The following is a 461373-nucleotide window of genomic DNA, read 5'->3' on the forward strand; positions in this document are numbered from 1 at the left end:
GGCGAAAATAATCTGCTGTTCTTTGGGTATTTGCTGGACAATTTTCACAGCGTTAGAACTGGTACAGATAATATCGCTCATGGCCTTGATTTTGGCAGAGCAATTAATGTAAGAAATTACTAAATGATTTGGGTGTGCAGTTTTGAAAGCGGCAAACTCTTCTGGGGGACAACTATCAGCTAAGGAACAACCAGCATTTAAATCTGGTAACAATACCAATTTATCAGGATTGAGAATTTTCGCTGTTTCGGCCATGAAGTGAACACCAGCAAACACAATTACATCTGCTTTGGTATTGGCTGCGGCTCTTGCTAATTGTAGGGAATCACCAATAAAGTCGGCAATATCTTGAATATCGGGATCTTGATAATAGTGGGCTAATATCACCGCGTTGAGTTCTGTTTTTAGATCCTCAATGGCCGCAAATAAATCTAATGGTAGAATGCCTGATTTTGGTTGAGTAAGTGTAGTCGTAAACACAATTAAAAACTGCTTTTAATTACAAATTATTACCTTGTGAATTTAATTATAGTAGTTTTTACCAAAAATAGTGGGAGATTGATATTAGCAATTTATGTCCAAATTCCGGTAGAGTTTCATATCCTGGAGATATACGGCTTTTTAAAGTGGCATGACAAGTCAGAAAACTCAATCAATAACCCTCAAAATTGCTGTAATTGGGGATGTTCACGACCAATGGGAATTAGAAGACGGTATAGCACTCAAGCATCTGGGTGTTGATTTGGTGCTGTTTGTCGGAGATTTCGGTAATGAATCGGTAGAAGTGGTAAAAGCGATCGCATCCTTGGATATTCCCAAAGCAGCGGTAATGGGCAATCACGATGCCTGGTACTCGGCTACTGAATGGGGACGCAAAAAATGTCCCTATGACCGCACCAAGGAAGACTGGGTACAGGAACAGTTAGATTTATTGGGAGTGTCCCAAGTCGGTTATGGTAAATTGGATTTTCCTGATTGGAATTTAACTGTGGTGGGTGGTCGTCCTTTTACCTGGGGTGGACCAGAATGGAGATTTGCGGAAATCTGTCAAGAACGTTACGGTGTCTCTAGTCTAGAAGAATCCGCAGATAAAATCGTCAAAGTGGTGAAAAGTGCTACTTGTGAGCATATTATTTTTCTAGGACACAATGGACCGAGCGGTTTAGGTGATCGCCCGGAAGACCCCTGTGGTAAAGATTGGCATCCTATCGGTGGTGATTTTGGTGATCCTGATTTAGCGGAAGCGATTTCTCAAAGTCTCAATCTGAAGAAAACCGTTTCTCTCGTCGCTTTTGGTCATATGCACCGCACTCTGCGCCATACTAAGAAGCTGCAAAGAAAGGCTGTGTTTAGAAGTCCAGAGGGAACAATTTACTTAAATGCCGCTACTGTACCCCGGATTATTGAGGAAGATGGTATAAAGTTACGGAATTTTTCTCTGGTTTCTTTAGAGAATGGTGTGGTAACAAAAGCTTCTCTAGTTTGGGTGGGTAAAGACTTCCAGGTGGCTGCTGAGGAAATTTTTTATAATTCTTCCCCTTCCGTAGTGCCAATTGTGTAATTATAGGTTATAATGTTATTTGTCAGTTTTTGTATTATACAATTCTGACAAATAATTTGGAGAGGTGGCAGAGTGGTCGAATGCGCCTGACTTGAAATCAGGTGAAGTGAAAGCTTCCGGGAGTTCGAATCTCCCCCTCTCCGTTGAATGATTAAAGTTGAGTGAATTGTCCAATCACGGTTTAATTTCAAACGTGCCTTTTTGACATTCCTGCTTTTTGTCAATGTAAGTTTTAAAATTAAAACCTTGACTATTAAGTGAGATATCTACTTTATACTGTCCGTCCACCATATACACAGTTGTGTAAGCACCAATACTGAACATTAATACAGAACAAAAAGGTAAAGTAATTTGCCACAAACCGGAGATATTTTTCATTTGTTTTACAGTTCACTTGTCACATCTTTATTAAAAGATGCTCATAGTTGAGAACTGAGTTGAGGCAAATTGAAATATTAGACGACTTATAGTTGATTATGGGGTGAGTTTAGGCTGACTTTTTGGTATATGCTTCTAACCCATAGCCCTCACGGCTGAAATCGCTGACTATATACATAAGCTTGCTATAATCTTAGCAGGTTTGTGAAGGGGAGTAATGTCAAGATCGCTACGGGTTGCACCAGAGTACATTAATAAAGTCAAGTCAGCACTTCCGCGTAATGGATATCGCAGCCAGCAGTCATTAGCTACAGATTCAGGTTTGTCTTTAGCCACTGTTAAAAACTTTCTCAGCGGTAAACCTATTGACCGCTTGAATTTTGAAGAACTTAGCGTCAAATTGGGGTTAAACTGGCAAGAAATTGCAGATAAAGAAACTCCAACAACCAAGACAGAAGCATTACCCTTTATTACAGGTACACCTATCACCGATCCTCGGCAATTTTTTGGACGAGAGAAAGAACTAAAACGCCTGTTTAATTTACTCAAACGCCACCCTCTACAAAACGCCGCTATTATCGGTAAAAAGCGCAGTGGTAAAACTTCCTTGCTGCATTATCTCAAAAACATCACTACCACCCCACCACAACAACTGCGTCCTCATCAAAAATCTGACTGGCTACCCCAACCTGAACAGTATCAATGGGTATTTGTAGATTTACAAGATGCAAGAATGCAAAGCCGAGAAGGTTTTTTAAGATATATTTTGGAATATTTAAAAATACAAGTTCCCACACCTTGCGATTTAGATCATTTTATGGATGTGGTTAGTGATAACTTATCTTCTCCCACCGTCATTTTATTAGATGAAATTGGTGTTGGTTTACAACGTTGTCCAGAGTTAGATGATACCTTTTGGGAGAGTTTGCGGTCTTTGGCAACTAACCAAACTAGAGGAAATTTAGCCTTTATTTTAGCTACTCCTGAATCACCCATTGAACTGGCGCAAAATACCGGACACAGTTCACCCTTTTTCAATATCTTCGGCTATACCGCATATTTAGAGGCTTTGACAGAAGCAGAAGCACGAGAATTAATTGCTAGTTCACCCATACCTTTTTCTGAAGCAGATGTAGAGTGGATTTTAAGAACAAGTAAATGCTGGCCACTGTTGTTGCAAATTATCTGTAGCGAAAGATTATTTAGTTTAGAAGAGGGTGAAACTGATGATAGTTGGCAAGAAGAAGCTTTAAGGCAAATCCAACCATTTTATAATTTAGTCATTGCGAACGAAGCGTTAGCGCAGTGAAGCAATCTCCTCCTATCCAAAAAATGTGGGATTGCTTCGTTTGACTCGCAATGACGGTTCAATCCAGTCATTGCGAATGTAGCGTTAGCGGAATGAAGCAATCCTCTCCTATACTCAAAATGTGAGATTGCTTCGTTTTACTCACAATGACGGTTCAATCCAGTCATTGCGAATGTAGCGTTAGCGGAATGAAGCAATCCCCTTCTATACTCAAACTGTGAGATTGCTTCGCTACATTTCATTTCACTCGCAATGACATAATAAATAATATTGCGATCACAATAGCATTTTGAATATTAATTGAGGTGCAGAATGAACAATCAATACTATTTATATATAATGACCAATAAATACAACACTGTACTTTATACAGGAGTTACTAATAATTTGCAAAGAAGAGTTTATGAACATAAGTCAAAATTAGTGGAAGGCTTTACCAAAAGATATAATGTGATAAAATTAGTTTATTATGAGATTTTTGACGATTCCTACACAGCAATTAGTAGAGAAAAACAAATTAAAGCAGGTTCTCGACAAAAGAAGATTGATTTAGTTAATAGTCTTAATCAAGAATGGAAAGATTTATATGATGATTTGTAGTGTTAGACTTTGGGATTGCTTCGCTACATTTGATTTCGCTCGCAATGACAGTAGGTTTCAAATTCAGTCATTGCGAATGTAGCGTCAGCGGAGTGAAGCAATCCCCTCCTCTACCTAAATTGTGGGATTGCTTCGCTGCACTTTGTTACGCTCGCAATGACAATAAAGGATTGATCATATCAGAAGGAGAATTATGCCTACTCCCAACGCTTCTATTGACTTCACTGAAATATATACCAATTCACCTAAACCACACCCCAACTTAATATTAGGTGGTTTACAACTATTGTTTTGGTTATTTGTTCGCCCTGTAGCTTGGTATGAGTACAGTCAACGCATCAAAGATGAGATTGACTCTTGGGATGATTTAAGAAAACCAAATGTCTTGTATTTCCTACTACAAGGGTATTTAATTGTTCCTATTTTAGCTAACCTCATTTTTGGCTTCATACTCTTGGCTTTTGGTCAGCCCTTGCAAAATATTTTGTCTATTTTGTTATCAAGTATAGCCACTTGTCTGGCCTTGAGCGTGGCGTTTGGCGTGGCGTTTGGCGTGGCGTTTGGCGTGGCGGGAGGCGTGGCGTTTGGCGTGGCGGGAGGCGTGGCGGGAGGCGTGGCGGGAGGCGTGGCGGGAGGCGTGGCGTTTGGCGTGGCGGGAGGCGTGGCGGGAGGCGTGAGGAGAGAAATAGAAAATGAATACTTTAATGATTTGATGTTAGTAGGTTTAGTCTTTGCTGCGGTAGGAGGTTTTGGTTTTGGTGTAGCAGGGGGTATAAAGCATGGAATATGGTTAGGTATAGCTTATGGTTTTGCCTTTAGTGTGTTGTTTTTTCTGGGTATCACTATCAATGTATGGCGACCTATAGTTTTATACCCATTGTTAGGATTATGGAATTTATATTTTTATCAACTAGAAAAACAACGTGTAGAGCTTCACGATTTATTAGAATTACAGAATATATTAGATGAACAACTCAATAAAGAACGCACAAATAAACGTAGAAAAATAAATTTATGGAAAAATACATTATTTTTGCTCTATCAAGTTATTCAAAAAAGTGCAAGTGAGTATTCTAGTTTATTATTTTATAATTCAGCTTTTTGGGATCAATGGCAGCGTCTACCTTTATATGGTTTAGACAAATATTTACTTTTAGTCATAGAACGTAACCCTGTTGAGGGAGCAGCAGCTATTAATTATCTAGAAACAAGTTTCCAAAAATGGGTTGTACAAATTGGTAAAGATGCACTAAGGTTAAGAAATTGTACAGATGTAGAATCTATCCGCAAGGTTCATCAAAACATAGAAACTAATGATGAACTAGAAAATTCAACCAACCCAATTTTGCGCGTTTTTCTTAATACTAGTCAAAATGTAGATGCGGCGTTAAATCAAAAAAGTAGTTTCAACCAGCGTATAGCTCTCAGTAGTATAGCAACAGATTTAAATAGACAGTTAGAAAACTTTAATCGTAGCACTAACAAATATGCTTCCTCTTTTAAACCCTTTGCTCAAAGATGGCTGGAAATAATTGAAAATTATATAAATCATTTAACTACAATTGTTGAACAAAATCAAGAAATTGATAATCCCTATATTATTGGTGTACCTCTAACACTAGAACAAGAAATTTTTACTGGACGCGATAATATTGGCCTACGTATTGAGAGATTACTTTTAGACCGTCGCCGTCCTCCTTTGTTGCTTTACGGTCAGCGGCGTATGGGTAAAACTTCTTTACTTAATAATATCAGCAAGTTATTACCTAATACCATTATTCCCATGTTTGTAGACTTGCAAGGTACAGCTTCATCAGCTAGTAATCATACAGGTTTTCTCTACAATTTAGCTAGAGAAATGATAAAGTCTGCTAAATATCAAAGTGCTTTTATACTACCATCTTTAACACGAGAAAAGTTAGAAGATGACCCCTTTACAAGATTTAATGAATGGCTAGATGAGGTAGAAAAAATCCTAGAACAAAATACAGCTTTGTTAATGCTAGATGAATTTGAAACATTAGATAATGCTATTAGTAAAGGGCGTTTTGATGAAGAAGACGTTTTAGGAATCTTACGCCATTTAATTCAACATCGTCCTAAATTCAAGGTGCTTTTGGCTGGTTCTCATACTATTGAAGAATATCAACGTTGGGCTAGTTATTTAATTAATGTCCAAGTTGTGCATATTTCTTATTTAAAAGAAGCAGAAGCAAGACAACTAATTGAATCCCCTATTAAAGATTTTCCTTTAATTTATGAACCAGAAGCATTAACAAGAGTTTTACAAATTACTCGATGTCATCCGTTTTTAGTTCAACTACTTTGTGGGGAAATTATCACATTAAAAAATGAACAAGATCCTTTAATGCGGCGTTTGGCAAGATTAGCAGATGTAGAAACCGCAATACCAGAGGCTTTGCAAAGTGGTAGCTTTTTCTTTGCTGATATTCAAACTAATCAAGTAGACGATAATGGTAGAAATATTCTCAAATTTATGGCTACCCAAGGGGAAGGGTCTGTAATTCGTAAACAAATAATATTCCAACAGTTTAGTGATACTGAAAACTCTTTATCTTTGCTATTGCAACGGGATTTAATTGCAGAAAATAATGAAGGTTATTGTTTCCAAGTAGAGTTAATTCGCCGTTGGTTTGCTTCTAATAAAAAATCATAAATCTATTTTATCTCTAAAATATATAAGAGTATACTCGTGTTACTATTATTAATAAATGTCTTTGGGAGTTTAACGAATGACTACCCTTAATTCCATCACTTTACCCGATGACTTATACCAGCAACTAAAAAAGTTAGCTGAAGCTGAAAATGATTCCATAGAATCTCAAGTTGTGAAACTATTACAGAAAGCCTTGCAGATAAAAAGACAGCAAACAGAAGAACAACGCCGCCAAAATGTACTCAAAGTCCTAGAAGAAAGCCGTCTGCGTCGTCGTTTAAATCCAGCAGATTTTGGATTACCAGATAGTACAGAAATGATTCGAGAAGACCGCGAGAGATGACTAATACTCTAAAATGTGTACTAGATACCAGTGTGTGCATCAAATATTTTATTGTTGACCCCCTCACACCTAAAGTTATCCAACTTTTTGCTCACCTTGCTTATCCACAAACAGAAATATTTGTACCAGACCTATTTTATATCGAATGTACAAATGTTTTCTTGAAGTATGTACGCGCAAATATGTATACTGCTGCTGAGGTACAAGCCGATTTAACTACTCTCAAGAATTTAGAATTACAGGTTGTCTCTACCGCTGATTTGATGGGTGATGCAGTTAATATCGCCTTGAATTACAATATTTCCGCTTATGATGCCTCTTATGTCGCACTTTCGCAACAGACGGGAACTACTTTGCTGACTCTGGATAAAAAGCTAGTCAAGGCTTTAGCAGCTTCACCCTATGGTATTTGCTCGTTTAACGAGTTCCAAATTCCACCTTTACCAACACTATAAAAAATTCTGAAATACTTACGCAAACATACTTCAGTATCTTAACCATATTCCATAATCCCATATCAGTATAATCTCACTGGTTCACTACCTATAGATAATGATACCTTGGCAGCATAAACCATTTTAGGCAAATAAAAAAATGGCTGTAGGCATCGAAGAACAGGGTAGCAAGTTTATCACCACTGAAGCAATCAAGAATCAAGATGGAGAACAAAAAGTTTGGGATGCTATTCGCAGTGCTTTTGCTGATAGAAACTGTATTGGCTATTGGCGTTATCCCATTTTTTCCAAAGCTGGAGAAATTAGAAAAGAGCCAGATATCTTAATAGTTGATAGAGAATTGGGTGTAGTTGTAATTGAAGTCAAATCTATCAATATTGAGCAAATTGCTAACATTAATGGTCAACAATGGCAATTAGAAAACAGTGAGATTACAGAAACAAATCCCTATCAACAAGCAGAACACCAACTGCGAGCTTTAATATCATATAGTGATCGAGAACCTGCACTTTGGCGTAAAGTTAATGGTAGAACTATAGTTGCATTACCGCAAATTACCGCAGAACAATGGCAACAAAAAGGCTTTGATAAATTACCTGATTGTCCACCAATTATATTTCAAGACCAATTAGGAAAAGTTGGTTTATTAGAACGCATTCAACAAACTAATATTGTCATTCCCGGAGCAGATTTAGAAGATAAAGACTGGGAATTATTACTATCAGTTATTGGCGGTACACCTGTACTTCGTAAACAACCTCGTAATCAAGTTACTACTACAGGTAAAACCCGTTCTAGTGTTATTGATAGTTTACGGGAAAAGCTATATGAAATAGACTTACAACAAGAACATATTGGTAAAGAAATTCCTCCTGGACCCCAACGTATTCGCGGTATTGCAGGTTCTGGAAAAACAGTGTTGCTATGTCAAAAAGCCGCACATATGCACCTTAAGCATCCAGACTGGGATATTGCTTTAGTATTTTTCACTCGTTCTTTATATGATTTAATGACTGGTTTACTCGACCAATGGATAAAGCGTTTTAGTTGTGGTGAAATGCACTATGATCCAAAAACCAACTTTAAATTACAAGTATTTCATGCTTGGGGTGCAAGAGAACAACCAGGTTTATATAGAACAATTTGCGAATATCATGGTAAAAGACCTGGAACTGTACAAAATACTAATGAAAGACAGCCAAATCGAGGTTTAATAGATTTAAGTAAACGGTTATTGGAAGAAATTACAATTGAACCGATGTTTGATGCTATTCTCATCGATGAAGGTCAAGATTTAGTAGCTGAAGATGATTTAAAATATGAAGATAAACAAGCTATTTATTGGTTAGCTTATCAAGCATTACGTCCTGTAAATGAAGAAAAGCCCGAAGAAAGACGCTTGATTTGGGCTTATGATGAAGCGCAAAGTTTGGATAATTTAGTCGTACCGAAAGCTAAAGAAGTATTTGGTGAAAAATTAAGTAATTTACTGAATAAACAACCCCAATATCCAGGGGGAATTAAACGCTCGGAAGTGATGCGCCGTTGTTACCGGACTCCGGGTCAAATTCTCACATCTGCTCATGCTATTGGTATGGGTTTGTTACGTCCAGAAGGAATGCTGACTGGTATTACTAATAAAGATGATTGGAATAGAATTGGTTATGAAGTGAAAGGAGATTTTCGCCGAGTTGGTAAACCGATAACTGTTAATCGACAACCACAATTTTCACCAAATCCTATTCCTGAACTTTGGGGAAAACCTGTTTTAGAATTTGAAACTTATAGTTCTCGTGAAGCGGAAATGACAGCTTTAGCTGAGAACATTATGCACAATATTGTTCATGACGGACTCAACCCTAGTCGTGATATTTTGGTTTTAGTTTTAGGTTCAACTTATGAAGCAATGGAATTAGAAACCTATGTCGCTAGTTACTTAATGGAATCCGACATTGATGTTTATATTCCTACGGCTTTAAAATTAAATGATTTGGTTCCCCAATATCCTCAGAATGATCCTGATAAATTTTGGTGTGAAGGTGGGGTAACTATCTCGCGTATCACTCGCGCTAAGGGACACGAAGCAGATATGGTTTATGTGGTGGGTTTTGATAATGTGGCGCGGAATGAAAGTGATGTTAATTTCCGTAACCAGTTATTTGTGGCTTTAACGAGGGCGCGAGGTTGGGCGAATCTCAGTGGTGTTGGTAGTTATCCGATGTATGATGAGATGCGAAAGGTGATTGCTAGTGGGGAGAGTTTTACTTTTACTTACAAGCGTCCGCCTAAGCGGGATATTGGGGATGGTGATTAGGTTCAAATTTGGTAAAGTAAAAATAATGAGGTGGTAAAAAGCCACGAAATAAAAAGATTTTCTTCCCCTAATGCGCGAGGGGGTGGGTGTAAAAAATCCGATTTCTCAAAAAATGGCTGAAATCATATCTACATAAGGCTTTGATGGATTTTTTCTGTCTACACCCTCGCGCACCTTACACAGCAAGGTTTTCAGCGTTTTTCACTCTTGACACGATTCCTGAAATGGACTATGATGATATCGCTCGCGCAATCGAACCTTGAAAACTACATATATATAGAGTTTCAGACTCCCGCTATTGCAATTTCACATAATCCCTATTAGGGATTGAAACAGAATCGTACACGTATTCAGCCATTATTTCTTACCTTCGTAATTGCAATTTCACATAATCCCTATTAGGGATTGAAACGTGGCAACATAGCCAGTGTGTGCAGCTACATCGACATTGCAATTTCACATAATCCCTATTAGGGATTGAAACAACAATTATCGATCCAAGAGATAGAACCAAACTAATTGCAATTTCACATAATCCCTATTAGGGATTGAAACAGCTATAGTTGGTGCTACGTACTTGATGAAAGCTCCAAGATTGCAATTTCACATAATCCCTATTAGGGATTGAAACATCCCTATTACCCAAATCCCAGCGCCCAACGCCCGAATTGCAATTTCACATAATCCCTATTAGGGATTGAAACGCGATCGCGGATTTAACGGACTGCATTCAAATATTGCAATTTCACATAATCCCTATTAGGGATTGAAACCCAACGCAAATAGCCGTAAAACTTATAAAATTATTATTGCAATTTCACATAATCCCTATTAGGGATTGAAACGACACCTTTCAATTGTTGTGTAAATATAGAGATAATTGCAATTTCACATAATCCCTATTAGGGATTGAAACTCCAGGCGCACCGGTGCAAATGAGAAGGACGGCTAAATCGATTGCAATTTCACATAATCCCTATTAGGGATTGAAACTCCGCCTTTGATGGAAAATACTAGACCCGATATCGGAAATTGCAATTTCACATAATCCCTATTAGGGATTGAAACACCAGATCCATAACAGAGGCTTTGTAAGCATATTGCAATTTCACATAATCCCTATTAGGGATTGAAACTAGCACTGCTAAACCCCTACTGGTGTGAATCTATGCAGCAAATTGCAATTTCACATAATCCCTATTAGGGATTGAAACTTGACTGAGGCGATCGCATTCCTAAAAGTAAATTTTGGAGATTGCAATTTCACATAATCCCTATTAGGGATTGAAACTGGGAACGAGATTTTATTGATAAACAAAAACCGGAACTCTTTTATATGCAGGTGTCCCACTTTTTGGGTCAATTTCCGCTTTAAATAAAACATTAGTTTCAGGATAAAACATAAAAGCTACACCTTCACGAATTCCTCCACAAATAATTTCAATATTGTTTAATTCTCCCGCATTTCCTTTAACTGTAACTCGTTGATGTTCCTGAAATCCTGCTTTTTTAACATCCAAACTATTCATTAAAATACAATAACGATGGGGCATATTTCTATATTTATCTTCACTGCGATAAACTACAGTATTATGTTGTCCATAACTGCGTCCTGTTCCTAATATGACTATAATTCCTGACTGATGTTCTGAAACACCAAAATCAGATTTATTCGGTAAAGATAATTGCGGTAATGGTGTGACAAACATCTGCGCTTTACCATCAGATGTGGGAAATTTCGGTTCTTCTAAAATCCGTCCTGCAATGATAAATTCTTCTTTAGTTTTATCAATATCAGCTATTTTTTCATAACCAGGAATAGTTTTAGCAATTAACTCTCTCACATAAACTGTATCTTGTAATTTACGCCAATTTATCGGATTTTCTCCATGTACACGATGGGCAATTTCTGTAATTAATTCTATTTCTGAAATCAAATCAGAATTATGTGGTTGTAAATGACTTTTACCTTCATCATTTAAACGCACAAAGTTATTACCTGATTCAGTTGTTGTTTTATGAGGATTTTCAAATCTATTAAAAACAGGTAATATTAAAGTTTGCGTTTTGGCTAATCCGTGAAAATGTCCTAAGTTCGGTTTTGTAGCTACATAAAAAATGGTTTCTATTTGCGATAATGCCTGTTTTGCTTGCTGTAAGTCTGGGTTGGCTGCATACAAATTTCCCCCTAAACAAAAGAGTGTATGTATCTTTCCAATTTCTGCTGCTTCTATTAAGTCACGGGTATGATAACCAGGCGTTTCGCTGAGGGGTTTTCCTAACAGTTGAGATAGCGCTTGTTTGATTTCTTCGCGCAAGTGAATTGTGACACCCATTGAACCAAATCCTTGCACATTTGAATGTCCACGAATCGGCATTGTTCCCGCACCAATTTTACCAGCGTTACCTGTAATTAAGGCTGTATTTGCTATACTTAAAATATTATCAACTCCGTTTGCTTGTTGAGTTACACCCATAGCCCAAGCAAAAACTACACTCTCTGATTTACCTATTATATAAGCTGTGGCTGTGATTTCTTCTTGAGATAAACCACAAGTATTAGTGATATTATCCCAGGAGATATTTTCAGCATAATCTAAAATTTGTTGCCAATTTTCTGTATAAGAATTGAGATATTCTGTTTTGATTAAATTCTGTTCAATGAGAGATTTTTGCAACCCGACAAATAATGCGACATCGCTACCAGGAATTGGTTGTAAATACAAAGAAGATATATCTGAACCTCCTGTGAGTAAAGATTTAATGGGAAACGCAGGAGACGCAAATTTAACTAAACCGATTTCAATTTGGGGGTTGATAACAATTACTTTACCGCCTCTTTCCCGCAATTTGATTAATTCGTTCATCAATCGCGGATGATTTGCAGGTGCGTTAGAACCAATTAAAACTATACAATCACTATGTTTGAGGCTCTCTAAACTTACCATTGATGTGCCTGAACCGAAAACTTTTTTTAAGCCAACGGTTGAGGGTGCGTGACACAAATCTGAACAGTCTGCTAGATTATTACTACCAAGCGATCGCACTAATAACTGCAATAAATAGGCAGCTTCGTTAGATGAACGTCCAGAACTATAACTAGCAATGCGTTCTGGTGCTGAACTAAAGGCTTGTGTCGCGATTTGGTAAACTTCTTCCCAGCTAATACGTTGATAATGGGATGATCCTGATCTGAGAATGAGAGGATAACTAAGTCTACCCAAGCGATCGCACTCTTGAGAAGTCAGTTGTTGTAATTCACTGATGCTATATTGTTGGAAAAAATCTCGTTTAATTCCTGGTTGCAATTCTGCTGCGATCGCTTCTACACTTTTAGCACAGCGTTGTAAATATTCTCCTGCTTCATTTACAAACCCCCCTTTTTGTCCACCTGTACCCCAAGCACAGGATAAACACGCACTTTTATGATTGAGGGTTTGCCATAATTGTAACCCTTGTGGTGAGAGGGTTTTTTCTACCCAATATTGGATTACAGGTAAACCACCCCCAGCAGCGGAGTTAGACTTGATTTCGGGTAAATTATCCATAGTTAGCCACATTTCAACTTGCTTAACTAACTATCTATTATTATTGCCAAAAATTATTTTTACTGTCTAAACCTATAGAGATATTCTATAGAACGTCTCGACTTGACGTGAAATTACTCTTCCACTACTTCTACCAAGTCTTCAATCATGACATCAAAAATGCGGGCTAATTTCTGGAGGGCTGTAAAGTCTACTGTTGCTAGTCCAGGCGATCGCGCATAGGTTCTGAGAGTGCTGTAAACTACACCAGAACGGTCAGATACTTCTTTTAATGTCCAACCTTTCTCACCAGCAAACTCTCGAATCTTGAGCCGAATCATTCCCATTTTTATTATTGATACAAGATTTAAGTCTTTTACTCTTCTACTACTTCAACTAAGTCTTCAATCATTACATCCAAAGCGCGAGCCATTTTAAGTATGGATGTAAAGTCTACCATAGCTAACCCAGGCGCTCTTGCATAGGCTCTCACAGAACTATATGCCACACCGGAACGGTCAGAAACTTCTTTGAGCGTCCAACCTTTTTCATCAGCGAATTCTTTAATTTTTAGCTTAATTAGCCCCATTGACTATTGACAAACGATTGAATTATATCGTCTAATAGATTAGATCAAATAAAAAGATCGCCCTCCGGCTTTGTCAACTGAAAAGCGATCTCAAAGGTGTCATCGCTTTCAAAAGTAAAATTTTCACTTTCAAAAGAACACTTATATCATGGTATCATCTCTCAAGCCAAAAACAACTCCTATTCGCACATCAAAAATTGTTCACAAATCGTCAACTCTCCATCAACTAGCACGATTTGTCACTGAAGATGCTGTTTGTGTGATGTTCAAAATAAGTTTTGAGAATATTTATACAGTTGAATGTTGGCGCTATGTGGTTTATGTCCACGGTAAAGGTTTAAGTAAATTTGTCAGTTACGCCGATTTTCCGCCTATTATCAGCGTAGATTCTCCCACTACTTCAGACTGTATCAAGTGGCGTAAACGCTGGCGTAAGTGCCATAATTATGGTCAAAGAAAGCACGCACCTTCATGGTGGGGAGTATTTTTTACTTGTAAATTTTGCGAAGCTTCTTCAGAGTCTGTGCTTTACAGTTGGGGACAATTAATTGGATTAATTAAATTTGCCTTTTCTGAAGAAACATTACAAGAACTGCGAAGAAGCTATAGCCAGGAAAAAGCGCTGTTATTGGTGTAAAAAATTATAGGTTACAGGTAATTTGCCCATTTCACCAATCACCAATTACCTATTCAGCAGTTTTATTAGCAGCACGATTAGCACGGGCTTCAGCTGAACTCATCACTTCTGCAAAATTCTCTAGCAATTCACCAGGATGGTTTTCCAAGACTCTGGTAGAAATAGCTACTCGACCTTTACCTTCATCTAAGTCAATAATTACAGCTTTGATGGGTTGACCGATTTGAAAGACTTTTTCCAAAGATTCAATAAATTTTTGGCTGACCTGTTTGATATGTAGTAAGGCGCTGACACCATTTAACTCTACAAATACACCAAAAGGTTTGATGCCGGTAATTTTTCCTTCTACTAATTGACCAACTTCTAACAAACTGAAGTTACTAGAACGAGTGGCTAAACGTTGGGAAAGAATGAGTTTTTTGGTATTAAGGTTGACTTCCAAAAATCCCGCAGTTAGAGTTTGACCTTTGAGTGCTTCTAGGTTATCACGTTCGGCGAGGTGCGATCGCGGAATAAATCCCCGTAAACCAAGAAGATCAACAGTGACACCACCTTTATTCACACCCGTTACCCGCACTTGGACTGTCTGGGAATTTTCCTGCATTTGTACGAGTTTTTCCCAGATGTGCTGAATTTCTAACTGCTTACGAGAAAGAGTAACTTGACCTTCAGCATCCTGATCCCGGATAATCAAAAATTCCATATCCTCCTGCAACGGTAGGACTTCTGCCAAATCAGTTACTGCTCTCAAAGAAGCCTCTTCGCGGGGGAGAAAAGCCGACGACTTACCACCAATATCAACATAAGCTCCATCATGCTCAAGTTGAAACACCTTACCATGTACAACCTGTCCCTTTTGAAATTGGTAATCGTGTTTTTCTAGTGCTTTGGCAAAATCGTCCATTGAAAAAGACGAATTGGCTGTTTGAGAAAGTTGTGATTCGGAATTCATGACGTTTGAAGATAAATTGTTATGAGAAGAAGGAGTGCTGCTTCGTGAAGCTACGCTTTCCAGGAGTTCAGGAGAAATCAACTAGGGAGTCTCTTAAAAAACTTCTATTTCCTAAAAACCTCTTTTTACACTGCTAAAACGCTGGCAAAAAGTTGTTGTACTTGTTCCCAAGCATCGAACGCAGCTTTAGGATTATAGCTGGCACGACGGTCACAGAAAAATCCGTGATCAGATCCATCGTAGCGAAACACACGATGGGAAATGTTATATTTTTCTAACTCGGCTTCGATTTGGTTTACCTGTTCTTGAGGAATACTGGCATCTTCTCTGCCAAAAAAGGTGTAGATAGTTCCTGTAATTTCCTGAGTGCGGGTAATAGTAGGTTCTCCACCACCGGGAGTGCGGGTGGTAATACCAGCACCATAAAAGGAAGCGGTGGCTTGAATATCTGGAAGGGTGGCGGCTAAATATGCTACATGACCACCAAAACAGAAACCTATACAGCCAAAGGCACTTGATTTAACTTTGGGAAGACTTTTGAGATAATTGATAGCTAGTTGAATATCGCTTAATAATTCTGAGGCTTTGGTTTGCATGGCGTAGCCTCTACCTGTTTCAACATCTTCGGGGGTGTAACCTGCTTTATATCCAGGTGCTTGACGTTGAAAGAGTGCCGGAGCGATCGCTACATATCCTAGTTTAGCAATCCGTTCTGTTACATCCCGAATATGATCATTAACACCAAAAATCTCTTGCAGAATCACAATTCCTGGATAAGTACCAGGATTTTGAGGTTGTGCCAGATAAGCCGCTATTTGCAAATTATCTGGCGTTGATGTAGCGTTTTGTAGAGAAAGATTAACCGTTGTGGTGTCTAAGACTCGTTCTGTCATAATAATTTTTACTATAGCCTTGTCATTGTCTGATATAACTATGCCAGTATCTCCAGGCTATTTTCAACTAAATTATCTTTCCTTAAATGTATTACTCCCTTCCCACTAAAAGAATACCGATTAAATGAACCGCAAAGACGCAAAGGACGCGAAGTAAAGAAGGAAGAAGATAGCTAATCTTACACTGGGAAGGGAGTAGCAATTTCCCTCAGAAAAATCTAACGTATCAATAATATATTTAACAGGTAGCATACACAGCTGATCAAGAGCAGCTACCAGTAATCAGGAGAATTGGTGATGATTCAATTCCGTATTCAGCCAGATAGTGAAATTCCGGCATCTAACCAACTGTTTAATCAAATCCGATTTGCGATCGCATCTGGGCAATATCCACCTGCATACAAATTGCCCAGCACTAGGGCATTAGCAATGCAAACCGGACTACATCGCAATACGATTAGCAAGGTTTATCGGCAGTTGGAGGAAGAAGGATTTGTCGAAAGTCTGGCCGGTTCAGGAATCTATGTCCGAACCCAAGGTCATGAGGGCGGAAGTAGGTCAAAGTCACCTATTCTTAAGCAATATCCCGAAGCATACAAAGTAGTCCAACAAGCCTTGGATGAATTGCTCAATCAAGGTTGTTCTCTGAATGAAGCACGAGAACTATGTTTAGCAGAAGTAGACTGGCGCTTGCGTTGTAGTGCTAGAGTGCTGGTAGTAGTACCATCTCAAGACATTGGTGCTGGGGAATTAATGGTGGATGAATTACAAGAAGCCTTAAAAATCCCAGTCCAGTTGGTAGCAATGGAAGAATTATCGGCGGTATTAGACCAAACTACCTCGGCTACATTAGTCACCAGTCGATATTTTATCGGAGAAGTAGAAGCGATCGCAGCACCAAAAGCTGTGCGTGTCATTCCCCTAGATATTCACGACTATGCCAAGGAACTTAATGTAGTTAAAAGTCTTCCCAAAGCTAGTTGTATTGGCATCGTCAGCCTTAGTCCTGGTATTCTCAGAGCTACAGAAGTTATCCTGCACGGTTTACGGGGAGATGAATTATTGGTGATGACTTCCCAACCCAAAGATGCTTATAAACTGCAAGCAATCATCAAACGGGCAGAAATAACTTTTTGTACCGATCAAACTAGCTATTTAGCCGTACAAGCAGGAGTGCAAATAGTTCTAGACGATCTTATTCGTCCACCCAAACTGATTCGCTGCGAAAACTACATTGGTTCTCTGTCGATTAATTTACTCAAACGAGAACTTGGTTTGGTTTAAGTTCGGGGATTTGGGGAGGACGCTCTATGGGGAGATGGGGAGACACGGAGACGCGGAGACAGTGGGACGCGGAGAGTTTGTTTGATCAGCAATTAAGTAGAGTAAAACCCTCTTTCTCCCTGCCCCCTGCCCCCTGCCCCCTGCCTATTTATTCCCTGTTCCCTGTTCCCTGTTCCCTGCCCCCTGCCTATTTATTCCCTGTTCCCTGTTCCCTGTTCCCTGTTCCCTGTTCCCTGTTCCCTGTTCCCTGCCCCCTGCCTATTTATTCCCTGTTCCCTGTTCCCTGTTCCCTGTTCCCTGTTCCCTGTTCCCTGCCCCCTGCCTATTTATTCCCTGTTCCCTGTTCCCTGTTTACGAATTACGAATTACGAATTATTGTAAAAACTCTTCCACTCGCTGCAAGTAGGTTTCTGGGTCTTCCAGCATGGGAAAATGGGCTGTATTCGGAATCAAAGCCAACTCAACTTTCTCACTTAGTGCTGCCGCTTTTTTACCCAATTCAGCTGGAATAATGATGTCATATTCCCCAGCTACCAGCAGCGTTGGTACTGTTAATTTAGCAAATTCTTCGGGCATTATTTCCGCTTGTTGCTTACTAACAGAAGTAAAAATTGTCCCTAAAGCAGCATCATAATCAGCATCAATAAAATCTTGTAAAAAAGCCTGACGTTCAGATTTGGGGATGGGACTATGCAAAAATCTCGCCATAAATATCCTGTCAGCCAGAGGTATTTTCCCTAACCATTTAGGACGAAATTTAACCACTAATCCACCAAATTTATAAAAGGCAGAAAAGGCTTTTTCGTCATATTCAAAAATGCCGCTACAAGTTAAAATCGCTTTTTCCACTCTTTGGGGGTAGCGGTTGAGAAACAAAGTAGCAATAGAAGCGCCCATTGAATGAGCATTAATATAGACGCTGTTAAGTTGCAACCCATCTAACAAAGCAGCTAAATCTTCGGCGTATTCTTCTAATTCATAAGTTAACTCTGGAATTGCTGCGGATTCTTCTTGTTTAGGTTTAGCATGAGAACGTCCAAACCCCCGCATATCATAGAGTAAACAATCAAATTCTGCTAATAAAGCCTCAGCCGTACTTCGCCAATACCTAGACGAACCAGCCCAACCATGAACGAAAACCATCACTGGCTTTACCAAATCCGATGATTTTTTCATCCACTCGTAGTAATGCTCAACCCCGCGAACCTTGATATAAGGCATTTATCACAATTAAAAATTAAAAATCAAAAATGAATGATGACTAATAATTGGTGAATAATCACCAATCACCAATCACCAATCACCAATTACCAATTACCAATTATGCCGATTCTGGTTTAGGTAGTGAAGAAGGATGTACTAGCAGTTCAGCAGTAGAACGCTTCTCAACCATTTCCTTGGTGACAGTGCAGCGAGTTACATCCTTACGAGATGGTAACTCATACATGACATCCAGCATCAATTCTTCCACAATACCCCGTAAAGCCCGCGCCCCAGTTTTCCGACGGTAGGCTTCTTGCGCGATCGCTCGCAAAGCTTCTGGTTTAAAATCTAACTGGACATTATCCATTTTCAGCAGTTTTTGGTACTGCTTCACCAAAGCGCTGCGTGGTTGGGTGAGAATTGCCATTAGCGCCTCTTCATCCAGGGGATCTACCACCGCTACCATTGGCATCCGCCCTATGAATTCGGGAATCATGCCAAATTTCACCAAGTCATCTGGTTGGAGATGGCGTAGAGTATCTGCTGCCCGTTTTTCCTTACTTTGACCTTCTCCCGGTTGGACAAAGCCCATTGACTTTTTACCCACTCTCTGATCTACGACTTTTTCCAAGCCCACAAATGCGCCGCCGCAGATAAAGAGAATATTACTAGTATCAATTTGGATGCAGTCTTGATAAGGGTGCTTACGTCCGCCTTGAGGTGGAACGTTGGCAATTGTTCCCTCCAGCATTTTCAGTAAAGCTTGCTGTACCCCTTCTCCAGAAACATCCCTTGTAATCGAGGTATTTTCACTCTTGCGAGCGATTTTATCAATTTCGTCGATGTAGATAATTCCCCTCTGTGCTTCCTCTACATCTAAATCTGCCACTTGCAAGAGTCGCAACAAGATATTTTCCACATCTTCCCCCACATACCCTGCTTCTGTCAGAGTTGTGGCATCAGCAACAGCAAAGGGAACATCGAGGATTTTTGCCAGAGTTTGTGCGAGGAGAGTTTTACCGCAACCGGTAGGTCCCATTAATAAAATGTTGGACTTTTGTAGTTCTATGGCATCATCTGCCCCGCCTTTTCCATTGGCTTTAGACTGAACAATGGCCAAGCGCTTATAGTGATTATAAACTGCCACTGAAAGCACTTTTTTGGCCTCGTCTTGACCAATTACGTGTTCGTCTAGATATTTTTTGATCTCTCTAGGTTTCGGTATTTGGTTAAATGAGAGATTGGCAGAACGGGTACGGCGTTTTTGAGGCGGTTCTGATCGTGGTGCTGGTTGGGAAGCGGCAGCATTCGTATCAAGTAACTCCTCATCTAGGATTTCATTACACAAGTCTACGCATTCATCGCAGATGTAGACTCCCGGCCCCGCGATTAATTTACGCACCTGCTCTTGAGACTTGCCGCAAAATGAACATTTTAAATGGGAGTCGTACTTAGACATACCAGCCTCTTATTTCAGAATGGTGACGTTTTCCCCTGCTGTGGGAAGATTTTGTCGGGAAATGACCTGATCGATCAAACCGTAATTCTTCGCCTCTTCTGCCGACATGAAAAAGTCGCGTTCTGTATCTGCTTCAATTCTTTCTAGGGGTTGACCAGTATGTTTGGCCATTAACTGGTTCAAATTACCCTTAATGTAAAGAATTTCTCGCGCTTGAATTTCAATGTCAATGGCTTGTCCTTGAGCGCCACCAAGGGGTTGGTGAATCATAATCCGGGAGTCAGGTAAAGACATACGTTTCCCTGCTGTCCCAGATGTTAATAAAAATGCCCCCATGCTCGCGGCTAGTCCAAAACAGATGGTTACAACATCGGGACGTATTTGCTGTATTGTATCATAGATTGCCATCCCTGCGTACACTGAACCACCGGGAGAATTGATGTAAAGTTGAATATCTTTTTCTGAATCTTCGGCATCTAAGAATAGCAGTTGGGCAACAATTGAGTTAGCTACAGCATCATCTATTGGTGTTCCCAAAAAAATAATCCGCTCTCGCAGTAGGCGGGAGTAAATATCAAAAGCCCTTTCTCCCACGCCTGATTGTTCTACCACCATCGGGACGATGTTGCTAGGACTGCTCAAGTTGCAGCTAATGCCAATGGGACTCAAGCTGCTAATTGGGTAATTTCCCGATTGCGATACAAGCATACAAGAATATTTAACAATAAGTGGGACAGATTTTGCGGCCGTTTTGGCTGCTTTTTTAGCGGATGGAATTTTGATTTGAGCTATGTGTTAACCATTATGCCTTATATAAATATAAATTCTTCTCGTTTAAGTTGGTCTTGAATGCTGAGGATGAGGGCAGAAGGCAAGAGGCAGGAAGCAGGAGGTAATTATTTCTCCCCCCTATCTCCGCGTCTCCCCATCTTCCTTACTCAGGACTTGTAGTTGCTTCTTCAGTGGCAGCGTCAGGACTTTGACCTTCTAATTCTCCTGCTGGTTCCTCTATAGGAGTTAAAGAACCTTCTGGTACTAGTTCCACACTGGAGTTAGCTAAAAGCCAATCAATGATTTTTTCGTTTAACAGTTCGTTCTCTACCACTGATTGTAGTCTGACCGGATCTACATCTTCCTCGGGATACTGTTCTATCAGTTCTTTGACTCTAGCTTGAACTTCTGGAGGTGTAACTTGGATAGATTCGCGTTTGCCGATTTCTTGGATGGCTAGGGAACGTTTGAGGCGTTCAATTGCCTCTGGCTGCGATCGCTCCCGCAATTGGGGAATAATATCTTGGGTAAACAGCTTTTTCACATCTAGCCCTTGCTGTGACAGTTTCATTGCTGTCTGTGTCAACATGGCATCGATTTCTTGGTCAATTAAAGTCGCGGGTAAATCAACTTCTACGTTTTTGAGCAGTTCTTCTAACAAGGCTTCTTGCTGATTTGCCTTAGTTTTATCTTCAGCCTCTTTTTGATATCGTGTTTCTAAAGATGCCCGCAATTGTTCTAATGTTTCAAATTCACTCACTTCTTGAGCAAAATCATCATTCAATTCCGGTAGTTCTTTTTCCTTGATTTCTTTGAGTGTCACCGTGAAAAGTGCGGGTTTACCAGCTAACTCTTCGTTAGCATAAGGATCTGGAAACTGCGCCGGAATTTCTCTGGTTTCTCCAGGGTTCATGCCTACCATACCGGAGACAAAACCAGGGATAAACTTATCTTCTTGTAACTCGACTTGAAAATCAGTGGCTTCTCCACCGGGAATTGGTGTGGGTTCTGTTGATTCGTCTTCACCTTCAGCTTTGGTGATTACACCTTTAAAATCAACTACGGCAATATCCCCAATTTGGGCGGCTCGTCCTTCCACAGGAATCAAGGTGGCCATTTCTTGGCGTTCCTTGTTTAGTACATCATCCACTTTTGCGGGATCATACTTGATTTCTTCGGCTTTGGCTTGCAAACCCGTGTACTGCGTCAAATTGATTTCTGGTTCTATATCAACCGCAGCTGAAATTACTAAGGGTTGCCCAGGTTCATAATTATTAATCAAATCATCAAAAGATGAGCGTAAACGCGGTTGACCAATGGCCTGAATTGCTTCTTGTTTGACTGCTTCTTCAATACCATCTGGAATTAGTTCTTCCAGGGCAGCTGCTTTAATACGAGTTACGCCTAAACGCTGTAATAATATCTGCCGGGGTACTTTGCCTTTGCGAAACCCAGGAATATTGACAGTTTTACTTAAGTTTTTAACGACTTGTTCGTATTTTTGTTTGGTATTTTCCGGTGTAATCTCTATTTCCAACCCGATTTGGCTGGCGGGAAGTTTTTCCTGGGTGACTTTCATGCGTTGTCTCTAATTTTCTGGTGTTTTCATCTCTGAGTACACACAAGACGCGTATGGTTCGCGTTACTAACTTGCTGTCTCAGGGGATAGGATATGTTGTAGACATAATCTTATCCAAGGTCGGGACTGTTGCCCTCTAGCAGATATCCAGTTTACTGCCAATGGCAAAAGACTTAACACTTTACTGCAATATCTTTACCGATAGCATTTTTACCTCAAATTTATCAGTCTTGAGCAGTTATTCAGCGCTTGGGACTAAAAAACCTGCTAAATTTTCTGGTGTTTGGGTTTTTTACTCACAACTGGACATTGGTAATGATGATCAAATTGCTTATACCATGATATCCTTTCAACATAGTAACTCTCTGTTTAGGGTTCTACCATTGATTGGCAAAGCTTTCTGGAAAAAGAGTGCTAACATTACCTGCCAACACCAAATATTTTTTTATGACCTGGTGCTGAATTGATTCTAAACATAGTATATTTCTGATATCACTCACCTAACTTTACAGCCTATAGACTTTTTTAGCCTACAAATATCTAGAAAATACTTCAATGCCAATCTCTCCATTTTTCTCTAAAATTAAAGTTTGTTGTATGATAGTATTTGATTAAAATTCCCAGTAAAATTTAATCAGTAATTATTGTAAAAGGTAAGATGTCTTGAGAGAATGTTTCTAAAGTCTAAATTAATACCTAAATCGGCGATTAGAAATCGCGTCTACACAGACAAAACCCACCTTCTTGGGTTAAAAACCTTAATTTTGTGTTAGTCCACCTTCGTGGACTTAGTTTGTATAGTAGCAAATTATATTCGCCCAATAGTTTTAAAACATCCTCTAAGTATAAAAAATATAAAGTGTGGAAATTTTGACCAAATTTAGAAAAAAATGTTGATGAATTGAAGTATGAACTAAAGTATAATGCGATCGCTATTTTATAGTATCTCTTGAGTGCTAGGCAATTGAGCAGAATTTGAAAGTGTTTAATTTTTGAGTTTCATATTTTGATTCAGTAAGGCGGGAAAATCTCTCAAAACTATTTAAAGATGTTTAATTTCTGATTTGACCATTATAAATATTGTGATTTGTGCCAAAAAATTGTTAATAACCTCTTAAAGGAGGAGTTGAGTTTGTCTAAATCCTATCGTGTCGCTATTTTGGGAGCAACTGGTGCTGTAGGCACAGAGTTGCTGGAATTACTAGAAAGCCGGAATTTTCCTATTGCTAATTTAAAATTGTTAGCATCTGAGCGCAGTTCGGGAAAAACACTCAAATTTAAAGGGGAAAACATACTAGTTGAACCTGTAACTGAACAGGCTTTTGAAAACGTCGATATAGTGCTGGCTAGTGCAGGTGGTGGCACATCTAAAACCTGGGCTGGAGTAGCAGTAGCAAAAGGCGCAGTGGTGATAGATAACTCCAGTGCTTTCCGCATGAACCCAGCAGTTCCGTTGATAGTACCAGAGGTAAATCCCCAAGCCGCAATTAGTCACAAAGGGATTATTGCCAATCCCAACTGCACCACAATTTTAATGGCCTTAGCAGTATGGCCATTGCATAAGGTTAAACCAGTAAAAAGAATTGTAGCAGCTACATACCAATCTGCTAGTGGTGCTGGTGCTAAAGCAATGGAAGAAGTGAAAACCCAAACCAGGGACATATTACAAGGAAAAACGCCAGTTGCTGAAGTGCTGCCTTACCCATTAGCTTTTAATTTATTTCCTCATAATTCCCCATTAACCGATTTAGGGTATTGTGAAGAAGAATTGAAAATGGTCAACGAAACCCGCAAAATATTTGGTAGTCAAGAAATTAGAATAACGGCAACTTGTGTGCGGGTTCCCGTACTCCGCGCCCATTCAGAAGCAATTAATCTAGAATTTGAGACACCTTTTAATCCAGATGAGGCTAGAAGAATTTTAAGTCAAGCCCCTGGAGTAAAATTGGTAGAAGATTGGCAAGCAAATCATTTTCCCATGCCAATAGAAGCCAGTGGGCGGGATGAAGTTTTAGTAGGGAGAATTCGTCAAGATATTTCTCATGATTGTGGCTTGGAACTATGGCTGTGTGGTGACCAAATTCGCAAAGGCGCAGCATTAAATGCAGTACAGATTGCCGAATTATTAGTAGAGAAAGACCTGCTCAAACCAGCAACATTATAAGTTTAAATGTAGTCATTAGTGGTTGGTAACAGCCAAGAATAAGCCAAGAACAATCACTAATGAGTAATGAATAATCAGGAGTAATCAGGAGTAAAACGAGGGTGGGAGATTTTGGTACAGTTATAACTGCTATGATTACGCCGTTTAAAGCAGACGGCAGCGTTAACTATGATGTAGCAGCCCAATTAGCAAATCATTTAGTTAACAACGGTACAGATACATTAGTTGTATGTGGAACAACAGGAGAATCTCCTACCTTAAGTTGGGACGAGGAATACCAGTTGTTTGTTGAGGTATTGCAGGCCGTAGCTGGGAAAGCTAAAGTAATTGCCGGCTGTGGTTCTAACTCGACAACCGAAGCGATCGCCGCAACCGAAAAAGCAGCTAGAATAGGAGTACATGGTTCTTTACAAGTTGTCCCCTATTACAACAAACCGCCGCAAGCTGGATTGTATCAGCACTTTCAGGCAATAGCAAAAGCCTGTCCCGACTTACCAATGTTGTTATATAACATCCCTGGTCGTACAGGTCAAAACCTGAGTCCAGAAACAGTTGTACGTCTAGCCCAAATTAACAACATAGTCGGCATTAAAGAAGCCAGCGGCAACTTAGACCAGTCCAGCGAAATTCGCCGCTTGACACCCAAAGAATTTCAGATTTACGCTGGAGATGATTCTTTGACCTTGCCGATGTTAGCTATAGGTGCTAAGGGTGTAGTAAGTGTGGCTTCTCATTTGGTAGGTAATCAACTGCAACAGATGATTCACGCTTTTAGTATCGGTAAAATAAAAATTGCTACTGAGATTCATCTACAACTGTTTCCGTTGTTTAAAGCTTTATTTTTAACAACAAATCCCATCTTAGTTAAGCAAGCACTAAAAATTCAAGGTTGGGAGGTTGGTTCAGTGCGTCTGCCGCTATGTGAAAGTGACGCAGAAATTTGTCAAAAGTTAGAAGTTGTGCTGAAAGAACTTAGTTTAGTCTAAGCGCCAATATGTTGGATACTGGCAAATTCAGATTGCCCAAAATATATATAGATACTTGGCAATAATTGCTACTAAGATGCGATTTAAACATCTGTGCTACAACTGAAAGATATAAAAATACTGTTCTACGAGACGCTGCGTAAACAGTGAGAACTTCATTTTATTCAGTAAAAAAGTTGGATATCTGAAATTAAAACTTGGTTGTTTTTACACTGACTACACTATATAAAATCAGTGTTGTATTTCATACAAGAAAGCTAACTATCAACTGATTCACAACAAACAACAATCTCAAGGAGAAAATGGTTAAAAACGAAATTGAATCAGCCCTCAAAATTATTCCTTTGGGTGGCCTGCACGAAATCGGTAAAAATACCTGTGTATTCGAGTACGAAGATGAAATAATCCTGTTAGATGCAGGATTGGCTTTTCCCACCAACGGAATGCATGGCGTTAACATTGTACTACCTGATACAACGTATCTACGGGAAAATCGCCATAAAATTAAAGGCATGGTCGTAACTCATGGTCATGAAGACCATATCGGTGGGATTGCTTTTCACCTCAAGCAATTTGATATCCCGGTGATTTATGGACCAAGACTAGCAATGGCAATGCTAGAGGGTAAATTGGAAGAAGCAGGGGTACGCGATCGCACAGAATTAAGAACAGTCCTTCCCCGCGATGTAGTCCGAATTGGTAAAGCCTTTTTTGTCGAATATATCCGCAATACCCACTCCATTGCTGATAGCTTCACAGTCGCCCTGCATACTCCCCTGGGTGTAGTCATCCACACAGGCGATTTTAAAATTGACCACACCCCAGTCGATGGGGAGAAATTTGACTTGCAACGTCTAGCAGAACATGGCGAGAAAGGCGTACTTTGCTTGTTAAGTGATTCTACTAACTCTGAAGTACCAGGATTTACACCTTCCGAACGTTCTGTTTATCCTAATCTGGATCGAGTCTTCTCTCAAGCCACTGGCAGACTATTTGTCACCACCTTTGCTTCCAGCGTTCATCGCATCAACATGATTTTGGATTTGGCAAAAAAACACAACCGTGTAGTCACAGTTGTGGGGCGTTCGATGCTGAATTTAATTGCCCATGCCCGAAATTTAGGTTATATCAAGTGCGAAGATAATCTGCTGCAACCATTGCACGTGGTTCGCAGTATGCCCGATGAGAATGTGCTGGTTCTGACCACTGGTTCTCAGGGTGAAACGATGTCAGCCATGACCCGAATTGCTAATAAACAACACCCTCACATCAAAATTCGCACAGGAGATACAGTCGTATTCTCCGCTAACCCAATTCCTGGGAATACAATTGCGGTGGTGAACACCATCGATAAATTGATGATTCAGGGAGCAAAAGTGGTCTATGGACGAGATAAAGGTATTCACGTTTCTGGTCACGGTTGCCAAGAAGAGCAAAAACTGATGATTGCTTTAACTCGTCCCAAGTTCTTTGTGCCTTTCCACGGCGAACATCGGATGTTGGTGAAGCACGCGGAAACCGCTCAAAGTATGGGCATCCCCTCTGAAAATATGATTATTATTGAGAATGGGGATGTGATAGAACTGACCGAAGAATCTATCCGTGTTGCGGGTAAAGTGCAATCAGGGATTGAACTTGTGGATACTACTAGTTCTGGTATGGTCAGCGCCAAAGTCTTGCAAGAACGGCAAAGTATGGCTTCAGAAGGTATCGTTACAGTTGCGGCTGCCATTGATTGGACTGGTAAACTGTTGGCAAAACCTGAAATTCACCTCCGGGGTGTGGTGACAAGTATAGAGCGATCGCTCCTACTCAAGTGGGTACAACAGCGAATTGAAGAAATTCTCAGTGTCCGTTGGTCGGAATTTTCAGCCGGAGGCGAACCAGCCGATATCGATTGGGGTGGTTTACAAGGAACTTTAGAAAAAGAATTGGCACGTTCCATGCGCCGAGAATTGCAATGTCAACCTTCTGTGACTTTGTTGATGCAAATCCCTGAGGAACCACCTGTGAAGGTTGCTGATGGTAGAAGACGACGGACTCGGCCAACGGCGCAAGTAGCTTCCTAAGATTTATTTCGCGCGATCGCTCTTGACCTATTCCGAAAGGTAGACGCAAAGATGTTTTTAGCATCTTTGCGTTTTTCTGTTGAGGGAAATTTAGCCTATTGCTAACCCTAGTAGGACTAAAGCTGCGTATCACACCAAAAATCTATTGTAGGGTGCGTCAGACTGCATAAATCTAGTAAATAAACAGATTTTTGATATCTGACGCACCTTACCAATGTGCCAGTTGCGTAAGTCCTGCCTAGTAGTCCGTCAAAATGTATTTGACGGATAAATAAGAAATTAATGAACCGCGTTCACGTAGTGTCCCGTAGGGATAGGACGCAAAGAGCGCGAAGGAAGAAGGAAGAAGGAAGAAGGAAGAAGGAAAATTTATTTACCTGTCAATTAGTTCTTGACAGACTACTAAGTAAGTTAGCCCTAAAACACCATAAATGTTAAATTACAGCACAATCAATGGTTAAACTTAACTATTTGCAGCATTTATTTTTATTAAAACTACTGATAATAAGTAGATATGTTAAAATTTGTAAATGTTACACTAGAACCTGTCCAAAGATAGAGGTCTTCATTAAAATTTAAACTGTGTCAAGTTATGGATAAGTTCCGAGGAATACAGTACCACTTCCGGGAAAATTACGCTTAACTTGACGTAGTAATACATCGGTTCTGACTTTAAGTGCCTACTCACACTTTTTAGAGAATTCCCGTCAGAATACTTTTTATTCAGGAAAGACAGTTGTCTGATTGTATATATATTCATCGGTAAGGTGAATACCCTCATTAAAAGAGAGGCGTGATCATGAAGGTATTTAATAATACCAATAAAAAGATTTTTCTTGTCAGTTGGGTATCGCTCCATCAAGCAGAAACAAGTAAAGCTGATGTTACCCAATTACAAGGTTCTCATTCCCAGTTGAATTGGGATTTTCTAAGACCGTTACGTCAATGGTTGGATAATCTAAAAGTTAGCGATCGCTTGTTAGCTCATAGGTTGTGTAAATTCATTCCGTCTCAATGTCCTTTTGAGCGTGATGTCAAAGTATTTGGTAAAACCATGTTTCACATTCCGCCAATGTGCAAACTAAACCCTTTATATGAAGAAGTAGTAGGTTTAAGGTTTAGAGCGATGTGCTATTTAGCTGATGAGTGCGGCGAAGATATTTCACAGTACTGCTAATAGAGTACTGAGTACTGAGTATTGAGTACTGAGTGCCGAGTATTGAGTATTGAGTACCGAGTCCAGAGTTGATTACAGTTGCTGTCAACTCTGGACTTTTTAATTAATGACCAATGACCGATGGGGAGATGGGGAGATGGGGAGATGGGGAGACACGGAGACACGGAGACGCGGAGAAAATGACCAATCACCAATCACCAATCACCAATAGCTAATTCTTTTTAGCTTGCCATTTTTGAAGAGCATCTTGAGCATCTTCGTAAGCAGCTGTTACTTCTGGGACTAAAGCAGCGGTTTCAATAGCAGTGCTAAAGTCACCTTGAGCGGCGCGATTTTTAGCCAAATCTAAAATCTGTTCACTCCATTGATTAATAGATTGTTCGGCAATATTAAAGCCTGGTTCTCCGGGAAGTACTCTTTTGGCAACTTCAATCGCTCGATTGTAGCTAGAAGCTTGTCCGGGTCGAATTAAAGCATTAGCCGCATCTAAAACAGTTTTGTTACTTACATACTGCTTGGCTTCTAGCCGCCATTTTTCCATTGCTGCTTGTGCTTGAGGATAAAGTGGCTCAGAAGTAGTAATTAACTTAGAAATAGCGATCGCTTCAGCATATTGTCTTTTTTGAGCGCGTTCTGCCGCTAAATCTAAAATCATCTGACTCCAAACCTGAATATTGTCTTGAGATTGTTGATAAAGGAGTTCACCGGGTTGAATTTTTCTAGCCGTAGCGATCGCTTGACTCAAATCAGCAGGTTGAGTTTCGCTAAGGGACATTTTTCCTAATTCAAAAAGTGCTTGTTCACGCTTTCTGGGGTCAAGGGTGGAAGCAATGGGGGCATTGACTGATTTCGTTGGTGCAATGGTTTGAGAAACTGTGGGATTACTAACGGCTGTTGATAACTGTTTAAACCGAAAACTAGCCTGATTGCGGAGAAGAAAAGTAGCGATTAAACCCACTATAATCATGCTACCTCCGCCCCATAAGATAAATTGTTTCCAAATGGGAGTATTTACCTGAATAGAAGGACTGGTGAAGTCTTTAGCAGAAGAAGGGATAAATCTGCCCGCTGTATTTAATTCTGGAGAAGTTGCCAGTATTTGATTAGTTTCTACCAGCGGCTTAGAGAAGGTTCCATCTGGAGAATTAGCTGGCTTTTCAACCTCTGAGGAAGTTTTGTTAAGTGTAGTTTCTACAGTTTTGTTTTCTGCCCACCAAGCTTTGTCTGTGGTGGAAGTTCGAGAATCTTCATCTTCCAAAGGGGGTGCTGCACGAGTCACAGCAAAGTTTTCTTCAGGAAAAATAATTTGCTCTGCTTCAGAGTCGCTGTCTAATGTCAAAGTTGGCAAGATGACCTGCTGTTTAGAAGGAATAAAATGAGCAGGATTTTGGATAGGTCGCCAGTGATGTTGACAGAGTTCTGGGGTGAAAGAACTCAAATAGTCATTTAAATCTGTCAAGCTGCTGCCCTTCCCAGAACGCAAAGCTTGCAATAAGGCAGCCGTAAAGAATCCGTGACCTAGTTCGCTACTTTCGTGAGAAAATTCCTCTGGTTGGCAAGAAAGTATAGTTGCTAATTGTAACTCTTGGGCTAGTTCAATGATTTCCTGACCAACAGGAGCATCAGCTTGAGTACCAAAGGCGCGATTGATGTCTAATATCAGTAATACATTAAGTCCAGTAACTTGTAGACTTTGCATTAGCGATCGCATTTCTATGCCTGTATCCCGAACTTGCTCGGCATTGCCTTCTACAGGCATTAAGTAATCTTTATCGTTGTGGTTAACCCCATAACCGCTGAAAAAGAACCATAGCTGATCCTCTGGTTGCCAAGATGTTGCGGCTAATTCCTCCAGCAAAAACAGAATATTGGCCTTAGTTGGGTAGGAGGCTCGCTCCCCTATCGGTGGCGAAGTAGTTGTCATCAGCAGGGAATTTTCAGGCAAAAAACCTGTTTCTGTCACCAAAAAATCCTGTACCGCCTCAGCATCTGCTTGAGCGCAACTTAAAGGTTGGAATAAGTGATATTGATTAATGCCAATAGCGATCGCCCAGTAATTTACCATCCCGCTCTTTGTCGGTTATTGTTTACCTAAAATTGCGGTTGACCTTGCTGAAATAACAAAGCTAACCTATGAAGAAATGTGTGGGGTGTAGGGAAGCCCACAATTCCAAATTGAAGAGAGTACCGCTCCCGTCAGAGATGCAGTCGAGGTTTTCAACCCTTGAGCAGAGAGCAAAATATATTTTCTGTCTTCAGTCCTTCTTGCTAATCACCAGATAAAATGTAATCTTTATGACGTTACTAAAGCGGAAAATACTTTTACTCAATTAAAATGAAAGGTCATTATTCAGGAGACAGCAATTAATGATTAGGATTCATGCTCAAGAACCATCATCAATCATCCCCTTTTCATTTATTGGCCTATCTGGCAGGAAAATCCGGATCATTCAAGCCAGAATGTGGCTATTACTAGCGGTTCCTATGTGGTTTGCCATGTCCGCCATCGCACCCCAAAATGTGCAAGCTTACACAGCCAGAGTTGACTTAGGCATTGAAAGTCTACCGGATGAAAACTACGAAACCATTCTGGGAAGAGCAGAAATGGTTGCTAGGGCTGCGGCTCAACGCAGCTTTGACCAAGATATATTAGTTACAGATGTTTCTATAATTGTCACAGTACAAAGTCATGGATTGATCGCCCCAGTTCTGGTTTTAGATGTGAGTCGCGTGCAATGGAAACAGCGACCTGATCCCCAACGTTGGGTGACTTACTTCAAAACTGCGCGATCGCTACTCTTATTTCAACCACAGACAGAACTTCCTGATCCTGCACCTGCGGTATCTCCTACAGTTAACCAACCTACGCCAAAAACACCATAACCAGATAATGGCGTTGCTGAATAAGGGAATGATTGAGGCTGACGCGGGGAGGTGGGGACACTCCAGACGCGGTGATTATATATTGTTGATGCAGATTCTCAAATCATTCCGCAATTATGCAACGCCCAGATAATCAACTGTATTCTACTCAGCCAAAAATTCCAGTATCGACCATTGCCGATGTCAATTGATGGCTTAGAATAAAAAGGTTGTCAAGAATCACGATATCCGCTATTATGGCTGTTCCAAAGAAGAAAACATCCAAATCCAAACGAGACAAACGCCGCGCTACCTGGACACACAAGGCTGTTGTTGAAGCTCAAAAAGCTCTCTCTCTCGGCAAATCTATTTTGTCTGGACGTTCTCGATTCGTCTATCCAACTGCTGAAGAAGAAGAAGAAGAGTCATAATTATTCGATCAGGAAAAGCATGAATAGCACAGCTAGAGAAGCGCTTTTTCTGTGCTTTCCTGATGAAATTAACCACAAACCGCTAAACGCCCCGCGTTATGGCGGATGTTTCCAGGAGGTAATTTAATGAAATTTTTTCAGAAACCAGTTTCAGAAGAAAGTGAACGAGTTCCTCCTGGCCAACATCTACAGAAAAGAAATTATACTAAACACGTTGGGGACATGGACTTTTGCCAGATTACGAAAAACCTCGATGTGTAGGGGTTTAGCTCATGCTTTACAAAAGAAGGGAACAGGGAACAGGGAATAGGGAACAGGGAACAGGGAACAAATAAAAAACTAAAGTTTAAGAGTTTAAAGCTCAGTCAAAAAAAAGGATGTTTTTACAAGGAGAGTGACACGAAAAAAACAGTGTCATTATTTCAATTTCATGTTTTTAAACATGAGTTTTTTCTGTTAAAAGTTGCTTCCTGTTCCCTCTGAACCCTAGCTATAGAATCAAATGATTAAGCCTTTTTGAGTATAGCCAATCTATTTTAAATCCCAAGAATTAGCTTCAGTAGTAGTAATTTGCCCTTGTAGGGAGCATATCGCCAATTTAAATCCAGCCAAAATGAGTTTCTCAAAACACTTTTATAATGGGAAAAGGTGTCAAAACTAGCTTTACCGTGATAACTGCCAATACCACTATCACCTACGCCACCAAATGGTAAAGATGAAATCCCAAATTGCATAACTGTATCGTTGATACATACACCACCAGATGAAGTTTCCTGTAAAACTCGTTTTTGCAAGTTTTGGTTTTGAGAAAACAAGTATAAAGCTAAGGGTTTTGGTCGAGAGTTAATTAAATCTATCGCTTCATCAATATCTGTATATGCAATTATCGGCAGAATCGGACCAAAAATTTCCTCCTGCATAACTGAATCTTCTAAAGAAACATGATCAATGATTGTGGGCGCAATATAAAGTTGTTCAGGATCAGTTTCTCCACCAACAATAATTTCACCACATTTGAGAAAATTTACCAATCTTGCAAATTGTTTTTGGTGAATAATTCTGGCATAATTAGGGCTATTTGCTGGATTATCACCATAAAATTCTTTGAGGCATTTTTGCAGACCACTCAACAAATCTTGTTTTATTCTTTGGTCTACTAATAGATAATCAGGGGCAATACAAGTTTGTCCAGCGTTAATAAATTTGCCCCAAATAATCCGTTTGATAGTATGTTCAATATTCATCTCTGTATCTACGATACAAGGACTTTTACCGCCTAATTCTAAGGTGACTGGGGTCAGATTCTTAGCCGCTGCTGTCATAACAATTTTTCCCACGGCTGTACCACCAGTAAAGAAGATGTGGTCAAATTTTTCTGCTAGTAACTGTTGGCTGATTTCTACACCTCCTTCTATAACAGCAATATAATTTTTTTCAAAATATTTACCAATCATTTCCGCTAAAAATTGTGAAGTATGAGGAGCGATTTCTGAAGGTTTGATAATTGCACAATTACCAGATGCGATCGCACCGACCAAAGGTGAGATAATTAACTGAAAGGGATAGTTCCAAGGTCCAATAATTAGAACCACTCCTAGAGGTTCTGGCTGAATTTTAGCTGAATAAGGCAATAATTCTAAGGGAATTTCTGCTTTTTTAGGTTTAGTCCAATTAGTAATATTTTTGATCCCATAGTCAACTTCTTTGATGACACCAATTTCTGAGGCATAAGTCTCAAATTCTGGTTTACGCAAATCTGCCGTTAATGCTTGAATTATTGCTTGTTTATTTTCAATAATTGCTTGCTTGAGAATTTTGAGTTGTGCAATCCGAAAAGCAACATTTTTAGTTTGACCAGTTTTAAAAAAAATTCGTTGTTTATTGAGAATCTCAGTAACTTTGAATATTTCAGTAGCAACCATTTTTTTATCTCCTAAATAATTGAAATTGGGAATTTTTCATTGGTTAATTTCTTCCCACTAGCAGAATAGACCTATTGTAAAAGTCCTATATCTGGTAACCGTTCAGGGGATGTAAAGAAAACCAAGAACAACCCCAAAAATCTAGCAATAAAATTAAGCAGCTTTCTGAATCAAGGAAGTCTGCTTTTTTTATGAAAATTTACATAATAATTGGCAAAACTTAATAAGTAGTCTACAAATCAACTAAACTAATAGAATACCATTGCCAAAATTTTGTAAGTCCTTATTTTGGCGTAGGTATTGCTAATATGGGAGTTATTCTCTTATTGCTTCACGATTATGTCCATGAGTAGGACAGGGAGGGGCAGAAATAGACTTATCTAGCCAACCAATAGCCTGTTCTAATCTTGCTTGAGCCTCTTGTGACTGGTTTTTGACCAGAAACACCATCGCTGCGGCTACCTGTTCACTAGCGCGGGAATTGCGGTTAGACTTGAGACGATGCCAATCATCAGGAGAGATACTTAGTCTTTCCATGAGGGCTTGTGCCAGTTCTAAGGTGCTAATTTCATTCAGTTGACTGGTTTGAGACATAAGACTAAGTGCTGAGTGCTAAGTGCTAAGTCAAAAGTTTTTAGTTCAGAATTTTGACTAATGACCAATGACTATTGATTAATTATCCTAGTTTACTAGTTTGTCGATGAAGCCGCCTAAACAATCAACTCAACCGTCACCAGAGGAAAATCCCGAACCGGATTTTGCACAAGAACTGGAAGAAGTGGAAAATTCGCTCTTATTATTGAAAGAACGGTATGCTCAAGTGCAAAGAGATCAAGAACAAAAGGCACAATGGCAACAAGAACTAAAAAATCTCAAGCAAAATAGGCATCAGCATCCAGGAATCAAAAAGGAGTTAAAACGCATTCAACAACAATTGGAAGCCTTAGAAATAAATTTAGAAAGTCAATTGTTTTCTTGGACTAGTCTGAAAAGACCTTTTTGGCAAGCAGTTCGCTTTGGGGGAATGGGAGTTATGATCGGTTGGTTATTAAAATCCTGGGTTGGATAGCCCTGATTTGAGATGTTAAATTTTGAATTTGCTTAATTGTTAATTTTCCTTAAAATAAAGACTATACACATTTACAAAATACAAATTGTATAAAATGGTAAATCGTCGAATTGCAGAAATATTAAAAAATGGTCAACCTGAAGAGTCTTTATTAGTTCAAGGTTGGGTTAGAACAAAACGCGAGTTAAAAGGTTTTGCTTTTTTAGAAGTTAACGATGGTTCATCCTTAGGTAACTTGCAAATTGTCATTAATCAAGATTTACCAGACTACGAAGGAATCTTAAAACAAATCAATACTGGTGCTTCTGTAGAAATAACAGGTGTACTTGTCGCTTCCCAAGGAAAAGGACAGCGCATAGAATTAAAAGCTGATAGCGTTAAAGTCTACGGAGATGCTGATCCCGATACCTATCCTCTGCAAAAGAAACGTCATTCCTTTGAGTTTCTACGCACCATTGCACATTTGCGTTCTCGAACCAACTCCTTTGGTGCTGTATTTCGGGTGAGAAATGCTTGTTCAGCAGCTATTCACCAATTCTTCCAAGAAAAAGGATTTTTATGGGTACATACTCCCATTATTACTGCTAGTGATTGCGAAGGTGCGGGGGAATTATTTAGCGTTACCAACTTGAATTTAAAGAATGTCCCCAGAACCGAAAATCAAGAAATTGATTATAGCCAAGACTTCTTTAGTAAACCAGCTTATTTAACAGTAAGTGGACAATTAGAAGCCGAAATTATGGCAATGGCTTTTACCAACGTCTACACCTTTGGTCCCACATTCCGGGCGGAAAATTCTAATACTTCTCGTCACTTAGCCGAATTTTGGATGGTTGAACCAGAAATGGCTTTTTGTGATTTAGAAGGTGATATGGATTTAGCGGAAGAGTTTCTTAAATTTATCTTTAAATATGTTATGGAAACTTGTCCAGAAGACATGGAATTTTTCAATGAACGCATTGATAAAACTGTCTTAGAAACCGCAAATAACATTATTAATAATCAATTTGAACGATTGACTTATACAGAAGCAGTCAAACTTTTAGAAAAGGCTGATGTTAAATTTGATTATCCTGTGAGTTGGGGTGCAGATTTGCAATCAGAACATGAACGCTATTTAGCAGAACAACTGTTTAAAAAGCCTGTGATTGTTACAGATTATCCCGCCCAAATCAAAGCCTTCTATATGCGGTTAAGTGACGATGAAAAAACCGTCCGCGCTATGGATATTCTCGCACCGAAAATAGGCGAAATAATTGGCGGTTCTCAACGGGAAGAAAGGTTAGATGTGTTAGAAAAACGGGTATTAGCCCAAGGTATGAACCCAGAAGATTTGTGGTGGTATTTAGATTTGCGTCGTTATGGTACTGTTCCCCATGCTGGTTTCGGTTTGGGGTTTGAAAGATTGGTGCAATTTATGACAGGTATGGGGAATATTCGGGATGTAATTCCGTTCCCACGTACACCACAAAGCGCCGAGTTTTAGAGTATGAAATGTTGGGTTTCGTTCTTCAACCCAACCTACTCCGGTTGAAAATAGTTGTGAGGCTTTTAATATGGTTGTTTCTCCTCAAATCTATATCAACCCAGAAGAATATTGAGAATTAGAGGAAAACAGCCCTGTAAATTTTCTGTCTCCAGGGTAATTTGCTAAAATTAACCATTTACTTGGTATTACATCAAGTCCGGTTATTTACAGGTTATTTTTAACCTAACTGTATTCATAGTGCTGTGAATGTAATTATTTATTCGTTTATTTTCATACAAGCGACTTTTAATAAATTCTCTGTTTTGTCTTAACTTATCAAGTCTCCACCAGTTATTTTCCCTTTGTTGTTACGGAAATAGGAAGTTTGCGTGGGGTGATGTAGTGATATTTTTAGGTGATATCCGGGTTGGAGGATAGGAGTTAAGGACTGTATCATAAAATATGAATTATGAAGTTTGAATTTAGAAAATCCAAGTTTAGCTTCACAATTCATAATTTATTAGCTTTCAGGCTGAATGCAAAAGAAAAATCTAGTTTTGAGTTTTGAGTTAGGACACTGTAACTCAAAACTCAGAACTTTAGAATTTCACCAAATCAGCAGTGGGTTTAAGCCATTTGATTTTCAATCGCCCAACGCGCTAGTTCGGTGCGGTTGTGGAGATTAGTTTTACCCAACATATTGGATACATGGCTTTCAACGGTACGCTGACTGACATTTAATTCTTCAGCAATTTCCCGGTTAGCTAAACCTCTGGCTACAAACTGGACTACTTTCAGTTCGGTTGGGGTTAACTGCACATCAAAGGGAACTTGGATACGGGAACCATTTTCCCCTCCCTTTGTCTGGTGTTCTTTCCAACGGATAGTTTGCTTCAGTGAGGATTCTACTTGTGCTACGAGTTCTTCTGGTTCAAAAGGTTTGACCATGTATACATCAGCACCTTTGTTCAGACCTTTAACTCGGTCTGCACTTTGTCCTTTAGCAGAGAGGAAAAGAACAGGTATCCAACTAGTACGTTCGCTTTGCCGGACTTGTTCAACGAAAGTATATCCGTCCATTTCCGGCATCATCACATCACAGATAATCATGTCTGGAACTTCATGTTCTAAAATATCCAGAGCTTCTCGTCCATTTTCGGCTGTGATGACTTCGTATCCCCGGAATTCCAAGTAATCCTTCACCAGCAAGATGAGGTTAGGGTCATCGTCAATCAATAGAAGTCGTTTGTGATCTTTCATGCTGGGCTCTTTCATAGCAGTGGCACTTGTCGCGCTTCGATCCATCAAGGTCTTGAATAGTTATCCTTTATGGTGGATTATTGAGATGCTGTTTTTTTTCCCACTTAACCTGCCCTTGCTGCCTCGAAGTTTAAAAAGTGACGGTCACTTTTAAGAAACTGATGGTTCAATGGCAAAATTCCAGTAAGCATACGGAGAGCAACGGTATTTATAATGCGCTATTATATATCGCTTTGAAAGGAGGGGGCTAAAAAAGATTGATAAAATCAAAATCCTTTTGGTTGACATCTTCAGTACCGACTGAAGATGATCCTAGCTCAAAACTAACCCGCACTTTCATTCGCTTACTGCTGCCCTAGTATCTCCTTTGGATGTTAAGCCTCTATATTTAGAGGTTTACGAGAAACGGGATAAGTTTCTGGCAAAGGATGGGTCAAAAATGCATATCCTTCAACCACCACCATTATGCCGATTAAGTGTTCTTGGATGATCCGCTCAATGACTTCCGGTTTCGTTTGGCTATACCAGACCCCATCTGGGTAAACTACCATTATCTGCCTAGAACAACAAACACGCAAGCAGTTGGCTTTAGTTCTGAAGATGCAAATGGGATGACGACGAAAGCAGTTGGTTGAGATGTAGCTCCTTGAGTGGTGGTTTCAAGCATTCTCCGAATACCAGACTAGCTTGTTTTGACCAGGAGTGAGCAACCTCTGCTCAGGGAAAAAAGCAACCTTGTCGGTGAATATTTGCCAGTTCTAGATTGTCCCAACAATGATTTGAGCTTTGAAGTTCCACGGCTTTAGTAGTTTTGAGGATTGGACGACAATGTTACTCATTGAGCGGCTCCCTGATTACAGTTCTATAACAATTTGCCAGCTTTGCAAATAAAGTTGTCCATATAAAAATATTCATTACCTACGCAACAAAACCTGACAACTATATTAATTAAGTATAAATACTTAAGTACAGCCGCGATTTCATAGTTCGGGAACCCGTACACCTGGAATTATTGCCATTAGATGCTGCACTTCGGTAAATTAGCACTCAGGAGTCGAGAGTGCTAATAAGGCAAGAAAAATTTTTATGGCAGCTGTATCTCTAAGCGTTTCTACAGTTCAACCTTTGGGCGATCGCGTTTTCGTGAAAGTGACCGCCGCTGAAGAAAAGACCGCAGGTGGTCTGTATTTGCCAGACACCGCTAAGGAAAAGCCCCAGGTAGGGGAAGTAGTAGCCCTTGGTCCTGGCAAGCGTAATGACGACGGCAACCGTCAGGAAATGGAAATTAAAATCGGCGATAAGGTGCTTTACTCCAAGTATGCAGGCACTGACATCAAGCTCGGCACTGAAGAATATGTACTGCTTTCTGAGAAGGATATTCTAGCAGTCGTGATCTAAAAAGGTGATGAGGGGTATGAGGTATTGGAGACTGGGAAAGAGTTTTCCCCTATGAACAATTACCAATTACCAATCACCACATTCAAGACAAATTTTAAGTTATTACCTTTACCTGGATTTAGACTTATATGGCAAAGCGCATTATTTACAACGAAAACGCCCGTCGCGCTCTAGAACGCGGTATTGATATCTTAGCTGAGGCTGTTGCTGTAACCCTTGGTCCTAAAGGTCGCAACGTAGTTCTAGAGAAGAAATTTGGCGCACCACAAATCGTTAATGATGGTGTCACCATCGCTAAAGAAATTGAATTAGAAGACCACATCGAAAACACAGGTGTAGCTCTAATTCGTCAAGCTGCTTCTAAAACTAATGACGCTGCGGGTGATGGTACAACCACAGCTACCGTTTTGGCTCACGCTATTGTTAAAGAAGGCTTGCGGAACGTTGCAGCTGGTGCTAATGCAATTTTATTGAAGCGCGGTATTGATAAAGCATCCGCGTTTTTAGTGGAAAAAATTGCTGAACACGCTCGTCCTGTAGAAGATTCTAAAGCGATCGCCCAAGTTGCGGCAATTTCTGCTGGTAACGACGAAGAAGTCGGCAGCATGATTGCTCAAGCTATGGATAAGGTTGGTAAGGAAGGCGTAATTTCCCTAGAAGAAGGGAAGTCTATGACCACCGAATTGGAAATCACCGAAGGGATGCGCTTTGACAAAGGCTATATCTCTCCTTACTTCGCTACTGATGCAGAGCGGATGGAAACAGTCTTCGATGAGCCTTACATCTTGTTAACCGACAAGAAGATTGCTTTAGTCCAAGACTTAGTACCTGTACTTGAGCAAGTAGCTCGTTCTGGTCGTCCTTTGGTAATTATCGCCGAAGATATCGAAAAAGAAGCTTTAGCAACTTTGGTAGTTAACCGTTTGCGCGGTGTACTCAACGTTGCAGCTGTTAAGGCTCCTGGTTTTGGCGATCGCCGTAAGGCTATGCTAGAAGATATTGCCGTCTTGACTGGTGGTCTACTCATCACCGAAGATGCTGGTTTGAAGCTGGATACCACCAAGCTAGATAGCCTGGGTAAAGCTCGCCGCATCACCATCACCAAAGACAGCACCACAATTGTGGCTGAAGGTAACGAAGCTCCAGTTAAGGCTCGTTGCGAACAAATCCGTCGTCAGATGGAAGAAACCGAATCTTCCTACGACAAAGAAAAACTACAAGAGCGTTTGGCTAAATTGTCTGGTGGTGTAGCTGTTGTGAAAGTTGGTGCAGCTACCGAAACCGAAATGAAGGACAAGAAGCTGCGCTTGGAAGATGCTATCAACGCTACCAAAGCTGCTGTAGAAGAAGGTATCGTCCCTGGTGGTGGTACAACCCTAGCTCACCTCGCTCCCCAATTGGAAGAGTGGGCTAAGGCTAATCTCAAGGATGAAGAGTTGACTGGTGCTTTGATTGTCTCTCGCGCTTTACCTGCACCTCTAAAGAGAATTGCAGAAAACGCCGGTCAGAATGGCGCTGTCATTGCTGAACGTGTGAAAGAGAAGGAATTCAATGTAGGTTTCAACGCTGCTACCAACGAATTCGTTGATATGTTGGCTGCTGGAATTGTTGATCCTGCTAAAGTAACTCGTTCTGCGCTGCAAAATGCGGCTTCTATCGCCGGAATGGTGTTGACAACCGAATGTATCGTAGTTGACAAGCCTGAGCCTAAGGATGGCGCTCCTGCTGCTGGCGCTGGTATGGGTGGCGGAGATTACGATTACTAATTCTCTATAATCCACTAATTTGAAAACGGCTGCTTCCCTTGTGGAGGCGGCTGTTTTTTTTATGGAAATCGAACCGCAGAGGCGCAGAGGACGCAGAGGGAAGATTTTGTTTAAATTCAACTCAAAGCCAAAAGTTCATCTAGTTTCCGTTTTAAGTCGGGAGATGTCATTAATGGATTATAGATTTCTCCCTTGTAGGGTTGCCAAACATAGCTAGAACTAAATGGCTGGAAACCTGGTAATATTTCTACTTCTTCTGCAAGTGCTGTAGATAAAACTAATCCTGGAATAGATAAATTAGGCAAATCTTCAATCAGTTCACTATAGGTTCTAAATTCATCAACTTCTACACCAACTAAAGCATAACGAAATGGAGGAGAAGACAGTAGATTTCTATATAGTGTTAGACCTAAATTTGTCATTGAGAAAGCACTTTCAGGGTTGTTTATTCCCACTTTACTAAGATGATTTAGGTAAACCCGACACCACCAATTTTTTTCACTATCTTGAAAAGTGTCTGCACAATATGGCCATGGGTTAGAGAACATACATGGTTCCGCCGTAAAATATTGAGCAAATTCCTTAGCATTGTTTTCATCAGAGCCACATTCTGCTGATAAACTAAATATCCACGCCATACCTACCTCCTATTTAGTTCTAATCAATTCTTTCCCAATAATCTTGGGTGTTTGCCAAGGCTAATTCGTACCTTTCTAATAACATTGTAACTCTTGGCGAAATGCTAACGTGGGTTGGGCTATCCTGAACAGCTTGTAAATCTCCAGTGATGTTACTGTCATCAATTTGCCACAAGGGATCTTTTCCATATCCACCAAATTTAGCAGGTTTACGAGGTGCTGGTAAACCTTCAATAGACAAGGAAACGGACATTCCCTTTTTCTCCTCCCTGAGTGCAACAGCAACCAGTTCTCCTCGAACTTCACGATCTAACTTTGGTAACAAATAGCCATTTTCATCTAGATTATCTACGGGCATTTGCTCAACATTTATATCAGTACCCAGTCTAACTCCTAATTGTCTGGCACTTCGACCAATTTTGGGCTTACCATTTTCGTCTGTCATGCCCCGATAGTAGAGTTTTACCATTAACTAATATTACTATATTTGGACAAAATGAATATTATCATGTCGTTTCAGGGATTTTTCACCAATTTACCGATCCTAAAACTAAGTTTTTGTTGATTCCTACTTTTTCAGGGAAATCATAACTGCTACAATAGGATTTAGCTTATCCAAAAACGATATTATTTTGAGGAGGTTTAACCATGACTCAAATTATTAATCATCAATCTAATTATCAAAAATTACCCGAAATTGTCAAAAGCTTAATTGACAATAATCCTCTTTATCAGGAAAATTTAGATAAACAGGCAATGATCGAAAATATTCATTGTACTTTTGATCCTGTCACTGTTCCTGATGTTAATAGTATCTCTGAAGAAGAATTAACTAAACGGATTAAAAGAATTTTATCTTTACATTTAGTTTCAGGAATGCTCAATGATTTAACTCCAGAGCAAATGAAAATTTTTGATGAATCTGTAAAACGAGGTTAAATGGGTTATTTATTAGATACTAATATTGTTTCAGCCTCGCTAAAACAGAATTAGGAAATGTATAAATATATCCAAAAATTAATAATGGCTTATAGTTTGAATTATTTTGCTTAACCTACGTAAATATACGTTTGTTTATTTGTAATAACTATATTTAACTGGAACTTATAGATATTTTCACCCTTCAGCGCCTGGAAGGTGAAATTATCATTGGATTATTCAAATTAATAAATATGGTGAAACCACGGTATGAAGGTTATGGCGAAGAAACTCCTACAAAATTTGTGTGTGAAAAATTTGGAGATACCAATGTTTACGCCCAAAATGCTAAATCACTGCTAACAAAAGCGTCTGGGTTTATTGCTGCTTATGATTTTACCCTCAATCCTTATCGGGGTTGTCAATATGGATGTAGTTATTGCTATGCTGCTGCATTTAGCCCTAATACTAAGATGCGTCAAGATTGGGGTAAATGGGTAATTTTTAAAGAAAATGCGGCGGAAGTTTTAGAAAAAGAATTAGAAAAATGGTATAAGAAAAATCCCAATCAACCTCCTAGTATTTACATGAGTAGTGTAACAGATCCTTATCAACCTTTGGAGTCTAAACATCAATTAACTCGCAGGTTATTAGAGATAATGCTTGATGTCAGAGATAACGGTTATCGAACTCCAACTTTGGTAATTCAAACTCGTAGTCCTATTATTACTAGAGATATTGATTATTTACAAAGGTTTCAACGTCTACGAATTAATATGAGCATTCCGACTGGTAGCGAAGCTGTGAGAAGAGATTTTGAGCCACGTTCTCCTAGTATTAAAGCCAGACTAAATGCTATTACTAAAATCAGACAAAGTATTGATGCTTTTAAAGGCTTTATTCCTAAACTTTCTATTACAATTACACCGCTATTACCAACTTTAGCAATTGATGAGGATGCGTTTATTAAGAAATTAGCTATTGCAGATAGAGTGGTAATTCAAGATTTTCACCCCAACAATAATCGTTCTCTTGTCGCAGGAACTCGTCAAGAAGCTGAAGAAATTAAACAAAAATATTCTTGGTGGTATAATTATGAACAATTAAGTTATCAAAGATTTCAAAAAAAGTTAGTCTCTCAGCTTCCAGGCGTAGAAATTAAAGAAGGAAAAGACGGGTTTGGTTATGAGTAATTTTATTATTAATTGGTGGAGAAGTCAGCAATTTAAATCAGCCTTACAGCGTGGTGATATCCGCACTGCTGTACAAATTTTGCAGGAGATTAAGAAATCAGGTGCAAATTTTTCTTGGTTAGAAAAATTATTTAGGGATAAGCTACAACTTGAACGTACTTTTCAAGAAAATAAACGAGATGTTGAAAATTTAAGAAAACAACTGACAGAAGCAAAAGAATCAAAATCTAATCTTTTATTAAATCCAAATGCAGAATTTATTAAATATATATATCAAGCTTTTAAATTAGTCGAGCATGATGAATATAAACTACAAGCAACAGGAATTAATTCGTGTATATTTGATGATTTTGAAGCTAGACTAGTTGAATATCTTCAAGAAGAATTTAGTAAGATTTCTGACAAACAATTAGCGATTAAGTTAGAAGATGCTGTTGAGGATATTAATAGCTTGAAAATTGGACAAGATCCAGATTATCGCTTTAGTCTGACTCCTCATGTCTATTTTATGAAATATTTTTTAGAAAATGTATATTGTCTATATTTAGCCTGGTTTCTTATTTACCAAGATGGGTTACTTCCAACTAAATTTAATATTCTTGATATCGCAGCAGGTCCGGGAACAAGTGCTTATGGATTAGCTTTATTTCTCCAAAGTTTTAGCGGCTTCTTTGAGATTCCCCAAATGCACGTATCTTACTATTCTTTAGAAAAACAAGACTCTTTCCAGTATCGAGGACTTCAGTTTTGGAGAAGATATATTGAATCGCGTATTACTCCCATAAATACTTATTTTCGCTTTGTTACTTCTGACATTTTTTCATGGGATGTCAAATCTAGCAATATTCCCAAAAACTTTTTTGATTTTATAGTTATTTCCCATTGTTTTTTTAACGATACAGTTAAACAGCAGGAAGCGATTAATATATATAAACAAATATTTGCTCAAGGTTTAAATCATCAAGGATATGTAATAATAATTGTGCAAGATAAAAAGTTATTTAAAATATATAATAGGCAGAAACTTGAAGATAAAAACCAAGAAAAAAATTTAGTATACGAATTTGTATCAGAACTTGGATTAGAATTAGTTTCGTATAGATATCTCACGTCAACTACTTCAAGAATATCTTTATCTGCTGCTGAATTTGCTAAATTTGCTAGAGATAAACTACCTAAACAAATTCACATGAGTCCTATGATAAAAAAGTATTTTAGACAGAAATATGAGTCAAACTATACTTTGGATGATTATGTAATCTTAGCCAAGAAATAGAGAATTTAATGTTAAATAAATTCTTCTAAGATATCACCAAAATGATTAGTAAAGGAGAAAGATTTGAGTTACGACAACGCTTGTAAATATTTAGCTTAACAATATCCTGCTGATTTCGTGCGTTGGTTGCTGGGGGTAGAATCGCCACAAATTAAAGTATTGAAAACAGAATTAACACTTGAACCTATTCGTGCTGATTCTGTAACGTTTCTGCAAACAGCTAACCAAATTCTGCATATTGAATTTCAGACTTTACCCAAATCTAAAACTCCCCTGAATTTCCGAATGCTTGATTATTCTGTCAGGTTAAAGCGTCAATATAAATGTCCTGTAACTCAGGTGTTAATATTCTTGCAAGAAACTGATAACGAAGTAGCTTTTACTGAAGAATATCGAGATCATACCACTATTCACAAATTTGAGATTGTGCGTCTTTGGGAGCAAGATTCAACAATATTTTTAGGTAATTCAGCATTGTTACCTTTAGCAATTTTAACCCGAACTGACTCACCGCAAAGTTTATTATCCCAAGTAGCTGAAAAACTCGCTACACTTCCAAATAGGGAACAGCAACAAAATATCGCTGGTTGTGTAGAAGTTCTTGCAGGTTTGCGGTTTGAAAAAGATTTGGTTCGTCAATTTCTACGGGAGGACATTATGAAAGAGTCAGTAATTTATCAAGATATCGTTCAAAAAGAAGCATTGAAAATGATTAATCGTCAAATAAAAAAACGTTTTGGTGATGTTAATGATTCATTAATGACAAAAATTAGAGATTTATCTGCTGACGATTTAGAAGATTTGGGAGAAGCATTATTTGATTTTTCGGAAGTTGGTGATTTAGTAACTTGGTTAAACACAAAAGTGAGTAATTAATCAAGTTTTTGCAGGAGCATTTTTTAGAGATGTTGTATATAACGTCTCTAATTATTTAATAATCTATATATTTTCAATGATAAAGTTAGAATCAGACAAACTTTATCCATTTATCAATGATTGCTAACAGTCCAATAGACAAAAATTGGCATGGAAAACTTAACTTAGTTTATGCTAAACGCCAAGATTCCACCCAGTTAATTTACAATCACCATCAAGCGCCATTTAAGGTACAACGCCCCTTTTACCCAGAAGGACAAGAAGTTTGCCATAGCGTTATTTTACACACTGCTGGGGGCATTGTGGGGAGCGATCGCTTGTCTTCGGAAATTCACCTCGAAAAAAATTCCCAAGCATTAATCACCACAGCCGCAGCAGGTAAGGTATATCGCAGTAACGGCTTACCAGCAAGACAAACTGTAGAAGTTGAAATAGATGCTAATGCTTGTTTAGAATATTTACCTCAAGAGACGATTTTATTCAACGGTGCTGTTTATCGGCAGGATTTAAAAGTAAAATTAGATACCAATTCTAGCTTTATCGGCTGGGAAATTACACGGTTAGGAAGGAGTGCGAGGGGAGAAAAGTTTTTAGAAGGAGAAATGCGATCGCACACCGAAATCTGGCAAAATGGTATTCCGCAATGGATTGATAGGCAAATTTTGCCCGGTAGCGAAGCAGTTTTTCACAGTCCCCACGGTTTAGGGGGATATCCTGTGGTTGGTAGTCTGGTTTGGGTAGGAAGTCCCGTTTCCACAGAAATTATTGAAAAAGCACGTTCTTTAGTTACTCAAAATAATTTAACTGGTGTGAGTCGTCTGCAAAATGGATTTTTGTGTCGATATCGTGGTAATTCTACATCTGAAGTGAGAAGTTGGTTTACAAATGTTTGGCAAATGTTACGAGTATCTTTGCTAAATCGTGGTAATTGTATTCCCAGAGTGTGGCAGATTTGAACGAACCGCAGAGGCGCAGAGGAGAGAAGAATGCAACTTACACCGCAAGAGAAGGATAAATTATTAATTTTCACGGCTGCTTTAGTCGCGGAAAGAAGAAGAAATAGAGGTTTGAAATTGAATTATCCTGAAGCAGTTGCTTTTATTTCTGCTGCTATTTTGGAAGGTGCGAGAGATGGACAAACGGTGGCAGAATTAATGAGTTATGGGACAACTTTATTAACACGAGATGATGTCATGGAAGGTATTCCAGAAATGATTCATGATGTGCAGGTAGAAGCCACTTTTCCTGATGGGACAAAGTTAGTTACTGTACATAATCCGATTCGTTAATGAAAAACCATTAAGATAGGATAAAGAGAAGATCAAGACTTGTTTTGCTATGGGTTTTTATCAGTTGTCGTACCAGCATCTGAATTCGCCTTAGGCGTATTAGGAGATGTCTCCGTCTTTGAACTCGACTTATCTGGGGTAGAGGTCGATGTTGGAGTCTTGGTGGAAGATTCAGCAGGAGCTACGTTAATCGTCGTGTTCTGTTGAGCAGGAGCAGGCTGTTGATTATTAGGAGCAATCACCTTCACATCTGTCTTCTCTTGTTTAGGTGCTTGTGGCTGGGGAACGTCAACTTTAACGTTGACATTAGGCGCACTTTGTTGAGCAGGAGTAGGAACAGTTGCTGGTACGGGAACACGCTCAACAGTATTCGTCTTTTCGATGATAGTTGTCTGTTTAGCTGGCTGTTGAGAGGGAGCAGGTACAACAATTACCGAGTTGGTAGCTGGCCGCCCCCAAAAGTAGTAAGCAAGTCCACCTATTGTCAGCAAACCAGTAATACCGATACCAATTATCAGTCCACTAGCGGTATTATTTTGATCGCGTGCTTCTAGGGCTTCGTTCTTAAGGTTTGTTCCTGAGACACGACCATCAGAGTAACCGTGATCATAAGACCCAGATTTATCATTCCTGACATTATCGTCACGATTATTAGGATTAGGATTGTTGAGATTAGTCATAGTTGCTACAAGAAATAATTGGTGAAATTAGGACACTAACAAATTTAAAAAATAAGCCTCCGTTCAGTCAAATTTAGCAATGACTGAACGGCTTTTGAATTTCGCTATTTTGATGTAAACCCGATGTTTGATATTTCTTAATTGAAGATATCTTGAACCTTAGCTTTCACATCTTCCACTGTGTTACGAACTTGGCTTTCTGCTTGTTTAGCTTTGCCTACAACTTGGTCTTTCAGATCACCTGTAATATTGCCGGCTGCTGCTTGAGTTTTGCCTTCAATATTCTTAGAGACTGCCTTTGCTCTTCCTGATAAATTAACATTGCTTTTCACATCTTCCATGGTGTTACGAACTTGGCTTTCTGCTTGTTTAGCTTTGCCTACAACTTGGTCTTTCAGATCGCCTGTAACATTGCCGAATGACTCTTGAGCTTTGCCTTCAATATTTTTAGAGACTGCCTTTGCTCTATCCATCATTGCTATTTGAATATGGGTTTGACTGTTTAAATCAGTGAGTGAAGTTACAGCCAAACTATCTCCAGAAACTAAACCCAATCCTATAGAAGTTGAGACTAATAAAACTAGACTAATAGTTAGCAATAATTTACGAGCTTGTTGAAGTAAAATCATTCTAAATTCCAAAACTTTTATTTTTAAGGCATTGATTTGACTATTAACTAAAAGCGCCAAACTAGAAAGTATAGATAGTTTGATGGCTATTTATACTTTCCAGAAAAATAACACTCTTAGTCAATAATTTTTTTGACTTGATCTTTCACATTTTCAACAACGTGAATACCACTTGCTTCGACTTGTTTGGCCTGACCTTCAGCTTGATCTTCGGGATCTCCCGTAACATTGCCTACAACTTCTTGAACTTTGCCTTCAATATTTTTGGCAGTTGCTTTAATCCGATTTTCTAAGCTCATAATCATCTCCGTATGAATTTTCCAGATCAAATGAATTTAAAATCACATTACTGCTATGAACGACGATAATAACGCCACTCTTCACCTCTAATCCAAAAAAGGACTTAAGCGTTTTCCACATCGCAGGAATTATACGGTGCAGCCCATTGCTAGAGGTGACTTAACAAATTACTTTGTTTCAGTACTGGGTGATTATTTTTATAGCTTAACACTAATAATCGGTTTATTTTTATACCTAAAGACATAGTTAAGCTGCTATGCAGCAAGATTGTATAATAGATAAGGAAGTATAAATGCTGCAAACACATCGGCGAGTTCTAAATATCAAGATATAACAGAATTATGTCCTCAAGCTTTCAGACCGTTTGTAGAATTTTTAGAAAACCTTTAAATTAGGAAAAATCAGATGATGATTCCCGGAGAAATAATCACCCAACCAGGCAAAATTGAATTAAATGCAGGTCGTCCAACTACCAAATTAATAGTAGCAAATACAGGAGACAGACCAATTCAAATTGGTTCACATTTCCATTTTTATGAAGTCAACACAGCCTTACACTTCGACAGAGAAAAAGCACGAGGAATGAGATTAAATATACCCGCCGGAACAGCCGTCAGATTTGAACCAGGAGACGAAAAAGAAATCACCCTCATCCCCCTCGTCGGTACACGCCAAATCTACGGATTCAACAACAAAATCAACGGAAACCTCTAAAAAAACCCTCAGCGTACCTCCGCGCTAACCTCAGCGTCCCTCTGCGTTAAAAAAAGGATTTGATATGAATTATAAAATGAACCGCCAAGCCTACTCTGAAACCTACGGACCAACAGTAGGAGACAAAATCAGATTAGCAGACACAGAACTATTTATAGAAGTAGAACAAGACTTCACCACTTATGGAGACGAAGTAAAATTTGGTGGCGGAAAAGTCATCAGAGACGGAATGGGACAATCCCCCATATCCAACGCCGACGGTGCAGTAGACTTAGTAATTACCAACGCCTTAATTTTCGATTGGTGGGGAATCGTGAAAGCAGATATTGGCATCAAAGACGGCAAAATTCACAAAATTGGTAAAGCCGGAAATCCCTATATTCAAGACAATATAGATATTATTATTGGACCCGGAACCGAAGCCTTAGCAGGGGAAGGAATGATTCTCACTGCGGGAGGAATAGATTCACATATTCATTTTATTTGTCCCCAACAGATTGAAGTAGCGATCGCATCTGGAATCACTACAATGATAGGAGGAGGAACAGGCCCCGCCACAGGCACAAACGCCACCACCTGCACTCCTGGACCCTGGAATATCTACCGAATGCTGCAAGCAGCCGACGCTTTTCCCGTCAATATCGGCTTTTTAGGCAAAGGTAACACCAGTCAACCCCAAGGACTAGTAGAACAAGTTCAAGCCGGTGCAATGGGGTTAAAACTCCATGAAGACTGGGGAACTACTCCCGCAACCATTGACACCTGTCTCACCGTTGCTGATGAATATGACGTACAAGTAGCAATTCACACTGACACCCTCAATGAAGCCGGATTTGTCGAAGATACTATTGCGGCTTTTAAACATCGTGCCATTCACACCTACCACACCGAAGGCGCAGGAGGAGGACACGCACCCGATATCATCAAAGTCTGTGGACAAAGCAACGTTTTACCATCTTCCACCAACCCCACCCGTCCTTACACCCTCAACACCCTAGATGAACATCTGGATATGTTAATGGTATGTCATCACCTTGATCCCGCAATTCCCGAAGATGTCGCTTTTGCGGAGTCGCGTATTCGTCGAGAAACCATCGCTGCTGAGGATATTCTCCACGATTTAGGGGCGTTTAGTATGATTGCTTCCGATTCCCAAGCCATGGGACGTGTCGGTGAGGTAATAATTCGTACTTGGCAGACATCACACAAAATGAAAGTACAGCGCGGAACACTCTCCCCTCGCCTTGTAGGAGAGGGGTTAGGGGAGAGGTCAGACAATTTCCGGGCGAAAAGATATATTGCTAAGTACACAATTAATCCGGCGATTACACATGGAATTTCTGAATATGTGGGGTCAGTAGAAGCGGGAAAATTAGCAGATTTATGTTTGTGGAAACCGGCATTTTTTGGAGTGAAACCAGAAATTGTGATTAAAGGGGGAATGATTGCTTGGGCGCAAATGGGTGATGCTAATGCTAGTATTCCTACACCGCAACCAGTACATTCCCGTCCTATGTTTGGCAGTTTTGCAGGTGCGAGGAATGCCACATCATTAACATTTGTTTCTCAAGCAGGTTTAGAAAGAGAAATTCCCCAAATGTTAGGTTTGCAAAAATCAGCAGTTTCAGTTTCAGGAACACGTCAATTAACTAAGCAGGATCTGAAATTAAATGATGCCTTACCTCATATTGAAGTAGATCCTGAAACATACGAAGTTCGTGCAGATGGTGAATTATTAACTTGTGAACCTGCGACAGTTTTACCAATGGCACAAAGATACTTTTTGTTTTAGATTATGACTGAACAATCTACTGATTACGATAGTCCTTGAAAAGAAATTATAGAACTTTATTTTGACAAGTTTTTAGAGTTTTTATTTTCTTCGTCCAGATATTAGACAATTATTCCGGTTTATTGATTGGATAATGGTCTTACCCGAAGACTTGGCAATTAGTTTTCAAACAGAAATCAAAAGTAGAAAATTTGACTTTTTCCTTCTACCTTTCAAACTCTATGAGTTCAGAATTTCCTCGCACAGGCAAAATACTGGTTGTAGACGACTCAGCTGATAACATATTTCTTGTTAAAACCATCTTAGAAACAGAAGGCTATATAATTAGTAGTGCTGAAAATGGTGCTGAAGCAATGGCAAAACTTCAAGCATCTCCCTGTGATTTGGTGTTACTGGATTTAATGATGCCAGAAATGGATGGCTATGAAGTCACCAAATGCATTCGCACCCAAATGAATTTGCAGCAATATATCCCCATATTACTAATTACTGCCCACGATACCCCTAACGTCGCCCAAGGATTAGATTTAGGTGCTGATGACTTTATCCGCAAACCCGTAACAGTGGATGAATTATTGGCGAGAGTGCGATCGCTTTTACGACTCAAATACAGTATAGATGAACGTGATGAAATTGCTCGTCAGCGCCAAGATTTTGTTTCTCGTCTCACCCATGACTTACGCACTCCATTAGTAGCTGCAGATCGGATGTTAAACCTATTAAAGCAAGGTGCTTTAGGAGAGTTATCACCGCCAATGGAAGAAGTCATGACTATCATGGCGCGTAGTAATATCAACCTCCTAACTATGGTGAATACTTTATTAGAAGTTTATCGCTTTGAAGCAGGGCGCAAAACTCTCACATTTCAACCAGTTAATCTCAGCCAGTTACTTACAGAGATATCTGGAGAATTAGCCCCTCTAGCGGTAGAAAAAGCACTATCCATAAATCTGCAACTCTCTGATAACTTAACCACAAAAACTATCATCGGTGATCGCTTAGAATTACATCGCTTATTTACAAACCTGATAGGTAATGCTATCAAATTTACAGATTCTGGTTCAGTTACTATTAGCCTCAAGTGTCAATATCACCCAGAAAAAAGATACCAATTTATAAATATTATTGAAGTAGCTGATACAGGTTCTGGTATTCCTTCTGAAGAACAAGCTGACTTATTTGAACGATTTCGTCAAGGTAATCACAACCGTTCTGGTAGTGGATTAGGACTGTACCTTGCCCGTCGTATTGTAGAAGCACATCAAGGTTTTATTGATGTAAAATCTGAATTAGGTCAAGGTAGTGTTTTCATTGTTCATTTACCCATAACATCTTGATTACTCGCTTTCCTTTTCAGACGAATATGATATGGGAAATAAATCCTGATTTAGCTAATAAATTGTACACGAGGGAATCTTCATAACAACATCGTCATCTTTGGGGCGCTTGGGTATGTGTGGGCAGGGAATTTACGGTTGATCTAGGTCAAGCATATAATCATAATTAATCTTCCCTCTCACCTCCGTAAAGATAGTAAACGACGGGTTTCTAATTGCTTACAAAGCCTTAATTCTGTTCCTTTGCGGTTCCATTCTACCTGATCAAAAATCTGATGAAGAAGAGACATTCCGCGACCACTTTCGGCTTCATCTGGTGGTAAATAGTCCGTGGGATCGCTATCGAAATCAGGTAAAGGTGTGAATCCACTACCTTGGTCGGAAATGATCCACCAATATTGATTATCTATCAAGGAAAAACGCACTACTACTAATTTACCGGGATCAAGATTATTTCCATGTTTAGCTGCGTTTACTAGGGCTTCTTGAAGTCCTAGGCGCAACTCTGCTTGTAATTTGGCGGGAACTTCTGCCAATAGTAAATCTAATATGGGACAAAGATAAAGAGTCGAGGCAAAACTAATAGTACCCCAAGAACGTCCAACTGGACGAAGAGAAATGGTAATCACAAGAGAAACCCCGTAGCTTTTAGTTAGCTAGACATCAGTTTGCTGTCACAGGCACCCTGATAAAAATTGAGGTGGTCATGCTGCCTTCAAACTAGCGTCTGTAAAACTAAATTTTGAAAATGCTGGGGAGCATTGACTCTAAACATAAGTTAGAATTGCTTGGTTCAAAATTGGCTGTAATGATTTCGACTAATGCATTTAACAACTTTTAAGTTGCTATTAATTTGAAGGAGTATGGAAATACTCTATTTAATTGCCTCTTTATAATTTACGCAATCTAATTCACCTTTTTAAGAGCCTATGCGACTTCAATGTTAAAAAAGAATTTCTATTTTTAGTCTAATTAGATTTTAGCATTAGTACTATGCACTAGACTACAAATTTTTCATTTGGGTTTTTGTAAAGAATTCGCTAACTTCGAGCCAAAGGTGATAATACCAGAAAAGCGACAGCTTCGACGTGAGCGGTTTGGGGAAATAAATCAGCGGGCTGTACTCTAGTAAGAGTGTATGTTCCATCTTGACAAAGTAATTTGAGGTCACGGGCGAGGGTAGCTACTTTACAACTGACGTAAACAATCCGAGATGGTTTCAAGTCAAGTAAAGTTTTGATGACATTAGCTTCACATCCTTTACGTGGCGGATCAAGTAATACAACATCTGGTATAATGCCCAAATCTGGCAGGATTTTCTCCACTGCTCCTATTTGAAATGTAACATTATTAATTCCGTTATGTTGGGCATTGGAAATAGCCTGTTCTACGGCTGCTGATTGCACTTCCAACCCTGTAACTTGCCGGGCTTGTTTGGCTAAAGGCAAGGTTAAAGTGCCAATGCCGCAGTAGGCATCAACTAGAACTTCATGACCTTGAAGATTGAGTTCTGACTGAATTACCTTTAATAGGGCTTCTGCGGTTTCGGTGGATACTTGAAAAAATGTATCTGGGAGTACTTGAAATTCTAGCCCAGCAAATATTTCGCGCAGGGCAGGAACTCCGGCAATACAACGAGTTTCGTTGCCAAAGATAGCATTTGTGCGATCGCTATTCCGATTCAGTGACACCCCCACCAATTGGGGATATCGCTGCAACCATTCTTGTGCTTGGCTTTCTATTCTGGGTAATTTCCAATCCTTCACCACCAAAGTCAGCAGCATTTCACCTGTCCGACGACCAATACGTAAACCCAGATGGCGAATTTGTCCTTGGTGACGACGTTCGTTGTAAATTGACCAACCTTGCTTTTGCATATCCTGCTTGACTTCAGCCAGCATCGGATTTAAGCGTTGGTCTTGGACTGGACATTGATTTAAGTTAATTAATTGGTGGCTACCTTTTTGGTAATAACCAGCTTGTACTTGGCCTGTCGCTGAGACACCCAGAGGATAGGTAACTTTATTCCGATAACCTAAGGATGAATCAGCCCCTAATACAGCTTCTACAGGTGGTTGAACAAACCCACCAATACGTTCTAAAGCTTGAACTACCTGATTCCGCTTGGCTATCAATTGGTAATCATAATTAATATGCTGCCACTGACAGCCACCACATTTATCAGCCACAATGCAACTGGGTCGGATACGTCCTGGAGAGCGTTTGACTATCTGCTCCAGTTTACCATAAGCATATTTTGGTTTAACTTGTAATAATCTCACCAGCACGCGATCGCCCCTGACAGTGTCTGGAACAAAGACCACACGCTGATCAAAGCGTCCCACGCCATCACCAGTATCACTCAAATCAGAAATATCAATTTCAATTACTTCACCCTGTCGCCAAGCTGTATTAGTCATTCAATTTTGGATTTTGGATTTTAGATTTTGGATTTGGTGATTGAAGAATTGTTACAATTACTTCCTTAATTTTCCCCAATCCCCAATCCCCAGTTCTTATCCCCATCTTCTCACACCCTTCACTTCTGTACCTCTAACTAGTTAAACTAGCAAATAATATTTCGCGTAATTGCATAATAATCATGACTGTAATTAGCCAAGTTATTCTCCAAGCCGATGACGAACTGCGCTACCCCAGTAGTGGCGAACTCAAGAGTATTCAAGAATTTTTGGAAACTGGTGTACAACGCACAAGAATTGTCACTACCCTCGCCGAAAATGAAAAAAAGATAGTTCAGGAAGCTACCAAAAAACTTTGGCAGAAGCGTCCTGACTTTATCGCCCCTGGTGGTAATGCTTACGGTGAAAAGCAACGTGCTTTGTGTATCCGTGATTTCGGTTGGTATTTGCGCCTGATTACCTACGGCGTACTTGCTGGCGATAAAGAACCAATTGAAAAAATTGGTTTAGTGGGCGTGCGGGAAATGTACAACTCTCTGGGCGTTCCTGTTCCTGGAATGGTTGAAGCTATCACTTCCCTCAAGCAAGCATCCTTGGATTTATTGAGTGCTGAAGATGCCCTCGAAACTGCACCTTACTTTGATTACATCATTCAAGCGATGTCCTGATATCAAGCCGGTGCTGGTTCTCCCAGTGGATTTTGAGTCTACTAGAGATATCAAAAATTCGCACTTGATGGCAATAAATTTCTTCATCTGATCATCATTTGATCATATTGTCCCCACACTTGGTAGTGGCTATGGCAAATTATTTGTCAAGTTATTAACCGATTGTGGGGATATTTGATTCAGAATTCCTATTCCACGACTATTAGCCCGATTTCTGTACTATTTGTATAGTACAACATGAAGTGTGAAAGGTGGGCTTTAATTTTTAGTTTTTAATTTTTAATTTTTAATTTTTAATTGTTTATAATTACCAATAATAAAAAGCCAACAATCCTGTAAAAGGCTGTCGGCACTTGATGTGTTCCCTATTAATGACTCGGCTAGAGTTCAGTTGTATTGAATTATGCCAATTTGCGAATTATAAGGAGACGATCCTAATCATGGATACTTGTGATTCTAATCATAAATACTTGTGATTAAGATCACGTATAAATTACAGAGAAAATGTATTATATTTATCATTTTATTAATATAGAGAAATATATCAACAGAATTGCAGTAGCAAAAGTAGCTAAGAACCAACATTCCACTGTTATCAATAAGGCACGGAATATAACCTTTCTACCCTTTTCTTCACAGGATTTGAGCGAAATTCATGATTCAATACCTCACCTTGCTGATGAGGTATAAATTATTATTTGAATAGTTATTCGCGTCAGGGTATCGCCATGTGTTCTATTTTAATTAATACTAATACTTCAGATGTAAAATGAAGCTAAATTTTATAAGATTAAGCACAATGATTATGATAAAGTATGTATATACAAGGCATAATATGCCATATCAACATGACAATACGCTCATAATTATCCACACAGCCCTTTTAACCAGGGTTGAGTTGCCAAATTTTTAAAAGTTGATTATTGATTTACTTATTCTTGTGATTTATCTCTAATATTAAAGTAGTGAAAAAGATTAGCAACGGTTAAATCTGATGCTTGTTGTAAATTAGATGTGACTAATGTTCTATATCCAGAAATTGCGGCTTGTTGACTCACATAATTTTCATATTCCCGGCGTAATTCAGGCGCAAACATAAATAATAATTGATCACGTAAAGAATAAAAATGAGATTTTTCGGCTATATTTTCGTAGCTGATTTGTTCTGGTGGTATTTCTAGATTAATTATAGTTTGGGTAGCTTCTGAATTATTGAAATCAGCACTATTTAGAAGTTTTAATTCTGCTGGAGGTAGAGATTTTACCCAATCTACATGATTTTTCTTGTTCAATTGACTACTCATTTTTTTATATGTTATGATCCAATTCAGACAGGTATTACAAGAATTTACTTACAAATAGACTAATATGGACTTTGTTATTTTAGATACGGAAGGGAAACCAAATTTAACTGAATTAGCTATTGTTAATAGTCAAGGTGTGGTAATTTATGAAGGTTTTTGTGATGGTAACTCTCATGGCTTTCAAAATGTTTTAAATATCAAAAGTCTCAAAACTTTATTAACAGAATTTTTGACTATTGTTGAAGATAAAAAAATCATCTGTCACTATGCAGAACATGATATTGATATCCTCAAGCGTAGTTTTGGACAAGTTGGTTTACCTTGGCAAGATTTAAAACAAAAATTACAATTTGATTGTACTTGGCTTTTAGCTAAAGACTGTTTTTCCAATTTAGAAAGTTATTCTTTAGAGTATTTGAGTAAATATTTGAATCTTCGAGCTAATAATCAATATTTTCTTCCTAATATGGCACATACGGCTAGTTATGATGCCACATTTACATATCATCTTTATAAAAAAATTATGCTGGAAAGTCTCAAAAAACAACCTAATCCATTTACTAGCAGTCGAGTTGATACTCCTTTTCAACATCACCCAGATTATGCTGATACCTATCATCGAGAATTCCAGATTTTACAAACTGCTTTAAATAACATCAAATTAGATTCTAATCATCAGAGTAAAGGTGTTGTTGTCATTGGAGAACCGGGTACTGGAAAAACTCATTTAATGATGCGACTTGCCAATGAGAGATTATCAAGTAATAGGTTACTTTTTATTCGTCAACCTAATGATGCTAAATCTGTACTTTATCATATCTACAGTAGGATTTTAGAATCTCTAGTTGAAAAAGCAGTTAATTTACCGCAATTAGACTCTTTAATGATTAACACTTTTAGAAAAATAGTTAGTTTACCTGATAGAAAATTTCAACAAAAAGATATAGATATTTTAAATGCTTTATATGACTTAGAAGATAATAGTATTAATGCTTTAGGTAAAGAAAATACTCAACGTAGACGTGAATATTGGCAATATATAGAAAAGACTATTAATGAATGGTGGATGAGTAATTATGCTGCGGGTAGTTTTGCTTTATCTATCATTAAAGGTATGGTTAAATATTGCAGTTATACAGATTATAAATATAGAAATATTACCACTCGCTGGTTAGCCGGAAATGTTTTAACTGACGAAGAAGCTGAAACTGTTGGTTTACCAAATTGGGGAGAGGAAATTAGTAAAGAAGCTTTTTCTTTAGAAGCTATTTCCGTCTTGGGTAAATTATCCACTTTGGATGAACCTTTAATTATTATTTTTGATCAATTAGAAGGTTTAGGACTTTCCCATAATCAAGAAATTTTGTTGAATTTTGGGGAAGCAGTTAAAGAAATTTTCACTCATGTTCCGAATAGTTTAATTATCTTGAATTTATTTCCTGACAGATGGGAAAAATTTCAAACAACATTTGATCAATCTATTATTGGAAGAGTATCTCAATATCAAGTTTCTTTACGTCAACCGACAGAAACAGAAGTTAAATCTATTCTCAAGGTGAAAATGCAAACTTTAGATATTACCTTAGAACAGCTATTCTCCTCTGAAGACTTAGATGATATTTTAGCAAAAAAACCTATCCGTGCCGCTTTAAATCATGCTGCTAAATACTATGATTTTAGAGTTAACGGAATTCCTTTACCAGACGAAAGAAAACCAATTCGTGAATTAGATAATAATGAAAAAATAGAACAGCAATTAAAATTTTTACAGCAACAGCAACAGACATCAATAGAAGTTTTAATTCAACTAATGCAATCTATACAAACACCTATTTCTGTTGATTTAAGCCACTTACAGGAGAAATTAGCAACTTATTTATCTGGTGAAACTACAATTCCTACAAATCCTGTAATTGAATATTTAAATGAACATAGAATTGAATTGGAACAAAAATATCATAATCCATCTATTATTAGTGATGGTGATGATATTGGTAAATTGAGGAATATTGCTGAAGCTTTAACTCATATCCAGTCATTTAAATTAACCCAATATCGTTTAGGTAAAAAGGTATTACCAGAACATATTGTGATAGAAAAGGGAAATAAATATCATGTAATTGCTTTTCTAGAAATTAGTGGTACTCCCTTTACAAGTCGTATTAGCAATTTCAACGAATTGGTAATTAATAATCCTCAAAGTAAATTTGATTTAATTAGAGATGAACGTCAACCAGATGTTACTGGTAAAGTAGGGAAAGAAAGAATACAGCAACTAGAAAATAGTGCTAACGGTAATTTTGTTCTATTCAATAAAGAAGATAGAATCCTTTTCGATTTGATTTATGATCTAATTATCAGTATTTATAACAAAGATTTAGATATAGATTTGGAATCGGCTTTAGCTTTTGTGACTACTCATCAAGAATGGTATCACTGGATTTTTACAAAGTTTGGTTTTACTCCACCTAAAAAATAAAATCTCAATCAAGTGAATGATGAAAACAAGGACGAAGATTTTAATGCAGTTATTATCTTAAATTTCATACATCATGAAAATAAGGCGTTATACTGTACTAAATAGAGGTAAAAAATGGAAACAATGAAATTGCTGGCACATATCAGTACAGATGGTATATTGCAAATTCAAACACCTACGGATTTTAAAGATAAATCTGTAGAAGTATTGGTAGTTGTCCAACCATTAGATAATACAGAAACTACCACAATTAAACATAACGCTTGGGGAAAAATTACTACTAAAAAATCAATTCAAGACGCAATTAATAGAATGCAACAACTAAGAAAATAAGTAGGTTTAGATCAAAACTTAATCCGTGAAATGATTGAAGAAGGACGAAGATAACTTGTTATAAAACGGTAAAACATGGAAATAAATTATTACCCCACCGCAAAACCTGTAAATTGCCGCTTATAAGGAGCATGAAATCCTAAAACAATATCTTCTTTAGGTACACCAGCAGCAATTAATTCATTAGCAATACCAATTTCCGTACCATCTCTTTGTATCCAGATTTTATCATCTTTAATATCAACATGAATAATCACTCCATAGGTTCTAATTTGTTGTTTCCAACCAATATTTAATACTTGATAATGATGACGTTGAGTATCAAAAAGCAATTGAATTTCTGTACCATTGGCTATATCATTGGTAGAATGACTGATTAAAATATCTTGAATAATTTGCGAGTAATTTATTCTTCCCATAAAACAATCTCCTGGGTTAAAGAATCAAAAATTAAAACCTTTTGATCTCTTTCCCCTAGATAGTTTCTTGATGTTTCTTAATATCGGCTAGTATTTCATCCATTGTTACCTGATCTAACCATTGATGACGTTCTTCTGTATAGTCTCCACTACCACTATCAAATTGACGAATAAATCTGATAGCGTCAACATATCCTAAAGCATCTACGAGAGCTTGAAATCCTTTTCTGTATAGTTCAATTGGGGTCATTTTCTCCTCCTTGTACAATATTATTAGTAGCTTCTGCCAACCAGATCATTGGATTAGCAACTATTATATTTATATTATCCTTATAGCTTAATGATTTTGACAATAGACGGCTATCAGTGGTTAGGAAAATATCAGCGTTATTTTCAGCACAAGCCAGATGAAAAGCATCAAATTTTTTAATATTAAATGTTGTTAATTCTATTGCTCGTCGAGTAATTTCTTCTGTGACTAAAATCGTATCATGAGCCATTGTTAAGACTTTTTGTACTTGTTCTCTCCTATTTATATCTGGAGTTCTCGCAATTTCTAATTCTAAAGCTGTGCTACTGACTAATTGCCATTTTCCAGATAGACAATGATTGATAATTTCTAAAATTGCTTCAGTTTCTAGCCTAATTCGCCATTGGGTTTGGTCGTCAAAAGGACGATTAAGGCAACAAACATCTAAATATATTCTATATTGTTTATTCATATTTTCAAAACATGGTGTTACAAATTTTATTATTAATTATTAGTATCTATAACTAGCTTCATGAAATTATCTCAAAAATTTCCTCATCTGTGTAAACAGTTTCATTCTTTTGCATCAAGTAAGAACGGAATGCGCGGAATTTGTGTGTAAAGATGTAGTCCTCAATAGCTTTACCAACTAAACTATCAGCAGATATACCTTCAGTTTGGGTAATTTCTAAAAGTGCTGCTTTCAGTTCTGGAGTAATAGTAATGGTTAGGGTATCTTGCATATTTTATCAGGGGGCAACATAATTAATTATACAATAAATCAAAGGATTGATTACAGATAGATGTTAATATGAAAGTAAGAGTAGTGATTCAGCGACTAGAAGCTGATGGTTGGTATTTAGCAAGAACTAGATGAAGTCACCGACAGTTTAAACATCCTCATAAACTTGGTACCAGTTTCCGGTAAACCTAATATTGACGTACCCATTGGTACAATAAAAAGTATTTGGAGACAAGCACAATTGGAGGAAGAATAATGCGTTATACAGTAGTAATTGAAAAAGGAAATACCAGTTATGGTGCTTATGTTCCCGACTTACCCGGTTGTATAGCTGTAGCTGAAACATTAGTAGAAGTTCAACAACTAATTGTAGAGTCCATAGAATTTCATATAGAAGGTTTAATAGAGTCAGGTATACCAATTCCTCAACCTACAAGTATCGCTCAGTAAGTTGAAGTTTTAATTTAATACAGTTTGTTTTAGGAGGTTATGAAATATGATTGCTTCTCCCAATATTTACATCACACCAGAAGAATATTTAGCAATGGAAGAAAAAAGCACAGTTAAACATGAATATATTAATGGATATATTTATACAATGGCTGGCGCACTTGATTCTCATGTTACTATAGCTGGTAATATATTCTCTTTACTCCGTAATCACGTTCGGGGTTCTGGTTGTCGGGTGTACATTGCTGACATGAAAGCGAGAATAGAATCTTTAAATAGATTTTACTATCCTGATGTGATGGTAACTTGTGATGCACGAGATCAAGAAACTCCAGGTTATAAAAGATTTCCTTGTTTAATAATTGAAGTTTTATCTAATTCTACCGAAGGATTTGATAGAGGTGATAAATTTGCTGATTATCAAATGTTGGAAACTTTGCAAGAATACGTTTTAATTAATACGAAAAAACCAAGAGTTGAATGTTTTAGACGCAATGATGATGGACTTTGGATTTTACAGTCTTATGTAGGTGAACAAGCATCATTTCAATTGAAAAGTATTAATTTTGCAGGGACAATGACAGAACTTTATGAAGATGTGAATTTTCATGCTCTTGAATCAGAAAAACCTGAAAACAACATGGCATAAATAACAATCTAGCCAAAAAATGTGACAAGATTTAAAAAAAGTCGGGAGTCTTAATCTCTTTATATCTCTAGATCCCCGACTTCTGATATCAATTCATAATTTATTGACAAGATAAAAAAAGAAGTGGGGAATCTCAGATAGAATATTCCTCTGTCCTCTTGGTGCATAACTTCCATGACCACATTTGGTGAAAATCCCTTTTCTCCCCAAGAAATAGCCTCAGAAGGCATAAAACCAGAAGAATATACCGAAATCGTCCGCCGCTTAGGCCGTCATCCCAACAAAGCCGAATTAGGTATGTTTGGGGTAATGTGGTCAGAACATTGCTGTTATAAAAATTCCCGCCCATTACTCAAACAGTTTCCCACCACCGGACCCCGTATTCTCGTTGGACCCGGTGAAAATGCCGGAGTTGTGGATATCGGTGACGGACTACAATTAGCGTTTAAAATAGAATCCCATAACCACCCTTCCGCTGTTGAACCCTTCCAAGGTGCAGCCACCGGAGTTGGTGGGATATTAAGAGATATCTTTACAATGGGGGCGCGTCCCATAGCTTTATTAAACTCTTTGCGTTTTGGTGATTTGAATGATCCAAAAACCCAAAGATTGTTTACCGGTGTAGTTGCGGGAATCTCCCATTATGGCAACTGCGTCGGCGTTCCCACAGTTGGTGGTGAAGTATATTTTGACCCCGCCTACTCTGGAAATCCCCTTGTTAACGTCATGGCCTTGGGATTGATGGAAACATCGGAAATTGTCAAATCGGGGGCTTCAGGCTTAGGAAATCCGGTGCTGTATGTGGGTTCAACCACCGGACGTGATGGCATGGGCGGCGCAAGTTTTGCCAGTGCCGAATTAACAGATGAGTCAATGGATAATCGTCCTGCTGTGCAAGTAGGAGATCCATTTTTAGAAAAGTCTTTGATTGAAGCTTGTTTAGAGGCATTTAAAACCGGGGCTGTAGTTGCGGCACAGGATATGGGGGCTGCGGGTATCACCTGTTCAACTTCGGAAATGGCTGCTAAAGGTGGTGTGGGGATTGATTTCGATTTAGATAAAATTCCGGCGCGGGAATTGGGCATGATTCCCTATGAATACCTGCTTTCGGAATCTCAAGAACGAATGTTATTTGTGTCTGAAAAAGGACGAGAACAGGAGTTAATTGATATTTTCCACCGTTGGGGACTGCAAGCAGTGGTTGCGGGGACAGTTATTGAAGAACCCATTGTCAGGATTTGGTTTGAGGGGAAAATTGCCGCAGAAATTCCTGCTGATGCTTTGGCGGAAAATACGCCTTTGTATGAAAGAGAATTATTAGCAGAACCTCCAGAATATGCTCAAAAAGCTTGGCAATGGACAAGTGATAGTTTACCTGTTTGCAATGTTGAGGGTATTGAAATTGAGGGAAGTTTGCAAACTTGGAATCAGATTTTATTGACTTTGCTAGATACTCCCACCATTGCTTCTAAAAGCTGGGTTTATCGCCAATATGACCATCAAGTTCAGAATAATACAGTATTGTTACCCGGTGGTGCTGATGCTGCTGTGGTGCGGTTACGTCCTTTAGAAGAAACTCCTAATCTTACATCCCCCATTGCCAATTTAAAATCTGGTGTTGCGGCTACGGTAGATTGTAATTCTCGTTATGTCTATCTTGATCCTTATGAAGGGGCTAAAGCAGTAGTGGCTGAAGCTGCCCGGAATCTTAGCTGTGTGGGCGCTGAACCCCTGGCTGTGACAGATAACCTCAATTTTGGTAGCCCAGAAAAACCGATTGGTTATTGGCAATTAGCGTCCGCTTGTCGGGGTTTAAGTGAAGGTTGTAAAGAGTTGGGAACGCCGGTAACTGGGGGGAATGTCTCTCTCTACAATGAAACTTTTGATGCGGAAGGTAATCCCCAACCAATTTATCCGACTCCGGTTGTGGGTATGGTGGGGTTGATTCCTGATTTAACGAAAATTTGTGGACAAGGTTGGCAAAATGCAGGTGATATAATTTATCTTCTAGGTTTATCAATTCAATCAAAAATCGAATTGGGTGCTTCTGAATATTTAGCGACGATTCATCATACGATCGCAGGAAAACCGCCTAAAATTGATTTTGATTTAGAACGCGCTGTACAAAAAGCTTGTCGTGATGGTATTCGCGCCCGTTGGATAAATTCTGCCCATGATTCGGCTGAAGGTGGTTTGGCTGTGGCTTTAGCAGAATCTTGTCTTTCTGGGAATTTGGGGGCGGAAATTAATTTCCCAATTAGTGCAAATCACGATTCCCGTTTTGATGAAGTTCTTTTTGGTGAAGGTGGGGCGAGAATTTTAGTTTCTGTAAGTAAAGAAAACCAAGAAAAATGGGAATCCTATTTACAGGAGCATCTGCCAGAGAATTGGCAAAAACTAGGAACAGTTTCTAATTCTGGGAATTTGGAGATTTTAACCGCAGATAACCACAAATTACTCCAGGTTAGTCTCGAAGATATGAGCGATCGCTATTCTTTAGCCATCTCTAAACGTCTCGCTATCTACACCAATACCTAATCGAGATCAAAAATCAAGGATGAATCATAAAAATTTACAATTCTTACTTCATCCTTGACCAATTTACTGTACTGTTTTAATGGATGGTTAAAGATTTGTTAAGAGGCAGGAAGAAGGAGTTCAGGAGAAAGAAGAAATAAAATTACCCAATTCCCAATCACCAATCACCAATCACCAATCACCAGTTCCCACTGACTCGACACCCCACCAGGAGCAATACCAGCATGATTCCCATTAATTCCGTTACCTCGGATGAACACCGTCCTGACAAGCCAGAAGAAGCTTGCGGTGTTTTTGGCATCTACGCCCCAGAACAAGACGTTGCTAAATTGACCTACTTTGGATTGTATGCTCTCCAACATCGGGGTCAAGAATCTGCTGGTATTGCTACCTTTGAGGGTCAAGTAGTACACCAACACAAAGATATGGGTTTGGTATCTCAAGTTTTCAGTGAAACCATTTTAGATGAGTTACCCGGTAATTTAGCTGTTGGTCACACACGTTATTCAACCACCGGTTCCAGCCGCAAAGTTAACGCCCAACCCGCTGTGGTGGAAACTCGCTTAGGTTTATTAGCATTAGCACATAATGGTAATTTAGTCAATACTGTAGCACTGCGAGAAGAATTACTTAAGAGTGATTTTAACTTAGTCACAACCACAGACTCAGAAATGATTGCTTATGCGATCGCACAAGAAGTCAACACCGGTGCAGATTGGTTAGAAGGTTCTATCCGCGCCTTTAATCGTTGTGAAGGTGCATTTAGCCTAGTTATTGGTACACCTACAGGTGTGATGGGTGTGCGTGATCCTCATGGCATTCGTCCCTTAGTCATAGGCACTTTAGATAGTGATCCTGTGCGTTACGTTCTGGCTTCCGAAACTTGCGGTTTGGATATTATTGGTGCAGAATACCTGCGAGATGTCGAACCAGGGGAGTTAGTTTGGATCACCGAAGCCGGTTTAGCTTCCTTCCATTGGAGTCAACAGCCAGAACGCAAACTGTGTATTTTTGAAATGATCTATTTTGCCCGTCCTGATAGCATCATGCACAACGAAACTTTATATAGTTATCGGATGCGCTTAGGACGAAGAATAGCCAAAGAATCTCCCGTAAATGCCGATATAGTTTTTGGAGTTCCTGATTCTGGTATACCTGCGGCAATTGGCTTTTCCCAAGCTTCTGGTATTCCCTACGGTGAAGGACTGATTAAAAATCGCTACGTTGGACGCACCTTTATTCAGCCGACACAAGCCATGCGTGAGTTAGGTTTGCGGATGAAACTCAACCCGCTCAAAGATGTGTTAGCTGGTAAAAGAGTGATCATTGTCGATGATTCGATTGTGCGGGGTACTACCAGCCGTAAACTCGTCAAAACCCTGCGTGAAGCCGGTGCGGTGGAAGTACACATGAGAATTTCTTCACCTCCTGTCACTCATCCTTGCTTTTATGGGATTGATACCGATACTCAGGATCAATTAATTGCTGCGACTAAATCAGTTGCAGAAATTGCTAAACAATTAGAAGTTGATAGTCTTGCTTATCTGAGTTGGGACGGAATGTTGGAAGAAACCAAAGAAGATACTAATAATTTCTGTTCTGCTTGTTTTACTGGTGATTATCCGGTTGCTATTCCTGAACAGGTGAAACGTTCTAAATTGATGTTGGAAAAAATCGGCGTTTAGTCGATATTAGGACTTACGCAAAAGTAAGGAAAAAATGAACCGCGAAGGCGCAAAGAGCGCGAAGGAAAGAGGGTTTAGAGAAATTTTGCGTAAGTCCTGGATATTCAAAACTCACTACATCACAAAGGTAGGGGGCAGGGGGCAAGGAGCAGGGGCGCAGGGGAGAAAAACACTTAATCTTAGCTCTTAACCCACATTCCGCACCCTGGGGTGTCACATAGTATTATCACTTAATTCTCTCTTGATTTTTGGATATAAATTATGCCTTATCGACATCATGTATCCGTTAATTCATTGAGATGTGGTATACAATACATCCTCATATCATCACAAAAAAGAGTAAAAACCGATTGTGACAGTTGAGGGTGCGGAAGATAGGCTTAACTCTTACCTCTTCACTGTCACGTGTCACCTCTTACCTCTTCACTGTCACCTGTCACCTGTCACCTGTCACCTTCTTCCTGCCTATGCGATTAATTTTATACAGCAAACCCGGTTGTCATTTGTGTGAAGGCTTGCAAGAAAAGCTTGAACAAATCCAAAATCCTAGTTTTGAGTTAGAAATTCGGGATATTACAACTCGTGAAGATTGGTTTGGTAAATATCAGTATGAGGTGCCGGTGCTTTATTTATCGAACCACAGAGGCACAGAGGACACAGAGGTTGAAGAACCTCTACCCCGTCCTTCTCCTCGTGCTAGTGTCACGCAATTGGAACAAATGCTTTGTAAATATATATCCAATTTAGAAAAAAATAATGCAGAATAGGCGCAAGTAAAGCTTGTGGCGAGGTGCAGCAAATGAACTTAAGGGAATTACTAGCGACAGTAGAAGGTCTGGAAAATCCTAGTTTAGCCGATGTGGAAGTTAAGGGCATTAAAACTAACTCTCATGCTTGCGGTGTGGGAGATTTGTTTATTGGGATGCCAGGAACTAGAGTAGATGGTGGGGAGTTTTGGTCGAGTGCTTTGGCTTCTGGTGCGGTTGCGGCTATTGTTTCTCCCGAAGCTATCCAGAAAAATCCGCCGACACCGGAATCTATGGTGATTCCTGCCGGTAATATGACGAAAGCTTGCGCTCAAATTGCAGCCGCTTTTTACGGTTATCCTGGACAAAAGTTGAAGTTGGTGGGTGTAACTGGTACAAATGGCAAAACTACCACTACTCACTTGATTGAATATTTTATTACGAAAGCTAGTTTACCTACTGCTTTGCTGGGAACTCTCTACACTCGTTGGCCGGGTTTTGAACAAACTGCTGTTCACACTACTCCTTTTGCGGTGGAATTACAACAACAGTTAGCAGCAGCGGTAAATGTTGGTTGTGAGTTTGGGGTAATGGAAGTCAGTTCCCACGCTTTAGCACAAGGTAGGGTTTTGGGTTGTTCGTTTGAGGTGGGGGTATTTAGCAATCTTACCCAAGACCATCTTGACTATCACACAGATATGGAGGATTATTTTGCAGCGAAGGCGTTGTTATTTAGTCCTGATTATCTCCAAGGACGGGCAATTATTAACGCTGATGATGAATATGGTAAGCGTTTAATTGCAGGATTGAAACGAGAACGAGTTTGGAGTTACAGTGTTAACGACAATAACGCTGATTTTTGGATGAGTGATTTAAGTTATCAGCCAAATGGTGTCAATGGGATTCTGCATACACCAAAGGGTGATGTGGCTTTTTCTTCGCCTTTGGTTGGTCAGTATAATTTAGAAAATCTTTTGGCTGCTGTTGGTGCGGTTTTACATTTGGGGTTAGATTTGCAATTGGTAGCCAATGCGATTCCTGATTTTCCTGGTGTTCCTGGACGTATGGAACGGGTACAAATTAGTAATGACCAAGATGTGAGCGTAATTGTGGATTATGCTCACACTCCTGATAGTTTGGAGAATTTGTTGAAAGCGGCTCGTCCGTTTATTCCTGGTAAAATGATATGTGTGTTTGGTTGTGGGGGGGATCGCGATCGCACTAAACGTCCTAAAATGGGAAAAATAGCTGCCCAATTAGCTGATGTGGCTGTGGTGACTTCAGATAATCCCCGCACTGAAGACCCAGAAAAAATTCTCCAAGATGTGCTGGCTGGTATTCCTGATTCTGTTCAACCGATGGTAATATGCGATCGCTCTACAGCAATTCATACCGCCATTTTACAAGCAAAACCCGGTGATGGGGTGTTGTTGGCTGGTAAAGGTCACGAAGATTATCAAATTCTCGGTACTGAAAAAATCCATTTTGACGACAGAGAACAAGCAAGAGACGCTTTACAGGCAAGAATTACAGCAGTTTTCGGTTAATTAGACCACACAAAGAGAGGAAAAAATGCCAAGAACACAGAAAAACGATAACTTTGTTGACAAATCCTTTACCGTCATGGCAGATTTGATCCTCAAACTGCTACCAGCTAACAGAAAAGCTAAAGAAGCATTTGTCTATTACCGAGATGGGATGTCAGCCCAGGCAGAAGGTGAATATGCTGAAGCACTGGATTACTATGAAGAAGCTCTCACACTAGAGGAAGACTCCAATGATCAGAGTTATATTCTCTACAATATGGGGCTGATTTACGCTAGTAATGGCGACCACAAAAAAGCTTTGGAATATTATCACCAGTCTATTGAGTTAAATCCTCGTCTACCCCAGGCTTTGAATAACATCGCCGTGATTTATCATTTTCAAGGCGAAAAGGCTAAAGAAGAGGGAGATAACGACGCTGGAGAAGCACTTTTTGACCAAGCCGCAGATTATTGGATTAGAGCAATTCGTATGGCTCCCAATAATTACATTGAAGCTCAAAACTGGTTAAAAACCACTGGGCGATCGCAAATTGACGTATTCTTTTAACGAATTGGGGATGGGTAATTGGTCATTGGTGATAGGTAATTAAGTTATTCTTAATTTTCTCCTCGTCTCCTTTCTTCCCCACTCCCTGTTCTCTATTCCCTGTTAGCAAGTTCTCACTCACAAACTATGATTGATCGTGAACAAGTTCGCAAAGTCGCTAATCTCGCTCGGTTAGAATTGACACCAGACGAAGAAGAAAAATTCACCACCCAATTGGGTAGTATTCTGGAGTATATCGAACAACTGAGTGAACTTGATGTCACAGATGTACTACCAACAACCAGAGCCATTGATGTCAGCAATGTGACACGTGAAGATAATTTGCAGCCTTATGCCGACAGAGACGCTATTCTCAGCAGCGCACCTCAACAAGAAGGCGACTTTTTTAGAGTACCAAAAATTCTTAATGCTGACTAAACAAGTCGGTTAATCATTTGTTAGCTTTTAGCTTACTTAGGACTTATGTAAGTGTCACACAAAAAATCCATTGTAGGGTGCGTCAGATATCAAGTATCTGTTTATTTATATGACTTACCCAAGTGTCACACAAAAAATCCATTGTAGGGTGCGTCAGATATCAAGTATCTGTTTATTTGCAGGATTTATGCAGTCTGACGCACCTTATCTAAAGAAGTCGGTTAATCATTGTTAGCTTTTAGCTTACTTAGGACTTACGCAAGTGTCACACCAAAAATCTGTTGTATGGTGCGTCAGATATCAAGAATCTGTTTATTTATAGGACTTACCCAAGTGTCACACCAAAAATCTGTTGTAGGGTGCGTCAGATATCAAGTATCTGTTTATTTGCAGGATTTATGCAGTCTGACGCACCTTATCTAAAGAAGTCGGTTAATCATTGTTAGCTTTTAGCTTACTTAGGACTTACGCAAGTGTCACACCAAAAATCTGTTGTATGGTGCGTCAGATATCAAGTATCTGTTTATTTACCAGATTTATGCAGTCTGACGCACCCTACCAATGTGCCAGTTGCTAAGTCCTGTTACTGTTGATTAACCCTATTTTCTTATTCATCTTCAATAGCTCGGTCATAGATTGTTTGTAAAAAAGGTGACAGTTCTTTATTTAACCTACCTGCACGGACAAACTCAGCATAGGTATCAGCTTCAATTGCCAGTAGTTCTCCTCGCAGTTCTGCGGTTGTAAATTCCAGCAAATTTGGGTATTCATCCAGTAACTTGTCAATTTTTTCTTGTAAAAGCGTAATTTCTCCTGAAAGCAGCGTCTTCTGGTAGCGATAAAACTCTGGCTGAATTCCCGGACGCTTTTGTGATGTTTCTAAATATTCCAGCGCCCTTTGGAGAGCAACTTGACGGGCAATTGCTTCCGTATATTTTTGACGTAGCGGTTGAGAACCTAACAGTTGTAGTTTTTCTAACAATGGTTGGATGGTTAAACCCTGTACTAATAGTGTAAATAAAACTACTCCAAATACTGTAGCAATAATTTCTTCTCTGTGAGGAAGTATGACTGGGACACTCAAAGCTAGGGCAATGGAGACAGACCCGCGTAGCCCACCCCACGTTAATACAGTTTGTTCAGATAAAAGAATTTCGGATTTAGCCAACCAGTTACTGAGACTGCTTAAGGAATAAATAGATACTGCCCGTGCCACAATCATGGCTGCGATTGTGACTGCAATAGTTGTTAGATTATCTCCTAAAACGGCAAAGCGAATTTGATCGCCAATTAAGAGAAAAACAATCGAATTCACAAAAAAAGCTAGAAATTCCCAAAATTCAGTCACAATAATCCGTGTGCGCGGATTCATGCCAATGCGCGAGCCAAAGTTGCCTAAAATTAAGGCTGTGGTCACTACTCCAATGACTCCAGAACCACCTAAATGTTCTGTAATTAAGTAAGTGCTATAGGCAGAAACTAAGGTGAGAGACTGTTCTACTAATGGTAAGTCGAAACGTTGTGTGAGGTAGGAAATACCAAACCCACTTAGTCCTCCAACAGCCATACCAATGCCTACTACCTGACAAAATTCCAATAACGCAGACTGTAAGTCCAGTTTGGCATTACCTAACGGCAGAGCAACTAGTAACCCAAAAGCGACAACGGCCATGCCATCATTAAATAAACTTTCTCCTTCCATTAATGTTGTTAGACGTTTGCTTGCTCCTAGTTCCCGAAACAGAGCTGTTACCGAAACTGGATCAGTTGCTGATAGACTAGCTCCAACTAATAGCGCAATACTCAGTTCAAGTCCAGCGAATTGATGAAGAGCGAGTGCTACTCCGGCAATAGAAATTACCACCCCAATTACTGCATACAGACAAATAGGTAACAAATCCCGCTGTAAGTTTGACCACTTTAAATTCCAAGCAGCTTCAAACAGTAATGGTGGTAGGAAAATCACAAGAATCAATTCCGGGGAGAGATTTACCAACCGCACATTTACGAATGCTAACCCTAATCCCACAATGACCAGCAGAAGTGTGTAAGGGATGCGACGCAACCAACTAAAAATTTGTGGTAGTGTTGCTACACCTAAAGAGACAGAGAGTACTAGTAGAAATTGCTTGAGTTGTTCAGCAATTATGACATCACCCATGGCAGGATCTAATGTCATCATAGTCTTCCAGTGGAATAAAATATTTAGCATCAATGAAAATAGAGTTATTTACTAAGTAGCCATCATGAACTGCGTACACCAGAACACATGAAAAAAAACTTCTTATTCCCCTCCACGAAACAGCGGGGAGGGGTTAGGGCTGGGGTCTTATTTTCAAGTCAGGTAAGCGAAAATAAATCAAACCATGTTAAGTGAGGTAGCAAATTTGGACATTGGCTCTTAAGTTAGGACTCAATCCCTAACTACAAACCTTTCATTTACCTTACTCTACTTAGAATCAACCTTGCTATTACAGCACTTCCCGGTGTTATGAAGTACAAGAACCCCACCCCCAACCCCCGCAAGCGATGAGGGGGCTAAGATGTACTTCATAAGAGTGGAAACCGCTGTATCACCTCTTTGTGTCTGTACTTGGTACGCAACTGAAGCGACTCGGGGTGATCAAAAAAAGATCAATAAAAAACCCGCTTACGCAGGTTAACACACAACAAAACTATGAACATTGAATATTTAATATTAACTATAAGTCGCCATCTCTGCTTCCAACTGACGAATCAGCTTTTCGTCGGATTTGGCTTTAGCGACTTCCAAGCGATGTTCTAGACTTTTCTGAATATTCTGTCTGTGCGCTTCTTCGGCTTTTTGAACTGTTTGTAGTCTATCTCTACTCATAGCAATAACTCCTTTATGTTGATTTTTACGTCATGCAACTGTAACATAACACAAGTTTTGTAACTGTTGTTACAGAAAATTATATTGAAATATATATTAATAGTCAAGCTTTGTTTGATCAGCAAATGAGTCAACCAAAAATTCTGACTTTATTGAGCGATTTTGGCGACAACGATGTTTATGTTGCGGTAATGAAGGGAGTAATTTCCCAAATTAATCCAGGTTTGAAGTTAGTGGACTTGACGCACCAGATTCCTCCTCAAAACTTAGCCGCAGCCAGATTTTGCTTGATGAATGCCTATCCTTATTTCCCCGTTGGTACAGTCCATTTAGCAGTTGTCGATCCGGGTGTGGGTAGTCAAAGGAGAGCGATCGCATTACAATTAGCTCAAGGTTTTCTTATCGGCCCCGATAACGGCATTTTTAGTGGTATAACCAGCAAAAATCAGGTTATTAAAGCAGTAGAGCTTACAAATCTTAACTATTGGCGCACATCCCAACCTAGCAGCACTTTTCACGGTAGAGATATCTTTGCACCAGTAGCAGCGCATCTAGCAAATGGTGTATCTTTGCAAGAATTAGGAAGGGAAATCAATCCTACAACTTTAGTAAAATTAGATATTGGTGAATGCTTCGAGACAGCTACAGGTGTAACAGGCTGCATTCAATATATAGACCATTTTGGCAATTTAGTTAGCAACATTCCCGGCAGTTATGTACAAGGGAAAACCTGGAGTGTAAAAGTAGCAAATTTAACAATGCCAGGATGTGAAACCTACAGTGATGTACAAAACCAGGAAGCTTTAGCTTTAGTTGGTAGTCACGGTTGGGTAGAAATTGCGATTAATAGCGGTAATGCATATATGCAATTGCAGATTAATTGGCAAGATACCCTACACGTCTTGTTTTTGCAATCTTGCTAATTTATACTATGAGTGTTAGAGGATATTGATTCAATAAGAACGTCAGAATCAGGATATCCAGGATTAAAGGATTTACAGGATGTTTAATTGTGGTTGGTTTTCTTTTTTGTAAAAATCCTGATTTAGACACAAAATACCATCTAATACCGTCTGAGGAAATTGTCAAACTGACCTTATATGCCGACACAGATTGCTATGATAATTTAATCATAACCCAAACTAGAAAATTGTCAAGGGGTTGTTAATAATATTCAGACAAAAAAATCCTGTAAATCCTCAAATCCTGGACATCCTAATTCAGACAATTAAAACGTTAAAATAAACAAATAATCACTTGGTATCATATCGTGATAATTACTCAAAAATTAGCATCTGAAGAAAACATCTCAAATGAGCTAGAATAGCTATATAAGCCTGTTGAAAATATGATCCATTATTGAATATGACTACACAACCATTATCTGCGCCAGAAGTATATCAAGGACAGTTTGGGGATTTTACAATTACCAAGAGCGATCGCACAGGTGTGATTATCTATCGTACAGGTTTAATGGTCGCTGCTGTTAGTTTTGCCATTGGTAGCGGGTTAGCCTTATTTTATCCTCAATCTGCTGCTATCCAAGCCATTACCCCACTTTACACCTGTTTTAGTCTTGCACTTGGTGTCAGTTTATTAACTATTCACATATATATGAAATTGCTGCACCAAATCTTACAGCTTTTCTGGATCATTGGTAGCATTTCCGCTTTTATTTTCGGACATTTTGATAGTCAGCCTTTTGCAATAACGATTTACAATCAACCCTTAACTATATTTGGGATTGGTTTTACCTTTGCCGCGTTAACAGGTATTTTCTTCAAAGAAGGTTTTTGCTTTCATCGTTTAGAAACTAAAATCTTAACTCCCCTTGTTCCCTTACTTTTATTAGGACATTTAACAGGAATTTTATCAACTCAAGCCGAACAGGTTTTATTAGGAATTTGGGCGATTTTATTTCTAGTCTTTGCATTGCGGAAAACAATCCAAAATATTCCTGATGATATTGGGGATAAATCTGTATTTGATTATTTAGAAAATCAACGTGAAGCGAAAGTTTAAATTAGACAAAATCCTGATTTAACCAATTCCATAACAATGACAGATAATCTCTATAAATTACCCCAAAATCTTTTACCACCAGTTGATGATGGGACTTGTAACCATCTTTTGGGAATGCAAATTTCTTCTGTTCCCTTGATGTCAACGACAGGAAAAATAGTGGATTTAGCCAGCCTAAGTGCAAGAACTGTTGTATACTGTTATCCACGCACTGGCAGACCAGATCAAGATTTACCTCAGGGTTGGAATGACATTCCGGGAGCTAGGGGATGTACACCACAATCCTGCGCGTTTAGAGACCATTATCAAGATTTACAAACACTTGGAACCAAGGTTTTTGGTCTTAGCACCCAAAATACAGAATATCAACAAGAGGTCGTTAGAAGGCTTCACCTCCCCTTTGAATTATTGAGTGATTGGAAATTAGCTTTTACAAAAGCCTTAAAATTACCAACTTTTGAAATAGAGTCGATGACTTTGATCAAAAGATTAACACTAATTCTCTGCAATGGGAAAATTGAAAAAGTGTTTTATCCTGTATTTCCACCTGATAAAAATGCGGAACAAGTAATTGAGTGGCTTTCAAAAAACCAGTAATCAATATGAGATAGACAAGTGACAGAAGAACGTAAATATTGGTTAGCTTGGTCGCAACTTTCTGGAATTGGTCCAATATTACTGCAACGATTACAACAGCATTTTGGTAATTTAGAAACTGCTTGGAAAGCTAGTCCTGGGGAATTGCGAAAAGTTGAAGGTTTTGGATTTCAAACATTAGAAAAAGTCGTCCAACAGAGAAACCGTTTAAATCCAGAAGAACTACTTACCAAACACCAACAAACAAATCCCAATTTTTGGACACCAGCAGACGCAGAATATCCCCAATTGCTGCGAGAAATCCCCAGTCCACCACCACTTTTATATTATCGGGGTGAAGTTGATTTACAGGAAAATTCAGGACAAAAACCCTTAGTGGGAATTGTGGGAACTCGTCAACCTACAGAATACGGAATTAAATGGACTCGTCAAATTAGTACCGCTTTAGCAAAAAATGGTTTTACCGTTGTTTCGGGAATGGCCGAAGGAATAGACACCGAAAGTCATTCAGCAGCAATGAAAGCGGGAGGAAGAACAATAGCAGTTGTGGGAACAGGTGTAGATGTTATTTATCCCCATAAAAATCGAGATTTATATAAACAGATTTTGACATCTGGAATAGTAATTAGTGAATATCCTGCCAAAACTGCACCTAACCGCACCCATTTTCCCCGTCGCAATCGCATTATTGCCGGTTTAAGTCGGGCGGTATTAGTAATGGAAGCACCGATAAAATCAGGTGCATTAATTACAGCAACTTATGCGAATGAATTTTGTCGAGATGTTTACGCTTTACCGGGAAGAGTTGATGATCAACCATCACAAGGTTGTTTAAAATTAATTAGTCAAGGTGCGGGTTTAATAAATCAAGAACTGAGTGAATTATTAATCATGCTGGGAGCAATTCCCCAAATAGATGTAGAAATACCCATAGTTAAATCGACTCCTGTACCTGATTTATCACCAGAATTGCAACAGGTAATAGATACCTTAGCTATTGATGCTTTATCCTTTGATTTTATTATTCAAAAAACAGGTATGAATGCTGCTTTAGTTTCTAGTTCTTTATTACAATTAGAACTCATGGGTTTAGTATCGCAATTACCAGGAATGCGATATCAAAAACTCAAAGAAAACTGGTAATTACGAATTACGAATTACGAATTACGAACTACGAATTACGAATTACGAATTACGAATTACGAATTCATTGTGGTGGATAATATTGTGGAGTCATCACAGGGGCTTGATAAGTACCCATAGGCACATTATTAACCATCCCATTAGGGACAACAGGATTCATTACTTGGGGTTGAATAAAAGGTTGTACAGGTACTTGAAAATTAGTGGTAGGTAGATTATTTGTGGGAGTGCGAGGAGTGACAGCACTTTGACTAAATTGTTGGTAAGCAGCAGCAGAGATGGAACTGATCAGTTTTTCAGCGCGAGGATCGTTAGTCGGGCGTTGTACCATAACTGTAGCTATGTAGCGCTTACCAGAGGGGATATCAATCAAACCGGCATCTGCCAACATGGTGGCAATATCACCTGTTTTATGGTATGCTCTCGAGCCTTGTCCTAAACCAGAGGGTAAGAGATTATCTCTCTCTGTGCGACTCATAATATTTAACATCAGATCACGCGATCGCATACTCACAATATTTCCCTGATTGATCATAAAGATCAAATTTCCCAATTCTCTGGGACTGGTGGTATTTGTTCCTTGCAAATCCGGGAGTGAATTACGAATCATTGTAGTGGTCAATCCCCAAGTGCGAAAACGCTCATTCAGTACATCCTTACCTCCCAGTCTAGCAATGAGCATATTTGTCGCTGTGTTATCGCTGATAGTAATCATTTTTGTAGCGATTTCCAGCGTTGTGTATTGAGTACCGACACGGTTAGACTTTAAAGTTCCAGAACCACCTGCAATCATCTCTTGTTGCAGAGTCAGCATTTCATCCAGACGGATTTTTCCCGCATCTACATCCTGAAAAAGAGCAATTAAAATTGGCACTTTAATCGTGCTGGCCGCAGAAAAACTAGCATTGCTATTAATATCTACATAAGCCCCTGTATCCAAATCCACTATAAACACCCCAGGAGTCAGATTTGGCGATGCTGTTGCCAGATTCTGGACAGATGTTTTCAAAGGGATTATTTCTTGGGATAGGTATAGGCTGGGAGTTGTGACAGAAGAATTAGATTGTGTTTGAGATTGCCCATTAGTCTGAGATGGGGAAGCAGGGGCTATAGTGATGCGATTAGCAGGATCTAAAACTGACAACAGCGTACCGACAATTGCACCGAGTCCAACTCCAACAATCAACAACCGCAACGAATACAATATCGTTCTGGCCATTGGCTTTAGCTGCGTCTTCCGGGAGCTGCGTCGGTCTATTTTTGGCTTTCCTTGTTTTTTAACACGCACTGTTTTAAACTTGACAGTACCTGGTTGAGCCATCTTACCCTTGGGGATGGGTTTCACCGCTGACGGCATTACTACCTTGGAAGGAGGTCTTCGCCCCCCAGTCGGAAGTGTAGGCGGACTGATACTATTATTTAGGCGTGTTATTGCCACAGATTCGCCTCGATTGGTAGCCTGTTGCTGGTTCTTGACTGGTTTTGGTACTGCCTTTTGGACTGGGCGAGGACGGCGACGACGCTCTCTAGGTTGCCGTCGTGAGACAGCTATTAGTTTGTCACTTGATTCTGACACAGCTACTCCTTGTGACCCACTCGACTTTGTTTGTTGTAAACGTTCGACCCAAAATTGACTATTCATGCACCTTGATACTCAGATCGCTGTTGTGGAACTAAGTAGCTTTTTTTTGTTTAGTGTAAGTCATATTAATCCTTTTGGGTGATGATTGCGTAGATATTCAGCCATTAATTACAATTTTTCTGGTTGAATACGATTGTTGATTGCCCATTCTACTTGTCGCAAAATCCCCCGCAGCATAGCGACTTCAGCAGTTTTGATGTGAGCGCGATTGTATAAATAACGAAATTTTTCCATTCGACTAGCGGCAGTATGGGGATAGAGATAACCTATGGATAAGAGTAGAGATTCTAATTCTTGGTAGTAAGGTTCCAGGACATCCAAGGGTGCTATTTCTGTAGGAGGTAGCTTCTGAGTGACGACTACTTCTGCTAATTGAGACAATTCGTAACAACAAATAGCCACAGCGGTAGCCAAATTCAGGGATGGATAATTGGGACTCGTGGGGATGAAAATTAACTTTTGGGCATAATTTAATTCCTCATTGCTTAATCCTCGGTCTTCTCTGCCAAAAATTAAAGCTACGGGCTGTTCTGGTTCTGCTAATAACCAAGGTAAGGCAGTGCGAGGGCTTTCTTGGGGGATTTCTCCACTGTAATCACGGCCAATGGTAGCGATCGCGCGGACACATCCCTGCAATGCTTGTGGTAATGTCTCTACTATAACCGCAGATTCTAAAATCTCCTGAGCATGAACTGCCATCTTTAAGGCATCATCATCATAGCGATCGCACTGTGGATTTACCAATACTAAATTACATAAGCCAAAATTTTTCATCACTCTGGCAATTGAACCTAAATTTAAGGGTCCTGCTGGCTCTACTAATACAATTCTGATTCCAGCCCCACCCATACTTTGCCTCCTACCGTTGGATACCACCACCGAGCATCCTTGGTACTATTTTAACTGTCTTGGTAAATACTCAACACATAACTGCACAATCTTCTCAAAGTCAAAATCCTGAACTAAATCTGTTAAAGCCTTAGCCAAGTTAGCATGAACAGCCGGAACTTGAGCTATCAAGTTAACAGTTTGACGTTTGCTGCATTTACTTGCCGCCCTCTGTAGCTGCATAATCCATTCATCAGGCATAATCTGTAAGCATGAAGGAGAAAGGGTACATAATGAAGAATCTGGCATTTTTCCGCCCATATCTTCCGCTTTTTCTGCATAAATATAGCGAACTCCCAAATGTTCAGCCAGCTTATTTAATAGGAATTCTTCTTGAAAAGGCTTGTGAATAAAATCATCACAACCTATAGATAGAATCCCAGTTCGCTGTTCTTCAAAAACACTGGCAGTCAAAGCAATAATCTTGCAATAACTCTCCACAGACTCTGAATTTTGCCTCTGGGCAGCCCGAATCTGCCGAGTTGCTTCATAACCATCCATCACAGGCATCTGCATATCCATAAATATCAGATGGGGTTGGTAGCGCTTCCACAATTCGACTCCCTCCTGACCATTAGCTGCTTCATACACCTCAAACCCCAGAGGACTAAGCAACTCTACTAAAAGTTTTTTACTCTCCCATTGGTTTTCCACCACCAGTAACCGATAAACGGGTTGATTAGGCGCTAAGTGAATCACACGACGGTTTGGTAATTGGGCAGGAACAGTTACTTTTTCAGCACAATTAACCTCAACAGTGAAGCGAAATATACTCCCTTGATTCACCACACTCTCAACTGCAATCTCACCTGCCATCAGCTTGACAAATTTTTGGCTAATGGCTAATCCTAATCCTGTGCCTTCATGGGATTGAGCAATTCTCGTTTGCACAAAAGGGGTAAATAACCGCTTGATATCTTCTGATGCAATGCCAACTCCCGTATCTTCTACTTCAAACAGCAAAATAGCAGAAACCTTGTCTACCCTTTCCCCGGCTCTAATTCGCAGTGTTACTAGCCCTTGTTGCGTAAATTTAATCGCATTTCCCAACAAGTTTAATAAAATCTGGCGGAGTTTAACTTCATCAGTTGTGATGTATTGGGGAACATCGGCAGCGCGATCAAAAATGAGTTTTAACCTCTTGGCTGTGGATTTCAGACGTAATAAATCTTCTAGACTATTTAGCAAGGAATATAAATCAAAACTGGTGGGATTGAGTGTAATTCTACCTGCTTCAATCTTGGACATTTCCAGCACGTCATTAATCAGTTCTAGTAGGTGTTGCCCACTGCGGTTGATAATGTCCAGATACCCCTGATTTTTTGAATTAAGAGAGACATCACGGCTCATAACTTGAGAGAAGCCTAAAATGGCATTCAGTGGAGTTCGCAGTTCATGACTCATGTTGGAAAGAAATTCACTTTTAGCCCGATTCGCGGATTCAGCCGCATCTTTGGCTTTTTCTAGTTCTACAGATTGCTGTTGAATCTGAGTAAATAATTCGGCTTGATAAAGGGCTATTCCTAACTGGTTACTAATATTAACAACAAGATCAATTTCGTTTTGTTTCCATTGCCGGGGACTAGAATTTTGATACACTGCCAACAATCCCCACAATTTGCCTGACTGAAAAATCGGTACAGTAGTATAGGATCTAGCTTGAAATTTTTGTAAAAGTTGCAGATAACAATCTTCAAATCCAGCTTGATATATGTCTTCTACAACTCGATAATTTGTGCCTTGATTATAACGACCACCTTTTGTTTCTTGGAGATAAGTATCTTGTAATAAGTTATTGGTATTATTATTTGGTGCTGTTCTAGGTAACTTTCTTCTATCAAAATTCCTGACAGTACATCGATCATTTAAAGTCACATTTTCCGCTATTTTAGAATAATTACTTTGTTCTTGCCACAGAGCAATCCATCCACTACCTACAGATTCAGCCACAAATTCTCCACTCCAGTCTGGATTGAAGCGGTAAATAGCAACACGATCACACTTTAATAATTGTCTTAATTCTTGTGTCGTGGCGCGGAAAATTTGTTCAATATCTAAAGTCCGCCGCATCTGTTCAACTACTTGCAATGTTGCTCGTTGCTGTTCTATATTTTTCTTTAAAGCATCCTCAAATAATTGCCTTTCTAGCTCTGCTCCTGCCCTAGCTGCAAAAATTTCTAAAATGAGTTCATTGGTCTGGTTTTTCACCATTGGCTTAGTATCCAAAACCTTTAAATGTCCCAGAATATTTCCCGTAGAATCATTCAGTGGGATAGCCAAGTAACTTTCTACTTCCAACTTTCCAAGATGTTCATGATCAGGAAAAAAAGACTGGATACTATGAGGATAATAGACTATTGTTTCCGATAATATTTGTTGACAGGGAGTTCCTACCAAGTCATACTCAAAATCCTCACCAAAGTCTTCTCCTTGCCAGAATGCTAATGTACAAACTCTAGTTTTTGCAGAATCTACAAATCTGGTCACAAAAGCATAGCGAACTTGTAAAATTTCTGCTAAATAACGAACCAATGAACGAAAGAATTTACTCCCAGTTTTTGAAGCTGTACCTTCAAAAATTAGCTGTAAAGCCGTTTGCTGACGTTTGCGTTCTGTTTCTGCTTGCTGGCGTTTTATCTCTGTTTGATTAGCACTAATAAACTTACCAATACTTTGAGCCATTAATTCAATAATTTCGCGTTCATGGCTGGCAAATTTCTCACTTCTAACATCTGTGGAAAAAAAGCAAAGTGTACCATAGATATTGCCATCAACCCAAATGGGAGTGCCAATATAGGACTCTATTTTGAAGTTTTGGTAGGCTGGATGGCAATTCATCTCTTCTATTTGCCCTACATTGTCGAAAGTAACAGTTTCATTTTGCTCAACTACCTGACCGCAATAAGCATCTGAAAGTTTAATTTTTAACCCAGGAACTAAGGAATCAAAATTAGATTTTACAGCCAGAAATGAATAAGTTTTATGATCTATTCGACCAACAGCCCCTGCTGAAAACCGAAGGACTTGACAACCTGCGGCTAAATAGTCTGCAAAAAGTTCTTCAGCATTGTTAAAATCGGTCATATTGATCCGATCTAATTGCTTTAAACTAGAACTAAAATCAGCTAATGCTTGAGTTTTTTTGAGCAACTCTTCATTTTTAGCAACTAATTTATTTTGTAAATATCTAATTCGCAGTTGATTTTCAACTCTGACTATTACTTCCTCAGTTTGAAAGGGTTTGCTAATGTAATCAGCACCACCCACTGTAAATGATTTTACTTTATCTAAAGGTTCATCTAAAGCACTAATAAAAATAATAGGTACATCACGGCTATATTCGTTTTCTTTCAGCCTTTGGCAAAGTTCATAGCCATTCATATCAGACATCATAATATCCAACAAAATCAGATCGGGTAACTTAGCCTGAACTGACATTAGTGCCATTTCTGCATCGGGTGCAGACCGCACCTTATAACCATAATTAGACAAGACTTTAGATAGTAAAATTAAATTTACAGGATTATCATCAACTACTAATATATTTGCTAAAAATTGCGAATTTTGCTGACTCATAATTATTTTTATTCTGGATCAAGAAGATTTTAATGTTGTTCATCTTGCTTGAAATAGTTAGATTGCTATTAGGTATTAACTGCCAATTTCCAGAGTAAATCTGTAGCTTCATGATTTTCTAGAGGCTTGGCAAAGAAATACCCTTGTCCTTTAGTACAACCAAGTAACTGAAGTTTTAAAATTTGTTCAACGGTTTCTACTCCCTCGGCAATCACTTCAATTCCTAAGTCATGGGCTAGGTTGATAATTGCCCGAACTACGTGCTTTCCGGTTGATAAATCTAGTTTTTGGACGAAAGAACGGTCAATCTTTAATACATCAAGTGGCAGTTCATAAAGTCGGCTCAGAGAAGAATAGCCAGTACCAAAATCATCAATATATATCCGCACTCCTAGTTTCCGCAGATTTTCTAGTGTTTGTTTGGCAGTAACTGCATTTTCTACCATAGCTGTCTCAGTAATTTCTAGGACTAAGTTTTGAGACTGCAAACCAGCGTCTTGTAAGATATGCTTGACCTGTGCAACTAAATTAGGAAGTGCTAATTGTTGGCTAGAAAGATTGACGCTGACTGTAAGAGAATCAAAGTAATTAGGAAATTGCCGTTGCCAGTTGCGGAGTTGACGACAAGCTGCTTGTAAAACCCATGCGTCAATTTCGATAATTAAGCCACTTTTCTCTGCTAAAGGTATAAATTTATCAGGAGATATTAATCCCAGAGTAGGATGTTGCCAACGGATTAAAGCTTCAAAACCTAAAATTTGCCCATTTTTTATGCAAACAATTGGCTGATAACAAAGCTTAAACTCGTCCTGAGCTATAGCCAATTTCATATCTCGTTCTAATCGGAGTTGAGCTAGTTCTTCCCCAGAGAGGAATGTGGTTTGAGCTTCTGGTTCTCGCTCAATAGCATTCGTTAATTTCATCAGCCGTTCGGCATTGTTAGCAGCAATCTCTACCAACCGTTGTTCCTGTTGAGACAAAGTACCTAACTTACCACAGCTTAAAAGTTCTAGGGCTACTTGGATGACAGTCAACGGGGTACGCAACTCATGACTGATATCCAAGAACATTTCATCGTTCAAGTTTGGGGTATTAATGTTCCCAGATTGCAGCTTTAACAACTGATTAGTAGTCATATTTGATACTTTGTCTTGACAAAGTAGTAGGCTAATAGTTAATAAGAATAGAGAGCAATTATGGAAAATATGTGGAGTAGCAACACCAATTTCATTTTTTCCAGCCTAAAGCTACTAACAACTGTTCAGCTAATTGAGCTGGTTTAAAGGGTTTAGCAATCATGGCTTTGACAGCCAAATCAGCAAAGCGGCGTTGATCTGAGGCTTGAACTTTGGCAGTGAGTAGAATCACGGGAATATGCTTTGTTGCTGGGTTAGACTGGAGTTTTTGAAATGTCATTAACCCGTCCATATCTGGCAGCATTACATCCAGCAAAATTGCATCAGGTTGCTCATTTTCAGCTTTTTCTAGTCCTTCGCTGCTAGTTCTAGCCAAAATCACTTCTAATCCTGCCATGATTTCTAGGCTAATTTTTGCCACTTCCCGAATATCATCTTCATCATCTATCACCAAAACTTTTTTTGTGTTCATGGGCTTTTATCAGTTTCGTTGTCAACTAGAGTATAAAGCTAAACTATATGGCAGTAAGTTAGGGAACTCCCAAAAATAAATGGCGTTGCTGAATAAGGGGATGATTGAGGCTGACGCGGGGATGCGGAGACACTCCAGATGCGGGGACGCGGGGACGCGGGGATGCGGGGACACTCCAGACGCGGTGATTATATATTGATGCAGATTCTCAAATCATCCCGCAATGGGAGCAACGCCAAATAAATCAGCCAATTTCACAGAATCAAAACAACCTATTCCCAATCTCTGGAAAGCTCACGCTTTTTTAATTTTTAATTATGAGGATTCTACTAGTAGATGATGATGAAAGCATAGTAGGAGTTTTGACAAGGCTGCTACGGGAGCAGAACTATGTTGTAGACATAGCAAAGGATGGTGAGTCTGGTTGGGAGTTGGTCGAAGGTTTTCAGTATGATCTGGTTTTGTTAGATGTGATGCTGCCTAAGTTGGATGGTATCAGCTTTTGCCGTCGTTTGAGAGAGCAGAAAAATCCTGTTTTGGTGATGCTGTTGACAGCTCGTGATACCACGACTGATAAACTGGTAGGACTAGATAGTGGAGCAGATGATTATGTTGTTAAACCGTTTAATGTTCAAGAACTTGCGGCTAGAATCCGTGCCTTAATCCGTCGTGGTAGCACTTCTAGTTCTCCTATACTTATGTGTGGTGAGCTACATTTGGACTCGAATATGCATGAGGTAAGTTACCGGGGACAGGTGCTGCAATTCAGTCGTAAAGAGTACCTGTTGGTGGAGTTGTTTCTCCGCAATCAAAAACGGGTTTACAGTGGTAGAGATATTGTTGATCATTTATGGGCATTTGATGCTGAACCACCTAATGAATCTACGGTTAGATCCCACATTAAAAATATTCGTCGTCAGTTAAAAGCCGTTGGTGCGGTTGATTTGCTGGAAACAGTTTATGGACAAGGATATAGGATTAATCCTGCTTTTAGTTCATCTAGTCATCATCAACCGGTTGTTAGTGAAGTTAAACAAGAAACCTTAGATAACTCTATTGCCGAAATATGGCAGAGTACCAAAAACTTAACTTTTGAACGCTTAAGTATGATCGAGGAAGTGATTCCATCTCTGAAATTGGGTATTTTCGATGAAAATTTATATACAAAAGTTATTCAAAATGCTCATAAGTTGGCAGGTTCTTTGGGTATGTTTGGTTTTGAGCAGGGGAGTTATGTATCTCGGCAAATCGAAGTTTTATTTGAATCGGAATTACAACAAAAATCGCAGTTTAATGACAGTTACCTACAGAATTTAGCTCAGAAATTAGAGCCTTTGGTTATTAATTTACGCCAGCAACTAGAAGGAAAAATTCAAGCAGTAATTGATGTCCAGAATCAATCCGATACTGCTCATTTATTTGAGCCAATTAATGCCAAAATTCTCGTAGTTGATGATGATCTACAAATTTTGATCAGGCTCAGAACTTTGCTAGAACCTTTGGGGGTGCAATTAACTTGTTTAGATAATCCCCATGATTTTTGGAAAACATTGAATTTGACGCGCCCAGATTTTTTGATTCTTGATGTCAATATACCTAGTGGAAATGAAGGCTTGCATTTATGTGAGTCTGTACGTCAAAATCATGATTGGAACTGGCTACCCATCCTGTTTTTGACTGGCTGTACTGATGTAGGGACTTTACAGCAAGCTTTTATGAAAGGTGCTGATGACTATCTCACAAAACCAATTGTCGTTCAGGAACTCTTAATCAGAATTGTAAATCGTCTCCAGCGCATCCGCACTATCAGAAATCAGATTTAGATAGATTAACTTGTAGTCGTTAATTATGAACAACTTTCAGATTGATTCAGGTAAAGGTAACATTCTTATTGTTGACGATACACCAAACAATTTACATTTACTTTCCAGTATGCTGGAAGAACAGGGGTATGAGGTACGTTGTGCTAACAGCGGTGCGATCGCACTCAAGGCAGTTGAAATCGAGCCTCCAGATATTATCCTCTTAGATATTAATATGCCCAATATCAATGGCTATGAGGTTTGTCAACATTTAAAATTAGATCAGCAAACTCAGGAAATTCCCGTAATTTTTCTCAGCGCCCTCAGCGAAACAATAGATAAAGTTAAAGCTTTTCAAGTTGGGGCAGTAGACTATATTACCAAGCCTTTTCAGGTAGAAGAAGTGCTGGCTCGAATTGAGAATCAATTAAGTTTGCGACGAATGCAAATTGAACTCCAACAAGCGAAAGCCAAAGCAATAACAGCTTTAAAACAAGAGCAAGAACTTAACCGTCTCAAGTCAGAATTTGTGTCGATGATTTCCCATGATTTCCGCAATCCACTTACTAGTATTCAAGGTTTTGCCGGATTACTCGAATGTGGTGGACAAATCCCTAATCCTCAGACAATCAATCGTTACGTTAACAAGATTAATACTGCTGTTGATAACCTGCTTTCTTTATTGGATGAGATACTTCTCATCGGCAGTATTGAAGTGGGGAAAATGCAGTATAAACCTATATCAGTTAACTTGAAGGAATTTTGTCAGGAACTCATTGACACTCTAAAATATAGTCTAGGTAATCAAAATCAGATATGTTTTACTTGCTTGGCAGACTCTACTCTGGCAGAAATGGATTTAACCATACTCCAGCGAATACTTAATAATTTACTCTCTAATGCTATTAAGTATTCTTATCCTGGAGAGCCAGTTTATCTTGATTTAGAATGTCAAAATCACAAGACTATTTTCCAAATTCGAGATCAAGGAATGGGAATTCCATTGGAAAATCAACCATACTTGTTTGAACCATTCTACCGCTCTAGCAATGTAGGTAATATTAAAGGCACTGGTTTAGGACTGGCAGTGGTAAAAAAATGTGTAGAAGTTCATCAAGGCAAGATTTCATTGGAGAGTAAAGAAAAAATAGGGACAAAGATTATTGTATCTCTACCCCGTTATCCAGGAATGGCAATTGATAACGCCTAATTTAAGAACAAAATGCCAAATTAGACAGATTATCTATGGTTGGTGCAGTACCTAAATATTTAGCTACTACCTTCAGTAATTGATCTGTAGCTACGGATTTATTCATAAAATCTGTAGCACCAAAAACTTTAGACCGAACTCTATCAAAAACACCATCACTTCCTGTTAAGATGACTATAGGTGTTTTAGCAAACAAAGAAGTTCGTCGTAAAGTTGCACAGAGTTCATAACCATTCATTCCTGGCATAATCAAATCTAGAAAAATGAAGTCTGGCTTATTCTGAATTAAAATTGGTAGAGCTTGTAAAGGATCTTCAATTTTCATAAACCTCATGTCGTTTGAGGTGATAATTCTCCCTAATATTTGACAAACTTGAGGGCTATCATCAATACAAGCTATTAATGGAGCATGAGATTTATTTAATTTTTGGTTACTGACATAGTTGTTTTTAAATTTCATAACTAGTAACGGCAAGTCGGGGACTTCTACTAGTGCTGTTATTCCTTGATTAATGTAGGGAAGCAAGGAATTGGTAATTTTCAAAACGCTCTGTTTCATTTTCACAGATAAATCCCATAGCGTATGTTTGCCGTTAAGAAAAGTCTCAAAATTTTTGTATACTGATGGACTTACTTGCTTTCTCAGTTCTTCTGGTTTTACCAGCACTGGTGCTAAGTCAGGAGAGAAATTTGCTAACCCAGCTTGTGACCAACTATTCCAGAAATCTTGCATTTGTTTAAGAAACATATTTGCAGTTGTGGAATTAATTGGTGCTTCTAAGATAACACTTTGATTTTTTTCGCAAGTTAGAGAGGTATAATTTGCTTGTTGGGCTAAATCAAATAAAAGCTCAGATATTGTATTTTCTACAATAGCGTTAATTTGTTCAGATTTAATTTTATTTCCTTGACGCAGATTTTCTAAAAAGTGATAATCCCAATGATCTATTGATGTGTTTTCAGGAGCTAAGTTTAATCTACTAATATCAAGATAGGGGCAATATTTAGCTAAATTTCTCCGTAACCGTCGAGATGGATGATTTCCTCCTGTTGCCCAAACTAGCTGTCCTAGACGATAATAGAAAATCCATTTTTTTCCTTCTGAATTCCTAATATTTAACTGTCCGTTATATTGCAGTTGTGTACAAATTTGTAATTCTTGAAAACACCTACCAGATTCTATAATTTTTAGATTATTCATCTCTTGTCTCAATTAAAAAGTTAATTAGGATAATGATGACTACGGTTAGCGATGGTCGATTCAAAGCAAATCAACTAACTCCAGGAATGACCGCAGTACCTTTACAGTTCTAATTTAGACCAACATTGTGGAGAAGTTGTGGAAACAATACTTAATAAATATTCCAGTTAAAAGGTAGGGACATAAACACCTATTATGTTCCCAATAGTGGCAAAACCTTACGCTTTAATAGCTCAATTAAATCTGCTTGCATATATTCATATTCATCAGGGATATCTAAACAAATTACCCTTTTACCTTTGAGAAAGGGTTGGAAGTTCTTAGATAGTTTGCTTTTATGGGACTTTTCCATCACAAAGATGATATCAGCCCATTCTATAGCTTCTGTAGAGACTGGGATTTGGGCGGTTCTGTCTAAACCTGCGGATTCTACTTCTAATCCTGGATATTCACAGAATACAGCTTCAGCGGTAGGGCTGCGGAGTTTATTTTGGCTACAGAGGAATAATAGCTTTTTCATTTATATAGCCCTGATTCACATGAGGTACAAGCTGTAATAATTAAACGCAGATGGACGGAGATAAACGCAGATGATTTTGTACTTCACCAACTAGGAAATTCTATATCAATTAGTTAGGATTCAATAATAGTCTTGACATCTTCCAATAAATCAACTTCACTATAATGTCGTTCAATTTTTCTTGTTCCTAAAAGTTGCTGAAATTCCCAAACAGATAAATTAGCTAAACGTCGCGCTTGTCCAAAGGTAAAGATATTTTGCTCATACAATTGTAAAGCTAATTCTTTACGAATTGCTTGCTCACCTTCGTTAATCAAATCAGATGATAATTGTAAATTAATGGAAGTCATAAGCTGTTACTATATGTTTAGTATTGATCTAATTCTAAAAAAAGTTCTTCAGCATTCCCAACTAAATATTCATCTGATAAAGGTGGAAAGTCTAAATTTGTAACCAGTTTCAAAATCTCTAGAGCTATTTCTAGTCTTTCTAATTCTGGTAAACTATCAAATGTGCTTAATAATTCTTTCGCTAAAGTAGTCATATATTTCTTCCTTGGATTTTGAATTTTCAGAAGCACAAATTAAACTACAGTTATCCGTGCATTATCTCTCGATTTAGGTTTGACTGTAATTTCCACATCAATTCCCAAAGTATTCAGAAATTTAAACATTCTTTCTAGAGAAAAGCCTGTAAGTCTTCCTCTCATTAAAGCAGAAACTTTTGGCTGATCAATTCCTAATAATTCAGCCGCTTCTGCTTGGGTGATATGACGTGCAGTGATAGCATTACTGATTTTTCGTGCTAGTTCTGCTTTTACTAGCATTTCGTCTGGGTTGGGTAAACCTAAATCAGCAAATACGTTACCGCTGCTGGTTTTTATTTCTATATTTTCTGTCATGATTATTTCTTTTTATCTTCTAATTTGCGTGCTATATCCAAGAAACTGTTTGTAAATTTTCGACTTCCTGAAAATGAGCATCGCGTGTAACTAAAATTAGATTATATTGAAGACTTATAGCAGCAATCCAAATATCATTTTCAGGTAATGGACGACCTTTTAACCGTAGCTGGTTTTTTATCTCACCGTATTTTCGTGATGTTTCTGCATTACATTCAAGTACAGTATTATTAGCAATAAATTCTTCAATCCGTTCTAAATTTTCTTTTGAGCGTCCAGATTTTCTCGCACCATAACACAATTCCCCGACTGCAATACTGGGAATGAAAACTTCATTTGCTTGTGCAAGGTTATTTTTGATTACTATTTCATCAGCAAAGAAAGCAATAATGATATTAGTATCGAGCAAGTATCTACCATTCATCAAAGTCAACCTGTTCACAATCTTGTTTTATGGCTTCACTCATTAGCTGTAAATCTTCTTTGGGTATTGAACCTGCAAATTTTAGTAATTCTTTACCGGGAACACCTTTGATTTTTGATTTTGTCAAACTGCGGGCAAATGCCAGGACTTCATATTGCAAGTCTTGAGGCATTATTTTTAATTGTTCAATAACTTGGTCAGCAATAGATGTAGTCATAACATTTTCTTCCTAGCATTGTTAAATACTGTGTTTTTGGGAAATCAAAGTCAGTCAAGGGTAGACCTTGCTACCACGATCTGAAAAGGTCAGACCTCTTGACTGATAGTTGTATTATACAAGCTATGCAAAGAATGTCTATGGAGTTTGAAGCAATTCTTTAATCAACACTTCCGCACCTTTATTCATTTGTTCTTCATTTTGTTTTTTTAATCGAGAGTATAGCCAGTCAAAAATTAATGGACTAAGACGACGGTTATCATAAATTTGATTTTGTAGAATGTATGATTCCCTTTCTAGTTCTTGAGATGGAATTCTACGATTGATGACTTGCTGCCATGAACCCATTGATGGCATGGTTTGCCTTTTATTCCAAAATTTCATTAATCTTATTACATTTAAAACATTGCCATTATGAGCTTGATTTACTTCAGTCACTCTATATCTATCAATTCTGGGGTCTGTTTTTTTCCAATTGCCTTTACCATCTGGAATCAAATAATAAGTTCTACCAGATAATTCTGGATTGGTAAAAAAGCAGGGTACAATGTCAAAATTCCAGGTGTAAGACTTTAATTTAAGTGTAACAGCTTCTAAATTCGTTTTAATGTCAGCTTCTTGATATTGTGGAACTTTGCTAAGTAAATACTTAAATTTATTCAGAATTTTTCGTGAATTGAGTGTATTTGTATCATCATTACAAAGCATTTTTAATTTGTAGGCAGAATCAGGTACATACATTTCAATTACACCATTAGTATACTCATAGTAAGTTGACCCTTCAGCACTCAAAGCAATCATAATATCAATATCATCAAGTGGTCTCTTTTTTGTACGTCTGGCAAAAGAACCAAAATAAATATCTTTCTCTGAATAGAAACGTGGAAAGTATAGATCTTTATAAGGAAACGAATGTATTTGCTCTTCTATAAGCCAATCTCTGCTATTTCTAGCCTTTGCAGTGTCTTTTATATCTAGGTTTACATAATCTTTTAAAAATTCATCGAAAGCTACATTGACAGTTTGAGCCATAAAGGTTTTGTTAGTAAGTGAATATAACCAATAAATACAACTATACTACATTTGTAGCTGAAATGCCAATAAACGGTCAAAATTACTCCAAACTTTTGCGTATCTGCGCCTTCGCGGTTCATTCCTCCCCTTCTCACCAAAAAACAAAAGACGCAGAAAGAAACTCTCTGCGCCTCTGCGTCTCTGCGTGAAAAAAATCTTTCTTAAACCATCTCAGAAGTCTGCACAGTAGGCTGCGCCTGTGGCTGGAACATAAACAGCGAATAAACCACATCACGGCGGATATTCACCATCATATCCAAGAACAACTCATAACCCTCACTCTTATACTCAATCAGAGGGTCTTTTTGTCCATAACCACGCAAACCAACCGACTCACGCAAAGCATCCATTTGTTGCAGATGTTCACGCCACAAAGTATCTATGCGTTGGAGAATAAAGAACCGTTCCGCTTGACGCATTAATCCTGGTTGAATTTGGTCAATTTGCGCTTCCTTCATATCATAAGCAATCCGCGCTTGTTCATGGAGAAAAGCCTTAATTTCCGGTACTCCCATATCCTCCAACTGACTAGCTTGCATATCAGCCAACAGGTAAACAAACTCCTTCACCTTATCCACCAACTTTTCTAACTCCCATTCTTCCGAAGGTAAATCAGGGTTGATGTAATAATCAACGATGTCGTCCATCGTTTTTTCAGCGTATTTAATTACCTGTTCCTTGAGGTCTTGACCTTCCAAAACGCGGCGACGTTCTGCATAGATAGCCCGACGTTGGTTATTCATCACCTCGTCATACTCAAACACCTGTTTGCGGATGTCGTAGTAATAGGTTTCTACCTTTTTCTGTGCGCCTTCTAAGCTGCGGGTTAACATACCCGACTCAATCGGCATATCTTCCTCTACTTGGAACGCATTCATCAAGCCGGCAACGCGATCGCCCCCAAAGATCCGTAATAAGTTATCCTCTAAACTGAGGAAGAATCTTGTCGTTCCTGGATCACCTTGTCTTCCCGCCCGTCCACGCAATTGGTTATCAATCCGCCGTGACTCGTGACGTTCTGTGCCAATCACGTGCAGACCGCCTCTATTCACCACATCATCATGTTCAGTGCTGGTGAATACTTCATACTCCTTCTTAATGCTTTGGTAAGCTGACCGCAATTTCTGAATTACCAGGTCATCTGTAGGTGCTTTTTCTGCCGCTACAGCTACCTTTTCTTCGGCTTCCAACTCCGGCAAACTGCGCTCACCGTAAGCTTTTACAGCCACTTCTACCGCTTCTTTCAAAAGCTGTTCTGTCTCTTTTGTCAACTGGGTAGGGAAAATTTCCGGGGAAGCCCGCCAAGTTTTCACCTTTTTACCAGGAACAAAACCTTGACCACCACCACTACCACCCATAGGTAGTCCAGAAGCCCTTTGCATACTAAAAATATCTTCATCTTCTGGGCTGACGATGCGGGGCATAAAGTATTCTCGCAACTTCAACCGCGCCATATACTCAGAGTTACCACCGAGAATAATATCCGTACCTCTTCCCGCCATATTCGTAGCAATAGTTACAGCGCCCCTGCGTCCGGCTTGGGCGACAATTTCTGCTTCCCGTTCCACGTTTTCTGGTCTAGCGTTGAGTAACTCATGGGGAATGTTGATTTCCTTCAAGAGTCGGCTGAGAAGTTCAGATTTTTCAACGCTGGTGGTTCCCACTAACACAGGTCTACCATTTTCGTGCATTTGGGCGCATTCTTGAGCGATCGCATTCCATTTGCCCGCTTCGGTCTTAAATACCATATCAGACAGGTCTTCCCGTCTTCTCACCCGATTGGTGGGAATAATAGTTACTTCCCGTTTGTAAATCTTTTCAAACTCGACTTCTTCAGTTTTTGCAGTTCCCGTCATTCCCCCCAACTTGGGATACAGCAAAAACAAGTTTTGATAGGTAATTGTGGCTAAAGTTTGGGTTTCTGGCTGAATTTCTACGTGTTCCTTCGCTTCAACCGCTTGGTGTAAACCATCACTCCAGCGTCGTCCCGTCAGTACCCGACCTGTAAATTCATCGACAATGACAACTTCATCATTACGGACAATATAATTCACATCCTTAAGAAACAATTCCTTAGCTTTAATCGCATTAAACACAAAATGCGCCCAAGGATCTTCTGGGTCAAATAAATCTGTCACATTCAAAAGATTTTCTGCTTCTGCAAAGCCTTCATCACTCAACAGAACGTTACGATCTTTTTCATTGACTTCGTAATGCTCATCTTTTTTGAGAGTAAAAGCAATTTCTGCCGCTTTTAAGTACTTTTCTGTCGGTCTTTCCACCTGCCCAGAAATAATCAGCGGTGTCCGCGCCTCATCAACTAAAATCGAGTCTACCTCGTCAATAACGCAATAATTAAACGGGCGTTGTACCACATCCGCCATCGATGTCGCCATGTTATCCCGCAGATAGTCAAAGCCTATCTCACTGTTGGTGACATAAGTAATATCACAAGCATAGTTTTTTTGGCGTTCAGTGGGGGTCATGGTGGACTGAATTAGCCCCACACTTAACCCCAAGAACCGATGTACCTGACCCATCCATTCCGCGTCCCGACGTGCCAGGTAATCATTAACGGTAATAACGTGTACACCTTGACCAGTTAGGGCATTTAAATAACTCGGTAAGGTAGCAACCAAAGTTTTACCTTCACCGGTTTTCATTTCGGCAATTTGCCCAGTGTGGAGAATTATCCCACCTAAGAGTTGCACATCAAAGTGCCGTAACCCCAGCACTCGCCGTCCTGACTCCCGGACAAGGGCAAAAGCTTCAGGTAAGATATCATCTAGTGTTTCGCCTTTAGCCAGACGCTGTTTAAACTCGATGGTTTTACCTTTTAAGTCTTCATCAGAGAGCGCCTTAATTTCTTCCTCTAAAAGGTTAATTTCTGTAATGTCAGGTTGGTATTTTTTAAGCTTACGAGCGTTGGGATCGCCCAACAAAAGTTTTAGCATGGCAGTTTATAGAACTAAATCAAGGGGAATGGAGATTAAAGCTTTGGTTATTTGATTATAGACATTTAACCTAACCCAGCCATTTTGCTTGTGGATGGGTGAAAAACCAGAATTAACTCAAAAACAGAATAAAAACAAACCAATCACCTAAATAAATGATTGGTTTTAACTTATATCTTATTTTAAATTGCCTTCATAGTATCATTTTGCCGCTAGATGGGGCATTGGAGGCAGGGTGCAGGGTGCAGGGGGCAGGGGGCAGGGGGCAGGGGACAGAAGGTAATTATTTCTCCGCGTCTCCGTGTCACCGCGTCACCCCATCTCCCCATCTCCCCATCTTCCCAATCCCTACTCCTACTCCCACTCTGGTGTCAGACTGCGGAAGTCATACTTATCAGCACCAATATGACAACTGACACAACTACTCATGCTTACAGGATTGGGTAATTTGATACCAGGATGTAAAGCTTTAAAATAACGGGAATCATTGACGCGATAGGGTGTTGTTTCGTCTTGTAGCTGCACACGAGAGAAAGTTGAAAGGTACTTCCACACTAAAATGCGCGGCGGATCGATTAAAGGCTTAAGTTGTACGCCATAGTGCTGGGAGTCTTCCAGAAGATTTTTCCATGTTTGGGTAGGTAAAACTGCTGGTGGGATACCAATGTGACAGCTGGCGCAGTTTTCTAAATATAATTCTTGCCCTAGTTGGTATTGTGCAGGTACTACGTCAACAGTTCCAATTGAGGGGGTGGGTTTTGCTGCTTGGGTGCTGGTGGCTAAACCTAGTATGAATCCTATGGCTATACTCCAAGCAAAAATAACTAGCATCACAATCAGCAGTTGGCGTTTCAGTTTTGGATGGGATGATTTATGTTTAAATAAAGTAGACATTAGTTTAATTGCTTGAAGTTAGATATCTAGTATTTTGCATACCTAATATACAATGTATAACATTTAATTGCATCATTTATGATTTATTAACAGGGTTTATTTTTTAAACTTAATTAAATTAATTCTTTTTCAATGAGTTCAATTAATTCTAGAATATTACGAGATTCACTAGCTTCTACATTAGATTCTTCTATTATATGAACATGATGGGGAAAATTAGGTAAATCTGGAAAATGTTGCACATTATCCCAGCGTTTTCTTAAATTTTGCTTTTCTTCATTCATCCACTGATAACGATAACCCAGGGTGACAAAATGTCCGTTAATAACGGTAAAGGATTCTGCTATTTCTAAAAAATCATTATTTACTAAAGTTAATCTAGCTCGGAAATATCCCCGATCAAATAAAATTTTTTCTTCCACAATTGATATTTTGATAATGATGCGACTTGTTGCTAACTTGATTTTTACCGTATTAATATAATCTTGTAATTCCATCGGTTAACTATGCTATTGTATTAAATTTATTATTTATTGTGGATATATTGTTGAGCATTTATCCACATTTCATAAAATACACTCCATTCAAAAAAATCTATTTCATCTCCTAATTGTCCTGCTTGAAATTTTTGATAGAATTCGCTAGAAGACATTTTATATTTTGTCTCAAAATTCTTTAAACTTTGTTCTAAATCTGAGATATCTTGTTGTGTTGAATTGACAGATAGTGAAGATGATTTTACCTGATTAACTTTACTTTCTAAAAGCTGTCTTTCTGCTGGAGATAGAGAGAGGATAATTTGAGCGATAGATTCTACTAATTGGGTATTCATAATGTAATTTTTACCGTTGAGTAATTTACACCAAATTCAGCTTGAAAACTCTTATTTTACAAAGCTTGTTGGTTATTGTACCTAATAGATATGCAATGTGCTGTATATCCTGATTATATTTCATTTATCCTCAGACTCACAGGATGTTGCGCTTATTGCTAATGATAATATGCAAGCTCAGGGATTACTGGACTGAGCAAAATGGTCGAGAAGTTCTCTGTGCAGGAAGCGGTAACGGCCACCAACACGCAAAAGTAAGCGCCTCTCAACGCAGTAGTTAAGGAAGCGGGCAAGATTCCAAGGTATACCACTTTGCCAAAGAACGAAGCGTAGGGCAAGGTACTTCAAACAGACTCTTCCACCTCCCATTGAAAAGCCATTTACTATTGCCCCAAATAGTCCGAATAATAAACAATATTCTTGTGTTATTACCACTTTTGTATAATTGGAATATATAAGATTAACCAGATTAAAGACTAGAATTAGCATACAAGGATAGCTTAATGCGGTTATCCAAAGCATACTTCCTAATGAATTCCAAATTCCCTGATTAGGAAGTGATCTCACCTTTAATTCTTGCTTTAGTCCGTAAAACACCCCTTCAATCAGCCCGAAAGTCAGCCCGAAAGTCAGCCCGAAAATCAGCCATCCAGTCAGCCCGAAAATCAGCCCGAAAGTCAGCCCCAAAATCAGCCATCCAGTCAGCCCGAAAATCAGTCCGAAAGTCAGATGGAAAATCAGCTTTTTACAAAAAACATTGAACATTTTTTGTCTCTCTGAGCGAGACATGGGAATTTGAAACGATTCTACAGGTTCAATCTTGTTGAAATCTCCAATCAGCCCTCCAATCAGCCCCAAAATCAGCCCTCCAATCAGCCCCAAAATCAGCCAGGAAGTCAGCCCGACCATCAGCCCGAAAATCAGCCCGAAAATCAGCCCGAAACTCAGCCCAAAAATCAGCCCAAAAATCAGCCCGAGAATCAGCCCAAAAATCAGCCCAAAAATCAGCCCAAAAATCAGCCGATAGCGCCTCCGTAAAGATTTAGACTCAAGCCAACTCGGTTGCATTTGCTCAATTAGTAACTCCACTGTGTTGTTAGCTTGCAATTGCCTTGCTATCCAACTGAGAGTTTTGCGAGTTTGTCTCCAGTGGGGTTCGTTTTCCACTTTTTTATATGCCCATTTACCCTGTGCTTTTTCTTTGCGGCGGTCTTGCTCACGGGTATCTATGGATAACTGACGATCAATATACTTCTCTAATAAGTCTACTTTGCTGCTAATGGGTTGTTCTGGGTCATATACATCAACAACCAGCTTAACAAATAACGGCACGCGTAACAAACCCGGATCACCCTCTGAAGTCAGTTCTAACAGCTTTTCCAAGTCAGAATTTTTCTGAATCACTGACCATAATTCTGAGCGATTTAGGCTATGGAGATAATCTTGAATTTGGATATCCGATAAAGGTTGAAGACACACCGCACCTCTGAGAGTTTTTAGCTTCAGGTCTACCGCTTCAAATTCTTTGAGACGACAGCAGACTAAAACATGAGGATAATTCTGGGCAAATTCCTGGAGTTTGATGGTGCATTTTTTCTGTCTTTCTAGTCCCAGTTCATCTAACCCATCTAGCAGAGGTAATAAAACTTGTTGTTCTAACCAGCGTTCATAAATTTTATATTTGCGGTTTCCCCCGTGTAGTTCATAAAGTTGCTCAATTAGCCATTGCTCAATGCTTTGGTTATCATCGCGCCAAGTGGAAAGCTCAAAGATAACGGGAATTACAGTTTTGGGATTTTCTAGCGCACCGCAAACTAACTGCTCTGCTAAACTCAATAATGCTGTAGTTTTCCCGGCTCCCGGCGCTCCTAAAATCAGCAATTTTCCGGCAATATCATCCCGTCCATAAGTCTCAATCAGTAGTTTATTAGCATCAAGATTTCCGTAATCTTGACCATTAATCTGCAAAGTGCGATTTACCCAAGATAGTTGTTCTGCAAAAGATATATTTATAGAAATGCGTTTCTTTCCCAAGGTATCAGTCAAGCGTTGACGAATATCAGGTAACTGCTTTTTTTCTAGTAATAACTTTCCCCATTCCCAATCAACCTTTTGTGGTTCTGAGTTGCCAAACAGCCGCAAGATAATGTTATTAATAGTGACTTGGTTATCTTGGCTATTTTGAAAACTAACTGCATCTCGCCCTGCTTGAGTCTGCTGAACCTCACTATTTTCAAGTGAGCTATTATCAATATTTTGATCTTGTGAACCCATTACCCACACCCAAATTGCACCAGATGTCTTTTAGCAGTGGAGAAATACAGACCTAACCCCCCAACCCTCTTCCCTACAAGGGAATGGGGAGAATTGAAAGCCTCTCTCCTACAAGGAGAGAGGTCTAAGGGTACTGCAACCGATAGATAACTCTCATAAATGTCTCTACATTCCAATCAGTTTTGCAGCCGCTCCTAGCCAGGGTGCGATCGCTCCAAAAACTTCCTGTCCAGTTGTCCACAGGCTCTTTCCGGCTTCTGTAGTGTCTTTCATGGTTTTCAACGTCTCACTGACAGGTTTCAGGTACTGCCCCACCATGTCTTTATTCACACCATCTTTGGCTGCTTCGCGCTTGGCAGGTCGCAAATAGTCCAGCAGTTCATCTTTCTCATCTTGAGTCAGTGTTGCAGCTTTTACGGCTATTTCCAGATTTTCTAATTGTTTAACTACATCTGTATGAGTGATTTCCTGCTGTGTTTCCAGTTTCCCTGATTGATTTTGCTGGGCATCACGTCCTGCTTGTTGTTGTCCAATTACAGCACCAGTAGCTGTTACACCGCTCATGCTTTGGGATTGGCTTGGTTGTTCTGGCTGCTTTTTACCAAACATGGATTTTTCCTACTAAGAGATTTTTTTATACTTTGTACCAATGATATTTTAAGGAATCGGCACAGATCGCAATAATCGCTCAACTACAGTTTTAGCATTGCGTCCACCTCTAGGAATGAGACGATGACACAGAACGTAAGGCGCGAGAAACTTGACATCATCAGGAAGAGCGTAATCTCTGCCGGAGATAAAAGCTAGTGCTTGGGTAGCTTTTTGTAATGCCACACTACCACGAGGACTAACGCCGAGAGTGATTTCTTCATCCTGTCTCGTTGTCCGCACTAATTCCAGGATGTATTGTTGCAAGGAGGGTTCCACTTGTACCTGAGAACAAAGTCGGCGTAACTGAGCAACTTCTGCCAAGGTAATACAAGGTTGTAAATCATCAACTTGTAGACGCTGCTGAATACTTTGCAACATTTGTAGTTCTTCTGACTCTGAGGGATAGCCCAAACTCAAAGACAGCATAAACCGATCCATTTGTGCTTCTGGCAGGGGAAATGTGCCTTGGTACTCGATGGGGTTCTGGGTAGCAATGACAAAGAAAGGCTGAGGAACGGGACGAGAGACACCATCAACTGTGACTTGATACTCTTCCATTACTTCCAGTAAAGCTGACTGGGTGCGTGGGGTGGCACGGTTGATTTCATCAGATAGCAGAACATTGGCAAATACTGGCCCAGGGAGAAAAGTAAATTCGCCGCTTTTTGGGTTCCAAATGTTAGTGCCGGTGATGTCTGTTGGCAGTAAATCGGGAGTACATTGTATCCTTTGAAATTTACCATCAAGCGATCGCGCTAGAGATTTGGCCAGCAGGGTTTTACCAACTCCAGGAACATCTTCTAGTAGGGCATGACCACCACCCAGCAAAGCAACTAGCACTAAGCGTACTGCTTCATTTTTGCCAACAATGGTACGAGCCAGATTTTGCGTTAAAGCGTCAATTTTTTCTCTCATGCTTACTAGGTATTAGGGACTGGGGACTAGGGACTGGAGACTGGAGAGGTTGGGAGGTTGGGAGGTTGGGAGAATAACATATTACTTCTTACCTATTTCCTCTTCACTGTCACCTGTCACCTGTCACCTGTCACCTTCTTCTATATACATTGTTCCCTATTAACATTACCAATTCAGCATTCTGTACTCAAAATTTCTCTGGCTACGGTGCAGTCAAGTTGAATTTGGGTTTTTAGGGCTTCGAGAGAAGGGAATTTTTGTTCAGGACGCAAAAATTTTACTAGTTGCACAACTAGGTTTTTACCGTATAAATCAGCAGACCAATCTAACAAATGTACTTCTACGGAGCAATAAGTACCGTTGACAGTGGGGCGATTGCCGATATTCATTACACCTAAGTTCTGAGTAGGAGGCGTATCTGAAGTTTCGCTGAGGATGATAACCCGAACTGCATAAACTCCTTGACGGGGTAAAAATTTGTCTTTTGGTAGTTGGAGGTTAGCGGTAGGAAAGCCGATGGTTTTACCTAAATGTTGACCGGGGATAACTAATCCTGTCAGGGTGTAAGGTCTACCTAATAAGCGAGTGGCCCGTTGAATATCACCTTCTTGTAAAGTTTGGCGAATTAATGAAGTGCTAATGCGATGGTCTTCACTTGAAGTAATATTCAGGCTTCTACCATTTGCGGGTAAATCGTTTGTATCAGTTTGGATGGGAACGATGGTTACGGGTATCTTGTATTTGGCGGCGAGTATTTGTAAATCTTGGGCAGTTCCCGTGCGCTTTTTACCAAAACAGAAATCCTGACCAACGCTGATTCGTTGACATTGCAGTTGTTGGACAAGAATTTTTTCGACGAATTCTTCAGGTGATAGGGCTGATAGTTCTTTATCGAAGGGCAATAATACCAGTTGTTCTACCCCAAGCGATCGCAACTGTTGAACTTTTTCATCCAGCGGTGTTAACAAGGCACGGGGTTGGCCTGTAAAAAACTCATGTGGATGGGGATCAAAAGTGACAACTGTTGAGTACGCACGTTTTTGGGGTGATGCCAGAGTTGATGAGTCAGCGGGATTAATGGGTAAGCTTTCTGGTAATTTCTCCCCATTTCCCCAACCTTCTTCACTCCCAATTGACTGCAAAACTGGTTGGATTACCCTCTGATGACCAAGATGAACACCATCAAATTTTCCAAGCGCAACAGCAGTTGGTGTCAGAGCCAATTCGGTCGAGGAAGCAACCCACACAGAACACCCATTTTGAGACAAATTTAGCACGTGGATTCTGGGATTTTTAGGTTTATCTTAGCTATCAGCGCTCGGCAACCCTGTGAGGGGAAATATAAGCCCCTGAGTTTTTTACCTACATTCAGCCCTTAGACAGGCATCTAGAGGCTGTTTTGGACTGCTGGTGCCAATACAAAGCTAGTCTACCAGTTGTCGCCATCTAAGTAACAAGTAGGCTCTGGCGCTGAAAGCTCCTGATCACCAATTTAATCTAAAATCTATGAATCCCTGCAATTTAGAATCTTTACTACGCATTATCAATTACGAATTACACTGACTTACTGACGGGAAAAGATTCTGTTAAAGGATCTAAGACTGGAACCTGAAGTACTAATCCTTCTCGTGCCATGATTGCACCAGGAAACTTCTCAACTGCTTCTTTGCCGACATTATCTAAAAAATCATCGTTGTGGGCGGGGTCATGGTGATAAATCACCAAGGTTTTGACGTTGGCAGCTTGTGCTATTTTTACAGCTTCTTGCCACGTGGAATGTCCCCAACCAATTTTCGGTGATTTTGGAGAATAGTATTCATCATCTGTATAGGTGGAGTCGTAAATCAAGATATCGGCATCCCGTGATAGCCACAGGACATTTTCATCCAATTTATTGGGAAAATGTTCAGTATCTGTGATGTAAACAGCAGAACCACCTCGCCAGTTAACTCTATATCCTACGGCTTCACCTGGGTGATTTAAAGGTGCGGTTTCTATGAAAATGTCATCGATTTCGATTGGTTGCCCCGCTTTAATGTTGTAAAAATTTAAGTTGGCTTGCATGATCTGCAAGGGTACGGGAAAGTTGGGATGCAGCATCTGATCATTGAGCCGTTGCTCAATTGTCGAGCCATCTGGTGCGATCGCTCCATAAATATTAAATTTATTACCTTTGATAAATGCTGGGGTAAAGAAAGGGAACCCCTGCATATGATCCCAGTGGCAATGAGTAAAGAATATGTGGCCTTCTACGGGCATTTGGGCTAATAAAGATTGCCCCAAAACATGAACTCCTGTACCACAATCAAAAATTAAGCGTTTACCGCCAGCTTGCATTGCTATGCAAGGGGTGTTACCCCCGTAACGGACGGTTTTTAGACCTGGACAGGGGATGCTGCCCCTGACGCCCCAAAATTGTACGGTAAATTGGTTCTCTATCCTAGACATGGGTGTTGGTTGCTGGACTGAGCGGGCGATAAATTCAAAGCAATGGATCTTATTTTTTTTAGTTTATGCTGCCTTACTACCGTTGTTACTAAGTAATTTTTGGTAAAATAGCATACTCTTTTTAAGAACTTTTTGGTAAATCAGAAGTGATGTACTGAAGTATACCACTTTCTTAGACACTAGAGTTTATACTTATTCAATAATCTCAATATATCTCCTAACTTTATAGCTTAAATTGTGCGGACATGAATTTAATTTAGGTTGGTATCTGGCCAGAAAACCAAAAATTTACGGAAGTTTAAATTCCCGTTTCGATAATTGTTGCAGTGCATTGGCATAAGTAAGATTGTATTGCAATGGGGTAATACTGATGTAGTTTTCACGGATAACCTGGACATCCGTAGGAATGTTTAACGGTAAATTCAACTCTGTGGGCGGTTCTATGTCCTCCACCACCTCTCCTGTTAACCAGTAGTAAGTTTTTCCTCGTGGATCTACTCTTTTGTTAAAAACATCAACGTAGCGGCGCACTCCCTGGCGAGTAAAAGTGACACCTGCAATTTCTTCCGATGGGATGGGAGGAATATTGACGTTCAGCAACATCAAGCCTGGAAGAGGTTCTGCTACTAGTTGATCAACTAAGATTTTGGCAAAGTTCGCAGCTGGGTGAAAGTCTTTGTGTGTATGACTGGTTAAACTTAAGGCAATGCTGGGAATGCCTTCGATCACACCTTCCATTGCGGCTGAAACAGTTCCAGAGTAAAGAATTTCTGTTCCTAAATTGGCACCTTGATTAATGCCTGATAGCACTAGGTCAGGAGGAGAATCTAATAATGCCCATAATGCCAATTTTACACAATCGGAAGGTGTACCATCACAAGCCCATGCTTTGATGGCTGGATGAAAAAGTGATTCAACCATTTCGGCGCGAATTGGTTGATGTAAGGTTAGTCCGTGTCCTGTTGCTGATCTTTCTCGATCTGGGCAAACGACTGTAATCTCATGACCCGCTGCTGCCAAGCAGTTAGCTAAGGTACGGATACCCGGTGCGTAAATGCCGTCATCGTTGCTAATTAGTAATTTCATACTTCGATATTCATCAGTTAAGGGTCGCTTGTCAGTGTCTGCGGTCACAAGTAAAGAATAAAAAATACCTCTAAACTGCTAAAAAGAGAAATAGTCTAGTTTATTAATGGCACATTACAAAGCTTATTTCTTCTCCAGTCCATAACTTTGGACTATAGACTATTAAAGAGGTAACAGGGAACAGGGGGTTTCAAATAGGGTTTCATAGTCCACCTGAAACCTGCCACGAAAGTGAAGGTACAGGAAATAGGAAATTTTGTTCTCTGTTCTCTATTCGCTGTTCCCTTTTTTGATGAGTAATAACTAAAGATAATGACCAATGACTAGCAATTTAGAGGATCAACTTTTAGCATTGCGCCAAGAAGGAGAAGCAGCGATCGCATCTGCTGATACCCTGGAACGCCTGGAAGAACTGCGAGTTAACTATTTGGGCAAAAAAGGTCAATTGGGTGCGCTGTTACGCAGCATGGGACAAATGAGTGCGGAGGAGCGTCCCAAAATTGGCGCGATCGCTAATACAGTTAAAGAAGCTATCCAAAACTCTCTTGACCAACAACGCACCATTTTAGAATCTGCTCAAATTGAAGCACAGCTAGAGTCTGAAACTTTAGATGTGACTATGCCCGGTATTTACCGTCCCCAAGGTCGCATTCATCCCCTCAATGGTATCATTGACCAAGCTTTGGATATCTTTGTCGGTATGGGTTACACCGTAGCCCAAGGATCGGAGATGGAAACAGATTACTACAATTTTGAGGCTCTTAATACTCCTCAAGACCATCCAGCCCGTGATATGCAGGATACTTTCTATTTACCAGATGGTAATTTGCTACGGACTCATACTTCATCGGTGCAAATTCGCTACATGGAAAAGGAAGAACCACCGATTAAAATTGTCGCCCCAGGACGAGTTTATCGAAGAGATGATGTAGATGCAACTCACTCGGCAGTTTTCCATCAAATTGAATTGTTAGCTGTTGATGAAGGGCTAACTTTTACAGATTTGAAAGGTACTGTGAAGATATTTTTACAAGCGATGTTTGGTGATTTACCAATTCGTTTCCGTGCTAGTTATTTCCCCTTTACCGAACCTTCTGCGGAAGTTGATTTGCAGTGGAATGGCCGCTGGTTGGAAGTCATGGGTTGCGGTATGGTTGACCCCAATGTACTTAAATCAGTAGGTTATGATCCTGAAGTTTATAGTGGTTTTGCTGCTGGTTTTGGTGTAGAACGTTTTGCAATGGTTTTACATCAAATTGATGATATTCGCCGTTTGTATAATAGCGATTTGCGCTTTTTACAGCAATTTTAACGTAGGGGCGGGGTTTCCCCGCCCTTGATAATTCTTTGAAATGAACCAACGATTTCAGTTCAGAATCAATCATGACAGAACTTACTTGGCAAAAAGTTTTACAGGCGCAGCAACAAGACTTTATTCAAAGATTAAAACGTATTTTAGAATCTTTGATATTCTGATATAAAGTTACTGCATATAAATGTTGAAATTGTTAAAATTCTAACTCTTTAGAAATTGTTTCTAAAGGAATCCTTTCTATATTTCTTCTCAATAGTTAGAAAATTCAATCTCCCCTCACTATTTGTCATATTTATCCCGAAACTTTTTCAGGGTAGTTTTGAGTTTTCCCTTGAGTTGTGGAGGATTTTCCATTACAGACATAAATAAATCTCTATCACGACTTGATAAAACTAGTCTTTCATGAGAATCTATTTCCTGTCTAGCAATGGGAAGCAGATGAGAAAGAGTATACGCACTCAAGGAAACTCCTTTAAGGGCTGCTGCTTGTTCTAAGAGTTCTTTTTGCTCTTGTGTAACCCTCAAGTCAAGTCTACTGTCTTTGGGTGAAGAGGTTTCTAACATCTTGGCGATTTAGCGAACATCCTGAATTTAGATTATAGCATTTTAGGCGTACAATAATGTACACACAAATAAAATTTTATTGCGCCAGTCTACCATTGTTTTAAGATACAAAGTGAGCGATACCAACTGACTAATTTTTGCAATTATCACAATGTCCACAACGCCAAGGGTGGGGAGACCCCACCCCTACGTCTTGACTAAAACCAAAAGCATTTAACAAAAATTGCCAACGACACTTTTTAGTATTCAAATATTCACTCATTTGTTTAGCAGCTTGTAATTGCATTTGTGGCTGACTTCCAGAGTTTCTAGAAATCGCATAATGAAAAGGATCAAGCCACTGCAATTGTCCAGTACTATGAAGTAAAGAAAGCGCCGTTGCAGCATCAGGAAATTGTCGCGTTACAGATGTTACTTCTCCTTGTTTTGGTAACTTTTTCACTAACTGTTGGGCTTTTTGTTGTTGCTTAAACATTTGTTCTTGAAAAAACTGCTGTCTTTGTTTATCTTCAGCATCTAAAAATCCGGTCGGTTCACTGATTAAAGTTAACGCTTCTGCTGGTTTTCCATCTCTTCCAGCACGTCCCATTTCTTGCACATATTCAGATAGCAAATGTGGTGCATGAAAATGAATCACCCACCGCACATCACTTTTATTAATCCCCATTCCAAAGGCACAGGTACACACTACAAAGGGTATTTTTCCACCTAACCAACTTGCTTCTACTGCGCGTCTTTCTGTCGCACCTAATCCTGCATGATAACTAGCAGTATTAAATCCTATCTCTGTTAACCACTCGGCTAAATCCTCGCTATCTTTCCGAGTGCGGACATAAATTAAACCTGTTTGATTTAGTCGATTTTGAATAAATTTTAATAATTGTTGTTTTCTTCCTTTTGGTGTCCAAGCAATACGAATACTAAGATGTAAATTATTACGGTAAGGATTAAGTTTAAAACTATCAGGTTGCTGTAATTGTAAAACTGTAGAGATAATCTTTTGGGCTGAAGGATCAGCCGTTGCTGTAAAAGCTGCTAAACTAATTTTAGTTCCTGGTGGTTTTGATTTTAATAACGCTGGACGAACTGCACCTAATCTGCGATAAGCTGGACGAAATGTATCACCCCATTGTACTAAACAATGAGCTTCATCAAGGATAATTCCATTAATTTGTAATTGGGGATGAGATAATCTTTCCCAAACTGGAGGACTTAGTAAAGTTTCTGGTGATAAATATAATAATCTTAATTGTTGTTTTTCTAAAGCTTGCAAAGTTGCACGACGTTGGGATGTAGATAATTCACTATGTAAAAGTGCTGCTTTTTGATTTTGCTGTTTGAGTTCTTCAACTTGGTTTTCCATTAGTGCTACTAAGGGAGAAACTACTAAAGTTAATCCGGTTTTTAGCAGTGCGGGAAGTTGAAAACAAATTGATTTTCCCCCACCTGTAGGCATAATAATTAATGCGTCTTTTTGGGATAATAAACTCTTGACAATTTCTCCCTGTGGTGGACGAAAATCATCATAACCCCAGATTTGTTTTAATGCTGTTTTTATTTCTTTTAATGAAGTGTTACTGGAAATATTCATATTAAAATTATCAACTAAATTAGGAGAAATAAAATCTCATCTATATATTTGTAATTTTATAAGTAAGGGTTTAGCAATGCTAAACCCCTACCATATATATTAAGAATGAAATGGACAACCACCTGCGGTTAATTTTTGCAAAAAGGCATTATTATCAAAATAATGCTCTAAAGATTCTATTTTTACATCTTCCGTCACACGAGCAATACTCATACCCGTGATTTCTATTGTTTCCCCTGTGGGTGCATAATCTTTATATGTGCCAGTAAATGTTCCCCAATGTCGCCATTTAAAGGTAACGTTAGGAGGTCCAGATAGCACTTCTGTTAACTCCCACAAAAAGCCATTAGGAAAGGCTTTGTGAAATAATTCAAATGAAGATTCAAAGGTTTCAGCCGCAGGACAATAATGCTGGTTGTCAACTATAAATAAGTTATAAGTTCCTTCCTTAACAACTTCTTGTGCAGTGTATTGTTGTCCGCCGTTGCTACTCATTCTAAACTTATCTGCAACAATAGAAAGCCACTGTTCAGGATTCAGTTTATGAGAAGCTTCCATTTCAAAGGTGCGAACTAAGTTTTGAGCGATCGCTTCTAATGAACCTTCTGGATGGTTGTATTTACTTTCTTTATGCAAATATTCATTAGTGAAAGAATAGTCTGGCTTTTGTCCTTCTCGCCATTGTACACCCTCATCATGGGATAGCACTACTTCTCTATCTTGCACCCAAAGCGGTAATTCCGTGGTTTTATCGGTACTCATTAACTTTATACTGACCAAAAACAGCTTTTAGCAGTATAAACTGTTTTGGTAGCAAATTTAATCATACTTAAATATTTTATGTAATAAAATTGCTAATCAATCTTAAAAGCATAGTATATGGATATTTTTTAGAGTCATCGAAACTTGCCTTTATGCGGAAATCTGATTAACGCCTACTTGATAAATTACCTGTTCTCGAACTGAATTCGCAGCGGCTACAGCTATTTCTTCCCAATCACTATTTAATAGTAAAATATTCAAAAGCGACTTTAATACGTCCCGATTAGATATAAATTCTTCAACATTATATAATTCATCTTGCTTAAGAATTTCTTGCAGTGCTGATAAAGCTACAGGTTCAGGTAATTGTAGTCTTTGAATCAAGCATTTCTGTGCTACTTCTAAAGCTGTTTTTTCTCCTATACCTAAATTCCATTCTTTTAGGAGTAACCACAATTCTCGGTTGAGTGATACGCGCAACTGTGTCAATCTTCCAAACATTCCAGGATTTTGCAATAAAGCGGGAATTGCTAAACCCCAATCTAATCCTGCTGTTACGTCACAGTCGGTTTCATCTTCAATTTGAATTGCTTCTTGGAGAGATGCTGGGTTAAAAAGTAAATTAATAGCTGTTGCTACATTTTGATTATTATTCATAATAATTTCGCTCATTATTCTTGTAGTCGTAACATACCATATTCAAAGTATGTAAGATTCTCGTATTCTTCATCAATACCAAGATTGAGCATATTTTGGTTTTCATAAAATCGTTCCGCAGTTGGAAGTGAATGTAGTCGTAGTCCAATTCTTCCACCATAACCTAACTCTACACTTCTGAGTCGTGCATATCTCAATAATGCAGTCCCTACACCTTTATATCGTGGTGGACGTTGTATTTCTTTACGATTCCAAGGAGCAGAGGTAATGTACTGAATATATACTAATCTTTGCCCAATTGCAGAGCGTGAACCGTGTAATTGAGTTTCCATCATCATTAACCCTTGAGTACAACCTTCAGATTCCAGTGCATACCCTTCTTGGTTGTCTTGTTTGGTAATATATCCCAGTTTAAATAACCAATCCCAAAACTTATCTTCTGCTTGAAAAACTCGCAACTGTTCGCGCCATAAGTTTTCATAATCATGGATGTGCTTTTGAGATAATTCAATAAGATTGGCGTTAACTGGTGAGTTATCTGTACCTCGATTTAATTGAATTTGTAGCTGCACTAATACACCTTTTTATATTTTTATTAGAAGTTAAGTTTATTGCTGAATATGGTTTTGTGGCGTATCTAAAAACATAATTTAATCTTATTGAATAAGCAACTAAATATACTCCTTTTATAGACGACCGTGTATTATTTAAAGAAATTCCTTTAATGCAATTAATTTCCGAACAGATTATCTTATGCACTAGTAATAAATTCAAAATATAATAAATATTAATTATTAATCACAAGTTCAGCAAATAACATGGAAGAATTATTAGAACTCAGACAACTTCTAGAACAAGGTAAAATTCCTGAAGCTTTACTATTGGTGGATGAATTAGAAGAAATGAGCCTCAGTGATAAAATCAATAAAATTGATAGTTACGGCGTAATTCTACTTATTCATTTAATTAAACAAAAAGCTGAAAAACGTTCTACCCGTTCTTCGGAAATATCTATTGAAAATGCAGTGAGAGAAATCAATAAAATTAACAAACGCCGCAAATCTGGTGGTGTTTACTTGAATCAAACAGAATTATTGGAAATTCTCCAACAAGGATATCAAGTATCACTAAAAAGAGCGGCGCTAGAAGCTTATGAGGGACGTTATGAAACTGAAGAATTAGCAGCTATGGTAGAAGAACAAGAAGTATTAAGTCATGCTTTGGAATTAATTCAAAAATAGATATCTGGTGGTAAATAATGTAGAGACGTTTCATGAAACGTCTCTACACCTTCTATGCTGTCACCTCTTCCTTGGCTTGTTGTTGCAATGCTGCATACAACCTATTCAGTGCATTTACGTAAGCCTGAGCTGATGCCACAATGATATCGGTGTTGGCTGCATGACCTGAAAAAACACGCGATTCATATTTCAAGCGGATGGTTACTTCCCCAAGAGCATCAATTCCTCCTGTAACCGATTGTACAGAGAATTCAATCAAGTCGTTAGGTACATTCACCACCCGATTGATGGCTTTATAAACTGCATCTACTGGGCCTGTACCGATAGCTGCATCGGTTAATTCTCCCCCGTCGGGGGTGCGAAGAGTAACTGTAGCCGTGGGTTTGGCGTTGCTACCGCAAGAAACCTGAACTAACTCTACCTGAAACAAAGCAGGTGATTGTTGGATTTCATCGTTAACAATGGCTTCCAAATCCCAATCTGAGATTTCTTTCTTTTTATCCGCTAATTCTTTGAATCTGACGAAGGCTTTATTTAATTCGGTTTCTGACAGTTCAAAGCCCAATTCTTTCAAGCGAGTACCAAAAGCATTTCTCCCAGAATGTTTGCCCAAGACAATTTGATTGTCTGTCAAACCAATCAATTGAGCATCCATAATCTCATAGGTGAGCTTGTTTTTCAAGACTCCATCTTGGTGAATACCAGACTCGTGTGCAAAGGCATTAGCCCCGACAATGGCTTTATTTGGTTGCACCAACATTCCCGTTAAGCTAGAAACAAGACGTGAAGTTTTATAAATTTGTTTGGTGTCAATATTTGTCAGGGGTGCTTCGGAATTTTCAGACCGTCCTAAGAAGGGGTTAAAGTATTGTCTGCGGACGTGCAGTGCCATGACCAATTCTTCTAAAGCCGCATTTCCTGCCCGTTCACCAATACCGTTGATGGTACATTCTAATTGCCTTGCACCATTTTTAACGGCTTCTAAGAAGTTAGCAACAGCTAAACCTAAATCGTTATGGCCGTGAACGGAAATAATGGCTTGGTCGATGTTGGGGACATTTTCGATAATGCCTTTAATCATGTCCCCAAATTCGCTGGGTGTGGTGTAACCTACGGTGTCAGGAATGTTAACTGTTGTTGCACCAGCTGCGATCGCTCTCTCTAATACTTGATAAAGGTATTCTGGATCAGTACGAGCCGCATCCATTGGTGAAAATTCGACATCATCCATGAAGGATTTAGCATAGGCTACCATTTCCTCTGCGATCGCTAACACTTCTGCTCTTGACTTCCGCAGTTGATACTCTAAGTGAATATCAGAAGTAGAAATAAAGGTGTGAATTCTGCCATGAACTGCTGGTTTTAATGCTTCTGCTGCCGCTTCGATATCTGCTTTAATTGCCCTAGCCAAACTACAAATTACAGGGCCATCTTCTGTACCTATAGTTTGGGCAATTTTCTTAACTGCCTCAAAATCTCCAGGACTTGCAAAGGCAAAACCAGCTTCAATAATATCCACACCCAGACGCGCTAATTGCTTGGCAATAATCAGCTTTTCGTCAATGTTTAATGTCGCTCCTGGACACTGTTCTCCATCTCGCAGTGTCGTATCAAAAATGATAATTCTGTCTGCTTGATTCCTCATTTGTTTTTTGTTTCGGGTTGTTTAGTTTTGATTGTGAGCTTAAAATACCTTGAAACTTATTTTTTAACTCTTGGCTTTGTAAATAATTGTTAATTTTACTAACCTTCCGTTTTTTCTATTTGGTCTCTAATATCATTCAAGTCTATATATCTATCAGTAGCATTACGTAACTCTCTAGCTATCATTCCTTCTGTCGATACAACTGTTATATGCGTATTTTTTGAGCGTAATAGTTCTATAGCTCTTTCAAAATCGCCATCTCCGCTGAATAAGACAACTCTGTCATACTGGTCTACTGTATTAAACATATCTACAACAATTTCAATATCTAAATTCGCTTTTTGCGAGTAACGACCAGAGACATCATCATAGTATTCTTTGAGAATTTTAGTGCGTACTGTATATCCCAGGCTAATTAGCGCATCTCGAAAACCACGTTGATCTTGTGGATCTTTTAATCCCGTGTACCAGAAAGCATTAATCAATGTCGTTTCTGATTGCTCGTTTTTGAAGTATTCTAACACTCGTCGCGGGTCAAAAAACCAGCCATTTTTTTGTTGAGCATAGAACATATTGTTTCCATCTACAAAAATAGACAGACGATTCATTGGAGAACCCATAGAAATTTACACCTAAATAATAGATAAGAATGTAAGATGGAAGAATAGATTATAGCAATTCTTAATTGTCAAAGTCGCTAATATCTATAAAAGGTAGTTTTCATGTATAGCTTTTATCTTACCTCTGTCAAAGCAGAAAGTTCGCTAAAACATTAAATTTGAGAGACTTATAACTAAACCTGTTTAACCTCCAACTATTTCAAAGATGCCCTGTGATCAAAATCTACCAATAAAATTGACTCCTTAACAGCATTCCGATCTGCATATCAATCAAGTTTACTCCTAAAGAGGTATAGCATAGGTATTTAGGTAGAATTTAGGCTGATACCGATCAATATATTTTCTCATTAACCGCAGGAATTATTTACTGGTACGTATTAATATTTAAGCGGAGAGAGAAGACTCTCTGGCAGAGTGTCCTAGTATAACCTTGTTCACAAGCCATCTTTTACCTACACGCTGCCAAAACAAATTATACGGGTTAGTGATAGGAGAATCAAAGTTTCTTTTCCTCCTCCTGTTCAATTGGTTAAGTTTAATACTAAAGGAGGATAGAATCTAGCTGTCTTCAATTGCAAAGGTGAAATCAGGTTAGTTCATATCTTTACAACAATTAGAGATAGGACTCTAGTCAGACAGATAGTTTAGCCGTATTTGTATAAAGAGCGTTTGAGGTTAAATGTACTTATGCAAGTTTAGTAATAATTAAAGCATATTTCACAAATATATAATATTTTTACTGAAGTTTTATGTCAAATCTTGGCCTGATAAATGTGCAGCCCATAACCACATTATCACCAAGTTGATAATGTCGGGTGTGAGTTCAGTAGTTTTAGATATAATTTTTAATACACCAAACAAGTATGGTGATGCAGATAATCACCAATTTCCCAAGGTTTTTGTCGAGTGACAGATGAGAAGTGACAAAGACAAATCAATGAAAAAATAGTAATATTTCTTTACATCTATAGGAATAGTAATACGATATTCACGATTTTCTGAACTTGTCAATCGAATACGGCTACCTGTTTGATGAACAACAACATCTCCTAATTTACTTAAAGCTTTAGTAAGTTCATCCTCTTATCTCCAAAAAGATGTAGACAAATCGATTAGAGGACAATTTTACTCCAAAAAGATAATGATAATGAACACCATCTTTAATTAATTCTTGTAATTATTTAAGACTATCAGCTTGAGTAAAAATTGATGCTTTTATTCTATTTTCACTCATAATTTATTTTTTTAACCAATTACTGCGAACGAGGGACAGCTATAAGGAAAGACAAAGGATAAAATTATCTTTATCCTTTATCAGACAATCTACAGCACAACTTTATTAGCTAACATTTGGATGATGCGCGGAATACTCGGATCAAATCCTGATAAATCCCAAGACAAAGGATCTTTTGGATCTACTAAAGTAATCTGGTAAGGCGTTAAAGTCACATAAACCGCCTTCACATGAGGATTGATCTTTTTCCGGTATTCCTGCAAAGCTTGACTAGGATGCTTATTACCTGCCCAGCTTTCCGAGTCAGTCCAAAAGCAGACAACATCAGCCTTCAACTTATTCTTAATCATCCAGTCATAAGCCACAGCAGCATCAGTTCCGCCAAAGTTTTGATTACTAGCTTTACGAACCGCAGAACTAAAACTATCCTTTGCAGTAATTTCTAAATCTTTAAACTGAGTAGAAAAACCGCGAATCTCATAATTTTTCTCAGCCTTAGCTGTCACTAACGCCATTGTCGTGGCGATTTCACAGCAACTCAAACCCATATCTGCAACCAAGCTACCCATAGAACCAGAAATATCTACGGCGTGCATGAACACTTTACCAGTCGGTTCTACAACTTCAAAAGACAATTCCACCGCTTTTTCTAAAATGTCCACAATGCGAGATACTGGTTGCCATGTTTTCTGACTGCGTCCTAAACTACCTCCAGATTGATAAGTTTTGAGGGCTTTCAAAACGTCAATAGGATGAATTCGACCTTTTCGCAGATGTTCTTGGTTATTCAGAACTGCTTCCACACGCTGCAAATTCGCGGTTTCATCAGCCCGCAAAACCTCCAATTGAGTCAAAGAACCTAAATTCCGCAACATTGCCCCAATCGGCATTTCTTGAAATAGCAAATTCCAAGCTTGCTTATCCATTTTGCCCACAGGTGCAGCCATTTCATGGGTTAAGCGTCCTTGAGAAATCGCTGTGTGAGTTTCGCTGGGGTTACGCTTCAGCCATTCATACCACCAAATCTGCGCTAACGCATCTGAGGGGATATCTGCTGGTAATTCTTCCCAACCTTTCACCACCCACTCAAATAATTGACGGTGATTTTCTGTAGGTGGGTTGACGTGAAACAACCGCAAAGCATCACGGTGAGTAAAACCTTGACGTTGTTGATATTTCAAAAGTTGATAAGCCAATCCTTTGACATCTTCCCGTGAAAGCCAATTTTTCCCGGCTTCGCGGATAACTTTACCGAAACCCCGCAGAGATTTGGTGTAGTTCAACCATTCATAGAAATGGCTACCAGTGCGGACAACTTGGGGGAAGATTTCACCAAATGCCTTTTTAGCTTCTGGTGTTTCACCCATTGATAGCAATACCAAAGCTAGAATAGGCGCACTGTTATTGATGGCGCGACCATCACTAGCATAGAGAATTTCTTCGGCTACGCGGCCAGGATTTTCGGCAACGGCTTCGGTGACAACATTAGCAAAATCTTCTGTTAATTCCTGTTTACCAGCGTAGTACGTGCTTTTTGCTGTGCCTATCAATAAACACCGACGCAGCATTTTCCAAATACCAGCATCGAACATATAGCCGCCACTACGTCCTTTGATCATCTCAGTTTCCCGTCCGGGAATAGGCTGATTTTGAGGTGTAGTATTTTTGTTTTTAGTAAAGAAGTTGTAATTCATGGCTTCTTCTCCCGGCCTTTTCAGGCAATTTTAAGATTCCACAAAGTGGAAGGTGGTGGAGCAGGATTTGAACCTGCGAATGTTTTTCAACGATAACCCTCAATTCGTCGGCCTTTGCAGGCAAGGTTGTGAATAAGGATATAAAATGCCTTACCACTTGGCTACCCACCACATGATGAATTTTGGATGAAATTGAAGTTTGGCGCGGGAAGCAGGATTTGAACCAGCGACCTTTAAAGTGACGATAACCCTTAGTAAGTCGGCCTTTGCAGGCAAGTTTGTTAACCAAGGAATATGGGTTTTACCCCGTTTAACGCTCTACCAAACTGAGCTATTCCCGCACGTAAAATAAGTCAACAATCAAAATTAATTGGGTGGTGGAGCGGGATTTGAACCCGCGAATGCTCGTTCTTTAAACGATAACCCTCATTCGTCGGCCTTTGCAGGCAAGGTATGAAAAAGGATGTTAAGCGCCTTGAACCACTTGGCTACCCACCACCTAAAAAATCCAAAATTGTTTTGGGTGTAGCGGAGCAGAAATTTAGTCTGCATCTCCGGGATTTTAATCAAGGGTATTTAATGTTATTACGATAACCCTCGATAAGTCGGCCTAAAAAGGCAAGGTGGGCGCTCTGACGTTTGAGCTATCCGCTACAGTGAAAGCTAACTCCTTTGGGAATGTCGCTTGTAGTATTACAGTAGTATATGTATTTTTAGTTGTCAAGGGGATAGAAAAAATTCTTTTCTTGGTGTCACGCGCCACTTTTTCCCTATGTAAATGGCTTTTGCCGAATAATGGCTGATATTTTTGCCAAAAAATACAAACAAATGTCCAAATTTTTGCCAAGATATAAATATTATTTTGTAAAAATTCACTTGGCAAAAATCAGCATGAGTGAAAAAGCCATAGAAAATTACGGGAAAAGTTTTCTCGTTCTAATTTTGCCGATATCGTTTTTGATTGTTTTCTTGATCAATACCTGGAGAATTTTACTGCTAATCTTAGGGCTACTGATAGCCTTAAACCTTTGGCAGCAATATAAATGGGAAAAGTGGTGTGATCAAGTTAACCCGCTTTTTTATCAGTTAATTCGGGAAAACCAGGGAAAAATTACACCGATGGATTTGGCAATCAAGGGTGATTTTTCTGGGACGGTGGCAAAACGCTATTTAGATAGTAAATCTAAAGAATTTGGCGCTAGTATCTTGGATTCTGAAAAGGAGAGTCCGTCTTACTACTTCATAACTGCCAGTATTCTGGGCGATATACTTGATAGTAGTGAGCCAGTAGAAAAACTTCCATCTCGACTGGTGACTAATGTTGCTCGTTCTTTTTTGACACCACCGGAAACAATTTCCCAGGAAGAGGAAATACAAACCGCAACCGAATTATTACCCGAAACTAGCCATGAGGAAGTTAAAAAACCTCTGGAAGAACAGTTAGTTTTTGGTTCACTTATTCAATCTGAACTAGCTAAAAGGCTAAGTGTTTATTCCAGTACGGTTTATAAACGGCGTAATGACCCTGATTTTCCAGAATGGAGTCGCAGCCGTGATCCTGATGGAATTGCTTGGTCTTATTCTCGTAAGTCTAAGGAGTTTTTCCCTGTGGAAGAATAAGAGGCAGGAAAGAAAATTTTAGATTTTAGATTTTAGATTTTAGATTTTAGATTGGAGTTAATTCAATACAATCCAAAATCCAAAATCCGAAATCCGAAATCTAAAATCGAATCACCTATTACCAATGCCTATAGCTTGACTGATGGAGGTTAAGCCGTTTTCTTCTAATTTGGTTAACAACCCGGTGAGGATGCGGCGTACCATCATTGGTCCTTCATAAATCCAGCCTGTATAAACTTGGATGAGGCAAGCACCGGCTGTGATTTTTTCCCAAGCATCCTCAGCGGTAAATATGCCACCTACGCCAATGATGGGGATTTCTCCTTGGGTTTGCTGGTAAATAAAGCGAATTACTTCTGTAGAACGTTGCCGCAATGGCGCTCCGCTAATTCCCCCTGCTTCTTCTTGGGGGGATTTACCAGTTTGATCAATTACTTGGGTTTTTAGTCCTTCACGGCTAATTGTGGTGTTGGTGGCAATAATTCCAGCTAGTTTGTAGGTTTTGGCCAGATGAATAATATCAGCGATCGCTTCCCATTCTAAATCTGGTGCTATCTTCACAAACAAAGGCTTTTGTGAATTATTTTCTGTTTGTAATACATCCAATATTTGACTGAGCATCGCCGCATCTTGGAGCGATCGCAATCCTGGTGTATTCGGAGAAGAAACATTAACCACAAAATAATCACCCAAATCCTTGAGTAAGCGAAAGCTCTCTAGATAATCTGCGGCTGCTGCTACCAATGGTGTTATCTTAGACTTACCCAAATTTATGCCTATAGGCACTGAGCGAGTTAATTCTTGCTGACCTGATTCTAATCTAGCGGCCATTGCTGCCGCACCAGAGTTATTAAAGCCCATGCGGTTGAGAGCGGCTTGATCTAATGGTAAGCGAAACAAACGGGGAGGAGGATTTCCTGGTTGTGCATGATATGTGACAGTACCCAGTTCAGCAAAGCCAAAACCAAAACTAGACCAGATACCTGCCGCTAGGCCATCTTTATCAAAACCAGCGGACAAACCTACAGGATTAGGGAAATTTAGCCCAAACAGATTTTGTTCTAAAGTTGTATTATCTAGGCACAAAGCCTTTTGTAGTCTGTTATTTAACCAGCTAACAGAAGGATGATAGCTTGCTTTTGACAGCCAGCTACAACTGCGAATAGTTTGCTGGTGTAACCACTCTGGATCTGTTTTGACCAAAGTGAATAAAAAAGGATTAATTACTGCTTGATAAATATCCAAACTAGGTTAACATCTACCAATTATTAACAAATGCCAGATTAAGTAGGTAAGCACAATAAAACCAAACTGTGTAAAGAAAAGTAAACAAGGATTAAACCCTTTTTCCCCCTGCCCCTGCCTTATCCCAACGACAATTTTTAACGTTAACCTGCTTAATCTAACTTTTTGCTGATCATTATAAATATATTACTACAACTTATGTCAACAGATAATCAGATGGGGCAGCCAAATAAACCTCTATCAGCCGAACAACAAATCCTGTTGTTGTTCCAAGTTCTCCAAAAACTTAGAGAAGAGGATAATGTTGACGTTCTCATCAAAACTACCATTACTTATCTTCAAGAGCAGTTTGACTACCAATTGATTTGGATTGCTGTTTATAATCAGGCAAATAAAACGTTGTATGGGAAAGGTGGTATTACGCCTGATGGTGACACAAGTTATTTACAAAGAGCAGTTGTATTAAATCCAGGGAATTTATTAGAGTCAGCAGTAACAGAACTGCGTCCTGTGGGCATAGCTAATTTACAACAAGAATCCCGCGCCCCAGAATGGCAAGAAGTAGCCATAAAATATAAGATCCAGGGAGCAATTATTTTACCAATTCGCTATAAAGATAGATGTTTAGGATTAGTGTTAATTGCTTCACGGCGTTGGGGGTATTTACTGAGTGGAGAAGCCAGAGCAAGACTATTGATAGTTCTAGGTGAACTGGGAGTAATACTTAATTACAAGGACAACACTTGGCAGCAACAGCAAAGCCCAAATACTACCGAGCAATTATTAAAACTGTTAGAAAATTTACGCTCCCTTAGCAACTTCAATAAAAAGCTAGAAACAGCAGTTAATGCAACCCATAAATTTATTTCCCCCTCCCGGACAAATATTTACTGGTTTGAACGGGAAAAACATTACTTCTGGTGTCGGATGAGCAGTCAGCTGGTTAGCATGAGTAGTAGTTTACGCACTCAGCCAGCCTCCGCAGGGATCACAGTACAGGAGTTAGGTGATGCTTATTTGAGTTTAGTAGTTAATGAAGTAGTCTGGATTAGTGAATCGAGCAGTTCCCTCAAAAGTAACTTGCCAGATAAACTACTGCAACGTTTAGGTGTGCGATCGCTCTTAGCCGCACCGATTATTTGGCAAAAAGACCTACTGGGCTTTGTGGCGGTGGAAAATACTAAAGCGCAAGTTTGGACTCAAGCAGATAAAAATTTTGTCCAAGGTGCAGCTGGGTTACTTTCCTTAGTTACTCGCACCGATGACATTGAAAACAGCACCAGACAAATTCAACAAGATCACCAACTGACTAAGCAAATTACCCAAGCTATTTATCAAGAGCAAGACCTACCAGAAATTTTATACCCTTGCGCCAAAATTATTATAGAGCGACTAGCTGCAACACAATTTTTACTTTTACAGTACCAACCCAACCAAAATACTTATCAAGTTCTTTACCAAAGTGCCGTCAAAAATCGCCGAACTTGGAAATTGAATCTTACCGCTCTCCCAGAAGTAGATTTGCAAATGTTGCACAATGCAACGCAAGCATTAGAGATTGAAAATTTAGATGCAGATTTACCCTGGTTTAGCTGGCGCTCTCAGTTACTAGAAAATGGTGTGCGATCGCTTTTGATCTGCAACTGTATTCCAAGTCATACACCACAAATACTTTTGGTCATTACTCACGAAACTCATCGGTCTTGGACAACTCAAGAAAAAGAATTACTGTGGTTCCTCAGTCAGCAAATAGGTATCATAATTCGTAATTGGCAGTTACGTATAATTAAGCAACAACAGGAAAAAATTTCTCAGACATTCAAACAATACCCCAGCATTCTGATGCAAGCTGAAAGTGGGACAATTGAAACAACAGCCCTCAAATACATCGCAACTGTTTTGGAATGTCCACTGGCTATCATCTTGTCCTGGTCTCCTGGTCAGGAATGGGCAACTATTATCCCAGGGGTAATGACTGATAATCAGTTTGAGATTGTTGCCAATACTCCTATTTCCATTGAGAGAGATGTTCTGATCGAGTTGGCATTGGCACATAATAGTTACGTGATTTTCAAAGCCTATGATTTACCAGCAGCAACTAGGCAATGGTTAACTATCTCTGATAGAGGTCAAATTTTGGTGATGGCATTACGTACTACTGCCGATTCTCAACCCATAGGTATAGTATTGCTGGCAGATTATGCGGAAAAAACATGGTCAGATATCAATCTCAGTGTGGCCGCAACTCTAGTTTCTCAATTAGCTTGGTGGCAAAATCAACAACAAATCATTCAAAGTCTAGAGTCCAGTAGTGAGGGATTGCGAGAACTTAACTGGTATAAACATCGACGTTTAGAAGAAGTTCGCAGAATGTTGACTCAGACGCTCACAAAGATTCATGATTTAGGTATTCCGGGTAATGAATTGACTCAAATGCGCTACAAGCTGTTACTACGGCAGTTAGACTATATCACCAATTCTATGACTGGAGTAATTAAACAGGAACAATGGCAGCTACACATTAGTTGGGAAACAATGTCAATTTCCAGTTTATTGAAGCGGGCAATTGAACGGGTAGATACTTTGGTAAAACAACAACAGATGTGGATAGGTGTACATGGTTTAACACAACCGACGGAACAAGTTACAGCAGCCAAAAGCTCTTCATTATCGGGAGAACCGATCACGGCCTCGAATTCATCTCCATTAGCTACATCTGGGGATATTGTTAAAATAGAATTCGTTGTCCATGAATTATTATTGGCTGCCTGTAAACGTTCTCCCATTGGTGAAAGAATTGATATCTGGTGTAATCAGTTAGATGAGCGATCGCTAGAACTGTCAATTACAGATCATGGCTTCATTGATCCACACCTATTGGCAGAATTAAGCCAAAATGGAAATAAGAATATACTTGGTTCTTTAAACCTCAACCAACCACCTGGTTTACATTTGTTAATTTGCAAAAATCTCATCCAACAGTTAGGAGGAGAATTGCAAATATATCAGTTACCAGATCATCGAGTCGTGAGCCGCTTAGTTTTGCCTTTAGCTCCTGGTAATTCTGAGGGCAACACTGTAGGAAATACTTCTCCACTTAGTCAGTAGCAGCGTTGAATAACATCAATTCACTTAATTCAAGCTACAAATCAATCTCCGCGTCTTCAGTTTTTTTAATAACAAATTCTCAATATGGGACGTAACATTGCTAAATCTGATCTGCCTGAAAAAATTTGTGTAGTCTGTCAACGTCCCTTTAGTTGGCGCAAAAAATGGGAAGATTGTTGGGATGAGGTAAAATACTGCTCAGAACGTTGCCGTCGTCGTCGTTCTCAGGCTAAAAATGAAACGAATCAAAGTTAAAATTAGACAAACGTAATTAAATGACTTTACAAGTAATACCTAAATTAATTATTCATGGTGGGGCTGGTAGTTCTCTGCAAGGGAAGGGTGGATTGGAGGCCGTCAGGCGATCGCTCTACACTGTCATCGAAGAGGTCTATTCTCTCCTTTTAGCAGGTGCTACAGCCTCAGCAGCCGTCGTGCGCGGTTGCCAAATGTTGGAAGATAATCCCCGTTTTAATGCTGGTACAGGTTCAGTACTTCAATCTGATGGGCAAATTCGCATGAGTGCTTCCCTAATGGATGGGACATCAGGGCGGTTTAGCGGTGTAATTAATGTTTCACGGGTAAAAAACCCCATTGAGTTGGCGCAATTTTTACAAACCTCTCCAGATAGGGTTTTGTCTGATTACGGTTCATTGGAGTTATCACGAGAGCTGCAAGTTCCTACCTACAATGGTTTAACTGATTTACGCTTGCAAGAATGGATACAAGAACGCCAAGATAACTTTAAAAGCACTATGGCTGGAGTAGTCGCTGAACCAGAACTAGCAGAAACCAGTAATGCGGGACGGGGTACAATTGGTGTAGTCGCTTTAGATGGCTATGGTAAATTAGCCGCTGGTACTTCCACAGGTGGTAAAGGCTTTGAGCGCATTGGGCGAGTCAGTGATTCTGCTATGCCTGCTGGTAATTATGCTACAAGTAATGCTGGTGTCAGTTGTACTGGCATTGGCGAGGATATCATTGATGAGTGTTTAGCTGCTAAAATTGTCATCCGTGTTAGTGATGGAATGTCTTTGCAAGAGGCAATGTTGCGCTCATTTACCGAAGCTAGTAAGAATGCACGGGATTTAGGGGCGATCGCACTTGATGCCACTGGGGCGATATCCTATGGTAAAACCAGCGAGATATTACTTGCTGCTTACCAGAATGGCGATACAATCGGCGATACTTTGGAATGGAATGATGGCGAGTTGATTGGTTATTGTTGAATTAGTTATCAGAAAAAAGGCTGAAAACCCCGAAATGAATCCCTAAAAACTTTTTGGGGTGTAAACCTGTCGTCTAATGGCGAGTCTATGAATGTAGAATCCCCTCGCCTTTAGGCAGGGGAGTGTCAACAGAGAATGAATAATACTGTGTGATTTTTACATTCATCCGAATTTATGCTGTGAAAAATAGTATACTTTCCTCGGCTCTTGTATTACTCATTCAAATTGGTAAAGCTTTTATGTTGAGTCCTGTAGCAACAATCACCATCTTTCAAAAACAACCTAATCCTCAAGTATTCCCACTAGGTGAAACCATCTTTGAAGAAGGACAGCTTGGTGGTTCTATGTATGGCATTCTGGATGGAGAAGTTGAGATATTAGTTAATGGCAAAATAGTGGAAACAATTGCAGCAGGTGAAGTTTTTGGTACTGCAGTACTAGTAGGAATCAAAAATAGAACCTATACAGCGAAAGCTAAAACTGACTGCAAACTTGCTTTTTTGAATGAACAAGGATTTCTCTTCGCTGTTCAGGAAACACCCATGTTTGCCATACAGGTGATGAAAAGTTATTCAGAGCGTCTTAGCCGCTTGCAACATATTATCTAAAATTTAATTTCCTCCTTACCACGTATTACTAGATGTGCGTTAATAAAATAACGCACTCTCAGAAACTTTAACTTTCAGTTTTTTTCCGCCAACCTGGTTTTACTACTTGATGACTTCTCGCAATTACTAAAGAATCATCAGCAACATCTTTCGTTACCGTGGAACCTGCGGCTATGTACACATCATTTCCCAGAGTAATAGGTGCAACTAACACACTATTAGAACCGGTTTTAGTGCGATCGCCTATTTTAGTTTTATGTTTCTTCACCCCATCGTAGTTGGCGGTAATTGTTCCCGCACCGATATTTACCTGAGTTCCGGTTGTAGTATCGCCTAAATAGGATAAATGAGCTACATTAGTGCGATCGCCCAATTGAGTATTTTTCAACTCCACAAAATTACCAATTCGACAATTATCACCCACTTTGGCATGACCACGCAAATGAGCATAGGGACCAATGCGAGTTCCTGCTTGTACAACGCTGTCTGTGACTACAGAATACTGGATAGTGACATTTTTACCCAATTCGCTATTTTCAATTAAACTCCCAGGTCCAATGCGACTACCGGACTGAATCACAGTTTTACCGCGCAGGTGAGTTTGAGGTTCAATAATCACATCTGGTTGTAATTCCACTGTTTCATCAATGCTAATACTTGCAGGATCAATTAGCGTTACACCAGCCAAAAGCCATTTTTCTTTAATGCGTCTTTGCAAAATATCGTTAGCTGTAGCTAATTGTAATCTGTCATTAATTCCCAAAATCTCTTGATAATCTTTCACATCTACAGCCATTACTTTTCCGACTTCAGTAACGGCATCTGTGAGATAATATTCTTTCTGGGCATTATTTGCGGCTAAATGAGGTAAAAACTTGGCTAAATCTGGCCACCGGAAACAGTAAATACCAGCATTAACGCGGTTATTTTCTCTTTGATTAGAAGTACAATCTTTATCTTCAACTATTTTCTGCACAATACCTTCACTGTCACGAAAAACCCTGCCGTAACCTTGGGGATTTGATAACTGTGCAGAGAGAATAGTACAGGAATTGTGATTTTCTTGATGAGTTTGTAAAAGGTTTTTTAGAGTTTCTGTACGCAACAAAGGTACATCACCATTCAAAATCAGTAAGTCCCCAGTATAACCTTCCAAATGGGGCAGTAATTGTTGGATAGCATGACCTGTACCTAATTGTAAAGTCTGTTCCACAAACTCCAAACCAGGAATTTCCGCCATAGCCGTTTTTACTTCTTGGGATTGATAGCCAACAATCACTAATCTCCTTGAAGGTGAAAGGGGTTCGACGCTTTCAATAACTCTTTCAACTAAAGATTTTCCACCTAAAGAATGTAAAACTTTAGGCAGGTTAGATTTCATTCTTGTTCCTTTTCCTGCCGCGAGAATTGCTACAACAACCATAATTAAGTATCAGTAAATTTCAATGATGAATACTTTTAGTATTTTCAGATTCAAGCTCAAATCATATCAGCTAACTCCACCTTTTCTTCCACCGGGAAGTAGGTTCTAAAAGAGAGGCTTGCTGTTCTTGTTGTCTTCGCATGATTATAACTTCTGCTGCATCTCTTAATTCGGGATCACGGTAAGGAACAGCTGCACGAGTTTGTAAATGTTCTGTTTCCTCTTCGGAAAGAGAAGGAAACCGTGAAGAAAAGTTCTCTTTTTCGCTGGCTTCCCCTACTCGATATCCAGCTATAGTACCAGGTGTACGTCTTCCTATGGGTGCGGTAGAACCTATTACCAAGCCGGCTGCTAACATTGCAGTCCGCACAGCCGCAGCACAGGAATAAGTCGCTAGTAAACCATCTTTATGTAAACATGATGCAACTTTTTGTATAAATTCCACAGTCCATAATTGCGGACATTGCGGTGGTGAGAAGGGGTCAAGAAAAATAGCATCAGCTTGGAAACCTGACTCATGTAACTTTACAATCGAGTTTCTAGCATCCCCTATTAGTAATTTTGCTTGGATGTGATTTGTTTGCACTTGATAATTAAACGCCAGTTCAGTCAATAGTTGTATATAATTATGATCCCAATTATCAAATATACGCTGGTTAATGGCTGCTTTGGGGACTGCTGGATTTAGTTCTAAGCCAATGACTTCAACATCACAGGTAGGATTTGCTTGCCAAATTACTTGTAAGGCGGCCGCTGTGTTGTATCCTAGTCCATAACAAACATCTAAAATTCGCACTATTCCCTGATTGGCTACTGTCTGTACTTGAGTAGGAAGTGCAAACTTCAAATAACTCTCTTGTTTGGCTCCATAATGACTGTGAAAAGCTTCCTCAAATTCTGCTGAGAAAAAAGTAAATGATCCATCTTGTGTTTGTTGGGGTGTAAAATTATCTAAATCCGACATTTTTATATAAAACTAACTAATGGCTAATCACCAATTTGTTGTTTCTCCCAAATGGCTATTTGAACATCTTAACGATTCCCAAGTTATAATTGTGGATTGTCGTTTTTCTCTAGCTGATAACCAACTCGGAAAAAAGCAATATCAAGCAAGTCATATAGCAGGATCTTATTATTTAGATTTAAATCAGGATTTATCTAGTCCTGTGGAAGAACATGGAGGAAGACATCCTTTACCTAATATTAATGATTTAGCTGATAAATTAGCAAACATTGGGGTAAATTCTCAAAAAACTTGGGTAGTCGCTTATGATGATTCTCGCTTGGCGTTTGCGTCGCGTTTGTGGTGGTTATTACGGTATTTAGGTCATGAGCAAGTAGCTGTTTTAGATGGTGGTTTTACTGGCTGGCAAAAAGCTGGATATCCTGTTTCTGGAGAGATTCCAGAATTTGGCATAGGGAAATTCATGCCGCAATTACAAACTGAAAAAGTTGTAAATTATACTTATGTAAAAAATCGCCAAGATCGTCCAGATGTAATTTTGGTAGACTCAAGGGAGAGCGATCGCTATCGCGGAGAACGAGAACCAATTGATAAAATCGCTGGTCACATTCCCGGTGCTGTCAACTATCCTTGGCAAGAAGTCACCGACGCTAATGGCTGTTTACTTCCTCAGTCAGAACAGCGTCAAAGGTGGGAACAGCTAGAAACAGCTAAAGAAATTTTAGTTTATTGTGGTTCCGGTGTTACTGCTTGTGTGAATTTACTATCTTTAGAAATAGCTGGAATTCCTACAGGTAAACTTTATGCTGGGAGTTGGAGTGATTGGATTACTTATTAGCTAACTGCTGACTGCTATATGTTAAATTCTTTCATCTATCTTCACGGCTTTGCTTCCAGCCCTAAATCTACTAAAGCTCAGGATATCAGCGATCGCTTTTCCCAAATTCACATCAAGCTGAAAATTCCCGATTTAAATGCCGGCGATTTCTCCCATTTGACAATCACCCGTCAGCTAAATCAAGTCGCGGCTGAATTCATTCATGATGATTCTTTAGCTATAACCCTGATTGGTTCTAGTTTAGGTGGTTTGACATCGGCTTATTTAGGGGAAAAATACCCACAAGTGCAACGCTTAGTTTTATTAGCACCCGCTTTTGAATTTTTATCCCATTGGTTGCCTAAGTTAGGAGAAGAAGCTTTAAAACGTTGGCAACAAGAACAATATCTTTTAGTACATCACTCTGGGGAAGGACGAGAATTACCTCTAAGTTACAATTTTGTCACAGATGCTGCCCAATATTTAGAAAAAAATCTCCAACGTCCCATTCCCACATTGATTCTGCATGGTACAGAAGATGAAGTTATTCCCATTACCGCTAGTCGTGAATTTGCGAATTCCCGTCCTTGGGTAAAATTAGTAGAACTCGATAGCGATCACGCTTTGGGAAACGTCAGCACCGAAATTTGGCAAGCAATTCGCTCATTTTGTCACTTGGGGATTGGGTAATACTTTTTACCAATTACCAATTACCAATCACCAATTACCAATTACCAATCACCAATTATGCTTCCCTTCATTCGTTCAGATTTAGCCCAATTTAGTGCCTATAAACCCCACCCCAGCAGCGATACAGCCGAACCAGTCGCTATTCAATTTGATCGGCTGGATACCAATGAAAGTCCTGATGATTTACCAGTGGAAATCAAAGAAAAGTTGGCGTGGACTGTTCAAAAGGTAATAGAAAGCAATCGTTACCCTGATGGTGGACATGAGACACTCAAAGATGCGATCGCACAATATGTGAATGAATCAGCTCATCTTTCACCCTCTGTCATCACTGCTGCGAATATTTCCGTCGGTAATGGTTCCGATGAACTCATCCGTTCTTTATTGATTGCCACTTGTTTAGGCTCAGAAGGCTCTATTTTAGTTGCCAACCCCACTTTTTCCATGTATGCGATTTTAGCGCAAACCCTGGGCATTCCTGTGGTAACAGTGGGTAGAGATGAAAACAATTTTGAAACAGACTTAAAAGCAGCACAATCAGCCATTGAACAAACTCAAAATCCCCCTATTAGGGCAGTTTTTGTCGTTCATCCCAATTCCCCTACCGCCAATTGCTTAACTGCGGCTGAATTAGCATGGTTAAGAAGTCTACCAGAAGAAATTTTAGTAGTTATTGATGAAGCTTACTTTGAATTTAGCCAAACTACCTTAGTTGGCGAATTAGCACAACGTCCAAATTGGGTAGTGCTGCGGACTTTTTCCAAAGCTTTCCGATTAGCAGCCATGCGTGTTGGCTATTGTGTAGGGAATCCAGAGGCGATCGCAATTTTAGAAAAAGTCCGTCTCCCCTACAATCTCCCCAGTTTTTCTCTGGCTTCGGCTTTAGTTGCTTTACAAAATCGCCAACTTTTGCTGAGTTCAATTCCCCAAATCCTCAGTGAACGGAGTCAACTCATCACCGCTTTATCAACACATCCCTTCTTAGAAATTACAGCCAGCGATACTAACTTTATTTACCTACGTCTCAAACCAAATACTTCTCATTCAGCAGATACAGCTTTAAAAATTCTCCACCAAACACTCAGAAGTCAAGGAACTCTCGTCAGATTACTTCCTGGAGGATTGAGAATTACTGTCGGAACACCCACAGAAAACACTCATACCCTGAATAGATTAAAAGCTGCTTTAGTGAACCTAGAATATTAACTATTCATAATTAAAATAGCCATCTGCATCACTACCCAAACGACGTACTATCGCCACTGTTTGCGGCAGTACGCCCACTAACATAGCAAATGCCATATCTGGCAGTTCAGCAACTATTTCTGCGGGAAAATACTGTTCAAATTGATCAATAATCTTCTGGACTCGTTCTCCAGGAACTGAGTTTTCGGTAATTTGTTTAATCAAGCGAATCCATTGCCGCCTAATTAAGTAAGCCTTCTGACGATCTTCATGAGATTCAGGAGTTAATAAAGACAGATTACCGATAGGTAGTAACAATTGGCAATCTTGATCATAATCCCCACCTACCACAGCTCCCGGACCGGCAAACTCTGCATGGTAGCCTTTAAAAATTATTAATCCGTTCCGTCTGCGGCTATTAACTATAAAAACCTTTCCGCTACGCAGCGACGCAAGAATGTCAGACCTGTGCCATGCTTGCGGGGGGCATTGCCATCGCTCAATTCCATCTCGCATGGTAATCTTATCCACGAAACCAGTTTCAGGGCAAGAGGTTGATACCATAGCAGTCTGATAACGTCGGCGCTGTTCGCTATCCATGTTTTCTCAAATTCTTGACGACGGTATTAGGGCTATGCACTTCCAGAGATCCAAATAATTATGCGTTTAATTAAATTAATTTTGCAGATTGACTTTATATTCTCAGGATTTTTGGCAAAAATTTTAGCTTAATTACCAAATAAATCAAGATTATTTGGCAATTGTTGATCACATTTTATGGGATTTAGGTGCATTTGTCTTCAACTCTAGGAGTCTTTTCTTAAAGTTTTTATGAAGATGAAATCTTTAATAGTGATTTAGTATGAGGATTCCAAAAATTTTTAAGTTATGGGTTCCTCATATTATATACTTTTAATTTCTTTAAAATTTTCAGCTCAGAAAATTAACATCATCATCTGAATTAGCCAAAACCCTAGTATTTCTATGTAATTCACTATTTTGCTGATATTTTTCATCAGCAAATCTGATTTCTATTTAAAGCGGCTTATTGCTACGGTTTAAAACATCAAAACGTATCTAATATCTATTTAAATATCTATAAAAGTATTTATTTGTCAAATTACAACTCTTTTCTTACTGCCACCCAACTGTTTACGCAAGAAAATCTGGCGTGAGGGATTGAGGAAAAAGTTATTCCAATGAGATTCCAAGTTATGTACCCGACGATATCCCAGTTTGAAATAAAGTTGTCTAGCTTGATGGTTATTTTCCAGAACATGGAGATATAAATCTTGAAATCCCCATTCTTGGGAAACTTGTTCACAGCTAGTTAATAACCTAGAAGCAACACCATACCTGCGGTATTTTGGGTTGACAGCTAAATTGGACAAATAGGGAAAAGATTTGTGAACATTTGCCCAAGGGTCGCTAAAACGCACATTTAGTTCTACAGTTCCCAATATTTCCTCAGTAGTTCCCATACCTGTGTCAACAGCGACTAAGCAAACCTGGTGAGGTGATATTAAGGCTAAACGACTTCTTAAGTCTTCATAAATACCCAAACGTAACAAGGGAAAAGCCCATCCCCATAAACCTTTTTGGGAGTGAAAACTTTCAGCAATGATTTGGGCGATACTAGTCAGATCAGCAGATGTAGCGGCACGGATTTGGAGTTGCCTTGACCTTGGCAGAGGAGTCTCTGTGACTGAATGTTGATGATGTGGAGGCAAAAACCAGGATGGAAAAGCTAGTTGAGAGTTAATTGACTGTGCATTTTCATATATCTGAGTAATTTTCTGGCAAAAGCAACTCGACATGAGATGGCAAATTCCGTATTGATTGGCAATCATACAAAATGTAAAGGCAGGTTTATACGTATCTTTGATTTCAGAATATAAAGATGAGTGGTATCTTTATTAAACAACTGGTTTTCGGTGGTCTGTCTAGGGTAAGTACCAATAAGCGTAGCAAAACCTCTTTAACTTGTTAGTCAAGCACTAACTTCAGTTTCTAGTCAGGAGTCAACAGTCAGGAGTTAGGAATTTTTAATGGTTGGTTGAGTGATGCAGTTATGTACTAGTTCCAGAAGGTAGCAGGTCATAAAGCTTATACAGTCAGATTTTTAACCTTTTTGGCTCTACTGTACTTGTTATGCTAAATTAACGTTCTGTCTGTCAGAGGAAACTCTTAACAGGGAAAAGAGGCAATATTAACAAATAATGTGAGAAATTATGCCTATTTTTTCATACTTGGTCAGCTTTCTGAGATTTTTTAGGCTAATTTTTCCATAATAGGTACTGAAGAACCACCTTTTTTAACTGGATACTTTTTCCCACCATGCTGTACTAGAAAATGACCTTATTAGTTCTGATTGCTAAATTGGAAATTAGTACTTGTTTAATTGTATACTTGGCTTTGAAATACGATTATTGTAATTTTCATGACTCTACCATGACTACCATCAGTAAAATTGACCGGACAGTGTTAGTACATCTGCTGGAATTAGAAAACTTAGTATACAACTTTGTGGCTATATTGGCTCCATATAGGAGCGCTTTATGGAGTAAAAGAAAGTTATTGCAAGAGATAAAAGCAGATTTGGGGAGTAAAAATCAACTAAATCAAGAGAAAATAACTATAAAATTAACTTGCACTGTGCCATTAGTTAAAAACAATCATTACTAGCTAGTAAGTACAATTACTATGAGTAAAAAATCTGATATCTAGCAGTCATTTAATCCAATAGTCTCTTGGTCGAAATGCTCAAACCTTACCTGATTCAGAAATATCTCTACCTGATCAGATTATTCTTTATCCGACTGCCGTTGCAGCAGGAAAGCGGTGCATGACATCACAAGCAAACATTAAGCCGAAAATTTTGGTTGTCGATGATGAGCCGGACAACCTTGACTTGCTTTACCGCAGCTTTTATCGTGAGTATAAGGTGCTGAGGGCTAACTCTGGTCCTGCGGCACTGGAACTGTTGGCTAGAGAGGGAGACATATCCGTCATCATCTCAGATCAGCGGATGCCGATGATGAGCGGTACAGAATTTTTGAGTTTGACAGCAACTCAATATCCAGATATTATCCGAATTATTTTAACTGGCTACACTGATGTTGAAGATTTGGTAGAAGCTATCAACTCTGGCAAAGTATTTAAATATGTTACTAAACCTTGGGAAGCAGAGGAACTCAAAGCAGTGGTACGCCAAGCTTTGGATACACATAATGTTCTCAAGGCCAGAACCCGCGAACTCACTCGCACACTCCGGCGAGAATCGCTGCTAAATACAGTTACTAATACGATTCGCAGCGCCCTGGACTATAGGCAAATTTTGCAAACTATAGTCGATACAGTAGGGCATATGTTGGAGGTCGATGTCTGTCTTTTACGCCCCTTCCAAGATGAGCAATTAGCGACTGAAGGATTTGTTTATCAGAAAACTGTCACTAATGACGAAGAAGAAGGCAGATTGGAAGATGGGGAGATACAAGAATTTTTGCCCTCTACTCCTGAGTTACTTTTGGCTCAAACAGTTTGGGAAACCCGCGAAGTACAGGTAATTTATGATGTAGTGGGTGATGAGCGCATTCAAAATAACAACGATCGCGCAGCAGCATTTAGAGATGCTAATATCCGCTCAAGCTTAGTGGTACCACTGATTTGTCAACAAGAACTCAGAGCAGTCTTGACTCTACACAAGTGTTATCAATCCCGGATGTGGGGAGATGACGAGGTACAACTAGTTTCAGTTGTAGCAGATCAGGCAGCTTTAGCCTTGTCTCAAGCTTACGCTTATGAACAAGTAGGCGCTTTAGCCAAACGAGAAGCTTTAATTAATACAATTACTAGGGCGATTCGTTCTAGCTTAGATCCACAAGATATATTTGCCGCTATTACTCAACAATTAGGACAAGCTTTAAATGTAGATGGTTGTGTGCTGTCGCTGTGGACAGAAGAAGATGAATTTGTGCAATGTGTAGGCTTGTATGATAGTACTGAAGATTTCAACAATTTAAGAAACAATAACTTTAACAGCAATCATCGCGCGGTTACTCAGTACTTACCTAGTTCCCAAGCCCCAATTCGGAAGAATCCGATTTTGCAAGAAATATTGCGGACACAAGAACCCGTGGTAATCACTGACATCACTCATTCTTCCTCAGATGTCCAGGCATTTGATTTACCATTGAAAATGAGACCGCGATCGCTAATGGTTGTTCCCCTACTAATTGATGGTCAATGTATAGGTAGTATCACCCTGCGAGAAGGTCACAAAGTTCGCAAATGGCTACTATCAGAAATTGAATTATCTAAATCAGTAGCAGCCCAAGCAGCGATCGCAGTCCAACAGTCACGCTTGTACCAAAAAACTCGTGAACAAGCAGAACGGCTGATACAACTAGATAGACAAAAAACGGAATTTTTTCAAAATATTTCTCACGAATTTCGGACTCCCATCACCTTAATTCAAGGACCATTAGAATCAGCAGTAGCATCTGGTGAAGGATTATCCCCCGCCCAAAGTGCGATCGCTCTCCGCAATTCTCGTCGTCTGCTACGATTGGTAAACCAACTCCTAGACTTACAACGTTTAGATGCGGGGAGAATGCAGCCTAGTTTCCGTCCTTGCGATATGGTCGAATTTGTCAACCAAATCGTCGAATCATTTCGTCTCTATTGTGAGAAAAAAGGACTGCAAGTCATTACCGACTTACTAGAATGTCCCAGAGTTTACTTGGATCTAGAAAAATTTGACAAAGTACTTTACAACCTATTGTCAAATGCCATGAAATTTACTCCTGATGGAGGCACAATCAGGGTCAGACTATACAACGAGGGTAATAGCTGCATAGTACAGATCCAAGATACAGGAATTGGCATTCTTCCCGAACAAATTCCCCACCTATTTGAACGCTTCCGTCAAGCCGAAGGTTCAGAAAGCCGCACCTATGAAGGTAGTGGATTGGGTTTGTCTCTAGTCAAAGAATTGGTAGAACTACATGGCGGCGAAGTTCAAGTACAATCAGTCTATGGACAAGGTACTCAATTTACCTTACGGCTATTGACTGGCGCAGATCACTTACCCCCAGAACAGGTACTACACGTATCAGGTGAACTAAATACCAGCCGTGTCAGTGTAGAACTAGCTGATATAGAACCAGTAGAATCAACGGAAGATAATCTAGAATTTATTCCCAGAGGTTTGTCAGCTAGTCCAGAAATTTTCAATCCCAACACCCAACTTCCCGCTCAGTCAAAAACTGATCAATTAATCTTGGTTGTAGATGACAACCCAGATATGCGATCTTATGTATCCAACATTCTTCGCCAAAATAGCTATCAAGTAGCTACTGCTCGTAATGGTTATGAAGGGTATAACATAGCCCAAGAACTTCATCCCAGTTTAATTATCACAGACTTAATGATGCCCTTGGTGACTGGAATAGAAATGATTCAGATGATCAGGGGTGATGATAGTATGCGAGGTATCCCCATCATTCTGCTCACCGCAAAAGTTGATGAAGAAACTCGCATCGAAGGCACAGAAAATGGTGCTGATGCCTATTTAGCTAAACCATTCAATGACCGGGAACTTTTAGCAGGAGCGAGGAATCTTTTAGCTCTGAAGGAAAATGAAAAACGCGTCTTGGAGTTAAACACCTACCTGACAGAATCAGTACTCAAGCGCTTTTTGCCATCTGCATTAGTGCAGAAAGCCGCATCTGGCAATTTGTCCCTAGATTTGCGACCGGAACCACGTTTGGTGACAGTTTTGTTTAGTGACATTGTTGGTTTTACTCAGTTATCAAATACTCTCAGATCCCGCAAAGTCGCAGAAGTACTCAATGAATATCTAGAAATTATGACCAAAGTTGTTTTTAACAATGGCGGTACTGTCGATAAATTTATGGGAGATGCCATATTAGCTTTATATGGAGCGCCCGAAGAACTCACACCCAATGAACAGGTACGTCGAGCTATCGGTACAGCTAGAGGAATGCAAAACGCCCTCATTAATTTAAACAAGCGCTGGCGAGAACAAGGTATATTCGAGACTGACGGGCGTAATGGCGTGCAGTTTCGTTGTGGTATCCACCAAGGTACAGCCGTTGTCGGAATGTTTGGGAGTGAAGAACGTGCTGATTACACAGCAATTGGTCCGAGTGTGAATATTGCTGCTAGGTTGCAGGCTGCTGCTATCCCAGGTACTATTTTGGTATCAGCAGCTGTTGCAGATTATTTACAAGAAGAGGAAATTACTAAAGGTAGTCCCTTGGAACTTAAAGGAATAGATGAAACAGTTCTCACATTCGTAGTTACACCACAACCAGAAAGTTCCCCAACTAATGACTAAATTTCAGACTGGATGATGAATTAAGGATGAGCAATTAGTTAAAGCGCTAAATCATAAAATCATATCCAGTTTTTAGTTGAATATGATGCCACCAGTTCAAGATAAATCTCTTATTCCTTTGCAAAGCTGGAGAAAACATACTGATCCACCTTTTTTGTGGGTTAGTGTATTTGTAAGTTCAGTTTCTCTACACTTGCTGTTTTTTTGGTTATTAGGCTCATCTGATGAGTTTAGACCTTGGATTCCCCACTCCACTCAAGCTAACATTCCTGTTGATTTGATAGATATTTTGCCTCAAGCAGAATCAACAGCTAAACCCAAATTTATAGCTAAAACAGTTATACCAAAACTTTCCTCTTCAACTCAAAAGTCCGTCACAGCATCTTTACCAGAAACCACACCTACTACCCCTGAAAACCAAGATAATGGTGCGATAAGTTCTGATTTCAATCCTCCACAAGAGTCTCCAACTGAGAACTCTAAAGTTAATAATCAGCCAGTTCCGCAACGGGTAGACTCTACACCTACACCGACAGAAACTCCCACACCTACGGAAACCCCTACACCAACAGAAACCCCTACATCTACAGAAACCCCTACATCTACAGAAACCCCTACATCTACAGAAACCCCTACATCTACAGAAACCCCTACACCAACAGAAACTCCTACATCTACAGAAACGATTCCATTAGCTAACCTTCCCTGGAATCGCCGTCAAGAAGTAAAACTGGGACAAGGAACCTTACTACCAAAAGATATTCCCACAGAAGAACCTTCACCAACTCCTACAGAAGAACCTTCCTCAACTCCTACAGAAGAACCTTCACCAACTCCTACAGAAGAACCTTCACCAACTCCTACAGAAGAACCTTCACCAACTCCTACAGAAGAACCTTCACCAACTCCTACAGAAGAATCTTCCCCAACTCCTACAGCAGGGGGTGTACTGGCGAATATTTCTCCTATACTGAAAGATGAAGTTAATCAATTAATACAAGAAGGACGATTAATTAAAGATGCTTTACCTGATGTTTTGGCAGAATATCAAGGTAGTAACAGTAAGCAATTAGAAGCTAGTTTTTTTCCTAGTGATTCTGAAATAAAGCCAGCAAATATACTAATTAGTTTAGTAATTGATAACAATGGCAAATTTCAACAAGCAGTAGTTTTAGAAATCGAGCCAGGGACACTTAGCGGTGAAAAAAGCATTTACGAGCAAGCGCTTAATGATATCTTCATGCAAGAAAGCTTTATTGCCGCCCATAACGAAGATGGCTCAAAACCAAATTTGAGTAATTTGTATATGCGGATTAGGATTCAGCCAATTAATTCTCCATAAATACTTGTATTTTTTGCAAATCCATGTTATCTTTACATAGATAGAGATTTGCGGGTGTAGTTTAGTGGTAAAACTTTAGCCTTCCAAGCTAATAATGCGGGTTCGATTCCCGCCACCCGCTTTAGAAAATTGAATGAGTAAACCTCTAGGGTATACAGAGGGAAAATATCAGCGTGTTAAGGGCGCTTACAGAAAGGGCGGGGAGACCCCGCCCCTACGAGGGTTGTTTGGGTCTTTATCCCAACGGAGAGGATTTTGGAAAATGTATTGACGAGCGATGTCTAAAATTTTTTGATGCCGGATAATGCGATCATAATAATTTTTTTGCCATATACGCAGTCCAGGGGTTTCATCAATTTTATTAATTAATTTCGTTGTTTGATATTTGTAATACGCAATTATTTGTCCCAATGTTATTTTCTTCCGTAGGGGCGGGGTCTCCCCACCCTCTTTTCTATAATCGTGTACACCCAACAATTCATCATTAATCACAATAATTCCATGAATGTGATTAGGCATAATAACAAATTGATCTAATTCAACATTAGGAAAATGCTCGCGTATTTTTAACCAAAATTCATAAACAATAAAACCCCTGACCGTGAATTTCATTTCTCCATTAATGATTTCGCCTAAATTACATTCACGGTGTTGGGTACAGATGGTGATGAAATATGCTCCTGGTTGTGAATAATCATAACCCCGTAGGCGTGTTGATTGGCGATGGTGAATGTTGGGGTTATATTTCATCTGGATGTGAAGTGTTGATTTTAGGGTTGTTGAATCTGATACCGCAGGTAAAAGGTTGAAGAAATAAAGGCAGAAAAAGGAGGAATTAAGGGCAAAAGGGCGGGGAGAACCCGCCCCTACGTGGGTTAGGAGAAAACTGCTTTTTTAAGTAAAATTATGTAATTTGTTTGAACCACGATCTATGGAAAACCTAAATCATAGGTGAGAAATTTAGTTAAAAAAATATCACTGTAGAAATCTCTAAGTGATAGGTTGGTTTGAGTAATTGTCCATAGTTAAATGTCACTTAGCTATAAAACCGTGACATAACTTCGACATTAACCAAATCTACCGCTGATGTAAGCTTTGGTATCTTCCTGTTGTGGATTGTTAAAAATTAATTCTGTGGAGTTGTACTCTACTAAATAGCCTGTTCTACCGCCTTTATCGGAAGTTTTGACGTTAAAAAAGGCTGTTTTATCAGCAACCCGTGCAGCTTGTTGCATATTGTGGGTAACGATAACAATGGTGTATTGTTCTTTGAGTTCATGAATTAGTTCTTCAACCCGCAAAGTAGAAATAGGGTCAAGTGCAGAACAGGGTTCATCCATGAGTATAACTTCTGGTTGAACTGCGATCGCTCTAGCAATACATAACCGTTGTTGTTGACCACCTGATAAAGATAAACCACTTTGCTTGAGTTTATCTTTAACTTCATCCCACAAAGCTGCTTGTCGCAAACTCCGTTCTACCAATTCATTGAGATCACCTTTGTAGCCATTGATTTTAGCTCCAAAAGTAATATTATCAAAAATTGATTTAGGAAAAGGGTTTGGTCTTTGAAACACCATCCCAATCCGACGACGTACTTCTACAGGATCTATATCTGGTGCATACAAATTCTTATCACCAAAATAAACCTTACCGTCAGCTCGAAACGATTCAATCAGATCGTTAAGACGGTTATAGCATCGGAGTAATGTACTCTTACCACAGCCTGAAGGGCCAATGAAAGCCGTAGCTTGATTTTTGGGGATATCTAGCCAAATATTCTGTACAGCGAGGAAGTTACCGTAATAAATATTCAGGTTTTCTGTACGTAAAACCGCATCAGTCCCATTCATTGTACTAGTGTTAGTAGCCATAAATAGTTTAGGGATAATTTTTAGGGATGATCATGCATCCTGTTGATGGTATTTTGTTAAGCTTTTTGCCTAGTGGCCCAGCGAGAGATGATACTTGTAATCAGAACCATCAAAACTAAGATTAGAGAAGCAGCCCAAGCTAATGACTGCCAATTTTGAAAAGGTGAAATTGCGAAGTTATAGACTAAAACTGCCAGAGAAGCTGTCGGTTTGAATAAGCTATCTGGTCCAGGCCAAAAAGAGGAAAACAGCGCCGTAAAGATTAATGGAGCTGTTTCTCCAGAAGCCCTAGCGATCGCTAAAGTAGAACCAGTAACAATTGCTGGTAAAGCTGCGGGTAAAACCACTTGTGTTACCGTTTGAAAATTAGTTGCTCCTAACCCTACAGATGCTTGCCGTAAATCCTGGGATACCAACTGTAAAGCTTCATCTGTGGTGCGAACAATAATTGGTAACATCAAAATTGCCAACGCAAAACCACCACCAAGCGCCGAATAAGAGCCTAATTTCAGGCTTGTCAAGGTCAGAACTACAATCCCGTAGGCAAATACCCCGGCAATAATTGAGGGAACTCCACTTAAGACATTAGTAGCAAAACGTATCCATCTAGCGATATTACTGGAGCTAAACTCTGTTAAATAGATTGCTGCTAATACACCAAAGGGAATACTAATAACAGCCGCAATCCCCACCATGAGCAATGTTCCCAAAATAGCATTACCGAAGCCTCCTCCTTTTTGGAAAGGTGCTGGAGGTAGTTGGGTAAACACATTGAGATTGAGACTGCTAAAACCTTTAAATAGTACATAAGAAAGTACAGCCAGCAGCGGTAACAGCGCCAATAATCCACAGATAAATGCGACTACTGTCATCACTGTATTAAACAATGTTCGCGGAGATGAAGGAGAGCGAGTCAGGCTGCTTTCGGGAAAATGATTTGTCATAATTCAACCCACAACTACAGTCGCTTAACTCGGAGAACAATATACTCTGCCAAAATATTAACTACTAGTGTTAAGAAAAACAGAACCAAAGCTGCGTACATTAAAGCTGCAACTTGCAAACCACTAGCTTCCGAAAATTGATTCGCCAATAGAGACGAAATGGTATTAGATGGTGCTAACAAAGAGATATTAATGTTGTTAGAATTACCTATCAACATGGTTACAGCCATTGTTTCACCCATTGCCCGACCGAGTGCTAACATGATGGCACTGACAATGCCAGAGAAAGCCGCAGGAATCAGCACTTGAGTAATTGTCTCCCAACGAGTTGCGCCTAGTCCGATGGCTGCTTGGCGTAAGCTAGGGGGAAGAGAAATTAAAGCATCGCGGGATATAGCAGTGATGATTGGCAAAGTCATAATCGCTAAGATCACACCTGCTGGTAACATTCCCGGTCCAGTGGGTACAGAGCTAAAAATTGGTAGCCAGCCAAGATAACTATGTAGCCATTTTCCCAAGTTATTTAAGATGGGAACCAAGACAAAAATTCCCCAGACTCCGTAGACAACGCTGGGAATAGCTGCCAGTAGTTCTACCAAAAATACTAGTACTAGTCGTACCTGAGAAGGCAAAAAGTTCTCACTTAATAAAATCGCAGTGCCAACACCAATGGGTACAGCTAACAACAAGCCAATAAAAGAACTGACTATTGTTCCATAAACGGCTGGGAGAACCCCATACTCATCATTAACCGGGTTCCAACTGCTTTTAACTAAAAAACCGAAACCAAATTTTTGGATAGCAGGCCAAGCGCCAATAGCCACTTGTAAGGTAATCCATATCAGAGTAACAGCGATCGCTAGGGCAAAAACTCTCGTCACCCAAATAAAGCCCATATCCAGGGATTTATCTAGTTCTGAGCGCTGTTTAACTGTTGATGACAAATTCTGGAAATTTGTAGTCATGAATACTGACTCTAAAAATAAAATCAGAAAGAATGTGAGCGGGAACCAGACTTATTTAAAATTGAGGATCTTTTACTTTTTGCATCTGACAGACCAGTTAATCAGGGTTCCCAACTGATTAGTCAATTTGCAGCAAAGCTTGCAAGTGTAGCAAGATCATCTAATGAAAACACAAATTGATCTGCTGTCTTTATTGGTTGAATCTTCAACCCCAGACAGAATTTCTTCAGCTATCTCCAGATTGGATAGCAGCAACACTACTTACTTGCACTAGTAGCACTACCGACAGCAATTTTATACTCAGGACTAATTTGATCAGCCGCTGAAGCCACCTTAGCAACAACATTTGCAGGTAGAGGAACATAACCTAATTCAGCAGCCAGCTTTTGACCATCAGTCAATGCATACTCAATGGTAGCTTCCATTGCTTTGGCTTTGGCGGCATCTGGATATTTTTTATAAGCCAGAATCCAACTGTAGGTAACAATAGGATAAGAATCTGCACCTTCTGGATCGGAAATGAAAGCACGGAGATTTTCTGGTAGAGTTACAGCTTCTAGAGTTTTAGATGCTGATTCCTCAGTAGCTTGAACAATCTTGCCACTTTTGTTTTCCAATGCAGCAAACTTAAGATTACTTTGTTTGGCGTAGCCGTATTCTGTGTAACCAATTGACCCTTGAGTTTGCAGGATTTGGGCAGTAACACCTTCATTACCCTTACCACCAACTCCCACAGGCCATTTTACACTTTTACCTTCACCAACTTTAGTTTTCCACTCTGGACTGATAGCACTTAGATGTTTTGTAAATACACCTGTAGTACCACTTCCATCTGCACGATATACAACCGTGATTGGTTGCTTAGGCAGCTTTGCTTCCGGGTTAGCTTTAGCAATTGCTGGGTCATCCCATGACTTGATTTTACCCAGGAGAATATCAGTATAAACTGCTCGTGGTAGCTTGAGATCGGGAACATCTGGGAGATTATAAGCTAGGACGATGCTACCAGCAGTTACAGGCAGTAAAATCACACCTCTATCTTCTGGTACTTTAGCGATTTCTTCATCTTTCATCGCCACATCACTAGCACCAAAATCTACAGTCCCTTTGATAAATTGCTCAACCCCAGCCCCGCTACCTACCGACTGATAGTTTACTTGCAAATTGGGATATTTTTTGTTCAACTCAGTAGACCAAGTTTGATAAAGTGGTGCTGGAAAAGATGCGCCAGCACCAGTTAAGGTAACATTTCCACCAAGATCCAATTTTGCTGGACTGGAGGCAGTCGTGTTTTGAGTAGTCCCTGGAGTTTCATTTGTAGCTGTGTTGTCTGGGCTTGACTGTCCGCCACAAGCTGCTAAACCTATTGTTAGCGCTAATATGGTTACTGAAGATGTCAGTCGATTATTTTTTACTAGATTTAGATTTAGATGTAATACCATTGCTGTAAATATCTGTAAACTTCCAGATGAGCGCCTCTAAGATACCGCTAAATGATTCAAATCAAGGTTAACAGTAGGTTAATAATCTAAAAAATCTCTTGGCTATAGTATTGATTAAAGGAAGGATTTTGTCTAAAATTTTATCAAAAATATACGCAGTATCTAAGTATTTCTTATGGGCTACTCATTAAGTTACAGAGACTAATTTGACCAAAAATCAATCACACATAGCAGGGAATAGGATTAAAAATCTGGCGTTGCATAATTGCGGGATGATTTGAGAAACTGCGTCAATATATAATCACCGCGTCTGGAGTGTCTCCGCGTCCCCGCGTCAGCCTCAATCATCCCCTTATTCAGCAACGCCAAAAATCTTTTTGTGTCTGAGTTTTACGATCTTGGAATCAAAACGAATTTGCCTCACCTTGCCCCATAGAATGATTGCTTTTTTTACATAAGCACAGTGGGAGCAACGCGATTTTGTGAAAATTCTGCGTTCAAGGCAGGAGGCAGGAGGCAGGGGGCAGGAGGTGTATAATGATGTAATTTCTCCCAACTTCCTACTTCAAACTTTTTGCGTCATGAGTTACAGAGAACAATTTATTTGGCAGCGTGGTGTCAAGCTTGCCATTAACTGCTACCGACTTACCGAAAAATTCCCAAAATCTGAACTTTACGGATTAACTAGCCAGATTAGACGCTCGGCAGTTTCCGTGCCATCAAATATAGCTGAAGGTTATGGAAGACGGACGCAGAACGAATATATTCAATTTTTACACATTGCTTTAGGTTCGCTTCGAGAACTTGATACTCAATTGATTATTTCTAAGGAAGTCGGATTAGCATCGCCTGAACTATTTACTCCTGTTTTGGAAGAAGTCGATAGGTTTCAAGGAATTTTAGTATCAAGCATTCAAAAGATTAAGTCTTAAAACTCTTCTATCTCTTGCCTCCTGCCTCCTGCCTCCTGCCCTCTGCCTCCTGCCTCACCTCACAAAATCGCATCGCTCCCAGCACAGTTATGGTAATCCGAATATTATGTGTTTTAGCTGGATCTCATCTTCTGACCATTGGCCTATACTGGTTGCTGTTAGCTTTCCCTTTGGCCTTTTCCCTGTTGTCTGAATAAATGTTTGCTGCTTCCAATCAATTACTCTGGTCTATGATTGGCTTACTCCTAACAATGGGTGGCACGTTCCTAGAAGCCTATGGAACTAATTTTCCTTGGAGTTGGGGTCAGCAAGGAATTAAAACCCTGTCTTTAGGTGTTAGCTATCAAATAGGAGCCGTGCTGCTAGTAGGTTGTTTAGGAGGTAAAAGTGCTGGTGCGCTTTCTCAGATTGCTTATTTAGTGATGGGATTAACTTTGTTACCTGTATTTGCTGAAGGAGGCGGTATTGGTTATGTTAAACTATCTCAGTTTGGCTATTTACTAGGCTTTATTCCCGGAGCTTGGATTTGTGGCTATTTTGCCTTTAAAGCTAGACCTCGCTTAGAAATGCTGGCTTTTAGTTGTTTTTGTGGATTGTTAACAGTCCACATTTGCGGTATTGCTTATTTAATGATTAGCTATCTTTTTCCCTGGAAAGTTGCAGATAATCTGCCTTTAATGGAAGCAATCCTGAAATACTCTTGGTGTTCACTGCCAGGTCAACTAGTTGTAGTTTGTGCTGTCACCATAGTAGCCTATGTGCTACGACATATAATGTTTTACTAGTTATTAGTTCAGTAGTCAATGACTAGTGACTAATGACTAATAATTAATGATTAATTCATCATGCGTTTAAAAAATTACTTGTTTTGGATTGCTGCCTTTTTAGCTTTTTTTCTAGATCAATTGACAAAGTTATGGGTAGTGAAAACTTTTTCTTTCGGACAAACACTACCATTAATCCCAGGTATATTTCATTTTACTTATGTTACTAATACAGGTGCAGCCTTTAGTTTATTGAGTGGAAAAGTAGAGTGGTTGCGATGGCTCTCGTTAGGCGTAAGTCTAGTATTGATAGCTATTGCATCATTTGGACCTATGTTAAGTTTTTGGGATCAATTGGGGTATGGCTTGATTTTAGGTGGAGCTATAGGTAATGGAATTGATAGATTTTATTTAGGATATGTGGTTGATTTTATAGATTTTCGCCTGATTAACTTTGCTGTGTTTAATATGGCAGATTCTTTTATTAGTATTGGTATTGTTTGCCTTTTAATTGCTTCTTTGCAACAAACATCTACCTCAAGTAACAGATTCCGATAATGAGATAAGTAGGTGGGCGTGAATATTTATCGTTAGGGTGTTGATGTTCTAACCACCCTATCTGTTGCTATATAAACAAAGAAACCTGGAGGTTAAGCATCCCCAGGCTACCAAATAAATGAAAGCTTTATTTATTAAATTTCAATGCACCAACTGAATATTACCTATAAAGTACCCTGAGAAGGAGCTTTTAATATCTCATTACTAGGAACTTGCATAGGTGAACTTGCATCCGGTTCCGTACTACTATTGGGTGTATCTGATTTTGGTAAAATCATACTTCCTGGTGCTGGAGTTAAGTTAGTAGAATTACCAGAATCAGGAGCAGTGGGAATTGCTGGTAATGTACCACTTTCAGCAGGAGTTGTTGCTGGTTCTGCTGTGCTTTCAGGACTAGTAGTGCTTTCAGCAGGAGTTGTTGCTGGTTCTGCTGTGCTAGTGGGAATGGAAGAATTAAGTGGTGTACCACCGGGACAACGGGAATTGAGAGGAAACCGTTCGCACAGAATTTTCATCCCTAGTGGTGACATTTTGATTTCCGTTGGTGAATTAGTAGATGAACTACTAGATTCTTCGGCTACAGGGGATTGACTGGACTCAGCCATAGCAACATTTGTAGTCAGCACCAATGTCAGGGCTGTACCAATCAGAGTCAGAAATTTTCCCTTCATTCGGAAATTCACCTCAAGGTCAACGGAACACTTCGCCAATTAAATCAAACTATTAATTAGCAAAAATCTCTCTAAAGGAAGATGTAAAATTACTTAAGAAGTGGTAGATGGATTCAGCGGCAGTTAAATTTAAACATTTAGTTCATTGAAGATTAGTTTCTAGGAATACAAAGGGAAATAAAGTAATTGTCCTTGTAGAGATAGTTTTTTGAGCTAGAATAGGCATTCAGTAATAAAGATAGAAATTTTTCCGTTCGTAAACTAGTAGGAAAAATCACCAAATATTTTTGTTTGCTAAACAGAAAATAGGTGTTAGATTAAACTAACAAAATTCCGTACAGTCAATTTATTTATAGCTTGTGAGTAAAATGGTGACAGACTAGCATTAAAATTACGATTCGCCCGATTATTCACTAACAGCGTGTGATGTGATATAGCCGATGAGTTCCCCGCAACCGCCTCAAAAGCCACAAACCTTTCTTGGTCAACTGACACAAGCCGTAAATACTATTCAAGCTAGGGTTGATTTTTCTAAACTAGCGCTCAAGCCCAATGCTAAAGTACCAGAACTCTGGGTGCAGGATGCGGGGGCAGATAAAGCGGAAATATATCCGCTGTTGGGCGATCGCTATATTCTAGGTCGTAGTTCCAAATCTGCTGATATCGTTGTCCGCAACCCCGTTGTCAGTCAAATTCACCTATCACTGTCACGGGATTCTAGCCAAAGGACTCCAATTTTCACCATCAAAGATGAAAATTCCACCAATGGGATTTATATTGGCAAGCGGCGAGTCACTTCTCTAGAACTTCGTCACGGAGATACTTTTACCTTAGGTCCACCAGAACTAGCCGCTTCCGTGCGGTTGCAATACGTCGATCCTCCAGCCTGGTATGTAAAAGCTGCAACGTGGGGGATATATGGTATTGGTGGTGTCAGTGCCTTATTTGCTTTAGTCATTGGTGTTGAGTGGCTGAAATTTTCCGTTAGCCCCCTACCAACAGCTACTCGCGCCCCGGTAGTTGTTTACGCCCGTGATGGTTCCACTCCACTCCGTGAACCTAGAAATATTGCTCACGTAGACCTGAAAAAGTTATCAGATTTTGGGCCTTATTTAGCAGCTGCTGTGGTAGCTTCCGAGGATAGTCGTTATTATTGGCACTTTGGGGTAGATCCTTTAGGGGTATTGCGAGCCGTACTGATTAATAGTCGTAGCGGTGATGTTCAACAAGGGGCTAGTACAGTTACTCAGCAGGTTGCCCGTAGTTTATTCCGCGATTATGTAGGTAGACAAGATTCATTAGAGCGGAAATTGCGGGAAGCAGTAGTTGCCCTAAAACTAGAAACTTTTTACAGCAAAGATGATATTTTGCTGACTTACTTAAATCGTGTATTTTTGGGGGCAGATACTTCCGGTTTTGAAGATGCAGCTAAATATTACTTTGAAAAGTCAGCTAAAGAATTAACTCTCTCAGAAGCAGCAACTTTAGTCGGAATTTTACCTGCTCCCAATGCCTTTGATTTTTGTGGGGATGGTCCGAAGAAACTAGGGGCAGCTGATTACCGTAATCGCGTGATTAAGCGACTACTAGAAATGGGGAAAATTTCCACAGAAGAAGCTAACCGAGCTAGACGCTCTACTGTCCAAGTCAGCCCTAAAGTCTGTGAACGACAAGCTAATACTATTGCCCCTTACTTTTACAGTTATGTTTTTCAAGAACTAGAAACGATTTTGGGAGAAGGAGCCGCAAGAGAGGGTAACTATATCATCGAAACCCAACTTGACCCAAAAATTCAAGCACAAGCCGAAACTGCCCTGCGGAATTCAGTCAGTAGTGCTGGTTCAAGTTTTCGTTTTTCTCAAGGGGGAATGGTAACTCTCGACTCCAAAACGGGAGGTATATTGGCAATGGTAGGGGGAACTGATTACAGAAAAAGCCAATTTAATCGTGCTGTTCAAGCTAAAAGACAACCAGGTTCCACTTTCAAGATTTTTGCTTACACCGCTGCCATTGAACAGGGGATATCACCATCAAGGAGTTATTCTTGCGCTCCTTTAACTTGGCAAGGATTTACCTACAGACCTTGCCGTGCTGGTGCTGGTGGTAGTTTAGATATAGCGACTGGTTTGGCTCTTTCAGAAAACCCCATCGCTCTGCGGGTTGCTAGAGAAATTGGGTTGAATAAAGTAGTAGATATGGCGCAGCGTTTGGGGGTTAAATCTTCACTTGACCCCGTTCCTGGCTTGGTATTGGGTCAAAGTGTAGTCAATGTTTTAGAAATGACTGGTGCTTTTGGAGCTATTGGTAATCGTGGAGTGTGGAATCCTCCCCATGCTATTAGTCGAATTCTAGACAGCAGTGATTGTCAAGATCGTCAGGATTTAAAAACTTGCCGTGTTATCTACTCCTTCGACCAAGATCCAAATGGTAATAAGCGAGTTCTGAAAACAGAAGTTGCTAATGAGATGATTGATTTAATGCGTGGGGTAGTTACCAGGGGTACTGGTCGCAGTGCAGCCCTTGGACTGGGTGAAGGGGGCAAAACCGGGACAACGGATAAAAACGTTGACTTGTGGTTTATTGGTTTTATTCCCAGTCGTCAGCTTGTAACTGGTATTTGGCTAGGAAATGACAATAATTCCCCCACATCTGGTAGTAGCGCTCAAGCCGCCCAGTTATGGGGAAATTATATGGGTAAAATCACCAAATAAATTCAGAATTCATAATTGCAGATAAATTACGAATTACGAATTACGTTCGCGTAGCGTGCCGTAGGCATTATTACGAATTACGAATTATTACCTGTATCCTTCCCAAGGGGTAACTTCTAGTGTGCCGTTAGGCTTAAATACCACTTGGAAGTGACCAAGAGCTTCTTTATTGTTGGGAGCAGCCACATTTGAGCCGTAAACTGACTGGAACATCTGTGGTAGGGGTGTTTCCCGAAAATAGTCAAAGGCTACTTGGTTGAGTGGTTCATAGTCAGCAATGACACCATCTTTGTTAACCGCCACCCGATATTTCAAATCTGAGGTAAATGTAGGTGTTACACTCCAATTTTGGCGGATCATTCCATAGAGCTTTTGGTTTAGGTCTTTGATTTTTTGGGAGTCAGTGATTTTTTTGCCGATTACTTCCGGTTTTTTAGTGTATCCCAGCCAAGGACTGACTTCTAAAACACCTTGTTTATTAAAGACTACTCGAAATTGAGCAATACGTTCGTTAGTGATGCGGCGGTTAGCAGGATTGTAAAGTAGATTTGGCAGTGGTGTTTTTTGGACTGCGTTATTTGAAGCTTTGTTGACAGCTTTATAACCGATAATACTACCATCGGCAGCCACACCTAAACGAAAGATCAAATCTTCTTTGATTTCAGAACGATTATTCCAAACTGGATGAATTTGATTATAAACTTGGCGATTTAATGCACGTAGTTGGGAGGGGTCAGTAATTTCTGGTACTGAACTCAGAAGTGCTTCTAAATCTCTAATTATCGGTGTGGGTGAGGCTTCAGGTGTAGGTGATGCTGAGGCTTCAGGTGTAGGGGTGGCTGTGGGTGTTGTCGCGCTGGACTGTTCCTCTGGCTTCGGTTCTGGTGGACGTACTTGAGGAGGAGGAATTAAGCTAAAAGCGATCGCCGCAATAGCCAAACTTGATACTCCCACAGTCGCGGGTACTGCTTGCTTGAGCAAGACTTGACTAGCACCACCATAGCGTCTAGTTACTGGTTGCAGTTCTAGTGATAACTCTGGTAATGTTTGAGTATCAGCAAAAAACTGATCTACTGCCTCCACTAAATCAAACAATTGCACAGTATTCAAATCTATTTGAATAGATGGGTGTTTACCATTATTAGAGTTAGAGTCAAAACCCTCTGTGTCAATTTCTGAATTTACAATCAATCTATGTCGGTTGTTGTCAATTTTTTGCAACTCCACTAGCTCCGACTCATGGTTGTGGGCTTGGGGGTTGGATACGTTACTTAAAACTTCTTGAGCATAGGCACTTACAGCCCTCACCAAACTTTCAAAAAATTCCCGCCCTCCGGCTATGGGCTGAGTATAACTAGATAAATAGCATTCCGCATTTACCAATATAGATAGTTCTGGGCGGAGTTCTTGAAATTGGGCAGATAATGTGACATCACTTAACCCTTCTAAGAGCAGCGTGCAATTAGGTAAACTGTACTTACGTTGAATATTCATTCCACTTCACCGTCAAAAAGAGAAATCCAGAAACGCTGCATTCCAGCTGTACCGGTGCAGAATAGTAATTTTCCTAATAAATCTATAGCCAATTCATCTAATTTTTCATCAGAGTTTAATGTCAGTGAAATAGAACGTCTGGCATTCATCCGGCTTTTGAAATGCGCTTTAAACCGCTCTAGGTAATTAGCTAACCGCAAATTTTGTTCTAGTGGAATCTGCTTTTCGGACAATTGCTGATATATCATCAGTAGCTGGCGGATGACAACTGTTAAGCGCCGTGCTATGTAGCAAGTGATGACTACTAGTGCTTTTGCTTCCAGAATGTCTAATGGTCTGCGGATATGCGCTCGTCGTAGGGGGTTAGAGCTACGCATTCGCCATAAGTTGACTCGATCTTTAATAATTCCTTTGAGGTCTAACTCTTGGGCAAAAGACAAGATAGCTTCAGAACCCCCTAATTCTAAAGCTTCTATTGCCAGTAACATCAGGTCTATTTGTAACGTAGTTCGGCGAGGACATCCCTTGGGAGCGATCGCCGGATCTGGTAAAGTATCCAGAATCATCGGCATGGCTTCAGGAGTTGGACTATTGAACGGCGTTAAACTTGCGGAGACATTCATTCTATAAAATACCTTGTACTATTCCAATAAACTGAGTCGAACAAAATTTAAGATATATGGCTAAACCATAACTTAGGCTTGTGGTGATGGCATGAGCAGCCCAATATATACAATACTTACTCTTGTTACTCAAAGGTTTCCGTATACTGTAATGAAAGTTTTAGCGCATCAGTTGACCTACCTTTTGTTAGTAGTAGAGATATATCTCTAGCTTGGTTTAAATTCTCAGTTATCGTCAATGGCTTACGAAACAGAATTCCTCGTCTCCAGCGTATGACATTATAGTGTACGATTTTTCAGGTATCTGAAATTGGCGACTAAAGGCTAGAAACAACTAGTCAGACAAGAAATATATTTTTTCTCCATTGCCTGTTCCCTGACAACTAACAACTGCACAAATATGGATTTAAAGTCTCTGATTCGTGACATACCAGATTTTCCTAAGCCGGGAATTTTATTTCGGGATATTACCACCTTATTGCGTGATCCAGATGGTTTACGCTACACCATTGATTTTTTAACACAAAAATGCCTTGAATCCGACCTCAAGGCTGATTGTGTCGTGGGGATGGAATCTCGTGGGTTCATTTTTGCTGCCCCTCTGGCTTATCAATTAGGTGCTGGTTTTATTCCCGTGCGTAAAAAAGGAAAGTTACCAGCAGCAGTTCACAGAATTGAGTATGAACTAGAGTATGGTACAGATAGTTTGGAAGTACATCAGGATGCAATACATCCAGGTAGTAAAGTTTTGATTGTCGATGATCTGATTGCTACGGGTGGGACTGCAAGCGCTACAGCAAAGTTGCTACAAAAAATTGGCTGCGAACTTGTGGGGTTTGGGTTTATCATCGAGTTACGGGATTTACAAGGGCGAAAACATCTGCCAGATGTACCAATCATATCTGTGGTTGAATATTAGTCATTGGTCATTGGTTTTCAAGAAATGACGACAATTGGCAAATTATGACTTCTATCAAAATTTCACTGGATACAGGTCGAGATTGGCTAATTAAGCTAATCACAAATGAAACTTTTATTTATGTGATCAAACGGTTGCTACAGGCGCTGTTGACGATTTTTTTAGCGTCGGCTTTGTCGTTCTTTATTATGAAGTTGTCACCGGGTGATTACGTAGATACACTGCGACAAAACCCGAAGATTTCCCCGGAACGGATTGAGGAAATACGCCGACAATTTGGTTTAGATAAGTCTTGGCCTGAGCAATTTTACCTGTGGTTGAGGCGAATTTTGACTAAGGGTGATTTTGGGACAAGTTTTGTTTATCAGCGCTCAGTAGGGTCGCTGTTGCTGGAAAGAGTACCAGCGACTTTGTTGTTAGCGATCGCTTCTTTAATTACAACATGGGCGATCGCTATTCCTTTGGGTATTCTCGCTGCTGTCAAGCAAAATCGCAGGACTGATAAGGTTTTGCAGGTAATTAGCTATGCGGGACAAGGGTTTCCGAGTTTTATTACGGCCTTATTTTTATTATTCTTCGCCCAAGTAACTACCCCACTGTTTCCGGTGGGTAACATGACTAGTATCGATCACACTGAACTGACATGGCTGGGTAAGATATTAGATACTGCTTGGCACATGATTTTACCGTTAATTGCCCTGAGTATTACCAGTTTTGCCGGGTTGCAACGGATTATGCGCGGTCAATTACTGGATGTATTGCGTCAAGATTATATCCAAACTGCCCGTGCTAAAGGACTTCCAGAAAATCGGGTGATATATGTTCATGCTTTGCGTAATGCTATCAACCCCTTAATTACTTTATTGGGTTTTGAATTAGCAAGTTTATTAAGCGGTGCATTTATTACCGAAAATTTCTTTAATTGGCCAGGTTTAGGAAAATTGACTTTACAAGCTGTTTTAGCTAAAGACCAATATTTAGTCATGGCCAGTTTGGTGATGAGTGCAGTGTTGTTGATTATTGGGAATCTAATTGCTGATTTAATGTTAAAAGCAGCAGATCCACGAATTAAATTAGAAGACTTGAATTAATCTTTGAGAATAGGAAACTTACCAATTAGCAATTACCTATGCTTTCTGAAAATTATTATATTGTGCGATCGCAAACCAATGGACGTTATCTCACCGCACATCCCAAACCTGACGCTTCAGTTTATCTATTACTGTTTAAAGAAAATTTTGATGCCCTGAGTTATCTAAATACTCATGCAGGAGAATTAGCAAACCGCTTTGCTGTAGAGTCTCTTCCTGGAACACAGATAAAAAACTTGCTGAAACGTTGGGGTTTTTCTGGTGTGGGAATTGTCAAAGATACTTTGTTACCAAATGTGGAGTTTTTGGAAAACATTTAAAGAATTCAGCATCTAAAACTCCTACATTTTGTGAGGGTAATCTCCACTATTAAAAAATGCTCATAATTGTGATTATGCCAGCACTAGTTAAAATGATTAAAATACCCATAACTATAGATTGACCCAAGCTATTTGGTAGTTTTGTATTATTCATTTCTAGTAAAATCCTTGTGTTTTAAAGCTTAGGTTAAGAATAGCATTATCAATATAAATAGCTTTGCAAATCCAGGTAAAACTTAAAATCGCTTAAACTTTCTTAGTATATGATTAATTTTCGCTCACAGTTAATTTATACTAGGATTTACTCATTGACAATTAAGGTGAAATGTGTTTTATCTAAAAACCAGATATTCCGTAGGGGTTTAGCATTGCTAACCCCCTAAAATACTGGTCTATTTAAGATCCAAATAATTGTGGATCAAAGCTCGAAACGACCGATTTTGGTGAATCATACTATGGTTAATTTGTACAGTGCGTAATTTCTATACACCTGCATTAAGTAACAGACCTTGGTCTAGGTTGTAGTAAGACCCGTACATAATAATTACCTACTTTCTGAGCAGAATATGTACCTTGATAAGATAAAATAAAGTTTCATAAAGGTAAAAAAATTTTTCTCATGACAGTTTCCACAGCTTTTGACTTAGATCGATTAAATCAGCAATTTGAAACCGCTACCCCCAAACAAATCCTTGCTTGGTCTATCGAGAACGTCCCCACAGGACTGGTGCAAACTAGCGCATTTAACGTAGATGACTTGGTAATTACTCATATTCTCTATACTGAACTCAAACATCCAGTTCCTGTCATCTTTCTCGATACCCTCTACCACTTCCCTCAAACCTTGGAACTTGTAGCCAAAGCTAAAGAAATCTATAACCTAGATTTGCAAACTTATAAAACTCCAGATGTAGACACCCGTGAAGCCTTTGCTGCTAAGTTTGGTGAAGCACTGTGGGATAAAGATATTGCTCAATTCCACAACATTACAAAAATTGAACCACTGTTACGGGGATTAGACGAACTGAAAACTACAGCTTGGATTACAGGTCGTCGTCGTGACCAAGCTGTAACCCGTGCGAATATGCCCATATTTGAATTAGATAATCTGGGCAGACTAAAAGTAAATCCAATTGCTGCTTGGACACGCAAAGACAGTTGGGCTTATGTAGCTGAACATGGAGTAATTTACAATCCTCTTCATGACCAAGGTTATCCCAGTATTGGTGATGAACCTATTACCACTAAAGTGGCTGACGGTGAAGACGAACGCGCTGGACGTTGGCGGGGAAGTGAAAAAACTGAATGTGGAATTCACATTTAGTCATTAGTCAAAGTAGGGTGTGTTAGCGACAGCGTAACGCACCTTAAATTTATGTATTTTATTTAATTTGTCTGAATCAGGATGTGCAGGATTTAAGGATTTACAGGATGTTGTTTAATTGTGGTTACACACTACTACAAATTATAAAATCATTGCTATTTTGACCTTAATTTTTTTCGTTCAGTTAGTCTATCTTCGTTATTCATTTGCAATAATTTAACTGTTGTTCTTCCTTCAGGAGTTAAACCAACTAAAACCACTTCTGAAAACATAAAATGTGATTTCCATTCCTGGTTACGTGGGTTAAATAAAAAGCTAAAATTTCCTGTTTCTGGGTCAAATGAACCTAAATCACTACCTTTATATCGGTTACAACGCCAACAAGTGAGAGCTAAATTATCAGCATTAGTTTCACCCCCATGCTTTTCTGCAATAATATGGTCAATTTCATGGTGAAAAAATGCGACTTGTGCAGGTAGTAAACAATATTCACATTGACGTTCTGCACGTTCTTCTACTAACCTGCGAAGTGCAGCCGGAATATAGGATATACTCACAGGTTATTACTTAAATAAGATAAATTACCAGCTTTAATCATGACAATTAAGTGTTCAATACGTTCATACTCATCGAGTTCTTTTGACTCTGTGGGTGTGAGTGTACCTGCTTGACTGCGTGCGAGTAAGGTACTTAACCTATCTTGCATTTCTGGTGTGGGTTTAAATTCTGCTATTTGTTCAGGTGTGGGGTTACTCGCAAGAAAATTAAGAATATACTTGTAAATTGTTGTTAGTATAAGGGGTTGTTGAAGACTCAAAGCAAGTAGTTCTGGTAAGTTATCTATCCCTATTTGTGCTATTTGTTGAGATAATTCTTCTGATATGTCTAGGGTAATTTTGGGCATGGTATATTTTTCCAAACTCTTTTATTTTATTATTGTCTAAATTAGGATTTACAGGATTTTAGGATTTACAGGATGTTGTTTATCTTTATCTGCGTTTATCTGCGTTCAGTTATTTTTGATGTTTTTTTTTAACGAACCACAGAGACACAGAGGACACAGAGAAAAAATTTCAGTTATCAAAATTTAGATTCATAACTTCTTTGATTAATCTTCTCATTCATATAATTAATTATGTCAGAAGTCGGGGAGATTTAACTACAAAATAAAATCCTGTAAATCCTTCTTAAATCCTGGATATCCTGATTCAGACTTAATAATTTTCTGTAACCCTTAAATACTACAATCTACAAGTCTTGACGCGAGAGAAGAGATCCCGCCACTTTCCAATCTGCCCACACAAACAAGGTATTGGTATACTTCAAATCTCTTCCTATCCCTCTCACCACATTCCCAATTGGGAGGTGGCCTTCTGGTGCTTGTATATCCAAAGTAATATCACTGTAGTCCAACAAGCTTCCTCCTTTTCTCCATCCTACCTTGTTTAAGAACTTCGTCAAGATTTCGCTGTTAAATTCTCTCGTTCCACCATAACCTTGATAAATTCGTTTCTGCACAGAAAAACCAAATTTACCATGACTGTATTTTACCCACAACTGGTCAATGGTGCGGAGGTCTGCATAGGGAAAATTATCAATACTATTAATATCTAACCAACCTTCCTTTTCCCGTTTCGCAACCGCTAACATTACCTTTCTTGTTTCCTTATCCGCTTCTTTCCATTTTCCAGCTTTGAGGTAGTTTTGCAGTTTTCTGTAGTCCATTCCTAGATCTGATTTTAATTCTACCTCTTGGTTTACAGGCTGAGGTGTGAAACTTTGAGGAATGAAAATTTCCTTTATCTTAGATAAGAAAGAAGAAGAATTTTGTGGTTGTGGTAAACGAACAGTGTTTACAGGTGGAGGTGTGGCGATATTTTGCTTTTGTCTTGGTTGTGGTTGAGGTGTAGAAATAGGTACAGGTTTATTTACCAAACCCAACATATCCCGAAACTCCCGCATACTTTGCGGACGGTTTATAGGTTCTAATTCCAAACCTTTAACAATCGTTTGATTTAATTTATCACTAATTCTTGAATTTAATTGTTTAGGTTCTATTAAATCATTATTTAACATCTTCCTCGCTAAAGATGCAGTGGGAGTATCTCCAGTCACTAAATAAAACAATGAAGCAGCTAAAGTATAAACATCTATGGTTGCATATTTTTCCGTTTCTAGCATTTGTTCCCAAGGTGCAAAAGCTAAATTAGCAGCTTGGTTAATACTTTGACTATTCACATTTCCCGCTAAACCAAAATCTATTAAAACTACAGTATTGCTATTTTCTTTTAAAATCATATTTCCAGGATGTGCGTCTCGGTGAATAATGCCATTTTGATGACAAAGAGATAAAGCGTCAGCAATTTGTTTAATATAATCAATGGCAATAGATTCTGATAAAATACCCTTATCTTGCACCAAGTGATATAAATTTTCGCCCTTGACAAAATCCATCACCAAACATGGTAAATCATCCTCTTCAAAAAAGTCGATAATTCTGACAATATGGGGATGATGATTTTGAGTCATTTTAGCTAATGTTCTTCCTTCCTTGCGGAAAGCTTCTACATATTTAGGATAATTAGCATCTCTAAACAAACGACTATTAGGAGTTTTAATAACAACGGGAAAATTTAAATCTTGATGTATAGCTTTATAAGTAACACCAAAACCCCCAGCACCAATTTCTTCTTCTATTACATATTGCGGACGTTGTTTTAATGGCTTTCCTGGTTGTAACATAGAAAAATGTATGCTTAAATATGTCCGTAATTGTAACATATCCAACTAGTTAAAAATCCCAGTCACTTTCCAACCAAAAACCACCGTCCTCAAATAATCGAACGCAGATAAACGCAGATAAACACAGATAAACACAGATAAAAATTTAAACATCTTCTCTCTGTGTCTGGAGTAATTCGTTAATAAAAACTCAGATTCACCAACATGATTAAAATACTCCACCTTTCCGATATCCACATGGGAAGCGGTTTCTCCCACGGACGCATCAATTCGGCAACAGGATTAAATACACGATTGGAGGATTTTGTCAAGACTTTATCTTTATGTATTGACCGAGCCTTAACAGAATCAGTAGATATGGTGATATTTGGCGGTGATGCTTTTCCTGATGCTACACCAGCGCCTTACGTACAAGAAGCTTTTGCTAGTCAATTTCGTCGCCTTGTTGATGCTGATATTCCTACGGTGCTGTTGGTGGGTAATCATGACCAACATTCCCAAGGAGTGGGTGGCGCAAGTTTAAATATTTACCGGACTTTAGGTGTACGGGGGTTTGTGGTGGGTGATACTTTGACTACTCACAGCATCCAAACCCGTAACGGGAAGGTACAAATAATTACTCTCCCTTGGTTAACTCGTTCCACTCTGATGACTCGTCAAGAAACTGCGGGTTTGTCTATGGCGGATGTTAATCAACTGTTAACAGATCGGTTACAAGTGGTTTTAGAAGGAGAAATTCGCAGACTTGACCCGGATGTACCAACGGTGCTTTTGGCACATTTGATGGCTGATAATGCGACTTTAGGGGCGGAACGTTTGTTGGCTGTAGGTAAAGGTTTTACTTTACCATTATCTTTGTTGACACGTCCTTGTTTCGATTATGTGGCTTTGGGTCATGTTCATAAACACCAAAATTTAAACAAATCTAATGACCCGCCGGTGATTTATCCTGGAAGTATTGAACGGGTGGACTTTAGTGAAGAGAAAGAAGATAAAGGTTATGTGATGGTGGAATTGGAACGGGGGAAAGTAAATTGGGAATTTTGCCCCTTACCTGTAAGAGTATTCCGCACGATTGAGGTAGATTTATCTAAGGCTGATGATCCGCAAGCGGTTTTGTTGAAAGCGATCGCTAAATATAATATTCAAGATGCTGTAGTCAGGTTAATTTACAAACTGCGTTCTGAACAATTGGATTTAATTGATAACTCTTCTGTCCATAGTGCTTTAGGTGCAGCGCATACATATACAATTCAACCTGAGTTAGTTAGTCAGTTAGCTAAACCCCGCATTCCTGAATTAAGCGCTAGTAGCAGCATTGACCCAATGGACGCGCTAAAAACTTATTTGGATAATCGGGAAGACCTGAAAGACATCGCTGCATCTATGCTAGAGGCAGCACAAAATTTATTAGGAAATGATGGAGAAATTTGGTTAGAAAGTATGACCAAAACAGTGCTGAGTGTTGAGTAATCTTCGGTTGGGTTCAAGACTTCTAACAAGATTTATAATTAGGGATAAGTCAGTAGGCGTAAATAATTATCGTTGGTATAAAGTATTAGCTTTGTTTCCCTTTCTACACACTCTTTGGTTTGATTGTGCTGTAGAAATTTAACGGTTAATGTGTTAGCAATCTGCCAAAATTGCTATACTTCCTAAACTTGGGTTTGAGTTAATTCTCAACTGAGTAAAAATATAAACATTTGTCAGGTGGACTTTCTATGTCCTTCTACCCTCAGGTTAAGCAATTTTTTCTTGGTAAATCCTTACCAACCAGCGCTCATAGTGAAGAAAGATTGAGTAACGCCGCAGCTTTAGCGGTTCTTTCCTCTGATGCTTTGTCTTCTGTGGCATATGCAACAGAAGAGATTTTGTTGGTTTTAGTAGCAGCTGGAAGTGGTGCGCTGGGTTTGTCTCTACCTATTTCTATCGCTATTATTGCCTTACTGGGAATAGTTGTACTTTCCTATCGTCAAACCATTCGTGCTTATCCTCTAGGTGGTGGTTCTTACATTGTCGCTAGAGAAAACCTGGGTTTGTATCCAGGTTTAGTCGCAGGTGGTTCGCTGATGATTGACTATATTCTAACTGTGACTGTCAGTATATCTGCGGGTACAGCAGCCTTAACATCAGCAATTCCATCGCTGCAATCTCATACAGTGATTCTGTGTTTGATGTTCATCTTTTTGCTAATGCTGGCAAATCTCCGGGGTGTGAAGGAATCAGGTAAGATATTTATGGTTCCTACCTATGCCTTTATTGCCAGTATTTTTGTATTAATTGGCATGGGTTTATTTAAACAAGCAACTGGACAGGTGTCTGCACAATATCCGCCAATTCCTGTGACAGAAGGACTGAGTTTGTTTTTCATTTTACGGGCTTTCTCCGCCGGATGTACGGCATTAACAGGAGTAGAAGCAATATCTGATGGGGTGTTAGCTTTTAAAGCACCAGAATGGAAAAACGCTCGTCTGACATTGCTCTATTTGGGCGTAATTCTGGGGCTAATGTTTGTTGGTATTACGTATTTAGTCAACATTTATCATATTATTCCCGAAGCAGAACAAACCGTAGTTTCTCAGCTGGGTAGGCAGATTTTAGGAACAGGCCCTGTTTACTATTTTGTCCAAATTGTGACGCTGTTGGTGCTGATGTTAGCGGCTAATACTAGCTATGCAGATTTCCCCAGACTGTGTTACTTTTTGGCACGAGATGGATTTTTACCGCGTCAGTTGTCTTTGTTAGGCGATCGCTTGGTTTATTCTAATGGTATTGTCCTCCTGAGCGTCTGTGCCGGGATTTTGGTGATTATCTTTAAAGGACAAGTTAACGCTGTCATTCCTCTTTATGCAGTTGGTGTATTTACTTCCTTTACCCTTTCCCAAGCGGGAATGGTACGTCACTGGTTTCAAGAACATAACGGGAATTGGCGTGCAAGCGCGATCATGAATGGTTTAGGTGCGATCGCTACATTTGTCGTTTTGTTAGTCATTATTTCCACTAAGTTCATTTTAGGAGCTTGGTTAGTGGTGGTAGCAATTCCAGTTGTAGTGAGTCTATTTTCAGCTATTCATCGCCACTATGAATATGTAGCTCAACGTCTCAGTATTGAGGGCATAGCCCCCCGTAGTTACATCCCTAGACCGAAACCAGCGGTAATCACTCATCCTGCTGTAGTTGTAGTTGGACAACTTAACCGAGGAACGGTAGAAGCTTTAGACTATGCTCGGACTATTGCTGATGAAATTGTAGCCGTTCATGTAGATATGGGTGCAACAGACCGGGACAAACTGCAGGAAAAATGGCAGAGTCTTGAGTCAGATATTGTGTTAGAAATTATCGATTCTCCTTACCGTTCTGTCATTGACCCAATTGTTGATTTTGTCAGTCAATTTGAGGAACGTCATCCAGAGGTTTTTACTACTATTATTATTCCCGCTTTTGTGACGCGCAATTGGTGGGATAGTATTCTACACAACCAAACAACTTTATTTCTCAAAAGTTCTCTCCGAGCTAAAAAAAGTCGAGTTGTCACCACTGTCAGATATTATCTTTAATTCAGACACCGAATTGGTGTTAGGAAAATTATAGTTTGGGTAGAATGTAAGCACCGAAGGTAACTTCCCGTTTAAGGAAATCCAAAAAAATATAAATTATCCAATTTCACACAATCACAATAACTTTTACTACAAACATAACCCCTGCTTATTTAGGGGTTGCTGAAAAAGTTATCTGTGGAGACTAGGGAACTCTTAACAGGGAACAGGGAACAGTTTCAAGAGTTGGATGGGAGCGAATTTTCCTTTGCATCAACCTTAAATGCAAGGTTTTCGAGTTCCCACGTCATAAAATCTTGCACTTTTTGAAAATCAAAATATCTAAAACTGTTTACCTGTAATGTTTTGAGATTTATTAAGCAAACCCTATTTACCTAAAAGCGATGGGGTATTTTTTATTTAGAAGTCCCTTAGGGTAGTGAAACCCAGTAAATTCACCAAAATTTTGGGTTTTTTTCTAACCCTAAGGAGAAGTAATCTACACTTCAACCTCTTATTTTAGAAGAAGTTAAAGCTGCTTGTTTTAGAAGTGGGAGACTTAAACCCACAGAGGTTGTTAAAAATTTATGAATTTACCAAAGATGTTGTCAAATATTAGGAGTATTTTTGATACTAGTTACGCAGGAATTAATGTGGGAGCGGATAGCTCGCTCATAAACAACAGTCTGAGCCGTGCGTATACCTACATTTTGATACACCAAGTTAATTTCTGGAAATTCGCACCAAGTCATCAAAAAAACGTCTTTGGCTGGAGTAGTAATTTCATAATTATTCTCTTGCCTTTTCTTGATGAGCCTGCAATTATTTAGTTTCAATTTTTGTCTAAACAATTGCTCAAACTCTAGAACTGAACTTGAAGTAGCTTGCATTGGTTATACACGTTTAAACGTGCCACTTGGATAAACACAGTCTTGTGATACTGTTCAGTATGACACTTTTTTGGCAAGTTGGGTTTTTAAACTGCAAGTTTGAGGGGGTTAATGCTCAGAGAAATCCGGGTCTAAGCCTTGGTGCTATGGAGTTTACAGACTCTCCCTAACTTAAATCTAGCTCTTATGAATGTGAATTAAATAGGGCTTGCTGAGAAAGTCTTTCCGTTGAGGCAGGGAACAGGGAACAGGGAACAGGGAACAGTTTCAGCTATCTGTCATCCCCAAATTTTTGGATTTCTTAGCCCCAAAATGCACAGTTTTTCAGGTCTAACCTTCAAAAATCTTGCACTTTGTTTCCTCTTGTTCAGCCCCAAACCTTTGATTTATCTGGGTTTTGCATTTATTCAGCAAGCCCTAAATAAAGTACAATTCTTAACTTAGTAATCTCATGTTGGGTTACATTGTTGCTGCACCCAACCTACAAAGAATTTAGGACTTACGCACTATACAAACTGGACATGATATGAATCAACGATAATTGGTTATTGCCGACTGTAAGGACAACATATTATTAAAGTGCGTCAGATGTAGAAAATCTGTTAATTGTGCCAAATTATCGACTCTGACGCACTCTACCAGAAACTGAAACCCAAACTCTATATTTGGTGTGTTCTGTCCATGCGTAAGTCCTAGAATTGTAAATTATTGACACTCTCAGGTCTAAAGATACTGAGATTCTGCGGACAGAGTAAAACTCTCGCTGCGACCGTCAAGCGTCGCCTAAACGCTCAAAGCAACTACCAATTAAGGTGTCGAAATTGCGCTTACTTTGACTAATTTCAAAGCTTTCAGAGTCCATCACTAAGCCAATTCGCGGTACGCTCCGCAACCTGCCATTAATTGCTCTTTCTGGTCATACTGTCGTCAGGACTTAAAGCCTAACCGTTGTTTCACGGGAGCCGGGATTTCTCCGTACTAGGATGCTTCAACACGTAGACAGTTATTCTTACTCACAACCCAATTTTAGCACAAATGCCACGGGGATTAAAATCCCTCGTGTCTTTCATATCTCAGTACTAAAGCCACTGAGTTTTACGCTTACCGGATGTTTTTATAAATCTACGTTTCTTAAAGCTTATTTTTCTTTAAATGTCCATACACCGTCATCCCAAGTAGCATCTGATGGGGGTGATTGTAACCAATGCTGACAACGACTTATGTATAACATAGCTGCTTTGTCGTTATTATCAGCAGATAAGGCTTTGACAAATTCTGCTTGAGCTTGGATGAATTGACGATTGAGATAATACTCACGCCCTTGATGATAATGCTCAATTACTTCTAGTTTGGTATTATCGATGGCATCAGAACGTAACCCTATTAACTCATAGATAGCTACAGGTTCATTTCGCCCTTTAACGCGAATGTAATCGAGTTCCCTAGCCCAAACGTCTTCTTGGCAGAGTCGGTATGTATTGTCGCTGATAATAATATCGCAACCGTACTGTTTACTAACGCTTTCTAATCGAGAACCAAGATTCACACCATCACCAATAGCGGTAAATTCCATCCGCTTACTAGAGCCGATATTGCCACTAATCACCGTATCAGAATTAATGCCGATACCAATTTTGATATGGGCTTTATTCGCTGCGAGACGATCTATATTTAATTGTTGTAAGCGAGTCCGCATTTCTAAAGATGTTTGCACAGCCATTCGAGCGTGCTGTTCTAAAGGTAGGGGTGAACCAAAGACAGCCATAATGGCATCACCAATGTATTTATCCAGAGTACCTTTATGCTTAAAGACAGCTTCTACCATTGATTCAAAATATTCATTGAGCATACCCACCACTTCTTCAGCTTCCATATTTTCTGTGAGGGTAGTGTAGCCACGAATATCTGAGAATAAAATCGTAACTTCTTTGCGATCGCCTCCTAGTTTAGCATCATCTAATTTCAGCAGTTCTTCTGCCAATTCCTGAGTCATGTAACGGTACATAGTGCTTTTGAGCCGCTTTTCATCACTGATATCGTCCATGACTACTAGTGCGCCGCAGACTTGATTTTCGTCGCTGGCATCAGCAATGGTGTTGAGTGATAAATTAATACTATGCTGCTCTTGGCTGGTCGTCAGGAGTGTGCGATCTGGGTAATATTGCTGACTAGTTTTTAAATGATCTGCGTATAAGGCATCTGCAAACCATTTACTAAAATCGCCCTCTTTAATATGCACAACATCACTAACCAGTTTGCCTTCTAAACGTTCGTCATTATCAAATCCTAGCAACCGTTTAGCGCTTTCATTGGCAGTGATAATATATCCAGCTTTATCTGAGGAAATGACACCATTAGAAAGACTGCGGAGAATATCCCGTTGCATTTGTTCTTGCTGTTTGATTTTGGCAAACAACTGAGCGTTTTGCAATGCTACACCTGCCTGAATATTAAAAGCTTCCATGAACTCTTCATCATTATGATCAAAACTAGCTTGGAAGCAGTCAGGAGCTACAGGCCAATTAGCCGGATTATAAGCCAGAAAATCACCTGTTTTCTTTTTATTGACTAATTGAGTAACGCCAATCAATTCTTTATCACTATTAAAGACTGGCATACACAGTAAACTACAGGTGCGATAGCCATTTTGCTGATCCATTTTTTGGGCAGTTTCTGAGTCTTGATGCTCATACAAGTCAAAGGGGATATTTAACTTCTTACCAGAGGCTGCAACAATACCAGCAAAGCCTTTACCTATGGGTACTCGTAATTCTTTGAGTTCTCCATTACCTTGATCAATTTTCGTCCATAATTCATGGTGATCCCGGTCTATTAACCACAGTGTACTGCGATCAGCATTCATGAGTTCTTTCGCTTCATCCATTACCCGTTTCAGGGTATCTTCTAAATCGAGACTGCTTTGACTCAGAGACTTGATAGCCTTCATCAATGCTGCTGCTGCTCTTTGTTTTTGAGTAGCAATATAAAAAGAGCGAGATGATTCTAAAATCAGACGAATGGAAGGGGCAAAATCTTGAAACAATTTTTCATCGGCTTCAGTAAACCCTTTGTTATCAATGCGATCTGCAAGGGGATCATCAGGATTGTGGAGGTACTTTAATTTGTTTAATAATTGTACTACCGCGACTAATCCTCCATCTTCATTTAATAGAGGTAAAGCCAACATTGTATAAGTGCGATAGCCATTTCTTGTGTCTTGCTCTTGAGCAAATTTTGACCGGGCATCATTATAAAAATCAAAGGGAATATTGATGACTCGCTTGAAAGTAGCAACTTCACCTGCAATACCCTTGTTAGATGGAATCCTAATCTCTAAGAGACGCTTACCTTTACCTTCAGCTAAAGTAGACCAGAGTTCTTGGTTTTCTTCATCTAATAAAAATATTGTTGTCCGGTCGGCTCCTAATAATTCTCCTGTTTTCAAGGTAATTGAATGCAACATTTCCTGTAGGATTGTTTCAAAACCTTGGTAATCCAACATGGATAAGGTTTCATTGACAATCCTTAATTTATGCTCAACTTCCTGAACTACTTGTTTAAAACTATCTTGAGTCAGGGGAGCGAGGAACTGAGAAATAGTTCCTTTTCTTTTGGATAGACTGACGACAGGTGAAGAGTCTATTTGTAACTCATAGGTTTCTTGGTTGTTAACACCAATAGTCAAATCCGTGGTCTCTTCAGCATTTGGTTGGTGTACTGACATAATTGTATTTGATATAGTAGGATTTAGAATGAAGGAATGATCAATTGTGCTATTAAACTTAATTTAAGTTAGGTTTTGCATCTAAGTATCGTTGCTAGAAAGTATACCTCATCTATTAAGAGATTATTTAGTTAGTCAAGCAAGGCGGAAATAACTATCTAGTGCAAAAAGTTTAAAAAGCTGATAAAACTTGCTTTTTTATCTTCTGCCTTCTACCTTATTCCACCAGGGTGATCCTGTAAAAGAGATAAGTTGAACAATTGAGAATTCACATTATAGTTAATAGTTGTCAGTCCTAGATATGAAGACAGGAAGATTTACCAATCATTATATAGGAATATAAGCGGCTTTTAAACCTATTCATTTATTATTTTGATTTGCCGTTTTAATCTCCGCACCAATTCACGCAACACTTTTGTTTGATTTCTACCAGTTTGTTCACAATACTCTTGGAGTAAATCTTGCCCTGGTTGTGTCAATCTAAATGTCACGTAGATTTCAGGTTTAGGCATAATTAAGATACCATTTCCTGAAGTATCTTGATTTTAGTAGATATTGTAATTCCGCGAAAGAGCAGCAGTTTATATTACTGCGAATACATCAAATAGTCTAATTATAAGTATTACTAATATATAATTCTAAATTAGTATCAAGCGCTGCAAAAAACCAAGATTACAGAAACTCATACATATTGAAAGCCATAGCGCAGCTTTGATAAATGTAGGACTAAAGCTGCGTGTCACACTAAAAATCTGTTGTATGGTGCGTCAGATATCAACAATCTGTTTATTTGCAGGATTTATGCAGTCTGACGCACCCTACCAATGTGCCAGTTGCGTAAGTCCTGAAATGTTCAGAACTAGAGTTATAAATGTGTAAAATTTAACTTATTTCTAGTGATTTAGTACAGAATTAAATATTACGGAATTCGTAGTTTTTATTTATACATTAAATTTGATTTAATGTTAAAAAAAATAAATACTAAGGTTTATTAGTTAAAAATAAATATAAAATCTGGATTTGAATTGACTTTTATACACCAAAAAAATAACCAGGTTGTTTACCATGAAAAATTGGCAGCATCAATTGTGTGTAGGCTTACTCTGTTGTGCTTTTTTTATTTTCGGATGGCAAAATCGGGTATTAGCTGATGAAATAACTAGTGGTACACCGATATTAAAAGCGCAGTTAGCCCAATTAGAAGTTTCTCAAAATGTCTATGATTATCTCTTGCAATATCAACCAGAAACATATCAAGTTTTGACAAAAACATTGGCAGAAAGTATTGAAGATGCCAAACAACCACTAGAAGATGAATTAGTTAATGATTTGTGGGCATTATCTCCAAATAATCCCCAAGTTAAATCGAGAGAAAATAATGGCAAAATAGAATATTTAATGTCAACTTGGAAATATACAAGTAACCCAAGTACAGATTGGCCAGTGGGATCAAAAAAACTGCTACCTTATCAAACTTGGTTTACAGCAGTGCCACAAGTTAAAGAATTTTGTCAGCAATATCAAGCAGTTGATAGCAATATTCCCGATAATGTTGAACTTTCATTGAGGCTACAACAGTATTTAGGTTTGATTTTAAATAAATATTCCACTAAATCCCATTTTGTAGAAATGTGGGTAAAAGCAGAAGATTTAAGCAGACCATGTATTGATTCGGAAATTAACGATTCAAGTTGTAATCTTTTGCCTTTACCTATTCCTGAAAGCAGTCCTGTCGTCAAGACAATATACACCAATTCATACACCAATGCCAACAAAGAATATTATCCTTGGTCAGGTTTAGGCTATACATATGATTGGGGAAATCAGCAAAAACCTCATGTGGGTGCGAGTGAGTTTATTATTAACCCAATGCCAGACAAACCTGTAGAGGTGGAAGTTGTTTCTGTGACACCAACTCAAGAATACTGTCGGAATCAGATTGTACAGTAGGTAATATCATGTCCGGTTGTTCGCGTAGCGTCTCGTCAGAGATATACTTATCATTTAGACTGACGCGGAGATTTTTTTTGATAAGTGATTAGTCGGACATGATATAGTCTCACATTTTGCCTCTTCATAATCAGGGTAGGTGGGCATTGCCCACCCTACTAATATGCTGGAAATAACTAATTTCGGTTGATACACAGAATCAGGAAGAAACGAACCGCGAAGGCGCGTTCGCGAAGCGTCTCGAAGAGAAGGACACGAAGGAAGAAGGGTTTGAGAGAGTTCTTGCGTAAGTCCTGATAAGTTTATAATTAAGCCCAAGCTGCTAATGAAGTTACACCAGCCCAGTCACCAGAGGGAGTTTGACCAATTATATAAAAAACATAGGAAACTGTCATACCAAACATATAAGTACGTAAATTTGTCATATTTTCTGCCAAAAATTCATCTAAAACTAGATAAACTTTAGCGTCTTCCAGTTCTTCTTCATCATATTCCTCTTCATGGAAAAGTTTACACACAGGAAAAGTTCTCGCAAAACTAACTGCTTCTAATAAACTATGAATCATCATTTCTCTGGTTGCACCTACTCTGACTGTCCAACCTTTATCTGTATAAAACCCAAAAATTTCTGGTTCGTAAAATTCTAAATCTTGTAAAATTGGTTGTAATCTATTGAGTAAATTAACTGTAATTTCGTTTTGTGGTTGATATGCAGTTAAAAATATTTGTTCTGTATTATATATCCCCATTTGGTCGCAGTCTTCAGCATCTGTAGGGATATTCGGACAAATTCCTATCCACTCACTGGATTTTGTCATTCCCACAATAATATGAAAGCTATTATCTGGGTCGTGTAATGTCCGAATTTTGAGTAATTCTACATTGGTAAGATGAGATTGTAGTAAATCAATTAATGTTTGATAACTTTGCAATGTTTCTGGACTACGATTTTCAGCTTGTGATCTAACAAACTGCCAATACTCTTCTAAATCTCCAGTTATCATAATTTTTCCACCTTCGCTGTAACCCAAGAAATTTGGAGTTTCAGTTTTAAATAAATTTTCTATACTTAATTCTCCTTGCGCTTCTATTTCCCAAATAAAAGGGTGAATAGGGTGAGATGAACAACTCACAGGAAACTCTAAGTCTCTTGCTAGTTCTGTGAGTTTGGCTAATAATTTAGCGTTACTAGATTTCATTTGATTACCTCATCTATTATGTTTAATTTTATATCCGCAGTGCGTCCAAATTCCTCTGGTGCATATTGTAAATACACCTGCGAACCTGGCCAAAGGAATGTACCAGGAGTCACAGAACGGACTAAATAATGTAAACTGTAAACTCCTGGTTCGAGGTGATCTGCATAGGAAATAATCCGATCTTTATAGATTGTTTTATATCCTAATTGCCAATTATCGGCTTTGGCTTGTAATGCCGGTGTCGCAGTTTGAAAACTATCATCTACAGCTTCAAAACCTGCGGGTAATGGGTCTTTAATCACTACATGATCTACAGGATGATCTGTAATTATTTCTAAACCAATATCAAAGACTTGTCCTGGTTGTAAAGTTACTGGTTTATCAAAAGCATACATTCCCGTTTTTTGGATAACTTTCTCGGAATTGACTTTACTAATTTCTCGTGTTATCCGTAAACCATTAAATCTTCCTGGTTGATTTCCTTGCAAACGATAATTGTAAGCGACTAAATAATGTAAATTACCTTGACCAGATTTTTGTAAAACTAAATCATGACGACCACGAGGTAATTTATCCATCGGGACATTGACATGAAAACTTGGATTTTGGTAGCCATTAAAACGATTTTCTCCTAATTTTTTACCTGCTAATTTTATCGTAGTTACAAAATTAGGTGGTGTGGGTTGGAGTTGGCTATATTCTACTAAAGCTGTTAAAGCTTGGGCGTTATTATAACTTGTTTGCCATGTGCCATTTCTACGGAGATTAAGCAGACTTTGAAATAATTTATCAAGGATTTCGGTATTAGCTTTTTGGTCAATAAATAGTCTTAAAACTTCGGCTTGTGTTGTAGTTTGTGAATTCATCCAACTCCAACTCCGGGGTAAATTCACAACTGCTGTACGTCCAGTTTCATAGATATTTTTTTGTAACTGGATTCGCATAATTTGCGCTTCATTTTGCCATTCAGGAAATTGAGATAGATATCGCGCTAATTTTGTCTGATTAATTACATCAAAAGCATCGCGTTGTTGATAAATATCTGAAAGGAAACTATTGCGTTTATCACCTAATTGTGATAAAGCAATTAAAGAATTTAGTTGTAGTTGAGATTTACAGAGTTTTTGTTTACAAAAGTCGTATTGTCCGGGGTTAGTAAGAATATTTTGTAAATAAGTTTTCAGGCGAGATAAAATTTTAGAATCGACTAAACCGGGATAAGCTTGATTAGCTTTTGTTAATGATTCTGCGGCGTAAGTTGAAACCCAAGGATCAGATTTTTCTTGTCCTGGAAAAGCGACAAAACCACCATCTGCTATTTGCAGTTTTTGCAATTGTGCAATTGCTTGGTTTGCTTGTTGTTGGGGATTAAATTCTGCAAATGTCTGATTATATTTTTGGGTGAGAGTTTGCAGATTTGCAGCAATTAATAATTGACTTGCGGCTGGTTCTGCAAATGGTAAATTATGATCATCTAAAACTTGTTTGGCTGGGGCTTTAATTTCAGGAATTAAAGTACTGGCTAATTGAATATCTAAACCTCCTGTTTGCGGGAAAGTATTATTATCAACATTCAAGGGAATTTTTACCTGTTTTTCACTCACACCAGTTTCTACAACTTGTTCTGTAATTTCTAACGGTTTAATTTCCAGAGGAACTGTAAAAGCATCTACGGTATTATTTAAACCTGTTCTAAACGTAACCATACCTTCACCAACATTACCAGCCACCATTGGGAAACGATAAGCTTGGGTTCCTGACTCAACTGGTGTTTGTAGAGTTTTCGTTGTGGGGTTATTTTCTGCGAACTTGAGAGAACCGCTGAGTTCACCGTTAATGCTGATATTTCCGGTGTTTGCGGTGGTGTTGGTGACTGATAAACCGGCAAGAATGCGATCGCCTGACCGGGCAAATTGTGGCAAGATAGCATTAGTTAATAATGGCTTTGTGGTGATAAATGTCGCTTCACCATTCCCAAAACGCAGATTTCCGTCCACAGCAACAGCCATAACTCGCCATGTAGTTAAATCATCTGGTAATTTAAAAGTGATTTTCGCTTTACCATTTTCATCAGTAATTACAGAACCATTGTAATAAGCTAATGCCTGAAAATTTTTGCGAATGCGAGTATTTGCTAAAGCATTTGATAAGCCACCACCATAACCCCAACCTTTGGGTAACTTTGCAGCTAATTTTGCTAATCTAACATCAGGACGATTATCACTAAATCGGGTGGAAATTGGTTGTTCTGCATAAACAGTATCTACTAAATTTGGAGGACGATAACCAGCCAGTTGTAACACTGCTTCATTGACAACCATGACAGTCAATTGTCCTAGAGTTGGCTTTCCTTGAGTATCTGTTAATTCCAGTTCTAGAGTTTCTTCTTTTCCCGGTTCTAAAGAAATTGGATTTGGGTTAATTTGCACTTTTAAGTATTTATCTGCCAAATTAACTTTAAAAGGTGTAAAACCAATCCGTGCCAAATTTTCTAAACTTCCTGTTTCTATTTGATTCAGTGGTTTACCTTGTCTAACTAACACCGCTTCTACAGCAGCATTGGGTAACATTTCTGGCGTAACTGTAAACTGAATTTGTGGCGCACTTCCCTTAACTTTAATAACTTTTTGATAGAGAGGTTTATCTTTAATTACTGCAAAATATAATTCTCCTTCTGGGTAGGGAGATTGAATTAAAGCAGTGGCGATTTCACCAGGTTTAAACTCTTTTTTATTTAGTTTTACTTCTAATTTATCTTCTTCTTCTCCACCCCAAAATACTTGATTTTTTCCTGTCACCCAGATTTGTAAATCTGTGGCTGTGATTTCATCTCTACTATCACTAAAATTAGCCCGAATGCGGTATGAACCAGATTCAGTTGGTTTTAAATTTACCGTTTGGGGAATATTAGAAGATGTAACTTCAATTTTAGAAACTGTCTGATATTCAACTTGATTTTTTGGAGTTCTGCTACCTTCGACTAATTGGGTGACGCTGTTATATTTCATCTGTTGTAATTCCAGACGCACCTGTTGATTTTCTAGCGGTTTTCCTATTGCGTCAGTTACCATAATTTCTATAGGAAAATCCTTACCAGCATCAGCTACAAAATTGCTTTTTAATCCGATAAGTCGGTTACTAGGTAAAGCGGTAAAAGTTTGGGAATTAGCAACCGATAAATTAGAAACATCCGCAACTTGTACATCTACCCGGTAAGTCATAGGATAGGGTAAATCTTTTTCTACTTTTACTGTTTGACTACTTTTACCATTAGCATCAAGCTGAGTAGTAGTTTGTAAAACATCGCTAGATAGATTCGGACTTTCTTCTGGCCAAAACCACTGTCTACCAAAACTAAATTCCTCCCAACCTTTGGGAACAAAATTCGTTTGCTGACGAGTAATAAAATACTTAGCTTCTCCCCCTTCAACTGGTGAACCAAATAAATAATTACTAACTACATCTGCATCAACTTTATTGCCAATCAGTGCAAATTCTTTATTTAATTTTAAATCAACTTTGAAATTCGGTGGTTTAAATTCAGCAACCCGAAACTCACCAGATATTTCTCGCTTATCTTTACCTTTAGCTTGAATAGTATAATAACCTAAAGGTAGGTTTTTCTGAATTGGTAACTCTAGAGAAAATGTCCCAAATTTATTTGTAGTTTGTGTACCTAAATCCGTATTTTGTCCATTGGGATTTACTAAAGTTATTTTATAAGTTGCATTTTTATCTTCCTGAATTTCGCCGTTTTCTAAAAAATTAGCAAAACCAGTAAACCAAGCTTTTTCTCCTGGTTGATATAACTTTCTATCTGAAAATATTACCCCTCGTGATTCTGGTTTTCCATTTTCCCAACCTGTATCAATACCATAACCATAACTACCGCTATATTCTTGAGTTCTTACAAATGCCCAATCTTGATCTTTACTGGCAATTACTAGGAATTTTGGTAATTTTTCCTGATTATCATAACATTGTTTTAATTGCTCATTACCAATTTTAAAAATTCCATTTTCATCAGTTTTACCATTTGCACATGGTACAGGTTGAGGGCGCAATTTTTCATTTAATTTTGATTGATAGATTTCAATATTTGCATATTTAACTGGTGAACCGTCACTAAGATGATGAACTCGAATTAAACCCGACTCTGGAAACCATTGACTAAATACACCTAAATTTGTTAATTCCACCATTCCATAAGTCGTAGGTTCTCTCCACAACTGTTTCGTATTTTCTTGATATTTATTAGTTCGCGCTTTCACTCCATAAGCTAACATTCCCTTAGCAGCACCCAATTTTTCTTTCAAGGGAACATTGACAATCACTGACTGATTTTTCTTAACTGCTATTTTAAAACTTGGCCACTCCGATGGTTTTGGCAATAAATCATCAGCGTTATTTGTGTAAACTAAATCTATTGGTTTAATTATTCGATAAGCTGCTTGATATTTTGCTTCTGGTAAATTAATGGTATCAATATTTATTTGTAAATCTTTATCTGTGGGAAAAATATTTAAATCTGAGGGAACTGAAATATTGCCAGCTAAGTCACCAGTATTATATTTAATTGTGAGAGGTTTACCCAATGTTTGCCCAAATTTATCTTTGATATTTTTGTTAATAGTAATTGTATAATTAGTATCTGGTTCTAAAGCATAAGGATTAATGCTGACAACTCTATCTTCCTCATAAATTTGCAGTACACCATCAATATCTTTAGGTGTTGGCTTAATTTTAATATTTTCCTTAGCGATATCTGGTAATAAAACATTATTAAATTCTAACTGCGGACTACCTTTAATAAATCTGCCATAAGTTCCACCTGAATCTGGTTCTCCATAAGATTTAATTCCCACAAATGCTAAAGGTGAATAAGTCGCTAACTTACGAATAAACTCTTTATCACTGGGAAGATTACCATAAGCTGGAAGTATACCTGGAGAAAATACTAAATTGTAAGCTGTCGATTTTTTAAGTTCTTGTTTAGGGGTGATGTTATAAATCCAATTTCGTGCAGAAGCATCAAACTTTTGTAAAGGGTCTACAATTTCTGGTTGTTCAGATTTTGCTAATTCCACCTGAAAACCGACACCATGATTTTCACCCTGAGGAATTAGCTGTAAATATTTTTGTACAGAATCTAAATCTAATTCTAAATTTGCAGTAAATTGTAACTTAGGTTGTAAATTAATTGGTTCAATTGGCGATTTTTCAGCAGGGTTAACCCCAGGTAAGTTACTAAAGTTGATAGGTTCAGTGTTAAAAGTCCAAGCTAAATCTTGATCTAAACGATGATTTTGCAAATCTGCTAAACCAGCTTTGAGAGTAACTTTGACTCGCGTGGCTTTTGGTAAAGCTTTATCAGCTTGAAAACCTACCATACGCGGTGTTAAAAAGCGAAATTTTCCAGGTAAAGGTGGCCAAAGGGAAAATTTAGTTAATAAATTCTGCTGTTCATAACTATCAAGACTTTCAACAGGAATTAAAGCTTCTTTAAAGCGAACACGAATTTGACTAAGATTTTTCGCATCTCCCAAAGGACTGATTTGTTCTATCCAATCTGGTAACTTTGGAGGTGCGAGGGATGTAACCATTGGTAATTTTTCTTTATCTGGGGTAATGCTGATAAAATTACAGCTGGTTATCCCTAATACAAGACTGAAAATAAACAGGAACTTAAAAAGTTTTCTCACCATCATTTTAAAAAAGCTTAATAGATAATGTCGTGGGGAAATACCCACTCTACTTATGTATATAGATAACTAACTTGGTGTAATGGTTCCCAACAAACCATACAATTCTTAACATTTCAGAAATATTAATTAAACTTTTTTGGCGAAATTCCTTTTACATAAATTGAAGTTTCTAGTTATGAACTTAAAAACTCGTCTTCTTAAAACTCCGACTTCACAAGAGATAAAATCATATTTTCGTTATATCCATAGATATAAACCGATTAAAATCATCTTCACTGTAATTACCTTCTGCTTGATAGTGCGTTTAATGCCTTATTTTGCCCCTATTCATAGTATAGATATAGCGCAAAAGCAGTTAGCAATGCAATTCACAGATCGGCATGGTTTAGCATTAGGAACTATCCTAACTCACGACCAAGAACATACAGCAATTATACCCTTAAATCAAGTTTCTCCTCAATTTATCAAGGCAATTTTAGCGGCTGAAGATAGTAGCTTTTATCAACATGGGGCATTAGATTTACAGGCTATTCTTCGCGCTATTAAGGAAGCCATTCATGAGAAAAAAATTGTTTCCGGTGCTTCGACAATTACAATGCAATTGGCGCGGATGTTAGATAATTCTCCTCGGAATATTTCGGGAAAATTACAGGAAATTTGGCTATCTTGGCGGTTAACTGCGGGAATGAATAAAGAGGAAATTCTCTCTGCTTATATTAATCGTCTCCCAATGGGGGGAAATATTTATGGTGTAGAAGCAGCAGCGCGGACTTATTTTTCTATTTCTGCAAGTGATTTGAATTTAGCCCAAGCTTCTCTCTTAGCTGCTATTCCTAATAATCCTACTTATTTTAATCCTTATCAACATTGGGAAAGATTGAAACAAAGGCAAAAATATGTTTTAAATCGCATGGTAAAAGAGAGATATATTTCTGATCTAGAAGCAGAACGCATATATACAGAAAAAGTTGTCTTTCAATCTCTTCAAAAGGGAATTATTGCTGCACCACATTTTTTGTTTTGGTTAGCAACACAAAGCACCCAACTTCATCAAGAGGGATTGATTCGCACTACGATAAATCGTCCTTTACAGCAGTTTGTAGAAGCACAAGTACAGCAGGTTATTTCTACTCTGACTGAGAATAATGTCCATGATGCAGCTGTGGTGGTAATTGACAACTACTCTGGGGAGGTTTTAGCTTATGTCGGTTCGCCTGATTATTTTAATGAAGCGAAATTAGGAAAAAATGATGGAGTACAGGCATTGCGTCAACCAGGTTCAACTCTCAAGCCCTTTGTGTATGAATTAGCTTTAGAAAAAGGCATAATTCGTCCCAACACTATTTTGGCGGATGTTCCCTCTCATTACGCGATTCCGGGGGCGAAATTATATAGCCCTACAGATTACACTAACAGCTTTTTAGGTCCTGTGCGGGTAAGAGTTGCTTTGGCAAATTCTTTAAATGTCCCTGCGGTGAAGGTGTTAGAGAAAGTGAGTGTTCAAACCTTCTTAAATCGGTTGCATGAGTTGGGGTTTGTACATCTAAATCAAAGTGTTGAATATTACGGTTTGGGGTTGACTTTGGGTAGTGGAGAAGTGAGTTTATGGGAACTCGCCAGGGCTTATGTGACTATGGCGCGTTTGGGAGAAAGTACACCATTAGTAACTATATTGACCGAATCTCAGCCCTCAACTTCTTTTTCCCCAAACAAAAAGCCAACTTGGCAATTAATTATCGATATTTTGAGCGATCGCTATGCCCGTGCTACTGCTTTTGGTGTAGACTCAGTGTTAAATTTGCCCTTCCCTACGGCTGTCAAAACAGGCACTTCATCAAATTATCGTGATACTTGGACTGTGGGCTTTTCTACAGATTACACTGTCGCTACTTGGGTAGGCAATTTCAACGGTGAACCAATGCGTCAGGTGTCTGGTGTGACTGGGGCTGCACCTTTGTGGAACCGGATTATGTTACACCTGCACGAACATCAATCCCCCCCAGATTTTCCACATCCAGAAGCAATGGTGCAATTACCCATCTGTGCTACTTCTGGGTTAAAACCTACACCTGCTTGTCAGTCAGTCGTACAAGAATATTTCTCCTCAGAAGATAAAATTGCCTATGAACATCAGCAAAACTTCCATTTACCACCAGAGTATGATGAATGGTTAGCAAAACAACCGCAATTTAATTCGTTTGTTGCTAATCAACTCAGAATTTTATCTCCTCGTGATGGTGATTTATTTTTAGTAAATCCTGGTACAGAAGGACAGCAAAAATTAGAATTCAAACTAGCTGGTGCATCTAATCAACCGATAGAGTGGTGGCTGAATGGTAAGCAGTTATCTCCACAATCAGCTAATGGTTTATTTTGGCATTTACGCCCTGGTAGCTGGACTTTAGAAGCCAGAAGTAACCAGATGAGTGATAGGATAACTTTTCAAGTTGAGTTAGCTAATAACCAACCTATGCGTCCTGGTTTTTCTGTAGTCAATTCCACAAAATATCAGAATTCTGGAAATTGATTAAGTTTTACTAAAAAACCTGATTTATCTTCCGGAAATTCTGGAAAAAAAATTGATCTTGTAAATTAAGACTGAAGTTTTTATCAAATTCATCTAGCCATGACTAACACACAAGAAAGCAAATCTGCCAAAAAGACAAAACAGTCTTTTCCCTCCGTTGATATTGGTACTCCGAAAGTACCAGTTCGCAAAAGCAAAGCCAAAAAGCAGGAACGTGAATTACTCAGCGACTGGGAAGACGCGAGTTAATTAGAGAGCGAAAACTTGAACAAAGACTCCGCGTACCTTTGCGTTTACCTCAGCGAGCCTCTGCGTTTAAAAGTAGAGTTCCAAACCATCGTTAGTATATAATCAGTGTCCTATCAGTTTTTTTCTCAGGCAAAAAATCACACTTCGTTTGTACAAGCTGAAAAACCGTTAAATTGAGGTAAAAAGCAAAACTGTACAATAGTGATTTAGCCTAAGTTAAAAATGAAAGTAGCAATTACTGGAGCAACAGGATTTGTCGGTAGTCGTTTAGTAAAACGGCTACAAGATGAAGGTCATAGAGTACTAGTTTTCAGCCGGAATACTGGCCTTGCCCATAAGGTGTTTCCCTCTCAGGCTTTCCCAAATTTAGAAATATTAGCCTATACACCCGGTGTATCTGGTGCTTGGCAAGATACTATTGCTGGTTGTGATGGTGTGGTAAATTTGGCTGGAGAACCTATTGCTGAGGAACGTTGGACACCAGAACGTAAGCAGAAAATTCTCAATAGCCGCAAACTCGGTACACAAAAAATTGTGGAAGCTATAGCTAAGGTTAATCCTCAGCCAACTGTGTTAGTCAACGCTTCGGCTATTGGCTACTATGGAACTAGTGAAACTGCTACTTTTGATGAAAATAGCCCTTCTGGTAGAGATTTTCTGGCTCAAGTCTGCCAAGAATGGGAAGCAGAAGCACAAAAAGTGAAAGATGCTGGTGTGCGGTTGGTAATTTTGCGATTTGGCATTGTTTTGGGTAATGGTGGTGCTTTGGGGAAAATGATTACCCCTTTTAAACTCTTTGCCGGTGGACCTATTGGTAGTGGTCGGCAGTGGTTTTCATGGATTCATATAGACGATATAGTTAACTTAATTCTGCAAGCTTTAACTAAGCCAGAAATGGAGGGTATATATAATGCTACTGCTCCCAAACCTGTGCGAATGACAGAGTTGAGTACAACTATGGGACAGGTAATGAATCGTCCTTCTTGGTTGCCTGTGCCGTCTTTTGCTTTAGAAGCTATGTTAGGAGATGGGGCAATAGTAGTGTTAGAAGGTCAGCAAGTTCTCCCCAAACGCACTTTAACATCAGGTTTTCAGTACAAATATCCAAATTTGCCAACAGCACTAAAGCAAATTCTTGAATAATTCTTGAATAATTTGTAATTCAATTTTAGATTGGTAATTGGTAATTGGTAATTGGTAATTGGTAATTGGTAATTGGTAATTCAATCATTATTCCCTATTCCCTATTACCTATTCCCTCTTAACTGTCACCTGTCACCTGTCACCTGTCACCTATTACCTGTCACCTGTCACCTATCACCTATTACCTATTACCTATCACCTATCACCTATCACCTATTACCTGCTATAACTAGTTTTTCATAAATTTCTTAGAAACCCAACTGGTAATGCCACTCAGTAGCGCCCCACCCATCAGAATACCAATAGCGGGGTTAAATACAGGTATCCACAGTTGATGCCATAAATCTAAACCCAAATTGATTCCTGAAGCATTACCAGCAACCGCGACAGCAAACCACACAAAACCTAAAATCACCAGAAAAACATCAGCAACTAATAATATGTTTAGCCAGTTTAATAATTTATCTTTCATCTTGTAAGTAATGAGGCTGAATAAAAAAAGTTAGTAGTAAGGGCTTTAGCCCTATCAAACCTAGCAAGAGAGCGATTTATCGCTCACTACGACCAAAATTTTATCTGACATTTAATTCTGTCTACCTGACTTGAAAATAAGACCCCACCCCTAACCCCTCCCCGCTGTTTCGTAGAGGGGAATAAGAAGTTTTTTTTCATGTGTTCTGGTGTACACAGTTCATGATGGCTACTTATATGCTTCTAGAATTAGTAATCATAATTCGTAATTACTAATGAATTACGAATTACTTATCCCTAACGGCACTGAGGAACTATTACGACTGAAAAATTACAAATTATTTTTCAAATAGCCATTTTTTGACTTTTTCTAAACTCTGCCAATCTGGTTTTCTGCTTAAACCATCGGCAATGCTACCTTTAATTTCATCTTCCCATTCTTGGTTGACAAATATCAACTGTTGTGCAAAATCGATGTGTTCGCGCAAACCTTTTTGACCTGTTTCTAGCATAGCTAAGGCCAGATTAATCCTGGCTTGTGGGTCTTGTGGATTTAACTTGACTGCTTTATTTGCAGCTTTGTAGGCTAAGTTGGCTTTGTTATCGAGTAGATATAACCAAGCCAGACAAATCCAAGCCGAACTAGTTTTAGGAGAGCGATCGCACACTTCTTTAAATACCGGAATGAGCGATTCTACTGATTCTCCGGCTTTATAACGTTCTAAACCTGTGTCAAACAGTTCTTCAATTGGTATAGTCATTAGTCATTGGTTATTGGTCATTAATCATTGGTCATTATATTCACAACTGACCACTAACAATTGACTATATTACACACCAAATGACTTGCCGCAACCGCAGGTTTGGGAGGCATTAGGGTTAGTGAATTGAAACCCACCACCGATCATGGCATCACTATAATCGAGCATTAAACCATAGAGGTATAGTAGGCTCTTGGGGTCGCAGACAATTTTGAAGCCATCATAATCAAAAACTTCATCCTGAGGGGTGATCTTACTACTGTCCTCAAAATCCATCATGTAAGACATCCCGGAGCAACCACCTTGACGGACTCCTACCCGTAAACATAAATCTTGTCCTTGCTTGCCTTGAAGAGATTTTACCTGGTGTAATGCTGATTCGCTCAACAGAATACCGCGTTGTTTAGCTTGAGTCGCTTGTGTCATATGCTGTTTCAACTCCTGATTTAATCTCATCTTTACCCGTCACAGGCTTGTAATAGCCTTGGGGTTGCTCTTTCTAGTTTTCTTTTATTCTAGCTGTATTGATGTCTCTAGATGCTAAAAAAAGTCAGCACTTTGTCAACAGAGAAAAAGGATTTTTATTCTAGAATTGAGAGATTAGGTGTACTTAGAGATGGGAGATTTTTCTTTTTTCAGCCTGGTATCCATCTAAGCAGTCACCATTCTTCAGGTACAAACAGGGAAAATCCGATCCGAATTCTAGACATTCCCCACGGTTTACTTCTAAATAGCTTTTTTTGATTAACTTATTCTATGACAAGTTTTAATCGCTCTACCAGTCGTCGGTTGAAGAAATTAACCCAAATTCCTTCTATATGGGAGGGCGATCGTCGTCCGTTATCATCATCACAAACTCAACCCAGAGACTCAGAGTCGAAGGGAGAATGTATTCTCTGGGTGGATGGCTCCCAAGGTATTGTTAGAGGTATGGATGTGGTATCCCCAGAACTGGGGCCAGAAGCAATTGTTCGGACATTAATGCGAGCTATGGAGCATCCACAAAGTCCAGCTAAACCCGCCAGACCTCAAAGAATTGTGGTGCGAGATCGGGAAATTCAATTTTACCTGCGCGGGGTATTGCAAGATTTGGATATTGCGATTGACTACTCACCAGAATTACCTTTGATTGATGAACTGTTTCGCTCTTTTGCGGACATTATCGATAGTCAAATTCCCGATTTACCCCCACAATATGCAGAAATCCTCCAAGATAAGGCTTTTGCAATTTGGGAAGCGGCTCCTTGGGAATTTCTGGAAGAACAGCAAATTTTAGCAATAGAAATCAATAAGTGGGATATAGGAACACTCTATACCTCAGTCATGGGAATGCTGGGAATGGAGTATGGCATTTTGTTCTATCGTTCAGAAGATTCTCTGAAGCGATTTCGTGCTGATGTTTTAAGAGATGAAGAATCAACTCAGGGTTTAGAAGAAGCTTTCCTGAAGCAGGATTGCTTTTTTCTGACTTTTGAACAGGAGGAGGATGAGGATGAAGATGAGGATTTAGGGGATTTACCAATCTCAGAAATTGAACCGACTTTTGGGAATATTCACCCCTTGGAAGGGTTACGGTCTGTTTTATACGACGAAGAAGCACTTGTTGTCTTTGTCGCTCTGGAAAGTTTAATCCGCTTTATGCGCGATTACCGTCGTCAATTGTACGAAGATGATTTTCCTACTCTCAGCCGACGTTATCGCATTTCTTTACCCAATCTTGATCCAGAAACTAAATCAGTGTCTGTAACTGTCTCTACCATGCCTAAATTGGCAGCCGAATTAGAGGAAATGGCAGGCTTTGATCTTCCAGATGAAGATGAATTGGACTCCACGGTGTTCCGTTCCTTGCGGGATGATTTGATTCCAGAAGACTCTTTCCTCAGTTTAGGGGTGATTGCTTGGGAGATGTTAGATTCTTTACGCAAGGAGGTAAATTACCATCCAGTGGTGAACATCAATCAGGTGGGTGATGGATTACCCGTGATTTTAGTGCAAACTTCCCGTCCTAAGGCGAAAACTGTGATCGAGAAGATTGAAGCGGCTGGGGGACTGAAAGCTATTTGTTTTAATCCTGGTGTTGACAACTACCCTGGAGATTTCCAGGACACGCTTATGCCTCTGCAAATGCTCCCCGAACACCATCGCTATGATTTGGGTTTGTTGCAAACAGAGAATAGTGAGTTGTTCCTGTTTGGGGAATTTTTAGATAACGACCCCATTCATGTCGAAGCTAGAAAAAAATGGAATCAGCGCTGTGAAAATACCCAAGGTTATTGCGCCTTAATTATTGCCAAAGGACTGACGGGAGCTTCTCGCGGTAATCCGCAGTTAAAAGATATGATGGCTCTGTTTGAAGCGCGATCGCTCACTCCCAGAGATTTAGGACTCGGTACTCTCCAATTGATGCCCCAACTGGAATTTGAATAATTCTTTATGTAATTACCACAGATAAACATTTTTATTCCTATTTGATCGCCCCAGTGTTTATCTATGGCTTTTACAATAAAATTAAACTGTGTTCACTGCTTTCTTCTTTGTCAAAAGAGACAATAATTAATATCTAGAAAGGCATCAAGAATCATTATATATGGCAAACACCAAGGAGGTAAGCACACCAAAAGACTTTTCACATTATTACCTGTCACCTGCTATAAATAAAATTTAACCAGTGCAAGGAGGCAGTCTTGTCCCAATGACAAATATTTATGCCCACTTACTTAGCAAGATTATTTATACTTTAAAGAGTGAAAATTGTTGAACGAATAGGACTAAAGCTGCGTGTCACACCAAAAATCTATTGTATGTAGGGTGCGTCAGATATCAAAAATCTGTTTATTTACTAGATTTATGCAGTCTGACGCACCCTACCAATGTGCCAGTTGCGTAAGTCCTGACAAAAAATCTGAATGATTTTAATGATGTTCCTATTTCTCTGAGGCAAAGTCTGATACTATCATTTTTTCCTTTTGCAGCCAGATTAGTTCCACAGTGTTAATATACAGCAAATTGCATGACAAATAAAAAATGGGCCGTTAAACGTATAACTGTTAACCTAGCAACACAGGAAGCGGAAAAATTAGAAAAATATTGTCAACAGACTGGTAGACCCGCTACTGATGTAATTAGAGAACTCATTAGAGGTTTACCTCTCTCTGAAGAGGCTAAGGAAAAAGGCTAAGGGATGTGGAGATGGGGAGATAAATTTTAGATTTGAGATTGGAGTTAATTAGATATAGCAAGTGATAGGTGACAGAGTTGGAAGTGTTTTTGTGTCAAAGTTTTATCATCTGCTGATATCCTAACCACCTTGACCCGAAAAGAATGGGATACAAGCCCCGTCCCTTCGGCAAGCTCAGGACAAGCCTTCTAGAACGGCTTTATGGTAAAATTTAGGTAGAGTCGCCATAGGGCATGGGGAGACTTTAAACGGACATGGAGGGATGGTAAGACCACTTGTGGCGCAACCCAGCGAAGTGTCAAGGAATCCTCGCTCCTTGAGGACGAGGAGGTATGTCAAGGTTGCCATACAATCCAAAATCCTAACTTCCAAAATCGAAGACCCCATCACCAACTCCTAATTCCCAAGTGAGTAGCAAATTCCGACACTAACACAGTTACAATTTGTAAAGAAACTGATAGCGCCGCATGGCGTAAGCCATAAAGGAACGAGGGAATGCGCGTTGCAATTGTAGGTGCGGGACTAGCTGGGCTGGCAACCGCAGTAGATTTAGCTGATGCCGGTTGTGAAGTCCAAATTTTTGAATCTCGTCCATTTGTGGGCGGCAAAGTTGGCAGTTGGGTAGATGGTGATGGCAATCATATTGAAATGGGGTTGCACGTATTTTTTGGCTGCTACTACAATCTGTTTGAGTTGATGCAGAAGGTGGGAGCAGGAGAAAACTTACGCCTCAAAGAACATAGTCATACTTTTATTAATAAAGGTGGACTCACTGGGGCTTTAGACTTCCGTTTCATTACAGGTGCGCCTTTTAATGGGTTAAAGGCATTTTTCACCACTTCCCAACTTTCACTCCAGGATAAATTTCAAAATGCGATCGCTCTGGGAACTAGTCCGATTGTCCAAGGTTTGGTAGACTTTGACGGAGCGATGAGAACTATCCGCAAGTTAGATAAAATCAGCTTTTCCGACTGGTTCTATAGTCACGGCGGCAGTAAAGGCAGCATCAAACGTCTGTGGAATCCCATCGCTTACGCCCTGGGTTTTATCGATTGCGATAATATTTCTGCCCGTTGTATGTTGACAATTTTCCAGTTTTTTGCTGTTAGAACTGAAGCTTCAATTCTGCGGATGCTGGAAGGTTCACCTCACGAATATTTACACAAACCAATTGTCGAATATTTAGAAGCCAGAGGCACGAAAATTTATACCCGTCGCCAAGTGCGGGAAATTCAGTTTGCTGAATCTGAGGAAAATACCAAGATTACAGGTATATTAGTTGCCCAAGGCGATACAGAAGAAGTTATCACCGCCGATGCTTATGTCTGTGCTTGTGATGTCCCCGGAATTCAGCGGGTTTTACCCCAAGCATGGCGCAAGTGGTCAGAATTTGACAATATTTATAAACTTGATGCTGTTCCAGTCGCTACAGTGCAGCTACGGTTTGATGGTTGGGTGACGGAACTGGAAGATGAGGAAAAACGGGGTAGGGGCGGGGTAACCCCGCCCTTACAGGCATCTGGTATAGATAATTTGTTATATACCGCAGATGCTGATTTTTCGTGTTTTGCGGATTTGGCTTTGACTAGTCCAGCAGATTATTATCGTCCTGGGGAAGGTTCGTTGTTGCAACTGGTATTGACACCGGGAGATCCTTTTATTAAACAGAGTAATGAAGCGATCGCACAACACGTCCTTAAACAAGTCCATGAACTGTTCCCCTCTTCCAGAGATTTAAACATGACTTGGTACAGTGTGGTTAAACTTGCTCAGTCTTTGTACAGAGAAGCACCAGGAATGGACGCTTACCGTCCTGACCAAAAAACACCTATACCTAATTTCTTCTTAGCTGGGAGTTATACCCAGCAAGACTACATTGACAGTATGGAAGGTGCAACTATTTCTGGAAGACGTGCGGCTAAGGTGATTCTGGAAAATGTGAAGAATTAGGTGACAGTTAAGAGGGAATAGGGAATAGGGAATAGGGAATAGTGATTTAATTACCAATTACCTGTTACCAATTACCCATGACCAATCTAAAATCTAAAATCTAAAATCTAATGGCTGAATGGTTAGAGCATAGTGTGCAGGTGGAAGTTGAGGTTCCTATAGAATTAGTATGGAGCCTCTGGTCTGATTTGGAACAAATGCCTAAGTGGATGAAATGGATTGATTCGGTGAAAATTTTGCCAGATGATCCAGAAATTTCACTTTGGAAATTGAGTACTGGTGGTTGGGATTTTACCTGGAAATCTCGCATTCTCAAGGTTGTTCCTAACCAAATTATTCAATGGGAATCTGTTGATGGTTTACCGAATCAGGGTGCAATTCGCTTTTATGATCGTCATACTAGCAGCGTTGTCAAAATGACGGTTTCCTATGCTATTCCTGGCTTGATTGGTAAACTTATGGATAATTTGTTTTTAGGGAAAGTGGTGGAGTCTACGATTCAAGCGGATTTGGAGAGGTTTAAGGAATACGCTTTGAATGCGAAAGCTGGTTGATAGATATTATAAAAACAGGCAGTAAGTTTCTTACTGTCTGAAGGGTAAATTATGACTTTTGAAGAAAGCAGTGGCAACGTATTCACCGACCTCGGTTTGTCAAATGCAGATGAACTTTTTACGCGGGGTAAGATAGGAATTCATGTACTGCGTCTCTTGAAACAACGCAACCTAAAACAGTGGGAAATCAGCGAACTTCTTGGTATTCCCCAACCAGAAGTATCTCATTTGATGAAAGGAGAGTTTCAACGGTTCAGTGAGGGCAAACTCCTCATTTTCTTCAAGCAACTTGATGTGCTGTAACGCACCGCCTAAATTAGTGTATAAAAGCTCCGTTAAGTACCCTAATTATTAACGGTAGCTAAAATTTCATCCCATGAACTATGATGATTAGAAAGGGAGGGAGCCTGGATAATGAAAGTTTCATTAAGAATCTGAAGACCTGATATATCATCAAGATTCATGCGTCTCCAGTCAGGAAGTTTAAGTGAACTGCTTTTACCCCTGATTTGATAAACTAATACCTGTATCACCCCACCCTTGAATCCAAGAATATGAGGTTCAGCAATACGGTGTAAACCCTGATAGTAAAAGTCAACTAAGTGCCTTTGCGTGATAGCTTGTTTTATAATTTCTATTTTTGTTTTCATTGTTCTTTAAGAAAAATAGTAAAAATATACTACTATAATTTTCTTTATTTGTGTATTCTGTTAAAATACAAATTTTTTGTAACTTCCAATATCACTAAAAAGTAGTTTAAATGGGATTTCCTGATAAAGTTGCTGAAAAAGCATTATTGGATTGTGGTAGATGTTGCTGTATTTGCCATAAATTTTGTGGTTTCAAAATAGAACTACATCATATTATTCAGAAATCAGAGGGGGGCGAAGATTTGTATGAAAATTGCATTCCTCTTTGCTTTGATTGTCATGCTGAAATAAAAGCTTATGATCCCCAGCACCCCAAAGGTCGTAAATATAATGTTGCGGAAATAATAGAACATAGAAATAGATGGTATGAAACAGTCAAAAATCAGACTTTTGTAGTAATTAATCCAGACTGTATAAAATTGGATCGCAAACTCTTTCTCAAAATCAAGGAAACACTTCCAAGTACATCTGGATCACTTTTTTTTATGCGGGGAAATTGTAATATTAATTCATTTAAGCAAGAAGTGCATGATGACTTGTTCAATTATATTGCCCTATGCAGACACCCTGATTTTGAGTTTATTGATTCAGATTTAGAGATTCGTAGATGTCAACTAACAGATTGCATAGAAGAATATTTAGACCTTGTGAACTATGGGACTTATCCTAGAGGAATGAGACTTTATGTAAACCCTGATAAGTTTGATGATCGTGATAGACACTATCAAGTTATTGAAGATTTGGCTCTAGCAGCGAACAAAGTTTGTTCTGCTTATGATGATTTAGTTCGTCTTGGACGTACGAAGCTAGGAGTTGAGTAATCATATATAACTTTGTCAATAAGAAAAGTATCAACTTAGAAATCAGCCGCAATCAGTTCTACAGTCTTTAAATTAAGTCGCGTATTCAAAGGTTATATATTTTCCTTGACTCACAGATTTGGCAAGTTTTTGTGATAAAATGTAGGTAAATAACAACAACTATCCACACTTCGCCACAAAGTAAAAAAATTTGCATGACAGGTAAGTAAACTAATGCAATTATGTCGAAAACAGAAAAAATACTGAGTTACTCTTCTCAAACAGGTGTAATTAGAGCAAAAGAAATTGCAGCGAAAGGTATTCACAGAGAATATTTGAAACGTTTGGAAAACGAAGGAATCCTTGTACGTTCTGCTCGCGGTGTTTACACCTTTGCAGATGCAGAAATTACAGCAAATCACACCCTAGTTGAAGCTGCTAAAAGAGTTCCTAACGCAGTAATTTGTCTTCTATCTGCACTGAGTTTCTATCAATTAACTACTCAAACACCTTTTGAAATTTGGCTGGCAATTCCTCAAAAATCCCGTCCTCCTAAAGATGATCTTCTACCACTCAGAATCGTTTATATGTCTGGTAAATCTCTAGAAGAAGGAATTGAAGAACATATCATAGAAGGCGTGCCGGTGAGTATATATTCTTTGCCGAAAACAGTTGCAGATTGTTTTAAATTTCGCAATAAAATTGGTCTTGATGTTGCTCTGGAAGCATTGCGCGAATGTTGGCGAGAAAAAAGATGCTCAATGGATGAAATATGGCGTTATGCCAAAATTTGCCGAGTAAATAATGTGATGCGTCCTTATCTAGAATCACTCTCATGACATCGAAAAAACCTATTAATATCGCCGCATCTATCCAAGCTAAATTATTGACATTATCTAAAAAAAGAGGTGAAGATTATAATTATTTATTGACGCGCTATGTTGGAGAAAGGCTGCTATACAGGCTTAGTCAATCTCCATATCAGAAACAATATATTTTAAAAGGTGCTACTCTCTTTAAAGTTTGGAATGGAGAACCACATAGAGCAACAAAAGATTTAGATTTACTCTGTTTTGGCAATAACGAGATTGAATATTTAGTAAATATTTATAAAGAAATTTGTACAATTCACTGTGAAGAAGATGGAATTATTTTTTTGTCTGAATCTGTTACAGGACAATTAATCAAAGAAGATCAGGAATATGAAGGAGTAAGAATTAAATTAAAAGGAAAATTAGTTAAAATTGAAATTACTATTCAAGTAGATATTGGATTTGGTGATGCAGTTACACCTGATGCTGAAGAAATAGAAATCGAACCTATTTTAGATATACCTAAACCACGTTTACGAATATATCCGCGTGAGACAGTAATAGCTGAAAAGTTTCAAGCAATGGTTTCTCTTGGTATAAGCAACAGTCGCATTAAAGACTTCTATGATATTTGGTTTCTTTGCAAAAATTTTGAATTTCAAGGAAATTTACTGCGTCAAGCGTTAAATAACACTTTTGATAGACGGAAAACAGAAATACCAGTAAAAGAACCTTTAGCTTTAACTGAAGAATTTTTTAATGATTCAAATAAGCAAAAGCAGTGGCAAGCTTTTAAAAAGAAATTAAAAATAGAACAAACTCCGAATTCATTTAGTGAATTAATTAACGAGATTAAAAATTTTATTATGCCTCCTTGCCTAGCTGCTGCCCAAAATGAAAATTTTGACAAAATATGGACTATATCAGGCTTTTGGCAAGATTAAAATATTTGTTATTTAAAGTATTCCTAGGGACACAGCATTGCTGTACCCCAATTGCGTATTCCTGATAACTAATTAATTACCACGTTGGATCGCTAAACAAATTAATGGTCAATTCCTCCTTTCCTGGTGGAACTGGAGTAATGCAAGCACGAATGACTTCCCCATCATCTAGTTCCACGGTGCAAGCATGACAAGACCCCATCAGACAACCAGTAGGAATTGATACCCCTGCCCGATCTGCGACATCTAACAGGGATTCTCCTACTTCAGCATTAACAGTGACATCATCTGGTAGAAAGTGGATGTTAATAGTCATTGGTGATTGGTCATTGGTGATTGGTCATTGGTGATTGGTGATTGGTGATTGGTGATTGGTGATTGGTGATTGGTGATTGGGTAATAATTACAAATTACAAATTACCCATTATTTAAGACAAAAACGGATTTAAGTTTAAGTGATTTTCTATTTGGGTAGCTAAAGAGTCCAACATCTGTTCTCGATGTTCTCTGTAATTAGCAACACCAGTGGGCAAAGATTTTAAACCTCGTTGTTGACGGAGACGGTTAATCCAAGCCCGTCGCCAAGGGCCATTATCAAAAAGCCCGTGTAGATAAGTACCCCAAATAGATTGACAACTATCTACTAAGCCTAAATTAGCATCATCAAATAGCGGTTGACAGGATTGTTTATCATCTTGGGTTTCTAAGCGCGATCGCCCTTGGTGGATTTCAAATCCATTTACAGGTAAGCCCATTTGCGGATAATTGGAACTAACTTGGCGCTGACGGGCGATTTTTTGTCCAGTAATTACAGTTCTGATAGGTAATAGATTTAACCCCTGAAATCTACCAGCTTGCCCCTCAGATCCCTCTGGATCAGCGATGATTTGACCTAGCATTTGGAAGCCGCCACAGATGCCCAAAACTGTTCCTCCAGAAGCTGCATAGTTTTGAATTGCTTCCGCCATGCCGCTTTTTTGCAGCACGATTAAATCAGCAATTGTGGTCTTGGTTCCGGGAATAATTACAGCATCAGGATGTCCCAAATCTTGCTTGGGACTGACGTATTTTACTGAAACTGTTGGTTCTGATTCCAGTGCATCAAAGTCGGTAAAATTGGCAATTTTTGGTAAGCGGATGACAGTAATATTTAATTCAGATTGAACTTTATAGGGTTTGCGTTCTAGCAAGTCTAGAGAGTCTTCCGCTGGAAATACTTGTTCCAAGTAAGGGATGACAGCCACAACCGGAATACCAGTCCGTTCTTCTAACCATTTAATTCCCGGTTGGAGAATGGAACGCTGTCCCCGGAATTTATTAATTATGACCCCTTTAATTAAAGCGCGTTCGTCCGGTTCCAGTAACTCTAAAGTTCCGACTACGTGAGCAAAAGCGCCACCTCGGTCAATATCTACTACTAACAGAGTTGGTGCATTTAAATATTTTGCCACCCGCATATTGGTTAAGTCGCGGTGCTTGAGATTAATTTCTGCTGGACTACCTGCACCTTCACAAACCAACAAATCAAATTCTGTTTTTAAATGTTGTAAGCATTCTTCAATAGTGCGCCAACCGAGTTCAAAATATTGCTCGTAATAATCTGTAGCACTAACAGTACCTACGGCTCTACCTTTAAGGATAACTTGAGAAGTCATATCCCCTTGAGGTTTCAGTAAAATTGGGTTCATTTCTACCAAGGGAACGACTCCCGCAGCCCAAGCTTGCACTGCCTGAGCGTAACCTATTTCTCCGCCTGTGGCAGTAACATAAGCATTTAAAGCCATATTCTGACCTTTAAAGGGAGCCACTCGCCAGCCCCGCCGGGATAAAATACGACAAATGGCTGTAGTAATCAGTGATTTACCCGCGTGGGATGTTGTTCCCACTACCATAATTGATTTCATAGTGTGACTATTATTTAATGTTTTTTGATTTAGTAAAGCAATTTCTGGTTTAAAGAAAGGTGTAATTTGGCAGAAATAAATTCACATCTTGCACATAGCAATGATCAAGATGCTTCCATAACGCGCACGCTTTAGCAATAGCTAGACAAGTAAAATCTACCCTGGTAGATTTCCCACCCTAGTTTTTACTTTGGCTTGCTTATTTTAACTTGTTAATTTTGCATCTAAAAGGGTAGTCGAAACCAACGAGTTATGGCATTGTATAAGCGATCGCTCAATGAGGGACTACGCCAATCTTTTTCCGGGAATTTTTCTACCAACTGATGACCTAGGGGTGTCAGGCGAAAACCGTCTGTAATTCCCTGTCCATCAACTTCTCGCCGCAATACTCCCACTTCGATTAGCCAATCAAAGGCGTTATCACAGGACAATTCTGATAAAGGACGTTTGGTGTAGCCTACCTTATAACCATTTTCCATAGCGATCGCACTGACGGAAACACTTTGGTTACGCATCGTCATAAATAAACTGAGCTTGAACGGGGAACAAATGAGCGATCGCTCGGCTCTTTCTAGAGTAGTTTGAGAATAGACAAAGGGTTTGGTGTTTGGGGAATCAACAGCGGTCATGGATTTAGGAGTTGAGGAGTGACAGTGAGTAAAAGGATATTATTCGTAAGTTATGCTATTTTTTCTCAAATTTATTTAAATATTGTAAATCATTGTAAAATTTCAGGTGCATCAACAATCTGAAACAGGAAAGGTTAATTATGCCACTAGCAGTTGGTACAGATGCGCCTGCATTTACCGCTAAAGACACAAACGGCAACACAGTCTCATTATCTGATTTTGCTGGTAAGACGGTGGTTGTATATTTCTACCCCAAAGATGATACACCGGGCTGCACCAAGCAAGCCTGTAGTTTCCGGGATGCCCAACCTGAATATCAAGGTAAAAATGTTGTAGTGTTGGGCGTAAGTGCTGATGATCAAGCCGCCCATCAAGCATTTACTGCTAAATACAATTTGAATTTCCCCTTATTGGTGGATACAGACAAGGCCTTGATCACAGCTTTTGATGTTGATGGTGGTGGTTATGCCAAGCGCGTCACTTTCGTCATTGACCCCAATGGTAAAATTGTCCATGTTGACAGTGCTGTTAGCACCGCTACCCACGCTAGTGATGTTTTAAAAGCACTGGGCTTGTAGTTTTTCACCACAGTAGTCAGCTAACTGACCGAATTTTAGATTTCAAATTTTAAACAGGTTTGTCCCCCGAATTTAAACGCGAGTACAAATCTAAAATCCAAAATCCAAAATTGTGTAACCTCAACTCTTACCCAAATCCGGGTTAGGGGTTGAGGTTTTCAGTTTTCATTGATTAGCGGGTAGGATAATTAACGAAGGTGTATTTCCACCAGATGTAGTCAAGCTTGAAGATGGGGTTTGCTGTTGCTGACCTTGCAATAGTTGTTTTTGTCTAGCTTTAAATGCTGCTGCTGCGTCATTTAACTGCTGATTCTGTTGTTCTGCATCCCAGTTAATAGTTCCGAAATTTGCCCGATGAATCATGTCTAGCACAAAATTTGAGCTATTCCCTGAAAGTGAATTGGTATTGTTATCGCTTTCCAAACTACCAAAGGGTTGATTAGTATCAGCTAAACTGGGTTGTGCTACTAGCAGAGACGCAAAGCTAATTCCCGCTAAAGTCGCAACTAAGATTTTGTGAACTGGTAAAAATGGTTTTTTCATGAGATTTCTCCTCACATTTTGTTGATTGAATGATGCTTCTATTTTAAGCAAGAGTTTTGCGTAGTCGGGGTTGAATGCTGAGTAAAGCCACCACAGCAAATCCCACTAAGACTAGCAATGCTCCCCCAAAGGTAACATCACCCCAAAAAGCCTGCATGACGACATCATTTAATCCCCAAGTACTATGTAGATACAAATAGCGAATGGGTTCAATAGCATAGCTGAGAGGATTGAGGGTAGCGATAACCTGCAACCAACCAGGCATAAAGGATAAAGGTGCTAAAGCTGTGCTGGCGAAGAGTAAAGGCAGGTTTGTGACAAAAATTACTGCGATTAGTTCAATGTGTCCCGGTAAAGCAAAAGCCAAACCGAGGGAAATAGCGGTGACACCCAAAGCGAGGAGAAAGACGATAAGAGCGATCGCACTTAATCCCGCTGCATCAGGTAAACCCGCCCCTAAAAATGCCGCTGCCGCTACAATTACAGCCGCTTGCAGTAAACTTTGGCTGATAATGAAAATGGCAGAAGCAAAGACAATCGAGAACCGAGAAGCTAAAGGTGCAACCAGCAACCGATTTAAAAAGCCAAATTCCCTGTCGAACATTACGGGTAAACCGGCATTCAAAGCCCCAGCAAAAGCAGTAAAGACTATTACACCTGCTGCTAGAAATTGTCCGTAATTTGTCGTACTTCCAAATAAACCTTTAGGGGCATTTTGGAATAATGCACCAAACAACACCAACCACATCACCGGTTGAATAATTCCCGCTACCAAACTGGAAGGACGGCGTTGTAATTGGATAAATAAACGACGAGTTAAAGCCAGTGTTTCTTGGACTAATTCACCAAAGAAACTGGGAGTAGTATCTGTAACTTCCGTAGGTGCAGCTAATTGCTGCCAATTCATATCAGTCTTCATAGGGATTTTGTCCAAAGTTCAAATACACAGTGATAAAATTAACCAGTAAAAATTATAAATATTTCTGTAATTTTTAATTAGCAAAGAATATTTATAATTCTTAATACCCTATTATAACAAAAAATCATTGAGAGACTGTTCACAAATCAATACCCCAGATCAATGAGAATTTTGCGTGTTTCTATAAACTCACTTATAGAGTAATCAGCAGTTAAAATTTTATGACTCGACAACCACATGATCAATTTGCAAAAGAATATTTACAGGAGTTATTAACTTCTTTAGGTAATGTAGAAACCAGCAAAGATGTTAAAAGCGAAGTTCGGGAAATAGATGTTTGGTTTGTTCCTAATAATTCAACGCCATCTGATGAGTTAGAATTAGGGTTATTAGCGAAAATGGCAGTTACAAGCTCTCTATTTGAACCGTTTCGCAATGCTCCCAGTGAAGTAGAAATTAGAAGTTGTTTGTTAAAACTATTTACCGTTCATAGCGATTTGTTGCGACAAGCTAAACGGGAAAAACAATCTATACCTGAAGGAGAATTACCATATTTATGGATTTTAACACCTTCCTGTTCTGTGAGAATGCTGAACGGATTTAGCGCACAACTTCAACAATCACTTAATTGGTGTGACGGGGTGTATTTTCTGCCAGAATTCTTAAAAACAGCTATTGTCGCTATCAATCAGTTACCGATTAGTCAAGATACTCTATGGTTAAGAGTATTGGGAAAAGGAAGAACCCAAAAACAAGCGGTAGAAGAATTGGTTAAACTATCAGAAGATACTGATAAATGGAATCACCTACTAGAGATTTTAGCGTCTTGGCGCAAAAATATAGAGGTGAAAGATAATGTCAATGATGAAGAGAGAGAATTAATTATGAACTTATCACCAGCGTATCTCAAACAACGGGAAGAATGGCGACAAGAAGGACTGCAAGAAGGCAGTTTAGACGGACAGCGTTTTATGGTAAAGAGTTTACTCGCAGGGCGTTTTGGCGCTTTAGATGAGGAATTATCTAAGATTGTTAATTCTATTATGGAGCTTTCTTTAACAGAAAGAACTGATCTATTACTCAATTTGTCGAATATTTCTCGTGAGGAATTATTGGCTAGGTTTAGAAATTGATTTCCCAAAACAAAAATTGTGAGAATTTAGGAATTAGGAGAAACAGAAATATTCTTCCTGTATCTCAATTCCTAATTCCCAATAAACCTATCTCATATTTTGCTTTTTCTCCGCTTTAGGATCACGATTAGCAACAGCAGCTAATTCGGCATCCATCAAAGTTTTTCCTGTGGCTGCGAGGTAAACATCATCTAAACTAGGACGAGATTGAGCAATACCAAAAATCGGTAAACCGACATTATTTAAGGCTTGCTGAATAGTAATTAAAGCGTCATTTTGGGGAGTGACTACCAAATTCAAGGAGTTACCTTGAGCGTTATTGATGATGATTTCTTGGACAAAAGGTAAAGCCTCCAGCAGATTTTTAGCTTTGTCGGCTTCGTCGCTGGGTGAAAATTCGCGGATACGCAGGGTAATGCGATCGCCCCCAACTTGGTCTTTTAACTGCGAAGGTGTACCATTAGCAATAACTAGACCGCGATCTATGATTGCTACCCTATCAGCTAAAGCATCAACTTCTTCTAAATAATGGCTGGTAATCACAACCGTAGTTCCCGCAGCGCGTAACTTTCGCAGAAATTCCCATACCACAAAACGGCTTTCAATGTCAAGCCCTACCGTTGGTTCATCCAACACCAACACATCTGGAGAATGGAGTAAACCCGCAGCCAAATCTAGGCGTTTGCGTAAACCACCAGAATAGGTTCCGGTTTTTTTATCTGCGTATTCTTGTAAACCCAGCAAATCCAATACAGTGTTAATCCGCTGTTTGATTACCGCACGAGGAAGATGATAAAGTGCCGCTTGCAATTGCAGCAACTCCTTACCCGTCAATACCTTATCTAAAGCCACTTCCTGAGCCACATAACCCAGCTTTTGCCGTGCTAATTTGGGGTGTTCTAACGCCGAAATTCCCGAAACTTCGATTTTGCCAGCATCAGGAGTTGTCAGCGTACACAAAGCCCTCAGAGTAGTAGTTTTCCCTGCACCGTTGGGACCGAGTAAACCAAAGATTTCTCCAGGTTGTACCTGAAAGGAGACATCTTTGACAGCCTCAACAGTACCGTAGCTTTTTTGTAGATTTTCAATTAAAACGGCGGGAGCCATGACAGCTATAATCCCTAACTATACAATTCTCAACAATCTATCTTCTATTGTACGAGTTGGGCGTTAGCTGTGATGAGTTCTGTTCTACTTTTCTGGATCTCCTTCTTCTCTCTTCTCTCTTCTCTCTTCTCTCTTCTCTCTTCTGCCTTCTGCCTTCTGCCTTCTGCCTTCTGCCTCCTGCCTTCTGCCTCCTGCCTCCTGCCTCCTGCCTCCTGCCTTCTGCCTTCTGCCTCCTGCCTCCTGCCTTCTGCCTTCTGCCTCCTGCCTTCTGCCTTCTGCCTCCTGCCTTCTGCCTCCTGCCTCCTGCCTTCTGCCTTCTGCCTCCTGCCTCCTGCCTCCTGCCTTCTGCCTCCTGCCTCCTGCCTTCTGCCTCCTGCCTCCTGCCTTCTGCCTCCTGCCTCCTGAATTCTGAATTCTGCTGTATGTCGCGGTTTTCTGGAAATGTCTATTATGTTCCTGGACGAGAGCGAATATGATCAGGTATATGATGGCGATAGCGAAGCGCTGCTGCAAGCAGTTCGCCTAATACTTCTAACAAGGGACCATTAACATCAAATTTAACCATACTTACCGATGCGACCAAAATATTTACCCGATAACGATAGCGTCCTAAATCAATTCCCAGTAAACTGCAAAGCAGAATCCGAATCGTGGCTTTATGGGAAACTACTAAAACATTACCTTGGGGATATTTTTCTTGAATTTCCGCAATTACAGGCATAGAACGGTTAGCAATATCTACCGCAGTTTCTCCACCAATGGGCGCATTCCAAGCGGGTTCTGTTAACCATTTTACATAGTTTTCTGGGTAATTTTCTTGAACAAACGATTTACTCTTGGTTTCCCATTGTCCGTAACTACCTTCTCTTAATCCTTCCCGCACCTGCATCTCCATACCAGTAGCATCACAAAATGGCTTGGCAGTGGCAATGTTGCGCTTCATCGGACTAACATAAACCGCTGACCACTTCAAGTTTTGATAAACATCGGCAAAACTCTCTGCCATCTGCACTCCTTCAGAGGTCAATTCTGCATCAGTTTTACCGCAGAAATTCCCACTTTGACTAAAAGTAGTTTCGCCATGTCGCAGTAAATATAAATTGAGTGTCATAGCTGGCGATGGGGATAAAGGAGTTTGTGTAACAATAACATATCTCAATCTCGCAATTGAGTATGTGACACTAGGACAAAGTAATCAACCAAAAAAGTCAATTCCCTCACCAACTTTTGTCTGCGACTTCAAAAGTAACGGATGAGAGTATTGAAAGTGAGCGATCGCTGCAAGAACACCGCAGACATGGCTCTAGGTTATCACCAAGAATTTTTGCTAATATCCAATCTTGTAATTTTTTAAATCTTGTAAATCCTGAAATCCTGGATATCCTGATTCAGACAATTTTGATTTTTAATAAAATTTAGACAATAAAATGCCTTTGGATATTACACCTAAATAATAGCATAAAAAGTCAAGAGGTCAATACCCTAGTAAAATCGTTGCATTATTGCCAAGATTCTCAATAATCTTGAGAATGAAGCCAGTATATTCTCAATAAACATAGTCGTATACTTTTTTTGTGAAAATCAGATTTAAAAAACTTATATGATTCAGCGTTGAACTGATAACTGACCTACCATCTCTAGATATGGCAAAATAAAGAATTGTAATAACAAAAGTATTGTTAAGGTAATTTAGTGACTTCAACTGCTCAAACTACAGCAAGTGCGCGTCGCGCGGTCTTTCCATTTACAGCAATTGTCGGCCAGGAAGAAATGAAACTGGCACTGTTGTTAAACGTGATTGATCCCAAAATTGGTGGTGTAATGATTATGGGCGATCGCGGCACCGGTAAATCTACAACCATCCGTGCTTTGGCAGACCTGCTGCCAGAAATCCCCGTAGTTGCCAATGACCCCTTCAACAGTGACCCCAACGACCCGGACTTGATGAGTGATGAAGTCCGTCAAATACTAGCAGAAGGGGGAGAAATTCCCATCGCTCACAAAAAAGTCATCATGGTAGATTTACCATTGGGTGCAACAGAAGACCGGGTTTGCGGTACTATCGACATCGAAAAAGCTTTATCTGAAGGTGTGAAAGCCTTTGAACCAGGACTTCTGGCCAAAGCTAACAGAGGTATTCTCTACGTTGATGAAGTCAACTTGTTAGATGACCACTTGGTAGACGTACTCCTCGATTCCGCTGCTAGTGGTTGGAACACCGTCGAACGGGAAGGAATTTCTATTCGTCACCCAGCACGGTTTGTTCTCGTTGGTTCGGGAAACCCAGAAGAAGGAGAATTGCGTCCTCAACTACTAGACCGTTTCGGAATGCACGCAGAAATTCACACCGTCAAAGAACCAGCTTTACGGGTGCAAATTGTGGAAGAACGGGGAGAATTTGACCAAAATCCTCCTGTATATTTAGAAAAACACAAAAACCCCCAAGAAGCATTACAACAGCAAATTGTTAATGCTCAGGAATTATTACCACAAGTTAACCTTGACTATGACTTGCGGGTGAAAATTTCGGAAGTTTGTTCAGAATTGGATGTGGACGGTTTGCGGGGTGACATCGTTACTAACCGTGCTGCTAAAGCCTTAACTGCATTTGAAGGACGGACAGAAGTTACAGTTGACGATATCCGTCGGGTAATTACATTATGTCTGCGTCACCGTCTGCGGAAAGATCCCTTGGAATCCATTGATACTGGCTATAAAGTTGAAAAAGTCTTTTGTCGCGTTTTCGGTGTGGAATTACCAGAAGATTCAACACAGAAAAACGGCTCAGGCATGAAAGCTGGGGTTAGGTAATAGGTAATTAAATTTGGTCTTAGTCAGTAGTCAGGAGAAAAAACTGACAACTGACTATTCAAGTTAAGTAGATGAGAATGAATAATTCGAGGCTTGTAGTGAGGACTTTAGTCCTTATTTGAGGGCTGAAGCCCTCACTACGAAACCATCTCAAGATTTTTTACATTACTTAATCTACTTTGATTTATTCTCACCTACTTACTTCTCTAGATTATTTCCAACCTTGCATTTCTACTAATTCCATACACAAATCATTAATTTGCTCTAAATCAGGTCGGTGAGGTAAAGTTGATTGTTCATAAAAAACATCCATCTCAGCCACCAAATCTTCTGCCATTTTCATCAACTGTTCATAAGTATACTCACCCATAAGAATAGCTTTTAAATCATTAATATCTCCCGCTACTCTTCTATCGACAATTAATTCTCCTCGCTGCAATATTTCCAAACCACTCCGCAGCAATCTAATACAGTGCATACCATGTTTCAAGTCATAACCTGACTTTTTCTCCATTGCTGCTCTAGCAGGATTTCTATTTTCTTGCCAAGATAAATAAGCCTTCCATTCTCTTAAAGCGATTTGATAGCTTTGGCTTTTTTGCAAAAGTCGAATAAAGTCTTTGCGTCCATGAGTTAAATTTTGAGTATATGCTAAAGCCTCGTCTGCTAAAGTATATTGTTTCAAAACACCTTTAAAGTCAATATCTGCTGTCAGCAATTTGTATAACTGCTCTGATTCTTCTAAAAATTCAATCTTACCTCTAATTAAGATATATAGATATTCCAAAAAAGCATTTAACTCATCTTTACTTAATGGTGCTTCATCTTCTATTCCATAATCAGATGGGATTGGTTTTTTAGCTGGTGGATTTAACAACCATTTGCGATGAGTTTCCATTTTCTTGATTTGAGCAAAAGCATAACCAGAGTAAGTATGCTTCACTTTCTTACTCAAAAATAACTGTCTGTGATTAATTAAATGCTGTCCAATATTCGTTAAAAAAGGATAATTATTCAACCACAACAATTCTAAAACATTAGGATTTGCCCCGGCTAATAAATGTAGGACTTTTCTTAATTCATAAATAACCGTGTCTTGATTACCATCAATAAACGGAAATATTCCCGGTTCATCCCACCCAGTATCTTTTTGTTCTATGCTATCAAATCCCAAATAGTAACGCTTGGGAGCAATAAAAACGCCACGATAATCATAGTCTGAATCAGGACGATTTAAACCATAACCATGACTACCTGCCAACCCAACGAAAATAGCTCTTTCTTCAACTTCGATTCTTTTCATAATTATTAGCTGCTCAAAAATTTATTGTACATCTCTAAAATTAATCATCGTCTGAAGAGAAGCATGAGGTTTTTTGCTGTATTTATTGAGATTAATCGTCAATTTTCAAGATTACATTTGGGGAAAGTTGCAATCAATGATTTCTCTAGCTTTTTATTAATTTTTCAGGTTTAAAAATAAATAGTCAGATGTCAATTTTAGCTTACTTAAGTAAACTCAGAATTTGACAACTACCTTTAGTTAGATAAGTTTTCAGTATCAATCCTGAGGATGAGATTTTACTTGGGAGTATAGTCATTGATTAGTGCTAATCAGCAACGTGTAGCTCTTTTATGGTTGTGTATTGTAGTAAACATCACCTCCAGTTAATCATTATGTTCACTAAATAGGCACAAGTATCCTGGATCCAACATTTTCATAGCTTATAGATAAAAAAGATACACTCTACTTGTGTGTGGATGGTAATTGCTATTTGTTGAGATTGCCTGGATAACTATACATCAATAGGGTTCTGTGCCAATCCTGAGCAAAATCTTGATTGGAGAACTGAGCAAATTATGTTACTACTATCATCTCTTGACTCCATAGTTTGATTGTCTGATATTTGAGCTAATTCCCAAAAGACTGAGCTTTTTTATACTATATCAACTAAATGCTTACTGTTCGGCTTTGTCTTGTTCGTTACTATCAGGGTTGAGTCGTTTTTAACTAGTGTCAGTTGATAAAGTGTCACTCTCCACACTAGCTATTTGGTTTTAAAAGAGATATGCTGATGTGATGCAAGGAGTGATACCACTTCACCTCATGTTTGTTACAAGTTATCCTCACAATGCTTCCCCTAATAGCAATGTCGCGGATTGCCAATGTTACATCAAAATAGTGGGTTGGTATAAAGTTATACGGGGAGCGCTTGAGTAAGGAAAAAGGACTCAAGCGCTTTTTCGTGCATGAACATGAATCTCCCCATTGCCAGGTCTCGCTGTCTGTTTATTTTGCTTAATTAGAACTAGAAATCACGGTTTTGTAGCTCAAGGTGGTGAAATATGGATGCAGAGAAGATTAAACAGCGCTATTCCGCAGGAGAGAGATATTTTCCATCTGCTCAGTTAAGTCAAGTCAAATTGATTGATGCTTATTTACCAGGAATCAATTTATGGGGAGCAGATTTAAGTGGAGCTAATTTAGCTAAAGCTAAACTCTGGGGAGCAGATTTGAGTAGAGCTAATTTAGCTAAAGCAAATTTGACGAGAGCTAATTTGTGTGGTGTTAATCTCTGTGAGGCAAATCTTCGCGGTGCAAAGCTTTACTATACGAAGTTATATGGAGCAAATTTGACAGGTGCTTTTTATGATGACAGCACGAAGTTTTCTCAAGGTTTTGACCCCGTTAGTCATCATATGCGGAAGTTTTAGGCGGTTGTTTTTTTAATAAAAATTAACTAAATAGATTTATTTTTGCTCATGTGGTAATTAAACTTAATAATATTTAAAATAGCTACAAAAAATGTAGAAAGATTGTATATAAAGTTTTTCGTTTGTAAAGGATAGTGGATCTTTCTTGTCAAAACAATCTTATTAGTTAGAAACTAGAAAGAATAAAACACAGCAATTATTTTTATGAATGCTATTTCTAACTTTGAATTTAAGCGGTCAACTTGGCAAACAACTACTCTGTTGACTCTGGGCTTTTGGCTCAGTGCCAGTTTAGTGTTAGATTGGGTAATTATGCCTAGTCTGTATCTGGCTGGAATGATGAATGAAGCTAGTTTTACAACCACAGGTTATGTAGTTTTTTGGAATTTTAATCGCCTAGAATTGTTATCTGCTGCTGTAGTGTTGACTAGTGTATTGGCTATTAGCAAAACTAAATCTGATTGGCGTTTGGGCAGTATAGTTTTATCTGTTTTGCTACTAACAGTTACTTTGCTGGATACTTATTTCTTAACTCCCCAGATGTGCGCTGTGGGCAGTAATTTAAACTTATTTACAGATGCTGCTGTAGTGCCGTCCACAATGAATTTACTACACGGCGGTTATTTCTTCCTGGAAGGCTTGAAATTGTTTGCCGGTGCTATGCTTTTAAACTGGTGCTGGCGTAAAGTTTAAGAGACTGGTGAGGCAGAAATGCAATATTTGAGATTCAGGTGGGCATTACCCACCCTACTAAAAATAGGCGTTGCTGAATAAGGGGATGATTGAGGCTGACGCGGGGACACTCCAGACACTCCAGACGGGGTGATTATATATTGATGCAGATTCTCAAATCATTCCGCAATTATGCAACGCCTAAAAATAAATATTGAACTAATCTGATTCTGCTTCACCGTTGGGTAATAGCAAGCGAATAGCGAGAATAGCAAAACCGACAGCAGCGATCGCTTTGAGTATACGTGTAGGAAATAATTCCGCAACTGCTCCCCCAGCTAATGCTCCCAACAAACTGGTTAATACTAGCGCTCCAGCAGTGCCAAAAAACACACCCCGTCGAGATTGACCACGACCAGAAAGTGCGATCGCTGCTAACTGACTTTTGTCACCTAATTCTGATAGAAAGACTGTAATAAAGCTCAACCCTAAAAGATGCCAGTTCATAATTGATTCTCTGTATAATTAATAATTACTTAACTAAGACTTCCCAAAACAGCATTAGCGAAATCAGCAGCAGCATAACTCCAGCTGATTTTTCCACTGTTTTTGGACTAAGTTTACTAGCTATCCAGCCACCTAAAAGCACACCTAATAGACTGGTAGTTATCAGTGCAGCCCCAGAACCAAAAAAAACTACCCAAGGTTGATGAGATTCTGCACTCATTAACAGGGTAGATAGTTGAGTTTTATCGCCAATTTCCGCTAAAAATATAGTGATGAAGGTGGTTCCAAACACCATCAAGGCTGATTCTTGCTTTTTGGAACCATTATTAACTACAGATTCAAGTAGATAACTGTTAGTGTCTTTTAGTTCTGACTGGCTTACAGATACGGAGTCAAGTTTCACAGGCGTTATCTTGTCCTTAAGTTGTTTTCATATTTTTCTCATTTTCTCAGATTTTTGTAATAAATTGCAACTGTAGTCAAGAAAATAGCAAATTAAAAACCCACAGCTTGATCAAAACGGATTTGTTCCAAACTGCGATCGCCATAAACGGACTCAATTTGTTGACGACAGCAGTCGATAGCAAAATCGTTGAGTTCCTCTGGTTCAATCCCAAACATATCCTGAAAGGTTTCCACTTCCACCCGACAAAAACGAGGACGATGCTCGTAAATGGTGCATTCTCGTGTTATCTGGTCAAAATTAACGCACCATCCCCCTTCCCCTACCATACTCAGGTAAAGCCCTAGTTCCTCTGGTGAGAGATACTCTTCCAAATCTGGACGATCTGCTGGATCAAGATGACAGCAGGCTCCACATTGCTTGATACATTGCCACGTTGCCATAATTTACCCTACTTTGTCACTTCCCGCTATTTTACGTTTTTATTGCGTTTCTTATAATTTTGTTAAGTAAATTAAATCAGGTGTCCGCTTGCCGGATATGATCTATGACGTGATTTGCAGTGGAATTATTGAATTTTTTAAAACAATCTCGGAGAAAAAAGAAAAATGGAAGCTTTAGCAAACATTAATTGGGAAGTTGTTTTTCAGTTGACCTGTGTAGGTCTAATTATCATTTCTGGACCCGTGGTAATTTTCTTGCTGGCTTTTCGCAACGGAAATCTGTAAATTTGCTAATGGGTAAGGGGTAATCGTCTTTTTCTAATTATCAATTACCCATTATGGATTTTTTACAGGCAGAGAAGCCAGTGAGTTGCGCGAATTTACGCGTTGTAGCAAAATGCGAAGCGCAGAGGAAGAGTTTCATTTTCTCATTCATTCAGCACTGACAAAGCCTGAACCGCAGCTTGGATAATACCATCATACTGAGGTAAAAATAGATTAACCTTTTGGGCATCTTGCCGATTTATACCCAGTAAACCAATATTATCTCCTGGCTGCATGACTAAAACTTTACCTTCAGAATTTTTAACTCTTAATTCTGAACCAATATCGTTTTTATAGATTCCACAGGTGTATTGACGCTGTTTGTACTCAAAGTTAGCGCGTAGTTTTGTAGTTGGTGGGGTAAAAAATATTGAAAACTGACTGGGGAGTCTCACACCGATTAACTCCATTTCAATGGTAGTGTTGCCATTAAAGTCATTTTCTCGGAGTTTGTAAGCGACATCCACTCGCGCAGGTAAGGGAAAGTAATCACCCCAACGCCAAGCGATCGCTTTAATTTTATACTGTTGATCGTCAATAGTTTGCGCTACAGTCAGTTTAATGTGACCTTTACCAACGATTTTCTGCTCAATGATTTGTGCGTTAGCTGTCCAGAAGACAGGATCAGGATTTTCGATACCGCAAGGATGAAAGATATTTAGCTGTTGATATAACTCCTGATTGATGTGATTGAGATTTGCTTGAGCATCAATTTTCAGTAGTGGTTTGAGATGTTGGGGTTCTAAACACTGATTTGCAAATTCAGATAAACGCGATCGCACTGAAAGCAAATTATCTGCTGGGAGAGAAAATCCTCCTGCGGCTTTATGTCCCCCAAATTTGCCCAGCAAGTCCCGACAATATTCTAAAGCTGCAAAAACGTTAAATTCTGGAATTCCCCGCGCTGAACCGCGAATTACGCTGGCATTTTCATAAGTACCGATGAAGACAGGAACTCCGTAACGTTCCACCAAGCGAGAAGCGACAATCCCAATTACACCATGATGCCAATTATCTTTGATAACGACTAATACTCGGTCTTTTTGTAAATATTTTACATATAAATTTTCAACCAGTGCGATCGCTTCCTGTTCAATTTCCTCACACATCTGCTGACGTTGGATGTTGATTTGTTCACACTGCATTGCTCTTTCCAGCGCTAATCCCATATCATCAGTAGTCAACAATTCTATCACCGTCTGCGGATTGCCAATCCTGCCAATTGCATTAATGCGCGGACCCAAACGAAAACCAATATCTTCCGGTTTTAACGATTTGGAATTTTGGTTTTTCTCCCCTTCACTTGCTTGCACTCCAGCCACTTGAATTAAAGCTTGCACTCCTGGTAAAGTAGATTTAGGTAAAAGCTTTAAACCACGTTTCACCCACCGCCGATTTACACCAGTTAAAGGAGCTAAATCTGCAATAGTTCCCAATGTAAACAACGCTAACATTGGCTTAACTAAACCCTGAAGTTCCCCCAACTGTTGAGCTAAACATACTGCTAAGATATAAGCCACACCCACACCAGCAACACCCCGATAAGGTGAAGATTCAGCTATGAGTTTAGGGTTAAGAATTGCATTAGCTGGGGGTAATTTGGGGGGAATGTCGTGATGATCGGTGATAATTACCTTTAATCCCAGTTCTCTAGCTCTCGCAATTGGCTCAAAAGCAGATATACCATTATCTACAGTCAGGATTAATCCTACCCCTTCACTGTGGAATTCTTCGACAATGCGGTTGTTAATCCCATAACCTTCGTGCATTCGACTAGGGATAGCATAATCTACATTTGCACCCAAAGCGCGGAGGCTTCTGAGCAGTACTGCAGTACTAGTCATCCCATCTGCATCGTAGTCTCCACAGATAGCAATCTTCTCTTTATTGGCGATCGCATTTGCCAACAACTCTACACTAATCGCTAAATCAGGGAAATCCTCCAACGGAGAAGGTAAATTGAGAGATTCAGGATTTAAAAATGCTTGTGCTGCTGCTGGTGTTTCCATACCCCTATTAATCAATAATTGGTTAATAATAGGAGATAGATTAGTTGAATTTGCTAATTTTTTAGCTAATTCTGGGTTTTCCAGCGCAATTTGCCAACGTTGATTAGGTAAGCGTTTAACGGGTTTGGCGATTTCATTTATAGGTCGGTCTAGCACAGATAATGGGGTAATTGGTAATAGGTAATATCCTAATAGATATTCAGACAATATCAGAGATGAGATGACAGTGAATCAGATAAAATAAAAACAAATCAACAAAAGGCAGTCTTTATGGTCAACCAAATCAGTGAAATCAAATCCCCCACTGAACTGGTAATCTCTTGGGAAGCCTTACCCGATGATTTTCAGTTAGAGGATGAACCTGTGGAAAATACCGGACAGCCGATTTTGGCTGGTGCTTTGCGAGAAAGCTTAGAAATTGCGGGTTTCATTCAACCCCAGATGTTGATAGCGTCAAATTTTGGTTTATGTGCCACATTAGACGGTCAATTTATCGCTAAAGCACCTGATTGGTTGTATGTTCCCTCAGTAAAAGAGATTTTACCAGAACGCAAAAGCTACACACCCAATTTAGAAGGGGATATTCCCGCCATAGTCATAGAATTTTTATCTGATACTGAAGGTGGAGAATATTCCGTTAAGCGCACATATCCACCAGGAAAATGGTTTTTTTACGAGCAAATTTTGCAAGTTCCCATTTATGTAATTTTTGATTCAGATGGCGGTTTATTAGAATTTTATCAATTAGAAAATGGGCATTATTGTTTAAAACAACCAGACGAAAATGGTCTACATTGGATTAATTCAATGGGCTTATTTTTAGGAACTTGGAGAGGAGAAAAAGAAGCCAGAACAGGTTATTGGTTAAGGTGGTGGAATGAAGCAGGTAATTTATTACCTTGGTCTGTAGAACGGATTGAACAAGAACGTCAGGAGAAAGAAAGGCTAATAGCTTATTTAAAATATCAGGGTATCGATCCTGATAATCTACCATAAATCAATAATTTAGATCCCCGATTTATTTAATAAGCCGGGGATATTGAAGGGCAAAAACTGACTAAAACACATTCACCTGCCCATCGTCAAGAACATTGAGAGAGCGATCGCCTGGAAACCGATTACTAGGGCGCAGTTCTAAGCGCAGAGTACCGAAATTAGGTTTAGAAACAACAGCTTGTAAAGACCTGCCGGTATCATCCCAAAATAGGAGAGAAATATTCGGTGCTGTGGCACTTTGCTGATTTAAACGATATTCCTTTCCTGGTTCTAGAGTCATGCGTTGCATTTCTGGAAATCTATCCAATTTCAAAACTCTAGGTGTGCGATTAACAACTTCCACACGAATATATTGGCCGGGTTTAAACTGAAGTGGGCGCGTTCCACAATTAGAAGCACAAGTCCCAGCTAGTGTGACATCAGATTTACTAGTTGGTATCAACAGCAAAGTTGTAGCAATTAATGTCGCCGTTATTAATTTATGCATAGTCTTAAAAATCACAAAATTATCTTCAAAAATTGCCAAGCCAACTATCAGTAATTAAACTGAATTTCTACATTAATAATACCCATAATCATGTTCTTATATATCATCATGTTCCGAGGATATGCCTAAACTTGTTCAGCAGACAAACACATTCAACTAAATTCAGTTATAATCATTAACTGCGGTATTCGCTCTAAGTCTTGACGCTACTGCTCATACAGCCCTTCAAACCATCCGTCCGCCTAAGACTAGCGCCGCCCTTGGCGACAGGCCGATGTTAATTCTGGAGTTCTATGTCTTTTTCTACTCTCGGCTTGTCCAAGGAAATTATCCGTGCAGTCACAGAGCGGGGGTACACCAAACCCACGCCAATTCAAATGCAGGCGATACCTGCCGTCTTGTCAGGCGGTGATCTATTAGCCGGCGCTCAAACAGGTACGGGAAAGACCGCAAGCTTCACCCTACCGCTGCTGCATCTGTTGTCCTCCGACCAAAACAATAAAAGCACTTCTACTTATTCACCAATTCGGGCGCTAATTCTCACCCCTACTCGTGAACTTGCCGCACAGGTAGAAGAAAGCGTGAAAGACTATGGCAAGTACCTGAAACTGAACTCAATGGCGATGTTCGGCGGAGTCAGCATTAATCCCCAAAAACAGAAGTTAAGGGGGCGCGTAGACATTTTAGTTGCTACCCCAGGACGACTACTAGATCATGTTCATCAAAGAACTGTGAACCTGTCAAACATTGAAGTTTTGATACTGGATGAAGCAGATCGGATGTTAGACATGGGCTTTATTAATGATATCCGCCGCATCCTCTCCCTACTGCCCAAACAGCGACAGAATTTGTTATTTTTCGCCACCTTCTCCGACAAAATCAAGACGCTGGCGGCAGGGTTACTCAATCACCCAACAATGATAGAGGTGGCACGCCGCAACGTCACAGCTGACACGATTGCCCAGAAAGCGTATCAGGTAGATCGTGACAGAAAGCGCCAATTACTTGCTCACCTAATTCGCCAAGATAATTGGTATCAAGTGCTAGTGTTTACCCGCACTAAATATGGTGCTGACCGTCTAGTAAAGCAGTTAGGCGAAGACCGCATCCAAGCACTGGCAATCCACGGTAACAAGAGCCAAGGGGCGCGTACCCACGCTTTAGCAAAGTTCAAAAATGGTAGTTTACAGGTACTTGTAGCCACAGACATTGCGGCGCGGGGTCTTGACATCAGTGAACTGCCCCATGTAGTCAATTTCGACTTACCCAATGTCCCAGAAGATTATGTTCATCGTATTGGTCGTACAGGCCGCGCTGGTGCTAATGGTGAAGCCGTATCCCTGGTGTGCGTCGATGAATACCAGTTGTTAGCAGATATTGAAAAACTGATTGAACAGCGTTTGCCATTACAAGTAGTTGCGGGTTTTGGAATCAACCCCAATACCAAAGCTGAACCAATCCCCAATGGAAAACAAAACAAAAAGAAACCCAGAAGAAGCAAAGGAACAGCTCGCTCTTCTAAAACTCAGTCACCCAGAAAAATGCGAGTTGTGGATTAAGTTGATATATCTCGTTCCTAGTCTCCGACTGGGAATGCAATCACAGAGGCTCTGACTCTACTTTTAGGCTGTTGCGATTTTAAATCATGCTATGCAAATTATAGGCTTTTCAGTTTACTAAAGGCATAGCCTTCTAGAATTCATTCCCATACAGAGTATGGGAACGAGAATTAAATAGAAAATAGGTATATTATTTATTAATGCTTTTTTTCTGTTTCCAAGTGCCACCATAAACATAAAATGGGTTATTTTCACTAATAACTGGCCAACATTGAAGGCAAACAAAAAGCCATTCTCCCCCATTTTGGTATTTAACTCTATACAAAATCGGTGCAGTTTCCCCACACCGATTGCATAACTTAACTCTATTGTTGGACACCATGTTCCTTAAGCCACTGCGGAAGCTTGAGGTTTAGCAAAAATCATCCTCCCTGCTGAGGTTTGTAAGGCACTGGTGACGATTACCCGCAATTCACCACCTACATAACTGCTACCTTCCTCAACCACTACCATTGTGCCATCGTCCAAGTAACCAATTCCTTGACTGGGTTCTTTACCTTCTTTGAGAATTTTCAAATCTAGGTTATCACCAGGTAAATAAGATGGACGAACTGCATTTACCAAATCATTGACATTTAGAACTGGGACTTTCTGTACACTAGCAACTTTGGATAAATTGTAGTCATTAGTTAACAGAGTGCCGTTGATTTCTTGGGCAAATTTTACCAATTTGGCATCAACTGTGGCAATATCTTCGTAGTCAGCAGGATTGATTAAAATCCGTTCTGGGTAAGTTTCTCGAATCCGGTTGAGAATCTCTAGTCCGCGTCTTCCTCGCACCCGCTTTTGGTCTTTACTAGCATCAGCAACTTGTTGTAGTTCTTGTAATACAAACTGCGGTACAAGAATTACCCCTTCCAAAAACCCAGTTTCTAGTAAGTTTTCAATGCGACCATCGATAATGCAACTCGTGTCTAAAACTTTGGTGTTGGCAGGTTTGAGAGTTCCTTCTACTACCAATGTTTCTACGGTGTTAGGATTAATTAACCGTAATAAACCCCGCCCATGGGTATCTGCCAAATTCATGCCAGTGACGGAAAGTATGATACTACCGACTACTGCCACCAGGGGTTTGATAAATCCAAAATCTGCGGGAATGGGTAGTAAAAATAGCGGGGCTAACATTAAGTTGGCTAGTAATAGCCCAATTACTAAGCCAATGGCACGAGTTAAGATGACTTCCAGGGGCATTTCTCGAACTTGTGTTTCTAAGCGACGGTATGTCGTCTGGAAACTCAAACCGATAGCACCACCGATAATAGCGGCAAAGACGGCAACGACTAAGCGTAAGGCTTCTAGATTTGTTACACCGTTGAGGGTTCCTGGGGGGAGTAGGTCGGTACTGTAGTAACCTATTCCCGCAGCTGCCAGAATAAATGAGAGAATGATAATGACATCAAGCATAATTGTGCTGTTTTCCTACAATTGTAGTTACCCGATAGAGTAAGTATTTTTTATTTCCTCGGTCATAATGATTAAGAAATATGCACTTACCCTAGGTGTTCAGGCACGGAAGATATGCAAACATTATAACTAAAGAGTTTTCGCTGCATAATTATTCTTATTTTTGTTGTAAAAACATAAAAAGTTGTAAACAATCTACTCATTTTCATAATTTGTAATTGTCCATTAAATTAATATAATTCTTGATCAAAATGAGTCAAAAAGAAATTGTTTCTGGAATTCCCACTGCTGCTTATGTACATATTCCCTTTTGTCGGCGACGGTGTTTTTATTGTGACTTCCCGGTGTCTGTCGTGGGCGATCGCTTGCGAGGTGAAACATCTGGTACGATTTGCCAATATGTTGAGGCACTTTGTCAGGAAATCAACATGGCACCAGCCTTTAGTCAACCCCTAGAAACAATTTTTTTTGGTGGTGGTACTCCTTCACTGCTGTCAGTTGAGCAGTTACAACGGATAATAGAAGCTCTGGCAGGACGCTTGGGAATTGGGGCTGGGGTAGAAATTTCTATGGAAATGGACCCCGGTACATTCGATTTAGCACATATCGCAGGTTATCGCAGTGCAGGTGTGAACCGGGTAAGTTTGGGTGTACAAGCTTTTCAAGAAGAATTGTTAAAACTTGCTGGGCGATCGCACTCAGTTACAGATATTCTTGCAGCTATAGACTTAATCCACCAAGTCGAAATACCCGAATTTAGCTTAGACCTAATTTCCGGGTTGCCACATCAGTCTTTAGGACAATGGCAAGATTCCCTGACTAAAGCGGTAGAAATTGCCCCAACTCATATTTCTATATATGACTTAACAATTGAACCAGGAACAGCTTTTGGTCGTTATTTCCAAGCTGGTGACAATCCTCTGCCGACGGATGAAACCACAGTTAAAATGTACCATAAGGCGCAGCAAGTTTTAACTGGTGCAGGTTATGAGCATTATGAAATTTCCAATTATGCTCAAAAAGGACATCAATGCCAACATAATCGCGTTTATTGGCAAAATCGCCCTTATTATGGCTTTGGTATGGGTGCAGCCAGTTATGTGCAAGGAAAACGCTTCACCCGTCCCCGGAAAACGAAGGAATATTACGAATGGTTGCAAAATGGCGCAGTGATTGCTTGTGAAATTACTCCACCAGAGGAAGAATTGTTAGAAACCTTGATGTTGGGGTTGCGTTTAGCAGAAGGTTTAAATTTGGTGACGTTGACAGAGAATTTTGGAAAAGAAAAAGTAGAGGAAATTCATCAATGTTTGCGACCTTATTTTGCTCAAGGTTGGGTAAAAGTTGTGGGAGGAAACTTGCGTTTAACAGATCCCAATGGGTTTTTATTTTCTAACGTGGTCTTAGCAAAGTTGTTTGAAAAGTTAGGAGATGATATAAACCAATTTCCAGTGTAAAATTATATATCTTCTTCCTTCTTCCTTCTTCCTTCTTCCTTCTTCCTTCTTCCTTCTTCCTATTCCTACGGAACGTCTTCGACGAACGCGTCCTTTGCGTCTTTGCGGTTTATTTAATCCGTATTTTTCTGGCGTTCTCATTCGTAAAAATACAAATGAATCTCCCTGTCTATAAAGTGAAACGGTATTAACTGTAATTTTTCCACAAAAGAAAATTCAAAAATCTGTAATGACTATAACTATAAATAAGATTTTATAAAAACTTTATTGTTCTAATTCTTAAATTTTATTTAACCTGCATTAATTGAATCAAAAAATACCTTAATTTAAAGTTATAAATATTGATCAGCAGGTGAGATTCTACAAGCTTTGTCAAAAGAAGAAGTTGATGATGTTGATTATTCTGAACTCCCGTGAATCTTGTTACCGTAGATCCTGTTTAGTCGGTACTTCTTCTGACCCCTGAATCATGCATGGTAAACAATAGAAAAAATACATAGCCAATGACTAACGTACTCTGGCTGCAAGGTGGTGCTTGTTCAGGTAACACCATGTCATTTCTGAATGCCGAAGAACCGACAGCTTGTGATTTAATTGCTGACTTTGGGATTAAAATACTTTGGCATCCTTCCTTGGGTGTAGAACTAGGTGACAACTTACAAACACTGCTATGGGAATGCGTTTTAGGTAAAACTCCCGTAGATATTTTAGTATTTGAAGGTAGCGTAGTTAACGCCCCCAATGGTACAGGAGAATGGAACCGGTTTGCAGACCGTCCCATGAAAGATTGGTTAAACGATTTAGCCAAAGTTGCGAAATTTATTGTAGCTGTGGGAGACTGTGCAACTTGGGGAGGAATTCCCGCTATGTCACCCAACCCCAGCGACTCGAAAGGATTACAATTTCTCAAACGGGAAGAAGGCGGTTTTTTAGGGAAAGATTTCGTCAGCAAAGCTGGCTTACCTGTAATTAATATTCCCGGTTGTCCCGCACACCCCGACTGGATAACGCAGATATTAGTAGCGATCGCCACTGGACGAATTGATGATATAGTTCTCGATGAACTTCACCGTCCCCAAACCTTCTTCAACACCTTCACCCAAACAGGTTGTACCCGCAACGTTCACTTTGCATACAAAGCCACAACCGCCGAATTTGGACAACGTAAAGGCTGCTTATTCTACGACTTAGGTTGTCGTGGTCCCATGACCCATTCTTCCTGTAACCGCATTCTTTGGAACCGCGTCTCCTCCAAAACCCGCGCTGGAATGCCCTGTTTAGGTTGTACAGAACCCGAATTTCCATTTTTTGACCTTAAACCCGGAACAGTCTTTAAAACTCAAACTGTCATGGGAGTTCCTAAAGAAATACCCCCCGGAGTCAACCATAAAGATTACGCAGTCCTCACGGTTGTTGCCAAAAACACAGCCCCAAAATGGGCAGACGAAGACTTTTTTACTGTTTAGTCATTAGTCATTGGTCATTGGTTATTAGTAGAAACAATTACCAATCACCAATTACCTATTACCAATCACCAATTACCTAGAAAATATGCCAATTCAAACATTAGATATTTCACCCGTTGGTAGAGTCGAGGGTGATTTAGATGTGCGCGTCGAAATCGAAAATGGATATGTGACAAACGCTTGGACTCATGCCGAACTTTTTCGTGGTTTTGAAATAATTTTACGCGGAAAAGATCCCCAAGCCGGCTTAATTGTCACCCCCAGAATTTGTGGAATTTGTGGCGGTTCTCACCTCAGTTCTGCATCTTGGGCGTTGGATACAGCTTGGGGAAATGAAGTTCCCAGAAATGCAATTTTGGCGAGAAACTTAGGTCAAATTGTCGAAACAATGCAAAGCATTCCTCGCTATTTTTACGGATTGTTTGCCATTGACTTAACTAATAAAAATTATCGCCGTAGTCACTTTTATGATGAAGCTTGTCGGCGCTTTGCTGCTTTCACAGGGAAATCCTATGAAATAGGCATTACAATTTCTGGTAAACCTGTAGAAATCTACGCTTTATTAGGTGGACAATGGCCGCACAGCAGTTATATGGAAATAAATTGAGGAATTGCTTATATAGTCAGGGTTTATAATAATAGGTGTAATTATTCCCTGGTTTTTCCTTAAATTAGGCAATAAACCCACTCCAGTCATATCATAAGTCCATTTATTTTTATCTACTAACAGCTATTTGGTGTTTTCAGGCGTTACCTAATTCTTCCCTACATTGCCTCGCCCCAACCTCAAAATCGTCTGAAATATAACCCAGGCTTTTTCTCAATAGAAATACGTAAAAGGTAATTTAAAAGTTAAAATATTGACGGTTTTGCTTGAGTATAGAAGTATTGATTTATTTGGATGTTGAACGATCGCAATGCACGATCAAAATTGTCCGAATTGATTAGCGATCGCATTAATCGCAGTTAAAGAAGCACAAGATAATAGATTTTGAGCGATCGCACTAACCCAACATTAGCGATCGCATTAACCGCAGTTAAAGAAACACAAGATAATAGATTTTAAGCGATCGCACTAACCCAATATTAGCGATCGCATTAATCACAGTGAAGGAAGCACAAGACAATGGATTTTGAGCGATTCCTACGGAGCGCTTCGCTATAGCACTAACTCAATATTAGCGATCGCACTCACAAAATCGCGTTACTCCCAACTGTAATATGATCCCTGATCCGTCTGCACTTGAAGTGTTCCTGATGGACTCCAAAACCATTTTCCGCCATATTCAACACCTTTTACCCAAATCCTTACATTAGAATTCTCAAGAAACAAGATGCTTGAAACAACACCATCATCCCATTCAATTCTTGAGGCAACACCACTATCTTCAGATTTTGAAGTTTGCCGAATCAAAGCTCTAGTTGTCTTTCCAGAAACTTGTATATCTTTATTTTTGAAAGTCACAAGGCTATTTTCAACACGACTTTTTATTTTCTCTAACTCTGAACTAGCTGCTATTGGTACATCAGTACCAAGTTTTTTTTCAAGCCGTTGCCAACGCTCCTCATCTTTTTGACGCTCTTTCCTATCACGAGCATCCTTTGCTACATCAATGGCCTGCTCTGCGTAGAAATCAGGAGTACAAGAAACAATCAATAGAGAACCTAACGCAAAAACTAGTCTTAGCTGCTTCGTTATTGTTATTTTACCCATAGGTATTGATTAGATGAGTTTATACCGATTTTAGCAACTCTTTTTCTAAACTATTTAATGATTTGGGATTTTGTAAATCAAATAATTCTATCCATTCAGGGACAATTGGGGTTGTTATGGCGATCGCACTTATTCCGTAAGTCATACCCAAAAAGCGATCGCACTCACGAAATCGTGTTACTCCCAACTATAATATGATCCCTGATCCGTCTGCACTTGAAGTGTTCCTGATGGACTCCAAGACCATTCTCCGCCATATTCAACACCTTTTACCCAAATCCTTGCCTTAGAATTCTCAAGAAACAAGATGCTTGAAACAACACCATCATCCCATTCAGTTCTTGTGGCAGCACCACTATCTTCAGGCTCTGAAGTTTGCTGAATCCAAGCTTTAGTTGTCTTTCCAGAAACTTGTATATCTTTATTTTTTAAAGTCACAAGGCTATTTTCAACACGACTCTTTATTTTCTCTAACTCTGAATTAGTTGCTATTTGAGAACTACCTACCGTGACTTCAACCGTAAGTGTAGAACCATCTTCAAGTTTAATCTCTGTTTTCCCCGTATCTTTAATCTGTTGAAGCTGACTGTCACTCAGTGCTTGAATAATAGTGACTTTTTCTCCATTCTTCTTGATGGCTTCTATCTGTAACTTTTTTGCTTCTACATCTAAATTAGCAGCTTCAACTTGCTTAATACTTACAGCAGTTGTTGTGACAAGTCCAATTACTGCTGTACCTAACACGATAGCTGCTTTTGGGTCTTTACACCCAGATAAAAACAGAAGCGCTATTGCAAAAACTGCGATGATTCTATGACTGACGAATTTATAATTCATTTTACATCCCAGTAATTTTTAGATTAATTGGCTGTCTCACTATTTATTATACGGAAGCTTTCCGTATAATCTTTCTCTCGATATATCAATAATTACAATTAATTACTGTCTGAAATATACGGAAAACTTATTTTTTACTTCCCTCTCTGGGTATTATACAGAATTTTTCCGTATGAAATCCCTACTTAGAGTACTAAACGGTACTGCACGGGTATTGAGGTTAAACGAATCTTTAAGATTGCGCGTTAAAGACGTTGATTTTGCTCAAAATTAGCTTCCAGCTTCAACCTTTCATTCTCCATTCTTAACGCCAATATTTCATTCTTCTGCAACTCAATTAACGACCTTTGACTAATTACTTCACCAAAGGCTTTTTTACGATTTTCAATACCAAACCATCTCTGATAAGTTTTTGTATGTTCATCAACAGTATGACCTAAATTGTCTGCTGCGGCTTTAATTGGTATTCCCTGAAGATGCGCTCGAATTGCACAACCATGCCGTAAATCATAAGGTTGAAACTCAATTCCCACTTTTCTAAACCATCTGGATATATCTCTCCGCATCCAATTAATATTTTGTACAGAGGCAATCTTAGCAACTTTTTTCTCTAAAATATTTAATGGTTTGGGATTTTTCAAATCAAATAATTCTATCCATTCCGGTACAAAAGGGATAACTTCTCGATATCCAGTTTTGGTATTTTTATTCACCTTCCAAGTATGATCTATATTTTGGGGAGACATCCACCAATTAATATCAGGTTGGACAAATAATTCCCTTGGCCTTAACCCATAAGTTGCCAACATTCCATATACCCAACGCCACATTTCCCAAGTGTCTATTTCATCACTAATGTTTGTATTTTTGCGGTTGAGGGCGAATTTTTCAAAGAGGTCAAAAGCAGATATTATTTTTTCATCTTCAGGAATTTCTCGATAAGCAGGAGTGACATGATCTCGTTTGACATCGAGTTGAAATCCTAAATTAAAGGTTTTAATCAAAACAGAACTTACCGCAATCAGTTCATTTTTTTTATTACCCTGAAATGAATTAATAATTTCCTCAAAATTTTCTTTAGTGGCTAAATAGGTGAGAGAAAAGTTTCTTTTAATTACAGATATATAATTAGCAAAAGTGTTTTGACTGGTGATAGTTTTCTGACGGGTTTGATAATATTTTTCCTCAAATGTATCTAATAATTCTCCAATGGTTTTGATCTCTTGCTTCTCTCTCGATTTAATTCCTAAATACTTCTCATTCCACTGGAAAGTATGACGAGCAATTAATTTACCTAACTCGTAACTTTCTTCAATTGCTGTTTTTAATCCCTCTAAATTTGCGGGTATTCCTAGAGATAAATCATACTGCTTTTTTGTTTTACCTAAACTGTAATCTCCTGGTTTTAACGGTAGGGTAGCTCGTAATTGAAGAGAATTGCCAGTTTGTTTAATGGTAACTCTTATTCTCTCCCTTTTTAAATTAGTATTAGCTTCGACTAACTTCTGTTCAAAAACTGCTTGATACTCTAATTCCGTTGCTTTTATTTTCGCCATTGTTCCTCTATAACTACCGTCTGTGGTGTTCTGCGGCTCAAAGTCTGCAAACATATCTGCGAACCAGTCCCTTGAGTCTGCATTTGCATATTCCTGTGTAGATGTGGAATATGTCCCCTCGCAATTACCCTGATTTTGTCCGCTCATTCCCTAAATATTCCCTTATTTATAAACTGAAATGGTGAAAATAAAATGTTCTGACTGAGCAAAATTACCTGATAAAATAAGTTACTCAGGAACATTTACAGCATATCACCTGTTGTCATTGCAGTTATATGGTGCCTGGTGGTGTGATGTGCGCCCCCACTTTAACCGATATTACCCGCGCCTCGGCAATTCTGGAATATTTCCGCACTAATTGGTTAGAACCAGTTTGGTTAGGTTGTTCTTTAGAAAGATATGAAGAAATTCAATCTTATGAGGATTTTGTTAAATGGTTGAATCAAGATGTTAAACATCGAGAATCTGACTTGGGTTTATATTGGCGCATGGGTTTAGATATCGGTTTAGATCGATATGGTGCGGGTGTGGGTAAATATGTGACTTGGGGTTATATTCCCCATGAGGATAGATACAATAAGCCCACCATTGAAGGACGTAACGCCGCCGTAATTATGAAAAACGGCGTTTATGATAGCTTCACTGATACTCATGCCTTGATTAATGAATCTTTTATCCGTGAAAATACAACCCGTTCTTGGTATGATGAGGGAACGGAAGATGTTCATCCGAGCGATCGCACAACTAACCCAATTAATAACAACGAAAAAGACTTTTCTGGTGCTTATTCTTGGGCAAGTGCAGTCCTTCACCAAGACTTAGGACGTTTAGAAGCAGGACCCCTAGCCCGTCAATTAGTTGCAGGTGGTAAACATGGAGAAGACTGGCAACATTACGACCCCTTCATTCTCGATGTTTTCAAGAAAATGGGCGGTGCTAATGTTCATGTTCGTCAATTAGCCAGAGTCCACGAAATTGTCAAGTTATATCGTCAAGCTGAACGCTGTTTAAGAGAGTTCAAATTAAACGATCCTTGGTATATTAAACCCAAAGAAAAAGACGGTAAAGGTTGGGGTGCAACTGAAGCCGCTAGAGGTGCATTATGTCACTGGGTAGAAATTGAAAAAGGCAAAATTAAACAATACCAAGTTATTGCCCCTGGTACTTGGAATATTGGACCCCGTGACGGTGCTGGACAATTAGGACCGATTGAAAAAGCATTAGTAGGAACACCGATTCAAGACCCTACAGACCCCGTAGAAGTTGGTCATGTCGCCCGTTCTTTTGATTCATGTTTGGTGTGTACTGTTCATGCCCATGATGCGAAAACTGGGGAGGAATTAGCTCGTTTTAGAACAGCTTAATTTATGTTACTTACTTAAGATCCCCGACTTCTCTAAGAAGTCGGGGATCTATTCTCTATTTTTCAAAAAGTCAGGGTTCTATATAATTGTTATGTGCAGTACAAAAGTTCCCAAATCCGTGGGTTAGTCTGGACTTTAATGAGTAATTGGTAATTCATGATCATATGAATTATCAATTCTCAATGACAAATTTACTAAAATTGGTAACTAATTGTGTCTAATTTAGAACTACATCAATATCTTCCTAAGCTTCCTGATGTTGGACTGCAAGAATTTATGGAATGGTGTATTTTGGAGCAGTCAAAAGCAGCAGGATTGGAATTTAAACCTGATCAAGGTAAGTTAAATAATTTAGCAGCAGCGGATTATTCTAAGCAATTAGTTGACCAATTTATGAAGGTAAAACCTGACCCAATTAGAGCGGGGTTAGTGGCTGTAATTGCTGGTAAACAAGCTGATAAACATGAATTGACAGGTTTGGCTGCTGTGGTTGATTTTGTTTCTCTTTATGTTAAATATTTAATTCCTAAAGATGGTAGTAATCCTGAAGATGCTGATGCAATTTTAGCTAAGGCATCACAACATCAGTATGATAAACTTGTTGAAGTTGCGAAAAAACATGGTGTGAATTTATAGATTTTTAGGTGGGCATTGCCCACCATATTTTTTGTTTCTGGCTTTAGAAAAATCAGTAGTAGGTTAGGGTATTACTAGATATAGCAATTACTATTCAAGTGCAGTACAAGCTGTAATAATTAAACGCAGATAATTTTGTACTTCACTAGACTAGAAAACGCTATAAATAATACCAATAACCTCATACTATTAAAGCACTACAAAATTGTTGGCTATCAGGCTACTTGCAGTAACACCTAATAAGGATGCTAATTCTGTATTTCCTGTTTTGATTAAAGTGTCATTACCTTGTTGTATCAGTGTTAAATCACTAAATTGAGTCACTCCAGTAATACCACTAATTCCAATCACGTCTACACCTGCGGTAAAGTCAGTAATTATGTTTTTGCTAGTTGTTAAATCGGCATTTGCAATCCAGAATTGGTCAGCACCAGCACCACCGGCAACTAAGTTATTACCACCTTCTTGAACATAAAATTGATCATCACCATTTCCACCTAAAGCGCGACCATTTTCACCTAGGTAGAAAATGTCATTACCTGCACCACCAGAAAGACGATAATTGCTGGCTTCTGTAGCATCGAGTTGATCATCTCCACTGTTACCAAAAGCACGGTCATGATTAGCAACATCAATGATATCTTGACCACTACCAGTAGCAATCCGATTATTACCAACTACACTACCACCCAAGGGAACATCTACTTGATCGTTTCCAGCACCGGTGAAAACTATTTGATTAATTCCACCAAAATCAATTCCAGCTTTCAGGATATCTGCACCAGGTGTACCGATGACTAAATTAGATTCTTGAATGGGGGATAGGGTAGGATTAACTTCAAACTGACTAACAATTTGAGGTTGACGGTTAGTAACACTATCAGGATTTGCTTCCAACTCTTCACGGGTATAAGCATCAATCCCATAGGTGGTAACAGTCAACTTTTGAGTTATCGGATCAATATCAAACTCAGTCCAACCATAGGTGTGGGTAGCGACATAATCACCTTGTAATAAGGTAGCATCAATCAAACCATCGGCTACAGCAAGATTATTATTCAAACCAACAGGATCATAACCTAAAGGTGTTAAACCACCATCTATGACTGACTTGATAAAGTCGTCTTTATCGTTAACGATACTGTCAGCATCATTAGCAATAGGTAGAGAATCATAGATTGCTTTTTGGTCAGGAAGAAGGAAGAAATTACCTACAGTTGGACCAAAAGGAGCATCGTAAGCAACAGAACCTGTGATAATTTCAAAAGCACCAGTGGCAATTTGTTCCTGATCTGGTGCTAACTGGTAGGTGAGGTTATTAACTAATGTGCCATGAAAATCAGCAGTGACAAAAACGACGTTTTCAATGTTGTTATCATTGATAAACTTGAGGATTTCCGTCCGTTCCGCAGCATAACCTTCAAATCTGTCAGCAGCGATCGCAATGCCAATATTTTGAATTGGCTCTGGAACCATGATAAACTTCCAGGTGATGCCGTTATTTTGAGCTTGCAATAAATCACTTTTCAGATCCTCAAGTTGCACTTCTCCTAACATTGTCCGGCTAGGATCAAAAGATGCGGCAAGGAAATTTGCTACCTGAGTTGGATCAGTGGTATCTGTGACATCAACTAATTCGGTATCACGGAAGGAACGGGCATCAAGGACAAAGGTAGCAGCATCACTACCGTAATTATTGTAACGGTAAAGTTTGCGTTCGCCATCGGTGACGGTATCTCCTGTTTGCCCATAAAATTGGTCATTGATGGGGTTATATTCTTGGAAGGCTTGGAGACCGTTTTCATAAAGTGGAGAGTCGTTCACTAAGCCAGAAGTCGCCCCAAATAAGCCTTGGTCGGCTGTTGCAGCTGTGGCTAAGTCCTCACCACCTGCAAAGTCGTTAGTAACTTCGTGGTCGTCAATTGTGGCTAGGATAGAAGTGGAAGCCCGTAAATCGCCTAATGTGTTTTGGCCGTAGCGTTTGCTGTAGACTTCCGCTTGTTTGGCGCGATAATCATCTAAGGTTGTGGCTTGGTCTTTTTCCGTACCATCAGGATTTTTGAGTCCGGGAGATGCGACATCGGCGTAAATTGTATCACCAAATTCTAAGAAGAATTTCAGGTTAGCATCATCGGCATTGCTAACTGCGGGATAGGGTGCTAATTCACCGCGCCAGTCTCCAGAAACACCGAATTTTAAGCCAGTTTTTTGACCTAATGGGGCGGCTGTACTGAATTTACCAATGCTGGTTGAACCCACGCTATCGGTAACGCGATAGTAGTAGTTGGTGTTAGCATTTAAACCATCAACTGCAACTTTAACGGGTACGTTAATATCAGTGATGTTGGCTGTTTTTGTCCCAGCAATGCTAGTGAAATTGGGGTCAGTGCTATATTCAAATGTGACTTCACCAAGGAAGATACTCCGCGCCCAAAGAACGGTAGAATTTTGAGTAGTGTCACCACTAGCAATACCGTTGATAGGTTGGGGTTGGGCTATGGGGTTGCGGGGGTCGTAACCAGTGGTATCAATTTTCAGGATATCGGGAAGGGTGTTAGCGATATTTTCCCAAGGAACAAATTTGAAGTTGCTATTGACGTTTTCTAATTCTCCGTCATCTTCTACCAATTTAGCAGGGTCGTTGTTACCATCTTGGGTGACAAATAAACCATAGGGAAAGTTAGAACCAAGGGGAACGTTAATGACATCTGCACCATCTGATTCTTGGACGCTATCAATTGCACCGTTGTTACCAATAGCAAACCGTCCTAAAAATTCGTTGTTGCCTTCACGGGTGTATGCTGCAAAGGTATTATCTCCTTGACTGGAGGCGAGTAAGTAACCTGTGCCATTTGCACCGTAGTAAATAGTTAAACCTTCTACGTCAGCTACTAAATTACTACCACCCAAATCTTTGACTTGATCAATCAGTATACCTGTGTTATCGCCGCTATTTGGTTCGGCATTATATTTCCAGATACCGACGTTTTCCTGACCGATGTATAAGAAACCGGTTTCTTGGTCTACAACCATTCCCTCGGTTTGAGGGTCAATGTCGTTAATTGTGGGGACAGTAAATTCTCGGACTCGTTCTGCACCAATTGTACCATTGCCCAAGTCGATTAATTTCAACTGGGCGATGTCTCCAGTTTCTCGACGACCTGTGAAGACATAATAATCATTGGTGAAAGGACTGCGATATATTGTTAGTCCGTAGGAACTGCGAGAAGATGGTTCGTAGGGAGGGTCAAAGGGTGCTGCTTGGAAAATTGTGCCGATGTTGCTGTCGGTGATATCTTCTAAATAATTGCCGTCGGTAGAGTTGGGGTTAATTTTGAAGATTACCAGCTTATCATTTCCGCGATCGCTCGCTACAGCAATATCAATTTTTTCATCACCTAATTGAAACCCATATTGCAGGTCAATGTTGTTGTAACGAATATCCCCAGGATTCACTGTTTGCAATAATTCACCAGACAAGTCATAAACCCGCAAACCTGCATTTTTGACGGAAGTTAAAACTAAGCTATTTGCAGAATCTTCCGCATTAACATAAATAGCTGGATCATCTGCATCTGCATTTTGATCTACTGTAGCTTGGGCTGGATCTTCATCATCAAATAAGTCAGGACGGGTTTCTAAAGTGGGTGTGGCCGTTGGTACTAAGTCTGCACTCAAGGTGATAATTTGGGTAAACTGAGTTGCACCAAAGTTATTATCACTTACCAAAACAATAGACTGACGACCATCTGCTAGTTTGGGTCCAAAACTAATTCCTTCAATGTTATCTAAACCTGTAGGATGATTACCATCACTGTTAGGTAAATTCAGATCGTTTAAATTCAACAAGAGGCGTTTTTGCGCTGGTTGAATTGCTGCCAGTTGTTCAGCACTTAAACTACTCAAAGAATCAATTGTGCTAAGGTCTGTTGCGCCTTGGAGGGTAACTTCATAGATTTTGATGGTGTTCCCCACACCGACAGCAAAAGAACGTTCTAAAGCCAATAAAGTCCCACGATTATCAATTGCTAACAAGTCCACTAACCCATTATCACTAAAACCTGTACTGGGGTTGGGTGTAACTGCTGCATCTGTGGTGTAAAGATATTCTTTTTCCGGTTGTCCAGTTACCAAATTATACTGAATAATCCGAGAACGGCTACCCGCACTGGTAGTAGTAGCTGCACCATCTTGCAAAAGGGTGTTTTCTGTAGCGGTATAAAGGGTTTTTTGGTCAGGGGTAATGGTTAAACTTTCAAAAGCTAAGTTATTTCTCACACCTGAAGTTTGAGTATCACCTGTGTTGATAATACTGTCACCGTTGGTATCTTCAACAACTGGGAGGAATTTTTTAGGTACAGGAAGCGATCGCAATTCTTGCCCTGTAGTTAAGCTAAACTCTTTAATGAAGGGATCTGTAACTCTACCTGCACCAAGATTAACTTCACCTTCTGAGGAAATAAAGACAGTATTGTTGTTAGTTAAAGCAATACCTTCCGGGTCAAGACTCAAAGCTGCAAAAAAGTTGCCATTAATATCTTTTAACGGCGTAACTTGAGTAAATGTTACCCCAGTGCTATCAATGGTTTCAGGGTTTGTAGTGAAAGTGTAGAAACGAGCCGGTGCATTTTGAGAGCGATCATCGGAAATAGCGTAAAATTTACCTTGAGTCCCATCATAGGTAACACCAGACAAACCACCCAATGCAGTCGCTACTCCATCTACCGTCCCCGCTTCACCACTAGGAACAAAACCCGTTTCTAAAGTAGTTTGACCTAAAAATTCCACATCTGGAATAGTCTTTCCTGCTTCAGTCGCACCAATTTCCACATCTGCAAATACTAAACGATGGTCGGAACTGGGGAAAGGAAAAGTACCAACAGGTGCAAAAGTTGGGTCAGTATCTACAGGCCAGAATACTGCTGAGTTAGTAATTTGTAAATCCGATGAAGGTAACACATAATCTGAACGCAGATTTCCCGGTGTCGTATCCGCGAAGTCTGCGGTATCAAAATTAGGATTACCATTGTGGTTAGCATTTGCACCACCTTGTAAATCAGCTTGTTGAGGAGCGCCGGCACTGGTAGGGATATTATTGGTATTAATGCCAGGATTCTGTAAAAGTTGTAAAATGGCATTATCAAAGCTATCCCCATCAAAAGGATCAGCATTTTGATCACCCATAATCACAAAGCTAGAACCAGCAGCTAAACCCCCTGTTTTACCACCATCATCATAGATATAATCACCTTTACCGGGGGTAATATAATCTGCCCAAAATCTGATTTCATCATGGTTACGTTTACCATTACGATCTTCATCACCATCAAATACAGGTGGTGTAGGATGACTAACTAAAACATGAACTGTCTCACCATTAACTTTTATGGGTACATCCCAATGACTTTTAGAGGAAAGACGCAAAATAGCTTGTTCTTCTGGAGAGTACCAAGGAGTATCAGAACCTGGTGTGGAAATAGTAGATAACAAAGAGTCTGGCATATCCTGCCACAAAAATTCTTGAAAGGTGCGGACATTTGGTGTATCAATAGGATATTTAGACAACAGCAACATCCCAAATTGTCCTGGGAAGTTCCCGAAACCAAAAGCATCATTACCACCACCGATTGTACCGTTATTATCTAAATCAAATCCAGAGTCAATACCTGTGTTAGAAGGAGCAATATAAACATAGGGATAGTTAACAGAACTTGCTCCATTTTGACTAATTCCTAAGTAATTTTGCTGGAATAATTCTACAGCTTGCAGAGGATTATTTGCAACATAATCAAATTCATTAATCAGCAGTACATCGGGGTTAGCACGCTGGATGATTTCTGCAACAGCTTTAGCTTGAGTGTTATCTGGAGTCGATAAATCTGTGACTAATTGACCCTCACTGTTACGATTGAGGGAAGCATTAAACTGGGAAAAGCGCACTGTGTAATTAGTTGTCATAATTTATTTCTCAGGTAAATGCAGATTTAATGTAGCTAAAGCTAAATCTAGCTATGAGCAGCTATCAGTGATTACACAGACATAAAATACCAGTCAAAAGTTAAGGTTTAGTTGTCTATTGTTCAAGGTTAATAAAATATTCAATTTTTTCGATCATTCAATCTGATAGCAAATATCTGTACTTTGATGCAGTGAAGATATTAAACATTTCCGAAAATAAAATATGTATTTTGCTAACCTCATATGTTAATTATTATTAAATAACTAATTGGCATTTATTTTAAATTTAAAATCTCTCAAAGCTAGGAGACAAGGGATATTTAGTTGTTTTTTACATCATAATTTAATGGATAAATTTTAATAATTTGTTCTTGGTAAGAACAACTTTCTGAATTTTGATGATAATATCTATTTAAAGCTTTTTGGAATCTCCGCTTCATCAACTTTATGCATTTGTAGAAAATAATTACTGATTCTCCAAATTATACCCATGAAACGTATTGCATCTGTTCTTCTCGCTACTGTAATAGCGTCTATGTCAGTGTTGGGTATTGCAGAAAATGCTGATTCTGCAACTCATTATCGTCGTACTAGCACCACTCATGTCAGACGTTATCGAACTTGTACTGGCAGAAATCGTTATAGATATTATCGCGGCAAGTATTACAGATGTCGTTACAATAGACGGCATCATTAATTCAATTACCATGATTTAAATATCTGGGTGGGTATTTCTCACCCAGAAAAACAATAACTGTAGGTTGGGTTATAATTAGAACAAATACACAAAAAATCAAAATTTAACATTGGTATGAATATCCAAGATAAAACTATTGCTCAACTTCGGAAAATGCCAGATGCTTTAGTTCAGGAAGTAAGTGATTTTATAGACTTCCTAATCATGAAGCACGGTGGTAATAATTGGGAATTGTGGCTGCATTTTAGTGAATCTCTAGATATCGGAGAATCTGATTTTTCTGATTATTTATCTAATTTAGAAGATTATGAAGAACGCTTGGCAAGTGGAGAAATTAAGTGGTAAATATCCAAAGGGGAGATATAGTTTTATGTGATCTTAATCCTGTTATTGGTACAGAACAAGCAGGAATTAGACCTGTTTTAGTAGTGCAAATTGATCGAGCAAATGCGGTTAGTCCCCATACTATTATTGCACCATTCACTTCTAAAATCAGACGTGCTATTTTACCCTCTCATATATTTGTACCTGCTGGTATTGGTGGTTTAAGCCAAGATTCTGTGGTGCTTTGTGAGCAACTTCGAGTTGTTGATAAATCAAGAATTATCAGAATAATTGGTCAGTTAGATACTAATTATTTAGCTGAATTAGAAATAGCTTTATGTACTATTCTTGGTTTAAATATTGTGAATAATAATGAATAATTGTAGGTTGGGTAGAGGAACGAAACCCAACGCAAAACGGGTAAATGTTGGGTTTCCTTTCGTCAACCCAACCTACTTGACTTTTTGCTAACCCAAAATTACTTGGAGTTTAGGGCTTGAAGTGCCTCTTGGTAATTCTTTATAATAGTTCTGTCAGGTGATTCAACAAATATGTTAACTATTTTTTGATCTCCATTATATTCAACTTCACGTTTCAATACAGTTGCTGTAAAAGAAAATTCTTGATTTCCTAACTCTGTCTCAGTTTGTATCCCAACTCTTTTTGTAATAGGACTTACGCAACTGGCACATTAGTAGGGTGCGTCAGATATCAACAATTTGTTTATTTGCAGGATTTATGCAGTAGTAAAGCACCCTACAACAGATTTTTAGTGTGACACTTGCGTAAGTCCTAGTTATATTTAATTTAAGTCATAAATTTAGTTAGTAAAAACCGAACATAGTGTATGTGAATATCGGTAGCCGTTCAGATACTTCTGGTGAGTTAATAAGATAGTCAGAGTCAAGGAAATAGTCAAATAACAAATTTGAGTTATCATAAAGAGAAAGGAGGTATATTATGATTTACTTATCTGTCACGGAAGCAAAACAAAATTTTACAGAATTTCTAGATAAAGCTCAAAAAGAACCAATAACTATTCAGCGTCAGGATCAAGATTCAGTTGTAGTGCTGTCTGTTTTAGAGTATCAAAGATTGACTAAATTACTAAAAAATGAGTTTCAGGAATTTTGTGATCAAGTTGGGAAAAATGCTGAAGCAAAAGGCATGACAGAAGAAAAGCTCAAGGAAATTCTTGAAAGTGATGATTGAGCAAAGAATTGTCATTGATACTAATTGTTTTGTGAGTCGTTTACTAACTCCCAAATCTATCACTGCTCAAGCAGTTCGTTTTGCTTTCAATTTCCATCACATTCTTATTTCTTCGGACACACTTACAGAACTAGAAATGGTTCTCTGTAGAAAAAAATTTGATAATTATGTCAGTTTAGAAGAGCGACAAAAGTTTATTTTATATCTAAAAAATCTGGCTGAGATAGTTGATATTATCAATCATGTGCAAATTTGTCGAGATCCAAAAGACGATAAATTTCTCTCACTTGCTATTGCTGGTAATGCCAATTTGATTATTACCGGAGATGAAGATTTATTGGTACTTAAATGCTATCAAAACATTCCTATTTTATCACCAAAGGATTTTTTGGCACAAGCGGATAAAAGTTAAACAATAACCTTTTATTTCTTCCTCTCTTTGCACCTTAAAAGTAAGCCTTACTCCTCCACATCAAACCACACAGGAGAAACATCATCAACCTGCCCATTATAATTAATAGTAATTTCCTGACCTTCCCGAATATATTTATAAGCAACAATATCAATTACATTTTTAGCAAAATTCTTAATATAAACCGCATTAGGACGATAAGAATGATTAAAAAGAGAAGCAAAACCTAAACCTATCGCCCCGCTTTCTCCATGCCAACCAAAATAATAATTCAATAACACAGTTTTCGTAATTAACTTAACTTGTTGTTTAGGAATCACAATCACAGCAGCTCTTTCAATTAAATCTCCTTTAGCAAAATCTTGCTGGGCAAATATACCTCTACCTTTAGTCTCTGTATCACGAAATACTAGCATATAGCAATTCTATCTGATGGGTAAGAATGATTTTTGACTAACCACTACAGATAAACGCAGAGAAAAATAAAGACAAATTTTTGTCATTGACTTACGGCTGCTATAGCTACTATAAAGTCAACGATTAAAGATGTAGTCAAAACTTCCGTAAATTTTAAGTTTTTGTGCCAAGTTGATAATATTCATGTTATTATAAATATCCCATGCTAACTATCATTGGTTGTGGCAATCTAAATCGGAATGATGATGCTGTCGGCGTAATTATTGCCCAACGTTTACAGCAATATCTCGCCCAAAATCCTCACCCCAACATCCGCGTTTTCGATAGTGGAACTGCGGGAATGGAAGTGATGTTTCAAGCGAGAGGAAGTGAAAAATTAATTATTCTTGATGCTAGTTGCACAGGTTCAGAGGCAGGTGCTATATTTAAAGTCCCAGGGAATGAACTAGAAGCACTGCCCGAACCTAGTTACAACTTACATGATTTTCGTTGGGATCATGCTTTGGCTGCTGGGAGAAAAATCTTTTTAGATGATTTTCCTTCATTGGTGACAGTCTATTTAATTGAAGCTGCAAATCTGGATTTTGGACTGGAATTAAGTCCTGTTGTTCAACATTCTGCTGATTTAGTTTTTGCCGAACTAATCATAATTATCCAACAGAATGTGATGGCTTAATCAACAATCTCAAATCCCCAATTGCATCAGATCCAATCACGATAAACTGGCAACTCATCTACTCTCATTTCAAAAGGTACAGTTTGATTATCGGGAGGACAAACCCGGATTTTAGCACTGCTAACAATGCCATAAAGAACATTCGCCATAGGGACAATTTGTTGCAAAATTTGCCAGTTAGTAACTTGGTCAGGGCATTCAATTACTAAAGTTAAAATACTCGCCTGAGTTGTCGCATACCAACGACAATTAGACAACAAACTATGAACAATGCGATCGCATCCTTCATAAAAGTATTTGCTAATTGAATGCTCCAATTGTTGCCGAAGAATAATATCTGCTGATGTTGGCTGTATAGGGTGCTTATCATCAGCATTGAATTCAGATTCTTTTTTCGCCATTTACCGTTATTTTCCTGTTTATTTACCAATTGCCATTACATAAAGTAAGTCCTTATTGGTTCCTAGAAATTCTTGGGCTTCATCATCATAGAAAGCACCAATTCCACTACAATCTATTCCCCAATAATTGCTAAATAAATACACTCTCTGTCCGATAAATCCGGCTAATTGCATAGCGGTTTGATAACTCAAATAATCGGACACAAAAAACAAAGTTACAGCACAATCTCTAGCTATAGCTTGATTAATGCACAAGTAACCTGTTTTTTCCCTAAAGTTACCAGCTTTAATGAGATGTGTATTTTTATATAACCCTGGTGAAATTCCCTCAACATGATGCACCACTGAGTAAATTTCTATTTCCTCAAAATTCTCACTTGGTATTGGTTGTTGAACGGCTTGCAAAATTAGCCAATAGACCTCTTGGGAAATAGAATGTTTATGAAAACGTCGAATAGAACGCCTATTCCAAACGTTCTCAAAAAACCGTTTCCGGTCAAAATTAAATTGAGGATTTGCGAGATTTTGCTGGTGACTAGGTTGTAAAGATGTTGCTTGATAGGCATCTTCAACAAATTGATTAACTTGAAAATAGTCAGTACCACAAACAAAAGGAATTGGTAGCCTTAAGCGTCTGACTGGTTTTTCTTGTACTTCTCCCGATATCACACAACTAGTAATAAACTCCTTATTCTCAAATCCCAAATCTGCATTGAGATTAAGTTTATCAAAATCCAAGATTAGTTGTATGTTTTTTTCGTGAAGATATGCTGAAGCAGCGATAGCACCTAAATGGTGTCCGCTATCCAACAAACAATATCTAAAACTCCTGTCTTGATATTTCCAGCTAGACCTATGATAAACACAACTAACTAAAAAGATGAATCCGTTGATACGTTTATTTGGTATAACATAATTTTCCAATCCATCATCAATTAATTCATAAATTAAGGTCAGACAATTATTCTCAACTTCTATATGGTAGATGCCATCTATGATTCCCTCAACACCACGAATCTGGACATAAACTTCCGTCGGATATAAAGCCCCTGCAGAAGGATTTACCCGTAATTTATAGGGACTATCTTTATATATCTTTTCTAAAGTAATCGCACTGGTTAACCAGAGAAAATCATGAATAGGGTTATTGCGATTTAATTGCAAACGCCGATAAAAGCGGGGATAAACTTTAAAAGAAGTTGGTTGCGTAGCGGCATCTACATAATTAGGATTAATTTGTACTGATAAGTAAGAATGCTTGCTTAAATCGTGATAGGCTTTTCCAGAAATCTTACTGTGAGGCATTTTTCAGTAACCTTAAAACTTCTATATTGCTGGCAAAATCAATTGCTTTATAGTCATCCAAATTTTGTAAATTCATGTTAGGATGGTACTGTAGTAGCAATCTCACTACTTCTGTCTTTCCAGCCGATGCACCATACATCAGGACAGTTGCCCCATTATCATTTTGATTATTAATATCAGTGTTGTTATCTAACAGCAATGTAATGAGATCATAGTGATTACCAAAACAAGCAAACCACAAAGCATTATTGTGATCATTATTTGTAGCGTTGATATCCGCACCCGCAGCTATTAATTCCTTGACAATGGCAGACAGTCCTTCTCTGCTTGCTTTCATTAAAGCAGTATCACCATTTTCACCTCGCTGGTTTAAATCTTCAGCGTTGTAACCTTGTTCTAATAGCCATTGGTGAGTTATTGTGCTGAAATTTGACTGATTTGCTAGACTCATAATTATTACTGTTGGAGACAACTCAAAATACAATGGTGAGCCATACCCACCATATCTAAAAACACTATTTCAATTTTCATAAACTATTAGTAGCTGATGAACAATTTATAATTTATCTATCAGCCCCAAATGATTTTTCAGAGGGAACAGGGAACGGGCAACAGGGAACAGAAAAAACTCATTTTTAAAAACATGAGATTGAAATAATGACACTGTTTTTTTCGTGTCACTCTCCTTGTAAAAACATCCTTTTTTTGACTGAGCTTTAAACTCAGAACTAAAGTTTTTTATTTGTTCCCTGTTCCCTTCTTTTGTAAGAATGTCTTTGATAACTCTGTAATCGCTGTTGGTTGAAATAATGGTTCACTACCAACAATTTAGCTTATCTATATATTATCACTTTGATAAATTTAAATTATAAATCATTTATAAAGATCCCTATATTCTTAGCCGAGTTAGACAGTAAGTATATTCTATTTTTCAAATATTTGAAATTAAAATTTATTATCAAATTTTATATTAATTGCTCTTAAAAAAGTATTATAATTATAGTTTATTAGTGCTTATAATTCCGTATAAATGTAATTATGTTTTGTGTCAACATACTCGATATATTTGTTAAAAAAATCTAAAAACTTAGCATTAATATAAAAAATTTGTTAGTTTAATCAGTGTAAATAACTAAAAGGAAAATAAAAACAATGGAAATTAGCGCCAGAAATACCTTCAAAGCAACTGTGAAAAAAGTTGTTCCTGGTTCAATTAATACAGAGGTAACACTAGAATTAGCACCTGGTGTGGAAGTAGTATCTATTATAACTAAATCATCAGCAGAAAAGCTGGGTTTAGTAGAGGGTAAACAGGCTTATGCTGTGATTAAGTCATCGGATGTACTTGTTGCTGTTGACTAAAAAATTCAGCGACTTGTAAAGTGTAGGATAGGTAATGCTATTCCTACATGATCTCATGGCGCGAAATTTTCATCAAGATGTAGATAAATTCATCTTATCCCTGTTGGTATAATCAAAATAAACTTAAAAAAATCCTGATATGATAGCCATTCCCCAACAACTACCAAAAATGACCATTGAGGAGTATTTCGCATGGGAACTTGACCAGGATATTCGCTACGAATATATTAACGGCGAAGTTTTTGCCATGACTGGTGGTACAATCCCCCATAATGATATTGCTCTAAATCTTTACGCTTCCCTACGTCCCTATTTGCGTAATAGAGGTTGTCGAGTTAATGTGTCAGATGTGAAAGTCCAAGTTACTCCTAAAAGCCCATACTTCTATCCTGATCTTATCGTTAGTTGCGACCCTCAAGACCTCAATGCCCTTAAATTTATTCAAAATCCCAAATTGATTGTTGAGGTTCTTTCTCCTGGGACAAGTAGTAAAGATAGAGGAGAAAAATTCAGATATTATTTAACAATACCCAGTTTACAAGAATATATTTTAATTGATTCGGAAAAAATTTCCGTTGAACGTTACTGTCGAGGAGAAGGAAGGATGTGGCTTTACTATCCTTACACTACTGGAGATATTATCACTTTATCAAGTATTGAATTTGAGTTTCCGATTGAAATGCTTTATGAAGGTGTTGGATTTGAAACTGAAGAATAATGTATCAAACTCTTTTAAATACCCTTAATCAATATGTTATTCTGAATCCCGCGCATCAAGAGGAACTTAGTAAATTAGTTAAACCACAAGAATTACCCAAAGATAGCATTCTTTTAAAATGCGGTGAAGTTTCCAACAATTTGCACTTCTTGTTACAGGGATCTGTGAGGGCAATTTATTACAACGATAGTAAAGAAATTACTTCATGGTTTGGTTTTGAGGGAGATTTTATTAATTCTTTTTACAGCTTTGTTTCCCGTAAACCAAGTCCAGAAAGTATTGTGGTAATTTCTGACTGTAAATTGCTTTCTATTAGCTACCAAACCTTACAATCTTTATATGAAAAAGACCTAGTTTGGAATAAATTAGGTCGCTTAATAATTGAAAAATATTACGCAGAATATCGAGAACGTATACTATCTCTGCAATCTATGTCCGCAGCTGAACGCTACGACCAAATTCTTCAGGAACGCCCTGATATTCTGGAGAAGGTGAAACTCGGACATTTAGCTTCTTACTTGGGAATCACTCAAGAAACTCTCAGCCGACTTCGTGCTACTCGTGAAAATCGTCAACGTATTTACAACAAACCCCAATAAATTGATTTTTATCAAATTTGATTTATGTCAAAAAAAGCCCCTTTCTTTATTCCTGTGTGCAGATTTATGATTAAAGTCACAGTTAAATTAGAAAGAAGTAATTTATGTTTCATGATCCTGCAAATTTCCAATTTTCAAAGCTCCTGACAGCCCACTGGCAAGCAATTCGTGATGAATATCTTGCGTTACCTGAAGATGCTTTAGACCCTTGGGTACAAAAAGATATGTATGAAAAAGGTTGGAGTGTTTTCGGACTTTTTGCTTTAGGGAAACGTATTCAAAAAGCGTGCTATTGCTGTCCACAAACAACAGCAATTCTAGAACAAATTCCCAATTTGACCTTAGCAGGATTTTCTCGTTTAGCTCCCCATACACATATTCAACCCCACACAGGCTGGGCAAAAAATGAATTTCGCTTGCATCTTGGTTTAGTTGTTCCAGAAAAGTGTAGTCTGCGCGTTGGTCAGTCCCTAAAACATTGGCAGGAAGGTGATTGCTTAATTTTTGAAGATACAACAGAACATGAAGCATGGAACGACTCTGATTTACCACGAGCAGTATTACTTCTAGATTTTATTAAACCAGGTTTAGAGCATAGTTCTGATGAGATATCAGGGGATGCTTTGCAGTATGCGATGGGATTACTTGAACAACCAAATACCTACGTATAAAACAGAGAAAAATCTATGAATGACTACATTGATCTTTACTGTGAACGCATCATTCCTGGTTTATGGAGTGAACCATTTAATGCTATATCTAATATTTCTTTCTTCATTGCAGCAGGGGCTATTTGGCAATTAGCACGACGACAACAAAAAATTCCAAATGGTATTTGGATACTGATTATTTTAGCAATTTCAATTGGTATTGGTAGCACTCTATTCCATACCTTTGCAACAGAATGGGCGAGCTTATTAGATGTTTTGCCTATTATGTTTTTTCAATTTTGTTTTATATGGCTTTACAGTCGTCAGGTAATGAAGATGAAATATATTTATAGTGGATCTTTGATTGTGGTTTTTTACTTTGCGAGTGATTACAGTAAACAATTCACAAATATATTCAATGGATCTCTTTCCTATGCTCCTGCATTTTTGTTTTTACTGGGACTGGGAATTTATCATTTTCAACAACAAAAACGTGAGCGATTTATATTACTAGGAGCAGCGGGGGTTTTCCTTTTAGCTTTATTATTTCGGAGTTTAGATAAGATAGTTTGCCCTTATTTCCCAATTGGCACTCATTTATTTTGGCATCTTGTCAATGGAGTTTTACTGTACTTATCAGCAAGAGGACTAATCTTAAATTGGTCAATAAAGGCAAAAGCTGACTAAAAAATTGAAAATAATAGACAGGGATAATTACGCAAAATGTATACGGTGCGTCAGATTTTTAATTTAACATTTTAGAAATACGCTTCTCGTCTGACGCACCCTACTAGTTATATAAATCTTCTCAACTATCAACTACCCTGACATAAATAGCACGGGCTGTTTGTCGATCTATTGTCATAGAGATATTATTAAATTTAACGATTAAAGAAGGAAATTGCTGTTCTAAAATTATACTATTTCCTGTTGTTATTCCCATAGAAATAAGTTTTTTACGAATGCTTTCATCCTGAGTTTTACAAGAAATAATAATTCCTTTTTCTCCTGGCTTGAGCAATTCTAAAGAGCAACCTGTAAAACTAAAAGAAGTAAACATTGGGGAATAAAAATGAAAGGTTAAAATTAAAAGAATGAAGGATGATTAACATCCTTCATCTTTGTACAAGCTAAGACATTAAAACTTTAAACGAGATAAGGCTCTTGATGGGTTTTAATTGTGCAGTTAGAGCGAGGGTATGTAACGCACAATAGAGCGAATCCTTTAGCCATTTGATCGTCATCTAAGAAGATTTGATCATCTTGGTTGATTTCACCTTCAACAACCTTACCTACACAGCTAGAGCAAGAGCCTGAGTGACAGGAGAAAGGTAATTCAATACCTGCTTCTTCTGCTGCATCTAGAATTGTAGTTTCTTCGTCACATTCAATTGTGGTGTCAAGGTTGTCTTTTTTGTTCAACAATCTTACTTGATAAGCCATTTTTCGATTCTCCTCAAACGTTAATAAAGTTAGCTTTTCTGACTTGGTTAAGAGTCCCTGGTTGAATTCAAAATTCAAAATGAAGGTCTAACTTTTGAATTTTGAATTTATTTGCTGCAAGGTACACCAGAGGGAGTACCATCATCTGTTTTAAAAGACTTTCCACAACCGCAGGTATCAGTTGCATTGGGATTGGTGAACTTGAAACCGCTGTCCATTACTCCCTCAACAAAATCAATTACCACACCTTCTAATAACGGCGCACTTTTAGCATCCACGTAAAGCAACACGTTTCCTTGTTGGGTGACGATATCATCTGGTTGAGGCTGACTTGTAATGTCAATTCCATATTCATAGCCACTACAACCACCATCTTTGACAGAGATGCGGACACCTTTTGTGGCTTTATTAGATTCGTCGGTTGCGGAACCTCTTAAAAATGCCCACAGACGAAATTCTGCTTTTTCTGTTAAAGTAACAGCCATTTTGTTTCCTGTTCTGTAGCGATTATTCTGATTTTGAGATGTGGGAAATTGCTTTTGTGGCGGAACGGAATTTCACACCGTTAAGGGTTGGGATTGGGAGTAGCGCCAAGGTGCAGTATTACCGCAGACGGGACAATTGCGATCGCGGTGAGAACGACGTTTAGCAAATTCCATTCTGTTCAAGTCAATCGTCAGCAGTTCTGACAATAGCGGTTGACTAAAACCTGTAATTAGCTTCACTGCTTCCAAGGCTGTTAAACAAGCCAATGTTCCAGATACAGCCCCTAGAACTGAAAAACCGCGCCGATCCCAATCAGGCTTTTCTGGAAATAGACAGGATAAACAAGGAGTCACACCAGGAATAATCGTGGTGAGATAAGCCTCCATCCCATCCATAGCAGCCTCTACCATTGGCTTACGCGATCGCACACAAGCTTCATTTAACAGATTGCGTTCGGTGAAATTGTGAGCGCAATCCAAAGCCATATCTGCTGATTGCACCAACGAGTCCACATTTTCTGCGGTAATGTAATCGTGAACTACTTCTACTTCCACATCAGGATTGATGGCTTTGAGTGTTTCTTGGGCTTTAAATACTCTAGGTTTTCCCACCCAGTCGTCAGTCATCAAAACTTGACGATTCATATCATCCAGCCGCAAATCACCACCCCGGACTAAGATTAGCCGCCCAACGCCTGCTACTGCTAAGTAAAGCGCCGCCGTACCGCCTAATCCTCCCACACCCGACACCAGAACAGTCGCTGATTTGAGGCGCTTTTGAGCCGCTTCGCCAAAATTTGGGAGCATCATTTGGCGGCTATAGCGTTCTAATTCGGTAGGCGTTAGGTTGATCAATTTATACCTCCTAATCAGAAGTGATTTCTGTCAGCGTGACTACATTCTTTGGCTTATCGTTAAACACCTTAAACAGTTTTTGTTCGTGGGGTGTTGATTCTAGAAAAACTTCGTAAGCTTTTTGCAAAGCTAAGGAATATTGAGTTAATTTTTCTGTATCACTCAAGTTGGGAGAAGCATCATCAATCTCTTTCATATATTGAGAGAATTTTTTCAATATATGAAGACGATTTATGTTTACAAATTGTTGGTCGTAGGGCAGTTCAAAAAATATAAAATATTCTTCTGCATCTGCAAGTTTGTTGAATTCTTGAATGGTTCCTGTCATTTGGCGCTCTCCATTTGTTTTAGTTGCTGCTTTAGTTCATCTAGTTCTCGGTAGATTTCGTATGTCTCGGCGGCAACTTCCATCAGTGTTTTGTAGTCTGTTGGTAGTCCTTCTGCTAAGTCATGCAGATCCATTTTCTTTTGACCTGCTTTGCTGTTTAGCTTTTTGATTTTTGTTGTGAGTTCCTCGATGGTCATTGGGAATTGGTAATACTTTATTCGTACTAGGAGAATATGGATTTAATGAACCGCGAAGGCGCGAAGGGCGCGAAGAGAAGAGGGAAGAAGGAAGGAAGAAGAAAGGTAATAGGATGATTTTTGTCTATTTCAGGACTTACTCAAAATATCTCTTAAAGCCTCTTTCCTCTGTGAACTCTGTGCCTCTGTGGTTCGTTTTTCCGTGAGGTGTGCGTAAGTCCTATATTTCCTATTACCAATTTTTAAACATTTCCTACTTCGGGGAAACGTTTGGCTAAATCAATACCTTTGTTGACGAATGAGGCTCCTTCTTCTTCCAGTTTTTCTAGGGAATCAAAGCCATAACGATGGGCATCGCGTAAGGTTTTTACAGTTAATAATAAACGTCCTGAAAAGACTAATGCCCAACCAAATCCTTCATGACCTAAGTCAACTACAACATGAGAAATTAATCCGGTTTCTTTCTCGATGCTGGAGGCTACAGCCCTGAAGAAGGCGTTAATTCGTGATATTGTTGCTAGGTCTACTTCACCTTCAATGGAAATTTCTCGTTTCTTTTGTTTGGTGACAACAAAAGGTTTAAGGATTAGTTCATCAGCCCAATTCCGGTAAGTCCCATAAGTATCTTGCGCCCGGATTTGTTGCACTAATGCTTTCAGAAATGGTGAGGTTATTGGTGTGCTTGTAGCGGTTGGTTTGACACTGTTATTTTCACTCATACTGCTGCTTCGTTTTCTACTTCTTCTGCAAAATTGGACTTGGTTTTATTCAAGGCTTTACGCAACCAAGGTGGGGGGTTGCCTTTGAGAGTTGTGACTAATTTGTTCAGAATTTCTTCGATTTTTTCTTCTTCTGATTTAGCCTTGACTGGTGTTACACCTTTTTTGATTAAACGAGCGGCGGCGCTGCCACCAATGGCGACTACATAAACGATTGTACAATCATTTAATGCCTCAAGTTTAGGTGTGATTTTATCTTCATTTCCATCTTCTTTGAGGTCGCCTTCAAATTTCAGGGTTTCTAGGAATTCATATCCATCATCTGAAATTTCATAAACATCTATTTCTTTAGCCCAACCAAAGTGAGCATTAACATGAATTCTGTCTGTTGTGGTGAAGGCAATTTTCACGTTCATTTGTCCTTTTTCGGTTGTCGGTTTTCTGTTGTAGAGGTTTAACAATCTTCGTTGGTGTCAACTTAAGCTAAAAATCGCTTATTTGTTGGCTTCCACACCCACCTTGAAATGATAGCGTAGCGTGGCGTAAGCCATATTTCAAGGCTAATAGCCAAAGTTTACTGAAGTAAACTAAAAAATTTTGAGATTATTTAGTCATCTTTAGATGACTTCAGCTATGAGACTGGGAATTCATTCCCAGGCGGATTATGGCTTTCACTGTCACCTATTCCCTATTAATTACTGATGACCAATGATTGATCATTAATGACTCTTCGTGTTCTAAAAAGAGGTTTCCCATTCCAAATAAAACTTCCATTGTGCCGCGATAGCCTACTTTGGTGAATAAGCCATTTCCTAATCGGTCATAGATGGGAATTCCGAGACGATAGAAGGGAATTTTCAGACGTTTTGCGATCGCATTTACGTTAGAATTACCAATCAGCAAATCAGAACCTACAGCTAACCCTTCTAAATCTTCCAAGTCGCCGATAGTAACGCTTTTGACTGGAAGATGTTCTAATAAATGCGATCGCGTGGTTGTCACAGCAGCGTGAATAGATGCTCCCATTGACTGTAAAAAATGCACCATAGACCAAAGTAAATCCGGTTCCAGCGCCAAAGATACCCGTTTTGCACCGAAGTAAAAGTGAGTATCCAACATTGCATCTTGCAACTGACGACGTTGACGGCGATATTTTTCCGGTACGGGATTACCACTCAAAACCGCTAACGCTTGCAGGAACTCATCCACAGGTTCTAAACCCGTCAAATCTTTAAATACTTCGTAATCTGTGCCAAAACGCTCTTGCAGAATTTTTGCAGCACCACGCATACTTTCACCCAAAGCCAAAGTGAAAGCCGAACTACCCAAAGAACGCAATTGTTTAAGAGTTGTCCCGCTAACCGTTACCGCACTATATTCATCCTCCAGATGTCCATCTAGAGAAGCACCCAAATCAGGGACAAAAATGGGTTCAAATCCAAAAGCGGTGACAATTTCCCGAACTTCCTGCACATCTCCGGGAGTGAAAGCAGAACCAGCCAAAATGGTGATTTGTTCTGGTTTAATTCCTCCCGCTTTGGGAATCTCCCTGACAATGCTTTCTACAGCTGCTGCAAAACCATCTTGCAACGCACCTTTAAAATCTGGAGTAGGTGCAAATGCGATCGCTAAATAGTCAAGTTCAGGATGACGTTTACGGATTTCCTTCAAAAAACCCTCAATATCATCCCCCCTAGTTTCCGTTAACCCAGTCGTACATAAACCGATAATTTCCGGTTTAGCCTTCTCCACCAAAGTCAGAATAGCTTGCTCAACATTTTCCTCACCACCCAAAATAGTAGTGACTTCCGTCATCGCCGTAGTAGCAAGAGGAATCGCCTCCCGAAAATGCCGCACCAACACAACCTTAGCAAAAGCCGTACAACCTTGAGAACCGTGAAACAGAGGCATAGCCCCCTTCAACCCCAAAAAAGCCAAAGAAGCACCCAAAGCCTGACTTTGTTTCAACGGATTAACAGTAAGAGACTTGTTCGGAGTATTAACAATTGCCATAAATTATTCTTTCATAAATTTTAAACTTTCCAGTCCCCTTCCTCACGTGCAGGAATACGGTGTACACACATCCTTACCCAGACAGAATTTCCAGCAATGACAGGACTTACGCAAAATATCTCTCAAAGCCTCTTTTCTCTGTGAACTCTGTGCCTCTGTGGTTCGTTTTTCCGTGAGGTGTGCGTAAGTCCTAAATGAGAAAGACTTAATTAAGAAATCCAGTCCCCCTCCTCGCTTGCGGTGAACCAGCGCTGTAGGCGGGTTTCCCTCCGTAAGCGACTGGTGAACCCGAAGGGGGAGGGGCTAGGGGTGGGGTGTTAGCAATTAAACATCCTCCTCATCCCAAGGAGCCGGCTTACGTATTTGTTCCCAGACAGGACTGTATAAAGCCTCATACAACTCCCGCGCCATCTCCACCATCCCCATATAACCCGCATAAGGATGATGACGTTCTTGGTTAATATCCAGAAAAGGAATCCGCGCCTTCAAAGCCGTATATTGATTCCGTCCCCCAGCAATAAGCATATCTGCATTAGTATCTCGCACCAACTTTAATAATTCTTGGGCGTTACCTTTCTCTAGCATAATGCCATCATTGCCCAACAACTTCTTGATTTTAGCCTTATCTTCCTCTGTACTTTTGCGAGTACTAGTAGCAACAACCTCAATTCCTAAATCATTAGCTGCCGAAATAATTGACCAACTTTTCACACCGCCAGTATATAAAACCACCCGCTTACCTTTCAGGCGTTCTCGATAGGGAGCAAGGGCAATATCCAAAGCCGCAGTTTCTTCAGCAATTAACTTTTCTGTCCGTGCCATTAAATCAGCATCACCTAACTTTTTAGCAACAGTTCGCAGACAACGGTTAATATCATTAATACCATAAAATGACTCTTCAATGAAAGGAATACCGTAGCGTTCCTCCATTTTTCGCGCCATATTTAACAGCGCCCGTGAGCAAATCATTACATTTAACTTAGCCCGGTGAGCATAACGAATTTCTTCATAACGAGCATCACCAGTAATTTTCGATAAAACGCGAATACCTAACTTTTCAAATAAAGGCAAAACGCCCCACATTTCGCCAGCAATATTGTACTCACCAATTAAATTAATATCATAAGGTGTAGTATATTCTGGTTCAGCAGTTCCCACTACATATTCTAGTAAAGCTTCACCACCAAAGCGATTACCCAGATTTTTACTACCAATAAAACCCGGAGCAATAACAGGAATTACAGGAATACCAATCTTCTCAGCCGCAACCTTACAAACAGCATCAACATCATCACCAATCAGCGCAGTTACGCAAGTAGCATAAACAAAAATCGCTGCGGGTGTATAGCGTTCCTTTAATTCCAAAATTGCTTTATATAACTTTTTCTCACCACCGAAAATGACATCATTTTCACCAACATCAGTGGTAAAACCAGTCTTATAAAGCATCGGACCAGAAGACAAACTACCACGACTACCCCAAGAATTACCAGCGCAAGCAATCGGACCATGTACCAAATGTGCAGCATCAGTAATAGGTACTAAAGCAATCATCGCCCCATCAAAAGCGCAACCCCCTTGAGCCGCACCTGGTTGAGCCTGTTGTGTACAAGACTTGTTTTTCTTTTCTTGTTTCTTTTGATTATGTTCGCATCCTGACTCACTAAGTAACTCGTTAATTTTGCCTTGGGTAATTTTCATCTGTCTTCTCGCGTTAGATGGAAGTTATTAATTGAAATGTAAGCAAACCTGAATAGACTTCCCGCAAAATTCCTCTTTACACAATATTTACACAGATAAAGTTTCAGAAAAGATATCTATTTAGCATTTAGCAATAGCTGAAATTTTTATCTTCCCTTCCTTCTTCCTCTTTCTTCCTTCGCGCCCTTTGCGTCTTTGCGGTTCAATAAATCCATATTCGCCTATTGACTAAAAACAAACCAATCATCAAGTACAAATTCCTACTCTATTATTAGTATTGCTGAAATTAAGTATAAAAAGCTCACCATTTATGTTGCGAATATATGTGATATATTTTCATCTTAATTCAACAATACCCTATTATTTGTAGATGAAATTAGATATCTCAGGTAAATGCAATAAAAACAGAAAAGGGAAAAGGAAAAGTGAGGACTAATTCAACTTGCAAAACTCATAACTGTGAATTTTGATTTTTGAATTGATTTACCTTTTCCTGACCCTTAATTGACAAATGATAAGTACTACAATTCGTTATCAGGGAAGGGTTTCCCCCTCCCCACAAAGACATTCTTAACGAATTAAGTCGTAGGAAATATCGGTCTTAGAAGGAATATTGGTGTGTTGGTCGATATCTTCAAAGATTGTGTTAACAATCCAGTTGAGGAGGTTGATAATACCTTTATAACCAACAGTAGCGTAACGGTGGTAGTGGTGACGATCCATGATAGGATAGCCAATTCTTACCAAAGGAACCTTACAATCACGCCACAGGTACTTACCGTAGGAATTACCAATTAACAAGTCTACGGGTTCTGTGAACAAGAGTGATCTCATGTGCCACAAGTCCTTACCACCCCAGATTTTAGCGGTCTTACCAAACACGCTAGAATCTAACAATGCTTGCAATTCTTTCTCGAATACTTCGTTGGTATTGTGAACCAAGATATGTACAGGTTCAGCACCCATTTCCAACATGAAACCAACTACGCTGTAAACTAAGTCAGGATCACCGTAGATAGCGAAACGCTTACCATGTAACCATGAGTGGGAATCAGTCATTGCGTCAACCGCACGACCACGTTCAATTTCCAACTCTTCAGGAATAGCCTTACCGGTCAATTCGCTGAGTTTCATCAAGAACTCATCAGTTCCCTTGATACCCCAAGGACGGGAAACACAAACATCTTGCTTCCATTCCTTAGCAATGTACTCACGGGTCTTGGTGGTGGAGTAAGCTTGCAGAGCAACAGTAGCCTTACCATTGATAGCATCTGCTGCATCTTCCAGCTTAGTACCACCTGGGTACATATCAAATTCACCAGTGTTAGGTGAATCAACATAGTCACTGTTATCAGATAAAACAGTGTAGTCAATACCCATCAAGTTAGCCATCCGCTTGATTTCGCGGTTGTTTTCTACGTAGGTATCAAAACCAGGAATGAAGTTGATTTTACCATTGCTCTTGGTCTTCTTCTTACCTTCGGTCAAGGTAGAAAGAATTCCCTTCATCATGTTGTCATAACCAGTGATGTGGGAACCAACAAAGCTAGGTGTGTGAGCAAAAGGAACTGGGAAATCTTGAGGAACTGAACCAGCTTCTTTTGCATTACCAATAAATGACTGTAAGTCATCACCGATAACTTCTGCCATACAGGTGGTGCAGACAGCAATCATTTTTGGCTTGTAAAGGCTGTAGGAGTTAGCCAAGCCATCAATCATGTTTTGCAGACCACCGAACACAGCAGCGTCTTCTGTCATGGAAGAAGAAACCCCGGAGAATGGTTCTTTGTAGTGACGGGTTAAGTGGGTACGGAAGTAAGCGACGCAACCTTGAGAACCTTGAACGAAGGGAAGTGTACCTTCAAAACCTACAGCCGCAAACATTGCACCTAAAGGTTGACAACCCTTAGCTGGGTTAACGGTTAAAGCTGTACGTTCAAAGTTCTTTTCACGATATTCCCAGCTTTTTGTCCATTCTGCAACCCGTGTTACTTCTTCGGGAGTGTGACCGTTTTCAAACTGTCTCTTGTTTTCAAACAGTTGTTGGTATTCTGGCTGGTGGAATAACTCAACGTGATCCTTAATATTTTCTGGATTCTGAGGCATTTTGTGTATCTCCAAGCTTGCTGTGTGTTGTGTTTGCTTTTGGGGCGGGGTTACCCTGAAGGGGGAAGTCGGGAATGTGGCTCAAAATTCAGAATGCAAAATCCAAAATCCGAAACCTTGAATTTTTAATTTTGAATTTTGAATTTCCAACTCCCCCCTGGGGTAAACACCCCAGGCTATCCCTGTACGGGCAGGGTTGCCCCTACTCTCTGGTGTTTCTAGACGGAAGCTTTAGCCTTAGCTTTAGCTTGAGCTTTCTTGTTCCAAGGAGCGCCGATTAATCCCCAGGTTGGGCTGTTGAGTGCCAAATCCATGTCACGAGCAAAGATTGCGAATCCGTCGTAACCGTGGTAAGGACCGGAGTATTCTTTTTATGGTTTAATGGCTTTAAATAGCAAAATGTTTACTGCAAGCAATCTTGAAGTAAGTAGTGTTTGCTCATAACATATTTATTTTTAGTCTAAATATAGGCTAAACAGACAACTATGTATAACCAGGGTAAAGACAAATATCAGGAAGCTTTTGCAGATTTAGATCCTATTTCATCTACCGATGGCAGTTTTCTTGGTTCAAGTCTGCAAGCACAACAACAAAGAGAACACATGAAAACAAAGATACTATTAGAATTAGAGCAGGTAAATCTGCGTTTGAAGTCTGCAAAGGCTAGGGTAACAATTCGGGAATCAAATGGATGTCTGCAATTACGGGCAACGTTACCTATTAAACCGGGAGATGAGGATACCAGAGGAACGGGAAGAAAACAATATAATATTACTTTGAATATTCCTGCAAACTTTGATGGACTAAAAACTGCTGAGGAAGAAGCTTATGAGTTGGGTAAGTTAATTGCTAGAAAAAGTTTTGTTTGGAATGATAAATATCTAGGAAATGAAGGAATTAAAAAGGAGTTAATAACTATTGGTGAGTTATTAGAAAAATTTGAGGAAGAATATTTTAAAACCCATAAACGCACGACTAAAAGTGAACATACTTTTTTCTATTATTTTTCTCGCATTAAGCGTTATACAAATGCTGGTGATTTGGCAATTGGGGAAGTTTTGATTAATGCAATTGATAAAATAGATAAGGAATGGGCTAAATATAATGCTGTGAGAGCTATTTCTGTTTTTTGTCAAGTTTTTAAAATTGAGATTAATTTAACTAATTATTCTAAAGTTCCTGAAAGTAATTCTCGCAATATTCCTACAGATAAGGAAATAGTTACAGGATTTTACAAGTTTGATGAATATCTGAATAATCGAGGTAAACAAGTTAATCAAGATGTCAAAGATAGTTGGCAACTTTGGCGTTGGACTTATGGAATGTTGGCGGTTTTTGGTTTACGTCCCCGTGAGCTTTTTGTTAATCCTCATATTGATTGGTGGTTAAGTGCTGAAAATACAGATTTAACTTGGAAGGTTGATAAAGATTGTAAAACTGGTGAAAGGGAAGCCTTACCTTTATATAAGGAATGGATTGAGGAGTTTGATTTAAGAAATCCTAAATATTTGGAAATGTTGGCAATAGCAATTAGTAAAAAAGACAAAAGTAATCATGCGGAAATCACCGCTTTAATTCAAAGGGTGAGTTGGTGGTTTAGAAAAATTGGTTTAGATTTTAAACCCTATGATTTACGTCATGGTTGGGCAATTCGAGCGCATATTTTGGGAGTTCCTATCAAAGCTGCGGCGGATAATTTGGGTCATAGTGTGCAGATTCATACGAAAACTTATCAACGTTGGTTTTCTTTGGATATGCGGAAGTTGGCAATTAATCAGGCTTTGAGTAAACGGAATGAGGTGGAGTTGATTAAAGATGAAAATACTGGGTTGAAAATGGAGAATGAAAGATTGAAAATTGAGGTAGAGAAGTTGAGGATGGAAATGGTTTATAAACGCAGTTAAGTTTAGTCAATCAAGAATATGATTTTTGTGTGATGTGGTATAATTGGTTTGTCAACAATCATCAAAATCTTTATGCAAGCTACTGATATTGGGACACTAATTATTAAATCATCAGACACTTTAGGGGGTCGTCCTCGCATTGCTGGTACTAGGATTTCTGTGCAACGAATTACAGCTTGGTACAAAATGGGATTAAATGCGGAAGAAATCGCTGAACGCATGGGGAATGTAACTCTTGTTCAAGTTTATGCTGCATTAACTTATTATCATGCTAATCGAGAAGAAATTGAGGGTTATATTGCTGCTGAAAAAGCTGATTATGAACGGTTAGCAACAGAAATGGGGCAAGCAATATGAGTTCAATTAGATTATTCATTGATGAAGATTCAATGGATCAAAGATTTATTAAGGCCTTGAGAGCTAGGGGTGTAGATGTTATTACTGTTGCTGAGGTTGAAACTATCAGTTCTAGTGATAAGGAACAACTGATTTTAGCGACTGAACTGCAAAGAGTTTTTTACACATTTAATGTTGGTGACTTTTGCCAGTTACATAGTATCTACATAGAGGAAAAACGAAGTCATGCGGGAATTATAATTTCATCTCAAGATTACTCTATTGGTGAACAAATGCGAAGAGTCCTCAATTTGATGGCAAATAAGTCAGCAGAAAATATGGTAAATCAGTTGATGTTTTTGAGTGCTTATGCTGATAATATATAAATATATTTATCCATGTAAATAATTAGTTACATCTTATGATTTCCAAACCCACCATGCTGCCCCAAAAGAAATTAATGCTATTAAATATTGCCCACCTAATATGAGAACAAGACCAAAAGCAGCTATTCCTAAAACTAGGTTGCGTTTTGATTTTTTCTCCTCCTCTTTTTTATTTTTAATCTTGCGTAGTTCATAATTATTTCTCTCTTCCAACTTCTCTTGATGATGGGTAATATAAACTAATTTTGGTTGGTCTTGATTTTTTTCTGCAAACTTCTCAGCTTCTCTAAAAAATTGACGCGATTCCTCCATTTTTTCCTGATTAGATACTGGGTAAACGGCATCTAGTCCTGATTTAATAGCTTTGATGTGATAATATGAAGCAGAATAGCTATCTGTCATTTGATTGATTTTAAAAAGGACTTCAAAGCCACTTTCAGCAAGTTTAATAAAAACATCATAACCCTCAAAGATTCTTGTTAGAAACTCATCACTTTTTCTCATTTCAGAAGTCAGATCTGAATATTTCCATCTCTCTTTTAATTCCTCTATTATATCATTAAAACTATTAAAAAAGGCTTCCTCATAGGTTGTCATCTTGTTGATAATGCTATTCTGTAAAGCTTCTGCTAGGGAATTTCTAAGATCAATTGCTTTTCTATCATAAGGATTAATTGACAAACTCTTTTGAAAAGCTTCTAGTGCATCTAGGTTATTATCCAAGTGAACAAGTAATACACCCTTGGTTTTCCAGAGAATAGCTTCGTTAGGATTAAGTTTGATTGCCTCTTCACAATCATCAAGAGATTTGCGAAAATCCTTCAGATTATAATAAATAAGTGTACGTCCTAAAAAAGCCATCCAAAGATCATTACCCAAACCAAGTTCAATCGCTTTGGTGAAACTTTTAATAGCCTCTGAATAATTGCTAATCTCTGCTAAAAGTACACCACGCTTTAGGCAAACACTCGCATCGTTTTGGTTTGATGCTAAAAGCTCATCCAAAAATTTTAAAGTATGATCTCCATTATCAGCAAGAACTATTTTCCAGAACTCATCCACTATTCCTTGTTCAATATTCATAATTTCCCCCTGAAAATTTCCAGGCTTACTCAATTAATGTTAGAGACAAGCCTGTTTTGGTAATACAATACTGACTAAAATTTTTTAGCCACCTAATTTTTTTAAAATCTCATCCAAGTATTTGTCTACGCCTTGCTGAATAGATTCAAACGCTGTATTGTCTTCCAGCAGATGTTCTTTGCCTTTTTTAACTTGTACATACCATTTACCGCTTCGTCTCCAGTAATGATCATGCAGAATCACACTGTCACGCTTCAGACTACCTTCGTCTCCAGAACATAGAAGGTGAGGATCACCTCTGCCATCCCTACCCATTTTATAGTGAAGACCTGAAGGTCTATGAAAATCAGTATAGTTACTCCAGTATATAGCCATTGTTTTTGTCCATTTCTACAAAAAATTAAAAGACTCTCAAAATACTAAGAAATAATCTTTGTAGGTGTTGAATCTATGTTTATAAAACAAATTTTGCATTAAAAATAATATTTTATGTACGCTAAAACACCTGGTTAAATCGGGATTTTTGTTACAAAATAGTAACGAATTTGTCCGAAAATGCCGGATAATACTTACAAAGAGTAAGCTATAATGGCTAAAATGCTTATATAATATACACTTTATGGATATTAAAGAAGTTTTACAATTTGCTGATGAGTTAGTTTGTGTCCAGACGGGAAAACACTTAGATGATATTCAGGACACTGTAATTAAAGGTGTTTGGCAAGGACATACTTATGAGGAAATAGCAGCGCAATGTAATCGCAGTGAAAGTCATGTGAGAGATGTAGGTTATAAACTTTGGCAAATTTTATCTGAACAGTTAAATGAAGATATTAATAAACGTAATTTTCGTTCTGTTTTATCAAGATTGCAAATTACACGATCACCCATAATTATACAAAATAATAAGCATCAAAATAACACTCATAATTTTAATTGCTACTCGTATAATTCAAATAAGAATACAAAAAATAATGATAACGAAGAAACATCCTCCCACTATTTAACCCTATCCCCAAAAATCACCCACTTTTACGGAAGAGAAACCGAACTACAAACCCTATCCCATTGGTTAATCAATCAAAATAACCGTCTCATTTCAGTTTTAGGATTACCTGGAATTGGTAAAACAACCCTTGTTAAACATTTCATTGATCTAAATTTACAACAATTTGATGTAGTAATCTGGAAAAGTATTAAACTCTCTCATTCTTTAGATAACATCCTCACAGAAATATTAACATTTACCAAATCTAATAATACTGAGAATAATAAATTAACCCAACTTTTAAATCTCCTCAATCAAAAAAGATGTTTAATTATCCTTGATGATATCCAAGAAATATTTATTCCTGGACAACTTGCAGGAAAATATAAACCTGAATATAAAGACTACAAAACATTTTTCGCAAAAATAACAGAAATTGAACATCAAAGTAGTTTAATTTTAATCAGTCAAGAACAATGCCAAGAAATGATTTGCATTGATGAAGAATTATATCCTGTTAAATGTTTAGAATTACAAGGTTTAGATAATACCGATATTTTAAAAACTCAGAAATTAAAAGATGAGGAAAATTGGTTAAATCTAATAAAATTATATGAAGGTAATCCAGCTTATTTACAAAGAATTGCTATTTTAATTAGGAATATATTTCAATGTCGGGTATCTGAATTTTTAAGTGACGGTTTACTATTAACAGAAGATATGAAATATCAATTAAATGAATTATTTAACAGATTATCAACAGTAGAGCAACAGATTACTTTAGAATTGAGTAAATATAACCAACCCGTGTCAAGAGAACATTTAAGAGAAAGTTTATCTTTATCTTCTATGGATTTGATTAACGGCTTACAGTCTTTAAATAGACGCTATTTAGTTACACCAATAGAAGGTGAAAAAACATTGTTTAATTTATCTCCAGTTTTTAGGGAATATGTTAAAATAGATTCTTGAATTAGTGATATTTTGTTTGGATATCACAACCTCAGACATCCCAAATATCCAATGATAAAATCAAGAAAACTCAAAATAATCCACCAATGACAACTACACTGGTTAAACCCTCCCAATTCCTACCTGAAGGAATCTGCATCAAGCATATCAACAACCTCATGCTATTCAAATTTACCGATCAGCTAGGTGAACGGATACAAGAACTCCTTGATAAAAACAAACTGAATACTCTTACCCCAGAGGAAGCAATAGAATTAGAGGCGATAGGGGAACTTGACGACATCTTCAGTTATATTAACGCGACCGCCGTTCATCATAGGTGAGATAGATAAATGATAGAATTATTAAGACATCAGAGTTTTTCAAATGCACGTTATTACTCGTAAACGGCTGAATGAATTTGCTAAAATCCATCCAGACACAAAAAATGCTCTAGCTCAGTGGTATCAATTAGTGAAGGAAAAGGAATTTACCTCATTTGTAGAACTCCGGGAAATGTTTCCATCAGCAGATCAAGTTGGTAAATTAACAGTATTTAATATTGGTGGTAACAAAATTAGACTTATTGCTGCAATTCACTACAACCGCCAAAAAATCTATATTCGTGCTGTGTTAACTCATCCAGAATACGATCAAGGAAAATGGAAAGAATAATGCAAAGTTTAAACATCAATCAAACTATCACCGCTTGGTCATCTATTGCTGAAAATGTTTTTGTTCCTCACACAGAAGAGGAATATGAACACTTAGTTGAGATACTTGATTCTCTTATTGATCAAGTTGGTGAAGATGAAACTCATCCTCTCGCATCTCTTATGGAAGTTATTGGTGCATTAATTGAAAACTATGAAAATGAACATATTCCTGAGTTATTGTGATATCTTTTCCAATTGTGCAAAATCTATTTATAATTAATAGTTCCCAAACTAACCTTTATTCCCAGCCCAAAGAATAACAGTATCTTGATACTCTTTAAACATTGAATCCGCAGTCACAAGCGTCATACTTTCCATCTGTGCTTGTGCAATGAGCATTCTGTCGAAAGGATCTCGATGATGCAAAGGTAACGCAACGGTTCTGAGTGCATGGGAAGTTGTAATTTCCAAAGATTTCACCCCCAATTTCATCATGCGGCTAGAAATGTAACTATCCAGTGGTTCTGGTAATGCTAACTTGCTAATTGCAACTTTTATCCCCATTTCCCACACACTAGCAACAGAAAGCCATAGTTCATTGCTTTCATCAGCAATATGTGAAATAGCCTCTTCATTCAAACGCTCAGGTTCAGCAAACCACCATAAAAAACACTGTGTATCCAGTAAAAGTCTCACTCCTCATTCCCCTCAAACGCGGCTAAAATGTCCTCTGGTAAAGGTGCATTAAAGTCTTCTGGAATTACAAATTTTCCTCGATCTTGTCCTAAACTATCTCTGCGGTGAGACGAAACACTAAACGGAACTAACTTAGCGACGGGAACACCCCGGTTAGATATAATAATCTCTTCTCCATGTTCTACACGGGATAATAGGCGTGAAAGGTTGGTTTTAGCTTGATGGATATTTACGGTTTCCACAGGTTTTTAGCTAAGTCTACAAACTTAGTTTAGTTTGATTCTTTAATTTTGGCAAGAATTAAAAGCAGGACTTACGCAACTGGCACATTGGTAGGGTGCGTCAGACTGCATAAATCTAGTAAATAAACAGATTTTTGATATCTGACGCACCCTACAACAGATTTTTAGTGTGACACTTGCGTAAGTCCTAAAAAGGAAAAGCAACCTATTCTATACCAACTTATCCTTACTCAGTAGCGATCGCCTATTACTCGTAAATTGGCGTAAATGTTATATTGTAGGCGATCGCATTTTAATCAAAATCGTGGCAGACATTACCTTCACAGACAAAAACAAAATCACCGAAATCATTAATACATCCAGCCGTTTGAAATATCTGATCAAGTTTACCTATCAAATTCCTCTAGAAGATATCGTCTCTATACGAGTAGATGGTAACAACTTCAAAATTGATGTGGAGACGGACACAGAGATGTTTCGGTTCAAAGCAAAAGGCTTAGATAATGTAATTATGAAAGATATCAAAACTGGAATTATGCAACTAACACTTGATCCTGCATTAGCCCAAGCAATTTATAACATTGTTGATGAATACGTATAGTAAAGTTTGGCGTTGCTGAATAAGGGGATGATTGAGGCTGACGCGGGGACGCGGGGACACTCCAGACGCGGTGATTATATATTGATGCAGATTCTCAAATCATCCCGCAATGGGAGCAACGCCGAAAATCTCATATAGGTATAAATATTGCAAAACTTAGCAAAATTGCGATCGCTAATCAACTTTGACAATATACTACAAATATGTTACATTTGCTCCGGGATAGTAGTAAAGTTACAAAGCTATAGTTTAGGTTCTATATACCTAACTGGTGCGCCAAACTCTAGTATGAGCGTATACCGCCGAGTCCTCCAACCTATTCTATCGTTTGATTAGCTCAGTCTGGTAGAGCAGTTGACTTATAATCAATGCGTCACAGGTTCAAATCCTGTATCAAACCCCCGGAAGTTAGCTCATTTGGTAGAGCAATCGACTTTTAATCGATCTGTAGCAGGTTCGATTCCTGTACTTTCACCCAACCCTGTCCGGGTCAAAAGACACTACTTTTGGGAAGTAGCAAGTGGTAAAGGAGAAATCCTACGGTTCAAATCCGTGTTATCTTCAGTAACTCTGCGGTGCAAGTGTTCTGCTGTTGGTTATTACTCACAAGGGTGATGCTCAATGGCTACAGTTAATGAGTAAGCGCAACTGCTTTTCTCCCTAACTTGAGTTTGTCCCTTCAGTTTCCATAAGGACAACTGAACGGCATATTTGCAGAACGTTTTCTTGCTCTCGGTTGCTACGGAGCAACTAAGAAAAAGTTACATTCTTCTTAATCCAGTTTTGGCGAAGTTTTTGCCCACACATAAACTGTGAACACTTGCATTGACAGAGTAAAAAATATTTTGTAGCATAATATTACAAATCAAGTAAAATAAATAATTTATCGTCCAAATATGCAACTTAATATGTGGCGAACATTTTATATCAAACCTAACGAAATCGGCATTTTATATCACCGCAGCGACTTTAAGAAAGTTTTACAACCTGGTGAATATACATATTTTGGTCGTCATTGGCAAATTAAAACTTATGATCTCAACGAACCAGAAGCGGAAATTGAAAATCTAGAATTATTATTGCGAAATCATGGAACTGAATTGCAAAAACATTTATTAATTGTCAAAACTGCATTTAATGAAGCTGCTTTAGTCCGTTTGGGTCAGAATTGGATAAGCATTGCTCCTAATCAATTACGAGCTTTTTGGCGTGGTTTTATAGAAGTAGAATCTCATCTTTTTAACTTAGAAGCAAACTGGGAATTACCTAATTCTTTTGTCCAGCAATTGCGTTCAGTCGCATTAAATGGATTAAAGAAATTCCAAATCTTTGAATATGAGGTTGGTCTACTATATCTCCAAAATAATTTTATTCGACCTTTAGAACCAGGAGAGTATGCTTTTTGGTCAATAAATAAAGATGTGATAGTACGGAGTATCAGCAGAATTATCCCCAATCCAGATTTTCCTTTAGAAGATATACTAATTGAAAAACATCCAGATTTTGTTGCAGCTTATTGTGAAAATGTGCAATTACTACCTTCACAAGTTGCAATTGTCCGATATAGGGGGAAAGTGATTTCTATTTTACCACCCACAAGCCGGAAGCTATTTTGGCAAGGTGTCCAAGTAGAAATTATTGATATTAGCACAGATGCAAAATTACCACCTGCGTTAATTTCTGAATTAGTAGAAGGAACAACCGAAGTAAAAGCACTAAGTCGGAACTATGTACATATTTGTCAAGTTCCTCCCCAACATATCGGACTATTATATATTAATCAGGAATTTCAAACCCAATTACAACCAGGATTAAATGCTTGGTGGTCATTTGGACGTTCTTGGCAAACGGAAACTATTGACCTGCGATTGCAAAATATGGAAGTATCTGGTCAAGAAATCCTCTCCAAAGATAAAGTCCCATTGCGGTTAAATTTAACTGCTGGTTTCCGCATTCAAGACATATTAAAAGCGAAAAATGGCTTATCAGATATTACTGGATTCTTATATAAAGAGTTGCAATTTGCCTTGCGTGGTGCGGTAGGAGAAAGAACATTAGATGCTTTATTAGAAGATAAAGGATCAATTGATAGAAGTATCTCTGAATATATTCGTCAAAAAGCCGCAGATTATGGAATTGAAGTAGATTCTGTAGGTGTGAAAGATATTATTTTACCTGGGGAAATTAAGGCTATTTTGAGTAAGGTTGTGGAAGCTGAAAAAGCTGCTCAAGCAAATGTTGTCAGACGCAGAGAAGAGACTGCTGCTACTCGGAGTATGTTGAATACTGCTAAGGTAATGGAAGATAATCCAGTTGCATTAAGATTGAAGGAATTGGAGGTTTTAGAACGGATTGCGGAGAAGATTGATCGAATTCAAGTTAATGGGAGTTTGGATAGTATTTTGACAGATTTGATTAGAATGAATCCACAGTCATAATATCAACCTCGTAGGGTGCGTCAGACAAATAGCCTAGTAATAAGATGATTAACTTAAAACCTGACGCACCCAGTTCTAACTAAGATCAACCTTGTAGGGTGCGTCAGACAAATAACTAAGCAATAAGATGATAAACTTAAAACCTGACGCACGTTACTACTTGGGTAAGTAATGATTTTAAGGTGCGTCAGACAAATAACTAAGCAATAAGATGATTAACTTAAAATCTGACGCACGTTATACTTGGGTAAGTAATATTTTAAGGTGCGTCAGACAAATTAACCTAGCAATAGGATGATAAACTTATAAATCTGACGCACCCTACCGCATGTAATAATTTCACAAATATTTATTTTTTCGGTATGTCTAACTATCGCAGAATAATCATACCAGGTACAACTTATTTTTTTACCCAAGTAACCTATCAACGTATACCTTGGTTATGCACTGATATTGGACGGGAAACCTTACGCAAAGGTTTACAAAGAGTACAAAAATTATATCCATTTTCTATTGATGCAATTGTACTTTTACCCAATCATTTTCATTGCATTTGGACTCTTCCTAACGGTGATAGTAACTATCCCGTTCGTTGGCGTTATTTAAAAAGTTTTGTCACTCGTAGTTGTGGTCATAAATTACAACTTACAGCAGAAATTAGCTTGTCTAGCAAAAAGCGTCAAGAAAAGAATTTATGGCAAAGACGCTATTGGGAACATTTAATAAAAGATGAAAAAGATTTTAGTAATCACTGTGATTACATTCATTATAATCCTGTGAAACATGGGTTATGTCAATCACCCCAAAATTGGAAGTTTTCCAGTTTTCATCGTTTTGTTCAGCAAGGAATTTATTCTCAAGATTGGGGTACAAATGAATCTCTTAATATTCCTGAAAATATCGGACATGAATAAGTCTACTAAATGGGTGACGTGCGTCAGATTTTTAATTTCATCATTTTATTATTAAGTTACTTGTCTGACGCACCCTACAATTATTTGACTGCTTGCTACCTACCAAGCTGAAACACGAACGCTCTCAATCATATCTTCAAAAATAAAATGTCCAGTAAATTTTACCGGACATTTCCCGTTGTCTTATTTACCCTGTACTTTATACCTGTTTATTAAATTCAAATTTCACGCCGGTGAGTTTTTCCGATACTTCCCATAGTTTTTGAGCGATCGCTTGATCTTTGGATAACTCGTTTGATTCCACCTTGACTGGATAGCCACGCACTTCCAGAAAGCCACTAGGACCAAAATATTCTTTACCTTTTAAACCTTCTTCAGTTGCCGCCCGCAGAGTCGGTAATGCACCCATCGTGATATCTTGAGCAAGGATGCCGTTAAGATATCCCACAACCCTGCCCGCAGTTCTCTGCAATTCGGTAGCCGTCCAGCCGGGATGCGAGGCGGTTGCAAAGGTTTTGATACCGTTATCTTTTAGTTTCCGGTCAAGTTCGTAGATAAAATAAAGATTAGCAAGTTTGCTGTCGCCGTAGGCTTTCCATTTAGCATAACTTCTCTTTTCCCAATTCAAATCATCAAAATCTATATTGCCTATGTTATGTGCGCCGCTGGAAACATTGACAATTCGTGAATTTTCGGTGCTGATTAAAAGTTCTAAAAGCTGTCCTGTCAAAGCAAAATGTCCGAGATGATTAGTACCAAATTGCAATTCAAAACCATCTGTTGTTTTTGTATAAGGCGGAATCATTACACCCGCATTATTAATCAGTAAATCCAAACGCGAATAATTTTTCTTAAAGTTTTCAGCGAAATTTTTAACAGATGCTAAATTAGCTAAATCAAGTTCCATCACCTTGACATCAGCATCTTTATTCTGTTGAATAATTTTCGCCAACGCCTTGTTTCCTTTGTCCAAATTGCGAACCGCAATCATCACAGATGCTTGTTTATTGGCTAAAACCCGTGCCGTTTCATAACCAATACCGCTACTAGAACCTGTGACAATTACTACTCTTCCTTTTTGACTCAGAATATTTTCCTTGTTCCATTTTTCATTTTTCATCTTTTTTACTCCTACTGAATTAATCGAATACTTGTTTAATCAACTCTCAAACAAATTGATAATAATTATTCCAAATCATTTTCAAGGCTTCCTCCACTCGGATGTAACACCTATAATGAAACGGTAGGTTTTACAGTTATTACACAGTGCTTTCTTATTTATTAATTTTTATAGGCTGTCACCTTTTCACCTTTTCAAACAAACTACTTATTGCTACCTTCAAATCTGGCGTATTTGATCGGACGTATATATTGGTTCCATCTATGGTAATTATTCGCACCAACTCCCTTTTTAATAACTCATCAAGGATGCAAAGGTAAGAATTAAACCCTTTTATAGCCTTCTGATACATAAGCAAATCATTCAATTTACTTTCAAATTTTCTCATTATATTCATCATATTTTTATCTCAGTATTTATGCTCAACTATATCAATTATTATACCGGGATTTTCCATCTAGTCAACCTCCATGAGATAAAAAGCCGAAAATTCTGTATATTTTCCCTTTAAAGAAGAATATCCAGGGAATTTCTGTATATTCTGCATGAAGACATCATTACTTGCTCAAGGATGGAATTTGAATTTCCGATAGCAATGCTTTATAATGATATAGAAGTATAAACTTAATAATTAAGAATAAAATCAACATCCTTTAATCAAATAAATATGACTATAAAATAAAATTTATTACCTCATGAAGACTATGGCAAAACGTAAGAAAAGTAATTTTCAATGGATTAAAGAAACCCTGGAATTAAAGCCAGATCATCATTGGGAATCTCCCCCAGAATATAATATTTTTGTAGCAGGTAGAGGGGCTGTGCGTTTCAATGTTCCTCGCGGGTGGATATCTGAACCCCAGGAAAAATCATTTAAGTTCATGGATAAAAAACCACCTGATGATGATTGTTGTTTAGAGGTTTCTTACAATCACTTACCTCCTAATGATTGGACTCTGTTTCCCTTAAAATCCACTTTAAAGAAAATCATGGAAGATGATAGCCGTGATGTGATTGAAAGAGGAGAAGTGATAACTGTCAAACGACAAACTGCCCGAATTATGTGGTGTGAAATTAAATTTATTGATACTCAAGCCGAACCCAGAGAAGCTTTTTCTCGGACTTGTGTTGGTTTAGGTTCTAATGTTCAATGTTTAATTACCTTTGATTATTGGGCAGATCAAGCGGAACAATTAATACCTGTGTGGGATGAAGTGATGCGGAGTTTGACACTTGGATTATATATCAGAGATCCGAGAACCGGTTTAGCTTTTCCAGATTAAAATTGAGTTTATTGATCACAAGTGGAAATTGTTAGTTTGAAAAGTTGTGGATTTTAGTCAACATTATGTTCAAGATTTTGGGTAAACTGGAAGCGACAAAATAACCCATTGCACAGATTAGTAATTCAATATTCATGACAAATCCCACCGCAACCCTTGAAACGTCCCTTGGTACTATTACTCTTGAGCTATTCACCGATGTTATGCCCATAACGGCGGGAAATTTCATCAAATTGGCTAAAAGCGGCTTTTATGATGGACTGCATTTCCACCGTGTGATTAAAAACTTTATGGTGCAGTTTGGTTGTCCTCACAGTAAAGATCCTAGCTCCCCTCGTGCAGGGACAGGTAATGGTCCTGATGGGTGCATTCAAGATGAGCATCCCGCAGATGGGAAAATTTCCAACGAACCAGGAACTTTATCTATGGCTAATACGGGGGCCCCTAATAGTGGGAGTTGCCAGTTTTTCATCAACACTGTTCACAACTCCTATTTAGATTGGTTTACACCCGGTCCATCCAAGCATCCTGTTTTTGGTCGAGTTACTGAAGGGATGGATGTATTGAAAGCTATCGAAACGACTCCAACGGGACAAGGCGATCGCCCCAAAACTCCAGTTAAAATGATCAAAGTGACTATCCACGAATAAAATCAAGGATTAGTGCGGAGATTTTCTCCGCACACCGCTATCTTCAGGCAAAATCCCCTATTTATGATAAAAGAACTCCACAGCAAAACTAATCCGATCAAACAAACTAACCTTCTATTTCTTCTTCCGTAAAAATAGGAGGCCATAATTCCGAAACAGCTACTTCCCAACCTGGAAAAAGTTCAGGTAAAGTTAAAATATCGCCATTGATTAAAACGGTTGGTTCACCTTGATGACGATAAACTGTAACAGTTTCTTCATCAGGATCAATTAAAATTCCAATCACAGCACCTAAGTTTATAAAGTTGATAATTTTAGTAACTAAAGGTTTAATCCTATCACTTTGAGATTTAATTTCTACTATTAAATCTGGCACAAGTTCCCCAAAATAACGGGGACTTTGACGCAGACGTGCAGCCCGAACAAAAGAAACATCTGGTGCGGTGAGATTGCTATCAGGTAAAATAAAACCACCAGCAGAATCAAATACTCTTCCTAAACGACGGGGATAAACCCAGTTAGCTAATAGTCGGCTAAAGAGAATACCAATTTCACTAGATACAATATCCGAAGGACCCACAATAGAAATTCTCCCGTTTGTTAATTCAACATCATAATCTAAACCAGCTTCACTAAAAGCGGTTTGGACTTGTTCTACATCTTTAATAGTCATGATTGACATAAAATAATCCTCCTAATATACAAAATTTATTTAACTAATATTTTACACCATTTGTCAGAATCAGGATGTCCAGGATTTGAGGATTTACAGGATGTGATTGATGATTTTTTCAAATTATGTTAATTATCCAATATATCTTTCAGAGGGAACAGGGAACGGGCAACAGGGAACAGAAAAAACTCATGTTTAAAAACATAAGATTGAAATAATGACACTGTTTTTTTTCGTGTCACTCTCCTTGTAAAAACATCCTTTTTTTTGACTGAGCTTTAAACTCTTAAACTTTAGTTTTTTATTTGTTCCCTGTTCCCTGTTAAGAGTTCCCTGTTCCCTTCTTTTGTAAGGATTCAGGTCTAAATTTGAGGGATTAAATCCGGAGTCTGCACATTAGGATTAACCATAGCTTTAATGGCTTGATAGCGAAGCGCTCCGTAGGAATCAAAAAACTCAATGACAGAACGTCTTTGACGACGACTTTTTTTGTATAACCGTCAATAAATTGGCAGTATCTTGAAACTGCTCCATTGAGCGGGAACCACCACTGACTTTTCGTTTTGTCACGGCTAAACGTAACGTTCGTTCAGCACTTTGAGCCACTGCACTATCTATTCGTTCATTTTCCATAATTGATATCTTCTGCTTCCCATATCACACTTGTCAACACCCCCGACCTGAATCCTTACTATTTTCGCTCTTTGAAAAGTAGAGTTTGCTGATTATCCTCGTACACATCATTTGCCCTCTCATATTCCTGTCTAGTTTGAGAGCGACAAAGAAGAATTGCTTTTATATTTACCAGAGGTAATCTAATCCCAAAACATTTACTCAAGAGCGTGGATTGTCGCAAGCTAACAATGAATAATTCTAGTTTAGTTCTGAATAAAACAGCAGAAGCTTCGGGCTTGGAGATAACTGCTTGATCTGAAACCTGCTGAATAGAAAATCTTTGCAAAAGCATAGGTAACATTAACTGTAGCTGGATCATAGCAAAATTCGCCCCAATACAACCCCTGGCTCCAACTCCAAATGGAATGTAAGCATAGCGTAAGTGTTGTTTTTCATTCTCAGGAGAGAATCGTTCTGGACAAAATTTCTCTGGTGCTGACCAAATTTCTTGGTTATTGTGTAAAGCAGAAATTGAAATGAAGAGTATAGTTCCTTTGGGTATGTGATAACCCGCTAGTTCAAAGTCCAAATCCACCTGTCGCATAGTCACAGAAGAGGGAGGATTTATTCGCATTGTTTCTTTAAGGATTTGGTTCAAGTAGTCCAATGCTTTGAAATCCTCAGATTTTGGCAGTCTACAACCTATGACTCGATCCACTTCTGCCTGAGCCTGCGCTTGAATCTCAGGATGTTGGGCAAGTATGTAGCAAGCTGAAGTAAGGGCTGCTGCTACTGCATCAAATCCACCAAATAGAAAGTTGATAATCGTTGCTCGAATTTCCTCTTTGGTAAACAAAGATTGACCTTGATCATCCTGATCTCGAAGGACTCGCGATAGAAAATCTGTTCTTTGATTTAAGTTTGCATCTTGCTTTCTTTGCTCAATCAAATCATAAATACATTGATGTAGATGAGATACTGTTTTTTGCCAATCCCAATAACTGCGATCCCAAACCGCAGGAATAACTTCTTCAGTTCTGGGCTGCACACCCTTGAGAACTTTAGTAAAGGATGCTGAGATTTCCTGTCCCAGATTAGAATTACTGAATTCTTCTCCGATTAAACAATCTCCTATAATCGTTAAAGAAACTTGACTCAATTCATCTCTAACATCAATTGTTTGTCCACATTGGCTGGAAGTCCATCGATCTAATAGTCTAGTCATGTGTTTTTGTGTTGCTTCACGTAAGTAATCCAAAGTTTCTCCGGATAAGAGGCGCAACAATTTGATCTTGATAGACTTAGCTTCTTGGGGTTGTCTGAAAAAGTAAATTTCGTCCCCAATCCAGGTGAATGGTTGTTTGATTGAAATTGGCAAAGATTGTAAAGTTCCTGCTACTTCAGCAACGAGGGCTGGATCGCTAATCGAGACAATAAAATTTGAACTTCCCAACCATAATTTAGTAATTTTCCCATACTGGCTATGAAGCTTTGGCAAATAATTGGGAAAACCACCGACTTTTTCAAGATCGAGAATATTTCCTAGTAAAGGATCGCTAGGCGGACCAGGGATAACCTTGCCTTTATGGTGTAAAATCAGAATTTTTTGTATTCTTACACCTATCGATATTAATATACCTATAATGACTAAACCTAGAAGCACTGATGAACTGAAATTCATGAAATCTACCGAGTAAGTGAAAGAGTCTTAAGTAGTGTTAGTGTTAATCGGCTTATGGCTTCTACCTGGCGATCGCAAGTTACAAAGAATAAGCCAATTAAGTAACTATCCGTTAGCCTGCATAAACAGCCCTGAAGAGATATCTAAAATTTCTCGCAACTTCAAATGATCTGCGATCGCCGCTGGAGTGCGCCAAACAGGTCTCAGTTGACCCTGAACATAAAGCTGCAACTGGTCCCCAACGTGAGGCGAATGTGGTTGGGTGGCATTACCGTAGATGGCTAGCGCTTCAGCACGAATCGGGTTAGTAAACTCGATTGCCATCATAAAAGAATTACCACCGAAGGCCTGAAAATTCTTTTCATCAACAGGCATGATATCTACGACTTGAAAACTACCAAAGATACTACCCGCACCGCTACCGGGTAAATCCTGGTTCCCAATACGCAGTCTAACCACCTCTCCCCAAGCAACATCAAGGGTTCCATAGCGTGATTGAATATCCGCTGCAACTTCCTCAAGCACTGCGGTAGCGAACACAGGATCGATCAAGTCGCAAGGAGTCTCTAAGGGTAAATCACTTTGCCAAGGAGTTGCAAAGATATTATCTAGCCCCATTTTCTCAACCCATTGTATAAACAGAACTGTTCCGCAACTGTCTGCATTTGCATGGCGATCCCAAGATTCTAAAACCTTCACAGCTTGCATCCCCAGTTCGCTTCCGTGGGTTTTCACCGATGCAATCAGCCCATCGAGGATTCGGTCAGCCAGTTCCAAACGAGATGAAAACATAAACGCCACCATGTCATCAAAACTCATGGTGTCGCTGTTTAGCAATTTCCGAATCGAGCGCTGAGGACGCAGAATGTTGTGAGGCATTTTCCCTAAATTACTAGGCGCAATATAGAGGGGATAGTTTTCAGGCTTCAGCAATGTGGGAAATGTGACAGTCCAGGGTGAATCGTTAGTGTTCTGTAGCCACCCGCAAGCTGGATTCACCACACGAGGTAAATCCTCATAGGAATGGTATTCTGTCCACAAGGTATCAGATGTATTGCCAGGAATCAGTTTTTGCCAATAGTCCCAGTCCCCCTGATCCTGAGAGGATTTCGACCGTACTGGCACAAGGGCATTGAATAAATAAAAGATTTGCCCCTCTGTATCTGCGTAGAGAAAGTTGAACAATGGCAGCTGTAGTTGTTGCAAAGAAGCCTCGAATTGGCTGAGGTTCCTAGCATTAATCATCTCCCACATCTGTTCGAGCAAATGGGGACGATCAAGACCTACCACCCGCAAGGCGATCGCCTTGGTTTCTGTTTGAGACACCACCGGACCATGAACAGACTGAACAACGACTAGCGGCTCTTCCTGCAAACTACCGTCTTCTTGTTTAATCTTTAACGTCTGTGACTCAACTTCAAAAGCGCGAATCTGATCATTCCATTCATAACCCCCATCCCTGAGAGACAATTCGTAAAAGTCTGCCCCTTTGGTGGGATTAACTGTGACCGTCCATCCCAAATAATCGTTAAATGCAATGCCCAGCGTTGGCCACCCCACTAAAGCAGCGCCATAGGCACTCAAGGAAGGCATTGTCAACTGTGCTTCATACCAAAGAAATAAATCGAACCACGGCTGATGGGGATTGGCCAATAACATCGCCTTCTGACTCGCTGAATGCTCTGGTGCGTTGATCGCCCAAGCATTAGATCCTGCCATCTGTTCTCCCTGGCTCAGAGTCGCGATCTGATTGGGGTTAACTACAAAGAAAAAGTGAATGACCCGTTGCACATGAGCCAGGATATCGACTGCCGATACAGGTAAAACAACTTTTAAGAACTCTGGAACCTCATCAGGATATGCTTGGATATAGCCATTAATGCCATCAGCAAATGCGTTGAGGTATGTCCGCATCTGATCGCTCTGCGCCTCGTACCACTCCCCAGCACGCCGGGGAATCCCCATTGTGCGAACATATCTATCTGTATCAACATAATCTGTTCCCCAATACTCAGATGCACGTCCCCTTGCCTGCCCATACAGCATGAGAATTAGATTGCCATGGCTCTTGGCTTGCGCCCAACCCAGAGCATGGAATAGCTCAACTTCATTTCTGGCGTAAATATGGGGTACGCCCCAGCTATCCCACAGAATTTCGCTGACTTCAAATTGTTGCATTTTAGATTCCCAATTATGTTAAATTTTTGGCGTTGCTGATTAAGAGTATGAATTTATTTCACGCAAAGTCGCAAAGGTACGAAGAAAAACAAAGGTAATTTTGGCATTTCATACTTTGATTTAGCAACGCCAATTTTTTCAATTCCAAAGCGCGATCACGACTTCAGTAAAATAGGTCGCGATCGATCAATTGAGACAACTTCTGCACTTCCTCGGCGTACTGGAATTGAAGTTGCTGTCTCAATTTTAGTTCCATCGCCTTCCCCTCGCGCTTATTGGAATTAACGATTTCAAAATCTGTGGTGAAATTAGCATCTACCCCTAAAAATTGCAAAACTTTTCGATAAGTTCCCGCAGTATCTTTCACAAAGTCATCATAGATCGTTAAGTGAATTTGGCTGTGATCGAAGACATCTAGATATCGTTGAATCTGCTGTGTAAAACTTGCTAATTCACTATATAGTAAGAGTTCTGTGGGATGGCAGCCAGGAGGAATTCGTTTACCTTGGCGGCGATCAGGTTCTGCTAGCAAGGCACTCTCAAAATCTTGAATATCTTCGTAGCCATAGAACACCAAATGACTGTGCAGCGAATACAAAAAGTCAACCGGATTCCTGAGCATAATCAGGATTTTAGCATGAGGGTTGAACTGATAAATCTCTCTGGCCGCAGTTTTAGACAGCATATACCAGACTGTGCCTTCCCCACATAGAAGTCCCTCGCCTGCTTTAAACAAGTCAAGATATTCTGAGAGAGTGTAGCTACGGTGCAACGGTTTCAGGCTGAGTAAATCACCATCAAAGAAGTTAGGTTCCTTCGGTTTCGAGATATAAATAGCAGGGTGTCGATCAAGATATTGACACATCGCAGTTGTTGCACAGCGGGGCGCTCCAACTAAAAAAAAGTTAGGTTTATTCATGTCCGATCTGTTTAAATAAGACTTCTATTTCCTCTGGAGTCAAATTGTTCACTTCCAGAAATGTTTGAGCAATTTCATCAACCTGGTTCTGACTTCCCAGCAGCTTGGCAAGTACAGTCTCTAGCTCTGCAATAGTTGGATTCATAAAAAGTTGCTGGAGTGATATTTCTGACGAGAAAATTTGGTTGATTCGACTAAGCAATTGTGTTGCCAGCAAGGAATGTCCACCCAGATCAAAGAAGTTATCATGAATACTGACTTGAGGGAGGTGCAAAACTTCTGACCAGATATCTGCGAGAACTACTTCTGTTGATGTTTCCGGTGCAATGTAATTATTCTCGAAACTACTTCTGTCGGGAGTCGGCAATACTCGGCGATCAACTTTACCACTTGGGGTCAGAGGTAGAGTCTCCAGCATGACAAAAGCTGATGGTACCATGTACTCTGGCAATTTGGTTTTGAGATAGGTTCTCAGTTCTTGAGTGGTGAGAACTTGATTTGGTTTAGGAACAATGTAAGCGATCAGCCGCTTGTTTTCGGTAGGTTCCATGGTGGCGATCGCCACTGCTTCCAGGACATCAGGATGCTGCCCTAAAACAGCCTCAATTTCTGCCAGTTCAATCCGGAAGCCCCGAATCTTGACCTGGTTATCAATGCGACCTAAGTATTCTAGGACTCCATCTGCACGATAACGAGCGATATCTCCTGTTCGATACCAACGCCTACCAGTGGCTTGGCTAAAAGCATGAGCCGAGAACTTATCTGCCGTTAACTCTGGACGATTGTAGTAACCTCTGGCCAGTCCAGTCCCCGCAATATAGATTTCTCCAGGTATCCCCACAGGTACTAGTTGCTGATTTCTATCCAGAAGGTAAACCTGAGTGTTAGCAATGGGACGACCAATAGGAGGAAATGTCACCCATTTGCTGGGGTTTCCGGTGAGATTGTAGGCTGTTGCTAAGTGGGTTTCTGTGGGGCCATAGTGATTCCACAAGGTACAATGCTCCAGTCGTTCAAAAAAGCGGGCGATCTCAGGTGTAATGCAGAGTTGCTCCCCCGCTGTAATCAAGTCTTGTAGCCCCTTGGGAACCTGATCGCGCTCAATTGCCACCTCAGCCAGTTGCTGTAGAACCACATAGGGAGCAAAGAAGCGTTTAATGCCAGCATCACTGAGAAATCTCAGTAGAAGGGTTGGGTCGCGCCTTGTCTGCTCTGGCACCAAAACGAGAGTTCCACCCTCGCACCAGGTAGCGAAAGTTTCTTGGACGGAAACATCAAAGCTCAATGAGGCGAACTGGGCTGTTCTGGCGCTGCTAGGAGCGGTGACATTTTCAATTTGCCAGGAAATTAAATTGATTAAAGACTGGTGTTGCATGGCAACTCCTTTGGGGATACCAGTCGAGCCTGATGTATAGATGATGTAAGCTAAATTTTCACCTGTTGCCGGACATTCTGGGTTATCAACAGACTGTTGAGCGATGTCTGAGCGATCGCGATCCAAGTAAACAATCTCAAAAGTTGAGCTTGGCAAGGCGCTGGCCACATCAGTTTCTGTCACTAGCACCTTAACTTTGGCATCCTGGATGGAAAAAGCCAGACGTTCAGGGGGATAGGTCGGATCTAGGGGGACATAAGCACCCCCAGCTTTCAAAATACCCAGCAAACCAACAAATCCGCTCAAGCTTCGCGAAACACATAATCCCACAGGTTCATCGGGCTGCACCTGAAGTTGTCGCAGATAGTGTGCTAACTGATTTGCACGGCTATTTAGTTCTCGATAAGTTAAATGTTCATCTCCCAATTCCAGCGCGACTCGATCAGGTGTTTTTGTTACCTGTTCTTCAAATAGCTGGTGGATACACTGAACCAGATTAAAGGTAGACGGAGTGAAATTCCACTCCTGTAAAATCTGTTGCTCTTCTGTGGGACTGAGTATTTTAGCAGTCGCTACCATTTGTTGCGGTGCTATGACCATTTCTGACAACAGCGTTTGCAAGTGACCGATTAAGCGCTGGATAGTTGTTCTATTGTAAAGATCCTGACTGTACTCGATAGTACCCACAAGCTGGGAACCTCGTTCTTCCATGATTAGAGTCAGATCGAACTTAGTAGTGGCTGTATCAACCTCCAACCAGTCTAAGGTGACATCTGACAAATTCAGTTGCTCTCTAGGAGCATTTTGAAACACGAACATCACCTGAAACAGTGGATTATGGCTGAGACTGCGCTCTGGCTTGAGGATCTCTACCAACTTCTCAAACGGAATATCTTGGTGGGCATAGGCCTCCAAACAGGTTTGCTTCACCTGAGTCAACAACTCTTGAAATGAAAGCTGATCAAATAGATGAGTCCGTAGCACCAGGGTATTGACAAAAAAGCCAATTATATCTTCTAGTTCCTGGCGATTTCGATTGGCAACTGGTGAACCCACCAGGATATCCTCTTGGCCGCTGTAGCGATATAACAGACTCACAAAGGCAGTAAATAGCACCATGAAGACCGTTGCCCCAGATTGCCTAGCCAAGTCATGCAATTGCGCTGTTAAAGCTGGACTTAGTTCAAAGGATTCCTGTCCGCCACGAAAAGTTTGGACGGGAGGGCGGGGATAATCTGTTGGCAAGTCCAGTATATTAGTAGCGTCTGCCAATTGCTGTTTCCAGTAATCCACCTGGGCTGCTAGCTGTTCATTCTCTAACAACTGTTGTTGCCAAGCGGCAAAATCTACGTACTGAATCGGGAGAGGGGCTAGAGGTGAGTTAGCTTCGACCAAGAACGTCTGGTAAAGGGTAGACAGTTCTCGAATCATCACCCCAATCGACCAACCATCAGCAATAATGTGGTGCATGACCACCACTAGAATGTAGGATTGCCGTGCCAGACATAGCAATTTAAGACGTAGCAGAGGTTCTCGATCTAGGGAAAACGAGCCACAGGCGACTTCGGAAATGTGATGTTGTACGGCGATCGCTTGTTCATCCCCGGACAGAGATTGCAGATCGATCACAGGTAAGGAGCAAACAAGGCGCTCGGCAATCTTTTGTACTGGTATCCCATCAACTAAGGGAAAAGTCGTTCGTAGAGAGGCTTGACGCTCTACGATTTCTTGGAAGCAGCGCTCTAGGATGGGAATCTGAAGTGGGCCGATCATGCGTAGTGCAGCTGGCATATTGTAGATTGGTCGATGCCCTTCCAGATGATTCAGAAACCAGAGGCGCTGTTGGGAAAAGGAAAGAGGCAACTGTCCGCCTGGTGGCATTGGTTGAATAGGAGCAGATACCCAGTGGTTTCCCTGATGACAAACTGCTTCCACGATTGGACTGAGGGTGGCAATTGTCGGGTATTCAAAGATTTGATGCACCGGCAGCTCGATGGCAAAAAGGGTGCGTATCCGAGACACCACTTGAGTTGCCAAAAGGGAATGTCCCCCTAAATCAAAGAAGTTGTCATAAATCCCAATGGTTTTTAGACCGAGAACTTGGGTGTAAATGCCCACCAGTAGTTCCTCTGTAGGTGTCCTTGGAGGAACATAGCCCACCTGCAAAACTCGGTCGGCGGCGGGGACTGGGAGGGAACGCCGATCCACCTTGCCGTTGGGACTCAGGGGAATTGTCTCCAAGATAACGAAAATGGATGGCACCATGTAATCTGGGAGGCGCTCCCGCAGAAAGCATCGCAGTTCATTGTTGAGCAGATGTGTACCGAGTTGGGGAACCACATAAGCCACTAGCCTCTGCCCATTTGTGCCAAAGTCTGGCGCGATCGCGATCGCTTCTCGCACTTGAGGATGTTGTCTGAGGCTCGCTTCTACCTCTCCCAATTCAATCCGAAAGCCCCGGATCTTCACCTGAAAGTCACTTCGTCCTAGATACTCAAGGTTGCCATCTGGTCGGTAACGGGCGAGATCCCCAGTTCGGTAAAGCCTGGCTCCGGGTTCTTGGGAGAAGGGATTCGGCACAAACTTTTCGGCTGTTAATTCTGGGCGGTTGAGGTATCCTCGCGCCAAGCCGATACCTGCCAAATGTAACTCCCCTGGAACTCCAATCGGCACGGGTTGTCCGTAGCGATCCAACAGATAGGTTTGCATATTCGCAATTGGTTTGCCAATGGGAACCGCTAACTGTTCTTGGGTGCGATCGCATTGCCAAAATGTGACATCAACGGCAGCTTCTGTGGGTCCGTAAAGATTATGTAGCGCTGCATCCAAATTATCAAAGAAGCGTTTTTGCAGGGCATTGGGCAGTGCCTCACCACTACAGAAGACTTGTCTAAGGCTGCCGGTCTGCTCCAGGTTGGGTTCTTCTAGGAACAGCTGGAGCATGGAAGGGACAAAGTGGAGGGTTGTGATTTGGTGTTCGGCAATAGTGCGAATTAAATAGGGATTATCCTGATGACCTCCCGGCTGTGCTACCACCAAGCAAGCACCAGCCAAGAGAGGCCAGAAAAACTCCCATACCGATACGTCAAAGCTGAAGGGAGTTTTCTGCAATACGCGATCGCCAGAGGTCAGTTGATAGGTATCCTGCATCCAAAGCAGGCGATTGCAAATGCCTCTATGGGTATTCATCACCCCTTTGGGACGACCAGTGGAGCCTGAAGTATAAATCACATAAGCTAAATCATGGGGCTGTACCTCAAAGTGTGGGTTATCTAGTGATTGGGTTTGTAGGAGGCTATTTTCGCTGTCAAGACAGATTCTTGGTACTGTCTGTTCGGGCAGTTGCGGCAAAAGTCGCTGTTGTGTTAGTAATACGGACACCCCCGCATCTGACAACATGAAGGTCAACCGCTCTGGCGGATAGCTGGGATCTAAGGGAAGATAAGCGCCACCTGCTTTGAGAATCCCGAATAAACCCACAACCATCTCTAGGGAACGCTCGACACAAATGCCAACTAAAACCCCCGGTTTAACGCCTAGCGATCGCAGGTGATGCGCCAATTGATTTGCCTGTTCATTCAAAGCTTTATAGGTCAATTGTCGCTCGCCAAAGACCACTGCAACAGTATCGGCAGAACGTTGCACCTGGGCTTCAATTAAATGGTGCAAGCAGGTTTCGTAAGTGTCAGATGTTTGAGTCCTGTTCCAAACTTTCAGGATTTCACCCTGTTCTTGGTCTGTGAGTAAAGGTAATTCGGAAACTCGTTGTTCAGTTTCAAGAGCGATCGCTCCTAGCAGCGTCTGAAAATGCTGGCTCATCCGCTCAATCGTCCCATGATCGAACAGATCCGTATTATATTCAAACGATGCCAACAACTGCTGCTGAGTCTCAGTCACAATTAGCGTTAAGTCAAATTGTGCGGTTCGCTGTTCAATACCAACAGATTCTAAAACTAACTCATCCAATTCCAGCACAGCTCCTGGTTGCCGCAGCACAAAGGGGGACGATTCGGGCAGAATATGGGGCTTTTGAAACACAAACATCACCTGGAACAGTGGCGAACGACTCAGATCCCGTTCCGGTTGTAATATCTCAACTAACCGTTGAAAGGGATAATCTGCTTGTTCCAAGGCAGCCAATACGGTTTGGCGCACCCGATAAAGCAACTCTTGGACTGTCGGATTCCCAGATAGGTCTACTCGCAACACAATCGGATTCGCACAATAGCCCACCGTTTGTTTCAAATGAGACTGCCGTCCAGAGGTTACCGACCCCACAACTAGATCGTCCTGTCCCGTGTAGCGATGCAGGAGAATCTCAAACGCAGTCAAGAGCAAAGTGTAGAGGGTAACGCCACAACGTTGAGCCAGCTGCTTTAGTTGGTTCGTTAATTCTAGATCAAGGTCAAATCCGTGAGCGGCTCCCTGATATGTCTGCACAGCCGGACGAGAGCGGAGTGTGGGTAAATTTAACAGAGGTAAATCAGCTAATTGCTCTTTCCAGTATGACTGTGAAGTTTGTTCTAGGGCGGGTAACTGATGCACCCTTTGCCAATTGATGTAGTTTGTATAGGAAAACGCTACTGGCGGTAATTTAGCCATAGTCCCTGTATTGGCTGATGAATACAGTAAACCCAACTCATCCACCAAGACTAACAAAGACCATAAATCAGCCGCGATATGGTGAACGGACAATAACAAAATTGGCGCATTTGTTTCAGAGGTAAACAATAGCACTCGCAGTAATGATTCTTGTGCTAAATCAAAAGGACGATAGGCTTCTGTAATTAACTCATTGTGCAGTTGATTCTCAGACCAATTTGTAGCGTCAATTTGCTTGAATGATAAGGAAGAGTGCTGATGAATTTGTTGCCACGGCTGGTTATCCCGCAGAATATAGGATGTCCGCAGGGAAGGGTGACGAGTCACCAAATTTTCAAATGCTTGCTTGAGGGCAACCACATTCAGTTTTGACCGAATCCGCACTGCAAAAGCAATATTATAAGCACCACTGTCCGGTGCAAGCTGATTTAAAAACCACAACCCTTGCTGGTTGGGGGACAAAGGCAACTCCTGGGTGCAGTGCTGCTCCTCAGATTTTATGGCAAATACTTGATTTCTGGAGATTGGCTGCCTGTCTAATTGTTCGAGCAATTGCAGAATCAGTTCCTCGAAGCTGGTGTCTTGGAGAAATGCCGTCATCGACAAAGATAAATCCAGTTCAGTTTCCAGGCGATGCTGTAAAGTGACAGCCGCTAAAGAATCCAAACCTAAGTTAATCAATGGTTGCTGTTTGTTGAGGGCAGACGGCGAAATGCCCAACACTGCCAAAATCGCCTGTTGCAAATACAATTCCAGTTTGAGCCGGCGCTCTATCTCCGGCAGCGATCGCAATATTTCCCCACTCAGAAGTGGTTTGTCTGCACTTGTCGGCGCAGGAGGCTCATTCAAAATACTATTTCCCACAACACTTAAACTGGCTTCGAGAAATTTTTTCCGGCAGTTAGAGCGTTGAATTTTACCACTGGAAGTTTTAGGAATACTGGCTGTTTTGAGCAGTGTGATCGCATAAACTTGCAATTCATGCTGTGCTGCAACTGCCTGACGAATTGCCTGAACGACGGTTTCAACTGGCAGTTTCCGTAGATAATGGCGTTCGACTTCTTGCACAATCACCAGTCGCTCTTCTCCTGCCACATCCACAGAAAATGCCGCCCCACACCCAGCCCGTAATGCCGGATGACACTGTTCTACGGTGAGTTCAATATCTTGAGGATAATAATTGCGTCCCCGGATGACAATCAGATCCTTTAAACGTCCCGTAATAAAGAGTTCTCCTTGGTGGACAAACCCTAAATCTCCTGTTTGCAAAAATGGTCCTTCATTGGTATCTGCTGTGTAAGCGTTGAAGGTTTGTGCTGTTTGCTCGGATTGATTCCAGTATCCCCCAGCAATATTTGTACCAGCTACCCAAATTTCACCCACCCGATCTTCTGCACATATCTGTCTTGTGTCAGGAGAGACAATTCGCAACGATTGATCCAGCCAGGGGTGTCCCACACCCACAATAGCCTTGTAACTCGGTTGATCAGGCTCTAAGATCGCAACCTGGTTCTGCCCCAAGGCCTGGTCATCCACTCCTAACACTTGAGGAGATTTCGTTTTAGCACCACCGGAAATAAATAACGTTGCTTCTGCCATCCCATAGCAGGGATAGAAAGCTTCCCGCTTAAATCCACAAGACTCAAATGTGCTAGTAAATGCCTCTAGGGTTTCTGCCCTCACTGTTTCTGAGCCATTAAAAGCCAGTTGCCAGGAACTCAGGTCAAGTTGCGATCGCTGTTCTGGAGTTGTGGAGCGAATGCAAAGATCGTAGGCGAAATTCGGGCCACCACTAGTTGTCGCTCGATAGCGAGAAATTGCCTGGAGCCAGTAAAAGGGAGTTTGCAGGAATGTGACGGGAGCCATGAAAATGCAAGGAATTCCCAAGTACAGAGGTTGCAGAACGTTACCAATCAACCCCATGTCATGAAACAATGGCAACCACCCGACGAAGATAGTTTCTGAACTATGTCCAAAGGCGTGCTGAATCATTTGCTCGTTACTGAGCAGATTCAAATGGCTAACTTTTACACCTTTTGGCATTCCCGTTGATCCGGAAGTGTACTGAAGGAATGCCAAGGTTTCCTCAGTTAAAGTCGGAGGTTGCCAAGATGTCGCGTCTGTTGTGGCGATCGTATCCGTAGCCAACCACTTCAGTTGCCCTAATATCCGGTCTTGTCCCAGATAGATACTAATGTCATTGTCTAGTAAGTCTTGGGTTGTCAGTGCGATCGTTGCTTGGGCATCGATCACAATGGATTGTAGCCTGGTTAAATTTTGATTCCGTCGCGGGGGATAAGCAGGTACAGCGATCGCCCCAGCATAAAGGCAACCTAAAAAAGCGGTGATAAAGTCTAGCCCTGATGGGTACAGCAACAAAGCGCGTTCGCCTGGAGAACAAATGCTTTGCAACTGCATGGCAATGGCACGCGCCCGTTGCTCTAGCATTCCATAGGTGAGACAGATTTCTGTTTCACCATCGGGTAAAAAAATGTATGCTTGTTTATCAGGCTGGTGAATAGCTCGCCAACGCAGAATATCAATCAACGTAGACCATTCAGGATTTCGATTTAACATAAGACTAGACATACTTTCATTTTGAATAACGCGGCAGTAAGACTTTGCCCGATGGGCTACTAGCAGAGTAATGTTATTAGGGATTTCCAGAAAATAAATGCCCCATTTCATCAGACCATATTTGTTCTTTATTCCCCCGGCTCCCGGCTCCCCTGCCTACCTCAGCAATGGAATATTTATTTTTTTGGACTTGCTGATTAAGAGTATGATTTTGTTTCACGCAGAGGCGCTCCAGTCACAGAGAGTAAGAGTTTGAAATCATTGATTTTTCAATTTCATACCCTAATTCAGCAACGCCATTTTTTTAATTGGAAGTCCCTTATCCTCACCATTCTGCGTTGGGGAGTCGATTAAAAATCAATTCTTGAAGCGCAGGTTCGAGTGGGAAAGAGAGACTGGATAACTCCCCATTAGTATCGGTATAGTAGGATAAAAGAACCGGATTGGGATATGGGCTACCGTTATTAGTAATTTTGTTGTAGGGTGCAAGTATCGCCAGAAATGTATCATGGCAATAATGCTCAAGTAAATATACGATATCGTTATAAGTAATCGGACAAAAATACTTACACATTAGATTTCAGGCTCAATAAAGGTTGTAGGTTAAATTTTGTGTAATTAATTTTGTCTTACTACTTAAGTTGCGATCATACAGCCATCTTTCATGGTGATTGATAAAGAACCTAATGATCGATTGGCAAATTCTCCTAGATAATCGACCAAAGGATGGCAAGGTTGGAGCCAAGGCTTGCGTCCTGCTAAGATTTTCTCCCATTTTTCCTCTGTTTCCTTTTTTTGTTCTTCCACCTCATGCTGTAAAATTTGGTTCCAAGGAAGTGGTGTCCGATCAAGTAGATAATCGTAGATTTGATAAGTTATACTCTTGGCTCCCATGGTTTTGTTCAGGTTAGTTAAAACCACAACACCCAAGTTACTGTTTGGCATTAAACTCACCATTGCAGTGAAACCATCAATTCCACCTGATGTTTCTATCAGATAATGACCTCGGTAAGCACTGGTGAGCCATCCCAAGCCATAGGATACAGGATAAAAAATATCTACACTCGCTTCCTGTTTTGCATCAGCAATCCCCCGCAACAAAGACGATAAAGAATGTTTCTTCCGAATCGAGGTCAGTAATCGAGCATGATCGATTGTGTCGTTGTCGGAACCTGGGGTTAAATGTGCAAAGTCAGTTGAGTTGGAGTTGACTACAAATTGTGGCCTTTGCATTTGGTTGAGCGTTTCAGAACTAATCACTTGCCGATGGCCATATTTTCCCCCGTTGAGATTGAGGATTAGCCACTGAGCCATATCTAGTGCAGTGGAATTAATTGAGCCAGCCGGACCAATTGCATCTACATTCCGTAAGACCAACTTTTTGAGACTATTCCCATCACATTCGTAAGGCTGTGCAAAATTGTCTGACAACTGAGATTGTTTGACAGAAAAATTACTATCTGCCATTCCTAATGGCTCAAATATCTCATCCTGAACAAATGTTTCCCAAGTACTTTCAGATATATGACCTACGACCATACCCGCAACAGTATAGAGTAAGTTTTGCGGTTGAAACATCGTACGTAGTTCATGGCTTGATCTCATGAAAGTGAGATGCTCATAAAGTTCTAATTGGGTATGAGGGGAGCTACCATTGCTGCCAAACCAAATGACATCGTACCCCGGTAATCCAGAGCGCATCAGTAATAAATCCCGAAGTGTTATGTCTTCACTGGCATAGCGGGAAAAAACTCGAAAAGTTGCCAAATAGTTTCTCACAGGAGAATCCCAAATTAGTTGACCCCGATCAACTAAAATCCCGATTGCGCTTGCTGTGAAGGCTTTTGTAGAAGAGCCAGTTGCAAATATAGTTTGCGAGGTCACAGGTAAACGCTCTTCTAAATTTCGGAAACCAAATCCTTGACTGAAAATAACTTGAGTATCTCGAACAATTGCAATTGACAATCCGGGAATATCCCAAAATTCCATCGTTTCTTTAACGATGTCTTCTAGCTGTTGCTCTAACATTCCTATTTACTCGGATATTTTATTAGGACACTTACTTACGGAGGCTGAGTGGGCGCATATCAAGCCAAACTTCTTTAATGTAGTCTAAGCATTCTTCTTTAGAGCCGCTTTTACCAGTATCTTTCCAGCCCAGAGGCATTTCTCGGTAAGTTGGCCAAATTGAATATTGCTCTTCATGATTAACAACAACATTGTAAACGGTTGCGTCTTCGCGATCGTTCTCACTCATAGTCTCTTGTTTTTAAGTAGATTAATAGTTCTTCAGTTTTCCTCATTTTCACACTGTTGATACTTTTCTTAACTTTTATTTTAGAATTTTTTCTATTAAGTGTCACTAAAGTTAACAAGAAAGTAAGCCAGTTAGCAATAAACAGTGCAATAGAAAAAATAAAGAGAGCTAACATAACATTTAAGTTACAAAGAAGAAAAATAAGCGTCATAAGAGGCGAGAACATAACTCTACGAAATTGGTCTTTTCTGTTTACCCTCTACTTTTAACGAAGGTATTGCCTCGCTGATTTTATTTTTCTTTGCGTCCCTACTGATTGAGCCGATGCAAAAATTATTTAAATTACTTGCTTAAATGTCTTAACTGTCCTTGTGTTTGGAATGGTGATCATAAGACAATACAAAAATCCTTATCAATACACTCGTTGGAGGTAAAGGGGCAATACATTAAAACAATTTAATTTTTCTTTGCGTCCCTACTAATTGAGCCGATGCAAAAATTATTTAAATTACTTGCTTAAATGTCTTAACTGTCCTTGCGTTTGGAATGGTGATCATAAGACAATACAAAAATCCTTATCAATACACTCGTTGGAGGTAAAGGGGCAATATATTAAAACAACCTTGCGGTAAAACTTGCCGCAATTTTTAGGACTAATTGTTTTTGCTCAACCTCAGAGAACAGAGAGTTAATACATCAATTCACCCTCGTCAATAATTGGTGGAGGTATTGAGGATATGCAAGGAATGGCTCTAAGAAAAGCGAAAACTCTTAAGATAGCTAGTCTCTGGGTGTCAGAGTGTGGGAGTGTGATGGTGAAAGCGCATTCAACATTTCTGTTACTTTTGGTAGCTGATGATCCTCAGCTTTTGACTATAGGGCTGTTTCTTTCCCTCAAAGGCTGATAAGCTTTAGGTAAATTTGAATTTTTGACTCTAAATTTAGGTTTTTAGGCTTTCCATGACTTCAGTCCCCAAAATTATCACTAATGATATTGAAAAATAGTTCCTCCTGATCGAATGAAACAGCCCTGCTTTTCAGGGGAATCAGCAAAATGCCAATCAGTCCAGAGCGATTGGCTAAAGCTTGACCAAAATCGCAATTGTTTAATGCTATTTACAAAAAGAACCTTAAATGATTACTCCCAACCTGATCAAGTCAAAGGTATGGAAAACAACAGAAGCTCTGTCTTTGAGCGCAAAATCGCTAAGGATGCTATTTGAAAATCAAATTCCTATCGTTCAGATAGAGCAGTTTGCCACAAACCAGGAGTGTGCAGCACTGGTGACTCAAGCTAACTTGTTAGGGTTTGATACCTACCAGAATGTTACTCCTAAGATTGAACGCCTGGGGATTACAGTCTTTGAGTACAACAGCATTGGCAAAGAGGATTACTTCCTAGCAGTAGATCGAGCCAGCAAAGAACAATATCGTATTACTTCTGCTTCTTTCAATCCATTGGAACGTCTGATGGCAAGGATCAGAAACCAAACTGGTACAACTGTCAGAATTGCCTCGGAATCTTGCTATGGAAGTTACCATGCAGGGTTGATCAGGAAAATTGAGCAAGGGACACAACTACATATTGATTATGCGCCATCAGAACAGATCGGATGGGAGGTGAGTAAAGTCGTGGGACAATTGTCCTGGAATTTGTACCTCCAAGTATCTGCAAATGATCGGGGGAAAACTTATATTTACGATCGCCAGTGGCGTTCGGAAGATGAGAGATATAAACTCGATTCCTACGGATATAATGAGGCTGTTGTTTCAGGTGCCAGCTCGATCTGCTTCCAGCCACAAGTCGGAGATGTATTTATCTTCAACACCCAAAATTATCATATCGTTGAGCCAACCGAGGGGCAACGCGTGACATTTACCTCTGCAATGGGACTACTTCCTAATGATGAAATCATTTTCTGGTCTTGAGTCCGATAGGATGACATTTATGATTGAGTATAATCGGGGAAACATCAATGGTATTAGCGGCTGTCTTAACTGCGCCTAACCGTCCAATTGAATTGCAAGAATTGCCAGAGCCTGTACTTGAAAAAGGCGGCCTAATCTTACAGACGATCTACTCGGAAGTTTGTGGTACTGATGTACATTTACTTAGAGGCCATTTAGGGGGAGTACCCTATCCGATCATTCCTGGTCACTTTTCAGTGGGACGAGTGGTTGATATCGGTGGAAAGGTTTTGAATCTCGATGGTCAGCCGATTCAAATAGGGTCGATTGTGACGTTCCTTGATGTGAACGAGACTTGTAACAGTTGCTGGTATTGTTTAGTTGCCAAAACATCTACTCGCTGTCCACAGCGCAAGGTCTATGGTGTTACCTACTCATCCAATGAGGGGTTGCTCGGTGGGTGGTCGGAACTGATTTACCTGAAACCGGGAGTTAAAGTGCTAACGCTACCTGAAGAGGTGACACCTGCACGATTCATAGCAGGTGGATGTTCGTTACCAACCGGATTACACGCTATTGATCGGGCGCAGATTCAGATTGGCGATGTTGTAGTAGTGCAAGGGTGTGGTCCTGTGGGGTTGAGTGTGGCAATTTTAGCCTTACTTTCGGGAGCAGGTCGGGTGATTGTCATTGATAAATATGAAAGTCGTTTAGCTGTGGCAAAATCTTTTGGTGTGGATGATGCGATCGCAATTGACGATCAAGCTCCACAGCAGCACATTGAACGAGTTCTGGAATTAACCGATGGTCGAGGAGCCGATGTCACCATCGAAGCTACAGGAGTTCCCATTGCGGTCAAACAAGGCATTGCCATGACCAGAGATGGCGGTCGCTACGTAGTTGTGGGACACTACACGAATACCGGTGAAATCTTGCTTAATCCCCATTTGGAAATTAACCTCAAACACATTGAGATTCGAGGCACATGGGGCATCGATTTTAGTCACTTTTACAGAATGATTCAGTTACTAAAACGTCATCGCGATCAAAATCGAGAGATTGCTTGGGAGCGCGTAATTAGTCGTTTTTACAGGTTAGAAGAAATTAATCAAGCATTAGCAGATGTAGAGCAGGGATTGGTCTTAAAGGCTGCAATCCAACCAAATTTATTTTAATTTTAATCGAGAAAATATTGGCTTTAGAGGAACACAGATGCGCTCGGATATGCAAATTGCTTTTATAGGTAGTGGTGCGATGGCTGAAGCCATGATTAGTGGCTTGCTCGCCCAAAAGGTGGTGACAGCCGGCCAAATTATTGCCAGCGATCCACTGGAAAGTCGTCGCCTCTATATGCAGCAGACCTATGCTGTCAGAACCACAAGCAACAACATAGAAGCAATTCAGGAAAAAGCGATCGCTGTGTTGAGTGTGAAGCCGCAAGTGTTGCGATCGCTTATGCCGACCCTTAGAGGTAAAATTGCCCCGGATACCCTAGTCATGAGCATTGTAGCTGGAGCGAGTATACCATCCCTCAGCCAAGGTTTGAACCATTCCCCCATTGTCCGCGCCATGCCCAATACCCCGGCTCAAGTAGGAATGGGAATGACTGTCTGGAGTGCATCCCCGGAAGTGACGGAGGCACAGCGTTCATATAGCAAAACCATTCTGCAAGCATTAGGAGAAGAAATGGCAGTTCTGCACGAAGATGAAATTGATCGAGCAACGGCTGTGAGTGGTGCTGGTCCTGGATTTGTCTTTCTCTTGATCGAAGCCGCTATCGATGCTGGAGTTCAGATGGGATTTACCCGTGACCAAGCTCAAACCCTGACTTTGCAAACAATTGCAGGTAGCGTGGAACTGATGCGCCAAACCAACGAACATCCCACTGAGTTACGCAACCGAGTTACTAGTCCTGGCGGCGCTACGGCTGCGGGGCTTTACGAGCTAGAAAAAGGGGGAATTCGGACCACAATTTGTGATGCTGTCTTTGCTACCTTTGAGCAAACTCAGAAGTTGGGCAATCTGAGTTAGGCAATTTCCATGAAGTATAGCTGGGGAGTAGGGAGTGGGGAGTGGGGAGTGGGGAGTGGGTGAAAACCCTTTTGGTGTATAAGTTTGATTATCCCTTTATGTCTTCACCTCCTTGGCGGTGGCTATACATTAAGCCCATCGCTCAACACCCAGAGATTTCTTGTTGATGCCAGCGACTTACCTGAATTTGTAGATTCCTCAGATTTATGATTGGAGATTTGATCGATGAGTGCATTAGATAACGCTTCAAATAACGCTGCTAAGAAATCCTTGACTGAGCAAAAGCAAGAATTATTCAAACTTCTGCTTCAGAAAAAAGGTATCAACTTGAAGCAAAAAGAGATTATCCCTCGTCGATCGCCCTCTGCGGAGAATTGTGTTTCTTTTGCCCAGCAACGTCTGTGGTTTTTGGCTCAGTTAGAAGGAGCTAGCGTGGCCTATAATATGCCCGCAGTGCTTCGCATCAAAGGAAATCTGGAAGTTGCTTGTCTACAAAAGAGTATAGATACAATTATCCAGCGCCACGAAGTATTACGCACAACTTTCAAAACCGTTAACGGTCTGCCAATTCAGGCGATCGCCTCAAAGCCAGAAATGATAATTCCACTTGTAGACCTGCAAGAGCTTTCCGCAGATATACAAGCGCAGGAAACAAAACGATTAACCATTGAAGCCACACAAACGCCTTTTGACCTAGAGAATGGTCCTTTACTGCGTGCAAGTTTATTGCGCCTGCATCCTCAAGAATATCTTCTGATCTTAACGATGCACCACATCATTTTTGATGGCTGGTCCATCGGCATTTTGGTGCGAGAACTCTCCACGTTATATCCCGCTTTCTTGAACAAAGAGGCAATTTCTTTACCAGACCTGCCAATTCAGTATGCAGACTTTGCTCATTGGCAACGGCAGTGGCTGCAAGGCGACGTGCTGGAAACCCAACTGGCATACTGGCAGAAACAGTTGACAGGAGTATCACCCCTCGATTTGCCCACAGATTATCCCCGTCCTCCCGTGCAGACTTACCGAGGGGCAAAATACTCCTTTGATCTGCCTCAAAGTTTAGCACTGTCATTAAAACAATTCAGTCAAGCCCAAGGAGCGACTTTATTTATGACGCTGCTGACTGCTTTTGCCAGCCTGTTAGGACGCTACAGCAGTCAAGACGACATCGTGATTGGCTCGCCCATTGCCAATCGGAATCGACCGGAATTAGAAGGACTGATTGGTTTCTTTGCTAACACCCTAGCCTGGCGCATCAATTTAGCGGGAGACCCGACATTTATTGAATTACTGGGTCATGTACGAGAGATGACGATGCAGGCTTATGCTCATCAGGATCTACCCTTTGAGATGTTAGTTGAAAAATTAAAGTTAGAGCGAAACCTCAGCTACAATCCTCTATTTCAAGTGATGTTTGCCTTGCAGAATGCCCCCAGTGATGATTTAAATCTGCCGGGTGTCACGATGGAGCGAGAAGAAATTGACAGTGGTACTTCCCATTTTGATTTATCTTTGCACGTTTGGGAGAGTGCGGATGGTTTGAGTGGATTCCTGACTTATAATACCGATTTGTTTGAGTTAGGGACTGTGACTGACTTAGTGAGTCGTTTTCAACAACAGCTAGAAGGGATTTTGAGTTGCCCCACCCAGCCGTTATCGAAATTGCTTCTTTTGAGTGAAACAGAACAGCAGGAATTACTCCAAAAGGGTAATGTTATGACTGTTGATCTGATGGATGGAGGGCTTTGTGTTCATCAGTTATTTGAGGCTGAAGTAGAACGTAACTCGGAAGCGATCGCCCTCGTCGCTGGCAGTCAGCAATTGACCTACCAAACATTAAACGCTCAAGCAAATCAGTTAGCTCACTATCTACAATCTTTGGGAGTGAAACCGGGAATTGTGGTTGGTATTTGTCTTGAGCATCCCTTGCAACTAATTATGGCATTGTTGGGGGTTCTAAAAGTGGGAGGGACTTGTCTGCTAATGGAAACAGCTGCTAAGACAGCAGCCCTAGCTTTAACTTGCCAAAGGACAAAACCAAACATTATCTTGACTGGACAGCGCTCTATTGAGCATTTTCGTCAACTCCAGACAACTGAGAGGAAATGCCGAATACTCTGCCTTGATGCAGAGCAAGAAGCGATCGCCAAACAAGCAAAGCACAATCCCAGCAGTGATGTCACAGCGACAACCCTGGCACAGCTGCTCTATGCCTCTAATCGGCTGGTGCAAATCGATCACCATAGCATCTGCGCTCGAATTGCTCAAATCCAAAGCTTGTGTCAGATGAACAGTGAGGATAGTTGTCTAACTACAGCATCCCTTGTCCAAGAAACGGCTTTTCTGGAGATTTTCTGGACTTTAACTACAGGGGGAAGGTTAATCATCCCTCTAGAGACAGAACGGGAGAACCCATCAAGATGGATCATGCTGATTCGAGAATACCAGGTGAGTCTGCTTCACAGTCTGCCAGAGTCCCTGACCGATTTAGTCAATTACTTGAATCACGAGGGAGATAGCCAGTCTCTCGGTTCACTACGAATGGTTGTGTATCGCGGTCGGCAGTTACCCCAGGCGATCACCCTAGCATTCAGACAACATTACATAGGTGACTTGCAGCACCTCTACACTCTACCGGAAGCAGGTGCGATCGCGTCCTATGGAGATCGTCCAGGCAGTCAATCCCATGCTGGTTATACCCCTTGCGGATCAATCCTAGTTTTAGATCGACACTTCCAACCAGTACCAGTGGGCGTGAAAGGTAAGATTTACCTTGGTGGAAATGGATTGGCTAGGGGATATTTCCAGAATTGTGCAGAAACGGCTGCACGCTTTATGCAGATTTTTCATTTAAAAGATATTAGCAAAAATATTCAAAATCGTTGGTTCAGCACAGGCATAACAGGGCGATGGCTAAGGGATGGAACTTTAGAATTACTCGATTCCTCGGCTCGACAAGTTTGGATTCAGGGATACCACATTGCCCTTGAGGAAATCGAAACCGCTCTGTTAGCGATACCTGTAGTTGAAGACTGCCGAGTTTTGGCACGAGAAACTATTACCTCTACCCCAGAACTGATTGCGTACGTTGTTTTGTCAGAACGGTTTCGGCTAGAACAATTGCAAAATCAGGTGCAAAACTGTCTGCCCCCCCATCTGTGGCCCAGCAGCTATTTATTCCTTCCATCCCTCCCCATAACCGCTGCTGGCGAAATTGATGACCAAGCCCTTGCCAAAATTCCAGTAGTTGATCTTCAAGAGTGCCAACAATGGGAGGAACGGTTGCAATCAGTCCCAGACTTGGGAGAACTAGCAGTTGTTGTTCAGGAAAAACTTACCCACTTACCCCTCCTGCATCTGTCGGAAGTGGTATCGCAAAACTCATTGATCACAACAGGATTCCTGGAAGCATCAACAACATTGTCAAGAAAGCCATCAGCAAAGATACCAGTTGATGGGACGGTAAACCTGGAAAAGCGAGAAACAAAGGCTTGGGCGATTAGTGATGGCGGTTCCCTGGTAATTCCAGCAGACGCGCCCAGAACCTTAACAGCAGCCCTAGTGGAAACCGCAAGGAAGTACCCAAATCAGGGAATTGTCTTGATCCAAACAGATGGCTCAGAAGTCATTCAAACCTATAGTGTGCTGCTAGAGGAAGCCAAGTGCAAGTTAACAGGCTTGTCTAACAACGGACTCAAGGCAGGCGATCGCGTGATTCTCCAAATCTCCTGCCTTCAGGATTACTTTTCAACCCTGTGGGCTTGTATTCTCGGTGGCATTATTCCCGTCACCGTTGCAGTTGCCCCTACCTATGATCAGCATAACGTTGTGGCAAAAAAACTGCTGAAGGTTTGGGAACTACTGAAACAGCCGATTATTTTAGCAAGTGATTTCTTAATAGAGCCAATTAGGAATCTCCGCAGATCGCCTGTAGATAATGGGCTGTCGGTTCTGGGAATCGACTCATTGCGTCACCATCCCCCTGCCTCAGAAATTCCGGCGGGTTGCCCTGAAGATGTCGTGTTCTTACAGCTAACTTCGGGAAGTACAGGCGTGCCGAAAGTAGTGCCAGAAACGCACCGAGGCATTATTACCCACATCCATGCTGCCCAACAATTCAATGGTTATCAGCCCTTTGATATCTCCTTGAATTGGCTGCCACTAGATCACGTTGTTCCTTTATTAACTTGTCACTTGAAGGATGTTTATTTGGGCTGTCAACAGGTTGAGGTTCCCACAGCCCTAATTTTGGAAAATCCCCTTAATTGGCTCGATTTGATTCAACGCTATCAGGTTACTCATACTTGGTCTCCAAATTTTGCCTACAAGTTGGTAAGCGACGCACTTCAGCAGGTATCCCAAAGGCATTGGAACCTAAGTTCGGTCAAGTTTTTTATGAATGCTGGAGAGCAGGTCACCCGACCAGTTGTGCAGGAATTTTTAGAACAAGTTGCGGCTTTTGGGGTATCGCCCCAGGCGATGCAGCCTGCATTCGGCATGGCAGAAGTCTGTACCTGTATGACTTATCAAAACCATTTTCAGCTAGATGGAACTGGGGTCTACTGCATTCAGAAGAATAGCTTGGGCGACAACCTGCAATTTGCTAGCACGACTGACGAGGCAGTTAGTGAGTTCGTTGACTTAGGTCTGCCCGTTCCCGGCGTGCAGATTCGGATTACTGATACTAATAATCAAGTGTTAGCCGAAGGCGCGATCGGTCAGTTACAAATTAAGGGAGATGTTGTGACTCCCGGTTATGTGGATCACCCTGAAGCAAATCGTGAAGCCTTTGTGGGCGATGGGTGGTTCAACACAGGTGACTTAGGGTTTATTCTCAATCGCCGCTTAATCTTAACCGGGCGCAAGAAAGAACAGATTGTGGTCAATGGAGTGAACTACTATTGCTATGAAATTGAAGATTTAGTCAATAGTATTGAAGAAGTTGAACCAACCTATGTCGCTGCCTTGGGTTTTGAGGATACGAATCGAGGCACAGAAGGGTTAGCGATTTTCTTTGTCCCGAAGTCATCTGTTACTGGTGTTAATCTGATTAAACAAATTCGGACTTATGTAACATCCAATCTTGGCATCACTCCAGCTTGCATTATCCCAGTCAAGAAGCAGGAATTTCCGAAAACGACCAGTGGCAAAATCCAGCGCCACCATCTCAAGCAACAGCTAATTACCGGAGCATTTAAGGAACAACTCAAGCAGATAGATATCCAGTTAGGTAACGAGAACACAATTCCCAGTTGGTTTTATCGCCAGATATGGAAGCGTAAACAGGCTCATGTTGTCCAGAGACAGGTACAGACTGGACATTATCTGATTTTTATGGATTCCTTGGGTTTAGGTGCGTTCCTCTGCCAAAAGCTTCAGCAAGACGAACAGCAGTGTATCTGTGTTGAGATGGGGAGTAACTTTGACCAAATTGATGCCACGCACTATCGCATTGTCCCTGGAGATTTCGACCACTACCGACAATTGTTTGAGTCTCTGGCATCTAATAACATTCACATCGGGCAAGTGATTCATCTGTGGAACTATGAAAACCAAGAGCGAGCGATCGCTAATTTGTCTAAACTTGAACAAGCTCAGGAACGAGGTGTTTATAGTTTGTTGTTTTTTGTGCAGGCACTAACAACCATTCAACCTACACAACAACCCGTTCGACTGCAAGTGGTTGCCAATCACACCCAAAGCGTTGTGCCAGGTGACACCGTAGCTTCGGAAAAAGCATTGATGCTGGGATTGCTCAAAACCATAAACCAGGAGTTTCCTGGGCTAAGTTGCTCCCATATCGATCTGCCCATCAATGCTGTCACAGTGAATGGCAATTTCATCCTGCGGGAGTGTCAGGTTGCCAACAAGGATCGCGAAATTGCTTACCGCCATCAACAACGTTGGGTGTCTCGTCTGGAACGAATCGATTTGGGACAAACTGAGAAACAACCGCTCCCGTTTAAATCAGGTGGAATGTACTTGATTAGTGGCGGCTTGGGTGGAATTGGGGTTGAAATTGCGAAATTTCTGCTCAAACACTATCAGGCTCATATTATCTTAGTCGGACGAACCCTCCTACCAGACCATGAACCTGAAGCCGATGCACCAGAAAAACTCGGTTCCCATGCCGATCACCTGAAAACTTACTATGATTTAAAGCGTTTGGGAGGAGCTTGTCTTTATGCGGCAGTGGATGTGAGCAATCTCGAACAGCTCCAGCAGGTCATTGATCGAACCCAAGCGCTTTGGCAACGTGAATTAGACGGCGTGATTCATTTAGCAGGTGTGTCCCACGAGTCTCTGTTACAGGCAGAAACGCGGACAGGGCTAGCTGCAACGTTGCACCCCAAAGTTTCCGGTACATGGACACTCCATCAACTGCTCAAACAACAACCGGAGAAATTTTTCATTAGTTTTTCATCCGTGAATGCTTTCTTTGGTGGCTTTGGGGCGGGTGCGTATGCCGCAGCCAATTCCTTTTTGGAAGCCTTTGCCCAAGAACAGCGACAACAGGGACTGCGAAGTTACTGTTTTGCCTGGAGTATGTGGGATGAGGTCGGCATGAGTCGGCATTCTCTGACGAAAGAGCAAGCCCAGTCGCGTGGGTACAGCCTGATTACTAAACAGCAAGGACTACAGTCATTCCTGGCAGCGTTGCAGCATGGCTCAACTCAACTCTTGATTGGCTTAAATGATCGCTCCCCCAATGTCCGGCGCTATATGACGACGACACCAAAAGCTTTGCACCTGTTAATGTTCTACTTGACGGGACAGTCAGAGGCCTTGAAATCAAAGTTAGCACAGTTGGGAGTCTGCGATCGCTTTGGAACCCAGAGTCCCTGGGATAGCATTCATCTGTCAGAATTGCCCTCGACCGAGACAGGTGCCATTGATCGAGAACAGTTAATCGCCCTCAATCGCCAAAATATCCGTCCCTTGAAGGAGTTGATTGCCCCTCGCACCGAAATAGAACAACAAGTTGCCCAGATTTGGCAGGAGATTTTGAGCTTGTCCAAAGTGGGAGTTGATGATAATTTCTTTGAGTTAGGTGGTCATTCTCTCCTAGCAACACAACTTGTTTTTCGCCTCTCTCAAACCTTTGCCATTGACCTCTCGATCCCAAGCTTATTCGAGCATCCCACAGTTGCAAAACTTAGTGTGGCGATTGAGATCGCGATTCGTTCCACTCAAGGCCAGACCGCTGCTGCTGGCATCCAATGGGTTTCCCGTGACCAATCCTTGCCCTTGTCCTTTGCCCAGCAACGCCTTTGGTTCTTGGATCGGCTGGAGGAGGGAAAAACTGCTACCTATAATATGCCCACTGCCCTATATCTCACAGGTTCACTTCACATTGAAGCGTTGGAACAGAGCATCATCGAGATTATGCGTCGCCATGAAGTCTTGCGAACTACCTTCCCCACAGTCAATGGCTCGCCAGTTCAAGCGATCGCTGCGGAGCCACAACTTAATTTAACCCGACTGGATCTGCAAGGGTTAACCCCCGATCAGCAGACAACAGAAGTCCTGCGGTTAGCCACAGAAGAAGCCCATCGTCCCTTTGATTTGGCAAATGGTCCCCTACTGCGGGTGACGCTACTGAAGCTAGGGGAACAATCTCATGTGTTGTTAGTGACTATTCATCATATTTGTTCCGATGGTTGGTCTGTTGCACTTTATACGCGGGAACTATCGATCCTCTATCAGGCTTTCTCTACGGGTGCTACCTCACCTTTACCAAAACTGCCAATTCAATATGCCGACTTTGCCTATTGGCAGCATCAGTGGTTAGCGAGTTCGGAATTAGATCGACAGCTTGCTTATTGGCAACAACGGCTGCAAGACGCACCTCCTATTTTGAAGTTGCCGAATGACTATCCTCGCCAAGCAGTACAGAGCTTTCGGGGCAATGCTCAAGCCTTTATCCTCACACCAGATTTATCTAAGGAACTGAAGGTTTTAAGTCGGCGAACAGGAACAACCCTCTTTATGGTTTTGTTTGCTGCGTTTGCGATCGTTTTACATTACTACTCCGGTCAAGACGATCTGGTACTGGGAACCGATGTCGCCAATCGAAACCGAGCCGAGACGGAAGGTTTAATTGGATTCTTTGTCAATCAATTAGCCCTGAGACTTGACCTGAGCGGGAATCCCACCTTCAGTCAGGAATTGCTCGGCAGAGTGCGAGAACGGGCGCTAGAAGCTTATACCAATCAGGATCTACCCTTTGATCGCTTAGTGGAAAAACTCAATGTCGAACGTAGTCTCAGCTATAACCCCGTTTTTCAGGCCAAGTTAGTGCTGCAAAATACGCCAAAAGTAGATTTGGAATTGCCCGGACTGAGTATTAAACCATTAGTCGTCAAGAACGAAACGGCAAGCTATGACCTCTTGCTGAATGTTGAGGAGACTGAACAGGGATTGGAAGCTTCTTTGAGATACAGTACAGATTTATTCAAACCCACAACTATCACACGGATAGTAGAACATTTCCAGATGGTTTTACAAACAGTGGTTATACAACCCGATTTGCAACTCAATGAATTGGCAAAACTTCTGGCTGATACCGATAAAACACAGCAAATGCAAGCCGAACAAGAAATAGCAAAAGTGAGTTTGCAGAAGCTGAAAGGTCGCCGGAGAAAAGAGGGTTAATTAATAGTTCATTTTAACTAATCGTCATCACATTTAATTCACGTTGATCTACAAGTAAGAAACTACTGAAATTATGGAAGATATGATCTCTCAATCTCAAGCGCAGGAGAAATTACGACTAGCAAAGCGGCGCTCATTTAATCCACAACAACAGGAGTGGGTTAAAACTAGCTTTCTCAATGGTGATTCATCATTACCTTTGATTGTTTCACCCGCAATGGATGGAGTGAATTTAACCAATTGGGCCAGCCAGCATCAGAATTGGATGGAATCTTCTCTATCCCAGTACGGCGGTCTGCTGTTTCGGGGCTTTCGGATTGATAATATGGATGAATTTGTCCAGTTTATTCAAGCCACATCCCAAGGTGAATTGCTGGAGTATACCTATCGTTCAACGCCGAGAACTCAACTGCAAGACAAGGTATATACTTCCACAGAATACCCGGCAGATCAATTCATTTCCATGCACAATGAAAATGCTTACTCCACGAGTTGGCCGATGAAAATCTGGTTTTGTTGTCTTCAACCTGCGTCGCAAGGAGGCGAAACCCTGGTTGCTGACAGTCGCAAAGTTTTTCAGAGAATCGATCCAGCCGTGCGGCAAAAGTTTGCCGAAAAAAAGGTGATGTATATCCGTAACTATGGTGATGTTGACCTTTCCTGGGAGGAGGTGTTTCAAACCGGCGATCGCTCTGATGTCGAAGCCTACTGCCGGCAAGCTGGCATTGAGTTGGAGTGGAACGGTGAAAAACTCAGAACTCGTCAAGTTTGTCAAGCGATCGCCTCCCATCCGAAAACAGGCGATCGTGTGTGGTTCAATGTGGCTCATATTTTTCATATCTCTAACCTCGCCGAGGATCTACAAAAATCGCTCTTATCGCTGTTTCAACCAGAGGATATGCCACGTCATGCCTGCTACGGAGATGGTTCCCCAATGGAAGTTTCAGCACTAAATCAGATTCGAGCCGCCTATGAAGCTGAAACGATCGCAATTAAGTGGCAGAAGGGAGATATTTTGATGTTGGACAATATGTTAGTCGCTCATGGACGTAAGCCATTTACTGGCGCGAGGCAGGTAGTTGTCGGTATGGCCGAACCTTATTCTTAGCTCTTGAACAATGGTTTTTGCAGGATTGGGTAATACTTGACTAATTTACGGTAATTTAGCCGCAAGAATTCGGCAATTTCTCTAACCATCTACCTCTCATACCAATTCTGTATGAGTATGCGCTGAAATATATGGGGAACATTCGCGTAGCGTGCGCGCAGCGCATACCGCAAAGGACGCAAAGAAAGAAAGAAAGAAAGAAAAATTTAGCGCAACTTTACACAGAAATGGTATCAGAATCAATAGAGTTAACCACCCATTTCAAATCTCGAACAATCTGACACTGTATTCATTTTGAATTTTGAATTTTGAATTTTGAATTTTGAATTTTGAATTTTGAATTCCGCCTTGCAGTACTAGCGATAACAAATTAACTCTGGAAAACAAATAGGAATAAAAATGGTTCAGCAAACTCAGAATAACTTCCGTACTTCACCCCAACAACAACGTTTATGGCGATTACAAAATGGACAGTGGCAATCCACTTATCAAGCTTTAGGCGTTGTTTCTATTGTCGGGGATCTCGATATCAATCTACTGGAGTTATCCATCAAAGAGGTAGCCGAACGACATGAAATTCTCCGCACTATTCTCCGGTGTTTTCCAGGAATGGATTTGCCACTCCAAGTCATCGAAAGTAGTCGAGTCCGGCTGCAATATGCTGATTTAAAACCGAACGATCCTCAAGATGGGGATGAGAACTTCAACACCGAAGTGCAGGCATTTATCTCCCAAAAGCTGGATTTTGAGCAGGACTCTCCCTTGCAAACCCGGCTGTTGAGAAAATCTTTCCGGGAGCATCTCCTTCTGGTGAGTTTACCTGCTCTTTGTGCCGATCGCGTGGCAATTGAGAAGTTCGTTCAGGAAGTGGGTGCTGAGTATGGAAGACAACTGCACAATGGCGATCTGCCGGCAGATCCTTGGCAATATGCCGATTTATCGGAATGGCTGCATGATTTACTAGAATCGGATGATACAGAATATGGTAGAGAATATTGGCGTAAGTTAGCCGTTCCCTCGCTCAATCCTGGACGATTAGCTTTTGAGCAGGGTTCGTTACCTTCAGAGGAGTTTACAACCGATACTGTCACCCTCACCTTGAGGGCTGAGACAATTGAGCAGATTGACTCCGTTCTATACAAGTACAAAACAACCTGTTCTGTGTTCCTCCTAACCTGTTGGGAAGTTTTGCTGTGGTGGCTGACAGGACAAGCGGATCTAGTAATTGGCGTGGCTGATGACGGCAGAAAATATGAAGAATTGCAAGATGCGATCGGTCTTCTGACAAAGTATCTGCCTTTGTGCAGCAAACTTGATGACACTGTTCAGTTTTCCGAACACCTTGTCAACGTTGGTAAAGTAGCCCAAGAATTGCATAAATGGCAAGAATACTTTAGCTGGGAACAAGTTTTCGCGATTGAGGCAGATAGGTCTACTTTGTTGAGTTACCCCTATTGCTTTGATTTTTCTGAATTAGCGTTGCCGATCAAGGTTGACAATGCCATCTTTTCAATTGAGCAATCTGATAGCTGTATTGAGCGAGCTAAGGTGAGGTTGTCTTGCACCCAAACCTCTCAAGCTTTGGTGCTGAAGTTTCACTATGACACTAGCTTATATCAAGAAGACACCATCAAATTATTGGCGAGTCAGTACCAGGCATTTGTTGAATGGGTTGTCCACCGCCCGGAAAGCTGCATCGGGGATATTGTATTTCTGGGTCAGACTGAACGGCAGAAGTTGCTTAAGGATCTCAACAACACTCAGACAGACTATCCCCAGGATCGATGCGTTCACCAACTGTTTGAAGCTCAAGTGCATAGCACACCAAATCACATTGCTGTAGCTTTTGGAAATCAATTTCTCACATATCAAGAACTGAATGCTCAAGCTAACCAGCTTGCTCACTATCTGCAAACTCAGGGAGTCCAACCAGAAACCCTAGTTGCCATTTGCCTAGAACGCTCCCTGAAGCTCGTAGTTGGCATTTTAGGGATTCTCAAGGCGGGGGCTGCTTATATACCCCTCGATCCAGTCTATCCCCAGCAACGGTTAGCAGATATGCTCGAAGACTCCCAGACTCTCTTGCTGCTGACACAGCATTCCTTAGCGCCGAGTTTTGCGGAGTTTGGAGGGAAAATTCTGTGTCTGGACAGGGATTGGGAAAGTGCGATCGCTCATCAGACCACAAACAATCTACCCAGCAAAGTTAAACCTGAGAACTTGGCTTACACAATCTATACTTCGGGATCGACAGGTAAACCCAAGGGTGTGATGATTGCCCATCGCAATTTGGTCAATTATCTCAGCTGGTGTATGCAAGCATATCCCATCGCTCAGGGATGTGGTTCGCCGGTTCATTCATCGATTAGCTTCGATGCTACCATCACCAGCTTTTTTACACCGCTTTTGTGTGGCAAGAAAGTGGTTTTGCTACCCGAAAACCAAGAAATCGAAGCTTTGAAAGAAATATTGTGTGCTGAACGAGACTTTAGTCTTGTGAAAATTACCCCAGCTCACTTAGATTTATTGAATCAATTATTGCCAGAAGATGAAATTGCTGCCCAAACCCAATCCTTTGTGATTGGTGGGGAAGCTTTGTTGGGTAAGAGTTTACGCTCATGGCGACAATATGCGCCGACTACCCGAATCGTGAATGAATATGGGCCGAGTGAAACGGTGGTAGGTTGTTGCATCTACGAGGTTTCCGAGCAAACTGATTTGGCTGGCGTGGTACCGATTGGTCGCCCCATCGCTAACACCCAAATTTACATTCTGGATGCAGCCCTAAATCTAGTTCCTACAGGAATTCCTGGGGAAATCTACATTGGCGGGGCGGGTGTCGGGAGAGGATACCGTAATCGTCCCGATCTGACAGCCGATAAATTTATTCCAGATCCTTTTAGTGAAGTTCCTGGGTCGCGACTGTACCGCAGTGGGGACTTAGGTCGTTATCTTCCTAGTGGCGATCTAGAGTTTCTCGGACGCATCGATCACCAAGTCAAAATCCGCAGTTTCCGGATTGAACTGGGCGAAATTGAGGCAGTTCTGAGCCAACACCCAGCCGTCCAAGAGGGGGTGGTGACGGTGCGAGAGGAAAAGAGCGATCGCTACCTTGTCGCTTACGTTGTGGCCAAGGCAGAGTCTAATAACTTAGTAGACCAGATCGATGCCTGGGCTGACCAACATATTTGCCGGTGGCAAACTATCTATAAGGACACTTACGGTCAATCGCCCACCCATTCAGATTTAACCTTTAACATTTCCGGTTGGAACAGTAGCTACACTGGTTCTCTCCTTGCAGATATAGAGATGGAAGAGTGGGTTGATCGGACTGTTGACCGCATTCGATTACTCCAACCCAAACAGGTTCTAGAAATTGGCTGCGGTACTGGATTACTCCTGTCTCGCATTGCTCCCCAGTGTCTGCGCTATGACGGTGCTGACTTTTCTCCAGAAGCCATGCACTATCTTCAGTTGCTCAAAACCACAAAATCAGAACTTGCCCACGTTAACTTGTTGAATAGAACGGCGGATGATTTCAGTGGATTTGAGCCATCTTTATTCGATACTGTGATTATCAACTCGGTAATTCAATATTTTCCGAATATTGATTATTTGGTCAAGGTTTTACAGCAAGCTGTAGCAGTTGTTCAACCTGGAGGACATATTTTCATTGGAGATGTCAGGAGTTTACCTTTGCTTGAGGCTTATCATGCCTCAGTCCAGTTAGAACAAGCTGCTGAGGATCTTTCGCGGGAGCTACTGCAACAACGGGTACGGCGACGGTTATTGGAAGAAGAAGAGTTGGTAATCGATCCGGAATTCTTTTTGGCTCTACAGCAGCACTTACCCCAGATCGGTGCGGTGCAAATCCAACTGAAACAAGGTCGTTTCCACAATGAACTCACCCGTTTCCGGTATGATGTTGTACTTCAGGTGGGGACTCAGTGGCGATCGCCAGCACCCATACAGTGGTTAGACTGGTCGCCATTGCAAATGACTCCAGAGCAAGTGTCTCAACAGTTAGCGGCACAGCAACCTGAGAGTTTAGGCATCAGGGGAGTTGTTAATGCGCGAATACAAGCTGACCTGGAACTTTTAGAGTGGTTAACGAGCGCTCCAGCAGAAGCTATTGTTGGCGATCGCGATCAATTCTCTGCCATCCAGTATCAAGGTATCGATCCAGACCTGTGGTGGGAATGTGTGCAGGATCTGCCCTACGCGGTGACTGTAACTTGGTCGGCAACAAAATTAGGCTGTTATGACGTTTTATTCCGTTATCAAAAATCCCAGACAACGGATATCCCCTTAGAGACCATCGGAACTGTCACCCACAGTAAACCTTGGGAGTTTTATGCCAATAATCCACTTCAGAATAAACTGACACAATACCTAGCGCCGCAGTTGAGCCAGTTTGTCAAAGATCGGCTACCAGACTACATGGTTCCCAGAACGTTTATTTTGCTCTCATCCCTACCCCTTACCACTAACGGCAAAGTTGATCGGCGGGCTTTGCCTGTTCCCAGCTTATCTCGCGATCACACGGCAACCTATATTGCCCCGCAAACTGATTCAGAAGCATTGCTGGCTAACCTTTGGGCGGAGATTTTGGGAGTCGAGCAAGTTGGTCTTGAGGATAATTTCTTTGGGCTTGGCGGACATTCTCTGCTCGCAACTCAACTGATCTCGCGGATTCGGGATATCTTTGCGGTTGAAATGCCTGTTCGTTCTCTGTTTGAAGCGCCCACTGTAGCAAGTCTGCATCAAAAAATTGAACTGGCACGGCACCAGAATGCTAATATTTCTATCTCTCCCATTCCATCTGCTGAGTACAACAGCGCAGCGCCTCTGTCTTTTCCTCAACAACGGCTTTGGTTTCTGTCTCAGATCGAAGGCGCGAATGCCACCTACAATATGCCAGCAGCCGTGCGAATCACGGGCTATTTGAATATCGATGCTCTCAATCAGAGTTTGCAGGAAATTGTGCAGCGTCATGGCACGTTACGGACAACGTTCAAGCTGATGAATGGAACACCTGTGCAAGTGCTGGCTGAACAGATGGAACCCAGCTTAATAATTATTGACCTCCAGAGTCTGCCAGCAAAGGAGCAAGCTACTCAGGTAGAACAGTGGATAGCAGAAGAGGCGCAATCTCCCTTCGATTTGGAAAATGGCCCCCTGTTCCGTGCCAAATTGCTGTGCCTGCATCCCCAGGAGCATATTTTCCTGTTAACAATGCACCACATCATTTCCGATGGTTGGTCAATCGGGATCTTGATTCGGGAAATGACCGTCCTTTACAAAACTTTTTCTCAGCAATCTGACTCGCCTTTATCTCCCTTGCCGATTCAGTACATTGACTTTACTCAGTGGCAGCGTCAGTTGCTACAAGGAGAAGTTTTAGAGCGACTGCTAAGTTACTGGCAGCAACAGTTAACAGGTATCCCCGCTTTGCTGAATCTGCCAACGGATTACCCCCATCCGCCTGTACAAACTTTTCGGGGCGATCGCATCAGGTTTGAACTGTCGCCAGAGTTGACCCGCCGCTTAAGAGAACTGAGCCAACAAAGGCAGACAACGCTGTTTATGACGCTTTTGGCAGCTTTTAGCACATTATTATTTCGCTATAGCGAGCAGGAAGACATTGTGATTGGTTCGCCGATAGCTAATCGGACTCGCAGCGAAACAGAAGCTTTAATTGGCTTTTTTGTCAATACTTTAGTCTTGCGGACTCAGCCCTCTGGCAAGCTCTCCTTTTTAGAACTACTCGCACAAACAAAGACAGTCTGTTTAGATGCCTACGCGTACCAGGATATTCCCTTTGAACGTTTGGTTGAGGAGCTTAAACCAGAGCGGAGCTTGAGTCATAATCCGCTGTTTCAGGTGATGTTTGCCCTGCAAAACGCACCCGTGTTGGATAACTTGGATTTACCCAATCTGATTCTGACTCCTCTGCAATCTGAAAATGTCACCTCCATGTTTGATTTGTCTCTCCTGTTGGAGGAAACCAAATCGCAAATTGTTGGCGCTTGGGAGTACAGTCGAGATTTGTTTGAATCCGAGACGATTTCTCGAATGGTTGGGCATTTCCAAATCCTCTTAGAGGCAATTGTCATCGACCCCCACCAACAATTAGCAGAGTTGCCGATGCTCAGTGAGGTGGAACGCCAGCAATTGCTTGTAGCGTGGAATCATACCCAAAGCGACTATTCCGAAACACAATCGATTCATCAGTTGTTTGAAACCCAGGTTGAGCGAACACCCGATGCGATCGCACTCAGTTTTGAAGGAACGCAAATTTCCTATAGTGAACTCAATCGACGCAGCAACCAACTAGCGCACTACTTGCAAACACTGGGCGTTGACTCAGAGAGTTTAGTGGGAATCTGTATGGAGCGATCGCCCGAATTGGTAATCGGGCTACTGGCGATTCTCAAGTCTGGGGGGGCTTATGTACCAATCGATCCGAACTATCCCCAAGAACGTCAAACCTCGATTTTGAATGAAGCTCAGGTCAAAGTTGTGCTAAAGAGCTTATGTCAAGTGCCAGAGATCCCGAAATCAGGAATTCAGGTGGTTGACCTTGATCGCGCTCAAACTGAAATTGCCAGTCTTGCCAGTACCAATTTAGCCCAGCCCCTAACTAATCACCATTTAGCTTATGTCTTGTATACGTCAGGTTCCACCGGTTTACCCAAGGGAGTGGCAATTGAACATCGTAGTGTCGTAGCCTTTCTGCATTGGGCAAAAACAGTGTTCCCACCCAACCAACTGGATGGAGTCTTAGCCTCCACTTCCATTTGTTTTGATTTATCAATCTTCGAGTTATTTTTACCCCTAGTTTGCGGCGGTCAGGTAATCTTAGTGGAGAATGTACTCAAGTTAGCCACATTACCTGCAACAGAGACGGTGACTCTGGTAAACACAGTTCCCTCGGCAATGACAGAATTGCTCAACATTAACGGTATCCCCGATTCCGTGCGGGTGATCAATTTGGCAGGTGAGCCGCTCTCGGCACAACTTGTACAACGCCTTTATCAGAGAGATTCTATTGCAGAGGTCTACAACTTGTATGGACCTTCGGAGGACACCACCTACTCCACGATGGCGCTGATGCCCAGAGATGGTGAGCGATCGCCTACTATTGGCAGGCCAATCGCCAATACGCAAGCTTACGTCCTCGATCCATTCTTACAGCCCGTGCCTATTGGTGTCCCTGGTGAACTCTATCTTGGCGGTGCTGGTTTAGCCAGGGGATACCTTCACCGTCCAGAATTGACTGCCGCAGGATTTATTCCCCATCCCTTTAGTGATATTTCTGGGACACGGTTGTATAAAACAGGAGATTTAGTGCGCTATCGAGGCAATGGTGAATTGGAATATCTAGGTCGTCGCGATTACCTAGTGAAAATTCGGGGATTTCGGATTGAATTGGGAGAAATAGAGGCAGTATTGCGGCAAAATAGTCTGGTGCGAGAGACGGTTGTCGTTGTTTCTTCAGACAATCCCTCTGGAGAGAAGCAGATTGTTGCTTACGTTGTTCCCCAATCGTCAACGCCCTCTCTCACCTATGACTTACGAAATTTTCTGCAAGAAAAATTGCCCAGCTATATGATACCTGCAACCTTGATTTTGCTAGAGACATTTCCTCTGACCCCAAATGGCAAGATTGATCGGAAAGCGCTGCCAAAACCTAGCCTGAATTATACAGTGCGTGGAGACAAGAACTATGTTCCACCGCGATCGCCTCTGGAGTTACAACTTGTACACATCTGGGAGAGTGTGCTGGGTTTGGAGCCTGTGAGCGTGCAGGATAATTTCTTTGAAATCGGGGGGCATTCCTTACTTGCTGTGCGGTTGATGGCGGCAATACAGCAGCATTTTGGCTACGAACTGCCTCTATCGAGTTTATTTGTGGCACCGACTATTGAGCAACTGGCTCAACTACTGTCTGCTCAAACTGAAACCTCAATCGAGTCTGCGATCGTCAAAATCCAGCCGCTGGGTTCCAATCCCCCCTACTTCTGTGTTCCAGGTGTGGGTGGCAATGTACTCTACTTGTCCGATTTGGCTCGCCACCTAGATCCTTTGCAGCCATTCTATGGCTTTCAAGCTCAGGGGCTGTACGGGAAGCTCGATCCCCACACCAGCATTGAGGAAATGGCGCATAGTTACATTGAAGCGTTATGTCAAGTGCAACCCCAAGGTCCTTACTGGCTGGGAGGGCATTCCTTTGGGGGATGGGTGGCCTTCGAGATGGCACAACAACTCCAGCAACGTGGGCAGCCAGTAGCAATCCTCACAATTTTCGATGCTGTTGCTCCTAGTGCCGACAATTCTATGCTAGGCCATGACTGGAATGATGCTCAGTGGTTGTTTGAGATGACTCAATTTTTAGAAGATAGCTATGGCAAGGAGTTAAGAGTATCCTATGATCACCTGCTTGCCCATAATTTGGAGACGCAAATCACCTATGTCATGCAGCGATTAAAAGAGGCTGATCTGCTGCCTGCGATCGCGGGAGCGGAGCAGATAGAACGACTATTAAGGGTGTTCAAAGCCAACTCTCAAATGCGCTATCTGCCTCAAACTCTTCACGGAACGCAGATTCACCTGTTCAGAGTTGATGAGAACTCACTGGAAAATGGTGATGGAGATAGTGCAAGCAAGAGTCGTCAAAATCCAACTTTAGGCTGGGAGAAACTCACAGATATCCCTGTTGTGGTTCATCCTGTTCCAGGAACTCATACATCAATGATGGCGTTTCCCCATGTTCAGATATTGGCTAAATCTCTCCAATCTGTTTTAAAACAGTCTCAGATGAATATAACTTGAGAGCAGAGCCGAAATTATGTATTGGTCAAAACAAAATTATGAATTTATCTGAGAGCGATCAGGCGAGTAATCACGATCTTCATTGGCGATTTTTTCGTTTAGCAATTGTCAATATTATCTCCAACATCATGATTCCCCTCGCTGGGCTAGTTGATGTCGCATTTTTAGGTCATTTGCCAGATATTCGACATTTTGCAGGTGTAGCTTTAGGAGGGATTTTATTCAACTATCTTTATTCGACTTTTGGGTTTTTGCGTATGAGTACTACGGGACTCACAGCCCAAGCAGTAGGGCGCTCAGATTCAGAAAGTTTGTTGCTCATCCTCTTGCGTAATACTCTGCTTGCACTCGTCTGTGGGATCGTCATTCTCTTGCTGCAAAAACCTCTGTGCCAGCTAGGCTTTGCGCTCCTAACGGCTACTCCTGATGTAGAGTCGGCTGGACGTGCCTACTATGATGCGCGAATCTTAGCCGCGCCCGCCGCCCTAATTAACTTTGTCCTGCTTGGTTGGTTTCTTGGGCGCGAGGAAAGCGGTAAGGTTCTCTTGCTGTCAGCGATTAACAACGGCGCAAATGTTGTTCTGGATTACCTATTTATTATTGATTGGGGCTGGGAAAGTGCAGGTGCGGGTTTAGCCACAGCCGCAAGCCAATACTTAACTCTGCTGATCGGAATTGTTTTTGTCTGCTTAACGGGTTTGCTGAAGTTTGTGCCTGACATTGGGGCCAAGATATTAGATAAAGAAGCACTTTTAGCAACGTTTAATCTGAATAGGGATCTCTTAATTCGGAACTTAACGTTCATTACAGTTTTCTCCCTGCTTACCGAACTGAGTTCAATATTTGGCACTCTGGAACTATCAGTGAATGTGTTGATTTTACGGGTAGTGACATTGGCTAGCTATTGTATTGATGGTTTCACTTTCGCAACGGAAAGTTTGACCGGGATCTTTTTTGGTGAAAAAGCTTATAAAGATTTGAATTCTGTACTGCGACTTGCTTTGGGAACTGGGCTAGTAGCTAGCTTATTGTTTGCCGTCTGTTTTATAGTGTTTCCAGATACGTTGTTTGGAATTCTGACAAATCATACAGAAGTGACGGATCTAGCCCATAAGTATGTGTTGTGGTTGCTACCAGTTTTGGGATTTTCTGCCATTGCTTTAGTGTTCGATGGATATTTTCTGGGTTTAGCGAAGGGGGATATTTTACGGAACAGTGCTTTGCTCTCTGCGATCATTGGGTTTCTCCCCATCGCCTTGATGGCTTGGAAGTTTCACGATAGCCAATTTCTATGGCTTGGGGTTGTTTGTTTTATGGCTGCACGCTCAATTATAGCGGGGCTGCAAATACCTCAACTTCTGGAAGAATTTGCTGCCTCTGGGGCGGCGGATCAACAAGTTGTCATTGTGGAGTGAGAAGACTGATGAGGAAGTATTTTACCGGTAAAGGCAGAGGGCAGGAGGCAGGAGGCAGAAGGAATGTCTCCTCTGCCCACGACTGAAAGGAGTAAGGGTATGAAGCCCCTCCCAAATCGAAAATTTGGGAGCTTCCGATTGGGAGGGGTCACAATCCCTTTCCAATTGGTTCCTTCTGCCCTCTGCCCTCTGCCTCCTGCCTTCTTGAATCAAAATATGACGATCCTGGGTACGGTTACTCAAAAGGAGCCGAGAGCAGGTATTTTTACAATTCTTTGTCGCAGTGAAGAAGAGTATCTCATTCATGTTTCTCCTGTTACCCATTTTCAGGTTTTACCGCATCTTGATAGTTGCGATCGCGCCTACTTTCCGATCCCCGGTAATGTCTACAGTAGTTCCGAAGCCACCCTGATTCAACGCTATATTTTTCTAGATAGATTAATTTATGTGCAAGGAATTTGGCAGGAACATCAAGGACAGAGTTGCTTTGAAGCTATTACCATTGTTTTACTGCAAGATATACAGGGGAATTTCCTTTTTGAAACCAATAATTGGTGGTTGAGCCAGACAACCTGTTTAGCAGACTCATGGCTGCAAAACCAACTTAGCCAGCAGCAAATAGATAATATTGCCATTAGTGGTAATTCTATCAACATCATTGGGCTACAAAATGATCAAAGTTTGCAGTCCTGTGCCTGGGTGTCGAGGTTAATCTATGGACTTTCTTCCAGTTATCTCTTGACGGGAAAGGATCGCTATCGCTTGGCGGCAAAAAACTGGATTGCATATCAACGAGAATATTTTCAAACTATCAGCCATGATCGTCAATCTTGCTTTTGGGCGTTTGGTAAGCGAGGTCGAGATTCGATTCTGGTTTCAGAGGTTAGTGAAGACCATCTTGGAATTCCCCTTGCCGAACAAATTTGCGTCCTAGCGGGGTTGAGCCAATACTACCGCATTTCTCAAGATCCGGCAGTGTTTGAGGACATTCACCGCGCGATCGCTACGTTTAATCAGTTATTTAAGGATACAAGTAGCGAGCAGGGTTATTTCTCCCACATTGACTACGCCACGCTGTCCTGCGATCAAAACCGCCTGGGACAAAATAAGTTAAGGAAAAACTGGCACTCTAATGGCGAGCATATACCCGCGTATCTGATCGACCTGATTCTGGCCTTGGACTCGATGCCGACCCCAGCAAATGAAACTATTGGTGAACTTTATCACACCTGTATGGAGAATTTGGAGGCGATCGTTGAACTGTTGGTTAAGCGTTTTCCCGATCAGGACACTGAGGTTCCTTACATCAACGAGCGTTTTTACTATAATTGGATTCCCGATCGCAGTTGGGCATGGCAACAAAACCGTGCCATTATTGGTAACAATCTCCGAATGGCTTGGACGCTTTGCCGTGTTGCCAACTACTATCTCACAGTTGTCGCTCAATCAAAGCAAGCGGGAAAAGCTGAGATGGCGCAACGGTTCTCACAAAAGGCTGAACGGTTAATGAATCTAGCAGAGTCTTTGGCTGTGAAAATGATTCCCAAAGGGCTGGATTTACTGCGTGGTGGTGTATTCGATCTAGTTGAACGCGAACCAAAAAACGGGCAACCTATTGAATTTGCTGGCAGCTATACCAAAGACGCTTGGCAGCAGGAGCAAGGTATTTTGGCGTACTTGATGTTATACGGTAGTACAGGAAAATTTCTTTATCTTGACATTGCTCGTGAATTGTCCGCATTTTGGCATTTATTTTGTGTGTCTCATCACCCTAAAGGTATTTTCTTCCGAGTTGAAGCGGACGGACGACCTACTGGAATTTTAGGCACCATCGATATTGGGTCTCCGGCTCGTTATCCCCTGTGGGAAATTAACTATTTAGGGCATATTTACACGCAACTCTACTCTGGGGTTAAAGGTCAAGGGGGCTTCTGTCTTTATTTCAAGCCAGACCTCGATTTGACGCTCAACTCGATTAATGTTTTACCAGATTTTGTCAGACCTGGAATTCTTGAGATTAAGGCTTATTCTATCAATGGTATGCGGAAAATTCCGGAAAATCCTCGCAATTTTCAAATTGATCTCAGTCAGGAACCATCGGGTTGTGAGTTAGTAGTTGAGTTTCAAACTGTAAGGTAAAAATCAATGAAGCAGAGGCTTTTGGGTAAAAAAATTGGGATTGTTGTGGAAAGTGAATTTCTAGCCGATGAAATAGAAGCTTACCGCGATCGCTTTACCGAACAGGGTGCGGAAGTTTGCTTTATGTCTCGCATCTGGAATCCACAAGGTGTACAAGCTTACTATAGCAATTCTCTGGAACCGGAAAATCGTCCTCAAGCATTAACAGTTAGGATTGATTTTCGGCGCGAAAATCCAGAAGACTATGCGGCTTTAATTATGGCATCTAGCTATGCCAGTGTGAGACTTCGCTATGTTGATAAGATGCCCATTAGCCAGATGACTCCTACCCTGGCTCGGAAAGCGCCAGCTTGCGAATTTTTTGCGCGCTCAATGATGAATCCGCAGATTGTCAAAGGGTTTCTTTGTCAAGGATTGTGGATTTTGACACCATATCCAGAACTATTAAAGGGGCGTTCAGTTATTTGTCACCAGGTTGTTTTAGCAGATGTGATCAATACGGGTGCTGTATTGTGTACTAATGAAGATGGTGTTGTTGTAGACAAGGATATAGTTACTGGATACTCTAAAGAAGAAGTAATGCTATTTATCGATCACATCATAGAGCAAATTGAGAAGATAGCTATCTAGTGGCAGAAGTGTTGAATGTGTAAGGATTCAGGTCTAAATTTGAGGGATTAAATCCGGACTCTGCACATTAGGATTAACCATAGCTTTAATGGCTTGATAGCGAAGCGCTCCGTAGGAATCAAAAAACTCAATGACAGAACGTCCTTGACGACGACAAGATTGGGGTGCAAATGAATCTTTAAATATTCCTGAAAATATTGGACATGAATAATATAAATTTAAATTCGTTGGTAGGGTACGTCAGATTTTTAATTTATCTTTTTTTACTAAGTTATTTGTCTAACACACCCTACTATTTAGGCTAAAAAAACAACCCACCAAAAGTTATCCTACATAACCAAATCACCAAACTTCAAAAATTCACAACTATCTCAAAATCAGACATAACCAGACTTTTACTACTTGGAGTTATCCACAAACAATGTTATTATAGAACATAATAAATTACATTTAGTCTAAAAATTAAACTCTCATAATTCCCCAACCAAAAAACCTCCCAAAAAACCTTAAATTAACACACCTTTCCACCAACATTACCAAGTTCGGAGTAATCCCAAGAGTGCATTTGACGGAAAGGTAAGCCCATCTTTTGGAAGACATACTTCTCTTTCACACCAGAAGCAACTAAATCTGGCTTCAATGCTTTGATGAATTCTTCAAATTCGTAAGCGGTAACGTCGTCATAAACGATAGTTCCGTTTTCGATGTAGTTGGTAGTACGTTTATAGTCGTCATTATGAGCGAACTCATAACCTGTACCAATCATCTTCATTCCTAAATCTTGGAAAGCAGGAACAACGTGACGGGGACGTAGACCACCAACCATCATTGCAACAGTCTTACCTTCCAAACGGGGGCGATACTTAGAAACAATCGCATCCATTGTGGGTTGGTACTTAGCAATTACTTTCTCAGCATTTGCTTGGATCTTCGCGTCAAACTTGGAAGCAATTTCACGTAAGGAAGCTGCAATCTTGGTAGGTCCGAAGAAGTTATATTCTAACCAGGGAATATAAATTACTAGTTGATAAACCCCTTGTACAGCAAGGGTTCTGACTTCCCGAAAAATTCATATCTTAAATCTGGCTTAAATCTGGCTTTCACTCTCTCCAAAACCGCCTTTTTTACAAGGGATTCATTCAATGCGTCGTGGCTTAATCTTCTCTAAATATTATTATATTTGTATCAACAGGCTACAAAAAATACAAATAAGTAAATATACGTGATGTACGGTATGTTTATTATATTAATATGTAGCTATATATTGCTGGTTTTATTTTATGACAACATCTCAAGCGATCACAAGTTTGGCAGAAATTCCTACCTATAATTGGAAAGCATTTTTAGTAGATGGAAAAGCCCGAAGCCACCAAAGATTTAATTAATAAATCTTAATTTTTTATTCCAGCAAGATTTCTTGCTGGAAATTTATGCTATAAAAGTAGTGTTAGTATGTCTCTTAATCAATTGGTTGCGGGTTCGATTCCCTCCTCACCCACTAACTTACAGCACTTTAAAATATTAGCTTTGACTAAATCTTGACTAAAACAAGAGATTATCCCCTCAATAAAAGCTGATATAGCAAGCAATGCCTTAGCCATCTTTTGAATAATTTATTAAATTCCTGAATGGGGATGAGTGAAAATACTCCTCCCCTTTTGCATTTTTATTGCCACTCAATCACTAATATCGTAGTATTGCTATATAGCAATAAAAGAACTTAACTATATAACCTATGCCGAAATCGACACTAGCCGAAGTATTTGGACAAGGTGCTACCCAAACAGCTACTTCCTGGACAATTCAAAAAGCGGATTTCCCTACCTTGGAAGCATCGGCTACAAATTCCGGCTCCGCACTTTTAGCCGCGATTCTAATAGAAAATAATGGGAAACTAACCAAAGCCGCATTTGACGCGGACGTGGAAAAAAGCATCTACATAGAAGATGGGTTCTCGAATTTCATCCCCAGGGGTGAAACAAGTATTCAGTATCGTGTAGACCAAATAGTGACCAATCTTGCACAAGTAGATTCCGGCTCTACACTTGACCCTGATAATTACTAATATGACGATTCAAGAAATTGTTTTAAGCTCCAATATAGTAGTCAGTCTACTGCCTTCCAGCTACGGTAATAAAGTAAAAATATCACCAGATATTATCCCTTACTCTAAGGAAGGTTATACGATAATCGATGAAAGAAGAGACTTGATAAAATTAACAGCAATCAATTACATTCAATCATTAGAAGAGGTTCCATACCCTGAAATACCAGTAACTGCTTCTGATAGTGAAAAGTCATTGATTTTATTAAATTTACAATGGCTTTCACCAAGGATGCACCTTAATACTTGGATTGATAATACTCTTGTAGATGTTTTGTCGTTACTAACCCCTAAGCCATACCCTTATTCAAATATTGAATTAAGAGATTTCAGCTTCTACGATGAAATTATTTATGCAAGTATTACTGACGTTGGATATGGCTATCTTACTGCTGATGATTCAATTGTTATTATTGGTGAATTCATCCGTCATATTTGGATTGAAAAAGAAGAGAATCTGACCGTTGCTTTTAACAATATTTCTACTTCTTTGCAATCAATAGCAACTGCTATTAGTGAATTACAATTAAATATAACCGTGCCAGATGGAACTGGAGGTGGCAACGGTGATACAGGTGGCGGTGATAGTGGTAGCGATGAAAATAACAATACAGGAGATGATGATTTTATGCCTTTATCAATTAAGACCTCGGATTACACAATCACATCTAACGGTGAACGAATTGCTTGTTTCACCGAGAACGGAGACTTTACTATAACTTTACCTGCCAACCCAGCACGCGGCTGGGAAGTAGAAATAATCTTCTTAGCGGGGGGTAACGGATACAATATTCCTGTTGATCTTAACGGGAAAAATCTATTAAGACTAGATGAGGGAGGAGGCTACAGTTTAGACATAGAGTCCATAAAACTTACCAATGAAAACAGAGGTGGCAAGCTCATTTATTCCGATCCTAACTGGGAATTTTATCCTAATAGTAGTACTAGCAATGGTGTCGATATTAATCTTAGTTTTAGTATTACTCTAGTGCCATAATTACAACCAACAGATAAGGTTGATAACTTTGTCTGTTGATAAATAAATCTTTAAAACAATGGGATTTGCACAACCACAAAAAGGGCTAGTGCCAATAGGTGGAAATTGGTATGCTACGCCCGATATTCCACAAAAACCAAACTATAGCGACCCGTTCAAACCTATCCTAGAAGTCAGTAAGAAAGGAATTGAAATTAATCCACCTATAGGCATTGACTTTGAACCAATTTCCGACGGCTGCAATATTGGATTACAGGCTACCGGATTTTTAGCTTATATCAATTTGCCGTCCTATCAAATCCTGTATCACAATCCATCATTAGGCTGCAACCCACCACCTCCACCACCGCCGGAACCATTAGACGATGAACCATTGCCTTTTCCACCTCCACCACCCAATCCTTATCACAAGTACATTGTGATAACAATGACTGAATCGATTAGGTCTACGACTTCAGGCAAAGCTATTGAGGGGTATCTTGGCGAATTTCCTGAAGGCTTTCAATTTAGTTCGGATGAAACCAAATCTACAAAAATAACTTCACTGGAGGAGACTGCACCAGATGAAATATTAATAGGCAGAGAGCTGATCGTATTTCCTAATTACAGGGATATCTACGCAACTCACGTTGCGGTATGGGAGGAGAGCAGGAGCTTTACGACTGACTATCGACGCTATCCCGATAGTAAAAATTACCCCAACATCAGCCCTGCCAGTACTAGCTATTCAGGTGTTTGCAGAACTTACTTCAATGCCAATGTTCGCAATATCAGAAAAGATGAAATATTATCTTTCTCAGCTAATAGCACGCCTGGTATTGCTTATGATGGGTCTGAGTATCAATTCGAGACTCCTAGCGAAGGTAACATTGACTCTATCCAAGCCTTCTCTGTCAGCTTAAGAAGTTACTCCGATCTGCTGTCGAACCCTGACATAAACAAACCGTACAAAGTATACGGCAACACGCTGGATTTGATAGATGGAATTAACTATTTTGCTGGCAGAGTTGATCAACAAATCAATAAACCCAGAATAATTATCAAGGAATTACCCAAAGGCGAAATAGTTCCACCTCCTCCACCGCCGAAGCCCAAGAAACCACCCGAACCACCACCTGACGATATGTGTTGTAATAACCAGAATGCTTTGATTCAGTATCTCCTAGCCAAAGATAAACAAAATACGCAGGATATATCGGCTTTAGAAAAATATATTAATCAATTAGATGGGGCAGGAAAAGAAATTTTTAATTCAATAGCGCGACTAGATATAGTTGCCAATGTAATTGGATTCTTCGTTAGTAAAATACTAAAATTATTACTTAGGTTTTAGCATGGGTGTCCCTGGAAATTCTTCATTTAGCAATATTCCCGCCAGATTTAATCAAGGTATAGACAATTTACAAAAGCGATTTGGATGGCAGCCTGAGTACGATAAGGGGAATCCAAATGCAATGCTCCAGCGTCAAATAGATGAAATAAAAAGGCAAATTGTAGACATCAACAAGAAGTCTGAAGCACAAAACAGAAGAATACAAATATTAGAGTTTAAATTTGATTCAGAAAAGCAAGTAAATGCTGCTGAACATAAAGCTCTATGGGGTGCTATTGGTGCTATTCAAAAGCTTGTAACAGGGCTATTGGCTGGATTACCAGCGCTGGTTCAAACTATTATTTTATCTGTTATTGGTAGCGTACTTTTATCCAAGCTACTCGAACTTGGGATGGGATTATTCCTTAAGAATGGCAAGTTCGATTTAAGTGGAATACTTGCCAGAATACAAGAGGCTAAGGATGATGCTAGAGCAGCCGCTACTTTAGCAGTAAAGGCAGAAGGGAAAGCGGATAAAGCTTCAACTAAGGCTGATTCTGCATTAGAATATATTAAATTTATAGAGAAGTCCGCGCTGGATGCTTTCAAGCGCCTGGAGGCTTTCATTAAATCTGAAATCGCCTTCTTAACAAATGCTACTAACAATGCTTTATTGAGACTGCAAGATAGAATAATAAATCTTGAAGCTTTAGTTAAATCAATCAAGTCTCAGCTTGATCAATTTATCGCAGCAATAAACTCTCAGATAAAGAGTATAAATACCTTAATCCAAAAACAATTTTTGGATTTGAATAAAACTATTAAGAAATTAAGTTTTGATTTAAACAAGTCTCTTGAGAAATTAGCTATTGATTTCAACAAGTCTCTTGAAGGCATAAAAACTGATTTAGCTGTTTCCTTAAACAAGCTAAAAAGTGACTTTACCGGTGAAATTAATAAGATAAAATCCAATGTTCTTCAAGAGCTTCAAAAAATCAAGCCACTCATTGACAAGATTCCAGAAATACTTGCTCAAATCGCTACATTTGGAATTCAAGTAGCAGCTATTTTCTTGGCGATAAATGCGATAAATGCAGTTATAGCAGGGCTAAAATTAGCAGTAGGTAAAGGCGTGACAATAATCAATAATTACACAAACAATAACTACACCAATGTAACTAACGTAAACAACCCTCCGTTAGACCTTGGACTATTAAAGAAAATAGACATTACCACATCAACTAATTTATCCTTAACAGCAAGTGTGCAGTCTGCTGTTCAGGTGAGTTATCTAAAACTGTTGAGCGGCTTTAAATGGCTGCAATTGGATAGATTGCTTAATCTTCTAATATTTGCAGGAACTGTACATAATGCATTGCAATTAAGCTCTAACATAAGCACTACCTTAATGCAAGTAATACAAAATGCTCTTGATACAATTGGGCTAAAAGATGATTCAGGAGCAGCATTTGATGTTACCAGTGCTATTAATTCAACAGTAGAAAATACCATAAAAGCTATTGTTGGAGAGGACAATTACACCAACATCAAAAAGGAATGGGCTAAATATAATCGCATTTATCAAGCAGCTGGGAATCTATTCTCTTCCCTCCTAGACATGGCAGACACAACTTTATATGCACTGCAAGTAATCTCTGGTCAAACTTCAAAAATAGGGAACGCGTTAAGAAATGCAGGTGAGGTTTTTGAGAATGCCTATGGTTGGTTCAATCCCACGCCAAACTTTTCAAATCCTCTGCTTACGAAATTAAATAGTTTGGAAGAGACAGCTTCAATGGTAGAGAATGTCTCGCAGCAACCATTAAACGTTAAATCAGCAAAGGAGGATTTGGAGGAATCGGCGAAAAATCTTGCAGACAGCTGGGAACAAAATGAAGGTGCAGCCCAAGGGAAAGAGGTTCCTGAGGCGAAGCAGGAAAAGGAGAAGAGAACCGCCGACAAGGACGAATCAAAAGGTTTAGATATAGAAGATCCAATTGATAAGCTGGAGGCTGACGACTAATGACATTACCCAAGGACGCGTGGGAACATTTGCAAGACATGATTCGCCGTGATCATGCCAAGATTTTAGCTAGATATTTTAAAGATTTAGGTCCTAATTGGGAACCAGAGATAGCATCTACCAGAGGGGCAATTCGTACTGCTTGTACGATAAAAGATGAGGATACTGCCACAATTACGTTACTACGTTTATTCTATTTTTATATTATTCTAGGGTACGGATTTCGCGGATTAGCACCAGTTTTTGGAGTTCCAAGTCAACAATTCCAAGAAGCTTATGAACTTCATCCACAAATATTTTTATATTTCTCACAGGATAAAGCTTCCATTCCTGATGGGTTACGCCCGGTGGAGGCTCAGATTTCCTTCAGAATCATGGGATACACTAAAGAATCTATGACCCCTGCAAAAGCACTTCCCTTCGCTACAAGAATTGCGGAAGAATTTGTAGAGGCAAATAAAGGTATTACCTTTTCCAAAGGAAAGCAGGTAATTAGTTATGTTGATGTGAAAAATGGTATCAAAACTTTGAAAATTTTTGCACTTTCTCAATCAGAAGGAATTGATATTATCAAAAAAGTTTGTAAAGTTCTTTTGCTTCCATATTCTTCTGAATTCGTGGGAACGAGTGACAAACCTCAAAGAGCATCTATTACAAAACCCGTAGGCAAGGAGATGGTTTATGGTAAGTCCGTCGCCAAGAAGCGGTGGCGACCAAGTGCGAAAGTGCGATTTAGATACGCTTACATGATTGTTGATAACAGGGAGTTTCCTGTCCCGCTCGTGGACACTACCGGACGGTTCCCTGACGCAATCATCAAGAAGTATGGGTAACGGTTCCGACCGAGAACCAAAACGCGGACATATAATATATTTCCTTTGCATTTGAAGCTCTTTTCCTATGCCAGAATGCATGATAGTAAAGGATTAGAGCATCATGGTTACTAAAAAATCGAAGTACCGAATAGATATTGGTACTACTAAGAGTATTTATCTGAAATCATTACCCAATATAATCGGCGGCATCGCCACCGAGATTGGGTGGACTTTAGATGATGATGGAGTGCCGCCTGCCGGTCGGACTATTGTGGCCGAGAACAGATCGGACGCTGTGGACAAAGGCATGGTTCCCTTTGTCATCACGTATCAAAAAAACAAGAAAAATCAAAGTACTACTATTTTGGTGTCTCCAGATAAAGCTGATACCGTGGCGGAAGACCTTATAGGTAAGACTTACGGCGGAGGGCAAATATCCAAGGTGAGAGCGCCACGACGAGCTAAGTTTACTATTTGATTATTTTTTGAAATTCACAAAATAGGTTTGATTTAGTTTAAAAGGAAATAATCAATGGAATACGTTGTGGTTAAAGTCGAAGCGGGCGCGATTACGGGGTACTGGGACGGGTCACTTTTTCAATCGAACATTGATTTATCCGATGTGCAAGGAACTATAGAAGACGCACGTTTTCTCCAAGGTTCCGTGCAAACTCAAGATTTGAGTTTTGATGTTGAATATCGTGAAGCCAACGTAACGATTGTATTAGTGTAGGTAATTGATATGTGGGCAAAAGTTGGACAGAAAAAATTTGATGATTTATTTGTTTCGCCCAAGCCCACAATACTTTTTATCCACAATTGGACTAATCGCAGGATAGCGGTATCCTGCGAAGTTCCGGGGCGTGAATGGGAGCAAGTGGCTTGGCTTATCCCATTCATGAATACACCCGGGGGGAGATTTGATGGTACATGGTATCCACTTTGGGAAGGTGCGAAAATGCTCACTTTACCAAAGGAGGAGCTTGTAGGATGCACTCTAGAAGTGCGTCCTAGACCTCCCATTAAATCTATTACTGTTACTTTATACGAATCTTTCTTGAATGATGAATTTTCTATAGATACGAATATTCAAGAAGATTTGCTTGGGCTTTCAAGTCAAATTGAAGGAGTATTAACTCAAGTGCAGGGAGTATCAACTCAAGTGCAGGGAGTATCAACTCAAATTCAACAATTTTATAATTACGTAAAATCTAAATTAGGAAACTAATCTGTAAAAAAAATATCTATTAAATTAATAAAAATATGGCTATCGAACTATTAGGACTGCTCATGGGAATGATAGGAACCTTATTAGCAATTGGTTCCAGTATCTTCTGGTGGAATGAACAGGATAAAAAAAATGAAGTTAAAAAATATGCAGCGGAAAGAGAATTTGGACACATAAAAAATGCCTTAATTCAACAGTCAAGCTCACTTGCAAATGAATTTCAAGACATAGATAGAAAATTAGATGCAATAAAAGACGATGTTCAAGAAATAAAATTTAAACTAAATGTTGAGGAAAAATGATTAATAATCTTTACTCTTATGATCAAGCTTTAGCCATTGTGGAATTATGTTCTGGTCTTGAATTTTACTTAAGACACGAAGCAGACGAAAAACATATTAGAGTTTTAGGGATTGATATTGTTGCTTCTATCCTCAAAAAAAATCATGCTGAGAGAATCAGCATGATGAAAGAGGTTGTTAAATATCTGTAAATTAGAGATTAGGTTTCTCCTAGCAGCCACTTGTATTCTGAAACGGCTTTTTTATAGGCTTCTTTACCTCCAGGTGCTTCCCCCCAAAGGAATTTGATGATTTCTGTCTGGTTGAATTTCATTTCAAGTTTCAGCCGATGAATTTCATGAATAGCTTCAGTTTGGGTCATTTTGAAACGTGTGAAACGCTGGTCAATGTCTTCAGAAGGATTGATTTCAGGTTGTTTCATCGTTTCAGGAGCCGTTTCAAACGTTTCAGAGTCGCGATCGCACTCCAGTTCCCAAATTTCCTCCAACTTTTCTAAAGTCAGCGGGGTTGCTTCCTTCCTTCCATCAAAATCAAAAATTGTCTTCCACTCTGGTACGGTCACTGGTAAAAACTCCCCGCCGGGATATTTCACTGACCAATTTCTACTGCTGCCACCAGTTGGAGCAACACAATGTAATTCTAAAAACGAATCATCACGAGTTTTTGAAGTGCCTTTAGCATCTCCCATTAACGCCAGTGTTCGACCGTGAGAGATGAATAAGCAGTTGAAAAATATTTTGCGGTTGTCAGATAAACACGCCTGAATAAAATCACCTGAGTTTTTACAGCGTTTGGCGTAATTAGTTAACTCTTCAGCTACCAAACAAATTCTTCCCAGCTTTTCTACTGCGGCTTTACCATGCTCTCTTAATATTTGATAGCGGCGTTTGCATTCCTCAAAATACCAGCCCATAAATTCATCTATGGCTTTATAATTCATTCCCGCACCAATAACCTCTAATCCTTTCCATTGACCCTTCTCAGCATGAGGATCTAAAACTACCACCCTGTCACCACGGGTTTTTCGGGAATGTACGATGTGACTGGCCGCCGTGGTTTTCCCTCCCCCCTGTCCACCCCAAATCAGAACGCAAAAGTAGTCAACCGCATGAGTGAACCAATCAGTTTCCAATGACTTGGTTTCGTTGCCCTCAACTTTATCCTTGGGGTCAATTGTTTTACCCAAAGTTTGATTCCCTGACAGATAAGGTGTTTGCTGGTTACGGATAAATTCAATGTAGGCGATACGCTGCTCCTCACTCATGCCAGCGGTTTCTGCTTCAAAAATTAATTCTGAAGCTTCCATCTGAGTAAGTTTCACTTCCACTTCAGCTAATAGTTCAGCTTGTTGAATAACCACAGCATTGTCGTTCGCGGTCAATTCGACATCTCGGTAAACTTCCATCAGTTCAATTTGGGTAGTTAGTTCGCTGATAGCCTCATCCCTTTTCTGAATCAGGGCATCCCACTTGGCTTTTTGATTTTGCTCATGCTGAAACTGCCTGAACATCCAGCCCGCCACGGCGAAACTGATAAATCCTACAGCTGACTGAAATGGTTTAGCTGGGTTACTGGGCAGTTCTACCCGTTTCTTAATCACATACTTCGAGCGACCGTCAAGTCCCCACTGTTCCCAGTGGTAAGGAGTCATCCTGAATGGCCTGTTATTTTTATCGGCGCAAACTTTACCAGCCGGAGATTTGATGCAAAAGTAAATTCGGGCTGAACTTGTTCCACTCCAAGCCATTGCCGATGATGCCACTCCGATAAATAAAGCAGATGCAATTATTGAAATCCGTTTATCAAAGGAGTGTCTGTTAATTTTCAGCATCAGGGCTGAGGTTTGAGCTTTGGATAATTGCTTATGCCATACATTGATATATTTCATTTTCCACACCTGTAAAACATAGGGTCAATCCACCAGTTCCACCACTACCCTTGTATATCAAGGGTTTCATCCACCAGGCAATCCACCAGGCAATCCACCAGGCAATCCACCAGGCAATCCACCACCAATTACTTTTTGATGAATATCTTGGAGAATATAACTCTCACCCCAAACAATAGGAGTGCAATCGCAATTCCTCCTACCCAGTCAGGCATCTCTTTCTGAGGTTGGTAAATTCGCTGAATCTCTTCAGATGCTGAACTGATAGATGTTCTAGCCTCCCACCATTCCCCCACGGGTTCACTTAAAGCGCACAAACAACTGAGCGAACCGGCACACCCAATCATTGCAACTGAGAAAGATTTCTCACCAACGGCAGTGGCGGTAAAGTAAAAGTGACAAGTGCCAACTGCCAAAAGTAAACCAGCTGGGTGAACCTGTAAAAGGTGAAAGGTAAAAATTATTGTGGAATTGAGAGCAGTGCCAGCTGCAATTTCACAGGCATTGCCAGCACGTCTAAAAGTCCGCTCTCTATTATTTTCCTGTACCAATTGCTGTGGTACAGATTGTTGCTTGTTGTCATCCAGCCCTTTAAAATGAAAAGGGCTGGTGTTAGTTGGAGTCGAGTTCCGTACTAACATCAGCCTTGCTCCTATTTGGTGAAAATTGACCTAACCAATGTTGATTTTCTCTTCTGGGGGATTGCCACCACGACTGCCAAGTTTGACTCTCTGCATTAGTGATTGGCGTTTCTCCCGAACAGATTGCTGAATTGCCTGTCGCTCGGATTGCACCTTCTCGCGGCTGGTAATATCAGCAATTTTGTTCTGATGACGAAACAATTCAGCCTGTAAGTCATGCTGCAAGGTAGTAGCAATTTCAGTTAGAGCATTTTTACGTTTAGCTTCCAGTCTGGTTCTATCACTTCTATCTTGAGCGTCAATTAGTTCCATTCCAGCGCCAAATTCAGAATCTAATTTCCTAATTTTGGCTAGGGAATCAGCAACTTTAGAACTGAATTTTTTACGTAATTCTGTCCATTTGACTTGACCGTCACTCATCTTTTCCATTGCATCAAAATACTTTTCAGCGTTGGATAGAAAAGGGTCAATGTAAGATGCTATCTGGTCAGAATCGTGTGCCATGTCAGCAAACTTTTCAAGGTTGGCGACATCACACAGGTAATCAAGAATATTCTCTTCAACTCCTCCCCACTCACGGGCTTTTTGGTCAATGTGTTCGGAATAGCCGAATGTGGGATTAATTATTCTGAAGTCCATGATTAATCACTCCATTAAAGTCCGTTGGCTTTTTTAACTTTCTTGATAAACTCGTCAAAACTTTCTTGGTTAGTTGACGGTTTTTTCTTGGGGGGTGATCCGATAACTTTTTGAATGAATTGATCAAATGTTTCTTTATTTGATTTGGTCATACTCAACCTCAAAAAGTTTTTGCTGTCCTCTAACAGGGAAAGGAGTTATAGGGGTAATATCTCCAAACATCCAGGCATAACGTCCAATCTCCCAATTACCGCAGGCAATTTCTATGTCTGACTGTTTATCAATTAATGTTTTAGTCATTTTGATGCAGTCAATCAAGCTAACTTTTGCTACCGCATACCCGCGCGGTAAATCTTTGTATGGAACAGGTTTGGACTCTGAAAGCATTGGAATACTAGGAAGTGAATAGTAATAATCTTGGTATTCCATGTTCATTGTTTTTGAAGCACAGATTAATAAGTCACCTCTATAATCTGTGTACCAAAAACGTGTTTCCACGGTCTTGACTTTTAATGCAACCAAAGAAGCCCAGGGTTGCCAAAGGCTTATTGCTTTCATGCCGGAAACTCCCTAACTTGTAAATAAAGAGGGAAGTTTTTGATATTCCCAAATTTCTTATCCCTACCCTTATCAAGTCCAGGTGCGCGGTATTCGTAAGATAAATCACCCATTGAGCAAGTGAAAATTCTCTTGGTTGATTTCCACTTGAAAGGCTTGTCAAATTGGCTTGGGACTAACTGAATTGTCCCATCCCATTCTTTAACCTTTTGGTATTGGGTAAATTGTTGAAGCCTACCACTTGCAGCCTGAGTTGCTGCATAACAATTTTTACAACCCGCTGAGATTCGACTACAGCCTACCACAGGGTTCCATGTTTCATCACACCATTCAATCTTGCTCATCTAATTTCCACTCAAGGTATGTAAGGGCTGTTTCTGCATCCTCAATTTTCAGATCGGGTTCGTAACCGTTTTCTTGAATTTCTGAATATTCAGGATGCTCTTTAATGTCGTTGAGCAAGGATTCAACTTCTCTAATCAGATTTATGAGCGGTATCATTTTGGGTAATATCTAAAAGCCAATTAGTGAGCCATTCATCTAATTCATTTTCGGTGGATTTAAGGAGCAAAGCGGCTGCTTCTTGCCCTACCTGTGTCATCCAATCCCTTGGTTTACCACCAAGATGAATAGCTATGTGTTGAGAAAACAGTACAAATGCTACTGCATAATATAGGGTTTCTCGGTTTAGTTTGTTGCGCTTGATTTTGCGCCCAGAACCTCTATGTAATATCAAAGGAGTTGATGTCATTTGGTTTCAAGAACTGAGTTAAGTAATTTGGCTTTAGCTTTAGCTTTTTTCTCGGTCAAGTTGCGCTGGATTGTTTCTGGAGTTGATGATTCAGTTAGTTTGAAATAGATATCCCAGCTTTTACCGGTTTGACATTTGAAGGCAGAAAAGCCTTGAGGTAAGTTTTTTCTGGCTTCATAGTAAGCAACCGAATCCCAGATAGATGCTTCTTTCATCACATATTAGTGGCGTAAAGTTTGAAACTTTGGTGGCAGGTTTCGCACCTGTAGAAATTCCAATTTTCTTTGGACTTGTAAAAAGTTAGGGTATTTTTACAGTCCGGGCATCTCTTTTTAGTTTTCATTGCAGAACCACTCACGAAATAGGTCTTTATAACTACCCAATAACCAATCAAGACCGGATATTCTGCCTGCTATAAAGCAGAGGTGGCAGAGTAAAAGTAGCTGGAATAATTCAGCGAGGAACTTCATTGAGTGGGGGAGTATTAGCCATACTGCGAGTCCAAATGCGGCTGAAATTGTTAGTGATAGTGAGGTTTTAATCATGGCTGACAGTCTTTATCTTTTAGGGGTAAAAGGCTAAAGGAACCTTCTTTAATATGTGTCTGCGAGTCAGGAGGCAGAACGTCTAAGATTAGCTCATCAAGAAGTTCTTCAGCCTCATCATCGTCGTAGCCTTCAAAATGTACTTCTGCTTCAGGTGGAAGCTTGGACAATCTTTCAATCAATTCCTGTACTGTCATTTCATCTCCACAAAATGTATGTCTGCATTGCATCCATGCAAAAGCTAAGGGTCACTCAACCGCAAGCAGGTCTTTGATATTCGCTCAATGCTGGAGGGCTGCTATCTCCTCCTGTTATGCAGTTGTTGGTAATTAGTTGCTGGGATTAGACGTTGATTAGGCGCTGGCAGATCGTTGTTCTAGGAGGCTGCCATCTCTCCGGTTTTTGCGCTGTTTGTCCGTCTAAACCACAGATTCATTTGATGTGTAGACATTTTTCTCAAAAGCTTCTATCAAGTCATCGAGCGTACATTGATAGATGTCACACAGCTTTTTCATCTTGGATGGGGGTAGGTGTGGAACGCCTCCTTTTTCCCATGCCCCAACCGTTTGAGTGCGGATGTCTAATTCTTGAGCTACTTTTCTTTGAGTCAAGTTAACTCGTTTCCTAAGTGACATTGGCGTTAAGACTTCCTTTTTGCCTTCTCTCATATTATAATCAAAAGGTGCGATTAACGCAACCCTTAAACAGGATGCGCTAACCGGATATTTACTAAACTACGGTAAGCAGGTCTGCCAAACAATCCTGCTTACCTTACACAATCTCACAAAACCTCAACAGTAGCGAAAGCTTGTGTCAGTGAGAGTTTCCGGCACATCAGTTAGTACCTACAAGTAGTGGATGAGACACGAGTGCTAAAAAAGAAACCCGCCTATCTGGAGGCGGGTAATCAAATCAAGGAGGTGTCCCGTGTAATTATTCGTTTTTCAGCAGTTCGGCTCTCAGGTCATCTAAAGGTGATTCTGGTTTTACTGGTGGGAGTGAAACGGATTCTGGTTCGTCAGGGATAAATTCAAACTCCATCCTTAACTTCACCTTGCCTTTGCGCCATCCACCACCATTGATGGATAAAAACTCGCAAGCAGCACCCTCTCTTACCAGGTAAGTGACTAATTGACCGCCATCTCGATTTCCATTAGCAGTATCTGCTATCTCTTTCAATACCGCACTTACCTTACCTGTTGACAAATCCCAGCCGCCGGGGCTTTGCGGGAAATTTATAACATCATCATCACTCGGTGTAACCATTGCCTGAGTTTGCTCCAATTAACAACAAAGCAGGTTGGCTGCAACTAACCTGCCTTACCCAATATTCCCATTGCCGATCACAAATAACCAATGAATAAATCAGCCATCATCCCCATCCTTGAAAGAATCTCCGCCAACAAAGACGGCAACAACCTCACACACTCGAAAGTAAGAGTCTTGGCATACGGAATCTTGTTCATCCTGGACGACATAATTGATATCGCCTCACAGCACCGAGAAGAAATTGAAGCGTTCCTCAAGATGCTCACAAAATTTGGAATTCCCCATCATGCCAGATGTTATTTAGCACACGAGGCGCTGGCCCTGGTCAAGAAGGACGACGGCACAAAAAAGTTCATGGGGTCAACAAGCCCGACGAACTTTTAACATCGGAGCCTGACCCCGACGACATCCCCTTTTAGGCAGACATTCACTCTTAAAAATAACGGAGACGGTATAATGGTTACAACCAAGAAAAAAGCCAGGGGAATTAGCAGTTCACCTGACAACAAAAACGATATTAATGATGATGTAATTATAACAGAAAAAGACTCACAAAGCCTTTCTGAAGTAGTCACTTTACCGCGAAACAGATTTGCATCACTCGAAGATTTTAAAACATTTATTATAGATTCATTCACTAACGGTAGTGCCATAACTATGGAGCTACTGCTTGAGTGTGTAGAGTTTCATGAAGACGTAGAAACCACATCTTGGGGAGATGTAGAAACCCCTATACATGAGGAATTGGGCTGGTACTTTACAAGATTTGGGCATCAGTGTAGAGAGCCAATATACGCCGCATTCCTAAGAAATGAAGATGGTAGTTTGTGGCAGGCAATAGTTAGCATTTGGGACGAAGACCGCCAAAGACCCTACAAATATTTAGCACCTAAAGGCAACGGTGATAGATCATTTTTACCACCAATCCCAACAAGCATCAGAAAAAAGATTGCATCTAGATACGGCGTAGATATTCCTCTAGATGGTAGTTTTTGGGAATGGCTTAGTACCGCCAAGATTCCCAGGATTGTTTCTGAGGGAGGCAAGAAAAGTTTATCAGCATTGTCTCAAGGATATGTAACCATTGCACTTTATGGGTGTCGCTGCGGTGGTGGTAAATCTAAAGATGATGATGGTATAGATTTAGAACCGCGACTAACTGACGATTTAAAACAGCTTGCTTATGAAGCTTCCATTTGGCTTTTCGCAATGGATAGGGATGATAAGCACAAAGCCAAAGTCTCTGTCACCAAAGGCAAGAAAAGATTATCAGATGCCTTGAAAATTGCTTGTAACCCATACTTAGAAGATATATTTTGGCGACCTGAGCAAGGGAAGGGAATTGATGATTTAATTGTTAATTCAGGTTCAGGAGCTTTTGACCGTGCGTACTCCGACGCTGTTGCTAGGTTAGAAAAAACATTTAAATCTGGAAGTCCAAATAATAACGAACCAGAGAAGCATAAGAATCCACCACCGGATCAAATGGCCAAAGAAATAGCTGAAGATTATCGCCACATTATCTCCTTCAACGATGAAACTAAATCATGGATGAGATATGAGGCTGATGCCAATGGTGTATGGTCTCCAGAATCTAACGAGTATATGGAGGCTGTGGTTTACAAAATCTTAGGAGAGAAAGGCGCGTATAATTTTGGGGCTGATTGTGTTAGCAACATTTTAAAATTACTTCGCCATGAATTAATTGAACGTCGGTGGAATGAATTTGATTCCCGTGAATTTTTACCATTTGAGAACGGGGTGTTGGAAATTGTCAATGGGAAGTTACATAAACACGCACCAGGATTTAGACTTACTTGGAGTTTACCAAGGTCTTATTCTGAGATTGCTGGTAATTGGAATAATATTAATAATTTCCTGGAACACCTATCAGACGGTAATCCTGATGTCAAAGAATTATTAATTTGTTACTGCAACGCCGTCATCAAAGGACGGTACGATTTGCAGAAATTTATGCACTTAATTGGACTGGGTGGAACAGGTAAAGGAACATTTACCCGACTCGTAACTGAATTAATTGGTGAACAAAATACCCTAGTAACTAATTTACCAATTTGGTGTACGAATCAATTTGAAGGTGCTAACGCCTTCGGTAAACGTTTAGTAATCTTCCCAGAGGAAGACCCATTCAAAGGTTCAATTGGTAGATTTTTAAGTTTGACAGGTGGTGACAAAGTTAGGGCTGAAGAAAAGCGTAAAAAATCTTTCAACTTTGACTACAAGGGCATGACCTTAGTTTGCTCTAACTTCCCAATTTTTAGCGGTGGCAGTAGCAGCCGTGCCAAACGTCGAACAATCACAGTTCCCTGTAACAAACGAGTTGTAGAAACTCAACGCCGGGAATTATCAAGAGAATTTGAACCTGAGTTATCAGCCTTTACCAATTACTTACTCTCCATACCAGATGCTCGCGTGAGTGCTGTTCTCAAAGGCGAGAAGGAAATAGTTACCTGTACCCTGGAATTCTGGGACAACCAAATGAAAGGTGATTCTGTCAGCAGTTGGATCAATGACTGCATTGTCTATGACCCCACCGCTTTAACTCCAATTGGCAATGACAGAAATGAAGGTAACAACGGTACACCATACACTTTGTTTGGTTCTTACGTTCGCCATTGCCTAAACTCCGGTGGTTCCCCAAAAAGCAGTAGAACTTTCTCCCCAGACTTGATTGAAACTTGTCACACCATTCTCAATTGTCCAGTGATAAAGGAGGTCAACTACAAAGGTAGCTTTATCAGGGGTTTAAGGCTTCGCGTACCTGGTCTAGACGACAATATCCCCACTTACGATCACTGGCTAATTCAAAGAATATCCGCAGAAGATATTAAACCTGGTGGATTGCCTGGTGGATTGCCTGGTGGATTGCCTGGTGGGTCAAATGCCTTACCAGACAAGGAACCTGGTGGAACTGGTGGATTAACCCCCACCTTTACAGATATCCCAGAGAATATTTCTGATATATATGTCGAAGCATCTACAGCAGTGAAAACAATCCCTAGTACTCAGTCCCTACCCCTTGATCAACAATTTCCCCTTGGTAGTTGGGTGGCAGCGATGAACGTTGCAGGCGAAGTTGTTGGTTATGTCGAACCTGATTCTGTGCAGTTGGCGCGTGACGGGAATATCATCGGGCTTTACCACCGCTCAATCTGTGAGGTAAAACCTGTTATCGATCGGCCCAAAGAAATGGAAATAGACATTGTTAAAGGCTGTCCGCACTTACAGGTAGATGGGGTTTACTACTCGGCAAAGGAGAATGTGGGAATATTCAAAATCAAAAAAATACTTTCCACAAAGCATGATGTCATCGGGATAACACCTGGAATTTCTTCATCTGAAATATCTATAAAAATGATGAACATCGTAGCTGTTAGGCAATCTCCCTTGACCTCTCTTGTCGTTGGCGATCAAGTAGAAATTATTAATGGTACGAACAATGGGAAAAAGGGAGTAATCACAAGAATTGATAGTGTAGTTTGGGTTCAGTTGCCAAGTAAATTTTCGGCGTTTAGCTTTTACTCTCATCATTTGAGGAAAATATGACGGTTTGCGTCCAGTAGTAAAATGGCAGTAATAGAACAAGTGAAGGTGAGTTATGATTCAAGCCTTACCCAAACCAGTAACTTTTGAACAATTTAGTCAATGGTATCCAGACACAGGGCGTTACGAACTGCACAACGGAGTAATTGTAGAAATGAACCAACCGCTAGGGGAACATGAATTTATAATTTTGACGCTGTGCCACAACCTTATGAAAGAGATAATTCGTGATAACAAACCCTACAGGATTACTAAAAATACCTTCGTTAAAACACCAATAGCAGAATCAGCTTATTGTCCAGATATATTGTTATTAAATCCTGGCAACTTAGCTAACGAACCGTTATGGGAGAAGGAATCCACCCTCACCCAAGCTGCATCAGTTCCCTTCGTAGCCGAAGTTGTTAGCAGTAACTGGCAAACTGATTACTCTAACAAGTCCACCGATTATGAACTGATTGGGATTCCCGAATACTGGATCATAGATTACCTAGGCGTTGGTGGCAGGAGATTTATTGGTAATCCCAAATCACCAACCTTATCAATTTATTCTCTAGCTGATGGAGAATATCAAGTTAACCAGTTTCGCGGCGACGACTTGATAATTTCCCCAACATTCCCAGAATTACAATTAACTGCTAAAGAAGTTTTATTGACCAATTAATTCAGACACCTGCCGTCGTGCCAGCGTCAACTTATAAAACTCAATTTCAGCCCTTAACCGGGCATTTTCTTCTCTCAAAGCCTCAACATCATCACTCCTATTAACAGCCAATTTAATTACCTTCTTCCGATTCTCCAAGCTAAACCACTTCTGATAAACCTCAGTGTGAATCTCCACTGAATGCCCCAAATTATCAGCAGCGGCTTTAATTGGTACACCCATAATATGCGCTCTAATTGCCCAAGCATGGCGTAAATCATAGGGTGTGAAGGGAATATTTACCCGCCTAAACCATGATGAGCAATTAACTCTAATAGTGTTGATATCAGAAAAACTCACCTTATTATCAGTTTGGTTTTTCAACAGTTCCAAAAACTCAGGATTTTTCAAATCAAACAATTCAACCCAATCGGGATGTAGAGGTAAAGCCTCTCTATATCCCGTTTTGGTGTCTGGGTGGACCTTCCAAGTATTATCAATATTTTCTGAACTCAACCACCAATCAATATTAGGAGTTACAAATAATTCTCGCGGTCGTAACCCATAAGTAGCAAGCATCCCATATACCCATTGCCACATCTTCCAACTATCCAAGCAACTCTTTTTTATAGATGGGTTTCGGCTTCGGGAGTAGTTATAGAAACTTTGATAATACAAAACCACATCCTCATCACTGGGAATATCCCTAATTTGAGTTTGTGGTTTTTTAATTTTGATATTTTCTAAATTAAACGTTGTGATGGTTAAAGTATTTCTAAGAACCTTCAGAGTTTTAACCGCATTCTGTTTTGCGTGTTCATTCTGTAAATTTGCAATTACACAATCTATTGATTCCTGGTTTAAAGGCGTGTCTAATCCCACATACCGTTTTAGATAGTCTAAATAGTAAGAGAATGTATGTTTACTTTTTTGCGTTAACTTGTGAGATTGAAAATATTTAATTTCAAAATCTTTCAAAGTATCACCAACAGTTGAGATGTCATCCTTGACTTTTGCGAGTTTACCTAAGTATTTATCAGTCCACTCGAATTGCTTACGGGCCATTAATTTGCCTAACTCCTGTGCCTCCTCCTCAGCCGTCTTGACCCCATCTAAACTAGCAGGGATGCCCAGAGAAATTTTGTACTGCTTGTAACCAGTTCCATTCCGGTCAATATCCCCAGACTTCAACGGTAAGGATGCTTGCAGTTGAATAGAGTCCTTTGCCACCACCAAACCAACTTTTACCTTTCCAGCCCTGAGTCGAGATTTAGCATCTGCGATCGCCTTCTGAAATTTCTTATCTAAATGTTGTTGAGTTGCTGCCATCTGCTTTTGGATTCCTTTGTAACTACCATCAGTAGATGCAGGCGGCTCATACCCCTCAAAAATACCCTGATCAGAGATTTCCATTGGTGTCTTAAATTTGGCTTAAAATTTAATCCATTTTCTGCTCTTTCAGCACACTGTTCAAGTTGAGCAAAGTTAGGCGTGGACTAAATTGCGGTTTACAACACCATTAACTCATATTTTGTACAGGGAATACCATAAGCTTCTTCCATGTGACGGCTGATGTAGTTCATCGAGCGGTAACAGTGGATGAGGTTCATCTTCACGTTGGGGGTCATCAACATTTCGTTGATAGTACCGTCACCAGACCATTGAGCAACTACACGCAAACCGATTTCTTCTAACAGAATGCGGCTGGCCCAAGCATCACCACCGATGTTGTAGTCACCGATGATGGCTACGTCGTAGGGAGTGCCTTCAAACTGCAATGTACCGTCTTTCTTAGCTTTGTCTGCTCTGGGGAATACCCAGTCACGAATCATGTCGTTAGCGATGTGGTGTCCTAAAGACTGAGACACACCACGGAAACCTTCGCAACGTACAGGAATAACAGGCTTACCGATGGTTTTGGATGTCTTCTTAGCTACTGCTTCGATGTCATCCCCAATTAGACCGATAGGACATTCAGATTGAATAGAAACACCACGGTTTAAGGGGAATAATACGTCTAATTCTTCAATTAGTTTAGTGAGTTTCTTGTCACCACCAAACACGATGTCGCGTTCTTGGAAGTCGGAAGTGAAGTGCATGGTACCAAAGGTGTCAATACCTGTTGTACCAATGTAGTAGTTACGACGACCAGACCAAGACCAGTAACCGCAACCTACGGGACCGTGGCTGATGTGGATCATGTCCTTAATAGGACCCCAAACCACACCTTTAGAACCTGCGTAAGCACAACCACGAGCAGTCATTACACCAGGAAGAGATTTGATGTTAGATTTAACACCACAATCAGCCTTACCTTCTTCAAATACGTTTAAATGCTTCTCGCGCTTTTTAGCAGCTTTTTCGGGGTAAGCTTTAAGAACTTCTTTAACTAGTTCTTTTCTTTGTTCAACAATCTTTTTGTCGTCTGGAGGAGTCATTGTGAGTCTCTCTTGCTCCTAAAGGAACGGAAATAGGGATTAGGTTTTTGGGAATGGGGACTTGAATGTCCCCGATGGAGAGGAAGGAAGGTAAAAAGGAAATTATGTAGTGTTTTCCTTTTTCCTGTGCCTAAATTATTAATTACTACTTGGTAGCACCTGCGGGCTTACCGATAATTTCAGCGTGCTTGGTGTCATCATCAAGAATACCGAATTCAATCAACAATGCTTCCAATTCATCCATTTCAATTGGGGTGGGGATGGTGAGGTTCTTGTTGTTGATGATCTTCTTAGCTAATGCGCGGTATTCATTACCCTGATCGCTATCAGGTGCATATTCGTTAACGGTCATACGACGCAATTCTGCGTGTTGAACGATGTTGTCGCGGGGTACGAAGTGAATCATTTGAGTGTTCAAACGTTCAGCCAAGGTTTCGATCAATTCGATTTCACGGTCAACCTTACGGCTGTTACAGATCAAACCACCTAAACGTACACCACCGGAGTGAGCATATTTTAAAACACCACGAGCGATGTTGTTTGCAGCGTACATCGCCATCATTTCACCTGATGTAACGATGTAGATTTCTTGTGCTTTACCTTCACGGAAAAGAGCAATAATATAATTTTAAAAGCCGGAAAATGTTTATTTTCTAAAATGTTTGCCACAATCATTGTTTTGAGTAAACAGTTTTTTTATTAGGGTAAATCTAGGGTATGGACAGAACACAGGAAGCATTTGCCGATTTTCACCAAACAGCTATTACCGATGGGGGATATTTAGGCAGAATGCAAGCAGTAGAAAATCAAGAAAATCACTTAACGGCAAAATTAATAACAGAATTAAAGGCAATTAATGCTAGACTAAGAGCCGCAAGGGTGAGTGTTTCTGTCAGAAAATCCGGTAATTCATTACAGTTGAGAACTACCCTCCCTATTAAACCAGATGATGTTGATAAAAACGGTATCGGCACAAAGCAATATGATATTTCTTTGGGAATACCATTTAGTTTTGATGGTTTAAATACTGCGGAAGAAGAAGCTAATGAGTTGGGAAGATTAATTGCTAGAAAACAATTTATCTGGACTGATAAATATTTAGGTAAAGCTAGATTTAAAGCAAAATTTATCACAATTGGAGAGTTGATTTCTGAGTTTGAGCAAAACTATTTTCAAACTAGAAAACGCACTCTCAAAAGTAATAATACTTTTAATAGTTATTTCTATATTGCTAAAACACATTTACCAAAGGATAAAATAGCAATAAGTGCAAATTTTATTGATGCTGTGAAATTCTGCACGTCTTCGGATAGTGTGAAAAATGAATTAATTAAAGTAATTAGAGTTTTATGTAAATGTTCTGGTGTAGAAGTTCCAGAATTGAGTAATTTGAAAATTAAAGCTATTTCTCAACGTAAACGTGATATACCGACTGATGCAGAGATAGAACAAGAATATCTCAAGTTTGAAAATTATGCTATCAATCGTTCTAGTAAGTTGATAACTAGGGAAGATAGAAATAATTGGAAACTTTGGCGTTGGGTTTATGGGATGTTAGCAACTTATGGATTAAGACCGATTGAGATTTTTGTTAATCCTGATTTAAATTGGTGGTTGTCATCAGACAATGTCATGAATACATGGCGTGTAAATGAGGAATGTAAAACTGGAGAACGGGAAGCTTTGCCATTATATCCGCGTTGGATAGAAACTTTTAATTTAAAAACAGATACAGAAGCAATTGAGTTATTAAAAGCAAAAATTAAAGATAAAATTACAAGTCGAGAAATCAACTCTGCGCGACATGGTACAGATAGATGGTTTAGATTTGTGGGGATTCCGTTTCAACCCTATGATTTACGGCATGGTTGGGCAATTAGAGCGCATTTAATGGGGATTCCTATTAAAGCTGCTGCTGATAATTTGGGTCATTCTGTGAATATGCACACATCCATTTATCAAAAGTGGTTTAGTTTAGAAAATCGTAAAGTTGCAATTGAAGAAGCAATTAAGAAAAAATCGAAATTGGAAGATTTACAAGATATGGTGATTAGATTGGAACAGGAAAATGAGAGGTTGAGAATTGAGAATGAAAGATTGAGGTTACAGATAGGAAATCAAGAGTTGATAAGAATGATTAATTAATATTTAATTAATACTTAATTAAGTATGGTGTATTTTTTATTACAAAAGAAGGGGACAGGGAACAGGGAACAAATAAAAAACTAAAGTTTAAGAGTTTAAAGCTCAGTCAAAAAAAAGGATGTTTTTACAAGGAGAGTGACACGAAAAAAACAGTATCATTATTTCAATCTCATGTTTTTAAACATGGGAGCATCCCAAATGTGTAAGTTTATTTTTTATCTGAGCTTCCAACTGAATACAAAGCATGAAATAAACGAACCGCAAAGACGCGAAGAGCGCGAAGGTAAGAGGTTTAACAGGTTTTTTGGGTTAGTTGCGTATATTTTTGCAAAATTGGGATGCTCCCTTAAACATGAGTTTTTTCTGTTAAGAGTTGCCCGTTAAGAGTTCCCTCTGAAAAATATTTATTTTGCAAAGATAATCATTTGCCAGCTACTATTTTTAGTCTGCCTGCTTCTGCTGACTTAGGAAAACTATTAATTTTTTTATTACTGATTAATTTAGCACATTATTTATTTGCTATGGTGATTATATCAGGACTTACGCAACTGGCACATTGGTAGGGTGCGTCAGATATCAACAATCTGTTTATTTGCAGGATTTATGCAGTCTGACGCACCCTACAACAGATTTTTAGTGTGACACTTGCGTAAGTCCTATATATAAGAACGATAAATTAACTATCACAATATTTTGCTCAGTTTTGTTTTCAAATGAAAATTAAAAAAAAACGAAATATCCTACGCCAATCACTGACGGTTTTCCGTTATGGTGGACGGGCTGTAAGCTTAGTATGGACTACTAGTCGCTCGCTGACTATTCTTCTGGCTGGTTTAACTTTAGTGGCTGGTCTTTTGCCGGCGGCGATATCCTACCTTGGTAAATTAATTGTTGATGCGGTGGTATTTGCCTCCTCTCAAGTTAATTTAGACAGTAATGGTGTTGTCAATAATTATGGATCTTTATTTTATGTAGGATTAGAAGCGATCGCTGTAATTTTACTAGCAGGGAGCCAACGGGGAATCACCATTTGTCAATCCTTGTTGCGAGCGTTACTAGGTCAGCGGGTAAATGTACTCATCTTAGAAAAAGCGTTAACACTGGATCTGCGGCAGTTTGAAGACTCAGAATTCTATGACAAATTAATCAATGCACGCAGAGAAGCATCCGTCCGTCCCCTTTCCCTAGTCACCCGCACCTTTGGCTTGGTACAAAATGCCCTTTCCCTGATTACCTATGGTGTTTTACTAGTAAATTTCTCAGCTTGGGCAGTAGTGATGCTGATTGTGGCAGCTATGCCTGTATTTATTGCCGAAACGAAGTTTGCTGGGGAAGCCTTTCGCTTATTTAGTTGGCGTGCGCCAGAAATTCGTCAACAGCATTATTTAGAAAATCTGTTAGCCAGAGAAGATTTTGCTACAGAAGTCAAACTCTACCAGTTAGGAGAGATGCTGCTAGGACGTTATCATAGCCTGTTTGCTCAACTCTACGGACAAGACCGTGATTTGACCCTGCGGCGAGGGTTGTGGGGGTATCTCCTCAGTTTAGTTAGTACAGTTGCTTTTTACTTAGCTTATGCTTGGATTGTTTTAGAAACAGCTGTAGGTAGAATTTCCTTGGGAGATATGACAATGTATCTCACCGTGTTTCGCCAAGGACAGTCCACTTTTGCCAATGCCCTGATTTCTATTGGCGGGATGTATGAAGACAACCTATATTTATCGAATCTGTACGATTTCTTGGAAGAGGAAGTACCAACATCTTCGGGTCAGGCTACTACGGGTTTAAATCTCCAAGATGGTATCCGTTTTGAGAATGTATCATTTACTTATCCAGGTAGTTCTCAGCCAGCGTTGAGAAACATTTCCCTGCATTTAAAACCTGGAGAGAAACTGGCAATTGTGGGTCAAAACGGTTCTGGTAAAACTACTTTAATAAAGCTGCTTACCCGACTTTACACCCCTGACTCTGGGCGGATTTTATTAGATGGATTGGACTTGCAGGAATGGGATGTAGATGTGCTACGTCGTCGCATTGGTGTGATTTTTCAGAACTTTGTCCGATATCAGTTCACAGTGGGTGAGAATATTGGCGTAGGTGATATAGAACATTTAGACAACAAAACCCGCTGGCAAACTGCTGCCCAAAAAGGCATGGCCGAACCTTTTATTGACCAATTACCGGAAAGCTTCCAGACACAGCTTGGTCGTTGGTTTAAGGGAGGACAGGAACTTTCTGGAGGACAGTGGCAAAAAATTGCTTTGTCTCGTGCTTTTATGCGATCGCAAGCAGATATCTTAGTATTGGATGAACCAACATCAGCAATAGATGCCCAAGCTGAGTTTGAGATTTTTAATCATTTTCGGGCTATTACTCAACATCAGATGGTACTTTTGATTTCCCACCGTTTCTCAACGGTACGCATGGCTGACAAAATCGCAGTTATAGAAGATGGCGTTGTTTTGGAACTGGGAACTCACGAAGAATTATTACAGGCAGGAGGACGTTATTCTGAGTTATTTTTATTACAAGCTGCCGGGTATCAGTAGTCTTTACAAAAGAAGGGAACAGGGAACTCTTAACAGGGAACAGGGAACAGGAAAAGAATATGTGTAATTTCTTCTGCCTAATTACTTAATTACTTGCCACAGCGTTGTTCTGGCTAATTAGTGAGAGTTATTTATTTGGTGAATAGTGGGGAATATGCATAAATCAGGAAGGTTGATCCTATTTAAAGTAGTACGCACTTAAACAAAGGATTCCATTATGTATCGTATTCAGAAATTAATGAGTACCACACTTTTAGCAACTATGTTATTTTCTCCTGCTGCTTTAGCACAACAACAATCATTAACTACACAAGGCAATAATCTAGAACAGCAGGTACCATGTTTTAATGACAAAGGCAGACCGATCCGGTGTCCCTGGGAAAAACCTATAAAAGCTCCAATAGGTGGGAATACTAACGCTGAGAAGAAGCCAAATCCTTGTAATCCTAAAAAAGGAGTACCTGTTGATACTAAAGCTTGTCGTGATTACATTCTTGGTAATCCTACACCTAAGCCCAGACCTAAATAAATTCGGCGTTACTGAATAAGGGGATGATTGAGGCTGACGCGGGGACACGGAGACGCGGTGATTATATATTGATGCAGATTCTCAAATCATCCCGCAATTATGCAACGCCATAAATTCTAATAGTAAATCAGGAATTGATGAAAATGATTAATTAAAATTACAATAAGTACTAGGACAGAATTAATTACACAATGTCATTGCGAATGGAACGCAGTGGAATGACGCAATCGCAAGGGCTGGGATTGCTTCGCTTCGCTCGCAATGACTGTAAATATTTTTGTCCAATTACTTATGTAGGTTGGGTTAAGCGACACAGCAATCCAACTTACGTCAATTAGGATTAGGACTTACGCAAGTGTCACACTAAAAATCTGTTGTAGGGTGCTTTACTACTGGATAAATCCTGCAAATAAACAGATTGTTGATATCTGACGCACCCTACTAATGTGCCAGTTGCGTAAGTCCTGAGGATTGCATAATTTATTTCTGAAACGTTGCTCTAAATCTTCTAACAACAGATGCTTTCTCTTGATCTAAATAATCTTCAAACTGTATCAATGATAAACCTGCATCAACAAATTTCATTACTTGATCTTTAGTCAATGGATAAGGTACTTTTTCCAGTGCATCTTCTATATTTCTACCCCGACAAATGATAAGTAATATTCCTTCAGGAGCAAGAAAATCTGCTATCAGCGAAATGGCTTGTGAACTTAATGATGTTGGTAAGGATTGCAGTGTATATGATTCTAAAACAAAATCAAAAGTGTGATTCCATTTTGCAGGAGGATTCAATAAATCAGCAACTATATACTCAACAGTAGATTTATAAAATCTATTTTTACACCATTCTATTGCTGAGGGTGAAATATCAAAAGCTGTGACTTTAAAACCACGTTTACATAATTCTTCTGCGTCATCTCCCAAACCACAGCCAATTGTTAATGCTGTTTTTCCTTGACCTTGAATATTATGATCATCTAACCATTGTACTAGGTTATGATTGGGTTTCATATCTGCCCAAGGAATAACTGTATCATCATTATTAGCTTGAGAGTAAAGTTGTTCAAACCATTCTGTTGGTTTACCTGCTTCAATATATTCCTGGGCTAGATTTTGAACGTAAGCTCGATTTTCTGTCATATGGATAAGTGGTAAATAAATTGCATTAAATGCGTTAGTAATGTTTATTGAATCTATTCTCAAACATTTGAGATTACTGACTAATTGTCATAGAAGAACCTACCATTAAAGGCTGTGGAAGTGGTCTTCCTTGTAACTGATATTCTTCAATTAAAAGTTCTAATACTTCTTCTCCATTTTTTATGGCTTCTGCATAGCTTTCTCCGTGAGTATGGGCATAAGGACCGAACTCTGGAAAACTGACTACATATTTCTGATCCTCATTCGACCACTGAATTAAAATACTGTAATGGTGATTCATAATTACTCTTCCTCGTTATCTAAATTTTCTAAGTCTCTGAGGGCATTTATTACATCAGTTTACATTATTCTTTCCACCAAGCACTGAATTAATGTTAGCCTAAGAAAAATCAATCAACATAATTAATGATATGACCATAAACATTAACGTTGAACTTCCTAATGATGTTTTTTCGGCACTTCGCAGTAACCCAGAAACTTTTGTGAAAGAAATGCGTTTAGCTGCTGCTGTAAAATGGTATGAAGTGGGTATGATTTCCCAATCTAAAGCTGCTGAAATTGCAGGAGTTAGTCGTCACCAATTTCTAGAAGCACTTAATCGCTATCATGTTTCACCTTTTCAAGTGACTCCTGAAGAATTAGCTGAGGAGTTAGCACTTAGATTAGTTGGTGAATAGTGCGAACTGACAAGTCAGCGCTTGCACTATCGCTCTCCACAACCCAAAACATCAGAAATGCAATTCCTACGGAGCGCTTTGCTATCGCTTTCTTATTTATTTTCTTCTTGGTTGTACTTCAAAGGCTAAATCTGCACGATAAAAACACACATCGAATTCTGCAAAAAAATTCATGTGTCCAAGTAGCACGGGTGCTTCTCTCGATTCTGTCCAAGCAAATGCAAGCAAAATAGGCGAAAATTCAGCAACGGTAGCTGATAAAATTAATCCTCTTGCTTGAAAATTAGCTAGATTTCCAATTAATTGAATTGGGACTTTTTGCTCTTCCCAAACTGCTCCCAGTTGCAGACCTATTTCATAAGGTAATACATTAACGCTTGCACCTGTATCTAACAAAGCCATAACTTCACAGGAACGGTTTTTGTGAGTCAATATTAATGGTAAATAAGGCATATTGCTAGAAACACCAGGAGTATTACTTCGCTCAATAAAGGGAAATCTTCTACTCTCAAGCATGGCCTTCTTTCTGTGCTGCTGTTAGCATATCAGATAATGTTTGGGCGGCTTCATGGGCATCATAAGGAGACCAGACAACGGCTTCTGTTGATGCTAGTTGTTTCAGTAGCAAGTGTTCTTGTTGTTGACCATCAGGTGATTCTAAATTGCATCCTTCTTCTTTTGCTACGGCTAATAATAGAAAATGAATAAGACGCAATTTGTCTTCGTGAGATAGTTGACTAACAGTAGGTAATAATTCATTTAGTGGCATATTGTAAAAATGGATAAGATAATACTAAGATAACATCGCTCTCACAACCCAAAACACCGAAAATGCGATTCCTACGGAGCGCTTCGCTATCGCACTCAAACCCACAACACCAGAAATGCGATTCCTACGGAGCGCTTCGCTATCGCAAACCTCACCGCAAGTATCGCACCTCCACAACCTACAACACCAGAAGAATACAGATTAAATGAACCGCGAAGACGCGAAGGACGCGAAGAAAGAAGGAAGAAGATTAGTATTCTTTCACTGGGAAGAGAGTATCAATTACATAGCTAAAATGCGATCGCTCTCAAACCCACAACACCGGAAATGCGATCGCTATTTTCATAAAATAAAGCTTTTTAAACATAATACCAGGAAAGTAAATGTTATTACACTCATTCTAAAATACAGGATTGACTATAGCATGAATTGTCAGCTTATCATTGCTAGACTCGTTTAAATCACGAATCAATCCTTCAGGATTTTTAAGAAGTCCTTGGGGATCATAAACAAAACATAATAAGTATTCACAATCTGGATGACTTTGATATCTAATAATATCCGCAGCTAATTCATCACCAATTTTTTTGTCTTTGTGGGTGTCACTAGTTATCTTAGCTTCTATAGCTATTTTTTCTGCTTTTAGTAAGAAATCCATTCTTGATGGACTACCAGCAAAATTAGGAATCACTTCTTCTTTTCTAATATCTTTAAAATCAATTTTCAAAAGAGAGTATAATAAATCTTGCACATCATATTCATCTTTGATTTTTAAAGTTTCTCTTCTTTTTCCTTTATCTAAACGCCTGTCTTCTAACTGTTGAGCAACTAGATGAAAACGTTGGCAAATTAGAATAAGTCTGTCTATAGATTTCTCTATACTTTTTTCTTGATAGTTTTTTGTAGACAAGTAAATTTCTACTTCATTTAATGATAGAGCATGGTTTACAGCACTAAGAACCTCATGATTAATTCTACGTATTTCAAGGACGGGTATTGGAGGCTCTTTGTTCTCTATTTCATAGTGATCAAATACATCTGCACAAATAATATCCTGTCTTGAAAGAATATCTCGAAACCTTATCAGAGTATTTATCAGTTGTTCTGGAGAGGAGAAGGACTCAGGTATGCGTAAATCCCAAAATGTTTCCTCTATATTGGAAACAATATTGAAGAGTGCTTGTCCAACTTCATCATGTTTGTAATAAAACCCGTAACCCTGATGAGGTTTGAGATTCTTCAGATCCTCGCGGTATTCTTGGATCTTAGCTTTAAAAAAGCTACTTAAGTAATCTTGAACCTCTGGTAAATAAATCTGCATTATTTCTCTCTATACTCTGTGAAAAGTAACATTAATAGCTTAACTTACTTCTGCACTACCTCAAATACCATAATCCTAAAGCCTATTTCAAATAATTAGGTCAAATATAGCTTTATGCTAACTTGTATTATAGTCTGGAATATTGTAACCAAGTCTCTTAATCACTCTCTGTTTTCTGACTTGATAAGTACATCCATAAATAAAATTAACTTGATATAGTAACCCATTTATCAAAAATCCTGTATCCCCATTGACACAGGGTAAAAAATAGGGTAAACAAAAGAATAAACCCCAACAAAAACCCTATTTTCCTAAAATTTCCCAGGGCATAAATAGGGCATAAAAAAATCAAAATTCCCAACCAATTGCATTCACAAAAACCCCAGACAAAATAGCTTAATCTTCACGGATAGGCATAGCAAAACCACCACATACAACGTCACCTAATACGTCGTAAGATACGAAATCTAAGTCTGTGTAAGCACCGTTTTCTTCTAAGAAGTTAATAGCGGTGATAATACCACGACCTGCACAACCTACACCGGGTTCTGGACCACCAGATTCTACGCACTTAACACCACGGAAACCGGTCAACATGACTTCGTGGAGTTCCAAATCTTCAACAGCACCTCTTTCAGCAGCCAAGGAAAGAACGGTGGTTTGAGCCTTGGAGTGCAGCATCAAACGGGTAGAGTCAGCTTTAGGGTCGCAACCTACGATCATGATGCGTTGACCCATTTCAGCCATAGCTGCAAGGGTGTTTTGAGAGGTGGTAGATTTACCGATACCGCCCTTGCCGTAGAATGCTATCTGTCTAATATTTGCGTCAGTAGTCATTGTTCGTGTTTTCCTAGAGTTGGTTAGTTGGTGTTTTGTCTTTTGGTTCTCACGGCCAAGTTCTACGGCGGTGAGCGTGTGTAGAACGTCGCTATGGAGGCGATCGCTCTACAGACAATTTAGTTGTGTTCATGGTGTTTATTGGGTTGTAAGAATAATTGGTTTATGGGTGTTGAAAACCCTGGAATAGGAGGGCGGGGAGAGGAGGGCGGGGAGAGGGGAGAGGAGGGCGGGGAGACCCCGCCCCTACACTGCTTCGACGATGATTTCTTTGTTAATGCGATCGCGTAATCTCGCTTCAATCGCAACTTTTAAAGTGGCTGTGCTGCTGGAACATGAACCGCAAGCACCTTTGAGAATAACTTGTACTTTATTGCCTTCTATATCGTAGAGTTCTACATCTCCACCGTCGGCAATTAATACGGGTCGGACTTCTTCATCTAATACTTTTTGAATCAGGGCAATTCTTTGAACATTAGTTAATGGTTTTTGTTGCCCCCCATTAAACATTGAATTAGCAATTTCTGTAGTAGCTTTCACGCCGTTGGTGTTGAGAGTTTGTTTGGCGGTTTCCTGCTTTACTTCTCTTATTATATCATCAATTTTCGTTAAACAGGAACCGCATCCGCCACCAGCTTTTACATAATTTGTTACTTGTTCTGCACTGAGGAGATTATTTTGTGCAATAGCCTTTCTAATCTTAGTATCAGTGATACCAAAACAGCTACAAATTAGTACGCCTTCGTCATCATCGTCATGGGCAGCTAAAGGAATGCCTCGATAATTATATATGGCAGCTTCTAAGGCTTCTTGACCCATAACTGAGCAGTGCATTTTCGCTTCTGGTAAGCCGCCCAGGTAATCGGCAATATCTTTATTAGACACCTTTAAGGCTTCATCTAATGTCAAACCTTTTACCATTTCGGTTAAAGCACTGGAAGATGCGATCGCACTGGTACAGCCAAAAGTTTGAAACCGAGCATCGAGAATCTTATCAGATGCAACTTCCACTTTTAAATGCAGTCTGAGAGCATCACCGCAAGCAATACTACCTATCTCTCCAGTTGCAACCTTAACTCCAGCTTCACCTGTTTCTTCAATTGCGCCCTGATTTTTAGGATCGTAAAACAATTCTAATACTTTATCTGTGTAGTCCCACATAGTTGATTTTGGATTTTGGATTTTAGATTTTGGATTATAAGAAATAATTCAGAATTTGGTAGGGGTTTAGCATTGCTAAACCCTGATAAGATTTAGGAGACTTTTACATATCACCTATTACCTATTTACTACTAACTAATGATTGTTGTTGTAACCAACCCGCATTATCATTTTTGAAGGGAGATAAAGCGCGGAGACGTTCAACAATTTCTGGCATAACTGCAATAACTTGATCGATTTCAGCTTCTGTTGTATAGCGACAAAGACTGAAACGAATCGAACCATGTAAAGTGGTGTAGGGTAAACCCATAGCCCGCAAAACGTGGGAAGGTTCTAGTGAACCAGAAGTACAAGCAGAACCAGAAGAAGCACAAATACCGTATTTATTTAAGGAGAGCAAAATTGCTTCACCTTCAATATATTTGAAACCAATATTTGTGGTATTTGGTAATCTATGACTAGGATCACCATTCACTTCACAGTCGGGAATTTTAGCAAGAAGAGCTTTTTCCAAGCGATCGCGCAACCGACTTTCTCTTTTGGTTGCCTCTTCTAAATTTAGCATTTCTAATTCCGCAGCTTTACCTAAAGCGATAATTCCGGGAACGTTCTCTGTACCTGCTCTGCGTCCCCGTTCTTGGTGTCCTCCAAGGAGGAAAGGACGGAACCGCACCCCACGACGCACATATAGAACACCAATGCCTTTAGGTGCGTGGATTTTGTGACCAGATATAGTTAACATATCTATGGTGCTGGTCTTCATGTTCAAGGGTAATTTACCTACTGCTTGAACTGCATCGACATGGAAGATAGCGCCGTATTCCTTAACTCTAGCACCAATCTCTTCAATAGGAAAGATAGTGCCGGTTTCATTATTGGCATACATCACGCTGACCAAAGCGGTGTTACCTGTCAGGGAAGCTTCCAGTTCATCTAAATCTAACTGTCCCTTCGCATTAACTGACAAATAAGTAACAGTATAACCTTGGGTTTCTAATTGTTTGCAGACATTTAAAACTGCGGGATGTTCTACCTGAGTTGTGATAATGTGGCGTTTTTCTGGTTGAGCTAATAATGCAGCACGAATAGCAGCATTATCTGCTTCAGTTCCACAACTGGTAAAAACGATTTCTGATTCTTCTGCTCCTAGTAAAGCCGCAACTTGTTCTCTGGCAATTTTTACACCTTTACCAAGTTGTCCACCAAAACTGTGCATACTAGAAGGATTACCGTAATAGTCCGTCAGATAAGGCAACATTGCCTCTAAAACTGCTGGATCAACTTTGGTGGTAGCATTGTTATCGAGATAGATGCAATTCTTTTGCATTTTAGTCATTAAGTTATTAGTTAATAGTTATTGGGAATAGGTAATGGGTAATGGGTAATTGGTAATTGGTCAAAACTTATTTCTTTTCTGTCACCTGTCACCTGTTACCTATTACCTATTACTTAAATCACTACTTGATGCTTTTGCAATTGTTCAGAGAATTTCTGGGAATAACTATTCCGCCAAGTTTCCCAGTAATCTTGTTTATTGGTCAACTTTGCTAAAACACGGTTGTAATTAGCAAACCAACCTTCCCAATAATCGCTTGGTTGTTTAACGCAACCATGAGCAGTGGGACAACCAGCTTTACATTGAGGTACAGTGTGAATGCTGCCAACACAGTTTGTGCAAAGTTCAGAGTCAATCCAGTGAATACCGTCAACTACTTTAATTGCACCGGTAGGACAAACAGACAAACAAAGCTTGCAGGAAATACACTGGCTAGTAATTTTGTAAGCCATAATTATTTGCCTTTGTGTGAATTGGTGATTAGTGATAGATAATAGGTGAAGAGGTGATTAGTGATTGGGCGGGAAGACCCCACCCCTACTTATTTTCTGTCACCTGTCACCTGTCACCTGTCACCTATTCCGCTACATATTGTTCGTAAAACTCTAAAGCAACTTTTTCAATTACGTCGTAAGCTTCAACAGTTTGTATCCCGGCTGCTTCTAGTTTTTCTTTAGGACAGTTGCCGATTTTGGATACTAAGACCGCTTTACAATCTGCGATCGCTTTCATGATATTATCTGCGGTAGCTTCTTCGCTGTATCCACCTTGACAATATTGATCAATCTTGCGATGACTGACAAAGCGCACTTCGTTACCATCAACTTCATACACTTGAAATTCTTTGGCGTGTCCGAAGTGTTGATTAACTAATCCACCACCTTTTGTTGCTACTGCAACTAAGATTTTAGGACCATTGGCAGATTTTTTGCCATTACTTACTTTGTCTTTAGCTGCTTTAATTTCTTCTCTAAATTTCTCAATACCTTCGTGAACTTCTTGGCGTGTTTCCAAGTTATATTCTGGAGCCATTTCCAAGAACTTATCTTTGGTGAATTCTTGGCTACGATCTTCTCCTAATAATCCTACCGCATCTGCTCGGCACTGACGACAGTGACGCATCATTTTCATGTTACCAGAACAGTTATCTTGAACTTCTTTGAGTTCTTTACCTGTGGGTCCCCGTTGACCGGTTAAACCAAAGTGTGTACCATGTTCTGGTGCAGAAATCAGCGGCATAATGTTGTGTAAGAATGCCCCTCGCTCACGAATTGCCTTGTTAACTTCTACCAAATGTTTATCATTAACTCCAGGAATCATCACGGAATTAACTTTGCACAAGATATCAGCTTCTTTGAGAGCTTGCAAACCTTCCAACTGCTTTTCTAGGAGAATTTTTGCTCCTTCCACGCCTCTATAACGCTTACGTTTGTAATGAACCCAAGAATAGATTTGTGCGCCTATTTCTGGGTCGATGGTGTTAAGGGTGATAGTAACGTGATCTATATTTAATTGTTTGATGCGATCAACATATTCTGTTAACATCAAACCGTTAGTCGATAAGCACAGTTTAATATCTGGTGCTTTGTCTGCAATCAATTCAAAAGTACGGAAGGTTTTTTCGGGATTAGCCAAAGGATCACCAGGCCCCGCAACTCCCAAAACTGTCATTTGGGGAATTTTACCCGCAATTACCAACACTTTATGTGCGGCTTCTTCAGGTGTGAGCAACTCACTTACTACTCCAGGACGGCTTTCGTTAGCACAATCATATTTGCGGTTACAATAGTTACATTGAATATTGCAAGCTGGTGCAACGGCAACGTGCATCCGGGCGTAGTGATGATGAGCTTCTTCACTATAGCAGGGATGTTTGGAAATGCGTTCTATGAGTTTTTCGTCCATTTCTGGAGTTGTGCTGCTGTCGCAACCGCAACCACCAGATTTAGCTGGGGTGATAATGGATTCCTGATTGGAGGAGGTGAGAATGTTTGTAGCAGGTAGTGTCATTGAATTTCGCAAGTTCGGTGGACTAGAGAGCCACTGTGGGAGATGCTGTTACTACTGCCAATGCCCATGAACTGAAGTCGCGTCTTATACTCATTTTATTTGCAGGAGTATGATCCAAATTTTGGATGATTTAGTGTTATTTGAGATGATGGCAACAGTCTATTAATTAAGACTTTTAATCCCAAATCTCAAATCGTTCGACTGAGCGCAGCCGAAGTCTAAAATCCAAAATTTCTCCAAGGTTCGGCTGGTGTGTGTCAACGTTTGGGTCTTGGGTAGACTTTGTGTGTACAGCCGCGACTTCCTTTCACTTCAGGCATGGTGCTATCTCATCCCTCCACTCACTTTTGGCTGCTAACTTTGTTAAGGAGCGTTAAGTGATTGGCGATAAATGATTTATAGCAGCCGTTTCTAGAGAGGTGGCTAGGCTGTCTAGGATAGGATTTATTGGATATATTATGTTTGTACTCAAATTTATAAACCCCAACCTTTGCCAGGGTTACAAAAATTAAATAAAATTTTTTTGGGTAGAGGTTCTAGTATTTTTCAGTTGGGGTACGAGTATTTATGGAATGGGGTTCAGGATTTCTTTGTACTCAGTTAAAACCCTATATCTGTCAGGGATTGGGCAATATTTTTGTTTATTTTAAGCTACATTATTCATGTACTCAAACACTTCTCAAATCCTGCTGAAAGCTATAATTTGCAAGGGATTTGAGGTGTAAATCTGGAATAGAAACCGTTGTTATAGTCCAGATATCTGCCAACCTATATTCTGTATCCAACATATCATTTTTTTTGAGGTAAAAATGCAGTTAATATTCTTTTAATTTTTGAAAATTAATGATGTTAATTACCCTTGTAAGTCTGATACAGCAAGGAACTCAGCCTGATCAATATACCCATGTTAATGCAGAGAATTTTTAGAAGATTTAATTTTTCAAGTTCTGAAAACTGTTCAGAAATGATCAAAATGTCAAATTTAGCGTTTAGTAGTTGGTAAAAATTTCGTTAGCAGTGAACTTTTGATATCGCTACACTATTATTTATAGTGAACAAGTCAAACAGGGGAAAATGTCATGAAAGCTGTTGTTATCCGACGCTATGGTTCTGCTGAAGTTTTGCAGTATGAAGAAGTGGCACAACCGAAAATCAATCCAGAGCAGTTACTTGTGAAAGTTCATGCTAGTAGTGTCAATCCCATTGACTGGAAAATCCGCAAGGGAATGTTGAGTTTATTGACAGGGAACAACTTCCCAATAATTCTAGGGTTTGATGTAGCTGGGGAAGTTGTGGAAGTTGGCTCACAGGTAACACGCTTTAAAGTAGGAGATGCTATTTATGGCAGCACTAACTTACCTGGAGGTGCTTATGCAGAATTCGCTGCTATCCCGGAAAATTTTGCGGCTCCCAAACCCACAAATATGAGTTATGAAGAAGCAGCTACTGTACCTTTGGCGGCGCTAACGGCTCTACAAGCCCTGCAAGACTTGGGTGATATCAAATCAGGACAGACGGTATTGATTAATGGTGCTTCGGGCGGTGTGGGCGTTTTTGCGGTGCAAATTGCTAAAGCTTTGGGGGCTGAGGTGACGGGCGTTTGCAGTACCAGAAATTTGGATTTGGTTAAGTCTTTGAATGCAGATATGGTAATTGACTATACGCAACAGGATTTTACTGAAGGTAATGTGCAGTACGATATTATTTTTGATGCGGTTGCTAAAGGAGAATTTTCTAATTGCAGAAAAGTTTTAAAGCCAAATGGAGTTTATATTTCCACTTTACCTACCCCGGAATTAATTTTACAGGGTTTTTTGACAATGATTCTGCCTGGTCAAAAGGTGAAATTTGTCTTAGAAACACCTAATAGCAAGGATTTAGTACATTTAAAAAATTTGATTGAAGGGGGGAAAATACGAACTGTGATTGATTGCACATATCCTTTGCAAGAATTAGCTGAGGCTCATAAATACAGTGAAGGTGAGCGGGCGGTAGGGAAAATTGCGCTTACGGTGTAGCCATAACGCAGTCATCGTTGTTAGAACTTCTATATAAACGCTAGATCATGTTCAAATCTGTGACAAAATAGTCTTCTTCTCCTACAGCCAATGTCATCAATTACGACCTATGATTACCACTATTGAGCGTCGTTACAGTTTAGATGAATATCGCGCCATTGAAGAAAAAGCGGAAGGACGCAGCGAATATCGTGATGGAGAAATTGTCCCAATGTCTGGAGGATCACTCAACCACAGCCGTATTGGTGGCAATATTTTTGCTTTTCTGAAGTTTCTTCTCCGCGATACTCAATTTGAGCCAATCAACAGCGATTTGCGGCTATGGATTCCTCAACATAAACGCGGAGTATATCCAGATATGATGGTTTTTGAAGGTGAACCGCAACTAAATGAAAATCGCACAGATGAAGTTTTAAATCCCATTTTAATTATTGAAGTATTATCCCCCTCAACAGCAGATTATGACCGTCAAAGTAAGTTTCGGATGTATCGTTCAATTCCTGGTTTTTGTGAATACTTATTAGTCGAACAGGATGAACCTTTTATAGAAAAATATAGCAAGCAATCTCAAGGTTGGTTATTGAGTGATTTTAATGATTTGGAAAAATCTATTTTTTTAGATTCAATTGGGGTTGAATTACCAATGGCAGAGACTTATCGCGGTGTTAGTTTTGGATGAGTAATTTGGCTACAATTGCTAGTAAACAAAGAATCGCTATTTCTGCTTAAGTCCAGATTCTCTCGTCTGTTGGGCAACAAGAAAATACCAATTGACAATATTGCCAGGTACAATATTAGTGGTGTTTAATTGAGTTGAATAGAGAGTAAGTCAGTGAAACAACATTTAAAAATTGGGCTACAGAAAGTGTCAAGCATGGGACTGATACTGCTAGTGCCTATTTTGGGAAATCTTCTATTTTTAGCTAGTGCCAGAGCCGGTTTAAATAGTAATCTGACGGTTAATGTGGATGGAATAAAAAACCAATCTGGAAAAATTTGTGCTAGTCTTTTTTCTAAGAGTAAAGGATTTCCTGCTGATAGTAAAAAAGCTTTACAATCTGAGTGTATTGAGGTTACAGAAGCACCTCAAAAACTGATTTTCAAGAACTTGAAACCAGGTAATTATGCCGTTGCATTAATTCATGATATCAATGCAGATGGGGTTCTCAATAGTAATTCTTTTGGTATCCCTACAGAAGGTTTTGGGTTTTCTAATAATCCATTAGTTCTGACAGGACCACCCAAGTTTAATGACTCTGCTGTTTTAGTAGCTGGTTCTAACACTGATATTCAGATTCAGTTGCAATACCTTTTGGGTCGTTAATTTAAACATTGGCGTTGCATAATGGCAATATGAATTTAGCAACGCCCTTTTCTATAGGAGAGAATGAACGTTAATCCATTTATTCTAATTCTAAAATGTTTTGAGTATTATCACGGCGACGCTGTTCTTTATTTTCAAACTCAGCTAGACAGCTACCTTTATCAACCATCACACAGCCGAGATAATTCGTTATTTCGATCAACCCTGCACGAAGTGCTTTACCAACAGGGGCTTTGGTTGTTTTCTGATTATCACTACCAAGATTGATGCCAGCAAAACTTATACCACCAGAATTACTCTTAGATTCACTAGTCGCCAGCCCTTCAACAGTACGGGCATAAACTACTTCTCCATTAGTTGAATCTACAACACGTAAGTCAATAGCAACATAAGCCTTTTGTTTATTTTTCCTATTGCCACCACCTAGACTAATACCACCTATATTAATGCCGCCTCTTAATCCACCGGATTCATTATCAACCCCTTCTTCATAAGCAGTCACTTTGCCTAGAATAATATATTTCGCCCCAGTGAGTTCTCCCTTCTTTGCACCGGTTTCTTTGCGAACTAATCCAGCTTCAGCAAGCTCTTGTTCTGAAAGGACTTCTCCTAACTTTTGTCGCTCAACAACGGTGAATTTTCCCGTTGATGTTAATTCATTGCTCAGGGCATCTGCCAACTGCTTAGATGTGGTACTGTTCCACCACCACCAGGTGGTTTCATTCTTGAAATCTGGTACTGAAATTGTGGGTTTTTCTTGAGCAAAAGCACTAACGCTACCAATAGAAAAACTCAAAGTCACTGTTGCTAAAGCAAGTACAGTATTGCGACTTAATCGTTGATATAGAGAAGGTATTTCCATAATCATAGTTATGTGGTAGTTAAGCGAGAATTGTTATAACGATTATTAACACTTAGAGAAGGTATCATAATCTCAAGTAAATAGCAATACCTTTGTCTTTTTTTTACAAGGGCTAACAAAGGCTCATTCATAACTTACTTAGCTGATGCTTGTTATATTAAAGACTATTTACTTAATTTTGACAAGTAGATAGTAGCAAAAATTACCAAATAAAACTCTAGAATTTTTAAACTTTTATTCTTATACCAGATTAATATGAAGCTGCATAGAATAATTGTAGCTTGCTTCCCGAAGGGTACGCGGATGCACGCAGATAAACGCGGATAAAGACAGATAAATCAATGGATTTCAGAATTATGTGCAACCTCACATAAAATTGGTATTAGCTGTTTTTATTTTGTGTTCCTACATACAGCAAACAAATCCTAAAACAAAATAAAGAAATCGCTTTTTTGACTACCAAAACCCTACTATATTAATAGTAGCTGAGTATACAGAAATCTAAGTTGTAATTCCTTCTACCTGCCATTTTTAGGCAATGAGTACAACTTAATATATAGCTAATTATCTTGCCTAAATCGCTGCCAAGCCGCATAGGTAAAGAGATTTATATTGAGTACAAAAAAACTGAATCCCTACCCCAAAAATACTAATACCCCTGTTATAAAAAGCTAGTACCCCTACCCCAACAGAAAATGTAAAGTTCTGTTAAATAGGGGTTTAAACCTATGAGTACAAACGTAATAAATTCAATAAATCTAATCGGTATCTGCGGTTATGTTTGCTTTCGAGTCACCTGATATAAGCATAAAAATACAACATGGCTCTTTTAACCAGACAGTACCGATGCAACAGTCTTTAGACAGTATTAGTAAAACCAAAACTGCAATTACAGACTTGCGGAAAAATCAACGTTCTGGCGGTTTTTTGGAGCCATTAATGAGCGATTTTCGCATCATTTTTGAGCGTGATCCAGCAGCACGTAATTGGTTAGAGGTGATATTTTGTTACCCTGGATTTCATGCCTTGTGTTTACATCGTTCTGCACATTGGTTACACCTGCGGAAAGTGGGTTTTATCCCACGTTTTATTTCTCACTTGGGAAGGTTTTTAACAGGTATTGAAATTCACCCAGGTGCAGAAATTGGTAAAGGTGTATTTATCGATCATGGCATGGGTGTTGTGATTGGTGAAACTGCGATTGTGGGAGATTACACACTAATTTATCAGGGTGTAACATTGGGTGGAACTGGGAAAGAAAGCGGTAAACGTCATCCTACTTTAGGTAATAACGTTGTCGTGGGTGCCGGTGCGAAAGTTTTGGGAAATATTCAAATTAGCGATCGCGTCCGTATCGGTGCAGGTTCAGTTGTCTTGCATGATGTGCCTCCAGATTCCACTGTTGTGGGGATTCCTGGACGGATTATTTCCCATAAACAAAGCAAACGTCTTTCTCCTTTAGAACATGGAAAACTTCCTGATGTTGAAGCAGGTATAATTCGTTCTTTGCTTTCCAGAATTGAGAAACTTGAACAACAACTGCAAACCCTAACAAATCATCAGCAGCAAAAGGATAGTTGAATTATGTTTTCACTAGGAGAACAAGTTTTGCAGATTCCTTTGAGCGATAGATGGCAAGTTTATCACCGTTTGCAAGAATTAATGATTACTTGTTCTTGTCCTCCAGATGGTTCTTTGCGAGTGCAAATCAATAGTTTCCAAGAAGCCATTCTTGTCCGCAGTGCAGTTATGCAATTTCTAGCTTCTCGCTGTGAGTTAGTGACATGGTTAGAAGATTGTTGGCTTCACAGTATTGAGTAAAAAATGTGTGAGTGATCACAATTTACAACTTCTAGAATGTCTAATCAATACAATATCAGAGCGTAATTCATGATGCAAGCATCATTCAGACTCTGAAAAGCTCAAAGTTATTGTTCACTCACAAATTAGCTTGCAGACTGAAGAGAATTAACCTAAGCTTAGGTTTCACTCATTTTTCCGAATCTGCTAAATCTACTAAATCTAAAAATTCTCTGACATATTTCATTTCTGAATACAGTGAAATTAGTAACTAACATTGGGGATGGAATTTGAGAAATTATTGTCTAGCTTGATATTTTCAACGTCAAATTATGGTAGAGCGTAACAGCGATAAGAAATTACTTCACTTTTTGCATAATGAACTGGAACTTCCAAAAGCAAATATTGCTGTTGCTTTGCGACACCGTGAGTTAGATAAAGGACCAATACCGATGCTGCTTTGGCAATATGGTTTTATTGATTTAGAGCAGTTAGAAAAAATTTTTGATTGGTTAGCAGAACACGCGTAATTAATTAAAGATTAAAAATAAAAAAACCGAGGGAATTTTACAAGTATTCCGAATCCTGAACTCTTACAAATGAAGGTACTACTATGATTGCTACTTTAATTGCTGGACTGAGTATTTTATTCTTTATAGGAGCTACTAATAGCTATATTAGCTACTGGTTATTTGTACAGCATCCAAATCAGAGCAGAAAAAAATCTTCCTAAATTATACCAAGATTTTGTTTTCTGTCATACAGATGTGGCATGAGTTATTGAGCAATAATTAAAAGTCATAAACCCTGTTTAATAACTGGCGCTATTTTTAGTGTTTTCACTGAAATTTTAATGTTTATTTTATATTTATCAGTATTAGGAATTGTAGCGTTAAAGGGTGTTAGTAAAAACTCGGCTAGAGGAATATTTGAAATGAGTCAGATCATTATTAATGATACTACATTACGTGATGGTGAGCAAGCAGCAGGTGTTGCTTTTAACCTAGAAGAAAAAGTAGCGATCGCTCAATTTCTTGATGCCATTGGTGTACCTGAATTAGAAGTCGGTATTCCGGCAATGGGAGAAGAAGAAATTCGGGCAATTACTGCCATTGTTAACTTAGATTTAGATGCCAAGTTACTCGGTTGGAACCGCGCTGTCATATCAGATATTAAAGCTTCTATCGCTTGCGGACTACAACGAGTACATATTGCTATTCCCGTTTCTGGTATTCAAATTGCTGCTAAATTTCATGGTCAATGGAGAGTAAGTTTACAAAGACTTAAAGACTGTATTAGCTTCGCAGTTGATAATGGTCTTTGGGTTGCAGTCGGGGGAGAAGATTCTTCTAGAGCAGATGAAAATTTCCTCGAAGATGTGGCATTATATGCTCAAGAATGGGGTGCATCAAGATTTCGTTTTTGCGACACAGTTGGAGTTCTTGATCCTTTTGGAACTCATCTAAAAGTTAAACGGTTAGTATCTACTTTATCAATTCCCGTAGAAATTCACACCCATAATGATTTTGGTTTAGCAACTGCTAATGCTATTGCTGGGATAAAAGCCGGAGCAGTTTCCGTTAATACCACCGTTAATGGTTTAGGTGAAAGAGCCGGAAACGCAGCTTTAGAAGAAGTTATTATGGCTCTAAAATGCATCTATGGTGTTGATTTAGGGATTAAAACTCGACATTTATTAGAACTATCTCAATTGGTTGCTGCTGCATCAGGTGCTAATGTTCAACCTTGGAAAGCAATTGTCGGTAAAAATACATTTGCTCATGAATCTGGTATTCATGCTCATGGTGTATTGCAAAATCCTAAAACTTATGAACCTTATGATCCAGAAGAAGTAGGTTGGGAACGTAGTTTAGTTTTAGGTAAACATTCTGGACGGCATTTAGTATCTAATTTGTTAGAACAATATGGCATCTTTTTGAATTCAGAAGAAACCCAATCTATATTAGATGCAGTGCGTCAACAATCAACACTAAAAAAACGTAGTCTCACTACAGAAGAACTGTTAAATCTAGTACGTGAACAGAGGTATTCTCATGCAGCGCGATGAATTAGAACTGGACTTACCTCCCGCTTTTGAAATTGGTCAAAAAGTCCGAATTCGTAAATTGATCAAAAATGATGGGACGTTTCCTGGCCAAGATATTGGTGCAGTTTTGGCTCAAAAAGGAGACGTTGGTTATGTGGCAAGTATAGGCACATTTTTACAAAATACCTATATATATGCTGTGCATTTCTTAGATACAGGGTTCGTCATCGGTTGTAAAAAGAAAGAACTAGAAATTGTTGAGGAAAATAATGAAAGTAATGCTAAGAATGAATGATGCTGGTACTTTAGTTGCTTACGTTGCTAAAAAAGACCTTGAGGAAGAAGTTGTCAAACAAACAGATAGTGATGCAGGTAAGGTTCTCACTTTAGCTAATGGTTGGGAATTAGAATTTAGTGAGTTACCAGCTACGGAAAGTTTACCTTTAACTGTAGAAGCTAAACGCCTCGCTTAGAAATTTGATGGTAGGGAGATGGTGAGATGGTACAAATCCATCTTGGAAATCATGTCAAAATAATTCGTAATTGATAATACTTAATTTGTAATTCTCATCATTGAGGAATTGAACTGCTTAATTGATGGTGTCGTTTACTCTCTTCAATTACGAATTCAGAATTAAGAATTACGAATTAGGCATGATTTACCCTATCTAACTCAGTTTGAATAAAAGTTAATTTTGTAATTTTGAGTTATTGACATGGGTGAAAAGTATCAGTCGTTATCAGAATTGAATCTTGAAGGACAGTTTTTAGGTTTTGTTGGTGATAAACCAGGAAAATATAAATATTTAAGTTTAGCAATTCCTTCTGGGAAAGTGAAAGTTAAACTACCTAAAGATTTGCGCTGTTCTCCAGTTTCTTCTTTAGTACCTGGTGAACAAATTCGCGTTGGTGCTATCAGTAAATTGAACCCACGTACAAGTAAGGTTAAACTCAAAGCTTATCAAGTAGAAGCAGTTGGTTTGTGTTTCATTGAAAATCGCCAACCTCAAACCAAAGCCAAGATTATGGTTTGTCAAAAATCTGGTTGTATGAAACGGGGTGGAAAGGGGTTATTATCAGACTTAGAGAAAACTTTGTGCGATCGCGGTTTATCTGATAAAGTGACAATTGAACATACCGATTGTCAAAAACGTTGTAGCAGCGCACCCAATTGTGTTTTGATGCTGGGTAAAAAGCAATACAAGAAAATTCATCCAGAAGCTATAGCCTCTTTGTTGGAGAATCATTTGAGTTAAGTTGTCAAAATATTGTGCAAAATTATTGCAAAGGTGAAAGAGATCAACTCTCATTCACCTATTTTTACTGTCAAGAGTTAACATAAAAATAGCTCTGTAATTCTGTAATTTTTATGACTGTAGTTACTGCTAAACGCTTCACTGTAGCGGAATATCACCGTCTAGCGGAACTCGGCTTCTTTAGAGAAGATGAGCGAGTCGAGTTAATCAAGGGTGAAATAATTCAAATGGCTGCAAAAGGTACACCGCACTCGGTTTGTGAAACACTTTTATTTAGGGAGTTAGTCCAGCTTTTGCTAAACCGCGCTATGGTACGAGGCCAACAACCTATTATTATCCCTGATTATAGTGAACCAGAACCAGATTTAGCCATTGTCCGTAATATCAATGATAACTACCTTTCAGCCCATCCCATCCCATCTGATATATTACTTATAATTGAAATTTCCAATTCTACTTTGAAATATGATCAAGATGTAAAATTACCTCTTTATGCAGAAGCCGGTATTGCTGATTATTGGATATTTAATTTAATCAAAAATTGCTTAGAGTGTTACAGTGAGCCTTATCAAGATTCACAAGGTAATTTTGATTATCGTCGTAAATTAATTTTACTGCCTAATGAATCTGTTAAATTGCCTTCTTTCCCTGATTTAGTTTTGGATTTATCTAAAGTGTTTCCTGGGTAATTATGTTAAGATAACAGGCCGTTCATATTAGCAAAATAATTAATTTAGCTTATCTTATTGTGTAATCTTAACCTGTAAATTTTAGATTATCAATTTTTTCAGAGTAACTATTGTTATAGCTGATTTGAATACTTTCTAATTTCAGACGTAAATCTTCTCGTGAACGAAACTCTTCTAATCGCTGCGTGACAATACCATTTTCAATCAGCAATAAAGTTGGTAGGGACTTAATCCTATAAGTATTAGATAGTTTAAAATATTGATCGGCATTAACCTCAACTAATTTTATTCTATCACTGCATTGAACTTGAAATTGTAGCAACAAAGGATGAATAATTCTACATAGTCCACACCAAGGGGCTGTAAAAATTACCAATACAGGGATAGGAGATTCTAAAACATTTTTGGTAAAGGTTTTTTCACTGATAGATAATATAGTTGGTTTTCCGTCAGATGCTGGAAATAAATGTGCAACTTTAAATAACTTTCCTACATGAGATTTTTTCAAAAAAGCTTGTCTTTGATCATAGGTCATGATCTCTTTTTAACCTGCTTTAATTTCATTACTATTCATATAACAATGCCTTTAAGTCTGTGGAGAATTTTTATACATTAATTGCATTGTATAGGACTCCTATTTAAATTGTGAACAGAACTTCGTATACCTTGATTCCTTCTTCCCTGTTCCCTACCTCTACGAGTAAATATGGCTTACGCTACGCGGACAGAAACCAAACCGGATTCCTATATCATCAGCAGATAAATCACAAGCTAACATCCTGTTCGCGTAGCGTGGCGTATGACTCCTACGTCGTCACGCAAGCTAAAGCCATAAATCCTTAAATCCTGTAAATCCTGATATGGCTACGCCACGCTACGCTATCAGACAAAGAGGAAACAATACAAGATTACCCAACGTCATCAACAATTAATCATCTTGGTATTCTTTTCAAAAAAATCATGAAAAACATCATCATATTAACTACCATTCTATCATTAGCTAGTTTAACAACTATCCCTGCTATTGCTAATGCTAATCCCAGCCACCAACACCATCAAACTAACAACAGTAAAAAAATCAAACCTGTCCTAATTCCCAATAATCAATTACCAGAACCTTTAACCCAAGGAATGGTATTTAGAGAAATTGCGAGTGGGGGAATAACAGGAAGAACCTATCAAACCGTTTTAATGAACGACGGGATACTCATGCGAGTATTAATAGGAGATGCTAACGACTCACAACGGAGTGTTCTTAGAGTTTCTAAAGAAAAAGTCAGACAGTTTGAACGCTTACTAAATAAAGCTAAATTTGAAAAATTCAACAAATTGAGTTTCCCAGCACCTCAAGGTGCAGCAGACTATATTACCTATACCCTAACTAGTCAAACAACCACAACACAATACAATGATATTTCTCAATCTCAACTACCAAATAAATTAACTGAAGTTGTCAAAGCATGGAACGAGTTAAAAAATAGTGCCAAATAAATAACCCAAATCCTCAACTTCAAAAATTGAGGATTTAGATCAAACTCTGAATTTCTTTCTACGTCTGGAACGTGAGAAAAAAATCATCCCTTTTCCACCAAATCCTCCAACATCTGCTGCAAATCACTCGTCAACTCAGCCACCGCTTGTCTAGCAGCAACTCGACTACTGTTATAACCCGAATAACGTTCAGAAACAGATATCGGTGTACCCACAGTTATCTTCACTCGCTGCTTACCTAATTGTGGACGATTTAAAGGATTATTACCTTTAATTTTATTAACCAAATCCCATAAAATTAAAGTAGTTTCCGCAAATCTTTCTACCGTAGGTTGTTCGCGGATATAAATCCCAGAAACTGCCACAAAACTCTCGACTAACCTCATGTGCCACATCCGAAAATATGCTTCTTCAGCAATTCTATCCCCCAAACTTTTATCAATGGGTGATAATAGTGTAATATCCTTAAAATCTTCCCTAAATATATAATTCCAACCTGATTGTTCTACCCGTCTACATCTATCAGCCCAATTGCCTCTAGATGGTAAATCAAAATATTGTTCAGCGATGAATAAAGCGATATTCATCACCGCTTGTAAACGATAAGCTAAAGCTTCATTTCTATCTGTAATTTTCCCATTAGTAATTTTTTCATCTGGTAGTTTTTGATGATAAAATTTAGTATAAAATTGTTCCATTACCGACAACAAATGTTCTGCTAAAGTCAATAATCGGGGATAAAGTACCTCAAAAGAATTATTATTTGTTAAGTTAATGGATAAACCGCTTGCTGCTTCTAATTCAGTTAATAAATTTGCTATATTACCCCAAGGTTCATTGACATAACCATATTTAATTCCAATTGGTAAAATTAAAACTTCCTCATTCCTTCCCATTTTCTGTAAATCTTCCGCACACCAAAAACCCATCTGTGCGATACCCGGTTCCAAAGGACTCACAATCTCCGATAAACCATTTGTAGCACCCTCTGGTGCAGCAGCCATTGGAAACTTCCCATTAGCGTACAAATCCCGCGCAGAACGTAACCCCGTCCAGTCAGCCTTACCGCGTTGAATGGGAGTACCACCTAAATGAGAAGCAAGCCAACCAATATGTTTACCCGCCCATAGAGGAATGCCCCGATCATAGATAAAATGAGCATGAAGCGGATATTCTAGCTGTGTACCCCTAACTCGTGCTACTTTAGGCAAGATTTGGGACACTAAATAGGCTAACGAAAGAGGATCTGCTGTTTGAGGATGACGAAATGCCAACATAAACCGGATTTTACCATTCTGAAACCGCTGATAACAATCCGCCAAAGTTTCAACGTTGTTTGCTTCAATGTTGCTAATAGGTGTTTTCCAGCGTATCCAGTCAGGTAGTAGCAGATGTACCAATTTTAATAATAAAGGGTTAAAAGCTGGCGGAATAAACTCTAAAGGTGGTTGTGCTTGATACATTTCTTCAGACAAGATATTTATCTCCTCAAATTACATGGAAAAAGCAGAATTTGTTTAGTAGTAAGGACTTTAGTCCTTATTCAAAAACTGTTTGACTAAATGGAAACACTTTAAACATAACCGATTTGAAAAGTTAGGAAGTAAAGGTAAAAAACGATGCGATTATCACAAATGTTATTTGTTACACTGAGGGATGATCCGGCTGATGCGGAAATCCCTAGCCATAAATTGTTACTTCGTGCCGGTTATATCCGTCGCATCGGTAGCGGCATTTACGCTTATCTTCCCTTAATGTGGCGGGTTTTGCAAAAAGTTTCCCAAATTGTGCGGGAAGAAATGAACGCTACCGGCGCACAAGAATGTTTATTACCTCAATTACAACCTGCTGAATTATGGCAGGAATCGGGACGTTGGGACACCTATACTAAAGCTGAGGGAATTATGTTTTCTCTCGTTGATAGAAGAGAACAACAATTAGGACTTGGACCAACTCATGAAGAAGTAATTACAACTGTTGCCCGTGATATGATTCGTTCATATCGTCAATTACCTCTACATTTATATCAACTGCAAACTAAATTTCGTGATGAAATTCGTCCTCGTTTTGGTTTAATGCGCGGCAGAGAATTTATCATGAAAGATGGTTATTCTTTCCATGCTGATGAAGAAAGTTTGAAAAAAACTTACCAGGATATGTACAAAGCATACAGTAATATGTTGCGGCGTTCTGGTTTAGCTTTTCGGGCTGTGGAAGCTGATTCTGGTGCTATTGGTGGTTCTGGTTCTACAGAATTTATGGTGTTAGCAGATGCGGGAGAAGATGAAGTTCTTTACACTGAAGATGGTAAATATGCAGCGAATGTAGAAAAGGCGGTTTCTTTACCTGCTGATTCTGAAACTTCCCCTTTTACAAGTTACGAAAAACGGGAAACTCCGGGAACTGATACAATTGAAAAACTTTGTAATTTCTTGAAGTGTTCTCCTACTCAAATTGTCAAAAACGTTTTATATCAAACTGTATATGATAACGGTTTAACGGTTTTGGTGTTGGTAAATATTCGAGGAGATCAGGAAGTTAACGAAGTCAAATTACAAAATGAATTGACTAAATTAGCTTCTCAATTTGGTGCAAAAGCTATTATTGCTTTTAGTATACCTACTAGTGAAACAATCGCCACTTGGGCAGCAAAATCTTTACCTTTAGGTTATATTGCACCAGATATTGCTGATGATTATATCGCTGGAAGTAAACAGGTAAATTCCCAGTTTGTGCGGTTGGTGGATAAAACCGCTGTGGAGTTAAAGAATTTTGTCACTGGTGCAAATGAAGCTGGTTTTCATGTCGTTGGTGCAAATTGGAATGAGCAATTTAAATTACCAGCATTAACCGTAGATATTCGTAAATCAAAAGCAGGCGATCACGCTCTCCATGATCCAACTCAAACCCTACAAACAGCTAGAGGGATCGAAGCCGGTCACATCTTCCAATTGGGGACAAAATACTCTGAAGCGATGGGTGCAACTTATACCAATGAACAAGGGGAAGAAAAACCTTTAGTTATGGGTTGCTACGGTGTCGGTGTGTCTCGGTTAGCACAATCAGCGGTTGAACAATCCTATGATAAGGATGGCATAATTTGGCCAGTTGCGATCGCACCATATCACGCCATTATCACAATTCCTAACATTAAAGATGCCCAACAAATCGCAGTTGCGGAAAAACTTTACACCGAACTCAACTCTTCAGGTGTAGAAACATTACTTGATGACAGAGATGAACGAGCAGGTGTTAAATTCAAAGATGCAGATTTAATCGGAATTCCCTTTAGAATAGTGACAGGGAGAGCGATTACTAACGGTAAAGTGGAAGTAGTAAAACGCGCAACTCGTGAATCTCAAGAAATCCCGATTGAGGAAGTTGTCAATACATTGCAACAGTGGATTAAAGAAGCGATAGAAGGGTAAGATTAAACGCAGAGGGGCGCTGAGGTAAACGCGGAGGTACGCTGAGGTTTTTTTCTTGGTTAGCCCCCTAAATTGTCAATCTTGTACATCCTTTAATCCTAAAAATCCTGATATGGCTACGCCACGCTACGCTATCAGACAGTCAGTAGTAGGTTGGCTTGACGCAAGAAAACCCAATATTTCCCAAAATTTAGTAATGGTAAAATAAAATGGCTGCAACAGAAATCAAATTTACCCTCACCTTACCCGAAGTCCCAGAAATTCATCGTTTAGAAGCAGAAAAAAAAGCAAAAGAAGCATACATCATGACATTATTACGTCATGGAGATATTAGTGCTGGACGTGCAGCAGAATTATTAGAGATTGAACGGTGGCAACTTTCTGACTTAATGGATATTTATCAAATATCTCCCTTCCCCAGCCAAACCAAGGAAGAACTACAGGAAGAAGTTACTCAAACACTAGAAATTTTAAGCCAGTATAAAAAGTGATTATTGTCTCCGATACAACTCCTTTAAGTGAATTAGCAAAAGTTGGACAACTCAATTTACTGCGGGATATTTTTGGTAAAGTAATTATTCCGCAAGAAGTTTATAATGAAGTAACAACAGGAACTCATCCAGCAGTTAATTTAGTCAAATCAGCAGATTGGATAGAGATAATAGCAGTTAAGAATTTAGAAAAACTATCTAATCTCAAAAAGGCAACAAATCTAGGTGCAGGTGAATGTGCTGCAATGATTCTTGCTGAAGAGTTAGCATCTGATCAATTATTAATGGATGATTTGGATGCTAGACGAGTTGCTTTATCTCGAAACTTAAAAATTATTGGCACAATTGGTATTTTATTAGTAGCAAAACAACAAGGTTTAATCCCTGCAATCAAAGATGTTTTAGATAGTTTAATTGCCGAAGGTAAACACATTAGTTCACGACTCTATCAAGAAGCTTTATTAGCTGCACAAGAGTCATCTTAATCATTTATTCTCAATCTCGAATTCCTGCATCTCGCAGATTTTTGATTTTCCTATTTTAATTCAGCAACGCCAGAAAGTTAAATATTACAATTAAAATTAAATTTGTGTAAATATCTATCCATCGATTTCAGGAAATTGCTATTGAGGATTTGATTCCTATATTAAAGGAGTAAATTCAAGGAGTAAATTCAAGGAGTAAATTCAAGGAGTAAGCAAAAGTACACATAAGTTTAAATAACTCATACTTTTAGATATTCAATCTCACCAATCATGAGGATGCAGAGTATTAAATATCTTTGCATACACCAGCTTCATATCCGTATTTCAACAAATGATTATAATTACATCAGAATTCCGGTGACGGACTAGAAGAGTCAACCTAAAATTAAAGATGAGATAAAGCTACTATGGGTGCAGGATTACAAAATGCTGAAATAGCCTAACCAAGAGGATTATTAATCCCAAATTGGTATGAAACAGGCAAAATTAAAATCAGCAGGATTTTCATACATTAAAGCATCTATCGATTTTAAGAACCACACCATGCATCTCTATTGTCTTTAACCCGGTTTCTACTCTCTTTAACACTATTTCAGCCCTTTGTCAAGTAGGTTCTATATATGAATGATCAACAAAGAACTAATCGTAATATTTCTTCAGGTGTAATAGCAGCTGTTTCAGCTGCGGTTGTAGCCGTAAGTGGTGGAGTAGCTTGGTTAACTTCCCAAACTCCCGATACTTCCACACCAGCAAACCCCTCTCAAACTATCAAAAAGCCATCAACAACCCAGCCAGGTAATGAACAAACTGCTAGTATATATTGGCTTAGACCAACGGAAAAAAGTCTTGAGTTAGTTCCTCAGCCAGTAAAAATTGCGACTGTACAACCTAACCAAGCTTTAGAAGCCGCTTTTAAAACTTTGTTAGCAGGGCCAACGGAGGGTACAGATTCCACAACCATTCCTGAAGGTACTCAGCTACTGGGACTAAAAGCAGACAAGAATGAAGTCCACGTCAATTTATCCGCAGATTTTACCAGTGGAGGTGGTAGCACTTCCATGATGGGTCGTGTTGGTCAGGTTGTCTATACCGCTACAACTCTCAATCCTAAAGCTAAGGTTTATATTGAAGTAAATGGTAAGCCTTTGGAAGTTTTAGGTGGTGAAGGTGTGGAACTAGAACAGCCTTTAACTCGTGAAAGCTTTAACAAAAATTATCCGCTTTAGCAAATAATCAATGGTCAGTGGTCAGTTTACTAAAAAATAAACTCTTGACCAATGACCAATGACCAACAACTAAGAATTATTTAACACCCTAAAGCTACGGGCTTGCTGTTCTAGCCGGGTGGCCAAGCGATAGCAAACACGATTACACAAATCAAAAATCATTTCGTCTTCCACCCGGTAGTAGGCGCAAGTTCCTTCACTGCGGCGGCTAAGGATTCCTGCTTGCCACATGACTTTGAGATGCTTGGACACATTTGCCTGAGACGTTTGTGTTGCCTCTACCAACTCTTGCACACATTTTTCTTCATCCCTTAGCAAGTGTAACAGCCGCAGACGCATCGGCTCACTTAATAGGCTGAAGTATTCAGCGACTTGTTGCACTACTTCTGGTGGTACAGGCAACGTTTGTTTCATCAGGATTAACCCGCAGGGACTGACTAAGTGTTAACAGTGATCAAAATAATTACTAATCCGTAATTCATAATTCATATTACATACTTACTGAAGTTGTTGATAGAAAAATTATTTTTCCTAGATTTGAAACAAGCACTTGTTCAGCGTGGGGCAAGAATTACGAATTACGAATGATTAATTACGAATTATTTTGACTCATTTCATATAGATATTAATACTTAATCAGGGTTAATTCGCATCAAAGGTTGACCATATTCTACAGATTCGCCATTCTGCACCAAAATTTCCATCACCTGTCCAGAAACTTCTGCTTCAATTTCGTTCATTAGCTTCATGGCTTCGATTATACAGACTGTTTGACCACTGCGGACGCGATCGCCTACTTCCACAAATGGTTCTTCAGTTGGTGCTGGTGCGCGGTAAAACGTTCCCACCATTGGAGACTGTACCTCTACCAATCTAGCTGAGGGCGTATTCACTGATAACGGTGATTGCGCCCCAGCTACAGAATTATCACGGCTTGTTGCTGCTTCTGGTAACGATGTGGGTGCTATCTGATTTCCTGTCGTTACCGATGTCAATCCTGAACCAACCACACCACCTAGGGTAGCTTGACTTGCTGATAGTACATGATTACCGACAGCTTTACGCACTGTTAACTCAAAGTCATCGCTTTTAAGCGTTACTTCTGCAATATCCGTTTGTGAAATAGTTGCCAGCAGTTGGCGGATTTCATTAAAGTCTAATGGCACAGTTTTTTTACCTCGACCTAAATGTAAATGAAAATCTTAAGTGCGGAATGTGGGATTTAATCCCTATATAAACAAGGGATTGAAATCAGTATTACCAATTTTGAAGTTTGGATTGGTAATTGGTGATTGGTGATTGAAACACTCTTATTACCTATTACCCAGTCACTATCTCAAATTGGTATTATTAAAGTTATTCCCTGCCTAAATACTTGTCTTCTCTAGTATCAATTTTGATACGTTCACCTTGGGTAACAAACAAGGGAACCATCACAGTTGCACCAGTTTCGACAATTGCGGGTTTAGTGCCACCTGTAGCAGTATCACCTTTAACCCCAGGATCTGTTTGCACAATTTCCAGAACTACAGAATTAGGTAGTTCCACTTCTAGCACCTGTTCGCCCCAACGAATGACGTTGACTTCCATACCTTCTTTTAGGTATTTCACGCGATCGCCAATTTCCGCTACAGTTAATCTACCTTCTTCATAGGTTTCCATATCCATAAAGACCAACTCTTCGCCCTCTTTATAGGTATGCTGCATCGTGATTTTTTCTAGAGTAGCTTGCGGCACTGTTTCCCCCGCACGGAAGGTTTTGTCCAACACTTTCCCAGTCTGGACATTTTTTAACGTTGTCCGTACAAAGGCAGAACCTTTACCCGGCTTAACGTGAAGGAAATCTATCACTCGCCATACAGACCCGTCTAAAACAATAGAGACACCGGGTCGAAAGTCGTTACTGGAGATCATGAAACTTTCAATTTTTGGAAGACAATCGGCATTTATTGTACCCTTCAAAGGTAGTCAGTTGTTAGTTGCTCTGCAAGAAGTGACTGAGAAACAGCAACAAACCACTGATAAAAAACTCGGCAGTCATAACTCAACACTCAGGACTGTTACTGTGGGAAGATTATTCATGGGTGATTTCCTTGTCAACAACTTAATGCTGTATTTGAGCTATCCCATGTTTAACTTATTTAAGTCCTGCCTAAAGAACAGCCTCAAGGCAATACTGCTGGTAACTATATTTTTAGGCATAATTACAGCTGGGTGGACTCCCTTCAGTCACGCAGCCCTGCCATCTGGAAATGCGATTACCGACGGCAAAGCTTTGTTACGTTATGCACTTCCCATCGATAACAAACCAGTTCGTAAACTGCAAGTCAGTTTAGAGGATATTTCTAACCAACTGCGGGCTAATAAGCGATGGGGTGCGGTTTCTAGAGACCTCAGCCAAGCATCGCGGATTCTCGATCAACCCTCCCAAATCTTAGCAAGCGTTCCAGAAGAACGCCAACCCCAAGCCCAAGCTTGGCTGACTGATTTGAAATCTGGGGTAGTAGAACTGCAAGAAGTAGTCAAAACCAAAAATAAAGCCGAAACTCTGGAAGGTAGAAGTAAATTACTGAATCTCGTCAGCTTGTTAGAAGAGTCAATGGTGAAGGAATTCCCTTTTGAAGTTCCTGCTGAGTACAGTAATTTGCCTCAACTCAAAGGTCGTGCCACTATTGCCATCAAAACTAATAAAGGCGACCTTACCGTAGTTGTAGACGGCTATAGCGCCCCTGTTACTGCTGGTAACTTTGTCGATTTAGTCCAACGGGGTTTCTATAATGGTTTAGAATTCACCCGTTCTGAAGAATCTTATGTACTCCAAACCGGAGATCCTGCTGGAAAAGAATTCGGTTTTATTGATCCCAAAACAGGTAAATACCGTGCTGTTCCTTTAGAAATTTTAGCAGAAGGCGATAAACAGCCCACCTACGGCATTACTCTCGAAGATGCTGGACGTTATCTGGATATGCCAGTTTTGCCTTTTTCTTCCTTTGGTGCTTTAGCAATGGCGCGTCCTGAAAGTGACGCAAATGGCGGGTCTTCCCAAGTTTTCTTTTTCTTGTTTGAACCAGAACTTACCCCCGCAGGACGCAATCTTTTAGATGGTCGTTATACTGTGTTTGGCTATCTGACAGCAGGTAGAGAAATTTTAGATAAACTGAACGCAGATGACAAAATTGAATCTGCAACCGTTATTCAGGGCATAGAAAATTTAGTTCAGCCACAGACAACTTAATTAATTTTAGATTTTAGATTTTGGATTAAGTAGGTAGGCGAAAATAAATAGAACTATGTTAAGTAAGTTAACAAATTCTGAAATTGGCTCGTAGTTAGGGCTACAGCCCTACTTTCAGGTCTAAAGACCTTACTACCAACCTTTAATTATTTACGTTACTCTACTTAACTCTGAAATCTAAAATCTATTCTGTTTGTTTTTTTATTTCTGATCTTATTCTTAGTAACTTTGAGTCTTTAAGCCTTGGCGTGAAGTATATTTATATTTTTAATATAAGCAAATTAAAATTAAACTTCCCAATCTTCAAACTGTAAACCATTTACCCGGCTAAATTCCTTGACATTATGGGTCACCAATATCAAATTATTTGCCATAGCAATAGCCGCAATTTGTAAATCATAGGGACCAATTGGCGTACCACTAGCAGCTAATTCCGCCCTAATGCGCCCAAAAATACTAGCAGCAGCATCATCAAAGGGTAAAGACACAAAAAGCTTGAGAAATCTTTCCTGTCCAGCTAAAGTTTTAGATGGATTATGACTACGCATTGCACCATAAAATAGTTCTGCTTTCACAATTGAACAAACAGCAACATCATTAGGTGGTATTGTTGCTAATCGTTTCCTTACATTAGACAGAGGACGATTTAGATAAACAATACAGGCATTAGTATCTAATAAGTAAATCACTCTAACTGCTCCCGTTCTTCATATTCACCTTGAGGATATCTTTGAATAGGATCATCAGCTAAACAACCAGCAGTTTCTTCAAAAAAACCAGGAGGCCAGCCTAATTCCTCTGGGGATTTCTGTGGAGGTTGACTTTTTATGTCGATATCATGTTTTTGTGATTTAAACTGTAAAAACTCAATAAAATTTAATACTTCTTCCTGTTGTTGAGGCGTTAAACTTTCGATAATTTCTAAGATAGATTTAGGCTTTTCTACTGCTTGAGTCATAATTAAAAATCCTCATCATTTGTTTGTTAAAAATGACCTTTCTTAATTATATCTTATTTTTTAGTCGGTTAAAATCTAAAATCGTGTATATTATGACGAAGTGATAATGTATCTATAATTTTGAAAAATTTCCGAGAAGTAATTTCTAATTTAGCCTAAATGCTGACAACGCAATATCTGACTACACCAGATTACCTGCATTAAGCTACAACAGCTTTTCCTAATTGTTTTAAAATTTGCAACACTTCAGCTAATTCATGTCGGCGGGGAAATAGGGAAAATGTGCGTGATACGTCATATTGAGGTTTGTCTGTGATAAATAGTTTAATAAATATAAATTCATCGCCATTTGTAGCCATACCAAATACAGATTTATCTCGGTGGGGAGTAGTTAACATATAGGCTAATAACTGCGGTATTGCTGCAACAACTGGAATACTATTTCGTTTAGATTCAACCACAAAAATCCAAAGTTTTTCCTGTACAACTAGGACATCAATAAAACCGCGAATTGTTTCTTCTGGTTCTTCAATTTCTAAATTTATGCCATAGGGTGAGCGAATTCGGTAAGGTGAATCTAGAAAACCTGCAAGTTCCAAAAGTGGCGAAACTACTAAAAAATTAATTGTCACTTCTAATAATAGACCATCAACGCGATGATAATCATAACGCTGTTTGAGGCGAGTAATACCTGCTTGTTCTTGTGGGTTGAGTTGGGGTAAGTCTGTTAACCATTCGTTAAAAAAGTTTTCATCTTCAGCTTGATGTAAGTTACAACAAGTTTGTAAATCACTCAAGCTTTTAATGGTGTCTGTGATGCCAACGATAGAAACCATATTAACTGTCTCCTAGATGTTAGTTTTATTTTAGTTTGTAAAATAATCAGTAAATTTTATGATGAATGATAATTTATCTTGCCTACAAGTAAAAGATATTGGTGAACAAGGTCTTTTAGAAAGATTACAACGCTTTTGTCCACCAGATGTAATTGGAGATGATGCCGCAGTATTAACCACTAACCCAAATCAATCTTTGGTAGTGACAACAGATATGCTCGTTGATGGTGTGCATTTTAGTAATGTTACGACTTCCCCAGAAGATGCAGGTTGGCGGGCGGCGGCGGCGAATTTATCAGATTTAGCCGCAATGGGTGCTTTTCCCTTGGGGATCACCGTTGGACTGGGTTTACCTGGAGATATCAGCGTTAATTGGGTAGAAAGACTATATCAGGGAATGACAGAATGCTTGCAAAAGTACAATGTGCCTATAGTTGGTGGTGACATTGTGCGATCGCCCATCACCACTTTAGCAATTACCGCTTTTGGTCAAGCTACACCCGATTTAATTATTCGTCGTTCCGCTGCACAAGTAGGAGATGCGATCGTTGTCACAGGCATTCATGGAGCCTCCCGTGCAGGCTTAGAATTACTCTTACACCCGGAAATAGGGCAAAACCTCAAAAGTGAAGAAAAGGCGGCTTTAATCACAGCCCACCAGCGTCCCAACCCACGTTTAGATGTTATACCCATACTCAAGGAAATTCTCAAATCTCCCTGCCCCCAGCCCCCTGCCCCCAGCCCTATTCCTATAGCCGGTATGGATAGCAGTGACGGTTTAGCAGATGCTGTGCTACAAATCTGCCGAGCTAGTCGTGTCGGTGCGGTGCTGGAATATAGCCAAATCACCATTCCCAAAGCTTTTGAAAAATGGCTAACCGCAGAACAAGCGCGAGAATATACCCTTGAAGGTGGAGAAGACTTTGAATTAGTGCTGTGTTTACCCCAAGATATAGCAGAGACTTTGGTAAAACAACTCAGCACAGATGCAGCCATAATTGGCACAATCACACCAGATTTAACAGTCTTATTGCATGATCAAAATCAAAAAATACCTGACCAAATTCTCAGCCTCAACCAAGGATTTAAACACTTTAGCAAGTAGGGGCGGGGTTTCCCCGCCCTTATCAATCGTCAAGATTTTAGGAGTTAGTTATTACTGTCACCGAAACAGTGCTGAGTAAAACTGACTCTTTCCCCAATCACCTAACTATGCCCACTTCGCAGCTACTAATTCAGCCAAATCTAGAACTCGTTGGCTATAGCCCCACTCATTGTCATACCATGCCATGACTTTGATCATGTCATTGCCCATAACCAAAGTTAAGCTGGCATCAACAATAGAAGATTCATCAGTACCTTGATAATCAGATGAAACCAGTTGTAGTTCAGTGTAGCCTAAAATTCCTTTGAGATGACCTTCAGCCGCATCTTTCAACGCTTGGTTAACTTCTTCAGTAATAGTACGCTTCTCAACCTGAACCACGAAGTCTACCATTGACACGTTGGGAGTAGGTACACGCAAAGCAACACCATTCAGCTTGCCTTTGAGATCTGGAATTACCAGCGCTACTGCCTTTGCCGCACCAGTGGAGGTAGGTACAATATTGATAGCTGCTGCTCTTGCCCGACGTAAATCACGGTGAGAAGCGTCTAGCAAGCGCTGGTCGCCAGTGTAGCTGTGGGTAGTGGTCATCGAGCCTTTAATGATGCCAAATTTATCATTTAACACCTTGGCGATAGGAGCCAAACAGTTGGTGGTACAGCTGGCATTACTAATGATGTTGTGGATGTTGTGGTCATAATCATGATGATTCACACCCATCACAAAAGTGCCATCTTCGTTTTTACCAGGGGCTGTAATCAGAACCTTTTTGGCTCCAGCATTTACGTGCCTCATTGCTCCTTCTTTACTGGTAAAAACACCAGTTGATTCAATAATCAGATCAATGTCCCACTCTTTCCAGGGCAAGTTATCTGGGTTGCGATCAGATACACATTTAATCATCTTACCGTTGACGGTGATGGAGTTATCATCGGCACTAATATCAGCGCCCTTTAACTTCCCTAGCATCGAGTCATACCTTAGCAGGTGAGCATTGGTTCTAGGGTCTGAGGTGTCATTAATAGCGACAAGTTCAATTTGGCTATTTTCTCTACCCACCCAGCAGCGTGCGAAGTTCCGTCCAATGCGCCCAAAACCGTTGATTGCAACTCTAATCACAGTATCTTGCCCTCTGTATTTATGCCTATAAGTTGATATCGTTGACCCCAATCATATCGCAAAGGGGGGGAGTGTTTATAACCATAAAGTGTTATATCTAAAAAAAAACACACAATTTATTCAGGATTATCTGAGTAAAGGTTATGAGTGGCGATGTACAATCTCACTGCTTCCGGTACCAAATCAATAATTGAATGGTTTTGGTAACAAAGTTCACGGATTATACTTGACGAAACCTTGACTAAGGGTGTATGTAGTAATTGCCAATTAATGGTGTGGGACTGATCTCTGACTGTTTGCTCAACTTGCTTGCAGATTAACTCACTTTGAGCTATAGTCTCACCACCTACTAGTCGGGGTGCGATTAACCAATCGCACATTTGTGCTAATTCATGTCCACGATACCAACGGGGTAAAGTTTGGAAAGCATCCAAACCTATAATCCAATACCAATGAGTATTTGGATAACAAGCAGATAAATCTATCAGGGTGTTAATAGCATAAGATGTCCCCAAGCGTTCTTCATCAATTAATGAGATCGTCAACGCTGGGTTGTTCTTTATGGCTAGTTGCAGCATTACTACTCGATGCTCAAACAAAGCCGCTTGTTTGTGAGGAGGATTTCTTGATGGCACCCAAATTACCTGTTCTAGATGTACTTGAGCTAAGGCTGTTTCAGCTACAAGCAGGTGTCCCCAATGAATTGGATCAAATGTGCCACCAAAAATTGCTAGTCGTTGCATCTAGTTCAAGAATTGGGTTAAAGACAGCAGAAAGGCTAAAAAGCGTTTTTACTGGGACTACTCCATTGAATAAATGAACTTCTTGCTCTCAGGAGTTGAATAATTTTTTCACTGTCAATGTACTATTGTAGTCAATTCATGGTGAGGCTTGATGAAATTTATGATCAGTTTCACAGACTTCAGAACTTTTGTAGCTATTTCCAGTAAGACAATCAAAAATATGTATTTAAGATTACAAGATTTTTTTTCCCGATGTAACCCCAATTTTCAGAATAGTCATAAGAAGATATTAAAAATAAAAAAAATCTCTTATGAGAGTAATATCTTTCTGAATAAGCAAAAACAAAGTAAAAAATTAACCCTTTATTCAGGTATAAAAATCTTACAGGGGCAGTATCAGTAAAAATCAAAATCCTGTTATGATACGCGTGTCATTTGTGATGATTTTGTGGTGTGGTGTAAGAGGAATAAAAAATGAGTAATTCTATAGATTTTAGCGGTAGACCATTTCATTTCATTGGGATTGGCGGTATTGGAATGTCTGCCCTGGCTCATGTTTTGACAAAGCGTCAATTACCAGTATCCGGTTCTGATTTACGTCCTAACCAAATTACCCGCAAGTTAGAATCTCTTGGCGCTCACATTTTTAGTAGACAAGAAGCCAGCAATCTTGAATTCTTTCTACCTCAAGTATCGGCTAATGGATCATCATTCAATTCACAAGAACAATTGTCTGATGACAAAACAATACTTCCCCAAGTAATTTGTTCCACGGCTATTAACAACAATAATTTGGAATACAAAGCAGCTTTAGAATTAGGTTGCCCAATTTTACATCGTTCCGATGTCCTGGCTGCTTTGATTGCTGATTACCATAGTATTGCTGTGGCAGGAACTCATGGCAAAACTACAACAAGCAGCATTATTGGTTATATGCTCTTGCAAGCTGGTCTTGATCCAACTATTTTAGTGGGTGGTGAAGTCAACGCTTGGGAAGGAAATGCTCGACTGGGCGCAAGTCAGTATCTGGTAGCTGAGGCAGATGAATCAGACGGTTCTCTGGTGAAACACGCTCCAGAAATTGGTATCATTACTAATATTGAACTTGATCACCCCGACCACTACGACACATTAGAGGAAGTGATTGACACTTTCCAAAAATTTGCCCAAGGTTGCAAAACTTTAATCGGTAGCATTGATTGTGAGACAGTCCGCGATAGCTTGAAACCAACAATCAGCTATAGCCTAAATCCAGATACCAATGCTGACTACACTGTTACTAATATTGACTATCGGGCTGATGGTACAACAGCACTCGTTTGGGAACGAGGTAAAGCTTTAGGAGTATTAAATGTGCGCCTCTTGAGTCGCCATAACCTCAGCAATGCTCTAGCAGCAGTCGCTGTGGGACGTTTACTCCATTTGGAATTTGGGGAAATTGCCAAAGGTATCGCCACCTTTGAAGGTGCAAGACGGCGTTTTGAGTTCCGGGGGGAAGCAGCCGGTATTACCTTTATTGATGACTATGCCCATCACCCCAGTGAGATTCGTGCTACTCTAGCCGCAGCACGTCTTCAAGCTAGACCAGGACAGAGAGTAGTAGCCATCTTTCAACCCCATCGTTATAGTCGGACACTAACATTTTTAGAAGAATTTGCCGCATCCTTTACCCATGCTGATTTAGTAGTCATCACTGACATTTACAGTGCAGGTGAACCCGATTTAGGACAAATTAGCGGTGAACAATTGGCAGATGAAATTGCCAAACAGCACCAGCAGGTAATTTATAAACCAACTTTATCCTCTGTGTGCGAGTTTTTGTTATCAACACTGCGTCCTGGCGACTTGGCATTGTTTCTTGGTGCCGGTAATTTAAATCAGGCGATTCCCGAAGTTATTGCCACACTTCGTGAACTAGCTACAGCCACATCCTAAGTGAAGTCAACTTGCTAGGTTTGGTTTCTGAGTGAATTCTCTATCTAGCAATGGTTTCATTAGTTAATATTATTACCGAATCTAATCGGTAAAAAATGTCATAGAAATTACCAATTAAAGCAACGATGACAATCTCTCAGGCAGTTGGAAACGTCTGTACTATTTCTGCTTTGACTACCAAGAAACAGGAAACAATTAAGGCGGTCGATAGTAAAGTAATTTATTTACCCGGCACTGATTGTGCAATCAAGTCCCAGGCTTCTTTATCCGCGTTTACTTCCTACAGAGTTGGGGGAGGGGCAGAATGGTATGTTGCCCCCCGCAACTTGGAAACACTACAAGCAAGTATTGAGTATGCAAAAGAACTAGCTTTACCAGTAACCATATTGGGAGCAGGTTCCAATTTGTTGGTAAGTGACCAAGGTATACCAGGCTTAGTTATTGCTACTCGTCATTTCCGCTCTAAACACTTCGACCCACAAACAGGTCAATTAACCGTCGCTGCTGGAGAATCTATTCCCAGCTTGGCATGGGAAGCAGCAGATTTAGGATGGGAAGGTTTAGAGTGGGCTGTTGGTATCCCCGGAACTGTTGGGGGTGCTGTGGTCATGAATGCAGGAGCGCATAATAGCTGTATTGCAGATATGTTAATTAGCGCCGAAGTACTCTCACCCGATGGCACATTAGAAACTCTCACCCCATCTGAATTAGGTTATAAATACCGAAGTTCTTTATTGCAAGGTGGCAACCGTATAGTCACTCAAGCTACCTTTCAACTCCAACCAGGTGCAGATCCAGCACAAGTGATAGCCACAACTAAGCAAAACAAACAACATCGGCTTAGTACCCAACCTTACAATTTTCCTAGTTGTGGTAGTGTGTTCCGCAATCCTAAACCTTACACTGCTGGGTGGCTGATTGAACAAGCTGGTTTAAAAGGCTATCAAATCGGTGGAGCGCAAGTAGCACTACTTCACGCCAATTTTATCGTGAATCGTGGTGGGGCTAAGGCTAGTGATATTTTCTGTCTCATTAGTCATATTCAACATCAGGTTCAAGAACGTTGGTCAATTTGGTTAGAGCCAGAAGTTAAAATGATCGGCGAGTTTCAACCAGTTTGTTGACAGGTGACAGGTGACAGGTGACAGGGGGCAGAGAGCAGGGGGCAGGGAGCAGGGGGCAGGGAGCAGGGTACCTATTACCCATTACCCATTACCAATTACCCACCACATCTATAATTGAATTTGATTTGTTATTCAAAGCATAAGTGGAAAATTAATTATGACAGCAGGAAAAGGACAGGGATTTGGTTTTGGCTTAGGAAAAATGAAGGAACTAGCTGACGCTTTCAAAAAAGCCCAGCAAGTTCAAGAAGGTGCAAAACGTCTCCAAGAAGAATTGGAGCAAATGGAGATTCAAGGCGAATCTGGTGGTGGTCTGGTTAAGGTAATTGTCAGTGGGAACCAAGAACCCAAGCGGGTGGAAATTTCCCCAGATGCTTTGGGAGAAGGTGCGGAAGTACTTTCTGATCTGCTGACAGCAGCCATGAAAGATGCCTACAACAAGTCCACTACTACCATGCGGGAACGTATGGAAGAATTAACCAGTGGACTGGAACTACCCGGATTTTAGTCATTAGTCATTAGTTCAGTGGTCAGTTGTCACTAGCAACAACAACTGACATCTGACACGCAAAGCGAAATTTAATTTATGCCTTACAAGTTACTATTTGTCTGCCTGGGTAATATTTGTCGCTCGCCCTCGGCAGAAAATATTATGAATCATTTAATTGAGCAGACTGATTTGAGCGCTAGTATTCACTGTGATTCTGCTGGTACTTCTGGCTATCACATTGGTAGTCCACCAGACCGGCGCATGAGTGCGGCAGCCTCTACAAAGTTGGGAATTAAACTACGTGGTCAAGCTCGCCAATTTGAAAAGTCTGACTTTCAAGAGTTTGATTTGATTTTGGCGATGGATAAAGACAATTTTGAAAATATCCTCGCTGTTGACCTTTCTGGGCAATATCACCATAAAGTTCGCTTAATGTGTGATTTTTGTTCTAGACATACAATCAGAGAAGTTCCCGACCCCTATTATGGCGGCTCAGAAGGTTTTAATCAGGTTATTGACCTACTGCTTGATGCTTGTGAAGGTCTGCTAGACTATGTGAAAAGTCAACAAATTTAGGGAATATAGCAGGTGACAGAAGCAGCAGGGGGCTTTCTTGCAGGGGCAGAAGGTAGAGGGTAGAAGGTAATTATTTATTCTTCAATCTCTCCATCTCTCCATCTCTCCATCTCTCCATCTCTCCATCTCTCCATCTCCCCATCTCCCCATCACCGCGTCCCCGCGTCCCCATCTCCCCCCGTCTCCATCACTCTATTCCACCAGACCATGTTTCATAGCAAAACGAACGAGTTCAGCTCGGTTGCTGGTTGAAGTTTTTCTTAATAAACTGCTGACGTACTTTTCTACTGTTCGCGCACTCAGGTGTAGCTGATGACCGATTTCCGCATTAGATAGACCATGAATCAGTAAATCTAGAACTTCCTGCTCTCTGGTAGTTAGTGATGAGAGTAGTTGGGGTGAATGGATTTGAGTAGACAGAGTATTATGGTCTTCTTTTGCTTTGATGGATGTGTAACTGCCAAAATTATTGGGATGAGAAAAGCGATACTCCGTTTGGATGATTTGCGATCGCTCTAGCAAATTCCGAATTGCTGCGGCTAACTCTTCTAGTTCAAAAGGCTTAGGTAAGTATAAATCACACCCTGATTGGTAGCCCAAAATTCTTTCTTGGGTTTTTGTTCGCGCTGTTAACAAAATTACAGGTAGTAACCTAAATTCTGTTTGTTGGCGCACCTGACGCACTAATTCATAGCCGTTCATCCTTGGCATGACAATATCTGTGACAATTAAATCAGGATGGTATTGGTCAACCATAGCTAAAGCCTCTTGACCGTCATTAGCCATGATCACTGAATAGCCAGACAGTTCAAGATAATCACTAACAGATAGACGAGTGCCCAAGTCGTCATCTACTATAAGGATCTTTAAGGGCATGGACAGTACACCCTTAGCATTTTTGTTACTCAGCAATTTACTTTTATGAACACTATTAATAGACACTGGCAATATATAGTGTTCTTATGTTTCATAATATGACAGAATTACTGACTAATGACTAGCTGAAGAGTTTTTTATAAAGAAAATCTTAAATTCTTCAGAAGTGTTTATGAAACTTAATGCAAATTAGGCTGTTTGTGTTGGGTGCGAAAAGTTCTGCAATTCATCATAACTCGCTGACTCAGATATAACAATTGCTCACCCATCCAGAAATTATGATTGATGATAATGTCTAATTCAGCATTTATAGTGCTATGATATAGGATCACGTTTAATAGAAGCTTGATGAGTCGCAAGCCCATATTCAACTGAAAAATGAAACTTTAGTTGATTTACAGTTACTACCCCATAGATTGACAGAACAGTCTGGAGAAATTTTTAGGTATATTTAACACAAACAAGATTTTCAATGAGTGACAAAAACGAAGGTTATAAAGTTATCACCGACAATCGTCAAGCCCGTTATTTGTATGAAATCCTGGAAACCTACGAAGCTGGAATTCAGCTAACAGGAACCGAGGTCAAATCAATCCGTGCGGGTAAAGTTAATCTCCAAGATGGCTATGCATTAATTCGTAACGGCGAAGCATGGTTAATAAATGCACATATTTCACCTTACACATCTAGTGGACAATATTTTAACCATGAACCGCGCCGTACACGTAAGTTACTGCTGCATCGCCAAGAGCTTCGGAAACTAATTGGTAAGGTAGAACAGCAAGGTTTAACCTTAGTCCCGTTGAAAATGTATCTTAAACGCGGCTGGGTAAAAGTGAGTATCGCCTTAGGGAAAGGCAAGAAACTGCACGATAAGCGCGAAGACCTCAAACGTCGTCAAGATCAGCGTGATATTCAACGGGCAATGAAAAGTTATTAAGCCGCAAGCGTCAGTAAATTACAACAATTGAGTGGGTTGAGGTTGTGGCTGGGGTGGATTTGCTGGTTGAGATAGAGGTGTCCAGTAACTGGCAATTAAGGCCACCATAAACCACCAGAGGGTATTAACAGCCGGACGATACCAGACAGTATCCACAGTTCCGTGAGCGAGCATACCCAAAATAGTAGCGATCGCTCCAATTACCCAAAATCCCTCTATACTTCTGGATTGTCGCAACCGTTGCATTTGCATAAATGCGGCATTAATGGTGACAATTATCAACCAAAGAAAACAAGCTAAACCGATGAAACCAGTTTCTACAGTAATCTCCAGAAAAATCGAATATGCACTCAAAGCCGTAAATCGGGGTTGTTGGTAAAGAGGATAGACCTGATTAAAAGAATGGTGTCCCGGTCCAATACCAATAATTGGGCGATCGCGGATCATCTTAAAAACAGCATCCCAGACATTACGACGAAAATTATTACTACTATCTTGGCGGTCTGCAAATATACTGAGAACGCGCTGTTGTACAGGTTCGACAAATATCACAGCCAGCACCAATACCCCAACTAAACCACCGACAATAATTGGCAGTGACCAAGTTCGCCAAAAGGTCGGCATTTCCAAACTCCACCAATAAACTAGCAATGCCATCACAGTCAACAGTGCTACCACTAAAGCAATCCAGCCGCCACGACTATAGGTGAGAACCAAGCAAGCAATATTAACAACAAACATCGTTGCAGCTAAAGCTTTTCTCATCCAGCCCTGCCAAGCAAAAATAGCCACTAAGCTGAAAATCACGGCGGGGAGGAGGTATCCGGCCAGTAAATTGGGATTACCCAAATAACTGTAAACCCTTGTAGTTTTGGATAGAGGAGACTCAGGATCAACCCAAGTTGCCAAGGCTTTAGCACCAAAAAACCATTGTCGGATGCCATATACGCTGACAATCAGGGATATATGTAGGTAAAGACCAATTAGCCAAGACCGAAATCGGGAAAACCTCAGTACCCTAGCGCATAAGGTAAAAAGCAACAAATAGAGTGTTAATGTTGCCAAGTCATTCAATGCTGCCTTTTTCACTGGTGATAAGGCTGTAGCGATAGCAGCTATTCCCCAATAAAGTAATACCAACAGATGAATCGGGGTTACAGATGCTGAATTGCCAGAATTTTTTTCATCTGATAAAGTTAGCAGCACCCAGAATCCTATACAAGCCACCAACAATACCAGCATTAAGCTACTGGAAACAAAAGGTGCAAAAGCATAAATAAGACTGAGAAGAGCCGCAGCTATTGTATCTCCCCACTGCATCAAAATACTAGTCTGCCGCCACGAACGCAAGATACCGAACAGAAACCGATGCAGGTAGCTGGTAGTCAGATATTCTTTCAGATGTACAGAGGATAAAGTAAATTTTTGCCAGACTAAATTCATAAAAATGTTATGACTAATTAGCAGCTATAGCAATCCTGGCGGAAGTTATGAACATCTTGTAGGTTGGCTGCTTACGCAGTCATTAACTGATAACCTTGTCGTCACCCAACATCTACGTTGACGTTTCAAATATGTGTTCAGGATTTCTGATGGATTGCTATATACACAGAACTTGGCTTTAATGATAATCCGGGTTGCTCTACAAAGATCAGACTCAAGATTAACAATTGATTTTATAATAACTACCAAAGTTTCCGCACTAATTGATCAGCCAACATCATTGATTAATTGTGAGGGAGTCGCCGATTGCAGTGGCAAAGTAATCACATAGCGATATCCTGATTCTGAGGAACCTTGAATCGAAATTTGTCCTCCGTGTAGTTCTGCCAGCTGACAGCTAAGTAACAGACCTACTTTTTCACGAGATAAATTACCAGATAAAGCAGCTAAATTCTGATCAGCAGCACCGACCAAGATTCCTAAGTGATCCTTCATCAAGTTTTCTGACTGCTCCCAGATTCTAGGCCAATTCTCCTGATTTTCTGAATGAAGATTATACTTTCCTGCCTCGCGCACCATTTCCAACATTGCTGAGGAATCGACGCGTAAGTAAGGATCGATCTCGCTGATACCATCTCCTAACCAGGGATGGGAAACCCAAACAGTAATGCAGAGTGTATTTTCCTGATAACCAACGTGAATACGAACAATACTGCTTGTAGCAGAAAGTTGAATCACACTAAATATCAAGTGATACAGCATTTGCCGAACTTTATCTTTATCCAAAGGCCAAACGCGATTGCGCCCTGGTTCTATAGATAAGCGAATATCTTGCTCACGGCGACCAGCTACTTCTGATAGGGTATTGATAGCTTGTTGACACAGCATTTCCACATCGACAGGAACTAAGTTCAACGCATTTGAACTATCATCCATGATTCCTAGTTCTGTAATTTCATTGACTAAGGAAAGTAAGTAACGCCCACTGTTTTGGATAATTTCTAGATATTCCCGCTGCTTAATCGTTAAAGGCCCATAAATTTCCCGGCCGAGAACACCAGCCATTCCCAGTACGGACGTTAAAGGTGTACGTAACTCTTGAGTTAGCTGACCTAAAAGTTCTAGTTTGAGTTGCTTAGTGGAATTATAGGTTTTGTCTAAAATGGGTGGGGCAATTTTTAGGTCTATTGTCTGATCTTCTGGGAATGAAAAACTAGGAATTCTGCGAGCAGGAATAGGAATATTTTCTGATTTTCCTTGCAGTAATCGGTTGCGTTCAAACTCACTCATGCTCCAACGAGCAATAATTTGCAAAAACTCAATATCTCGCTCTGTAAAATTGCGGGGCTGGCGATCCATAACTGCTAATGCACCTAAGCAATACCCAGAAGCATCAATTAATGGCGCTCCTAAGTAAGAGCGGATACCATAATTCTGCACTAATTTACTAGAGGCTATTTCTGTATTATTAATGTCTTTAGTATCATTAATTACTAATATTCGTAATGTCTCTACCACTTGGGTGCAAAAGGAATCTCGGCGTAATAATTGACGGCTTTTTGCCAGATCATTCATTAGTCCTAATCTTGATAAGCCTACCGATGATTTTAACCAGTGGATTTCTTGATCTATAAATCCCAAAATAGAAATCTCAGCTTCTAAAAAGTGGGCAGCGGTTTGAGTGGCTTCTTCAAATACTGGAATGGTTTGGGGTTGCTTCAACCCTAATTCTGACAATAGTTTGAGGCGTTGTTGTTCTTGGGCTGGTAAAGAATTCCAACCATCACTGGAGGCAAATAATTTATTTTCATGGTCTACCATTACCGCTGCTACCTTAATACTGTGAGTGGTCTAACTACTTTGATGGAATTACTATTTCCTATTCCTTAGGATTCCCAAATTCAACCTCCGATTAACAACTTTGTCAAAATTTCTGAATTTCATTTTGGAATTTGGGGACAGAGGATCTAGAATTAATTACTGGTAATAAAAATTTTCCTGAGTTTCAGGATTTTTACTTTTTTAAGCTAGGATATTGCTACCTAATTTTTAATCCTACTTGGTCATAAATCAAATGATTACTAAAGTTCCTTTTGTAGACCTGAATTTACAACATCAGCCTATTCAACTTCAATTGCAACAGGTAATTCAGGATGTATTAGCAAAGGGAGATTTTATTCTCGGTCAAGCTTTGTCGGATTTTGAGGTAGGCTTTGCTGCCGCATCTGGTACGGAATATGGAATTGGTGTGGCATCTGGAACCGATGCGATCGCTCTTGGTCTGCAAGCTTGTCACATCGGTACTGGTGATGAGGTCATTTTACCAGCTAATACTTTTGTAGCCACATTGATTGGTGTAGTCAGTGCTGGAGCTAAACCAATTTTAGTGGATTGTGACCCGAAAACAGCCTTAATTGACTTAGAAGCAGCCGCTCAAGCCATTACACCCCGAACCAAAGCCATTATTCCTGTACATCTGTATGGTCAGATGGTCTCACCTAGCCAATTATTAAACTTTGCTCATACTCACAAAATCTTAATTTTTGAGGATGCAGCTCAAGCACACTTGGCAGAACGGGAAGGATATAAGGCCGGTTCATTAGGTATTGCCGCCGCTTTTAGTTTCTACCCCAGCAAGAATTTAGGGGCTTTTGGGGATGGAGGTATGGTAGTGACTAAAGATGCAGAGGTAGCTGCAAAAATGCGTCGCTTGCGAAATTATGGCTCATCTCAAAAGTATTTACATATTGAATCAGGTACAAATAGCCGCTTAGACACCTTGCAAGCCGCAGTATTAAACCAAAAACTACCCTATTTATCTCAGTGGAATAGCGATCGCTTAACCATCGCTAAGATGTATGATAGAGAACTAGCACCCTTGGCTACTGCTGGTATTATTCCTATGCAAAACCAAAGCGGCACAGGACACATATATCATCTTTATGTGATTAAAATTGATGATTCTTGCCCCCTAGAACGTCAGCAATTACAAACACAATTAACCGCAGTAGGCATTCAAACTGGCATTCATTACCCAATTCCTTGCCATCTTCAGCCTGCATTCACTTATTTAGGTTATCAACCAGGAGACTTTCCCCAATCAGAAAATCTATCTAAACAAATACTATCTTTACCAATGTATCCAGGTTTGACAAATAGCCAAATTAAAGAAGTGATAACTGCTATTCATTCAAATGTAAATAGTACAAAAAAAGGTGATGAAGTTAAATAAACTTTTCCCTAAATACTCACTATTTACTGATTATTCCTGATTAGACTTTTATAATTTCATCCTGATTTAATTGTGAGTTTCAACTATGGCTATCCAGCAACAATTAAAAAGCAGAAACACGGAACAATTGTTAAGTTTTAGCATTTTAGGAATTTTGTTATTGCTCTATAGTCCTATCTTGTTACATTGGTTAGATGGTTGGCTGCACAAGAATATTAGTATAGAACATGAGTATTTCAGCCACGGTATTATTGGTCTACCGTTTGCTGGTTATTTAGCTTGGACAAACCGGAAACAGTGGCAACGTCTGCCTAATATTATCAATCCTGTTGGCATTGGCTTATTAATAATAGGGGCAGTTTTTTATCTCAGTGGTGTAACTGAATGGGTAAACCTTTCGTTACCCATCATCCTTACGGCAATATGCTTATGGTTTAAGGGAATACCAGGGTTAAAATTAGAGGGATTTCCCCTAATCCTAGTATTTTTAGCAACTCCAACAGCATTACCTTATTTGATAACTCCCTATAGTTTTCCTCTACAAAGCTTTATTGCTGGTACAGCTGCGTTTATCCTCAATCAATTTGGCATGAAAGTAGTAGTAGATGGTATAAATTTATATATAGGTGGGCGAATCGTGGAAGTAGCTCCCTATTGTGCAGGTTTGAAAATGTTATTTACCACTCTTTATGTGGGTTTAATGCTGCTTAATTGGACAGATGCTTTATCTTCACGACGGATAACTTTTGGTTTTCTATCTATTGCTGTGGTTATCAGTGTAACTGCTAATATTATTCGTAACACTTTACTGGCATTCTTTCACGGTACAGGCCAAGATGGAGCTTTTTCATGGCTACATGAAGGTTGGGGTGGCGACCTCTATTCGGGTTGTATGTTGTTATTATTAATACCTTTGCTAAATTGGATGAATAGTTACTTAGTAGAAGCACCACCAATGAAATTAGACGAGGAAGTGCAGGAAGTGTAAAGAATTTAGGCGTTGCTGAACAAGGGGATGATTGAGGCTGACGCTCTTACGCGGAGACAGGGAGACGCGGTGATTATATATTGATGCAGATTCTCAAATCATCCCGCAATTATGCAACGCCAGAATTTATAGTTGGAAATGGGAAGTCGGAATCAACTAGATAATTTTGTTGGTGTTCTCAGTACCTTAGTAGTTGCTACACTTGCCCGTTTCATCGAGTATAATGCTGTCTAAGTGTTGAAAATTTTACTAATGACTTCCTTATCAAAGTTTTTCAAGGGACAGCAATGGAGTCAGTTGGCAGTGCTAATATTACTGCTAGTGTTGTTAGCAGCGGGAGCCGTTCCTGGATACCTAACAGGAAAATGGTCATGGAAACAGCCACTACCAGTAATTAAACTCAAGGAATTGAAAAATATCCGCAAAGTGGGATTAAGTCTTCCTGGGTGGCAAACTATTAAACAGTCAGAATCACAAATTGGCGAACATCAATGGTCTTTACAGATACTCAAGCAAGAAAAGTCAGCTATTGAGGCTATACTGCTTTTGCTACCACAAAATGGACCGAGGGATCAACCAGAGATAGAGTGGACAGATGTTAACGGCTGGGGGAAATTAACTTGGGGAAAGTGGGATATAGCTCAATATCGTCCTGCTGAATTTACTGTTAAACAGCCCACTCTTCAGTCAAATACAACCAAAAAAGTTGCAGCTAGATTTTTTCGGGCTACAACACAACAACAAACTTTTGCTGTTTTACAATGGTACGCAATGCCAGATAGTGGAACTTCATTACCAGTGAATTGGTTTGTGGCAGACCAATTAGCACAGTGGCAAAAAAAGCGAGTTCCTTGGGTAGCTGTGAGTATTTTGATACCAATGGAGCCTTTTGGACAAGCAGAAACATCTTGGCCACAGCTTCAGTCTCTGGGTGAAACAGTGCAAACTGCATTGATGGCAAAAATTCTTTAGAGTATATTATTTAACCATACTGCACTGATGTTGACAGTTTCTAGTTTTTATATGCGTACATTCAGCGCCTTGTGTTTTTTAACTATTCAGGTATGTGTTAGCTTAATCACATCCATCCCACCTGTTGTAGCCCAGCCTTCGACATCTTCAGAACCAGCACCAGAGCAATTTTCCGCACCTGCTGCCAGTAATGAAAATCAGGAAATTTCACCACAATTCAGCCGCTATTTCTTAGGGATAGGAGATGGAATTGCCGTCGTTGTTCAGCGTCCTCCTGGAATTTACCGCTTAGGAGTTGGAGATTCTATTGCTGTAACAGTTGAGCGGTTTCCAGACTTAAGTTTTCAAGCGGCAATTAATTTAGAAGGAAACATTGTCGTACCGCTGTTGGGAGTCATATCTTTGCAAGGCTTAACTTTGCAAGAAGCACAGGAAAAAATTCGCTCTAGCTTAGATCGTTATGTCATTAATCCAAAGATATTATTATCACTAAGTGGGCAACGTCAAGATTTGAGTTTTCAAGGAACAATTAGTCAAGACGGCAATATATTGGTTCCACAAGTCGGGAAAGTTTTTATACAAGGCTTAAGTTTAGAAGAAGCCCAAGAAAAAATTCGCTTGGCCTTAAGTCCGATTACTACTGATACAGTCATATTATCTTTGACACAGATGCGTCCAGTACAAATTACAATTACAGGGGAAGTATTTCGTCCAGGAATTTATTCTGCGGGTTCAGGAATGCCGCGAATTACTGATCTTTTGCCTTTAGCAGGTGGTTCTACCTTGACCGCTGACCTCAGACAAGTGCTAATTCGTCGTCAATTAACTGATGGTTCCATAGTTTCACAAACTATTAATTTATATACGGCTTTGCAAAATGGTGGTTCACTGCCTCAGGTGCGCTTACAAGATGGGGATTCAATAATTATACCTCGTCGAGAACTTGGTACTGATGACGGTTATGATCGTAAATTGGTGGCACGTTCAAATTTAGCTATCCCCCAGATTAAAGTCCGAGTTCTCAACTATGCTGCGGGAGGAATTTCCCTTCAATCGTTACCCAATGGCAGTACATTTCTAGACGTGTTAGGAAGTGTTCCTCTGAATACTGCTAATCTTAGAGATATTGCATTGGTTCGTTTTGATCCTGAAAAAGGAAAAGCTGTTACTCAAAGACTTGATGCGAAAAAGGCACTTAGTGGCGATGTTTCTCAAAATGTAGCATTACAAGATAATGATGTAATTGTTGTTGGCAGAAATCTTGTTGGTAAACTTACTAATTTATTGAGTACTATCACCCAACCTTACTTTAATGTACAATCATTTATCCGCTTTTTTGAAAATTTTGGTAGCGGCTTATTTGGTGGTGGGTCAAATTAAAAACTTTTCCAAAAATTATGATTGATAACTAATAATTAATAACCAATTAAATGCTATGACACCACCAATTGTTAAACGTTATATAATTGCATTTGAAAAGTATAAATGGGTTGGAATAGCTAGTTCTTGTTTAGTAGTAGCTGGTTCTATAGTAGTTGCAATACAACCAGATCCACCAGTTACCTACGTAGCACAATCTGCTTTAAACTACGTTAGTCCAACAATTTCTTTCTCCAAAACAGGGACAGATATTCAAGAACAAGGTAAAGAACTAACAGAAGATATTTTATTATCCAACCAAATTCTTGAAACTGTGGCAGCTAAAGTCAAAACTAAACCAAAAACGATTGGTTCTAATGTGACAATTAAATTTCCTAAGGGAGACAAAAGTGGGAAATTAAACTCCATTATCCTGAGTTATGTAGATAGCAATCCTAACAGAGCTAAAGAGGTATTGAACGAATTGATGAAGTTAATGGTTCAGTTAAGTGGTGAGATTAATACTGGACGATTAAAAACTATTATTAAAAAATTAAATGATCGCTTACCAGAGTTTAAACAAGAACTCCAAGCCGCTGAAAATAAACTAGAAGAGTATGATCGCCGAGAAAGACCAGCAATTTTTGCAGCTGAAAATGGAAGTTTGCTAGGTGGGATTACGTCTAGCCAGAATCAACAAAGACAAATTCAATTTACCATTTCTGGGATTGATGCCCAAATCCGTAGTTTAGAAAATAAATTGGGGTTAACAGTCGGACAGGCTTATGTTTCTTCAGCTTTGAGTGCCGATCCAATTATTGCCAGCTTGCGATCGCAAATTTATCAAGTTGAATCACAAATAGCTGTTCTTAAAAAAGATTTACGACCTGAACACCCCACAATGATTCAATTACAGCGTCAAAAAGAAGCCTCTGAAGAATTACTTCAAGAACGTGCCTCTGAGGTGTTAGGTGGTGGTGGGATGGCAGCTCCTATCCGGGGTAATGTTACGGGGATTCGTACCCAAAGTAGTCTAGATCCCACGCGACAGGCATTAGCAAACCAAATGGTAGCTTTGCAAACTCAACGAGAGACCCTAGAACAACAACTAAAACAGCAAAAGCAACAAGAGGAACAATTAAGGAGAGAATCTTCTCTTGTACCCAATAAACAATTAGAGCGATCGCGTTTGGAGCAGGTAGTTGGACTGAAAAAAGCTATCTATGACCAAATGCAAGCCAAGCTAACTGACGCTAAAACTGCAGAAGCAGAAACTGTCAGTAGTCTCAGTATTGCTAATCAGCCAACAGTGAGTGCAACACAGATTAAACCAAAAAGTGTGCCTTCTACATTAGCTATCGGTGGCTTCTTAGGTGTAGTTATTGGTGGGGGTATTATATTTTTGTTGGGGTCATTGGAAGGAACTTTCAAAACCAGAGAAGATATCCGCGAAAGTCTCAAACAAAAGGAAGTGCTACTGCTAGGAGAATTGCCTTTGATCCCAGTTGATGATTTGGATCAAGAAGCCTTACCAGTCCTGCTTTCTTCAGACTCGCCATACTTAGAGTTTTATGAAAAGTTTCGTAGTAATTTGCGCCGGATAGGTGGTCAAAACTTGAAGGTGATATTGATTACTAGCGTCAGTAGTCAGGAAGGGAAAACAGTCAGTGCTTATAACTTGGGTATAGCTTCCGCACTGGCTGGTAAAAGAACCTTAATTATCGAAACCGATTTGCGATCGCCCTCCCGTGCTTCAGCCTTGAAAGTTTCTCCTGATTCCTATGCTACTATTGAACCTCTGCTTTATTATTCCAGCTTGAGTGACTGCATTCGCTTAGTTCCCGATGTAGAAAATTTATACATTATTCCCAGCGCCGGACCAGTACGTCAATCTGCTGCTATTATCGAATCAGGGGAAATGCGCCGTCTCATAGAAGACGCACGCGAACGCTATGATTTAGTTATATTGGATACCAATCCTCTCAGTATTTCCAATGATCCATTATTAATTCAACCCTACAGTGATGGTATAATTCTGGTGGCACGACCAAACCATACACAAGAAAATATGTTAGGTGAAGCCATTGATCAATTGGTAGAAGATGAGTTGGGGCTGTTAGGAGCTATTATTAATGGTGCTGATATCAAAGTTAATATACCTGCACCAGTAGTAGAATTACTTGTCTCGCCGCCGGAAATAGACTTAGAAGTTATCGAACCAGCAGCCGAAATTTCAACTATTTTCGGCAAAAAATAGAGACTAATCACGCTGAAGCAACCTAAACAGGGGAGCAAAAATCATCCCGAACACAAAACCACCGATATGCGCCCAGTAAGCAACACCTCCAGTTTCTACACTCATATTGGCAGATGCTTGCAGACTAGCAAAACCAGAAATCAAATTTTGAATAAAGAAAAGACCAATCATTACCACTGCGGGAACATTGATGATGGTGACAAAAAAACCTAGGAAAACTAAGGTTTTAATTTTTGCTTGAGGAAACCAAAGCAGATATGCACCTAAGACCCCAGCAATTGCACCACTAGCCCCCAAGGAAGGAATAGCAGAATTCATACCAATAAACCATTGACATAAGGCAGCAGAAGCACCACAAAACAGATAAAAAATTAGATATTTAAAATGTCCTAAGCGATCTTCAATATTGTTACCAAATATCCATAAATACAGCATATTTGATATGAGATGCCACCAACCACCATGTAAAAATTGTGAAGTAAATAACGTTGTCCACTCCCCAGCAAAGTTATTTGTCAACTCTTGTGGTACTACAGCATATAACTGAAAAAACTGCTCTAATTGCCCATTAGACAAATTTACTTCATGCCAGAAAATGAAAATATTCATTCCAATCAATCCGTAAGTGAAATACGGAGTGATTCGTGTTGGGTTTTCATCGTAAAGAGGAAACACAGGAGTTTTTTCTCATGATATATTAATTGCAATATAACCTGATTGGCTGGAAATTGATCAGCGAAACCGAAAATAATTCCGTGTATTTATTGTAGCAATCTCTATTTAAATACCAGTTATTTTTATAAAAATTTTAAAGGAATTTGCGAGAAATTGTTCACATATATAAAGTCATGATCTACAGATGTAGTTTGTCTATTTAATCCACAAACGTTGAAATTAGCAGCACTGGCCGCAGCTAACTCTTTTGAAGAGTCAGACAGGAACAAAATTTCTGGCGGGAGGACAAGTAATTCTTCTGCAATGGTAAGGTAAGACTGACTCTCCGTCTTATTGCCTGTAGTTGTATCGAAGTACATGGAGAATAATGGAGTTAAATCCCCCATTAAAGTATTTTTAAACAATAGTTTCTGAGCAGCAATAGAACCGGAAGAATAGACAGCTAGGGTTAAACCCTTAGCATACCAATGTTGAAGACATTTGACAGCATCAGGATACACATGAGCCTTCAGATCACCACTGTCATAACCTTCTTCCCAGATTAAACCTTGTAGAGTTTTTAATGGAGTAATTTTGCGGTCTTCAGTGTGCCAAATCATCAACTGACTCAGGCAGCTTTCCACATCAAGATTTGATTGGTTATTAATTTCTCTAACTTGTTGGAAGATATCTTGAATAATCGACAATTCTAGGTGATTATATACCCAGTCTGATAAATGTTTTGCAGAATACGGAAAAAGCACTTCATGTACAAAACTAATATCGGTGGTAGTACCCTCAATATCGGTCAGAATAATTTTAAGTCGGTTGCCTTGGTAAGTAACTGTCATAGAAATATTTGGTATGTAGGAAACGAGCGTGTCTTTAGACCTGAGAGGAAAGCAACACCAGCGCTAATCAGCTTGTGATGGACAAATAACAACTTTAAAATTTTAGTATAGATTGCGATCGCAAATCTTCTGAAGCTGGGCGCAAGCAAATTTATATCATGTCCGGTTGTTCGCGTAGCGTCTCGTCAGAAATATACTTATCATTTAGACTGACGCGGAGAATTTTTTTTGATAACTGAATTAGGCGGAAATGATATGACGGCGTTACATAATTGCAGGATGATTTGAGAATCTGCATCAATATATAATCACCATGTCCCCGTGTCCCCGCGTCAGCCTCAATCATCCCCTTATTCAGCAACGCCGATACGTATCAGTGTCCTCAGATACCCAGCCCTCTATTCAAACACCATCTAAATTTCCCATAGTTCAATAAACGCATTATACTTACCAAAGCTTATACTAGATTAAGCTGTATATATCCTCCCTGTATCGGTTTCTAGGTGCAATTAGACTATGCTGCTAGGTGGACGTTATGAAATGATCGAAGTCTTAGGAACTGGTGGTTTTGGCGTTACTTATAAAGCTACAGACACCCAAAAACCCAGTAAACCTATATGTGTGGTGAAGGAACTTCTCCCTCAACACCACTTTAATGTTCGTGTTGCGAATTTTTTTGATAAAGAAGCAAGAATTTTAGAGGTATTGGGTACACATTCTCAAATTCCTCACCTACTAGCGTACTTTGAGGAAAACCAAAAATTCTACATAGTGCAGGAATTTATTCAGGGACGGTGTTTAGACAAAGAAATTCTCCGCGGTAAGCAGCTTAGTGAGGGTTATGTCACAAAATTATTACAGGATGTTTTAGAAGTTTTAGCATTTGTCCACCAGCAAGGGGTGATTCACCGCGATATCAAACCGCCAAATCTCATTCGGCGACAGCAAGATGGCAAAGTATGTTTAATTGACTTTGGAATAGTCAAGGAAATGGCTACCCAAATGCTCAATAGTCATGGTAATCTGCAAAGTTCAATTGTGGCAGGTACTTATGGTTATATGCCATCAGAACAGGCTAGAGGAAAAACTGTTTTTCAAAGTGATATTTATGCTGTCGGGATAACTGCTATTCAAGCCTTAACAGGTTTACATCCCCAAAATATTGAAGAAAACCCAGAAACAGGAGAATTAGAATGGAAACAAGCAGTCCAAGTCAGTAACAATTTAACGGAAGTACTCACAAAAATGGTGCGTCGTCACTATAGCTTACGCTACTCCAATGCTCAAACAGCTTTGGCGGATTTAAAAAAATTAACTTCTTCTCTACCTACAGTAATTCCAGTTCCTACTCCTGTCAGAAATATATATTATCAAGAAACAGCAAATCTCGCTCAACAAAGTAACGGAAAATTTTCTTCTACAGTGTTGAAAATATTGGAAGTTAAAAGAATTGAGTTAGGCTTATCTGAACTAGAAGCACGGGAAATTAGATCAGCAGTTTTACAACCCTATCGAGAGTCTGAACGTCAACAACTAAGAATGCGTCAGGAACAAGAAAGCAAGTTGAAAGAGTATCAACAAGTATTCATGAATGCTGTTAACAAGCAGTATCCTTTTAGTCCATCAATGATTAAAGACTTGAAAGACTATCGTCAATTCCTAGGTTTAAAGAATGAAGAAATTGCTATGATAGAGCAACAAATTCTGGCTTTTAAAAGAGCAGAATATGAACGTCAACAACAAGAAATAAAAAAAATAAATCAAAATCAGCAATCTATTTCAACAGGTTCAATAGCAGGAAATAATCCTCAGCCAGAATCAGAAAATATATTAAGTGACAAACTAGAATCTTCTTCTATTTTTAAAACTAAATTAGTTGAATTTGAGACGGCAGAACTAATTTTAAAATCTAGATTTTTGGGTTTAGGAACAGCCTGGGAAATTCAGCGCAGTCAGAAAAAAGCAGAGTTATTTTTAGAAGAATTAGAAAATGGCATAATTTTAGAACTAGTTATTATTCCTAGTGGTACTTTTTTAATGGGTTCACCAGAAAATGAACTAGAAAGCACCGATAGGGGAAGTCCTCAACATCAAGTGACTATCAAACCATTTTTTATGGGGAAATTTACTGTCACCCAAGCACAATGGAAAGCTGTTTCTTGTTTCCCAAAAGTTCAAATTGATTTAAACCCAGACCCATCTCATTTTAAAGGTGCTAACCGACCAGTCGAACAAATATCATGGTATGAAGCACAGGAGTTTTGCGCGAGATTATCACGAAAAACAGGTAAATTATATCGTTTACCCAGTGAAGCAGAATGGGAATATGCTTGTCGTGCAGGTACAACTACACCATTTTATTTTGGTGCTACTCTTAGCACTAATTTAGCAAATTATAATGGTGAATATGTTTATAGTAATGGCTCAAAAGGTGTTAACCGCAAAGAAACTACAAATGTAGGAACTTTTCCCGCTAATGCTTTCGGTTTACACGATATGCATGGTAATGTATGGGAATGGTGCGAAGATGGTTGGTATGATAATTATATAGGTGCGCCAATTGATGGTAGTGCGCGACTGAGTAGAAGTGATAAACATCCTCGTCGTTTGCTGCGCGGTGGTTCTTGGTCTTATCGTCCTGTTTACTGTCGTTCTGCGTATCGCGTTAATTACGTTGCGACTTGCAAGGATTTCAATCACGGTTTTCGTGTTGCTTGTTCTGCTACGAGTTAGTAGTTCTTTATCAAATATTCCTACTTCACAAAATAAGATTTTTTAATTACATAAATCATGTTTTCTACCAATTCTCTAGAGAATCAACTTCAACGCTGGAACAAAATTATTCATAATCAACCAAATAACCCTAATGCTTACATTCAACGAGGGATGTTTTACTTTAAACTAGCTAAAGTTGAGGAATCAATTCAAGATTTTGACACCGCAGAAAAATTAGATTCTAAAATCACACCCTATCTTTGGCAACGTGGTTTATCTTATTATTATGTTGAAAGATTTGCTGAGGGTGCTAAACAGTTTGAAATAGATTTAACTGTAAATTCTCAAGATGTGGAAGAAACAGTTTGGAGATATCTTTGTATTGCTCGTTTATCAGGTGTGACAGAAGCGCGTAATTCTCTATTACCTGTGAAAAATGACTCCAGACAAATTATGCGTTCTGTCTATGATTTGTTTGCGGGAAATTGTACAACTGATGATGTGTTAAATGTGGGTAAGTTGCATGGAGTAAAGGGTAATTTTTACAGTCATCTTTATTTAGGTTTGTATTATGAAGCTGAGAATAATGTGGAGTTAGCGCAAGAGTATATTGTTAAAGCTGCTGATAATTACAAGATTGATGACTATATGTGGTATTTAGCAGTGGTGCATAAAAAATTGCGGGGGTGGATGTAGCGCGTTAAAAACGGATGCTGTTATAATACCTAAATACCAACAAACGCTAAAATCTTAACTCAAAAAGCTGTACACAATATGTCTTTAGAAATTCAATTTAGAAACCTGGTTGATACCACAAGCTCAACATTAGCTGAATATGATATAGAGAAATTAGATTTTTATAGGCAGTATGAACACTATGGAATAGCTTATGACGATTCTTTAAAAGGTGAAATAGTAGAGCTTCATCTTCAACGAGTAGTACAAGAATCTCTTTGTGGTGGCTGTGACTCTGATTTTAAGGTATCACATTTACGGAAATTAAGAGAATATTTTATTCTAAGCTATATAGTTGATAAAAAAACTTTACAGCCTTATTTGGCTATTTTAGAAAAAATTCTCTTCTTTATAACAAACGGTAGTATTTATTCTTTAGATCATGAAAATCAATGGCGAACAGCTATTCAAGCAGTTAAGGATATTAGAACTCTAGCTGGTCCGATTGCAGAACCTAGCATGGAAGACTTTCAAGAAAGATATAAACGTCAATTTGCAGTAGGTTGTGCAGCCAAGAATTTAAAGGAAAAAGGCTATGAATTAAGTATTGAAGATGGAAAAGTAATAATGAACCCTTCAGAAAAAGAGAGATTAATCAAGCAACTTGAGGATGATATAAAATTTCTTGGTGGTATAAACGTAGTTTCTAATTTATTTGCTTGGATAGAAAATGAATATTCGTTTAATCATAAACAAGAAAGATATCATTTAGTCCGCACTTTTGACTCAAATGAGCCAAATGTACCTGTATCTTATCTTATAAATCTTGCTGTTAAAAATCCTCTAAAATCACCTAAATTAATTTCTGGTTCTCCAGAAGATACTTGGAAAAGATTAATTGAAACTTCTAGGGAATTTGCAGCAATATTTGATGTACAGCTTTACGAACGACTTCCAATATTTTTCCAAACAATAGACACTTTAGTCAACTTTTTACAAGATATTACAGTTTATGATAGCATATTTACTCTAACTCAATTGCGACCATCTGATGTTTTAAGAATTTTACGTGGTTTGTTTGGATGGATTGATAGAGGTTTGTTTAGAACTAAAACAGGGTTAGATTTAGATCAAATTTTTGAAGTTATAGAGACAATTATTCAATCAGCAAATCATGATAGAACACCAACTTATTATGATTTTCAATCTCTAGCATCAAAAATGCCCAATATTTCTCACGAAAGTCTGAGAAACATCTTAGATATCCTATCACATGAGAAATCTGCTAATCACAACTTAAAATTCCCCAATGATATTTCATCTGTAGATTTTCAATTTAAGCCTCTTTTGAAAACAAGCAATGATGAATATGTAATGTTAAATCCATCATGGTGTTCACCTGCTTTTTATCAAGCTATTATTTCTTTTCTAAAACAAAATGAATATATAATTTCTTATATTAAACAGCAATTTGACAATAAAAGCCTTGATCAAAAAGTTGGTCATCAAATAGAAGAATTTATTAAAGAGGAGTTTCAAAAAAAAGGAATATCTTGCAAATTCGGTAAATATAAGATTAATGGTATCCAAGGTGAATGTGACTTAGTTGTGGAAACTAAGGATACAATAATATTTATTGAAGTTAAAAAGAAAGAATTAACGCCACAAGCCAAGGGTGGTAATCAAGTTGATATATTTCTTGATATTACTAGAAGTTTAATAAAAGCACAAACTCAGCTTGCAGGACATGAAGAATTAATTAGGGAATCTGGTTGCTTACCGCTAAAAACTGGTTCAAGAATTGATTTAGATGGAAGAGATGTTGCTAAAATAGCAATTACACTATCAGATTTTGGTGGACTCAATGATAGAAATGTTGTATTTTTACTCGATCTAATGATTAGGAATCAAATTGATATAACCGATTTACTATTTCAAACAAAAGCTGATAAAGTTCAGGAGGAAATAAATGACCTTTTAAACAAACTAAATAATTTAAACTCTACTACTTCCAACTCTTCACCTTTTTCCAACAGTTGGTTTCTTAGTGTTCCACAGTTATTAGTTTTACTTGATAACGTAAATTCTAATGAATCGCTAAAAGCAGAACTATGGAAAACACGCAACCCATCTACAGGTACACTCGATTCTTATTTTGAATATTTTTATTTTGATAAGGTAAGGACATACAGAAATGATATACAAAGTTTATGATATTGTAGGTGAATATGCTATCACCGTTGATGGTGGACAAAAGCTATATAATCAGATTCATCCATATTTACTAACTGGTGAAACTGTAGAGTTAGATTTTGCAGGAGTGGAAATTTTTGCACCTCCATTCGTAAATTTTGCATTTGGTCAATTGTTGAAAGATATCCCAGCAGAGAAGTTGAATCAATTACTGCAATTCACTTCTCTCAATGATGATGGGAGGGATGTTATTAAACACGTGATGGCTAATGCTAAACGTTATTACTCTGATGAAAAATATCGTACTGCTGTGGATACGGTGATTACAGATATGGCTAGAACTTTCTAACGTCCCAACATTTTATCCCTTAAATGTTTAATGCGATCGCGTAATTTTGCCGCTTCTTCAAACTCCATCTTTTTCGCTGCATCTTTCATCTGTTTTTCTAACAATGTAATTAACTCAGGAATATCTTCTAAAGATAATTCATCTATATGTTCATCAACAAGTTTTAAATCACTCGCATTCAACCGCCGAGATACATCTAAAAAAGACAAAATTGCATTACCTGATTTTTTGATAATTGGTTGGGGTGTAATTCCGTGCATTTTGTTGTGTGCTATTTGAATACCCCTTCTGCGGTCAGTTTCATCAATAGCTTTAATCATGCTTTTTGTTAAATTATCAGCATACATGATCGCCTTTCCGCGAATATGTCGGGCTGCGCGGCCAATGGTTTGAATTAAAGAACGTTCCGCACGTAAGAAACCTTCTTTATCTGCGTCCATAATTGCAACTAGAGAAACTTCTGGTAAATCCAAACCTTCTCTTAGCAAATTCACCCCAACCAACACATCAAATTTACCTTCACGTAAATCTTGTAAAATCTCAATACGTTGAATGGAATTAATCTCAGAATGCAAATATCTGACTTTAATGGCTTTATCTTCCAAATATTCAGTTAGATCTTCCGCCATGCGTTTAGTTAAAGTAGTAATTAACGTTCTTTCGTGGCGGTCAACTCGATCCTTAATTTCTCCTAATAAATCATCAATTTGTCCTTCTGTAGGACGAACAAAAATTTCTGGGTCAACTACTCCTGTTGGTCTAATTACTTGCTCAACTATATTATCTTCAGAAATTTCTAATTCCCAATTTCCAGGAGTAGCAGAAACAAAAATACATTGATTAGGCTTTTGCCAAAATTCATCTGCTTTTAAAGGACGGTTATCCGCAGCACTGGGAAGACGAAAACCATGATCAATTAATACTTTTTTTCTGGCTTGGTCGCCATTATACATTCCCCGAATTTGGGGAACAGTAACGTGAGATTCATCTATTACCAATAACCAATCTTTAGGAAAATAATCAATTAAACATTCTGGTGGTTCTCCAGCTTGTCTACCTGCTAAATGACGAGAATAGTTTTCGACACCGTTACAATATCCGACTTCTCGTAACATTTCTAAGTCGTAACGTGTGCGTTGGTCTATGCGTTGTGCTTCTACTAATTTTCCTAATTCTTCTAATGATAATTTTTGCTGTTTTAATTCTGCGGAAATATCTTCACAAGCAACATCTAAACGTTCTTCTGGGGTAACAAAGTGACGTGCAGGGTAAATATTTACAGATTGTAAACTACTGAGAATTTCTCCAGTTACGGGGTCAATATAACGAATTGCATCAATTTCGTCACCAAAAAATTCAACGCGAATTATTCGGTCTTCATAAGCTGGACCAATTTCTAAAACATCACCGCGAACGCGGAATTTTCCCCTACCCATTTCTATATCGTTGCGGCTATACTGCACTGATGTTAAATCGCGCAAAATCTGCCTTTGATTAACTTCCATACCAATCTGCAAAGGGATGGCTGCTTTTAAATATTGTGCCGGCATTCCTAAACCGTAAATGCAGCTAATTGAAGCCACAACAATGACATCCTTGCGTTCAAATAGAGAACGGGTGGCGGAATGTCGCAACATATCTATTTCATCATTAATCGCCGCTGTTTTTTCTATATAGGTGTCGGTGACGGGAATATAGGCTTCTGGTTGATAATAGTCGTAATAGCTGACGAAATACTCAACAGCGTTGTTGGGAAAGAATTCCCGTAATTCATTACATAACTGCGCGGCCAGGGTTTTATTATGCGCCAATACTAAAGTCGGTTTACCGATTTTCTCAATAACTGCGGCGATAGAAAAAGTCTTACCAGTTCCCGTCGCACCGAGTAAAGTTTGGTAACGATTACCCGCTTGGATGCTGGCTACAAGTTGTGCGATCGCTTGAGGTTGATCGCCAGTTGGAGTAAAGGGAGCTTGAAGACAAAATTCCGTCATACAGTTTTGCTGAAGATACCCTTTACCATAGTAGCTTCACCATCTGTTCCCGTGGGGCTTTAATGGTCAAACCGATAATTAGCAATAATTTTTAACAAAATGTGACTCTTTAAATTTACTTATGTATCAGTTGTCAAGAAACTTATCTTTTAGCCTGGTTTTTTAAGGTTACACTCTTATATATAGGAAAAAATATATCTTTCCTTACTTATTGTAAAATTCACTTAATAAGCCATAGGTGTTAATTTATCAAGCGCCTGAGCTTCACAGGAGACATAACAGTGGAAGAAAATAACCAGAGTACTAATTTGAACACAGAAGAAGGTTCTCAGGGAACAATTATAGTTGCTGGAGAGCATCCCGCTGGCAGCAATGGCTTACAAGTCGCAGAAACATTCTCAAGCGCTGGATTACGTCCTATTGGCACAAGTAGCTTGGAAGTGGTTGAATCCTATAACGAAATGGGAATTCGTCCCATCGGTGCTAACACATTCCAAGTCGTTAGTAGTATTAACCTGTCTGGTATTCGTCCCATTGGTTCCAGTTCAATAATGGTGTCTGAAAATTATTCAGTCTTCGGTAATCGTCCAATAGCACCAAATATTGTTGATGATTCGGAAATTCTGATGGGTTTTCTAGATTAGATCCGATCTGAAAAGTTTTGGGCGGATATAATATTGCCTCTAGCACACTACGATTAAGCAGTTACGTAGTTTGCCGGAGGCATAATTAATTTAAAATCATCAAGCTTTAGCAATAATTGGATTTAAATTTCTCGTTCCCATACTCTGTATGGGAATGAATTCTAGAAGGCTCTGCCTTTAATAACCGCTTGAGGCAGAGCCTCTGTGATCACATTACCAGTCAGAGACTGGGAACGAGATATAGGAAATTTACGTAAATTTTCTATAGTAGGTTGTTAACTGTATATGTATTAATCTTAATAAATAGCTGGCTTCTGCCCTGAATATGTGGATAATAACGTGGCAGTCTGCCTAGAGTTTTAGAAAAATAGACATTATCAGCAGGGTGAAGATCAGCAATGGTTAAAGCAATAGGAATTGATTTGGGGACAACTAACTCTGTCGCTGCTTTTAAGTTGGCAGAAGTGGAAGTAGTGACAGCAAATGATAACACGCCCCCAGAGAGGAAACTCACGCGCTCTGTAGTTGCTTACGACCAAGGTAAATTTTTAGTCGGAGAACAAGCTTACAACCAGCTACGCCATGACCCCGAAAACGTGGTTACTTCAATTAAACGGTTAATGGGTAGGGGTTTTGGTGATTCAGCAGTAAATAAGCAAAAATCAGAATTTGGTTACAAAATTTCCCAACCGACACAGGGAACAGACAACAGCATTGCGGTGTGGGTAGGAAATCAAGAATACCAACCAGAGGATATTTCAGCGGAAATTCTCAAAAAAGTGGTGCAAAATGCCCAAGCTTATCGTCAAGAAATTGGTAAAATCGACCAAGCTGTAATTACTATTCCGGCTTATTTCAACGATAAACAGCGTTATGCTACCCGCACCGCCGCACTGAAAGCTGGACTAACACCTTTGGAACTGCTACCAGAACCGACAGCAGCAGCGATATCCTACGGGTTTTCACCTAATAGCGACGATGTTAAGACGATTTTGGTTTATGACTTTGGCGGTGGGACATTTGATGCTTCAGTAATTACCGCAGCCGGAACTTCATTTATTGAACAGGGGAAAGCAGGAGATTTATGGTTAGGTGGCGATGACATCGACTCACGGCTAGTGAAGTTTGTCAAAGAGCAAGTTGCTCAACAAGAAAGAATTGGCGATATTGAGGGATTAATCGCCAAAATGCCCTACTACCAACGGGTAAGGTTTAACGCTGATTTAAAGATAGCGGTAGAAAGGGCAAAAGTAGAATTAAGTAGTTTTACAGTGGCGATGATTGCGCCTTCTACGCAATTATGTGATGAATTGGGAATTGCAATTCCCATTGAGGTGGAAATCACCCGCGAGCAATTTGAAATCATGATTAGTGATTTGGTGGAAAATTCGCTGCAAATTTGCCGCCAAGCTTTAGAGTATGCTCAATATCATTTAGAAATGGTAGATGTGGTGCTTTTGGTAGGTGGTTCTTCCCAAATTCCTTTGGTACAAAGCAAACTTAAACAGGCTTTTGGCGCTAATAAAGTAGTTTTGCATCCTCGGCCTATGTACGCAGTGGCTGAAGGTGCAGCGATTGTAGCGGCTGGACAAACAGATAAAGTCACCACAGTATCCCGCGATTATGCCATTAAATTAGCAGATGGCAAGTATACAAAAGTGATTAATCGGGGTGATATTTTGCCAGTGACAACATCCCACACTTTTAAAACTATCGCTGAGGGACAACGCCTAATTCATTTTCAGTTTTTCAGTCCAGATGAAGATAATAATTATGAAAGAATTGGGGAGATGTGGTTGGGTTTAGATGAAAAGTATCCAGCCGGAACCGAAATTATAGTGTATTTAGAGTTGGATGAAAAGAACAGCGATTTGCGAATGACAGCAACTTTAAAAAATACTCCAACGGTGAAAGTTAGTTGTACTTTTTCTCGTGGTCGTTCTGATGAGAGAATATATCAAGATTTAGAAGATGCGATCGCCCAACTCAATCACCAAAACCTAACTACATTCGGTGTGGAGGAAGCGCTGAAGTTAGCAGTACCAGTGGTGCAATTAACTAACCAAATTATTAATCCTGTCACAGGAGAAGAACGCAGCGATTTACGTCTACGGGCTGGAGAGAATTTGCAAAAATTCCAGGTTTCTATGTCTCCAGAACGTCTAGAAGCGGAAACTCAGTTGCATGAGTGCGATCGCATAGTCAGACTTTGTGGATTTATGATTCTCCAACCCCAGCAAGAACGATTGCAAAAACTCAGTCAAGAACTGGAATCTGCAATTAACAACAATAACCGCTCCGCAATGGAGTATCATAGCGAAGAAGCAAGACGAGAACTCAGCAACCTACCCGAAGAAGTACAGGTAATTCAAGCTTGTATTATCGCCATTCAACAAGCCAAAGCAGTCGCACCTACCCAAGCAAATGCGATGTCTGACAAACTTTCCCGCATACTAACGGCGATGGAAAATAACGATAGCAACGAAGCCGAACGTTTGTTGCGTGAACTACAACCAGATGTCCAACATTGGCTAAATCAAGATTTACCAACTAATAGCATTATCACAGGACTGACGCGATGAATACCAAGCTCAACTGTCCTGTGTGTGGTTATCAAGAAATTGAGGGTAATATTTGCCCTAACTGTGATGCTAATCTTACCCTCATTCGCACACTTCAAGATTTACCTCAACTAGAAAAACCGCTTTTACAAAGCAAATTTAGTAAATGGACTTTGACTGTAGCTCTGCTAATGTTGATCATAGGTATTGGATTAGGTGCAGGAGGCAGTTTTTTGATTTTGCAATCATCTCCTTCTACTTCCACAATAGTTAGTACCCCCAAAGCAGCTATAAATTCATCTTTGACATTGAAGCAGCCACCAAAATCAATTTTTTACACAGTTAAATCAGGAGATAGCCTGAGTTTAATTGCTGAAAAATTTTGTGGACAAGGAACTGATTGGCAAATAATGGTTCCAGCTAACCCTTTCTTAGAAAAACGGGAAAACTACTATATAGATCCTGGGGAAAAATTAGCGATTCCTCATAGTTGTCAGGAGAAGAATAAATGAGCCTTCTTGACAGCATCAAAGAAACAAGTCAGAAAGCCGAAAAACTTGCTCAACATAAGCAACTACGGGAAGCCATTACTATTAGTCAAACCGCACTCGCTGTTTGGGCAGAAAAACCGGGTTTTTGGGAACGTTGGCTAGGTAAATTATTAATCGGTAATCTTGTCAACAAACTAGAACAACAATTAGAAAATTGGCGTAAACAAGTTGCAGAAGCCGATAATTTAGCTCATCAAGCCCAATTGATTCTTGAGCGAGATCATGGCGATCCTTTTGAAACTCAAGCTTTATCTAGTGCGATCGCAATTTATCATCTTCATAACCGAATTCTTCACGATAAGCAGGTATCATTAGCGATTCAAAACAGCCAACAGGAACTGGAAAAGCGAGAACAATTTCAAGTCTTGGTGAAGCAAGCACAATCACAGGCAGAAAATCGCTTTTTTATCAATGCACTCACCACATATCAAGAAGCTGAAAATTTATACTCTACAGATTCAATAAAACAAGCTATTTCAGAAGTTAAAATCCAAGTTCAGCAAGAAGAAATTTACACTTCGGCGCTAGAAAAAGCACAGCAAGCTGTATCTGAAGGCAGATTACGGGGAGCGATAGCACTTTTAGATTTTTCTTTGGCAAACTTTCCTCGTTCTGATGGCATAAATTTACTCAAAAAGATAAAATTAATAGTCCAAGGTAGAGAACTATTCCGTCAAGGATTAGCAGCCGAAAAAGCCGGTTCTTTACCAGCAGCTAAATCTTTGTATGAAAATGCAAAATCCCTTTTACCTGATTTTACAGATTGCCAAATCCGCTTAGGTTTAGTTGCAATTAAAATGCAAGATTGGGAAAATGCACTATCTCACTTACAAGGTTTATCAGGACAACAAGCTGCTTATTTACGAGGTTTTGCACTAGCGCAACAAGCAAATTTACAGTTAGCTTATCGAGAATGGCAAGATATATCTGCTGCATCAATAACTGAACAACGAGAAATTGTTAAACGCATTGCTCAACATCAACGTTTACTATGTTTACAGAATATTGAAGAATTAGTCAAAGCTGAAAATCTAGAAGCAGCAAAAAGATCCAGTACGGAATATATCCAAAAATTTGGAGATAATTCTGTGGTTGAACTTAATCTTCAAGAACATATTCAACCAAGTTTAGAAGCATCTGTTTGGAAAGATTCAGACTGGACAAATATTGCTAATAAAATGCAAAATATCTGGATTGTTAATCCTAATATTACGACATTACACAATTGGACAGTAGCTAATTATTATCATTCCCAAAACCATCCTGATAAATTATTAGATTTAATTATTTCTGTATTTACTGCAATAGCAAATTTAACAATAGATCCAACTCTGGAAGATGTACCTTGGTTGGGAAACCAAGCTGTTGATTTTACTTCTATATCTGTAGAACTAAAACGCCGTTTAGAAGCAGCAATTGATAATATCAAAAATACCAATATTGAAGATTATGACGCTTATTTAAATCTGCGTGATTACTACCGTTGGGAGTTAGTCGCACTCAGATTTATGGGTGAACCGGCGAACTCAGGAATACAAGTCAATAATGTATTTATCACACCTGGATGTTATCAACAATTTAGTTCCCAATGGCAAAATTTAATCAGATATACAATAGATCCTAGTCAAAAAATTCTCCGTTCTCTTTATACACCTTGGGGTTTAGCAGTAGCAGCTTGTTTAGAAAGTGATATTCAAAGAGCAATTGAAATCAAACCTGTAAATCAAGCTACTAATGAAGTTGAAGAATTTGCCCATAACTTCATCGCTTATTATCAAGGTTGCTATTACTTACAGCAACAAAAATGGCAATTAGCAATTCTACCGTTACAAGATGCTATAGCCGAAATTGAAGATAATCAAGATTGGCAAAAAGAAATCGATAGACTTTTTAGTTTGCAACGTCAAACCATATCAGAATTTCCAGAACATTTAAAATTTGCTCAGTTTTGGTATGATATTATCAGCAGTAATTCCGCTAGAAGTTATTTAGCTGAATATAAAGCAGAAGAAATCAGAAAGCAACTGATTAATGAAGAAATTACCGCAGTAAAAGCTTTAGAAAAACTGCAAGAAATTAAAAATATTGATGACGATAATCCTGTTGTCATCAGCATGATCGAAAAGGTGGAATTTAACCAAGATTTGGAAAAAATCGAGCAACTTTTTCATCAAAATCGTTTTGAAGAAATGGTAAGTAAAGCTAAAAAATCACGCTATGATAGAGTACGTTATATTGTCGCCGAACTTTTTATTGATTTATTAATTAATGGGATTAAAAATGATACTTTAACTGATGGTGAAGCCATCCTTAATCTAGGAAAATGGGCTTTTGAAATCTGCCCAGATGAACCTGCATTCCAAGAAATTTACCGTAGCCTAAGATTGTGTTGATAGGAGTTTGCTGATGGGTATAGCAATTGGAATTTGTTTTGGCTCAAAAAACTCTATTGCATCGTTCAAACTGCAAGATATAGAAATTGTAACAGCTAACAATAATACACCTCCAGACCGGAAGTTCACTCGTTCTGTGGTTGCTTACGACCAAGGTAAATTTTTAGTCGGAGATCAGGCTTACAATAAGATATATCATGACCCAGAAAATGTAATTCTTTCAATCCGAAGCTTGATGGGGCGTGGCTATGAAGATCCTTTTGTTCAAGTATTTCGTTCAAATGTGGGTTACAAAATTACACCACCAAGCAATGGGACAAAACATAGCTTATCTATATGGCTAGGAGGTAAGGAATACCAGCCAGAAGATATTGCGGCAGAAATTTTTAAACAACTTGTTCAAAATGCCCAAGCTTATCGGCAAGGAATGGGCAAAACTGGGGAAATCATTAATCAAGCTGTCATTACTATTCCTGCCTATTTTAACGATAAACAACGCTACGCTACCCTCACCGCAGCCCTCAAAGCTGGACTTATTCCTTTGGAACTGCTACCAGAACCGACAGCAGCAGTAATATCCTATGGGTTTCCACCTAATAGCAACGATAACGATGTCAAGACAATTTTGGTTTATAACTTTGGCGGTACGACATTTGATGCTTCAATAATTACCGCAGCCGGAACTTCATTTATTGAACAGGGGAAAGCGAGTGATTTGTGGCTAGGTGGTGATGATATCGACTCGCGGTTGATGCAGTTTGTAAAAAAGCAAGTCGCGTTGCAAGAAAGAATTAGTGATATTGATTCCTTAATTTCTAAAATGCCCTATTATCAACAGGTGCGATTTAACGCTGATTTAAAGATTGCGGTAGAACAGGCAAAAGTTGAATTAAGTAATGCGAAATCTGCTCAAATTACCCCGGCTACTCAATTACTTGATGAATTGGGAATTGCAATTCCCATTGAGGTGGAAATCACCCGCGAGCAATTTGAAATCATGATTAATGATTTGGTAGAGCGTTCACTACAAATTTGCCGACAAGCTTTAGAGTATGCTCAATATCACTTGGAAATGGTAGACGTGGTGCTTTTGGTTGGTGGTTCTTCCCAAATTCCTTTGGTACAAAGCAAACTTAAAGAAGCTTTTGGCGCTAATAAAGTAGTTTTACATCCCCGGCCTATGTACGCAGTGGCTGAAGGTGCGGCGATTGTGGCGGATGGACAAACAGATAAAGTCACCACAGTATCCCGCGATTATGTCATAAAATTAGCAGAGGGCAAGTATACAAAAGTGATTAATCGGGGTGATATTTTGCCAGTGACAACATCCCACACTTTTAAAACTATAGCTAAGGGACAACGCTTAATTCATTTTCAGTTTTTCAGCCCAGATGAAAATAACAATTACGAAAGAATTGGGGAAATTTGGCTAGGTTTAGAGAAAAAATATCCAGCGGGAACCGAAATTACTATTTATTTTGAGTTGGATGAAAAAAATAGTAATTTAAAAATTTCGGCTACTTTAAAAAATGACCCTTCCCTAGAAGTTATTTGTAATTTTACCCGTGGTCGTGCTGATGAGAGGATATATCAAGACTTAGAGGAAGCAATAGAGGAAGTGAATAATAAAAATCTCACTGCTTATGATATGGAAGAAGTTTTAAAATTAGCAGTACCAGTTATGCAGTTAGCTAACCAAATTATTAATCCTGTCACAGGAGAAGAACGCAGCGATTTACGTGATCGCGCCCTAACAATTCTGCAAAAAATGAAAGAAGCAGTAGCGGTTCCTAAAATGACAAGCAAATCAAACCCAAATAATCTTAACCCCTACGATATTCTCGGTATATCTCAAGCCGCATCAAAAGCTGAAATTACCAAAGCTGTAGCCTTAGCAATGAAGCGCAAGCAATATCCTGTAGATGTGATTGCTAAAGCGCAAAAAAGCTTGATGAAGTCAGAAGAAAGAATAATTGCTGACTATTTGCGTCCAATATTGCCAACTATTAAGCGCTTCAAGTATAGTAACTTAGAGGCGTTGGCACAAGCAGCACCGTCACTGACCTTATTATCAGAATTTGATAATTTAGATCATGCGATCGCTCAAGCCAAGCAACAAGAAAACCTAGAACGAGAACCTTTACCAATTCCTTTATCAGAACTATTCACAGAAGGCATGACAGCCTGTAGAGAAGGACGCTACCCCAAAGCGATCAAATACCTAGAAGACTACTGCCAAGGCTGTAAAGAACACAATAGTCAAAACTATCTGCAAGCGCAAATTTGGTTGATTAAAGCCTATCAAATGGGTGGACAATTACAAAGAGCGATCGCTATTTCACGAATGTTGAGTAATCATACTCATCCTCAAGTCAATACTTGGGCTAACAAGATATTAGCTATGTTATCTAAAGAAGCTTCCCGTGTCTGAATTACCGCCAATTTATCCTCTGAGTCAAGAGTTACGCAATTTAGTTATCCAAAAATTGGGGATTCTTGAAAAAGAAAATGTTGTCTTGCAACAATCCCTAAGAGAACAAAAAACTCAAACTGCAGCCCAAACTGAAGATCTATTTTTAGAACTGTTAGAAGTTGCTGATGCACTAGAAGCGTTATTACACTATCTAGAAAATAACCCTAATCCGAGTCCAGAATTTATAGAACGCTTACCCCGTTCCATAGCCGCAGTTAATCGGAAATTTCTTAGTGTATTAGGAAAACGCCAACTTTTACCTATAGAATTGACGGGTACAGAACCAGATTTTAACTTGTGTCGAGTTATAGATCGAGAAGAAAGAACGGATGTTCCCGACCAAACAATTACTAAAATTGTCCGTCGCGGATTTCGTTGGGGTGAGAAAATTCTCCGCCCTACAGAAGTAATTACCGCTAAAGTAGAATCAAATTTAGATGATAATATAAATGAAACTATAAATGAAACTATAAATGAAACTATAAATTAATATTCAGATTATTTATTTGTAAAGGTTCGCACAGAACCAAAAGTACTAATAAATATACCTTTAGAGTCACAATAGTCAAGGTAGTTCCAAATTTAAACTTGTTGAAAAATACTATGAATCCTGACAAAAGTAATATTAAAGAAACTTCCACATCCTCAAAAACATGGCATGGTTGGCAAGAAAATCTGAATTTAATTGCGATCGCTTTATGTTTAGCACTCCTAATCAGAACTTTTATCGCTGAACCTCGGTTAATTCCATCAGCATCAATGTACCCCACCTTACACACAGGCGATCGCTTGGTAGTAGAAAAAGTATCCTATCGTTTTCACCTTCCCAAAACTGGCGATATAGTCGTTTTTTCCTCACCACCAGAATTGCAACGTCGGGGATATGAAAAAAATCAAGCCTTTATCAAACGGGTAATTGGTATGCCCGGAGAGGTAATTAGTGTTAATAAAGGTAAAGTTTACCTTAATGGTCAACCCTTACCAGAAGACTACATCGCCGAACCCCCAAATCAACCATTCCCACCGGTAACAGTCCCAGAAAATGAATTTTTTGTGATGGGAGACAACCGCAACGATAGCAATGACTCTCGCTACTGGGGCTTTTTACCACGCAAAAACCTCATCGGTCGCGCTACCTTTCGCTTCTGGCCTTTAGACCGTCTGGGGGTAATTTAATCATTGGTGATTAGTGATTGGTGATTGGTGATTGGTTATTAGTCATTGGTGATTGGTGATTGGTTATTAGTCATTGGAGAAAAACCAATACCCAATCTCCGCTTCACCGCGTCTCCCCACCTGTCACCTTCTTCCTAAAACCGCAGATAATACATTAATTGAGCGATCGCTTCACCAGATAATTCTAGACGTTGCTGAAAATCAACCAGATTACGATAAGGCCCAGCAGTAACACGGTTCTGCAATACGGCTTGTGCTAGGGGCAAATCTATAAAGGGAATTTTTGCTAAACTCTCTAATGTTGCTGTATTCGGGTTCAGCAAATAAGTAGGTTTATCTAGAGATTCGTCATCATAGTAACTAAAATTAAGTAGAGGTTTTAGTGGTTCTAGCCGCTGTACAGGCACACTCAAAGCCGCAGCAATATCCTCAATACAATAAAATTTAACACCAGAGCGGGAAAGTTCCACAAGCGATCGCCCTTGATGAATAGACAAACCAGGTAAACGCAGCCAATCATCAACAGTGGCAAGATTTGCATCAATACGCATACCCAATTGTGCCGCCATCTGAATTTCTTCCCCAGATTGGAGACGATAGTAAGGATCATTCAGCAACTTGGCGCGGAGTTTTTGCAATTTCAGATTTAAAGGTAGCCAGTTGTTCATCGTTTGTGATTACCTTAAGAAATCTGGTCTAGGAGATGGCGACGCTTTTGCTCAAATTCATACTCTGAAATTAAACCATCTTGGCGCAAAGCATCCAACTCACGTACAGCACTAGCTACTGATTCTACTTGATTACCAACCTGGAGAGAAACCTTAGCTGCTGACTTACCGAAATTAAAATTCCGGTCAAAAGCCTCTTCATCTTGGGCTAAATACCAAACTCCCTCTATAGCACTAGCCACCTTAGGGATTGGTGTCCAAGATAACAAAACATATAAAATTCCCCATAGTGGTTGTCCTAAGTAAAATTTATGTAATCCTGAAATTGTCATTGTGCCAGAAAAAGCTAAAATGGCAGCAATACTTCGGCTTTTCCGTTTTTTTAAAATCATTTCCATAAACCTCCAAATACCACAATTTCTAAGACAAAACAGCCATAATAGCCAATTTACCCAAATATCAAGCTGCTTTCACTTCTGACTCCTGCTATCAACAGAAACTCTTTGCATTGAATAAAATATTCTGAACTTAGCTTTGCTGCCACCTTAAAGCTTGTATATACAAATTCTACTAAAATGTCACAGAACTTCCTGCCACCAGAAGCACTTGAACTACTCATTGACCCTTATTCTGTTTTGGGAGTTTCTGTAAATGCTAATGATCATCAAGTTTTTAAACGTTATCATGCCTTAGCAAAGCAACTACATCCTGATAACTATATTAACAGCAATAAGTTAGATGCAGAATTAGGCAAAGTTATATTAACTCGTTTAATTAACCCAGCTTACCAGGAATTAAAACATACAAAAAAGCGTCTTAGTATAGCCCAGACATTACGCTCAAAAGCTATAGACTTAGACAAACAGTCAGTTTTAGGTCTTCAAGCTGGACTCAATCTCGACATCATGTCTATGTCTCCCAATGAAGCCGAATTCTTCTATGAAAAAGCTATAACTTCTTATGCATCTGCTCAATATAAGTCACTCCTACAATCACATCAAGTTACTAAAAAAATCAGTCAACTGAATTTAGTTTACTTATCGTTACACAAAAAAGATGCCTTAACAACTGAACAGTGGACAACTTCATCTAAGTCCATCATCCCCCGTCCAGAAATCAAACCAGTCGAACTGAAATTACCTCAAGATAAAAATCTTACCTCCGTTCCGATTAACTATGCTCGACGTAACTATGAGCGGGCTGTTCAGTATGGAGAACAAGGAAAATGGGATTTAGCCGTACAGGAACTACGCGATGCTATCAAGCTAGAACCAAATAACAGCGACTATTATGCTTTACTGGGGGTAGTACATTTCCAACAGAAATTCACAGGAATGGCCAAAGTTTACATCCGTCAAGCATTAAAGTTGAACCCCAAGCAACCCCTAGCTTTGAAATACGCTGCTCAATTGAACATTCAAGCTACTGAAAACGGTAATCCTAAATCAGTCGCCAAAGCTGTGGGTATTGCAGCCTTATTAAATCGCTTTTTCTCTAGAAAAGATTCTTAAGCCTGTGAAAGAAACAGGGATAGTTACGTAAAATTTCTTATTTGCTAGTAACCTGTCAGCATTTCTATTTAATTAATTTTGAATTTTGAATTGATTTGTCCCCTAGACTAAAATATAGATAGAGGCAAAATTTGAAATTACTGAGTAATCACACTCAGTTGAATAAAAGCAAAATGGGATTCTTTGATTCTGAGATAGTTCAGCAAGAAGCCAAACAGCTGTTTGAAGATTATCAAGCGCTGATTCAAATTGGCAACAACTACGGCAAATTTGACCGCGAGGGCAAAAAGCTGTTTATTGAGCAAATGGAAGCAATGATGGATAGATATCGCGTCTTTATGAAGCGGTTTGAACTATCAGAAGACTTCATGGCGCAAATGACCATACAGCAACTAAAAACACAGCTGGGTCAGTTTGGTGTCACTCCACAACAAATGTTTGAGCAAATGAATGTCACCCTGCAAAGGATGAAAACAGAGCTAGAAAAACAATTATGACTGGAAATGGGGAGATGGGGAGACGCGGGGACGCGGGGATGGGGAGGGTGTTTATCTTTCTTCTTCCTACACCCTTCTTCCTACACCCTGCTCCCTGCTCCCTGCTCCCTGCTCCCTGCCTCCTGTAACACTAATTTGATTTAGGACGAGGAAATTGAGAGGGCGACTTGAATTTTTCTACAGGTACATCCTTAAGAGCTTTAACCATAAAATCACGCCAGATAGGAGCAACCATTCCACCACCTGTTGCACCACTGGACAACTGACGGTTATCATCCCTTCCTACCCAGACAGCAGTTGTGAGTTGCGGTACTGTACCCACAAACCAAATATCTTTTTCAGAGGAAGTTGTTCCCGTCTTACCTGCAACTGGCCTACCGAGAGCAGCCCCTTTGCCTGTACCATTATTAACTACAGATTGCAGGACATCAATGATCGCTGCCGATGCCCAAGGATCAAGCACTCGCTGTGGTTTGGGTGTGTTGTCGAGTAACACATTCCCACTGCTATCTGTGACGCGCACAATTACTGTTGGTGGTGACTGCCAGCCATAATTAGCGAAGGTAGCATAGGCACTAGCCATTTCTAAAGGTGTCACACCAATTGCACCCAGAGGCAAAGAAGTTACCGGTTCCATTGGACTCATAATGCCCAAGGTGCGGCAGGTTTCAATTACTCTATTCATACCCACAGCTTTACCAATCTTAATCACCGGGATATTGCGAGACTGGGAGAGAGCAGTACGAATTGACATAGCTCCGCTAAAGCCGCCATCATAGTTTCTCGGATAATACCAACCATTACCATCTCGGTAGCTAACTGGAGAATCTACCACTGTGCTATCTGGTGCATATTTGCCCGTAGCAAAGGCTGTATAGTAAACAAAAGGTTTAAAAGAAGATCCTGGCTGACGTTGAGCTTGGGTGGCGCGGTTGAATTCACTGGCTTTAGGATCTACGCCACCGACTAGAGCTTTGACAAAATGTGTGCGGGGGTCAACTGACACAAGGGCAATTTGATTCTTGTATAAACCTTGTCCAAGTAAAGTTTTATGCCACTTGTTAACTGTTGCCTCTGCCATTTCTTGAAATTTGGCATCAACTGTGGTCTGCACCCGCATTCCCCCTTTTAGCAGCGCTTCCCGCCCAAACTTTTTCGCTAATTCTTGAGCTACGGTATTGGTGATATAAGGTAAAGCACTGCCTTGAAATGACCTAATTCTCCCCAGTTTGATTTCTTGCTTGAGAGCATCGTCATATTCCTTTTGGGTGATCCAGGTCAATTCCAGCATCCGCCCCAGAACTTCTTTTTGTTTGAGTTTAGCCAGCTTCATATTGGCAAATGGGCTGAATTCTTCTGGGGCTGGGATTAAACCTGCCATCATTGCTGACTCAGCCAAAGTTAAAGTTTCTGATGACTTGTTAAAGTAACTGCGTGCAGCTGTTTGGACACCGTAGTTGTTATGACCCCAATAAACTTGATTGAGGTACATTTCTAAAATTTGGTCTTTGGTGAGAATTTGCTCTAGTCGAATTGCTAGTACAGCTTCTGCTAATTTGCGAGTAAAAGCACGCTTTTGAGATAAAAACAGGTTTTTCACCAACTGCATGGTGATGGTAGAACCACCTTCTTTCACACCCCCTGCTACCAAGTTGACTATAACAGCCCGTCCAACACCACTAGGGTTAATACCGTGGTGAGTGTAAAAGTTAGCATCTTCACTAGCTAATACTGCCCGTTTGAGATTGGGGGAAATTTTATCTAGGGGTACAACTTCTCGGTTTGCTTCCCCGTGAACACTTGTTAGGAGCTTACCTTTAATGTCATATATGTGTGTAGTTTCTGAGGGAAAAAAGTTACGTAGTTGTCTAACATCAGGCAAATTACGGAAACTAATGGCTAGTCCCACCAGTCCTCCCGCGACAATAGAGCTGGCCAGCAATGTGATAGATAAAAGAGTGCCGCCAGTTACCTGACCGACTCCTTTAAGAAACTCAAAGCCAGATGAAGCCTGCTCTGGTGGCTGTTTATCTTCAAAAGTCCTAGACGACACGGCTATCTCACTTCCTCACTTATAAATATGAATGTAATTCATTAAATGGAATCAGATGGTTAATTTTTTGCAATTATAGTAGTTTGGCAGCGCAGAAAACGGATAATTTGCCAGTGAACATAACTAACCTAATTTCTAAAGTGCAAAGTGTAGTTAATTGTGAATCTCTTAGTATGGCTCAAGATTTCTCCTGGTTGCATCGTGGTGTGACAGAAATTTTTCCTCAACCTCATGATGATAGTGAAGCTGAAAGTCTAGAACACCGGTTAACAAATGCGAATCGTCCTTTAAGAATCAAGCTGGGTATTGATCCTACGGGTGCGGATATTCATCTTGGTCATAGTATACCAGTACGCAAACTACGGGCTTTTCAGGATGCTGGTCATACAGCTGTTTTGATTATTGGTGATTTTACCGCACGTATTGGTGATCCTACGGGTAAATCTGATGTGCGTCGTCAACTGACAGAGGCAGATGTGGCAGAAAATGCCCAAACTTATCTTGACCAAGTTCGTCCTATTTTAGATTTTGACACACCCGGTAGGTTGGAGGTGCGTTATAACTCAGAATGGCTTTCCCATTTAAATTTGGGGAAAACTTTAGAGTTGCTCTCGACGATGACTGTGGGGCAGATGTTAGCCAAAGAAGGTTTTGCGGAACGTTATAAAAAGGAGAATCCGATTTTTCTCCATGAGTTCCTGTATCCATTAATGCAAGGTTATGATTCTGTGGCTGTTGATGCTGATGTGGAGTTGGGCGGAACTGACCAAAAGTTTAATATTGCTGTGGGGCGAGATTTACAACGCCATTTTGGTCTAAAGCCTCAGTTTGGGCTACTTCTGCCAATTTTGATTGGTACTGACGGTGTACAAAAAATGTCTAAGTCTTTAGGTAATTATGTCGCTTTGGGAGAACATCCTTCTCAAAAGTATCAAAAACTCCAAGGTGTGCCTGATAATTTACTATCTCAGTATTTTGAATTGCTGACAAATTTACCTTTGGATAGTCTGCCAGAAAAACCACGCGATCGCCAAGAATTTTTGGCTTGGGAAATTGTCAGACAGTATCACGGTGAACAAGCAGCTAATGAAGCCAAGGAAGCGGCAAGAAGCGGTGGGAAGGAAGGTGCTGTTCCCGAATTTTCTCTGGCTGCTATAGCTCAGTTTCCGGTGAAATTAACTTATCTTCTCGGTGCTACTGGTTTGTGTAAAAGTGCTAGTGAAGGCAAGCGGAAAATTCAGGAGGGTGGGGTACGTTTAGATGGTGATAAGGTGACTGATGTGGATGCTACTTTTGCTGCGCCTGGGGATTTATACGGTAAGGTTTTGCAAGTGGGTAAAAAGAATTTTGTTCGTTTTGTTCCGTAATTAATTTAATTAAACGCAGATAAACGCAAATGAACGCAGATGAACGGATTATTGTTCCTTTAGATGTACCAGATTTGGAAAGTGCGATCGCTCTTGTTGATAAACTTCCTCAAGTTACTTTCTGGAAAGTCGGTTTAGAATTGTTTACCAGCACTGGTCCAGCAATTCTAGAAATTCTTAAATCTCGCCAAAAGCGGATTTTTCTAGATTTGAAATTTCACGATATCCCCAACACTGTCGCCGGTGCTTGTCGCGCTGCGGCTAGTTATGGTGTGGATTTATTGACAATTCACGCTACTAATGGTAAAGATGCCCTGAAAGCTGCCGTGGAAGCGGTGCAAGTAGGAGCAGAAAAAGCGGGAACTAAACCGCCAAAATTAATCGCTATTACTCTGTTAACCAGCATTTCTACAAGACAATTGGCGTTTGAGTTGAAAATTCCTTTAGAATTGCCTGAATTTGCTTTACAAATGGCGCTTTTAGCTCAAGAATCGGGTTTAGATGGGGCGGTTTGTTCTCCCCAAGAAGTTGGACAATTACGGGAAAGTTGTGGAAATGACTTTTTACTAGTTTGTCCTGGTGTGCGTCCAACCTGGGCTGAAAAAGGAGATCAAAAGCGATCGCTCTCCCCGGCTCAAGCTATACTTGCAGGTGCAGATTATTTAGTTATTGGTCGTCCCATCACTGCGGCTGCTGATCCTGTGTTAGCTTGGCAGAAGATTACCGAAAAACTGTAGGGGCGTATTGCAATACGCCCCTGCATTGATATTATTGCAATACGCCCCTACATGAGTCTTATTTATCCACAATCTGCTGTGTATAGCAACCACCAAGGTGATTAGGATATCAACTAATGATAAAACTTAGACACAAACAGATATTCAACTCTGTCACCTGTCACCTTTCACCTGTCACCTACTGCTGGTGGTTAATAGCCTGTAGTTGCTTGTTCACCTCTCCTGCATTTTCCAAAACTCTCACCCCCAAACCTGTCAACCCAGAAGTAAGTAATTCTTGCTCTGAGCAAAGTTTACAAAAATTAACAACTCAGCTATTGCTTGATTTACCAAGTTATGCAAACCGCACCACACAACGCGCCCGTCGTCTGAGACGAAGTGTAGATATTTTCCCTTATATTTTGGCTGCGGGTAAACCGGAGTTTCAATCTCTACCTTTAAATCCTGGTATTGATACTGTTAAGTATGAATCTGAGGGAGTTGAACAGGTTTTCTTTACTACCTTGGAACGACAGTATGTAAATAAGAAAGCCATAGAGTTACAACAATTTCACAGACTGTTTTTGACTAAAACTAAAAATGGTTGGAATTTGGTAATGATGTTGACTCAAACTGGTAGTTATCCAGCCAAATCGACTATTGCACCAGCAAGAGATAGTACTAACGGTGCGATCGCTCAAGGTGTTAAACTTTGGTTACGGGATTGTCAAGCCGGAAGTGTGCGAATGCCATAAGCCGACAAAATTAAATTCATTAGTAATTGCGAATTTCATCAAACTTTTTCCGTACCGCCTGTATATCCTGCCACATTAACCATTTAGGAGAACCCTTGTCTTTAGCAGGGTTACGCAACAAATAAGAAGGGTGAAAAATCGGCATACATAAACGACCTGACCACTCTAACCATTGACCGCGAATTTTCGTAATTTGTCGCTTATCGCCAGTTATAGCTTTTACAGCAGTTGCACCTGTTAATAAAATAATTTTCGGGTCAACTAAACGAATTTGTTCTAATAAATAAGGCTTACAAGCTGCCATTTCATCAGTTGTCGGCACTCGATTTTCTGGTGGACGACATTTAACAATATTACAAATATATACGTCCTGATCTGGATTTAATTCTACTGATGCCAAAATTTTATCTAGTAATTGCCCTGATTTACCCACAAATGGTAAACCGGTTTCGTCTTCTTGTTGCCCCGGTGCTTCCCCAATAATCATAATAGTAGCTTGCAAATTCCCACGTCCGACTACAGCATGAGTACGAGTTTTCCCCAGTTCACAACGTTGACAGATATGACAATGCTGTGCCAAATCTGCCATTTGGGGGTAAGTTTCAGCAGGAATGGGAATTTTAGAATCTGTGGGAATTAAATCTTTTTGGTTAAAACTTGATTCGTCAAAAAGGCTAAGTTGGTTATCGTTGCTCATGAAAATTGGGATTTTAGCTAGGCAATTTTTCTAAAGTGAATTCTTGTGTAAATTTTATTGTATATGAGTATTAGCATTTTTATTTATTTCCTGTTATGTTTTTGAGTGTATATTAAATTGATATATAACTAGTATTCGGAAAATAAACTATTGGCTAAGTGAAATCCGGGCTTAATTTTGGGACAATAGCAAGTTAACCAGGAATACTGACTTATTAAGGGTGCAGAGAATGAATAAAGTAACCTTTTATATCGTTTTGTTACACAGTTTATTTTTAGGAATGGGAAATGCTTGCGCCCAGTCACTACCAATTAATCGACTCAAACCGGGAACAGAAGCAGGGTTAAAGGTGGCTGAGAACACATTACCAGCATCAAAAATCTGGGTGATTGATCAAAATAAACTAGTAAAAAAACAACCTTTTATGTGGGTAGTTCAAGATTCACATAAAGCCAGACAGCAACCATTTTTGCAAATTGCTAAAACTTCTAATCAGCCGAAAAAAAAGCCTAACTCCAGCAAGAAACCATCTAAAATAAATGAGCTAGATTCATTTAGTGAAGTAGTGAAAGATAGTCAAAAGCTAGATGGTATATTCACTATTTATCGCCAAAAAGAGAACAATAAAATATATTTAGAAATTAAACCAGAACAACTAGAGAAAAACTTCTTAGCTACAGCCACATTAGAATCTGGTATTGGTGAAAGAGGTATTTACAGTGGAATGCCATTACAAGATTTTTTATTTTATTTCCAACGAGTAGAGAATAACTTACAGTTTATTGTCCGTAATGTTAATTTTCGTACCCGTGAAGGAGATCCCCAAGCGCGATCTCTAGCTCGCTCTTTTAGTGACTCTATTCTCTATACTATCCCAATTAAAAGTATTAATCCAGAACGTAAAACTATTCTGATTGATTTAGGTGACTTGCTGCTGACAGATTTAGCTGGATTGTCTGCGGGTTTAGAATTAGCTGCTAATCCTGACCAAAACTATTTTGGCAATGCTAAAGTCTTTCCTAGTAATTTAGAAATTGAGTCTGTTTTCAATTTCTCTAGCAGTGGTAGCAATAATCAAAATTTTGAGGTGTTACCAGATAGTCGCGGCTTTAGACTGAGAGTCCATTACAGCCTTTCTGAATTACCCAAAAATAATTATCAACCTCGATTAGCAGACGATAGAGTCGGTTATTTTCTCACCGCTTATCAAGATTTATCCACAGATGATCGCAATGATCCTTTTGTGCGTTATATTAATCGCTGGAATTTAGAAAAACAAGATCCCCAAGCCGCAATTTCTCCACCCAAAAAGCCAATAGTTTTCTGGATTGATAATGCTGTACCTGTGGAGTACCGGAGTGCGATTAAAGAAGGTGTCTTGATGTGGAATCAAGCCTTTTTAAAAGCGGGATTTAAGGATGCAATCGAAGTCCGGCAAATGCCAGATAATGCCACATGGGATGCAGCAGACGTTCGTTACAACACAATCCGCTGGATTAATACTGTAGATGGATATTTTGCGATGGGACCATCTCGTAGTAATCCTTTAACTGGAGAAATTTTAGATGCAGATATTCTTGTAGATGCTAGTTTTCTGCGGGCATTAAAAAACGATTATCGTCAAATTGTTTTACCTAACCAAACACAAACTCGTACTTCCTTATCAGCATTGATGCAAAATCGTCTGCTTTGCAACAAAGGTGATAAAACGGCTAAAGGATTATTAGGCAATTTATCCAAATTAGCAGGAGAGTATGATTTATGTTACGGAATAGAAGCTGCTAACCAATTTGCTTTTGGTTCACTGGCGATGTCTCTATTGCCAAATATTACTCCGACCAAAGAGCAGGTACAAGATTATATTCATCAATATTTACGTTTAATTATTGCCCATGAAGTTGGTCATACTTTAGGTTTGCGACACAATTTTCGTGGTAGTACCCTCTTACCACCAGAGGAGATGAATAATCTAGAAATTAGCCGTAGCAAAGGCTTGACATCATCAGTAATGGATTATATTCCCCCCAATATTGCCCCTCAGGGTACACCGCAGGGAGATTATTTTCCGAGTATGGTGGGAACTTATGATGACTGGGCAATTCAGTATGGCTACTCTCCCTTTGAAGCTAAAACTCCCATTGCGGAAAAACCATTTTTAGATAAAATTGCTGAACAATCAACAAAACCAGAGTTGAGTTATTCTCCTGATGAGGATACATCTGATATTGATCCGACTTCGGCAGCTTGGGATAATAGCGGTAATGTGCTAGTTTATTCTCAATGGCAGTTGGATAATTCCCGTGCTATCTGGAAACGTTTAAATCAAAGTTTTCCAATGGCTGGAGAAAGTTATAGTGATTTAAGCGATCGCTTTGAAACTGTCTTAGGTAATTATTTACAGCAGTTATTTTATACTAGTAAATATGTTGGTGGACAGTCTTTTTATCGAGTTCATCCCAGTCAAGGAAAAGACCAATTACCATTTGTAGCAGTTCCAGTAGAACAACAACGACAGGCATTAGCAACGCTGCAAAAGTATGTATTTGCTGAAGATGCACTGAATTTTTCCCCAGAATTACTCAATAAATTAGCACCTTCTCGGTGGCGACATTGGGGTAGTCCTGTCAAGACAGGACGTTTAGATTATCCAATTCATAATTTGGTATTGTTTATTCAGAGTGCTGTGTTAGGGGATTTACTTTCAGGAGATCGTCTTTCTCGTCTCAAGGATATGGAATTGAAAAGTAAAGCTGGTAAATCATTGACTTTACCTGAGTTATTCGATACTTTGCAAAATGGAATTTGGACAGAAGTTTTACAACCCAAAGATAAATTAAAAATTTCTAGTTTGCGACGAGGTTTACAACGGGAATACCTGAACCTGTTGATGGCTATGGTGTTACGGAAAGAAGCCGTACCAGAAGATGCTCGGACTTTGGCTTGGTATAAACTCAAACAATTGGATAGTAAACTGAGTGGAGTGAATTCCGAAGATGAATATACCAAAGCTTTCCTATTAGAAACGCGCGATCGCATTGAGAAAACTTTAAACGCACAATTACAAGGAAATTAACATAATTTGTAATCCCCCTCTATAAATCGCCGCAGATGGGGATTACTATATGAAGCAGTATTAAAAAACTTCCTTAGTCTATAAATTCTTTATAACTTTTGTTAGATAAATAACTAGCTTTTTATTGCTAGTTTTGGATTGTGCTAGTGGCAGCTAAATTGGTGATAGAACCAATATGATTTTGCTGAATCATCGCTAATTCAGATTATTAGCCAACCAATAAAGCTCTGCTAAGTGGAAAGTTTATTCACATTGAATTGATGGAGTACAATGATGGCAAATTTACTTGCTAAAGCACTAAAGACTATTAAGTCAATATATCAAAACGTTGAATTTAAACGCTTTTTTGCTGTTGCTTTAGTTGGTTTTTTAGTTCTAGCAACAAACTTAGATTCTAGTATTGAATCTGGACGTAGCAGTAACTCTGTAACCAGAAAACTGGACAAAGTTGTACATCAGGATGATGCTGATAGACCTAAAACTACAGGAGAATGGAATAAAGAAGCTCGTCAAACAGAAAATGATCCTGGTGAAAGAGCTAAAAGAATTGCTAAAGAATCTGGCGAAGCTCTAAAACAATGGAGTTCTGTGTACCCAGACACAGCTAAAAGAAGTGCTAACGACCGCGAAAACAGTAATAAGTATTAGTGCAAAATAAATTGCATATTGAGGAGAGGGAATAGGGAACAATACAGATTCAATCTGTACTGTAGAGACGTTTCATGTAGCGGAAGCTTTCCGCAGGGTAACATCTCTACATTTTCCATATTTTAACTACTCAAAGCCTTGATAAACCGTTGCAAACTTTTAAAGACACTGGGTTTTTTGGCAGGTGTTCCATCTGTGGAGTTTATCGGTTGTCCCTTCATGAGAATCAAATCTAACTCATCACCTGTCGGTCTTTTTGGTAATTCGGCAATTTTTTGATATTCGCCTTCAATTTCTAACCATACTTCCCACTGTCCAGGATAGCTACGCAAAACGGCGCTTTCCTCATCAACAGGGCGGAGGTAATAGCAAGATTCAATGGTGCTGATGAAACGGCGACGGGTTTCCCTAGCTGCGTAACCAATACCGACGACACCCGAATCTTCGAGACGAGGATTTAACATGATGAAGGGGCGCGTACCAATTACTTCACATAGCTTTTCTATTTGCGGTACTTCTACGGAAGTTGGGGCGATAAAGAGGAAAATTTCATCTTCTGGCTGAATTTTGGTTTGTAAAGAAGCAGCCCTACCCGTACCAATATCTTCAATTTTAAATGGTACATCTTGCCAATCTCGACGGGCTAAAGCAGCTGCACCCGCATCAGCAAAAAAGACTTTGAGACGAGATTCATATTCAGCCAACACAGGCAGAAATTGTGCTGCAACTGGCATAAATTTGAGTTCGGGAAACAGAAAATCAACTTGAATGCGAGTCATGCCATCAGCTAAAGCAGATTTTACAGCTTCACAGGATTGAGCGATCGCATCTTCTAAAGTTTTGGGTAGTTCTGGCATAATTTAGATATTAGATCAAGTTTCTGGGTCAATACTCAATTCTCTCAGTTTGGCGGCTAGACGTTCAGATTTTTGTTTTTCCTTAGGACTAAAGCTGCGTGTCACACCAAAAATCTATTGTAGGGTGTGGTTCTGCAAGCTCACCAACCACGTCAGATATCAAAAATCTGTTTATTTACTAGATTTATGCAGTAGTAAAGCACCCTACCAATGTGCCAGTTGCGTAAGTCCTGTTCCTGTTTCTATTGCTGCTTTCGGTGTAGGTATTAGCTGTGCTTGTGGGGTAATCAGGTAGAATCCTGGACATCCTGATATGGCTACGCCACGCTACGCTATCAGACAATTATATTGTTCAACTCTTTAATAATTCCACATTTACCAATCTCTGCAAAACTTGTTTTAACACCATCGCTGTCCAATCAATATCAGCTGCTGTCGTCTGTTTTCCCAAAGTTAACCGAATTCCCGATAAAGCTGCTTTTTCAGAATAACCCATTGCTAATAAAATCGGACTGGGGCTTAATTTTCCACTATGACAAGCAGCACCGGCACTAATACCAATTCCCGCCAAGTTTAGCTGACGTACCAATGTTTTACCGCTGATTTTTTCCCCGTCGGCGTATTTTAAATAAAAACTGAGATGATGAGGAAGACGATGTATTAAATCACCTGTAGGCATTAAACCAGGAATGTCTGCTAATTTAGTAAAAAGGCGATCGCGCAATCCCATCAATCTTAACCTTTCTTCCACCAATTCTTGCGCTGCTAATTCCGCAGCCACTCCAAAACTCGCAATAGCGGGTGTTGCTTGCGTCCCCGAACGCAGTCCTCTTTCTTGTCCACCTCCCCCCACCAAAGGCATTAAATCCACACCAGGACGGACATACAACGCCCCTGCACCCAAAGCACCATATAATTTATGACTAGATAGACTTAGTAAATCTACAGGTAAAGTTTGCACATCTATAGGTAAACGTCCGGCAACTTGGACTGCATCTGTGTGAAATAAAGCACCATAAATTTTAGCAATTTTACTCAATTCCGCAATCGGTTGTACCGTCCCAACTTCACTTTGTCCGTAAATCACGGAAACTAAAACCGTGTTATGACGCAAAGCTGCTTGTAAATCTAGGGGATTGACTCTACCTTGATGATCAACACCTAACCGGGTGACATCCCAACCCCAACTTTCTAACATTCGTGCTGGTTCAGAAATGGCAGAATGTTCGACACTAGAAATAATTAGATGTTGGGGGGAAGTGTAACATCGCGCTATCCCCATTATTGCCAAATTGTCTGCTTCGGTTCCCCCAGAAGTAAAGATAATTGATTCAGGAAGGGCGTTAATTAATCCTGCAACTTGCATTCTCGCCTGTTCCACAACCAAGGCTGAACGGTTGCCCCATTCATGTAAACTGGAAGGATTACCCCACTCTTGGGAGAGAACTGCTTGCATGATGGCGATCGCTTCTGGACGAGTAGGAGTAGTTGCACTGTAATCTAGATATATTTGCATAAAATCAATAATTGAGTTATACCAGGTTCGTCTATTTATTTACCTATGACTTACGCAACTGGCACATTAGTAAGGTGCGTCAGATGTCAAAAATTTGCTTATTTACTAGATTTATGCAGTAGTAAAGCACCCTACAATAGATTTTTGGTGTGACACACAGCTTTAGTCCTATTACCAAAGAATAATTTCCCCATCTCCGTATTACTGAGTCAGTCCTAAATGCGGATCTATGCCATTTTGACGCAGTGGGTTTTCTATATAATTCGACATACACCTTTTGGGGAATAATAAATACATTAACCCTTAATTCACTTTGATCAGATTACCGTGTCTATTTTCCCTCACAAAAGATATTTATCTTATATTTTTTTATTAATCTTCACTCTTTTTGGTTGTCAAAAAGTCCAGTCTTCAAATCAGCGTTTAGCACCATTACCTCAAGATCCATTAATTCAAGTTTACTTTAATCATTCCCAATCTTCAGAATATCAGGAAGCTTACCGTCAAAAAACCCGCTTAGGAGATGATTTAGAAACCCAGATTGTTGATGTGATTTCCCAAGCCACATCTACTGTAGATGTAGCAGTACAAGAATTGCGTTTACCCAAAATTGCTCAAGCATTAGCTGCTAAACATAAATCTGGCGTAAAAGTGCGATTAATTTTAGAGAATAACTATTCTCGTCCTTGGAGTAATTTCACATCAGCAGAAATCCAGAAATTAGCAAAAAGAGAACAAGACCGATATCAAGAATTCCGTAAATTTGTTGATATCAATCAAGATGATCAAATCACACCTGAAGAAATTAGTCAACGAGATGCTTTAACAATTATCCAAAATTCTAAAATACCCTGGATAGATGATACTGCTGATGGTTCTAAAGGTAGCAGTTTAATGCACCATAAATTTCTCATTGTCGATAATCGCTTTGTAATTATTACTTCCGCAAATTTCACCTTAAGTGATACCTCCGGTGATTTTACAAATTCCAGCAGTTTAGGAAACGCCAACAACTTATTAAAAATTGATAGTCCTGAATTAACAACTTTATTTACAGAAGAGTTTAACATGATGTGGGGTGATGGAGCAGGAGGAAAACCAGATAGTATATTTGGTGTGAAAAAGCCGCTGCGTTTACCCAAACAAATCACTTTAGCCAAGACTAAAATTACCGTACATTTTTCACCGACTTCAGCAACTCAAATTTGGAGTAATACTAGTAATGGGTTAATTGGTAAAACCTTGGAAACAGCTACTAAATCGGTAGATATGGCATTATTTGTATTTTCCGATCAACAGTTAGCCAATATTTTAGAAAAGCGCCATGACCAAAAAGTACAAATTCGGGCTTTAATTGAACCACAATTTGCCTATCGTTTTTATAGCGAAGCTTTAGATATGATGGGTTTAGCTATCAATGATAACTGTAAATATGAAATTGATAACCGTCTTTGGAAAAATCCCATTTCTACAGTTGGAGTGCCAATTTTACCCAAAGGAGATTTCCTACATCACAAATTTGCTGTCGTTGATAACCAAACTGTAATTACAGGTTCACATAATTGGTCAGAAGCGGCTAATTATGGTAATGATGAAACTTTAGTAGTCATTGAAAATCCTACAGTAGCGGCTCATTATCAACGTGAATTTAATCGACTTTACACAAATATTAAACCAGGTTTACCGCCAAGAATTCAAACTAAAATTGATGCAGAAGTCAAAAAATGTCCCCAAATCAAAACTCCTTCCTCTCTGGAAAAGTTAGAAATTAAACCAATCAATCTTAACACAGCAACCCAAGAAGAATTAGAAACTCTCCCAGGTGTAGGTAAGAAATTAGCCGAAAGGATAATTATTGCTCGTCAACAGCAAAAATTTACATCCTTACAAGACGTAGAAAAAGTTCCCGGAATTAGTGTTAAAACTTTAGAAAAATGGCAAGAACGTGTAACTTGGTAATCTGAATATAGCGGTTCTCGGTTGAGTGAGATACAAAAACCCCACCCCCAACCCCCTCCCCGCAAGCGAGGAGGGGACTATGATGTACCTCATGTAATTATTTTTTGTGGGTTGGGTTGACGGAAGGAAACCCAACATTTACTGACGTTTGTTGGATTGCGCTATCGCTTAACTCAACCTACAACAATTATTAACTAAAAAGTATTGGATGGGACTTTTATTATGCAATTAATTTTTGCCAGTTAAATGTACAATAAAGAAATATATAAAGAGAGTGATTATGAAACAGAATCAACTCTATCTAAAGTATAATCATGCAAATCTCTACTTCTAGAAAGAGGAAAAATAATTACTAAATTACTAACATAAATAGGACTTACGCAAGTGTCACACCAAAAATCTATTGTAGGGTGCTTTACTACTGCATAAATCTAGTAAATAAACAGATTTTTGATATCTGACGCACCCTACCAATGTGCCAGTTGCGTAAGTCCTGATAAACGTAACTTAGATCATCGGAGTCGGTTTATGCCTTATAACAAAATAGATGAATTACCTCAAGACATCCAAGCACGACTACCAGAACACGCACAACAGATTTTTGTTGCTGCTTTCAACGCTGCACAACATGATGGAATGAGTGAAGAAGGTGCAAAGGAAGTAGCTTGGAATAGTGTTCATAATGAATATGAACCAGATAGCCAAGGTAACTGGCGTAGAAAACCAGAAGATCCTGCCACACATCATAAAGCTGTAACATCTGGTGGTAATTAATTATCTTTTAAATCTATGTTGCATTGCTGACGGTTTATAATTTATGTAGACCGTTTTTTTATAGCAATATGGAATATGTTAATTATTCAAAATGAAATTAGGCTTCGTCCTATGAGAGATGATATAAATGACTATGAGTTAATGGCAAAATGGCGGACAGATGAACAAGTATTAAAATATTATGGAGGACGAGATGATCCTCATTATCTAGAAAAAGTTATCGCCACCTATCAACCGAGAATTCAGAGAGAAGAACCTGTAATTCCCTGTATCTTCTCCTATAAAAATCAGGATATTGGTTATTTACAATATTATTGTCTCAATCAAATACCAGAAGAAATTAGACAAATGTATTGTTTAGAAAATACAGATAATGTCTATGGAATCGACTTATTTATCGGCGAAACTCAATATTGGAATCTAGGAATTGGGACACAAGTGCTTTCATCAGCCGTAGAATTCATTTTTACAGAACTACAAGCTGTTAGAATAGTTATTGATCCAAGTGTAAAAAATCCTCGTGCTATCCGCTGCTATGAAAAATCTGGGTTTGTAAAAGTCAAGCTGTTACCCTCCTATGAACTGCATGAAGGTAAGTATCAGGATTGCTGGTTAATGGCAATAGACCGCAATAAATCATTACACTAAAATAAATACAAAACTGGGATTTAGCTTTCTATAAAAACCATGACTCAACCAACTACAAGAATTTGTATACTAGGTGGTGGCTTTGGTGGCCTCTACACCGCCCTCCGTTTAGGCCAATTACCTTGGGAAACTACACCAAAACCTGAAATCATATTAGTAGATCAGAGCGATCGCTTTATCTTCTCTCCCCTTCTCTACGAACTCCTCACCGGCGAACTCCAAACCTGGGAAATTGCGCCTCCTTACCAAGAACTACTACAAGGTACAGGAGTACGTTTTCATCAAGCCATTGTCTCAGGAATTGACATAGACAAGCAACGAGTACAGTTACAAGATAGTCCAGGAATTTCCTACGACCGATTAGTATTAGCTTTAGGTGGCGAAACATCCCTAGACTTAGTACCAGGCGCGACAAAATACGCCTATCCTTTCCGTAACCTTACTGACGTTTATCGCTTAGAAGAACGCCTCCGAATTTTAGAAGCATCAAATGCAGAAAAAATTCGCGTCGCCATCGTTGGTGCTGGTTACAGTGGCGTAGAATTAGCTTGTAAACTCGCAGATAGAATTGGTGAAAAAGGACGCTTCCGCCTCATTGAAATCAGCGATCAAATTTTGCGAACTTCCCCAGAATTCAACCGTGAAGCCGCCAAAAAAGCCTTAGACACCAGAGGCGTATTTATTGACTTAGAAACCAAAGTAGTCTCAATTGGAGAAGATACCATCTCCTTAGAGTATAAAGAGCAAATAGACGAAATTCCCGTAGATTTAGTCATCTGGACAGTAGGAACAAAAGTCAGCCCAATCATCAAAACACTACCCCTCCAGCAAAACCAGCGTGGTCAAATTATTACAACACCTCAGCTACAAGTTCTTGAACACCCAGAAATTTTTGCATTAGGAGACCTAGCAGACTGTCTTGACGCAGAAGGAAAGCAAGTACCCGCCACAGCCCAAGTCGCCTTTCAACAAGCCGATTATACAGCATGGAATATCTGGGCTTCATTAACCCATCGTCCCCTTCTTCCCTTCCGCTATCAACAATTAGGCGAAATGATGGCCTTGGGAGTAGACAACGCTACCCTCACGGGTTTAGGCATTAAACTAGATGGTTCTTTAGCATACATCGCCCGTCGTCTAGCTTATTTATATAGACTACCAACTTTAGATCATCAACTCAAAGTTGGTTTTAACTGGCTAGTTCGTCCTATTCTAGAAACCATCAGTAAGTAGGCACAATTCAACATAAGTATGTGAAGAAAAATTAGCGTTGCGAATCTTTCTTCCCTCCTGCCTTCTGCCTTCTACCTTACCCTAAAGATAAATATTCATACCCACTTAGGTGACAGGCGAACATAGTTCAGCTAAGATAATTGACCTATTGAAACGTTGCATACAACGGGGAGCATCCCAAATGTGTAAGTTTGTTTGTTATCTGAACTTGTAACTTATCTAGGACTAAAGCTGCGTGTCACACTAAAAATCTGTTGTAGGGTGCGTCAGATATCAAAAATCTGTTTATTTACTAGATTTATGCAGTAGTAAAGCACCCTACCAATGTGCCAGTTGCATAAGTCCTGTTATCTAATACCGTTTCTTGATGAAGATGCAATTTATCCTTTGTTGTAGAGCCGAGAATCCCTAACCATGGAAAGTCTCTACCAAATCAATAAATTTAGCGCAGCTTTACATCGAATTGGTATAAGGTAAGAAATAAACAGATCGCCAAGGCATATATAAATGTATTGCTAAAGCGATATCAAAGGAACAGGGATGAAAAGATTGCGGATTAATTCCGTAATTTTAGTAAAATTGGGATGCTCTTCATACAACGTCTTTACTCATCATGAATTCCTACTTTTTAGTTCTAATTGAACCCTATTGATTTATTAGTAAATAGCAGTCTTAATTTTCATGAAAAAACCAAAAGTTATTTTTTTAGATGCTGTAGGTACATTATTTGGTGTTAAAGGTAGCGTAGGTATAATTTATAGTCAAATAGCTCAAGAATTTGGCGTGACAGTTGCTCCTGAAACTTTGAATAAAGAATTCATCAAAAGCTTTAAAAGCGCACCACCGCCTATATTTCTTGATGCAGATATTAAAGATATTCCCCAACGGGAATTTGATTGGTGGCAAACCATAGCCCTAAATACCTTTGAAGGTGCAGGTGTTCTCCATAAATTTTCTGATTTTCCTGCTTTTTTTACCGAACTTTATATACACTTTGGCACTCCTGAACCTTGGTATGTCTATCCTGATGTTGTTTTAGCTTTAATCAACTGGCGACGCTTAGGAGTGGAATTGGGAGTATTATCTAATTTTGATTCCCGTTTGTACTTAGTATTACAAGGTTTAGGACTCAAAGAATATTTTGACTCTATCACCATTTCCACTCAAGTCCGTGCTGCTAAACCAGATCCAGAAATTTTTAAAATTGCTTTAAACAAGCATCAGTGTTGCCCAGAAGACTCATGGCACATTGGCGACAGCATAACGGATGACTATGAAGGCGCTAAAGCAGCAGGAATGAGAGGGATTTGGATTAACCGTAATCCCAGTCTTTGATACCGTAATTATACTGTCAATATAAGTTTGTGGTGTAAATTTTTCTTGCAAAGAATATATATAGCCATATTCATAAGTTATCACTGTTACGCTAGAAAATAAATTCTTAAGTAATTCGGGTAGTGGTAACAAATGAAAAAATCCCTATCATATATTTGGTATCAGTTGCGTCAATCTTTCTCAGTAACAGAAAGTGTAAATACAACAACTGGTAAAGCAGTTTTAGAAGCAGCAACAACCATTAAAAAACACGGTGCTAATGCAGAAATTTTGCAACTGTTACTGCAAGATTCTTCTTCTTTATTAGATATATTATGTTCACCGTTAACCCAGGTAATAAATGGAGAATCATCATTTTTATCTCTGGGAGTGGCTTTACTCAAATATTATCGTGAGATTTCTCAACAAGCACCTGTTTTAGAAGACTATATATCTATTATTAGTCAAGCTGCTTATTTAGAAAGTATCCGCAATATTTTATCTTTATATCCATCTTTGAACTATGACAACCCAGAGGAAAATGAAGAATTAGGAAAAATTCTTGAAAACATCAATAATATTGAATTAGATGAAAAAACTGCCTTGCAAACAATTGAATGTTTTCATAAATCTCCATTAGCAGCAGCATTTAATCACCTATTATCTACAAGGTTGATATCTCCACATCTTAGCAAATATCCAGCCATGCTTTTAGTAAAAAGAATAGCTGTTAATACTAACTTATATATCATTAAGTGTTTGCTAGATTTGGGTGATGATATCCAAACAGTTATCCCCAATTGTCGAGATAAATGGGAAGAAGAAGATCAAAATATTCAAAACATTCATAAATATCTGCAAAATGAAATTGCTACTCAACCATTAGATCGGGTTTTTGATCAAACTTGCTCATTTAAGGATATTTATATCCCTCTCAAAGCTAAACCTGTCAATAAATATGGGCAAATAAATACCAATGCTGAATCTGGAGATTTAGAAGCATGGGTAAAGAAAAATATCTTGACTGAAAATAACTTGGAAAAAGTTATGTTTATCCAAGGGAAAAGCTGTGCAGGTAAGAGTATTTTTTGCAAAATGTTCGTAGATTGGATTAGACAACATTTACATCCTTTATGGACACCAATTTTAATTAATGTCAAAGATATCAAATCTTTATCATCTAATCTAGAAGATACATTAGTCGCTAATCTAGATATTAGTTTGACTCGCGGTAATAATAACTGGTTAAAAAATCAAAATACTCGCTTTTTGTTTATATTTGAAGGTGGGGATGAATTAACAATTGTAGCTAGAAATAATCATAATTTAGCAACATTTATTCAGCAAGTTTCTGAATTTCAGCAGCAATGCAAAAATAACGATAAAATGGGACATAGGGTATTAATCACAGGTAATACTATTCCCTTATCAGTTATCCCTGATTTACCTGAAAATTTAGACATAGTAGAAATTCTCCCTTTCGATAAACAGCAACAAGAAAAATGGTTAGAAAAATGGCAATCTTTACCAGTAAACCAGGGTAAAAATACAGATTTACAGCATTTTCTGACAAATCAAAAATGTCCCGCATTTATTCAAAAATTAATTCATGAACCGCTATTACTTTATTTTTTGGCGGGAATGTATCGAGATGATCAACTATTAATTGATAATTTAACAGCAAATAATTCTCAAACTACTACAGCTTTAATTTATCAAGAAGCTATAAATTGGTTAATTTCCAAATCAGCTGATGATTGGCATGATAAATTACCAAATCTAAAACATATTTTTACAGAAGCTGCTGTTGCTGTAATTCAGTCAAAGCGGGAATTTGCGCCTATATCAATGCTTGAATCTCGATTAAAAGATGATCCAAAATGTTTAGCAATAATTACCGATCAAATTCCTAAAACACCTTTAGCTAAATTTAATATTCATCCTGATGATCAATTAGAGAATATGGTGAAATTTTGCCATCAAAGTTTGAGTGAATTCCTATTTGCTGAACGATTAAAATTAAGTCTGATTAATTGGACTCAGTATGATAATACCGCATCTGCTAAACAGCTAATTATCACAGATTTCCAAATGAATTGGCAAATTTATGATTTGCTAGGTTTTGGTATTCTTAGCAAACAAATAGTTGAATATTTGATGGGTTTAATGATTGGTATTCCCCATTTTAATTGGAGACAACTATATAAACGCTTAGATAGTTTTTACACGAGTTGGTGTCAAGGCAAATTTATTGATACCGCTGAAGAAACCTTATCCCAAAACAAACTAAGAGAATTACAAAATGCTGGTATTTATCAATTAGGTCAGCGTCAAGTAGATGTTTATGCTGGGTTAAATGTGATGATTTTACTTTTAGCTATACAGCGTTATGCCCAAGAAAATGAAGTACTCAAAGAATATATAATTTTTTATCCTTCTGGTCAACCACAAGAGAATAATTTCACTTACCAATTACAAAATGTTATTCATTACAGTAGTTGTTTACAGGGTGAAAATTTCCGCAGTTTAGTTGGTCAATTTCTCAGTGGCGCTCATCTTCGGGGTGCAAGTTTATTAAATATCAATCTTAGCTACGCAGACCTGACAGAAGCAGACCTTAGCCGCGCTCATCTTTGTCGAGCAAATTTCAGCTATGCTCACCTTAATAGTGCTTATTTCATTGGTGCAGATTTGCAAGATGCAGATTTTACAGGAGCAAATTTAGCAGAAACTTACCTGAGTGGTGCAAATCTCAGCCGTGCTAATCTCTATGGAGCAAATCTCAAAGATGTAGATTTGAGTCGCGCTAACCTCAGCGGTGCGGACTTGCGAGGTGCAAACTTTGATGGTGCGAACTTTATGGGCGCTATATTCAGTGATGATACCTTTGGTGATATCCGTTGGGATCAAAAAACTAACTGGAAAAATGCGGAAGGTTTAGAAATAGCGAAAAATGTGCCATTAACTTTAAAAAAACGATTTTTGTCAGAATCTGATTGAATACTGAAAATAGAAGTTCCCACAGATATGATATGACGATATATTTAAATATCTGTATTGCTTTAATCTACCGTTTGTTCTTGAATCTATGAAGTCTTATTTAGCCGCTGCTATTCAAATGACCAGTGTGCCTGATTTGCAAAAAAACCTGGCACAAGCAGAAGAATTAATTGATTTGGCTGTGCGTCAGGGTGCGGAATTGGTGGGTTTACCAGAAAATTTCTCCTTCATGGGAGAAGAAAAAGACAAACTCGCACAAGGGGAAGCGATCGCATTTGCATCCGCAAAATTTCTGAAAACGATGGCACAACGCTACCAAATCACCATCCTTGGCGGCGGCTTTCCCGTTCCTGTAGAGGGAAACAGCAAAGTCTACAATACGGCTGTACTGATCAATCCTAACGGTGAAGAACTCGTTCGTTACCACAAGGCACATTTATTTGATGTTAATGTCCCTGACGGCAACACCTACCAAGAATCGAGTACTGTTATGGCTGGTAAAGTCTTGCCCCCAGTCTATTTTTCTGACAAGTTGGGTAATGTAGGACTTTCTATTTGCTATGATGTCCGCTTCCCAGAACTTTATCGCCATTTGTCAGACAAAGGAGCCGATGTTGTCTTTGTGCCTGCGGCCTTCACTGCCTTTACAGGTAAAGACCATTGGCAAGTATTACTACAAGCTAGAGCAATTGAAAATACTTATTACGTAATTGCACCAGCCCAAACAGGTACTAACTACGCCCGTCGTCAAACCCACGGTCACGCCATGATTATCGATCCTTGGGGTGTAATCTTAGCAGATGCTGGAGAAAAACCGGGAATAGCGATCGCAGAAATTAAACCCACTAGATTAGAACAAGTTCGTCGGCAAATGCCATCTTTACAACATCGAGTATTTTAGAAACTGGAACTGATACAGCAAATTACGGCGTTGCTGAATAATGGGATGATTGAGGCTGACGCGGGGACGCGGGGACACTCCAGACGCGGTGATTATATATTGATGCAGATTCTCAAATCATTCCGCAATTATGCAACGCCTAAATCACAAGCAAATGAAGTACAAACTGAAAGTCAAAACCAAAATATCAAGGGGCTTTCACTTCTGAATCCTAAATTCTGCTGTATCATGTCCCGATGATGACTTTTTCACTGAGAATAACTTAATTTAAGATTTTCAATTTTGGATTTTCAAGTTCAAAATTGAAAATTCAAATAGATTTTAAGCTGAATGTATTTAATCGTGTAAAAATCTACAATCTAAAATTATCCAGGTATTCCTTCCTGAACTTTGCAAAACAGCAACTGTTGTTCAAAAATAGAATTTTGGTATATATTTTGTCTGTCAGGTAGAAGCGACCGCTTTCAAAAACTTACGAGGGAAATTATGGCTAAGTTTCAGCAGACAAATAATCCCAAATTTGATTGGGTGAATCGGTTTCGGAATTGGCTGACAACTAACCTAGGGATTTCTCCAGCCCGTAAGCAAGAAATTTATCACGACTTGCTTGGCTCCGTAAGCCTAACAGATGTCAGCTATTGGCTACAAGTAATATTTGCAGCAGGAATTGCTACCTTGGGTTTAGTGCTGAATAGTCCAGCCGTAATTATTGGAGCAATGTTAATTTCTCCTTTGATGGGAACAATTCTGGCTACTGGGTTAGCATTTGCTGCGGGGGACTTAATTTTAGCCGTGCGGGCGATACTGAATCTGACCTTAAGTTGTTTGGTAGCAATTATCTTTGCTGTCATTTTAGTGGGAATTTTGCCCTTCAAGGAACTGACAGGGGAAATTATAGCCCGGACTCGTCCAAATTCTCTCGATTTAGTTATTGCATTATTTTCCGGTGCTTTAGGTTCAATTGCTACCTGCAAAGAACCTAAAGGGGTTGTCACTTCCATACCAGGAGTCTCAATAGCAGTTGCACTCATGCCACCTTTATGCGTCGTTGGGTATGGCATTGGTATAGCAGCCAGCTTAAACTTGTCCGATGGGTTACAGATTGCCCGTGGTGGCGGGTTACTATTTTTAACCAACCTGATAGCTATCACCCTCATGGCAATGATAGTGTTTTTATTATTACACATTGACACTCCAACAGTGCGGGAGCAAGTGCGAGAATGGCATCAAAAAGACCCCGAAAGTTATTGGTTCCAGTCGTTTATTGAACGCACACCCATTTCCAATCGCTTAAAAGTTATTGGTAGTCTTCCCAGCCGTTTTATTCTAATTTTATTTCCAGTCATGGTTCTCCTCATCCCTTTGAGTCAATCTTTAACTCAACTGCGACAAGAAATTATTTATAAGCAAAAAAATAATCAAATCATTAAAATTGGTACAGAACTTTGGCGACAGCAATTTGCTAATTTTTCTGATGGTCAACCACGTTCTGACATTAGTAAGATATTCGCTCAAGAGCAAAATGGCAAGATTAAAATTCAAATGCGAGTGTTTACTAGTCAGTTATACAGTAACGACGAAAAAAATGAATTTACAAAATTAGTTGCATCTCGTTTACATAAAAATCCTAATACCGTATTATTACAATTAATTGAAATCCCTACAGCCTCTAAAGATATTATTGCCCAATTGGCCGAAACAGATAAAAAACAATTGCCACCAGAGGAAAAACCACAGCCTAGTCTAGGAGAATATCAAGCTGCTCTTTTACAAACTACAGAGACGGCTTTGCAAAATCTCCAACTTCCCCCGCCGGCAAAATTATTACGCTATGAGGTAATCATTACAAATAATTTAGTAGAACCCTTAAGTCTCAATATGGTTTATCTTAGCCAACGAGAAATAAGTAGTGATGCGAAAAATTTACTAGTTAATGATATCAGAAATAGACTTAACTTCCCCAGGGCAAATGTCAGATTTGAAAGAATACCTGTTTCCCAAGGTTATATAACTTTTGCATCTGATCAAGCCGAACTTACATCTGCTAGTAAGCTACTACTTGATGGGATCGGAAAGATGCTACAGTTGCAGTCAAATTTAAAACTTGACATAACTGTTGATTTGGCAAAAACAGAGTTTAATAGTATTAGTCAAAAGAGAATTGAGGCTATTAAAAAATACCTAAATTCTCAATGGCAGATTACAGATAATCAAATCAATGTATCTCCAGGAAAATTAGAATCTAACCGCCGATTATTACTGAAAATAAATTTAATTGCCAGCCCGAATAAAAATAACTCTATCTATTGATGCATCAGATTGCAAGTAAGTGAATAAAGCGCAACCTCACATAGAATTGGTATGACTCCTAAATTTTGCTGAATTTATTGCCCGAACAAAATAGGTAGGATTGTTTGCGATGGAATTTATAAATACAATTCAACACTGGCTAAAAAATCCTGCTGTGGGAAAACTTATCCAAGTCTGTATTGTTATTTTAGTTATTACTCTCATCGTCCGCGCCTTAAGGAACTCTGTTTCCCACTACATTCAGGATAACGATACCCGCTATCACCTTCGCAAAACAATTAACTTGATTGGCTATGGATTTATTTTTCTGTTCGCTGCTAGTATATTTAGCGATAACTTTCGCCAGTTAACAGTCATATTTGGAGTTATTGGTGCTGGTGTTGCTTTTGCCCTGCAAGAAGTAATTGCCAGTTTTGCTGGCTGGGTTGCTATCTCTTTAGGTCAATTTTATAAGCCTGGAGATAGAGTTTTACTGGGTGGTATTAGAGGAGATGTGATAGATATAAGTATTCTGCGTACTACTATCATGGAGTGTGGTGACTGGGTTAAAGCAGACCTTTATAACGGACGCATTGTGCGGATTGCGAATAGTTTTGTCTTCAAAGAACCGGTTTTTAATTATTCTGCTGACTTTCCTTTTGTCTGGGATGAAATTACTTTACCAGTAAAATACGGAAGCGATCGCCGTTTAACAAAAGAAATCATCCAACGAGTCGCAGATAATATTGTCGGTGAGTACGTATCTGATGCTAGAGGGGAATGGCAAAATATGGTACACAAGTATTTGATTGAAGATGCCAGAATTGAACCTGCTGTTACCTTAATTGCCAATGATAACTGGATGGAATTTACACTACGGTATGTAGTGGACTATAAAAAACGTCGCGGTAAGAAAGACGAACTTTTCACCAAAATCCTTGATGAGATTGACCTCACAGAGGGTAGGGTTGCTATTGCTTCCACAACCATTCACCTCGTTGAAACACCTACATTAAATATCAAAGTGTCGAAAAATGAAGAATGAAAGAGATTATGAAAAATTCTAAAATCTTGTAAATCCTGACTCAGACAAATAAACAGGTGTTGCCAATTTTATCTGAGGTTGCACATAATTCTGAAATCCATTGATTTATCTGTCTTTATCCGCGTTTATCTGCGTGTATCCGCGTTAAATTATTTGTTTGTGCCATTTCCTAACCTAAAAACAAAAAACCGGGTAGCGTTAAAGTTTCCCGGTTTTTTGATTTCTGTAGAGGCATTGCCTTAATTAGCCTCTATTTATGCTGTTGCTAAATTAAACTTTAGCAGCCGCTCTCATTACCAATTCGCCCTTAGCATATTTAGCCGCAAAATCTTCTAAAGAAACTTGCTTAATCTTGCTGGCGTTACCAGCAGTACCAAACTGTACATAACGGTCAGCACAAACCTTCTGCATATATTTAATGGAAGGTTTGAGGAAGTGACGAGGATCGAATTCCTTGGGATTAGCAGCCAAAGCTTCACGCACAGCCGCAGTAATAGCCAAACGGTTGTCAGTGTCGATATTTACCTTACGAACACCACTCTTGATACCTTTTTGAATTTCTTCTACAGGTACACCGTAGGTTTCAGGAATAGCCCCACCAAATTGGTTAATCAGTGCAATCAAATCTTCAGGTACAGAAGAAGAACCGTGCATTACCAAGTGGGTGTTAGGTAAACGGCGGTGAATTTCTTCAATGCGGCTAATAGCCAAAATTTCACCAGTAGGCTTACGGGTAAATTTGTAAGCACCGTGGCTTGTGCCTATAGCCACAGCCAAAGCATCCACTTGGGTTGCTTCTACAAAGCTAACAGCTTCATCGGGGTCAGTTAACAATTGAGAATGATCAAGAGTACCTTCAAAACCGTGACCATCTTCAGCTTCACCAGCACCAGTTTCTAGAGAACCTAAGCAACCTAGTTCACCTTCAACGCTGACACCCAAGGAGTGAGCGACGTTGACAACTTCACTGGTAACATTGACGTTATATTCAAAACTAGCTGGAGTCTTAGCATCAGCTTCTAAAGAACCATCCATCATTACACTGGTGAAGTTGTTCTTAATTGCTGAATAGCAGGTAGAAGGAGCATTACCATGATCTTGGTGCATGACAATGGGAATCTGAGGATAGGTTTCTACCGCAGCTAAAATCAGGTGACGCAGAAAGTTTTCACCAGCATAATTACGAGCGCCGCGAGAAGCTTGTAGAATTACGGGGCTATCTGTGTCAGCCGCCGCTTTCATAATTGCTTGAATTTGTTCTAAGTTATTAACGTTAAAAGCGGGGATGCCGTAACCGTTTTCAGCAGCGTGATCCAAGAGCAACCGCATTGGTACAAGCGCCATATATATTCCTCCTAATTTGGGTATTTAGCTAGTCAGTTTAATAGAAGCGTAATCTTTATTTTAATGTAATTTTTACGCTAATCTTAAGAGTTTTTTCAACTTATAGGAAATTATAACTAGTAGCGGATGCTTATGTTGAAAAACTTTGGGCTTTATTTTAGTCAGTTAATCTATGATTTCCAGAAACTATTGTACTATTTGCTACTTACCTGCCCCCTGCTAAAAAGCCCTCCTGTCTTAAAAGCGATAGGGTATCTTTTCATTTGGAAGTTTTTGAGACCTGTCGGAAATATAAATTCGGGTACAAAGAGAGAAGGGAGATTTGAGAGTCTACCTTTCTACTGTATAAGCCCATAAACTAAAATAGATTCAATGCTGACCCGAATTAAAGACTTAGCAACCACTTTAGCACCCCGCTTAGTGGAAATTCGCCGCCATATCCACCTGCACCCAGAACTGAGCGGACAAGAGTATCAAACATCTGCTTTTGTGGCTGGTGTGTTGTCTTCTAGTGGCTTGCACGTGCAAGAGGGCGTAGGGAAAATAGGTGTTATTGGTGAACTACAAGGCACTAAGCAAAATGATCAGGTGTTGGCAATTCGTACTGATATGGATGCTTTACCGATTCAAGAACGTAGCGGTTTGGATTATGCTTCTCGTGTAAAAGGGGTAATGCACGCTTGTGGACATGATGTCCATACTACGGTAGGGTTAGGTACAGCAATGGTACTATCCCAAATAGCAGCAGAGTTGGGGGGTAACGTCAGGTTTTTATTTCAGCCAGCAGAGGAAATTGCCCAAGGGGCAAACTGGATGGTAAAAGATGGGGCAATGGATAATGTTTCAGCTATCTTAGGGGTTCATGTTTTCCCTTCTATCCCTGCTGGTTCTATTGGTATTCGTTATGGGGCTTTAACAGCAGCCGCAGATAATTTAGAGATTATCATTATTGGTGAATCGGGACATGGTGCGCGTCCCCATGAAGCAGTTGATGCAATTTGGATTGCTTGCCAAGTGATTACAGCGCTGCAACAAGCTATTAGCCGGACTCAAAATCCTTTACGTCCAGTAGTGTTGAGTATAGGACAGATTAGTGGTGGCAGAGCGCCGAATATAATTGCTGATCAAGTACAATTGTTGGGGACTGTGCGATCGCTCCACCCAGAAACCCGCGCCCAACTACCAAAATGGATTGAAGGCATTGTCTCTAATCTTTGCAATTCTTACGGTGCAAAATATCAAGTTAATTATTGTCAGGGTGTACCCAGTGTACAAAATGATTATGCCCTGACACAATTATTACAATCATCAGCAGAAGAGGCTTGGAGTAGCGAATTTATCCAAGTCTTACCTGAACCATCTCTTGGTGCTGAAGACTTTTCTGTTTATTTGGAACACGCCCCCGGTTCAATGTTTCGTTTGGGTGTCGGCTACAAAGATAGAATCATTAATCACCCATTACATCATCCTCAATTTGAAGTTGATGAGTCTGCAATTATTACTGGTGTTGTAACTTTAGCATATGCAGCTTATAAGTACTGGCAACTAAAATAAATGCCTTTTCCCGCAAAAGATGCCACCGGAATTTCACAAATATTCAGTACTAATCAGCCACGATTGTAATACGCTTGGTATTACAATTTGGCTGACAATATAGAATTTTCTAATCACATGAGTTACATCGTAGTTCCCTAAACGAAACAGCGAGGTGGGCTTTAGGGTAGGGTTTTTGTACCTTACTCAACCTAGTACCGCAGGGCAGAATTAAAAATTAAAAATTAAAAATTAAAAAAGCAGATTGTATAAGCTTTTCAGAGATTTTTTAATGGTTATCTTACTTACGCCGTACTGTACTAGAACCGCTATCTAGAAAATTATTGCTATACTATTTTGATCAATAGTAAGTAAAAAGATTCATTCTTAGCTACTATTTATCAAGATCATCTCAACATAAACTTTACCTATACCATGCCAAAAATAGAACCTCTAGAATCTTCATCACCACAACCTATCAGTAATAATTGGTACTTGTTAACTGTGCGGTCTAAAAAACGGGAAGTCTTTTTAAAATATCTAAAATTTATGATTGACCAAAATAAACTAGAAGAACTAGTTTTAGATATTAAAATCCCTCAAGAATCAGTATATGAAGACATGGTTCTACTGAATCTCAGTAATTTTAAAACTGCCTCTACCTATCTACAAAAAGTTGAATGTTTTCAGAACATAGAACGCAAACCATTACAATCAGCACAAGTCAGTCGGATGTTAGGCATTGGGTAAATTATCTGATGATTAAATAAAATATACAGCATAATTCAAGAGTAGAGGCGTTTCGCTCACCCTGCCTCTATTCTTGATACCTGATGTTGGATTTACAGCAGTTTTCATGTATTTCTTATCTTTTATTTCCCGACAACTCTGATAATTTTCTCGACTCCCCAATGCCAACTCACTGATACCAATACAACAAAATAGCCGTCGTCATCTGACTTTACAAAGATCATCTTACGAAGATTTTTCAACCCAAATACACTAACTGTGCTGATTTTTTTTCATTTTTATTTTTGCTTCTTCTCAACTCAGCTTCCCTGAGTCATTTTCTGCGTCTTAGTCTAAAGTCAAACAAGAAAAAATCGCACTACATCAAAGTAATGCAATTTAAAATTTAGCTATTAAAAGGAAAGAACATGAGTATCTTACTCAGCAGCACTATATTAAACATTTGTACCAACTTTAGTTCCACCTATTTCTTGTTGAATGCGGCTTTTAGCAGCTTTGAATTGTGTAGCTAATTCCTCACTCTGTTGAGAACTTAAATTGTTGCGAATTGCTGCAAACATTGTGCTTTCTTCTTGGCGCACATGATCCGTAACATCATCCATCAAGCGTCTGATTCTGTCTTTGAATTCAGGTGCAGTGGGGCTAATAGCTTTGAGTTGATCAAACGCAATCCGCCAGCTTGCTTGTTCATCATATAATTCTTGGGTATTAGCATCACCATAAAAAGACCTAACTCTGGGGTAAACAACTTCTTCTTCGGCAGCAGCATGAGCGCTGATATCCTTATAAAGTTGCCCAAAGTATTGTTGAATTTTTTGTGCCTCGTTGCTTTGTAATAATTCTGTAAACAAGATATTTACTTTATTGTGATCCATACGCAGAATATCTTGGATGTTCATATCCTGTTTATCAGAATTTTGGGTAACAGCACTACCTACAGCACCGCTAATAGCAGCAATTGCATCCTGTACACGCGCCCAGATTCCTTGATCTGCATCTTGTCCAGTCAGTTCCCGCACACCCAAAATTTCCAGAATTCCTTTAAGTTGTTCTTGGTGAGCGCGGTTCTCAAAGTTTACAGAATTTAGAGCGGCAATTGCTGCCATCACATCAGCACCAACTCTCTGTCCAGCTTTGTGAATTGTTAAGCCATTCATTACTTGTTGATGCTTTAGCAATTCATGCTGAAATACTTTTTCAAAAAAGCTTAATTCATTACCTTGCATTAGTTGGCGAACCTTGTTCACCATTTCTTGCGCTGTTCTATCCGCTTCTTTTTGGATGCCGTACTGAATAACTACAGTTTCTAGAATTCCTTGATTTTTGCGGTCGTCATCCAGCATTTTGCGGATATTATCCGCCACTTCACTATCAACAGATTCTCTCAAAAATAGTTCTTCATTTTGAATGATCAACTGTTGAAGTAATTTCATATCTGCCAATTTCACAGCAATAGCATTAAGCTTGGTATCATCTAAAGTAGTTACCATTTTTATTTTCCCTCAAAACAATTAGTATTGATTACCGTTAATAGGTTGACATAGATATTAATAAGCTTTCATCTTTCTTTTGAGTGATAGCTTTGTACGCTAAGGGTGGAAAATAAAAAAAGATTCTTAATTCTATGATCATTCTGAGTCCAGATATATAAATCTATCATCTCAGTTCAATCACTAGATAGATAATTTTTTTAGCTGCATCTTCTAGATTGACTCAAAGATAGTCAAACAGGAAATTAATCCCATTTTGGAGTTTAGATTTGAGGTTCTAGACTAAAGCCGATGTCTAGAAAATTCCTACTGCTTAATAATGAGGACGCTAACTAATGGAAACTACAGAAACAACTTCTACACCGTTCCCTCATGTCCCACCAATTATTGAAAGCGACGATAGAGAGTATCAAGATAGTGGTGTACCCAGCACAGTAGCGATCGCTGGACATCCCTTACACCCTCTAAGTATAATCTTTCCTATTGCCTTTTTAGCTACCGCCCTAGGCAGTGACTTCGGCTATTGGTTAACTCGTGATTTTTTCTGGGCTAGGGCTTCGCTATGGTTAATTGGACTGGGATTAGTAACTGGGATGATCGCTTCACTAATTGGGATGAGCGATTTTTTGCAAATCGAACGAGTTCGCAAACGCACCGCAGGCTGGGCGCACTTGATTCTTAACATTTCTATCCTAGTGTTCACAACCATCAACTTTATCCTCCGCTTAGGAGATCCAGAGGGGAGTATCTTACCAGGGGGACTGATCCTCTCCCTGATTGTAGGGACATTAACTAGCATTACTGGCTGGTTTGGTGCAGAACTCTCCTATCGTCATAAAATTGGCGTTGTGGGTGCCGGTAGTCAAAAATATCCATAACCTAGGTTTAGTTACAAGACGATAATATCAAGTCCGGTTCACGACTGATCATCAAGGGCGATACAGGGACGCAGAGAGATTTTAATAATCAGTGATGATCCGGTTTTGATATGAAGAGAAAAAATATCCCCCTTTGTAAGGGGGATAAGGGGTGTATGAGATGATCAAATCATTGCTTGGCAACGCCTGTATGTACGGTTTTTACCCATTTTAGGCGTTTTGGACGAACTGACATCCGAGCAGTAGTACTACTCATTACTACCAACCAGTGCAGCATATAAATACTGCCACGCAGAGTTTGGAGTAGGAACAGAAAATAAGTAGAGATATTCAATTCTTGATCTTGACGTATCCGCTTTAAGCCGGCAAACATTCCTACTACCGACATCGTGACAGACAAGCCAGTAACAGAACTGAACATGGGTGGACGATGACGAATAATCGCCATTAATAAATCTGGGACTGCTGCTGTCGGCAAGATATACATAATCAGCAGAAAAATCAGTAAATCCCAGGTTTTCCGCGTACCCATGCGGTTTTTGAGGATGAGATTCCAGTAATCTAAATAACGTTGATAGCCGCCTTCTGCCCAACGATTGCGCTGATGCCAAAGAGCGATCGCAGTTGTCACACCCTCTTCTTGCACTGGGGGATAGAATAAGCATTCAATATCCCAGTTATCGAGATTCAGGCGGATTGTTAAATCCAAATCATCGGTGATAGTTTCTTCATTCCAGCCACCGCAGCTGACCAAGGCTTGACGACGGACAAATTGACCATTTCCCCGCAGTTCACCTAGTCCACCAATAGCAGTCCGTTGTTGTTGGAACCAGATATCAACTGCCATTTCTGCCATTTGTCCTTTAGTCCAAAAATTTTCCTTAGCGTTGGCGATCGCTTTTCGCACTTGCACCGCCCCCACCTGTTCTTTTTGAAATAAAGGCACTACTTGTAGCAGTAAATCTGGATTTACTTGAGCATCTGCATCAAATACGGCAATGATGTCTCCTCTTGTCATCGGTAACACTTGATTTAAAGCTCCCGACTTACCTCCACGAGATTGGGGAGAACGCCTGAAAACCTTAAGTTGTTTGTATTCCTGCGTTAGTTCTGCTAGTAACTGCGGCGTGTTGTCAGTGCTATTATCATCAATAATCCAGATTTCATATTCCCCATTAGGGTATTCTAGACTACATAGATTCTTGACTAATCTAGCAATAACAGCTTCCTCATTTTTTGCTGCTATCAAAACAGATACAGAAGGTAAATCTCCTTGTATTTCTTTATTGTGGTAACGGGGTCTAGCAAAGATAATACCCAAGGCATGAATGCCTAAGACAGTCGTCAGTCCTAGTATAAATATGGAACCCCAGGAAACTAAATGCAAAGCGATCGTGCCACTCCAGACGATAGTCAAAACTAGAGCGGCTTTGGGTCTACGTCCTGGAAACTGAGATGATGGTAAATACACGGCATCTGGCTCTACCGCTGACTCCTCTTCTGCCGATAGGTCGGACAATAGGGGATTAAGGGGATCAGAGCTTAAATTGTAAGAGTCCTCTTCGGGCCAGGAATTCGCTGGCATAGTTACTTGATTCAAAAACCAGTATTTGTCCTTAATATACATCAAGGGATGTATTTCCCGAATTTTGAGAAGATGACGGAGAACTCCAAAAAATAAATTATCCAATTTCACCCCATCAAAACGAATTTTCCTCCCCTTGTCTCCTGCCTTACCCTAACTATAAATATTCACGCCCACCTACTGATCAGATATCCAGCAGCTTTCACTTCTGACTCCCGAATTCTGCTGTATATTTACCTCTAGGTGTGTAAATACTCATCTTTGTGGGAATACTAATCATGAAAAGCAACACATCTCCAGTTATCAGCTAAGTTGAGGAATATTTAAAAATGTCGTCTATTGACCAACTCCAGCCTGTAACTCCGCAACAAGCTACTGTTTATTTACCTTATATTCAGGGGAGCAAGCGCACTTTCTTGCCCTATGCCATCAGCCTTTATCAAAAAGGTGTTTTAGAGGGACACCGCAAAATAGAAGGGAGTGATAATGTTCCCTTCGTTGCTACCTGGAATGTTGCTACCCTACCCTCAGACTTAACCCGTTGCCGAATCCAGTTTGATGGCAATGCTGAATTAAGTTATGAAGTCATGATGGCAAGTTTTGAGTTTATTAATTTTTTAATTGAACTGATGGAAAACTATAAGCGCCACCGCATTAGTGATTTTTCCCAAACTTTTTACCGCAAGCTACTGCGGGTAGAAGAATAAACAGCAGCATATCAGGCAACTCCAAAAAATAAATTATCCAATTTCACCCCATCAAAACGAATTTTCCTTCCCTCCGCTCCTAATCCTAAAAGCAATGGGATATTCTTTTTATTTGGAAGTCCCTCAGAGGTTGTTTGAAAAGTCGGCGTTGCTGATTTTGGGGATGAAAACAATTTTGCATACATTCAAAACCCTTGTAGAGAGGTTCCATGGAACCTCTCTACACTCAAAAAACATCCCGCACTTATGTAACGCTGAAAAGTCTAAAAGTTTACTAAAAACCTCTCTCTAAATCTCTCTCTAAATCTCTCTCCTAATAGGAGAGAGACTTTGAAACCCTTGTTTTCCTCTTCCCCTTCCCTACTAGGGAAGGAGTTAGGGGTTAGGTTTCAATATTTGGGTGTTAAATATAATACTTTTCAAACATCCTCTAAGAGACAGGATCATGGAAGCAGAAGAGAAGAAGAATTTTTCTTGTTGCTCCCCTGCTTCCCTCTACCTACCCCTGACAGCCTTAACAAATATTCCAAACTAATTTAGTCATAACGCCGTGCTGCCATCAGAAGCAACTAAAATTAGAAAACACCTAGCTGGGTTCAACAGACGTTTAAAATTAGGAGTGCATGGCGTGCCAAAATCTGCTAAATATTTGCTGATTGGATCAATAGAAACTTACAGTGGTAAATCCGCAACAGTTCTAGGTTTGTCTCATCAGTTACAGCAAAAAGGACTGGATATAGCCTACGGCAAACCCCTAGGTACTTGTTTCAATGCTTCTGCTGGAACCATACTCGAAGAGGATGTTCAGTTTATTAAGCATAGCCTGAAACTGCCGGAAAATCGCGTTGCTCAGACTTTATTAGCCTTGAATGAAATTAGTGTCCAAAAACGCTTATGTGGTGAGGATACAACTAATTATCAGCAGTCTCTAGTGCAGCAATATTTACAAATACCGCGTGGTGATTTGGTGCTGTTAGAAGGTGCTGGTGATTTGTCAGAAGGCTATTTATTTGGCTTGTCTTTGCTGCAAGTAGCGGAAGTCTTGGATGCTGATGTACTTTTGGTACATCGTTATAAATCTCTGCTCTCTGCTGAAGCTCTGTTGTCTGCCAAGCAGCTCGTAGGAGACCGGTTGATTGGTGTTGTGATCAATGAAGTTCCTGCCGAGCAATTAGAAGTAGGTAACAATCTCTTCCGCCCATTTTTGGAACAGCAGGGGATTCCTGTACTAGCAATGTTGCCAAAAAGCGACCTGCTGGGCAGCGTCAGCGTCGGTGAACTGGTAAAACAGTTAAATGCGGAAGTTCTCTGTCGTAGCGATCGCTTAGATCTATTGGTGGAAACTCTGGCAATTGGCGCAATGAATGTCAATTCGGCAGTCAAGTATTTCCGCAAACGCCGCAATAAGGCAGTTGTTACAGGGGGCGATCGCGTAGAAATTCAGCAAGCTGCTTTAGAAACTTCGACTCAATGCCTTATCCTCACCGGAAAATTACCACCTCCCGCCTTTATTCTCAATCGCGCTGAAGAATTAGAAATCCCGATTTTATCTGTTGACCTCGACACCCTTACCACAGTGGAAATTGTTGACCGCACTTTTGGTCAAGTCCGTGTCCATGAACCTCTGAAAGTAGAGTGTATTTGTCAATTAATGTCCGAACATTTTGACATTGACCGTTTGTTATCTCAACTAGGATTAAACCCAGCACCGGCTTTGTCATAGTCTGATTAAGTTACTAAAATTACTAGTGAATCGACAGCGTAAGTCCTATATTTCATCTGCTCATGAGCAATCAATTCATACTATTTTCGATTTTGGATGCTCAAAGACTTACTAGATCAGGTTTTTGGTATTCTATCCGTCGCTATGATTGTTCTTGCTTGGTATGACCTCTGAGGCGGCTGTGTATTTTTACCTTATTTGACACGGAGCTATGCCAAAGAGTTGGTTACTAGCAAAACAATCTGGAAAACGTAGCAATCTGTAACTCTAGTTGGCTTCGCACCTACACGCTCTTTGGTAGAATATCTGGGTCGTTTAATCTGATTATCTCTATCTTTGAGCCAGTCAACAGACCTCATCAACCTTGATACGTTAGCGCAAGAACTAGCGACAATCCAACAAACAGGTTCTAAGCGAATTGCCTTGTTGGGTTCTCGTCATGTGCCAATTACTCATCAGAATCTCATTGAAATGATGACATATGCCCTAGTTTTATCGGGCAATCGCATCATCACCTCTGGTGCTACAGGCAGTAATTCAGCTGCCATTCGGGGAGCAACACGGGCTGACCCAAATTTATTGACGGTAATTCTACCCCAAAGTTTGGAACGTCAACCCCATGAATCTCGCCAACAACTAGAGCAAGTAATGCATTTGGTAGAAAACCCCAGTAATGACAATCTGTCTTTGGCTGAGGCCAGTTACCTGTGCAATAAAGAAATTGTCTCCCGTTGTCAGCAACTGATTTGTTTTGCTTTTCACGATAGTCGTACCCTACTACAAACTTGTGGAGAGGCCGAAGAACAAAGAAAAGTGGTGACACTGTTCTACTTTGACTAAACTGAAACGTAGTCTCCACATAGCTAATAATAGAGATGGGAAATTACCAATGGTTACTGGGTAATGATTTTTCTAAATTACCCAGTATCCCTTCACGCTCACGAAACAAATGATGTCTATATTACAACTGCCCATACCTGAGATTTTTTTGTACTCTATTGCAGCAGCTGCTATTCTCATCTATGCCCCTTTTTTGTTGGTAGCTTATGCCAGGGCGCAAATTGGGTATGATATTTCTGCTCCTCGTGCCATGTTTGATAAATTGCCACTTTATGCTCAAAGAGCTACCTGGGCGCACCAAAACTCCTTTGAGGCGTTTATGATTTTTGTAGCCGCAGCACTAATGGCCTATGTCACAGGGGTGGATTCTTCTATGGGGGCGATGGCAGCGATCGCTTTTATCACCGCTCGGTTGCTATACTCTATTTTTTATATTTTGAATATACCTCTTTTGCGATCGCTCATGTTTGGTATTGGCTCTTTTAGCTCTGCAACCCTCTTCTACTTGAGTATCATGCAACAGGGGTAATTCGGGAATAGGTAATTGGGCAATAGAAAACACCATTATTACCCATTACCCATTACCCATGACCAAATTCAACATCTCACATTTAACATTTATGGCTTCTACTTTTTCTTTTGACATTGTGAGCGACTTTGACCGCCAAGAATTAGTCAATGCTATTGATCAAGTGGTGCGAGACATCAAAAGCCGTTACGATCTCAAAGATACTCAAACCACTGTTGAGTTAGCTGAAGACAAAATTACCATTAGTACCGACAGTGATATGACTTTAGAGTCCGTACACAGTACACTGCGCGAAAAAGCTGCCAAACGCAACCTCTCTCAAAAAATCTTTGATTTTGGTAAAGTTGAATCTGCCAGTGGCAACCGTATTCGTCAAGAAATCACCCTCAAAAAAGGCATCAGTCAGGAAATTGCCAAACAAATTTCTAAATTGATTCGTGACGAATTCAAAAAGGTACAAGCCTCAATTCAAGGTGATGCGGTGCGAGTAACTGCCAAAGCTAAAGACGATTTGCAAACTGTGATCCAGCGTCTCAAGCAAGAAGACTTTCCTGTGGCTTTGCAATTTACAAACTATCGTTAGTTACTCAGAAGAAGGGGAGACGCGGTGACGGGGAAACGCGGTGATGGGGAAAAATAATTATCTAATGCCTCTGCCCTCTGCCTTCTGCCTTCTGCCTTCTGCCTTCTGCCCCCTGCACCCTGCCTCTAACCGCGTCCTGCCCCGATACTTTTTTGAAACGCCGGACGTTCAGAAATTTGTTTAATATAGTTCAAAACGGCTGGGTAGGCGCTCAAGTCTACCTTTAGCATGATGGGAATATAACCGAGCATAGATCCCACAGCCACATCGGCGACAGTGAATTCATCACCCAGCACAAAAGGTTGCTGTCCAAAAATTTCATTCAGGGGAGTCAATAAGCGGGGCATTTCCTTTTCTCGATTGGCTTCGATAAAAATACCTGTAGCCAAGGTGGAATTGGCAAATAATACCCACTGGGAAAATATGGCGCGTTCCTCTGCTGAAAATGCAGTTTTTCCATATTTTTCAGCAAGATACAACAAAATTGCCCCAGATTCCCACAGTTTAAAATCGCCATCAACAATTGCTGGGACTTTACCTACGGGATTAATTGCTAAGTATTCAGGCTGTAGATGTTCACCAGCCTGCATATCCAGCATCACAAATTCATAAGGAACTTCCAGTTCCTCTAAATACCACTTAATGATTGATGCACGACTAAAAGCACCACCGTAAAGTTTCAACATAATTACCTAAAATTAAAGAAAACTAAAGAACTTTATGAGTATGGGAATGTTGTTTAACGTTATCTTCTTTGCTGACAACTCTGGCAGCATTTAGTACCCGTTTACGTTCCGTAGAATAATTAAAATCGGTTTTGGTTGCACCAATGGGGATGAATAATTGGGCTGATTCACGCCGTTTGTAGGTACGAGCCGCAGAAAATGCCCTTAGCACAAATTCATCTCCGAACTGTGCTGACTCTGGAATTCCATTAGGCATAACCAGTGTATCACCGTCCAAGATAGATCCTAAAGTTGTTGCACAAGCAAGCTTGTAGGAAGTGGGAATACCTTTTAATATCGCTTCCAATGCGGCTGAGGGAATAGGCTCTATGACTTCTATCTGATGCACTTCTCCATCTTCTTTGTAGAAGCAAGTTGCCAAGCCAATCACAATATAATCATCGGTTGTGAGGTCGGGAGCATTGGAATAAGAAATTGCTGTTGTCATCGGAAAATTTACTCAAAATTTAAATTTGGATACTGGGGTGTTGGGGAGACGCGAGGAGACGGAGAAAATTACCAATCACCAATCACCCAATTTATGGCTTGTTGGCATTCTACCAAGTTGTTACTCTGACTACTTGATTATTCTTAGAGATTGATGGTAATTCTTTCGGGAATTGGTCTTGAGGGTGAAGTATATATTATTGGGTTTATGGCTAACTAGTTTAAGTAGCTATTATCAACTGGGTACACCAGAACCGATGAAAAAGGAATTAAGGGCTAAAGAGTAGCAACTGGAATTTTTTACTCAGCACAACCTGCGGGAAACTACTTTCCAGGTGTCTAAAGTACTCAGAACTTTTTCAAACTAGGTTCAATTCAGTCCTTTAAGTAAAAAAGACCACTGAACTGTGTCACAGTTCCAAACCCACTCATAGGCGAAAAACTATAATTTGATTTCACCGAGCAAGTAGCTCAAGCAGGAAAATATGGATCATCACTCCTTTCTAGCTTCTGGTAGTCAACAAAATCAACGTGGCAATAGTGTTAATAAAAATACTTTATATACGCAAATTACCAGAGCAAAACGTCACAAGGAATCGGAGCTAGAAAATACTTACTTACGCTCTTGTGCTTTAAAGTTAGCTCAACAAGGAGATTACATTGAAGCGATCGCTTTGTTAAGCGAACTTATCAACAGTTATCCCGACAATGCAGTTAATTACAATAACCGAGGGCTGATTTATTTTCAAAGTGGGGATTCTCAAAAAGCTCTGCGTGACTACAACACAGCAATGCAACTCAATCCCAAGTTAGCTAGTGCTTATAATAACCGGGCTAATTACTATGCTGCTGGTGGGGAGTTAGTAGCAGCACTAACTGACTACGATCAAGCCCTAGATTTGAATCCCCGTCATGTTCGTGCTTGGATTAACAGAGGCATTACTTTGCGTGATTTGTCGCAGTACGCGGAGGCAATTGATAATTTTGAGATGGTACTACTGTTTGGCCAGCTACAAGGTAATATTTGGGCTGAACGGGGTAGAACTTATCATCTTTGGGGTGACTGGAATTGTGCGATCGCTGATTATTACAGATCCCTTTCACATCTAAACTCCCTCGATAATAATCATGATATTTCTGTTTACCGTCTACGGTTACAACTAGAAAACTGGTTAAACGAGTTACTGAATCCTTATTTAAACTAATTCGTAGCTTTTTCAACAGTGTTTACAATTTCTAAAAAAGCATTTTTTAACTTTGAATTGGCAAATAGCAGACCTGTTCCGCTAATTTGCCAATAGATAATCACTATTTAAAATACGGCTTAAGGCAGGCTAGGCTAACAAAATTAAAATAATTCGTAATTCGTAATTCGTAATTCGTAATATTTCCTACGGAAACGCTACGCGAACGTAATTCGTAATTCGTAATATTTCCTACGGAAACGCTACGCGAACGTAATTCGTAATTCGTAATTCGTAATTCGTAATGTAATTAAGTTTTGCAACGGGGATTTAGACCCCGACACAAAACTTGCTGCCTGTAGAGGCAGGGGAATTAAACCCCCAGCATTGATTAAAAGATTTAACTAATTCGTAATTGTGAATTAGTTAAACTCTTTAATTTCTGATAATTCTTCAATGATTAATTATTAACTACTAGCAGTTAAAATTATATTTTTGTGTGTTTTATTCTGAGCCAGAAGCACAAATCACCTCACATTAGTTTAAGGCGTAGAATCTGATTGTTCAGCATTTTTTCGATCTGGATTAATCAGCACTATTTGGCGCTGACGGGGATCAAATCGGTATGATTGTTCTTGCCTAATACTCTTAGCTTGTTGGGGATCAAAGTTGCGGCTAAATTCTGCTCGTAAAGTATTGACACGTCCTTCTACCAGCTTGACTTCTGTGCGAATTTCTCGCAACTTGTCTTGTTGTAACCAGTGATAAGGCAAAAGTTGTACCAAGGCAGATACTGCTGCTGTAGCAATGACCAAGTTAACAGTTATCTTGGCTGTGGTTTCCAGCGCCATCACCTGGTAAGAACGTTGGCGAAGATGTTTTTTTGGTCGAGATAAAGATCGACGAGGTGGTTCTACTGGTTGTAGCGGGGGTCTGGATGGTTGAAACGCGTTCATGATGCTAAAAAGAGCCTCGCTGGTTGAAGGGAAGCACCGTCAAAAGCAAACTGGCGCTAATTGCGGCTTGATTTAGCTGCCATATTACTTCATTTTTTGAAAATTTCTACCAGTGTTACATGATTAAAAAAAAATTCCCTGGGATATGCAAGTACATTTTGCCAACATAACTTACAGCTTAAAGCCCCAAGTGGTTGGAAAATGTACCCTCTACCGCCAGGGTGATTAGTCGTGTGAACGTGTCACATCTGAGCTTTATTTGTAAAGTTCAGTAGCTAAACGCCAAGCTAGAATGCCTGGAATTAGAGCCACAGCTAGAGCGATATACACTTGAGTATCAGATATAGGCATGGTGGAAACCCTCCTAACGTCAAAATAGATGATTAACACTTCGTTTACTACTTTTCACTGTTTTGCCAAGATTGGGGAATATGTTGTAACAAGATGCAACAAAAACCAGGTTGGGGTGATGGGGTAATGGGGTGACGCGGAGAGGAGGAGACACGGGGACGCGGAGATAGGGAGAGTTTGTTTGATCAGCAATTAAGTAGATTAAAACCCTCTTTCTCCCTGCCCCCTGCACCCTGCTTCTACTTCATGAACTCGTAAACAGGTAAATTTATGGCTTATGACTTTGTACTTAGGTATTGACTTTGGGACTTCTGGCGCAAGGGGTATGGTGATTGATGATGAAGGGAAGATTATTTCCCAGATGCGTCATCCTTGGGAAATGGCGACTGATGCTGATTGGGCAACTTGTTGGGAAAAAGCTTTATTGAGGCTATTAGCCGCAATTCCAGGGGCATTGGGGAAGCAAATTGAAGCGATAGCTATCAACGGTACTTCTTCCACAATCTTGCTCACAGATGCCACTGGTCAGCCGGTAGATGCGCCATTGTTGTACAACGATGGACGAGGATCAACTGTGTTAAAGGATTTAATCCACATTGCACCACCCCACCACACCGTATTGACTGCAACTTCCAGTCTGGCTAAACTTTTGTGGATGCAGCAATTACCTTCTTTTACCCAAGCTAGATATTTACTACATCAAGCCGATTGGCTGGCTTTTTTGCTGCATGGACAACTAGGAATAAGCGATTATCATAACGCTTTGAAGCTAGGTTATGACGTAGAAAATTTCCAATATCCACAATGGCTAGAAAAATTACAAATTCCGATTCAGTTACCGCAGGTTTTAGCACCTGGTACACCCATTGGCGAATTACGTCCAGAAATTGCCTCTAAATTCGGTTTAAGGCGTGATTGTTTGGTGTGTGCAGGTACAACTGATAGCATTGCGGCTTTTCTGGCTAGTGGGGCAAAATTACCGGGGGAAGCCGTAACGTCTTTAGGTTCAACTTTGGTACTCAAACTTTTGAGTCGTACCCGTGTCGAAGATGCGCGATATGGAATTTACAGCCATCGTTTAGGAGATTTGTGGCTGACAGGGGGTGCTTCTAATACAGGTGGTGCAGTGTTAAAAACTTTTTTCACTGATGAGGAATTAGTTAGCTTAAGTCGGAATATTGATGTATCAAAACCGAGTCAATTAGATTATTATCCGTTGTTGAAGTCAGGCGATCGCTTTCCCATTAATGATCCCCAACTACTTCCCAGACTAGAACCTCGTCCAGACAATCCTGGAGAGTTTTTACATGGCTTGTTAGAAAGCATGGCGCGAATAGAAACCCGTGGTTATGAATTATTACAAAATTTAGGAGCAGACCAATTAACTCACGTTTATACTGCGGGTGGTGGTGCGGCCAATTCTGCTTGGATGAGTATTAGAGGCAGATGTTTAAAAATTCCTGTTACTGCTTCTACAAATATAGAAGCCGCTTATGGAACTGCACTTTTAGCCATGCAGAAATCAGCAACTTCTAAATCACATTAATATGAAGCTGCATAGAATAATTGTAGCTTGCTTCCCGTTCGCAAAGCGTGCCGTAGGCATAGGTACGCGGATGCACGCAGATAAACGCGGATAAATCAATGGATTTCAGAATTATGTGCAACCTCACATAAAATTGGTATTACGCTTTTATCATGAATAAACGTATTCCTGACGACTCCCGTAAAGGATGCCTCAGAGGACAAAGAGGAATAAGAGTTTGGGAGAGTTTTTGCGTAAGTTCTATCTTAATTGAGAATTTTTAATTATTAAAGATGTAATCAGTAATTAGTATTATGCAAAAAAAAGTCAAAGTTAAACCAAATTCCAAACAACAGAAAATTTTAGAACAAGAAGATGGCAGTTTAATTGTAAATTTAAAATCACCACCAGTTGATGGTAAAGCCAATGAAGAGTTAATTAAGCTTTTGGCAGAAAAGTTTGATGTACCTAAATCCTATATCAGAATTAAGACTGGTTTATCATCTCGGCAAAAAATCGTAGAAATTGATGATCTATAAAATATAGTTTTAAACTTTCCACTAAATTAAGTTGGAGATTAATTATTCAATTAGTTACTAGTTTTTCTTTAACGGTAACTTCCAAAGGTAAAAAAATCGTCAACACTTCTCCACATTGAGGATTCTGACGCACAATTAACTTACCACCAATCGCCTGAAACAGATGCTTAGTTGCTGCTATATTTAAGCTAATCGTTCCTGTTTCCGGTTGGAACATTAATAATTGACCTAGAGATTTACGAATAGGGAATGTTGCAGTTCTGGTTGTATTGTGACAATCCAGTTGTGGGGATAATTGTAGCTTGAGTTGATTACCTGCGGGAATCACCTGAACTTGAATAGAACTACCGGGAGGTAAACTGCGGGTAAAATTTTCCATTAAGCCAGTCAGTACTCGATCTAGCATAGCGGGATTACTGACCACCGTTGGCAATTGCTGAGGTAAAGCCACATCTAAAGTTAAATTTCGTCGAGTTGCGGCTTGTTGCCAACGAGGGATACTTTGCTGCAATACTTGATCTAGAGACATGGGCGTTAGTTGTGTTTTTGCAGATTTAGCTGTAGCACAAGTTTCTAATTCGGCTGCTTTAAACAGCAACTCCATGCGATCTATTTGCTCCGTACATTCGTGATCAATAACTCCTAAGCGATTAATTACAGTATTGGGTAAATCCTTGCGCTTGAGTAACAAACGGGTCAAAGTGCGAATTGTTGTTAGTGGAGTGCGGACTTCGTGAGCAAAAGCTTGCAGTAATTCTACATCGGGACGAGAAGATGGTTTTGCTGACGAGGAAACAGGAATATGCTGAGATGAGGAAATAAGAGGAATATGTGTGACTTTATCCGTTTCTGGCTCTGCTAATTCCTGAAGCAGCAACTGACTAAATTGAATTATGGTGTGATAGTTTGGTGCAACTGGGGCATATTTTTCGACTAAAACATCCAAATCAGCAAATAATTCTGGATTAGTCAACATTACCCTAGCGCCAAGCGATCTCCAAGCTTGTTGCACTACCTCTGGGTCAAAGGAAAATAAAAATTCTTTTTTACCGCTTTTGTGTTCTGACAAAACCAGAACTAATCTAAATTTTTCTGTGAATACCAAGCAAAACCGCTCTGATCCCAGAGGATCAGCAGGTAATAAAGGTAAGATAGATTCATCAGGATTGATTTCATCCGGTTCGTAGCCGTAGCCTATCACTCCCATAGGGTTACCGACAGAAGACATCGCTTCTGGTACTGCACTCCCTCCCATGGCTGGTGAAACGTGAAATGGCATCAAAGCTAAGGGATTAAAAGGTTTTGCGGTAAAAGTGACTGTTCGTAAACTTTGAGTGAGTTTTGGTTGACTAAATAAGGGTGATGGTGCAGTTAAAACTAAACCCTGAGTGATGTCAGGCGCAGTTATTGCTAAAGTATTGAGTAGTAAATGCTCTGTGGCTGCCAAACTAATGCGCCATTGCTGCTCTGCTTTGGCAGATGAACAAGCAGCCATACTTGATTGGCTTTGGGCTAAAACTTCTCTCAAACTTGGCAAGATCCATTCGTACACAGGTTTTCACCCCTTTATTGATTCAACAGCGTCTTACAGAAGCTAAAGCAAACATTGCACTACATACTCATGAGGTTATAGTGATTTCTGTACTAATGACAGTCGTAGAACCGAACAATTGAGGCGAAATTTCCCCTGTATTGATAATTTTAAAGGGCAGGAGACCGTAGAGTTATCTTGTTTTCGATTCAATACTTGATAATTAGATTAAACACAAAGCATCCTGTTGACAAGTAATTAAGCAAACCTGATATCAGCTAATTACTTTTTTCTCAATCACCGCACATCTTAATGAAAATTGTGATTGAAAATGCATCAAACTGCTCCAAATCTGATAACATCAAATGACCTATGTGGGACAGCACAATCTACCCTTAAAAAGCTGCTAAGACTCTAACTCAGATCCTAATAGAGAGTCAGTTACCAAATACCAGTCCCCACAAGTCTGTAACCATCGAGAAAATTGAATTGGCGCTTGTCAGAATAGGCTGATAGATTTAAGCCGCTAAAAGTTGTCCAATCTTCAATCTTCAACAAACCTGGTGCTTGCTTAAGCACTAGTATTATCGTTTAATTTCTTTTTTAAGATTCGCTCCTGGGCATCACACATTCTCAATAAATCGCTTCAAGTACTCAATTGGAAGATAAACATGAAAAACCTAATTCCCTTCCTCGTTAGTGGCATTTTAGTAGCTGGCGTTATTGGTTGCCAAGAAGCTCCTAAAACTGGTTTAGAAACTCCTGGTACAAGTAGTGAAGCTCCTTCTGTACCTGCAAAACCTGCATCAGAAACTACACAAACTACACCAGAAAACACAACTACAAAAGTTACTCCGGGGACTACCACCGCTACCAGCGACCTCAAAACCGAAGTTAGCAAAAAATTAAAGGAAGCTTTACCTAGCAATAAGTTAGAAGTAGAGAACAAAGAAGGTGAAATTGTCCTTAAAGGTGCAGCTGATTCTCAAGAAGAACTCAAAAAAGCTGAAACTTTGGTTAAGGAAGTCAAAGGTGTAAAAAGCGTCAAAGTAGAAGCAAAAGTTACACCTGTGAAAAAGCCATAAGCTTATAAATCACAAAGTTCACGTGACAGGCATCTTGCCTGTTCCACGTCATAAGTACGTAGGCAAAATTAATTATATAAAAGATTTGGATTGAATGTAGGAGTCCCCGTGCCTACCCCGCTATTTCGGGTAGCAACAGGGGGTTTGCCCCTACGAAATTGATTGGTTTAGGTATTGTTAAAATGTTCAATTAATTTTGCACAGGTACTTAATTTACATCAGACTTCAGAAGTCATATCTTGTTTGGTTTAAGACTTATAATTACGGCTAATGCGGAGATAGCGGGACAAGAAGATCAATTTGTGGCTTTAATTAACTGAATTGTTGATATAGGAATATGCTGAAGTGGCAATATATTGTTACAATACTTAACAACGTTCATCAAAACGGTGGCTTTCTTCATGATAGTTAAGACACTTCCCCCTAGTTCCCGATCAAGTCCAGAGGACAGTCACGTAGGCGAATTGTCCGTGATTGAAGTAGTATCAAAAAATGTTACACAAAGCTTGGTTAACAATTCGCCAAGATTTTCGGCATCACAAAAACAGACAATACTAGTTACAGCTAAGGCTGAAACAGAAGCACTACTATATAATCCTGAAGAGATTCGCGCACATTACGAAAACAAACCTTGGCAAGTTTTTCGGCGAATTTTGGCAGTTTTGCAACCAATTTTGTCCTTCGTTTTGGGGACATGGTGGGATAAGCAACGGGGAATTGTTGTTAAAAATGATAGCCGACGAGCAACTGAATTAAGAATTTTGCTGACCAAGTTGGGGCCTGCTTACATCAAAATTGGTCAGGCCTTGTCTACCAGGCCGGATTTAGTTCCTCCGGTGTATCTGGAAGAATTAACTAAATTACAAGATCAATTACCACCTTTTGCTAATGAAATAGCTTACCAGTTTATCGAAGAAGAGCTAGGAGCAACCCCAGAGAATATTTACGCAGAAATATCCATTGAGCCAATTGCAGCGGCTTCCTTGGGACAAGTTTATAAAGGTAAGCTCAAAACTGGGGAAGAAGTAGCGATTAAAGTCCAGCGTCCAGATTTGCGAGAAAGTATCACGATTGACTTGTATATTTTGCGCTATTTAGCTGGTTTAGTGCAGAGAAAAGTCAAACGGGTACGCAGTGATTTAGTCGGGATTTTAGATGAATTGGGCGATCGCATTTTTGAAGAAATGGACTACATCCATGAAGGCGAAAATGCCGAGCGATTCTTTGAATTATACGGTCATATGCAAGATATATATGTACCGAAAATTTATTGGGAATACACCAATCGTCGTGTGTTGACGATGGAGTGGATAAACGGGATTAAATTAACACAAACAAAAGAACTTCAGGAACTGGGTATCAACGCCCGTTACTTAATTGAAATAGGTGTACAGTGTTCTCTACGTCAATTATTAGAACATGGGTTTTTCCATGCTGACCCTCACCCTGGTAATTTGTTAGCTACCTTTGATGGTAAATTGGCTTATCTTGACTTCGGGATGATGAGTGAAATTAAGCCACCACAGCGTTACGGTTTAATTGAAGCGATAGTTCACGTCGTTAACCGTGATTTTGACTTATTAGCACAAGACTACGTTAAATTAGAATTTCTCACCCCAGAAACCGACTTAACACCAATTGTTCCGGCATTTGCAAGAGTATTTGCTAACGCTCAAGGTGCAAGTGTTGCCGAACTCAACATTAAAAGCATCACCGATGATTTATCAGCTTTAATGTATGAATATCCTTTCCGAGTACCAGCTTACTACGCTTTAATTATTCGTTCTTTGGTGACATTGGAAGGTATTGCTATTTATATCGATCCCAATTTCAAAGTTCTCAGTGAAGCTTATCCTTACGTTTCTAAACGCCTGTTAACAGATCCAGCAGATGAACTGAGAACATCATTGCAAGAGTTACTATTCAAAGATGGTAAATTCCGTTGGAATCGTCTAGAAAACTTGTTAACAAATGCGCGAAAAAATCAAGAATACGATTTAAGCTTAGTACTAAATCAGGGCATAGAGTTTCTATCTTCGGAACGGGGTGCATTTATTCGTGACAGGTTGGTAGATGAGTTTATCAATGGAATTGACGCTGTCAGCAAAAATGTTTTGCATAATTTCACTTATGTGCTGAAAGAAAGGGTAGGTTTAACAGCAGTTAATGAAATACCCAGTGCAACAGTAGAACAACAACAAACCTTAGATAATATCAAACGCATTTTAGGCATTCTCCGACAAACTAAAGGTTTTGATCCGACTCGAATTGCTCCCCAATTAGCTCAAATACTTGTTAATCCCGGAGTACATCATTTAGGGCAAAAAATTGCTAGTCGCTTTACACAAAAAGCTTTAACAAGCTTAATTCGGCAGTTGTTAACGTCATAATAAAATAGGTATAACAGGTGACTCTTAACAGGTGACAGTGGGAAAAGTATTTTGGTGTCCTAACTGCCCTGTCTGTTGATATGATTGGCCAGAAAAACCATTCAAAACCCAAAATAACCCCTGATTTTATATCAATTCACTTAATTACAGCTACAAATAAATCTTCCCTTTACTGCGTCTGTATATTTGTAGCAAAATTAAAGTGAAGCGGTATTAGATATGGGGTTATATTAAAAGTTGGTTTTTGGACTTTTCAAGAATTCCAGTCACTTGAGTAGTGCTTAGGAATTTTCTTGTTCTTGATCATGTTGTTGATCATTTTTTTCCCGTTGGATACTTTCTTCTAAGGCTTGAATTTGTTCACGACGAGCTTCTAACTCCAAGGAACGACGTGCTAAATCTTGGTTTTGCAAAGTTAGAGATTGTCGCCAATTTTCTGCCTTATCTGCTTCCTGTTGTAGAAATTCTGGAGTAATACCAGTAGTGAGATAGGTTTTCACTACATTCATTATCCATTTGGTAGCATCTTCAATGATTTCAACTTCACCTGTAGGGGAAAGTTCTACTAAAACCAGCATTTTTTCACTCAAGGTATTTCCTTTTCCCAGGAGAATAAAAGCCTCTTCGGAAATCATTGACCAACAATATTCAGTTTCCTGACTTGCTAATAAGTGTAATTGGTACTGGTCTAAAAATTCGTTTTTACGTACTTGGGCTAGGTATAGCATTCTCGCTGCGCTCCCCATTCAAAATTCAACATTCAAAATTACCAGAAAATATTTTTAGTCTTTAATTTCTGTAAAAAGAAAATAAAAATATTTAGTAATGGATCAGGACTTACGCAACTGGCACATTGGTAGGGTGCGTCAGATATCAACAATCTGTTTATTTGCAGGATTTATGCAGTAGTAAAGCACCCTACAATAGATTTTTAGTGTGACACTTGCGTAAGTCCTATGGATAATTGAGAAGTTAAAAATTTCCCAATTACCCAGTAGCCATACTCTATACTACAGTACGCAAGCGATCGCGCAAAATTTCCGCTTGTTTCTCAGCCTCTATTAAAGCATCACGCACACCCTGTACTACATCTGCAGGAGCTTTATCCACAAACTTAGGATTACTCAGTCTATAACTTAAAGATGCAGCTTCAGCTTCGGCTTTGCTGATACTTTTCTCTAGTTTGGCACGGAGAGCTTCAATATCGACAACCCCTTTTAAGGGAATTACCACTTGGACAGTACCGACAACACCAGCAATAGAATTGTCTGATTCCTGGGTTTGAGTGGCTTCTGGCTGTGATATATTTTGGCTATCAGTCAGTTGGGGCAAATTTGCCAATAACTTTTGTCTATTTTTAGCATTGAGTATGTTGTAGACAATAAACCAACCTGCATAACCAAGACCGACAGTTTCAAAGAAAGTCCCAAAAATAGGAAGACGCAAGATTGCATTTCCGACAATAATCGCAACTCTTAAGAAAACGAGTAGGACGATAATTAAGCCAATAGTTTTTAAACCCTGAAAAACAGATTTATTTATGATAGGTTGGCTTTTTTGTCCATCAATCAGAGTTTTGTCAGTAATAGTTAAAGTTTCTACCTTGGCCAAATCTTGAATATAAGACTGTCCAGCATTAAGGATAAAACGTTCCTTTTCGCTTTCACTTTGCAAATTAGCCGTGATTTTTGCACCTGGTTTGATGTCAGCTTCCGCCCGTAAATTGCGAATTGTGCGAATAGTATTAATTAACAATTCAAACTGTTCTTCTAATATTGTGTCAATTAATTGTTCATCCGCTTCAGGATAAGCTTGTAAAGCTAAAACTTGGGTATTTTCTACTGGTTGTTGAGTGAGAGTTTGCCAAATTTCTTCAGTGATATGAGGCATTAAGGGATGAAGTAATTTTAAAATTCCTTCTAATATATAAGCCAATATTTGCTGGGCAACTTGGCGAGATACGGGATTTGCATCTTTCTGTAATCTGGATTTTACTAATTCAATATACCAATCACAAAAATCACCCCAAATAAACTCATAAAGTCCCTTAGCCGCTTCTCCTAAACCGTAATTATCAATATCATTAGTGGTTTGTTTAACTACTTGATGATAACGAGAAATAATCCATTTATCACTGAGTTCTGTAGGTTCAGGTTTACCCAATTGGGCTGGAGTTTGCCCATCCAAATTCATCATCACAAATCTGGCAGCATTCCATAACTTATTCGCAAAGTTACGAGAAGCTTCTACAGATATTGATTCATCTTTTTTACGGTCATATTCTAAACGAATATCTTGACCAGCCCCAGCGACTTCTTTAATTAAGGTATACCGTAAAGCATCAGTTCCATATTTGGCAATTAGCAATAACGGGTCAATACCATTATTTGCCGATTTCGACATTTTCTTATTATTTTCATCTCTGACTAAGCCGTGAATATAAACAGTTTTAAACGGCATTTGTCCGGTGAAATGTCCCGCCAGCATTGTCATTCTAGCAACCCAGAAAAAGATGATATCAAAACCTGTGACTAAGGTTGCATTGGGATAATAAGTTGCTAAATCTGGGGTTTGTTCTGGCCAACCTAAAGTTGAAAATGGCCATAAACCAGAAGAAAACCAAGTATCTAAAACATCGGGGTCTTGTTCTAATTGAACATTTTCTCCAAATTGTGATTTGGCTTTTTCCCAAGCTTCCGCTTCATTTCGGGCTACGATATGGGGTGTTGAGTCGGTGATTTGTCCACCGGTTTCACTGATAGCGTACCAAGCAGGGATTTGATGACCCCACCAAAGTTGACGGGAAATACACCAGTCACGCAGATTTACTAACCAATCACGATAAACTTTAGTCCAGCGTTGGGGAACGAAATCTGGTGAATTTTGATTATCTAAAAATTCCAGAGTTTTATCAGCAAGGGGGCGAATTTTGACAAACCACTGAGTAGAAAGTAGAGGTTCAACAGGGACTTTTCCGCGATCGCTATAAGGTACAGTATGTTTATAATCTTCTATCTTCACCAAAACACCGTCTGCTTCTAGGCGAGAAATCACATTTTTCCTAGCTACAAAGCGGTCTTGTCCTTGAAACTCACCGGCATTTTCGTTCATAGTGCCGTCTTTATTCATAATATTGATAACCGGCAAATCATGACGTTTACCCATTTCAAAATCATTCGGGTCATGGGCTGGAGTCACTTTCACGCAACCTGTACCAAAAGCCGGGTCAACCAATTCATCACCAATAATCGGGATTTCCCGGTTCATAATTGGCAAAGTCAGGGTTTTCCCAATTAAATGTTTATACCTTTCATCTCCGGGATTAACCGCAACTCCGGTATCACCTAACATCGTTTCTGGTCGAGTTGTCGCCACTTCTACAAAACCAGAACCATCACTCAAAGGATAGCGGAAGTACCAAAGATTACCATTTACCTCTTTTGGTTCCACTTCCAAATCAGACACCGCAGACTGAGAAGCGGGACACCAGTTAACCAAATAGTTACCGCGATAAATCAACTTTTCATCATACAGGCGGATAAATGCTTCTACAACAGCTTTTGATAAACCTGCATCTAAAGTGAAACGTTCCCGCGTCCAGTCAACCGAAACACCTAAACGTCGCAGTTGATTAACAATTGTACCTCCAGATTCGGCTTTCCATTGCCAAGCGCGTTCTAGGAATTTTTCACGTCCCAAGTCATTGCGAGTTTTACCTTCAGCCTTGAGTTGCTTTTCCAGAATGGTTTGTACAGCAATGCTGGCGTGGTCAGTTCCGGGTAGCCAGAGGGTATTGCGTCCTTTCATGCGATGGTAGCGCACGAGGGTATCAATCAACGCACTTTCAAAGGCGTGACCCATGTGCAAACTGCCGGTCACATTTGGGGGAGGAATGACGATACAGTATGGTTCGCCCTTGTGGTTGGGGTCTGCTTTGTAGACTTGGTTTTCTTCCCAGAATTTTTGCCATTTGGCTTCTGTGGAGAAGGGTTCATAGAGACTGGGGAGATTAGGAATAGTTGCGGTCATGCTGGGAATAATCAATTTGTTTGGACTCTGATCAATTTTGCCACAGCCTTGGAAGAGGATTGTGAATCTGCTTCTATATTTTCAGGACTTACGTAACTGGCACATTAGTAAGGTGCGTCAGACTGCATAAATCTAGTAAATAAACAGATTTTTGATATCTGACGCACCTTACAATAGATTTTTGGTGTGACACTTCTTGCGTAACCCGGATTTCTCACGCCAACTTACTTACAATAATTCTAGAATTATTAAAAAGGTAAAAATCATGCAGTCCCCTCTATACCTTTTCACTGTTGAAGAATATCTGAAATTAGAACAATCTACCGATATTCGTCATGAATATTTTGGCGGTGAAGTCTTTGCGATGGCTGGAGGTAGCAAAGAACACAATATAATTACTTTGAATGTTGCCAGTAGACTACGTTCCGACTTGCGCGGTAGTTCGTGCAATGTCTTTATGTCTGACATGAAAGTGAGGATCAATTTAGCTAGTGAAAATAAGAATATATTTTACTATCCTGATGTTACAGTTACTTGTAATCCAGAAGATCAAGACCGTTATTATTTGAATTATCCTTGTTTAATTATAGAAGTTTTATCACCAAGCACAGAAGCTATAGATAGACGGGAAAAACTAGTTAATTACCGAACTTTATCAAGTTTACGGGAATATGTATTAATTTCTCAGGATGAAGTCAAAGTAGAAGTTTATCGTCAAAATCAACCAGGCAATTGGACAATCCAAACCTTTATAAATCGAGATGATAGCTTATATTTAGATTCGGTTGATTTGACTATGATAGTAGCTGATATATATGAAGATGTTATTAATGTTTGATACTCAGACAAAATCCAGAAAATATCATAAACACTAACCATATAGCGGTATGCACTTGGATGAGATACATCATAGTCCCCTCATCGCTTGCGGGGAGCAGCGCTGTGCGGGGTTCCCCCCGTTGAGGCGACTGCGGGGGAGGGGTTCTTGTATCTCAGTCAACCGAGAACCGCTATAACTTATTCTAGAATCGCACCCATGCACCAAGAACCAAAGAAATGTCTGATCCTCAACTGCATATAAACAAGTGTTTTACCAGGTTCATTAAAATTTTATATATTGGTAGCAAGTAAATCTACTATTCATGTGCTTGAAAGCCTTATGTTACAAGTGTTTAATCCTACCCCCCCCCCATAAAATGGTAGTTTTTTATCTCAGTAAATTTTCTGTGAAGTTGCTAAAAAATGCTTGTTACGGGTTTCTAAACCGTATTAATATCAGTGGCATTGAAGGCAAGAAAAAAACTAGTTTTTCAGGGAAACAATACTATGACTACAGTAAATGTATTGCAAAAGTTATCGATGGCTACCGCAGGTGCAGCAGTTATCACGCTGGGTTTAGCAGCAAACGCTCAAGCTGCTAGTATTAATCGTTCTGATTTTAATCCTGATGCAGTTAATTTTGATTTTGCAAGCTCTGCACCAAGCAGCACAGTTGCTACTGATGGCAATCTAACCGTAACCAACGGCGTAGTACTTAATATTGGTTCGTATGGTTCACTCAATGGAAATACTTATTATGATGGGAACGACGCATCGGTAATCCGTTTTGATTTTCTTAATCCAGTATCTGCTTTTGGTCTTGATTTCGCTGCCAATAATGCTGACATTACTCTTAGCATTTTTGACAATGTCAATAATTTAATCGAAAGTCTTACTCTAGACTGGACAACATTGCCTGGTAGTCCTTTTGCAACTGGTTTCATTGGTTTAAATGCAGGAAGTAATTCAATTGCCTATGCAACCATTGACACACCTTTAAATGGGAATGAATTATACGTTGATAACCTTATTTATCAATATCAATCATCTCCAACTTCTGTTCCCGAACCCGCTTCTCTCATTGGTATCTTAGGCTTAGGTGCTTTTGGCGTTACCTCACTTCGCAAACGCAAGCAAACCGCCGCAGTTAAAGCGTAAATTAATTAACAACTAAATATAATTCAATCTCTGCCGTGTTAACTCTAAACATGGCATTTTTACTTTTTATTCTTGCCCGAAAATAATCTTGATCAGATAATGCTTTTTCTTTAACAATACCTTGTATATTTTTTGTAGGTTGGGTTAAGCGACAGCGCAACCCGACGCATTTGTTGGGTTTCATGCTTCAACCCAACCTACAAATCAAGATTTTTTTCGATTTGGACAAGGTATTGCTTTAACAACATAAATTTTATCAAAAATAGTATCTTTTTGGTAACTACAGCACTTATAAGTGCGTACTTTTTATTATAAAGGGGTATGGTTTACTATAGTAATAGTTCAAAGCCGATTTACCAGTTTGTTTATCAACATCAAAGTTGGTTATTTCGGCAATTAAATACATCTTTAACAGTGAGGTTAAATCATGTCTCAAAATACAGTTAACTACATAATTCATGATCGAAATGCACGCGGTCATAGTCAGATTGACTGGTTAGATAGTTATCATACATTTTCTTTCAGTCATTTTCATGATTCCAGCCGCATGGGATTTCGTTCTCTGCGAGTCATAAATGATGACAGAATTGCCGCTGGGGCTGGATTTCCTACTCACGGACATAGAGATATGGAAATACTCACTTATGTCTTGTCAGGTGCGGTTGAACATAAAGATAGTTTGGGTACAGGTTCGGTAATTCGTCCCGGTGACGCACAAATTATGAGTGCGGGGACTGGTATTATGCACAGTGAATTTAATCACTCACAAACTGAAGAACTGCACTTGCTGCAAATTTGGATGTTACCAGATACCCTCGGATTAACCCCCAGGTATGACCAAAAAACTTTTTCTGTAGAAGAAAAACGGGGAAAACTACGTTTAATTGCTGCTAAAGATGGACGAGATAATGCGGTGACTATTCACCAAGATATTGATTTATACGCATCTATTTTAGAGCAGGGCGACGTTATTAATTATCACGTTCAGGCTCATCGTTATGCTTGGTTGCAAATAGCCACAGGTGAAGTAACTTTAAATGGGACAGAACTTAAAGCCGGGGACGGAGTACAAATTACTGGAGAAGATCAATTAGAAATTAGTACCAACCTCAGCGCCGAAATCTTGCTTTTTGACTTGGCTTAAACAAAAATTAATCCTAGTAGTCTGTCAAGAACTAATTGACGAATAAAAAAATCTTTCTTCTTCCTTCTTCCTATCCCTACGGGACACTGCGTGAACGCGCTCTTTGCGTCTTCGCGGTTCATTACTTTATCCGTCAAAATATATTTGACAGACCACTAGTGCTAATCATTAGAAACTTCCAAATAAAAAAACACCCCAATCCCTACTGAACGCTACGCAGTAAGCGAAGCTATGCCGAAGGCTTTACGTTTTTAGGGTAGGGGACTTTCTAGGAGAGGGAGGAAAATTTGTTTTGATTTTGTGAAATTGAATAATTGATTTTTTCGAGTTCTCTTAGTAGCAAAACTGAGGCTTTGATTCTTTTGCTTTTAGTATTGCCCTTCTAGACAATATTTGACAATCAGTAGGCAATTTCTGCTATCAGCAGCACGTTCATAGACAACATGATCTGCCAAGCGTCGAAGCAGAAACCATCCGTACCCTCCTACCTGTAGAGTACCTGGCTCTGGCTCGACTATAGCATCAGGATTAAAAGGTTTACCATGATCCCAAATTCTAATCTCTAAGCGGTCAATCCAGAGACTCAATTCAATTTCTATGTCTGTTTCTGGTGGTAGCGCTCGATGAGCGTGACGAACAGCATTGGTAAAACCTTCTGCTAATGCTAAGTTGAGGCGATAAAGTTGGCTTTCTGACCAGCCGAATTCAGCTAAATATTGGAGAGAGAATTTTTCAAACCATTGTTGTACGTGGTTTAAGAGCTTAAGGTCGCTCTTTACCGTCAGATGGTCTTGCTGCACTGTGGTAAGCATTGACCTTGACTTAAATATAAATAAGTGAAAAATGGTATTGTTTTTTGGCGATTTTGAATTGAGGAATAGTTTTTATTTGCTATCCAAAACTGAAAATCTCATATCCAGTTTAAACTACCAAAGTTTACGCCTGGTTGTTTTCAAGAGCATATATCAACTAGAAGTGTGAGTAGCTAAAAGGCTTTTGATGACTTACATTCAGCTAGTTTTTAGACTCACTCATAATTTTAGTATATGCTCTTGAAACTTACAGGCGTAACGGTACTTTGTGGAAACTAATTTAGAACAGTCCCAAAGTCAAAGATTTGTCTAATGGTAAAGCTGCACCAATACCTAACCACAAGGTGACGAAAGTACCAAACAGAAATACTGTTGTGGCTACTGGACGACGGAAGGGGTTTTGGAACTTATTAACGTTCTCAATAAAGGGAACGAGAATTAGCCCCAAGGGTACGGAAGCCATTGCTAATACTCCTAACAGTTTGTTAGGTAGTGAGCGTAAAATCTGGAAGACTGGGTATAGATACCACTCTGGCAAAATTTCCAAGGGGGTGGCAAAAGGATTAGCTGGTTCACCTGTCATTGCTGGATCTAGAACAGCTAGAGCCACAATACAAGCAAATGACCCCATAATTACGATAGGAAATACGTACAGCAGATCATTTGGCCAAGCTGGTTCACCATAGTAATTGTGTCCCATGCCTTGAGCAAGTTTAGCTCTTAAATTAGGATCGCTCAGATCAGGTTTTTTTTGCGTTGACATTTTTAAATTTACTCTCCTGCTTAAGTTGAGTTAAAGCATTTAGTGAAAGCCATCAGATGTTTAGGTAATCTGGTCTAAGTGCATCTGGTGGAATGGCAAATCTTTCAGGCCAGTGTTGGGGACTTTCACCGCTTACAGGTTCAGATAGTAGTGTTTGTTTACAACTTATGTTTTCTCAGTTTAAAACAAACAACACTAATCTGGAAACTGAATCATGCTTTTCTGCTAGTGGTTGTCTGATTACAAAGGACCGGAAATACCTTGTTTGCGGATCATCAAGAAGTGGAACAACATGAAGACGGCAATTAACCAAGGGAGAACGAAGGTGTGAGCGCTATAGTAGCGAGTTAGTGTTGCTTGACCAACACTGGAACCACCGCGTAGTAGGTCGGAGATAAGAACGCCAACTACGGGAATTGCTTCTGGTACACCACTAACAATTTTTACAGCCCAGTAGCCAACTTGATCCCAAGGTAGGGAGTAGCCTGTCACACCGAAGGAAACGGTGATTACAGCTAGGATGACACCACTGATCCAGGTCAATTCGCGGGGCTTCTTGAAACCACCTGTGAGGTAAACCCGGAAGGTGTGCAGAATCATCATTAACACCATCATGCTGGCTGACCAGCGGTGAATGGAGCGAATTAGCCAACCGAAGTTGACTTCATTCATGATGTACTCTACGGAAGAATAAGCTTCAGCGACTGTTGGCTTATAGTAGAATGTCATCGCAAATCCAGTAGCAAACTGGATTAGAAAGCAAACTAGGGTAATTCCGCCTAGGCAGTAGAATATATTTACGTGAGGAGGGACGTATTTGCTGGTTACGTCTTCTGCGATCGCTTCAAGTTCTAAGCGTTCCTCAAACCAGTCATAAACGTTGGCCATACAATCTCAAGTTCCTAACAATCGGTTGCGGTTGATAAATCTCCCAATATCAATTTTGGGATTTTCACAAAGATGAGTTTTCTTCAGAGTGATTAAATTTTTTCAGAAACTTAACACTCTGTAAATATGGAATATATTGCTTCCCCTTTGCAAGCTAACGCCAAAAACGCTAGTCACAAAGTAGATTTTATCTTTAATGACGAGGGATTGAACCAAATCAGTTGGCTTAACAACTGGATGAGAACAATGCACGTCTTCTATAAAAAAAGTAACATAGTCGAGAGATAGATTTCATAAACAATCGAGTATTTGGTCAGTTTTAGGGAATTTGGGTTGAGGTGAAATTAAAGATGGGGTTCATGAATAAACAGGTTTTGCGGCGGGGATTTTCGTTAGTTTTGGCTTTTTGCTTGGGTTTTGGCTCTTTCATCCAACCAGCAATAGCTTTGACACAGGAGCAGAAATTAGTTTCTGAGGTTTGGCGAATTGTTAATCGTTCTTATTTGGATGAGACGTTTAATCATCAAAACTGGGCTGATGTGCGGCAAAAGGCTCTAAAAAAGCCGCTGAGAAATCAAGAAGCTGCTTATGGGGCAATTCAAAAGATGCTCAAAAGCCTTAATGATCCTTTTACTCGGTTTCTAGATCCAGAGCAGTACCGCAGTTTGCAAGTGAATACTTCTGGAGAACTGACGGGTGTAGGTTTACAAATTGCTCTCAATTCCGAAACTGGTGGCTTGGAAGTAATCACACCTATAGAAGGTTCTCCAGCGGATAAAGCAGGACTCAGACCACGCGATCGCATTTTGAAAATTGAAGGACTATCTACAGAGAATCTTACTCTTGACGAAGCTGCGGCGCGAATGCGTGGACCAATCGGTAGTATTGTAACTCTCTTGATTGCACGAGAGGGAGAGGCAGAAAAGGAATTTATCTTAAGGCGCGATCGCATTGAACTTAATCCTGTCGTAGCTGATTTGCGTTTATCCCCTCAAGGACAACCGATTGGCTACCTCCGCCTCACCCAATTTAATGCTAATGCCGCAATGGAATTGGCACACGCTATTACTAGTTTAGAGAAAAAAGGCGCTGATGCCTACATTCTTGATTTGCGAAATAATCCAGGAGGACTATTACAAGCTGGAATTGAAGTTGCCCGGCAATGGTTAAACTCAGGCACAATCGTCTACACTGTCAATAGGCAAGGTCTTCAAGGAAATTTTGAAGCTGTCGGTACAGCCCTGACACAAGACCCTTTAGTGATTTTAGTCAATCAAGGAACTGCCAGCGCTAGTGAAATCTTAGCAGGTGCGCTGCAAGATAATGGTCGCGCCCAGTTAGTAGGTGAAACTACTTTTGGCAAAGGACTCATTCAATCCTTATTTGAATTATCTGATGGTTCAGGCTTGGCGGTAACAATTGCTAAATACGAAACTCCTAACCATCGAGATATTAATAAGTTGGGTATTAAACCAGACAAAATAATTACTCAAGCACCAATTACCCGCTTGCAAATTGGCACAGAAGCCGATAGTCAATATCAAGCAGCGGTGGAAGTACTGGCTAAAAATTTGGTGGTACTGGGAAAGGCTTGATGGGGTGATGGGGTGATGGGATGACGCGGAGACACGGTGATGGGGTGACGCGGGGACGCGGGGACGCGGGGACGCGGGGACGCGGGGACGCGGGGACGCGGGGACTCGGAGACACGGGGACGCGGAGAAATAATGATCTACTGCCCCCTACCCCCTGCCCCCTGCCCCCTGCCTTCAATTACTCATTACCAATCGTTGATAGGCTTTATCTAGAAAACGTTTGCCTCGGAGAAAACCTGTATTAGCGCCGGGGCAAATGTACTGTAAAGTTTCTGGTGTAAAGCGATCGCGCAGGGCTTGAACACTTTTAAGTTGTCTTGGCCAGTGAAAAGTCTTTGGTATAGGGAGTGGAACCAGTTCACCTTTTTGGTTAGGAAGTAAATGCCGTCCAGAAAATAGCACACCCCCAAATTCACGATAGTATAGACATGATGACCCAGGAGAATGTCCTGGTGTCCAAATCGCTTGTGCTGTAGCATCAAGAGTGAATTCTTGACCAAAAGTGGTAACAATTGAGCCAGGTAATAAATAAGCTTCTTGTTCTTGAATAAGAATTTTACAGTTAAAGATTTGCTGAATTTCTGCCGCTTTGCCTATAGCACCGCGATGAGTAAGAAAGATCCAACTTATACCCCCATGTAAACGCAAAAAATCCTGCGTTGTTTGTTCTAAGAAGGGGCAGTCTATCAAGATGTTACCTTCATTTCTTAAAATCAAGTAAGAAGTTCCTCCTAAGGTATCTCGATTAGGTGGAAAGGCGAAAATGGTGTTGAGTGTGGAATTTGTCGGTAAGTTTTCTTCTATCGGTACTTCGTCAGGAAGTACTGCAATTGGTGGCTTAGTCCTATGACTTGGCTGTTGAGATAAGGGAGACATGAGCAAAAACCGAAACTGAGGAGTGGTGGACAATCGCGTTACAGTGTACTTACCCAACCCTGTTAACTGTAGTTGCAAAATTAGGGTTGCAGTCTTGCTTGTAGTCATGATGTTTGACAAAGACTACAGGTAAGGAATTCTGTCAAAACTGGTGAAGATAACATGGCATTTTGGTTTCTCCTGTTACTGGGACTAGCTACTTATCTAATAATTCAGCGCAGCGTTGCTCAGATTACCCGAACGCCTGTGTGGTTATTATGGTTGGTGTTAATGACACCATCTTTTGTGTTGACTGGTTGGACACTGCTATATGGCGCTAAACAACCACCTCCAGCCACACTAATTATCTGGCCGTCAGTTGTATCCCTCTTGTTATACTGGTTTTTGTTTCAGTGGGGTCGGCGAGTACCAGGAGATACACAGACTCAAGCTTCAGCTCCAGCATTACAATCAGCAAACAATTCTACCTTAGAACCGACACCAGTGCGTCCCATTGATCCAGCAGAAGAAACTCAACTGCGAAATTGCTTTTCTTGGTCTGTATACTACATTCAAAACATTGAGTACCGACCTCAAGCAGTGATTTGTCGAGGTCAGTTGCGAACTACACCAATTAATGCTTACCAGCAGATTAAAGCAAATATTGAAAGGGAATTTGGCGATCGCTTTTTGGTGATATTTCAAGAAGGTATAAATGGTAAACCCTTTTTTGTACTCGTTCCCAATACTCAAGCTGCTAAACAAAGTAGCAACAACAAGCGAGACAATTTAACTCAACCAGTTATAGCCATCCTACTATTAACAGCTACTTTAATAACTACTACCTTGATGGGTGCAAAAATTGCTGGTGTTCAATTAACACAAGTAGAATCTGACCCAACTATATTTCTCAAAGGCTTACCCTATGCATTAGGGTTAATGACTGTTTTAGGTATCCACGAACTTGGTCACTATTTCACGGCTAAATTCTACAAAATTCGCTCCACACTACCTTACTTTATTCCTGTACCATTTTTCCTGGGAACTTTTGGGGCATTTATTCAGATGCGTAGTCCAATTCCCAACCGCAAAGCTTTATTTGATGTTAGTATAGCTGGACCAATTGCGGGTTTTATTGTTACCTTGCCCCTACTTTTTTGGGGGTTAGCTAATTCGGAAATAGTTCCTATTAATGAAAAATATGGACTTTTGAATCCTGATTCTCTTAATCCCAAATATTCAATTTTGTTAGCATTGCTGGCAAAGTTAGCATTAGGAAATGAGCTAACAGTAAAATCAGCTATTGATTTGCATCCAGTCGCAGTTGCTGGGTTTTTAGGACTAATTGTGACAGCATTAAACTTGATGCCCGTGGGACAACTGGATGGTGGACATATTGTCCATGCTATGTTTGGACAACGCACAGCAGTTGCTATTGGTCAAATTGCTCGTTTATTGTTATTAATACTTTCGTTTATCCGAGAAGAATTTTTATTGTGGGCAATTATTTTATTATTTGTGCCGTTGATTGATGAACCCGCGTTGAATGATGTCACAGAACTTGATAATGGACGTGATGTTTTAGGATTAGTGGCAATAGCATTATTATTGTTGATTGTGCTGCCACTACCACAATTTTTGGCTCGTGTTTTGCAAATTTAGAAGCTGGGTTTGAGTCAGAAATAATTCTAAAAAACTTAGACCCGCTCTATGCCATCCTAAATGTGGTTTTAGAGGGTGTTTGAAAAGTCTAAATTCATACTCTCTGGGCGATTATAAATCGCGGCTACACAGACAAAACCCACCTACCCTTCGGGAACGCCAGAGGCGAACGTTGGTTCAGAAGCCTGGATTTTTCATTAGTTCCGAAGGAATAGGTGGAATTCACTCGTGTAGTAGCGTTCGCCCTTGGCGTTGCGGAGCAATATTATATTCGCCGAAAACTTTTCAAACATCCTCTTAGTGTGTATAGCAATCGGTTAATCTCGTTCATAGAGGTTTCTTCTATTGTGTAGTAACTTTTTCTGAAACCCTTTCTCTGTAACCTTTCCAAGCTTTTTGTCTATTTTCTGTCCTGTACAGAGAAAATTAAGCTGCTTGTTTGTTAAAATACAAACTTAAATAGGCTTACTGAAAGCATTGCAGGAATCGTTCAAGAAGGCAGGAGGCAGAGGGCAGAGGGCAGAAGGAACCAATTGGAAAGGGATTGTGACCCCTCCCAATCGGAAGCTCCCAAATTTTCGATTTGGGAGGGGCTTCATACCCTTACTCCTTTCAGTCGTGGGCAGAGGAGACATTCCTTCTGCCTCCTGCCTCCTGCCCTCTGCCTTTACCGGTGAATTATGAATGAAAGCTCAGATTTTCCAAACATACTCTACATAAACCTATCCTCAGATAAGGTTAATGGTTTTATGTTTGGATTAAAAATTGCATTTATTCCCGACTTTCTTCTAGATCACACTCTTTTAGGTAAAGAACGACCAGATCGTATTCAAGAATATTTTGGTCGTTGGAATCAATTTGTATCAGGTTTATGGCGTAGTACAGAAGATGTAACCTATGCTCTCAGATTTGACCTAAATCAGACGCATAAAAATATTGATACTTATTTTTTAGGAAGATTAAGAACTGCTGATATTCCTGAAGGTGCTATTCATGCCAATATTCTCTTGAATGATTTAGAGAGGATGTTATCATCCTTTGGTTTTGAACCTCAGTTACTAGCTAAACATGAATTACAAGACTTATCTGAAAATTATAATTATCGCTTTTCTTTAGAAGTTTCACAGCAAGAAGTGAAAACTTTCATCAGAGAAGATACTCCTATTGTTGGGGAAAAATCTAATTCTCTTGATAGTGAATTTTCTCTGCCTAAAGAATTTATTTATCACCACCCTGAACAAAAAATCCCCTTAAATCCTCTAGCTTTTTATGGTGTTCGCTTTTGGTGGGGGGCTGGAGGCACTTTTTTAACTCCTTTTAATGCGATCGCTTGCCAAAAATCGGCAGTTAGTGTTTTAATCTTATTAACTCCAACTGTTCTGAAAGCAGAAGAAGCAAAATTGATGTCGGACGTTGCCCGTCAATCAGAAAGTTTAGCCCAAATGCAAACCAAAGGAACGAATTTTGGTAATGCACAGGTTAACCCTTCTCAAAGCAAAACCGATCCTCAATTACGCTGGGAATCAAGACTTTATGCCGCTAATTTACGACGATTAACCACTTATCCTTTCCTCACTACACTATTTTGTTTTTCCGATGATCAGGCAGCAGGAGAACAAGTAGCGGCAGCTTTTGCGGCTAGTATCAGAGAAGAGCGTCAAACAGAACCACCTTTAGGGGAAAGTGAACCAATTCCTTCAGGGTCTGAAATATCTCTTTATGAAAATTCCAGCCATCTTCAAAAAGTTCGCCAATATCTAATTTTTGATCCATTAATTTTAAAACTTCATAGCAAAAAAGCACCCCATGATGCTCTCAGACGATTGAGGTATTTAATGGATGCAAGAGGAGCCGGTTCAGTTTTTCGGTTTCCTATTTCCATTGAAGGAGGAGTACCGGGTATTCCTGTTAAGCAACGTCCTCCAGATTTTCATCCTGGTTCTCGTAATGAAGAAATTCCCTCAGATGCCATTGATTTGGGGAGATTTCATGTAGGTGGTAGAGCTTATCTTTCCAAAA

Annotated in this window: 406 protein-coding genes, 7 tRNA genes, 8 pseudogenes and 1 CRISPR repeat array (2 of these 422 only partly in view); of the genes and pseudogenes, 218 read left to right on the forward strand and 203 right to left on the reverse strand. The window is 39.6% G+C overall.

Annotated features, from left to right (window positions below; all coding sequences use genetic code 11):
• Positions 1–480: the beginning of a quinolinate synthase NadA gene (gene nadA / locus ANA7108_RS0113850; protein ID WP_016951391.1), read on the reverse strand. Its footprint begins 486 nt before the window's first position; 480 of the gene's 966 nt are visible here — the first part of the coding sequence; its start codon is at positions 478–480; the stop codon falls past the left edge of the window.
• A gap of 151 nt (positions 481–631) precedes the next feature.
• Here nadA and ANA7108_RS0113855 point away from each other — a divergent pair, with 151 nt between their 5' ends.
• Positions 632–1561: a TIGR04168 family protein gene (locus ANA7108_RS0113855; protein ID WP_016951392.1), complete on the forward strand. Its 930-nt coding sequence runs from the start codon at positions 632–634 to the stop codon at positions 1559–1561.
• 58 nt (positions 1562–1619) lie between these two features.
• Positions 1620–1704 (forward strand) — tRNA-Ser (locus ANA7108_RS0113860).
• A gap of 31 nt (positions 1705–1735) precedes the next feature.
• Here the strand turns inward: ANA7108_RS0113860 and ANA7108_RS0113865 are convergent.
• On the reverse strand, positions 1736–1939 hold the full coding sequence (locus ANA7108_RS0113865) for a hypothetical protein (RefSeq protein WP_016951393.1): 204 nt from the start codon (positions 1937–1939) through the stop codon (positions 1736–1738).
• A 217-nt stretch (positions 1940–2156) separates the two neighbouring features.
• On the opposite strand from ANA7108_RS0113865, the gene ANA7108_RS0113870 reads away from it, so the two are divergent.
• The 6 genes from ANA7108_RS0113870 to ANA7108_RS0113895 all read left to right on the forward strand — a co-directional run bounded on the left by ANA7108_RS0113870 (position 2157) and on the right by ANA7108_RS0113895 (position 9637).
• Complete coding sequence (locus tag ANA7108_RS0113870) at positions 2157–3248, forward strand: AAA family ATPase (RefSeq protein WP_016951394.1); 1092 nt, start codon at positions 2157–2159, stop codon at positions 3246–3248.
• 312 nt (positions 3249–3560) lie between these two features.
• Complete coding sequence (locus ANA7108_RS0113875; RefSeq protein ID WP_026104180.1) at positions 3561–3848, forward strand: GIY-YIG nuclease family protein; 288 nt, start codon at positions 3561–3563, stop codon at positions 3846–3848.
• A 193-nt stretch (positions 3849–4041) separates the two neighbouring features.
• On the forward strand, positions 4042–6525 hold the full coding sequence (locus ANA7108_RS0113880; protein WP_016951396.1) for an AAA family ATPase: 2484 nt from the start codon (positions 4042–4044) through the stop codon (positions 6523–6525).
• 76 nt (positions 6526–6601) lie between these two features.
• Entirely contained in the window at positions 6602–6868 is a 267-nt protein-coding gene (locus ANA7108_RS0113885; RefSeq protein WP_016951397.1) for a hypothetical protein, read from the forward strand.
• Positions 6865–7323 (forward strand): type II toxin-antitoxin system VapC family toxin, encoded by a 459-nt coding sequence (locus ANA7108_RS0113890; RefSeq protein ID WP_016951398.1) that lies wholly within the window; start codon positions 6865–6867, stop codon positions 7321–7323. The genes ANA7108_RS0113885 and ANA7108_RS0113890 overlap by 4 nt, the downstream gene beginning before the upstream one ends.
• 139 nt (positions 7324–7462) lie before the next feature.
• Positions 7463–9637: a nuclease-related domain-containing DEAD/DEAH box helicase gene (locus tag ANA7108_RS0113895; RefSeq protein ID WP_016951399.1), complete on the forward strand. Its 2175-nt coding sequence runs from the start codon at positions 7463–7465 to the stop codon at positions 9635–9637.
• A gap of 297 nt (positions 9638–9934) precedes the next feature.
• Positions 9935–10928: a CRISPR direct-repeat array (repeat unit 37 nt; unit sequence ATTGCAATTTCACATAATCCCTATTAGGGATTGAAAC).
• Between the two features lie 13 nt (positions 10929–10941).
• Here ANA7108_RS0113895 and ANA7108_RS0113900 read toward each other — a convergent pair.
• From ANA7108_RS0113900 to ANA7108_RS0113910, 3 genes are all read right to left on the reverse strand, one after another.
• On the reverse strand, positions 10942–13185 hold the full coding sequence (locus tag ANA7108_RS0113900; protein ID WP_042490486.1) for an FdhF/YdeP family oxidoreductase: 2244 nt from the start codon (positions 13183–13185) through the stop codon (positions 10942–10944).
• Between the two features lie 113 nt (positions 13186–13298).
• Entirely contained in the window at positions 13299–13511 is a 213-nt protein-coding gene (locus tag ANA7108_RS0113905; protein WP_016951401.1) for a helix-turn-helix domain-containing protein, read from the reverse strand.
• A 29-nt stretch (positions 13512–13540) separates the two neighbouring features.
• The gene (locus ANA7108_RS0113910; RefSeq protein WP_016951402.1) at positions 13541–13753 is read right to left on the reverse strand and encodes a helix-turn-helix transcriptional regulator; all 213 of its coding nucleotides are present in this window, start codon (positions 13751–13753) and stop codon (positions 13541–13543) included.
• A gap of 148 nt (positions 13754–13901) precedes the next feature.
• Here ANA7108_RS0113910 and ANA7108_RS0113915 point away from each other — a divergent pair, with 148 nt between their 5' ends.
• Positions 13902–14390, forward strand: coding sequence for a hypothetical protein (locus ANA7108_RS0113915; RefSeq protein WP_016951403.1), 489 nt, complete (start codon positions 13902–13904; stop codon positions 14388–14390).
• 49 nt (positions 14391–14439) lie between these two features.
• Here the strand turns inward: ANA7108_RS0113915 and ANA7108_RS0113920 are convergent, their stop codons facing one another.
• Both ANA7108_RS0113920 and ANA7108_RS0113925 read right to left on the reverse strand, forming a co-directional pair.
• The gene (locus tag ANA7108_RS0113920) at positions 14440–15342 is read right to left on the reverse strand and encodes a S1 RNA-binding domain-containing protein (protein WP_016951404.1); all 903 of its coding nucleotides are present in this window, start codon (positions 15340–15342) and stop codon (positions 14440–14442) included.
• 125 nt (positions 15343–15467) lie between these two features.
• The gene (locus tag ANA7108_RS0113925; protein WP_016951405.1) at positions 15468–16235 is read right to left on the reverse strand and encodes a dienelactone hydrolase family protein; all 768 of its coding nucleotides are present in this window, start codon (positions 16233–16235) and stop codon (positions 15468–15470) included.
• Positions 16236–16532: 297 nt separating this feature from the next.
• Here ANA7108_RS0113925 and ANA7108_RS0113930 point away from each other — a divergent pair, with 297 nt between their 5' ends.
• Positions 16533–17519: a GntR family transcriptional regulator gene (locus tag ANA7108_RS0113930; protein WP_016951406.1), complete on the forward strand. Its 987-nt coding sequence runs from the start codon at positions 16533–16535 to the stop codon at positions 17517–17519.
• Between the two features lie 372 nt (positions 17520–17891).
• Here the strand turns inward: ANA7108_RS0113930 and ANA7108_RS0113935 are convergent, their stop codons facing one another.
• From ANA7108_RS0113935 to tig, 4 genes are all read right to left on the reverse strand, one after another.
• The gene (locus ANA7108_RS0113935) at positions 17892–18740 is read right to left on the reverse strand and encodes an alpha/beta fold hydrolase (protein ID WP_026104182.1); all 849 of its coding nucleotides are present in this window, start codon (positions 18738–18740) and stop codon (positions 17892–17894) included.
• Positions 18741–18840: 100 nt separating this feature from the next.
• Positions 18841–20181, reverse strand: coding sequence for an ATP-dependent protease ATP-binding subunit ClpX (gene clpX, locus ANA7108_RS0113940; protein WP_026104183.1), 1341 nt, complete (start codon positions 20179–20181; stop codon positions 18841–18843).
• A gap of 9 nt (positions 20182–20190) precedes the next feature.
• On the reverse strand, positions 20191–20889 hold the full coding sequence (gene clpP / locus ANA7108_RS0113945; protein WP_026104184.1) for an ATP-dependent Clp endopeptidase proteolytic subunit ClpP: 699 nt from the start codon (positions 20887–20889) through the stop codon (positions 20191–20193).
• Positions 20890–21115: 226 nt separating this feature from the next.
• On the reverse strand, positions 21116–22531 hold the full coding sequence (tig, locus tag ANA7108_RS0113950; protein WP_016951410.1) for a trigger factor: 1416 nt from the start codon (positions 22529–22531) through the stop codon (positions 21116–21118).
• A 1132-nt stretch (positions 22532–23663) separates the two neighbouring features.
• Between tig and ANA7108_RS0113960 the strand changes: the two genes are divergently transcribed.
• The 4 genes from ANA7108_RS0113960 to ANA7108_RS0113975 all read left to right on the forward strand — a co-directional run bounded on the left by ANA7108_RS0113960 (position 23664) and on the right by ANA7108_RS0113975 (position 28927).
• Entirely contained in the window at positions 23664–24695 is a 1032-nt protein-coding gene (locus ANA7108_RS0113960; protein ID WP_016951412.1) for an aspartate-semialdehyde dehydrogenase, read from the forward strand.
• Between the two features lie 101 nt (positions 24696–24796).
• Positions 24797–25681 (forward strand): 4-hydroxy-tetrahydrodipicolinate synthase, encoded by an 885-nt coding sequence (dapA, locus tag ANA7108_RS0113965; RefSeq protein WP_016951413.1) that lies wholly within the window; start codon positions 24797–24799, stop codon positions 25679–25681.
• A gap of 302 nt (positions 25682–25983) precedes the next feature.
• Positions 25984–27750, forward strand: coding sequence for a ribonuclease J (locus ANA7108_RS0113970; RefSeq protein ID WP_016951414.1), 1767 nt, complete (start codon positions 25984–25986; stop codon positions 27748–27750).
• Between the two features lie 799 nt (positions 27751–28549).
• Positions 28550–28927: a Mo-dependent nitrogenase C-terminal domain-containing protein gene (locus tag ANA7108_RS0113975; protein ID WP_016951415.1), complete on the forward strand. Its 378-nt coding sequence runs from the start codon at positions 28550–28552 to the stop codon at positions 28925–28927.
• A gap of 211 nt (positions 28928–29138) precedes the next feature.
• Here the strand turns inward: ANA7108_RS0113975 and ANA7108_RS0113980 are convergent, their stop codons facing one another.
• Complete coding sequence (locus tag ANA7108_RS0113980) at positions 29139–30992, reverse strand: caspase family protein (RefSeq protein ID WP_016951416.1); 1854 nt, start codon at positions 30990–30992, stop codon at positions 29139–29141.
• Between the two features lie 302 nt (positions 30993–31294).
• On the opposite strand from ANA7108_RS0113980, the gene ANA7108_RS0113985 reads away from it, so the two are divergent.
• Both ANA7108_RS0113985 and rpmF read left to right on the forward strand, forming a co-directional pair.
• Positions 31295–31810: a hypothetical protein gene (locus ANA7108_RS0113985; protein ID WP_016951417.1), complete on the forward strand. Its 516-nt coding sequence runs from the start codon at positions 31295–31297 to the stop codon at positions 31808–31810.
• 236 nt (positions 31811–32046) lie between these two features.
• On the forward strand, positions 32047–32220 hold the full coding sequence (gene rpmF / locus ANA7108_RS0113990) for a 50S ribosomal protein L32 (RefSeq protein ID WP_016951418.1): 174 nt from the start codon (positions 32047–32049) through the stop codon (positions 32218–32220).
• 536 nt (positions 32221–32756) lie between these two features.
• Here the strand turns inward: rpmF and ANA7108_RS0114000 are convergent.
• Positions 32757–34142, reverse strand: coding sequence for an aldehyde dehydrogenase family protein (locus ANA7108_RS0114000; RefSeq protein ID WP_016951420.1), 1386 nt, complete (start codon positions 34140–34142; stop codon positions 32757–32759).
• Positions 34143–34457: 315 nt separating this feature from the next.
• Positions 34458–34736, reverse strand: a complete 279-nt coding sequence (locus ANA7108_RS0114005) for a DUF6439 family protein (protein ID WP_016951421.1) — start codon at positions 34734–34736, stop codon at positions 34458–34460.
• A 106-nt stretch (positions 34737–34842) separates the two neighbouring features.
• Between ANA7108_RS0114005 and ANA7108_RS0114010 the strand changes: the two genes are divergently transcribed.
• The gene (locus ANA7108_RS0114010) at positions 34843–35211 is read left to right on the forward strand and encodes a hypothetical protein (protein WP_016951422.1); all 369 of its coding nucleotides are present in this window, start codon (positions 34843–34845) and stop codon (positions 35209–35211) included.
• A gap of 94 nt (positions 35212–35305) precedes the next feature.
• The gene (gene asnS / locus ANA7108_RS0114015; protein WP_016951423.1) at positions 35306–36697 is read left to right on the forward strand and encodes an asparagine--tRNA ligase; all 1392 of its coding nucleotides are present in this window, start codon (positions 35306–35308) and stop codon (positions 36695–36697) included.
• 609 nt (positions 36698–37306) lie between these two features.
• Here asnS and ANA7108_RS0114020 read toward each other — a convergent pair.
• Both ANA7108_RS0114020 and ANA7108_RS30695 read right to left on the reverse strand, forming a co-directional pair.
• Entirely contained in the window at positions 37307–37984 is a 678-nt protein-coding gene (locus tag ANA7108_RS0114020; RefSeq protein ID WP_016951424.1) for a response regulator transcription factor, read from the reverse strand.
• Positions 37985–38313: 329 nt separating this feature from the next.
• Positions 38314–38490 carry a hypothetical protein gene (locus ANA7108_RS30695; RefSeq protein ID WP_016951425.1) on the reverse strand — a complete coding sequence of 59 codons (177 nt, stop codon included), beginning with the start codon at positions 38488–38490 and terminating at the stop codon, positions 38314–38316.
• 535 nt (positions 38491–39025) lie between these two features.
• On the opposite strand from ANA7108_RS30695, the gene groES reads away from it, so the two are divergent.
• Positions 39026–39337, forward strand: coding sequence for a co-chaperone GroES (gene groES / locus ANA7108_RS0114030; RefSeq protein ID WP_016951426.1), 312 nt, complete (start codon positions 39026–39028; stop codon positions 39335–39337).
• Positions 39338–39465: 128 nt separating this feature from the next.
• Positions 39466–41103 carry a chaperonin GroEL gene (groL, locus tag ANA7108_RS0114035; RefSeq protein ID WP_016951427.1) on the forward strand — a complete coding sequence of 546 codons (1638 nt, stop codon included), beginning with the start codon at positions 39466–39468 and terminating at the stop codon, positions 41101–41103.
• 116 nt (positions 41104–41219) lie between these two features.
• On the opposite strand, the gene ANA7108_RS0114040 is transcribed toward groL, so the two are convergent.
• Together ANA7108_RS0114040 and ANA7108_RS28880 are read right to left on the reverse strand one after the other, a co-directional pair.
• Positions 41220–41741, reverse strand: a complete 522-nt coding sequence (locus ANA7108_RS0114040) for a hypothetical protein (RefSeq protein ID WP_016951428.1) — start codon at positions 41739–41741, stop codon at positions 41220–41222.
• Between the two features lie 19 nt (positions 41742–41760).
• Positions 41761–42210 (reverse strand): hypothetical protein, encoded by a 450-nt coding sequence (locus tag ANA7108_RS28880; protein WP_026104185.1) that lies wholly within the window; start codon positions 42208–42210, stop codon positions 41761–41763.
• A 179-nt stretch (positions 42211–42389) separates the two neighbouring features.
• Here ANA7108_RS28880 and ANA7108_RS0114050 point away from each other — a divergent pair, with 179 nt between their 5' ends.
• The 6 genes from ANA7108_RS0114050 (at position 42390) to ureA (ending at position 47293) form a co-directional block, all read left to right on the forward strand.
• Positions 42390–42680, forward strand: coding sequence for a hypothetical protein (locus tag ANA7108_RS0114050; protein ID WP_016951430.1), 291 nt, complete (start codon positions 42390–42392; stop codon positions 42678–42680).
• A 233-nt stretch (positions 42681–42913) separates the two neighbouring features.
• Positions 42914–43852, forward strand: coding sequence for a radical SAM protein (locus tag ANA7108_RS0114055; RefSeq protein WP_016951431.1), 939 nt, complete (start codon positions 42914–42916; stop codon positions 43850–43852).
• Positions 43845–45128 (forward strand): hypothetical protein, encoded by a 1284-nt coding sequence (locus ANA7108_RS0114060; RefSeq protein ID WP_016951432.1) that lies wholly within the window; start codon positions 43845–43847, stop codon positions 45126–45128. Before ANA7108_RS0114055 ends, ANA7108_RS0114060 begins: the two co-directional genes overlap by 8 nt.
• 117 nt (positions 45129–45245) lie before the next feature.
• The gene (locus ANA7108_RS0114065; protein ID WP_016951433.1) at positions 45246–46004 is read left to right on the forward strand and encodes a DUF4351 domain-containing protein; all 759 of its coding nucleotides are present in this window, start codon (positions 45246–45248) and stop codon (positions 46002–46004) included.
• 116 nt (positions 46005–46120) lie between these two features.
• The gene (locus tag ANA7108_RS0114070; protein WP_016951434.1) at positions 46121–46960 is read left to right on the forward strand and encodes an urease accessory protein UreD; all 840 of its coding nucleotides are present in this window, start codon (positions 46121–46123) and stop codon (positions 46958–46960) included.
• A gap of 30 nt (positions 46961–46990) precedes the next feature.
• Positions 46991–47293, forward strand: coding sequence for an urease subunit gamma (gene ureA, locus ANA7108_RS0114075; RefSeq protein WP_016951435.1), 303 nt, complete (start codon positions 46991–46993; stop codon positions 47291–47293).
• Between the two features lie 47 nt (positions 47294–47340).
• Here the strand turns inward: ureA and ANA7108_RS0114080 are convergent, their stop codons facing one another.
• From ANA7108_RS0114080 to ANA7108_RS0114090, 4 genes and pseudogenes are all read right to left on the reverse strand, one after another.
• Positions 47341–47973: a hypothetical protein gene (locus tag ANA7108_RS0114080; protein WP_016951436.1), complete on the reverse strand. Its 633-nt coding sequence runs from the start codon at positions 47971–47973 to the stop codon at positions 47341–47343.
• Between the two features lie 137 nt (positions 47974–48110).
• Entirely contained in the window at positions 48111–48314 is a 204-nt protein-coding gene (locus tag ANA7108_RS30700) for a CsbD family protein (RefSeq protein WP_042491051.1), read from the reverse strand.
• Positions 48291–48455, reverse strand: a pseudogene (locus ANA7108_RS31395) (CsbD family protein); the annotation flags it as partial. The gene ANA7108_RS30700 and the pseudogene ANA7108_RS31395, both read right to left, overlap by 24 nt.
• A 263-nt stretch (positions 48456–48718) precedes the next feature.
• Positions 48719–48901, reverse strand: coding sequence for a CsbD family protein (locus ANA7108_RS0114090; protein WP_016951438.1), 183 nt, complete (start codon positions 48899–48901; stop codon positions 48719–48721).
• 409 nt (positions 48902–49310) lie between these two features.
• Between ANA7108_RS0114090 and ANA7108_RS0114095 the strand changes: the two genes are divergently transcribed.
• From ANA7108_RS0114095 to ANA7108_RS0114105, 3 genes are all read left to right on the forward strand, one after another.
• The gene (locus tag ANA7108_RS0114095) at positions 49311–49616 is read left to right on the forward strand and encodes an urease subunit beta (protein WP_016951439.1); all 306 of its coding nucleotides are present in this window, start codon (positions 49311–49313) and stop codon (positions 49614–49616) included.
• 64 nt (positions 49617–49680) lie between these two features.
• Complete coding sequence (ureC, locus tag ANA7108_RS0114100; protein ID WP_016951440.1) at positions 49681–51408, forward strand: urease subunit alpha; 1728 nt, start codon at positions 49681–49683, stop codon at positions 51406–51408.
• Positions 51409–51629: 221 nt separating this feature from the next.
• Complete coding sequence (locus ANA7108_RS0114105) at positions 51630–52745, forward strand: response regulator (RefSeq protein ID WP_016951441.1); 1116 nt, start codon at positions 51630–51632, stop codon at positions 52743–52745.
• A 179-nt stretch (positions 52746–52924) separates the two neighbouring features.
• On the opposite strand, the gene ANA7108_RS0114110 is transcribed toward ANA7108_RS0114105, so the two are convergent.
• A complete protein-coding gene (locus tag ANA7108_RS0114110; RefSeq protein WP_016951442.1) occupies positions 52925–53374 on the reverse strand; it encodes an anti-sigma regulatory factor in 450 nt (149 codons plus the stop codon).
• A 411-nt stretch (positions 53375–53785) separates the two neighbouring features.
• Positions 53786–55165 carry a 23S rRNA (uracil(1939)-C(5))-methyltransferase RlmD gene (gene rlmD, locus ANA7108_RS0114115; RefSeq protein ID WP_016951443.1) on the reverse strand — a complete coding sequence of 460 codons (1380 nt, stop codon included), beginning with the start codon at positions 55163–55165 and terminating at the stop codon, positions 53786–53788.
• 182 nt (positions 55166–55347) lie between these two features.
• Between rlmD and apcD the strand changes: the two genes are divergently transcribed.
• Positions 55348–55833 (forward strand): allophycocyanin subunit alpha-B, encoded by a 486-nt coding sequence (apcD, locus tag ANA7108_RS0114125; protein ID WP_016951445.1) that lies wholly within the window; start codon positions 55348–55350, stop codon positions 55831–55833.
• Positions 55834–56765: 932 nt separating this feature from the next.
• Here the strand turns inward: apcD and ANA7108_RS0114130 are convergent.
• The gene (locus ANA7108_RS0114130; protein WP_016951446.1) at positions 56766–57137 is read right to left on the reverse strand and encodes a hypothetical protein; all 372 of its coding nucleotides are present in this window, start codon (positions 57135–57137) and stop codon (positions 56766–56768) included.
• A gap of 64 nt (positions 57138–57201) precedes the next feature.
• On the opposite strand from ANA7108_RS0114130, the gene ANA7108_RS0114135 reads away from it, so the two are divergent.
• Positions 57202–59616 (forward strand): exonuclease domain-containing protein, encoded by a 2415-nt coding sequence (locus ANA7108_RS0114135; protein WP_016951447.1) that lies wholly within the window; start codon positions 57202–57204, stop codon positions 59614–59616.
• 114 nt (positions 59617–59730) lie between these two features.
• On the forward strand, positions 59731–59949 hold the full coding sequence (locus ANA7108_RS27375) for a hypothetical protein (RefSeq protein ID WP_016951448.1): 219 nt from the start codon (positions 59731–59733) through the stop codon (positions 59947–59949).
• Between the two features lie 89 nt (positions 59950–60038).
• Here ANA7108_RS27375 and ANA7108_RS0114145 read toward each other — a convergent pair whose 3' ends face one another.
• Genes ANA7108_RS0114145 through ANA7108_RS0114160 form a run of 4 tightly spaced genes read right to left on the reverse strand, consistent with a single transcriptional unit; the run spans position 60039 to position 61361 of the window.
• Positions 60039–60368: a XisI protein gene (locus ANA7108_RS0114145; protein ID WP_016951449.1), complete on the reverse strand. Its 330-nt coding sequence runs from the start codon at positions 60366–60368 to the stop codon at positions 60039–60041.
• Between the two features lie 55 nt (positions 60369–60423).
• Complete coding sequence (locus ANA7108_RS0114150; protein WP_016951450.1) at positions 60424–60618, reverse strand: hypothetical protein; 195 nt, start codon at positions 60616–60618, stop codon at positions 60424–60426.
• On the reverse strand, positions 60605–61090 hold the full coding sequence (locus ANA7108_RS0114155) for a hypothetical protein (protein ID WP_016951451.1): 486 nt from the start codon (positions 61088–61090) through the stop codon (positions 60605–60607). The genes ANA7108_RS0114150 and ANA7108_RS0114155 overlap by 14 nt, the downstream gene beginning before the upstream one ends.
• Positions 61091–61148: 58 nt before the next feature.
• Entirely contained in the window at positions 61149–61361 is a 213-nt protein-coding gene (locus tag ANA7108_RS0114160; RefSeq protein ID WP_016951452.1) for a hypothetical protein, read from the reverse strand.
• Positions 61362–61615: 254 nt separating this feature from the next.
• On the opposite strand from ANA7108_RS0114160, the gene ANA7108_RS0114165 reads away from it, so the two are divergent.
• The 8 genes from ANA7108_RS0114165 (at position 61616) to gatC (ending at position 69939) form a co-directional block, all read left to right on the forward strand.
• Positions 61616–61810 (forward strand): type II toxin-antitoxin system HicB family antitoxin, encoded by a 195-nt coding sequence (locus tag ANA7108_RS0114165; protein WP_016951453.1) that lies wholly within the window; start codon positions 61616–61618, stop codon positions 61808–61810.
• A gap of 46 nt (positions 61811–61856) precedes the next feature.
• Complete coding sequence (locus ANA7108_RS0114170; protein WP_016951454.1) at positions 61857–62459, forward strand: Uma2 family endonuclease; 603 nt, start codon at positions 61857–61859, stop codon at positions 62457–62459.
• A gap of 174 nt (positions 62460–62633) precedes the next feature.
• Complete coding sequence (gene purL, locus ANA7108_RS0114175) at positions 62634–64997, forward strand: phosphoribosylformylglycinamidine synthase subunit PurL (protein WP_016951455.1); 2364 nt, start codon at positions 62634–62636, stop codon at positions 64995–64997.
• 224 nt (positions 64998–65221) lie between these two features.
• On the forward strand, positions 65222–66682 hold the full coding sequence (purF, locus tag ANA7108_RS0114180) for an amidophosphoribosyltransferase (protein ID WP_016951456.1): 1461 nt from the start codon (positions 65222–65224) through the stop codon (positions 66680–66682).
• 467 nt (positions 66683–67149) lie between these two features.
• Entirely contained in the window at positions 67150–67449 is a 300-nt protein-coding gene (locus tag ANA7108_RS0114190; RefSeq protein WP_016951458.1) for a glutaredoxin family protein, read from the forward strand.
• Positions 67450–67481: 32 nt separating this feature from the next.
• Positions 67482–68975, forward strand: coding sequence for a UDP-N-acetylmuramoyl-L-alanyl-D-glutamate--2,6-diaminopimelate ligase (locus ANA7108_RS0114195; protein ID WP_026104189.1), 1494 nt, complete (start codon positions 67482–67484; stop codon positions 68973–68975).
• Between the two features lie 25 nt (positions 68976–69000).
• Entirely contained in the window at positions 69001–69522 is a 522-nt protein-coding gene (locus ANA7108_RS0114200; protein WP_016951460.1) for a photosystem I assembly protein Ycf3, read from the forward strand.
• Between the two features lie 126 nt (positions 69523–69648).
• Entirely contained in the window at positions 69649–69939 is a 291-nt protein-coding gene (gene gatC / locus ANA7108_RS0114205) for an Asp-tRNA(Asn)/Glu-tRNA(Gln) amidotransferase subunit GatC (RefSeq protein WP_016951461.1), read from the forward strand.
• A 607-nt stretch (positions 69940–70546) separates the two neighbouring features.
• On the opposite strand, the gene ANA7108_RS0114210 is transcribed toward gatC, so the two are convergent.
• The gene (locus ANA7108_RS0114210) at positions 70547–72118 is read right to left on the reverse strand and encodes a Na+/H+ antiporter (protein WP_016951462.1); all 1572 of its coding nucleotides are present in this window, start codon (positions 72116–72118) and stop codon (positions 70547–70549) included.
• A gap of 519 nt (positions 72119–72637) precedes the next feature.
• Positions 72638–72793 (reverse strand): hypothetical protein, encoded by a 156-nt coding sequence (locus tag ANA7108_RS30520; protein WP_016951463.1) that lies wholly within the window; start codon positions 72791–72793, stop codon positions 72638–72640.
• 125 nt (positions 72794–72918) lie between these two features.
• On the opposite strand from ANA7108_RS30520, the gene ANA7108_RS0114220 reads away from it, so the two are divergent.
• The 4 genes from ANA7108_RS0114220 (at position 72919) to dprA (ending at position 76555) form a co-directional block, all read left to right on the forward strand.
• The gene (locus tag ANA7108_RS0114220; protein ID WP_016951464.1) at positions 72919–73716 is read left to right on the forward strand and encodes an S-adenosyl-l-methionine hydroxide adenosyltransferase family protein; all 798 of its coding nucleotides are present in this window, start codon (positions 72919–72921) and stop codon (positions 73714–73716) included.
• A gap of 442 nt (positions 73717–74158) precedes the next feature.
• Positions 74159–74815, forward strand: coding sequence for a DUF2301 domain-containing membrane protein (locus tag ANA7108_RS0114225; RefSeq protein ID WP_016951465.1), 657 nt, complete (start codon positions 74159–74161; stop codon positions 74813–74815).
• 36 nt (positions 74816–74851) lie between these two features.
• Complete coding sequence (locus tag ANA7108_RS0114230; RefSeq protein ID WP_016951466.1) at positions 74852–75412, forward strand: peroxiredoxin; 561 nt, start codon at positions 74852–74854, stop codon at positions 75410–75412.
• Between the two features lie 18 nt (positions 75413–75430).
• On the forward strand, positions 75431–76555 hold the full coding sequence (gene dprA, locus ANA7108_RS0114235; protein WP_016951467.1) for a DNA-processing protein DprA: 1125 nt from the start codon (positions 75431–75433) through the stop codon (positions 76553–76555).
• 64 nt (positions 76556–76619) lie between these two features.
• On the opposite strand, the gene ANA7108_RS0114240 is transcribed toward dprA, so the two are convergent.
• The 5 genes from ANA7108_RS0114240 to ANA7108_RS0114260 form a co-directional block, all read right to left on the reverse strand.
• A complete protein-coding gene (locus ANA7108_RS0114240; protein ID WP_016951468.1) occupies positions 76620–78197 on the reverse strand; it encodes a serine hydrolase in 1578 nt (525 codons plus the stop codon).
• Between the two features lie 108 nt (positions 78198–78305).
• A complete protein-coding gene (locus tag ANA7108_RS0114245; protein WP_016951469.1) occupies positions 78306–79046 on the reverse strand; it encodes an RNA methyltransferase in 741 nt (246 codons plus the stop codon).
• 45 nt (positions 79047–79091) lie between these two features.
• Positions 79092–82661 carry a response regulator gene (locus ANA7108_RS0114250; protein ID WP_016951470.1) on the reverse strand — a complete coding sequence of 1190 codons (3570 nt, stop codon included), beginning with the start codon at positions 82659–82661 and terminating at the stop codon, positions 79092–79094.
• A gap of 68 nt (positions 82662–82729) precedes the next feature.
• The gene (locus tag ANA7108_RS0114255) at positions 82730–83797 is read right to left on the reverse strand and encodes a bifunctional diguanylate cyclase/phosphodiesterase (RefSeq protein WP_016951471.1); all 1068 of its coding nucleotides are present in this window, start codon (positions 83795–83797) and stop codon (positions 82730–82732) included.
• 91 nt (positions 83798–83888) lie between these two features.
• On the reverse strand, positions 83889–84269 hold the full coding sequence (locus ANA7108_RS0114260; RefSeq protein ID WP_016951472.1) for a response regulator: 381 nt from the start codon (positions 84267–84269) through the stop codon (positions 83889–83891).
• A 317-nt stretch (positions 84270–84586) separates the two neighbouring features.
• Here ANA7108_RS0114260 and ANA7108_RS0114270 point away from each other — a divergent pair, with 317 nt between their 5' ends.
• Both ANA7108_RS0114270 and ANA7108_RS0114275 read left to right on the forward strand, forming a co-directional pair.
• Complete coding sequence (locus ANA7108_RS0114270; protein ID WP_016951474.1) at positions 84587–86092, forward strand: response regulator; 1506 nt, start codon at positions 84587–84589, stop codon at positions 86090–86092.
• A gap of 25 nt (positions 86093–86117) precedes the next feature.
• Positions 86118–87281, forward strand: coding sequence for a hybrid sensor histidine kinase/response regulator (locus ANA7108_RS0114275; RefSeq protein WP_016951475.1), 1164 nt, complete (start codon positions 86118–86120; stop codon positions 87279–87281).
• A 1-nt stretch (position 87282) separates the two neighbouring features.
• On the opposite strand, the gene ANA7108_RS0114280 is transcribed toward ANA7108_RS0114275, so the two are convergent.
• From ANA7108_RS0114280 to surE, 18 genes are all read right to left on the reverse strand, one after another.
• Positions 87283–88482, reverse strand: coding sequence for a response regulator (locus ANA7108_RS0114280; RefSeq protein WP_016951476.1), 1200 nt, complete (start codon positions 88480–88482; stop codon positions 87283–87285).
• A 193-nt stretch (positions 88483–88675) separates the two neighbouring features.
• A complete protein-coding gene (locus ANA7108_RS0114285; RefSeq protein WP_016951477.1) occupies positions 88676–89002 on the reverse strand; it encodes a low molecular weight protein tyrosine phosphatase family protein in 327 nt (108 codons plus the stop codon).
• 113 nt (positions 89003–89115) lie between these two features.
• Positions 89116–89352, reverse strand: coding sequence for a UPF0175 family protein (locus tag ANA7108_RS0114290; RefSeq protein WP_016951478.1), 237 nt, complete (start codon positions 89350–89352; stop codon positions 89116–89118).
• 17 nt (positions 89353–89369) lie between these two features.
• The gene (locus tag ANA7108_RS30525) at positions 89370–89546 is read right to left on the reverse strand and encodes a hypothetical protein (protein ID WP_016951479.1); all 177 of its coding nucleotides are present in this window, start codon (positions 89544–89546) and stop codon (positions 89370–89372) included.
• Positions 89547–89585: 39 nt separating this feature from the next.
• On the reverse strand, positions 89586–89903 hold the full coding sequence (locus tag ANA7108_RS0114300) for a helix-turn-helix domain-containing protein (RefSeq protein ID WP_016951480.1): 318 nt from the start codon (positions 89901–89903) through the stop codon (positions 89586–89588).
• A gap of 31 nt (positions 89904–89934) precedes the next feature.
• Positions 89935–90327, reverse strand: a complete 393-nt coding sequence (locus tag ANA7108_RS0114305) for a type II toxin-antitoxin system VapC family toxin (protein ID WP_016951481.1) — start codon at positions 90325–90327, stop codon at positions 89935–89937.
• Positions 90317–90544: a hypothetical protein gene (locus ANA7108_RS0114310; RefSeq protein ID WP_016951482.1), complete on the reverse strand. Its 228-nt coding sequence runs from the start codon at positions 90542–90544 to the stop codon at positions 90317–90319. The genes ANA7108_RS0114305 and ANA7108_RS0114310 overlap by 11 nt, the downstream gene beginning before the upstream one ends.
• 138 nt (positions 90545–90682) lie before the next feature.
• Entirely contained in the window at positions 90683–91576 is an 894-nt protein-coding gene (locus ANA7108_RS27380; protein WP_016951483.1) for an S-4TM family putative pore-forming effector, read from the reverse strand.
• 203 nt (positions 91577–91779) lie between these two features.
• Complete coding sequence (secA, locus tag ANA7108_RS0114320) at positions 91780–94572, reverse strand: preprotein translocase subunit SecA (protein ID WP_016951484.1); 2793 nt, start codon at positions 94570–94572, stop codon at positions 91780–91782.
• Between the two features lie 354 nt (positions 94573–94926).
• The gene (locus ANA7108_RS0114325; protein ID WP_016951485.1) at positions 94927–95466 is read right to left on the reverse strand and encodes a cytochrome c; all 540 of its coding nucleotides are present in this window, start codon (positions 95464–95466) and stop codon (positions 94927–94929) included.
• A gap of 113 nt (positions 95467–95579) precedes the next feature.
• Positions 95580–95963, reverse strand: a complete 384-nt coding sequence (locus ANA7108_RS0114330; RefSeq protein WP_016951486.1) for a DUF6516 family protein — start codon at positions 95961–95963, stop codon at positions 95580–95582.
• Positions 95964–95992: 29 nt separating this feature from the next.
• Positions 95993–96298 carry a hypothetical protein gene (locus ANA7108_RS0114335; RefSeq protein WP_016951487.1) on the reverse strand — a complete coding sequence of 102 codons (306 nt, stop codon included), beginning with the start codon at positions 96296–96298 and terminating at the stop codon, positions 95993–95995.
• Positions 96299–96475: 177 nt separating this feature from the next.
• Positions 96476–98572 carry an NACHT domain-containing protein gene (locus ANA7108_RS31265; RefSeq protein ID WP_016951488.1) on the reverse strand — a complete coding sequence of 699 codons (2097 nt, stop codon included), beginning with the start codon at positions 98570–98572 and terminating at the stop codon, positions 96476–96478.
• 165 nt (positions 98573–98737) lie between these two features.
• Complete coding sequence (locus tag ANA7108_RS0114345) at positions 98738–99181, reverse strand: hypothetical protein (protein WP_016951489.1); 444 nt, start codon at positions 99179–99181, stop codon at positions 98738–98740.
• A gap of 48 nt (positions 99182–99229) precedes the next feature.
• Positions 99230–100138 carry a MoxR family ATPase gene (locus ANA7108_RS0114350; RefSeq protein ID WP_016951490.1) on the reverse strand — a complete coding sequence of 303 codons (909 nt, stop codon included), beginning with the start codon at positions 100136–100138 and terminating at the stop codon, positions 99230–99232.
• Between the two features lie 173 nt (positions 100139–100311).
• A complete protein-coding gene (locus ANA7108_RS0114355) occupies positions 100312–101415 on the reverse strand; it encodes a bifunctional riboflavin kinase/FAD synthetase (protein WP_016951491.1) in 1104 nt (367 codons plus the stop codon).
• A gap of 277 nt (positions 101416–101692) precedes the next feature.
• Entirely contained in the window at positions 101693–102586 is an 894-nt protein-coding gene (locus ANA7108_RS0114360) for an MBL fold metallo-hydrolase (RefSeq protein WP_026104192.1), read from the reverse strand.
• Between the two features lie 288 nt (positions 102587–102874).
• The gene (surE, locus tag ANA7108_RS0114365) at positions 102875–103672 is read right to left on the reverse strand and encodes a 5'/3'-nucleotidase SurE (protein WP_026104193.1); all 798 of its coding nucleotides are present in this window, start codon (positions 103670–103672) and stop codon (positions 102875–102877) included.
• Between the two features lie 319 nt (positions 103673–103991).
• Here surE and pheS point away from each other — a divergent pair, with 319 nt between their 5' ends.
• A complete protein-coding gene (gene pheS, locus ANA7108_RS0114370) occupies positions 103992–104984 on the forward strand; it encodes a phenylalanine--tRNA ligase subunit alpha (protein WP_016951494.1) in 993 nt (330 codons plus the stop codon).
• Between the two features lie 282 nt (positions 104985–105266).
• Here the strand turns inward: pheS and ANA7108_RS0114380 are convergent, their stop codons facing one another.
• From ANA7108_RS0114380 to ANA7108_RS0114400, 5 genes are all read right to left on the reverse strand, one after another.
• Complete coding sequence (locus ANA7108_RS0114380) at positions 105267–105551, reverse strand: DUF1778 domain-containing protein (protein ID WP_016951496.1); 285 nt, start codon at positions 105549–105551, stop codon at positions 105267–105269.
• 130 nt (positions 105552–105681) lie between these two features.
• Positions 105682–107142, reverse strand: a complete 1461-nt coding sequence (locus ANA7108_RS0114385) for an ATP-dependent DNA helicase RecQ (protein WP_016951497.1) — start codon at positions 107140–107142, stop codon at positions 105682–105684.
• Between the two features lie 99 nt (positions 107143–107241).
• Complete coding sequence (locus ANA7108_RS0114390) at positions 107242–107904, reverse strand: ester cyclase (RefSeq protein ID WP_016951498.1); 663 nt, start codon at positions 107902–107904, stop codon at positions 107242–107244.
• A gap of 150 nt (positions 107905–108054) precedes the next feature.
• Positions 108055–108561, reverse strand: a complete 507-nt coding sequence (locus ANA7108_RS0114395; RefSeq protein WP_026104194.1) for a hypothetical protein — start codon at positions 108559–108561, stop codon at positions 108055–108057.
• 14 nt (positions 108562–108575) lie between these two features.
• Complete coding sequence (locus ANA7108_RS0114400; protein ID WP_016951500.1) at positions 108576–109133, reverse strand: GNAT family N-acetyltransferase; 558 nt, start codon at positions 109131–109133, stop codon at positions 108576–108578.
• Positions 109134–109379: 246 nt separating this feature from the next.
• Between ANA7108_RS0114400 and ANA7108_RS0114405 the strand changes: the two genes are divergently transcribed.
• Positions 109380–109802 (forward strand): DUF29 family protein, encoded by a 423-nt coding sequence (locus ANA7108_RS0114405; protein WP_016951501.1) that lies wholly within the window; start codon positions 109380–109382, stop codon positions 109800–109802.
• Positions 109803–109854: 52 nt separating this feature from the next.
• On the opposite strand, the gene ANA7108_RS0114410 is transcribed toward ANA7108_RS0114405, so the two are convergent.
• The 6 genes from ANA7108_RS0114410 to ANA7108_RS30220 form a co-directional block, all read right to left on the reverse strand.
• Positions 109855–111447: a 2-isopropylmalate synthase gene (locus tag ANA7108_RS0114410; protein ID WP_016951502.1), complete on the reverse strand. Its 1593-nt coding sequence runs from the start codon at positions 111445–111447 to the stop codon at positions 109855–109857.
• Positions 111448–111545: 98 nt separating this feature from the next.
• Positions 111546–112067 (reverse strand): NYN domain-containing protein, encoded by a 522-nt coding sequence (locus tag ANA7108_RS0114415; protein ID WP_016951503.1) that lies wholly within the window; start codon positions 112065–112067, stop codon positions 111546–111548.
• A 1323-nt stretch (positions 112068–113390) separates the two neighbouring features.
• Positions 113391–114995, reverse strand: coding sequence for a TROVE domain-containing protein (locus tag ANA7108_RS0114420; RefSeq protein WP_016951504.1), 1605 nt, complete (start codon positions 114993–114995; stop codon positions 113391–113393).
• A gap of 52 nt (positions 114996–115047) precedes the next feature.
• Positions 115048–115166 (reverse strand) — tRNA-OTHER (locus ANA7108_RS30210).
• Positions 115167–115195: 29 nt separating this feature from the next.
• Positions 115196–115336 (reverse strand) — tRNA-OTHER (locus ANA7108_RS30215).
• 30 nt (positions 115337–115366) lie between these two features.
• A tRNA-OTHER gene (locus ANA7108_RS30220) sits at positions 115367–115493 on the reverse strand.
• Between the two features lie 393 nt (positions 115494–115886).
• Here ANA7108_RS30220 and ANA7108_RS0114430 point away from each other — a divergent pair.
• A complete protein-coding gene (locus ANA7108_RS0114430) occupies positions 115887–116615 on the forward strand; it encodes a hypothetical protein (protein WP_026104195.1) in 729 nt (242 codons plus the stop codon).
• Between the two features lie 111 nt (positions 116616–116726).
• Here ANA7108_RS0114430 and ANA7108_RS0114435 read toward each other — a convergent pair whose 3' ends face one another.
• On the reverse strand, positions 116727–117860 hold the full coding sequence (locus ANA7108_RS0114435; protein ID WP_016951507.1) for a quinone-dependent dihydroorotate dehydrogenase: 1134 nt from the start codon (positions 117858–117860) through the stop codon (positions 116727–116729).
• 216 nt (positions 117861–118076) lie between these two features.
• On the opposite strand from ANA7108_RS0114435, the gene ANA7108_RS27385 reads away from it, so the two are divergent.
• The 4 genes from ANA7108_RS27385 (at position 118077) to ANA7108_RS0114455 (ending at position 122805) form a co-directional block, all read left to right on the forward strand.
• Positions 118077–120968 carry a GAF domain-containing protein gene (locus ANA7108_RS27385; RefSeq protein ID WP_042491060.1) on the forward strand — a complete coding sequence of 964 codons (2892 nt, stop codon included), beginning with the start codon at positions 118077–118079 and terminating at the stop codon, positions 120966–120968.
• A gap of 84 nt (positions 120969–121052) precedes the next feature.
• On the forward strand, positions 121053–121223 hold the full coding sequence (locus tag ANA7108_RS28890; RefSeq protein ID WP_016951509.1) for a DUF2256 domain-containing protein: 171 nt from the start codon (positions 121053–121055) through the stop codon (positions 121221–121223).
• 20 nt (positions 121224–121243) lie between these two features.
• Positions 121244–122197 carry an isoaspartyl peptidase/L-asparaginase gene (locus ANA7108_RS0114450; protein WP_016951510.1) on the forward strand — a complete coding sequence of 318 codons (954 nt, stop codon included), beginning with the start codon at positions 121244–121246 and terminating at the stop codon, positions 122195–122197.
• A gap of 239 nt (positions 122198–122436) precedes the next feature.
• Positions 122437–122805, forward strand: a complete 369-nt coding sequence (locus ANA7108_RS0114455; protein WP_026104196.1) for a cyclic nucleotide-binding domain-containing protein — start codon at positions 122437–122439, stop codon at positions 122803–122805.
• A gap of 67 nt (positions 122806–122872) precedes the next feature.
• Here the strand turns inward: ANA7108_RS0114455 and glmU are convergent, their stop codons facing one another.
• Positions 122873–124228, reverse strand: coding sequence for a bifunctional UDP-N-acetylglucosamine diphosphorylase/glucosamine-1-phosphate N-acetyltransferase GlmU (gene glmU / locus ANA7108_RS0114460; RefSeq protein WP_016951512.1), 1356 nt, complete (start codon positions 124226–124228; stop codon positions 122873–122875).
• Positions 124229–124298: 70 nt separating this feature from the next.
• Entirely contained in the window at positions 124299–125192 is an 894-nt protein-coding gene (locus ANA7108_RS0114465) for a tRNA (5-methylaminomethyl-2-thiouridine)(34)-methyltransferase MnmD (RefSeq protein ID WP_016951513.1), read from the reverse strand.
• A 19-nt stretch (positions 125193–125211) separates the two neighbouring features.
• Between ANA7108_RS0114465 and ANA7108_RS0114470 the strand changes: the two genes are divergently transcribed.
• From ANA7108_RS0114470 to ANA7108_RS0114480, 3 genes are read left to right on the forward strand one after another with little or no spacing between them, the layout of a single operon-like run.
• Positions 125212–126030: a sulfurtransferase gene (locus ANA7108_RS0114470; RefSeq protein WP_016951514.1), complete on the forward strand. Its 819-nt coding sequence runs from the start codon at positions 125212–125214 to the stop codon at positions 126028–126030.
• Positions 126031–126048: 18 nt separating this feature from the next.
• Entirely contained in the window at positions 126049–126699 is a 651-nt protein-coding gene (locus ANA7108_RS0114475) for a YqiA/YcfP family alpha/beta fold hydrolase (RefSeq protein WP_016951515.1), read from the forward strand.
• 57 nt (positions 126700–126756) lie between these two features.
• On the forward strand, positions 126757–127905 hold the full coding sequence (locus ANA7108_RS0114480) for a histidinol-phosphate transaminase (protein ID WP_016951516.1): 1149 nt from the start codon (positions 126757–126759) through the stop codon (positions 127903–127905).
• On the opposite strand, the gene ANA7108_RS0114485 is transcribed toward ANA7108_RS0114480, so the two are convergent.
• Positions 127906–128484: a hypothetical protein gene (locus tag ANA7108_RS0114485; RefSeq protein ID WP_016951517.1), complete on the reverse strand. Its 579-nt coding sequence runs from the start codon at positions 128482–128484 to the stop codon at positions 127906–127908.
• A 515-nt stretch (positions 128485–128999) separates the two neighbouring features.
• Positions 129000–129701 carry a GNAT family N-acetyltransferase gene (locus tag ANA7108_RS0114490; RefSeq protein ID WP_016951518.1) on the reverse strand — a complete coding sequence of 234 codons (702 nt, stop codon included), beginning with the start codon at positions 129699–129701 and terminating at the stop codon, positions 129000–129002.
• 1028 nt (positions 129702–130729) lie between these two features.
• On the opposite strand from ANA7108_RS0114490, the gene ANA7108_RS0114500 reads away from it, so the two are divergent.
• From ANA7108_RS0114500 to ANA7108_RS0114510, 3 genes are all read left to right on the forward strand, one after another.
• On the forward strand, positions 130730–134245 hold the full coding sequence (locus ANA7108_RS0114500) for a response regulator (RefSeq protein ID WP_016951520.1): 3516 nt from the start codon (positions 130730–130732) through the stop codon (positions 134243–134245).
• 82 nt (positions 134246–134327) lie between these two features.
• Positions 134328–135587: a hypothetical protein gene (locus ANA7108_RS30230; RefSeq protein ID WP_026104198.1), complete on the forward strand. Its 1260-nt coding sequence runs from the start codon at positions 134328–134330 to the stop codon at positions 135585–135587.
• A gap of 50 nt (positions 135588–135637) precedes the next feature.
• A tRNA-Gly gene (locus tag ANA7108_RS0114510) sits at positions 135638–135708 on the forward strand.
• A 65-nt stretch (positions 135709–135773) separates the two neighbouring features.
• Here the strand turns inward: ANA7108_RS0114510 and ANA7108_RS0114515 are convergent.
• The 5 genes from ANA7108_RS0114515 to pstS all read right to left on the reverse strand — a co-directional run bounded on the left by ANA7108_RS0114515 (position 135774) and on the right by pstS (position 140812).
• Complete coding sequence (locus ANA7108_RS0114515) at positions 135774–136337, reverse strand: transposase (RefSeq protein ID WP_016951522.1); 564 nt, start codon at positions 136335–136337, stop codon at positions 135774–135776.
• Positions 136338–136654: 317 nt separating this feature from the next.
• The gene (gene pstB / locus ANA7108_RS0114520) at positions 136655–137461 is read right to left on the reverse strand and encodes a phosphate ABC transporter ATP-binding protein PstB (protein WP_016951523.1); all 807 of its coding nucleotides are present in this window, start codon (positions 137459–137461) and stop codon (positions 136655–136657) included.
• 56 nt (positions 137462–137517) lie between these two features.
• Positions 137518–138405 (reverse strand): phosphate ABC transporter permease PstA, encoded by an 888-nt coding sequence (gene pstA / locus ANA7108_RS0114525; RefSeq protein ID WP_016951524.1) that lies wholly within the window; start codon positions 138403–138405, stop codon positions 137518–137520.
• 14 nt (positions 138406–138419) lie between these two features.
• Positions 138420–139370: a phosphate ABC transporter permease subunit PstC gene (gene pstC, locus ANA7108_RS0114530; RefSeq protein WP_016951525.1), complete on the reverse strand. Its 951-nt coding sequence runs from the start codon at positions 139368–139370 to the stop codon at positions 138420–138422.
• 257 nt (positions 139371–139627) lie between these two features.
• Positions 139628–140812, reverse strand: coding sequence for a phosphate ABC transporter substrate-binding protein PstS (gene pstS / locus ANA7108_RS0114535; protein ID WP_016951526.1), 1185 nt, complete (start codon positions 140810–140812; stop codon positions 139628–139630).
• A gap of 581 nt (positions 140813–141393) precedes the next feature.
• On the opposite strand from pstS, the gene ANA7108_RS0114540 reads away from it, so the two are divergent.
• From ANA7108_RS0114540 to lspA, 3 genes are all read left to right on the forward strand, one after another.
• Positions 141394–141744, forward strand: a complete 351-nt coding sequence (locus ANA7108_RS0114540) for a four helix bundle protein (RefSeq protein ID WP_026103962.1) — start codon at positions 141394–141396, stop codon at positions 141742–141744.
• 197 nt (positions 141745–141941) lie between these two features.
• Complete coding sequence (locus ANA7108_RS0114545; protein ID WP_016951527.1) at positions 141942–142529, forward strand: biotin transporter BioY; 588 nt, start codon at positions 141942–141944, stop codon at positions 142527–142529.
• A gap of 60 nt (positions 142530–142589) precedes the next feature.
• Positions 142590–143066 carry a signal peptidase II gene (gene lspA, locus ANA7108_RS0114550; RefSeq protein WP_016951528.1) on the forward strand — a complete coding sequence of 159 codons (477 nt, stop codon included), beginning with the start codon at positions 142590–142592 and terminating at the stop codon, positions 143064–143066.
• A gap of 164 nt (positions 143067–143230) precedes the next feature.
• Here the strand turns inward: lspA and ANA7108_RS0114555 are convergent, their stop codons facing one another.
• Positions 143231–143737: a hypothetical protein gene (locus ANA7108_RS0114555; RefSeq protein WP_016951529.1), complete on the reverse strand. Its 507-nt coding sequence runs from the start codon at positions 143735–143737 to the stop codon at positions 143231–143233.
• Between the two features lie 440 nt (positions 143738–144177).
• Here ANA7108_RS0114555 and ANA7108_RS0114560 point away from each other — a divergent pair, with 440 nt between their 5' ends.
• A complete protein-coding gene (locus ANA7108_RS0114560) occupies positions 144178–146448 on the forward strand; it encodes a transglycosylase domain-containing protein (RefSeq protein ID WP_016951530.1) in 2271 nt (756 codons plus the stop codon).
• An 87-nt stretch (positions 146449–146535) separates the two neighbouring features.
• On the opposite strand, the gene ANA7108_RS0114565 is transcribed toward ANA7108_RS0114560, so the two are convergent.
• Both ANA7108_RS0114565 and ANA7108_RS0114570 read right to left on the reverse strand, forming a co-directional pair.
• Positions 146536–147942: a DUF4335 domain-containing protein gene (locus tag ANA7108_RS0114565; RefSeq protein WP_016951531.1), complete on the reverse strand. Its 1407-nt coding sequence runs from the start codon at positions 147940–147942 to the stop codon at positions 146536–146538.
• Positions 147939–148565 (reverse strand): DUF3038 domain-containing protein, encoded by a 627-nt coding sequence (locus ANA7108_RS0114570; RefSeq protein WP_026104199.1) that lies wholly within the window; start codon positions 148563–148565, stop codon positions 147939–147941. Before ANA7108_RS0114570 ends, ANA7108_RS0114565 begins: the two co-directional genes overlap by 4 nt.
• A gap of 400 nt (positions 148566–148965) precedes the next feature.
• Here ANA7108_RS0114570 and ANA7108_RS0114575 point away from each other — a divergent pair, with 400 nt between their 5' ends.
• The 4 genes from ANA7108_RS0114575 (at position 148966) to cysH (ending at position 152219) form a co-directional block, all read left to right on the forward strand.
• A complete protein-coding gene (locus tag ANA7108_RS0114575; RefSeq protein WP_016951533.1) occupies positions 148966–149484 on the forward strand; it encodes an adenine phosphoribosyltransferase in 519 nt (172 codons plus the stop codon).
• 44 nt (positions 149485–149528) lie between these two features.
• The gene (locus ANA7108_RS0114580) at positions 149529–150575 is read left to right on the forward strand and encodes an ABC transporter permease (RefSeq protein WP_016951534.1); all 1047 of its coding nucleotides are present in this window, start codon (positions 149529–149531) and stop codon (positions 150573–150575) included.
• 38 nt (positions 150576–150613) lie between these two features.
• Positions 150614–150895 (forward strand): hypothetical protein, encoded by a 282-nt coding sequence (locus ANA7108_RS0114585; protein ID WP_016951535.1) that lies wholly within the window; start codon positions 150614–150616, stop codon positions 150893–150895.
• 619 nt (positions 150896–151514) lie between these two features.
• On the forward strand, positions 151515–152219 hold the full coding sequence (gene cysH, locus ANA7108_RS0114590) for a phosphoadenosine phosphosulfate reductase (protein WP_016951536.1): 705 nt from the start codon (positions 151515–151517) through the stop codon (positions 152217–152219).
• 155 nt (positions 152220–152374) lie between these two features.
• On the opposite strand, the gene ANA7108_RS0114595 is transcribed toward cysH, so the two are convergent.
• The 3 genes from ANA7108_RS0114595 to ANA7108_RS30950 all read right to left on the reverse strand — a co-directional run bounded on the left by ANA7108_RS0114595 (position 152375) and on the right by ANA7108_RS30950 (position 155000).
• A complete protein-coding gene (locus ANA7108_RS0114595; protein WP_016951537.1) occupies positions 152375–152776 on the reverse strand; it encodes an HNH endonuclease in 402 nt (133 codons plus the stop codon).
• Complete coding sequence (locus tag ANA7108_RS0114600) at positions 152773–153123, reverse strand: hypothetical protein (protein ID WP_016951538.1); 351 nt, start codon at positions 153121–153123, stop codon at positions 152773–152775. Before ANA7108_RS0114600 ends, ANA7108_RS0114595 begins: the two co-directional genes overlap by 4 nt.
• A gap of 344 nt (positions 153124–153467) precedes the next feature.
• Entirely contained in the window at positions 153468–155000 is a 1533-nt protein-coding gene (locus ANA7108_RS30950) for a serine/threonine-protein kinase (RefSeq protein WP_016951539.1), read from the reverse strand.
• A 165-nt stretch (positions 155001–155165) separates the two neighbouring features.
• Here ANA7108_RS30950 and sbcD point away from each other — a divergent pair, with 165 nt between their 5' ends.
• Both sbcD and ANA7108_RS0114615 read left to right on the forward strand, forming a co-directional pair.
• Positions 155166–156434, forward strand: a complete 1269-nt coding sequence (sbcD, locus tag ANA7108_RS0114610; RefSeq protein ID WP_016951540.1) for an exonuclease subunit SbcD — start codon at positions 155166–155168, stop codon at positions 156432–156434.
• A gap of 248 nt (positions 156435–156682) precedes the next feature.
• Positions 156683–158518, forward strand: coding sequence for an APC family permease (locus ANA7108_RS0114615; protein WP_016951541.1), 1836 nt, complete (start codon positions 156683–156685; stop codon positions 158516–158518).
• A 587-nt stretch (positions 158519–159105) separates the two neighbouring features.
• Here the strand turns inward: ANA7108_RS0114615 and ANA7108_RS0114620 are convergent.
• The 3 genes from ANA7108_RS0114620 to ANA7108_RS0114630 all read right to left on the reverse strand — a co-directional run bounded on the left by ANA7108_RS0114620 (position 159106) and on the right by ANA7108_RS0114630 (position 163623).
• A complete protein-coding gene (locus tag ANA7108_RS0114620; protein ID WP_016951542.1) occupies positions 159106–159387 on the reverse strand; it encodes a hypothetical protein in 282 nt (93 codons plus the stop codon).
• Between the two features lie 1138 nt (positions 159388–160525).
• A complete protein-coding gene (locus tag ANA7108_RS0114625; RefSeq protein WP_016951543.1) occupies positions 160526–163111 on the reverse strand; it encodes an adenylate/guanylate cyclase domain-containing protein in 2586 nt (861 codons plus the stop codon).
• A 356-nt stretch (positions 163112–163467) separates the two neighbouring features.
• A complete protein-coding gene (locus tag ANA7108_RS0114630) occupies positions 163468–163623 on the reverse strand; it encodes a hypothetical protein (RefSeq protein WP_016951544.1) in 156 nt (51 codons plus the stop codon).
• A 553-nt stretch (positions 163624–164176) separates the two neighbouring features.
• Between ANA7108_RS0114630 and ANA7108_RS0114635 the strand changes: the two genes are divergently transcribed.
• Complete coding sequence (locus ANA7108_RS0114635; RefSeq protein WP_016951545.1) at positions 164177–165061, forward strand: hypothetical protein; 885 nt, start codon at positions 164177–164179, stop codon at positions 165059–165061.
• Between the two features lie 308 nt (positions 165062–165369).
• Here ANA7108_RS0114635 and ANA7108_RS0114640 read toward each other — a convergent pair whose 3' ends face one another.
• Both ANA7108_RS0114640 and ANA7108_RS0114645 read right to left on the reverse strand, forming a co-directional pair.
• Positions 165370–166260, reverse strand: coding sequence for a nuclease A inhibitor family protein (locus tag ANA7108_RS0114640; RefSeq protein WP_016951546.1), 891 nt, complete (start codon positions 166258–166260; stop codon positions 165370–165372).
• Positions 166257–171968: an alpha-2-macroglobulin gene (locus tag ANA7108_RS0114645; RefSeq protein ID WP_016951547.1), complete on the reverse strand. Its 5712-nt coding sequence runs from the start codon at positions 171966–171968 to the stop codon at positions 166257–166259. Before ANA7108_RS0114645 ends, ANA7108_RS0114640 begins: the two co-directional genes overlap by 4 nt.
• Before the next feature lie 172 nt (positions 171969–172140).
• Between ANA7108_RS0114645 and pbpC the strand changes: the two genes are divergently transcribed.
• From pbpC to ANA7108_RS0114660, 3 genes are all read left to right on the forward strand, one after another.
• Entirely contained in the window at positions 172141–174492 is a 2352-nt protein-coding gene (pbpC, locus tag ANA7108_RS0114650) for a penicillin-binding protein 1C (protein ID WP_026104200.1), read from the forward strand.
• A 99-nt stretch (positions 174493–174591) separates the two neighbouring features.
• Positions 174592–174741 carry a hypothetical protein gene (locus tag ANA7108_RS30530; RefSeq protein WP_016951549.1) on the forward strand — a complete coding sequence of 50 codons (150 nt, stop codon included), beginning with the start codon at positions 174592–174594 and terminating at the stop codon, positions 174739–174741.
• A 222-nt stretch (positions 174742–174963) separates the two neighbouring features.
• Entirely contained in the window at positions 174964–175884 is a 921-nt protein-coding gene (locus ANA7108_RS0114660; RefSeq protein ID WP_016951550.1) for a TIGR01777 family oxidoreductase, read from the forward strand.
• 229 nt (positions 175885–176113) lie between these two features.
• Here ANA7108_RS0114660 and ANA7108_RS0114665 read toward each other — a convergent pair whose 3' ends face one another.
• The 3 genes from ANA7108_RS0114665 to ANA7108_RS0114675 all read right to left on the reverse strand — a co-directional run bounded on the left by ANA7108_RS0114665 (position 176114) and on the right by ANA7108_RS0114675 (position 177542).
• Positions 176114–176356: a hypothetical protein gene (locus tag ANA7108_RS0114665; protein WP_016951551.1), complete on the reverse strand. Its 243-nt coding sequence runs from the start codon at positions 176354–176356 to the stop codon at positions 176114–176116.
• A gap of 337 nt (positions 176357–176693) precedes the next feature.
• Entirely contained in the window at positions 176694–177116 is a 423-nt protein-coding gene (locus ANA7108_RS0114670; RefSeq protein ID WP_016951552.1) for a M48 family metallopeptidase, read from the reverse strand.
• A 69-nt stretch (positions 177117–177185) separates the two neighbouring features.
• Positions 177186–177542, reverse strand: coding sequence for an iron-sulfur cluster assembly accessory protein (locus ANA7108_RS0114675; protein WP_026104201.1), 357 nt, complete (start codon positions 177540–177542; stop codon positions 177186–177188).
• Between the two features lie 330 nt (positions 177543–177872).
• On the opposite strand from ANA7108_RS0114675, the gene ANA7108_RS0114680 reads away from it, so the two are divergent.
• From ANA7108_RS0114680 to ANA7108_RS0114700, 5 genes are all read left to right on the forward strand, one after another.
• The gene (locus tag ANA7108_RS0114680) at positions 177873–179543 is read left to right on the forward strand and encodes a hypothetical protein (RefSeq protein ID WP_016951554.1); all 1671 of its coding nucleotides are present in this window, start codon (positions 177873–177875) and stop codon (positions 179541–179543) included.
• A gap of 583 nt (positions 179544–180126) precedes the next feature.
• A complete protein-coding gene (locus ANA7108_RS0114685) occupies positions 180127–180294 on the forward strand; it encodes a CopG family transcriptional regulator (protein WP_016951555.1) in 168 nt (55 codons plus the stop codon).
• A gap of 495 nt (positions 180295–180789) precedes the next feature.
• Complete coding sequence (gene zds, locus ANA7108_RS0114690; RefSeq protein WP_016951556.1) at positions 180790–182244, forward strand: 9,9'-di-cis-zeta-carotene desaturase; 1455 nt, start codon at positions 180790–180792, stop codon at positions 182242–182244.
• 110 nt (positions 182245–182354) lie between these two features.
• A complete protein-coding gene (locus ANA7108_RS0114695; RefSeq protein WP_016951557.1) occupies positions 182355–182798 on the forward strand; it encodes an SRPBCC family protein in 444 nt (147 codons plus the stop codon).
• Between the two features lie 51 nt (positions 182799–182849).
• Positions 182850–183101 carry a helix-turn-helix domain-containing protein gene (locus ANA7108_RS0114700; RefSeq protein WP_016951558.1) on the forward strand — a complete coding sequence of 84 codons (252 nt, stop codon included), beginning with the start codon at positions 182850–182852 and terminating at the stop codon, positions 183099–183101.
• Positions 183102–183142: 41 nt separating this feature from the next.
• Here the strand turns inward: ANA7108_RS0114700 and ANA7108_RS0114705 are convergent, their stop codons facing one another.
• Positions 183143–183448 carry a WYL domain-containing protein gene (locus ANA7108_RS0114705; RefSeq protein ID WP_016951559.1) on the reverse strand — a complete coding sequence of 102 codons (306 nt, stop codon included), beginning with the start codon at positions 183446–183448 and terminating at the stop codon, positions 183143–183145.
• A gap of 110 nt (positions 183449–183558) precedes the next feature.
• Here ANA7108_RS0114705 and ANA7108_RS0114710 point away from each other — a divergent pair, with 110 nt between their 5' ends.
• The 3 genes from ANA7108_RS0114710 (at position 183559) to ANA7108_RS0114720 (ending at position 186004) form a co-directional block, all read left to right on the forward strand.
• On the forward strand, positions 183559–184269 hold the full coding sequence (locus ANA7108_RS0114710) for an HNH endonuclease (RefSeq protein ID WP_016951560.1): 711 nt from the start codon (positions 183559–183561) through the stop codon (positions 184267–184269).
• A 221-nt stretch (positions 184270–184490) separates the two neighbouring features.
• Positions 184491–185087 carry a type IV toxin-antitoxin system AbiEi family antitoxin domain-containing protein gene (locus tag ANA7108_RS0114715; RefSeq protein WP_016951561.1) on the forward strand — a complete coding sequence of 199 codons (597 nt, stop codon included), beginning with the start codon at positions 184491–184493 and terminating at the stop codon, positions 185085–185087.
• The gene (locus ANA7108_RS0114720; protein ID WP_016951562.1) at positions 185084–186004 is read left to right on the forward strand and encodes a nucleotidyl transferase AbiEii/AbiGii toxin family protein; all 921 of its coding nucleotides are present in this window, start codon (positions 185084–185086) and stop codon (positions 186002–186004) included. Before ANA7108_RS0114715 ends, ANA7108_RS0114720 begins: the two co-directional genes overlap by 4 nt.
• Before the next feature lie 76 nt (positions 186005–186080).
• Here the strand turns inward: ANA7108_RS0114720 and ANA7108_RS0114725 are convergent, their stop codons facing one another.
• The 3 genes from ANA7108_RS0114725 to ANA7108_RS0114735 all read right to left on the reverse strand — a co-directional run bounded on the left by ANA7108_RS0114725 (position 186081) and on the right by ANA7108_RS0114735 (position 188537).
• Positions 186081–186320, reverse strand: coding sequence for a 2Fe-2S iron-sulfur cluster-binding protein (locus tag ANA7108_RS0114725; RefSeq protein ID WP_016951563.1), 240 nt, complete (start codon positions 186318–186320; stop codon positions 186081–186083).
• A 112-nt stretch (positions 186321–186432) separates the two neighbouring features.
• Positions 186433–187908, reverse strand: coding sequence for a cobyric acid synthase CobQ (cobQ, locus tag ANA7108_RS0114730; RefSeq protein ID WP_016951564.1), 1476 nt, complete (start codon positions 187906–187908; stop codon positions 186433–186435).
• A gap of 224 nt (positions 187909–188132) precedes the next feature.
• A complete protein-coding gene (locus ANA7108_RS0114735) occupies positions 188133–188537 on the reverse strand; it encodes an Npun_F0494 family protein (RefSeq protein ID WP_026104202.1) in 405 nt (134 codons plus the stop codon).
• 140 nt (positions 188538–188677) lie between these two features.
• Here ANA7108_RS0114735 and ANA7108_RS0114740 point away from each other — a divergent pair, with 140 nt between their 5' ends.
• Positions 188678–189115 (forward strand): peroxiredoxin, encoded by a 438-nt coding sequence (locus tag ANA7108_RS0114740; protein WP_016951566.1) that lies wholly within the window; start codon positions 188678–188680, stop codon positions 189113–189115.
• A 165-nt stretch (positions 189116–189280) separates the two neighbouring features.
• On the opposite strand, the gene ANA7108_RS0114745 is transcribed toward ANA7108_RS0114740, so the two are convergent.
• On the reverse strand, positions 189281–189658 hold the full coding sequence (locus ANA7108_RS0114745; RefSeq protein ID WP_016951567.1) for a hypothetical protein: 378 nt from the start codon (positions 189656–189658) through the stop codon (positions 189281–189283).
• 43 nt (positions 189659–189701) lie between these two features.
• The gene (locus tag ANA7108_RS0114750; protein WP_026104203.1) at positions 189702–190577 is read right to left on the reverse strand and encodes an ABC transporter permease; all 876 of its coding nucleotides are present in this window, start codon (positions 190575–190577) and stop codon (positions 189702–189704) included.
• A 221-nt stretch (positions 190578–190798) separates the two neighbouring features.
• Between ANA7108_RS0114750 and ANA7108_RS0114755 the strand changes: the two genes are divergently transcribed.
• A complete protein-coding gene (locus tag ANA7108_RS0114755; protein ID WP_016951569.1) occupies positions 190799–191710 on the forward strand; it encodes a hypothetical protein in 912 nt (303 codons plus the stop codon).
• Positions 191711–191797: 87 nt separating this feature from the next.
• On the opposite strand, the gene ANA7108_RS0114760 is transcribed toward ANA7108_RS0114755, so the two are convergent.
• The 3 genes from ANA7108_RS0114760 to ANA7108_RS0114770 all read right to left on the reverse strand — a co-directional run bounded on the left by ANA7108_RS0114760 (position 191798) and on the right by ANA7108_RS0114770 (position 193928).
• Positions 191798–192817, reverse strand: coding sequence for an ABC transporter ATP-binding protein (locus ANA7108_RS0114760; protein WP_016951570.1), 1020 nt, complete (start codon positions 192815–192817; stop codon positions 191798–191800).
• Positions 192818–192901: 84 nt separating this feature from the next.
• Positions 192902–193330 carry a hypothetical protein gene (locus tag ANA7108_RS30235; protein WP_016951571.1) on the reverse strand — a complete coding sequence of 143 codons (429 nt, stop codon included), beginning with the start codon at positions 193328–193330 and terminating at the stop codon, positions 192902–192904.
• The gene (locus ANA7108_RS0114770) at positions 193266–193928 is read right to left on the reverse strand and encodes a histidine phosphatase family protein (RefSeq protein WP_016951572.1); all 663 of its coding nucleotides are present in this window, start codon (positions 193926–193928) and stop codon (positions 193266–193268) included. Before ANA7108_RS0114770 ends, ANA7108_RS30235 begins: the two co-directional genes overlap by 65 nt.
• Positions 193929–194509: 581 nt before the next feature.
• Here ANA7108_RS0114770 and bchI point away from each other — a divergent pair.
• Positions 194510–195628: a magnesium chelatase ATPase subunit I gene (gene bchI, locus ANA7108_RS0114775; protein ID WP_016951573.1), complete on the forward strand. Its 1119-nt coding sequence runs from the start codon at positions 194510–194512 to the stop codon at positions 195626–195628.
• Between the two features lie 211 nt (positions 195629–195839).
• Here bchI and ANA7108_RS0114780 read toward each other — a convergent pair whose 3' ends face one another.
• Positions 195840–196931, reverse strand: coding sequence for a DNA polymerase beta superfamily protein (locus ANA7108_RS0114780; protein ID WP_016951574.1), 1092 nt, complete (start codon positions 196929–196931; stop codon positions 195840–195842).
• Between the two features lie 1043 nt (positions 196932–197974).
• On the opposite strand from ANA7108_RS0114780, the gene ANA7108_RS0114785 reads away from it, so the two are divergent.
• Positions 197975–198343: a pentapeptide repeat-containing protein gene (locus ANA7108_RS0114785; RefSeq protein ID WP_016951575.1), complete on the forward strand. Its 369-nt coding sequence runs from the start codon at positions 197975–197977 to the stop codon at positions 198341–198343.
• A gap of 204 nt (positions 198344–198547) precedes the next feature.
• On the forward strand, positions 198548–199036 hold the full coding sequence (locus ANA7108_RS0114790; RefSeq protein ID WP_016951576.1) for a hypothetical protein: 489 nt from the start codon (positions 198548–198550) through the stop codon (positions 199034–199036).
• 198 nt (positions 199037–199234) lie between these two features.
• Here the strand turns inward: ANA7108_RS0114790 and ANA7108_RS0114795 are convergent, their stop codons facing one another.
• The 3 genes from ANA7108_RS0114795 to ANA7108_RS0114805 all read right to left on the reverse strand — a co-directional run bounded on the left by ANA7108_RS0114795 (position 199235) and on the right by ANA7108_RS0114805 (position 200368).
• Positions 199235–199522, reverse strand: a complete 288-nt coding sequence (locus ANA7108_RS0114795) for a TMEM165/GDT1 family protein (protein WP_016951577.1) — start codon at positions 199520–199522, stop codon at positions 199235–199237.
• 25 nt (positions 199523–199547) lie between these two features.
• Positions 199548–199925, reverse strand: a complete 378-nt coding sequence (locus ANA7108_RS0114800) for a TMEM165/GDT1 family protein (RefSeq protein ID WP_016951578.1) — start codon at positions 199923–199925, stop codon at positions 199548–199550.
• A gap of 92 nt (positions 199926–200017) precedes the next feature.
• Positions 200018–200368, reverse strand: coding sequence for a YkgJ family cysteine cluster protein (locus ANA7108_RS0114805; protein WP_016951579.1), 351 nt, complete (start codon positions 200366–200368; stop codon positions 200018–200020).
• Between the two features lie 165 nt (positions 200369–200533).
• On the opposite strand from ANA7108_RS0114805, the gene psb30 reads away from it, so the two are divergent.
• On the forward strand, positions 200534–200653 hold the full coding sequence (psb30, locus tag ANA7108_RS0114810; protein WP_016951580.1) for a photosystem II reaction center protein Ycf12/Psb30: 120 nt from the start codon (positions 200534–200536) through the stop codon (positions 200651–200653).
• Between the two features lie 143 nt (positions 200654–200796).
• On the opposite strand, the gene recJ is transcribed toward psb30, so the two are convergent.
• A complete protein-coding gene (gene recJ / locus ANA7108_RS0114815; protein ID WP_026104204.1) occupies positions 200797–202857 on the reverse strand; it encodes a single-stranded-DNA-specific exonuclease RecJ in 2061 nt (686 codons plus the stop codon).
• Positions 202858–202971: 114 nt separating this feature from the next.
• Between recJ and ANA7108_RS0114820 the strand changes: the two genes are divergently transcribed.
• Positions 202972–203697, forward strand: a complete 726-nt coding sequence (locus ANA7108_RS0114820; RefSeq protein WP_016951582.1) for a Uma2 family endonuclease — start codon at positions 202972–202974, stop codon at positions 203695–203697.
• Between the two features lie 61 nt (positions 203698–203758).
• On the opposite strand, the gene ANA7108_RS0114825 is transcribed toward ANA7108_RS0114820, so the two are convergent.
• On the reverse strand, positions 203759–204184 hold the full coding sequence (locus ANA7108_RS0114825; RefSeq protein WP_026104205.1) for a hypothetical protein: 426 nt from the start codon (positions 204182–204184) through the stop codon (positions 203759–203761).
• A gap of 293 nt (positions 204185–204477) precedes the next feature.
• Between ANA7108_RS0114825 and ANA7108_RS0114830 the strand changes: the two genes are divergently transcribed.
• The gene (locus ANA7108_RS0114830; protein ID WP_016951584.1) at positions 204478–205743 is read left to right on the forward strand and encodes a DEAD/DEAH box helicase; all 1266 of its coding nucleotides are present in this window, start codon (positions 204478–204480) and stop codon (positions 205741–205743) included.
• Positions 205744–206130: 387 nt separating this feature from the next.
• Here ANA7108_RS0114830 and ANA7108_RS0114835 read toward each other — a convergent pair whose 3' ends face one another.
• A complete protein-coding gene (locus ANA7108_RS0114835) occupies positions 206131–207207 on the reverse strand; it encodes a PIN/TRAM domain-containing protein (protein ID WP_016951585.1) in 1077 nt (358 codons plus the stop codon).
• A 251-nt stretch (positions 207208–207458) separates the two neighbouring features.
• On the opposite strand from ANA7108_RS0114835, the gene hemW reads away from it, so the two are divergent.
• From hemW to ANA7108_RS0114850, 3 genes and pseudogenes are all read left to right on the forward strand, one after another.
• Positions 207459–208664 carry a radical SAM family heme chaperone HemW gene (hemW, locus tag ANA7108_RS0114840; protein ID WP_016951586.1) on the forward strand — a complete coding sequence of 402 codons (1206 nt, stop codon included), beginning with the start codon at positions 207459–207461 and terminating at the stop codon, positions 208662–208664.
• 503 nt (positions 208665–209167) lie between these two features.
• Positions 209168–210130, forward strand: coding sequence for a hydrogenase small subunit (locus ANA7108_RS0114845; RefSeq protein WP_016951587.1), 963 nt, complete (start codon positions 209168–209170; stop codon positions 210128–210130).
• An 85-nt stretch (positions 210131–210215) separates the two neighbouring features.
• A pseudogene (locus tag ANA7108_RS0114850) lies at positions 210216–210725 on the forward strand (nickel-dependent hydrogenase large subunit); the annotation flags it as partial.
• A gap of 609 nt (positions 210726–211334) precedes the next feature.
• Here the strand turns inward: ANA7108_RS0114850 and ANA7108_RS0114855 are convergent.
• From ANA7108_RS0114855 to ANA7108_RS0114870, 4 genes are all read right to left on the reverse strand, one after another.
• Positions 211335–211844 carry a hypothetical protein gene (locus ANA7108_RS0114855; protein ID WP_016951589.1) on the reverse strand — a complete coding sequence of 170 codons (510 nt, stop codon included), beginning with the start codon at positions 211842–211844 and terminating at the stop codon, positions 211335–211337.
• 19 nt (positions 211845–211863) lie between these two features.
• Positions 211864–212031, reverse strand: coding sequence for a hypothetical protein (locus ANA7108_RS30240; protein WP_158318364.1), 168 nt, complete (start codon positions 212029–212031; stop codon positions 211864–211866).
• Complete coding sequence (locus ANA7108_RS0114865) at positions 212022–212681, reverse strand: hypothetical protein (RefSeq protein ID WP_016951591.1); 660 nt, start codon at positions 212679–212681, stop codon at positions 212022–212024. Before ANA7108_RS0114865 ends, ANA7108_RS30240 begins: the two co-directional genes overlap by 10 nt.
• A 245-nt stretch (positions 212682–212926) precedes the next feature.
• Positions 212927–214384 carry a site-specific integrase gene (locus tag ANA7108_RS0114870; RefSeq protein WP_016951592.1) on the reverse strand — a complete coding sequence of 486 codons (1458 nt, stop codon included), beginning with the start codon at positions 214382–214384 and terminating at the stop codon, positions 212927–212929.
• A 116-nt stretch (positions 214385–214500) separates the two neighbouring features.
• Here ANA7108_RS0114870 and ANA7108_RS27395 point away from each other — a divergent pair.
• Together ANA7108_RS27395 and ANA7108_RS0114880 are read left to right on the forward strand one after the other, a co-directional pair.
• Positions 214501–215601, forward strand: a pseudogene (locus tag ANA7108_RS27395) (nickel-dependent hydrogenase large subunit); the annotation flags it as partial.
• Between the two features lie 213 nt (positions 215602–215814).
• A complete protein-coding gene (locus ANA7108_RS0114880; RefSeq protein WP_016951594.1) occupies positions 215815–216237 on the forward strand; it encodes a hypothetical protein in 423 nt (140 codons plus the stop codon).
• A 189-nt stretch (positions 216238–216426) separates the two neighbouring features.
• Here ANA7108_RS0114880 and ANA7108_RS0114885 read toward each other — a convergent pair whose 3' ends face one another.
• On the reverse strand, positions 216427–222195 hold the full coding sequence (locus ANA7108_RS0114885) for a phytase (protein WP_016951595.1): 5769 nt from the start codon (positions 222193–222195) through the stop codon (positions 216427–216429).
• Between the two features lie 490 nt (positions 222196–222685).
• On the opposite strand from ANA7108_RS0114885, the gene ANA7108_RS29650 reads away from it, so the two are divergent.
• The 5 genes from ANA7108_RS29650 (at position 222686) to ANA7108_RS0114915 (ending at position 224840) form a co-directional block, all read left to right on the forward strand.
• A complete protein-coding gene (locus tag ANA7108_RS29650; RefSeq protein WP_144052387.1) occupies positions 222686–222892 on the forward strand; it encodes a hypothetical protein in 207 nt (68 codons plus the stop codon).
• Between the two features lie 114 nt (positions 222893–223006).
• Positions 223007–223237, forward strand: coding sequence for a hypothetical protein (locus ANA7108_RS0114900; RefSeq protein ID WP_016951598.1), 231 nt, complete (start codon positions 223007–223009; stop codon positions 223235–223237).
• Positions 223231–223596, forward strand: a complete 366-nt coding sequence (locus ANA7108_RS0114905) for a type II toxin-antitoxin system PemK/MazF family toxin (protein ID WP_016951599.1) — start codon at positions 223231–223233, stop codon at positions 223594–223596. The genes ANA7108_RS0114900 and ANA7108_RS0114905 overlap by 7 nt, the downstream gene beginning before the upstream one ends.
• Before the next feature lie 580 nt (positions 223597–224176).
• Positions 224177–224428: a type II toxin-antitoxin system Phd/YefM family antitoxin gene (locus tag ANA7108_RS0114910; protein ID WP_016951600.1), complete on the forward strand. Its 252-nt coding sequence runs from the start codon at positions 224177–224179 to the stop codon at positions 224426–224428.
• Positions 224421–224840: a putative toxin-antitoxin system toxin component, PIN family gene (locus ANA7108_RS0114915; protein ID WP_016951601.1), complete on the forward strand. Its 420-nt coding sequence runs from the start codon at positions 224421–224423 to the stop codon at positions 224838–224840. Before ANA7108_RS0114910 ends, ANA7108_RS0114915 begins: the two co-directional genes overlap by 8 nt.
• A gap of 47 nt (positions 224841–224887) precedes the next feature.
• On the opposite strand, the gene ANA7108_RS0114920 is transcribed toward ANA7108_RS0114915, so the two are convergent.
• Positions 224888–225256 (reverse strand): SET domain-containing protein, encoded by a 369-nt coding sequence (locus tag ANA7108_RS0114920; protein ID WP_016951602.1) that lies wholly within the window; start codon positions 225254–225256, stop codon positions 224888–224890.
• Between the two features lie 203 nt (positions 225257–225459).
• On the opposite strand from ANA7108_RS0114920, the gene ANA7108_RS0114925 reads away from it, so the two are divergent.
• The gene (locus ANA7108_RS0114925) at positions 225460–225933 is read left to right on the forward strand and encodes a hydrogenase maturation protease (RefSeq protein WP_016951603.1); all 474 of its coding nucleotides are present in this window, start codon (positions 225460–225462) and stop codon (positions 225931–225933) included.
• A gap of 26 nt (positions 225934–225959) precedes the next feature.
• Here the strand turns inward: ANA7108_RS0114925 and ANA7108_RS0114930 are convergent, their stop codons facing one another.
• Genes ANA7108_RS0114930 through ANA7108_RS0114940 form a run of 3 tightly spaced genes read right to left on the reverse strand, consistent with a single transcriptional unit; the run spans position 225960 to position 228090 of the window.
• Positions 225960–226334 carry a hypothetical protein gene (locus ANA7108_RS0114930; protein WP_016951604.1) on the reverse strand — a complete coding sequence of 125 codons (375 nt, stop codon included), beginning with the start codon at positions 226332–226334 and terminating at the stop codon, positions 225960–225962.
• An 18-nt stretch (positions 226335–226352) separates the two neighbouring features.
• On the reverse strand, positions 226353–227639 hold the full coding sequence (locus ANA7108_RS27400) for a SagB/ThcOx family dehydrogenase (protein WP_016951605.1): 1287 nt from the start codon (positions 227637–227639) through the stop codon (positions 226353–226355).
• A complete protein-coding gene (locus ANA7108_RS0114940; protein ID WP_016951606.1) occupies positions 227626–228090 on the reverse strand; it encodes an ankyrin repeat domain-containing protein in 465 nt (154 codons plus the stop codon). The genes ANA7108_RS27400 and ANA7108_RS0114940 overlap by 14 nt, the downstream gene beginning before the upstream one ends.
• A 701-nt stretch (positions 228091–228791) precedes the next feature.
• Here ANA7108_RS0114940 and ANA7108_RS0114945 point away from each other — a divergent pair.
• From ANA7108_RS0114945 to ANA7108_RS0114965, 5 genes are all read left to right on the forward strand, one after another.
• Positions 228792–229001: a molybdopterin-binding protein gene (locus tag ANA7108_RS0114945; RefSeq protein ID WP_016951607.1), complete on the forward strand. Its 210-nt coding sequence runs from the start codon at positions 228792–228794 to the stop codon at positions 228999–229001.
• A 139-nt stretch (positions 229002–229140) separates the two neighbouring features.
• Positions 229141–229719 (forward strand): Uma2 family endonuclease, encoded by a 579-nt coding sequence (locus ANA7108_RS0114950; protein ID WP_016951608.1) that lies wholly within the window; start codon positions 229141–229143, stop codon positions 229717–229719.
• A complete protein-coding gene (locus tag ANA7108_RS0114955) occupies positions 229719–230318 on the forward strand; it encodes a Crp/Fnr family transcriptional regulator (RefSeq protein ID WP_016951609.1) in 600 nt (199 codons plus the stop codon). The genes ANA7108_RS0114950 and ANA7108_RS0114955 overlap by 1 nt, the downstream gene beginning before the upstream one ends.
• Positions 230319–230422: 104 nt before the next feature.
• The gene (locus ANA7108_RS0114960) at positions 230423–230989 is read left to right on the forward strand and encodes an aspartyl/asparaginyl beta-hydroxylase domain-containing protein (RefSeq protein WP_016951610.1); all 567 of its coding nucleotides are present in this window, start codon (positions 230423–230425) and stop codon (positions 230987–230989) included.
• A gap of 15 nt (positions 230990–231004) precedes the next feature.
• Positions 231005–231655 (forward strand): ceramidase domain-containing protein, encoded by a 651-nt coding sequence (locus tag ANA7108_RS0114965; RefSeq protein ID WP_016951611.1) that lies wholly within the window; start codon positions 231005–231007, stop codon positions 231653–231655.
• A gap of 121 nt (positions 231656–231776) precedes the next feature.
• On the opposite strand, the gene ANA7108_RS0114970 is transcribed toward ANA7108_RS0114965, so the two are convergent.
• The 11 genes from ANA7108_RS0114970 to nifK all read right to left on the reverse strand — a co-directional run bounded on the left by ANA7108_RS0114970 (position 231777) and on the right by nifK (position 240815).
• Positions 231777–232028, reverse strand: coding sequence for a FeoA family protein (locus ANA7108_RS0114970; RefSeq protein WP_016951612.1), 252 nt, complete (start codon positions 232026–232028; stop codon positions 231777–231779).
• 86 nt (positions 232029–232114) lie between these two features.
• A complete protein-coding gene (locus ANA7108_RS0114975) occupies positions 232115–232411 on the reverse strand; it encodes a 2Fe-2S iron-sulfur cluster-binding protein (RefSeq protein WP_015214322.1) in 297 nt (98 codons plus the stop codon).
• A gap of 107 nt (positions 232412–232518) precedes the next feature.
• Positions 232519–232896 carry an iron-sulfur cluster assembly accessory protein gene (locus tag ANA7108_RS0114980; RefSeq protein WP_016951613.1) on the reverse strand — a complete coding sequence of 126 codons (378 nt, stop codon included), beginning with the start codon at positions 232894–232896 and terminating at the stop codon, positions 232519–232521.
• A gap of 72 nt (positions 232897–232968) precedes the next feature.
• Complete coding sequence (locus ANA7108_RS0114985; protein WP_026104207.1) at positions 232969–233751, reverse strand: HesA/MoeB/ThiF family protein; 783 nt, start codon at positions 233749–233751, stop codon at positions 232969–232971.
• A gap of 10 nt (positions 233752–233761) precedes the next feature.
• Positions 233762–234079, reverse strand: a complete 318-nt coding sequence (gene nifW, locus ANA7108_RS0114990) for a nitrogenase-stabilizing/protective protein NifW (RefSeq protein ID WP_016951615.1) — start codon at positions 234077–234079, stop codon at positions 233762–233764.
• Positions 234076–234276: a CCE_0567 family metalloprotein gene (locus ANA7108_RS0114995; protein WP_016951616.1), complete on the reverse strand. Its 201-nt coding sequence runs from the start codon at positions 234274–234276 to the stop codon at positions 234076–234078. The genes nifW and ANA7108_RS0114995 overlap by 4 nt, the downstream gene beginning before the upstream one ends.
• A gap of 242 nt (positions 234277–234518) precedes the next feature.
• Positions 234519–234995: a NifX-associated nitrogen fixation protein gene (locus ANA7108_RS0115000; protein WP_016951617.1), complete on the reverse strand. Its 477-nt coding sequence runs from the start codon at positions 234993–234995 to the stop codon at positions 234519–234521.
• Positions 234992–235411: a nitrogen fixation protein NifX gene (gene nifX, locus ANA7108_RS0115005; protein ID WP_016951618.1), complete on the reverse strand. Its 420-nt coding sequence runs from the start codon at positions 235409–235411 to the stop codon at positions 234992–234994. Before nifX ends, ANA7108_RS0115000 begins: the two co-directional genes overlap by 4 nt.
• A 265-nt stretch (positions 235412–235676) precedes the next feature.
• Positions 235677–237008 carry a nitrogenase iron-molybdenum cofactor biosynthesis protein NifN gene (gene nifN, locus ANA7108_RS0115010; protein ID WP_016951619.1) on the reverse strand — a complete coding sequence of 444 codons (1332 nt, stop codon included), beginning with the start codon at positions 237006–237008 and terminating at the stop codon, positions 235677–235679.
• Between the two features lie 324 nt (positions 237009–237332).
• Positions 237333–238709, reverse strand: coding sequence for a nitrogenase iron-molybdenum cofactor biosynthesis protein NifE (nifE, locus tag ANA7108_RS0115015; protein ID WP_016951620.1), 1377 nt, complete (start codon positions 238707–238709; stop codon positions 237333–237335).
• 570 nt (positions 238710–239279) lie between these two features.
• On the reverse strand, positions 239280–240815 hold the full coding sequence (nifK, locus tag ANA7108_RS0115020) for a nitrogenase molybdenum-iron protein subunit beta (protein ID WP_016951621.1): 1536 nt from the start codon (positions 240813–240815) through the stop codon (positions 239280–239282).
• Positions 240816–241300: 485 nt separating this feature from the next.
• Between nifK and ANA7108_RS0115030 the strand changes: the two genes are divergently transcribed.
• The 3 genes from ANA7108_RS0115030 (at position 241301) to ANA7108_RS0115040 (ending at position 243441) form a co-directional block, all read left to right on the forward strand.
• Positions 241301–242719 (forward strand): site-specific integrase, encoded by a 1419-nt coding sequence (locus ANA7108_RS0115030; RefSeq protein WP_016951623.1) that lies wholly within the window; start codon positions 241301–241303, stop codon positions 242717–242719.
• Positions 242720–242791: 72 nt separating this feature from the next.
• Positions 242792–243076 carry a DUF433 domain-containing protein gene (locus tag ANA7108_RS0115035; protein ID WP_016951624.1) on the forward strand — a complete coding sequence of 95 codons (285 nt, stop codon included), beginning with the start codon at positions 242792–242794 and terminating at the stop codon, positions 243074–243076.
• Complete coding sequence (locus tag ANA7108_RS0115040; RefSeq protein ID WP_016951625.1) at positions 243073–243441, forward strand: DUF5615 family PIN-like protein; 369 nt, start codon at positions 243073–243075, stop codon at positions 243439–243441. The genes ANA7108_RS0115035 and ANA7108_RS0115040 overlap by 4 nt, the downstream gene beginning before the upstream one ends.
• 33 nt (positions 243442–243474) lie before the next feature.
• Here ANA7108_RS0115040 and ANA7108_RS0115045 read toward each other — a convergent pair whose 3' ends face one another.
• On the reverse strand, positions 243475–244524 hold the full coding sequence (locus ANA7108_RS0115045) for a tetratricopeptide repeat protein (protein ID WP_016951626.1): 1050 nt from the start codon (positions 244522–244524) through the stop codon (positions 243475–243477).
• 84 nt (positions 244525–244608) lie between these two features.
• A complete protein-coding gene (locus tag ANA7108_RS0115050; protein WP_016951627.1) occupies positions 244609–244899 on the reverse strand; it encodes a hypothetical protein in 291 nt (96 codons plus the stop codon).
• 244 nt (positions 244900–245143) lie between these two features.
• Here ANA7108_RS0115050 and ANA7108_RS0115055 point away from each other — a divergent pair, with 244 nt between their 5' ends.
• The 3 genes from ANA7108_RS0115055 (at position 245144) to ANA7108_RS0115070 (ending at position 247362) form a co-directional block, all read left to right on the forward strand.
• On the forward strand, positions 245144–246484 hold the full coding sequence (locus ANA7108_RS0115055) for an NB-ARC domain-containing protein (RefSeq protein WP_016951628.1): 1341 nt from the start codon (positions 245144–245146) through the stop codon (positions 246482–246484).
• A gap of 366 nt (positions 246485–246850) precedes the next feature.
• Positions 246851–247138, forward strand: coding sequence for a type II toxin-antitoxin system HigB family toxin (locus tag ANA7108_RS0115065; RefSeq protein WP_016951630.1), 288 nt, complete (start codon positions 246851–246853; stop codon positions 247136–247138).
• Positions 247138–247362 carry a hypothetical protein gene (locus ANA7108_RS0115070; RefSeq protein ID WP_016951631.1) on the forward strand — a complete coding sequence of 75 codons (225 nt, stop codon included), beginning with the start codon at positions 247138–247140 and terminating at the stop codon, positions 247360–247362. Before ANA7108_RS0115065 ends, ANA7108_RS0115070 begins: the two co-directional genes overlap by 1 nt.
• 48 nt (positions 247363–247410) lie before the next feature.
• On the opposite strand, the gene ANA7108_RS0115075 is transcribed toward ANA7108_RS0115070, so the two are convergent.
• Together ANA7108_RS0115075 and ANA7108_RS0115080 are read right to left on the reverse strand one after the other, a co-directional pair.
• Entirely contained in the window at positions 247411–247815 is a 405-nt protein-coding gene (locus ANA7108_RS0115075) for a type II toxin-antitoxin system VapC family toxin (RefSeq protein WP_016951632.1), read from the reverse strand.
• Positions 247812–248057: a type II toxin-antitoxin system Phd/YefM family antitoxin gene (locus tag ANA7108_RS0115080; RefSeq protein ID WP_016951633.1), complete on the reverse strand. Its 246-nt coding sequence runs from the start codon at positions 248055–248057 to the stop codon at positions 247812–247814. The genes ANA7108_RS0115075 and ANA7108_RS0115080 overlap by 4 nt, the downstream gene beginning before the upstream one ends.
• A gap of 304 nt (positions 248058–248361) precedes the next feature.
• Here ANA7108_RS0115080 and ANA7108_RS0115085 point away from each other — a divergent pair, with 304 nt between their 5' ends.
• The 5 genes from ANA7108_RS0115085 to ANA7108_RS0115105 all read left to right on the forward strand — a co-directional run bounded on the left by ANA7108_RS0115085 (position 248362) and on the right by ANA7108_RS0115105 (position 252010).
• Positions 248362–248658 carry a hypothetical protein gene (locus ANA7108_RS0115085; protein ID WP_016951634.1) on the forward strand — a complete coding sequence of 99 codons (297 nt, stop codon included), beginning with the start codon at positions 248362–248364 and terminating at the stop codon, positions 248656–248658.
• 326 nt (positions 248659–248984) lie between these two features.
• Positions 248985–249058, forward strand: a tRNA-Ile gene (locus ANA7108_RS0115090).
• A 2-nt stretch (positions 249059–249060) separates the two neighbouring features.
• A tRNA-Lys gene (locus ANA7108_RS0115095) sits at positions 249061–249136 on the forward strand.
• A gap of 430 nt (positions 249137–249566) precedes the next feature.
• Positions 249567–251096: a slipin family protein gene (locus ANA7108_RS0115100; protein ID WP_016951635.1), complete on the forward strand. Its 1530-nt coding sequence runs from the start codon at positions 249567–249569 to the stop codon at positions 251094–251096.
• A gap of 362 nt (positions 251097–251458) precedes the next feature.
• On the forward strand, positions 251459–252010 hold the full coding sequence (locus ANA7108_RS0115105; protein WP_016951636.1) for a transposase: 552 nt from the start codon (positions 251459–251461) through the stop codon (positions 252008–252010).
• Between the two features lie 199 nt (positions 252011–252209).
• On the opposite strand, the gene ANA7108_RS0115110 is transcribed toward ANA7108_RS0115105, so the two are convergent.
• The gene (locus ANA7108_RS0115110; RefSeq protein ID WP_016951637.1) at positions 252210–253130 is read right to left on the reverse strand and encodes an SDR family NAD(P)-dependent oxidoreductase; all 921 of its coding nucleotides are present in this window, start codon (positions 253128–253130) and stop codon (positions 252210–252212) included.
• A gap of 704 nt (positions 253131–253834) precedes the next feature.
• On the opposite strand from ANA7108_RS0115110, the gene ANA7108_RS0115120 reads away from it, so the two are divergent.
• Both ANA7108_RS0115120 and ANA7108_RS0115125 read left to right on the forward strand, forming a co-directional pair.
• Positions 253835–254413, forward strand: coding sequence for a hypothetical protein (locus tag ANA7108_RS0115120; protein ID WP_016951639.1), 579 nt, complete (start codon positions 253835–253837; stop codon positions 254411–254413).
• Positions 254414–254547: 134 nt separating this feature from the next.
• Positions 254548–255063, forward strand: a complete 516-nt coding sequence (locus tag ANA7108_RS0115125; protein WP_016951640.1) for a peptidylprolyl isomerase — start codon at positions 254548–254550, stop codon at positions 255061–255063.
• Positions 255064–255169: 106 nt separating this feature from the next.
• Here ANA7108_RS0115125 and ANA7108_RS0115130 read toward each other — a convergent pair whose 3' ends face one another.
• The 8 genes and pseudogenes from ANA7108_RS0115130 to ANA7108_RS0115165 form a co-directional block, all read right to left on the reverse strand.
• Complete coding sequence (locus ANA7108_RS0115130) at positions 255170–255745, reverse strand: Uma2 family endonuclease (protein ID WP_016951641.1); 576 nt, start codon at positions 255743–255745, stop codon at positions 255170–255172.
• Between the two features lie 353 nt (positions 255746–256098).
• Positions 256099–256330: pseudogene (locus ANA7108_RS30955) on the reverse strand (hypothetical protein); the annotation flags it as partial.
• A gap of 97 nt (positions 256331–256427) precedes the next feature.
• The gene (locus ANA7108_RS28210; RefSeq protein ID WP_016951642.1) at positions 256428–258032 is read right to left on the reverse strand and encodes a cytochrome P450; all 1605 of its coding nucleotides are present in this window, start codon (positions 258030–258032) and stop codon (positions 256428–256430) included.
• A gap of 105 nt (positions 258033–258137) precedes the next feature.
• Positions 258138–260210, reverse strand: coding sequence for a penicillin acylase family protein (locus tag ANA7108_RS0115145; protein WP_016951643.1), 2073 nt, complete (start codon positions 260208–260210; stop codon positions 258138–258140).
• A 163-nt stretch (positions 260211–260373) separates the two neighbouring features.
• On the reverse strand, positions 260374–261129 hold the full coding sequence (locus tag ANA7108_RS27410) for a sulfotransferase (RefSeq protein WP_016951644.1): 756 nt from the start codon (positions 261127–261129) through the stop codon (positions 260374–260376).
• Complete coding sequence (locus tag ANA7108_RS27415) at positions 261122–269695, reverse strand: non-ribosomal peptide synthetase (protein ID WP_144052388.1); 8574 nt, start codon at positions 269693–269695, stop codon at positions 261122–261124. Before ANA7108_RS27415 ends, ANA7108_RS27410 begins: the two co-directional genes overlap by 8 nt.
• 624 nt (positions 269696–270319) lie before the next feature.
• Entirely contained in the window at positions 270320–271711 is a 1392-nt protein-coding gene (locus ANA7108_RS0115160; protein WP_016951646.1) for a serine hydrolase, read from the reverse strand.
• Positions 271712–271742: 31 nt separating this feature from the next.
• A complete protein-coding gene (locus tag ANA7108_RS0115165; RefSeq protein ID WP_016951647.1) occupies positions 271743–271940 on the reverse strand; it encodes an MbtH family protein in 198 nt (65 codons plus the stop codon).
• Between the two features lie 1134 nt (positions 271941–273074).
• On the opposite strand from ANA7108_RS0115165, the gene ANA7108_RS0115180 reads away from it, so the two are divergent.
• From ANA7108_RS0115180 to ANA7108_RS27430, 9 genes are all read left to right on the forward strand, one after another.
• Positions 273075–273869, forward strand: coding sequence for a hypothetical protein (locus ANA7108_RS0115180; RefSeq protein WP_026104209.1), 795 nt, complete (start codon positions 273075–273077; stop codon positions 273867–273869).
• 47 nt (positions 273870–273916) lie between these two features.
• Positions 273917–275023 (forward strand): zinc-binding dehydrogenase, encoded by a 1107-nt coding sequence (locus ANA7108_RS0115185; RefSeq protein WP_016951652.1) that lies wholly within the window; start codon positions 273917–273919, stop codon positions 275021–275023.
• A gap of 49 nt (positions 275024–275072) precedes the next feature.
• The gene (gene proC / locus ANA7108_RS0115190) at positions 275073–275879 is read left to right on the forward strand and encodes a pyrroline-5-carboxylate reductase (RefSeq protein ID WP_237741516.1); all 807 of its coding nucleotides are present in this window, start codon (positions 275073–275075) and stop codon (positions 275877–275879) included.
• A 225-nt stretch (positions 275880–276104) separates the two neighbouring features.
• Complete coding sequence (locus tag ANA7108_RS28215; protein ID WP_016951654.1) at positions 276105–284537, forward strand: SDR family NAD(P)-dependent oxidoreductase; 8433 nt, start codon at positions 276105–276107, stop codon at positions 284535–284537.
• A gap of 73 nt (positions 284538–284610) precedes the next feature.
• A complete protein-coding gene (locus tag ANA7108_RS0115200; RefSeq protein WP_016951655.1) occupies positions 284611–285645 on the forward strand; it encodes a TauD/TfdA family dioxygenase in 1035 nt (344 codons plus the stop codon).
• A 399-nt stretch (positions 285646–286044) separates the two neighbouring features.
• Positions 286045–294480: an amino acid adenylation domain-containing protein gene (locus ANA7108_RS27425; RefSeq protein ID WP_016951656.1), complete on the forward strand. Its 8436-nt coding sequence runs from the start codon at positions 286045–286047 to the stop codon at positions 294478–294480.
• A gap of 38 nt (positions 294481–294518) precedes the next feature.
• Positions 294519–295895 carry a guanitoxin biosynthesis MATE family efflux transporter GntT gene (gene gntT, locus ANA7108_RS0115210; RefSeq protein WP_016951657.1) on the forward strand — a complete coding sequence of 459 codons (1377 nt, stop codon included), beginning with the start codon at positions 294519–294521 and terminating at the stop codon, positions 295893–295895.
• Between the two features lie 216 nt (positions 295896–296111).
• Positions 296112–298034, forward strand: coding sequence for a hypothetical protein (locus ANA7108_RS0115215; protein ID WP_042491086.1), 1923 nt, complete (start codon positions 296112–296114; stop codon positions 298032–298034).
• 6 nt (positions 298035–298040) lie between these two features.
• Positions 298041–298664, forward strand: a complete 624-nt coding sequence (locus ANA7108_RS27430) for a DJ-1/PfpI family protein (RefSeq protein ID WP_016951659.1) — start codon at positions 298041–298043, stop codon at positions 298662–298664.
• A 511-nt stretch (positions 298665–299175) separates the two neighbouring features.
• On the opposite strand, the pseudogene ANA7108_RS0115225 reads toward ANA7108_RS27430, so the two are convergent.
• A pseudogene (locus ANA7108_RS0115225) lies at positions 299176–299676 on the reverse strand (nitrogenase component 1); the annotation flags it as partial.
• A gap of 723 nt (positions 299677–300399) precedes the next feature.
• On the opposite strand from ANA7108_RS0115225, the gene ANA7108_RS0115240 reads away from it, so the two are divergent.
• The 10 genes from ANA7108_RS0115240 (at position 300400) to ANA7108_RS0115285 (ending at position 307636) form a co-directional block, all read left to right on the forward strand.
• Positions 300400–300729: a hypothetical protein gene (locus ANA7108_RS0115240; protein WP_016951663.1), complete on the forward strand. Its 330-nt coding sequence runs from the start codon at positions 300400–300402 to the stop codon at positions 300727–300729.
• 1 nt (position 300730) lies between these two features.
• On the forward strand, positions 300731–301765 hold the full coding sequence (locus tag ANA7108_RS0115245; protein WP_016951664.1) for a hypothetical protein: 1035 nt from the start codon (positions 300731–300733) through the stop codon (positions 301763–301765).
• Positions 301766–301823: 58 nt separating this feature from the next.
• Positions 301824–303098, forward strand: a complete 1275-nt coding sequence (locus ANA7108_RS0115250) for a hypothetical protein (RefSeq protein WP_016951665.1) — start codon at positions 301824–301826, stop codon at positions 303096–303098.
• A 1-nt stretch (position 303099) separates the two neighbouring features.
• Complete coding sequence (locus ANA7108_RS0115255; RefSeq protein WP_016951666.1) at positions 303100–305100, forward strand: hypothetical protein; 2001 nt, start codon at positions 303100–303102, stop codon at positions 305098–305100.
• Positions 305100–305933 carry a hypothetical protein gene (locus tag ANA7108_RS0115260; RefSeq protein WP_016951667.1) on the forward strand — a complete coding sequence of 278 codons (834 nt, stop codon included), beginning with the start codon at positions 305100–305102 and terminating at the stop codon, positions 305931–305933. The genes ANA7108_RS0115255 and ANA7108_RS0115260 overlap by 1 nt, the downstream gene beginning before the upstream one ends.
• Before the next feature lie 103 nt (positions 305934–306036).
• Complete coding sequence (locus tag ANA7108_RS0115265; RefSeq protein ID WP_016951668.1) at positions 306037–306393, forward strand: hypothetical protein; 357 nt, start codon at positions 306037–306039, stop codon at positions 306391–306393.
• 54 nt (positions 306394–306447) lie between these two features.
• The gene (locus ANA7108_RS0115270) at positions 306448–306648 is read left to right on the forward strand and encodes a hypothetical protein (protein WP_016951669.1); all 201 of its coding nucleotides are present in this window, start codon (positions 306448–306450) and stop codon (positions 306646–306648) included.
• Positions 306649–306657: 9 nt separating this feature from the next.
• Complete coding sequence (locus ANA7108_RS0115275) at positions 306658–307143, forward strand: hypothetical protein (RefSeq protein ID WP_016951670.1); 486 nt, start codon at positions 306658–306660, stop codon at positions 307141–307143.
• A gap of 35 nt (positions 307144–307178) precedes the next feature.
• The gene (locus tag ANA7108_RS0115280; protein ID WP_016951671.1) at positions 307179–307445 is read left to right on the forward strand and encodes a hypothetical protein; all 267 of its coding nucleotides are present in this window, start codon (positions 307179–307181) and stop codon (positions 307443–307445) included.
• Positions 307442–307636 carry a hypothetical protein gene (locus tag ANA7108_RS0115285; protein ID WP_016951672.1) on the forward strand — a complete coding sequence of 65 codons (195 nt, stop codon included), beginning with the start codon at positions 307442–307444 and terminating at the stop codon, positions 307634–307636. The genes ANA7108_RS0115280 and ANA7108_RS0115285 overlap by 4 nt, the downstream gene beginning before the upstream one ends.
• Before the next feature lie 8 nt (positions 307637–307644).
• Here the strand turns inward: ANA7108_RS0115285 and ANA7108_RS0115290 are convergent, their stop codons facing one another.
• From ANA7108_RS0115290 to ANA7108_RS27435, 11 genes are all read right to left on the reverse strand, one after another.
• Positions 307645–309333: a type IV secretion system DNA-binding domain-containing protein gene (locus tag ANA7108_RS0115290; protein WP_016951673.1), complete on the reverse strand. Its 1689-nt coding sequence runs from the start codon at positions 309331–309333 to the stop codon at positions 307645–307647.
• A gap of 128 nt (positions 309334–309461) precedes the next feature.
• A complete protein-coding gene (locus ANA7108_RS0115295) occupies positions 309462–309974 on the reverse strand; it encodes a hypothetical protein (RefSeq protein WP_016951674.1) in 513 nt (170 codons plus the stop codon).
• A 30-nt stretch (positions 309975–310004) separates the two neighbouring features.
• Positions 310005–310613 carry a hypothetical protein gene (locus ANA7108_RS0115300; protein ID WP_016951675.1) on the reverse strand — a complete coding sequence of 203 codons (609 nt, stop codon included), beginning with the start codon at positions 310611–310613 and terminating at the stop codon, positions 310005–310007.
• 135 nt (positions 310614–310748) lie between these two features.
• Positions 310749–311171, reverse strand: a complete 423-nt coding sequence (locus ANA7108_RS0115310) for an ASCH domain-containing protein (RefSeq protein WP_016951677.1) — start codon at positions 311169–311171, stop codon at positions 310749–310751.
• On the reverse strand, positions 311168–311515 hold the full coding sequence (locus ANA7108_RS0115315; RefSeq protein WP_016951678.1) for a DUF5131 family protein: 348 nt from the start codon (positions 311513–311515) through the stop codon (positions 311168–311170). Before ANA7108_RS0115315 ends, ANA7108_RS0115310 begins: the two co-directional genes overlap by 4 nt.
• Positions 311502–311672, reverse strand: a complete 171-nt coding sequence (locus ANA7108_RS30245) for a hypothetical protein (protein WP_016951679.1) — start codon at positions 311670–311672, stop codon at positions 311502–311504. The genes ANA7108_RS0115315 and ANA7108_RS30245 overlap by 14 nt, the downstream gene beginning before the upstream one ends.
• Positions 311647–311922: a hypothetical protein gene (locus ANA7108_RS0115325; protein WP_016951680.1), complete on the reverse strand. Its 276-nt coding sequence runs from the start codon at positions 311920–311922 to the stop codon at positions 311647–311649. The genes ANA7108_RS30245 and ANA7108_RS0115325 overlap by 26 nt, the downstream gene beginning before the upstream one ends.
• Positions 311919–312137 (reverse strand): hypothetical protein, encoded by a 219-nt coding sequence (locus ANA7108_RS0115330; protein ID WP_016951681.1) that lies wholly within the window; start codon positions 312135–312137, stop codon positions 311919–311921. Before ANA7108_RS0115330 ends, ANA7108_RS0115325 begins: the two co-directional genes overlap by 4 nt.
• Before the next feature lie 326 nt (positions 312138–312463).
• Positions 312464–312664 (reverse strand): hypothetical protein, encoded by a 201-nt coding sequence (locus ANA7108_RS0115335; RefSeq protein ID WP_016951682.1) that lies wholly within the window; start codon positions 312662–312664, stop codon positions 312464–312466.
• Between the two features lie 222 nt (positions 312665–312886).
• Positions 312887–313135 (reverse strand): helix-turn-helix domain-containing protein, encoded by a 249-nt coding sequence (locus ANA7108_RS0115340; protein ID WP_016951683.1) that lies wholly within the window; start codon positions 313133–313135, stop codon positions 312887–312889.
• A 265-nt stretch (positions 313136–313400) separates the two neighbouring features.
• Entirely contained in the window at positions 313401–313733 is a 333-nt protein-coding gene (locus tag ANA7108_RS27435; RefSeq protein WP_016951684.1) for a KGK domain-containing protein, read from the reverse strand.
• A 90-nt stretch (positions 313734–313823) separates the two neighbouring features.
• Here ANA7108_RS27435 and ANA7108_RS0115350 point away from each other — a divergent pair, with 90 nt between their 5' ends.
• The 3 genes from ANA7108_RS0115350 (at position 313824) to ANA7108_RS0115360 (ending at position 317964) form a co-directional block, all read left to right on the forward strand.
• Entirely contained in the window at positions 313824–314120 is a 297-nt protein-coding gene (locus ANA7108_RS0115350) for a hypothetical protein (protein WP_016951685.1), read from the forward strand.
• 72 nt (positions 314121–314192) lie between these two features.
• Complete coding sequence (locus ANA7108_RS27440; RefSeq protein WP_016951686.1) at positions 314193–317303, forward strand: DUF3854 domain-containing protein; 3111 nt, start codon at positions 314193–314195, stop codon at positions 317301–317303.
• A gap of 52 nt (positions 317304–317355) precedes the next feature.
• Positions 317356–317964, forward strand: a complete 609-nt coding sequence (locus tag ANA7108_RS0115360) for a Uma2 family endonuclease (RefSeq protein WP_016951687.1) — start codon at positions 317356–317358, stop codon at positions 317962–317964.
• Here ANA7108_RS0115360 and ANA7108_RS0115365 read toward each other — a convergent pair.
• From ANA7108_RS0115365 to nifH, 3 genes and pseudogenes are all read right to left on the reverse strand, one after another.
• Positions 317950–319356, reverse strand: coding sequence for a site-specific integrase (locus ANA7108_RS0115365; RefSeq protein WP_016951688.1), 1407 nt, complete (start codon positions 319354–319356; stop codon positions 317950–317952). The genes ANA7108_RS0115360 and ANA7108_RS0115365 overlap by 15 nt on opposite strands.
• 113 nt (positions 319357–319469) lie before the next feature.
• A pseudogene (locus ANA7108_RS27445) lies at positions 319470–320381 on the reverse strand (nitrogenase component 1); the annotation flags it as partial.
• A gap of 145 nt (positions 320382–320526) precedes the next feature.
• Positions 320527–320988 (reverse strand): annotated as a pseudogene (gene nifH / locus ANA7108_RS27450) (nitrogenase reductase); the annotation flags it as partial.
• Between the two features lie 110 nt (positions 320989–321098).
• Between nifH and ANA7108_RS0115380 the strand changes: the two are divergent.
• The 3 genes from ANA7108_RS0115380 to ANA7108_RS0115395 all read left to right on the forward strand — a co-directional run bounded on the left by ANA7108_RS0115380 (position 321099) and on the right by ANA7108_RS0115395 (position 325604).
• Complete coding sequence (locus ANA7108_RS0115380; protein WP_016951691.1) at positions 321099–322526, forward strand: hypothetical protein; 1428 nt, start codon at positions 321099–321101, stop codon at positions 322524–322526.
• A gap of 713 nt (positions 322527–323239) precedes the next feature.
• Positions 323240–325075 carry an ABC transporter ATP-binding protein gene (locus tag ANA7108_RS0115390; protein WP_016951693.1) on the forward strand — a complete coding sequence of 612 codons (1836 nt, stop codon included), beginning with the start codon at positions 323240–323242 and terminating at the stop codon, positions 325073–325075.
• A gap of 217 nt (positions 325076–325292) precedes the next feature.
• On the forward strand, positions 325293–325604 hold the full coding sequence (locus ANA7108_RS0115395; protein ID WP_026104213.1) for a hypothetical protein: 312 nt from the start codon (positions 325293–325295) through the stop codon (positions 325602–325604).
• 480 nt (positions 325605–326084) lie between these two features.
• On the opposite strand, the gene ANA7108_RS0115400 is transcribed toward ANA7108_RS0115395, so the two are convergent.
• Positions 326085–326747 (reverse strand): bifunctional 2-polyprenyl-6-hydroxyphenol methylase/3-demethylubiquinol 3-O-methyltransferase UbiG, encoded by a 663-nt coding sequence (locus ANA7108_RS0115400; RefSeq protein ID WP_016951695.1) that lies wholly within the window; start codon positions 326745–326747, stop codon positions 326085–326087.
• A 73-nt stretch (positions 326748–326820) separates the two neighbouring features.
• Positions 326821–327048, reverse strand: a complete 228-nt coding sequence (locus tag ANA7108_RS0115405; protein ID WP_016951696.1) for a type II toxin-antitoxin system HicB family antitoxin — start codon at positions 327046–327048, stop codon at positions 326821–326823.
• Positions 327049–327178: 130 nt separating this feature from the next.
• Between ANA7108_RS0115405 and ANA7108_RS0115410 the strand changes: the two genes are divergently transcribed.
• Positions 327179–327445 carry a UPF0175 family protein gene (locus tag ANA7108_RS0115410; protein WP_016951697.1) on the forward strand — a complete coding sequence of 89 codons (267 nt, stop codon included), beginning with the start codon at positions 327179–327181 and terminating at the stop codon, positions 327443–327445.
• A gap of 96 nt (positions 327446–327541) precedes the next feature.
• Here ANA7108_RS0115410 and ANA7108_RS0115415 read toward each other — a convergent pair whose 3' ends face one another.
• From ANA7108_RS0115415 to nifB, 8 genes and pseudogenes are all read right to left on the reverse strand, one after another.
• Complete coding sequence (locus ANA7108_RS0115415; protein WP_016951698.1) at positions 327542–327961, reverse strand: hypothetical protein; 420 nt, start codon at positions 327959–327961, stop codon at positions 327542–327544.
• Positions 327954–328214, reverse strand: coding sequence for a hypothetical protein (locus tag ANA7108_RS0115420; protein ID WP_016951699.1), 261 nt, complete (start codon positions 328212–328214; stop codon positions 327954–327956). Before ANA7108_RS0115420 ends, ANA7108_RS0115415 begins: the two co-directional genes overlap by 8 nt.
• 400 nt (positions 328215–328614) lie before the next feature.
• Positions 328615–329535: a hypothetical protein gene (locus tag ANA7108_RS30250; protein ID WP_016951700.1), complete on the reverse strand. Its 921-nt coding sequence runs from the start codon at positions 329533–329535 to the stop codon at positions 328615–328617.
• Between the two features lie 402 nt (positions 329536–329937).
• Positions 329938–330372: pseudogene (locus tag ANA7108_RS27460) on the reverse strand (AAA family ATPase); the annotation flags it as partial.
• Positions 330373–330618: 246 nt separating this feature from the next.
• Complete coding sequence (gene nifU, locus ANA7108_RS0115435) at positions 330619–331533, reverse strand: Fe-S cluster assembly protein NifU (protein WP_016951702.1); 915 nt, start codon at positions 331531–331533, stop codon at positions 330619–330621.
• 121 nt (positions 331534–331654) lie between these two features.
• A complete protein-coding gene (gene nifS, locus ANA7108_RS0115440) occupies positions 331655–332860 on the reverse strand; it encodes a cysteine desulfurase NifS (RefSeq protein WP_026104214.1) in 1206 nt (401 codons plus the stop codon).
• 122 nt (positions 332861–332982) lie between these two features.
• Positions 332983–333321 carry a DUF362 domain-containing protein gene (locus ANA7108_RS0115445; RefSeq protein ID WP_016951704.1) on the reverse strand — a complete coding sequence of 113 codons (339 nt, stop codon included), beginning with the start codon at positions 333319–333321 and terminating at the stop codon, positions 332983–332985.
• 124 nt (positions 333322–333445) lie between these two features.
• A complete protein-coding gene (gene nifB, locus ANA7108_RS0115450; RefSeq protein WP_016951705.1) occupies positions 333446–334879 on the reverse strand; it encodes a nitrogenase cofactor biosynthesis protein NifB in 1434 nt (477 codons plus the stop codon).
• 1079 nt (positions 334880–335958) lie between these two features.
• Here nifB and ANA7108_RS0115455 point away from each other — a divergent pair.
• The 3 genes from ANA7108_RS0115455 (at position 335959) to ANA7108_RS0115465 (ending at position 338221) form a co-directional block, all read left to right on the forward strand.
• Positions 335959–336897, forward strand: coding sequence for an NAD(P)-dependent alcohol dehydrogenase (locus ANA7108_RS0115455; RefSeq protein ID WP_016951706.1), 939 nt, complete (start codon positions 335959–335961; stop codon positions 336895–336897).
• Positions 336898–337006: 109 nt separating this feature from the next.
• Entirely contained in the window at positions 337007–337576 is a 570-nt protein-coding gene (locus ANA7108_RS0115460) for a Uma2 family endonuclease (protein WP_016951707.1), read from the forward strand.
• 195 nt (positions 337577–337771) lie between these two features.
• A complete protein-coding gene (locus tag ANA7108_RS0115465) occupies positions 337772–338221 on the forward strand; it encodes a DUF2141 domain-containing protein (protein WP_016951708.1) in 450 nt (149 codons plus the stop codon).
• A gap of 79 nt (positions 338222–338300) precedes the next feature.
• On the opposite strand, the gene ANA7108_RS0115470 is transcribed toward ANA7108_RS0115465, so the two are convergent.
• Positions 338301–339083 (reverse strand): CsgG/HfaB family protein, encoded by a 783-nt coding sequence (locus ANA7108_RS0115470; RefSeq protein WP_016951709.1) that lies wholly within the window; start codon positions 339081–339083, stop codon positions 338301–338303.
• An 846-nt stretch (positions 339084–339929) separates the two neighbouring features.
• Here ANA7108_RS0115470 and cysE point away from each other — a divergent pair.
• The 8 genes from cysE to ANA7108_RS0115510 all read left to right on the forward strand — a co-directional run bounded on the left by cysE (position 339930) and on the right by ANA7108_RS0115510 (position 344875).
• Positions 339930–340664, forward strand: a complete 735-nt coding sequence (cysE, locus tag ANA7108_RS0115475; protein ID WP_016951710.1) for a serine O-acetyltransferase — start codon at positions 339930–339932, stop codon at positions 340662–340664.
• Positions 340665–340667: 3 nt separating this feature from the next.
• On the forward strand, positions 340668–340904 hold the full coding sequence (locus tag ANA7108_RS0115480) for an Asr1405/Asl0597 family protein (protein WP_016951711.1): 237 nt from the start codon (positions 340668–340670) through the stop codon (positions 340902–340904).
• A 311-nt stretch (positions 340905–341215) separates the two neighbouring features.
• Positions 341216–341413 carry a DUF2949 domain-containing protein gene (locus ANA7108_RS0115485; protein WP_016951712.1) on the forward strand — a complete coding sequence of 66 codons (198 nt, stop codon included), beginning with the start codon at positions 341216–341218 and terminating at the stop codon, positions 341411–341413.
• Between the two features lie 404 nt (positions 341414–341817).
• Entirely contained in the window at positions 341818–342951 is a 1134-nt protein-coding gene (gene nifV, locus ANA7108_RS0115490; RefSeq protein WP_026104216.1) for a homocitrate synthase, read from the forward strand.
• Positions 342938–343225: a nitrogen fixation protein NifZ gene (locus ANA7108_RS0115495; protein WP_016951714.1), complete on the forward strand. Its 288-nt coding sequence runs from the start codon at positions 342938–342940 to the stop codon at positions 343223–343225. Before nifV ends, ANA7108_RS0115495 begins: the two co-directional genes overlap by 14 nt.
• Positions 343200–343403 carry a putative nitrogen fixation protein NifT gene (nifT, locus tag ANA7108_RS0115500; RefSeq protein WP_026104217.1) on the forward strand — a complete coding sequence of 68 codons (204 nt, stop codon included), beginning with the start codon at positions 343200–343202 and terminating at the stop codon, positions 343401–343403. Before ANA7108_RS0115495 ends, nifT begins: the two co-directional genes overlap by 26 nt.
• 243 nt (positions 343404–343646) lie before the next feature.
• The gene (locus tag ANA7108_RS0115505; protein ID WP_016951716.1) at positions 343647–344186 is read left to right on the forward strand and encodes a (2Fe-2S) ferredoxin domain-containing protein; all 540 of its coding nucleotides are present in this window, start codon (positions 343647–343649) and stop codon (positions 344184–344186) included.
• Between the two features lie 113 nt (positions 344187–344299).
• Complete coding sequence (locus tag ANA7108_RS0115510; protein ID WP_016951717.1) at positions 344300–344875, forward strand: Uma2 family endonuclease; 576 nt, start codon at positions 344300–344302, stop codon at positions 344873–344875.
• Between the two features lie 67 nt (positions 344876–344942).
• Here ANA7108_RS0115510 and ANA7108_RS0115515 read toward each other — a convergent pair whose 3' ends face one another.
• Positions 344943–345410 carry a co-chaperone YbbN gene (locus ANA7108_RS0115515; protein WP_016951718.1) on the reverse strand — a complete coding sequence of 156 codons (468 nt, stop codon included), beginning with the start codon at positions 345408–345410 and terminating at the stop codon, positions 344943–344945.
• Positions 345411–345835: 425 nt separating this feature from the next.
• Here ANA7108_RS0115515 and ANA7108_RS0115520 point away from each other — a divergent pair, with 425 nt between their 5' ends.
• Complete coding sequence (locus tag ANA7108_RS0115520; protein WP_016951719.1) at positions 345836–346366, forward strand: hypothetical protein; 531 nt, start codon at positions 345836–345838, stop codon at positions 346364–346366.
• An 83-nt stretch (positions 346367–346449) separates the two neighbouring features.
• On the opposite strand, the gene ANA7108_RS0115525 is transcribed toward ANA7108_RS0115520, so the two are convergent.
• Positions 346450–347829 (reverse strand): hypothetical protein, encoded by a 1380-nt coding sequence (locus ANA7108_RS0115525; RefSeq protein ID WP_016951720.1) that lies wholly within the window; start codon positions 347827–347829, stop codon positions 346450–346452.
• A gap of 156 nt (positions 347830–347985) precedes the next feature.
• On the opposite strand from ANA7108_RS0115525, the gene ANA7108_RS0115530 reads away from it, so the two are divergent.
• From ANA7108_RS0115530 to ANA7108_RS0115545, 4 genes are all read left to right on the forward strand, one after another.
• Entirely contained in the window at positions 347986–349794 is a 1809-nt protein-coding gene (locus ANA7108_RS0115530; protein WP_016951721.1) for a proline--tRNA ligase, read from the forward strand.
• 209 nt (positions 349795–350003) lie between these two features.
• Complete coding sequence (locus ANA7108_RS0115535) at positions 350004–350285, forward strand: UPF0175 family protein (RefSeq protein WP_016951722.1); 282 nt, start codon at positions 350004–350006, stop codon at positions 350283–350285.
• On the forward strand, positions 350282–350770 hold the full coding sequence (locus ANA7108_RS0115540) for a DUF3368 domain-containing protein (RefSeq protein ID WP_016951723.1): 489 nt from the start codon (positions 350282–350284) through the stop codon (positions 350768–350770). Before ANA7108_RS0115535 ends, ANA7108_RS0115540 begins: the two co-directional genes overlap by 4 nt.
• A 620-nt stretch (positions 350771–351390) precedes the next feature.
• Positions 351391–351996 (forward strand): GerMN domain-containing protein, encoded by a 606-nt coding sequence (locus ANA7108_RS0115545; RefSeq protein WP_016951724.1) that lies wholly within the window; start codon positions 351391–351393, stop codon positions 351994–351996.
• 69 nt (positions 351997–352065) lie between these two features.
• On the opposite strand, the gene ANA7108_RS0115550 is transcribed toward ANA7108_RS0115545, so the two are convergent.
• From ANA7108_RS0115550 to efp, 3 genes are all read right to left on the reverse strand, one after another.
• Positions 352066–352410, reverse strand: a complete 345-nt coding sequence (locus ANA7108_RS0115550; RefSeq protein ID WP_016951725.1) for a metalloregulator ArsR/SmtB family transcription factor — start codon at positions 352408–352410, stop codon at positions 352066–352068.
• 218 nt (positions 352411–352628) lie between these two features.
• Complete coding sequence (gene accB / locus ANA7108_RS0115555; RefSeq protein ID WP_016951726.1) at positions 352629–353162, reverse strand: acetyl-CoA carboxylase biotin carboxyl carrier protein; 534 nt, start codon at positions 353160–353162, stop codon at positions 352629–352631.
• A gap of 190 nt (positions 353163–353352) precedes the next feature.
• Positions 353353–353910: an elongation factor P gene (gene efp, locus ANA7108_RS0115560; RefSeq protein WP_016951727.1), complete on the reverse strand. Its 558-nt coding sequence runs from the start codon at positions 353908–353910 to the stop codon at positions 353353–353355.
• Positions 353911–354124: 214 nt separating this feature from the next.
• On the opposite strand from efp, the gene ANA7108_RS0115565 reads away from it, so the two are divergent.
• Positions 354125–355231 carry a peptidylprolyl isomerase gene (locus ANA7108_RS0115565; protein ID WP_026104220.1) on the forward strand — a complete coding sequence of 369 codons (1107 nt, stop codon included), beginning with the start codon at positions 354125–354127 and terminating at the stop codon, positions 355229–355231.
• Positions 355232–355518: 287 nt separating this feature from the next.
• On the opposite strand, the gene ANA7108_RS0115570 is transcribed toward ANA7108_RS0115565, so the two are convergent.
• From ANA7108_RS0115570 to ANA7108_RS0115580, 3 genes are all read right to left on the reverse strand, one after another.
• The gene (locus ANA7108_RS0115570) at positions 355519–355920 is read right to left on the reverse strand and encodes a type II toxin-antitoxin system VapC family toxin (RefSeq protein ID WP_016951729.1); all 402 of its coding nucleotides are present in this window, start codon (positions 355918–355920) and stop codon (positions 355519–355521) included.
• Positions 355917–356189, reverse strand: coding sequence for a DUF2281 domain-containing protein (locus ANA7108_RS0115575; protein ID WP_016951730.1), 273 nt, complete (start codon positions 356187–356189; stop codon positions 355917–355919). Before ANA7108_RS0115575 ends, ANA7108_RS0115570 begins: the two co-directional genes overlap by 4 nt.
• Positions 356190–356389: 200 nt before the next feature.
• On the reverse strand, positions 356390–357025 hold the full coding sequence (locus tag ANA7108_RS0115580; RefSeq protein WP_016951731.1) for a hypothetical protein: 636 nt from the start codon (positions 357023–357025) through the stop codon (positions 356390–356392).
• Between the two features lie 61 nt (positions 357026–357086).
• Between ANA7108_RS0115580 and thiL the strand changes: the two genes are divergently transcribed.
• Entirely contained in the window at positions 357087–358130 is a 1044-nt protein-coding gene (gene thiL / locus ANA7108_RS0115585; RefSeq protein ID WP_016951732.1) for a thiamine-phosphate kinase, read from the forward strand.
• A 105-nt stretch (positions 358131–358235) separates the two neighbouring features.
• On the opposite strand, the gene ANA7108_RS0115590 is transcribed toward thiL, so the two are convergent.
• A complete protein-coding gene (locus ANA7108_RS0115590) occupies positions 358236–359249 on the reverse strand; it encodes a type I glyceraldehyde-3-phosphate dehydrogenase (RefSeq protein ID WP_016951733.1) in 1014 nt (337 codons plus the stop codon).
• Positions 359250–359365: 116 nt separating this feature from the next.
• Positions 359366–359992, reverse strand: coding sequence for a nicotinate (nicotinamide) nucleotide adenylyltransferase (gene nadD, locus ANA7108_RS0115595; RefSeq protein ID WP_016951734.1), 627 nt, complete (start codon positions 359990–359992; stop codon positions 359366–359368).
• Between the two features lie 474 nt (positions 359993–360466).
• Here nadD and murC point away from each other — a divergent pair, with 474 nt between their 5' ends.
• The 4 genes from murC (at position 360467) to ANA7108_RS0115620 (ending at position 364117) form a co-directional block, all read left to right on the forward strand.
• Positions 360467–361927 (forward strand): UDP-N-acetylmuramate--L-alanine ligase, encoded by a 1461-nt coding sequence (gene murC, locus ANA7108_RS0115605; RefSeq protein ID WP_016951736.1) that lies wholly within the window; start codon positions 360467–360469, stop codon positions 361925–361927.
• 125 nt (positions 361928–362052) lie between these two features.
• Positions 362053–363051: a UDP-N-acetylmuramate dehydrogenase gene (murB, locus tag ANA7108_RS0115610; protein ID WP_016951737.1), complete on the forward strand. Its 999-nt coding sequence runs from the start codon at positions 362053–362055 to the stop codon at positions 363049–363051.
• Between the two features lie 157 nt (positions 363052–363208).
• Positions 363209–363559 carry a YbaB/EbfC family nucleoid-associated protein gene (locus ANA7108_RS0115615; RefSeq protein WP_016951738.1) on the forward strand — a complete coding sequence of 117 codons (351 nt, stop codon included), beginning with the start codon at positions 363209–363211 and terminating at the stop codon, positions 363557–363559.
• Between the two features lie 78 nt (positions 363560–363637).
• A complete protein-coding gene (locus ANA7108_RS0115620; protein WP_026104222.1) occupies positions 363638–364117 on the forward strand; it encodes a low molecular weight protein-tyrosine-phosphatase in 480 nt (159 codons plus the stop codon).
• A gap of 192 nt (positions 364118–364309) precedes the next feature.
• Here the strand turns inward: ANA7108_RS0115620 and ANA7108_RS0115635 are convergent, their stop codons facing one another.
• Positions 364310–364993 carry a response regulator transcription factor gene (locus ANA7108_RS0115635; RefSeq protein ID WP_016951741.1) on the reverse strand — a complete coding sequence of 228 codons (684 nt, stop codon included), beginning with the start codon at positions 364991–364993 and terminating at the stop codon, positions 364310–364312.
• A gap of 472 nt (positions 364994–365465) precedes the next feature.
• Here ANA7108_RS0115635 and smpB point away from each other — a divergent pair, with 472 nt between their 5' ends.
• A complete protein-coding gene (gene smpB / locus ANA7108_RS0115640; protein ID WP_016951742.1) occupies positions 365466–365933 on the forward strand; it encodes an SsrA-binding protein SmpB in 468 nt (155 codons plus the stop codon).
• Positions 365934–365951: 18 nt separating this feature from the next.
• Here smpB and ANA7108_RS0115645 read toward each other — a convergent pair whose 3' ends face one another.
• Both ANA7108_RS0115645 and ANA7108_RS0115650 read right to left on the reverse strand, forming a co-directional pair.
• A complete protein-coding gene (locus ANA7108_RS0115645; protein WP_016951743.1) occupies positions 365952–367376 on the reverse strand; it encodes an IctB family putative bicarbonate transporter in 1425 nt (474 codons plus the stop codon).
• Positions 367377–367643: 267 nt separating this feature from the next.
• Positions 367644–369197, reverse strand: coding sequence for a GAF domain-containing sensor histidine kinase (locus ANA7108_RS0115650; RefSeq protein ID WP_016951744.1), 1554 nt, complete (start codon positions 369195–369197; stop codon positions 367644–367646).
• A gap of 253 nt (positions 369198–369450) precedes the next feature.
• On the opposite strand from ANA7108_RS0115650, the gene ANA7108_RS0115655 reads away from it, so the two are divergent.
• From ANA7108_RS0115655 to ANA7108_RS0115675, 5 genes are all read left to right on the forward strand, one after another.
• Positions 369451–370608, forward strand: a complete 1158-nt coding sequence (locus tag ANA7108_RS0115655; RefSeq protein ID WP_016951745.1) for a DegT/DnrJ/EryC1/StrS aminotransferase family protein — start codon at positions 369451–369453, stop codon at positions 370606–370608.
• A gap of 85 nt (positions 370609–370693) precedes the next feature.
• The gene (gene crtB / locus ANA7108_RS0115660; protein WP_016951746.1) at positions 370694–371596 is read left to right on the forward strand and encodes a cyanoexosortase B; all 903 of its coding nucleotides are present in this window, start codon (positions 370694–370696) and stop codon (positions 371594–371596) included.
• A gap of 252 nt (positions 371597–371848) precedes the next feature.
• Positions 371849–372568 (forward strand): cyanoexosortase B system-associated protein, encoded by a 720-nt coding sequence (locus ANA7108_RS0115665; RefSeq protein WP_016951747.1) that lies wholly within the window; start codon positions 371849–371851, stop codon positions 372566–372568.
• Between the two features lie 51 nt (positions 372569–372619).
• Positions 372620–373948 carry a polysaccharide biosynthesis/export family protein gene (locus ANA7108_RS0115670; RefSeq protein ID WP_016951748.1) on the forward strand — a complete coding sequence of 443 codons (1329 nt, stop codon included), beginning with the start codon at positions 372620–372622 and terminating at the stop codon, positions 373946–373948.
• Between the two features lie 55 nt (positions 373949–374003).
• Positions 374004–376184: a polysaccharide biosynthesis tyrosine autokinase gene (locus tag ANA7108_RS0115675; RefSeq protein ID WP_016951749.1), complete on the forward strand. Its 2181-nt coding sequence runs from the start codon at positions 374004–374006 to the stop codon at positions 376182–376184.
• A 3-nt stretch (positions 376185–376187) separates the two neighbouring features.
• Here the strand turns inward: ANA7108_RS0115675 and ANA7108_RS0115680 are convergent, their stop codons facing one another.
• A complete protein-coding gene (locus ANA7108_RS0115680) occupies positions 376188–376859 on the reverse strand; it encodes a rhomboid family intramembrane serine protease (RefSeq protein ID WP_016951750.1) in 672 nt (223 codons plus the stop codon).
• Positions 376860–376981: 122 nt separating this feature from the next.
• Positions 376982–377689, reverse strand: a complete 708-nt coding sequence (mtnC, locus tag ANA7108_RS0115685) for an acireductone synthase (RefSeq protein WP_016951751.1) — start codon at positions 377687–377689, stop codon at positions 376982–376984.
• Between the two features lie 516 nt (positions 377690–378205).
• On the opposite strand from mtnC, the gene ANA7108_RS0115690 reads away from it, so the two are divergent.
• The 4 genes from ANA7108_RS0115690 to ANA7108_RS0115705 all read left to right on the forward strand — a co-directional run bounded on the left by ANA7108_RS0115690 (position 378206) and on the right by ANA7108_RS0115705 (position 383621).
• Entirely contained in the window at positions 378206–380422 is a 2217-nt protein-coding gene (locus tag ANA7108_RS0115690) for a bifunctional serine/threonine-protein kinase/formylglycine-generating enzyme family protein (protein WP_016951752.1), read from the forward strand.
• 57 nt (positions 380423–380479) lie between these two features.
• Complete coding sequence (locus ANA7108_RS0115695; RefSeq protein ID WP_016951753.1) at positions 380480–381100, forward strand: hypothetical protein; 621 nt, start codon at positions 380480–380482, stop codon at positions 381098–381100.
• 78 nt (positions 381101–381178) lie between these two features.
• The gene (locus tag ANA7108_RS28220; protein ID WP_016951754.1) at positions 381179–383293 is read left to right on the forward strand and encodes a hypothetical protein; all 2115 of its coding nucleotides are present in this window, start codon (positions 381179–381181) and stop codon (positions 383291–383293) included.
• Positions 383274–383621: an STAS-like domain-containing protein gene (locus tag ANA7108_RS0115705; RefSeq protein ID WP_016951755.1), complete on the forward strand. Its 348-nt coding sequence runs from the start codon at positions 383274–383276 to the stop codon at positions 383619–383621. Before ANA7108_RS28220 ends, ANA7108_RS0115705 begins: the two co-directional genes overlap by 20 nt.
• Here the strand turns inward: ANA7108_RS0115705 and uvrB are convergent.
• Positions 383618–385615 (reverse strand): excinuclease ABC subunit UvrB, encoded by a 1998-nt coding sequence (gene uvrB, locus ANA7108_RS0115710; RefSeq protein WP_016951756.1) that lies wholly within the window; start codon positions 385613–385615, stop codon positions 383618–383620. The genes ANA7108_RS0115705 and uvrB overlap by 4 nt on opposite strands.
• A 281-nt stretch (positions 385616–385896) precedes the next feature.
• Between uvrB and ANA7108_RS0115715 the strand changes: the two genes are divergently transcribed.
• The 7 genes from ANA7108_RS0115715 (at position 385897) to lepB (ending at position 395413) form a co-directional block, all read left to right on the forward strand.
• A complete protein-coding gene (locus ANA7108_RS0115715; protein ID WP_016951757.1) occupies positions 385897–386259 on the forward strand; it encodes a hypothetical protein in 363 nt (120 codons plus the stop codon).
• A gap of 398 nt (positions 386260–386657) precedes the next feature.
• On the forward strand, positions 386658–388841 hold the full coding sequence (locus ANA7108_RS0115720) for an Hsp70 family protein (protein ID WP_016951758.1): 2184 nt from the start codon (positions 386658–386660) through the stop codon (positions 388839–388841).
• The gene (locus ANA7108_RS0115725; protein ID WP_016951759.1) at positions 388838–389332 is read left to right on the forward strand and encodes a LysM peptidoglycan-binding domain-containing protein; all 495 of its coding nucleotides are present in this window, start codon (positions 388838–388840) and stop codon (positions 389330–389332) included. Before ANA7108_RS0115720 ends, ANA7108_RS0115725 begins: the two co-directional genes overlap by 4 nt.
• Positions 389329–391764, forward strand: a complete 2436-nt coding sequence (locus ANA7108_RS0115730) for a hypothetical protein (RefSeq protein ID WP_016951760.1) — start codon at positions 389329–389331, stop codon at positions 391762–391764. The genes ANA7108_RS0115725 and ANA7108_RS0115730 overlap by 4 nt, the downstream gene beginning before the upstream one ends.
• A 13-nt stretch (positions 391765–391777) precedes the next feature.
• The gene (locus ANA7108_RS27475; RefSeq protein ID WP_016951761.1) at positions 391778–394195 is read left to right on the forward strand and encodes an Hsp70 family protein; all 2418 of its coding nucleotides are present in this window, start codon (positions 391778–391780) and stop codon (positions 394193–394195) included.
• The gene (locus tag ANA7108_RS0115740) at positions 394188–394727 is read left to right on the forward strand and encodes a nucleotide exchange factor GrpE (protein WP_016951762.1); all 540 of its coding nucleotides are present in this window, start codon (positions 394188–394190) and stop codon (positions 394725–394727) included. Before ANA7108_RS27475 ends, ANA7108_RS0115740 begins: the two co-directional genes overlap by 8 nt.
• A 113-nt stretch (positions 394728–394840) precedes the next feature.
• Positions 394841–395413, forward strand: a complete 573-nt coding sequence (gene lepB, locus ANA7108_RS0115745) for a signal peptidase I (RefSeq protein WP_016951763.1) — start codon at positions 394841–394843, stop codon at positions 395411–395413.
• Positions 395414–395547: 134 nt separating this feature from the next.
• On the opposite strand, the gene ANA7108_RS0115750 is transcribed toward lepB, so the two are convergent.
• Together ANA7108_RS0115750 and ANA7108_RS0115755 are read right to left on the reverse strand one after the other, a co-directional pair.
• Positions 395548–396081 (reverse strand): ComEA family DNA-binding protein, encoded by a 534-nt coding sequence (locus ANA7108_RS0115750; protein ID WP_016951764.1) that lies wholly within the window; start codon positions 396079–396081, stop codon positions 395548–395550.
• Positions 396082–396095: 14 nt separating this feature from the next.
• A complete protein-coding gene (locus ANA7108_RS0115755; RefSeq protein ID WP_026104224.1) occupies positions 396096–396470 on the reverse strand; it encodes an NINE protein in 375 nt (124 codons plus the stop codon).
• Between the two features lie 186 nt (positions 396471–396656).
• Here ANA7108_RS0115755 and ANA7108_RS0115760 point away from each other — a divergent pair, with 186 nt between their 5' ends.
• Positions 396657–397592: a J domain-containing protein gene (locus ANA7108_RS0115760; protein ID WP_016951766.1), complete on the forward strand. Its 936-nt coding sequence runs from the start codon at positions 396657–396659 to the stop codon at positions 397590–397592.
• 173 nt (positions 397593–397765) lie between these two features.
• Complete coding sequence (locus tag ANA7108_RS0115765) at positions 397766–398089, forward strand: DUF1825 family protein (RefSeq protein ID WP_016951767.1); 324 nt, start codon at positions 397766–397768, stop codon at positions 398087–398089.
• A gap of 130 nt (positions 398090–398219) precedes the next feature.
• Here the strand turns inward: ANA7108_RS0115765 and ANA7108_RS0115770 are convergent, their stop codons facing one another.
• The gene (locus ANA7108_RS0115770) at positions 398220–400142 is read right to left on the reverse strand and encodes a transglycosylase domain-containing protein (protein WP_016951768.1); all 1923 of its coding nucleotides are present in this window, start codon (positions 400140–400142) and stop codon (positions 398220–398222) included.
• 173 nt (positions 400143–400315) lie between these two features.
• On the opposite strand from ANA7108_RS0115770, the gene tyrS reads away from it, so the two are divergent.
• From tyrS to ANA7108_RS0115785, 3 genes are all read left to right on the forward strand, one after another.
• Positions 400316–401509, forward strand: a complete 1194-nt coding sequence (gene tyrS / locus ANA7108_RS0115775) for a tyrosine--tRNA ligase (RefSeq protein ID WP_016951769.1) — start codon at positions 400316–400318, stop codon at positions 401507–401509.
• 29 nt (positions 401510–401538) lie between these two features.
• Positions 401539–402246 (forward strand): orotidine-5'-phosphate decarboxylase, encoded by a 708-nt coding sequence (gene pyrF, locus ANA7108_RS0115780; protein WP_016951770.1) that lies wholly within the window; start codon positions 401539–401541, stop codon positions 402244–402246.
• Between the two features lie 116 nt (positions 402247–402362).
• The gene (locus tag ANA7108_RS0115785; RefSeq protein ID WP_026104225.1) at positions 402363–402980 is read left to right on the forward strand and encodes a hypothetical protein; all 618 of its coding nucleotides are present in this window, start codon (positions 402363–402365) and stop codon (positions 402978–402980) included.
• A gap of 19 nt (positions 402981–402999) precedes the next feature.
• Here the strand turns inward: ANA7108_RS0115785 and ANA7108_RS0115790 are convergent, their stop codons facing one another.
• Positions 403000–403677, reverse strand: a complete 678-nt coding sequence (locus ANA7108_RS0115790; RefSeq protein WP_016951772.1) for a uracil-DNA glycosylase family protein — start codon at positions 403675–403677, stop codon at positions 403000–403002.
• 229 nt (positions 403678–403906) lie between these two features.
• Here ANA7108_RS0115790 and ANA7108_RS0115795 point away from each other — a divergent pair, with 229 nt between their 5' ends.
• Both ANA7108_RS0115795 and ANA7108_RS0115800 read left to right on the forward strand, forming a co-directional pair.
• Positions 403907–406750, forward strand: coding sequence for a zinc-dependent metalloprotease (locus ANA7108_RS0115795; RefSeq protein WP_016951773.1), 2844 nt, complete (start codon positions 403907–403909; stop codon positions 406748–406750).
• 273 nt (positions 406751–407023) lie between these two features.
• The gene (locus tag ANA7108_RS0115800) at positions 407024–407398 is read left to right on the forward strand and encodes a hypothetical protein (protein ID WP_016951774.1); all 375 of its coding nucleotides are present in this window, start codon (positions 407024–407026) and stop codon (positions 407396–407398) included.
• A gap of 122 nt (positions 407399–407520) precedes the next feature.
• Here ANA7108_RS0115800 and ANA7108_RS0115805 read toward each other — a convergent pair whose 3' ends face one another.
• Positions 407521–408255: a DUF1995 family protein gene (locus ANA7108_RS0115805; protein WP_016951775.1), complete on the reverse strand. Its 735-nt coding sequence runs from the start codon at positions 408253–408255 to the stop codon at positions 407521–407523.
• 352 nt (positions 408256–408607) lie between these two features.
• Positions 408608–409771 (reverse strand): cysteine desulfurase family protein, encoded by a 1164-nt coding sequence (locus ANA7108_RS0115815; protein WP_016951776.1) that lies wholly within the window; start codon positions 409769–409771, stop codon positions 408608–408610.
• Positions 409772–410098: 327 nt separating this feature from the next.
• On the opposite strand from ANA7108_RS0115815, the gene ANA7108_RS0115820 reads away from it, so the two are divergent.
• The 9 genes from ANA7108_RS0115820 to ANA7108_RS0115860 all read left to right on the forward strand — a co-directional run bounded on the left by ANA7108_RS0115820 (position 410099) and on the right by ANA7108_RS0115860 (position 422934).
• Positions 410099–411730 (forward strand): DUF655 domain-containing protein, encoded by a 1632-nt coding sequence (locus ANA7108_RS0115820; protein WP_016951777.1) that lies wholly within the window; start codon positions 410099–410101, stop codon positions 411728–411730.
• 528 nt (positions 411731–412258) lie between these two features.
• Positions 412259–412504 carry a ChaB family protein gene (locus ANA7108_RS0115825; RefSeq protein ID WP_016951778.1) on the forward strand — a complete coding sequence of 82 codons (246 nt, stop codon included), beginning with the start codon at positions 412259–412261 and terminating at the stop codon, positions 412502–412504.
• A gap of 75 nt (positions 412505–412579) precedes the next feature.
• On the forward strand, positions 412580–413152 hold the full coding sequence (locus tag ANA7108_RS0115830; protein ID WP_016951779.1) for a GNAT family N-acetyltransferase: 573 nt from the start codon (positions 412580–412582) through the stop codon (positions 413150–413152).
• A 39-nt stretch (positions 413153–413191) separates the two neighbouring features.
• Positions 413192–414385, forward strand: a complete 1194-nt coding sequence (locus ANA7108_RS0115835) for an NAD(P)/FAD-dependent oxidoreductase (protein WP_016951780.1) — start codon at positions 413192–413194, stop codon at positions 414383–414385.
• Between the two features lie 681 nt (positions 414386–415066).
• Positions 415067–415720, forward strand: a complete 654-nt coding sequence (locus tag ANA7108_RS0115840) for an HAD family hydrolase (protein WP_016951781.1) — start codon at positions 415067–415069, stop codon at positions 415718–415720.
• Positions 415721–415852: 132 nt separating this feature from the next.
• A complete protein-coding gene (locus tag ANA7108_RS0115845) occupies positions 415853–418699 on the forward strand; it encodes a pentapeptide repeat-containing protein (RefSeq protein WP_016951782.1) in 2847 nt (948 codons plus the stop codon).
• Positions 418700–418787: 88 nt separating this feature from the next.
• Entirely contained in the window at positions 418788–419600 is an 813-nt protein-coding gene (locus tag ANA7108_RS0115850) for a carbon-nitrogen hydrolase family protein (protein WP_016951783.1), read from the forward strand.
• Between the two features lie 486 nt (positions 419601–420086).
• Positions 420087–421910 (forward strand): DUF389 domain-containing protein, encoded by a 1824-nt coding sequence (locus ANA7108_RS0115855; RefSeq protein ID WP_016951784.1) that lies wholly within the window; start codon positions 420087–420089, stop codon positions 421908–421910.
• A 109-nt stretch (positions 421911–422019) separates the two neighbouring features.
• Positions 422020–422934, forward strand: a complete 915-nt coding sequence (locus tag ANA7108_RS0115860) for a mechanosensitive ion channel family protein (protein ID WP_016951785.1) — start codon at positions 422020–422022, stop codon at positions 422932–422934.
• Between the two features lie 270 nt (positions 422935–423204).
• Here the strand turns inward: ANA7108_RS0115860 and fba are convergent, their stop codons facing one another.
• Positions 423205–424278, reverse strand: a complete 1074-nt coding sequence (gene fba, locus ANA7108_RS0115865) for a class II fructose-bisphosphate aldolase (RefSeq protein WP_016951786.1) — start codon at positions 424276–424278, stop codon at positions 423205–423207.
• A gap of 372 nt (positions 424279–424650) precedes the next feature.
• Between fba and ANA7108_RS0115870 the strand changes: the two genes are divergently transcribed.
• Together ANA7108_RS0115870 and ANA7108_RS0115875 are read left to right on the forward strand one after the other, a co-directional pair.
• A complete protein-coding gene (locus tag ANA7108_RS0115870; protein ID WP_016951787.1) occupies positions 424651–425832 on the forward strand; it encodes a M20 family metallopeptidase in 1182 nt (393 codons plus the stop codon).
• Positions 425833–426246: 414 nt separating this feature from the next.
• Entirely contained in the window at positions 426247–426561 is a 315-nt protein-coding gene (locus ANA7108_RS0115875; protein WP_016951788.1) for a hypothetical protein, read from the forward strand.
• A 434-nt stretch (positions 426562–426995) separates the two neighbouring features.
• Here the strand turns inward: ANA7108_RS0115875 and ANA7108_RS0115880 are convergent, their stop codons facing one another.
• Positions 426996–428051: a hemerythrin domain-containing protein gene (locus ANA7108_RS0115880; RefSeq protein WP_016951789.1), complete on the reverse strand. Its 1056-nt coding sequence runs from the start codon at positions 428049–428051 to the stop codon at positions 426996–426998.
• Positions 428052–428386: 335 nt separating this feature from the next.
• On the opposite strand from ANA7108_RS0115880, the gene ANA7108_RS0115885 reads away from it, so the two are divergent.
• On the forward strand, positions 428387–428929 hold the full coding sequence (locus ANA7108_RS0115885; RefSeq protein WP_016951790.1) for a DUF2231 domain-containing protein: 543 nt from the start codon (positions 428387–428389) through the stop codon (positions 428927–428929).
• A 169-nt stretch (positions 428930–429098) separates the two neighbouring features.
• Here the strand turns inward: ANA7108_RS0115885 and ANA7108_RS0115890 are convergent, their stop codons facing one another.
• The gene (locus ANA7108_RS0115890) at positions 429099–430514 is read right to left on the reverse strand and encodes a glycosyltransferase family 2 protein (protein WP_026104226.1); all 1416 of its coding nucleotides are present in this window, start codon (positions 430512–430514) and stop codon (positions 429099–429101) included.
• Between the two features lie 329 nt (positions 430515–430843).
• Here ANA7108_RS0115890 and ebsA point away from each other — a divergent pair, with 329 nt between their 5' ends.
• Positions 430844–431221 carry a type IV pilus biogenesis protein EbsA gene (ebsA, locus tag ANA7108_RS0115895; protein WP_016951792.1) on the forward strand — a complete coding sequence of 126 codons (378 nt, stop codon included), beginning with the start codon at positions 430844–430846 and terminating at the stop codon, positions 431219–431221.
• A gap of 11 nt (positions 431222–431232) precedes the next feature.
• Here the strand turns inward: ebsA and ANA7108_RS30960 are convergent, their stop codons facing one another.
• The gene (locus ANA7108_RS30960) at positions 431233–431406 is read right to left on the reverse strand and encodes a hypothetical protein (RefSeq protein ID WP_016951793.1); all 174 of its coding nucleotides are present in this window, start codon (positions 431404–431406) and stop codon (positions 431233–431235) included.
• Positions 431407–431849: 443 nt separating this feature from the next.
• Here ANA7108_RS30960 and ANA7108_RS0115905 point away from each other — a divergent pair, with 443 nt between their 5' ends.
• From ANA7108_RS0115905 to ANA7108_RS0115920, 4 genes are all read left to right on the forward strand, one after another.
• On the forward strand, positions 431850–432944 hold the full coding sequence (locus ANA7108_RS0115905; RefSeq protein WP_026104227.1) for a phosphotransacetylase family protein: 1095 nt from the start codon (positions 431850–431852) through the stop codon (positions 432942–432944).
• 336 nt (positions 432945–433280) lie between these two features.
• Positions 433281–433784: a hypothetical protein gene (locus ANA7108_RS0115910; protein WP_016951795.1), complete on the forward strand. Its 504-nt coding sequence runs from the start codon at positions 433281–433283 to the stop codon at positions 433782–433784.
• A gap of 112 nt (positions 433785–433896) precedes the next feature.
• The gene (locus ANA7108_RS0115915) at positions 433897–434313 is read left to right on the forward strand and encodes an MAPEG family protein (protein WP_016951796.1); all 417 of its coding nucleotides are present in this window, start codon (positions 433897–433899) and stop codon (positions 434311–434313) included.
• 91 nt (positions 434314–434404) lie between these two features.
• A complete protein-coding gene (locus tag ANA7108_RS0115920; RefSeq protein ID WP_016951797.1) occupies positions 434405–434896 on the forward strand; it encodes a YajQ family cyclic di-GMP-binding protein in 492 nt (163 codons plus the stop codon).
• A gap of 125 nt (positions 434897–435021) precedes the next feature.
• Here ANA7108_RS0115920 and ANA7108_RS0115925 read toward each other — a convergent pair whose 3' ends face one another.
• Together ANA7108_RS0115925 and ANA7108_RS0115930 are read right to left on the reverse strand one after the other, a co-directional pair.
• Positions 435022–435582 carry a glutathione S-transferase family protein gene (locus tag ANA7108_RS0115925; RefSeq protein ID WP_016951798.1) on the reverse strand — a complete coding sequence of 187 codons (561 nt, stop codon included), beginning with the start codon at positions 435580–435582 and terminating at the stop codon, positions 435022–435024.
• Between the two features lie 22 nt (positions 435583–435604).
• Positions 435605–436069, reverse strand: a complete 465-nt coding sequence (locus tag ANA7108_RS0115930; protein WP_016951799.1) for a hypothetical protein — start codon at positions 436067–436069, stop codon at positions 435605–435607.
• A gap of 484 nt (positions 436070–436553) precedes the next feature.
• On the opposite strand from ANA7108_RS0115930, the gene ANA7108_RS0115935 reads away from it, so the two are divergent.
• Positions 436554–437273, forward strand: coding sequence for a tetratricopeptide repeat protein (locus tag ANA7108_RS0115935; protein ID WP_016951800.1), 720 nt, complete (start codon positions 436554–436556; stop codon positions 437271–437273).
• Positions 437274–437794: 521 nt separating this feature from the next.
• Here ANA7108_RS0115935 and ANA7108_RS0115945 read toward each other — a convergent pair.
• On the reverse strand, positions 437795–438208 hold the full coding sequence (locus tag ANA7108_RS0115945; RefSeq protein WP_016951802.1) for a hypothetical protein: 414 nt from the start codon (positions 438206–438208) through the stop codon (positions 437795–437797).
• 255 nt (positions 438209–438463) lie between these two features.
• Positions 438464–438559 (reverse strand): photosystem I reaction center subunit XII, encoded by a 96-nt coding sequence (gene psaM, locus ANA7108_RS0115950; RefSeq protein ID WP_006196319.1) that lies wholly within the window; start codon positions 438557–438559, stop codon positions 438464–438466.
• A gap of 277 nt (positions 438560–438836) precedes the next feature.
• Here psaM and ANA7108_RS0115955 point away from each other — a divergent pair, with 277 nt between their 5' ends.
• Together ANA7108_RS0115955 and ANA7108_RS0115960 are read left to right on the forward strand one after the other, a co-directional pair.
• Positions 438837–440105 carry an FGGY-family carbohydrate kinase gene (locus ANA7108_RS0115955; RefSeq protein WP_016951803.1) on the forward strand — a complete coding sequence of 423 codons (1269 nt, stop codon included), beginning with the start codon at positions 438837–438839 and terminating at the stop codon, positions 440103–440105.
• A 293-nt stretch (positions 440106–440398) separates the two neighbouring features.
• Positions 440399–440623: a DUF167 domain-containing protein gene (locus ANA7108_RS0115960; protein WP_016951804.1), complete on the forward strand. Its 225-nt coding sequence runs from the start codon at positions 440399–440401 to the stop codon at positions 440621–440623.
• Between the two features lie 46 nt (positions 440624–440669).
• Here ANA7108_RS0115960 and ANA7108_RS0115965 read toward each other — a convergent pair whose 3' ends face one another.
• Positions 440670–442175 (reverse strand): sensor histidine kinase KdpD, encoded by a 1506-nt coding sequence (locus ANA7108_RS0115965; RefSeq protein WP_016951805.1) that lies wholly within the window; start codon positions 442173–442175, stop codon positions 440670–440672.
• Between the two features lie 420 nt (positions 442176–442595).
• Positions 442596–442733, reverse strand: a complete 138-nt coding sequence (locus ANA7108_RS30255; protein WP_158318365.1) for a hypothetical protein — start codon at positions 442731–442733, stop codon at positions 442596–442598.
• Positions 442734–442825: 92 nt separating this feature from the next.
• Between ANA7108_RS30255 and ANA7108_RS0115970 the strand changes: the two genes are divergently transcribed.
• Positions 442826–443239 carry a BON domain-containing protein gene (locus ANA7108_RS0115970; RefSeq protein ID WP_016951806.1) on the forward strand — a complete coding sequence of 138 codons (414 nt, stop codon included), beginning with the start codon at positions 442826–442828 and terminating at the stop codon, positions 443237–443239.
• A 401-nt stretch (positions 443240–443640) separates the two neighbouring features.
• Positions 443641–445629, forward strand: a complete 1989-nt coding sequence (locus ANA7108_RS0115975) for an AarF/ABC1/UbiB kinase family protein (RefSeq protein ID WP_026104228.1) — start codon at positions 443641–443643, stop codon at positions 445627–445629.
• Positions 445630–445910: 281 nt separating this feature from the next.
• Here the strand turns inward: ANA7108_RS0115975 and ANA7108_RS0115980 are convergent, their stop codons facing one another.
• Both ANA7108_RS0115980 and ANA7108_RS0115985 read right to left on the reverse strand, forming a co-directional pair.
• Complete coding sequence (locus ANA7108_RS0115980; protein WP_042491108.1) at positions 445911–446357, reverse strand: hypothetical protein; 447 nt, start codon at positions 446355–446357, stop codon at positions 445911–445913.
• Between the two features lie 277 nt (positions 446358–446634).
• Positions 446635–449658 carry a valine--tRNA ligase gene (locus tag ANA7108_RS0115985; protein WP_016951809.1) on the reverse strand — a complete coding sequence of 1008 codons (3024 nt, stop codon included), beginning with the start codon at positions 449656–449658 and terminating at the stop codon, positions 446635–446637.
• Positions 449659–449923: 265 nt separating this feature from the next.
• Here ANA7108_RS0115985 and ANA7108_RS0115990 point away from each other — a divergent pair, with 265 nt between their 5' ends.
• Both ANA7108_RS0115990 and ANA7108_RS0115995 read left to right on the forward strand, forming a co-directional pair.
• Positions 449924–450496, forward strand: coding sequence for a Uma2 family endonuclease (locus tag ANA7108_RS0115990; protein WP_016951810.1), 573 nt, complete (start codon positions 449924–449926; stop codon positions 450494–450496).
• 488 nt (positions 450497–450984) lie between these two features.
• A complete protein-coding gene (locus tag ANA7108_RS0115995; protein ID WP_016951811.1) occupies positions 450985–451635 on the forward strand; it encodes a PEP-CTERM sorting domain-containing protein in 651 nt (216 codons plus the stop codon).
• A gap of 1 nt (position 451636) precedes the next feature.
• On the opposite strand, the gene ANA7108_RS27480 is transcribed toward ANA7108_RS0115995, so the two are convergent.
• Complete coding sequence (locus ANA7108_RS27480) at positions 451637–451819, reverse strand: hypothetical protein (RefSeq protein WP_016951812.1); 183 nt, start codon at positions 451817–451819, stop codon at positions 451637–451639.
• 243 nt (positions 451820–452062) lie between these two features.
• Here ANA7108_RS27480 and ANA7108_RS0116005 point away from each other — a divergent pair, with 243 nt between their 5' ends.
• Entirely contained in the window at positions 452063–452779 is a 717-nt protein-coding gene (locus ANA7108_RS0116005) for a pirin family protein (protein ID WP_016951813.1), read from the forward strand.
• A 368-nt stretch (positions 452780–453147) separates the two neighbouring features.
• Here ANA7108_RS0116005 and ANA7108_RS0116010 read toward each other — a convergent pair whose 3' ends face one another.
• The 3 genes from ANA7108_RS0116010 to petB form a co-directional block, all read right to left on the reverse strand.
• Positions 453148–453591: an anti-sigma regulatory factor gene (locus tag ANA7108_RS0116010; protein WP_016951814.1), complete on the reverse strand. Its 444-nt coding sequence runs from the start codon at positions 453589–453591 to the stop codon at positions 453148–453150.
• Positions 453592–453871: 280 nt separating this feature from the next.
• Positions 453872–454354 carry a cytochrome b6-f complex subunit IV gene (petD, locus tag ANA7108_RS0116015; protein ID WP_016951815.1) on the reverse strand — a complete coding sequence of 161 codons (483 nt, stop codon included), beginning with the start codon at positions 454352–454354 and terminating at the stop codon, positions 453872–453874.
• Positions 454355–454594: 240 nt separating this feature from the next.
• Positions 454595–455242: a cytochrome b6 gene (gene petB, locus ANA7108_RS0116020; protein WP_016951816.1), complete on the reverse strand. Its 648-nt coding sequence runs from the start codon at positions 455240–455242 to the stop codon at positions 454595–454597.
• A gap of 350 nt (positions 455243–455592) precedes the next feature.
• On the opposite strand from petB, the gene ctpA reads away from it, so the two are divergent.
• Positions 455593–456837 (forward strand): carboxyl-terminal processing protease CtpA, encoded by a 1245-nt coding sequence (ctpA, locus tag ANA7108_RS0116030; protein ID WP_016951818.1) that lies wholly within the window; start codon positions 455593–455595, stop codon positions 456835–456837.
• Between the two features lie 174 nt (positions 456838–457011).
• Here ctpA and ANA7108_RS0116035 read toward each other — a convergent pair whose 3' ends face one another.
• A complete protein-coding gene (locus ANA7108_RS0116035) occupies positions 457012–457713 on the reverse strand; it encodes a hypothetical protein (RefSeq protein WP_026104229.1) in 702 nt (233 codons plus the stop codon).
• Between the two features lie 162 nt (positions 457714–457875).
• Here ANA7108_RS0116035 and ANA7108_RS0116040 point away from each other — a divergent pair, with 162 nt between their 5' ends.
• Complete coding sequence (locus tag ANA7108_RS0116040; RefSeq protein ID WP_016951820.1) at positions 457876–459354, forward strand: site-2 protease family protein; 1479 nt, start codon at positions 457876–457878, stop codon at positions 459352–459354.
• Positions 459355–460103: 749 nt separating this feature from the next.
• Positions 460104–461373: the 5' end (the start) of an ATP-binding protein gene (locus ANA7108_RS0116045; protein ID WP_016951821.1), read on the forward strand. The gene runs 1541 nt beyond the window's last position; the window shows 1270 of its 2811 coding nt (coding positions 1–1270); its start codon is at positions 460104–460106; the stop codon falls past the right edge of the window.

Source organism: Anabaena sp. PCC 7108 (genome assembly GCF_000332135.1).
In the GTDB taxonomy this organism is placed as follows: domain Bacteria; phylum Cyanobacteriota; class Cyanobacteriia; order Cyanobacteriales; family Nostocaceae; genus Anabaena.

Excerpts from the sequence above, each read along its gene's own strand:
- nadD (WP_016951734.1), bottom strand. The coding sequence starts at position 359,992 with ATGCAACGACTAGCAATTTTTGGTGGCACATTTGATCCAATTCATTGG.
- ANA7108_RS0115520 (WP_016951719.1), top strand. The coding sequence starts at position 345,836 with ATGAAAAACATCATCATATTAACTACCATTCTATCATTAGCTAGTTTA.
- ANA7108_RS0114420 (WP_016951504.1), bottom strand. The coding sequence starts at position 114,995 with ATGAATTACAACTTCTTTACTAAAAACAAAAATACTACACCTCAAAAT.
- ANA7108_RS0114565 (WP_016951531.1), bottom strand. The coding sequence starts at position 147,942 with ATGAATATTCAACGTAAGTACAGTTTACCTAATTGCACGCTGCTCTTA.
- ANA7108_RS0115795 (WP_016951773.1), top strand. The coding sequence starts at position 403,907 with ATGAATAAAGTAACCTTTTATATCGTTTTGTTACACAGTTTATTTTTA.
- ANA7108_RS0115255 (WP_016951666.1), top strand. The coding sequence starts at position 303,100 with ATGGGTGTCCCTGGAAATTCTTCATTTAGCAATATTCCCGCCAGATTT.
- ANA7108_RS0114760 (WP_016951570.1), bottom strand. The coding sequence starts at position 192,817 with ATGGCTCCCGCCGTTTTAATTGAAAATCTACAAAAAAGCTACGGTACT.
- ANA7108_RS0115055 (WP_016951628.1), top strand. The coding sequence starts at position 245,144 with ATGGATATTAAAGAAGTTTTACAATTTGCTGATGAGTTAGTTTGTGTC.
- ANA7108_RS0115800 (WP_016951774.1), top strand. The coding sequence starts at position 407,024 with ATGGCAAATTTACTTGCTAAAGCACTAAAGACTATTAAGTCAATATAT.
- ANA7108_RS0115285 (WP_016951672.1), top strand. The coding sequence starts at position 307,442 with ATGATTAATAATCTTTACTCTTATGATCAAGCTTTAGCCATTGTGGAA.
- ANA7108_RS0114210 (WP_016951462.1), bottom strand. The coding sequence starts at position 72,118 with ATGACATTAGATCCTGCCATGGGTGATGTCATAATTGCTGAACAACTC.
- ANA7108_RS0113915 (WP_016951403.1), top strand. The coding sequence starts at position 13,902 with ATGGTATCATCTCTCAAGCCAAAAACAACTCCTATTCGCACATCAAAA.
- ANA7108_RS30250 (WP_016951700.1), bottom strand. The coding sequence starts at position 329,535 with ATGCAGATTTATTTACCAGAGGTTCAAGATTACTTAAGTAGCTTTTTT.
- ANA7108_RS0115185 (WP_016951652.1), top strand. The coding sequence starts at position 273,917 with ATGGTATTAGCGGCTGTCTTAACTGCGCCTAACCGTCCAATTGAATTG.
- ANA7108_RS0115290 (WP_016951673.1), bottom strand. The coding sequence starts at position 309,333 with ATGAAATATATCAATGTATGGCATAAGCAATTATCCAAAGCTCAAACC.
- ANA7108_RS0114145 (WP_016951449.1), bottom strand. The coding sequence starts at position 60,368 with ATGGGAAGAATAAATTACTCGCAAATTATTCAAGATATTTTAATCAGT.
- ANA7108_RS0115760 (WP_016951766.1), top strand. The coding sequence starts at position 396,657 with ATGTCACAGAACTTCCTGCCACCAGAAGCACTTGAACTACTCATTGAC.
- ANA7108_RS0116040 (WP_016951820.1), top strand. The coding sequence starts at position 457,876 with ATGGCATTTTGGTTTCTCCTGTTACTGGGACTAGCTACTTATCTAATA.
- smpB (WP_016951742.1), top strand. The coding sequence starts at position 365,466 with ATGAGTGACAAAAACGAAGGTTATAAAGTTATCACCGACAATCGTCAA.
- pstB (WP_016951523.1), bottom strand. The coding sequence starts at position 137,461 with ATGGCTACTAACACTAGTACAATGAATGGGACTGATGCGGTTTTACGT.
- ANA7108_RS30520 (WP_016951463.1), bottom strand. The coding sequence starts at position 72,793 with ATGAGTAGAGATAGACTACAAACAGTTCAAAAAGCCGAAGAAGCGCAC.
- ANA7108_RS0114790 (WP_016951576.1), top strand. The coding sequence starts at position 198,548 with ATGAATGCTATTTCTAACTTTGAATTTAAGCGGTCAACTTGGCAAACA.
- ANA7108_RS0114965 (WP_016951611.1), top strand. The coding sequence starts at position 231,005 with ATGAATGACTACATTGATCTTTACTGTGAACGCATCATTCCTGGTTTA.
- ANA7108_RS0115975 (WP_026104228.1), top strand. The coding sequence starts at position 443,641 with ATGATAGTTAAGACACTTCCCCCTAGTTCCCGATCAAGTCCAGAGGAC.
- ANA7108_RS0115280 (WP_016951671.1), top strand. The coding sequence starts at position 307,179 with ATGGCTATCGAACTATTAGGACTGCTCATGGGAATGATAGGAACCTTA.
- ANA7108_RS0114450 (WP_016951510.1), top strand. The coding sequence starts at position 121,244 with ATGACTTTACAAGTAATACCTAAATTAATTATTCATGGTGGGGCTGGT.
- ANA7108_RS0115315 (WP_016951678.1), bottom strand. The coding sequence starts at position 311,515 with ATGAGCAAGATTGAATGGTGTGATGAAACATGGAACCCTGTGGTAGGC.
- ANA7108_RS0114750 (WP_026104203.1), bottom strand. The coding sequence starts at position 190,577 with ATGAAGACTGATATGAATTGGCAGCAATTAGCTGCACCTACGGAAGTT.
- ANA7108_RS0114845 (WP_016951587.1), top strand. The coding sequence starts at position 209,168 with ATGACTAACGTACTCTGGCTGCAAGGTGGTGCTTGTTCAGGTAACACC.
- ANA7108_RS0115945 (WP_016951802.1), bottom strand. The coding sequence starts at position 438,208 with ATGAACGCGTTTCAACCATCCAGACCCCCGCTACAACCAGTAGAACCA.
- ANA7108_RS0114580 (WP_016951534.1), top strand. The coding sequence starts at position 149,529 with ATGACTTCTATCAAAATTTCACTGGATACAGGTCGAGATTGGCTAATT.
- ANA7108_RS0115470 (WP_016951709.1), bottom strand. The coding sequence starts at position 339,083 with ATGGAAATACCTTCTCTATATCAACGATTAAGTCGCAATACTGTACTT.
- ANA7108_RS0114940 (WP_016951606.1), bottom strand. The coding sequence starts at position 228,090 with ATGAGTCTAGCAAATCAGTCAAATTTCAGCACAATAACTCACCAATGG.
- ANA7108_RS0114755 (WP_016951569.1), top strand. The coding sequence starts at position 190,799 with ATGACTCGACAACCACATGATCAATTTGCAAAAGAATATTTACAGGAG.
- ANA7108_RS30230 (WP_026104198.1), top strand. The coding sequence starts at position 134,328 with ATGATGCCACCAGTTCAAGATAAATCTCTTATTCCTTTGCAAAGCTGG.
- ANA7108_RS0114280 (WP_016951476.1), bottom strand. The coding sequence starts at position 88,482 with ATGAATAATCTAAAAATTATAGAATCTGGTAGGTGTTTTCAAGAATTA.
- ANA7108_RS0115145 (WP_016951643.1), bottom strand. The coding sequence starts at position 260,210 with ATGCAACAATTTGAAGTCAGCGAAATTCTGTGGGATAGCTGGGGCGTA.
- ANA7108_RS0114635 (WP_016951545.1), top strand. The coding sequence starts at position 164,177 with ATGAAAAATTGGCAGCATCAATTGTGTGTAGGCTTACTCTGTTGTGCT.
- crtB (WP_016951746.1), top strand. The coding sequence starts at position 370,694 with ATGGCTATCCAGCAACAATTAAAAAGCAGAAACACGGAACAATTGTTA.
- ANA7108_RS0114005 (WP_016951421.1), bottom strand. The coding sequence starts at position 34,736 with ATGTCTCAAACCAGTCAACTGAATGAAATTAGCACCTTAGAACTGGCA.
- purF (WP_016951456.1), top strand. The coding sequence starts at position 65,222 with ATGATTCCCATTAATTCCGTTACCTCGGATGAACACCGTCCTGACAAG.
- ANA7108_RS0114415 (WP_016951503.1), bottom strand. The coding sequence starts at position 112,067 with ATGGGTTCTCCAATGAATCGTCTGTCTATTTTTGTAGATGGAAACAAT.
- ANA7108_RS0115360 (WP_016951687.1), top strand. The coding sequence starts at position 317,356 with ATGATTCAAGCCTTACCCAAACCAGTAACTTTTGAACAATTTAGTCAA.
- ANA7108_RS0114490 (WP_016951518.1), bottom strand. The coding sequence starts at position 129,701 with ATGTCGAGTTGCTTTTGCCAGAAAATTACTCAGATATATGAAAATGCA.
- ANA7108_RS30950 (WP_016951539.1), bottom strand. The coding sequence starts at position 155,000 with ATGTTACAATTACGGACATATTTAAGCATACATTTTTCTATGTTACAA.
- ANA7108_RS0114795 (WP_016951577.1), bottom strand. The coding sequence starts at position 199,522 with ATGAACTGGCATCTTTTAGGGTTGAGCTTTATTACAGTCTTTCTATCA.
- ANA7108_RS0115695 (WP_016951753.1), top strand. The coding sequence starts at position 380,480 with ATGTTTTCTACCAATTCTCTAGAGAATCAACTTCAACGCTGGAACAAA.
- ANA7108_RS0114080 (WP_016951436.1), bottom strand. The coding sequence starts at position 47,973 with ATGACTAATCTCAACAATCCTAATCCTAATAATCGTGACGATAATGTC.
- ANA7108_RS0115650 (WP_016951744.1), bottom strand. The coding sequence starts at position 369,197 with ATGGTAGACCATGAAAATAAATTATTTGCCTCCAGTGATGGTTGGAAT.
- ANA7108_RS0113925 (WP_016951405.1), bottom strand. The coding sequence starts at position 16,235 with ATGACAGAACGAGTCTTAGACACCACAACGGTTAATCTTTCTCTACAA.
- ANA7108_RS0114715 (WP_016951561.1), top strand. The coding sequence starts at position 184,491 with ATGTCGAAAACAGAAAAAATACTGAGTTACTCTTCTCAAACAGGTGTA.
- ANA7108_RS30530 (WP_016951549.1), top strand. The coding sequence starts at position 174,592 with ATGACTAACACACAAGAAAGCAAATCTGCCAAAAAGACAAAACAGTCT.
- ANA7108_RS0115580 (WP_016951731.1), bottom strand. The coding sequence starts at position 357,025 with ATGGTTTCTATCGTTGGCATCACAGACACCATTAAAAGCTTGAGTGAT.
- ANA7108_RS0115270 (WP_016951669.1), top strand. The coding sequence starts at position 306,448 with ATGGAATACGTTGTGGTTAAAGTCGAAGCGGGCGCGATTACGGGGTAC.
- ANA7108_RS0114950 (WP_016951608.1), top strand. The coding sequence starts at position 229,141 with ATGATAGCCATTCCCCAACAACTACCAAAAATGACCATTGAGGAGTAT.
- ANA7108_RS0114685 (WP_016951555.1), top strand. The coding sequence starts at position 180,127 with ATGACAAATAAAAAATGGGCCGTTAAACGTATAACTGTTAACCTAGCA.
- nifX (WP_016951618.1), bottom strand. The coding sequence starts at position 235,411 with ATGAACGTGAAAATTGCCTTCACCACAACAGACAGAATTCATGTTAAT.
- ANA7108_RS0115245 (WP_016951664.1), top strand. The coding sequence starts at position 300,731 with ATGACGATTCAAGAAATTGTTTTAAGCTCCAATATAGTAGTCAGTCTA.
- ANA7108_RS0115930 (WP_016951799.1), bottom strand. The coding sequence starts at position 436,069 with ATGACAACAGCAATTTCTTATTCCAATGCTCCCGACCTCACAACCGAT.
- ANA7108_RS0115825 (WP_016951778.1), top strand. The coding sequence starts at position 412,259 with ATGCCTTATAACAAAATAGATGAATTACCTCAAGACATCCAAGCACGA.
- ANA7108_RS0115550 (WP_016951725.1), bottom strand. The coding sequence starts at position 352,410 with ATGAAACAAACGTTGCCTGTACCACCAGAAGTAGTGCAACAAGTCGCT.
- ANA7108_RS0113865 (WP_016951393.1), bottom strand. The coding sequence starts at position 1,939 with ATGAAAAATATCTCCGGTTTGTGGCAAATTACTTTACCTTTTTGTTCT.
- ANA7108_RS0114135 (WP_016951447.1), top strand. The coding sequence starts at position 57,202 with ATGGACTTTGTTATTTTAGATACGGAAGGGAAACCAAATTTAACTGAA.
- purL (WP_016951455.1), top strand. The coding sequence starts at position 62,634 with ATGACCACATTTGGTGAAAATCCCTTTTCTCCCCAAGAAATAGCCTCA.
- nifB (WP_016951705.1), bottom strand. The coding sequence starts at position 334,879 with ATGACACTACCTGCTACAAACATTCTCACCTCCTCCAATCAGGAATCC.
- ANA7108_RS0115860 (WP_016951785.1), top strand. The coding sequence starts at position 422,020 with ATGGAATTTATAAATACAATTCAACACTGGCTAAAAAATCCTGCTGTG.
- asnS (WP_016951423.1), top strand. The coding sequence starts at position 35,306 with ATGGTAAATCGTCGAATTGCAGAAATATTAAAAAATGGTCAACCTGAA.
- ANA7108_RS0113870 (WP_016951394.1), top strand. The coding sequence starts at position 2,157 with ATGTCAAGATCGCTACGGGTTGCACCAGAGTACATTAATAAAGTCAAG.
- ANA7108_RS28880 (WP_026104185.1), bottom strand. The coding sequence starts at position 42,210 with ATGGTAAAACTCTACTATCGGGGCATGACAGACGAAAATGGTAAGCCC.
- mtnC (WP_016951751.1), bottom strand. The coding sequence starts at position 377,689 with ATGACAGTTACTTACCAAGGCAACCGACTTAAAATTATTCTGACCGAT.
- ANA7108_RS0115545 (WP_016951724.1), top strand. The coding sequence starts at position 351,391 with ATGAATGATCAACAAAGAACTAATCGTAATATTTCTTCAGGTGTAATA.
- ANA7108_RS0114930 (WP_016951604.1), bottom strand. The coding sequence starts at position 226,334 with ATGGCGAAAAAAGAATCTGAATTCAATGCTGATGATAAGCACCCTATA.
- ANA7108_RS0115070 (WP_016951631.1), top strand. The coding sequence starts at position 247,138 with ATGCAAAGTTTAAACATCAATCAAACTATCACCGCTTGGTCATCTATT.
- ANA7108_RS0114270 (WP_016951474.1), top strand. The coding sequence starts at position 84,587 with ATGAGGATTCTACTAGTAGATGATGATGAAAGCATAGTAGGAGTTTTG.
- ANA7108_RS0114430 (WP_026104195.1), top strand. The coding sequence starts at position 115,887 with ATGAGTGAAAAAGCCATAGAAAATTACGGGAAAAGTTTTCTCGTTCTA.
- ANA7108_RS0115100 (WP_016951635.1), top strand. The coding sequence starts at position 249,567 with ATGTGGCGAACATTTTATATCAAACCTAACGAAATCGGCATTTTATAT.
- nifV (WP_026104216.1), top strand. The coding sequence starts at position 341,818 with ATGAGTCAGATCATTATTAATGATACTACATTACGTGATGGTGAGCAA.
- ANA7108_RS0113885 (WP_016951397.1), top strand. The coding sequence starts at position 6,602 with ATGACTACCCTTAATTCCATCACTTTACCCGATGACTTATACCAGCAA.
- cysE (WP_016951710.1), top strand. The coding sequence starts at position 339,930 with ATGCAACAGTCTTTAGACAGTATTAGTAAAACCAAAACTGCAATTACA.
- ANA7108_RS0115530 (WP_016951721.1), top strand. The coding sequence starts at position 347,986 with ATGCGATTATCACAAATGTTATTTGTTACACTGAGGGATGATCCGGCT.
- ANA7108_RS0115390 (WP_016951693.1), top strand. The coding sequence starts at position 323,240 with ATGAAAATTAAAAAAAAACGAAATATCCTACGCCAATCACTGACGGTT.
- ANA7108_RS0114230 (WP_016951466.1), top strand. The coding sequence starts at position 74,852 with ATGACAGATAATCTCTATAAATTACCCCAAAATCTTTTACCACCAGTT.
- ANA7108_RS0115120 (WP_016951639.1), top strand. The coding sequence starts at position 253,835 with ATGGCAAAACGTAAGAAAAGTAATTTTCAATGGATTAAAGAAACCCTG.
- pheS (WP_016951494.1), top strand. The coding sequence starts at position 103,992 with ATGACTAGCAATTTAGAGGATCAACTTTTAGCATTGCGCCAAGAAGGA.
- ANA7108_RS0115870 (WP_016951787.1), top strand. The coding sequence starts at position 424,651 with ATGCTGACCCGAATTAAAGACTTAGCAACCACTTTAGCACCCCGCTTA.
- ANA7108_RS0114980 (WP_016951613.1), bottom strand. The coding sequence starts at position 232,896 with ATGGCTGTTACTTTAACAGAAAAAGCAGAATTTCGTCTGTGGGCATTT.
- pstA (WP_016951524.1), bottom strand. The coding sequence starts at position 138,405 with ATGACAAATCATTTTCCCGAAAGCAGCCTGACTCGCTCTCCTTCATCT.
- pstS (WP_016951526.1), bottom strand. The coding sequence starts at position 140,812 with ATGGTATTACATCTAAATCTAAATCTAGTAAAAAATAATCGACTGACA.
- ANA7108_RS0114645 (WP_016951547.1), bottom strand. The coding sequence starts at position 171,968 with ATGATGGTGAGAAAACTTTTTAAGTTCCTGTTTATTTTCAGTCTTGTA.
- ANA7108_RS0114960 (WP_016951610.1), top strand. The coding sequence starts at position 230,423 with ATGTTTCATGATCCTGCAAATTTCCAATTTTCAAAGCTCCTGACAGCC.
- ANA7108_RS0114330 (WP_016951486.1), bottom strand. The coding sequence starts at position 95,963 with ATGGAATTACAAGATTATATTAATACGGTAAAAATCAAGTTAGCAACA.
- ANA7108_RS0114335 (WP_016951487.1), bottom strand. The coding sequence starts at position 96,298 with ATGAATACCCAATTAGTAGAATCTATCGCTCAAATTATCCTCTCTCTA.
- ANA7108_RS0115105 (WP_016951636.1), top strand. The coding sequence starts at position 251,459 with ATGTCTAACTATCGCAGAATAATCATACCAGGTACAACTTATTTTTTT.
- ANA7108_RS0115415 (WP_016951698.1), bottom strand. The coding sequence starts at position 327,961 with ATGCTTGAGAGTAGAAGATTTCCCTTTATTGAGCGAAGTAATACTCCT.
- ANA7108_RS0115575 (WP_016951730.1), bottom strand. The coding sequence starts at position 356,189 with ATGACTCAAGCAGTAGAAAAGCCTAAATCTATCTTAGAAATTATCGAA.
- pyrF (WP_016951770.1), top strand. The coding sequence starts at position 401,539 with ATGAACGCAGATGAACGGATTATTGTTCCTTTAGATGTACCAGATTTG.
- murC (WP_016951736.1), top strand. The coding sequence starts at position 360,467 with ATGAGTAATTCTATAGATTTTAGCGGTAGACCATTTCATTTCATTGGG.
- ANA7108_RS0114625 (WP_016951543.1), bottom strand. The coding sequence starts at position 163,111 with ATGTCAGTACACCAACCAAATGCTGAAGAGACCACGGATTTGACTATT.
- gatC (WP_016951461.1), top strand. The coding sequence starts at position 69,649 with ATGATTGATCGTGAACAAGTTCGCAAAGTCGCTAATCTCGCTCGGTTA.
- ANA7108_RS0114345 (WP_016951489.1), bottom strand. The coding sequence starts at position 99,181 with ATGTTTGGTAAAAAGCAGCCAGAACAACCAAGCCAATCCCAAAGCATG.
- ANA7108_RS0114225 (WP_016951465.1), top strand. The coding sequence starts at position 74,159 with ATGACTACACAACCATTATCTGCGCCAGAAGTATATCAAGGACAGTTT.
- cobQ (WP_016951564.1), bottom strand. The coding sequence starts at position 187,908 with ATGAAATCAATTATGGTAGTGGGAACAACATCCCACGCGGGTAAATCA.
- ANA7108_RS0114910 (WP_016951600.1), top strand. The coding sequence starts at position 224,177 with ATGATTTACTTATCTGTCACGGAAGCAAAACAAAATTTTACAGAATTT.
- nifU (WP_016951702.1), bottom strand. The coding sequence starts at position 331,533 with ATGTGGGACTACACAGATAAAGTATTAGAATTGTTTTACGATCCTAAA.
- ANA7108_RS27410 (WP_016951644.1), bottom strand. The coding sequence starts at position 261,129 with ATGAATAAACCTAACTTTTTTTTAGTTGGAGCGCCCCGCTGTGCAACA.
- ANA7108_RS0114360 (WP_026104192.1), bottom strand. The coding sequence starts at position 102,586 with ATGTCTAGGATAGAGAACCAATTTACCGTACAATTTTGGGGCGTCAGG.
- groES (WP_016951426.1), top strand. The coding sequence starts at position 39,026 with ATGGCAGCTGTATCTCTAAGCGTTTCTACAGTTCAACCTTTGGGCGAT.
- ANA7108_RS0115045 (WP_016951626.1), bottom strand. The coding sequence starts at position 244,524 with ATGAATATTGAACAAGGAATAGTGGATGAGTTCTGGAAAATAGTTCTT.
- ANA7108_RS0114675 (WP_026104201.1), bottom strand. The coding sequence starts at position 177,542 with ATGACACAAGCGACTCAAGCTAAACAACGCGGTATTCTGTTGAGCGAA.
- ANA7108_RS0115960 (WP_016951804.1), top strand. The coding sequence starts at position 440,399 with ATGCAAAAAAAAGTCAAAGTTAAACCAAATTCCAAACAACAGAAAATT.
- ANA7108_RS0113900 (WP_042490486.1), bottom strand. The coding sequence starts at position 13,185 with ATGGATAATTTACCCGAAATCAAGTCTAACTCCGCTGCTGGGGGTGGT.
- ANA7108_RS27400 (WP_016951605.1), bottom strand. The coding sequence starts at position 227,639 with ATGCCTCACAGTAAGATTTCTGGAAAAGCCTATCACGATTTAAGCAAG.
- ANA7108_RS0115935 (WP_016951800.1), top strand. The coding sequence starts at position 436,554 with ATGGATCATCACTCCTTTCTAGCTTCTGGTAGTCAACAAAATCAACGT.
- uvrB (WP_016951756.1), bottom strand. The coding sequence starts at position 385,615 with ATGACGGAATTTTGTCTTCAAGCTCCCTTTACTCCAACTGGCGATCAA.
- ANA7108_RS0113880 (WP_016951396.1), top strand. The coding sequence starts at position 4,042 with ATGCCTACTCCCAACGCTTCTATTGACTTCACTGAAATATATACCAAT.
- ANA7108_RS0114620 (WP_016951542.1), bottom strand. The coding sequence starts at position 159,387 with ATGCAAGCTACTTCAAGTTCAGTTCTAGAGTTTGAGCAATTGTTTAGA.
- ANA7108_RS0114170 (WP_016951454.1), top strand. The coding sequence starts at position 61,857 with ATGATTGCTTCTCCCAATATTTACATCACACCAGAAGAATATTTAGCA.
- ANA7108_RS0115725 (WP_016951759.1), top strand. The coding sequence starts at position 388,838 with ATGAATACCAAGCTCAACTGTCCTGTGTGTGGTTATCAAGAAATTGAG.
- ANA7108_RS0115335 (WP_016951682.1), bottom strand. The coding sequence starts at position 312,664 with ATGACAGTACAGGAATTGATTGAAAGATTGTCCAAGCTTCCACCTGAA.
- nifT (WP_026104217.1), top strand. The coding sequence starts at position 343,200 with ATGAAAGTAATGCTAAGAATGAATGATGCTGGTACTTTAGTTGCTTAC.
- ANA7108_RS0115300 (WP_016951675.1), bottom strand. The coding sequence starts at position 310,613 with ATGGACTTCAGAATAATTAATCCCACATTCGGCTATTCCGAACACATT.
- ANA7108_RS0113930 (WP_016951406.1), top strand. The coding sequence starts at position 16,533 with ATGATTCAATTCCGTATTCAGCCAGATAGTGAAATTCCGGCATCTAAC.
- ANA7108_RS0115535 (WP_016951722.1), top strand. The coding sequence starts at position 350,004 with ATGGCTGCAACAGAAATCAAATTTACCCTCACCTTACCCGAAGTCCCA.
- ANA7108_RS0114745 (WP_016951567.1), bottom strand. The coding sequence starts at position 189,658 with ATGAAAAAACCATTTTTACCAGTTCACAAAATCTTAGTTGCGACTTTA.
- ANA7108_RS0114455 (WP_026104196.1), top strand. The coding sequence starts at position 122,437 with ATGTTGAGTCCTGTAGCAACAATCACCATCTTTCAAAAACAACCTAAT.
- ANA7108_RS0114575 (WP_016951533.1), top strand. The coding sequence starts at position 148,966 with ATGGATTTAAAGTCTCTGATTCGTGACATACCAGATTTTCCTAAGCCG.
- ANA7108_RS0115915 (WP_016951796.1), top strand. The coding sequence starts at position 433,897 with ATGTCTATATTACAACTGCCCATACCTGAGATTTTTTTGTACTCTATT.
- ANA7108_RS0115000 (WP_016951617.1), bottom strand. The coding sequence starts at position 234,995 with ATGAGTGAAAATAACAGTGTCAAACCAACCGCTACAAGCACACCAATA.
- ANA7108_RS0113895 (WP_016951399.1), top strand. The coding sequence starts at position 7,463 with ATGGCTGTAGGCATCGAAGAACAGGGTAGCAAGTTTATCACCACTGAA.
- ANA7108_RS0114090 (WP_016951438.1), bottom strand. The coding sequence starts at position 48,901 with ATGAGCTTAGAAAATCGGATTAAAGCAACTGCCAAAAATATTGAAGGC.
- ANA7108_RS0115655 (WP_016951745.1), top strand. The coding sequence starts at position 369,451 with ATGATTACTAAAGTTCCTTTTGTAGACCTGAATTTACAACATCAGCCT.
- ANA7108_RS0115885 (WP_016951790.1), top strand. The coding sequence starts at position 428,387 with ATGGAAACTACAGAAACAACTTCTACACCGTTCCCTCATGTCCCACCA.
- ANA7108_RS0113910 (WP_016951402.1), bottom strand. The coding sequence starts at position 13,753 with ATGGGGCTAATTAAGCTAAAAATTAAAGAATTCGCTGATGAAAAAGGT.
- ANA7108_RS0115510 (WP_016951717.1), top strand. The coding sequence starts at position 344,300 with ATGACTGTAGTTACTGCTAAACGCTTCACTGTAGCGGAATATCACCGT.
- ANA7108_RS0115920 (WP_016951797.1), top strand. The coding sequence starts at position 434,405 with ATGGCTTCTACTTTTTCTTTTGACATTGTGAGCGACTTTGACCGCCAA.
- ANA7108_RS0113920 (WP_016951404.1), bottom strand. The coding sequence starts at position 15,342 with ATGAATTCCGAATCACAACTTTCTCAAACAGCCAATTCGTCTTTTTCA.
- ANA7108_RS0115645 (WP_016951743.1), bottom strand. The coding sequence starts at position 367,376 with ATGAATTTAGTCTGGCAAAAATTTACTTTATCCTCTGTACATCTGAAA.
- ANA7108_RS0114780 (WP_016951574.1), bottom strand. The coding sequence starts at position 196,931 with ATGAAAAGAATCGAAGTTGAAGAAAGAGCTATTTTCGTTGGGTTGGCA.
- ANA7108_RS0114105 (WP_016951441.1), top strand. The coding sequence starts at position 51,630 with ATGAGTTCAGAATTTCCTCGCACAGGCAAAATACTGGTTGTAGACGAC.
- ANA7108_RS0115215 (WP_042491086.1), top strand. The coding sequence starts at position 296,112 with ATGACGATCCTGGGTACGGTTACTCAAAAGGAGCCGAGAGCAGGTATT.
- ANA7108_RS0115420 (WP_016951699.1), bottom strand. The coding sequence starts at position 328,214 with ATGCCACTAAATGAATTATTACCTACTGTTAGTCAACTATCTCACGAA.
- ANA7108_RS0114130 (WP_016951446.1), bottom strand. The coding sequence starts at position 57,137 with ATGAGTAGTCAATTGAACAAGAAAAATCATGTAGATTGGGTAAAATCT.
- ANA7108_RS28215 (WP_016951654.1), top strand. The coding sequence starts at position 276,105 with ATGAGTGCATTAGATAACGCTTCAAATAACGCTGCTAAGAAATCCTTG.
- ANA7108_RS0115805 (WP_016951775.1), bottom strand. The coding sequence starts at position 408,255 with ATGCCAGAACTACCCAAAACTTTAGAAGATGCGATCGCTCAATCCTGT.
- secA (WP_016951484.1), bottom strand. The coding sequence starts at position 94,572 with ATGCTAAAACTTTTGTTGGGCGATCCCAACGCTCGTAAGCTTAAAAAA.
- ANA7108_RS0115295 (WP_016951674.1), bottom strand. The coding sequence starts at position 309,974 with ATGTTAGTACGGAACTCGACTCCAACTAACACCAGCCCTTTTCATTTT.
- ANA7108_RS0115980 (WP_042491108.1), bottom strand. The coding sequence starts at position 446,357 with ATGCTATACCTAGCCCAAGTACGTAAAAACGAATTTTTAGACCAGTAC.
- proC (WP_237741516.1), top strand. The coding sequence starts at position 275,073 with ATGCAAATTGCTTTTATAGGTAGTGGTGCGATGGCTGAAGCCATGATT.
- ANA7108_RS0114040 (WP_016951428.1), bottom strand. The coding sequence starts at position 41,741 with ATGGCGTGGATATTTAGTTTATCAGCAGAATGTGGCTCTGATGAAAAC.
- ANA7108_RS0114695 (WP_016951557.1), top strand. The coding sequence starts at position 182,355 with ATGGCTGAATGGTTAGAGCATAGTGTGCAGGTGGAAGTTGAGGTTCCT.
- ANA7108_RS0115730 (WP_016951760.1), top strand. The coding sequence starts at position 389,329 with ATGAGCCTTCTTGACAGCATCAAAGAAACAAGTCAGAAAGCCGAAAAA.
- ANA7108_RS0113980 (WP_016951416.1), bottom strand. The coding sequence starts at position 30,992 with ATGGTAAATTACTGGGCGATCGCTATTGGCATTAATCAATATCACTTA.
- ANA7108_RS0115380 (WP_016951691.1), top strand. The coding sequence starts at position 321,099 with ATGGACAGAACACAGGAAGCATTTGCCGATTTTCACCAAACAGCTATT.
- ANA7108_RS0114725 (WP_016951563.1), bottom strand. The coding sequence starts at position 186,320 with ATGACTATTAACATCCACTTTCTACCAGATGATGTCACTGTTAATGCT.
- ANA7108_RS0114385 (WP_016951497.1), bottom strand. The coding sequence starts at position 107,142 with ATGAATATTTCCAGTAACACTTCATTAAAAGAAATAAAAACAGCATTA.
- ANA7108_RS0115250 (WP_016951665.1), top strand. The coding sequence starts at position 301,824 with ATGGGATTTGCACAACCACAAAAAGGGCTAGTGCCAATAGGTGGAAAT.
- ANA7108_RS0114470 (WP_016951514.1), top strand. The coding sequence starts at position 125,212 with ATGGCTAATCACCAATTTGTTGTTTCTCCCAAATGGCTATTTGAACAT.
- ebsA (WP_016951792.1), top strand. The coding sequence starts at position 430,844 with ATGTCGTCTATTGACCAACTCCAGCCTGTAACTCCGCAACAAGCTACT.
- ANA7108_RS0114735 (WP_026104202.1), bottom strand. The coding sequence starts at position 188,537 with ATGACCGCTGTTGATTCCCCAAACACCAAACCCTTTGTCTATTCTCAA.
- ANA7108_RS0115165 (WP_016951647.1), bottom strand. The coding sequence starts at position 271,940 with ATGAGTGAGAACGATCGCGAAGACGCAACCGTTTACAATGTTGTTGTT.
- ANA7108_RS0115505 (WP_016951716.1), top strand. The coding sequence starts at position 343,647 with ATGGGTGAAAAGTATCAGTCGTTATCAGAATTGAATCTTGAAGGACAG.
- ANA7108_RS0114805 (WP_016951579.1), bottom strand. The coding sequence starts at position 200,368 with ATGGCAACGTGGCAATGTATCAAGCAATGTGGAGCCTGCTGTCATCTT.
- ANA7108_RS0114700 (WP_016951558.1), top strand. The coding sequence starts at position 182,850 with ATGACTTTTGAAGAAAGCAGTGGCAACGTATTCACCGACCTCGGTTTG.
- ureC (WP_016951440.1), top strand. The coding sequence starts at position 49,681 with ATGAATTATAAAATGAACCGCCAAGCCTACTCTGAAACCTACGGACCA.
- ANA7108_RS0114310 (WP_016951482.1), bottom strand. The coding sequence starts at position 90,544 with ATGACTACATCTATTGCTGACCAAGTTATTGAACAATTAAAAATAATG.
- ANA7108_RS0114680 (WP_016951554.1), top strand. The coding sequence starts at position 177,873 with ATGACAAGTTTTAATCGCTCTACCAGTCGTCGGTTGAAGAAATTAACC.
- ANA7108_RS0113935 (WP_026104182.1), bottom strand. The coding sequence starts at position 18,740 with ATGCCTTATATCAAGGTTCGCGGGGTTGAGCATTACTACGAGTGGATG.
- ANA7108_RS0115720 (WP_016951758.1), top strand. The coding sequence starts at position 386,658 with ATGGTTAAAGCAATAGGAATTGATTTGGGGACAACTAACTCTGTCGCT.
- nifW (WP_016951615.1), bottom strand. The coding sequence starts at position 234,079 with ATGACAGGAACCATTCAAGAATTCAACAAACTTGCAGATGCAGAAGAA.
- ANA7108_RS0115130 (WP_016951641.1), bottom strand. The coding sequence starts at position 255,745 with ATGTCAATCATGACTATTAAAGATGTAGAACAAGTCCAAACCGCTTTT.
- ANA7108_RS0114290 (WP_016951478.1), bottom strand. The coding sequence starts at position 89,352 with ATGACTTCCATTAATTTACAATTATCATCTGATTTGATTAACGAAGGT.
- ANA7108_RS0115675 (WP_016951749.1), top strand. The coding sequence starts at position 374,004 with ATGACACCACCAATTGTTAAACGTTATATAATTGCATTTGAAAAGTAT.
- ANA7108_RS0114570 (WP_026104199.1), bottom strand. The coding sequence starts at position 148,565 with ATGAATGTCTCCGCAAGTTTAACGCCGTTCAATAGTCCAACTCCTGAA.
- ANA7108_RS0115465 (WP_016951708.1), top strand. The coding sequence starts at position 337,772 with ATGGGACTGATACTGCTAGTGCCTATTTTGGGAAATCTTCTATTTTTA.
- ANA7108_RS0115395 (WP_026104213.1), top strand. The coding sequence starts at position 325,293 with ATGTATCGTATTCAGAAATTAATGAGTACCACACTTTTAGCAACTATG.
- ANA7108_RS0114915 (WP_016951601.1), top strand. The coding sequence starts at position 224,421 with ATGATTGAGCAAAGAATTGTCATTGATACTAATTGTTTTGTGAGTCGT.
- ANA7108_RS0114000 (WP_016951420.1), bottom strand. The coding sequence starts at position 34,142 with ATGGTTGCTACTGAAATATTCAAAGTTACTGAGATTCTCAATAAACAA.
- ANA7108_RS0115815 (WP_016951776.1), bottom strand. The coding sequence starts at position 409,771 with ATGCAAATATATCTAGATTACAGTGCAACTACTCCTACTCGTCCAGAA.
- rpmF (WP_016951418.1), top strand. The coding sequence starts at position 32,047 with ATGGCTGTTCCAAAGAAGAAAACATCCAAATCCAAACGAGACAAACGC.
- psaM (WP_006196319.1), bottom strand. The coding sequence starts at position 438,559 with ATGCCTATATCTGATACTCAAGTGTATATCGCTCTAGCTGTGGCTCTA.
- clpP (WP_026104184.1), bottom strand. The coding sequence starts at position 20,889 with ATGCTTGTATCGCAATCGGGAAATTACCCAATTAGCAGCTTGAGTCCC.
- ANA7108_RS0114475 (WP_016951515.1), top strand. The coding sequence starts at position 126,049 with ATGTTAAATTCTTTCATCTATCTTCACGGCTTTGCTTCCAGCCCTAAA.
- ANA7108_RS0114405 (WP_016951501.1), top strand. The coding sequence starts at position 109,380 with ATGGAAGAATTATTAGAACTCAGACAACTTCTAGAACAAGGTAAAATT.
- lepB (WP_016951763.1), top strand. The coding sequence starts at position 394,841 with ATGAATCCTGACAAAAGTAATATTAAAGAAACTTCCACATCCTCAAAA.
- sbcD (WP_016951540.1), top strand. The coding sequence starts at position 155,166 with ATGATTAAAATACTCCACCTTTCCGATATCCACATGGGAAGCGGTTTC.
- ANA7108_RS0114870 (WP_016951592.1), bottom strand. The coding sequence starts at position 214,384 with ATGAGCGGACAAAATCAGGGTAATTGCGAGGGGACATATTCCACATCT.
- ANA7108_RS0114480 (WP_016951516.1), top strand. The coding sequence starts at position 126,757 with ATGCTTCCCTTCATTCGTTCAGATTTAGCCCAATTTAGTGCCTATAAA.
- ANA7108_RS0114010 (WP_016951422.1), top strand. The coding sequence starts at position 34,843 with ATGAAGCCGCCTAAACAATCAACTCAACCGTCACCAGAGGAAAATCCC.
- ANA7108_RS0115460 (WP_016951707.1), top strand. The coding sequence starts at position 337,007 with ATGATTACCACTATTGAGCGTCGTTACAGTTTAGATGAATATCGCGCC.
- nifS (WP_026104214.1), bottom strand. The coding sequence starts at position 332,860 with ATGCAAAAGAATTGCATCTATCTCGATAACAATGCTACCACCAAAGTT.
- ANA7108_RS0114050 (WP_016951430.1), top strand. The coding sequence starts at position 42,390 with ATGACTCAAATTATTAATCATCAATCTAATTATCAAAAATTACCCGAA.
- ANA7108_RS0115485 (WP_016951712.1), top strand. The coding sequence starts at position 341,216 with ATGGTAGAGCGTAACAGCGATAAGAAATTACTTCACTTTTTGCATAAT.
- glmU (WP_016951512.1), bottom strand. The coding sequence starts at position 124,228 with ATGGTTGTTGTAGCAATTCTCGCGGCAGGAAAAGGAACAAGAATGAAA.
- ANA7108_RS0114720 (WP_016951562.1), top strand. The coding sequence starts at position 185,084 with ATGACATCGAAAAAACCTATTAATATCGCCGCATCTATCCAAGCTAAA.
- ANA7108_RS0114900 (WP_016951598.1), top strand. The coding sequence starts at position 223,007 with ATGAATATCCAAGATAAAACTATTGCTCAACTTCGGAAAATGCCAGAT.
- ANA7108_RS0115240 (WP_016951663.1), top strand. The coding sequence starts at position 300,400 with ATGCCGAAATCGACACTAGCCGAAGTATTTGGACAAGGTGCTACCCAA.
- ANA7108_RS0115665 (WP_016951747.1), top strand. The coding sequence starts at position 371,849 with ATGACTTCCTTATCAAAGTTTTTCAAGGGACAGCAATGGAGTCAGTTG.
- ANA7108_RS0114485 (WP_016951517.1), bottom strand. The coding sequence starts at position 128,484 with ATGGATAGCGAACAGCGCCGACGTTATCAGACTGCTATGGTATCAACC.
- ANA7108_RS0115970 (WP_016951806.1), top strand. The coding sequence starts at position 442,826 with ATGAAAAACCTAATTCCCTTCCTCGTTAGTGGCATTTTAGTAGCTGGC.
- ANA7108_RS0113985 (WP_016951417.1), top strand. The coding sequence starts at position 31,295 with ATGATTAGGATTCATGCTCAAGAACCATCATCAATCATCCCCTTTTCA.
- ANA7108_RS0115405 (WP_016951696.1), bottom strand. The coding sequence starts at position 327,048 with ATGAATCACCATTACAGTATTTTAATTCAGTGGTCGAATGAGGATCAG.
- ANA7108_RS30525 (WP_016951479.1), bottom strand. The coding sequence starts at position 89,546 with ATGACTACTTTAGCGAAAGAATTATTAAGCACATTTGATAGTTTACCA.
- ANA7108_RS0114710 (WP_016951560.1), top strand. The coding sequence starts at position 183,559 with ATGGGATTTCCTGATAAAGTTGCTGAAAAAGCATTATTGGATTGTGGT.
- ANA7108_RS27415 (WP_144052388.1), bottom strand. The coding sequence starts at position 269,695 with ATGTCTAGTCTTATGTTAAATCGAAATCCTGAATGGTCTACGTTGATT.
- ANA7108_RS0115125 (WP_016951640.1), top strand. The coding sequence starts at position 254,548 with ATGACAAATCCCACCGCAACCCTTGAAACGTCCCTTGGTACTATTACT.
- ANA7108_RS30700 (WP_042491051.1), bottom strand. The coding sequence starts at position 48,314 with ATGGAAGATGTGAAAAGCAATGTTAATTTATCAGGAAGAGCAAAGGCA.
- petD (WP_016951815.1), bottom strand. The coding sequence starts at position 454,354 with ATGTCAACGCAAAAAAAACCTGATCTGAGCGATCCTAATTTAAGAGCT.
- ANA7108_RS0115200 (WP_016951655.1), top strand. The coding sequence starts at position 284,611 with ATGGAAGATATGATCTCTCAATCTCAAGCGCAGGAGAAATTACGACTA.
- ANA7108_RS0114240 (WP_016951468.1), bottom strand. The coding sequence starts at position 78,197 with ATGAATAGTCAATTTTGGGTCGAACGTTTACAACAAACAAAGTCGAGT.
- ANA7108_RS0115845 (WP_016951782.1), top strand. The coding sequence starts at position 415,853 with ATGAAAAAATCCCTATCATATATTTGGTATCAGTTGCGTCAATCTTTC.
- ANA7108_RS0115615 (WP_016951738.1), top strand. The coding sequence starts at position 363,209 with ATGACAGCAGGAAAAGGACAGGGATTTGGTTTTGGCTTAGGAAAAATG.
- ANA7108_RS0115750 (WP_016951764.1), bottom strand. The coding sequence starts at position 396,081 with ATGAACAACTGGCTACCTTTAAATCTGAAATTGCAAAAACTCCGCGCC.
- ANA7108_RS0114300 (WP_016951480.1), bottom strand. The coding sequence starts at position 89,903 with ATGACAGAAAATATAGAAATAAAAACCAGCAGCGGTAACGTATTTGCT.
- tig (WP_016951410.1), bottom strand. The coding sequence starts at position 22,531 with ATGAAAGTCACCCAGGAAAAACTTCCCGCCAGCCAAATCGGGTTGGAA.
- rlmD (WP_016951443.1), bottom strand. The coding sequence starts at position 55,165 with ATGACTAATACAGCTTGGCGACAGGGTGAAGTAATTGAAATTGATATT.
- ANA7108_RS0115455 (WP_016951706.1), top strand. The coding sequence starts at position 335,959 with ATGAAAGCTGTTGTTATCCGACGCTATGGTTCTGCTGAAGTTTTGCAG.
- ANA7108_RS0115850 (WP_016951783.1), top strand. The coding sequence starts at position 418,788 with ATGAAGTCTTATTTAGCCGCTGCTATTCAAATGACCAGTGTGCCTGAT.
- ANA7108_RS0115880 (WP_016951789.1), bottom strand. The coding sequence starts at position 428,051 with ATGGTAACTACTTTAGATGATACCAAGCTTAATGCTATTGCTGTGAAA.
- clpX (WP_026104183.1), bottom strand. The coding sequence starts at position 20,181 with ATGTCTAAGTACGACTCCCATTTAAAATGTTCATTTTGCGGCAAGTCT.
- gntT (WP_016951657.1), top strand. The coding sequence starts at position 294,519 with ATGAATTTATCTGAGAGCGATCAGGCGAGTAATCACGATCTTCATTGG.
- zds (WP_016951556.1), top strand. The coding sequence starts at position 180,790 with ATGCGCGTTGCAATTGTAGGTGCGGGACTAGCTGGGCTGGCAACCGCA.
- ANA7108_RS0115835 (WP_016951780.1), top strand. The coding sequence starts at position 413,192 with ATGACTCAACCAACTACAAGAATTTGTATACTAGGTGGTGGCTTTGGT.
- ANA7108_RS0114260 (WP_016951472.1), bottom strand. The coding sequence starts at position 84,269 with ATGAACACAAAAAAAGTTTTGGTGATAGATGATGAAGATGATATTCGG.
- groL (WP_016951427.1), top strand. The coding sequence starts at position 39,466 with ATGGCAAAGCGCATTATTTACAACGAAAACGCCCGTCGCGCTCTAGAA.
- ANA7108_RS0114670 (WP_016951552.1), bottom strand. The coding sequence starts at position 177,116 with ATGACTATACCAATTGAAGAACTGTTTGACACAGGTTTAGAACGTTAT.
- ANA7108_RS0114920 (WP_016951602.1), bottom strand. The coding sequence starts at position 225,256 with ATGCTAGTATTTCGTGATACAGAGACTAAAGGTAGAGGTATATTTGCC.
- ANA7108_RS27380 (WP_016951483.1), bottom strand. The coding sequence starts at position 91,576 with ATGGCTCAAACTGTCAATGTAGCTTTCGATGAATTTTTAAAAGATTAT.
- ANA7108_RS28890 (WP_016951509.1), top strand. The coding sequence starts at position 121,053 with ATGGGACGTAACATTGCTAAATCTGATCTGCCTGAAAAAATTTGTGTA.
- ANA7108_RS28210 (WP_016951642.1), bottom strand. The coding sequence starts at position 258,032 with ATGAATTTCAGTTCATCAGTGCTTCTAGGTTTAGTCATTATAGGTATA.
- nifN (WP_016951619.1), bottom strand. The coding sequence starts at position 237,008 with ATGGCAATTGTTAATACTCCGAACAAGTCTCTTACTGTTAATCCGTTG.
- ANA7108_RS0114165 (WP_016951453.1), top strand. The coding sequence starts at position 61,616 with ATGCGTTATACAGTAGTAATTGAAAAAGGAAATACCAGTTATGGTGCT.
- ANA7108_RS0115445 (WP_016951704.1), bottom strand. The coding sequence starts at position 333,321 with ATGGCTTACAAAATTACTAGCCAGTGTATTTCCTGCAAGCTTTGTTTG.
- ANA7108_RS0115525 (WP_016951720.1), bottom strand. The coding sequence starts at position 347,829 with ATGTATCAAGCACAACCACCTTTAGAGTTTATTCCGCCAGCTTTTAAC.
- ANA7108_RS0114945 (WP_016951607.1), top strand. The coding sequence starts at position 228,792 with ATGGAAATTAGCGCCAGAAATACCTTCAAAGCAACTGTGAAAAAAGTT.
- ANA7108_RS0114380 (WP_016951496.1), bottom strand. The coding sequence starts at position 105,551 with ATGTTAGAAACCTCTTCACCCAAAGACAGTAGACTTGACTTGAGGGTT.
- hemW (WP_016951586.1), top strand. The coding sequence starts at position 207,459 with ATGAGTCAAAAAGAAATTGTTTCTGGAATTCCCACTGCTGCTTATGTA.
- ANA7108_RS0114155 (WP_016951451.1), bottom strand. The coding sequence starts at position 61,090 with ATGAATAAACAATATAGAATATATTTAGATGTTTGTTGCCTTAATCGT.
- tyrS (WP_016951769.1), top strand. The coding sequence starts at position 400,316 with ATGGCTCAAGATTTCTCCTGGTTGCATCGTGGTGTGACAGAAATTTTT.
- ANA7108_RS0114785 (WP_016951575.1), top strand. The coding sequence starts at position 197,975 with ATGGATGCAGAGAAGATTAAACAGCGCTATTCCGCAGGAGAGAGATAT.
- ANA7108_RS0116010 (WP_016951814.1), bottom strand. The coding sequence starts at position 453,591 with ATGCTTACCACAGTGCAGCAAGACCATCTGACGGTAAAGAGCGACCTT.
- ANA7108_RS0114855 (WP_016951589.1), bottom strand. The coding sequence starts at position 211,844 with ATGGGTAAAATAACAATAACGAAGCAGCTAAGACTAGTTTTTGCGTTA.
- ANA7108_RS0114600 (WP_016951538.1), bottom strand. The coding sequence starts at position 153,123 with ATGCCCAAAATTACCCTAGACATATCAGAAGAATTATCTCAACAAATA.
- ANA7108_RS0115035 (WP_016951624.1), top strand. The coding sequence starts at position 242,792 with ATGCAAGCTACTGATATTGGGACACTAATTATTAAATCATCAGACACT.
- ANA7108_RS30245 (WP_016951679.1), bottom strand. The coding sequence starts at position 311,672 with ATGATACCGCTCATAAATCTGATTAGAGAAGTTGAATCCTTGCTCAAC.
- ANA7108_RS0114395 (WP_026104194.1), bottom strand. The coding sequence starts at position 108,561 with ATGAATAATAATCAAAATGTAGCAACAGCTATTAATTTACTTTTTAAC.
- ANA7108_RS0115565 (WP_026104220.1), top strand. The coding sequence starts at position 354,125 with ATGTTTAACTTATTTAAGTCCTGCCTAAAGAACAGCCTCAAGGCAATA.
- ANA7108_RS0114975 (WP_015214322.1), bottom strand. The coding sequence starts at position 232,411 with ATGGCTTATCAAGTAAGATTGTTGAACAAAAAAGACAACCTTGACACC.
- ANA7108_RS27430 (WP_016951659.1), top strand. The coding sequence starts at position 298,041 with ATGAAGCAGAGGCTTTTGGGTAAAAAAATTGGGATTGTTGTGGAAAGT.
- ANA7108_RS0114555 (WP_016951529.1), bottom strand. The coding sequence starts at position 143,737 with ATGAAGGGAAAATTTCTGACTCTGATTGGTACAGCCCTGACATTGGTG.
- ANA7108_RS0114285 (WP_016951477.1), bottom strand. The coding sequence starts at position 89,002 with ATGAAAAAGCTATTATTCCTCTGTAGCCAAAATAAACTCCGCAGCCCT.
- ANA7108_RS0115765 (WP_016951767.1), top strand. The coding sequence starts at position 397,766 with ATGGGATTCTTTGATTCTGAGATAGTTCAGCAAGAAGCCAAACAGCTG.
- ANA7108_RS0114865 (WP_016951591.1), bottom strand. The coding sequence starts at position 212,681 with ATGAATTATAAATTCGTCAGTCATAGAATCATCGCAGTTTTTGCAATA.
- ANA7108_RS0116005 (WP_016951813.1), top strand. The coding sequence starts at position 452,063 with ATGTCTCAAAATACAGTTAACTACATAATTCATGATCGAAATGCACGC.
- ANA7108_RS0114500 (WP_016951520.1), top strand. The coding sequence starts at position 130,730 with ATGACATCACAAGCAAACATTAAGCCGAAAATTTTGGTTGTCGATGAT.
- ANA7108_RS0114820 (WP_016951582.1), top strand. The coding sequence starts at position 202,972 with ATGGTCAACCAAATCAGTGAAATCAAATCCCCCACTGAACTGGTAATC.
- ANA7108_RS0114515 (WP_016951522.1), bottom strand. The coding sequence starts at position 136,337 with ATGAAATATAACCCCAACATTCACCATCGCCAATCAACACGCCTACGG.
- nifE (WP_016951620.1), bottom strand. The coding sequence starts at position 238,709 with ATGAAAATTACCCAAGGCAAAATTAACGAGTTACTTAGTGAGTCAGGA.
- ANA7108_RS0114995 (WP_016951616.1), bottom strand. The coding sequence starts at position 234,276 with ATGACCATCGAGGAACTCACAACAAAAATCAAAAAGCTAAACAGCAAA.
- ANA7108_RS30960 (WP_016951793.1), bottom strand. The coding sequence starts at position 431,406 with ATGTATGCAAAATTGTTTTCATCCCCAAAATCAGCAACGCCGACTTTT.
- nifK (WP_016951621.1), bottom strand. The coding sequence starts at position 240,815 with ATGCCTCAGAATCCAGAAAATATTAAGGATCACGTTGAGTTATTCCAC.
- ANA7108_RS0114250 (WP_016951470.1), bottom strand. The coding sequence starts at position 82,661 with ATGAGTCAGCAAAATTCGCAATTTTTAGCAAATATATTAGTAGTTGAT.
- ANA7108_RS0115495 (WP_016951714.1), top strand. The coding sequence starts at position 342,938 with ATGCAGCGCGATGAATTAGAACTGGACTTACCTCCCGCTTTTGAAATT.
- ANA7108_RS0115830 (WP_016951779.1), top strand. The coding sequence starts at position 412,580 with ATGTTAATTATTCAAAATGAAATTAGGCTTCGTCCTATGAGAGATGAT.
- ANA7108_RS0114060 (WP_016951432.1), top strand. The coding sequence starts at position 43,845 with ATGAGTAATTTTATTATTAATTGGTGGAGAAGTCAGCAATTTAAATCA.
- ANA7108_RS29650 (WP_144052387.1), top strand. The coding sequence starts at position 222,686 with ATGAAACGTATTGCATCTGTTCTTCTCGCTACTGTAATAGCGTCTATG.
- ANA7108_RS0114390 (WP_016951498.1), bottom strand. The coding sequence starts at position 107,904 with ATGAGTACCGATAAAACCACGGAATTACCGCTTTGGGTGCAAGATAGA.
- ANA7108_RS0116035 (WP_026104229.1), bottom strand. The coding sequence starts at position 457,713 with ATGTCTCCCTTATCTCAACAGCCAAGTCATAGGACTAAGCCACCAATT.
- pstC (WP_016951525.1), bottom strand. The coding sequence starts at position 139,370 with ATGACTACAAATTTCCAGAATTTGTCATCAACAGTTAAACAGCGCTCA.
- ANA7108_RS0115855 (WP_016951784.1), top strand. The coding sequence starts at position 420,087 with ATGGCTAAGTTTCAGCAGACAAATAATCCCAAATTTGATTGGGTGAAT.
- ANA7108_RS31265 (WP_016951488.1), bottom strand. The coding sequence starts at position 98,572 with ATGGGTTCACAAGATCAAAATATTGATAATAGCTCACTTGAAAATAGT.
- ANA7108_RS0114200 (WP_016951460.1), top strand. The coding sequence starts at position 69,001 with ATGCCAAGAACACAGAAAAACGATAACTTTGTTGACAAATCCTTTACC.
- ANA7108_RS0115040 (WP_016951625.1), top strand. The coding sequence starts at position 243,073 with ATGAGTTCAATTAGATTATTCATTGATGAAGATTCAATGGATCAAAGA.
- ANA7108_RS0115340 (WP_016951683.1), bottom strand. The coding sequence starts at position 313,135 with ATGAGAGAAGGCAAAAAGGAAGTCTTAACGCCAATGTCACTTAGGAAA.
- ANA7108_RS0115160 (WP_016951646.1), bottom strand. The coding sequence starts at position 271,711 with ATGTTAGAGCAACAGCTAGAAGACATCGTTAAAGAAACGATGGAATTT.
- ANA7108_RS0114885 (WP_016951595.1), bottom strand. The coding sequence starts at position 222,195 with ATGACAACTAATTACACAGTGCGCTTTTCCCAGTTTAATGCTTCCCTC.
- ANA7108_RS0114955 (WP_016951609.1), top strand. The coding sequence starts at position 229,719 with ATGTATCAAACTCTTTTAAATACCCTTAATCAATATGTTATTCTGAAT.
- ANA7108_RS0114560 (WP_016951530.1), top strand. The coding sequence starts at position 144,178 with ATGAGTTCCCCGCAACCGCCTCAAAAGCCACAAACCTTTCTTGGTCAA.
- ANA7108_RS0114150 (WP_016951450.1), bottom strand. The coding sequence starts at position 60,618 with ATGACCCCAATTGAACTATACAGAAAAGGATTTCAAGCTCTCGTAGAT.
- ANA7108_RS0115180 (WP_026104209.1), top strand. The coding sequence starts at position 273,075 with ATGATTACTCCCAACCTGATCAAGTCAAAGGTATGGAAAACAACAGAA.
- surE (WP_026104193.1), bottom strand. The coding sequence starts at position 103,672 with ATGAAATTACTAATTAGCAACGATGACGGCATTTACGCACCGGGTATC.
- ANA7108_RS0114660 (WP_016951550.1), top strand. The coding sequence starts at position 174,964 with ATGAAAGTAGCAATTACTGGAGCAACAGGATTTGTCGGTAGTCGTTTA.
- petB (WP_016951816.1), bottom strand. The coding sequence starts at position 455,242 with ATGGCCAACGTTTATGACTGGTTTGAGGAACGCTTAGAACTTGAAGCG.
- ANA7108_RS0114305 (WP_016951481.1), bottom strand. The coding sequence starts at position 90,327 with ATGAATGGTAGATACTTGCTCGATACTAATATCATTATTGCTTTCTTT.
- ureA (WP_016951435.1), top strand. The coding sequence starts at position 46,991 with ATGCAACTTACACCGCAAGAGAAGGATAAATTATTAATTTTCACGGCT.
- ANA7108_RS0114255 (WP_016951471.1), bottom strand. The coding sequence starts at position 83,797 with ATGACTACTAATCAGTTGTTAAAGCTGCAATCTGGGAACATTAATACC.
- ANA7108_RS0114190 (WP_016951458.1), top strand. The coding sequence starts at position 67,150 with ATGCGATTAATTTTATACAGCAAACCCGGTTGTCATTTGTGTGAAGGC.
- ANA7108_RS0114095 (WP_016951439.1), top strand. The coding sequence starts at position 49,311 with ATGATTCCCGGAGAAATAATCACCCAACCAGGCAAAATTGAATTAAAT.
- ANA7108_RS0114740 (WP_016951566.1), top strand. The coding sequence starts at position 188,678 with ATGCCACTAGCAGTTGGTACAGATGCGCCTGCATTTACCGCTAAAGAC.
- ANA7108_RS27480 (WP_016951812.1), bottom strand. The coding sequence starts at position 451,819 with ATGAAACCCAACAAATGCGTCGGGTTGCGCTGTCGCTTAACCCAACCT.
- ANA7108_RS0114830 (WP_016951584.1), top strand. The coding sequence starts at position 204,478 with ATGTCTTTTTCTACTCTCGGCTTGTCCAAGGAAATTATCCGTGCAGTC.
- ANA7108_RS0115030 (WP_016951623.1), top strand. The coding sequence starts at position 241,301 with ATGTATAACCAGGGTAAAGACAAATATCAGGAAGCTTTTGCAGATTTA.
- fba (WP_016951786.1), bottom strand. The coding sequence starts at position 424,278 with ATGGCGCTTGTACCAATGCGGTTGCTCTTGGATCACGCTGCTGAAAAC.
- ANA7108_RS0114615 (WP_016951541.1), top strand. The coding sequence starts at position 156,683 with ATGTCCTTCTACCCTCAGGTTAAGCAATTTTTTCTTGGTAAATCCTTA.
- ANA7108_RS27435 (WP_016951684.1), bottom strand. The coding sequence starts at position 313,733 with ATGGTTACACCGAGTGATGATGATGTTATAAATTTCCCGCAAAGCCCC.
- ANA7108_RS0113970 (WP_016951414.1), top strand. The coding sequence starts at position 25,984 with ATGGTTAAAAACGAAATTGAATCAGCCCTCAAAATTATTCCTTTGGGT.
- ANA7108_RS0115840 (WP_016951781.1), top strand. The coding sequence starts at position 415,067 with ATGAAAAAACCAAAAGTTATTTTTTTAGATGCTGTAGGTACATTATTT.
- ANA7108_RS0115480 (WP_016951711.1), top strand. The coding sequence starts at position 340,668 with ATGTTTTCACTAGGAGAACAAGTTTTGCAGATTCCTTTGAGCGATAGA.
- ANA7108_RS0115325 (WP_016951680.1), bottom strand. The coding sequence starts at position 311,922 with ATGACATCAACTCCTTTGATATTACATAGAGGTTCTGGGCGCAAAATC.
- ANA7108_RS28220 (WP_016951754.1), top strand. The coding sequence starts at position 381,179 with ATGTCTTTAGAAATTCAATTTAGAAACCTGGTTGATACCACAAGCTCA.
- ANA7108_RS0115985 (WP_016951809.1), bottom strand. The coding sequence starts at position 449,658 with ATGACCGCAACTATTCCTAATCTCCCCAGTCTCTATGAACCCTTCTCC.
- ANA7108_RS0115890 (WP_026104226.1), bottom strand. The coding sequence starts at position 430,514 with ATGCCAGCGAATTCCTGGCCCGAAGAGGACTCTTACAATTTAAGCTCT.
- ANA7108_RS0115785 (WP_026104225.1), top strand. The coding sequence starts at position 402,363 with ATGATAAAACTTAGACACAAACAGATATTCAACTCTGTCACCTGTCAC.
- ANA7108_RS0113875 (WP_026104180.1), top strand. The coding sequence starts at position 3,561 with ATGAACAATCAATACTATTTATATATAATGACCAATAAATACAACACT.
- ANA7108_RS0114825 (WP_026104205.1), bottom strand. The coding sequence starts at position 204,184 with ATGCATAAATTAATAACGGCGACATTAATTGCTACAACTTTGCTGTTG.
- ANA7108_RS0115110 (WP_016951637.1), bottom strand. The coding sequence starts at position 253,130 with ATGAAAAATGAAAAATGGAACAAGGAAAATATTCTGAGTCAAAAAGGA.
- lspA (WP_016951528.1), top strand. The coding sequence starts at position 142,590 with ATGCGTTTAAAAAATTACTTGTTTTGGATTGCTGCCTTTTTAGCTTTT.
- ANA7108_RS0113855 (WP_016951392.1), top strand. The coding sequence starts at position 632 with ATGACAAGTCAGAAAACTCAATCAATAACCCTCAAAATTGCTGTAATT.
- ANA7108_RS0115330 (WP_016951681.1), bottom strand. The coding sequence starts at position 312,137 with ATGAAAGAAGCATCTATCTGGGATTCGGTTGCTTACTATGAAGCCAGA.
- ANA7108_RS0115995 (WP_016951811.1), top strand. The coding sequence starts at position 450,985 with ATGACTACAGTAAATGTATTGCAAAAGTTATCGATGGCTACCGCAGGT.
- ANA7108_RS0114070 (WP_016951434.1), top strand. The coding sequence starts at position 46,121 with ATGATTGCTAACAGTCCAATAGACAAAAATTGGCATGGAAAACTTAAC.
- efp (WP_016951727.1), bottom strand. The coding sequence starts at position 353,910 with ATGATCTCCAGTAACGACTTTCGACCCGGTGTCTCTATTGTTTTAGAC.
- ANA7108_RS0115670 (WP_016951748.1), top strand. The coding sequence starts at position 372,620 with ATGCGTACATTCAGCGCCTTGTGTTTTTTAACTATTCAGGTATGTGTT.
- ANA7108_RS0115365 (WP_016951688.1), bottom strand. The coding sequence starts at position 319,356 with ATGGAAATCTCTGATCAGGGTATTTTTGAGGGGTATGAGCCGCCTGCA.
- ANA7108_RS0115265 (WP_016951668.1), top strand. The coding sequence starts at position 306,037 with ATGGTTACTAAAAAATCGAAGTACCGAATAGATATTGGTACTACTAAG.
- ANA7108_RS0114705 (WP_016951559.1), bottom strand. The coding sequence starts at position 183,448 with ATGAAAACAAAAATAGAAATTATAAAACAAGCTATCACGCAAAGGCAC.
- ANA7108_RS0114665 (WP_016951551.1), bottom strand. The coding sequence starts at position 176,356 with ATGAAAGATAAATTATTAAACTGGCTAAACATATTATTAGTTGCTGAT.
- ANA7108_RS0115400 (WP_016951695.1), bottom strand. The coding sequence starts at position 326,747 with ATGACAGAAAATCGAGCTTACGTTCAAAATCTAGCCCAGGAATATATT.
- ANA7108_RS0114055 (WP_016951431.1), top strand. The coding sequence starts at position 42,914 with ATGGTGAAACCACGGTATGAAGGTTATGGCGAAGAAACTCCTACAAAA.
- ANA7108_RS0115875 (WP_016951788.1), top strand. The coding sequence starts at position 426,247 with ATGCCAAAAATAGAACCTCTAGAATCTTCATCACCACAACCTATCAGT.
- ANA7108_RS0115705 (WP_016951755.1), top strand. The coding sequence starts at position 383,274 with ATGATATACAAAGTTTATGATATTGTAGGTGAATATGCTATCACCGTT.
- ANA7108_RS0115410 (WP_016951697.1), top strand. The coding sequence starts at position 327,179 with ATGACCATAAACATTAACGTTGAACTTCCTAATGATGTTTTTTCGGCA.
- ANA7108_RS0113890 (WP_016951398.1), top strand. The coding sequence starts at position 6,865 with ATGACTAATACTCTAAAATGTGTACTAGATACCAGTGTGTGCATCAAA.
- ANA7108_RS27440 (WP_016951686.1), top strand. The coding sequence starts at position 314,193 with ATGGTTACAACCAAGAAAAAAGCCAGGGGAATTAGCAGTTCACCTGAC.
- thiL (WP_016951732.1), top strand. The coding sequence starts at position 357,087 with ATGAATGATAATTTATCTTGCCTACAAGTAAAAGATATTGGTGAACAA.
- ANA7108_RS0114350 (WP_016951490.1), bottom strand. The coding sequence starts at position 100,138 with ATGAGAGAAAAAATTGACGCTTTAACGCAAAATCTGGCTCGTACCATT.
- ANA7108_RS0114835 (WP_016951585.1), bottom strand. The coding sequence starts at position 207,207 with ATGCTTGATGTCATTATCATTCTCTCATTTATTCTGGCAGCTGCGGGA.
- ANA7108_RS0115955 (WP_016951803.1), top strand. The coding sequence starts at position 438,837 with ATGACTTTGTACTTAGGTATTGACTTTGGGACTTCTGGCGCAAGGGGT.
- cysH (WP_016951536.1), top strand. The coding sequence starts at position 151,515 with ATGACAGTTTCCACAGCTTTTGACTTAGATCGATTAAATCAGCAATTT.
- ANA7108_RS0115050 (WP_016951627.1), bottom strand. The coding sequence starts at position 244,899 with ATGGCTATATACTGGAGTAACTATACTGATTTTCATAGACCTTCAGGT.
- ANA7108_RS0115310 (WP_016951677.1), bottom strand. The coding sequence starts at position 311,171 with ATGAAAGCAATAAGCCTTTGGCAACCCTGGGCTTCTTTGGTTGCATTA.
- ANA7108_RS0114245 (WP_016951469.1), bottom strand. The coding sequence starts at position 79,046 with ATGGGTGGGGCTGGAATCAGAATTGTATTAGTAGAGCCAGCAGGACCC.
- ANA7108_RS27375 (WP_016951448.1), top strand. The coding sequence starts at position 59,731 with ATGGAAACAATGAAATTGCTGGCACATATCAGTACAGATGGTATATTG.
- ANA7108_RS0115790 (WP_016951772.1), bottom strand. The coding sequence starts at position 403,677 with ATGAGCAACGATAACCAACTTAGCCTTTTTGACGAATCAAGTTTTAAC.
- ANA7108_RS0114325 (WP_016951485.1), bottom strand. The coding sequence starts at position 95,466 with ATGTCTACTTTATTTAAACATAAATCATCCCATCCAAAACTGAAACGC.
- ANA7108_RS0115350 (WP_016951685.1), top strand. The coding sequence starts at position 313,824 with ATGAATAAATCAGCCATCATCCCCATCCTTGAAAGAATCTCCGCCAAC.
- psb30 (WP_016951580.1), top strand. The coding sequence starts at position 200,534 with ATGGAAGCTTTAGCAAACATTAATTGGGAAGTTGTTTTTCAGTTGACC.
- ANA7108_RS0114275 (WP_016951475.1), top strand. The coding sequence starts at position 86,118 with ATGAACAACTTTCAGATTGATTCAGGTAAAGGTAACATTCTTATTGTT.
- ANA7108_RS0115620 (WP_026104222.1), top strand. The coding sequence starts at position 363,638 with ATGCCTTACAAGTTACTATTTGTCTGCCTGGGTAATATTTGTCGCTCG.
- ANA7108_RS0114195 (WP_026104189.1), top strand. The coding sequence starts at position 67,482 with ATGAACTTAAGGGAATTACTAGCGACAGTAGAAGGTCTGGAAAATCCT.
- murB (WP_016951737.1), top strand. The coding sequence starts at position 362,053 with ATGACAATCTCTCAGGCAGTTGGAAACGTCTGTACTATTTCTGCTTTG.
- ANA7108_RS0115065 (WP_016951630.1), top strand. The coding sequence starts at position 246,851 with ATGCACGTTATTACTCGTAAACGGCTGAATGAATTTGCTAAAATCCAT.
- ANA7108_RS0114020 (WP_016951424.1), bottom strand. The coding sequence starts at position 37,984 with ATGGATCGAAGCGCGACAAGTGCCACTGCTATGAAAGAGCCCAGCATG.
- ANA7108_RS0115690 (WP_016951752.1), top strand. The coding sequence starts at position 378,206 with ATGCTGCTAGGTGGACGTTATGAAATGATCGAAGTCTTAGGAACTGGT.
- ANA7108_RS0114545 (WP_016951527.1), top strand. The coding sequence starts at position 141,942 with ATGTTTGCTGCTTCCAATCAATTACTCTGGTCTATGATTGGCTTACTC.
- ANA7108_RS0114160 (WP_016951452.1), bottom strand. The coding sequence starts at position 61,361 with ATGCAAGATACCCTAACCATTACTATTACTCCAGAACTGAAAGCAGCA.
- ANA7108_RS0114770 (WP_016951572.1), bottom strand. The coding sequence starts at position 193,928 with ATGACACTCAATTTATATTTACTGCGACATGGCGAAACTACTTTTAGT.
- ANA7108_RS0114640 (WP_016951546.1), bottom strand. The coding sequence starts at position 166,260 with ATGAAATCTAGTAACGCTAAATTATTAGCCAAACTCACAGAACTAGCA.
- ANA7108_RS0114465 (WP_016951513.1), bottom strand. The coding sequence starts at position 125,192 with ATGTCGGATTTAGATAATTTTACACCCCAACAAACACAAGATGGATCA.
- ANA7108_RS0115990 (WP_016951810.1), top strand. The coding sequence starts at position 449,924 with ATGCAGTCCCCTCTATACCTTTTCACTGTTGAAGAATATCTGAAATTA.
- ANA7108_RS27425 (WP_016951656.1), top strand. The coding sequence starts at position 286,045 with ATGGTTCAGCAAACTCAGAATAACTTCCGTACTTCACCCCAACAACAA.
- ANA7108_RS0114630 (WP_016951544.1), bottom strand. The coding sequence starts at position 163,623 with ATGCCTAAACCTGAAATCTACGTGACATTTAGATTGACACAACCAGGG.
- ANA7108_RS30695 (WP_016951425.1), bottom strand. The coding sequence starts at position 38,490 with ATGGTAGTTTACCCAGATGGGGTCTGGTATAGCCAAACGAAACCGGAA.
- ANA7108_RS27475 (WP_016951761.1), top strand. The coding sequence starts at position 391,778 with ATGGGTATAGCAATTGGAATTTGTTTTGGCTCAAAAAACTCTATTGCA.
- ANA7108_RS0115260 (WP_016951667.1), top strand. The coding sequence starts at position 305,100 with ATGACATTACCCAAGGACGCGTGGGAACATTTGCAAGACATGATTCGC.
- ANA7108_RS0114585 (WP_016951535.1), top strand. The coding sequence starts at position 150,614 with ATGCTTTCTGAAAATTATTATATTGTGCGATCGCAAACCAATGGACGT.
- ANA7108_RS0113975 (WP_016951415.1), top strand. The coding sequence starts at position 28,550 with ATGAAGGTATTTAATAATACCAATAAAAAGATTTTTCTTGTCAGTTGG.
- ANA7108_RS0115515 (WP_016951718.1), bottom strand. The coding sequence starts at position 345,410 with ATGACCTATGATCAAAGACAAGCTTTTTTGAAAAAATCTCATGTAGGA.
- ANA7108_RS27385 (WP_042491060.1), top strand. The coding sequence starts at position 118,077 with ATGGGGCAGCCAAATAAACCTCTATCAGCCGAACAACAAATCCTGTTG.
- pbpC (WP_026104200.1), top strand. The coding sequence starts at position 172,141 with ATGAACTTAAAAACTCGTCTTCTTAAAACTCCGACTTCACAAGAGATA.
- ANA7108_RS0115275 (WP_016951670.1), top strand. The coding sequence starts at position 306,658 with ATGTGGGCAAAAGTTGGACAGAAAAAATTTGATGATTTATTTGTTTCG.
- ANA7108_RS0114970 (WP_016951612.1), bottom strand. The coding sequence starts at position 232,028 with ATGTTTACTTCTTTTAGTTTTACAGGTTGCTCTTTAGAATTGCTCAAG.
- ANA7108_RS0114220 (WP_016951464.1), top strand. The coding sequence starts at position 72,919 with ATGAGTCAACCAAAAATTCTGACTTTATTGAGCGATTTTGGCGACAAC.
- ANA7108_RS0114410 (WP_016951502.1), bottom strand. The coding sequence starts at position 111,447 with ATGAGGAATCAAGCAGACAGAATTATCATTTTTGATACGACACTGCGA.
- ANA7108_RS0115925 (WP_016951798.1), bottom strand. The coding sequence starts at position 435,582 with ATGTTGAAACTTTACGGTGGTGCTTTTAGTCGTGCATCAATCATTAAG.
- ANA7108_RS0114925 (WP_016951603.1), top strand. The coding sequence starts at position 225,460 with ATGCTAACTATCATTGGTTGTGGCAATCTAAATCGGAATGATGATGCT.
- ANA7108_RS0114540 (WP_026103962.1), top strand. The coding sequence starts at position 141,394 with ATGAGTTACAGAGAACAATTTATTTGGCAGCGTGGTGTCAAGCTTGCC.
- ctpA (WP_016951818.1), top strand. The coding sequence starts at position 455,593 with ATGGGGTTCATGAATAAACAGGTTTTGCGGCGGGGATTTTCGTTAGTT.
- apcD (WP_016951445.1), top strand. The coding sequence starts at position 55,348 with ATGACTGTAATTAGCCAAGTTATTCTCCAAGCCGATGACGAACTGCGC.
- ANA7108_RS0115635 (WP_016951741.1), bottom strand. The coding sequence starts at position 364,993 with ATGCCCTTAAAGATCCTTATAGTAGATGACGACTTGGGCACTCGTCTA.
- ANA7108_RS0113905 (WP_016951401.1), bottom strand. The coding sequence starts at position 13,511 with ATGGGAATGATTCGGCTCAAGATTCGAGAGTTTGCTGGTGAGAAAGGT.